Annotated in this window: 365 protein-coding genes, 4 other RNA genes and 13 pseudogenes; 163 read left to right on the top strand and 219 right to left on the bottom strand. The window is 65.1% G+C overall.

Features of this window, described 5'->3' with window-relative positions; translation table 11 throughout:
- Nucleotides 1-349: 349 nt before the first annotated feature.
- The 5 genes from BJD12_RS14020 to BJD12_RS14000 all read right to left on the bottom strand — a co-directional run bounded on the left by BJD12_RS14020 (nucleotide 350) and on the right by BJD12_RS14000 (nucleotide 4,560).
- Nucleotides 350-1,231 carry an alpha/beta hydrolase gene (locus BJD12_RS14020; protein WP_005989063.1) on the bottom strand — a complete coding sequence of 294 codons (882 nt, stop codon included), beginning with the start codon at nucleotides 1,229-1,231 and terminating at the stop codon, nucleotides 350-352.
- Between the two features lie 166 nt (nucleotides 1,232-1,397).
- On the bottom strand, nucleotides 1,398-1,826 hold the full coding sequence (locus tag BJD12_RS14015) for an organic hydroperoxide resistance protein (RefSeq protein ID WP_005989061.1): 429 nt from the start codon (nucleotides 1,824-1,826) through the stop codon (nucleotides 1,398-1,400).
- Nucleotides 1,827-1,923: 97 nt separating this feature from the next.
- Nucleotides 1,924-2,385, bottom strand: a complete 462-nt coding sequence (locus tag BJD12_RS14010; protein WP_005989059.1) for a MarR family winged helix-turn-helix transcriptional regulator — start codon at nucleotides 2,383-2,385, stop codon at nucleotides 1,924-1,926.
- Nucleotides 2,386-2,724: 339 nt separating this feature from the next.
- Nucleotides 2,725-3,819: a cell division protein ZapE gene (zapE, locus tag BJD12_RS14005; RefSeq protein ID WP_039424369.1), complete on the bottom strand. Its 1,095-nt coding sequence runs from the start codon at nucleotides 3,817-3,819 to the stop codon at nucleotides 2,725-2,727.
- 78 nt (nucleotides 3,820-3,897) lie between these two features.
- Complete coding sequence (locus BJD12_RS14000) at nucleotides 3,898-4,560, bottom strand: alpha/beta hydrolase (RefSeq protein ID WP_005989056.1); 663 nt, start codon at nucleotides 4,558-4,560, stop codon at nucleotides 3,898-3,900.
- A 66-nt stretch (nucleotides 4,561-4,626) separates the two neighbouring features.
- Between BJD12_RS14000 and BJD12_RS13995 the strand changes: the two genes are divergently transcribed.
- From BJD12_RS13995 to BJD12_RS24620, 3 genes are all read left to right on the top strand, one after another.
- Nucleotides 4,627-5,499: a membrane protein gene (locus BJD12_RS13995; protein ID WP_005989054.1), complete on the top strand. Its 873-nt coding sequence runs from the start codon at nucleotides 4,627-4,629 to the stop codon at nucleotides 5,497-5,499.
- A gap of 431 nt (nucleotides 5,500-5,930) precedes the next feature.
- A complete protein-coding gene (locus tag BJD12_RS13990) occupies nucleotides 5,931-6,377 on the top strand; it encodes a hypothetical protein (RefSeq protein WP_005989052.1) in 447 nt (148 codons plus the stop codon).
- A gap of 796 nt (nucleotides 6,378-7,173) precedes the next feature.
- Entirely contained in the window at nucleotides 7,174-7,725 is a 552-nt protein-coding gene (locus BJD12_RS24620; protein ID WP_228996849.1) for a type III secretion protein, read from the top strand.
- A 197-nt stretch (nucleotides 7,726-7,922) separates the two neighbouring features.
- On the opposite strand, the gene BJD12_RS13980 is transcribed toward BJD12_RS24620, so the two are convergent.
- Nucleotides 7,923-9,248 (bottom strand): GTP-binding protein, encoded by a 1,326-nt coding sequence (locus tag BJD12_RS13980; protein WP_005989040.1) that lies wholly within the window; start codon nucleotides 9,246-9,248, stop codon nucleotides 7,923-7,925.
- A gap of 63 nt (nucleotides 9,249-9,311) precedes the next feature.
- On the opposite strand from BJD12_RS13980, the gene BJD12_RS13975 reads away from it, so the two are divergent.
- Complete coding sequence (locus BJD12_RS13975) at nucleotides 9,312-9,698, top strand: MerC family mercury resistance protein (RefSeq protein WP_005989038.1); 387 nt, start codon at nucleotides 9,312-9,314, stop codon at nucleotides 9,696-9,698.
- A gap of 699 nt (nucleotides 9,699-10,397) precedes the next feature.
- Nucleotides 10,398-10,874, top strand: coding sequence for a hypothetical protein (locus BJD12_RS13970; protein WP_042827673.1), 477 nt, complete (start codon nucleotides 10,398-10,400; stop codon nucleotides 10,872-10,874).
- Nucleotides 10,875-10,972: 98 nt separating this feature from the next.
- Here BJD12_RS13970 and BJD12_RS13965 read toward each other — a convergent pair whose 3' ends face one another.
- Both BJD12_RS13965 and BJD12_RS13960 read right to left on the bottom strand, forming a co-directional pair.
- The gene (locus BJD12_RS13965) at nucleotides 10,973-12,691 is read right to left on the bottom strand and encodes an ExeM/NucH family extracellular endonuclease (RefSeq protein WP_005989035.1); all 1,719 of its coding nucleotides are present in this window, start codon (nucleotides 12,689-12,691) and stop codon (nucleotides 10,973-10,975) included.
- A gap of 281 nt (nucleotides 12,692-12,972) precedes the next feature.
- A complete protein-coding gene (locus BJD12_RS13960) occupies nucleotides 12,973-13,491 on the bottom strand; it encodes a c-type cytochrome (RefSeq protein WP_005989031.1) in 519 nt (172 codons plus the stop codon).
- A 287-nt stretch (nucleotides 13,492-13,778) separates the two neighbouring features.
- On the opposite strand from BJD12_RS13960, the gene BJD12_RS13955 reads away from it, so the two are divergent.
- From BJD12_RS13955 to BJD12_RS13940, 4 genes are read left to right on the top strand one after another with little or no spacing between them, the layout of a single operon-like run.
- Complete coding sequence (locus BJD12_RS13955) at nucleotides 13,779-14,423, top strand: DUF4198 domain-containing protein (RefSeq protein WP_005989029.1); 645 nt, start codon at nucleotides 13,779-13,781, stop codon at nucleotides 14,421-14,423.
- Between the two features lie 37 nt (nucleotides 14,424-14,460).
- Entirely contained in the window at nucleotides 14,461-14,772 is a 312-nt protein-coding gene (locus BJD12_RS13950) for a DUF3649 domain-containing protein (protein WP_005989027.1), read from the top strand.
- Nucleotides 14,769-16,388 carry a PepSY-associated TM helix domain-containing protein gene (locus tag BJD12_RS13945; protein ID WP_005989026.1) on the top strand — a complete coding sequence of 540 codons (1,620 nt, stop codon included), beginning with the start codon at nucleotides 14,769-14,771 and terminating at the stop codon, nucleotides 16,386-16,388. Before BJD12_RS13950 ends, BJD12_RS13945 begins: the two co-directional genes overlap by 4 nt.
- Complete coding sequence (locus BJD12_RS13940) at nucleotides 16,385-16,720, top strand: DUF3325 domain-containing protein (protein ID WP_005989025.1); 336 nt, start codon at nucleotides 16,385-16,387, stop codon at nucleotides 16,718-16,720. Before BJD12_RS13945 ends, BJD12_RS13940 begins: the two co-directional genes overlap by 4 nt.
- Nucleotides 16,721-16,917: 197 nt before the next feature.
- Here the strand turns inward: BJD12_RS13940 and BJD12_RS13935 are convergent, their stop codons facing one another.
- From BJD12_RS13935 to BJD12_RS13925, 3 genes are all read right to left on the bottom strand, one after another.
- Nucleotides 16,918-17,445: an RES family NAD+ phosphorylase gene (locus BJD12_RS13935; protein ID WP_005989023.1), complete on the bottom strand. Its 528-nt coding sequence runs from the start codon at nucleotides 17,443-17,445 to the stop codon at nucleotides 16,918-16,920.
- A complete protein-coding gene (locus tag BJD12_RS13930; RefSeq protein WP_042827667.1) occupies nucleotides 17,442-17,816 on the bottom strand; it encodes a hypothetical protein in 375 nt (124 codons plus the stop codon). Before BJD12_RS13930 ends, BJD12_RS13935 begins: the two co-directional genes overlap by 4 nt.
- A 93-nt stretch (nucleotides 17,817-17,909) precedes the next feature.
- A complete protein-coding gene (locus tag BJD12_RS13925; protein WP_074059397.1) occupies nucleotides 17,910-18,521 on the bottom strand; it encodes a TetR/AcrR family transcriptional regulator in 612 nt (203 codons plus the stop codon).
- A 129-nt stretch (nucleotides 18,522-18,650) separates the two neighbouring features.
- Between BJD12_RS13925 and BJD12_RS13920 the strand changes: the two genes are divergently transcribed.
- From BJD12_RS13920 to BJD12_RS13905, 4 genes are all read left to right on the top strand, one after another.
- Complete coding sequence (locus BJD12_RS13920; protein ID WP_005989018.1) at nucleotides 18,651-19,814, top strand: isovaleryl-CoA dehydrogenase; 1,164 nt, start codon at nucleotides 18,651-18,653, stop codon at nucleotides 19,812-19,814.
- 10 nt (nucleotides 19,815-19,824) lie between these two features.
- Nucleotides 19,825-21,435 carry a carboxyl transferase domain-containing protein gene (locus tag BJD12_RS13915; protein ID WP_005989016.1) on the top strand — a complete coding sequence of 537 codons (1,611 nt, stop codon included), beginning with the start codon at nucleotides 19,825-19,827 and terminating at the stop codon, nucleotides 21,433-21,435.
- Between the two features lie 208 nt (nucleotides 21,436-21,643).
- Nucleotides 21,644-23,671, top strand: coding sequence for an acetyl/propionyl/methylcrotonyl-CoA carboxylase subunit alpha (locus BJD12_RS13910; protein WP_005989014.1), 2,028 nt, complete (start codon nucleotides 21,644-21,646; stop codon nucleotides 23,669-23,671).
- A gap of 102 nt (nucleotides 23,672-23,773) precedes the next feature.
- Nucleotides 23,774-25,867: a S9 family peptidase gene (locus BJD12_RS13905; RefSeq protein WP_005989012.1), complete on the top strand. Its 2,094-nt coding sequence runs from the start codon at nucleotides 23,774-23,776 to the stop codon at nucleotides 25,865-25,867.
- 217 nt (nucleotides 25,868-26,084) lie between these two features.
- Here the strand turns inward: BJD12_RS13905 and BJD12_RS13900 are convergent, their stop codons facing one another.
- Nucleotides 26,085-27,287 carry a putative peptide maturation dehydrogenase gene (locus BJD12_RS13900; RefSeq protein WP_042827666.1) on the bottom strand — a complete coding sequence of 401 codons (1,203 nt, stop codon included), beginning with the start codon at nucleotides 27,285-27,287 and terminating at the stop codon, nucleotides 26,085-26,087.
- Nucleotides 27,288-27,373: 86 nt separating this feature from the next.
- Here BJD12_RS13900 and BJD12_RS13895 point away from each other — a divergent pair, with 86 nt between their 5' ends.
- On the top strand, nucleotides 27,374-27,706 hold the full coding sequence (locus BJD12_RS13895; RefSeq protein WP_039426246.1) for an NHLP-related RiPP peptide: 333 nt from the start codon (nucleotides 27,374-27,376) through the stop codon (nucleotides 27,704-27,706).
- Here the strand turns inward: BJD12_RS13895 and BJD12_RS13890 are convergent.
- From BJD12_RS13890 to aceB, 4 genes are all read right to left on the bottom strand, one after another.
- Nucleotides 27,646-30,306: a putative peptide modification system cyclase gene (locus BJD12_RS13890; protein ID WP_005989006.1), complete on the bottom strand. Its 2,661-nt coding sequence runs from the start codon at nucleotides 30,304-30,306 to the stop codon at nucleotides 27,646-27,648. The two genes, BJD12_RS13895 and BJD12_RS13890, sit on opposite strands and share 61 nt — an antisense overlap.
- A gap of 3 nt (nucleotides 30,307-30,309) precedes the next feature.
- Nucleotides 30,310-31,386: a GGDEF domain-containing protein gene (locus tag BJD12_RS13885; protein WP_042827665.1), complete on the bottom strand. Its 1,077-nt coding sequence runs from the start codon at nucleotides 31,384-31,386 to the stop codon at nucleotides 30,310-30,312.
- Between the two features lie 193 nt (nucleotides 31,387-31,579).
- Nucleotides 31,580-32,875 carry an isocitrate lyase gene (gene aceA, locus BJD12_RS13880; protein ID WP_005988994.1) on the bottom strand — a complete coding sequence of 432 codons (1,296 nt, stop codon included), beginning with the start codon at nucleotides 32,873-32,875 and terminating at the stop codon, nucleotides 31,580-31,582.
- A 168-nt stretch (nucleotides 32,876-33,043) separates the two neighbouring features.
- Nucleotides 33,044-34,660: a malate synthase A gene (gene aceB, locus BJD12_RS13875; protein WP_042827664.1), complete on the bottom strand. Its 1,617-nt coding sequence runs from the start codon at nucleotides 34,658-34,660 to the stop codon at nucleotides 33,044-33,046.
- Nucleotides 34,661-34,778: 118 nt separating this feature from the next.
- Here aceB and BJD12_RS13870 point away from each other — a divergent pair, with 118 nt between their 5' ends.
- From BJD12_RS13870 to BJD12_RS13855, 4 genes are all read left to right on the top strand, one after another.
- Nucleotides 34,779-35,735, top strand: a complete 957-nt coding sequence (locus tag BJD12_RS13870) for a LysR family transcriptional regulator (RefSeq protein WP_042827663.1) — start codon at nucleotides 34,779-34,781, stop codon at nucleotides 35,733-35,735.
- A 356-nt stretch (nucleotides 35,736-36,091) separates the two neighbouring features.
- Complete coding sequence (locus tag BJD12_RS13865) at nucleotides 36,092-37,354, top strand: cation:proton antiporter (protein WP_005988989.1); 1,263 nt, start codon at nucleotides 36,092-36,094, stop codon at nucleotides 37,352-37,354.
- Nucleotides 37,355-37,579: 225 nt separating this feature from the next.
- Complete coding sequence (locus BJD12_RS13860) at nucleotides 37,580-38,305, top strand: helix-turn-helix domain-containing protein (protein WP_005988987.1); 726 nt, start codon at nucleotides 37,580-37,582, stop codon at nucleotides 38,303-38,305.
- A 70-nt stretch (nucleotides 38,306-38,375) separates the two neighbouring features.
- Entirely contained in the window at nucleotides 38,376-38,738 is a 363-nt protein-coding gene (locus BJD12_RS13855; RefSeq protein ID WP_005988985.1) for a VOC family protein, read from the top strand.
- Between the two features lie 301 nt (nucleotides 38,739-39,039).
- On the opposite strand, the gene BJD12_RS13850 is transcribed toward BJD12_RS13855, so the two are convergent.
- The gene (locus BJD12_RS13850; RefSeq protein ID WP_005988983.1) at nucleotides 39,040-39,672 is read right to left on the bottom strand and encodes a TetR/AcrR family transcriptional regulator; all 633 of its coding nucleotides are present in this window, start codon (nucleotides 39,670-39,672) and stop codon (nucleotides 39,040-39,042) included.
- A 95-nt stretch (nucleotides 39,673-39,767) separates the two neighbouring features.
- On the opposite strand from BJD12_RS13850, the gene BJD12_RS13845 reads away from it, so the two are divergent.
- A complete protein-coding gene (locus tag BJD12_RS13845; protein ID WP_005988981.1) occupies nucleotides 39,768-40,850 on the top strand; it encodes an MBL fold metallo-hydrolase in 1,083 nt (360 codons plus the stop codon).
- Nucleotides 40,851-41,173: 323 nt separating this feature from the next.
- The gene (gene xopN / locus BJD12_RS13840) at nucleotides 41,174-43,468 is read left to right on the top strand and encodes a type III secretion system effector XopN (RefSeq protein ID WP_005988979.1); all 2,295 of its coding nucleotides are present in this window, start codon (nucleotides 41,174-41,176) and stop codon (nucleotides 43,466-43,468) included.
- 238 nt (nucleotides 43,469-43,706) lie between these two features.
- On the opposite strand, the gene BJD12_RS13835 is transcribed toward xopN, so the two are convergent.
- The 6 genes and pseudogenes from BJD12_RS13835 to arfB form a co-directional block, all read right to left on the bottom strand.
- Nucleotides 43,707-45,872 carry a M3 family metallopeptidase gene (locus tag BJD12_RS13835; RefSeq protein WP_005988977.1) on the bottom strand — a complete coding sequence of 722 codons (2,166 nt, stop codon included), beginning with the start codon at nucleotides 45,870-45,872 and terminating at the stop codon, nucleotides 43,707-43,709.
- A gap of 232 nt (nucleotides 45,873-46,104) precedes the next feature.
- Complete coding sequence (dcp, locus tag BJD12_RS13830) at nucleotides 46,105-48,270, bottom strand: peptidyl-dipeptidase Dcp (protein WP_005988975.1); 2,166 nt, start codon at nucleotides 48,268-48,270, stop codon at nucleotides 46,105-46,107.
- Between the two features lie 143 nt (nucleotides 48,271-48,413).
- Nucleotides 48,414-49,422, bottom strand: a pseudogene (locus BJD12_RS13825) (isoaspartyl peptidase/L-asparaginase family protein).
- A gap of 182 nt (nucleotides 49,423-49,604) precedes the next feature.
- Nucleotides 49,605-49,889, bottom strand: coding sequence for a hypothetical protein (locus BJD12_RS13820; protein ID WP_005988971.1), 285 nt, complete (start codon nucleotides 49,887-49,889; stop codon nucleotides 49,605-49,607).
- Nucleotides 49,890-50,006: 117 nt separating this feature from the next.
- Nucleotides 50,007-50,636 (bottom strand): lysophosphatidylcholine acyltransferase, encoded by a 630-nt coding sequence (locus BJD12_RS13815; RefSeq protein WP_039423989.1) that lies wholly within the window; start codon nucleotides 50,634-50,636, stop codon nucleotides 50,007-50,009.
- A gap of 2 nt (nucleotides 50,637-50,638) precedes the next feature.
- Entirely contained in the window at nucleotides 50,639-51,070 is a 432-nt protein-coding gene (arfB, locus tag BJD12_RS13810) for an alternative ribosome rescue aminoacyl-tRNA hydrolase ArfB (protein WP_005988961.1), read from the bottom strand.
- A 57-nt stretch (nucleotides 51,071-51,127) separates the two neighbouring features.
- Between arfB and BJD12_RS13805 the strand changes: the two genes are divergently transcribed.
- Complete coding sequence (locus tag BJD12_RS13805; protein ID WP_039423987.1) at nucleotides 51,128-51,703, top strand: DUF2059 domain-containing protein; 576 nt, start codon at nucleotides 51,128-51,130, stop codon at nucleotides 51,701-51,703.
- 366 nt (nucleotides 51,704-52,069) lie between these two features.
- Here BJD12_RS13805 and BJD12_RS13800 read toward each other — a convergent pair whose 3' ends face one another.
- The 4 genes from BJD12_RS13800 to BJD12_RS13785 form a co-directional block, all read right to left on the bottom strand.
- Nucleotides 52,070-52,843 carry a pseudouridine synthase gene (locus tag BJD12_RS13800; RefSeq protein ID WP_039423984.1) on the bottom strand — a complete coding sequence of 258 codons (774 nt, stop codon included), beginning with the start codon at nucleotides 52,841-52,843 and terminating at the stop codon, nucleotides 52,070-52,072.
- Nucleotides 52,844-52,921: 78 nt separating this feature from the next.
- Nucleotides 52,922-53,425 carry a cupin domain-containing protein gene (locus tag BJD12_RS13795; RefSeq protein ID WP_005988958.1) on the bottom strand — a complete coding sequence of 168 codons (504 nt, stop codon included), beginning with the start codon at nucleotides 53,423-53,425 and terminating at the stop codon, nucleotides 52,922-52,924.
- Between the two features lie 9 nt (nucleotides 53,426-53,434).
- A complete protein-coding gene (ubiB, locus tag BJD12_RS13790; protein ID WP_005988956.1) occupies nucleotides 53,435-55,108 on the bottom strand; it encodes a ubiquinone biosynthesis regulatory protein kinase UbiB in 1,674 nt (557 codons plus the stop codon).
- Nucleotides 55,105-55,749 (bottom strand): ubiquinone biosynthesis accessory factor UbiJ, encoded by a 645-nt coding sequence (locus tag BJD12_RS13785; protein WP_005988954.1) that lies wholly within the window; start codon nucleotides 55,747-55,749, stop codon nucleotides 55,105-55,107. Before BJD12_RS13785 ends, ubiB begins: the two co-directional genes overlap by 4 nt.
- 339 nt (nucleotides 55,750-56,088) lie before the next feature.
- Between BJD12_RS13785 and ddlA the strand changes: the two genes are divergently transcribed.
- Together ddlA and BJD12_RS13775 are read left to right on the top strand one after the other, a co-directional pair.
- Entirely contained in the window at nucleotides 56,089-57,195 is a 1,107-nt protein-coding gene (gene ddlA, locus BJD12_RS13780) for a D-alanine--D-alanine ligase (protein WP_058564140.1), read from the top strand.
- The gene (locus BJD12_RS13775; RefSeq protein ID WP_005992044.1) at nucleotides 57,192-57,674 is read left to right on the top strand and encodes a GNAT family N-acetyltransferase; all 483 of its coding nucleotides are present in this window, start codon (nucleotides 57,192-57,194) and stop codon (nucleotides 57,672-57,674) included. Before ddlA ends, BJD12_RS13775 begins: the two co-directional genes overlap by 4 nt.
- Before the next feature lie 115 nt (nucleotides 57,675-57,789).
- Here BJD12_RS13775 and BJD12_RS13770 read toward each other — a convergent pair whose 3' ends face one another.
- From BJD12_RS13770 to oleC, 3 genes are all read right to left on the bottom strand, one after another.
- Complete coding sequence (locus BJD12_RS13770; protein WP_003468167.1) at nucleotides 57,790-57,948, bottom strand: DUF1328 domain-containing protein; 159 nt, start codon at nucleotides 57,946-57,948, stop codon at nucleotides 57,790-57,792.
- A 64-nt stretch (nucleotides 57,949-58,012) separates the two neighbouring features.
- Nucleotides 58,013-59,023, bottom strand: a complete 1,011-nt coding sequence (gene oleD, locus BJD12_RS13765) for a 2-alkyl-3-oxoalkanoate reductase (RefSeq protein ID WP_005994917.1) — start codon at nucleotides 59,021-59,023, stop codon at nucleotides 58,013-58,015.
- A gap of 95 nt (nucleotides 59,024-59,118) precedes the next feature.
- Nucleotides 59,119-60,768: an olefin beta-lactone synthetase gene (gene oleC / locus BJD12_RS13760; RefSeq protein WP_005994915.1), complete on the bottom strand. Its 1,650-nt coding sequence runs from the start codon at nucleotides 60,766-60,768 to the stop codon at nucleotides 59,119-59,121.
- 320 nt (nucleotides 60,769-61,088) lie between these two features.
- Here oleC and BJD12_RS13755 point away from each other — a divergent pair, with 320 nt between their 5' ends.
- Nucleotides 61,089-61,472 (top strand): YkgJ family cysteine cluster protein, encoded by a 384-nt coding sequence (locus BJD12_RS13755; protein ID WP_005994913.1) that lies wholly within the window; start codon nucleotides 61,089-61,091, stop codon nucleotides 61,470-61,472.
- A gap of 281 nt (nucleotides 61,473-61,753) precedes the next feature.
- On the opposite strand, the gene BJD12_RS13750 is transcribed toward BJD12_RS13755, so the two are convergent.
- From BJD12_RS13750 to BJD12_RS13735, 4 genes are all read right to left on the bottom strand, one after another.
- Complete coding sequence (locus tag BJD12_RS13750) at nucleotides 61,754-62,656, bottom strand: alpha/beta fold hydrolase (RefSeq protein WP_005994904.1); 903 nt, start codon at nucleotides 62,654-62,656, stop codon at nucleotides 61,754-61,756.
- 144 nt (nucleotides 62,657-62,800) lie between these two features.
- Complete coding sequence (gene fic, locus BJD12_RS13745) at nucleotides 62,801-63,940, bottom strand: protein adenylyltransferase Fic (protein WP_005994902.1); 1,140 nt, start codon at nucleotides 63,938-63,940, stop codon at nucleotides 62,801-62,803.
- A gap of 83 nt (nucleotides 63,941-64,023) precedes the next feature.
- A complete protein-coding gene (locus BJD12_RS13740; RefSeq protein ID WP_005994900.1) occupies nucleotides 64,024-65,040 on the bottom strand; it encodes a 3-oxoacyl-ACP synthase III in 1,017 nt (338 codons plus the stop codon).
- 101 nt (nucleotides 65,041-65,141) lie between these two features.
- Entirely contained in the window at nucleotides 65,142-65,462 is a 321-nt protein-coding gene (locus BJD12_RS13735) for a DUF4156 domain-containing protein (protein ID WP_005994898.1), read from the bottom strand.
- Between the two features lie 386 nt (nucleotides 65,463-65,848).
- Between BJD12_RS13735 and BJD12_RS13730 the strand changes: the two genes are divergently transcribed.
- Together BJD12_RS13730 and BJD12_RS13725 are read left to right on the top strand one after the other, a co-directional pair.
- A complete protein-coding gene (locus BJD12_RS13730; RefSeq protein WP_005994896.1) occupies nucleotides 65,849-66,298 on the top strand; it encodes an XAC0231 family protein in 450 nt (149 codons plus the stop codon).
- 26 nt (nucleotides 66,299-66,324) lie between these two features.
- Entirely contained in the window at nucleotides 66,325-66,801 is a 477-nt protein-coding gene (locus tag BJD12_RS13725) for a tRNA (cytidine(34)-2'-O)-methyltransferase (protein ID WP_005994894.1), read from the top strand.
- A 298-nt stretch (nucleotides 66,802-67,099) separates the two neighbouring features.
- Here the strand turns inward: BJD12_RS13725 and BJD12_RS13720 are convergent, their stop codons facing one another.
- From BJD12_RS13720 to poxB, 6 genes are all read right to left on the bottom strand, one after another.
- Nucleotides 67,100-68,326, bottom strand: a complete 1,227-nt coding sequence (locus BJD12_RS13720) for an MFS transporter (protein WP_005994893.1) — start codon at nucleotides 68,324-68,326, stop codon at nucleotides 67,100-67,102.
- A gap of 92 nt (nucleotides 68,327-68,418) precedes the next feature.
- Nucleotides 68,419-69,036 carry a hypothetical protein gene (locus BJD12_RS13715; RefSeq protein ID WP_042828303.1) on the bottom strand — a complete coding sequence of 206 codons (618 nt, stop codon included), beginning with the start codon at nucleotides 69,034-69,036 and terminating at the stop codon, nucleotides 68,419-68,421.
- A 136-nt stretch (nucleotides 69,037-69,172) separates the two neighbouring features.
- Nucleotides 69,173-69,961, bottom strand: a complete 789-nt coding sequence (locus BJD12_RS13710; protein WP_074059396.1) for a hypothetical protein — start codon at nucleotides 69,959-69,961, stop codon at nucleotides 69,173-69,175.
- 375 nt (nucleotides 69,962-70,336) lie between these two features.
- A complete protein-coding gene (locus BJD12_RS13705; protein ID WP_005992746.1) occupies nucleotides 70,337-71,677 on the bottom strand; it encodes a sigma-54-dependent transcriptional regulator in 1,341 nt (446 codons plus the stop codon).
- Nucleotides 71,662-73,104 (bottom strand): sensor histidine kinase, encoded by a 1,443-nt coding sequence (locus BJD12_RS13700; protein WP_005992744.1) that lies wholly within the window; start codon nucleotides 73,102-73,104, stop codon nucleotides 71,662-71,664. Before BJD12_RS13700 ends, BJD12_RS13705 begins: the two co-directional genes overlap by 16 nt.
- 44 nt (nucleotides 73,105-73,148) lie before the next feature.
- A complete protein-coding gene (poxB, locus tag BJD12_RS13695) occupies nucleotides 73,149-74,858 on the bottom strand; it encodes a ubiquinone-dependent pyruvate dehydrogenase (RefSeq protein WP_172797266.1) in 1,710 nt (569 codons plus the stop codon).
- A 360-nt stretch (nucleotides 74,859-75,218) separates the two neighbouring features.
- On the opposite strand from poxB, the gene BJD12_RS13690 reads away from it, so the two are divergent.
- Nucleotides 75,219-75,815: an OmpO family porin gene (locus tag BJD12_RS13690; protein WP_005992740.1), complete on the top strand. Its 597-nt coding sequence runs from the start codon at nucleotides 75,219-75,221 to the stop codon at nucleotides 75,813-75,815.
- Nucleotides 75,816-76,085: 270 nt separating this feature from the next.
- Here BJD12_RS13690 and BJD12_RS13685 read toward each other — a convergent pair whose 3' ends face one another.
- The 6 genes from BJD12_RS13685 to BJD12_RS13660 form a co-directional block, all read right to left on the bottom strand.
- A complete protein-coding gene (locus BJD12_RS13685) occupies nucleotides 76,086-77,111 on the bottom strand; it encodes an NAD(P)H-dependent glycerol-3-phosphate dehydrogenase (protein WP_005992738.1) in 1,026 nt (341 codons plus the stop codon).
- A gap of 15 nt (nucleotides 77,112-77,126) precedes the next feature.
- Entirely contained in the window at nucleotides 77,127-77,639 is a 513-nt protein-coding gene (gene secB / locus BJD12_RS13680; RefSeq protein ID WP_005992736.1) for a protein-export chaperone SecB, read from the bottom strand.
- A gap of 109 nt (nucleotides 77,640-77,748) precedes the next feature.
- Nucleotides 77,749-78,183 (bottom strand): rhodanese-like domain-containing protein, encoded by a 435-nt coding sequence (locus tag BJD12_RS13675; RefSeq protein ID WP_005992735.1) that lies wholly within the window; start codon nucleotides 78,181-78,183, stop codon nucleotides 77,749-77,751.
- Nucleotides 78,184-78,259: 76 nt separating this feature from the next.
- Nucleotides 78,260-78,682 (bottom strand): hypothetical protein, encoded by a 423-nt coding sequence (locus BJD12_RS13670; protein ID WP_039426516.1) that lies wholly within the window; start codon nucleotides 78,680-78,682, stop codon nucleotides 78,260-78,262.
- A 28-nt stretch (nucleotides 78,683-78,710) separates the two neighbouring features.
- Nucleotides 78,711-79,181 (bottom strand): YiiD C-terminal domain-containing protein, encoded by a 471-nt coding sequence (locus BJD12_RS13665; RefSeq protein ID WP_005992732.1) that lies wholly within the window; start codon nucleotides 79,179-79,181, stop codon nucleotides 78,711-78,713.
- A 250-nt stretch (nucleotides 79,182-79,431) separates the two neighbouring features.
- Nucleotides 79,432-80,241: a glycosyltransferase family 25 protein gene (locus BJD12_RS13660; RefSeq protein ID WP_039423435.1), complete on the bottom strand. Its 810-nt coding sequence runs from the start codon at nucleotides 80,239-80,241 to the stop codon at nucleotides 79,432-79,434.
- A 352-nt stretch (nucleotides 80,242-80,593) separates the two neighbouring features.
- Between BJD12_RS13660 and BJD12_RS13655 the strand changes: the two genes are divergently transcribed.
- From BJD12_RS13655 to BJD12_RS13645, 3 genes are all read left to right on the top strand, one after another.
- Nucleotides 80,594-81,370, top strand: coding sequence for a uroporphyrinogen-III synthase (locus tag BJD12_RS13655; RefSeq protein ID WP_005992729.1), 777 nt, complete (start codon nucleotides 80,594-80,596; stop codon nucleotides 81,368-81,370).
- Nucleotides 81,371-81,473: 103 nt separating this feature from the next.
- Entirely contained in the window at nucleotides 81,474-82,451 is a 978-nt protein-coding gene (locus BJD12_RS13650) for a uroporphyrinogen-III C-methyltransferase (protein WP_005992728.1), read from the top strand.
- Nucleotides 82,448-83,713 (top strand): heme biosynthesis HemY N-terminal domain-containing protein, encoded by a 1,266-nt coding sequence (locus tag BJD12_RS13645; protein ID WP_005992727.1) that lies wholly within the window; start codon nucleotides 82,448-82,450, stop codon nucleotides 83,711-83,713. Before BJD12_RS13650 ends, BJD12_RS13645 begins: the two co-directional genes overlap by 4 nt.
- Nucleotides 83,714-83,769: 56 nt before the next feature.
- Here BJD12_RS13645 and BJD12_RS13640 read toward each other — a convergent pair whose 3' ends face one another.
- Together BJD12_RS13640 and BJD12_RS13635 are read right to left on the bottom strand one after the other, a co-directional pair.
- Entirely contained in the window at nucleotides 83,770-84,303 is a 534-nt protein-coding gene (locus BJD12_RS13640; RefSeq protein ID WP_005992726.1) for a hypothetical protein, read from the bottom strand.
- Between the two features lie 124 nt (nucleotides 84,304-84,427).
- Nucleotides 84,428-85,723: an acetyl-CoA C-acetyltransferase gene (locus BJD12_RS13635; protein WP_039423419.1), complete on the bottom strand. Its 1,296-nt coding sequence runs from the start codon at nucleotides 85,721-85,723 to the stop codon at nucleotides 84,428-84,430.
- An 88-nt stretch (nucleotides 85,724-85,811) separates the two neighbouring features.
- Here BJD12_RS13635 and BJD12_RS13630 point away from each other — a divergent pair, with 88 nt between their 5' ends.
- Nucleotides 85,812-86,696, top strand: coding sequence for a hypothetical protein (locus BJD12_RS13630; RefSeq protein ID WP_005992724.1), 885 nt, complete (start codon nucleotides 85,812-85,814; stop codon nucleotides 86,694-86,696).
- 1,318 nt (nucleotides 86,697-88,014) lie between these two features.
- Nucleotides 88,015-89,532, top strand: a complete 1,518-nt coding sequence (gene xopAG / locus BJD12_RS25115) for a XopAG/AvrGf1 family type III secretion system effector (protein WP_269205818.1) — start codon at nucleotides 88,015-88,017, stop codon at nucleotides 89,530-89,532.
- A 131-nt stretch (nucleotides 89,533-89,663) separates the two neighbouring features.
- On the opposite strand, the gene BJD12_RS13620 is transcribed toward xopAG, so the two are convergent.
- The 7 genes from BJD12_RS13620 to glnA all read right to left on the bottom strand — a co-directional run bounded on the left by BJD12_RS13620 (nucleotide 89,664) and on the right by glnA (nucleotide 98,025).
- Nucleotides 89,664-90,311 (bottom strand): superoxide dismutase family protein, encoded by a 648-nt coding sequence (locus BJD12_RS13620; protein ID WP_005992722.1) that lies wholly within the window; start codon nucleotides 90,309-90,311, stop codon nucleotides 89,664-89,666.
- A gap of 47 nt (nucleotides 90,312-90,358) precedes the next feature.
- Nucleotides 90,359-90,958: a superoxide dismutase family protein gene (locus BJD12_RS13615; protein ID WP_039423421.1), complete on the bottom strand. Its 600-nt coding sequence runs from the start codon at nucleotides 90,956-90,958 to the stop codon at nucleotides 90,359-90,361.
- A gap of 838 nt (nucleotides 90,959-91,796) precedes the next feature.
- A complete protein-coding gene (gene ntrC, locus BJD12_RS13610) occupies nucleotides 91,797-93,224 on the bottom strand; it encodes a nitrogen regulation protein NR(I) (RefSeq protein WP_005992720.1) in 1,428 nt (475 codons plus the stop codon).
- Complete coding sequence (locus BJD12_RS13605; protein ID WP_005992718.1) at nucleotides 93,217-94,272, bottom strand: two-component system sensor histidine kinase NtrB; 1,056 nt, start codon at nucleotides 94,270-94,272, stop codon at nucleotides 93,217-93,219. Before BJD12_RS13605 ends, ntrC begins: the two co-directional genes overlap by 8 nt.
- A 265-nt stretch (nucleotides 94,273-94,537) precedes the next feature.
- On the bottom strand, nucleotides 94,538-95,980 hold the full coding sequence (locus BJD12_RS13600) for an ammonium transporter (RefSeq protein ID WP_039423422.1): 1,443 nt from the start codon (nucleotides 95,978-95,980) through the stop codon (nucleotides 94,538-94,540).
- Between the two features lie 22 nt (nucleotides 95,981-96,002).
- The gene (locus tag BJD12_RS13595; protein ID WP_002808480.1) at nucleotides 96,003-96,341 is read right to left on the bottom strand and encodes a P-II family nitrogen regulator; all 339 of its coding nucleotides are present in this window, start codon (nucleotides 96,339-96,341) and stop codon (nucleotides 96,003-96,005) included.
- A gap of 274 nt (nucleotides 96,342-96,615) precedes the next feature.
- Complete coding sequence (glnA, locus tag BJD12_RS13590) at nucleotides 96,616-98,025, bottom strand: type I glutamate--ammonia ligase (protein WP_005992704.1); 1,410 nt, start codon at nucleotides 98,023-98,025, stop codon at nucleotides 96,616-96,618.
- 224 nt (nucleotides 98,026-98,249) lie between these two features.
- Here glnA and BJD12_RS13580 point away from each other — a divergent pair, with 224 nt between their 5' ends.
- On the top strand, nucleotides 98,250-99,044 hold the full coding sequence (locus tag BJD12_RS13580; RefSeq protein WP_005992702.1) for an undecaprenyl-diphosphate phosphatase: 795 nt from the start codon (nucleotides 98,250-98,252) through the stop codon (nucleotides 99,042-99,044).
- Between the two features lie 102 nt (nucleotides 99,045-99,146).
- Here BJD12_RS13580 and BJD12_RS25350 read toward each other — a convergent pair.
- Nucleotides 99,147-99,257, bottom strand: a pseudogene (locus BJD12_RS25350) (hypothetical protein); the annotation flags it as partial.
- On the opposite strand from BJD12_RS25350, the pseudogene BJD12_RS13575 reads away from it, so the two are divergent.
- Nucleotides 99,219-99,982, top strand: a pseudogene (locus BJD12_RS13575) (META domain-containing protein). The pseudogenes BJD12_RS25350 and BJD12_RS13575 sit on opposite strands and share 39 nt — an antisense overlap.
- A 356-nt stretch (nucleotides 99,983-100,338) precedes the next feature.
- Here the strand turns inward: BJD12_RS13575 and BJD12_RS13570 are convergent.
- The 12 genes from BJD12_RS13570 to BJD12_RS13515 all read right to left on the bottom strand — a co-directional run bounded on the left by BJD12_RS13570 (nucleotide 100,339) and on the right by BJD12_RS13515 (nucleotide 112,595).
- Nucleotides 100,339-100,950: a YbhB/YbcL family Raf kinase inhibitor-like protein gene (locus tag BJD12_RS13570; protein WP_005992697.1), complete on the bottom strand. Its 612-nt coding sequence runs from the start codon at nucleotides 100,948-100,950 to the stop codon at nucleotides 100,339-100,341.
- A gap of 365 nt (nucleotides 100,951-101,315) precedes the next feature.
- Complete coding sequence (locus BJD12_RS13565; protein WP_005992695.1) at nucleotides 101,316-103,388, bottom strand: tetratricopeptide repeat protein; 2,073 nt, start codon at nucleotides 103,386-103,388, stop codon at nucleotides 101,316-101,318.
- Between the two features lie 57 nt (nucleotides 103,389-103,445).
- Nucleotides 103,446-104,432 carry a YheT family hydrolase gene (locus BJD12_RS13560; RefSeq protein ID WP_005992693.1) on the bottom strand — a complete coding sequence of 329 codons (987 nt, stop codon included), beginning with the start codon at nucleotides 104,430-104,432 and terminating at the stop codon, nucleotides 103,446-103,448.
- Between the two features lie 63 nt (nucleotides 104,433-104,495).
- Nucleotides 104,496-105,395 carry a lysophospholipid acyltransferase family protein gene (locus BJD12_RS13555; RefSeq protein ID WP_172797202.1) on the bottom strand — a complete coding sequence of 300 codons (900 nt, stop codon included), beginning with the start codon at nucleotides 105,393-105,395 and terminating at the stop codon, nucleotides 104,496-104,498.
- A gap of 21 nt (nucleotides 105,396-105,416) precedes the next feature.
- On the bottom strand, nucleotides 105,417-105,845 hold the full coding sequence (locus BJD12_RS13550) for a hotdog fold thioesterase (protein ID WP_005992689.1): 429 nt from the start codon (nucleotides 105,843-105,845) through the stop codon (nucleotides 105,417-105,419).
- A gap of 234 nt (nucleotides 105,846-106,079) precedes the next feature.
- Nucleotides 106,080-106,156: non-coding RNA, sX9 sRNA (locus BJD12_RS13545), on the bottom strand.
- Nucleotides 106,157-106,235: 79 nt separating this feature from the next.
- The gene (locus BJD12_RS13540; protein ID WP_042828034.1) at nucleotides 106,236-108,251 is read right to left on the bottom strand and encodes a phospholipase D family protein; all 2,016 of its coding nucleotides are present in this window, start codon (nucleotides 108,249-108,251) and stop codon (nucleotides 106,236-106,238) included.
- Entirely contained in the window at nucleotides 108,248-108,820 is a 573-nt protein-coding gene (locus tag BJD12_RS13535) for a YceI family protein (protein WP_005992686.1), read from the bottom strand. Before BJD12_RS13535 ends, BJD12_RS13540 begins: the two co-directional genes overlap by 4 nt.
- Nucleotides 108,821-108,823: 3 nt before the next feature.
- A complete protein-coding gene (locus BJD12_RS13530) occupies nucleotides 108,824-109,300 on the bottom strand; it encodes a SixA phosphatase family protein (protein WP_005992684.1) in 477 nt (158 codons plus the stop codon).
- Between the two features lie 15 nt (nucleotides 109,301-109,315).
- On the bottom strand, nucleotides 109,316-109,948 hold the full coding sequence (locus tag BJD12_RS13525; RefSeq protein ID WP_005992682.1) for a ParA family protein: 633 nt from the start codon (nucleotides 109,946-109,948) through the stop codon (nucleotides 109,316-109,318).
- Nucleotides 109,949-110,492: 544 nt separating this feature from the next.
- The gene (locus BJD12_RS13520; RefSeq protein ID WP_005992680.1) at nucleotides 110,493-111,410 is read right to left on the bottom strand and encodes an AEC family transporter; all 918 of its coding nucleotides are present in this window, start codon (nucleotides 111,408-111,410) and stop codon (nucleotides 110,493-110,495) included.
- A 549-nt stretch (nucleotides 111,411-111,959) separates the two neighbouring features.
- Nucleotides 111,960-112,595, bottom strand: a complete 636-nt coding sequence (locus BJD12_RS13515) for a tetratricopeptide repeat protein (RefSeq protein ID WP_039423428.1) — start codon at nucleotides 112,593-112,595, stop codon at nucleotides 111,960-111,962.
- Nucleotides 112,596-112,790: 195 nt separating this feature from the next.
- On the opposite strand from BJD12_RS13515, the gene BJD12_RS13510 reads away from it, so the two are divergent.
- On the top strand, nucleotides 112,791-116,498 hold the full coding sequence (locus BJD12_RS13510; RefSeq protein ID WP_042828033.1) for an indolepyruvate ferredoxin oxidoreductase family protein: 3,708 nt from the start codon (nucleotides 112,791-112,793) through the stop codon (nucleotides 116,496-116,498).
- Nucleotides 116,499-117,163: 665 nt separating this feature from the next.
- Here BJD12_RS13510 and BJD12_RS13505 read toward each other — a convergent pair.
- The 3 genes from BJD12_RS13505 to egtB are packed head-to-tail and all read right to left on the bottom strand — an operon-like array spanning nucleotide 117,164 to nucleotide 119,721.
- Nucleotides 117,164-117,433 (bottom strand): DUF3253 domain-containing protein, encoded by a 270-nt coding sequence (locus BJD12_RS13505; protein WP_039423430.1) that lies wholly within the window; start codon nucleotides 117,431-117,433, stop codon nucleotides 117,164-117,166.
- A 15-nt stretch (nucleotides 117,434-117,448) separates the two neighbouring features.
- A complete protein-coding gene (egtD, locus tag BJD12_RS13500) occupies nucleotides 117,449-118,435 on the bottom strand; it encodes an L-histidine N(alpha)-methyltransferase (protein WP_005992670.1) in 987 nt (328 codons plus the stop codon).
- Nucleotides 118,432-119,721, bottom strand: coding sequence for an ergothioneine biosynthesis protein EgtB (egtB, locus tag BJD12_RS13495; protein ID WP_042828032.1), 1,290 nt, complete (start codon nucleotides 119,719-119,721; stop codon nucleotides 118,432-118,434). The genes egtD and egtB overlap by 4 nt, the downstream gene beginning before the upstream one ends.
- A 65-nt stretch (nucleotides 119,722-119,786) precedes the next feature.
- On the opposite strand from egtB, the gene BJD12_RS13490 reads away from it, so the two are divergent.
- A complete protein-coding gene (locus tag BJD12_RS13490; protein WP_005992666.1) occupies nucleotides 119,787-120,968 on the top strand; it encodes an aminotransferase class V-fold PLP-dependent enzyme in 1,182 nt (393 codons plus the stop codon).
- Nucleotides 120,969-121,086: 118 nt separating this feature from the next.
- On the opposite strand, the gene BJD12_RS13485 is transcribed toward BJD12_RS13490, so the two are convergent.
- From BJD12_RS13485 to BJD12_RS13470, 4 genes are read right to left on the bottom strand one after another with little or no spacing between them, the layout of a single operon-like run.
- Nucleotides 121,087-122,559 carry an ABC transporter permease/substrate-binding protein gene (locus BJD12_RS13485; protein ID WP_005992664.1) on the bottom strand — a complete coding sequence of 491 codons (1,473 nt, stop codon included), beginning with the start codon at nucleotides 122,557-122,559 and terminating at the stop codon, nucleotides 121,087-121,089.
- On the bottom strand, nucleotides 122,556-123,293 hold the full coding sequence (locus BJD12_RS13480) for an ATP-binding cassette domain-containing protein (protein ID WP_005992662.1): 738 nt from the start codon (nucleotides 123,291-123,293) through the stop codon (nucleotides 122,556-122,558). Before BJD12_RS13480 ends, BJD12_RS13485 begins: the two co-directional genes overlap by 4 nt.
- A 48-nt stretch (nucleotides 123,294-123,341) precedes the next feature.
- Entirely contained in the window at nucleotides 123,342-123,743 is a 402-nt protein-coding gene (locus BJD12_RS13475) for an EF-hand domain-containing protein (RefSeq protein WP_005992661.1), read from the bottom strand.
- Nucleotides 123,733-124,938 carry a DesA family fatty acid desaturase gene (locus BJD12_RS13470; protein ID WP_042828035.1) on the bottom strand — a complete coding sequence of 402 codons (1,206 nt, stop codon included), beginning with the start codon at nucleotides 124,936-124,938 and terminating at the stop codon, nucleotides 123,733-123,735. Before BJD12_RS13470 ends, BJD12_RS13475 begins: the two co-directional genes overlap by 11 nt.
- A 151-nt stretch (nucleotides 124,939-125,089) precedes the next feature.
- Here BJD12_RS13470 and BJD12_RS13465 point away from each other — a divergent pair, with 151 nt between their 5' ends.
- From BJD12_RS13465 to BJD12_RS13455, 3 genes are all read left to right on the top strand, one after another.
- Nucleotides 125,090-125,926, top strand: coding sequence for an ABC transporter ATP-binding protein (locus BJD12_RS13465; protein WP_005992657.1), 837 nt, complete (start codon nucleotides 125,090-125,092; stop codon nucleotides 125,924-125,926).
- A 395-nt stretch (nucleotides 125,927-126,321) separates the two neighbouring features.
- On the top strand, nucleotides 126,322-127,341 hold the full coding sequence (locus BJD12_RS13460) for a TIGR00266 family protein (RefSeq protein ID WP_005992655.1): 1,020 nt from the start codon (nucleotides 126,322-126,324) through the stop codon (nucleotides 127,339-127,341).
- A 622-nt stretch (nucleotides 127,342-127,963) separates the two neighbouring features.
- The gene (locus BJD12_RS13455) at nucleotides 127,964-129,001 is read left to right on the top strand and encodes a patatin-like phospholipase family protein (protein WP_005991247.1); all 1,038 of its coding nucleotides are present in this window, start codon (nucleotides 127,964-127,966) and stop codon (nucleotides 128,999-129,001) included.
- 622 nt (nucleotides 129,002-129,623) lie between these two features.
- Here the strand turns inward: BJD12_RS13455 and BJD12_RS13450 are convergent.
- The gene (locus BJD12_RS13450) at nucleotides 129,624-131,825 is read right to left on the bottom strand and encodes a TonB-dependent siderophore receptor (RefSeq protein ID WP_042827870.1); all 2,202 of its coding nucleotides are present in this window, start codon (nucleotides 131,823-131,825) and stop codon (nucleotides 129,624-129,626) included.
- Between the two features lie 348 nt (nucleotides 131,826-132,173).
- The gene (locus tag BJD12_RS13440; RefSeq protein ID WP_005991253.1) at nucleotides 132,174-132,656 is read right to left on the bottom strand and encodes an Lrp/AsnC family transcriptional regulator; all 483 of its coding nucleotides are present in this window, start codon (nucleotides 132,654-132,656) and stop codon (nucleotides 132,174-132,176) included.
- Nucleotides 132,657-132,784: 128 nt separating this feature from the next.
- Between BJD12_RS13440 and phhA the strand changes: the two genes are divergently transcribed.
- Nucleotides 132,785-133,675, top strand: a complete 891-nt coding sequence (phhA, locus tag BJD12_RS13435) for a phenylalanine 4-monooxygenase (protein ID WP_005991255.1) — start codon at nucleotides 132,785-132,787, stop codon at nucleotides 133,673-133,675.
- A gap of 295 nt (nucleotides 133,676-133,970) precedes the next feature.
- Nucleotides 133,971-134,615, top strand: a complete 645-nt coding sequence (locus BJD12_RS13430) for a DMP19 family protein (protein ID WP_005991257.1) — start codon at nucleotides 133,971-133,973, stop codon at nucleotides 134,613-134,615.
- 395 nt (nucleotides 134,616-135,010) lie between these two features.
- Here BJD12_RS13430 and BJD12_RS13425 read toward each other — a convergent pair whose 3' ends face one another.
- The 10 genes from BJD12_RS13425 to BJD12_RS13375 all read right to left on the bottom strand — a co-directional run bounded on the left by BJD12_RS13425 (nucleotide 135,011) and on the right by BJD12_RS13375 (nucleotide 146,772).
- Nucleotides 135,011-136,129, bottom strand: a complete 1,119-nt coding sequence (locus tag BJD12_RS13425; protein WP_042827875.1) for a GDSL-type esterase/lipase family protein — start codon at nucleotides 136,127-136,129, stop codon at nucleotides 135,011-135,013.
- A 720-nt stretch (nucleotides 136,130-136,849) separates the two neighbouring features.
- Entirely contained in the window at nucleotides 136,850-137,506 is a 657-nt protein-coding gene (locus BJD12_RS13420) for an RpiB/LacA/LacB family sugar-phosphate isomerase (RefSeq protein WP_042827872.1), read from the bottom strand.
- 297 nt (nucleotides 137,507-137,803) lie between these two features.
- Complete coding sequence (gene kduD, locus BJD12_RS13415) at nucleotides 137,804-138,559, bottom strand: 2-dehydro-3-deoxy-D-gluconate 5-dehydrogenase KduD (RefSeq protein ID WP_005991264.1); 756 nt, start codon at nucleotides 138,557-138,559, stop codon at nucleotides 137,804-137,806.
- Between the two features lie 177 nt (nucleotides 138,560-138,736).
- Nucleotides 138,737-139,591, bottom strand: coding sequence for a 5-dehydro-4-deoxy-D-glucuronate isomerase (gene kduI / locus BJD12_RS13410; RefSeq protein WP_005991266.1), 855 nt, complete (start codon nucleotides 139,589-139,591; stop codon nucleotides 138,737-138,739).
- A 509-nt stretch (nucleotides 139,592-140,100) separates the two neighbouring features.
- On the bottom strand, nucleotides 140,101-141,159 hold the full coding sequence (locus tag BJD12_RS13400; RefSeq protein WP_005989679.1) for a LacI family DNA-binding transcriptional regulator: 1,059 nt from the start codon (nucleotides 141,157-141,159) through the stop codon (nucleotides 140,101-140,103).
- Nucleotides 141,160-141,300: 141 nt separating this feature from the next.
- On the bottom strand, nucleotides 141,301-142,884 hold the full coding sequence (locus BJD12_RS13395) for a family 43 glycosylhydrolase (RefSeq protein WP_039422827.1): 1,584 nt from the start codon (nucleotides 142,882-142,884) through the stop codon (nucleotides 141,301-141,303).
- Nucleotides 142,885-143,098: 214 nt separating this feature from the next.
- Complete coding sequence (locus tag BJD12_RS13390; RefSeq protein WP_005989684.1) at nucleotides 143,099-144,382, bottom strand: TRAP transporter large permease; 1,284 nt, start codon at nucleotides 144,380-144,382, stop codon at nucleotides 143,099-143,101.
- A complete protein-coding gene (locus BJD12_RS13385; protein WP_005989686.1) occupies nucleotides 144,382-144,903 on the bottom strand; it encodes a TRAP transporter small permease in 522 nt (173 codons plus the stop codon). Before BJD12_RS13385 ends, BJD12_RS13390 begins: the two co-directional genes overlap by 1 nt.
- A gap of 10 nt (nucleotides 144,904-144,913) precedes the next feature.
- The gene (locus BJD12_RS13380) at nucleotides 144,914-145,912 is read right to left on the bottom strand and encodes a TRAP transporter substrate-binding protein (protein WP_005989688.1); all 999 of its coding nucleotides are present in this window, start codon (nucleotides 145,910-145,912) and stop codon (nucleotides 144,914-144,916) included.
- 38 nt (nucleotides 145,913-145,950) lie between these two features.
- Entirely contained in the window at nucleotides 145,951-146,772 is an 822-nt protein-coding gene (locus tag BJD12_RS13375) for a 2-keto-4-pentenoate hydratase (RefSeq protein WP_005989690.1), read from the bottom strand.
- Between the two features lie 138 nt (nucleotides 146,773-146,910).
- On the opposite strand from BJD12_RS13375, the gene BJD12_RS13370 reads away from it, so the two are divergent.
- The 3 genes from BJD12_RS13370 to BJD12_RS13360 all read left to right on the top strand — a co-directional run bounded on the left by BJD12_RS13370 (nucleotide 146,911) and on the right by BJD12_RS13360 (nucleotide 150,939).
- Nucleotides 146,911-148,065: an alpha/beta hydrolase gene (locus BJD12_RS13370; RefSeq protein WP_005989692.1), complete on the top strand. Its 1,155-nt coding sequence runs from the start codon at nucleotides 146,911-146,913 to the stop codon at nucleotides 148,063-148,065.
- Complete coding sequence (locus tag BJD12_RS13365) at nucleotides 148,062-149,681, top strand: carboxylesterase/lipase family protein (protein ID WP_005989694.1); 1,620 nt, start codon at nucleotides 148,062-148,064, stop codon at nucleotides 149,679-149,681. Before BJD12_RS13370 ends, BJD12_RS13365 begins: the two co-directional genes overlap by 4 nt.
- Before the next feature lie 286 nt (nucleotides 149,682-149,967).
- Nucleotides 149,968-150,939 carry a rhamnogalacturonan acetylesterase gene (locus BJD12_RS13360; protein WP_005989697.1) on the top strand — a complete coding sequence of 324 codons (972 nt, stop codon included), beginning with the start codon at nucleotides 149,968-149,970 and terminating at the stop codon, nucleotides 150,937-150,939.
- A 200-nt stretch (nucleotides 150,940-151,139) separates the two neighbouring features.
- On the opposite strand, the gene BJD12_RS13355 is transcribed toward BJD12_RS13360, so the two are convergent.
- The 8 genes from BJD12_RS13355 to BJD12_RS13315 all read right to left on the bottom strand — a co-directional run bounded on the left by BJD12_RS13355 (nucleotide 151,140) and on the right by BJD12_RS13315 (nucleotide 164,257).
- Nucleotides 151,140-152,282: an aldo/keto reductase gene (locus BJD12_RS13355; protein WP_005989698.1), complete on the bottom strand. Its 1,143-nt coding sequence runs from the start codon at nucleotides 152,280-152,282 to the stop codon at nucleotides 151,140-151,142.
- Between the two features lie 280 nt (nucleotides 152,283-152,562).
- Nucleotides 152,563-153,027 carry a metallophosphoesterase family protein gene (locus BJD12_RS13350; protein ID WP_039422852.1) on the bottom strand — a complete coding sequence of 155 codons (465 nt, stop codon included), beginning with the start codon at nucleotides 153,025-153,027 and terminating at the stop codon, nucleotides 152,563-152,565.
- Nucleotides 153,028-153,185: 158 nt separating this feature from the next.
- The gene (locus BJD12_RS13345; RefSeq protein WP_005989701.1) at nucleotides 153,186-154,739 is read right to left on the bottom strand and encodes a PepSY-associated TM helix domain-containing protein; all 1,554 of its coding nucleotides are present in this window, start codon (nucleotides 154,737-154,739) and stop codon (nucleotides 153,186-153,188) included.
- Nucleotides 154,736-155,008, bottom strand: a complete 273-nt coding sequence (locus tag BJD12_RS13340) for a hypothetical protein (protein WP_005992767.1) — start codon at nucleotides 155,006-155,008, stop codon at nucleotides 154,736-154,738. The genes BJD12_RS13345 and BJD12_RS13340 overlap by 4 nt, the downstream gene beginning before the upstream one ends.
- Nucleotides 154,998-155,297, bottom strand: a complete 300-nt coding sequence (locus BJD12_RS13335) for a hypothetical protein (RefSeq protein WP_005992769.1) — start codon at nucleotides 155,295-155,297, stop codon at nucleotides 154,998-155,000. Before BJD12_RS13335 ends, BJD12_RS13340 begins: the two co-directional genes overlap by 11 nt.
- Before the next feature lie 304 nt (nucleotides 155,298-155,601).
- Nucleotides 155,602-157,785, bottom strand: coding sequence for a 1,4-alpha-glucan branching protein GlgB (gene glgB / locus BJD12_RS13325; RefSeq protein ID WP_042828043.1), 2,184 nt, complete (start codon nucleotides 157,783-157,785; stop codon nucleotides 155,602-155,604).
- An 11-nt stretch (nucleotides 157,786-157,796) separates the two neighbouring features.
- Complete coding sequence (gene treS / locus BJD12_RS13320; protein ID WP_005992774.1) at nucleotides 157,797-161,147, bottom strand: maltose alpha-D-glucosyltransferase; 3,351 nt, start codon at nucleotides 161,145-161,147, stop codon at nucleotides 157,797-157,799.
- A complete protein-coding gene (locus tag BJD12_RS13315) occupies nucleotides 161,144-164,257 on the bottom strand; it encodes a maltotransferase domain-containing protein (RefSeq protein WP_005992776.1) in 3,114 nt (1,037 codons plus the stop codon). The genes treS and BJD12_RS13315 overlap by 4 nt, the downstream gene beginning before the upstream one ends.
- 555 nt (nucleotides 164,258-164,812) lie before the next feature.
- Here BJD12_RS13315 and BJD12_RS13310 point away from each other — a divergent pair.
- Complete coding sequence (locus BJD12_RS13310; RefSeq protein ID WP_042828041.1) at nucleotides 164,813-165,541, top strand: hypothetical protein; 729 nt, start codon at nucleotides 164,813-164,815, stop codon at nucleotides 165,539-165,541.
- Between the two features lie 97 nt (nucleotides 165,542-165,638).
- Here the strand turns inward: BJD12_RS13310 and BJD12_RS13305 are convergent, their stop codons facing one another.
- Entirely contained in the window at nucleotides 165,639-166,073 is a 435-nt protein-coding gene (locus BJD12_RS13305) for a hypothetical protein (RefSeq protein ID WP_005992783.1), read from the bottom strand.
- Nucleotides 166,074-166,469: 396 nt separating this feature from the next.
- Here BJD12_RS13305 and BJD12_RS13300 point away from each other — a divergent pair, with 396 nt between their 5' ends.
- Together BJD12_RS13300 and BJD12_RS13295 are read left to right on the top strand one after the other, a co-directional pair.
- The gene (locus BJD12_RS13300) at nucleotides 166,470-167,138 is read left to right on the top strand and encodes a hypothetical protein (protein WP_005996520.1); all 669 of its coding nucleotides are present in this window, start codon (nucleotides 166,470-166,472) and stop codon (nucleotides 167,136-167,138) included.
- 249 nt (nucleotides 167,139-167,387) lie between these two features.
- Nucleotides 167,388-167,687 carry a hypothetical protein gene (locus tag BJD12_RS13295; RefSeq protein ID WP_005996518.1) on the top strand — a complete coding sequence of 100 codons (300 nt, stop codon included), beginning with the start codon at nucleotides 167,388-167,390 and terminating at the stop codon, nucleotides 167,685-167,687.
- A gap of 75 nt (nucleotides 167,688-167,762) precedes the next feature.
- Here BJD12_RS13295 and BJD12_RS13290 read toward each other — a convergent pair whose 3' ends face one another.
- Nucleotides 167,763-168,383: a DUF4142 domain-containing protein gene (locus BJD12_RS13290; RefSeq protein ID WP_005996516.1), complete on the bottom strand. Its 621-nt coding sequence runs from the start codon at nucleotides 168,381-168,383 to the stop codon at nucleotides 167,763-167,765.
- Between the two features lie 276 nt (nucleotides 168,384-168,659).
- Here BJD12_RS13290 and BJD12_RS13285 point away from each other — a divergent pair, with 276 nt between their 5' ends.
- The 7 genes from BJD12_RS13285 (at nucleotide 168,660) to BJD12_RS24605 (ending at nucleotide 174,317) form a co-directional block, all read left to right on the top strand.
- Nucleotides 168,660-169,325 carry a hypothetical protein gene (locus tag BJD12_RS13285; protein WP_005996514.1) on the top strand — a complete coding sequence of 222 codons (666 nt, stop codon included), beginning with the start codon at nucleotides 168,660-168,662 and terminating at the stop codon, nucleotides 169,323-169,325.
- A 627-nt stretch (nucleotides 169,326-169,952) separates the two neighbouring features.
- Nucleotides 169,953-170,921, top strand: a complete 969-nt coding sequence (locus tag BJD12_RS13280) for a hypothetical protein (protein WP_155616251.1) — start codon at nucleotides 169,953-169,955, stop codon at nucleotides 170,919-170,921.
- Between the two features lie 237 nt (nucleotides 170,922-171,158).
- Nucleotides 171,159-171,890, top strand: a complete 732-nt coding sequence (locus BJD12_RS13275) for a carbon-nitrogen hydrolase family protein (protein ID WP_005996509.1) — start codon at nucleotides 171,159-171,161, stop codon at nucleotides 171,888-171,890.
- Nucleotides 171,891-172,636: 746 nt separating this feature from the next.
- Entirely contained in the window at nucleotides 172,637-172,942 is a 306-nt protein-coding gene (locus BJD12_RS23845) for a hypothetical protein (RefSeq protein ID WP_201765710.1), read from the top strand.
- 225 nt (nucleotides 172,943-173,167) lie between these two features.
- Complete coding sequence (locus BJD12_RS13265) at nucleotides 173,168-173,461, top strand: transposase (RefSeq protein ID WP_005997377.1); 294 nt, start codon at nucleotides 173,168-173,170, stop codon at nucleotides 173,459-173,461.
- Entirely contained in the window at nucleotides 173,458-174,102 is a 645-nt protein-coding gene (locus tag BJD12_RS23840; RefSeq protein ID WP_081375331.1) for an IS3 family transposase, read from the top strand. Before BJD12_RS13265 ends, BJD12_RS23840 begins: the two co-directional genes overlap by 4 nt.
- Nucleotides 174,099-174,317: an IS3 family transposase gene (locus BJD12_RS24605; protein ID WP_164738610.1), complete on the top strand. Its 219-nt coding sequence runs from the start codon at nucleotides 174,099-174,101 to the stop codon at nucleotides 174,315-174,317. Before BJD12_RS23840 ends, BJD12_RS24605 begins: the two co-directional genes overlap by 4 nt.
- Nucleotides 174,318-174,675: 358 nt before the next feature.
- Here the strand turns inward: BJD12_RS24605 and BJD12_RS24280 are convergent, their stop codons facing one another.
- The 9 genes from BJD12_RS24280 to BJD12_RS13220 all read right to left on the bottom strand — a co-directional run bounded on the left by BJD12_RS24280 (nucleotide 174,676) and on the right by BJD12_RS13220 (nucleotide 188,988).
- The gene (locus BJD12_RS24280; protein ID WP_126936585.1) at nucleotides 174,676-175,461 is read right to left on the bottom strand and encodes a DUF7946 domain-containing protein; all 786 of its coding nucleotides are present in this window, start codon (nucleotides 175,459-175,461) and stop codon (nucleotides 174,676-174,678) included.
- A gap of 113 nt (nucleotides 175,462-175,574) precedes the next feature.
- Nucleotides 175,575-175,775, bottom strand: coding sequence for a KTSC domain-containing protein (locus BJD12_RS13255; protein WP_050812903.1), 201 nt, complete (start codon nucleotides 175,773-175,775; stop codon nucleotides 175,575-175,577).
- A 53-nt stretch (nucleotides 175,776-175,828) separates the two neighbouring features.
- Nucleotides 175,829-176,212: a hypothetical protein gene (locus BJD12_RS24970; protein ID WP_005996294.1), complete on the bottom strand. Its 384-nt coding sequence runs from the start codon at nucleotides 176,210-176,212 to the stop codon at nucleotides 175,829-175,831.
- A gap of 60 nt (nucleotides 176,213-176,272) precedes the next feature.
- Nucleotides 176,273-176,482: a hypothetical protein gene (locus BJD12_RS13245; RefSeq protein WP_039421942.1), complete on the bottom strand. Its 210-nt coding sequence runs from the start codon at nucleotides 176,480-176,482 to the stop codon at nucleotides 176,273-176,275.
- A 187-nt stretch (nucleotides 176,483-176,669) separates the two neighbouring features.
- Nucleotides 176,670-180,533, bottom strand: a complete 3,864-nt coding sequence (locus tag BJD12_RS13240; RefSeq protein ID WP_005996292.1) for a LamG-like jellyroll fold domain-containing protein — start codon at nucleotides 180,531-180,533, stop codon at nucleotides 176,670-176,672.
- 221 nt (nucleotides 180,534-180,754) lie between these two features.
- Entirely contained in the window at nucleotides 180,755-181,783 is a 1,029-nt protein-coding gene (pelA, locus tag BJD12_RS13235) for a pectate lyase (protein WP_005996291.1), read from the bottom strand.
- Nucleotides 181,783-182,760: a pectinesterase family protein gene (locus tag BJD12_RS13230; RefSeq protein ID WP_005996289.1), complete on the bottom strand. Its 978-nt coding sequence runs from the start codon at nucleotides 182,758-182,760 to the stop codon at nucleotides 181,783-181,785. Before BJD12_RS13230 ends, pelA begins: the two co-directional genes overlap by 1 nt.
- 12 nt (nucleotides 182,761-182,772) lie before the next feature.
- Nucleotides 182,773-185,967, bottom strand: a complete 3,195-nt coding sequence (locus BJD12_RS13225) for a TonB-dependent receptor (protein WP_042828519.1) — start codon at nucleotides 185,965-185,967, stop codon at nucleotides 182,773-182,775.
- 240 nt (nucleotides 185,968-186,207) lie between these two features.
- On the bottom strand, nucleotides 186,208-188,988 hold the full coding sequence (locus tag BJD12_RS13220) for a TonB-dependent receptor (RefSeq protein WP_042828518.1): 2,781 nt from the start codon (nucleotides 188,986-188,988) through the stop codon (nucleotides 186,208-186,210).
- A gap of 285 nt (nucleotides 188,989-189,273) precedes the next feature.
- Between BJD12_RS13220 and BJD12_RS13215 the strand changes: the two genes are divergently transcribed.
- Nucleotides 189,274-190,296 (top strand): sugar kinase, encoded by a 1,023-nt coding sequence (locus BJD12_RS13215; RefSeq protein ID WP_005996284.1) that lies wholly within the window; start codon nucleotides 189,274-189,276, stop codon nucleotides 190,294-190,296.
- Between the two features lie 177 nt (nucleotides 190,297-190,473).
- On the opposite strand, the gene BJD12_RS13210 is transcribed toward BJD12_RS13215, so the two are convergent.
- Both BJD12_RS13210 and fabV read right to left on the bottom strand, forming a co-directional pair.
- Nucleotides 190,474-190,755 carry a hypothetical protein gene (locus BJD12_RS13210; protein WP_005996282.1) on the bottom strand — a complete coding sequence of 94 codons (282 nt, stop codon included), beginning with the start codon at nucleotides 190,753-190,755 and terminating at the stop codon, nucleotides 190,474-190,476.
- A 357-nt stretch (nucleotides 190,756-191,112) separates the two neighbouring features.
- Nucleotides 191,113-192,321, bottom strand: coding sequence for an enoyl-ACP reductase FabV (fabV, locus tag BJD12_RS13205; protein WP_005996280.1), 1,209 nt, complete (start codon nucleotides 192,319-192,321; stop codon nucleotides 191,113-191,115).
- 317 nt (nucleotides 192,322-192,638) lie between these two features.
- Here fabV and BJD12_RS13200 point away from each other — a divergent pair, with 317 nt between their 5' ends.
- Together BJD12_RS13200 and BJD12_RS13195 are read left to right on the top strand one after the other, a co-directional pair.
- The gene (locus tag BJD12_RS13200) at nucleotides 192,639-195,989 is read left to right on the top strand and encodes an nSTAND1 domain-containing NTPase (RefSeq protein WP_005996277.1); all 3,351 of its coding nucleotides are present in this window, start codon (nucleotides 192,639-192,641) and stop codon (nucleotides 195,987-195,989) included.
- Nucleotides 195,986-196,393, top strand: coding sequence for a hypothetical protein (locus tag BJD12_RS13195; RefSeq protein WP_005996275.1), 408 nt, complete (start codon nucleotides 195,986-195,988; stop codon nucleotides 196,391-196,393). Before BJD12_RS13200 ends, BJD12_RS13195 begins: the two co-directional genes overlap by 4 nt.
- A gap of 1,039 nt (nucleotides 196,394-197,432) precedes the next feature.
- Here BJD12_RS13195 and BJD12_RS13190 read toward each other — a convergent pair.
- Both BJD12_RS13190 and BJD12_RS13185 read right to left on the bottom strand, forming a co-directional pair.
- Complete coding sequence (locus tag BJD12_RS13190; RefSeq protein WP_005996273.1) at nucleotides 197,433-198,065, bottom strand: response regulator transcription factor; 633 nt, start codon at nucleotides 198,063-198,065, stop codon at nucleotides 197,433-197,435.
- Complete coding sequence (locus BJD12_RS13185) at nucleotides 198,062-199,288, bottom strand: sensor histidine kinase (protein WP_039421955.1); 1,227 nt, start codon at nucleotides 199,286-199,288, stop codon at nucleotides 198,062-198,064. Before BJD12_RS13185 ends, BJD12_RS13190 begins: the two co-directional genes overlap by 4 nt.
- Nucleotides 199,289-199,321: 33 nt before the next feature.
- Between BJD12_RS13185 and BJD12_RS13180 the strand changes: the two genes are divergently transcribed.
- The 4 genes from BJD12_RS13180 (at nucleotide 199,322) to lldD (ending at nucleotide 203,416) form a co-directional block, all read left to right on the top strand.
- Nucleotides 199,322-199,888, top strand: coding sequence for a methyltransferase family protein (locus BJD12_RS13180; protein ID WP_005996268.1), 567 nt, complete (start codon nucleotides 199,322-199,324; stop codon nucleotides 199,886-199,888).
- A gap of 206 nt (nucleotides 199,889-200,094) precedes the next feature.
- On the top strand, nucleotides 200,095-200,517 hold the full coding sequence (locus tag BJD12_RS13175; RefSeq protein ID WP_005996266.1) for a DUF2141 domain-containing protein: 423 nt from the start codon (nucleotides 200,095-200,097) through the stop codon (nucleotides 200,515-200,517).
- Nucleotides 200,518-200,543: 26 nt separating this feature from the next.
- Nucleotides 200,544-202,061, top strand: a complete 1,518-nt coding sequence (locus tag BJD12_RS13170) for a carotenoid oxygenase family protein (protein WP_005996265.1) — start codon at nucleotides 200,544-200,546, stop codon at nucleotides 202,059-202,061.
- A gap of 194 nt (nucleotides 202,062-202,255) precedes the next feature.
- On the top strand, nucleotides 202,256-203,416 hold the full coding sequence (gene lldD / locus BJD12_RS13165; RefSeq protein WP_005996263.1) for an FMN-dependent L-lactate dehydrogenase LldD: 1,161 nt from the start codon (nucleotides 202,256-202,258) through the stop codon (nucleotides 203,414-203,416).
- A gap of 384 nt (nucleotides 203,417-203,800) precedes the next feature.
- Here the strand turns inward: lldD and ligD are convergent, their stop codons facing one another.
- From ligD to BJD12_RS13150, 3 genes are read right to left on the bottom strand one after another with little or no spacing between them, the layout of a single operon-like run.
- The gene (gene ligD, locus BJD12_RS13160) at nucleotides 203,801-205,918 is read right to left on the bottom strand and encodes a DNA ligase D (RefSeq protein WP_005998070.1); all 2,118 of its coding nucleotides are present in this window, start codon (nucleotides 205,916-205,918) and stop codon (nucleotides 203,801-203,803) included.
- A gap of 3 nt (nucleotides 205,919-205,921) precedes the next feature.
- Entirely contained in the window at nucleotides 205,922-206,878 is a 957-nt protein-coding gene (gene ku / locus BJD12_RS13155; protein WP_005998069.1) for a non-homologous end joining protein Ku, read from the bottom strand.
- On the bottom strand, nucleotides 206,878-207,276 hold the full coding sequence (locus BJD12_RS13150; RefSeq protein ID WP_042828771.1) for a hypothetical protein: 399 nt from the start codon (nucleotides 207,274-207,276) through the stop codon (nucleotides 206,878-206,880). Before BJD12_RS13150 ends, ku begins: the two co-directional genes overlap by 1 nt.
- A 152-nt stretch (nucleotides 207,277-207,428) precedes the next feature.
- On the opposite strand from BJD12_RS13150, the gene BJD12_RS24600 reads away from it, so the two are divergent.
- Nucleotides 207,429-207,602 carry a hypothetical protein gene (locus BJD12_RS24600; protein WP_164736020.1) on the top strand — a complete coding sequence of 58 codons (174 nt, stop codon included), beginning with the start codon at nucleotides 207,429-207,431 and terminating at the stop codon, nucleotides 207,600-207,602.
- Between the two features lie 31 nt (nucleotides 207,603-207,633).
- On the opposite strand, the gene BJD12_RS13145 is transcribed toward BJD12_RS24600, so the two are convergent.
- The 6 genes from BJD12_RS13145 to BJD12_RS13115 all read right to left on the bottom strand — a co-directional run bounded on the left by BJD12_RS13145 (nucleotide 207,634) and on the right by BJD12_RS13115 (nucleotide 214,296).
- A complete protein-coding gene (locus BJD12_RS13145; RefSeq protein WP_005998066.1) occupies nucleotides 207,634-208,029 on the bottom strand; it encodes a DUF779 domain-containing protein in 396 nt (131 codons plus the stop codon).
- A 21-nt stretch (nucleotides 208,030-208,050) separates the two neighbouring features.
- Nucleotides 208,051-209,079, bottom strand: a complete 1,029-nt coding sequence (gene adhP / locus BJD12_RS13140; RefSeq protein WP_005998065.1) for an alcohol dehydrogenase AdhP — start codon at nucleotides 209,077-209,079, stop codon at nucleotides 208,051-208,053.
- A gap of 107 nt (nucleotides 209,080-209,186) precedes the next feature.
- Complete coding sequence (gene adh, locus BJD12_RS13135; RefSeq protein WP_005998064.1) at nucleotides 209,187-210,716, bottom strand: aldehyde dehydrogenase; 1,530 nt, start codon at nucleotides 210,714-210,716, stop codon at nucleotides 209,187-209,189.
- Nucleotides 210,717-211,238: 522 nt separating this feature from the next.
- Nucleotides 211,239-211,817, bottom strand: coding sequence for a hypothetical protein (locus BJD12_RS13125; protein ID WP_155616262.1), 579 nt, complete (start codon nucleotides 211,815-211,817; stop codon nucleotides 211,239-211,241).
- Nucleotides 211,814-212,113 (bottom strand): hypothetical protein, encoded by a 300-nt coding sequence (locus BJD12_RS13120; RefSeq protein ID WP_005998061.1) that lies wholly within the window; start codon nucleotides 212,111-212,113, stop codon nucleotides 211,814-211,816. Before BJD12_RS13120 ends, BJD12_RS13125 begins: the two co-directional genes overlap by 4 nt.
- 56 nt (nucleotides 212,114-212,169) lie before the next feature.
- Entirely contained in the window at nucleotides 212,170-214,296 is a 2,127-nt protein-coding gene (locus BJD12_RS13115; protein ID WP_042828767.1) for a TonB-dependent receptor family protein, read from the bottom strand.
- Between the two features lie 156 nt (nucleotides 214,297-214,452).
- Between BJD12_RS13115 and BJD12_RS13110 the strand changes: the two genes are divergently transcribed.
- Nucleotides 214,453-215,655, top strand: coding sequence for an amino acid aminotransferase (locus BJD12_RS13110; protein WP_005998057.1), 1,203 nt, complete (start codon nucleotides 214,453-214,455; stop codon nucleotides 215,653-215,655).
- Nucleotides 215,656-215,936: 281 nt separating this feature from the next.
- On the top strand, nucleotides 215,937-216,953 hold the full coding sequence (locus tag BJD12_RS13105) for a class 1 fructose-bisphosphatase (protein WP_039425435.1): 1,017 nt from the start codon (nucleotides 215,937-215,939) through the stop codon (nucleotides 216,951-216,953).
- 256 nt (nucleotides 216,954-217,209) lie between these two features.
- On the opposite strand, the gene BJD12_RS13100 is transcribed toward BJD12_RS13105, so the two are convergent.
- Nucleotides 217,210-217,854: a TetR/AcrR family transcriptional regulator gene (locus BJD12_RS13100; RefSeq protein ID WP_042828765.1), complete on the bottom strand. Its 645-nt coding sequence runs from the start codon at nucleotides 217,852-217,854 to the stop codon at nucleotides 217,210-217,212.
- Between the two features lie 176 nt (nucleotides 217,855-218,030).
- On the opposite strand from BJD12_RS13100, the gene BJD12_RS13095 reads away from it, so the two are divergent.
- The 11 genes from BJD12_RS13095 (at nucleotide 218,031) to BJD12_RS13035 (ending at nucleotide 234,711) form a co-directional block, all read left to right on the top strand.
- Nucleotides 218,031-218,945 carry an NmrA family NAD(P)-binding protein gene (locus BJD12_RS13095; RefSeq protein ID WP_042828761.1) on the top strand — a complete coding sequence of 305 codons (915 nt, stop codon included), beginning with the start codon at nucleotides 218,031-218,033 and terminating at the stop codon, nucleotides 218,943-218,945.
- Between the two features lies 1 nt (nucleotide 218,946).
- Nucleotides 218,947-220,101 (top strand): epoxide hydrolase family protein, encoded by a 1,155-nt coding sequence (locus BJD12_RS13090; protein WP_042828759.1) that lies wholly within the window; start codon nucleotides 218,947-218,949, stop codon nucleotides 220,099-220,101.
- 480 nt (nucleotides 220,102-220,581) lie between these two features.
- Complete coding sequence (locus tag BJD12_RS13085) at nucleotides 220,582-222,210, top strand: TldD/PmbA family protein (protein WP_005998046.1); 1,629 nt, start codon at nucleotides 220,582-220,584, stop codon at nucleotides 222,208-222,210.
- A 1,187-nt stretch (nucleotides 222,211-223,397) separates the two neighbouring features.
- Nucleotides 223,398-225,032, top strand: a complete 1,635-nt coding sequence (locus BJD12_RS13070) for a TldD/PmbA family protein (RefSeq protein ID WP_005995434.1) — start codon at nucleotides 223,398-223,400, stop codon at nucleotides 225,030-225,032.
- 14 nt (nucleotides 225,033-225,046) lie between these two features.
- Nucleotides 225,047-226,381, top strand: coding sequence for a TldD/PmbA family protein (locus BJD12_RS13065; protein ID WP_005995436.1), 1,335 nt, complete (start codon nucleotides 225,047-225,049; stop codon nucleotides 226,379-226,381).
- Nucleotides 226,378-227,196, top strand: coding sequence for a DUF4159 domain-containing protein (locus BJD12_RS13060; protein ID WP_042828370.1), 819 nt, complete (start codon nucleotides 226,378-226,380; stop codon nucleotides 227,194-227,196). The genes BJD12_RS13065 and BJD12_RS13060 overlap by 4 nt, the downstream gene beginning before the upstream one ends.
- Nucleotides 227,197-227,373: 177 nt before the next feature.
- Nucleotides 227,374-228,366 (top strand): AAA family ATPase, encoded by a 993-nt coding sequence (locus BJD12_RS13055; protein WP_005995439.1) that lies wholly within the window; start codon nucleotides 227,374-227,376, stop codon nucleotides 228,364-228,366.
- Nucleotides 228,367-228,376: 10 nt separating this feature from the next.
- A complete protein-coding gene (locus BJD12_RS13050; RefSeq protein ID WP_042828371.1) occupies nucleotides 228,377-229,273 on the top strand; it encodes a DUF58 domain-containing protein in 897 nt (298 codons plus the stop codon).
- Between the two features lie 265 nt (nucleotides 229,274-229,538).
- On the top strand, nucleotides 229,539-230,729 hold the full coding sequence (locus tag BJD12_RS13045) for a BatA domain-containing protein (protein ID WP_005995443.1): 1,191 nt from the start codon (nucleotides 229,539-229,541) through the stop codon (nucleotides 230,727-230,729).
- Nucleotides 230,726-232,972, top strand: coding sequence for a hypothetical protein (locus BJD12_RS13040; protein WP_058563985.1), 2,247 nt, complete (start codon nucleotides 230,726-230,728; stop codon nucleotides 232,970-232,972). Before BJD12_RS13045 ends, BJD12_RS13040 begins: the two co-directional genes overlap by 4 nt.
- The gene (locus tag BJD12_RS13035; RefSeq protein WP_058563984.1) at nucleotides 232,969-234,711 is read left to right on the top strand and encodes a hypothetical protein; all 1,743 of its coding nucleotides are present in this window, start codon (nucleotides 232,969-232,971) and stop codon (nucleotides 234,709-234,711) included. The genes BJD12_RS13040 and BJD12_RS13035 overlap by 4 nt, the downstream gene beginning before the upstream one ends.
- 308 nt (nucleotides 234,712-235,019) lie before the next feature.
- Here BJD12_RS13035 and BJD12_RS13030 read toward each other — a convergent pair whose 3' ends face one another.
- The 3 genes from BJD12_RS13030 to BJD12_RS13020 all read right to left on the bottom strand — a co-directional run bounded on the left by BJD12_RS13030 (nucleotide 235,020) and on the right by BJD12_RS13020 (nucleotide 237,148).
- Nucleotides 235,020-235,655: a DUF938 domain-containing protein gene (locus BJD12_RS13030; RefSeq protein WP_005994764.1), complete on the bottom strand. Its 636-nt coding sequence runs from the start codon at nucleotides 235,653-235,655 to the stop codon at nucleotides 235,020-235,022.
- A 258-nt stretch (nucleotides 235,656-235,913) separates the two neighbouring features.
- Nucleotides 235,914-236,309, bottom strand: coding sequence for a DUF4431 domain-containing protein (locus BJD12_RS13025; protein ID WP_042828285.1), 396 nt, complete (start codon nucleotides 236,307-236,309; stop codon nucleotides 235,914-235,916).
- Nucleotides 236,310-236,353: 44 nt separating this feature from the next.
- A complete protein-coding gene (locus BJD12_RS13020) occupies nucleotides 236,354-237,148 on the bottom strand; it encodes an EcsC family protein (RefSeq protein ID WP_042828286.1) in 795 nt (264 codons plus the stop codon).
- A gap of 167 nt (nucleotides 237,149-237,315) precedes the next feature.
- Between BJD12_RS13020 and BJD12_RS13015 the strand changes: the two genes are divergently transcribed.
- The gene (locus tag BJD12_RS13015) at nucleotides 237,316-237,774 is read left to right on the top strand and encodes an SRPBCC family protein (protein WP_042828292.1); all 459 of its coding nucleotides are present in this window, start codon (nucleotides 237,316-237,318) and stop codon (nucleotides 237,772-237,774) included.
- A gap of 13 nt (nucleotides 237,775-237,787) precedes the next feature.
- On the opposite strand, the gene proP is transcribed toward BJD12_RS13015, so the two are convergent.
- From proP to BJD12_RS12975, 8 genes are all read right to left on the bottom strand, one after another.
- Entirely contained in the window at nucleotides 237,788-239,278 is a 1,491-nt protein-coding gene (proP, locus tag BJD12_RS13010) for a glycine betaine/L-proline transporter ProP (protein ID WP_042828293.1), read from the bottom strand.
- 445 nt (nucleotides 239,279-239,723) lie between these two features.
- Nucleotides 239,724-240,053, bottom strand: coding sequence for a thioredoxin family protein (locus BJD12_RS13005; RefSeq protein ID WP_005994773.1), 330 nt, complete (start codon nucleotides 240,051-240,053; stop codon nucleotides 239,724-239,726).
- Nucleotides 240,054-240,204: 151 nt separating this feature from the next.
- Nucleotides 240,205-240,603, bottom strand: coding sequence for a host attachment family protein (locus tag BJD12_RS13000; RefSeq protein ID WP_005994775.1), 399 nt, complete (start codon nucleotides 240,601-240,603; stop codon nucleotides 240,205-240,207).
- Between the two features lie 106 nt (nucleotides 240,604-240,709).
- A complete protein-coding gene (locus BJD12_RS12995; protein WP_042828288.1) occupies nucleotides 240,710-241,834 on the bottom strand; it encodes an alpha/beta hydrolase in 1,125 nt (374 codons plus the stop codon).
- A 303-nt stretch (nucleotides 241,835-242,137) separates the two neighbouring features.
- Nucleotides 242,138-243,178: an AI-2E family transporter gene (locus BJD12_RS12990; protein ID WP_005994778.1), complete on the bottom strand. Its 1,041-nt coding sequence runs from the start codon at nucleotides 243,176-243,178 to the stop codon at nucleotides 242,138-242,140.
- Between the two features lie 294 nt (nucleotides 243,179-243,472).
- Nucleotides 243,473-247,195 (bottom strand): M48 family metallopeptidase, encoded by a 3,723-nt coding sequence (locus BJD12_RS12985; RefSeq protein ID WP_005994780.1) that lies wholly within the window; start codon nucleotides 247,193-247,195, stop codon nucleotides 243,473-243,475.
- Between the two features lie 341 nt (nucleotides 247,196-247,536).
- A complete protein-coding gene (locus tag BJD12_RS12980) occupies nucleotides 247,537-247,974 on the bottom strand; it encodes an NUDIX domain-containing protein (RefSeq protein WP_005994782.1) in 438 nt (145 codons plus the stop codon).
- A 216-nt stretch (nucleotides 247,975-248,190) separates the two neighbouring features.
- A complete protein-coding gene (locus BJD12_RS12975; RefSeq protein ID WP_050812888.1) occupies nucleotides 248,191-249,405 on the bottom strand; it encodes an MFS transporter in 1,215 nt (404 codons plus the stop codon).
- 207 nt (nucleotides 249,406-249,612) lie between these two features.
- Between BJD12_RS12975 and BJD12_RS12970 the strand changes: the two genes are divergently transcribed.
- From BJD12_RS12970 to BJD12_RS12955, 3 genes are all read left to right on the top strand, one after another.
- Nucleotides 249,613-250,227, top strand: a complete 615-nt coding sequence (locus BJD12_RS12970; RefSeq protein ID WP_005994786.1) for a TetR/AcrR family transcriptional regulator — start codon at nucleotides 249,613-249,615, stop codon at nucleotides 250,225-250,227.
- 311 nt (nucleotides 250,228-250,538) lie between these two features.
- Nucleotides 250,539-251,195 carry an SDR family oxidoreductase gene (locus BJD12_RS12965; protein WP_005994788.1) on the top strand — a complete coding sequence of 219 codons (657 nt, stop codon included), beginning with the start codon at nucleotides 250,539-250,541 and terminating at the stop codon, nucleotides 251,193-251,195.
- A gap of 385 nt (nucleotides 251,196-251,580) precedes the next feature.
- A complete protein-coding gene (locus BJD12_RS12955) occupies nucleotides 251,581-251,892 on the top strand; it encodes a protealysin inhibitor emfourin (RefSeq protein WP_005994790.1) in 312 nt (103 codons plus the stop codon).
- A gap of 622 nt (nucleotides 251,893-252,514) precedes the next feature.
- Here BJD12_RS12955 and BJD12_RS12950 read toward each other — a convergent pair.
- Nucleotides 252,515-252,991 carry an SRPBCC family protein gene (locus tag BJD12_RS12950; RefSeq protein ID WP_005994792.1) on the bottom strand — a complete coding sequence of 159 codons (477 nt, stop codon included), beginning with the start codon at nucleotides 252,989-252,991 and terminating at the stop codon, nucleotides 252,515-252,517.
- 244 nt (nucleotides 252,992-253,235) lie between these two features.
- Between BJD12_RS12950 and BJD12_RS12945 the strand changes: the two genes are divergently transcribed.
- The 3 genes from BJD12_RS12945 to BJD12_RS12935 all read left to right on the top strand — a co-directional run bounded on the left by BJD12_RS12945 (nucleotide 253,236) and on the right by BJD12_RS12935 (nucleotide 257,061).
- Complete coding sequence (locus BJD12_RS12945) at nucleotides 253,236-254,408, top strand: HDOD domain-containing protein (RefSeq protein WP_005994794.1); 1,173 nt, start codon at nucleotides 253,236-253,238, stop codon at nucleotides 254,406-254,408.
- Nucleotides 254,409-254,894: 486 nt separating this feature from the next.
- Nucleotides 254,895-256,619, top strand: a complete 1,725-nt coding sequence (locus BJD12_RS12940; RefSeq protein ID WP_005994796.1) for a S10 family serine carboxypeptidase-like protein — start codon at nucleotides 254,895-254,897, stop codon at nucleotides 256,617-256,619.
- Nucleotides 256,620-256,653: 34 nt separating this feature from the next.
- A complete protein-coding gene (locus tag BJD12_RS12935; RefSeq protein ID WP_005994798.1) occupies nucleotides 256,654-257,061 on the top strand; it encodes a hypothetical protein in 408 nt (135 codons plus the stop codon).
- 82 nt (nucleotides 257,062-257,143) lie between these two features.
- Here BJD12_RS12935 and BJD12_RS12930 read toward each other — a convergent pair whose 3' ends face one another.
- Nucleotides 257,144-259,435 (bottom strand): PAS domain-containing protein, encoded by a 2,292-nt coding sequence (locus BJD12_RS12930; RefSeq protein WP_005994800.1) that lies wholly within the window; start codon nucleotides 259,433-259,435, stop codon nucleotides 257,144-257,146.
- Between the two features lie 459 nt (nucleotides 259,436-259,894).
- Between BJD12_RS12930 and BJD12_RS12925 the strand changes: the two genes are divergently transcribed.
- The 3 genes from BJD12_RS12925 to BJD12_RS23830 all read left to right on the top strand — a co-directional run bounded on the left by BJD12_RS12925 (nucleotide 259,895) and on the right by BJD12_RS23830 (nucleotide 263,117).
- Nucleotides 259,895-260,074, top strand: a complete 180-nt coding sequence (locus BJD12_RS12925) for a CsbD family protein (protein WP_005994802.1) — start codon at nucleotides 259,895-259,897, stop codon at nucleotides 260,072-260,074.
- 1,171 nt (nucleotides 260,075-261,245) lie between these two features.
- A complete protein-coding gene (locus BJD12_RS12920) occupies nucleotides 261,246-262,427 on the top strand; it encodes an MFS transporter (RefSeq protein WP_005994804.1) in 1,182 nt (393 codons plus the stop codon).
- A 243-nt stretch (nucleotides 262,428-262,670) separates the two neighbouring features.
- Complete coding sequence (locus BJD12_RS23830) at nucleotides 262,671-263,117, top strand: hypothetical protein (RefSeq protein ID WP_005994806.1); 447 nt, start codon at nucleotides 262,671-262,673, stop codon at nucleotides 263,115-263,117.
- Nucleotides 263,118-263,197: 80 nt separating this feature from the next.
- Here the strand turns inward: BJD12_RS23830 and BJD12_RS24275 are convergent, their stop codons facing one another.
- The 5 genes and pseudogenes from BJD12_RS24275 to BJD12_RS12890 all read right to left on the bottom strand — a co-directional run bounded on the left by BJD12_RS24275 (nucleotide 263,198) and on the right by BJD12_RS12890 (nucleotide 267,045).
- Nucleotides 263,198-264,100, bottom strand: a complete 903-nt coding sequence (locus BJD12_RS24275; RefSeq protein WP_126936583.1) for a hypothetical protein — start codon at nucleotides 264,098-264,100, stop codon at nucleotides 263,198-263,200.
- The gene (locus tag BJD12_RS12905; RefSeq protein WP_126936582.1) at nucleotides 264,075-264,761 is read right to left on the bottom strand and encodes a hypothetical protein; all 687 of its coding nucleotides are present in this window, start codon (nucleotides 264,759-264,761) and stop codon (nucleotides 264,075-264,077) included. Before BJD12_RS12905 ends, BJD12_RS24275 begins: the two co-directional genes overlap by 26 nt.
- Nucleotides 264,758-265,582, bottom strand: coding sequence for a TIGR04255 family protein (locus BJD12_RS12900; protein WP_160291571.1), 825 nt, complete (start codon nucleotides 265,580-265,582; stop codon nucleotides 264,758-264,760). The genes BJD12_RS12905 and BJD12_RS12900 overlap by 4 nt, the downstream gene beginning before the upstream one ends.
- A gap of 495 nt (nucleotides 265,583-266,077) precedes the next feature.
- Nucleotides 266,078-266,491: pseudogene (locus tag BJD12_RS12895) on the bottom strand (IS4 family transposase); the annotation flags it as partial.
- Nucleotides 266,492-266,706: 215 nt separating this feature from the next.
- Nucleotides 266,707-267,045 carry a winged helix-turn-helix transcriptional regulator gene (locus BJD12_RS12890; protein ID WP_005994814.1) on the bottom strand — a complete coding sequence of 113 codons (339 nt, stop codon included), beginning with the start codon at nucleotides 267,043-267,045 and terminating at the stop codon, nucleotides 266,707-266,709.
- A gap of 88 nt (nucleotides 267,046-267,133) precedes the next feature.
- Between BJD12_RS12890 and BJD12_RS12885 the strand changes: the two genes are divergently transcribed.
- Nucleotides 267,134-267,460 carry a nuclear transport factor 2 family protein gene (locus tag BJD12_RS12885; protein WP_005994816.1) on the top strand — a complete coding sequence of 109 codons (327 nt, stop codon included), beginning with the start codon at nucleotides 267,134-267,136 and terminating at the stop codon, nucleotides 267,458-267,460.
- A 277-nt stretch (nucleotides 267,461-267,737) separates the two neighbouring features.
- The gene (locus BJD12_RS12880) at nucleotides 267,738-268,334 is read left to right on the top strand and encodes an NAD(P)H-dependent oxidoreductase (protein WP_005994818.1); all 597 of its coding nucleotides are present in this window, start codon (nucleotides 267,738-267,740) and stop codon (nucleotides 268,332-268,334) included.
- 20 nt (nucleotides 268,335-268,354) lie between these two features.
- Here BJD12_RS12880 and BJD12_RS12875 read toward each other — a convergent pair whose 3' ends face one another.
- From BJD12_RS12875 to BJD12_RS12860, 4 genes are all read right to left on the bottom strand, one after another.
- Complete coding sequence (locus BJD12_RS12875; RefSeq protein ID WP_005994820.1) at nucleotides 268,355-268,924, bottom strand: hypothetical protein; 570 nt, start codon at nucleotides 268,922-268,924, stop codon at nucleotides 268,355-268,357.
- Nucleotides 268,925-269,098: 174 nt separating this feature from the next.
- A complete protein-coding gene (locus BJD12_RS12870; RefSeq protein WP_005994822.1) occupies nucleotides 269,099-269,587 on the bottom strand; it encodes a hypothetical protein in 489 nt (162 codons plus the stop codon).
- A gap of 193 nt (nucleotides 269,588-269,780) precedes the next feature.
- The gene (locus BJD12_RS12865; RefSeq protein ID WP_005994824.1) at nucleotides 269,781-270,497 is read right to left on the bottom strand and encodes a glutathione S-transferase family protein; all 717 of its coding nucleotides are present in this window, start codon (nucleotides 270,495-270,497) and stop codon (nucleotides 269,781-269,783) included.
- 292 nt (nucleotides 270,498-270,789) lie between these two features.
- Entirely contained in the window at nucleotides 270,790-271,542 is a 753-nt protein-coding gene (locus tag BJD12_RS12860) for an SDR family oxidoreductase (RefSeq protein ID WP_005994826.1), read from the bottom strand.
- 135 nt (nucleotides 271,543-271,677) lie between these two features.
- Here BJD12_RS12860 and BJD12_RS12855 point away from each other — a divergent pair, with 135 nt between their 5' ends.
- Both BJD12_RS12855 and BJD12_RS12850 read left to right on the top strand, forming a co-directional pair.
- Entirely contained in the window at nucleotides 271,678-272,577 is a 900-nt protein-coding gene (locus tag BJD12_RS12855; protein ID WP_058563990.1) for a LysR family transcriptional regulator, read from the top strand.
- Between the two features lie 160 nt (nucleotides 272,578-272,737).
- A complete protein-coding gene (locus BJD12_RS12850; protein ID WP_005996974.1) occupies nucleotides 272,738-274,819 on the top strand; it encodes a M13 family metallopeptidase in 2,082 nt (693 codons plus the stop codon).
- Between the two features lie 346 nt (nucleotides 274,820-275,165).
- Here BJD12_RS12850 and BJD12_RS12845 read toward each other — a convergent pair whose 3' ends face one another.
- Both BJD12_RS12845 and BJD12_RS12840 read right to left on the bottom strand, forming a co-directional pair.
- The gene (locus BJD12_RS12845; RefSeq protein WP_042828618.1) at nucleotides 275,166-275,879 is read right to left on the bottom strand and encodes a hypothetical protein; all 714 of its coding nucleotides are present in this window, start codon (nucleotides 275,877-275,879) and stop codon (nucleotides 275,166-275,168) included.
- A 131-nt stretch (nucleotides 275,880-276,010) separates the two neighbouring features.
- The gene (locus tag BJD12_RS12840) at nucleotides 276,011-276,664 is read right to left on the bottom strand and encodes a glutathione S-transferase family protein (protein WP_005996971.1); all 654 of its coding nucleotides are present in this window, start codon (nucleotides 276,662-276,664) and stop codon (nucleotides 276,011-276,013) included.
- A gap of 478 nt (nucleotides 276,665-277,142) precedes the next feature.
- On the opposite strand from BJD12_RS12840, the gene BJD12_RS12835 reads away from it, so the two are divergent.
- The gene (locus BJD12_RS12835) at nucleotides 277,143-278,231 is read left to right on the top strand and encodes an ATP-grasp fold amidoligase family protein (protein WP_042828616.1); all 1,089 of its coding nucleotides are present in this window, start codon (nucleotides 277,143-277,145) and stop codon (nucleotides 278,229-278,231) included.
- Nucleotides 278,232-278,593: 362 nt separating this feature from the next.
- On the opposite strand, the gene trhA is transcribed toward BJD12_RS12835, so the two are convergent.
- Entirely contained in the window at nucleotides 278,594-279,259 is a 666-nt protein-coding gene (gene trhA, locus BJD12_RS12830) for a PAQR family membrane homeostasis protein TrhA (RefSeq protein WP_039421121.1), read from the bottom strand.
- 177 nt (nucleotides 279,260-279,436) lie between these two features.
- On the opposite strand from trhA, the gene BJD12_RS12825 reads away from it, so the two are divergent.
- Nucleotides 279,437-281,932, top strand: coding sequence for a DEAD/DEAH box helicase (locus BJD12_RS12825; protein WP_005996968.1), 2,496 nt, complete (start codon nucleotides 279,437-279,439; stop codon nucleotides 281,930-281,932).
- Nucleotides 281,929-283,485 (top strand): ribonuclease H-like domain-containing protein, encoded by a 1,557-nt coding sequence (locus BJD12_RS12820; protein ID WP_042828610.1) that lies wholly within the window; start codon nucleotides 281,929-281,931, stop codon nucleotides 283,483-283,485. The genes BJD12_RS12825 and BJD12_RS12820 overlap by 4 nt, the downstream gene beginning before the upstream one ends.
- An 84-nt stretch (nucleotides 283,486-283,569) precedes the next feature.
- Here BJD12_RS12820 and avrBs2 read toward each other — a convergent pair whose 3' ends face one another.
- Both avrBs2 and BJD12_RS12810 read right to left on the bottom strand, forming a co-directional pair.
- A complete protein-coding gene (avrBs2, locus tag BJD12_RS12815; protein WP_042828609.1) occupies nucleotides 283,570-285,720 on the bottom strand; it encodes a type III secretion system effector avirulence protein AvrBs2 in 2,151 nt (716 codons plus the stop codon).
- Between the two features lie 132 nt (nucleotides 285,721-285,852).
- Entirely contained in the window at nucleotides 285,853-287,010 is a 1,158-nt protein-coding gene (locus BJD12_RS12810; RefSeq protein WP_005996965.1) for an ROK family protein, read from the bottom strand.
- 104 nt (nucleotides 287,011-287,114) lie between these two features.
- On the opposite strand from BJD12_RS12810, the gene BJD12_RS12805 reads away from it, so the two are divergent.
- Entirely contained in the window at nucleotides 287,115-289,778 is a 2,664-nt protein-coding gene (locus BJD12_RS12805; RefSeq protein WP_080553125.1) for a TonB-dependent receptor, read from the top strand.
- Nucleotides 289,779-289,788: 10 nt separating this feature from the next.
- Nucleotides 289,789-290,580, top strand: a complete 792-nt coding sequence (locus BJD12_RS12800; RefSeq protein ID WP_039421131.1) for a DUF1868 domain-containing protein — start codon at nucleotides 289,789-289,791, stop codon at nucleotides 290,578-290,580.
- A 125-nt stretch (nucleotides 290,581-290,705) separates the two neighbouring features.
- Here BJD12_RS12800 and BJD12_RS12795 read toward each other — a convergent pair whose 3' ends face one another.
- The 3 genes from BJD12_RS12795 to BJD12_RS12780 all read right to left on the bottom strand — a co-directional run bounded on the left by BJD12_RS12795 (nucleotide 290,706) and on the right by BJD12_RS12780 (nucleotide 293,448).
- Nucleotides 290,706-291,821, bottom strand: a complete 1,116-nt coding sequence (locus BJD12_RS12795) for a saccharopine dehydrogenase family protein (protein ID WP_005996960.1) — start codon at nucleotides 291,819-291,821, stop codon at nucleotides 290,706-290,708.
- Between the two features lie 97 nt (nucleotides 291,822-291,918).
- Nucleotides 291,919-292,512, bottom strand: a complete 594-nt coding sequence (locus tag BJD12_RS12790; RefSeq protein WP_005996958.1) for a hypothetical protein — start codon at nucleotides 292,510-292,512, stop codon at nucleotides 291,919-291,921.
- 516 nt (nucleotides 292,513-293,028) lie between these two features.
- Complete coding sequence (locus tag BJD12_RS12780) at nucleotides 293,029-293,448, bottom strand: hypothetical protein (RefSeq protein ID WP_228999015.1); 420 nt, start codon at nucleotides 293,446-293,448, stop codon at nucleotides 293,029-293,031.
- 290 nt (nucleotides 293,449-293,738) lie between these two features.
- Between BJD12_RS12780 and BJD12_RS24785 the strand changes: the two genes are divergently transcribed.
- The gene (locus tag BJD12_RS24785) at nucleotides 293,739-294,128 is read left to right on the top strand and encodes a hypothetical protein (RefSeq protein WP_201765712.1); all 390 of its coding nucleotides are present in this window, start codon (nucleotides 293,739-293,741) and stop codon (nucleotides 294,126-294,128) included.
- A 491-nt stretch (nucleotides 294,129-294,619) separates the two neighbouring features.
- Here BJD12_RS24785 and BJD12_RS12770 read toward each other — a convergent pair whose 3' ends face one another.
- The 4 genes from BJD12_RS12770 to BJD12_RS12755 all read right to left on the bottom strand — a co-directional run bounded on the left by BJD12_RS12770 (nucleotide 294,620) and on the right by BJD12_RS12755 (nucleotide 298,680).
- Nucleotides 294,620-296,257 carry a M56 family metallopeptidase gene (locus BJD12_RS12770; protein WP_005996952.1) on the bottom strand — a complete coding sequence of 546 codons (1,638 nt, stop codon included), beginning with the start codon at nucleotides 296,255-296,257 and terminating at the stop codon, nucleotides 294,620-294,622.
- A gap of 3 nt (nucleotides 296,258-296,260) precedes the next feature.
- Entirely contained in the window at nucleotides 296,261-296,650 is a 390-nt protein-coding gene (locus BJD12_RS12765; protein WP_042828611.1) for a BlaI/MecI/CopY family transcriptional regulator, read from the bottom strand.
- Nucleotides 296,651-297,330: 680 nt separating this feature from the next.
- Nucleotides 297,331-298,257, bottom strand: a complete 927-nt coding sequence (locus tag BJD12_RS12760) for a pirin family protein (RefSeq protein ID WP_058563992.1) — start codon at nucleotides 298,255-298,257, stop codon at nucleotides 297,331-297,333.
- Nucleotides 298,258-298,269: 12 nt separating this feature from the next.
- The gene (locus BJD12_RS12755) at nucleotides 298,270-298,680 is read right to left on the bottom strand and encodes a DoxX family protein (RefSeq protein WP_005991628.1); all 411 of its coding nucleotides are present in this window, start codon (nucleotides 298,678-298,680) and stop codon (nucleotides 298,270-298,272) included.
- A gap of 177 nt (nucleotides 298,681-298,857) precedes the next feature.
- Between BJD12_RS12755 and BJD12_RS12750 the strand changes: the two genes are divergently transcribed.
- Nucleotides 298,858-299,730: a LysR family transcriptional regulator gene (locus BJD12_RS12750; protein ID WP_005991630.1), complete on the top strand. Its 873-nt coding sequence runs from the start codon at nucleotides 298,858-298,860 to the stop codon at nucleotides 299,728-299,730.
- Nucleotides 299,731-299,826: 96 nt separating this feature from the next.
- Here the strand turns inward: BJD12_RS12750 and BJD12_RS12740 are convergent.
- Nucleotides 299,827-300,703: pseudogene (locus BJD12_RS12740) on the bottom strand (LysR family transcriptional regulator).
- A gap of 211 nt (nucleotides 300,704-300,914) precedes the next feature.
- On the opposite strand from BJD12_RS12740, the gene BJD12_RS12735 reads away from it, so the two are divergent.
- On the top strand, nucleotides 300,915-301,784 hold the full coding sequence (locus BJD12_RS12735; protein ID WP_005991633.1) for an NmrA/HSCARG family protein: 870 nt from the start codon (nucleotides 300,915-300,917) through the stop codon (nucleotides 301,782-301,784).
- Between the two features lie 278 nt (nucleotides 301,785-302,062).
- Here BJD12_RS12735 and BJD12_RS12730 read toward each other — a convergent pair whose 3' ends face one another.
- On the bottom strand, nucleotides 302,063-304,456 hold the full coding sequence (locus tag BJD12_RS12730; protein WP_039421156.1) for a penicillin acylase family protein: 2,394 nt from the start codon (nucleotides 304,454-304,456) through the stop codon (nucleotides 302,063-302,065).
- 588 nt (nucleotides 304,457-305,044) lie between these two features.
- Here BJD12_RS12730 and BJD12_RS12720 point away from each other — a divergent pair.
- Nucleotides 305,045-305,389, top strand: a complete 345-nt coding sequence (locus BJD12_RS12720) for a hypothetical protein (protein WP_005991636.1) — start codon at nucleotides 305,045-305,047, stop codon at nucleotides 305,387-305,389.
- A 64-nt stretch (nucleotides 305,390-305,453) separates the two neighbouring features.
- Here BJD12_RS12720 and BJD12_RS12715 read toward each other — a convergent pair whose 3' ends face one another.
- A complete protein-coding gene (locus BJD12_RS12715) occupies nucleotides 305,454-306,725 on the bottom strand; it encodes a DNA topoisomerase IB (RefSeq protein WP_172797189.1) in 1,272 nt (423 codons plus the stop codon).
- Nucleotides 306,726-306,781: 56 nt separating this feature from the next.
- On the opposite strand from BJD12_RS12715, the gene BJD12_RS12710 reads away from it, so the two are divergent.
- The 3 genes from BJD12_RS12710 (at nucleotide 306,782) to BJD12_RS12700 (ending at nucleotide 313,446) form a co-directional block, all read left to right on the top strand.
- A complete protein-coding gene (locus BJD12_RS12710) occupies nucleotides 306,782-307,162 on the top strand; it encodes an I78 family peptidase inhibitor (RefSeq protein WP_005991639.1) in 381 nt (126 codons plus the stop codon).
- Nucleotides 307,163-307,365: 203 nt separating this feature from the next.
- A complete protein-coding gene (gene gltB, locus BJD12_RS12705) occupies nucleotides 307,366-311,838 on the top strand; it encodes a glutamate synthase large subunit (RefSeq protein WP_005991641.1) in 4,473 nt (1,490 codons plus the stop codon).
- Between the two features lie 126 nt (nucleotides 311,839-311,964).
- Entirely contained in the window at nucleotides 311,965-313,446 is a 1,482-nt protein-coding gene (locus tag BJD12_RS12700) for an FAD-dependent oxidoreductase (protein ID WP_005991643.1), read from the top strand.
- A 211-nt stretch (nucleotides 313,447-313,657) separates the two neighbouring features.
- Here BJD12_RS12700 and BJD12_RS24270 read toward each other — a convergent pair whose 3' ends face one another.
- Together BJD12_RS24270 and BJD12_RS12695 are read right to left on the bottom strand one after the other, a co-directional pair.
- A complete protein-coding gene (locus BJD12_RS24270) occupies nucleotides 313,658-313,798 on the bottom strand; it encodes a hypothetical protein (RefSeq protein ID WP_155616309.1) in 141 nt (46 codons plus the stop codon).
- Nucleotides 313,799-314,599: 801 nt separating this feature from the next.
- Nucleotides 314,600-315,658, bottom strand: coding sequence for an NAD(P)-dependent alcohol dehydrogenase (locus BJD12_RS12695; RefSeq protein ID WP_005991645.1), 1,059 nt, complete (start codon nucleotides 315,656-315,658; stop codon nucleotides 314,600-314,602).
- A 308-nt stretch (nucleotides 315,659-315,966) separates the two neighbouring features.
- On the opposite strand from BJD12_RS12695, the gene BJD12_RS12690 reads away from it, so the two are divergent.
- The 4 genes from BJD12_RS12690 (at nucleotide 315,967) to BJD12_RS12675 (ending at nucleotide 320,882) form a co-directional block, all read left to right on the top strand.
- The gene (locus tag BJD12_RS12690; protein WP_042827923.1) at nucleotides 315,967-317,043 is read left to right on the top strand and encodes a glycoside hydrolase family 5 protein; all 1,077 of its coding nucleotides are present in this window, start codon (nucleotides 315,967-315,969) and stop codon (nucleotides 317,041-317,043) included.
- 504 nt (nucleotides 317,044-317,547) lie between these two features.
- Nucleotides 317,548-318,597: a glycoside hydrolase family 5 protein gene (locus BJD12_RS12685; protein ID WP_042827924.1), complete on the top strand. Its 1,050-nt coding sequence runs from the start codon at nucleotides 317,548-317,550 to the stop codon at nucleotides 318,595-318,597.
- Between the two features lie 496 nt (nucleotides 318,598-319,093).
- Nucleotides 319,094-320,206 carry a glycoside hydrolase family 5 protein gene (locus BJD12_RS12680; protein WP_042827925.1) on the top strand — a complete coding sequence of 371 codons (1,113 nt, stop codon included), beginning with the start codon at nucleotides 319,094-319,096 and terminating at the stop codon, nucleotides 320,204-320,206.
- A gap of 232 nt (nucleotides 320,207-320,438) precedes the next feature.
- Nucleotides 320,439-320,882 carry a PepSY domain-containing protein gene (locus BJD12_RS12675; RefSeq protein WP_042827926.1) on the top strand — a complete coding sequence of 148 codons (444 nt, stop codon included), beginning with the start codon at nucleotides 320,439-320,441 and terminating at the stop codon, nucleotides 320,880-320,882.
- A gap of 252 nt (nucleotides 320,883-321,134) precedes the next feature.
- Here BJD12_RS12675 and BJD12_RS12670 read toward each other — a convergent pair whose 3' ends face one another.
- Together BJD12_RS12670 and BJD12_RS12665 are read right to left on the bottom strand one after the other, a co-directional pair.
- On the bottom strand, nucleotides 321,135-322,964 hold the full coding sequence (locus BJD12_RS12670; protein ID WP_005991655.1) for a M28 family metallopeptidase: 1,830 nt from the start codon (nucleotides 322,962-322,964) through the stop codon (nucleotides 321,135-321,137).
- Between the two features lie 55 nt (nucleotides 322,965-323,019).
- A complete protein-coding gene (locus tag BJD12_RS12665; RefSeq protein WP_005991658.1) occupies nucleotides 323,020-323,676 on the bottom strand; it encodes a DUF4097 family beta strand repeat-containing protein in 657 nt (218 codons plus the stop codon).
- Nucleotides 323,677-323,773: 97 nt separating this feature from the next.
- Here BJD12_RS12665 and BJD12_RS12660 point away from each other — a divergent pair, with 97 nt between their 5' ends.
- Together BJD12_RS12660 and BJD12_RS12650 are read left to right on the top strand one after the other, a co-directional pair.
- A complete protein-coding gene (locus BJD12_RS12660; RefSeq protein ID WP_042827928.1) occupies nucleotides 323,774-325,072 on the top strand; it encodes a murein hydrolase activator EnvC family protein in 1,299 nt (432 codons plus the stop codon).
- 506 nt (nucleotides 325,073-325,578) lie between these two features.
- Entirely contained in the window at nucleotides 325,579-327,138 is a 1,560-nt protein-coding gene (locus BJD12_RS12650) for a S41 family peptidase (protein WP_005991665.1), read from the top strand.
- A 602-nt stretch (nucleotides 327,139-327,740) separates the two neighbouring features.
- Here BJD12_RS12650 and BJD12_RS12645 read toward each other — a convergent pair.
- From BJD12_RS12645 to BJD12_RS12635, 3 genes are all read right to left on the bottom strand, one after another.
- Nucleotides 327,741-328,727, bottom strand: a complete 987-nt coding sequence (locus BJD12_RS12645; protein ID WP_005991667.1) for a D-2-hydroxyacid dehydrogenase family protein — start codon at nucleotides 328,725-328,727, stop codon at nucleotides 327,741-327,743.
- On the bottom strand, nucleotides 328,727-329,044 hold the full coding sequence (locus BJD12_RS12640; RefSeq protein ID WP_005991669.1) for a DUF1820 family protein: 318 nt from the start codon (nucleotides 329,042-329,044) through the stop codon (nucleotides 328,727-328,729). Before BJD12_RS12640 ends, BJD12_RS12645 begins: the two co-directional genes overlap by 1 nt.
- An 84-nt stretch (nucleotides 329,045-329,128) precedes the next feature.
- The gene (locus BJD12_RS12635; protein ID WP_039424850.1) at nucleotides 329,129-329,821 is read right to left on the bottom strand and encodes a rhomboid family intramembrane serine protease; all 693 of its coding nucleotides are present in this window, start codon (nucleotides 329,819-329,821) and stop codon (nucleotides 329,129-329,131) included.
- A gap of 217 nt (nucleotides 329,822-330,038) precedes the next feature.
- Here BJD12_RS12635 and BJD12_RS12630 point away from each other — a divergent pair, with 217 nt between their 5' ends.
- Together BJD12_RS12630 and BJD12_RS12620 are read left to right on the top strand one after the other, a co-directional pair.
- Nucleotides 330,039-331,379, top strand: a complete 1,341-nt coding sequence (locus BJD12_RS12630) for an outer membrane protein transport protein (RefSeq protein ID WP_039424852.1) — start codon at nucleotides 330,039-330,041, stop codon at nucleotides 331,377-331,379.
- A gap of 573 nt (nucleotides 331,380-331,952) precedes the next feature.
- Nucleotides 331,953-332,654, top strand: coding sequence for a 2OG-Fe(II) oxygenase (locus BJD12_RS12620; protein WP_042827935.1), 702 nt, complete (start codon nucleotides 331,953-331,955; stop codon nucleotides 332,652-332,654).
- Nucleotides 332,655-332,917: 263 nt separating this feature from the next.
- Here the strand turns inward: BJD12_RS12620 and BJD12_RS12615 are convergent.
- A pseudogene (locus BJD12_RS12615) lies at nucleotides 332,918-334,011 on the bottom strand (PA0069 family radical SAM protein).
- Between the two features lie 139 nt (nucleotides 334,012-334,150).
- On the opposite strand from BJD12_RS12615, the gene cls reads away from it, so the two are divergent.
- From cls to BJD12_RS12600, 3 genes are all read left to right on the top strand, one after another.
- Entirely contained in the window at nucleotides 334,151-335,611 is a 1,461-nt protein-coding gene (gene cls / locus BJD12_RS12610; RefSeq protein WP_005991680.1) for a cardiolipin synthase, read from the top strand.
- A gap of 70 nt (nucleotides 335,612-335,681) precedes the next feature.
- Entirely contained in the window at nucleotides 335,682-335,951 is a 270-nt protein-coding gene (locus BJD12_RS12605; protein WP_005991681.1) for a hypothetical protein, read from the top strand.
- 11 nt (nucleotides 335,952-335,962) lie between these two features.
- Nucleotides 335,963-336,730, top strand: a complete 768-nt coding sequence (locus BJD12_RS12600; RefSeq protein ID WP_005991682.1) for a pyridoxine 5'-phosphate synthase — start codon at nucleotides 335,963-335,965, stop codon at nucleotides 336,728-336,730.
- 121 nt (nucleotides 336,731-336,851) lie between these two features.
- On the opposite strand, the gene BJD12_RS12595 is transcribed toward BJD12_RS12600, so the two are convergent.
- The 14 genes from BJD12_RS12595 to dnaA form a co-directional block, all read right to left on the bottom strand.
- Nucleotides 336,852-336,928: non-coding RNA, sX9 sRNA (locus tag BJD12_RS12595), on the bottom strand.
- Between the two features lie 367 nt (nucleotides 336,929-337,295).
- Nucleotides 337,296-337,703, bottom strand: coding sequence for an ExbD/TolR family protein (locus tag BJD12_RS12590; RefSeq protein ID WP_005991683.1), 408 nt, complete (start codon nucleotides 337,701-337,703; stop codon nucleotides 337,296-337,298).
- A 458-nt stretch (nucleotides 337,704-338,161) separates the two neighbouring features.
- Nucleotides 338,162-338,238, bottom strand: a non-coding RNA gene (locus BJD12_RS12585) — sX9 sRNA.
- A gap of 241 nt (nucleotides 338,239-338,479) precedes the next feature.
- Nucleotides 338,480-338,893, bottom strand: coding sequence for an ExbD/TolR family protein (locus BJD12_RS12580; RefSeq protein ID WP_039411682.1), 414 nt, complete (start codon nucleotides 338,891-338,893; stop codon nucleotides 338,480-338,482).
- Between the two features lie 3 nt (nucleotides 338,894-338,896).
- Entirely contained in the window at nucleotides 338,897-339,319 is a 423-nt protein-coding gene (locus BJD12_RS12575) for an ExbD/TolR family protein (protein WP_005912447.1), read from the bottom strand.
- 46 nt (nucleotides 339,320-339,365) lie between these two features.
- The gene (exbB, locus tag BJD12_RS12570) at nucleotides 339,366-340,127 is read right to left on the bottom strand and encodes a TonB-system energizer ExbB (RefSeq protein WP_005912445.1); all 762 of its coding nucleotides are present in this window, start codon (nucleotides 340,125-340,127) and stop codon (nucleotides 339,366-339,368) included.
- 85 nt (nucleotides 340,128-340,212) lie between these two features.
- Nucleotides 340,213-340,881 carry an energy transducer TonB gene (locus tag BJD12_RS12565; RefSeq protein WP_042827930.1) on the bottom strand — a complete coding sequence of 223 codons (669 nt, stop codon included), beginning with the start codon at nucleotides 340,879-340,881 and terminating at the stop codon, nucleotides 340,213-340,215.
- Between the two features lie 152 nt (nucleotides 340,882-341,033).
- Entirely contained in the window at nucleotides 341,034-342,230 is a 1,197-nt protein-coding gene (locus tag BJD12_RS12560) for a tetratricopeptide repeat protein (protein ID WP_005991686.1), read from the bottom strand.
- 284 nt (nucleotides 342,231-342,514) lie between these two features.
- Nucleotides 342,515-343,321: a M48 family metallopeptidase gene (locus BJD12_RS12555; RefSeq protein ID WP_005991687.1), complete on the bottom strand. Its 807-nt coding sequence runs from the start codon at nucleotides 343,319-343,321 to the stop codon at nucleotides 342,515-342,517.
- A 206-nt stretch (nucleotides 343,322-343,527) separates the two neighbouring features.
- A complete protein-coding gene (locus tag BJD12_RS12550) occupies nucleotides 343,528-344,364 on the bottom strand; it encodes a CPBP family intramembrane glutamic endopeptidase (protein ID WP_039422098.1) in 837 nt (278 codons plus the stop codon).
- Between the two features lie 67 nt (nucleotides 344,365-344,431).
- Entirely contained in the window at nucleotides 344,432-346,876 is a 2,445-nt protein-coding gene (gene gyrB, locus BJD12_RS12545) for a DNA topoisomerase (ATP-hydrolyzing) subunit B (protein WP_005991689.1), read from the bottom strand.
- Nucleotides 346,877-347,127: 251 nt separating this feature from the next.
- Nucleotides 347,128-348,234: a DNA replication/repair protein RecF gene (gene recF, locus BJD12_RS12540; RefSeq protein ID WP_042827931.1), complete on the bottom strand. Its 1,107-nt coding sequence runs from the start codon at nucleotides 348,232-348,234 to the stop codon at nucleotides 347,128-347,130.
- 978 nt (nucleotides 348,235-349,212) lie between these two features.
- On the bottom strand, nucleotides 349,213-350,313 hold the full coding sequence (dnaN, locus tag BJD12_RS12535) for a DNA polymerase III subunit beta (protein ID WP_005991691.1): 1,101 nt from the start codon (nucleotides 350,311-350,313) through the stop codon (nucleotides 349,213-349,215).
- 277 nt (nucleotides 350,314-350,590) lie between these two features.
- A complete protein-coding gene (gene dnaA, locus BJD12_RS12530; RefSeq protein WP_005991692.1) occupies nucleotides 350,591-351,919 on the bottom strand; it encodes a chromosomal replication initiator protein DnaA in 1,329 nt (442 codons plus the stop codon).
- Between the two features lie 242 nt (nucleotides 351,920-352,161).
- Here dnaA and rpmH point away from each other — a divergent pair, with 242 nt between their 5' ends.
- The 6 genes from rpmH to mnmE all read left to right on the top strand — a co-directional run bounded on the left by rpmH (nucleotide 352,162) and on the right by mnmE (nucleotide 358,947).
- Nucleotides 352,162-352,302, top strand: coding sequence for a 50S ribosomal protein L34 (rpmH, locus tag BJD12_RS12520; RefSeq protein ID WP_002805908.1), 141 nt, complete (start codon nucleotides 352,162-352,164; stop codon nucleotides 352,300-352,302).
- A 38-nt stretch (nucleotides 352,303-352,340) separates the two neighbouring features.
- Nucleotides 352,341-352,778: a ribonuclease P protein component gene (gene rnpA / locus BJD12_RS12515; RefSeq protein WP_039422104.1), complete on the top strand. Its 438-nt coding sequence runs from the start codon at nucleotides 352,341-352,343 to the stop codon at nucleotides 352,776-352,778.
- A 25-nt stretch (nucleotides 352,779-352,803) separates the two neighbouring features.
- Complete coding sequence (yidC, locus tag BJD12_RS12510; protein WP_005991695.1) at nucleotides 352,804-354,528, top strand: membrane protein insertase YidC; 1,725 nt, start codon at nucleotides 352,804-352,806, stop codon at nucleotides 354,526-354,528.
- Between the two features lie 85 nt (nucleotides 354,529-354,613).
- Nucleotides 354,614-357,316, top strand: a complete 2,703-nt coding sequence (locus BJD12_RS12505; RefSeq protein ID WP_050812866.1) for a polysaccharide deacetylase family protein — start codon at nucleotides 354,614-354,616, stop codon at nucleotides 357,314-357,316.
- A gap of 117 nt (nucleotides 357,317-357,433) precedes the next feature.
- Nucleotides 357,434-357,505, top strand: a non-coding RNA gene (locus BJD12_RS12500) — sX9 sRNA.
- A 98-nt stretch (nucleotides 357,506-357,603) separates the two neighbouring features.
- Complete coding sequence (mnmE, locus tag BJD12_RS12495; RefSeq protein WP_042827933.1) at nucleotides 357,604-358,947, top strand: tRNA uridine-5-carboxymethylaminomethyl(34) synthesis GTPase MnmE; 1,344 nt, start codon at nucleotides 357,604-357,606, stop codon at nucleotides 358,945-358,947.
- 202 nt (nucleotides 358,948-359,149) lie between these two features.
- Here the strand turns inward: mnmE and BJD12_RS12490 are convergent, their stop codons facing one another.
- Nucleotides 359,150-360,007 carry an acid phosphatase gene (locus tag BJD12_RS12490; RefSeq protein ID WP_005991701.1) on the bottom strand — a complete coding sequence of 286 codons (858 nt, stop codon included), beginning with the start codon at nucleotides 360,005-360,007 and terminating at the stop codon, nucleotides 359,150-359,152.
- Between the two features lie 198 nt (nucleotides 360,008-360,205).
- Between BJD12_RS12490 and BJD12_RS12485 the strand changes: the two genes are divergently transcribed.
- Together BJD12_RS12485 and BJD12_RS12480 are read left to right on the top strand one after the other, a co-directional pair.
- Nucleotides 360,206-362,512: a TonB-dependent receptor gene (locus BJD12_RS12485; RefSeq protein ID WP_005991703.1), complete on the top strand. Its 2,307-nt coding sequence runs from the start codon at nucleotides 360,206-360,208 to the stop codon at nucleotides 362,510-362,512.
- 253 nt (nucleotides 362,513-362,765) lie between these two features.
- Nucleotides 362,766-363,866 carry a glycerophosphodiester phosphodiesterase gene (locus BJD12_RS12480; RefSeq protein WP_005991705.1) on the top strand — a complete coding sequence of 367 codons (1,101 nt, stop codon included), beginning with the start codon at nucleotides 362,766-362,768 and terminating at the stop codon, nucleotides 363,864-363,866.
- A 14-nt stretch (nucleotides 363,867-363,880) separates the two neighbouring features.
- Here BJD12_RS12480 and BJD12_RS12475 read toward each other — a convergent pair whose 3' ends face one another.
- Both BJD12_RS12475 and BJD12_RS12465 read right to left on the bottom strand, forming a co-directional pair.
- A complete protein-coding gene (locus BJD12_RS12475; protein ID WP_005991281.1) occupies nucleotides 363,881-364,666 on the bottom strand; it encodes a rhomboid family intramembrane serine protease in 786 nt (261 codons plus the stop codon).
- 495 nt (nucleotides 364,667-365,161) lie between these two features.
- Nucleotides 365,162-366,118, bottom strand: a complete 957-nt coding sequence (locus BJD12_RS12465; protein ID WP_005993820.1) for a TerC family protein — start codon at nucleotides 366,116-366,118, stop codon at nucleotides 365,162-365,164.
- Nucleotides 366,119-366,378: 260 nt separating this feature from the next.
- Between BJD12_RS12465 and BJD12_RS12455 the strand changes: the two genes are divergently transcribed.
- Complete coding sequence (locus tag BJD12_RS12455; RefSeq protein WP_005993818.1) at nucleotides 366,379-367,545, top strand: class I SAM-dependent rRNA methyltransferase; 1,167 nt, start codon at nucleotides 366,379-366,381, stop codon at nucleotides 367,543-367,545.
- 305 nt (nucleotides 367,546-367,850) lie between these two features.
- Nucleotides 367,851-368,171 (top strand): hypothetical protein, encoded by a 321-nt coding sequence (locus BJD12_RS12450; protein WP_005993817.1) that lies wholly within the window; start codon nucleotides 367,851-367,853, stop codon nucleotides 368,169-368,171.
- Nucleotides 368,172-368,508: 337 nt separating this feature from the next.
- Here the strand turns inward: BJD12_RS12450 and BJD12_RS12445 are convergent, their stop codons facing one another.
- Nucleotides 368,509-370,359, bottom strand: coding sequence for an Svx/AvrXca family virulence/avirulence protein (locus BJD12_RS12445; protein ID WP_074059387.1), 1,851 nt, complete (start codon nucleotides 370,357-370,359; stop codon nucleotides 368,509-368,511).
- Between the two features lie 307 nt (nucleotides 370,360-370,666).
- On the opposite strand from BJD12_RS12445, the gene BJD12_RS12440 reads away from it, so the two are divergent.
- From BJD12_RS12440 to BJD12_RS12415, 6 genes are all read left to right on the top strand, one after another.
- Nucleotides 370,667-371,893, top strand: a complete 1,227-nt coding sequence (locus BJD12_RS12440; RefSeq protein WP_005998384.1) for a dipeptidase — start codon at nucleotides 370,667-370,669, stop codon at nucleotides 371,891-371,893.
- Nucleotides 371,894-371,977: 84 nt separating this feature from the next.
- A complete protein-coding gene (locus tag BJD12_RS12435) occupies nucleotides 371,978-373,147 on the top strand; it encodes a glycerate kinase (RefSeq protein ID WP_058564183.1) in 1,170 nt (389 codons plus the stop codon).
- Between the two features lie 144 nt (nucleotides 373,148-373,291).
- The gene (locus BJD12_RS12430) at nucleotides 373,292-375,040 is read left to right on the top strand and encodes a sensor domain-containing diguanylate cyclase (RefSeq protein ID WP_005997980.1); all 1,749 of its coding nucleotides are present in this window, start codon (nucleotides 373,292-373,294) and stop codon (nucleotides 375,038-375,040) included.
- Nucleotides 375,041-375,184: 144 nt separating this feature from the next.
- Nucleotides 375,185-375,577 carry a DUF2628 domain-containing protein gene (locus tag BJD12_RS12425; protein ID WP_005997981.1) on the top strand — a complete coding sequence of 131 codons (393 nt, stop codon included), beginning with the start codon at nucleotides 375,185-375,187 and terminating at the stop codon, nucleotides 375,575-375,577.
- 739 nt (nucleotides 375,578-376,316) lie between these two features.
- The gene (locus BJD12_RS12420) at nucleotides 376,317-379,250 is read left to right on the top strand and encodes a TonB-dependent receptor plug domain-containing protein (RefSeq protein WP_005997983.1); all 2,934 of its coding nucleotides are present in this window, start codon (nucleotides 376,317-376,319) and stop codon (nucleotides 379,248-379,250) included.
- A 208-nt stretch (nucleotides 379,251-379,458) separates the two neighbouring features.
- Nucleotides 379,459-381,936, top strand: coding sequence for a GH92 family glycosyl hydrolase (locus BJD12_RS12415; RefSeq protein ID WP_005997985.1), 2,478 nt, complete (start codon nucleotides 379,459-379,461; stop codon nucleotides 381,934-381,936).
- Nucleotides 381,937-382,311: 375 nt separating this feature from the next.
- Here BJD12_RS12415 and BJD12_RS12410 read toward each other — a convergent pair whose 3' ends face one another.
- The 5 genes from BJD12_RS12410 to BJD12_RS12390 all read right to left on the bottom strand — a co-directional run bounded on the left by BJD12_RS12410 (nucleotide 382,312) and on the right by BJD12_RS12390 (nucleotide 387,072).
- Entirely contained in the window at nucleotides 382,312-383,727 is a 1,416-nt protein-coding gene (locus tag BJD12_RS12410) for an amino acid permease (protein WP_039422792.1), read from the bottom strand.
- Nucleotides 383,728-384,023: 296 nt separating this feature from the next.
- Nucleotides 384,024-384,404 carry a hypothetical protein gene (locus tag BJD12_RS12405; protein ID WP_005997988.1) on the bottom strand — a complete coding sequence of 127 codons (381 nt, stop codon included), beginning with the start codon at nucleotides 384,402-384,404 and terminating at the stop codon, nucleotides 384,024-384,026.
- A 411-nt stretch (nucleotides 384,405-384,815) separates the two neighbouring features.
- Nucleotides 384,816-385,436 carry a glutathione S-transferase family protein gene (locus tag BJD12_RS12400; protein WP_005997991.1) on the bottom strand — a complete coding sequence of 207 codons (621 nt, stop codon included), beginning with the start codon at nucleotides 385,434-385,436 and terminating at the stop codon, nucleotides 384,816-384,818.
- A gap of 200 nt (nucleotides 385,437-385,636) precedes the next feature.
- Nucleotides 385,637-385,864 carry a hypothetical protein gene (locus tag BJD12_RS12395; RefSeq protein ID WP_005997993.1) on the bottom strand — a complete coding sequence of 76 codons (228 nt, stop codon included), beginning with the start codon at nucleotides 385,862-385,864 and terminating at the stop codon, nucleotides 385,637-385,639.
- 287 nt (nucleotides 385,865-386,151) lie between these two features.
- Complete coding sequence (locus tag BJD12_RS12390) at nucleotides 386,152-387,072, bottom strand: LysR family transcriptional regulator (RefSeq protein WP_039422804.1); 921 nt, start codon at nucleotides 387,070-387,072, stop codon at nucleotides 386,152-386,154.
- 96 nt (nucleotides 387,073-387,168) lie between these two features.
- Here BJD12_RS12390 and BJD12_RS12385 point away from each other — a divergent pair, with 96 nt between their 5' ends.
- The 5 genes from BJD12_RS12385 to BJD12_RS12365 all read left to right on the top strand — a co-directional run bounded on the left by BJD12_RS12385 (nucleotide 387,169) and on the right by BJD12_RS12365 (nucleotide 392,058).
- Complete coding sequence (locus BJD12_RS12385) at nucleotides 387,169-388,176, top strand: zinc-binding alcohol dehydrogenase family protein (RefSeq protein ID WP_042828750.1); 1,008 nt, start codon at nucleotides 387,169-387,171, stop codon at nucleotides 388,174-388,176.
- A 228-nt stretch (nucleotides 388,177-388,404) separates the two neighbouring features.
- Nucleotides 388,405-389,925 (top strand): DNA recombination protein RmuC, encoded by a 1,521-nt coding sequence (locus BJD12_RS12380; RefSeq protein ID WP_172797231.1) that lies wholly within the window; start codon nucleotides 388,405-388,407, stop codon nucleotides 389,923-389,925.
- 184 nt (nucleotides 389,926-390,109) lie between these two features.
- Complete coding sequence (locus BJD12_RS12375) at nucleotides 390,110-390,490, top strand: hypothetical protein (protein ID WP_042828752.1); 381 nt, start codon at nucleotides 390,110-390,112, stop codon at nucleotides 390,488-390,490.
- Nucleotides 390,491-390,681: 191 nt separating this feature from the next.
- A complete protein-coding gene (locus BJD12_RS12370) occupies nucleotides 390,682-391,227 on the top strand; it encodes a glutathione peroxidase (protein WP_042828753.1) in 546 nt (181 codons plus the stop codon).
- Between the two features lie 27 nt (nucleotides 391,228-391,254).
- Complete coding sequence (locus BJD12_RS12365; protein ID WP_201765714.1) at nucleotides 391,255-392,058, top strand: FRG domain-containing protein; 804 nt, start codon at nucleotides 391,255-391,257, stop codon at nucleotides 392,056-392,058.
- A gap of 81 nt (nucleotides 392,059-392,139) precedes the next feature.
- Here BJD12_RS12365 and BJD12_RS12360 read toward each other — a convergent pair whose 3' ends face one another.
- The 6 genes from BJD12_RS12360 to BJD12_RS12335 are packed head-to-tail and all read right to left on the bottom strand — an operon-like array spanning nucleotide 392,140 to nucleotide 396,227.
- Nucleotides 392,140-393,189 carry an MlaA family lipoprotein gene (locus tag BJD12_RS12360; protein ID WP_039422776.1) on the bottom strand — a complete coding sequence of 350 codons (1,050 nt, stop codon included), beginning with the start codon at nucleotides 393,187-393,189 and terminating at the stop codon, nucleotides 392,140-392,142.
- Nucleotides 393,190-393,199: 10 nt separating this feature from the next.
- A complete protein-coding gene (locus BJD12_RS12355) occupies nucleotides 393,200-393,493 on the bottom strand; it encodes an STAS domain-containing protein (RefSeq protein WP_005991433.1) in 294 nt (97 codons plus the stop codon).
- Nucleotides 393,483-394,145, bottom strand: a complete 663-nt coding sequence (locus tag BJD12_RS12350; protein WP_005991434.1) for an MlaC/ttg2D family ABC transporter substrate-binding protein — start codon at nucleotides 394,143-394,145, stop codon at nucleotides 393,483-393,485. The genes BJD12_RS12355 and BJD12_RS12350 overlap by 11 nt, the downstream gene beginning before the upstream one ends.
- Entirely contained in the window at nucleotides 394,142-394,675 is a 534-nt protein-coding gene (gene mlaD / locus BJD12_RS12345) for an outer membrane lipid asymmetry maintenance protein MlaD (RefSeq protein WP_005991436.1), read from the bottom strand. Before mlaD ends, BJD12_RS12350 begins: the two co-directional genes overlap by 4 nt.
- Nucleotides 394,676-394,683: 8 nt before the next feature.
- Nucleotides 394,684-395,433 (bottom strand): MlaE family lipid ABC transporter permease subunit, encoded by a 750-nt coding sequence (locus BJD12_RS12340; RefSeq protein WP_005991438.1) that lies wholly within the window; start codon nucleotides 395,431-395,433, stop codon nucleotides 394,684-394,686.
- On the bottom strand, nucleotides 395,433-396,227 hold the full coding sequence (locus BJD12_RS12335) for an ABC transporter ATP-binding protein (protein ID WP_005991440.1): 795 nt from the start codon (nucleotides 396,225-396,227) through the stop codon (nucleotides 395,433-395,435). The genes BJD12_RS12340 and BJD12_RS12335 overlap by 1 nt, the downstream gene beginning before the upstream one ends.
- 398 nt (nucleotides 396,228-396,625) lie before the next feature.
- Between BJD12_RS12335 and BJD12_RS12330 the strand changes: the two genes are divergently transcribed.
- Entirely contained in the window at nucleotides 396,626-396,913 is a 288-nt protein-coding gene (locus tag BJD12_RS12330; RefSeq protein WP_005991442.1) for a DUF6916 family protein, read from the top strand.
- A gap of 6 nt (nucleotides 396,914-396,919) precedes the next feature.
- Here the strand turns inward: BJD12_RS12330 and BJD12_RS12325 are convergent, their stop codons facing one another.
- The 4 genes from BJD12_RS12325 to BJD12_RS12310 are packed head-to-tail and all read right to left on the bottom strand — an operon-like array spanning nucleotide 396,920 to nucleotide 399,200.
- Complete coding sequence (locus BJD12_RS12325) at nucleotides 396,920-397,468, bottom strand: GNAT family N-acetyltransferase (RefSeq protein ID WP_005991444.1); 549 nt, start codon at nucleotides 397,466-397,468, stop codon at nucleotides 396,920-396,922.
- Nucleotides 397,469-397,472: 4 nt separating this feature from the next.
- A complete protein-coding gene (locus BJD12_RS12320; RefSeq protein ID WP_039410645.1) occupies nucleotides 397,473-398,009 on the bottom strand; it encodes a phage tail protein in 537 nt (178 codons plus the stop codon).
- A gap of 58 nt (nucleotides 398,010-398,067) precedes the next feature.
- Complete coding sequence (locus BJD12_RS12315; RefSeq protein ID WP_005991448.1) at nucleotides 398,068-398,595, bottom strand: phage tail protein; 528 nt, start codon at nucleotides 398,593-398,595, stop codon at nucleotides 398,068-398,070.
- Nucleotides 398,596-398,654: 59 nt separating this feature from the next.
- The gene (locus tag BJD12_RS12310; protein ID WP_042827894.1) at nucleotides 398,655-399,200 is read right to left on the bottom strand and encodes a phage tail protein; all 546 of its coding nucleotides are present in this window, start codon (nucleotides 399,198-399,200) and stop codon (nucleotides 398,655-398,657) included.
- Between the two features lie 293 nt (nucleotides 399,201-399,493).
- Between BJD12_RS12310 and BJD12_RS25345 the strand changes: the two are divergent.
- Nucleotides 399,494-400,762 (top strand): annotated as a pseudogene (locus tag BJD12_RS25345) (Calx-beta domain-containing protein); the annotation flags it as partial.
- A gap of 26 nt (nucleotides 400,763-400,788) precedes the next feature.
- Here the strand turns inward: BJD12_RS25345 and BJD12_RS25340 are convergent.
- Nucleotides 400,789-400,983, bottom strand: a complete 195-nt coding sequence (locus BJD12_RS25340; protein WP_425480532.1) for a hypothetical protein — start codon at nucleotides 400,981-400,983, stop codon at nucleotides 400,789-400,791.
- On the opposite strand from BJD12_RS25340, the pseudogene BJD12_RS25335 reads away from it, so the two are divergent.
- Nucleotides 400,901-401,104, top strand: a pseudogene (locus tag BJD12_RS25335) (Calx-beta domain-containing protein); the annotation flags it as partial. The gene BJD12_RS25340 and the pseudogene BJD12_RS25335 sit on opposite strands and share 83 nt — an antisense overlap.
- Nucleotides 401,105-401,124: 20 nt before the next feature.
- On the opposite strand, the gene BJD12_RS25330 reads toward BJD12_RS25335, so the two are convergent.
- Nucleotides 401,125-401,253, bottom strand: coding sequence for a hypothetical protein (locus BJD12_RS25330; RefSeq protein WP_425480531.1), 129 nt, complete (start codon nucleotides 401,251-401,253; stop codon nucleotides 401,125-401,127).
- On the opposite strand from BJD12_RS25330, the pseudogene BJD12_RS25325 reads away from it, so the two are divergent.
- The 6 genes and pseudogenes from BJD12_RS25325 to BJD12_RS12280 form a co-directional block, all read left to right on the top strand.
- Nucleotides 401,207-401,605, top strand: a pseudogene (locus BJD12_RS25325) (Ig domain-containing protein); the annotation flags it as partial. The gene BJD12_RS25330 and the pseudogene BJD12_RS25325 overlap by 47 nt on opposite strands.
- 151 nt (nucleotides 401,606-401,756) lie before the next feature.
- Nucleotides 401,757-404,825 carry a putative Ig domain-containing protein gene (locus tag BJD12_RS25240; RefSeq protein ID WP_425480537.1) on the top strand — a complete coding sequence of 1,023 codons (3,069 nt, stop codon included), beginning with the start codon at nucleotides 401,757-401,759 and terminating at the stop codon, nucleotides 404,823-404,825.
- Nucleotides 404,826-405,272: 447 nt separating this feature from the next.
- Nucleotides 405,273-408,680: an exodeoxyribonuclease V subunit gamma gene (gene recC, locus BJD12_RS12295; RefSeq protein ID WP_005993891.1), complete on the top strand. Its 3,408-nt coding sequence runs from the start codon at nucleotides 405,273-405,275 to the stop codon at nucleotides 408,678-408,680.
- Complete coding sequence (gene recB / locus BJD12_RS12290) at nucleotides 408,677-412,414, top strand: exodeoxyribonuclease V subunit beta (protein WP_005993893.1); 3,738 nt, start codon at nucleotides 408,677-408,679, stop codon at nucleotides 412,412-412,414. The genes recC and recB overlap by 4 nt, the downstream gene beginning before the upstream one ends.
- A gap of 449 nt (nucleotides 412,415-412,863) precedes the next feature.
- The gene (recD, locus tag BJD12_RS12285) at nucleotides 412,864-415,200 is read left to right on the top strand and encodes an exodeoxyribonuclease V subunit alpha (protein WP_074059386.1); all 2,337 of its coding nucleotides are present in this window, start codon (nucleotides 412,864-412,866) and stop codon (nucleotides 415,198-415,200) included.
- A 333-nt stretch (nucleotides 415,201-415,533) separates the two neighbouring features.
- A complete protein-coding gene (locus BJD12_RS12280) occupies nucleotides 415,534-416,046 on the top strand; it encodes a hypothetical protein (protein ID WP_229003664.1) in 513 nt (170 codons plus the stop codon).
- A gap of 99 nt (nucleotides 416,047-416,145) precedes the next feature.
- Here the strand turns inward: BJD12_RS12280 and BJD12_RS12275 are convergent, their stop codons facing one another.
- The 7 genes and pseudogenes from BJD12_RS12275 to BJD12_RS24955 form a co-directional block, all read right to left on the bottom strand.
- On the bottom strand, nucleotides 416,146-416,400 hold the full coding sequence (locus BJD12_RS12275) for an antitoxin (RefSeq protein ID WP_042828628.1): 255 nt from the start codon (nucleotides 416,398-416,400) through the stop codon (nucleotides 416,146-416,148).
- Nucleotides 416,401-416,969: 569 nt separating this feature from the next.
- Complete coding sequence (locus tag BJD12_RS12265; protein WP_005997004.1) at nucleotides 416,970-417,302, bottom strand: hypothetical protein; 333 nt, start codon at nucleotides 417,300-417,302, stop codon at nucleotides 416,970-416,972.
- A gap of 117 nt (nucleotides 417,303-417,419) precedes the next feature.
- Nucleotides 417,420-417,806 (bottom strand): hypothetical protein, encoded by a 387-nt coding sequence (locus tag BJD12_RS24780; RefSeq protein WP_005997006.1) that lies wholly within the window; start codon nucleotides 417,804-417,806, stop codon nucleotides 417,420-417,422.
- Nucleotides 417,803-419,575 carry a hypothetical protein gene (locus tag BJD12_RS12260; protein ID WP_005997008.1) on the bottom strand — a complete coding sequence of 591 codons (1,773 nt, stop codon included), beginning with the start codon at nucleotides 419,573-419,575 and terminating at the stop codon, nucleotides 417,803-417,805. Before BJD12_RS12260 ends, BJD12_RS24780 begins: the two co-directional genes overlap by 4 nt.
- 52 nt (nucleotides 419,576-419,627) lie before the next feature.
- Nucleotides 419,628-420,464 (bottom strand): restriction endonuclease, encoded by an 837-nt coding sequence (locus BJD12_RS12255; RefSeq protein ID WP_005997011.1) that lies wholly within the window; start codon nucleotides 420,462-420,464, stop codon nucleotides 419,628-419,630.
- 234 nt (nucleotides 420,465-420,698) lie between these two features.
- A pseudogene (locus BJD12_RS24960) lies at nucleotides 420,699-421,091 on the bottom strand (XVIPCD domain-containing protein); the annotation flags it as partial.
- A gap of 225 nt (nucleotides 421,092-421,316) precedes the next feature.
- Complete coding sequence (locus tag BJD12_RS24955) at nucleotides 421,317-422,351, bottom strand: hypothetical protein (protein WP_005997015.1); 1,035 nt, start codon at nucleotides 422,349-422,351, stop codon at nucleotides 421,317-421,319.
- Nucleotides 422,352-423,223: 872 nt separating this feature from the next.
- Here BJD12_RS24955 and BJD12_RS12235 point away from each other — a divergent pair.
- The 5 genes and pseudogenes from BJD12_RS12235 to BJD12_RS12215 all read left to right on the top strand — a co-directional run.
- Nucleotides 423,224-424,102, top strand: a complete 879-nt coding sequence (locus tag BJD12_RS12235; protein WP_425480536.1) for an RluA family pseudouridine synthase — start codon at nucleotides 423,224-423,226, stop codon at nucleotides 424,100-424,102.
- A 125-nt stretch (nucleotides 424,103-424,227) separates the two neighbouring features.
- Nucleotides 424,228-424,533: a hypothetical protein gene (locus BJD12_RS12230; protein ID WP_005997020.1), complete on the top strand. Its 306-nt coding sequence runs from the start codon at nucleotides 424,228-424,230 to the stop codon at nucleotides 424,531-424,533.
- A gap of 167 nt (nucleotides 424,534-424,700) precedes the next feature.
- The gene (locus tag BJD12_RS12225) at nucleotides 424,701-425,264 is read left to right on the top strand and encodes a TetR/AcrR family transcriptional regulator (protein WP_005997022.1); all 564 of its coding nucleotides are present in this window, start codon (nucleotides 424,701-424,703) and stop codon (nucleotides 425,262-425,264) included.
- 39 nt (nucleotides 425,265-425,303) lie between these two features.
- Nucleotides 425,304-425,783, top strand: coding sequence for a nuclear transport factor 2 family protein (locus BJD12_RS12220; RefSeq protein ID WP_039426134.1), 480 nt, complete (start codon nucleotides 425,304-425,306; stop codon nucleotides 425,781-425,783).
- A 287-nt stretch (nucleotides 425,784-426,070) separates the two neighbouring features.
- Nucleotides 426,071-426,746 (top strand): annotated as a pseudogene (locus tag BJD12_RS12215) (DUF2306 domain-containing protein); the annotation flags it as partial.
- 47 nt (nucleotides 426,747-426,793) lie between these two features.
- Here BJD12_RS12215 and BJD12_RS12210 read toward each other — a convergent pair.
- Nucleotides 426,794-427,225: a hypothetical protein gene (locus tag BJD12_RS12210; RefSeq protein ID WP_172797225.1), complete on the bottom strand. Its 432-nt coding sequence runs from the start codon at nucleotides 427,223-427,225 to the stop codon at nucleotides 426,794-426,796.
- Nucleotides 427,226-427,458: 233 nt separating this feature from the next.
- Between BJD12_RS12210 and BJD12_RS12205 the strand changes: the two genes are divergently transcribed.
- On the top strand, nucleotides 427,459-427,860 hold the full coding sequence (locus BJD12_RS12205; protein ID WP_005997030.1) for an antitoxin Xre/MbcA/ParS toxin-binding domain-containing protein: 402 nt from the start codon (nucleotides 427,459-427,461) through the stop codon (nucleotides 427,858-427,860).
- Between the two features lie 385 nt (nucleotides 427,861-428,245).
- On the opposite strand, the pseudogene BJD12_RS12200 reads toward BJD12_RS12205, so the two are convergent.
- Nucleotides 428,246-429,852, bottom strand: a pseudogene (locus BJD12_RS12200) (alpha/beta hydrolase).
- Nucleotides 429,853-430,455: 603 nt separating this feature from the next.
- On the opposite strand from BJD12_RS12200, the gene BJD12_RS12195 reads away from it, so the two are divergent.
- The gene (locus tag BJD12_RS12195) at nucleotides 430,456-431,016 is read left to right on the top strand and encodes a hypothetical protein (protein ID WP_005997033.1); all 561 of its coding nucleotides are present in this window, start codon (nucleotides 430,456-430,458) and stop codon (nucleotides 431,014-431,016) included.
- Between the two features lie 159 nt (nucleotides 431,017-431,175).
- Here BJD12_RS12195 and BJD12_RS12190 read toward each other — a convergent pair whose 3' ends face one another.
- On the bottom strand, nucleotides 431,176-432,288 hold the full coding sequence (locus BJD12_RS12190; RefSeq protein WP_058564048.1) for a type II toxin-antitoxin system RelE/ParE family toxin: 1,113 nt from the start codon (nucleotides 432,286-432,288) through the stop codon (nucleotides 431,176-431,178).
- Nucleotides 432,275-432,481, bottom strand: a complete 207-nt coding sequence (locus BJD12_RS12185) for a hypothetical protein (RefSeq protein ID WP_005997035.1) — start codon at nucleotides 432,479-432,481, stop codon at nucleotides 432,275-432,277. Before BJD12_RS12185 ends, BJD12_RS12190 begins: the two co-directional genes overlap by 14 nt.
- Before the next feature lie 237 nt (nucleotides 432,482-432,718).
- On the opposite strand from BJD12_RS12185, the gene BJD12_RS12180 reads away from it, so the two are divergent.
- Nucleotides 432,719-433,243: a CcdC protein domain-containing protein gene (locus BJD12_RS12180; RefSeq protein ID WP_005997036.1), complete on the top strand. Its 525-nt coding sequence runs from the start codon at nucleotides 432,719-432,721 to the stop codon at nucleotides 433,241-433,243.
- Nucleotides 433,244-433,264: 21 nt separating this feature from the next.
- On the opposite strand, the gene BJD12_RS12175 is transcribed toward BJD12_RS12180, so the two are convergent.
- Nucleotides 433,265-434,530: a phospholipase D-like domain-containing protein gene (locus BJD12_RS12175; RefSeq protein WP_005997037.1), complete on the bottom strand. Its 1,266-nt coding sequence runs from the start codon at nucleotides 434,528-434,530 to the stop codon at nucleotides 433,265-433,267.
- 301 nt (nucleotides 434,531-434,831) lie between these two features.
- On the opposite strand from BJD12_RS12175, the gene BJD12_RS12170 reads away from it, so the two are divergent.
- The gene (locus BJD12_RS12170; protein WP_042828635.1) at nucleotides 434,832-435,383 is read left to right on the top strand and encodes a YdeI/OmpD-associated family protein; all 552 of its coding nucleotides are present in this window, start codon (nucleotides 434,832-434,834) and stop codon (nucleotides 435,381-435,383) included.
- Between the two features lie 192 nt (nucleotides 435,384-435,575).
- A complete protein-coding gene (locus BJD12_RS12165; RefSeq protein ID WP_039425837.1) occupies nucleotides 435,576-436,937 on the top strand; it encodes an MFS transporter in 1,362 nt (453 codons plus the stop codon).
- 258 nt (nucleotides 436,938-437,195) lie between these two features.
- Here the strand turns inward: BJD12_RS12165 and BJD12_RS12160 are convergent, their stop codons facing one another.
- The 5 genes from BJD12_RS12160 to BJD12_RS12140 all read right to left on the bottom strand — a co-directional run bounded on the left by BJD12_RS12160 (nucleotide 437,196) and on the right by BJD12_RS12140 (nucleotide 442,522).
- On the bottom strand, nucleotides 437,196-439,376 hold the full coding sequence (locus BJD12_RS12160) for an FUSC family protein (RefSeq protein WP_005997041.1): 2,181 nt from the start codon (nucleotides 439,374-439,376) through the stop codon (nucleotides 437,196-437,198).
- Complete coding sequence (locus BJD12_RS12155) at nucleotides 439,373-440,833, bottom strand: efflux transporter outer membrane subunit (protein ID WP_058564033.1); 1,461 nt, start codon at nucleotides 440,831-440,833, stop codon at nucleotides 439,373-439,375. The genes BJD12_RS12160 and BJD12_RS12155 overlap by 4 nt, the downstream gene beginning before the upstream one ends.
- Nucleotides 440,830-441,753 carry an efflux RND transporter periplasmic adaptor subunit gene (locus BJD12_RS12150; protein ID WP_005996742.1) on the bottom strand — a complete coding sequence of 308 codons (924 nt, stop codon included), beginning with the start codon at nucleotides 441,751-441,753 and terminating at the stop codon, nucleotides 440,830-440,832. The genes BJD12_RS12155 and BJD12_RS12150 overlap by 4 nt, the downstream gene beginning before the upstream one ends.
- Nucleotides 441,750-441,968, bottom strand: coding sequence for a DUF1656 domain-containing protein (locus tag BJD12_RS12145; RefSeq protein ID WP_074052590.1), 219 nt, complete (start codon nucleotides 441,966-441,968; stop codon nucleotides 441,750-441,752). The genes BJD12_RS12150 and BJD12_RS12145 overlap by 4 nt, the downstream gene beginning before the upstream one ends.
- Before the next feature lie 101 nt (nucleotides 441,969-442,069).
- The gene (locus tag BJD12_RS12140; RefSeq protein WP_042828588.1) at nucleotides 442,070-442,522 is read right to left on the bottom strand and encodes a MarR family winged helix-turn-helix transcriptional regulator; all 453 of its coding nucleotides are present in this window, start codon (nucleotides 442,520-442,522) and stop codon (nucleotides 442,070-442,072) included.
- A gap of 133 nt (nucleotides 442,523-442,655) precedes the next feature.
- On the opposite strand from BJD12_RS12140, the gene folE reads away from it, so the two are divergent.
- From folE to BJD12_RS12120, 5 genes and pseudogenes are all read left to right on the top strand, one after another.
- Complete coding sequence (folE, locus tag BJD12_RS12135; protein ID WP_005996736.1) at nucleotides 442,656-443,258, top strand: GTP cyclohydrolase I FolE; 603 nt, start codon at nucleotides 442,656-442,658, stop codon at nucleotides 443,256-443,258.
- Nucleotides 443,259-443,277: 19 nt separating this feature from the next.
- On the top strand, nucleotides 443,278-444,747 hold the full coding sequence (locus tag BJD12_RS12130; protein WP_005996734.1) for a DUF3375 domain-containing protein: 1,470 nt from the start codon (nucleotides 443,278-443,280) through the stop codon (nucleotides 444,745-444,747).
- Entirely contained in the window at nucleotides 444,734-445,438 is a 705-nt protein-coding gene (locus tag BJD12_RS12125) for a DUF4194 domain-containing protein (protein ID WP_005996732.1), read from the top strand. Before BJD12_RS12130 ends, BJD12_RS12125 begins: the two co-directional genes overlap by 14 nt.
- A 331-nt stretch (nucleotides 445,439-445,769) precedes the next feature.
- Nucleotides 445,770-445,979: pseudogene (locus tag BJD12_RS25320) on the top strand (hypothetical protein); the annotation flags it as partial.
- Nucleotides 445,980-446,265: 286 nt separating this feature from the next.
- A complete protein-coding gene (locus BJD12_RS12120) occupies nucleotides 446,266-450,279 on the top strand; it encodes an SbcC/MukB-like Walker B domain-containing protein (protein ID WP_005996209.1) in 4,014 nt (1,337 codons plus the stop codon).
- Nucleotides 450,280-450,357: 78 nt separating this feature from the next.
- On the opposite strand, the gene BJD12_RS12115 is transcribed toward BJD12_RS12120, so the two are convergent.
- Nucleotides 450,358-451,146 carry a sulfite exporter TauE/SafE family protein gene (locus BJD12_RS12115; RefSeq protein WP_039424085.1) on the bottom strand — a complete coding sequence of 263 codons (789 nt, stop codon included), beginning with the start codon at nucleotides 451,144-451,146 and terminating at the stop codon, nucleotides 450,358-450,360.
- Between the two features lie 499 nt (nucleotides 451,147-451,645).
- On the opposite strand from BJD12_RS12115, the gene BJD12_RS12110 reads away from it, so the two are divergent.
- The 6 genes from BJD12_RS12110 to bphP all read left to right on the top strand — a co-directional run bounded on the left by BJD12_RS12110 (nucleotide 451,646) and on the right by bphP (nucleotide 459,636).
- The gene (locus BJD12_RS12110; RefSeq protein WP_039424086.1) at nucleotides 451,646-452,035 is read left to right on the top strand and encodes a YchJ family protein; all 390 of its coding nucleotides are present in this window, start codon (nucleotides 451,646-451,648) and stop codon (nucleotides 452,033-452,035) included.
- Nucleotides 452,036-452,698: 663 nt separating this feature from the next.
- A complete protein-coding gene (locus BJD12_RS12105; protein ID WP_039424088.1) occupies nucleotides 452,699-452,905 on the top strand; it encodes a hypothetical protein in 207 nt (68 codons plus the stop codon).
- A 335-nt stretch (nucleotides 452,906-453,240) separates the two neighbouring features.
- Nucleotides 453,241-455,403 carry a lytic murein transglycosylase gene (locus BJD12_RS12100; protein ID WP_005996215.1) on the top strand — a complete coding sequence of 721 codons (2,163 nt, stop codon included), beginning with the start codon at nucleotides 453,241-453,243 and terminating at the stop codon, nucleotides 455,401-455,403.
- Between the two features lie 373 nt (nucleotides 455,404-455,776).
- The gene (locus BJD12_RS12095; RefSeq protein WP_042828507.1) at nucleotides 455,777-457,042 is read left to right on the top strand and encodes a TCR/Tet family MFS transporter; all 1,266 of its coding nucleotides are present in this window, start codon (nucleotides 455,777-455,779) and stop codon (nucleotides 457,040-457,042) included.
- A 99-nt stretch (nucleotides 457,043-457,141) separates the two neighbouring features.
- Nucleotides 457,142-457,735: a biliverdin-producing heme oxygenase gene (locus BJD12_RS12090; protein WP_005996219.1), complete on the top strand. Its 594-nt coding sequence runs from the start codon at nucleotides 457,142-457,144 to the stop codon at nucleotides 457,733-457,735.
- Complete coding sequence (bphP, locus tag BJD12_RS12085; RefSeq protein WP_039428383.1) at nucleotides 457,732-459,636, top strand: bacteriophytochrome BphP; 1,905 nt, start codon at nucleotides 457,732-457,734, stop codon at nucleotides 459,634-459,636. The genes BJD12_RS12090 and bphP overlap by 4 nt, the downstream gene beginning before the upstream one ends.
- Before the next feature lie 209 nt (nucleotides 459,637-459,845).
- Here bphP and BJD12_RS12080 read toward each other — a convergent pair whose 3' ends face one another.
- Nucleotides 459,846-461,021: a benzoate/H(+) symporter BenE family transporter gene (locus BJD12_RS12080; RefSeq protein ID WP_039427174.1), complete on the bottom strand. Its 1,176-nt coding sequence runs from the start codon at nucleotides 461,019-461,021 to the stop codon at nucleotides 459,846-459,848.
- Nucleotides 461,022-461,373 lie beyond the last annotated feature (352 nt).

Raw genomic sequence — 461,373 nt, 5'->3', positions numbered from 1 at the left:
CAAGCGCGTTCAACCGAGTTGTGGTTGAAGACGACCCATCCCCTCTGTGAGCGAGCTTTAAAGCTCCACAGACATCGGATCGTGCGCGATCACGCCACCCAACGCGCTGCGCAATACGCACGATGCACACGACGACGCACACACATACGCCCGATGCGGCCGCACCGGGCGTATCTGCTATGGCAATCCACACTCGAACAATGGCACCGAGCAGCGAGCACACGCATCCATTCGAATCACCGTAAGGTGACTGCGACGATTTTCTCGACAGGTATGCACCGCTCGTCCGTTTGCTGCCGAATGCGCCGTCAACAGAGGCTGACGAACAACGACCGGTCAGCGGCCCGGGTTACTTGGCCAGGTGCTGCTGCAACTCATCGCCCGCCTGGCGGATGGCGGTGCGGACGGCCGGCACGTCGCTGAGCGCGTTGAGCAGGCCGTAATCGTGAATCAAGCCGTTGTAGCGGGTCACCGTGACGTCGACGCCGGCCTGGTCCAGCTTGCGGCCGTAGGCTTCGCCTTCGTCGCGCAACACATCCAGCTCGGCGGTCTGGATCAGGGTCGGCGGCAAGCCCTTGAGCTGCTGCACGCTGGCCTGCAACGGCGAGGCATAGATCTCGCGGCGCTGCTTCGGGTCGGTGGTGTAGCTATCCCAGAACCACCGCATCATGTTGCGGCTGAGGAAGTAGCCCTGCTGATACTGCTGGTAGGAGCCGTTGTCGAATGCGGCATCGGTCACCGGCCACAGCAGCACCTGGTAGCGGATCGACGGGGTGCCAGCCGCCTTGGCCTGCAAGGCCACCGAGGTCGCCATGTTGCCACCGACGCTGTTGCCGACCACCGCCAGGCGCGTGCCGTCCACGCCAAGCTCGGCGCCATGCTCGGCCACCCACTTGGTGGCCGCATAGGCCTGATGGATGGCGACCGGATAACGCGCTTCCGGCGAGGGGCTGTAGTCCACGTACACCGCTGCCGCACCCGAGGCGCGTGCCAGATCGCGGATCAGCCGCTCGTGGGTGGGGAAGTCCCCCAATACCCAGCCGCCGCCGTGGAAGAACATGAACGCCGGCAAGGTCTTGCCGGCGCTGCCCGGCGGCTTGACCACCACCAGGCCGAGCGGCTTGCCGTCGACGGTAATGGTCTTGCGGGTGACCTCGGCGGCCGGCAGCGTGGCGCCGGCCTGCGCGTCCACCAGTATCTTGCGGGCCTGCTGTGGGGTGAGTTGTTCCATCGGCTTGCCGCCGGCGGAGTTGAGCGCGTCCAGGAAGGCCTGGACCTTGGGTGAGGCGGCCGGTGCGCTGAATCGGTCGGCGCGGCAAGCGCGCCGCCGATCGCCGACGCCAACGTGCCAACCAACAGCAACGATGCGTAGGGTTTCATGGGATGTCCGGGTGGGATCAGGCCAACGTCAGGGTGACGTCGATGTTGCCGCGGGTGGCATTGGAGTACGGGCAGACCTGGTGGGCCTTGTCGACCAATGCCTGCAGGTCGGCCTTGTCCATGCCCGGCACGGCGACGCGCAGTTCGACCGCAATACCGAAGCCGCCCGGAATCTGGCCGATGCCGACGCTGCTGTCGATGCTGACTTCGCCCGGCAGCTTGAGCTTGTCCTGCGCGGCCACGGCCTTCATCGCGCCGATGAAGCAGGCTGCGTAACCGGCAGCGAACAGCTGCTCCGGGTTGGTGCCGTCGCCGCCAGCGCCGCCGAGCTCGCGCGGGGTGGACAGCTTCGCGTCCAGTGCGTTGTCCGAGGACACGGCACGGCCTTCGCGGCCGCCGGTAGCAGTGGCGTGGGCGGTGTAGAGGATCTTTTCGGGTGAGGCCATGGTGGTTCTCCTGAGTGAGCGCTATGCGCGGTGAATAATTGTTAGCGATTAAATCGCGTGCTATTTAATTTATACAGCAACTGGATGCGAAACAGGCTTATCCCGCACCCAGGCTGGAGCGTAGCTTTTCCAGTTCCTGCTTGAGTTGACGCAGTTCGTCCAACGAGCAGGCCGAGGCGCAAAACACCTGCTCCGGCACGCGACCGGCCTTGCTGCGCAGCGCGCGCCCGGCATCGGTCAGCGCAATGATGACCTGCCGCTCGTCACTGACGGCACGTGTGCGGGTGACCAGGCCGGCGCTCTGCAGCCGCTTGAGCAGCGGCGTCAGCGTGGCCGAATCCAGGTACAGCCGCTCGCCGATCTCCGACACGCTGCGGCTATCGGTCTCCCACAACACCAGCATCACCAGATACTGCGGGTAGGTCAGGTCCAGATCCTTCAACAGCCCGCGGTAGAGCTTGTGCATCGCCAGGTTGGCCGAATACAGCGCAAAGCACAGCTGGTTATCCAGCTGCAGCAAGGCGTTGGAGCGCTCAGCGGTGGGGGCGGCGGTATCCATGGGCTGTAATTTACATAGCGCGCTATTTAATTGCAAGCGATTTTTAGAAAATCTTTTATCGAGACTGCTGCGGCCGTGGCGGAGTTCATTCCGATCGTATCAACGCTATCGGCATCGGCATCGGCATCGAGGATCGAGGATCGAGGACCGAGGACCGAGGACCGAGGACCGAGGACCGAGGATCGCCAGGCTATGTCCCGCCATGGCTCCACGCGCTGTTTTCCCAGTTGTTCCGCCGTTGGATCGCCCACGCGCGCAGCGCAGCCTGGCGGTCGCTGTCGCCGCGCCTTTTGATCGGGCGCCGGGTTTAGCGTTCCGCCGCAGAATGCGCGTGCGCGCTTATGCCCGATGCGCGGTGGCCAGATACTCGGCGCTCTGCATTTCGATCAAACGCGATGCGGTGCGCTCGAAGGCACCCGCCAGGCGCTGGCCGCTGTACAACGCCGGCGGTGCGTCCTGCGCGGTGCAGACCAGATTGACGTGGCGGTCGTACAGCTCGTCGATCAGGTTGACGAAGCGCCGCGCCGCGTCTTCGTTCACGCGATCGAAGTGCGGGATGCCGCCGAGCAGCACCGTGGTGAACTCGCGGGCGATCTCGATGTAATCTGCCGGGCCGCGCGGGCCTTCGCACAGCGCGGCAAAGTCGAACCAGGCGATGCTCTTGCCACGTGCGCGTACCGCGATCTTGCGCGCTTCGATTTCGATATTGCCGCCACGTGCTTCGGCATTACCGCTTAATTCGCTCCAGCGCTGCAGCAGCCAATCATCGGCTTGCGCATCCAATGGCGCGCGATAGACCGGCGAGCGCGTCAGTGCACGCATGCGGTAGTCCTCGGTGCCTTCGGCGTAGAGCTCAACGCAGAAATTCTGCAGCAAGCCGATCGCCGGCATGAAGCTGTCGCGCTGCAGGCCGTTGGCGTAGAGGTTTTCCGGTGCGGTGTTGGAGGTGGTCACCAGGGTCACGCCTTCGGCGAACAGACGCTCCAGCAGGCGTGCCAGCAACATCGCATCGCCGATGTCGGTGACGAAGAATTCGTCCAGCACCAGCACACGCAGATTCTCGCGCCACTGCTGGGCGATCTTCGCTAACGGGTCGCTTTGCCCGGCATGCTCGCGCAACTGCTCGTGCACGCCGCGCATGAAACGGTGGAAGTGGGTGCGGTACTTCTGCTTGATCGGCAGGCCGTCGTAGAACAAATCGACCAGGAAGGTCTTGCCGCGCCCCACGCCACCCCAGAAATACAGGCCACGCACCGGCTCGGGCTTTTTCCAGAACGCCGACAGCCGGTCCAGCCAGCCATCCTGGGCACTGTCCACCAACGCCTCATGGATACGGTCCAGTTCCGCCAGAGCCGCTTGCTGCGCAGGATCGGCGCGCCAGTCGCCGCGTTGTACGCCGGCGGCGTAGCGCTGCGACGGGGTCATTTCACTCATTGTGCTCTCCGCGGACCGGCTGCTGCCCTGCCCGCTCAACGGCGCATCGCCGGGCGATGCGCGTGGTCCATGCCGCGGTCAGACAGCGGCCGGCAACCAGCGCCGGACACCATGCTGGATCGCACCGCGCAGGTCGATCAATTTGCGGTGGAAGAAGTGACTGGTGTCGGGCATGCGCACCAGCTCGGGCTGCTGCTCCAGGGTCTCCAGCCAATCGTAGACCGCCTGCGGGTCGACGATTTCGTCGGCATCGCCCTGCACCACCAGCCACTGGGCCGGTGGTTGCATGTCGCTGAAATCCCAGCGCCCGGCCGGCGGTGCGATCGAGATCAGCACCTGCGGTGCGAGCGCGCCGGCCGCACGCAACGACACGTACGCGCCGAAGCTGAAGCCGCCCAGCCAGAGCATGTCGCCAGGCCGCTGCGCGCGCACCCAATCGGCGACCGCGCGCAGATCGTCCTGCTCGCCGTCGCCGTGATCGAAGCTGCCGGCCGAGGTGCCGACACTGCGAAAATTGAAACGCACCACGGTGATGCCCAGCTCGCGCAACGCGCGCGCGGCCATGGTGACGACCTTGTTGTGCATGCTGCCGCCCTCGGTGGAAAGCGGGTGGCAGACGATGGCGGTGACCGGTTGCACAGCGACGTCCGGCTCGGGCAGATCGACCGCGACATCGAGCGGGCCGACCGGCCCCTCCAAGGTCAACGCAGCCGATTCGGTGGGGAATGGGAGATTGGACATGCCCTCATAATAGCCGCCCCGCCGGCCGCGTTCATCGCCCTGCCTGCACACTTCGTTGCGTTGCCTATGTATTTGCTGCTGTTTGCCGTTGTCTGCAGTGTCCTGGTGTCGGTGCTTCTCAAGTTGGTGCCGCGCTATCGCCTGGATGTTTCCCAGACCATCACCTGGAACTACGCCACCGCTGCCGTCCTGGCGTGGCTGTTGCTGGATCCTGCGTTGGATATGCTGCATGCGCCGTCCACACCGTGGGCAGCATTGGTGGTGCTTTCGGTTGCGCTGCCGTCGATCTTCATGGTGCTGGCGCGCGCCGTCACCACCGCCGGCATCGTGCGTACCGAGATGGCACAACGCTTGTCGTTGCTGCTGTCGCTGGCGGCGGCTTTCACCCTGTTCGGCGAGCCGCTCAACGGATGGAAGCTGACTGGACTGGGCATGGGCCTGCTGGCCATCGTATGCATCGTGCAACGCGCAGATCCGCGCGACCGCGCTGCGCCGGCTCCCTCGACTGCGTGGCTGTGGTTACTGGGCGTGTGGATGGGCTTTGCACTGATCGATCTGTTGCTCAAGACCATCGCGCAGGCCGGTACGTCGTCGCTGACCTCGCTGACGCTGTGCTTCGCCATCGCCTTCGTCCTGATGTCGCTGCTGCAGGGTCTGCGCTGGACACGCGGCGTGCGGATGGACGGCCGCAACGTCGTGGCCGGCATGCTGCTGGGAATACTCAATTTCGGCAACATCTTTTGCTATGTGCGCGCCCATCAAGCATTGCCGCACAGCCCCGCCACGGTCTTTGCGAGCATGAACATCGGCGTGGTCGTCCTTGGCGTGCTGGTGGGAGCGCTCGGGTTCAAGGAGCGTCTTGGTACACGCGTACGCGTGGGTCTGCTGCTGGCGGTCCCGGCGATCGCCGCCATTGCATGGGGCATGTACACCGCTTGAAAACATCAGCCGTTCGGTTAGTGGGTCCTTTGTCGCAGCGTACCGGGTTCGGTAAAACAAGCTCGATACCGTAGCGACCACACACAGGGCTTGTCATCCGGTTGGAGTGGGTCATGCGACCGAATCCCTGGTTGAAAGAGCGGCAGGCAACGAGCGCTGCCGCAGATGCAACCGGTGCCTCCGGCTCAGGCACGTCGCGGTTGTTTGCCCAACCGCGCAGGCTGCCTGCGGCGGCTGGCGGCGTAAATTTGCGGCATGCGCCTGCCGCACGACAGGAGCAAGCACCTGCCTGCACGCTTCAGCGGACGCAGCAACAGGCAGCGCTGGCCTGGTTTCCATCATCGCCGTGCTTGGCAGGTGTTGATTCCCACGCATCACCGCCAGGCGCTGCGCGATTGCCGCGCGCTGGGATGCGGTCGCTGTTGGAAGGCATGAACCGCCGTCTGATACAACTCAACACGCACTACCATGCCATCACCACGCGCTTGTTTCTTGAGGAGCGCGAGGCAATGCCGCAGGAACAACGCGTGCTCGATCAACGCAATCGTCTATTGGCGCGGCGCAATCAGGTACGCGACAGTCAATTGGAGTTTCTGCCGCAAGCACTTGCACCGTTGGAGCAAGTGCCTGCCCCGACCACGACAGCCGACCAGCTGACCAATCCGCACGACGATGCGATGCAGCGCGCTCAGGTACGATCGCTGGCATTGAACGCGATAGCGCTCTCGACCTGCCTGGCCGAGGTCTTCAGGCATGCCGAAGTGCAGCTGGATGGCTTGCAGGAAAGCGCTGTGCCGTGCGAGCGGATCCTGAAACTGCAACGGCTCATGCAGCGCTACCGCACCCTGGCGGCTCAGACTGTTGGGTCCGATAAATGACCTGAATGATGTCAACCAACAGCGGAAGCAAGGCACCGGACATGCATGACCACGTTGTTGGATACCTCGACGCCGGGCGGAGAGCGGCACCTGCAAGCGCGGCGATCCCATGCGGCGTGCGCATCGATTGAGAGTGACATTTCGGCTTGCGCGACGCCGGTTCGCAGCCTGCATCACGCCATCGGAGGCGGTCGCTACTGTGGGTGCATACGACCGACAGGAGTTCGTCATGCGCCTGAATCCGTTTTCGAGCAGCCGCCATCGGGTCGCTCCAGAACCGCTCAGCCCCGCTTCGACCACTACTACAAAGAACCTTGAGACGACCACGCAGCATCCGCTGTCTCAAGCACACAAGCGCAGCAAACCGCAGGGCGCGGCGACAACCTCTAGCCAAGCCCTTCTGGCGTCCGCGCGCAAATCATTCGAGTCCTTGCGCAAGCAGCTGCCATCAATGCACATGAGCTCCTCAGCGCTACGGCCAACGCGCACCTCACCTGCGCCCAGGCCTTACGTGACGCAGGCGGCCACACCAGCTCGCCCACCGCAAAGGCATGGCGCGCCGCCAGTTGTCGATGCACGCCGGCCGCAGCCTGCTCCACAGGCCACCGGGCCAGCGCGCGCAAAGGGTCCCGAACCACAGCGGACTGCCTCGATACCGCGGCCAGCTCCGATCAAGCAGGCACCTATCCCGATAGCTTCTCCGCCGCAGGCCAGGCAAGGGCGCTCATTGCAGAGTTTGAATGAGGAGATTGCGCTGCTGGACAAACGCTGCAGCGAAATCAGCAAGCGCTTGTTCATGGACGATGGCGAAGCAACCGAGCAAGAGCAGCGGTTATTTGACCTGCGGACAGATCTGATCGCGCAACGCAATCAGATCCGCGACAGTCAGCCCCCTAGTGGTCAGGCCGGCCACAGGCAACTCGATGCGACGATGCATGCACTGGCGCCACTGGAACATGTACGCGCACCGAGAACTACGACCAGCCGGCTGGCCATGGTCCAGAGCGAGGTCATTCACTCCAACCGCAACGCGCTGCTGCAGGCACGCCGTCAGCTTGGCAACATGTCCGATCTCGCCAGGCACCATGACCTCGCCAGGCGGCACCTGGCGAAGTTGAGGGCCAGTGGCGCAGACCCCGTCCAGGCAAAACGGCTTGAGCGCATGATGAAGGGCTACGAAAACCTGCTGGAACTCGAAGACATCGTCAAACGTACCGACGACCAGTTGCAAAGGATGGGCGGTCCACGCTTGATGGACAGCATCCCCACCACGCCACAGGAGCGCCGACAACGCCATCGAGACGAAGTGGACGCCCATCAGGAAGCGATCGACAACGGTTACCTCTGACGGTCTTGCATGTCGGCACAGCATGCAGTGCACGTCGCAGCCTGCCGCTGCGACGTATTCGGCGTGAGTGCGTATCGCGTGTGCAGCTCTTTGCCGTCTCCAGCGCCTTTCCCGCATGCACCAATGCACGGGGCCACCCCGGGTCGGTTGCAGATCACGTGCAGGCTGATGCAGGCCGGTCGCACGCTTGCGCGAACTCAACGCTCCCAGTACGGAAACGGATCATCCAGCAGTTGCCATTGCGCCGGGCCCTGGCGCAGTTCGTGATCGCTGAGCAGGCACGCGTCCAGCGCAGCGCGCGTGCCCGGCGCATCCATGTCCACGCCGATCACCGCCAGCTCCTGGCGACGATCGCCCCATAGCGGATGCCATAGCCGCTGCATCGCGGCGTATTCGCTGGCATCGCCTACTTCGTGCAATTGCGGCAGCGGCGCGGTCCAGCACTGGGTCTGCTGACGCTGCCAGCCAATGTCGGTGTACGGCAGCGGGGTGATACTGGTCTGCAGCGGCTCGCCGATTGCGTGCGCATCCACACGATGGCGCGCGGCGAACCAGAAGCCTGCGGCGTTGGTCTGCGTGGCACCGCCTACACTGGACAACTCGCCCACCCAGTCCATGCGGCTGGCCAGCCAGAAAAAGCCTTTGCTGCGGATCACCTGCGGCAACCCGCTGTGCACCATGCGCGCGAATCGCTGCGGGTGGAACGGCCGGCGTGCGCGATACACGAAACTGCTGATGCCGTATTCCTCGGTCTCCGGCGTGTGCTGCCCACGTAGTTCCTGCATCCATCCCGGCGCCAGTTGCGCGCGGGTGAAATTGAAGCGCCCGGTATCGAGCAGTTGGTGCAATGGCACATCGCCGTGCGCCGCATCCACAATGGCCGCCTCGCGATTGAGCGCACGCAGTACTGCGCGCAGACGTTGCAGCTGCGATGCATCGATACGGTCGCACTTGCTGATCACCAGCACATCGGCGAACTCCACCTGCTCGCCCAGCAGTTGCACCACGCCGCGCGTATCGTCCGGCCCGGCCTGTTGCCCCAGCTCGGCCAGGGTGGCAGCCGAGCCGAAATCCTCCAGAAACCGGCTGCCGTCCACCACCGTCACCATGGTGTCGAGCCGCGCGATATCCGACAGGCTGAAGCCATCGGCATCGCGCACCGCGAAGGTGGCCGCGACCGGCATCGGCTCGGCGATGCCGGTCGATTCGATCAGGAGATAGTCGTAGCGGCGCTGCTCGGCCAGCCTGCGCACTTCCTGCAGCAGGTCGTCGCGCAGCGTGCAGCAGATGCAGCCGTTGCTGAACTCCACCAGCGTTTCTTCGGTCCGCCGCAATGCGGCGCCGCCGTCGCGCACCAGCTGCGCATCGATATTGATCTCGCTCATGTCGTTGACGATCACCGCAACCCGCAGGCCATCGCGGTTATGCAGGATGCGGTTGAGCAAGGTCGTTTTGCCGGCGCCCAGGAAACCGGACAGCACGGTGACGGGGAGCCGCGGATCGCGGACGGGGGACAGAGACATCCAGGCAACCTCGGGGGAGAGCGAAGTGTTACTATATAACACTTGCTTGACGAGACCGCTTCCATGCGTGCGACCGCTTCTTTGTTGGATACCTCGGCCATTGCCTTGTCCAGTCTGTGCCTGCTGCATTGCCTGGCCCTACCCCTGCTGGCCATGACGCTGCCGCTGCTGGGCGCCTGGAGCCGCGCCGAGTGGGTGCACGTCGTATTCGCCGCTGCGGCGGTGCCGCTGAGCAGCTACGCGCTGTGGAGCACGCATCGGCGCCATGCGCTGCCGATAGCGGTGTGGGCCCTGGCAGGCTGCGGGCTGGCCGGCCTGGTGCTGGGCGCCAGCCGTGTCGTCGGCGAGCACCTGGAAACACCGATCACAGTGGCCGCCAGCCTGTTGCTGGCCAGCGCACACTTGCTCAACCTGCGGTTGCGCCGTCGCGATGGGAACTGTGCTGGATAGGCGCGTGCCGCGCCCAGCGACCAGGCCGTCAGCCGCGACGCGACTACGCGAACAAAGAGGCCGGTATCACGCCATGCTTGAGCACTGAAGCAGCGATGACGAGTCGGGTGCCAAACGGTCATGCACGTAGCAGCCGACGCCCATTCGCTTCGCCATGCCTTCGCGCTGATGTGAGTGATGCAAAGCATGAATCGCGCGCGCGTTTGTTCCTGGCATTAATGGCGATCGGCTTCATCACCTAGAGCGATCTCCCACATGTGAGAGGTCGCCTGTTCGGTTCACGCGCCCTGCGTTCGCGGCGCACGGCATTCGGTCAAACAAGGCCGTTAGCGTGGATGCATGAGCAGGGCTTTTCGCCCGGTTGGAACGAGCATGCGCCTGAACTCGGTATCGAGGGGTATTCAACGGATGCCCGGTCTCGCGGCTGCGGGCGGTGCTGCCAGCGTCGTGGCGAGGTGCTGGCCGCCCCAATCGCCAACGCACCTGGTGCCGGCACGCATCGCAGACCCGTGGTGCACTGTCGCCCCGGCGCAGCAGAAGAGTATTTGCACCCGCACGTCATCGTGCGGGCAGAACTCGCAGCACCGGGAACTGGAGCGGCGCGCTGCTGTGCCTGCATGCGCGCCCGTCATTGCATCGACGTCGGAAGCGCAGGACACGTCGCAGACGCCTACGCATGCGCCTTTGCTGCTGAAGGCCATGAATCGCCAGCTACTCGAATTGAACCCGCAGTATCACGCCATCACCACCCATCTGTTCCTGGAGGATCGCGACGCAAGACCACAGGAACAGCGCGCGCTCGATCAGCGCAATCATCTGTTGGCGCAACGCAATCAGCTGCGCGATCTCCTGCTGCATGCCTTGCTCGCAGCGCTCTCACCGCTGCAGCGTCTGCGCACGCCGGGGGCCGCGCGCCGCGCCGCGCCGCGGACAGACTCGCAGGGCCGGATGCGGCACGACGACGAAGACGCACCGGCGGACGAAACAAGCGCCAAGTCGGCCTGCCTGACCCAGGCATACCAGGACGCGTTGGAACAGCTGGATATTTTGCAAGACAGTGCCGCGCCCTGTGCGCTGATCCAACAACTGCAATGCCTCATGCATGACTACAAGGCGCTGTTGACCCGGGAACGTCGGCTCGACGACGTCACTACGCAGTACCAGCGGCTGGACTGACACGCGCAGGCACGTATCCATCGGCGGTCGGTCCAGCAGCTATTCGCACCAGCGCCGCATCGCGCCCATTCGGCAGCCAACCGCACATCGCGCGCTTGCTACAGCGAAAACCCCAGCAGCACCGGATCGTGATCGGAGCTGCGCCACGGGCCGGGCAGGTTGCGCTTGGCGTAGCCGGCGTCGTCCATCGCATCGGCATTGACGTGCCACTCCACTGCGCCGCGCAGTTGCTTGGCCATCGCCGGGCTGAGCAACGCATGGTCCAGGCGCCCGCTCATGCCGTCGTAGACGTAGCTGTAAGGCTGCTTCACGCCGGCCACCGCGAAGGCGTCCTGCCAGCCGCTGGCGCGCAGGCTGCGCATCGGCGTTTCCATGGCGTAGGCATTGAAGTCGCCCAGCAACACGGCCAGCTTGGTCTGCGCGCCGGTCGGGTCGGTCTGCAGCCATTGGTGCAGGCGCTTGGCCGACTCGGTACGCGTGGCATTCCAGCAGGCCTGGCCGTCCTGCTGGTCGGCATCGGCGCCGCTGGCGTTGCCGCAGCCCTTGGACTTGAAGTGGTTGGCAACCACCACGAAGGTGGCGCCGCGGTTGCTGCGGAAGGCCTGTGCCAACGGCACGCGGCTGTGACTGTCGAACGGCCCGCCAGTCAGCGTGGCCGGCTTGCCCACCGGGGTGACCTGCGAGTTGCGATAGATCATGCCGACCCGGATCGCGTCGTCACCCGGGCCGTTGGCGGTGTCGACGAACTGCCAGTCCTTGTCCTTGCCGGCGGCGTTGAGCGCAGCCACCAGCTGCGCAACGGCCGCATCGGCGCCGTCACCGTCGTTTTCCAGCTCCATCAGCGCGGCTACGTCGGCCTGCAACGGCACGATGGTGGCAACCAGCTTGCTCAGCTGGGCCTGGAATTGCTCATGCGTGCGCGCACCGCGCTTGGTCGGGAAACCACCGCCGCGGCCATTGCCGTTGAAGAAGTTCTCAAGATTGAACGAGGCGATGCGCAGATCGCCGCCTACCTGCGGCGCCACCGCAGTCGGCATGGCGGGCAACGTCAACGGGTTGAGTACCTGGATGCGGTACTGGCCGTCGTAGCGTTGGTCGACGATGCCATCCACCGACTTGAGCAGGCTGCCGCTACGCAGCACCGCATCGGGCTGTAGATACGCCACGATCTTGGGGCTGCGTCCGTTGCGCGCATCGTCCAGCAGCACGCGGCGGCGTGCGTTGTCCGCTTCGACCTGAGCAAAGGCCGGGGTGCCTGCGGCGGCGACTTCGCTTGGCTGCCACAGCCGCCCGCCGAATGCGGCGACCAGCTCGCCGTAGGTGTCCAGACGGTCGCTGCCGTTGAGCGTCAGCGCGGCAATGCGGACGTGCTCGCCTTCCAGCGCTTCCCAATTGGCAGGCGGCCCACTGAGCATGCGCACCGGGACTGGCTGGCCGCTGGCGAGCCGCTCGATGCTGCTGGCATCCACCGTGGTCAACGTCGTCTGGCCGCCTGCCGACACCTCACGCACCGTGCCGACGATGCGGAGGCGATCACCCACCGCCACCTCGGCACTGCCGGCGCCGGTGACGAACAACCCATGCGAGCGCCGCGGCTCGAAGCCGGGCTGCTGCACGAACAGGCCAGCCATCCCGGCTCGCGTATCGGCAGTGACGATGCCTTCGACCTCGACCACGCGGCCGTCGTACGGGCTGCGGGTGTCCTCGCCCTGCACATCGGCAATCAACAGACGCTGCGGTGCGCTATCGGCAGCGCTGCACAGCAGCGGGGCCAGCAAACCGATCACACCGAGCACAAGCAGCGGGCAACGCGACATCGCAACACTCCAGAAGATGGGTCAAACGCAAGCGCCGCCCGGAAGGCGGCGCGTGATGGCAGGGGCGCAGAAGCAGGCTAACAAAACGCAGCGAAGTGCCGCCAGATCATCCGTCGACAGAGGGGGGCGAACCGATGGCCGCAGGTGAGCACGGTTGTGCTGCGCTGCTTGGCTGGCTGACCATGCAGCGAGACGGAATCGACCCGACAAGCCACCTCAACGGACACGCTGGCCGCAGTGGACGCGGGCCAGCCTTTAGCCAGGCCCGACCCTGCAACGGCTTATTTCAGATTGCCAAGCATCCAGTCGACGGTGGCGCGCACCTGTTCTTCGGTCAGCGCCGGATTGCCGCCCTTGGGTGGCATGATGCCGCCGTCCGGGCCGGTGTAGCCCTCGATCGCGTGCTTGTACAGGGTGTCCTTGCCCTGGGCGATGCGTGCGTCCCAGTGCGAATGATCCAGCGTCGGTGCCTTGCCGACGCCGTTGGTGTGGCAGGCGGTGCACAGGTTGTCGAAGATGGTCTTGCCGTCGGTGGTGCCACCGTAGGCAGATTGCGAGGACGCCTTGGCCAGTGCAGCCGCCTGGGCCGCGGCCTGGGCGGCTGCGCCAGTTGTGCCGGCATAGACCGCTCCGGCAGGAGCGATGCGCTGCTGCACGCGCTTGGCCGCTGTCGGCGAAACCTCATCGGGAACGGCAAGTTGCAAATAGGCTGCCAGGGCGATCAGGCCCAGGGTGATCACCACCAATAAACCGATCACCATCGAGAATTTTTTCAGGAACTCGAGGTCGTAATTCCGCACGCGCTCACCCCTGGCTGTTGGTCGAAGACCTCTGCTAGCGCCGGAGTATAGAGCACAGTTCATGCCAGTCTGACCAGCGTGCGTGACAGTTTTTGCCGCGATGTGCGCTGCGCCCTGACGGGCTATCGCTCCCGTGCGTAGCCACGCTCGCGCCCGCCGACGAATTGCCGCATTGCCGCATTGCCGCATGGGACGTTGGTCTCGCCGAAGGGAATTGCGTATCATTCCCATCAATCCACGGTGACGCGCACCCCGCCTCGCCCAGTCCCGTCTACGAGGAGTCGCCGATGAAGTCCTTCCTGCTGTCCTGCCTGGCCTTGGCCAGCATCAGTTTGTCCGCCCAGGCCCACGAAATCTGGATCGAACGCGATGGCAGCGGCCCGGTGCGTATCTTCTTCGGCGAGCCCGCGCAGGAGACCCTGGACCACGGCCAGGACGAGATCAAGCGCGTGGTCAAGCCGAGCGTGTTCGGCACCGCCGGCAAGGCTGGCGCCCTGACGCGCGGCAACGACTTCCTGGCCGCACCGCTGGCAGGCGCCGGCGATGCGTGGCTGAGCGATGACAGCGTGTTCGAGCCGCGGAAGGGCGAAGCCGGCGGGTTCGAAACGGTGAGCTATTACGCCCGTGCCGGACGCAGCACGCCGGCGGCCAAGCTCGATCTGGAACTGGTGCCCACCACCGCCAACGGCAGCACGCTGACCGTGCTCTATCGCAACAAGCCGCTGCCCAAGGCCGAGGTCACCGTGATCGACCCGCAGAAGTGGCAGAAGACGCTGACCTCCGACGACAAGGGCCGGGTCACCCTGCCCGCGCTGCGCGCCGGTCGCCACATCCTGGTGGTCAACAACAAGGAGCCGGTAACGCGTGAGATTGCCGGCAAGCAGGTGTCGATGGTGCATCACATCAGCACGCTGACCTTCGTCGCCGAATAAGCATCGCGCCCGCTCATCCACGTCCGCCGCCTGCCTGATGTCCAGCGTATCGTCTCTGCCGCTTCCGTGGTTCCGGCGCCCGTGGCTGGGCGTGCTTGCGCGCACGTTGGCGGCGATTTTCGGCGGTTACACGCTGGCCAGTGCGACCAATCTCTTGCTCGCACTGGCGTTGCCGTTGCCGCGCAGTGAAGCGGTCTTGACCAGCATGCTGGTGGGCATCGTGGTGTGCGCGTGCGCGCCGCTGTGGGCATTCGCCACCGCCAGCGTCTGGCGTGCCTGGGCCGGCATTGCAGTGCCGGCAGCGCTGATGTTTGCGCTGGCCGCCTGGCTGCAACGGGGTGTGGCATGAAGCAGGGTTTTCGCCAGTCGATGGCCTGGTTGCACACCTGGACCGGATTGCTGGTCGGCTGGGTGTTGCTGCTGATCTTCATGGGTGGCACGGCCAGTTATTACCGCGACGAAATCAGCCGCTGGATGCGCCCGGAGCTGCCTACCACCACGGTGAGCACGCAAACCGCGCTCCGCAGTGCCGAACGCTATCTGCAAACGCATGCAGCCAATGCGCTGAGCTGGAACATCACCTTGCCGGAGACGCGCAACCCGGTGTTGAGCATGTACTGGCAAAATCCTGCGCCCGCCGACGGCAAACCGTCAGGCCGTCGGCAACTGTACGGCAGTGTCATTATCGACCCGGCCACCGGCAAAGAGATCGCCGCGCGCGACACGCTGGGGGGCGAGTTCTTCTACCGGCTGCATTTCGATCTGCATTATGTGCCGGTGCTGTGGGCGCGCTATATCGTGGGTTTCTGCGCGATGTTCATGCTGGTGGCGATCATCAGCGGCGTGATTACGCACAAGAAGATCTTCAAGGACTTCTTTACCTTCCGTCCGGGCAAGGGCCTGCGCTCGTGGCTGGACTTTCATAACGTCAGCGCGGTCACCGCGTTGCCGTACCACGCGATGATCACCTACACCGGCATCGTGACCTTGATGTTCATGTACCTGCCGTGGGGCATCAAGGCGCGTTATGCCGACGACGAAATGCGCTTCTACGACGAGTCGGCCAACCGCGTGGCCGACACGCGCAAAGCGGCCGGTACGCCTGCGCACATGCTGCCGCTGGAGCAGTTTGTGGAGCGTGCGCGCCGCGATCTGCGTGGGGCCGACATCGGCAACGTGGCGGTGTCGCTTCCCAACGATGCGCATGCCGCTATTGGCGTGAGCCAGGTGGCGGCCAATCTGTCCACCACCGCGCCGTCCATCCTGTACGACGCGGTCAGCGGCGCGCGCCTGCAACGCAGCAGCCCACCCGGTGGCGCGAGCGAAACCCGCGGTGTGATGGTCGGCCTGCATATCGCGCACTTCGCCGGCCCGTGGCTACGCGTGTTGTTTTTCAGTTCTGGATTGCTGGGCTGTCTGATGGTGGCCAGCGGTGTGGTGATGTGGGCGGTGAAGGAACGGCCCAAGCATCTCAAAGCCGGCCGCATCGGGTTTGGACTGCGCCTGGTCGACGCGCTCAATATCGGCACGGTGGCCGGCTTGCCGATCGCCTTCGCCAGCTTCTTCTGGGCCAACCGATTGTTGCCGGTAGCACTCCAATCGCGCGCGGCGATGGAAGCGAACCTGTTCTTCGCCGCCTGGGGCGCTGCGTTGCTGGCCGCGTTCGTCTGGCCACGTCGCGCGATGTGGAGCTGGCAGCTGTATCTGGGCGCCGCACTGTTCGCACTGGTGCCGCTATTGAACGCAGTGACCACCGACGTACATCTGGGCGTAACGCTACCGGCCGGGCAATGGGCGTTGGCTGGTGTCGATCTGGTGTGCCTGGGCCTGGGCGTGTGCCTGGGTATCGCCGGCTGGCGCCTGCAGCAGTGGAAGGCGCCGCAATCGGCGGCGGCGCGCCGGGCACGTGCCACCGCGCCCGCGACAGCGACGCAAACCAGCGTTGCCGTGCAGGAGGGCGCATGAGCGTGCTGCTGTTGCTGGCGCTGAATTTCTCCGGATTCGCGGCGCTCTGCCTGGCCATGGAAAAACATCAGCACGAGGTGCGCGGCCGCAGCCTTGGCGCTGCCCGCACGCGGCAGCTGCGCAGCATTGGCTGGGTGCTGTTGCTGTGCACGTTTGGCCTGGCGGTGCGTGCCCAGGGTTGGGGTATTGGGCCGGTGCTGTGGCTGGGAACATTGACCGCTGCAGCGGCACCGTTATCGTTGTGGCTACTGCCGTATCGACGTGGAGCGATCCTGCCGGCCGCGCTGGTCGCGCCGGTGCTGGCCGGCATGGGACAGCTGCTGGCTGGTTGAACTAAGCCGCGACGTGGTCGCGGTGGCAGCGCGCTGATTGGTGATGGTTACCGATGCCATTCGCGGACGCGGCATTGCTGGATACGTGTGGAAGCGAGGCAATCTTCAAGGCATTGGGCGACCGCATATCGCAGCAGCGTGACCGCAACCGCATCAGTGGGTTCGGTGCAGGGTCTCTGCCTGCCGCACGTGCCGCACTACACCGCTGTCGGCGAGTCGCCCCAGCTGCGACCATCGCGCGGCAGGCGGCCATCGTCGAGCACGCGCAACACCTGGTCGGGCTGCAGCATATCCAGGAACAACACCACGTTGACGCCAGTCGGTGCCGCGATGCTGGGGAAGATCACACCTGGAATCAGCGCCTCGCGCAGCATGTCGCCAAGCACCCAACTGACCGGCTCGACCTTGTTGACCAGCGCCTTGCGCCAGTCGTCGGTCCAGTCGGCCCATAGCGTGTCCCACGCTGAGTCCAGCAGGCGCAGGTCGGCCAGCGCCGGGAGCTCGGCGGCATAGCTGACCAGCGTAAACGGTGGCAGGAACGGCGCCGCCTGCGCATATTCGGTAGCGGCGGTATCCAGTTCCATCGCAAGGTACAGCGCCGGCTGACCGAAGCGGTTGAAACGCCCACCGGATCGCGCGGCGCCTGCACCGCTCAGCGGTTCGGCAGCCCAACGCGGCGTGAAGGCGCGGTACAGCGTGCACTGCGCCGGGGCGCTCAGTCTCACCCCGCGGCCCCGGCGGCGACGGTCCGCAGATACGCCAGCGCGTCGTCGGTGCGGCCCTGCTTGACCACTTCCAGCAGCGTGGCGAATTCGAATGCAGGGATCGGCGTATTTTTGAGATGGAACACCACCTGGTGCTCGTCCGGCTGGATCTGCGCCATCGCCACCAACAGCCGCGACAGGTTGCGCAGCAGATCCTGCACGCGCGGACTCTCCGGATGCACACGCAGGCTGTTGCGATGCACGCCAGCAAGCTCGGCCAGTTCCTGCTGCGACAACTCCAGCAGACCTGCCATGGCCGACGGCGAAAGGATGGTCCTGTCGGGTGCACGCAGCCGCTCAGTGAGAGACAGGGGATTAAGGACGGCGACCATGACATGTGTCTTGACGAGTAGTGTGCACAGTATATGCACAGTAATCTTGCCTTATCCAGCACAGCCAGGCACGTGGTCAGCGCCATGCCAGTCTTAGGCGGGTGCGCCCACGGCGCGCAAGCAAAAGCCGCAGATCGCCTCTACCAAGTGCTCGCCGCGCTGCGGGTCGCCTCGACTGGGCGCAATCGGCCCGACCAGGGCTTCGGTAAAGGCACCGACGATGCAGGCCGCGGCCGCATCCAGCGACTGCTCCGGGAATTCTCCAGCGGCCACGCCTTCGGTCAGCAACTGACGAAATACCTCGCCAAACAGGCGACGACCGCGGATACGTTCTGCATCCACCTCGCTCTCCACCGGCTCGGCGATAAAGGCGTAGGCCAGCGCAGGGCCGGCCAACGCACGCCGCACGAAGGTGGCGATGGCGGTGCGCAAGCGCTCGGCGGCACTGGCATCGGTGGCGGTGATCGCCCGCAGGATGGTCATCTCGCGCTGAATAGCCTCGTTAAGAACTTCCACGAAAAGTTCGGCTTTGGAAGGGAAGTGTCGGTAAATCTGCCCGGTTGAGACGCCAGCGGCTGCGGCGACCGCGGTGATCGGGGCGTTGCGATAGCCGCCGTCGGCGATCAGGGCGCGGGCCGCGTGCAGGATGCGTTCGCGGTTGCCGGCCAGGCGTTCTTCCATCAGGGCGGAGCGTCGATAAGCCATGGTGTGATTCTTGGTTCAATAGTTGAATTTTAGTTCACTTTTTTGTCGCAGACCGCTAGGCTGCCCCACATACGCCGCGCGGCCCGCCCGCTCCCACCCGGCACGTCCCGATCCTTGTGGAGTTGCTCCATGCATGTGCCGTCCTTGAACTTCGAGCTTGGCGAAGAGATCGATCTGCTGCGCGAAAGCGTAGCGGCGTTCGCCAGCCATCATATTGCCCCGCTCGCCGCCGCCGCCGACCAGGACAACGTTTTCCCCGCGCAGTTGTGGCGCCTGTTCGGCGAGCAGGGCTTGCTCGGCTTGACCGTGGAAGAAGAGTACGGCGGCAGCGGCATGGGCTACCTGGCGCATGTGGTGGCGATGGAAGAGATCTCGCGCGCCGGTGGTGCGATCGGGCTGTCCTACGGCGCGCATTCCAACCTGTGCCTCAACCAGCTGCGCAAGAACGCCAGTGAAGAACAGAAGCAACGTTATCTGCCCAAGCTGTGCACCGGCGAGCATGTCGGCGCATTGGCGATGAGCGAGGCCGGCTCCGGCTCGGACGTCGTGTCGATGAAGCTGCGTGCTGACGCGCGCGGCGACCGCTTCGTGCTCAACGGCAGCAAGATGTGGATCACCAACGGCCCCGATGCCGACGTACTGGTGGTGTACGCCAAGACCGACCCGGATGCGGGCGCGCGCGGCATCACCGCGTTCATCGTCGAAAAGGGCATGCCCGGGTTTTCCACCGCGCAAAAACTCGACAAGCTAGGCATGCGTGGCTCCAACACCTGCGAGCTGGTGTTCACCGACTGCGAGGTGCCCGCCGAAAACGTGCTGGGCACGCTCAACGGGGGCGTACGCGTGCTGATGTCCGGGCTGGATTTCGAACGCGTGGTGCTGGCGGGCGGGCCGCTTGGATTGATGGCCGCCGCGATGGATGTGGTGTTGCCTTATGTGCATGAGCGCAAACAGTTCGGCGAGCCGATCGGCACCTTCCAGTTGATGCAGGCCAAGCTGGCCGATATGTACGTCGGGCTCAACGCCTGCCGCGCCTACGTGTATGCGGTGGCGCGTGCCTGCGATGCAGGCCGCACCACGCGCCAGGATGCCGCCGGCGCGATCTTGTACGCTGCCGAAAAGGCGACCTGGCTCACGGGCCAGGCGATCCAGGTGCTGGGTGGCAACGGCTACATCAACGACTACCCCACCGGGCGCCTGTGGCGCGATGCGAAGTTGTACGAGATCGGCGCGGGCACGTCGGAGATCCGCCGTATGTTGATCGGCCGCGAGCTGTTCGAACGCACCGCCTGACGGAGCCCCAATGAGCGTGATCACCAGCCAGTTGCAGATCAGCAGCGACAGCTTTCAGGCCAATGCCGCCGCGATGCGCGCCGTCGTGGATGACTTGCGCCGCACCTTGGCGCACACCGCGCTCGGCGGCAGCGAAGCCGCGCGGGAAAAGCATGTCGCACGCGGCAAGTTGCTGGTACGCGCACGTATCGATGCGCTATTGGACCCGGGCAGCGCACTGCTGGAAATCGCGCCGTTGGCAGCACATGGCCTATACGACGATCAGGTGCCGTGCGCGGGCGTCGTGGCCGGCATCGGCCGCGTGTCGGGTGTGGAATGCGTGATCGTGGCCAACGATGCCACCGTCAAGGGCGGCACCTATTACCCGATGACGGTGAAGAAACACCTGCGCGCGCAGGAAATTGCGCAACAGAATCGCCTGCCGTGCATCTATCTGGTCGATTCCGGCGGCGCGTTCCTGCCGTTGCAGGATGAAGTCTTCCCCGACCGCGATCACTTCGGGCGCATCTTCTACAACCAGGCCAACCTGTCGGCGCAAGGCATTCCGCAGATCGCGTGCGTAATGGGCTCATGCACAGCAGGTGGTGCGTATGTGCCGGCGATGAGCGACGAGACGGTGATCGTGCGCGAACAGGGCACGATCTTTCTCGGTGGCCCGCCGCTGGTCAAAGCCGCCACCGGTGAAGAAGTCAGCGCCGAAGAGCTGGGAGGCGCTGATGTGCACACACGCATCTCCGGGGTGGCCGACCATTTTGCCGACAACGATCTGCAGGCGCTGGCGCGTGTGCGCGCCATCGTCGCGCAGCTCAACTGGCGCAAGCCGCCTGCATCGCTGGCGCTGCGAGCGCCGTTGCCGCCGCGGCATGCGGCCGACGAGTTGTATGGCGTGATACCCGCCGATACGCGCAAGCCGTTCGATGTGCGCGAAGTGATCGCACGCATTGTCGACGACTCGCGGTTCGACGAATTCAAGCCGCGCTATGGCAGCACCCTGGTCACCGGCTTTGCGCACCTGCACGGTTACCCGGTGGGCATCATCGCCAACAACGGCATCCTGTTTTCCGAATCCGCGCTCAAGGGCGCGCACTTCATCGAGCTGTGCACGCAGCGCGGGATTCCGCTGGTGTTCCTGCAGAACATCACCGGCTTCATGGTGGGCCGCAAATACGAACATGGCGGCATCGCCAAGGACGGCGCCAAACTGGTGATGGCAGTGGCCTGCGCCAAGGTACCCAAGTTCACCGTGGTGATCGGCGGCTCGTTCGGCGCCGGCAACTACGGCATGTGCGGCCGCGCGTACTCGCCCAATTTCCTGTGGATGTGGCCGAATGCCCGCATTGGCGTGATGGGTGGCGAGCAGGCCGCCAGCGTATTGGCCACAGTGCGCCGCGACGGCATCGAAGCCAAGGGCGGTGCGTGGTCGGGCGAGGAAGAAGACGCCTTCAAGACGCCGATCCGCACGCAGTTCGAGCAGCAGGGCCATCCGTATTACGCCAGCGCACGGCTGTGGGACGACGGCATCATCGACCCGGCCGATACGCGTCGCGTGTTGGGGCTGGGCTTGTCTGCGGCGTTGAATGCGCCGATCGAGCCAACGCGTTTTGGCGTGTTTCGCATGTGAGCGGCAGCGCGTGCTGGCAGACGCCGTTGTGTTGCCAGCTGCGCGCAGCGCTTTCTCCATCGCCTTGCAGGTCGTGTTTGACCCGATGTCAGCGTCACCCATCGGTGTACACCGCCCGCGTCGCACCTGCTGCTTGTAGTCCATACCACATCCGCGCTTTTAATCGCACGACCGCTGGCCACGCCGGCGATGTGCAGAGACCGACCCGATGACACAGCACGACTCCCTCGCCACCCCACCGCAGCGGCCGTTCGACAAGATCCTGATCGCCAATCGCGGCGAGATCGCGTGCCGGATCATTGCAACCTGCCGCAGGCTCGGCATTGCAACAGTGGCGGTGTATTCGGATGCCGACCGCGATGCACGGCATGTACGCCTAGCCGACGAAGCGATCCATCTCGGTCCGGCACCGGCGCAACAGAGTTACCTGCGTGGCGAGGCGATTATCGATGCGGCACGCATCAGTGGCGCCCAGGCGATTCACCCAGGTTACGGATTTCTCTCTGAAAACGCAGCGTTTGCCGACGCCTGCGCGCAGGCCGGCATTGTGTTCATCGGCCCGCCGGCAAGCGCGATCCGCGCGATGGGCGACAAGAGCGCGGCCAAGGCCCTGATGGAACGTGCGGGGGTGCCGTTGACACCGGGTTATCACGGCGACGAACAGGCGCCCGCATTTTTGCGTGCGCAGGCCGATGCCATCGGCTACCCGATCCTGATCAAGGCCAGTGCCGGCGGCGGCGGCAAGGGCATGCGTCGGGTCGATGCCAGCGCCGCGTTCGAGGAGGCATTGGCCAGCTGCCAGCGCGAAGCGCAATCGGCGTTCGGCAACGCGCATGTGCTGGTGGAGAAATACGTCGAGCGCCCGCGGCATATCGAAATCCAGGTATTCGGCGATACGCACGGCGAGGTGGTGTATCTGTTCGAACGCGATTGCTCGGTGCAGCGCCGGCATCAAAAAGTACTGGAAGAAGCACCCGCTCCCGGCATGACCGAAGATCGCCGCGCGGCGATGGGCAAGGCAGCCGTGGATGCGGCGCGCGCAGTAGGATACGTCGGCGCTGGCACGGTGGAATTCATCGCCGGGCCGGGTGGCGATTTTTATTTCATGGAAATGAATACACGGCTACAGGTGGAGCACCCGGTCACCGAATTGATCACCGGCACCGACCTGGTCGAATGGCAACTGCAGGTGGCTGCAGGCGAGCCACTACCGCAACGCCAGGATGCGTTGCGCATCCGCGGGCACGCGCTGGAAGCGCGCTTGTATGCCGAAGATGCCGACCGCGGTTTCCTGCCTTCCACTGGCACCCTGCGCCAGCTGCAGTTGCCGGCCACCAGCGCGCATGTGCGGATCGATGCAGGTGTGGAGCAAGGCGACACCATCAGCCCGTATTACGACCCGATGATCGCCAAGCTCATCGTCTGGGATGTCGACCGCCCCGCCGCACTGGCGCGCATGCGCCAGGCGCTTGCGCAGGTGCATGCGGTCGGCGTGACCACCAACAGCGCCTTCCTTGCGCGGCTGGTCGGCACCCACGCGTTTGCGACGGCCGATCTGGATACCGCGCTGATCGAACGCGAACAGGCGGCGCTGTTTCCACAGGCAAGTGCTCCGCAGCTTGCATGGTGGTGCCTTGCCGCAGTGTTGCTTGCCGAACACATGCCAGTGGCAAACAGCGACCCGGCCGACCCGTACTCGCCGTGGCTGGCCAGCGATGGATGGCGCATCGGCCGGCATGCAGCGCGCAGCGTGACGCTGGAGGCGGCCGATGAGCGCCGCGTGCTTGCGTTGCGTCCGCTCGCCGATAGCTGGGAAGTGACGTGCGCGGGCACCACCCGTGTGTTGCGGTATCACGGACAGGACAGCGCGCTGCGCGTGGAGCTGGACGGCCGGCAATGGCGTGTGCAGGCGCTGCACGACGGCGCCACGGTGACCTTGCGCGATGCAACGCGCAGTGCGTTCTTTCGTCATCACGATGCCCTGGTCGAGGCCGATCAGCCGGCGCATGCCGGCGGTGGCCTGACTGCACCGATGCCCGGCCGTATCGTGTCGCTGACTGCGCCGGTAGGCGAATCGGTGGTGCGTGGACAGCCGCTCGTGGTCATGGAAGCGATGAAGATGGAGCACACCTTGCACGCCCCCAGCGACGGCACGGTGCAGGCCTACCTGGTGGCCGAAGGCGATCTGGTCGCCGATGGCGCCTTGTTGGTGGAATTTGTGTCCGCGAAAGCGTAACCCCGCCCAGCAAGGTGACCAACGGCACGTCCGCACGCGTCGGTGCTGCATTTAGCGTGGCAGCACTGGCCAGACTGGTCGCGATACCCACGTGAGGCTTTCATGCAACGCCTGCTCCTCGTTTCCAGCATGCTGCTGGCCTTGTCCGCCTGCAGCGACAAGACCGCCCCGGCCGCCAGCACTGCGGCAACTGCGGCGCAAAGCCCGACTGCCGCGCCCGCACCGGTCGCCGCGCCGGAGCTGATTACCCGCGATGCGCTATTCGGCAACCCCGAGCGCGCAAACGTCAGCATCAGTCCGGATGGCAAGTCCCTGAGTTGGGTGGCCCCACTGGACGGCGTGCTCAACGTCTGGGTCGCACCGGTGGATGCGCCGGATCAGGCACGCGCCATTACCAAGGACACCGCACGCGGCATCCGCAACTATTTCTGGACCTATCACCCCGATACCTTGCTGTACCTGCGCGACAACGGCGGCGACGAGGATTTCCATCTGTTCTCGGTCAACCTGAGCGATGGCAGCAGCAAGGACCTCACCCCGTTCCCGAAGACCAATGCCGAGGTGTCCGGGGTCAGCGCACACCACCCGGAATCGATCATGGTCGGCATGAACGACCGCGACGCCAAGTGGCACGACCTGTATCGCGTCGACCTGGCCTCTGGCAAACGCACCCTGGTGCAGAAGAACACCGACAGCCTGGACAGCTACCTGCTCGATGGCGACTATCGACTGCGCTACGCGACCCGCGCCACCGACGATGCCGGCAGAGAGTTGCTGGTGCCAGACGGCAAGGCATGGAAGAGCGTGGATCGCATTCCGTTCGAGGATGTCACCAATACCTCGCCGCAAGGACTGACCGACGACGGCAAGACGCTGTACATGCAGGATTCGCGCAACCGCGATACCGCTGCGTTGTACGCCATCGACACCGCAAGCAATGCACGCACACTGCTGTTCGAGAACCCGAAGGTCGACGTCGGCATCACCTTGAACGACCCCAAGACCGGCGCGGTGCAGGCAGTGTCCACCGATTACCTGCGCGAAGAGTGGAAGGCGCTGGACACCGGCATCGCCGCAGATCTGCAGAAGCTCAAATCGCTGGGCAGCGGCGATGCCAGCGTCGCCGCACGCACGCTCGACGACCGCATCTGGATCGTCGCCTACTCGGCTGCGGAAACCCCACTGAGCTACTACCGCTACGATCGCGCCAACGGCGGCAAACTGACCAAACTGTTCTCCGCACGGCCGGCGCTCGATGGCAAGCCGCTGGTCCCGATGTGGCCGCAGGAGCTCACTGCACGCGACGGCCTCAAGTTGGTGAGCTATCTCACCCTGCCCGCAGACGCCGATGCCAATCATGATGGCAAGGCGGACAAACCGGTGCCACTGGTGCTGTTCGTGCATGGCGGCCCGTGGGCGCGCGACAGCTATGGCTACGGGCCCTACGAACAATGGCTGGCCAATCGCGGCTACGCCGTGCTGTCGGTGAATTTCCGCGGCTCCACCGGCTTCGGCAAGGCCTTCACCAACGCCGGTAACGGCGAGTGGGCCGGCAAGATGCACGACGACCTGCTGGACGCGGTGCAGTGGGCAGTCAAGCAGGGCGTGACCACGCCCGAGAACGTGGCGATCATGGGCGGCAGCTACGGCGGCTACGCCACGCTGGTGGGCATGACCTTCACTCCGGACAGCTTCAAGTGCGGCGTGGACATCGTCGGCCCGGCCAACCTCAACACCTTGCTCGGCACCGTGCCGCCTTACTGGGCCAGTTTCTACAAGCAGCTGACCCGCCGCATGGGCGACCCGGCCACCGAAGCCGGCAAGCGATGGCTGACCGAACGCTCCCCGCTCACCCGCGTCGACAAGATCAGCAAGCCGCTGTTGATCGGCCAGGGCGCCAACGACCCACGCGTCAAGCAGGCCGAGAGCGACCAGATCGTCAACGCCATGAAGGCCAAGAACATCCCGATCACCTATGTGCTGTTCCCCGACGAAGGCCACGGCTTCCGGCGCCCGGAAAACAGCAAGGCCTTCAACGCGGTGACCGAGGGTTTCCTGAGCCAATGCCTGGGCGGCCGCGCGCAACCGATCGGCGCCGACTTCGAAGGCTCCAGCATCACCGTCCCGGAAGGCGCAGATAAGGTCACCGGCCTGAGTGATGCGTTGAAGACGCATACGCAGGCGATTCGGAAGTAGGGAGTGCGATGACACCGGTGCGCCCCGTCCTCAAACAGGGCAGAGAGGAATTGGCGGTCCATGCCGCCGATTTCTTTTCGCTACAGCATGGCCATCAAGCATGGCATTGATACCAGCGTTCGTTTCCCCACTCGGGCCTAAGCGGAGCCATACGCAAGCCACTCCCACTACTCAGGGTGCTGCCGTCATGTCCCGCGCAGAAGGTGCTGCAATCGACTCACGCCGTTTCCGGTGGCAAGTCGACGCCGCGCTGGGTCGACCAGATGGTAGCGTTTGGATCGAGCTCCGTATTGGCCATGCGTTCTGCGCGCCAACCGAAACCGCAAATGGCCAATGGCCCCTCCTGCAATCCATCCAGACCAAGTGCCTGTTCGATATCAACCTCGTTGATCGCTGAGGTAACGAACGCACCCAGACCGAGATCGGTGGCACTGAGATACACGGTCTGCGCGATGTGCCCCACATCCAGGATCATCGCGCGGTAGGCCTTGGCATGATTGCGATACTTCCAGAAACTGCGCAGGAACCTGGGCGCAAGAATCAGCAGAACCGGTGCGTCGGCAAACCAGTGCTGCCCCGATACAGCTTGACGCGCAAATTCAGAAAGGGATGGCATTGGATCACGCATCGGCTGAAGCGCGTGGTCAAGCGGTCGATAGTGATAGAGCCCACTCGCAAGCCCTTCCACCCTCTGTGCCAGCACATAGGTTTCTGTCGGATGCAGGCTGCCACCCGAGGGAACCGGCTTCTTCAAGAATGCGGTGTCGTAGCCCACGTCAATACGACCGCTGGCCATCACTGTGCGTTCAAGCATGTGGGCCAACAACTCTCGTGAGAGCACGCGTTGTGTGTCGAAATTGCGGCATGTCACCCGACGTGCCAGCAGTGCGTCGAAGCAGCTCCCCCTTGCACGCGGCAGTTCGATGCAACCTGCGCCTGCGCCATGTCCACGATCCACCACCTCTGCGGGCGGTGAGCCCAGACGCTCTGCCATTCCTTCTGCAGTGGTCAGGCCCTGTGCCTGCATTGTGGCAACACTGTCCTCGCCTTTCCAACGAGCGAAGCGATGCCAAAGCGCGGCAAGCGGCCACCAACGCTGCTGCTGGAATCGTTCGTCATTGTCTCGATGTCCTGCATGTTCCTGACAGTCGCTGATGACCAGACCGCATTCCATCAGGCGGTCGATCCCTGCAGGGACCGAAGCCAGTTGCTCGACAGATTGCCACCGTACGCGACTGAGCTCGCCAAGCCAGTCGCGCTCAGCCGCCGCGACCTCTATCTCCGCATCCAGGTGGGGCGCCAGTGCAAGCCAGCGCGTACGGCGTCGTAATCCATCGCCTCCCGCCAGCAATTGAGCAAGGTCGAACACTGCATCCTCGCGAAGTTCGAAGAACAATGTGTCACATCGACGGATCTGCATCTGAACTTCTCAAGGACGGATAAACACGGTCGATATTGTCTCAGTTACCCGCAGCCCACACTCTCCCCCTCAAGAAGACCATCGCCTTGACGAACGATACTGCCCATCCTCCGATTGATGCCTCCATCGCGGACAAGCTTCTGGAATTGCTTTCCAGCGACGATGCATTCCGTGACTGCTTTCAGTGCAATCCAGCACAGGCACTTGCCCAGATCGGCGCACCTGGCGCCATCGCAACCAACACCGCCCCGGAACCAGGCGACGCCTACTATTGCATGACCACCAGCCAGCTAGCTTCAAAAGAAGACATCGCTCAGGCACGTGCAGAATTGCACAGCCAGTTGACCGAAAAGACGAATCACACAGTGATCTTCGCTTTCGAGTCGGAGAGTATTCGCTCCACCCTGCTGCGCAAGTAAGCCGGCAACTGCGACACGGGCCAGGCGCGCGTAAACGCCTGGACCTGTTCACGTGCTTCCTGGGTACGCCCCAACGCCTGCAGGGATTCGGCGGCCCACAGCTGTGCGAGGCGAGCAGTAACGACGTTGAGCGGTTGCAATGTCTGCGAGGCATTCGCCTCGATGTAGGCAAGCCCACGGTGTGAAGAAAGCCAGCGCGCCTGCTCGAGTGCCTCCGCATAGCGTCCCTCCTGCTGGAGCAACACATACAGAGCGGCGCGTGTCTGGAATAGATCGTTGTCCCTGACAGGGAGGCGAGCAAGCGCCGCCTCATGCTTGCCAACCAACGCCAGATGCTGCGCATCGACAATGGCACGCAGCCTGGCGAGTACCGTGGATTCATTCACCAGCGCCGGCTCGACGGCTGCCAGCGCAGGTGCGGTCAGGCCATCATTCCCATGACGCTGTGCCTGGCTTGCCAGAATCAGAAGCATCGCGGCATTGTCCTGCAGATTAGGATCATCGGGGGCTGCAGCTTTCACCTCACCTATCAGCTGATCGAAGGCTGAGCTCAGCACCGGCAGCACGTTTGACACGCCATCGGCAATATCGGACGTGCTGGCTGCAATCACCAAGAACTGGCGATGGCTGAATTCATCGGCGTGTTCGCTTCGCGCAAGGCCCTGGGCGATGGCAGCGCGTGCTGCCTTCCAGTCCGCATGGTCGAGTGCAATGCTGGTGCGATCGATCAGAGGGACCACATCGTCGTTGGCGTATCCGTTCTCCACGATTTGATCGAGCGCCTTCTGCGCATCGGGGTAACGGCCCATCACCGCCAACACATTGGCTTTGCGCCTCAACGGACCGGCGAGATCTCCGTCACCGGAGCGCTCGAACTGTTGCAGCGCCTCCGCTGTCATCCCTTGCGCTAGCAGAATCCTTCCGACACGATCCGAGGCAATGGACCGCATGGGATCCTGCACGACGTCGGCGGCGCGGGCATACGGCAACGCATCGGCAAAACGATTGGCCACGAACAGATGCCAGGACGTATTGGCGGCACCGGCAAAGTTGTCCGGGTAGAGGGATGCCAAGGTTCTCCATAATGGCAGTGCCTTGTTGACGGTGCGCAACTCTGCCACCCAGGCATCCAGGTACAGCTGATCACGTTCGGGAAGGCGCGAGCGGTAGCGAATCGCGTTGTCCAGGTAAGGAAGTGCACCACGGCGATCTGACACGGCAACCTTGATCCGCGCCGCTCCCAGGTATGCCAGGGCAAACGTGGGATCGATGGCAACGGCGCGATCGAACAGTTCAAGCCCCTCGCGCCATTGTGCTTGAGCAGTTGCATCCACACCGAGTGCGTAAGCACGTAACGCATCTAGGCTTGACGTCGTGACTGCAGGAAGCGGGATGGAATTTTTGTCGACTGAAGCCACCAGCTCGCCCAGGCCCAGCCTCAGCTTTCGGGTGATCTGGTCGACCGAGGACAACGCAGATTGCAATCCCTCGCCCTGCACGAATTCCGAGTGCACGGTGGTCTGTGTGCGTGGGTCCACCAGCTCTACACTGAAACGTAGTTTTCCACCGATCTCGGCCACGGTCGGAAGAATGACAGCGCTAGCGCCATCGCGTAGCGCTACTTCCGAGGCAATGCTGCGATCGATCACCAGCGAATTGGGGTCGCGCTGCATTCGCGTCACTGTATCGCGCACCTTCATGTCGCTCAGCACGTTGACATAGCGCGATTGCTCCAGGCTGATCCGCAGCGCCTGCTCCAGGGTACTGTCCAGCAACGTATTGCCGGTGAGGTTGCGGACATCGCCCACGACAACCCAGTCACGATTTGCGAATGCGATCGCCGGTTGGGGACGAACAAAGAACCAGATCGCGATGCCCACCGCCAGCACGACGCAAACCTCGGCAACCAGCGCCGCCGGCCGTCGCCACAGCGGCACGTCGCGCCAGGCCTTGGCGGAGTTTTTCGGGATGCGCAACGGGGTCAGGCCGACTTCGCCGACTTCGTAGATTTCCATCGGCGTGGGCACGCCTTTGAAACGCCAGCGGCCATGGGATTTCCACAGGATGCGTTCGACCCGCTCGCCCAGTTCGCGCGCGGCGCGATGGGTCAACGATTCGGCCACTGCCGAGATCAGGATCTGCCCGGGGCGCGCCATCGACATCAGGCGTGCGGCGGTCGGTTTGGCCAGGCCTTCGACTTCCAGCGGTTTGGCCCCGATGCTCACTGCTTCGTCGCTGTTGCGCCAAGTCAGCACCTCGCCGACGTGCAGGCCTTGGCGTGCGCACAGGGTGAGCGTGTGGGCATCGCTCATCGCCTTGAGCCCGCGCGCGTAATCCAGCGCAAAGCCCAGCCCGTCGATGGGACGGTCGAACAACAACAGCAAGCCGTCGGAACGATCGATGAGGCGGCCGCGCCACTGCTGCTGCAGCTTGACCACCAGGCGGTCGTGTTCGCGGAACAGGGCTGCGGCGGCGTTGTCGCCGATGCGTTCGACCAGCGCGGTCGAATCGCACAGATCGGTCAGCAACAAGGTGCGCAGACGCGGCGCCTGGATCGCTTCCGACGACGCGTCCTTGCGTGCGTGGGTGCGGGCGCTCATTGCTCAGCGAGTATCCGGTTCTGGCGCAATGCCGGGAAGCGACGCGGTCGTCACGGCGAGCGTGTCTTGCATGCACAGCACGTTGCCGCCTTGTCGCTTTGCTTCGTACAAGGCGCTGTCGGCGAGCGTGTACCAGTCGTTCCAGGCCGCCTCCGCGTCAATCATGCACAGGCCAACACTGACCGAGCAGCCTTGCTCGCTCTGGTTGTTGCACAGGCGCGCTTCCACCGCGCGCACGATGCATTCGCCGATGTGGTGCACCAGCTCCGGGGTGCCTTGCGCCACCAATACACAGAATTCGTCGCCACCGAGACGGCAGGCAAGATCGCCCTCGGCGATGACCGAGCGCAACGCGTGCGCCACGTTCTGCAACACGCGGTCGCCGGCGAGATGCCCAAACTCGTCGTTGATGCGCTTGAAGCGGTCGCAGTCGATCAGGATCAGCCCGACACCCGGCACGTTGCCGGCTCGTCGGCATTCCTGCAGGTACAGCGCCAGACCGCGCCGATTGTGCAGACCGGTCAGTTCGTCGGTCCGGCTGAGTTCTTCGGTGTGGTTGAGCTGGTGCGAGGTGACGTAGAGATTGTCCAGTGCCGCTTCCAGATCGTGGTTGCGCCGGCGTAGCTGACGGATCAGCAACTGCTCGTTGTTGACCACGCGCACGATAGAGCGGCGCAAAAAATGCGCCACCATCGAAGGGTCGTGGTCAACCAGCCGCTGGAAATCGTCGTGCGCCAGCTCAATCAGGCGGCTGTCCATGGATGCGCTGGCACCGGCGCTACGCGCGTGATCGCCGATCAACAGGCCGAGCTCGCCAAAAAATTCACCCGGGCCCAGATGCTTGAGCATCAGGTCCTCGCCGAAATCAAGGTCGATCTGGCCGCTGACCACGATGAACATCTGCGTGCCGATCGCGCCGCGCTCGAACAGCGCTTGGCCTGCGGGAAGCTCACGGGTACGGCCAAAACGGGCGAAAAACGCCAGTTCGTCAGCGGTCATCAACGCATGCAGCCCGTCCGAGAGCGTCTTGGCAACGCTTCCCGTCGGCTCAACTGCGCCTGAGGTGTTGTGGCAAGTCATCCTGTTTCCTTAGGCCGGCCTGCAACGTTAGCCCATGGATAAATCCTACAGGACCCCCTTGTTCAGTACCAGATCACACTGATTCTCACAATTCAAGAGACGAAATGACGGGTATTGCGCGAAAAAAAAGGGCTCGGTTTCCCGAGCCCTCTCCCCCTCCCGGGGTGGCGAAACGTGGGCAGCCCGCTGCAGGCTAGGCCGCCTTCTCGCCGTGAAACTGTTCTTCTTCGGTGGAGCCGCGCAGCGCAGTGGTGGACGACTGCCCCTGCTGGATCGCCTGCGTCACCGCATCGAAATAGCCGGTGCCCACTTCCCGCTGATGCTTGACCGCGGTAAAGCCCATCTGTGCTGCCTCGAATTCGGCTTGCTGCAACTCCACGAAGGCGCTCATCTGGCGGCGGGCATACCCGTGCGCCAGATGGAACATGCCGTAGTTGAGCGCGTGGAAACCGGCCAGTGTAATGAACTGGAATTTGTAGCCATAGCTCGCCAGCTCGGTCTGGAATTTGGCAATGGTGGCATCGTCGAGATTCTTCTTCCAGTTGAAGCTGGGCGAGCAGTTGTAGGCCAGCAACTTGCCCGGAAACTTGGCATGGATGGCGCGTGCGAACGCACGTGCGAATTCCAGATCCGGCTTGCCGGTTTCGCACCAGATCAGGTCCGCATACGGTGCGTACGCCAGCCCGCGACTGATCGCTTGATCCAAGCCGTTGCGGGTCTTGAAGAAGCCTTCGACGGTGCGCTGCCCGGTGGTGAACGGCTGATCGTTGGCGTCCACGTCGCTGGTGATCAGATCCGCCGCTTCGGCATCGGTGCGCGCAATCAGCACCGTCGGCACACCCAACACGTCGGCGGCAAGGCGCGCGGCGTTCAATTTCTCGATGGCTTCGCGCGTGGGCACCAGCACCTTGCCCCCCATGTGGCCGCACTTCTTGACCGATGCCAGCTGATCTTCGAAATGCACGCCCGCAGCGCCGGCTTCGATCATCGCCTTCATCAGCTCGAACGCATTGAGCACGCCGCCAAAACCGGCTTCGGCATCGGCCACGATGGGCTGCAGGAAGTCGATGGCGTCGTTGCCTTCGGCATGATGCAGTTGATCGGCACGCAGCAAGGTGTTGTTGATCCGCTTGACCACCGCCGGCACCGAATCGGCCGGGTACAACGACTGGTCCGGATACATCTGCCCGGCCAGATTGGCATCGGCTGCCACCTGCCAGCCGCTCAGATAGATCGCCTTCAGGCCGGCCTTGACCTGCTGCATCGCCTGGTTGCCGGTCAGCGCGCCCAGCGCATTGACGAACGGGGTGGCGTGCAGCGAGGCCCACAACTTGTCCGCGCCCAGGCGCGCCAGCGAGTGCTCCACATGCACGGTGCCGCGCAGGCGCACCACATCGGCGGCGGTGTAGTTGCGGGTGATGCCGGCCCAGCGCGGGTTGGTGGTCCAGTCCTGCTGCAGTTGTTCGGCGCTTTGCAGTGTGGTGCTCATCTTGCGTTCTCCTGAAGAGGGACGACGGATTGGAACGAGGGAGGAAACCGTGCATGGCACGGCATGCGGCATGGCGAGGCCGTCGCTGCGCATGCGCGCAACGGGCGGTGTCTGCGTGGAGGTGAGGAGTGCAGCGACGCCGTGCGAGGCGGCGTTGCAACGCTGTGCTCAGTCGATCAAGTGGTACGCCGGCACAGTGAGAAAGTCCGCCAGTTCATCCGCACGGCTGAGTTCTTCCAGCAACGCAATCGCCTGGTCGATGCGCGCTGCGCCAGGCAGTGCCGGGGTTGCGCCCAACCGTGCGGGCAATGCGCGCAAGGTTGCCTGCAGCAGCGGTTGATCGATGGCGGTGCCGTCGTCCAGGTGCTGGCCGTGATGCAGCCACTGCCAGAGCTGCGCACGGCTGATTTCTGCGGTGGCGGCGTCTTCCATCAGGTTGTGGATCGGCACGCAGCCATTGCCCTCCAGCCAGGCGGCCAGATACCGCACGCAGACTTCGACATTGCCTTCGAAGCCGGCGCGGGTAACGGTGCCGGCAGACGGCGCGATCAACATGTCGCGCGTCACCTGCACATCGTTGCGCAACACATGATGTTGATGGGCCGTCGGCATGTGCTCGTCGAACAGTTTCATCGCCACCGGAATCAACGCCGGATGCGCCACCCAGGTGCCATCGTGGCCGGCGGTCACTTCGCGCAGCTTGTCGGCGCGCACCCGGGCCATGGCCTGCTCGTTGGCAGCCTCATCGTGATTGATCGGGATCTGTGCCGCCATCCCGCCCATCGCATGTGCGCCGCGGCGGTGACAGGTCTTGATCAGCAGTTCCGAATACGCCTTCAGAAACGGCTGGGTCATGGTGACCTGGCCACGCTCTGGCAGCACGCGGTCGCGGTGCGCCCGAAAAGTCTTGAGATACGAAAAGATGTAGTCCCAACGCCCGCAATTGAGCCCGACGATGCGGTCACGCAGCGCGTGCAGGATCTCGTCCATCTCGAACACCGCCGGCAGCGTTTCGATCAGCACGGTCACCTTGATCTGGCCGTGCGGCAGGCCGAGCATCGCTTCGATATGCGCCAGCGCGGTCTCCCACAGCGCGGCCTCTTCCATGCTCTGCAGCTTTGGCAGGTACAGATACGGGCCGCGGTCCTTGGCCAGCAGCGCGCGGCCATTGTGGAAGGCGAACAGCGCCGCGTCGAACAGGCCGCCGGCCAGCGGCTGACCGTCGATCAGCACGTGCTTTTCGTCCAGGTGCCAACCACGCGGGCGCAAGATCAGCACCGCACGCTCGGCTTCCGGGCGCAGTGCGTAATGCTTGCCGTTGGGGGCATCGAAGCTCAGATCGCCACGCACCGCGGCGGCCAGGGTGCGTTGGCCGGCCAGCAGGTTGCGCCAGGTGGGCGCGGTGGAATCTTCGAAGTCGGCCATGAACACCTTGGCGCCGGAGTTCAGCGCGTTGATGACCATTTTCGGATCGGTCGGGCCGGTGATCTCCACACGGCGGTCCTGCAGCGCCGCCGGCAGCGCGGCCACGCGCCAGTCGCCGGCGCGGATCGCCCGGGTGTCGGCACGGAAGTCCGGCAGCTGGCCGGCATCGAAGGCGGCCTGGCGGGCACGCCGCTGGGTCAGACGCTGCTGGCGGCCAGGCTCAATCGCCCGATGCAGCGAGACCAGCAGCGCCAGCGCAGCCGGCGGCAACAGTTCCGCCTGCCCTGCGACCTGGGTGGTGAGTGACAGACCGGGCGTGGCATGGGCGGTGGGACGGGAAGCGAAAGCGGTGGCAGACATGTGGAGGTCCTTGTGCATCCGAACCTGCACCGTGCGCCGTCGGCAACTATTTGACAAAGCAGTTTTATCAATGCTGTAAATAAGCCAAGCTTATATTTAGCTCGAAATCTGATCCACCATGGTGCCAACCCCTCGATTTTCCTACAAATCCGACCGGCTCAAGCCCCTTCGGGCGTTCTGCCAGACGGTGCGCCTTGGCTCAGTCTCACGGGCGGCTGAGGCGCTCTACGTCAGCCAGCCAGCGGTGACGCTGCAGCTGCAGGCGCTGGAGCGCGATCTGGGCGTGCCCTTGTTCGAGCGTTCCGGGCGACGCCTGGCGCCCAGCCGCGAGGGCCAGCTGCTGTACGACATGGCGCTGCCGCTGGTGGAGAGCCTGGACGGGCTGGAGGCCAGCTTTCGCGAAAAGGTCCGCGGGCTGGATACCGGCGAACTCACCATTGCCGCCAACAGCTCCACCATCCTGTACCTGCTGCCACGCATCGTGGAGAACTTCCGCGCGCGCCACCCGGACGTGCGCCTGACCCTGCATAATGCGATCAGCGCCGATGGCACCGACCTGCTGCGCGAGGACGCGGTGGATCTGGCGGTCGGCTCGATGCTGGATGTGCCGTCCGACCTCAACTACGCGCCGGTGTATTGCTTCGAGCAACTGCTGATCACCCCGCCCGACCATCCGCTGGCGCGCAAGGCCAACGTGTCGCTGCAGGATCTGTCGCCGTATCCGCTGATCCTGCCGCCGCGCCGGCAGGTCACCTACCGCCTGGTCGACCTGATCTTCCAGCAGGCCCGCGTGCCTTACACGGTAGCGCTGGAAGTGGGCGGCTGGGAGGTCATCAAGCAGTATGTGGCGATGGGCATGGGCATTTCCATCGTCACCGCGATCTGCGTGACCGATGCCGATCGCGACAAACTGGCCACACGCTCGCTCAAGGAATATTTCCCCACCCGCAGCTATGGCGTTGTGGTGCGCAAGGGCAAGTATCTGTCGCCGCAGGCACGCGCGTTTATCGAGTTGATCCAACCGGATCTGTTCACGCCGCGCGGGTACGACGAAAGCGGTGATTCGGAACGATAAGGCGTGCACGGCAGGCTCCAAGTTGACTCTTGCGTTCGCTGTGCGTGGGCACCTCATCCGCTCCACTGTTGAAGGCACATTAGGTGACAAGTGCGCGGCAGGCTCTGTGCCGTGCAACAAAATCAGCAAGCGCTACAAGAGCGCGTTGAAGGTGGCCATCAATCGCCACGCGTATGCGCAATGCATCGTGCGCAATGGCTGCGTGTTTGATGCGACGCATCGTCCAGGGCGGCATAAACTCGGCATCCTGCGGCAACGAGCGAGACCTGCGCGTGCAGTACGCGACGGGAACCGGCAACGCCGTGCAAGGTGCTCCATGCGGGCCCAGCTAACTCAACCAATGGAAAGCTGACGCGATGAACTCAACCACGTTGTTGCTGGTGCAGTTGGCAGTGATCCTGTGCGTGGCGCGCCTGTGCGGTGCGCTGCTACGGCGGATAGGACAACCGCCAGTCATCGGTGAAATGGCCGCGGGCCTGTTGCTGGGCCCGATCGCGTTCGGCACGTGGTTGCCGGATCTGCATGGCGCGCTGTTCGCGGCCGAGAGCTTGCCGCCGCTATCGGGCCTGGCCAACCTTGGCGTGGTGCTTTTCATGTTCATCGTCGGCGTGGAGCTGCGCGCGCCCGAAGGCACCAAGGCACAAGTGCGCTCGTCGGTACTGGTCGGTGTGTCGGGCATCGTGCTGCCATTGCTGCTTGGCCTGGCGGCCGCGCCGTGGCTGTTCGCGCGTTTTGCGCCGCAAGGCATGCGCCTTTGGCCATTCGCCTTGTTCATTGCGGCGGCGATGTCGGTCACCGCGTTTCCGGTGCTGGCGCGCATCCTCAAGGACCGCAACATGACGCGCACACCGGCCGGCCGACTGGCACTGGGCGCAGCGGTCATCGACGACGCCACAGTGTGGATCTTCCTTGCGATCGTGCTCACGTTGACCGGCACCCATGCGCACGGCGGCGTGGCGTTTACTGCGTTGGGCGCGCTGGCGCTAATCGCGCTTGTCTTCGGCGTGCTCAAGCCCGCGTATGCGCGGCTGCTCAAGCCACATGCATACGATGGCAGCTATGCAGCGACTGCGCTGGTGTGGGTCTTGATCGGCCTGCTGGGCTGCGCGGCGGTGGCCGAATGGATCGGGTTGCACGCCATCTTCGGTGCGTTCTTGTTTGGTATCTGCCTGCCACGCGAAGACCGCTTGCTGGACCAGCTGGCAGGGCGCATCGAGCCGCTGGCCATCACCTTGCTGATGCCGGTGCTGTTTGCCGTGGCCGGCCAAGCCACCAGCCCCGGTGCGTTTGCCGGCGCCGGGATCGCCGGTTTCCTGCTGGTGATCGGCGTGGCGGTTGCCGGCAAACTGGCCGGCTGCACAGTGGGCGCGCGGCTGAGCGGGCACGATTGGCGCGACAGCCTCACCGTGGGCTCGCTGATGAATGCACGCGGCCTGATGGAGCTGGTGGTGATCAAGATCGGGCTCGATAGCGGCGTGATCGGGCCGGACCTGTTTACGTTGTTGTTCGGCATGACCTTGATCACCACAGTGATGACATCGCCGCTGGTGGCGTGGTTTCAACGCCGGCGGCTTGCGGTGGACACCGTTGCTCTGGAGGGTGGACGCCCGGGTCACTGAGCGCCATCTCGGGCGCTGCTGTCCTGGCGTTGACGACAGCAGGCACAGTAATCACATAGCGTGGTTGCCGAATCCCAGCTGCGTGTTGCGTCGTGCTGCGGCTAACGGCGTGACACGCTGCTTGATCCTAGCCATCCAGCGGAAGCGCCTCGCCGCGCATCCTAGTCGCCATCCTGTCTCCGCGCACCGGCACTTCCCTCAGCGGCACTGCCCACTCCTGCCTCCATGCCTCCAGAGATTGCATCGCGCTACGCACAACTTCCACCGCCGCCAGACCTGGTGACGCAGCTGCGCTGCAGCTGGCGTTATCGGCAAGGTGCGGCAAGCGCACCGGTGCGGGTGTTGCCGGATGGATGTGTCGATCTGATCTGGGATGGCCGTGCGTTGTTCGTTGCCGGCCCCGACCACACCGCGAACATGGCGTGCGTGGCGTCAGGAAACGTGCTCACCGGCGTACGCCTGAGCGCCGGTGCAGCCACTGGCGTGCTCGGCGTGCCGCTCCACCAGCTTGCCGACCAGCGCGTGGCGTTGGACGCGCTGTGGGGTGCCCGCGGCAGCCACTGGCAACAGCGGCTGCGCGAGGGTGGCGATGCCTTGCCTACCTTGCATGCACTGTGTCGGCTACACAGCGTGCCGGTGGACCGGCAGATGGCGTGGATCTTCGCGCAGCTGGCCGACCACGCAGAACTGCGTGTGCCCGCGTTGTGCGCAGCGCTGGGCATCAGCGAACGCCAGCTACGGCGGCGTTGCCACGTGGCATTTGGCTACGGCCCCAAGACCCTGCAACGCATCCTGCGCTTGCAGCGCTTCTTAAGACTGGCTGGCCACTATTCCACGCCCACCGCTGCCGCATTGGAAGCAGGCTACGGCGATGCACCGCATCCGGTGCGCGATGCGCGCCAGCTTGCCAGTCTGAGCCCGCGCGAACTGGTACAGCAGCACGCGCGTTGATGGCCGTTTTCGCCAAGCCGGTGCGCGCATCGCGGTCCATGCTGTGCAGCCACCGACACGCGAGATCCCCATGCACCACAGCGACCAGCATCACCGCATCGACTACCTCGAATTTGCAGTCACCTCGATCGAAGTGGCCAAGGCGTTTTATGGCGCGGCGTTCGATTGGACCTTTCAGCAGTACGGCCCGGACTATTGCGAGTTCCGCGATGGCCGGCTCACTGGCGGGTTCTTCCACGGCACACCGCAGCCGGGCGGCGCGCTGGTGGTGCTGGCTTCCAACGATCTGGCAGCCACGCAGGCGCGTATCGAAACGGCCGGCGGCCTCATCACGCGGCCGGTATTGGCCTTCCCAGGTGGACGCCGTTTCCACTTCACCGATCCGCACGGATATGCGCTGGCGGTCTGGGCACAGGACGCTGGGGACGCGTGAACCGCATTGCGCGAGATAAGTGCCGCACCGCGGTGCCTACCGCCGGTTGAGCCAGTCACTTGCAGCATTGCGCAGTGCTGCATGTAACCGGCGATATGCAATGCGTGCAGTGTCGATATCCTGCGGGTGTGCGTGGGCATTGCGCGCTCGACCATGAGTGCACACAGGGGCCACTGAGCGCCTCACATACGGAGCGCGTCAGGTGCGCATGGGTACGCGGAAGAGCTGCGGTGCGACCGACACCAATGCTTCCGAGTAAAGGGCTCCGTCAGTCCACGGCCGGCCGCCTTGGGGGCGGCGCTCAGTCGCGCCCGTAAAGCCCCAGAAACATCTCTACCGCCGACTCGGCCACCTGCGTTTGCTGGGCGGGCGACAGCGGCGGCTGGCCCATCGCCAACTGCGGCCAGAACGCAAACCCCTTCACTAGCGCCTGTAGCTGTTGCGAAGCGAATTCCGGGTCGACCTCTGCCAGGCGGCCATCGGCCAGCGCAGCGCGCAGCCAGGTGGTGGTGCCCTCTTCCTTGCTGCCCAGTTGCGCCAGCAGCGCGCGGGCACGTTCTGGCGAGTGGATGCCTTCGGCAATTGCCACGCGCGACAGGTCGATGAAGGCCGCATCGTCAAGCAGCCGCAGCTTTTGCTGTAGCAATTGCGTCAACTGCGTGCGCAACGATTGGTCTGGGCGATACGCCAGACTCACCGCATCGGCACTGCGTTGCCACAGCCCGCGCAGGATCTCGCCGAACAACGCGTCCTTGCTGGAAAAGTGGTTGTAGACGGTGCGCTTGGACACGCCCGCCGTGGCGGCCACGCGATCCATGCTGGTGGCCTCGAACCCATGTTGGCGGAATTGGGCGCTGGCCGCCTCGAGAATGGCGTGGCGCTTTCGGTCGGTGAGCCGCTGCTGCGCCGGCGCGGCGGCGGATGAACTGGACATGCCGCAATGTTACACCGCCGGGTTTACATTTCTCAAAACAAAACTACACTGTGTAGTGTAAAGACAGCCCCGGCAGCGCCGGTTCGCCCCTAACGATGGATACCGTCGTGCTCACCCAGTCCCGTCATTTCCCACGCCGCGCTTCGCATGCCGCCTCGCCACAGTTCCGCAATGGCCGCTTCCGCAACGCACTGCCCACCCGCTTGAGTCAGCCCGGCGTGTTGGGGGGCTTGCGCCTGCTATGGGAGGTACTGTTCAACAAGCCCGCGCACACGGTGCCGTCGCGGGCGCTGCCGGTCACGCCACTGACCGCCGCGCAGCTGCAGGCCGCGCCGGATCGCAGCCTGTACCGCCTGGGTCATTCCACGGTGCTGATGAAGCTGCGCGGCGGCCTTTGGCTGACCGACCCGGTGTTCTCCGAGCGCGCCTCGCCGTTTCCGTTTGCAGGCCCCAAGCGCTTCCATGCGCCGCCGATCGCGCTGGATGCGCTGCCGCCGCTGGCCGGGGTGATCCTGTCGCATAACCATTACGACCATCTGGACCGCGCCACCATCCGTGCGTTGGCCGACCGCGTTGGCGTGTTCGTCGCCCCGCTGGGTGTGGGCGATCTGCTGGTGCGCTGGGGCGTGGATCCGGCCAAGGTGCGGCAACTGGATTGGTGGCAGTCGGTGCAGATCGATGGCCTCACGCTCACCGCCACGCCGTCGCGGCATTTTTCCGGGCGCGGCCTGTTCGACCGCGACCGCACGCTGTGGTGCTCGTGGGCGATCCAGGACGCCGACCTGCGGGTGTTCTTCAGCGGCGACGGCGGCTATGGCCCGCATTTCAAGACGATCGGCCAGCGCCTGGGGCCGTTCGATGTCGCACTGATCGAAAACGGCGCCTACGACCAACTATGGCCAGACGTGCACATGCAACCGGAGCAGAGCCTGCAGGCGTTTATCGACATCGGCGGCCGCACCCTGCTGCCGATCCACAACGGCACTTTCGATCTGGCCATGCATGCGTGGACCGAGCCGCTGGACCGGATCTTGGCACTGGCCGATAGCGCCAACGTGGCTATGGCCACGCCGTGCATGGGGGAGCGTGTGGATTTGACCGCGCCGGCAAATCGCGTGCGCTGGTGGCGGCAGGATGCAGGGGCTGCGGCATCGGACAGATTGGCCGCGTCGCAGTAACTTGGCTCAAGGCGTGCGGGCGTTGCCATGATGCCTTGATCGCACGCGGATGCGCGACACCCGGTGCCGTTGCAGCGTCACGGCCTCACCCGCTCTGTGATCGGTGAGCAACCTCGCTACCCCGGCCACGGGGCGATTCGGGTATGGCGACATCGATTCTGCTGACCAATAGGGATGCTGCCAGCGGAGTGATTCAATCCACGCGCAATGCGGTTCGCGGCTGGATCTTTCATCTCGTAAACGGCTGCGTCGCATGTTTGGCCTCGATGCTCTTTTCGAGCCATGGCCAACACGCCGCCCGTCGACACTGCCCCGGCTCCGTGATGCGTGGCGATCGCATTCTTCGGCACCGGACAGCGATCGATGCCGCCACTTCATACAGCGCCAGGAGATATCTGATGAAGACTGCTGTATCTGCCAATCCACTCAAACGCAGTGCTCCAACCGTAAGTCCGCATCCCCACGAGATCGAACATGCGTCCCCGGATGCCTCGCCCGGCCATCCGGATCTCCGGCCCGAGGGCGCGTTGACCCAGCTGTCGCCCCGTCCGAGCAAGCGCAGCAGGCACGCCACTGACCTACCCGGTGCGACTGGTCTGCAGGTTGCGCCGTCCGGGCCGTCCTCATCCTCTGGCAAGGCGGTAAAGACCACTGGATCGGCCAATCCATTCAAACGTAGTGCGTCGACCTTAAGCCCGTCTCTGCACGAGATCGAAGAAGCATCCCAGGATGGCTCGCCCGAGGGCGCATTGCCCATGCCATCGCCCCGCCCGAGCAAGCGCAGCAGGCAGAGCGCACCTGCCAGGGTACCGACACCTCAGACCGCCAACCGCCCGGGTGCGACTGAATTGCAGGTTTCGCAGCCTGCACTGTCGCCCCCCGGCACGGCGTCGCTCGTGCGACTCAAGGAGACACTGGCTGCCGACAACCTGCGCCCGGTCGAGGCGGAACTGGCCGCCGAACTCATCAACAAGATCAGGCCGATGAAATCGCCGGTCACCACGGGGACGCATGGACGCGCAGCAACACACGCAGATCTGTTGAGCCGTATCCACGAAGCAGATGCGATGGCTTGGTACAAGGCGCAGGGATTGAGCGAAAGCGACGTGTCCCAGATGAGACGCACCGCATTGCTGTCCGGCATGCCCAACCCCACCGGCAGTTTTCTCAACAATGCGATGCAGTACATCGTCTCGCCCTGGATCAACTACGCAACCCGGCAACCTTGGGCAGGAGCTGGATTCGCATTTGCGACGGCGGCCATCGGCGCACCGATGAACGCCGCCCAGCAGTCGGCAGTGGTCAGCCTGTGCGAGTCCATCCGCGAGCATGGCGGTCACGTCATCGTGCCGGACAAGAAAGAGATCAACGACAAGCATTGGCTTCCGGACCTTGCGAAGGCGCTGGAAAGCCACCTCAAAGAATTCAGTCGCTGCTGCGACACGTTCCACGCACTCAAGAACGCCGAAAACCAGACGCCAACCTACGAGCTCACCGCCGCAGCCGAGCAATTGCTGCAGGCGGAAACGCGCCTGCATCAGGCCCAGCACGACTTTGTCATGACCCAGGGTGCGCACGAGCGGCAATGGATGGGCAACCGCTGGCAGGCCGTCCCGCGCATCCTGCGTTCGCCCTTGGCGAGCACGCTGGGCCTGCTCAGCAAAACCGGTGCAATGCGGGCATTGTCACCGACCGCACAGACCGTCGGCGCATTGTTGATGACGGCCGCGCAGCATGTGGCTGCCGGCTTCGACGAACAGGCAAAGCAGGACTACAACAACAAGCTCAATCTGCTGTACGCAGATGTATTGACCGACACAGGCAAGTCGAAACTCGCACGTGGTGAGCCGGTTGCGGCCCAGGAGATCGATCAGAACAAACTCCGCAAACTGATTCAGTCGCCCACCCAGGCTCTGGTCAAACGCGTCATCAACGGGTTGGTGTCGATGGAAAAAGCGCTCAAGGCCGAAACCGCCGCCTCGCCCTCGCCGCAGGGGTCGGCAAGCGCAGACGACCTGGATCTGGAAGCAGGCCACGGCAGCGGCCTGTCGAAGAAATTGAATTTGCTGAGCCAGGACCTGCAGGCCATGCGCGAAGGCAGGTTGGACGAACTCGATCCCGACGGGGTCGCTGCGAAGTTGCTGCTCGGCGCCGAGAAGTCGGTGATATCGCTTCAACTGATCAGCGATATCCTCAAGAAATACACTTCCCGCGAGTTCTCCGCACAGACCGCCCAACGCCTTGGCCAGATGTTCCATCTCGGCGTGCTGGGCAGCGCGGCGTCGTCGGTGATCGGCAAGCTCACCTCCGCGGTGCAAGGCGGAACGCGAAAGGTTCCGACCGCGCAAACCCTGGGAATCGCCGCCGCGTCGGGAGCCATGGCTGCGGTCGGCGCGCTGAATCAGCACACTGCCATCACCGTCAAGAACAACCGCCGCGAGGGCGACACCGACATCGGCTTGAAGCAGCAGGTCCTGCGCGGCGTGATGGGGGGTGCCAACGAAGCCCTGTCGCAGCGTCGGGCGGCCAAGGCGAGTCAAGCGATCAACGCGCTTCTGGAGAGCAACGACATCAATGTGGAAGCGTTGCTGAGTGAGGCCAGGGCGCTCGTCCGATAGTCCGGGGCAACGTCTCATCTGCAGCGCAGGAAGCGCTGCCGCTGTCCCTGCCGCAGGCCATGAGACGCCTGCGGCAGGCGGTGGCGTTCCGCATCGGGTTGGCGCGACGTGATCGTGCAATGCGGACGATCAGACGCCGTCGCCGGCGTGATGTGCCGCCAATCCGTGAGATGCAGCATGAAGGGGATATCCCCCTAGGTCGTTGCCGGCATCCGCGTGCGTTGTGCACGCGGATGTCTCACTCGGTCAGCCCACGACTTTCCAGCAGCGCCTTGACGCTGGGGTCCCTGCCGCGGAAATCGCGATAAAGCTTGGTCACATCCACCGAATTGCCCGGCGCGAGAATCTTTGCCCGGAAAAGATCCCCGTTCTTACGCGTCAGCCCCCCATTCTTGCTGATCCAGTCGAATGCGTCATCGTCGATGACTTCCGACCAGAAGTACGCGTAGTAGCTAGCCGCATAACCGCGACTCCAGATATGGTCGAAATAACTTGCGCTGTAACGTGGCGGAACTTCGGGCAGATCCACCTTGAAACGCTTCAATGTATCGGCCTGAAATGCACTGACATCCTGCATTTTTTCCGTCGCTGGCCGACCGTGCAGGGCAAGGTCCACAATCTGCGCCGACAGCGATTCGGTCACCAGGTAGCCACTGTTGAAGGTCCTTGCAGCCTTCAATTTCTGCACCAATGCCTCCGGCATCGCAGCTCCGGTTTTGTAATGCCTTGCGTAATGCGCGAACACTGCCGGATCGGTCGCCCAGTGCTCGTTGAACTGCGAAGGAAACTCGGCGAAATCGCGCGGCACATGGGCGCTGTCCAATGAGGAGTACTTCGTTGTCGACAGCATGTAGTGCAGTGCATGCCCGAATTCATGAAACATCGTGGTGACCTCTTCCATGCTCAGCAACGCGGGCTGCCCATCGGCCGGCTTGGTGTAGTTGCACACGTTGTAGACCACCGACTTGGCGCCGGTGAGCCCATTGCGCTGGACCAGCGAACCTGCCCACGAGCCACCGGACTTGCTCTCACGCTGAAAGTAGTCGGTGTAGAACAAGGCTAATGAGGCGCCATCCACGTCGAAGACTTCGTAGACCTTCACGTCTGGGTGATAGGTCGGGATATCCGTGCGCTGCTTGAAGGTGAGCCCATACAGCTGCGTGGCCGCATAGAAGACCCCGTCATTGAGCACGGTGTCCAGGGCGAAATATGGCTTGATCTGCGACTGGTCCAGATCGTACTTGGCTTTGCGCACCTGCTCGGCGTAAAAGTCCCAGTCCGACGCCGCCAGCGTGAAGCCGCCATGCTGCGCATCGATCAGCGCCTGGATGCGTGCCGCTTCGCGTCGTGCCTTGGCCGTGGCGGCCGGCACGGTGTCGGTCAGCAACTTGAGTGCCGCCTGCGGCGTCTTGGCCATCTGGTCACGCAGGCTGTAGGCGGCATAGCTGTCGTATCCAAGCAGCCTGGCGCGCTCGGCACGTACCTCCAACAGGCGCTTGATGGTGTCACGGGTGTCGTTGGCGTCGCCTTGTTCGGCCCGTTTTTTTGAAGCCTGCAGGACCTGCGCACGCAATGCGCGATCTTTCAGCGACGCCAGCACCGGTTGCTGAGTGGTGCTTTGAAGGCTCAGCAGATACTTGCCCTCAAGCTTGCGCGCCTTGGCGGCAGCCGCAGCGGCGGCGATCTCTTCCTCGCTCATGCCAGCGAGCTTCGCCCTGTCGTCCACCACGACCGCAGCCGCCAACGCCGCAGCCGTCAATTTATTGTGGTACTGGGTGGTGAGGTTGGTCTCTTCCAGGTTGAGTTTGCGCAAGGTGGCTTTGTCGGCGTCGGACAGCTGTGCTCCGGCGTCGATGAAGTTGTCGTAGCCGCGCTCGAGCAGGCGCTGTTGTTCCGGCGTCAGTGCAAGCGTGTCGCGCCGATCGTAAACGGCTTTGAAGCGTGCAAAGAGCTTGGCATCCAGTGCGATCTCATCACCGAACGCAGCCAGCTTTGGGCCGATGTCTTCTTCGATTTTCCGCCGCGCGTCGTTGGTGTCGGCAGTTGAAATGCCAAAGAACACGTTGGAGACGTAGCCGAGCGTTGCACCGCTGCGCTCCAAGGCTTCCACCGTGTTTTCGAAGGTGGGCGGCTCGGGATTCTCGGTGATCTTGTGCAACTCGTCACGGGCCAGGCGAATGCCTTCTTCGAAGGCAGGCAGATAGTCGCTGTCGCGAATCTTGTCGAACGGCGGCGCCTGCAGTGGCAGCGTGCTGGGTGCGAGCAGCGGGTTGGACGACAGATCGGAGCCAGTGGTCGTCGTTGGGGCAGCTTCGGTAGCCGATGATGCGCGCGGGGAGCTTTTGTCCGAACATGCGGCCAACGCAAAGGTGACGGCGACAGCCAGGATGAGCGAGCGTTGCATGGTGTCTTGCTCCTGCAGAACAGGTAATCGGGCACAGCACCGCTACCTAGACCTCAGGCATCATGCTCTGAATTAAGGAAGGCACGCCCTACGCAGCGATGCGCAGCGTTGGCGGTAGTGCAGTATCTGGAGGAGGCCTGCGTGACACCCCGCAAATACCGAATATGTGGCGTCACAAACGAAACGGGATGGCACCGCCATCCCGTTTCGATGCCTCATTGGAGGCTGCCGATCACTCGGTCAGCCCACGATTTTCCAGTAGCGCCTTGACGCCGGGATCCTTGCCGCGGAAATCGCGGTACAACGTGGCCAAATCGACCGCGTTGCCGCGCGAGAGAATCTTGGCGCGGAAGGTGTCGCCGTTCTTGCGGGTCAGGCCGCCGTTTTCCTTGAACCATTCGAACGCATCGTCATCGAGCACTTCCGACCAGAAGTACGCGTAGTAACCGGCCGAGTAACCGCCGCCCCAGATGTGGTCGAAATAGGTGCTGCGATACCGCGGGGGCACTTCGGCCAGATCGACCTTGAAACGCTTGAGCGCATCGGCCTCGAACTTGCTCACGTCCTGCAGCGGCGCATCGGCTGGCTGGGTGTGCCAGGCCAGATCGAGCAACGCCGCCGACAGGTATTCGGTGGTGGCGTACCCGCTGTTGAAGGTCTTGGCCTTCTTGATCTTTTCCACCAGCTCGGCCGGCATCGCTGCACCGGTTTGATAATGCTTGGCGTAGTTGGCGAAGACCTTGGGATCGGAGGCCCAGTGCTCGTTGAACTGCGAGGGGAATTCCACAAAATCGCGCGAGGTGCTGGTGCCGGCGATCGAGGGGTATTTCACCTTGGAGAACATGCCGTGCAGCGCGTGGCCGAACTCATGGAACAGCGTGGTGACGTCGTCGAAACTCAGCAACGCCGGCTGGCCGGCCGCGGGCTTGGTGAAGTTGCAGACGTTGTAGACCACCGGCTTTGCGCCGGTGAGGCCATCCTGTTCGACGAACACGTCCATCCACGCGCCACCGGACTTGCTGTCGCGCTTGAAGTAGTCGGTATAGAACAGCGCCAGCGAGGTGCCGTCGGCATCAAAGACTTCGTACACCTTCATGTCGGCGTGGTAGGTCGGGATGTCGGTGCGCTGCTTGAAGGTGATGCCGTACAACTGCGTGGCTGCATAAAACACGCCGTTCTGCAGCACGTTGTCCAGCTCGAAGTACGGCTTGATCTGCGACTCGTCCAGGTCGTACTTGGCCTTGCGCACCTGTTCGGCGTAGAAGTCCCAGTCGGACGCGGCGAGCTTGAAATCTCCTTTCTGCGTGTCGATCACCTTCTGCATCTCGCCCACTTCGCGGCGTGCCTTGGCAGTGGCCGCCGGCACGGTGTCGGTCAGCAGTTTCAGCGCCGCATCCGGGGTCTTGGCCATCTGGTCGCCCAGGCTGTAGGCGGCGTAGTTGTCGAAGCCGAGCAACTTGGCTTTCTGCGCGCGCAGCTGTGCCAGGCGCTGGATAGTCTGGCGGGTGTCGTTGGCATCGCCCTTTTCTGCGCGGGTTTCGGAAGCCTTGAGCACGTCGGCGCGCAGCTGACGGTCCTTCAGCGACGCCAGCACCGGCTGCTGGGTGGTGTTCTGCAAGGTGAGCAGATATTTGCCATCGAGCTTGCGCGCCTTGGCGGCATCGGCGGCGGCGGCGATGTCGCCCTCGCTCAGGCCGTCGAGTTTGGCCTTGTCATCCACCACCACCGCACCGGCCGCGGACGCTGCAACCAGACGCGTATGGAACTGCGTGGACAGCGTGGTTTCTTCCACGTTGAGCTTGCGCAGGCTGTCCTTGTCGGCATCGGAGAGCTGCGCGCCGGAGCGCACCAGATCTTCGTAATCGCGCTCGACCAGGCGCTTTTGTTCCGGTTCCAGGTTCAATGTGTCGCGCTGGTCGTAGATCGTCTTGACGCGTGCGAACAGCTTCGGGTCGAGATTGATCTCGTCCTGGTGCGCAGCCAGCTTGGGCGCGATCTCTTCCTGGATTTTCTGACGCGCGTCGCTGGTATCGGCCTGCACCAGCCCGAAGAAGATGCGCAACACGCGCGTGAGCGTTTCGCCGCTGCGCTCCATCGCTTCGATGGTGTTGTCGAAGGTGGGCGCTTCGGGGTTGTCGGCGATCTTGCGGATGTCGGCCAGATGCAGGCGCATGCCTTCTTCGAACGCCGGCAGGTAATCTGCGTCCTTGATCTTGTCGAACGGCGGCGCCTGGAATGGCAGGGTGCTTGCGCTCAGCAACGGGTTCGGCGCTGCGTCCGCGGCCGGCGTGGTGGTCTTTTCGGGCACGGTGGTGGACTCCTTACCGGATGGTTCTTTTCCAGAACATGCGGCCAATGCCAGGGTGATGGCAGCGGCCAGAACGACGGTACGCGACATGGCGTGTGATTCCTGAGTGGGTACGGCAGCCGGTCACGCTAGCGGGTTTTGCCGCCTGCGGCATGTGCCGTTGGCTGGGGGATCGATGAATGGTTGTGCGGCGCTGACGCAACCGGCTTGCCATGATCGGCCAGCCGCGCCCGTCAGAGCGTCTCGTCCTTGAAGATCGCAACATGCGGCGTGCCATCGGCGCCGATCCAGCCGCGGTACATGCCTTCGGTATTGAACGGGAACGCGATGTTGCCCTGCGCATCCAGCGCGATGGCGCCGCCATCGCCACCGGCGGTGGGAATCTGCTGGTCGATCACCGCCTCGGCCGCCTGGCGCAGCGATTGGCCGGCATATTTCATGCGTGCGCAGATATCGTAGGCCGCCACCGCACGGATATAGAACTCGCCCCAGCCGGTGCCGGACACCGCGCACTGCGCATTGGCATAGGTGCCGGCGCCGATGATGGGCGCATCGCCCACGCGGCCGTAGCGCTTGTTGGTCATGCCGCCGGTGGAGGTGCCAGCGGCCAGATGACCGTCGCGGTCCAGCGCCAGCGCGCCGACGGTGCCGAAGTGCTTGGCGGTTTCCAGGTCGAGCGCAGCCTGCGCCTGACGGTCGCCGGCTTCGGCCTTGAGCGCCTTTTGCAGCTGTTGCCAGCGCTTGTCGGTACGGAAATACGATGGATCGACCAGGGTGACGCCCTGCTCGCGCGCGAACTGCTCGGCGCCATCGCCGACCAGCATCACGTGCTTGGAGCGGTCCATGACCATGCGCGCCAGCAGGATCGGGTTCTTGACCGTGTGCACGCCGGCGATCGCGCCGGCCTTGCCGCTGGCGCCGTCCATGATGGCGGCATCCAGTTCGTTCTTGCCGTCATGGGTGAACACCGCACCGCGCCCGGCGTTGAACTGCGGCGCATCTTCCAGCACGGTAATGGTGGCCGCCACCGCATCCACTGCGCTGCCGCCGCGGTTCAACACCGCATGCCCGGCACGCAGCGCGTTGCATCGCCTCACGTGCCTGAGCTTGTTCATCGGGCGAAAGGCTGGATTTTTCCACGCCCGCACCGCCATGGATCACCAGCATCGGCGTGGCCGCCAGCACCGGGCCGGTACATAGCAATAAGGATAGGCACAACGCGCGAGCGGATGAGGCGATCATGGTGTTCCCTCGGTGCAAGTGATCAAGATTGTCGGTGGGGCGGGCACGGGTCAACCCATTCTCGCAAGCGAGAGGACCTGTTCGGCGTTGAGCGAGGCGTTCGGTCGCACGTGACCGCAGCGCCTAAGTGAGGTGCTGCACGAGGCACGCAAGAGTTGAAGCAGCCAACCGATGAAAAGTATCTAGCGTGCATGCGTTTGAGGAAGATCACGCGTTGCGTCGGACAGCCGTTGCTGAAACGTCGTCCCCAGCATCCGACCCACTGCGCCGAGCCTGGTGGCCACACTCTCAGGATCGAACGATCGGCCTTGCAGCACCGTATCCGCTGCGTTGTGCAGCGCATCCGCCAAGTGTGCAGCGGCACGCACCGACAGAGGTGATGCACTGTGACTTCCGAGGCGCCCCGCCAGCAGGCGCCGGATCTTATATAGCGCGAATACGAACAGCTGTTGCTGGGTCAGGCTCATTCGAACACTCTCTTCATGTGCCCGTAGGCCTGATCCCACCGCCGGGCACTGCATCGTGTTTCAAACAGCCGCGACATGCGGTGAACTCACACGCACGTGCCGCGACTCGTCCGCCCCCTACAACGTATCGCGATGCTTGCCGCGCCACGGGCGGTACCAGGCGCGGACGGCGGCGATATCGGCAGCCATGTCGTTACCGGTCCAGAACGGCTCGCCAATACCCACGGTCTTGCTGGGGTAATCGAAATACACCGGCAGGATCGGTACCTTGGCATCGGAGGCGATCTTCCAGAAACCGGCCTTCCAGTTTTCCACGCGCTTGCGCGTGCCCTCGGGGGTGATCACGTACCACATCTGCTCGGAGTTGCGGATCAACCGCACCGCCTGGCCGATAGTGCCCTGCGGCGAGCTGCGGTCCAGCGGGATGGCGCCCAGCTTGCGCAGCAGCGGGCCCAGCGGCCACCAGAACAGCTGCGCCTTGCCCAGCACGCGCACATCGAAGCCGAGCGCGAATTTGGCCGCAAAGCCCAGGAAGCCGTCCCAGTTGGACGAATGCGGGGCGACGATCATCACCAGCTTGGGTTCGTCGGGCAGCCGCCCGAGTAGGCGCCAGCCGGTCAGACGCAGCGCCGTGCGCCCCAGCCAGCGGCCGAAGCGGCCATGTGCGCGCGGCATTCTGGGCGGGGATGGCTGCAGCAGGATGTTGGCCTGTGTTACCGGTGGCAACGACGGGTCGGGTTGACTCACGCTTACTCCCAGTGGGACGCAGAGCGTCCACGCTTGATATGGCTGCGCTCACGCTTGGCATCCAGCCGCCGCAGCTTGGCACCGTGACTCGGTTTGGTGGCGACCCGCCGCTTGGGCACCGACAGGCACGCACTGATGATCTCGGCCAGTCGCTCGCGTGCATCGTCGCGGTTGCGGTCCTGGGTGCGGAAGCGCTGCGCGTCGATCACCAGCACGCCATCGGCGGTCATGCGCCGATCGCGGCGTGACAGCAGCCGCGCGCGCAACGGTTCGGGCAGCGAGGGCGATCCGGCCACGTCGAAGCGCAGCTCCACTGCGGTGGACACCTTGTTGACGTTCTGCCCGCCCGCGCCGCTGGCGCGCACGAAGCGTTCGACGAGTTCGCTGGGCGGAATCGTCAGGCTGGGGGTGATCTGGATCGGGTCGCTGGCCATTGTCCGGCGATTGTATCGGCAGCGGCGTGGACGCGCGCGCGAACGCCGGCTTCCCGTATGCTGCGGCCGGTTCCCAGATTGCAGGATGCTCCGATGACACCCGATTCACTCGCCGCCGCAGGCGCACTCGCCCGCCGCCTATTACTGCTCGCGCTGCTAGCCTGTGCCGCTCCGGCCGCGCTCGCACAGGCACCCACCGATGCCGACGTCAACCGTCTATTGGCCGCCTCGCGCGCGCAGACCATGCTGGACACCATGCTGCCGCAGATCGAAGCGATGCAGCAGCAACAGTTTGCCCAGCTCACCGCGCAGCGCCAGCTCGATGCCGACCAGCAGGCGCAGCTGCAACGCATCCAGGACCGCACCCGCCAGACCGTGCGCAAGGCGCTGTCGTGGTCGGAGCTGCGCCCGATGTATGTGGACATCTACAAGCGCTCGTTCTCGCGCGAGGACGTGCTGGCCATGGCCGAGTTCTATGAGAGCTCGGCCGGCCAGAGCCTGCTGGACAAGACCCCGGCGCTGACCCAGAACCTGATGGGCGCCATCCAGCAGAAGATGCTGCCGCTGTTTGCCGATCTGCAGAAGGATCTGGAGAAGATCGTCAATGAGCCGGCGGCGGCGCAGAAGCCCTGAAGGGCTGGGATTGGGGGATTGGGATTCGTAACAGCGTGATCCCGACGGTTGCCGATGCGGGGTTGATTGCGCCGACGAGGACAGCAGCACCCAACTTTCCTGCCAACGAGGCACGCCTGCTTTAGCGCCTTTCCTGCGGGAGAGGGGGCTGGGGCGATGAGGGTAAGGGGCGAAGCAACACGCGCATCCAAACTCCACCAGGCTTCGCTCGTACCCTCATCCGCTCCTACGGGGCACCTTCTCCCGAGGGGAGAAGGAACCGTCAAGCCCCTCTCCCGCCGGGAGAGGGGTTGGGGTGAGGGGACGGCTGCCTAGACACGTTGCCGTTCGACATTGAGGCACGGACAGGTCAATGACCACGCCGCATCACTGCACGTGTGTCGTGCCTTGCAACCCCGCCACGTCCCACCCGAACAATGCGCAGGCTTTCGCAAACTCCACATCCAGCGGCGCCACCACGCTGATGCGCCGCCCATCGGCCGGATGCGGAAATTCCAGGCGTTCGGCGTGCAGCAGCATGCGGTGGATGCCGAGCATGCGGAAGCTGCGGTTGTGGCGGCCGTCGCCATGGCTGGTGTCGCCGATCATGTGATGCGACAGATGCTTCATGTGCCGGCGAATCTGCCGGAAGCGCCCGGTCTGCGGCTGGCAGCGCAGCAACGCATAGCGGGAGGTGGCAAAGCCGGTGGACGGGATCTCCAGCTCGCCGGTCGCCAGCCGCTGGAAGTGCGTCACCGCCGGCTTCTTGACCGGCTTGCCGGGCCCGCCATCCAGGTCGTGGTCGACGATGAAGCGATCTTCGGCCGGCCAGCCGCGACACACGGTCAGATAATTCTTATCCACCTCGCCCGCCATCAAGGCCTTGCCCAGCGCACTGGCGCTATCGCGGTCGAACGCCAGCAGCAGGCAGCCGCTGGTGGCGCGGTCGAGGCGGTGGACCAGGAAGATCGGCTTGCCCAGCTGCTCGCGCAGGCGGTCGGCCAGAAAGTCGTCCTCCCCGCGCGCCAGCTTGCTGTCGTGGACCATCAGGCCCGCGGGTTTGTCGACGACGGCCAGGACATCGTCCTGGTAGAGAATCTGCAGATGCTTGGGGGATGTGCTCACTGGCGGATTATCCGTGTCGCCGGCAGCGCATGCCACTGTATCTCAGCGCTATTCGCGCATCGCGATATGTCGCGCGATCCTCCAAGGCGCGCAGGTCGATCGCCACCAGCGCGCTCAGTACGGCGTGCCGTCCTTGTGCCGGTACGACCACTGTCCGTCTGCCGTGGTGACCAGCATCAGGTCGTCGTCCGGATACGTCACGCAATCGCTGGCGCTGCGGTCGCCCACTTCCAGATAGGTCACCGGTGCATCGCTACGATTGATCAGGCAATGCGCATCGCCATCGCCAGCGCGGAACCCGGCGCACATGCCCGGCCGCAGCAGTTGCTCGCCTGCGTTGGTGATCAGGCTCGGCGCACCGCTGATGATGTAGACGAATTCGTCCTGCAGCGAATGCCCGTGCCGCAGCGCCGAGCGCGCGCCCGGTGCCAGCGTGGTCAGGTTGACACCGAAATTGCGCAGCCCGAACACCGCACCCAGCGCGCGCTTCTGGCGGCCGTCCATCTGTGCAGCGAACACCGGCGGATAGCTGGAATTCTGCATGCGTGGCGGCACATCCAGCGCAGCAAGCGGCGCAGCCGATGGGCTTGAGTCGACTGCGTCGGTTGCGTCGGGCATGGCCGCTCCCTAACGCCGCAGCCAGGCGACCAGTAATGCAATCGAGCCGGCGCCACCACTGATCCAGCTCCACACCGGCACCGTGCCCAGATACCAGCCGTCCGGATGCAGGCCATACAACACGGCCGCCACCACCAGAAGACCACTGCCGGTGATTGCCGTGACCACGCGGGTCTGCAACTTGCGCAGGCTGATGTCCAGCGCGCGCAGCTCGACCGAGCGAATCTCCAGCTGATGCCGGCCTTCCACCTGCTGCTTCAACCAACTGTGCACCAGGCGCGGCATGTCCGGCGCATGGGTCATGATTTCCGGCAGCCGCTTGCCCAGCTCGCGCAACGCACGGCGCGGGCTATAACGCTCGCGCAGGATGCGTTCGAGCACCGGGCGCGCCACCGCCCAGATATCCAGCTTGGGGTCGAGCTGACGGCCCACGCCTTCGATGTTGAGCAGGGTCTTCTGCAGCAGGATTAGCTGCGGCTGCAGGGTCAGTTCATAGCGCTGCGCCACGCGGAACAGCTTGATCAGTACCTGCGCCAGAGAAATTTCCGACAGCGGCCGGGTGAAGTACGGCTCGCATACCGAGCGCGCGGCCGCTTCCAGTTCGTCGATGCGCACGTTGGACGGCATCCAGCCCGCCTCCACGTGCAGCTCGGCCATGCGCCGGTAATCCTTGTGGAAGATCGCCATGAAGTTCTCGGCCAGGTAGTACTGATCCTCCTGCGAGAGCTGGCCCATGATGCCGAAATCCAGCGCGATGAAACGCGGATTGAGGCGGCGCTCCGGGTCCGAGTCGACCCAGATGTTGCCGGCGTGCGCATCGGCATGAAAGAAGTTGTCGCGGAACACCTGGGTGTAGAACACACGCACGCCCTTGGCCGCCAGCGCCTTGCGGTCGATGCCGGCGGCGTCGAGCTTGGCGATGTCGTCGGAGGGAATGCCGTACACGCGCTCCAGCGTGAGTGCGCGCTCGGCGGTATGCGACCAGATCACCTCCGGTACGTACAGATCGTCCGAGCCTTCCCAGAACCGGCGCAGCACGCTGGCATTGGCGCCTTCGCGCTGCAGGTCGAGTTCGGCCGACAGGGTGCCTTCGATCTCGGCCACCACTTCGCGCGGGCGGATTTTGTCCGCACGCGGGTGGGTGCGCTCGACCAGCGTGGCCAGCGAGTGCAGCAACGCGATATCGGCATCGATCTGGCGCTCGATATCCGGGCGCAGCACCTTGACCACCACTTCGCGGCGCACACCATTGGCATCGGGCGGCAACGTGGCCGCATGCACCTGCGCGATCGAAGCCGATGCCAACGGCACGGTGTCGAACGCGGCGAACGCCACACTGACCGGCAGGCCGAGCGCGCCCTCTACGATCAGACGCGCGGCCTCACCGTCGAACGGCTTGACCCGGTCCTGCAGCAAGGTGAGTTCTTCGGCCACATCGGCGGGGATCAGGTCGCGCCGGGTCGACAGGATCTGCCCGAACTTGACGAAGATCGGGCCGAGTTCCTGCAGCGCCAGCCGCAGCCGCGCACCGCGCGATTGCGCGGCAATCTCGGCGCTGGCACGCGGCACGAACGGCTTGGCCACACGCAGCCAACGCTCGGCGGCCGTGCCTTGCAACAGGTCGTCCAGGCGGTAGCGCAGGATCACCCGGCCGATGCGGCTGGCCCGCAGGATCGCCTTCATGGCGTGCCTCCGGCGGCGCTCAGGCGGCTCACGCGCGCGGCCATCCGTTCCACATCGTCGCGCAGCTCGTCCACATCGTCGTGGAAGGCCTCAAGCTCGGCACGCGGCACCACATCGCGCGATTCTTCGGTGACAAATTCGGCCGCGCTATGCGCCAGATCCGATGCGCTACGCCGCGCCTGCTGCAGCGCTGCACGCACCGCACCGGCGATCTGCACGCCCAGGATCTCGCCGAAGACCGCCACGAACGGCAACTGCCAATCCGGATCGAAGCGACCGGCCAGTTGCTGCAGTTGACGCGCCAGCTCCGCATCGCCGGACACCTTGAGCCGCCCCGCCGGCGCACCGCTGCGGCGCGCATTGGCCAGAAACGGCAGCTGCCCGAGCAAGCCAGCCAGAGTGCTGCGCACCGCCAGATCCGGCTCTTGCGCCTGATCCACCGGGCCGACCAGCAGCCGACGTTCGTGCACGCGGATCTGCAGCGCCAAGGCAGGCGCGTCCAGGGTCAGCGCGATGCGCTGACCTTCCAGCGGCAACAGGGCGTCGCGGGTATCCGGGTCCAGCGCCAGTGCGCGATTGAGCGCGGCCTGCAGGGCCTGGCCGGCGAGCGGCTTGAGAGAAGTGAAAAGTGATCCGGGCATGGGCGCATTCTACCGCCCCCGCATGTCGCAGCTGGCTGACGATGGTGCAGCGGTGCGCACCGGAGGCTGCCGCGGTGGCCACGGCAGCCGCTTGCTTGGCGGGTAGAGCGATCGATGCAGCGGTCGCTGCCTGATGGCCTGGCCGGCTGGCGCTGTACGGTGGCGCATCGGGATGCTGCGCTCGCTGTGCTGTGCGGGCGGCCCAAGCAGCCATCCTGCCCTGCGGCGATGCGCAGCGTTCTTACGGAGTTGCCGGCCGCGCGCGATCTGCCGACTTCCTTCGGCCGGCCGGTCGCGGGCATGCTGGCACCCTTCTCGAACGGTTGGCAGGAGCAGGCAATGCGCAAGATCCGGGTCGGTCTCATCTTTGGCGGCAAATCCGCCGAGCACGAGGTCTCACTGCAGTCGGCACGCAACATCCTGGATGCGCTCGACCCGCAGCGCTTCGAGCCGGTGCTGATCGGCATCGACAAGCAGGGCCAGTGGCATCTGAGCGCGCCGGACGGCTTTTTGCACGATGCCGACGACCCGGGCCGGATCGCCCTGCACCGCAGCGGGCGCTCGGTGGCGGTGCTGCCGGGCGCCGAGCAGGCGCAGCTGCGGCCGGTGGACACCGAGCAGGCGCTGGCGCAGATCGATGTGGTGTTTCCGATCGTGCACGGCACCCTGGGCGAGGACGGCTCGCTGCAGGGCTTGTTGCGCATGACCAACCTGCCATTCGTCGGCTCCGGCGTGCTCGGCTCGGCGGTGGCGATGGACAAGGACATGGCCAAGCGCGTGCTGCGCGATGCCGGCCTGGCGGTGGCGCCGTTCGTCTGCTTCAACCGCCGTACCGCCGCGCAGGCCGATGTGGCGGCGCTGATCGCGCAGTTGGGGTTGCCGCTGTTCGTCAAGCCGGCCAACCAGGGCTCATCGGTTGGCGTCAGCCAGGTGCACAGCGCGGACGCGTTTGCCGCTGCGCTCGCATTGGCGTTGTCCTACGACCACAAGGTGCTGGTGGAAGCGGCCATTGTCGGCCGCGAGATCGAATGCGCGGTGCTGGGCAATGCCACGCCACAGGCCAGCGTGTGCGGCGAGGTGGTGGTACACGATGCGTTTTATTCCTACGAAACCAAATACATCAGCGCGCATGGCGCCGACATCGTGATCCCGGCCGACATCTATGCGCACACGCAGCAGCGCATCCAGCAGATTGCGGTGCAGGCCTACCAGGCGCTGGACTGCGCCGGCATGGCGCGCGTGGATGTATTCCTGTGCGCGGACGGGCGCATCGTGATCAACGAGGTCAACACGCTGCCGGGCTTCACCCGCATCAGCATGTATCCCAAACTGTGGCAGGCAAGCGGGCTGGACTATCGCAGCTTGATTACCCAGTTGATCGAGCTAGCATTGCAACGGCATGCGGATGATCAATTGCTGCGTAGCGCGGTGGATACGCGCGCATGAGTGCGGCGCAGTCACGCGCAGTGCAAGCGCATGACCACCCCGCACTGCTCGCACTCAACAATGCCCATGCCACCGCACTGTCGTTGCTCGATGCCGATGGACTGGCCGCGTTGTTGCAGATGGCCTGGCACGCGCGCCTCGTTCCGCCGGCCGACGGGCTCTTGATCGCACTGGATCAGAGCGCTGCCTACGCCAACGCCAACTTCGCGTGGCTAGCGGAGCGCTTTACGCGCTTTGTCTATGTAGACCGCATCGTGATCGCCGCACGCGCGCAGCGCCGCGGCCTTGCTGCGCAGCTGTACGACGACCTCATCCGCAGCGCGCGTGCGGCAGCGCAACCGCGCGTGGTGTGCGAAGTGAACCTGCGCCCGCCCAATCCGGCGTCACTGGCCTTCCATCGGCAACTGGGATTCGTGCCGGTCGGCGATGCGGTGCTGGCCAATGGCAAGCAGGTGCAGTATCTGGAAAAGATGCTGTGAGGTGCGAAAAGCCCGCTGAAAACCGCCACAACGCACATGGCCCGCCTCCTTGCGGAAGCGGGCCATGTGAGCGCCGATCGGCAGCGCCGCTGCCGTGACGTATCGCGGTAAGGCGTTAGACCTTGCCGCGACGGAACATCGAGATCACTGCCAGGATCAGGAACACCACGAACAGGATCCAGGCGATGTTGGTCGCCGCACCGGCGATACCGCTGAAGCCCAGCACAGCGGCGATGATGGCGATGACGAAGAAGATGATGGCGTAATGCAGCATGGCAAGGGTTCCAAAAGTTGTCGTGCCGAATCGGCGCAGACGTATCTTGTGGATGTGCCGGTCTTTATCGAGTGATGGAGATGTCGTTGGAAGATGAGGATCGCAGCCGGTTCAAGCCTTCTTCGATGCTGATCCTTGGCACATAGCCGAAGTCGCGGCGCGCTGGTTCCATGCTGTACCAATGCGGCGTGCACAACTGTTCTACCAAAAACCGCGTCAACGGCACTTCGCCTGGCAGACGCAACAGTGGCCATAGCGTTTCGCAGACCGCGCCGATGCGGTACGCAGTCTTGAACGACAGCGAGCGCGTGACTGCGGGCGCATCCACGGCCGCGAGCAGACGATTGAGCAACTCGCGCATCGGCAACGGTTCGCCGTTGGAAATGAAGTACGCCTTGCCCGCGCAGGCAGCGCCTGTCGCAAGATGGTCGAACGCATCCAAATGCGCCTGCGCGGCGTTGTCGATATAGGTGCTGTCCACCAGGTTGCTGCCATCGCCCACCATGCGCAGGCGACCCGCGCGCGCGCGCGCGGCCAGCCGCGGCAATAGATGATTGTCGCCCGGCCCCCAGATCAGCCGCGGACGCAATGCCACCGTGGCCAGCTGCGCATCGTTGGCCGCCAGCACCGCACGTTCGGCGGTCGCCTTGGTCGCCGCATACGCGGCGCGCAGGTCTTCGCCATACGGCACTTCGTCGGCGCCAAGTCCTTCCACCGGATGGGTGGCGCGATGCGTCACGCTGGGCGTGGAGGTATAGATCAGCCGCGGCACGCCATTGGCCCGACACGCGTCGAGCACGTTCTGCGTGCCCACCACGTTGGCCTGGTGATAGCTCTCATAGCTGCCCCACGCACCGGCCTTGGCGGCGTTGTGAAACACCACATCGATCCCGGCAAACGCATGCCGCACGGCCTGCGGGTCGGCCAGGTCGCCACGGATCTGGCCCACGCCCAGCGTCTGCAGCACCGGGTAATCGCCGCGCTGAAAGCTCACCACCTCATGCCCACGCGCACGCAGACCGCGGCACAACGCCTGGCCGAGGAAGCCACCACCACCGGTCACCAGAATCTTCATCGCTTTACACCGATCACAAAGGAAACCCAAAAGAACCGCCGACATGCGCGCATGCGCGATATGCGCACGGCGATGCCGTCGCACGGCTGCAATGCCTACGCGCGCTGTGCCGCCCAGACCGCCAGTGTCTCGCGGCCGATCTTGGCGTTGTGGCGAATGTCGACCGGAAAACCGGGATGGCGCAGGAAACGCGCGATACCGGCGGTGTGCGGGTGCGCGGCGCCCAGCGCACGCAATGCGGTTTGCACGTCCGCAAAGGCCGATGCCGACACGCCCGGCTGCAACTCCACGCACAGCACCGGTTGCTGTTGCCCAGGTGCGCCCACACCGACCAGCGCGGTGCGGCGCACCTGCGGATGCACGTTGAACACCGGCTCCACCTGCTCGGTATACAGCGGGCCGCTGGCTGTTTCCACGCGATGGGTCTTGCGCCCGCAAAACCACAGGCGTCCTTCGGCATCGAAGTAGCCCACATCGCCCATGCGGTGCACGATGCGTTCGCTGCCATCGTCGCTGCGCTCGCGGATCTTGGCGATGCGCGTGGCCGCATCGCGATTGAAGTAGGTATCGGTGGTGGTGGGGCCGGCGACGGTGATCTCGCCGACTTCGCCCACGGCCAGCACGCGCGCGCCGCTCCACTCGGCAATGGCCGCATCGTCGATGGCGATGATGCGCACCTCGTTGGGCGCGACCACTTGCCCCACGCAGGTGCCGGCACCGGCTTCGGTGGCAGCACGGGTTGCGTCCAGGGTGCGGCCTTCGATTGCCGCCACCGGCAGACATTCGGTGGCGCCGTACGGCGTCCAGAATTGCGCATCGGCCGGCAGCAACGCGCGGATGGTGGCCACCACGTCCGGTGGCACCGGTGCGCCAGCCGACGTTGCCAGGCGCACGTTGGGCAGCGGCTGCCCATAGTCGGCCAGCACGCGCATCAACGCCGGCGAGCCGAACAACTGCGTCACGCCGAAGCGATTGAGTGCATCGTGCAGCTTGCGCGGGTCGGCAGTGGCCGGACGGGTCGGGTCCATATCCGGGATCACCGAGGTCAGCCCCAGTGCCGGATCGAACAAGGCAAACGGCGGAAACGTCGGCAGATCCACGCCACCGGGCTGCATGCCGAAGGCATTGCGCAGCAACTCGATCTGACCGACAAAGTGCCGGTGCCGGTACACCACCCCCTTGGGCACGCCGGTGGAGCCGCTGGTGAACAGGATCGCCGCCACATCGTCCGGCGCGGTATCGGCCAGTTGGCTGCCGGCGCCGGCCCCGTCGCGCTCCACGCGCGCCAGCGTCACCCCGCCCCAGCCGTAGCGGCCGCCGACGGTGACGATCTGCTTGGCAGAGCGCGCCCAGCGCAGCAACCGGCGTGCCAGTTGCGCGAGCGGGATGCCGATGAATGCCTGCGGCTGCGCTTCGTCCAGACACTGTTTGAGCGCGCGCTTGTCGATGCCTGGGTCGACCAGCACCGGCACCGCGCCGGCCTTGAACAACGCAAACATCAGCAGGAAGAATTCCGGCGACGGCCGCACCATCACCACCGCGCGTGCGCCGCGCCCGATGCCGTGCAGCGCCAGGCCGGCGGCAATCGCATCGCTGCGCGCGTCCAGCTCGGCATAGCTCAGGGTCACATCGTAAGCGGCAAATCCATTGGCACCGCGGGCGCCCGGGCAGCGAATGGCGATTTGATCGGGGCGCTCACGCGCCAGTTGCGGCAAGGTGGCCGCGATATTGCAGAGAGTCGTCATCTACGCATTATCACCCATGTGCCAATGGCACCGCCCGCTTGCAGGCGGCCGGCAGGATTTGCGGCAATGCCGGCGATCGCGCAGGCCTTCTCGCAGATCGATGACGCGCGGATGCGCAGCGGTCGCCGGACATGCCATCGCAGCGTGCACGCACCGCATGCCACACCTGGACATCGCCGGCTGGCCGCAGGACGTCCATGCGGCCCAGACCGTATCTGGCTCGCTAAACGGCCACCATCGCATGCCCCTTGTTTCGTGCCGTGGTTCGGTCAGAATGCCGCGCTCCCCACGCGATTTCGCCGCGCCAGGCCCGGCATTCCATGGCACATCCCTGCCTTACCTGCGGCGCTTGCTGCGCCTATTTCCGCGTCAGTTTCCACTGGAGCGAAGCCGATCCCGCGTTGGGCGGCAGGGTGCCGATCGAACTGACCGACTCCTTGCGCACGCACGAGCGCGTGATGCGCGGCACCTCGCAATCGCAACCGCGCTGTATCGCCCTGGATGCGGACATCGGCCGCTACAGCCGCTGCAGCATCCACGACCGCCGCCCGTCCTCCTGCGCCGCTGTACCGGCCTCGCTGGAATTTGGCGAGCGCAGTGCGCAATGCGACAAGTCGCGCCTGGCGCATGGACTGCATACACTGACCGACGCCGACTGGATCGGTGTGGACGACGCACAACGCAACCCGTTGCCAACACCGTAGGGTTTCAGCGCGGCGCGCATGCGCGCGCTGTCTCAGTGGCGGTACCGGCGCCCTGCAGGCATGGCCAGGGCAGCGCACTTCGGCCGCCTCGTTATGCTGGGGCGTTGCGCCCGTCGGCGATTCGGTCACCCGCCTTCGCGCTGCGCGCGATGGCTGCGCGGCAGCGGCGTTCATCGAGGGATCGAAGCCACTCCAAGTAATGCACGGCGTGCCCAGAGGCGGCGACAAGCGACGGTTCTTCACTACCCGCACCGCACCCACGCATGCGGTGTGCCGGCGCGCTAGAGCGGATTGCGCTCCAGAAATGCACGAATCGCCGGCACCAGAACCTCGTGCTTGTCTTCCAGCACGTAGTGATTGGCATCGTCGAACGCAGTCACCTCGGCGTTCGGCAAAGCCTTGCGGAAGCCGGCCAGGAAGTGCTTGTCGAAGCAGATGTCGCGCAAGCCCCAGGCGATAAAGGCCGGCCGATCGGCGAACGACGGCAAGGCCTGTGCAGAACGTTCCAGCAACGACCAGTCCTTGTCGGCCGGCGACAGCGGAATGTCCTGCATGAAGCGAATGGTGGAGATGCGGTTGCGCCAATTGTTGTACGGCGCCACATAGGCGCGACGCACGGCGGCCGGCATCCGCCGCGAGACGCCAAACCAGGATGCGCCGGACGAAAACGCATTGAAGGTGCGGATAAACCACTCGCCCGGCCGCCAGTGCCGGCCCATCGCGATCTGCCACGGCATCGGTTTCTCCGGCGGCAGCGGGAACGCAGCGGTGTTGGTGATCACCAGGCGCTTGACCTGCGCGTGATGCGACAACGCCCAGCCGAACCCGATCATGCCGCCCCAGTCGTGCACCGCCAGCGTGACCGGGCCGGTGATGCCAAGATGCTGCAGCAGCGTATCCAGATCGTCCACGCGCGATTGCAGCGTGTAATCGTAACGAGGCTGCGCCTCGGGCGCATCGTCCGGCTTGTCGGACAAGCCCATGCCGATGTGGTCGGGCACGATGCAGCGGTAGCGATCGGACAGACCGCTGACCAGATGCCGCCACAGATAACTCCACGACGGATTGCCGTGCAGCATCACGACCACTTCGCCATCGCGCGGACCTTCGTCCAGATACGACATCGCAACGCCGGGACGCACATCGAGGCGCTTGGGGGTGAAGGGATAGCCGGGGTAATTCATGCCAAAAGGATCCGGTTTGTTTCGAGAAGAGCTAGATCGCGCCGGCGTTGGCCCGGGCGATGCGAATAAAGAATCCTGCAGCGATCACGTACCGTGCCACATCAAACGGCAGCGCTTGGCAAACATTTGCAGGTATCGTAAAGATCATGGGGCTTCTTGCGGACTTACTCGGTAAGGCGGCAGTTGATGACCGTCAGCAGAAAGCAATTGCAGGAAGGCAGGATGCAGGAACAACTTCTCCTTGCCTAAGCGCTGCTCCTTGAGCACGCCGATATCCACCAATTCCTTGAGATGACGCGCTGCTGTCTGGCGCGTCACGCTGAGCGCATCCACCACGTTTTGAATGCGGCAATACGGTTGATTGAAAATCACATCGACAAGCTCGCGGCTATATGCCCTGGGTGCAAGACGGCGAACGTGATCGCGTGCCTGCGTCCCCAGGCTGCGGATCGCCTGAATTTTCGCGGTTGTCCAGGCAGCGGTCTCCGCGACGGCGGCAAGCATGTAATGAATCCATTCGGCCCAATGCCCATGCCGCGTCACTTCCAGCAGCAAGCGGTAGTAATCGCTGCGGTGGCGGATGATATAGCGCGACAGATACAGCACCGGAACATCAAGCAACCCTTGCTCGATCAGCATCAGCAGATTTAGCACCCGCCCGGTGCGCCCATTGCCATCGGTAAATGGGTGGATTGCTTCGAATTGGTAATGCGCCACTGCCATCCGGATCAGGGGATCAACCTCGGTGTGGTCGTGGATGAAGCGCTCCCAGTTCGCGAGTTTGTCGCGCAGCAGCGTTTCGCCCACCGGCGGGGTATAGATGATGTGCTGAATCTGTTCGTTGGCCAGTGCAGTACCCGGTACCCGACGAATCTGCATCTGCACCGCCTTGATGCGGCTACACACCACAACTGCGGTGTCGGTACACAGCGGCCGCTGCTGGAGCGATTGAAATCCTTCGTACAGCGCGCTGCGGTAACGGAGCGCTTCTTTGGTCGCGGGATTTTGGGCGCGCTCCTGATCGTCTGCGTAACGAAATAAATCGTCAGTGGTCGTGACGATGTTTTCGATCTCCGAGCTGGCTTGCGCTTCCAGGACCGGAATCGTATTGATCAACACCGCCGGGTTGGGCAACAACGCCGTGGCCTGTTTCAACTCGGCCAGGGCGGTACGGGCAACGATGCAAGCCTTGAGCAGGCTGCGGGTTTCGATGTCTCCCGCCGGCGGCAGCGGCGGAAGAGCGTTGTGGGGCTTGGTCGGATCGAAGGCGGATGTGTCGTCCACGTCACCTGCTCATGTTGCGAGAACGAACATGATGCAGATACGCGTTCTAAAAATCCATTTTTTTTAACGCGTCGCCACAGCAATCACCAAACCACTTCCGCCATCGAGCAGTTCAACCCCGACCCGATGCCCAGCAGCGCGATCCGGTCGCCCTTCTTCAAGCGGCCCAGTTCCTTGAGCTTGCTCAGCACGATCGGCACCGAAGCCGGGCCGATATTGCCGTGTTCGCCGAAGATGGTCATGACCTTTGCCGGATCGATGCCGAACGATTTGACGAATGCGGCCGTGTGCGGGCGGCTGACCTGGTGGATCACGAACTGATCCAGCTCATCCACCGCCCAGCCCAGCACCTGACGGGCTGCGAGGAAGGTCTTCTGCGCCAGCTTGATGCCTTCGATCAGCAGCAGGCGGGTGTCGGTGACCATGCGGTCCAGGTTGCCGCGGCACAACTTGTTCCACTCGGTGGCCGAGCGGGTCACGCCGCCCTTGTAGCGCGGTGCGTCGGGCACCAGCTCGGTGCGCGCCATCACCATCGCGGCAGCGCCGCAGCCCAGGGTCAACGCGGCGAGTTCGTTGCGGAACTCCTCCTCGGTGACGTCCGGGGAGGTCATGCGCTCCAGCGTCTTTTCATAGACCAGGTTGGCGGTCTCGCCATCGACCACCAAGGCGTAGTCGATCTCGCCGCGCTCGAGCATGCGCGCAGCGATATCCATGCCGTTGATGAAGGCAAGGCAGGCATTGGCGACGTCGAAGGTGACGCAGTGGTCGCCCACGCCCAGGTTGCCGGACACGATGGACGCCGTGGACGGCTCCAGGTAATCGCGGCTCACCGAGGTGTTGACCAGCAGGCCGATCTTCTCGATGCCGATGCCGGCATCGATCAGCGCCTTGCGCGCGGCCTGGGTGGCGGCGTCGGATGCCTGGACATCCTGGTCCCACAAGCGCCGTGCATGGATACCGGCAACGTCACCCAACACGTCGGTCTTGATTCCGAGGCGGTCGTAGGTCGGTTGCAGGCGCTCGTTGATTTCCTTGGAAGTCAGCGTGTGCGGCGCATCAATATGCGCCAGTCCCGCGATGGAGACATTCTGGAAGAGCATCGAAGTAGCGCCATGGCGTCAGGCGAGGGGGCGCTAGTCTAGCCGCTGGCTGGTTTTACCGCATCTTTACATTTGAATGGCGCCCGCCCCACCCCAACGGTTCAGCGCGGCGGGCAGCGGAAGGCGTTGAAGCGCTGGCTTCCGTCGGCCGGCTGGCCTTGTGCCTGCACGGTGTTGGCGTTGGCGCCCGGCGCCTCGTTGCGCGCCAGGGTCTCCAGTTCTTCCTGCACACGTAGCGGGTTGCGGTTGTAGAAGCCGACCTTGCTCTTGACCGACACCACTACCTCGCCCTGCTGCTGACAGCCAGCCGGCACAGGGCCTGCGGGCAATACCTGCACGCCTTTGCCACTTTGTTCGATCGGGACCCAGGTGCACGCCGCGGTGGTGGTAGCAACCAGAACAGACAGCATCAGCACGCGCATAAGTCATCCACACCGTAGGGGCAAAGCCGGATTGTGCCGCAGTTGTCCGGCGGTCAAACGCGTGCCCGGCATGCGCCATACGCCTCATTCAGCACACCGGATCCGGCCTGCAGTTGTCCCATGCGAGCGGACGCGGCCTTGTCCGGCGCCTGCTGCGGCGTCCGGGTGTCCGGACGCGGACACGCATCAATTCGAATAAAACCCTTAAAAACAATCAACTAGATCTGGCACGTGGCTTGCTCTCTCTACCAGGCAAGCCGCACCCGAAACGCAAACTGACTTTCTGCTGAATAAATAAATCAGGGCGTCGAAAGTTCTTGCGCATACCGAAACGGTGTACTACCTTACTACAACACCACTGATCACCCACACCAAGAGACCTCGCCATGAACACCCAGACCCTGCGCATCGCCCTCTCCGCCGCCCTGCTGGCCGGCACCACCTTCGCCGGTTTCGCACAGGCTGCCAGCCTGGCGACACTGGACACCGTGCAGGTCCGCCCGGCAGCCGACCAGATCGCCCAGCAGACGCTGGAGCGCAGCAGCGACATCCGCACCCTGGCCGCCGTGCAGGTGCGCCCGTCCGCCGAGCAGCTGGCGGAGCAGGCCGGCCCGCGGGTCGTCACCCTGGCTGCAGTGCAGGTGCGTCCGTCGGCCGAACAGCGCGCCGAGCTGGTGGTCCGCAGCGGTGCCGCCACTGCCCGGAGCGCCTCCGGCCAGGCCGCTGCCGCCATCGGTGCGCTGATGGGCCAGGTCATGGTCAATCTGCCGGTGCCGCAGCTGCAGCCGTCGCCGGCCGAACTGGAAGCACTGGTCAGCGCCGCCGCCCGCCTTTAAGCACGCGCGCAGCTACACTTGCGCGCATGCCAGCACCCGTCCTCGATGTCATCTTGTTCCAACCGGAAATTCCGCCCAACACGGGCAATGTGATTCGCTTGTGCGCCAACACCGGCGCGCGCCTGCACTTGATCGAGCCGCTCGGCTTCGACCTCAGCGACAAGCAGCTCAAGCGCGCCGGCCTGGACTACCACGAATATGCGACCCTGCAAGTGCACGCCGATCTGCCCACCGCACTGGCCGCCATCGCGCCCAAGCGCCTGTTTGCACTGAGTACGCGTAGCACTGTGCGTTACGACACACCCCAGTTTGCCGATGGCGATGCGTTTTTGTTTGGCCCGGAAACCCGCGGCCTGCCGGCCGAAGTGCTGGAATCGATCCCGCCGCAGCACCGTCTGCGTCTGCCGATGCGCCCGGACAATCGCAGCCTCAATCTGTCCAACACCGTGGCGGTGATGGTGTTCGAAGCCTGGCGGCAGTGGAACTTCGCCGGCGGTCAGTAACTGCGTCGTAGCGCCATCGCCGATAACTGCCGATCCGCTCTGGCAATCGGCCTGGACCACTGCAAACTCAGTGCTTGAGCGCGATGCGCAGGCATCGACCGAAGCCGTTGGTCGGGCTTGATCGAACGCCAGACACCCAGCACTGCCCACTGCTTACATCGCAATGGTGATGCCGCGGTGCCTGCATGCGCGCTGCGCGTCCTCAGTGCTTGCCTAGCAAGGCTCTTGAGCCTCGACAGCGCAACGCAATGCACCACGCACCGCGCAATAAACTTTGATACATGCGTGCTTGCATCGCCTACGACGCGGTCTGCACGCTGGTCGCCGCCTGCAACATGCCACGGCAGCCGACCCACAGCGCAACGGCCAGCAGGGCGATTGCGCCCAGGCTCAAAAACGCGATGCGATAGCCGAAGTCGTGCGCGAGCCAGCCGCCGAACGCGGGGCTGAGTGCCGCGCCAATGCCCTGCACCGTCATCACCGCGCCCTGGCCGACGTTGACCCGGCCGGTGCCGTGCAGCAAGCGCGCCACCAACGCCGGCACCACCACGCTTTGCAGGCCGGCGCCGAGCCCATCGAGGATCTGCACCGGAAACACGCCCCAGCCCTGGATCACCGAAGCCGCCACCAGCGCGCGCAAAGGCAAGGCCAGAAAGGCCAGCAGCAACACCCACCAATGCCCGTGCACGCGGATCCAGCGCATCGCCAGCAAGGCGACCACCACCATCGTGGATTGCGCGACCACAATCGTGGTGGCGGTCAGCGCGCTGGGGTCACCGGCGTGCGCAGCCACGATCGCCATGCCATACAACGGCAGCATCGCCGCGTTGCCCAGATGAAACAGCCCCAGCGTGACCGCCAGCAAGGCCAAGGGCCGGCAGGTCAGCAACACCCGCCAGGCGCTCAGTGCGTCTGCGCCGTCGGCATGACCCAGACCGCGGGCAGCGCGATGGTCGATGGCAGCTGCCGGAATCGACAGCACGGCCGCCAGCGCCAACACGCCGAACACCGCGGTGAGCGCGAAGATCGCGCCAAATCCGTAGCGCCATCCCAACCAGCCGGCCAGCACCGCCGCCAGCATGTTGCCGGCGTGATTGGCGACCTGGTTGCGCGCCAGTTGATGATCGAACCGGCGTGCGCGTACCAGGCCCAAGGTGATGCCGGTGAGCGCCGGGCCGATGCCCGCCGCCGCCAGCGCCGATGCGATCTGTGCGGCGGCGACGCCGGCGGTCGTCGGGCGCAGCCAGATCAACGCGGTGGCGAGCAGGATCGCCAGGCAGCCGACCACCACCACGGCGCGCTTGCGCCGGGTGGCATCGACCAGTGCGCCGGCCGGCGTGGTGGCGAGCATGCCGGCAATGCCGCCCACGCTCATCACCGTGCCGATCGCGGCCACCGACCAGCCCTTGGACTGCAAGAACACACTCAAAAATGGCCCCAGCCCGTCCTGGACATCGGCCACGCTGAAATGCAGTGCTTCCAGCGCACGCGTCCCCCGCGGCCGGCGTGCGGTGCTCATGCGCATCGCTCCGTGGCGTGTGGCCGTGCACGACCCACCGGCATGGCGACGCCGCTCACGACCTGGTCAATGCCGCGCAGCGGGCACATGCGCGGCGCCTAGTGCTTGGGCTTGGGCTTGTGCGCGCCCGGGCCATGCGGCGGATGCGCGATCTGCTTCAACGTAGCGGCCTTGCTGCCCAGCGCGTGCGCGTGGATCAACACGCCATGCGGCGTAGCCCTGGTGTCGCCTTCGACCACCAAGGGCTTGCCGACCACCAGTTGCTTGGCGAAGTCGGCGCCGGCATGCGGTGGAAACCGCACCGTCACCTCGTCGTCGAACAACACGCCATGTACCTGCCCATGTGGACCATGCAGCAGCCGCGCGATGGTGCCGGCATGCTGGGTGAGCTGCGGCTTGGGCGGCTTGCCGGCCGGCGGCTTGGGCTTGGGCTTGGCATGCGGCCCATGCGGGCCTTCGTCGAGGATGCGCTTGCCGCCGTCCGGGTCGATCGCCAGGGCCACCAACATGTCCACATCGCGTGGCTTGAGGCCGCGCACGGTGAGCGCGCTGCCGGGCTTGAGCGCCTTGAGCAGCGCTGCCGACAGATGCGGCGGGGTATGCACCTCGGTGCCATCGGTGAGCAGCAGGCCATCGATATCGGCCTTGGGATTGAGCAGAAAACGCGCCAGGGTGCCGCGGGTTTCAGGGAGGAAATCAGGATCGACCCAATGCATTGTGGACTCCAACTAGGTAGGACCGGCCAACGCCGGCAAGTCGCGCCCGACGCCACGCAGGTGGCGTGGCGGCAGATGCGTAAACGAACGGATGGGTGAGCCCCGCCGTCGCGTTCGCAGCGACGGCGGGGGATCATCAGCGCGGTGTCGGCGTTGCGGCAGGCGGCACGGGCGGCCCTGGGGGTGCCGGCGGCGGTGGCAACGGGCCATCCGGGCGCGGAGCAGCGAACAACGCACGTTGCGAAGCGCGGTCGCGCCCCACCTCGGTGGCCTCGATCGACCGCCCGGCTGCGGTGGCGACACCGAAACCGCGCACGCTCAGCGGCGCCCCGGTGCGCAGCAGGTCGCGCACCTGCAGTGCCAGATGCGGCGGCATCCGCACTACGGTGCCGTCGCTCAGCAACGCACCGTTGGTTTCGCCGCCCGGGCCATAGACCAGGCGCTCGATACGGCCTTGCGCTGTTAACGGCGTCAATGCGGCCGGCGGTGGCGGCGGCATGTCGCCGGCCAACGGCGGGCGGTCCACTACCTCGCGCTTGCTGCGCGTGGAGCGGATGCTGCTGGCGCGCAGCACGGGCAGATCGCCCAGGCGATAACCCTGCACGCTCACCGCATCGCCGCGGCGCACGGCCGCCTGCAGTTCATCGGACAGATGCGGTGCAAAGGCCACCTGGGTGCCATCGCGCAACCACAGCCCGTCCACCTCGCCGTTGGGATTGAGCATGAGCCGCTCGACGGTGCCGCTGACCTGCACCGGCGCGGCGGCCACCGGTGCTGGCGGCGCAGGCGGCATCGGTGGCGGTGGCGGCGGGGTGCCCACCGGCGGGCGCGGCGCGACCGGGGTGGCAGCCGGCGGCGGAACCTGCGCCGCAGCGGTGGCCACGCTGCAGGCCAATGCAAAAGCAAGTGCGGTCTGACGCAACATGTAATGTCTCCAATGCGGCAGGAGCGCCGCTCGCAGGAAGTACATCGCAGGCACCGTGCCAACTTTGGGAGCCTTGTTTTTCAAGGCCCATGGCCTGGAACGAGGCACCTGGACGTCTGCATTTCATCCAACGTTGTCCGGTTTGCAGACACCTGCGCCGCGGTGTCGGCTGTTCGGGCAGCACTTGAGGCAGCCGTATGCAGTCGCAGACTAAGCATGTGACGACCTGGCCGCCGGTGCTGGCCCATGCCTGCTGGGTCGATGCCCTGATTTGGAATGCATCGGCTTGCAAGGTTCTGCGGCTCTCGAGCAGGACGGAACACCTTTCAATCAAAGACCAGTAGTCGCCATACCACCCAGCTGCAGCCCTTGCGCTTACTGCAGTCCGTAGTCGTCGAGCTTGCGATACAGCAGTTGCCGATGAATGCCCAGTCGGCGTGCGGCCTCGGCACGGTTGCCGCCGCTGTGCGCCAGCGCGTCCTGGATCATCTGTTTCTCCAGCCGCGCCACCGCTTCGGGAAGCTGCATGTCCGGAGCGGCCGGCATCGCCTGCGGCGGTGCGAGCGCGCCGAGCGCCTCGTCCAGATCGTCCGCCTCGATGCTGTGCCCACGCACCAGCACCTGGCTGCGCTGCATCACGTTGCGCAGCTCGCGCACGTTGCCCGGCCACGGGTAGGCCAGCACACGTGCCTGCGCGGCGGGCGACAGCGTACGCGCGCCACCCTGCCCAATGCGCAGGAAGTACTGGGCCAGCAGCACGATGTCCTGCCCACGCTCGCGCAGCGGCGGCAGTTCGATCGGCACCACGTTCAAGCGATACCGCAGATCGCTGCGGAACTGCCCGGCGGCCACCCACGCTGCCAGATCGCGATGGGTGGCGGCCAAGACCCGCACGTCCACCTTCTGCGCACCGCGTCCGCCCAGCGGCGTCACTTCGCCTTCCTGCAGGAAGCGCAGCAGCTTGGCCTGCATCGGCAATGGCATATCGCCGATTTCATCCAGGAACAACGTGCCGCCATCGGCCTCGCGGATCAGGCCGATCCGGTCGCTGGTTGCACCGGAGAACGCGCCCTTGCGATGGCCGAACAATTCGCTCTCCATCAACTCCAGCGGAATCGCCGCGCAATTGACCGCCACAAACGCCGCCTTCGCCCGCGCACTGGCGCGATGCAATGCGCGCGCGGCCAACTCCTTGCCGGTGCCGGTCTCGCCGGTGATCAGCACCGGCAGGTCCGATGCGGCCGCCAGCCCGATGCGCTTGTGCACGGTGCGCATCGCCGGGCTATGGCCGACCAGCGCATCGTCTTCCTCAGGCAAAGGGGGTGGCGCCTCGTCGGTCGCGACCTCGGCGCGGCTCAGCAAGGCGCGTTCCACCACATCGACGATATCGGCACGCCCCACCGGCTTGACCAGATGATCGAACGCGCCCAGCGTCATCGCCTCGATGGTGTTGCCGCTGGACACATGCGCGGTGAGCATCACCAGCGGGACCTGGGTTGCCTGCGCATCGCCTGCCCGCGCGCGCAGCACCTCGATCCCGTCCATGCCAGGCATGCGGAAGTCCACAAACGCCAGGTCAACACTACCTTCGCGCAACTGCGCCAAGCCATGCGCGCCGTTCTCTGCGGCAATCACCGTATGCCCGAGCGAGCGCAGCGTCGCCTGCAAGGTGGCAAGAAACGCTGCGTCGTCGTCGATGATCAGGATGCTCGCCATGGCACCTCCACACTGAAATGGGTCATGCCATCGGCATGGGTGTAGTGCACCTGCCCGCCATGCGCGCGTGCGATCTCGCGCACCAGCGCCAGCCCCAATCCGTTGCCGTCGCTGCGACCGCTGACGAACGGTTCGAACAACTGCGCGGCGATCGGCTCGGGAATCGGTGCACCGCGATTGCTCACCTGCAGATGCAACACGCCTTCGCGCTGCTCCGCGCGCATTGCGATCCGGGTGCCTGGCGCGGCGTGCTGCAACGCATTGCGCAGCAGGTTGTGCAGTGCGCGTCCCAGTTGCTGCGGATCCAGTTGCCAGTGCAGCGGCGCATCCGGCACCTGCAGCTGCAGTTGATGCGCCGCGTGCGGCAACAGCGCCGGATCCAGCAATTCCTGTAGCCAGTCCTGCACCACCACCGTCTCCAGTTGCAGGCGGATCGGCTGCACCATGCCGAGCAGGCTTTCGACCACGCCATCCAGGCGCCGGATCTGCGCCAGCATCAGCGCGCCATGCGCGGCATCGTCGGGGGTGACATCGCGGCGGGCGATCTCGTTTTCCACCGCAAGCCGCATGGTGGCGATGGGGTTGCGGATTTCATGCGCCACCGTTGCAGTCATGCGCCCCAGCGCGGCAAGCCGCTCGTGCCGCGACAACTCGTCGGCCAGCTTGCGTGTCTGCGCCAGCGCCTGTGCGCTGCGCTGCGCATACCCGGTGACGGCAGCGCCGAGCCGATCGAGCTCGGGCGCGCCCGTGTGCGGAATCTGGGGTATCTCGGTGTCGGCCGCCAATGCATGTTGAATCTTCTGCAGGCGCTGGCTCCAGCGACGCACCACCACGCCCAGCGCAATCGCCGACACCGCCACCATCGCAAAGATCAACACCATGCCGATCACCAGCGGCCGCCATGCATCCGAGCTGCTTGCCGGCACCCGCGACATGGTCCACGCAGCGGTGCCAGCGGAAAGCGGGCAGGCGCTGATCAGCAGCACCTCGCGCCTGCCATCGCGGCGGAACTGCACAGGCTTGCGTCCCTGCGCACTTTGCCGCGCGGTGCCCACGATGGTTGTCCACTCGGCTGCAGGGATATCGGTCTTGTGATCGCTGCCGTCGTATGTGGGGTAGGCATAGGCGATGAAGCCCTTGTCCACATTCCACACGCCGCCCTCCACACCGGGCGCATCGGCCAGCACCAGTTGCACCACCACCGCAGCCAAGCCGGCGCCGTTGTCGCCGCTGCGCGCAGCCTCGCTTGCGCCGGTGTAGCGCTGCACAATGCGTGTGCACTGGTTGCTCAACTGGTGCCGCGCGTCTTCCAGCCGGACACCTTCGGTCTGCCGATACAGGCCATACAACATCGTGGCCACGCCCAGGCAGGCGGCCACGATCACTACCCAGATCAGCAGCAATTGCCGCAGCAGCGAACGTGGCATGAAAGCGATCCTGGGAAGGTCTGCCGATGATAGAGCTGGCCGCGTTAGCGCAGGTTGGTCTTGACCAGCTCGATCACCTCATCGCCCCGCCCGCTCATCACCGCCTTGAGCAGGTACAGCCCCATGCCCTTGGCCTGTTCGAGCTTGATCGCCGGCGGTACCGCCAGCTCCTGCGTGGCGATACGTACATCCACCAGCGCCGGACCGGAATGCGCAAATGCCTGCCGCAACGCACGCTCCAGCTGCGAGGACTCATCCACACGGATACCCAGGATGCCCATCGCATTGCTCATCGCGGCGAAATCCGGGTTGCGCAGCTCGGTACCGGTATCCAGGTAACCTGCAGCCTTCATTTCCATCGCCACGAAGCCCAGCGAGGCGTTGTTGAACACCACCACCTTCACTGGCAGGTTCAATTGCGCCAGCGAGATGAAATCGCCCATCAACATCGCAAAGCCGCCATCGCCGGACAGCGAAATCACTTGACGCCCGGGAGACGCCGCCTGGGCGCCCAGCGCCTGCGGCATCGCATTGGCCATCGAGCCATGATTGAACGACCCCAGCAAACGACGCTTGCCGTTCATGCGCAGGTAGCGCGCCGCCCACACCGTGGGCGTGCCGACATCGCAGGTAAAGATCGCATCCTGATCGGCAATCTGGCTGATCAGCCGGGTCACGAACTGCGGATGCAACGGCTCACCAGGATCGGCCGGCACTGCCAGCTCATCCAGCCCTTCGCGCGCCTTGCGGTAATGCTCCAGCGATTTTTCCAGGAAGCGGCGATCTTCCCGGCGCTGCAGCTGCGGCAGCAAGGCTGCGATGGTTTCGCCTACATCCGCGGCAATGCCCAGTTGCAGCGGCGTGCGCCGCCCCAGCGCGCCCGGGTCGCGGTCCACCTGCACGATGGTCGCGTCCTTTGGATAGAACTGCCGATAGGGGAAGTCCGTTCCCAGCATGATCAAGGTGTCGCAGTTGAGCATCGCGTGGTAGCCGGAACTGAAACCGATCAGGCCGGTCATGCCGACATCGAACGGGTTTTCCCACTCCACGTATTCCTTGCCGCGCAGCGCGTGGACGATCGGTGCGCCCAGCATCTCTGCCAGCGCCACCACTGCATCATGCGCACCGGCGCAACCGCTGCCGCATAACAAGGTGACCGCCTTACTCTGCTGCAACACCTCGGCCAGCTGCTGCACATCCTCGGCTGCAGGCAAGAAGCGCGGTGCGCGCAGCGCCGGCCATGCGCTCGACAGATGCTTGTCCACCTCCAGCAGCGCGATATCGCCGGGAATCACTACCACCGCTACGCCCTGCTGCAGGATGGCCGTGCGCATCGCACGATGCAGCACTTCCGGCAGCTGCGCCGGGTTGGTTACCAGCTCCACGAAGTGGCTGCACTCGCGAAACAGCTCCTGCGGGTGGGTTTCCTGAAAATAACTCAGGCCGATTTCGGACGAGGGGATATGCGCAGCGATCGCCAGCACCGGCTGCCGGCTGCGATGGCAGTCGAACAACCCGTTGATCAGATGCAGATTGCCGGGCCCGCAACTACCCGCGCACACCGCCAATTGGCCGGTCACCGCCGCCTCGGCGCCCGCGGCAAACGCGGCGACTTCCTCGTGGCGCACATGCATCCACTCGATGGTCTGCATCTCGCGCAATGCGTCGGTCAGTCCGTTGAGGCTGTCGCCGGTCACGCCCCAGATCCGCTCCACACCCGCGCCCTGCAGTGTCTCGGCCAGAAACCGCGCCACTGTCTTCTTCTTCGCCACGATGCAGCTCCGCACTAGTTCATGAGCATGCGATGCTCCCAGCGACGATGTCAGTACAATGTGGTCGCGCTCTAAAATACTGGGAAATAAGCGTATTTGCGCGCTTGTGCACCTCCATCTCACATTGCCGGTGCGCAGTGGTGCCCCCGTCACGCTTTACATGTGCGCTACGCGCATCGCTTTCCGACTACAAGAAAGCGCAGCTGAATCTGGCGCGATGATTCATTCAGTGCTCACTTCAAAATTCATGTCGCGTTCCATCGAATAACGGAGAATTTACATCTCGGCAGCGAACGGCATCCGCCTCAGCGCCGGCCCAAACCATAAGCACAGGTATTGATCATGAAGACTTCACTGCTGGCCCTCGGCCTCCTCGCAGCCCTGCCGTTTGCGGCCTCCGCTGCTGAAAACCTCTCCTACAACTTCGTCGAAGGCGACTACGTGCGCACCCCGACCGAAGGTCGCGATGCAGATGGTTGGGGCGTGAAGGCGTCCTACGCCGTCGCTCCGAACTTCCACGTGTTCGGCGATTACAGCAAGCAGAACGCTGACGACAACGACAACGTGTTCGAAAGCTCCAACTCCGACTTCCAGCAGTGGGGCGTCGGCGTGGGTTACAACCAAGAGATCGCCACCAGCACCGACTTCGTTGCCCGTGTTGCCTACCGCAAGCTGGACCTGGACACCCCGAACATCAGCTTCGACGGCTACAGCGTGGAAGCCGGCCTGCGTAACGCGTTCGGCGAGCACTTCGAAGTCTATGCCCTGGCTGGCTACGAAGACTTCTCCAAGAAGCGCGGCATCGACATCGGCGACAACTTCTACGGCCGCCTTGGCGCCCAGGTAAAGTTGAACCAGAACTGGGGCATCAACGGCGACATCCGTATGGATGGCGACGGCAACAAGGAATGGTCGGTCGGCCCGCGCTTCAGCTGGTAAGCCGCACGTTTGACTGCAACGCGACTCTCTCTCCCGCGTTGCATTGGAAGCCCGGTCCCCCGACCGGGCTTCTTTCTTTTGTGCGATTGGTCGTCAGCGCGCGTGTGCGAAAAGAGGGCAAGACGATGCAACGCCTCTGGCTTCAGCAGGTAATGCGTTGGTCGGCTGCAGCACGGCCCCTGCGGCGTGCGATCTTCAGCCAACAAAAAAGCCCGGTATTGCCGGGCTTTTTATTAATGCCATGCAGCGCACAAGCACGCGACAGGTCGATCAGGTAAACAAGGTCTGCGGATACTCGGGCTTGCGCTCGCGGGCCAACAGCCCTTTCAACCCGGCCTCCGGGGTGATCTCGCCATGCAGCACTGCGCGCACCGCGTTGGAGATCGGCAGCTCGATGCCGTGATGCTCGGCCTGGCGCATGACCTCGTCGGCGGTCTGTACCGACTCGACCACCTGACCGATCTCGCGGATCGCATCGTTCAAGCTCTGGCCGCGGCCCAACGCCAACCCCAGCCGTCGGTTGCGCGACAGATCGCCGGTGCAGGTAAGCACCAGATCGCCCAACCCGGCCAGACCCATCAAGGTTTCCGGGCGCGCACCGATCACCGCGGCCAGACGCAACATCTCGTTCAAGCCCCGCGTGATCAAACCGGCGCGGGCATTGAGGCCAAGCTGCATGCCGTCGGCCACACCGGTGGCCACCGCCAGCACGTTCTTCATTGCGCCACCGAGTTCGGCACCGACCATGTCGTCGCCGGTGTAGGCACGGAAGGTAGGCCCGTGCATCGCATCGGCCACGACTTGCGCAAACGCCGCCTCGTCGCCGTGCACGGTGATGGCAGTGGGCAGACCAAGCGTGACTTCCTTGGCGAAAGACGGCCCGGTCACCACGGCCAGCGGCACGCTGGAGCCGAGCAGATCACGCGCCACTTCATGCAGAAACCGCCCGGAACCCGGTTCAAAGCCCTTGGTCGCCCATGCCACGCCGGCGTTGGCCGGGCGCAACGGGGCGATCAAGCGGATCGTTTCGGTGAATGCATGCGAAGGCACTACCACCAAAATCCAGTCCGCATCGACAACGGCGGCCCGCAAGTCGGTGGTGGCACGCAACGTATCCGGCAGCGGAATGCCGGGCAGGTAACGCACGTTCTCGTGGGTGCGGTCGATGGCATCCACCATCGCCGCATCACGGCCCCAGAGCACGGTCGGGTGACCATGCCTGGCGAGCAGCGCGGCCAGGGCCGTGCCCCAGGAGCCGGCGCCGAGAACGGCGATCTTGTGGGTCGAATCGCTCATCGGCGCACACAGTGCTTAGGCGTTGCCAGCCGGCTCAGAATCGGCCAGCGAGGTGCCTTCGCCCTGACGCTGACGCAGGGTTTCTGCGTACAGGGCTTCGAAGTTGATCGGCTGCAGGTAGAACGGCGGGAAGCCGCCAGCCTGGATCAAATCGCTGACCAGGGTGCGCACGTACGGGAACAGGATGTTCGGGCACTGGGTGCCCAGCAGCACGTCGATCGCCTGCGGCTCCAGGCCGACCAGGCCGAACACGCCAGCCTGCTGCACTTCGGCCACGTAGGCGGTCTTGCCACCGGCGGTGCAGGTCAGGGTCACGGCCAGCACCACTTCGAAGGCGTTGTCGTTGAGGCGCTGGACCTTCTGATTGAGGTTCAGCTGCAGCTCGGGCTGGTTGGCGTCATTGAACACCGCCGGTGCGTTCGGCGACTCGAAAGAAACGTCCTTGACGTAGATCTTTTCGATGGTGAAAGCGGGGCCAGCAGCGGCGTCGGCCGGCGCGGTGGCGCCATTGAGGATTTCGTCGGACATTCCTAACTCCAGAAACGGTTCGGTGGATGCAGCGTTGAGTGATGCAGACGTGAAAACGCGAGTATCTCACGCAAGCAATGGGGGCTTGCGCGCTGCCGCACAAGGCGGATCAGCGGCCCTTGATCAGTGGCAGCTCGGCCATTTGCCAGGCAGCGATGCCACCTTCGAGCCAGTACACCTTTTCGAAGCCGGCCTTCTTCAGCGTCTTGGCCGCGCCCGCAGAGGTGTTGCCGCTGCGGCAGACCACGACCACCGGCGATGCCTTGGCATTGGCAAGCAGCTTGCTGGCCGGGTCGAACTTGGCCAGCGCCACGTTGCGGCTGCCGGCGATATGGCCTTTTTCGAAATCGGCGGTGGGCGACAGATCGATCACCAGCGCGTCTTCGCTGTTGATCAAACGGGTCAGCTCGGCCGGCTTGAGTGCGCGATACCCGCGGAACAGGCGCGCAACCTCGGTGACGATCAGGGCGATAGTCAGGCCCACCAGGGCCAGCGACAACATGGGGTTGCGGCCGACAAAGGCCTGCAGCTCTTCGAAATTCACGGGGTCAGGGTCAGTCGAGCGGGCGGGAATTGTCGCACAGCTGGCGCGCGCGACGGTCAGCGAGGCTGCGGCAGGGCTACTGGCCCTTCCACAGATCGGGCAGGCCGCTGGCCAGCCACCAGCGCTTCTGTTCGGGATTCCAGTGCCAGACCTCGATGCTGCGCACCAGCCGTTCGGCCTGGGTGTTGCGGTTGATCACGCGCAGTTCCACCTCACGGCGCAGGTCGCCATTGGGCTCTTCGCCCACGCGCAACTCGCGGTAGCCGGAGATCTGCACCTGCTCATAGCGCGAGCGTTCCAGGTCGCTGAGCGGGTGGGCCTGGGCGTAGGTCGGTTCGACGAACCCCTGCGCGGCATCGAAATCGCTCCAGCGCACCGCGGCCGTGTAGGCGGCCTGGGTGGTTTCCAGCGCACGCCCCTGGGCACGACTGCCGGCAGTGGCCGCCCCGCTCAGCAGCGCCAGCCCCAGCAGGACCACCGTTCCAATCAGTGCACGCATGCGCATTCCCCTTGATCCAGCCCGCATCCTACCGTTTTGGAAACGCCACAAAGCGCCCGCTCAACGTCGCTGCCGCCGCGCCCGACCCCAGCGCGATCTGCGCGCGCATGCCGATGCGCGCCTTGCCGCGCTGGCGGAAGGTCGCCAGAAAGGCCTCCCAGCCGCCCAACTCGGCAGGCTCGGCGTTGGCGACCAGGTCTTCGTACACCGGCGCGACGTAGCGCAGCTGGCTGTCGGCGACATACACGTCGGCTTCGTGGCCGGCCAGTTGCAGTTGCAGCGTCAGCCACCCCCAGCTGGCCAGCGTCATCAACGAGGCAAGACTGCCCCCAAACGCATTGGCCTTGTCGTTGACGTTGGCCTGCAGCGGCGCGCGCAGGCGCAGTGCGCCATCATGCAGGCCATCCACGGCAATGCCCATCGACAGCACTGGCGGCATGGCGATGAACTGCGACTGCAGCGACTGCAGGGCGGAGGCGAGCGTGTACGAAGGAGTCATCGACAAGGCTGGCAGACGGCGAGGGCGGCATCATGCCGCAATGTCTGGCGAGCGTCTTGTGCATGTGGATGACATGCGGTACCGCATGGTGAACGCGTGCAGCATCAAGCGGTTGCACGCGTGGGTGTTACGTCGTCGAACCGGTGCATGCACCGGCACCGCCCGCTATGGGCTGCGCGTAACGTCGGCGCGCAAATGCGCACTTAGGAAACCCGCGATCAGCACACGAGGCCGTCGTGTCGGCCGTTGTTTATGGTGCGAACACGACCTTGCGATAGCCCTGCGCCACGCGCAACAGCGTGGTCGCCTTGGCCTTCCAGTGCGCGCTGCGTTGTTTTTGCGCGCGCGTCAGCGGCGCATCGATGGTGCTGGTGAACACGATCTGCTCCGGCGCGGCGTGAAAGAACTTGTCCTGGATGCAGGCGGCCGGCGACACCTGATAAGTGGACAGCTGTTGCGCCACCGGCGACTCGTTCCAGCCGAACAGGAAGATATCGGCCATGGTGTGCCAGCGCGCGTCGGCGGCCAGCAGCCGGCGCGCCGCCTCGCGGCTGATGATCAGCGCGCCGGCGCACACCGGCCAGCAATGTTGATAGGTCGACGGACGCACCAGCCGCAGCTGGCGTCCGGCAATGTCGGCGACCTTGGTATCGAGCTTGATCCGGTTGTAGGACGGCTCCAGGCGCACGACGCTGCTGCCCGGCGGGAGCCAGTCGGTGCTGCGCAACAGCGCCGGCAGCGCATCGGACAGGTGCATGTCGTCTTCGAAGATGGCGGTGTACGCATCCTCGGATGCGGCTGCGATGCGCCAGGCCGCCTGATGGCTGAGGAAGCAGCCGATGTTGGATGCGGTCCATTTGCGCGGGCCGGTGCTGAACGTATCGCCGGAGTTTTCCAGCGGGCGCTCACGCACGAAGTCGGCAATCTGCGCAGGTGTGAGCGTGGCACCGTCGACCGCAGCAAGGCGCTCGAAAAGGATCCCCAATGCCTGGAAACGCGCCGACATCGCCTGCAAGCGATCGCCGCTGCGCTGCATGTTGATGAGATAGGACTTGATCATGCACCACTTCTGCTCGATGTCGTGGCGGATCGTGGGCATAAGCGCTGATTGGCACAGACCCCAACACGAGGTTCTGGCCGCAGAAACGCAGGCATCACGTTGAGCGGCACACAAGGCACGACCAGGCGCGCGGATGAAGAGCGGCGACCACGACGCCTGCGCCACCACCAGACAGGCGCGGCCAGTGCCCGGAACCTGCAGGGACGACACGTCCGCTTCAGTGCCAGTCAGCCGTCGGCATCCGCCTGGAAGCAGCTCGCTACGGTGCTTGCAAGCTGCCCGCATGCATCGCCCACGCCAAGACCGCACACGCGATCCACCCGAGACGGCAGCGCTCTCGCATAATCGCCAGATGACCCGCACTGCTCCGCTCGCCGATCCCTGGACCCTGCTCTCGCTCCGTCCCAGCGGTGAGCATGCGCCGTTGCGGCGGGCGGTGGCGCGGCACGGTGGGCGGCTGCTGGCGCTGTCGCCATGGCGCCTGCAGACCAACGACACCGCACAGGCGCGCGCCGCCTTGCAGCGCGCGCTGGGAGCACCCATTGCGGTGTTCACCAGCCCGGCAGCCGTGCGGGCGGCGCATCAACTGCAGCCATTGCAGCGGCCGTCGCAGGCGCAGTGGGTGAGCGTGGGGGAAGGCACCGCGCGCGCGCTGCAGGCCTGTGGCATCGATGCGGTCGTGCGCCCCGCGCGCATGGACAGCGAAGGCCTGCTCGCATTGCCGCTGTTCGCCGCACCGTTGCAAAGCGTCGGCCTGATCACCGCACCGGGTGGGCGCGGCATGTTGGCCCCTGCCCTGGAACACCGCGGTGCCCGCATCCTGCGGGCGGATGTCTATCATCGCGTACCGCTGCGCTTGCGCCCGTCGGCGCTGCACGCCTTGACCGATGCACTGCCGCGTAGCGTACTGGCCATGAGCAGTGCCGAGGCGCTGACGCTGGTGCTGCAGCAGTTGCCCGCCGCATTGGGCGAGGCAGTGCGGCAACGCCCGCTGGTGGCTTCCAGCGAACGCCTGTGCGACGCCGCACAGGAAGCAGGCTTCTGTCATGTCGTCCGCGCGGCAGGACCCTTGCCGGACCAATTGGTTGCGGCGGCGGCAACCATCATGACGCCGTCGCGACCTTGCTGAACTGCGAACTCAAGCACAGCTTGCGGCCTTCTGCCGGCGCACGCCATGCTGTGTGGGATGACTGCGGCGCCTGCGCCGGTCGTGTCTGCCCGAGGAGGATCGAATGAGCGAAATGCCCGCCACCACGCGACGGTTTCCCTGGGTCTGGCTGCCGTTGGTGCTGGCCATTGCGTTGGTGGGCGTGGCGCTATTTCTCGGCTGGCGTGCGTGGCACAGCTATCAAGACGCGCAACTGCAGGCCGCGCAGGCGCAGCAGCAACGCTGGGACGGCACTCAACAATTGTTGGAAACACTGCGACGCGATCAACGCCTGGCCAACGAGCGGCTGCAGGACGCAGCGGCCACCAATCGCGTGCTGCGCGATGAAATGCTGGGCCTGAGCCAACGCAGCGCCCTGCTCGAAGACACTGTGCAGAAGCTTGCCGACCCGAACCGGCATGGAGCGCAGGCGCTGCGTCTGGACGAAGTGGAACTGCTGCTGCGGCTTGGACAACAGCGGCTGAGCATCGCCGGCGACGCCGATGGCGCGCGCCGCGCTTATGCCCTGGCCAATGGCGCACTCAACGGCATCGACGATCCGGGCTATCTCAATCTGCGCCAGGCACTGGTGCAGGAGCGCGATGCGCTGGATCGCCTCGGCGCAGGCCCGCAGGCGCAGGTTGGGCAGGCGCTGGACCAGTTGACGATCGATCTGCATCGCCTGCCGGAGCAATCCGCGCAAGCCACCGAAGCGGCGCGGCCGTGGTGGCAGAAAGCGCTGGGGCCGCTGGTGGATATTCGTCCCAGCCGTGGCGAGGCCTTGCTCACCGCTGGCGACCGCCATGCTGCCAACGATGCCTTGCAGATCGAAATCAGCCTTGCGCGCGCCGCCGCAGAACGGAGCGATCCGCAGGGCTTTGCACAATCGCTGCGCCGCGTGGAGAGCTGGACCACACGCTTGTGGCCGGACTCGCCGCAACGCCGCCAGGTGCGTATGCGCCTGCGCACACTGCAACAAGCGCCACTGCGTCCGCAATTGCCGGAACTGGGCACCACCCTGCTGCAACTGCAGGCCATGCGTGAAGGGAGATCCACCCAATGAAAGTGTTGCGTACCGTCTTGATCCTGTTGGTGGCCGTGGCGCTGGGCGTGCTCGGTGCGCAGTGGCTGTCGCATCAGAGCAGTTACGACCTGGGCAACGTAGTGGTCAGCGTGGGCGGCAACGACTACCGCGCCGCGATGCCGCAGGCGGTGCTGATCCTGATCATCGCGCTGCTGGTGGTCTGGTTGCTGTGGACGTTGATCAGCCTGCCGTTCCGGGTGTGGGGCAAATACCGCCGCAAGAAGGGCCGCGCGCGCCTGATCGAAGGCTTGCGCGCCGCCGACCATGGTCAGTGGCAGCGCGCCGAACGCCTGCTGGTCACTGCCAGCGAAGACGACGAAGTCAGCGGCATTGCGCTTGCAAGCGCGGTGCGCGTGGCCGATGCACGCGGCGACGAGGCCGCAGCCACCGCGCTCGCACAGCAACTGGCCGAGCGCGACCCCACCGCGCATGCACTGTTGCAGGGTGAGCGGCATCTGGCGCGGCAGCGCCCGGTCGAGGCGATCAATGCGCTCGATGCCGCCAATGCGCAGCCGCTGCCGGCACGCGGCCTGTTGTTGCGCACGCATGCGCTGACGCAGATCGGCCGTGCCGACGAAGCCTACGGCCAGCTCGGCGCCTTGCGTCAGCAGGCAGTGTTGGCGCCGGAGGCTTACAGCGCGCTGGAGGCCACGCTGGCCGAACAGACCCTGTTGCAGGCCGGCGATGCCAATGCGCTGGCCGAGCGTTGGGAAGCGCTGCCCAAACCGCTACGTACCTACCCGGCAGTCGTCGGCGCCTACGCGCAACGCGCCGCCGTGCTGCATTGGGACGATGCCGCGGTGCACAGCCTGGAACAGGCGCTGGATACCCAGTGGGACGAATCACTGGTGCGTTTGTATGGTGTGCTGCCGCTGGAAAAATACGATTCACGCCGGGCCAGTGCGCAGCGCTGGCTGACCCAGTATCCGGACAGTCCCGGCCTGTTGTTGACGCTGGCGCGCCTGGCCCGCCATCAGCAGCAGTGGTCGCAGGCCGAAGAGTTCCTGCACCGTGCGCTTGCCAATGGCGCCGGCAGCGAGGCGTGGGAAGAATTGGGGCATGGGCTTGCCGCCGCTGGCGATCTGCTCTCTGCGCAGCATTGCTACGCCAATGCGTTGCGCGCCGCACGCGGCGAGCCGGTGCATGCGGGCATGCCGCAGCAGTCGCTGCGTGGGCCGACCATGGCGGTGGCGCCGACACCTGCGGCCGACCCGCTCGCGCCGGACGATCGCATTCTGTAATCGATGCGGTTTGATCGATTTGCGGCGGCGCGCAAGACAGGCGCGCCGCATTTGCATCAGCGTTCGCGCGATGCCGGCGGCAAGTCGCTCAGGAAGGCATCGCAGGCACCCAGATAGCGTGCCTGCGCATGATCAACCAGCGTCGGCGACAACACGCGCGAACCCAGTCGCCCGATCAGCAGCATCGCCGCCATCACGCCGGCACCGATCACCCAGCGGAACGGGCTATCGATCGACAGCCCGCACACCAGCAACGCCAACACCGATGCCATCGCCACCGCGACGTAACGCACGCGACGGCGCTCGTGTCGCTCGCACAAGGTAATCCGGTGCGCGCTGCGCTTGCGCAACGCGATGGCCAGGATCAGGTACGGCAGCACGCCCAGTAGCAGCGCCGCATAGATCACCGGGTGGTGCCAATGAAAGATGTAGCGACGTGGCGGCATGTCGGCCGGCGCGTTGCACTTGACGCACCGCGGCGGCAAAGTGGCGCCCGGCGTGCAGACCAGCAGGTCACCCTCGCGCCAAATATCGCCGTCTGCCGGAGGCAGATAAAGGCTGGGCGGTTCGCGAAATGCGTCATTCGACATCCATGCGTCCTTGCAGGTGGGATTGGGATTGGGGTTTGGGATTGGAGATTCGCAAAAACAGGATTCCTTTTTTTGTTGTTGCGAATCCCTAATCCCGAATGCCCAATCTCGTTGCGACAGCAAACTAGCGCTCGACGATCGCCACCACGCCCATGCCGCCAGCGGTGCAGATCGAAATCAGCGCGCGGCCGCCGCCTCGTTCTTCCAGCTGCTTGGCGGCGGTGGCCACCACGCGCGCACCGGTGGCGGCGAATGGGTGGCCGGTGGCCAGCGACGAGCCCAGCGGGTTGATCTTGTCCGGGTCGATGCGGCCCAATGGCGCGTCCAGGCCCAGGCGATTGCGGCAGTAGTCCTCGCTTTCCCAGGCGCGCAGCGTGCACAGCACCTGCGCGGCGAAGGCTTCGTGGATTTCGTAGATTTCGAAATCCTGCAGGGTCAGGCCCTGGCGTGCCAGCATCTGCGGCACCGCGATGGTCGGCGCCATCAGCAGGCCCTCGCCATGCACGAAATCCACCGCCGACACCTGCGCATCGCGCAGGTAGGCCATCGGCGTGTGGCCATGCGCCAGCGCCCAGGCCTCGCTGGACAGCAGCACTGCGGCAGCGCCATCGGTCAACGGGGTGGAATTGGCGGCGGTCAAGGTGCCGCGGCCGGAAGTCTTGTCGAACGCCGGGCGCAGGGTCGCCAGCTTCTCCAGCGAGGTGTCCGCGCGCAGGATGTTGTCGCGCGACACCCCACGGAACGGGGCGATCAGCGAATCGAAGAACCCGCGCTCATACGCTGCGGCCAGCTTATGGTGCGAGGCCACCGCCCATTCGTCCTGCGAATCGCGCGAGATGTTCCATTCCTTGGCCATGTCTTCGCAGTGGTCGCCCATGCTCTTGCCGGTGCGCGGCTCGGCCACGCCAGGAAATTCGGGCTTGAGCTCGCTCAGCTTGAAGCCGCGGAGCAGCGCCTTGAGTTTGTCGCCGGTGGCCTTGGCGCGATTGGCGGCCATCAGGCGCGCGCGCAGTTTCTTGCCGTAGACGATCGGCACCTCGGAGGTAGTATCCGAGCCGCCGCCGATGCCGGAATCGATCTGGCCCAGCGCGATCTTGTTGGCGATGGTGATCACCGAATCCAGGCTGGTGCCGCAGGCGCGCTGCAGGGTGATGCCCGGGGTCAGCGGCGACAGACCCGACGACAGCGCGGCCTCGCGGGCCAGGTTCCAGTCCGAGGAATGCTTGATCACCGCGCCCATCGCCACTTCGCCCAATTGCTGCCCATGCAGGCCGAAGCGTTCGACCAGCGCGCCCAGCGTGCGCACCGACATGCCCAAGTTGCCCACGTCCGCGTATGCGGTGTTCTGACGACAGAACGGGATACGAACGCCGCCCAGAATGGCGACGGGACGGGCTGCGGGCATCGGTTGACCTGGCATGGAGGACTCGGGGACATGGCCTGCACAGGGCTGGCAGGCATAATGGCCGCAGTGTAGCTTCGACCCCGTGATGGGCCAACCGCGAATCATGAGCAAGACCGAACACGGCGTGACCGCCATGGGTGTGATGGCGCTGGAATTGACGGGCGGCACCGCCCCCGAACGCGGCGCTCTGGCGCCCGAGCAAGCCGGCATGCTGGCCGAACGCATCGGCCGCGACCTGGCGCAGTGGATCCCCGAGGTGCGCGAGCTCGAGCTCAGCGTGGCCATGGCGCACTTCGACCCGGCCGAAGTACTGCGACCGGGCTGGCCGCTGCATCGCCGGCTGGAAGAACTGCACGCCCGCGCGCCAGGTCGCGGCCAGGGCCCGCGGGTGCTGGCCTTCGGCGCCGACGCGCAGGGCGAGATTCCCCTGCCGTTCCAGGCCGATGCGCAGTTGACCGGCGGCGGACTGCGCGTACTGCCGTTTCTTCTGTCTGGCGATGCGGAGATCGTGGCGAGCGTTGCCGAGGCGATGGAAGAAGTGCTGCTGGCCCAGGGCATGGCCCAAGCCGATACCGCACTGCTGGCGCAGGAGAGCTTCGGCGCACGCATCGAGCACGCCCGCTATTTCACTGCGCACGATCTGGCGGCGATGATGTCGATGCAGTACGACAACCAGGGTCTGGCACCGCTGTGGCCGCTGATCGAAGCCGCCCTGCTCGCCCCCGACAGCGAAGAATGGCTGCAGCACTCGCCCGAACCGGTGCTGCGTTATGTCGATGGCGAGGTGCGCATCGCGTTGTTCGACCCCGCGGGCTGGTGCGATTACTACGCGCACGACCGCGAGAATTGCGAGCGCCTGCGTGGCGTCTACGAGCAATTCCTCTCGCGTCAGCGGCAGATGGCCGCGGTGCTGGAAGCGCACGGGTTGCCGGTGCTGTATGTGCATGTGGAGCCTGGGCAGGATCCGCGGCAGGCGCTGGCTGCATAAGCCCGACGACCCGCGTCACCGCTCCTGCATTGCGTGATTCGGGAGGTGGGATTTACATGGCCGATGCAGCGTGACGCACGCATGGCCGCCTTCGCGGTTGGGTCTGGCAAGGCATTGCAGCTTTCGTGCAAGCCAGCAGCGCTGGCATCGTCACCTCGCGCGGCGGCACGATTCCGCCACAGGATCAGCCAGGATGTACGCAGGACGGGCTGGGCGGCGTCCACCGATGCCTTGCCTGCACCGGAAGCGCATTCGCAGGCCCGCAAACTACCCTTCGGGGCCTCCAGACGGTCGCCCAGTGACGGCGATGGCGTGTATTTCCAATACCCAATCGGCCCCTAGTCGCATTGGCGACGCCAGGCGCGGGCCAAACAGCTGGGCGTTCGCGCAAACGATGACGGTGATATCGCGCGTTGCAACGCTGGTTGCTCGCCATGCTGCATCTATTCATGACGTCATGGAAGCATGGCCAGGCTCGCCGGCCGACACGGCTGCACCGCGATCGCCGCACGTGGCACGTGGAGTTGCAGACAGGCGTTGCAAACCGCGCTCTGCAACTCTCCCCACCTGGAGCGCCCGCGCGCATTGCGACGACCTCGGCAGCGCACTTCGACGCCTGCCATCTCCAGCGCGGCGCATGACCCGTCAGCAAGCAGTCGTCAGTGCTGGGGCGGACGGCGCGCAGGGATCGAAGTGGACGCGTGGCACATGCCGATTCCGAGTACCGGCACGCCCTTCTGGCGACTGCGAAGTAGTTGTTGGCTGCTCTTAGCGATCGAACGATTCCAGATGGGGCAATACCCATCCTGATCTTCAATCCCCCCTACCTGCATGTCTTGGTCAATATCACGCGTGCATGGCCCTACCGAGCCGCAGTGGATCGCTCGACCGGATGCGATAGATGCCGCTCAGCGCACCTGCTCGTTTATGACATCACGTCTTCGCGGTCGAAATGGATGCGCGCCTAGGCATCAGGCACAGTCGTTGCGCGATGCGACGGAAGCAGCCCGCATGGCGCCACGCTAGGACTTCGGCTGCTGTGATCACCGCTGCGTGCAACATCGACATTGCCGGCCGACATATCGAAACGGTTTCAGCACTCCGCAACGACGCGCGCGACAACCCAAACCATGACGTAACCGCAAGCTGCTTGGCGGCCGTTCTCTGATGACCCAGCGCGAATCAACGTGATCGGGAACACGCCACCACATATCGCAACACTTCGCTACTCGACCAACGGCCTTTTCGCCGCGACGCTTCGCCGAGTCTCGACTCAACCAGTACAGCGGTTCTCTATTCTGCATCGAGAGGACACATCATGCGCACCAAGACCACACAAACATTGACCACCATTCAACGGCATCTTGCCTCCAGCCCCTCGCCAGCGCAGCACCCGTCTGCGTCGTCGCTTACATCGCCGGGCGCCAACGAAACGACTGGTTTGCTGGGGGCCTTACCCGCCCGAAAAGCCAGGCAAGCAGCGCAGGAAGGCCCACATCAGGAAAACGGCGGACGCGGGAGAAACTGGGCCTCTCGGGTCGCCAAATACGCGCTGGGAATCGCGGGCGCCGGTTATGTTGCAGACAACTTTTTCTTGTCCACGACCGCACTGGTCGATGGCAAGGCCGGGTTTACCAGCAATGATCGCCTGGAAAAGGCATGTGCAAAAGCGGAGGAATATCACGCTCGGTACCACAGCGCCACCGAGGAAGAACGCGCATCCCATGGCCGTCCTTTCGTCTCAATCAAGACATGCGGGTCCAACCAGTTCGCCACCATGAGCGATTACCGCGCGGCAACCAAGGTCCATGTCGGCCATCTGTTCGACACCAAGAATGCACGGGAATCGCTGCTGACCAACCTCAGCTGTCTCAAGGGCGAGCGGATCAAGCAGGAGTGCATCGCCAAATACGCGCCTGCGAACGTCCCGGCCGACCCGGATCTGAGCAAGAGCGAGCTCTACGACAAGAAAAACAAGTACTCGCTGACCGGCGTACCCAATGCCAGAACCGGAGCAAGCGGATATACCTCGCGCTCCATCACCCAACCCTTCATCAACCGTGGCATGCAGCATTTCAAGCAGGCTTCGAATAGCGATGCGGCGCTGTCTCTCAAACAATGCATGGAGTCGCTTCAACGCGCATTAGATGGCAATGACACGCTCGGCACACAAGCACAGCACGCCGCCGGCCAGGCAATCCTGAATTTCCGGCAGGTCTATGCGGCCGACGAGCATTGGGGCCACCCGGAGAAAGTCATCATGAAGACCCTGATCGCAAACGGGCTGCTGTCTCAGGAGCAAACCGACAGGATCGATGCGACCTTGATGTTCGAAGATCCCTCCATCAGTGTCCTGAAGAGAAACACCAGCATCGCAGGGCCGTTTCTTCAAAAACTGGAAACGAAGATTCAGTCCAGGCGCCTGCGGGATCAACCCGAAGCGCTTGCGGATTTCATGGAGATGGCAAAGCAGAAGAACATGGAAGGCCTGCCGATCGCGCACTTCAAACTCAACGCCGAAGGCACCGGCTTTGAAGACTGCTCCGGCTTGGGCGACTCGTTCACCAGTGCAAATGCCGTTGCGTGCATCAACCATGCGCGCCTGATGAGCGGCGAGCCACGCCTTTCGAAACAGGATGTCGCGGTGGTGGTTGCCTGCCTCAATGCCGTCTACGACGACGCCAGCAGCATCCGGCATTCGCTGCATGAAATCGCACGCGGATGCTTCGTGGGCGCTGGCTATTCCACCGAGGACGCCGATACGTTTTATGAGCAGATTTGCAAGGATGCTGCGCAGGCTTTCTATGCGGGAAAATCGATGAGCAGCAGCGACTAGAGCTAGTTAGCCAAGCTCTGCCCACCTCATCGGCACTGGACTCCGCACAGCGCCGGGTGCGCATTCCACATTCGCGATGGTGTGCACTGACGCGTTGCGCCGCGGCGTGGACCGCGGCGCAACGCGTGCGCTTACTTGGTGGCAGCCTGCGCGTTGTCGGTGGTGATCACGCCGCAGGCCAGACGGCCGCCCGCATTGCCGGTGGGCTGGGTTTTGTAGTCGTCGGCATCGGCATGCACGATCACCGCGTGGCCGGCGATATCGAACTGGTCGGCCTTGCCGAGATTGACGTTGCTTGAGACCGGGCCGTCGATGCTGGCATTGCCTTGGGCGTCAGCCTTGATGTTGGGCATGTCGCCGCCGTGATGCGGGTCGGCGCTGACGCTGCCGTGGTCGGACTGGGCCGGATTGAAGTGGCCGCCGGCGCTGCTGCCGTCCGGGGCGCTGCAATCGCCCTTTTCGTGGATATGGAAGCCGTGCTCGGTGTTGGGCTTGAGCCCACTGAGCTGACCGGTCACGCGCAACGCGCCGTCGACCGTCTTGAAGGTCACCGTGCCCTTGACCTCACTGTCCTTGGTCGGCTTGAGCTCGGCGGTGGCCGTGGTGGTGGCGGCCGCACCGGTCACCATGGCGGCGGCATGCTCGCCGCCGTGTGCCGCCTCTGCCGGCGTGCCGGCCGTCGGTGCGGGCGCGGGGTCGGCGGGTGCGGGCTCGTCGCGCTTGCACGCGGTCAACACCAGCGCAGTGGCCAGGAACAGGGTGGTGGAAAGAATGCGCATGGAAAAACTCCTGTAGAGGCCGCAGCTGCGGCCATGGGTGCCCCAACTCAGGGCTGCGAAGGGGGTGTGCGCCATTGCGTGACGCGGATGACGCCGCAGGCCAGACGGGCGCCCGCGTTGCCGCTGGGCTGGCTGCGATAGTCGTCGGCATCGGCATGCACGATCAGCGCCTTGCCGATCACATCGCTGGGCGCGCCGTCGCCCAGGCTGATGCCGGACAGGATCATGTCCAGGTGCGCGACGCCCTCGGCGTCGGCGCGCAGGTTGTCCATATCGCCCAGGTGATGGATGCCGCTGCCGGCGCGTCCGTGCGACGTGCCGGTCGGATTGAAATGCCCACCCGCACTGCTGGCATCGGTCGCGCTGCAATCGCCGCGTTCGTGCACGTGGAAGCCCGCCACGCCGCCTGGGCGCAGGCCACCGACCGTGCCGGTGATGCGGATGCCCTGCAACGCCGGCACCAGCACCACCCGGCCGCTGACCAGACTGCCCGATGCCGAGGCCAGCGCGACTTCGGCCTGTTGCACCGGACGCGCAGGCACCACGCGCGCCGCTGGCGGCGGCGGCGGTGGAGGGGGTGGCGTGCTGCTGCAGGCGGCAAGCGCCAGCGCGGTAAAGGCAAGGACCGTGGACGACCGATAACGCATCGAGCTGTTTCTCCTGATCAGGCTGAAAACCTATGCGGGCGCATGTTCACGTGTCATGAAATGCGTCTGGGGCAGCGCAGGAGTTTACGGGGTTGGTGTGGGTGATCGGCATCGCCGATGCTGGCGGCGGTTTGCGCGGTGCATGGTGCGGCGACACCGTGATCTGGCGGCGTTGAAGCGTTGTCTGCTGATTGACTACGCGCGACGGATGAACGAATGGACGGATGGTGTTCGGTGTTCGTCGGTTGGTGCTGGTGCTGGTCTGAGTTTGGCGCCAGGCGTTGTTGGCGGCCAAATGTTTATCGGCACAGGGACCCTCATCCCAACCTCTCTTCCGCGGGGAGAGGGGCTTTCTCGCTGCTACGCATTAGACGGGCTTTTCTGCCGCTGTTTTCCTTGCCCGCCAACCTTTGGTCTGGTCGCCTTCCGACTGGTCGCCTCCTGGTCGGTCAGTTTCTGACCGGCCGCTTTTCTGGTTAGCCGCTCTCGCCCAATCGCTCTTTTTCATGTGAGCGCACGTTCGTGCGGGCGGCGACCTGCGCGCGGCGCCTGCGGGTCGCTTCTCCCCCTGGGAGATTGTCCTCCTTGATGGGGAGAAGGTGGCGCGCAGCACCGGATGAGGGGACGGGCGAAGCGAGAGTCACGCGGTGGTCGCGAGCCAAGTGCGGTGCACGTGGACTTGGCTGACCTACCTCATCTCACCCGCTTTTTCCCTCGGAGAGGTCAGCTCGCGGCCTGGCGAATGCAGACCTGCGTTGCCCTCCCCCACTGGATGAATGCAGCCCTGCATTGGCCTGCTCCTGCTGGATAGGAGCTAACGCGTTGCGCCGCCGCGTGATCAGCGGCGTTTGCGCCCCGGGCCCAGTTTGCGGGTGACGGTGTTGCGGCCCAGGCCCAGGCGGGCGGCGGCTTCGGCACGGCGGCCCTGGGTCAGTTGCAGGGCGGCTTCGAGCAGGGTCCTGTCCAGGCGTTCGCGGGCCTCGGCATGCAGGCCCTGGGCGCCTTCGCTCAGGCGTTGCGCGGCCCAGCTGGACAGCATGTCGTCCCATTGCCCGAGGCTGCTACGGCCGGTGCGCTGGCGGCCGCGCGCCAGGGCTGCCTCAACGTCGATCACGTCAATGATGTCGGCGGTGGCCAGGGCGGCCAGGCGCCAGCAGACGTTTTCCAGTTCGCGCACGTTGCCGGGCCAGTCGTACTGGCGCAGATCTTCCAGTGCGGCCGACGACAGCCGCTTGGGCAGCATGTCGAGCTTGCGCCCGGCCATGGCCAGGAAATTTTCCGCCAGTTGCGCGATGTCGCCGCGACGCTCGCGCAACGGCGGCAACTGCAGGCGCACCACATCCAGGCGATGCAGCAGGTCGGCGCGGAAGCGGCCCTGTTCGACCAGCGCCTCCAGGTCCTGGTGGGTGGCAGCGATCACGCGCACATCGACCCGGATCAACTCACGCCCACCGACGCGAAAGAATTCGTTCTCTGCCAGCACGCGCAGCAGACGCGTCTGCAATGGCAGCGGCATGTCGCCGATTTCGTCCAGAAACAAGGTGCCGCCATCGGCTTGTTCGAAGCGGCCGATATGGCGTTTGGTCGCGCCGGTAAACGCCCCGGTTTCGTGGCCGAACAACTCGCTTTCCAGCAGCTCGGCGGGAATGGCGGCGGTGTTGAGCGCCACGAAGGGTTTGCGCGCGCGCGGCGATTCGTTGTGCAGCGCGCGCGCGACCAGCTCCTTGCCGGTGCCGGTTTCGCCGTTGATCAACACCGACAGCGGCGCCTGCGCCAGGCGCCCGATGGCGCGGAACAAGGCCTGCATCGCCGGGGTGTCGCCGATCAGCGCGGCCGAGCCTTCGGCCAGCGGGGCGCCGATGATCTCGTCGACACCGGCATCGGCGTCGGGCAGCGCGCGGGCGGCCAGCGCCACCGCGTCGTCCAGATCGAAGGGCTTGGACAGGAATTCGTGCGCGCCGCCGCGGAAGGCGCCGGCGGTGCTGGCGACATCGGTATAGGCCGACATCACGATCACCGGCAGCTGCGGGTGCTTGGATTTGAGCTTGTCGAGCAGGCTCAGGCCGTCTTCGCCGGGCATGCGCACGTCGGTGAACAGCAGGTCCGGCATCGGCCGCATCGATAGCGCCTGCAGCGCCGCGGCGGCGCTGTCGAAGCCGTCGACGGCGTAGCCGGCATCGCGCAGGGCGGTGGACAGCACGAAGCGCACCGAACGGTCGTCGTCGACCACCCAGATATGGTGGGATGCGGCGGCGGCCTCAGCCATGCAGATGCTCCTTGTCGTGATCGCCGGCCAGCTCGGGCAGCAGCAGGGTGAAAACGGTATGGCCCGGACGCGAGCGGTAGGTCAGCGTGCCGTGGTGTTCGCGCGAGACTTGCTGGGCGAGCGCCAGACCCAGCCCGCTGCCCTCGGCGCGGCCACTGACCAGCGGCAGGAACAGGTGCTCGGCCAGTTCTTCGGGGACGCCGCCGCCGTCGTCGATGATTTCCAGCCGCAGCGACATCGCATGCACGCGGTCGCGGATGCGCTGGCCATGTTCGACGCGGGTGCGCAGGGTCACCCGGGTGGCGCCGGCCTGGAAGGCATTGCGCACCAGGTTCCACACCGCCTGGGTGAGCCGGTCCACATCGCCGAGGATGTCCGGAATGCTGGGATCGTAATCGCGTTGCACCTGCACCGACCAGCCGCCCTCGGCCTCGGCCAGGCGCAGCACGCGTTCGAGCACCACGTGGATGTTGAGGCGGTCGTGCGGGCGCAGCGGCGACGGCGAGAGCAGGCGCTCGAGCAAAGTGTTGAGCCGTTCGATCTCGGTGCCGATCAACTCGATCAGCTCGCGCTCGTCTTCATCGCGCCCGGCCGAGCGGCGCGCCAGCAACTGCGCGGCGCCCTTCAGGCCGGCCAGCGGGTTGCGCAGTTCGTGCGCCAGGCCCTTGAGCGCAGCGCTCAGGGCATTGGGCAGCGCGTGGGTCGGGTCCAACGCGGGGAATTCGTCGACCGGGTGGGTTTCCAGCAACCAACCGCCATCGTCCAGCCGCGACAGCCAGCCTTCGGCAAAGCGTGGCGCGTCGTTGGGCAGGCCCAGCGCCAGCCGATGCAGGCGCAGCACGTCGCGCTCGTCGTTGAGCAGGAAGCGGGCCAGCGCGTCGCCCTGCACTTCCAGCGCCGCCAGCGGTTGGTCGACCAGCCGCCGTGCGCTGACGCCGAGCCAACGCGCGAATGCTGGGTTGACCCCCAGCACGCGGCCTTCGCGGTCGGCCCAGGCCACCGGGGTGCCCAGGCTGTCGAGCGACGGGGTGGAGGTCGTCATCAGCATTGCACCAATTTAGTGCAAACAACATCGGCGTGCGCGAATGGCGCGCCGAACGTAGCGTGCAGCGAAGTGTTTGGGGCCGGGTCGCAATGGCATGGCCAAACCCGGTTCGCATCCGTGCCGACAGCGCCGGGCGTAGGGCTGGTCATGCAGAACCTCGGCAATAAGGCCGCGCCGACACCGGCCGCGGCAGAAACCAACCCGGCGCGGGCAGCGCCGGCCGGGTTGGTTGCGCCACCCGCGGAGATCGCGCCGCGGGTGTGCATGCTCAGGACTCGTATGCGGCTTCGCCGTGCGAGGTGATGTCCAACCCCTCGCGCTCGGCTTCTTCGGTGACGCGCAGGCCGAACACCAGCTTGGCCACCAGGAACCCGACCACCGACACCACGCCGATCCACACCACGGTGATGCCCACGCCCAGGGCCTGGATGCCGACCTGATGCACGATGTCGTAATCGCCGCCCTTCTGGCCGCCCAGCGAAGCCGCCGAGAACACACCGGTCAGGATGGCGCCGATGATGCCGCCCAGGCCATGCACGCCGAACACGTCCAGGCTGTCGTCGGCGCCGAGCAGGCGCTTCAGACCGGTGACGCCCCACACGCACAGCACGCCAGCCGCCAGGCCAATGACAATCGCGCCGAACGGACCCACGGTGCCGCAGGCCGGGGTAATGCCGACCAGGCCGGCGACCATGCCCGAGGCCACACCGAGGGCGGACGACTTGCCCTTGATGATCTTCTCGGTGAGCGACCAGCCCAGGATGGCGGCGGCGGTGGCCAGCAAGGTGTTGAGGAAGGCCAGCGCCGCACCGGCATTGGCTTCCAGGTTGGAGCCGGCATTGAAGCCGAACCAGCCCACCCACAGCAACGAGGCGCCGACGAAGGTCAGGGTGACGTTGTGCGGCTTGATCGCCTCACGCCCCAACCCGGCGCGCTTGCCGACGAAGTAGGCGCCCACCAGACCGGCGATACCGGCATTGATGTGCACCACGGTGCCGCCGGCAAAATCCAGCGCGCCCAGCCCGAACAGATAGCCGCCGGTGGCCCAGACCATGTGCGCCAGCGGCAGATAGCCGAAGGTGAACCAGATCACCGAGAACAGCAGCACCGCGGCGAACTTGGCGCGTTCGGCAAAGGCACCGACGATCAGCGCGCCGGTAATGCCGGCAAAGGTCGCCTGGAACCCGATGAACACGTATTCCGGCAGGCTCACGCCCTTGGTGAAGGTGGCCGACAGGCTTTCGATGGTCACGCCCTTGAGCAGCGCCTTGTCCAGGTTGCCGATCCACGGGCCTTCGCCGGAAAACGCCAGGCTGTAGCCGTATAGCACCCACAGGATGGTCAGCAGCGAAAACACCGTGGCAACCTGGATCAGCACCGACAACACGTTCTTGGCGCGCACCATGCCGCCGTAGAACAACGCCAGGCCCGGCACCACCATCAGCAGCACCAGCAGCGTGGAGGTCAGCATCCAGGCCACGTCGCCCTTGTCGACCACCGGCGCGGCGTCGGCGGCAGCCACCGGCGCGGCGGCCGGTTGCGCAGACGGCAGCGGTTCGGTGGTGACCGGCTCGGTTGGCAACGGGGTGACCTGCGGGGTGGACTGCGCCTGTGCGCTGCCCATGCTGCCCACCACCAGCGCGCTGAACAGCATCAGCATGCACACGCTATAGAACCGGGCTTTCCACCCGGCAAACAGAGCTGTCTTCATACGAACTCCAGAGGTGGGGGACTCAGAGCGCATCGGCGCCGATTTCGCCGGTGCGGATCCGCACCACTTGCTCGATCGCAGTCACAAAGATCTTGCCGTCGCCGATCTTGCCGGTGCCGGCCGCGTTCTGGATCGCTTCGACCACGGCGTCCAACCGGTCGTCGGTCACCACCGTTTCGATCTTGATCTTGGGCAAGAAGTCCACGACGTACTCGGCGCCGCGATACAGCTCGGTGTGGCCTTTCTGCCGCCCGAAGCCCTTGACCTCGGTAACGGTGATACCCGACACGCCAGCGGCGGACAGGGCCTCGCGGACCTCGTCGAGCTTGAACGGCCGGATGATGGCGGTGATCAATTTCATGCGCATACCCCGAAAGGTGGAAGGAACCGGCCGGCATTGCGCCGCCCGGCGGTGTCATTCACCTGGATGCCAACCCCGGCATCCAATCGTTCGCGGATCGCGCAGACCCCGACGGATGCCAAGCATCCGCCTCGTGGGAGAGGTCAGGCCCGCGCGTTGCGAACGGTGTGCTCTCTCGTACCCCAGGGCTCCCTGGTGGTGCCAGGAAGCCATCGAACATGTGCGGCGATGGCGGAGGTGGGAGGGGGGGCCTCCGCCATCACCGCGGTGGAACTCAGTTGCCGTAGTACAGCTGGTACTCCAACGGGTGGGTCGCAGCTCGGAACTTGGTGACTTCCTGCATCTTCAGCGCGATGTAGCCGTCGATGAAGTCGTCGCTCATCACGCCGCCGGCCTTGAGGAACTCGCGGTCCTTGTCCAGCGCTTCCAGTGCCTGGTCCAGGCTGGAGCACACCTGCGGGATCAGCTTTTCTTCTTCCGGCGGCAGGTCGTACAGGTCCTTGTCGCTCGGGGCGCCCGGGTCGATCTGGTTCTTGATGCCGTCCAGGCCGGCCATCATCAGCGCGGTGAAGGTCAGGTAGCCGGACTGCAACGGATCGGGGAAGCGCATTTCGATGCGGCGGGCCTTCGGGTTGGTGACCCACGGAATGCGGCACGACGCCGAGCGGTTACGCGCCGAATAGGCCAGCATCACCGGCGCTTCGAAGCCCGGAACCAGACGCTTGTAGCTGTTGGTGCCGGAGTTGGAGAAGGCGTTGATGGCGCGAGCATGCTTGAAGATGCCGCCGATGTACCACAACGCCATCTGCGACAGGCCACCGTAACCGTCACCGGCGAACAGGTTGGTGCCGCCCTTGGTCAGCGACTGGTGCACGTGCATGCCCGAGCCGTTGTCGCCAACGATCGGCTTGGGCATGAAGGTTGCGGTCTTGCCGTTGCGGTAGGCGACGTTCTTGATGATGTACTTCATCGTCAGCAGTTCGTCGGCCTTCTGCACCAGCGAGCTGAACTTGGTGCCGATCTCGCACTGGCCGGCGGTGGCCACTTCGTGGTGGTGCACTTCGGTCTCGATGCCGACCTGCTCCAGCGTCTTGATCATCTCCGCGCGCAGGTCGTGCAGGGTGTCGGTCGGAGGAACCGGGAAGTAGCCGCCCTTCACGCCCGGACGGTAGCCGCTGTTGCCGCCGTCGTACTTGGCACCGGTGTTCCAGGCAGCCTCTTCGGACCCCACCTGGAAGAAGGTGTGACCCATGTCGTTGGCGAAGCGCACCGAATCGAAGATGAAAAATTCCGGCTCCGGGCCGAAGAAGGCCTGGTCGGCGGTGCCGGAGGACTTCAGATAGGCTTCGGCGCGCTTGGCGATGCCGCGCGGGTCGCGCTCATAGCTCTGCATGGTGGCCGGGTCGAGAATGTCGCAGGTCAGCACGATGGTCGGATCGGCGAAGAACGGATCCAGGTACGCGGTGCCGGCGTCGGGCAGCAACACCATGTCCGACTCGTTGATGCCCTTCCAACCCGCGATCGAGCTGCCGTCGAACATCTTGCCTTCTTCGAACAACGCCGGCTCGATGATGTTGGCCGGAAAGGTGATGTGCTGCTGTACACCACGCATATCGACGAAGCGCAGGTCGACAAATTCGACCTTGTTGTCCTTGATCAGCTTTTCAACGTTTTCCACGGACATCGGAAGAAACCTCGGATTGGAGTGAAGTGGCTCGTGGGCGGTACTACAGCAGGGACCATGCCAAATCGCTGACTTTCACAAGTCGTTGATTTTGCTTGCATCACTTGAGACCGCTCGCGGCAAGGCTGCACCAAATTGGTGCGATCTACATTGAGTATGCACCGATATGGTGCATGCCGCAATGCACTATCCTGGCGCCTCCCCCAATCCTCTCCTCACGTCCGATGTCCGATCTGATTTCCGCCCTGCTGTTGGGCATTCTCGAAGGCTTGACCGAATTTCTGCCGATCTCCAGCACCGGCCACCTGTTGATCGCCGAACAATGGCTCGGACGCCGTTCTGACTTCTTCAATATCGTCATCCAGGCCGGCGCCATCCTGGCCATCTGCCTGGCGCTGCGACAGAAGCTGTGGACCCTGGCCACCGGCCTGGGCGAGCGCGACAACCGCGATTACGTACTCAAGATCGGCGTGGCCTTCCTGGTCACGGCGGTGGTGGGGCTGATCGTGCGCAAGGCCGGCTGGCAGTTGCCGGAAACCGTGCATCCGGTAGCCTGGGCACTGCTGATTGGCGGCCTGTGGATGCTGGTGGCCGAGCACTTTGCCGGCAAGCTGCCCGAGCGCGACGTGGTGACCTGGAAGGTGGCCATTGCCGTGGGCCTGGCGCAGGTGGTGGCCGGCGTATTCCCCGGTACCTCGCGCTCGGCTTCGGCGATCTTCCTGGCCATGCTGCTGGGCCTGAGCAAGCGCTCGGCGGCGGCGGACTTCGTGTTCATGGTCGGCATCCCCACCATGTTTGCGGCCAGCGGTTACGCGCTGCTGGAGATGTACAAGGAAGGCGGCTTCGGCAGCGAAAACTGGGCCGACGTGGCAGTAGCCTTCGTGGCAGCGACCATCACCGGCTTTGTGGTGGTGAAGTGGCTGCTGGGTTACATCAAGAAGCACCGCTTCACCGTATTTGCGGTGTACCGCATCGTGCTCGGTGCGGCCTTGCTGCTGTGGTTGCCAGTCGCGGCCTGAGCCGCAACGCGCAGCGGTCCTGCCGGTCGCCATCGCTGCGGCCGGCAGGGCAACTGCACGGGCAGTGACCCCGGTCATTGCCGCCGCCGCACGCTGGCGGTATCACTGAGGCCTTGTTACCGGGAGCCGCCGATGCGTGCCGTGTTCTTTGCACCAGCCCTGCTGGCGGCGGGCGTGACGGCCTGCGGCTCGGGCGCGACGCCCGGTGCCGGCGGCGGCGCGCCAGACACACCTGCTGCCTCGACCGCAGCTGCTGCGCCCGTCCGCGACAACGCCCCGTTACGTACCGCCTTGCAAGCACAGCACTGGCAGCTGCAGCAGGCCAGCGATGCGCATGGCACCGGCTTGCGCAGCCTGTTCGTCGCCGGCAGCGCGCCGCTGCAACTGGACTTTGCCGATCAACGCATCCAGGTCAGCGAGACCTGCAATGCGCTGGGTGCCAACTACAGCGTGGCCGATACCCAGCTGCAGATCGGCCGGGTGGTCTCGAGCAAACGCCTCTGTACGCAGCCACAAAAAATGCCCCAGGAACGTGCTGCCAGCGAGGCGTTGTCCGGCCGCTTCGCGGTGACGCTGGACACCGCACAAGCCGCGCCGCGGCTGACCCTGACCCGCAGCGATGGCACCCGCCTGCTCTTCAATGGCATGCCCACGGCAAGCACCCGCTACGGTGAGCACGGGCAGACGCTGCTGATCGAAGTGGCGGCCGACACCGCGCCCTGCGCTCCGACCCGGCCCGCGCCTGCCTGCAACTGCGCGAGCGCATCGATGGACAGCCTGCGACCGCATCCTGGCAAACCTTCGACGGCACGATTGAAGGTTTCGACCACGAAGCCGGCATCCGCACCTTGCTGCGGGTCACCCGCTATCCGGCAGCCGCTGGCCGGGAGGGTGCGGGGGTGTATGTGCTGGAGCAGATGATCGAAGCGAGCGGTTAGCGGGTCGTGGTCCGGGATCAGGAATGGGGAGCCGGGATGGGTTTGATGTCGGGCTGCTGCAGGTCCGGCTGTGCAGTTGACCCACTGCGCCGGTCATGCCGATCAGGCAGATGCGACGCGCTGATGCGTCGCGCAGCGCAGCATCGGCTGGCATCGACGGCCTGATGCGTCGCATCGGTCAACGCACATCGGTCCACTGCCGGTAAGGTCCGGCAGGCACGCCAACCGCGCATCGGCGCCTGCGTGCGAGGGCCGCACGACTCGCGTTCCCGTGCGCAAAAATACGCTCTGCCGCATGCATTCTTCGCCTGTTCCCGACCGCGATACCTTCGGCCATGCGATCGGGACGTGCGGTCTCAGCGCAGCGAGGGATTCAGCGTGTAGGTGCCATGTAACGCCGCTTCGGCGAGCACGTGGCCCTGGATGGCCGACAGCACATCGGCTGCAGTGAAGCTGGCCGGCAGGCTGAGCGTGGCCACATCCAGTGCGAACACGCGGAAGAAATAGCGGTGCACACGTAGGTCATTGAACGGCGGGTACGGGCCGTCGTAGCCCAGGTAGTCGCCGGCCATGTCGGGGTTGCCGGCAAACCACTGCGTGTAGGAGTTCAGGCCCTGGCGTGCACCGGCCGGGCCGGCCGGCTGCTGCTTGCCCTTGGGCACAAAGCCGTCGCTGCAGCTGCCTGCCGCAATCTCGTGCACGTCGGCGGGGATGTCGGCCATCGCCCAATGCACAAAATCGGTGCGTGGCTGCTCGACCGGGATCTGCACATCCTCGCGCCCCACCGTCTCCGGCACCGTCGGCACATCCGGGTCCAGGCACAGCAGCGCGAACGAGCGCGTGCCGTGCGGGACGTCGCTCCAGGCCAAATGCGGGTTGCGGTTGGGCGCAAAGCCCTCCGGTGTGCCGGCCGCAAATTCCACTGCGATGGGCTTGCCGTTTTCGATGCTGGTGCTGGTCAGACGCATGCAAAGTCTCCGTGGATCCAAGCGCTCAGCCTGCCTGGATTGGCGCGGCAACGGAAGCCGCCACAGTGGAACCTTGTGTGGCGCGGCCGGGGCAGTTGCGTGCATGCGGTGCCAGGCGCTTCACCGTGCACAGTAGGCAGTGCAACCCGAGCGAACCGTGCGCCAGCCGTTGGCCTGTCACTCGCCTGGCACGGTTCGCATGCATCGTGAACCGCCGATCGCCATCCACGTGCACTGCGCCATCGGGACATCCGTAGGAGCGGACCTGGCCGCGACGGGCTTCACCGGTATCGGTCGCGCCTCGTCGCGGCCGGGTCCGCTCCTGCGACAGCCTTGCGCCTGAGATACAGGCGAAGGACCGTGGGTCAGTCCTGCGGATAGCCGAAGCGCACTGCGATCAACGTGAGCAGGTCGAACTGGGCACCGAGCACGTTGCGGTAATTGCGCCAGCGGCCGGAGGCCAGGCGCGCCGGGCCACGTGGTTCGACCAGCGGGAAGTTCAACCCGAACGCCTGTTCCAGCGCGGTGGAGATTCCCTGCGGATCGCTTTCGATGCCATCCAGGCGGATGATCCGGTGCGGGTACAGATCGCGTTCGTGCAGCACGGCCAGCTGTTCCAGCGCGGCCAGCAGCCAGTCGGTGGCCTGCTGCGGCGACTGCACGGCCAGCGGGGCGGACGCGCCGGCCGAGAGCCAGTCCAGCAGCATGTCGCGCGGGTCGCGCAGCGCGATCGCCAGCCGCCCTTCGGGCAGATGCGGGCGCAGTGCGGTGAGCAAGGTGTTGTCCCACCACAGCAGCCAGTCGATGACGTTGCCATCGTCGATGCCGCGGCGCGGCAGCTGCGCCTTCCAGCCTTCCACCAAGGCCATCGGCGCCAGTTCGCCCGATGCCAATTGCTCGACGCTGCGGTAGCTCTGCAACGCGTCCGACGGCGGCGTGGCCCCGTAACGGTCGCCGCGCACCAGCGGGGTGGCGGCGTCCATCACCGCGATCAGGCGTTCGACATGCGAGCCCGGGGTGCCCCACACGAACAGCGGACGCGCGGTGACGGTGTCGGGAATGCTGCCCAGCGCCGGCCATTGCATCGGCTGCTTGGCGGACTGCGGCGGCAACGGCAGGCGGTGCTGGGCCTGTTCGCGATGGAATTGCATCCAGGTTGCCAGGGCGGCATCGGGCTGGCCGGCGCGGTCCTGCACATTGCCCAGCCACGGCCGCAGCACGGTCTGCTGCGGCTCGGGCAACGACTCGATCAAGGATTCGACACAGGCGATGGCCGCCGGCGGGTCGCGCTCCAGCAGCGCCTCGACGATGCGCTGCTCGCCGCTGATGCGGCCCGGCTCCACCGCCACGATCTGCCGCGCCACCATTTCCGCTTCGTCGGCATGGCCCTGCATGTCGTGCACACGCATCAGCGCTTCCAGCGCGGGCAGGTGCTCGGGCATGCCCAGCAGCCAGCGCTCGATCACCGCCTGCGCCTGCGGCCCGCCGACCGGCTCCACCGCCAGCCGCGCCAGCCATAGATCGTGCGCATTGCTGGAGGTGGCCAACGCCGCATCCAGGGTGTCGCGCGCATCGTCCACCGCGCCCAGACGCTCCCAGGCGGTGAGCAAGGCATGCAAGGTGCGGCGGTCGGCCGGCCAATGCGCCAGCGCCAGGCGCAGATGCGCAACGGCCTGGTCGGGGCGGCCGGCCTGCAATTCCATTTCGCCGGCCAGCCGGCGCATGGCAGGACGATCGCCGTCGGGCTGGGCCAGTACGCCCTGCATCGCGGTTACCGCATCATCCAGCCGGCCCTGCCGCTGGGCCAGCTGGGCGATGAAGGCGCGCAGCGCGGTGCCCGGCGGATTGAGCTCGACCACGCGCTCGAAGGCGCGCTCGGCAAACGCAAAATGTTCCTTCTGCAGATAGGCAAAGCCCAGCGCGAACATCACCCGTGGGTCGTCCGGCAACTGCTCGGCGGCGCGGGTCAGCAGCGACAGCGCACGGTCGCTCTGGCCGCGACGCAGCTCCACCACGCCATCGACCGCCAGCAGCTGCGGATGCTCCGGCGCCAGGCGTGCGGCGGTGCGGCTCAGCCGCTCGGCATCGTCCAGATCGCCGCGTGCCACGGCCAGATGCGCCTGCATCACATAGGCGTTGAACTGGTTGGGGTCCAGCGCGGTACTGCGCGACAATGCAGCATCGGCCGCCGACAGGTTGCGCGTAGCCAGCAGCAGCCCGGCGCGCAGCAGATGCAGGTCGGCGTCTTCCGGGGTCAGCGCCAGCGCGGTTTCGATGCTGGCCAGCGCCAGCGCCGGCTGACCTTGCTGCTGCAAGGACAGCCCGAGCCAGCGGTGCGCGGCCGCGTTATCCGGCGCAGTGCTCGCCCACTCGCGGGCCAGCGCCACTGCATCGTCGGCCGCATTGCGGCGCAGGGCTTGAAGAATGGCGTCTTGCATGGCGGCGGCGTGTCCCGGACAAACCGCTATTGTAACGATGCGCGCTGCGCCGCCGACCTACGTGTGCGCGGTCAGCCGCTCGGCCACCCAGCGTTCGGCAAAGCCATCGCCGCGGGCGTTTTCCAGAAAGCCGCAATGCCCGCCCCAGCGCGCGATTTCCAGGTGCGCGTGGGCCGGCAGTGTCCAGCTGGCGAAGTCCTCGAACGGAATCACCGGGTCGTCTTCGGCCATCAGGATGTCCGAAGGCACCTGCAGGCCGGCCAGGCGCTCGCCGGCGATCGAATAGCTGTCGAAATACGCTTCCAGCGAGCCGTGGCCGGTGTGCTGCACCGCCAGCCAGGCCATCAGCTGACGCATGTCCAGCGCCAGGGTGGCGTCGTCGTAGCCGTGCTGGTCCGGGAACAGCTTGCGCTTGCGCAGCAGCGATTCGCGCCATTTGCGGCGGAAATACCAGTCGTAGAACTGCGGGCCTTTTTCCAGCTGGGTCATGGTGGCGGCCGGGTCCAGCAACGGACACACCGCCGCCACCCGCGCCAGCGGCAAGCCCGCTGCCGGTGCCCGCAAAGCCAGCCGTAACGCGAAGTTGCCGCCCAGCGAATACCCGGCTGCCAGCAGCTTGGGCGCGGGAAAGCGCCGCCACAGATCGCCAGCGGCGTTGACCACCTCGTCGATGCGATCGGAGTGGAACAGGTCCACATTCAGATGGTGGGTGTCGCCGTGATCGCGGAAATTCAGCCGGAACACCTGGTAGCCCAGGCCGAGCAGGCGCGCAGCGGTCAGCCGCATGTAGTTGGAATCGGCACTGCCTTCCCAACCGTGCAGCAGCAGCACGGTGCCGCGTACCGGTGCATCGCCCGACGGCACGCTCATCCAGCCCTGCAGGCGCACGCCGTCGCCGCCGTCGAGAATATGTTCGCTGGTGACCGCGCCGCTGGCGCTCAGCAACTGGAGGCTCCGCAGCCGACGCAAGCCGCTGCTGGCCAGCACCGATTGCACGTGCGGATTGCGCAGCCAGCGCGGCGGCTGAAAGTCGGAGGCGTTCATGCGCTCATCGGGCCAGGCAGGAGGCTGCTGGCCGCTGGGTGGATGAGCGCGCGCATCGCCGGCTCAGGACTCCATCGCGGCGATGATGCGCTGACGCGAGGTGTCGGCCAGGCGACGACGTCCTTCAATATCGAACGCGCCGATCGGCTCCAGGAAATGGATCTCGGCCACGCGCGACGGCTCGCCGAGCAGGCGCACGATGTTGGCGAAAAAACTCTCCCGCTCGCCAAAAGCCACCACGGCCTGCGCATTGCCGCGCGCGCCATAGCGCAGCGCCACCGGTTGTACCGGCACGCCGGCTTCCACCGCTGCCTGGAAGATGCGCGCATGGAACGGGCCGACCTCGGTGCCGCCGCGGGTGCGCCCTTCCGGGAACACGCCCACCGGCTTGCCGCTGCGCAGGCGCTGCAACATTTCCAGCAGCACACCGCCCAGCGACTCGGTATTGCCGCGCTGATGAAAGATGGTCTGGCCCTTGGCGGCCAGCCAGCCCACCAGCGGCCAGCCGGCGATTTCGCGCTTGGCCACAAAGCCCATCACCCGTCGGCTGTGCAGCATGGAGATGTCGACCCAGCTGACGTGATTGGCCACGAACAAGGTGGCGCCCGACAGCGGCGTGCCGAAGCGGCGTAGACGAAACCCGAAGATGCGCATCAGGTTGCCCTGCCACCAGCGGATCATTCGCTCGTCCAGGGTGTCCTCGGGGCCGGTACGGATGCGCGCCAGCGGCGGCGTCACCACGCACAGCATGGTGATCGGCAGGAACACGCATAGATGCAACAGCAGCAACGGCACCCGATACAGGTACCGGAACCAACGCAGCGGGCCGCCAGCGTCGCGCGTGGCGTCCAGGGATGACTCGCTCATTCGACGAACGGGACCGGTAACAGGGGAAGGAGGCACGACTATTGTGACAGCAGCTCGGCTGCGGCGCAGTGCCGGCAGCGGATGGCGCTGTTCCACCCATGCAGCTGCCGGGCGGTCTCAGCCATGGGTGCGCGCCACCACCGCCAGAGTCAGGCGCGAAACGCAGACGCGCTTGCCGGCAGGGTTTTCGATGACGATGTCCCAGACCTGGGTGCTGCGCCCCACATGGACCGCACGCGCGGTGCCGGTGACCAGGCCCTCGGTGGCCGCGCGCAGGTGGTTGGCGTTGATCACCAGCCCCACGCACATCTGGGTGGTCATCTCTACGCACAGATTGCCGGCGCTGCTTCCCAGGGTTTCAGCCAGCACCACCGAGGCGCCGCCATGCAACAGGCCGTACGGCTGTTTGGTCCGCGCATCCACCGGCATGGTGGCGCGCAGCCAGTCGTCGCCGGCGTCGGTGAACACGATGCCCAGGTGTTCGATCAGGGTGTTTCGGCTGGACGCGTTGAGGGCGGCAAGATCGACGGGAGCGCGGAAGGTCATGGGCTAGGATTGGGCTGGGAATCGGGAATCGGGAATCGGGAATCGGAACAGCATCTGCGGGATCGCGACTGGTGCCACGCTCACCGCTGTTGATCCAAGGCTACTGCAATCGTCGGTGTCGCTGCTTGCCCCGGATTGGCGGGAGTGCTCGCGCCGCCGGGCGCCGGGGTGGTTTGACGACGTGCCGGCCGCCAGCGCGCCGCTTGTTGCCGCCGAACGTTGCAGCCTTAGAGCGGCTCACAACACGTGGCGAGCAGTCGTCCGCTAGGTGTGGACAGTGCGCTCGGAACCGGAGTGCACGCGCGGTACATGCCGCACCGGGCACCGGGCACCGGCCGCGCCCACCGGGCGGTGAACACAATCGTTTCGTTGGCTGCGCTTAGCTGTCGATCAAAGAATCGGCACAAGCCCGGCGCCGAAGGCTGTCAGCATGCGCACCAGCAGCCATTTCGGACCGACGTTGACCTCGGGGAAATCGCCCACCGCCACGTAGCACTTGCGGAACTGCGGGTCCTGGCGCTTGAGCGGAAACGGGCAGTCCGGGCCTGGCTGGAATTCGTAGTTGGTGGCGTAACGCCATGGCCAGAAATCCAGTACCGGCAACGCTTCGGACACCTTGCCCACGCTGTAGTTCAAGCCGCTCAACACCGGTGGTTTTTCGCGCGGGGCCACCGTCCAGGCGTTTTCCGGGTTCATGTCGCGCTCGATGCTGGCCGCCAGCGCCTGCGCAAAGCGCGCATCGTCGATCACCACTGCCGCTTCGGTGTTGTAGTTCTCGCTGCGCGGATCGAAGTTGTGCGTACCGATCACGCCGATGCGGCGATCCACCACCAGCGACTTGGCGTGCAACCCCATGCGCGCACCGGCGCGGGTCACTGGCAGCGGCTTGTTGACCGCGCGAGTACCCAAAAACGACGGCCGGGTTTCGGTACGCAGCACGCGGCGATCGACCTCGCTGCCGCCGGGCGCGCGACCGGCGCCACTGCTGCCCCGAATCACGCTGCCGCCGGTGCCGCCGGTGTCTGCACCGCTGCTGCCGCGCACCGCATTGCCGGCCGCACTGCCGCCGATCAGGCGATTGTCGCGCCTGTCTTCGTTGATCTCGGAAGCAGGATTGAGCGGGTCCGGCACCAGGTTGGCGTAATCCACCGGCGCATCCAGGGGAAACGGCTTGAACTCGTACAGGTTGAAGCCCAACTCGCGCATGTTGCGGCGTTTGAACTTGTACGACAGCGCATACACGATGGGGTTGTCGGTGGCTGCCAGACTATTGGTCGACACCACGATGCGCGGTGGCTGCGGGCGTTTGCGCAGCTCACGGAAAATCGCCTGGGCCTCGTCGGACAACACCAGATACGGCGTTTGCAGCAGCACTTCCTGCTGCGCGCCGGCGATCAGGCCGTCCAGTTCGGGGGCCGTCGACACGGCCTTGGCAGCGTGTTCTCGGCGGTGCTTCTGCGGCAGGTCGGCCACGTAGAGCACGCGCTGCACCGACATCGCGGGGGTGACGAAGGCATCGCGCACGAACTGCGGATCGCGCGCTTCCCGGTCCACCCGCGCCACCCGATCCGGGCGCCGGAACTGTGCGGGCGGCATCTGCGGGGCGCCCTGTTCCAGCAGCAGCCGGCCAACGTCGTTCAGACGCTCGGCCGGCACACTGCGCCGCGCGCGCCAGAACGCATCGAAGTTGGCCGCCATCGCGCGCACTTCCGGGCCGGCCAGAATCACGTCGCGGTCGCGGAAGTTGTACTCGCTGTCCCAGTCGTAATAGTCGTCCTGGTAATTGCGCCCACCGACCACGCCCAGCACGTCGTCCACCACCAGCAGCTTGTTGTGCATGCGCTGGTTGAAGCGCCGGAAGCAGCACACCACGCTCCCGGCGTAATCGAAGTAATTAAGTTTCACCTTGCCGAAGGTCGGGTTGTAGATGCGCAGCTGCAGGTTTTCATGGGTGCTGGCCAGCGCGCCAAGAATCTGCAGGTCGGCGATTGCCGAGAGCTGATCGATCAGGATCCGCACCTTGACCCCGCGCTGGGCCGCGTCGGTCAGCGCGTCCAGGATCATGCGCGCGCTGTCGTCCTTGTCGAAGATGTAGGTCTGCAGGTCGATGCTGCGGGTGGCGCTGCGGATCAGGTTGAGCCGTGCCACCAGCGATTCTTCGCCGTGATCGACGATGGTGGCGTAATGGCGCGGCGCGGCCGGGGTGGAGGCGGTGATGGCGTCGCCGCCCAGCGTGCGGAGCGGCGAAGCCTGGGCGCAGTGATTGGCCTGGGTGCAGCTCACCGCGGTACTGCGCGCCGTCGCGGCAACGACAGCGGCACGGTTACGTTCGACTTGCGACAGGCCGGCGCATCCGGTGCCGAGCAACAGGGTTGCCAGCACAAGGACCCTCAACAGGAACCTCACGGGCGCCGCGCCTCCTGCAACCGCCCACGCAGAATGAATGTCACCCTGTCGCCCAAGGCCATCTGCCACGCATTCATTCCGTAACGTCCACGCAGGACCGTACCTCGACTGATCACGTCGCAATCATAGCCCGGCCGCGCGCATTCAGCTGGCGCCACATGCAGGGTCTCGATGTGGGTGATTCCGCGGATGGTCAGGTTGCCGGTGATGTCGCCGCCGCCCTTGACCACCTCTTCGGCGTAAGGCAACGACTCGAACTCCACCACCGGGTAGCGCGCCACGTCGAAGAAATCCTCGCCCCGCATCCAGCTGGTGTAACGGTCCTTGCCCGGGATTTCCACCTGGGTGGCGTCCAGCCGGAAGCGCACCTGCATGCGCCGGTCCGGCAATTCCACCAGCTCACCGCGAAAACGCGGGAAGAATCCTTCCATCTTCATACCGAAGCGGGTCTTGATCTCGAACCCGAAGCGCGACTGCACCGGATCGATCACGTGCACTTTCTGCTGCGCAAGGCAGGGGAGCGCGACCCAGAGCGCGAGCCAGGCGAACCAGCGCAGCGACGATGACACGGATCAAGGCCACCAGAAGGCGGTCAGGCGGGCGATCCCCGGCTCGATGGTGGCGTCCAGCGGCAGGGCCAGCAAGGCGATCGAGGCGGTCGGCATGCCCCGGTAGTCGCCGGTCTGCCCGCTATGCATCAACGCGGCCAACCGCTCCAGACCCGGGTTGTGGCCGACCAGCAGCAGGCGCTCGGCCTCGCGGTGCTCGTCCACCAGGCTGGCCAGGGTGCCCGGGGTTGCTTCGTAGATGCGTTCGTCCAGACGTTGTTCGATGTAGCCGGTGAGCTCGAGCACCGCCTCCAGCGTCTCGCGGGCACGCCGCGCCGGCGAGCACAGCACCCGGTCCGGGACCAGCCGCTGTTCGCGCAGCCAACGCCCGGCAGATTCGGCTTCGGCGATGCCATGCGGAGACAGCGGGCGGTCGAAGTCGGCCTGACCGGTATCGGCCGGCTCGGCATGGGCGTGTCGCAACAAGATCAATTCGCGCATAGGAACTTTCCGGTTCTAGGACTTCTTGAGCCACTTCAGCAGCGGCTCCCAGTCCTGTTGATGGTCGCGCACCTGCGCCGAGCGATAATCGAACAAGCTGCGTCCCAGCCCGGCCATGACCACGTAGGCCTGGGTGTCGCGCAATTGGGTCACCAGCGGGTAGGGCCAGGTGCCGATCATTTCGGCGGCCTGCTGCGAGGTCTGGGTCCAGGGACGCGCGCGGTTGAGCACCAGGCCCACCGGCAGTTTGCGCTGGTGCACGCGCGGCACCTTGGCCAGCGTGTTGAGAAAGCCCACCACCGCTTCGATATCCAGCGCCGAGGACAGCACCGGCACCACGATGGCGTCGACATGGTCCAGAAAGCCGCTCAGGTCGTCGGCCATCGCACCGGCAGGTGCATCGATGATCAGCTGGTCGGTGCCATCAGGGACCGCGGCCTGCCAGTTGCGGCGCTTGGTGGCGTCGATCGGCAGCACCGCACTTTCCAGGCTGGCGCGTCGCTGCGCCCAGCGCGTGGACGAGCCTTGCGGATCGGCATCTGCCAGCACGGTGCGCTGGCCTTGCAATGCCGCGTGTGCGGCCAGATTGGTGGCGATCGTGGTCTTGCCGACGCCGCCTTTGGAGGCGGCCACCAGGACTGTCTTCATGCACGCCTCGCTTCCGGGAGCAAGCCGGCAGCGTACACCGCGGCAGGGTGAGGAAGTAGTCGAAACGCGTTAAACGCGATACGCGTGTATGTCACCGCAGTGCAGCATCGGCGCACGGTTCAGCCGCAAATGTTTGTTGCGCGCCTGTGTCTCGGCGAAGTGCAGCGACGAGATGACCGTCTACCGGCGGCAGACGGCAGACGGCAGACGGCAGACGGCAATGCTGCTGCACTGCACGTACGCGCGCAGTGCCGGGACTTCACTTGCGTCGACGTGCTCCCACGCTCAGCAGCAGCAGATACCGCGCCGAGCCCTTGCAGCGGCAAAACCGGGCGTGCGGGCCTGACCGACTTGCTGAGCCCATTGCGGCACCTCGCGCATTGGCGGGGTCAGGCGTGGCAGACGCTATTGCCGCAGAGGCCGACAGGCTGGCGCCAAGGCACAGCAGCGCCATCCTGAGTGACGATGTCCCTGCAGGCACTTGTCTCGTCGACGGGAGCGGTGCGATGTCGCAGCCCACCATCTTCGTGCGGCTGCAGGCGTATCACGCCCCCAGGCGCGCCAGCAGCCAGGACCAGGCGGGCAGGGTCAGCAGCGAGAGCAGGATGCTGTAGCCGACCATGGCCGCTGCCAATCGGGGGGCCAGCCGATGGGAGATCGCCAGCGCAGCGGCGGTGATCATGGTGGGCATGGCCGATTCCAGCACGTTGGTCTGCAGCATGAGCCCGCGCAGGCCGAGCGCCCAGGACAGCGGCAGCGCCAGAATCGGCATTACCGCAAGCTTCAACAGCAGCCCGACTGCCAGCGGCTTGAGTTCGTCGGCGGTCAGGCGCAACTGCAGCGAAAAGCCCACTGCCAGCATCACCAGCGGCAACATCGCATCGGCCAGGCTCTTGAGGCCCGAGCCGATCCAGGCCGGCGGTTGCTCGGGCATCAGCGTCAGCGCAAACAGCAGCGCCCACAGCGGTGGGAACTTGAGCACCCGCGCCAGGATCATCGTTGCGGTAGGTGGCGTATCGCCGCTGTAGCGCGCCAGCACGTACAGGCCGAAGGTGGACAACAGCACGAAGGTGCCGAACTGGTCGTAGACCACCGCGTACGGCAGGGCGTGATCGCCGAGCAGCGCGCGCACCATCGGAAATCCGATGAAACTGGAGTTGGTAAACACCACGCACATCAGCAGCGCGGCGTACTCGGCACGGCCAACGCGCAACAAACGACTGCAGCCCCACAGCAACGGCACGATAATGGCGGTCAGCAGCCACGGCGTGGCGATCACTCCGCCCAGCGAAGCGTCCAGATGCAGGCGCGGCACGTAGGTCAGCACCGAGGCCGGCAGGCAGATATACAACACGATGCGATTGAGCACATCGGCGCTGTTGTCGGGCAGCACCTTGAGCCGCGCGAACACCAGGCCAAGGCCCAGCATCGCCAGGATCAATGCAAACGCATCCACCGCCATTGGGTGATTGTGTCCGTTGGAAAGCGGTGCACAGGATCGCATAGCGCGCGGCGCTACCCAACGAAGTCCCAGTTACCGCATCGTTTGCCTAGCTCCAAGCCAGTGATCCGGGTTCGGCTTGCCGCGGTTGCTTGTTAAACACGCTGCGCACCAACCAGTAAGGGCGCTGCAGCGAACTCGCAGCGTCGAATGCGCAGTGCCCTCGCCGCTCGCGGGACACGCCGTGAGCCCGTCCCTGGGAGCTCGCTGGCGGCATCCATCCCGCCAACGGTCCCGCAGGCGACGAGGACACGCACCAGAGAGTTGGCTGGTGGTTTTGTTTAAGCACGACTGCACCGCATCTCCGTTGCTGGTCGCTTTTTTGAAAGCTCTGCAACCGAATCAATACGACTGGCCCTTCCCGCTGACCGTCGCAGGACCCTACGTGGCATGGCCGCCACGCAAGCGCTCACAAGAACCTGCTTGCAGCGTACCCAGAGATGGTGGCGAAGGCCCCTGCAGCAACCTGCACGGCACGTGCTGCAGGCGATCCCGCAGCGCGGCCCGCGCTTACGGAAATGCTGGCGGGTTGGCCTGCCATGCCGCAAAGACCTCGGCCAGGGTGGCGCGCTCTGGCTCGCGCCAATCCGGCAGCAGGCTGGCGTAGTTGGCGCTGCTGCCCCAGCGATCGGGCCAGGTGCGCACGGCCGCGGCATACCACTCCACCGCCTCCTGCTTGCGGCCGGCCCGCCACAACGTCAGTGCCGCCGTGGTGGGCAACCATTGCGGCGTGGCCGGGCGGCCATTGGCCAGATTGGCCCACTGCTGCAACGCCTTGTCGGGCTTGTCGGCGCGCAACAGGTCCCAGCCGTAGTTCCAGCTGATGGCGCGGTATTGCTGGCTGCCATTGGAGACCAATGCTAACGCGCCCTGGTACAGCTCATCGCCCAATTGCGTGCGTCCACCGGCATAGGCCAGCGAGGCCAGCTGGGCGCGAGGCTCGGCGGCGCGTGCGTCACGCTGCACCATCGCGGCCAGGCGGTCGACCACGGCATCGCCCTGCCCCGGCACCGCAACCACCGTCTTGGTGGTGCTGCGGTCTTCGTCGAAATAGAACTCCTTGGGCTTGGGCAGGCTCTGTGCCTGCGCCAGCGACCACACGCCTCCAAGCAGGGCCAAGGCGGCCCATGCGTATTTCCTTTTCACTGTTGTTTTCCCCTGACAGCAAACGACCCCTTCCCATCCCCATCCTACCCGCAGCGCGACGGCTGTGCATCCGCATGCGAGCGGACGCGTGAAGGCTGACTGTTACACTTTGCGCCGCCGTTTTGGAATCCGTCGGGCGTGTCATTGGTTTCTGTTGACACGCACCGGGTCCCAGCCACCCTTTCCGGGCACGCCATGACCAGTACCGCTGCACTCTCTTCTCCCGACTCTGCCAACACGCCGGAGCTCGGCCGGGTGGATGCGGACTACACGCTGGACCACAAGTACACGCGCACGGATGGGCGCATCTATCTGTCCGGCGTGCAGGCCCTGGTGCGGCTGCCGTTGCTGCAACGCCTGCGCGACGACGCGGCCGGGCTGGACACCGCTGGCTTCATCAGCGGCTACCGCGGCAGCCCCCTGGGCGGGCTGGACCTGGAACTGTGGCGCGCGCGCAAGCACCTGGACGCGGCGCGCGTGACCTTCACTCCCGGCCTCAACGAGGACCTGGCCGCCACCATGGTGTGGGGCACCCAGCAGACCAATCTATTCCCCGGCGCCAAGGTGCAGGGCGTGTACGGCATGTGGTACGGCAAGGGCCCGGGCGTGGACCGCAGCGGCGATGTGTTCAAGCACGCCAATGCCGCCGGCACCTCACCGTTTGGCGGCGTGCTGGCGCTGGCCGCCGACGACCATGCCTGCCGCAGCTCCACGTTGCCGCACGGGTCGGAAGACGAATTCGTCAGCGCGATGATGCCCATCCTCAACCCGGCCGGGGTGCAGGACATCCTGGACATGGGCCTGCTGGGCTGGGCGATGAGCCGTTACACCGGGCGCTGGATCGGCTTCAAGACCATCGCCGAGACGGTGGAATCGTCCGCCTCGGTACAGGTGGACCCGTTCGCACGCACCATCGTGCTGCCGGAGGATTTCACGCTGCCGTCGGGCGGGTTGAGCATCCGTTGGCCGGACCCGCCGGTGGATCAGGAAATGCGGCTGCACCGCTATGCGGTCGCGGCGGCGCAGGCATTTGCACGGGCGAACCAGATCGACCGGATCGTGCTGGATTCACCACGCGCGCGGCTGGGCATCGTCACTACGGGCAAGAGCTATCTGGACGTGTTGCAGGCGCTGGAATACCTGGGCCTGGACGCGCAGGCCTGCGCGCAGATCGGCATCCGCGTCTACAAGGTCGGCATGACCTGGCCGCTGGAGCCGGTGGGCATCAGCGCGTTCGCGCAGGGGCTCGACGACATCGTGGTGGTGGAAGAAAAGAAGGCCTTCATCGAGCGGCAGATGAAGGAGCTGTTCTACAACTGGCCGGCCAACGCAGGTGCGCGGCCGAGCATCGTCGGCAAGTACGACGAGCATGGGCAATGGATTCTGCCCTCCACCGGCGAGCTGACCCCGGCCACGATTGCGGCGGTGATCGGCAGGCGCATCCAGCGCCTGCTGCAATCGAGCGCGATCACCGCCGAGTCGATTGAGCAGCGGCTGCGCTGGATGGAGACCAAGGAAGCGGAAATGGCCTTGCCGCGCGCGCAGTTCCCGCGCGTGCCGCACTATTGCTCGGGCTGCCCGCACAACACCTCCACGGTGGTGCCGGAAGGCTCGCGCGCGCTGGGCGGGATCGGCTGCCATTACATGGTGACCTGGATGAACCGCTCCACCGACACCTTCACCCACATGGGTGGCGAAGGCGTGACGTGGTCGGGGCAGGCGCCGTTCACCGACACCCCGCACGTGTTCCAGAACCTGGGCGATGGCACGTATTTCCACAGTGGTTCGTTGGCGATCCGTCAATCGGTCGCCACCGGCGTCAACATCACCTACAAGATTCTCTACAACGATGCGGTGGCCATGACCGGCGGGCAGCCGGTGGACGGCACGCTCACCGTGCCAGATATCGCCCATCAGCTGCGCGCCGAAGGTATCCACGAGATTGCGATCGTCAGCGACGACATCGGCAAGTGGACGCGGCGCCGCGATCTGTTTCCCACTGACGTGGCATTTCATGATCGTGGCGAGCTGGATGCGGTGCAGCAGCACCTGCGCACGATCAAGGGCGTGTCGATTCTCATCTTCGACCAGACCTGCGCCACCGAAAAACGCCGCCGCCGCAAACGCGGCAAGCTGATCGACCCGCCCAAGCGCGTCATGATCAATTCGCTGGTGTGCGAAGGCTGCGGCGATTGCGGCGAGAAGAGTTTTTGCGTGTCGGTGTTGCCGAAGGAAACCGAATTCGGGCGCAAGCGGCAGATCGATCAATCCAATTGCAACAAGGATTATTCCTGCGTCTCGGGTTTCTGCCCGAGCTTTGTCACCGTGCATGGCGGTGCGCCGCGCAAGGGCAAACAGCGCGACGCCAGTGCGCTGCTGGACAACTTGCCCGCACCGCCGCAACGCACCACGCTGGAGCAACCCTGGAACATTCTGATCACCGGCGTCGGCGGCACCGGCGTGGTGACCATCGGTGCGCTGCTGGGCATGGCCGGGCATCTGGAGGGCAAGGGCGCCACCGTGCTGGACCAGACCGGCCTGGCGCAAAAAGGCGGCGCGGTGACCACGCATATCCGCATCGCGCGCACGCCCGGCGACATCCACGCGGTGCGTATCGCCGCCGGCGAAGCCGACCTGGTGGTGGGCTGCGACATGGTGGTGGTCAACGATTATTGGGCGCTGTCCAAGGTGCGCGATGGCCGCACCCAGGTGGTGCTCAATACCTACGAAGCAATGCCGGGCAGCTTCACCACGCAGCCGGATTTGCAGTTCCCGGCTGCCGAGATCATCGCTGGCGTACGCACCGCACTGGGCGGCCAGGAGCCGCTGTTGCTGGACGCCACGCAATTGGCCACCGCCCTGCTGGGCGATGCGATCGCCAGCAATCTGTTCGTGCTGGGTTATGCCTGGCAACACGGGCTGGTGCCGTTGTCGCATGCGGCGTTGATGCGCGCGATTGAGCTCAATGGCGCGGCCGTTGCGATGAATCAGCAGGCCTTCGCCTGGGGCCGCCTGGCGGCGGTGGATCTGCCGGCGGTGCAACGCGCTGCCGGCCTGGCGACTACCCACGCGCCTGCACATCTGCACGGCGACGCCCCGGACGCACGTGCGCCCGGCAGTTGGGAAGCCCACGATCTCAGCGGGCAGAGCGCGCCGCGCGGATTGGCGCAGACCGATGGCAACACGCTGCATGGCGATGTGGATGCACCGGTGCATCCGCTCGACGATGAGCAGCTGGCGCAGTCGTTGGACGAGGTGATGACGCGCCGCGTCGCGTTCTTGACCGACTATCAAGACGCTGCCTACGCGCAGCGCTATCGCGCGTTGGTAGAGCGTGTGCGCGCACACGAGGCCCAACGCGCACCCGGCAGCACTGCATTGACCGAAGCAGTGGCGCGCTATGCCTTCAAGCTGATGGCCTACAAGGACGAATACGAAGTGGCGCGGCTGTACACGCGCGGCGATTTCCAGCGCCGGTTGCAGCAGCAGTTCGAAGGCGACTACACGGTGCGCTTCCACCTGGCACCACCGCTGCTGGCCAAGAAGGATGCGCACGGCCATCTGATCAAGCGCGAGTACGGGCCGTGGATGTTCAGCGCCTTCAAGCTGCTGGCACGGCTGAAATTCCTGCGCGGAGGCAAGCTCGATGTGTTCGGCTATACCGCCGAGCGACGTGGCGAGAGGCAGCTGATTGCCGATTACATGGCGACGGTGGAAGGGCTGCTTGAGCGGCTGGACGCCGACAACGTCGGGCTGGCCGCGCAGATCGCCAGCATTCCGGAACACATCCGCGGCTATGGCCACGTCAAACATGCGCACCTGCTGGAAGCCAAGGCGCGTGAAGCCGCGCTGCTGGCGCAGTGGCGCAATCCGAAAGCGCTGCATGTCGTGCAGGCGGCCTGAGGCAGCGCTCAGTGATGGCTGCACGTGTGGCTGACTGTTACGAAGAGGTCGCTTCTTGTTAGACGTCCTGGCAGCGGCGCGGACGGAATCGCTTCAACACGACCGGAAGTGTGCAGCGCTGGGTGGTTCGGATGCGCTGAAGGCTGGAGTAAAAGCTGAGGGAGCCGGGTGCGCGGCGCCCTCACCGCTCACGGGACACGCCGTAAACCCCTTCCCCGGGGGCTCGACGGCGGCATCCATGCCGCCAGCGGTCCCACAACGGCGAGGACACCGCACCAGACCGTTGGTCTGAGGCCAAAAAAAACAGCCCATCGCACGAATGGCTGCGGTTGCTGCAGATCGCCGGGGTATCACATCCGCTAAGCGCTGCGAGACATCAAATGAGCCAGCAGGTCATCCGCTTGAATCGCACAATGCACTGCTTGCATATGCACACCGGCCAACTCGACTGGTCGTTGCCTGCTCACCATCGCGGGACCTTTGGCATGGATGCAGCCACGGAGCTGACATGGACGTACTTGCGGCGCATCGCGGGAGGGTGAGCGGGCAAGGACCTGCAATCTAGCCTCAGATCGGCCGCTTTTTGACGACGCCGAGATCATCCACGCTGCAATGAACCTACGTGAAGTCGTGCTGTTAGCGGCTTTTGAAACGCCCGCCAAACCTCAGTCGAATTGCGGCCCGCGCATCAAGCGAATCGGGCCGCGAACATCTGGCAGCTGCACTGTCCGACCTTGCTGGGTGACACGGACGACCCCGGCGCGTGCGGCCGCTGCGGCCACCTCGCGTACCTGCGGCATCAGGTTGCGCCACACGTCAGGGTCTTCGCTCAGCGCGCGCGCCACCTCTGAGGGACAGATGGATTGCTCGGGCTGCCGTTGTGCGAGCAAGTGCCGGATCAGCGCAGCAATCTGCGCATCATCTGGCACTTGCACGCCTGCCCCGCGTGATCACAGTGGACGCAGCAGACGCAGCCCGAACCAGTCCTTCGCATCGTTCCAGCCATGCGTGACCTTGAGCCCGGCGGCCGCGGCCAGTTCGGCAAAGCGCGCGTCGGTGTACTTGTAGCTGTATTCCACCTGCATGGCTTCGCCTTCGGCAAAGGCGAATTCCTTGCCGCCCACCTGCACGCGCTGGTCGCGCTGGCTGATCAGAAAGGTTTCGATGCGCCCACGTTCGCGCGCATACACCGCGTGGTGGCGGAAGCCGTCCAGATCGAAATCGCTGCCGATCTCGCGATTGAGCCGCGCCAGCAGGTTCAAGGTGAACTCTGCAGTGACACCGGCTGCATCGTTGTACGCCGCTTCGATCAGGCTGGCGTCCTTGTCCAGATCGATTCCGATCAACGCGCAGCCATCGTTGCCCATGGTTTGGCGCATCGCGTCCATCAGGGCGACGGCCGCAGTGTCGGTGAAGTTACCCAGCGTCGACCCGGGAAAAAACATCACGTGGCGACGCGAAGGACGCTGCGCATCGGGCAGGCGCAACGGCTTGGTGAAGTCGGTGCAGACCGGCAGCATCTGGATCTGCGGGAATTGCTGTGCCAACCGCGCGGTGCTTTCGAGCAACGCGGTGCGCGAAATTTCCAACGGCGTGTACGCCACCACATCGCGCAAGCCTTGTAGCAGCAGCTCGGTCTTGCGGCCACTGCCGCTGCCGTATTCGACCACATGCACGTCCGGGCCGATCGCCTGCGCGATCGCCGGCATGCTGGCTTCCAGCAATGCCAGTTCGGTGCCGGTGAGGTAGTACTCCGGCTGCCGTGTGATGGCTTCGAACAGCTGCGAGCCGCGGGCGTCGTAGAAGTATTTGGACGGCAGCGTCTTGGGGGTCTGCGACAGGCCGGCCAGTGCATCGGCGGTGATGTCGTCCGGCTGCGGGCGCAGGTCGGTCAGCGCGGCATGGGCGCGTTGCATGGCATGGGCGGCGGCGTTCAAGGCAGGTCCTTGGCAAGGCGCACGCCGGCAAACTGCCAACGCGCATCGGAGGGGAAAAAGTTGCGGTAACTGGCGCGTAGGTGACTGGCCGGCGTGGCGCAACTCCCTCCGCGCAGCACCCATTGCGCATTCATGAATTTGCCGTTGTATTCGCCCAGTGAGCCAGGCCACGGCGCAAACCCGGGATACGGCAAATACGCACTACCGGTCCATTCCCAGACATCGCCAAACAGCTGCTGCAGGCCGGTGTCCACGGCCTGCGCACCACGCGGGTGCAGCGTGTCGGTATCGACAAAATTGCCTTGCACCGCGACACCTGCAGCCGCCTGTTCCCACTCGGCCTCGGTGGGCAGACGCGCGCCGGCCCAGCGGGCAAACGCATCGGCTTCGAACAGGCTCAGGTGGCAGACCGGCGCGTGCGCATCGCGCGTGCGCCAGCCATCCAGGGTGAATTCGCGTCCCTCTGCATCCCAATACAACGGATGCTGCCAACCTTGCGCCTGCACCATCGCCCAGCCATCGCTGAGCCAGGCGCTGGCGCTGCGGTAACCGCCGGCGTCGATGAACTCCTGGAACTCGGCATTGGTCACAACACGATTGGCCAAGGCATGCGCACCGATCAGCACGCGGTGACGCGGCGACTCGTTGTCATAGGCAAACGTATCGCTCTGCGGCCACGCGTTGGCGCCGATCTCCGCAATCTGCTCATCGCGCGCATGCCACCGCAGCGCGCTCGGCAGTGCGGCCGCTGGCGCGGGCGCATCGCGATAGGCCGGCTGCAGCGGGTTGCTCCATAGCGCGTGCTTGATATCGGTCAGCAGCAATTCCTGATGTTGCTGCTCATGCTGAATGCCTAGTTGCACGATGGTGCAGGCCTGCGCGTCGAGCGTGCCGTCTTGCAGGCGCTGCCGCATGTGGGCGTCCACCGCCGCGCGATAGTCGTGCACCTGCTGCAGCGACGGCCGCGACAACACCCCGCGACGTGCGCGTGCGTGCATCGGGCCAACGCTCTGGTAATAGCTATTGAACAGAAAGTCCCATGCCGGATCGAAGACGCGGTACGCAGGATCGGCCTGCAGCACGAAGCGTTCGAAAAACCAGGTGGTGTGCGCCAGATGCCATTTGCTGGGACTGGCATCGGGCATGCTCTGCACCATTGCGTCTTCTGCGCTCAGGGGTGCGGCAAGGCGGTCGCTCAGCGCGCGGGTCTGCGCGTAGCGTTGCAGCAGCGTCAGCTGCTGTTGCTGGCGGTCGACCACCAGGGGTGAGAGTGCAGACATCGCCATATGCTTGGGCAGCGTCCGTGAACGCGCCGTGTCGGAGCCATGGCAGCCAGCGGTAAGCTGTTGGCATGTCATCGTCTTCGCTGCCCAGTTCGCTCCCCACCCCCGTCGCCTGGGAACATCGGCACCACGCGTTTGCGCTGCCCGATGAGGTCATCCATCTGGATGCTGCCTCGCGCGGGCCATTGCTGGCAGCGGTGCAGACCGTGGCGCATCAGGCAGTCGATGCGATGGCCACGCCATGGCGGTTGCCATTCGACGCATGGCTGCACGACATCGAGCGGCTGCGCGGCCTGGCCGCCGGCCTATTCGACAACGATGTCGATGCGGTGGCATTGCTGCCGTCGGCCGCGCATGGCCTGGCCACGGCCGCACGCAATCTGCCACTGCATCGCGGCGAGGCAGTGCTGCTGCTGGACGGGCAGTTCCCATCGAACCTGCTGATCTGGCAACGGCGCTGCACCGAGATCGGCGCACGCCTCGTGGCGGTGCCGACCACTGCCGGCACCGTGCTGACCGATGCGGTGCTGGAAGCGGTGGAACGCACGGCTGCGCTGCGCATCGTCAGCCTGCCGCACGCGTACTGGCTGGACGGGCGGCAGCTTGACCTGGACAGGATCAGCGCCGCCGTCCATGCGCGCGGCGCGGCGCTGGTGCTGGATCTGAGCCAGAGCTTGGGCGTGCTGCCGACCGACCTGCCGCGCTGGAAGCCGGAGTTCGTGGTCAGCGTGGGACATAAGTGGTTACTTGGGCCGATGGGGCTCGCCTGGCTGTGGGTGGCGCCGCACTGGCGCACGCACGGCGTGCCGATCGAAGAACACTGGATCGGCCGTGATGCCGGCAGCAGTTGGGAGTTTCCGGTGGCGCAGGCGCCGGCCTATCGCGACGGGGCACGGCGGTTCGATGCCGGTGGCGTTGCTGACCCCTTGCGCATCGCGATGGCGACAGCCGCCTTGCAGCAGGTGACGGCCTGGCAACCTGCGCGTATCGCCACGGCGCTCGGCACATTGACCGCGCAGTGGGATGCGGCGCTAACCGCGCGCGGGTTCGGCCATTGGTGCATCCCCGGTCATGCGCCGCATCTGACCGCATTGCAGCCGCCGGCCACCCAGCTGGATGCGGTGGCGAAGATCTTCGGCGAACAGGGGGCGGTCTGCACACGGCGGCACGGGCGTCTACGTATCGCACCCCACGTGGGTGTTGCCGAGGGAGCGCTCCTGCGCTTGATTGCTGCGCTGCCGGACAAATAAAACGTTTGGGCCCGCGCGTGTAGGAGCGGACCTGGCCGCGACGCCGCATGGCCCTCTATCGCCGCCAGGTCCGCTCCCACGAGTGCATCGCATGGGTGGTCTGCGACTGACCGGGTACTCAGCCGCGCTGGCTGAGCCGCAGGCCGCGCGGGGTTGCCCAACGCTCCAGCCCTTCGAATGCCGCCTGCACCAGCAGGGCGAGGACGGCGGCGGGAATCGCGCCTTCCAGAATCAATCCGATATCGTCTAGGCGGATGCCGGTGAGAATCGGCTGACCATAGCCACCGGCGCCGATTAGCGCACCCAGCGTGGCGGTGCCCACGTTGATCACCGCGGCGGTTTGGATGCCCGCCACAATCGTGCGGCGGGCCAGCGGCAATTCCACACGCCACAGCCGCGTCCAGGCCGGCAAGCCGATCGCTTCGGCGGTCTGGCGTAGCTCGCGCGGAATCGACGTGAGCCCGGCATGGGTATTGCGCACGATCGGCAGCAGGCTATACAGAAACAACGCGGCAATTGCCGGCTTTGCGCCAATGCCGAACAACGGGATCATGAAGACGAACACGGCCAGCGAGGGCAGGGTCTGCAGCACGCCGGTCAACGACAACACCACCTGGCCCAGCCGCGGCCGCCGCGCTGCGAGCACGCCCAAAGGCAGTGCGATCAGCAAGGCCAGACCCAGCGAGATGCCGACCAGTGCCAGGTGCTCGCGGGTGTGGCCCAGCAACCGGCCGATGCGCGAATCCGCGTGTGCCGTGGCCGCAACGCCCAGCCATTGGGCGGCAACCGCCGCCTCGGACTGTCGCTGCAGTTTCACCTGCGCATTGAGCCGCTGCATGGTGGCTTCGTCGATGCGTCCCTGCAGGCCCTGCAAGGTCTTGAGCATTGCCGGTGCGCGCTGCGCCAGGTCCTTGCGATACAAAAATACCGCCTGGTACTCCGGGAAATACTGGCGGTCGTCGCGCAGCACCTGCAGCTGGTAATACGGAATCTCCGCATCGGTGCTGTACAGGTCGGTGACCTCGATCGCTCCGCTTTCCAGCGCGCGGTAGGCCAGATCGTGATCCAGCCCGGTGGCGGCCTGCGGTAAGCCGTAGGCCGCACGCACGCCAGGCCAGCCGTCGGCGCGCTGCATGAATTCATTGCTCAAGCCGATCTTCAGTGCCGGGTGGCGTGCCAGATCCGAAAGCGATGCGATGCCCAGCGCCTGCGCGCGCGCGCGACGCATGCCGAATGCGTAGGTGTCCTGGAACCCCAACGACTCGGTCATCGCCAGACCGCGCGCGTCCAGCGCCGCGCGTAGCTCGGCGTGGCTGGCCTTTGGCAACTGCAGCAATTCCTGCGCCAGGGTGCCGGTGTATTCGGCGTAGGCATCGATCTGGCCGGTTTCCAGCGCGCGCCACAGGATGCGTGTGCCGCCGAGCTGGGCGCGGTGTTGGACGTCCACGCCGTCCCGCCGACCGGCAGCGGTGGCGATTTCGCCCAGGATGACCGCCTCGGTGAAGTTCTTCGAGCCGATGGTCACCGGCGCGGCCTGCACGCCGAGGCTGCAGATCAGCAGCAGCATTGCCGCAAGGACACGCGCCATCATGCGGCGTCGCCGATGCTGCGTTGTGCAGTCAGAAACCGCTGCACGAACGGCTCGGCCGGCTGCTCGATCAGCTCGCGCGCACTGCCCTGCTGCACCACGCGGCCATCGCGCATCAGCACCAGGGTGTCGGCCAGATAGGCCGCTTCGGCGACATCGTGGGTGACCAGTACCACGGTCTTGCCGAGCTGCGCGAACAGCGCGCGCATCTGCGCCTGCAGGTCGTAACGCACGATCGGGTCGAGCGCGCCCAGTGGTTCGTCCAGCAGCAATGCGGGCGGGTCCAGCATTAGCGCGCGAATCAGGCCCATGCGTTGACGCTGCCCGCCGGAGAGTTCGGCCGGATAACGCGCCAGCAACGCCGGCGGCAACTGGCACAGCGTGCACAGACTTTCCAAGCGGGCGTCGATGCGTTGCCGCGTCCAGCCCAGGGTCTGCGCCAGCAGCACCACATTGCGGCGTGCATCCAGATGCGGAAACAGCCCACCTTCCTGGATCACATACCCAATGCGTTGGCGTTGCACCTGCAGGCTGGCGCGCGCCAATGGCACCCCATCGAAGGCGACCGTGCCGCTGTCAGGCCACTCCAGCCCCACCAGCATGCGCAACACGGTGGACTTGCCCGCACCACTGGGGCCGATCAACGCGGTCGTAATGCCGCTGGCGAAATCAAGCGAGACCGCATCGAGGGCGACGGCCTGGCCGTAGCGGCGGCTGACCTGGTCGAGAGTAAACATGCGGTCGAGCTTGCCGAACGCGACGTCAGACGCGCGCGAAGGTGCGCATCAGCGCGGCGGCGCCAGCAATTCGCGCGCGCTTAGATAGCCATCGCCGTTGGCGTCCTGCCGCGCAAAGCGCTCGATCAACGTGGCCCGATGCGCAGCGCGGGTGATCGGCTTGCCGCGCCGGCCAGGCAATTCGTCGCCCTGCAGTACACCATCGTGATCGACATCGCGTTGATCGAAGGCGTAGCTCATCCAGGCCAGATATTCATCGCGGCTGACCCGGCCATCGCTATCGGTATCCATGCGCTTGAGGTAGTCCTGGCTGTCCTGCACCTGTGCATGCGCCGCGCATGCGCACGCGCACGCATAGACGATGCATGCCATCGACAACGCGCGCGCCACCGCCCCCTTGTAGCCGCGCGCACAGGCCGCAGCACGCGTGCCGCTGCACTTACGCGCCACTCAGCGCATAACCCTTGAGCCGCGCCGCGTATGCTTGCAGCGCGGCGTTGCCGCTGGCTTCGGCCTCATGGCACCACTGCTGCAACTGCTTGAGACGCTCGGATGCATCATGGCTGCGCGCTTCCAGCACCGCGGTCAGGCGCGCGCGGTACTCGATCAGCGTGCGCATGCGCGGACGCTGCGCCACCCAGGCCTGCAACTGCGCGCGCGCATCCGGCTTGAGCCAGCGCCCGTCATCGACCAGACCCTTACGTAACCGCCGCGGCAACAACTCGCGCAACTTGGCGCCGGTCGTAGCGGCCTCTTCACGCAAGGCCGGCTTGAGCACGTTGCGCTGGTAATCGGTCATGGCCTGGAAGCGATGCGACAGCAGCGCCTTCAGCGTATCGGCATCGGGCACGGCGATATTGGGGCGGATATCCAGCGACGGCGCCACCCGCAGCACCTTGGCCAGCCCCACGGCCTGCAACCCGCGAATCGCGATCCAGCCGATATCCAGCTCCCAACGCCGCATCGAAAACCGTGCCGAACTCGGGAACGCGTGATGGTTGTTGTGCAGTTCTTCACCACCGATCCACAGCGCCCACGGCGTGAGGTTGGTGGAGGTGTCGGCGGATTCGAAATTGCGATAGCCCCACCAATGGCCCAGGCCATTGACCACGCCGGCGGCCCAGAACGGAATCCACGCCATCTGGATTGCCCATAGCGCAATGCCGGGCAAGCCAAACAGCACACCGTTGAGCACCAGCAGCGCGATCGGGCCGGCATTGGCGTGCGGGGTATACAGATGCCGCTCGATCCAGTCGCTGGGCGCACCGTTGCCGTATTGCTCGATATCGGCGCGCTGCGCGCGTGCTTCGCGATACAGCTCCACGCCGCGCCAGAACACCTGCTTGATGCCCTTGGTCTGCGGGCTATGCGGGTCTTCCTCGGTCTCGACCTTGGCGTGGTGCTTGCGATGGATCGCCACCCATTCGCGGGTGATCATCGAGGTAGTGAGCCAGGTCCAGAAGCGGAAGAAGTGCGCTACCACCGGATGGAAATCCACGCCGCGGTGCGCCTGGCTACGATGCAGGTACAAGGTCACCGCAAAGATGGTGAGTTGGGTGAACACCAGCAGCACCGCCAGCATGCCCCACACACCCAGGCCGGCCACGCCGGACGTCAGGAAGTCGATGATCGGGTCGGACAGCATCGGCAGTTCCACGGCGGCGGTGTCTCTTTGGTCGATGCAGACATGATGGGGGCGATCGCGGCAAACTTCACCCTTCGGATGCGTAGGGTGACGCCTACATTCCTAAAGCGGTTCACACGTCTCTTTTCCCTCACTGCCTGATGTCTTGCGTATGCCTGTTGCCACCGCTGCTGCCGATCCTTTTGCCGATGCGCCCGCGCTGATCGAACTCGACCACGCAAGTGTGATGCGCGGCCAGGTCCGCGTATTGCATGCGTTGCGTTTGCGTATCGCACTTGGCCAGCACACCGCCATCCTTGGCCCCAATGGCTGCGGTAAATCGTCTTTCATCAAGCTCATCACGCGCGAGCTATATCCGTTGGCGCGTGGCGATGGTCAGCCTGCGGTGAAGGTGCTGGGGCAGGCACGCTGGCAGGTGGACCGGTTGCGCTCGCAGTTGGGGATCGTCACCGGCGATCTGAGCGTCAATCTGGCCGACATGCCGGGACTGGATGTCGAAAGCGCGGTGCTGTCGGGTTTCTTTGCCAGCTACGTGGTGCCGCCGCATCGCGAGATCAGCGACGACATGCGCGCACGGGCACGTGAGGCGTTGGCACTGGCACGCGCCTTGCCGTTGCTGGATCGCCCGTACGCCGAGTTGTCGGCCGGCGAGACCCGCCGCGTGCTGATCGCGCGCGCCCTGGTCAACCGCCCGCAGGCGCTGTTGCTGGACGAGCCGTCCACCGGCCTGGACGTGGTCGCGCGCCGGCACCTGCTCGACACCTTGCGCGACCTTGCCCGGCAAGGCATCACACTGGTGCTGGTGACCCATCACATCGAAGAGATCGTGCCGGAAATCGGGCGGGTGATTCTGCTGCGCGCCGGCAAGGTGGTCGCCGACGGCCCGCGCGATGCCTTGCTGACCGATGCCAGCCTGTCGGCAACGTTCGACGGGCCGGTGCGCGTACACCGCGATGGCGAACGCTACTGGGCGACGGTCGGCGAATAAGAGCGGCTAACAAAACGACTGCGCAGCCATAAGACGGGCGCGGCCGGTGCTCGGTGCGGCATGTACCTCTCTTCCACGCCGGTTCTGCGCGCGCCGCCCACACCCACTGACGACGCATCGCTACGTTGCGTTCTATCAGCGCGCCACGCCAGCGACGCCGACACTGCGGTCAGCGTGATGCCGTGGCCGGATGCATGCTACCCACGCTCCGGCCTTCTTCGGCGCGACCGCCTTGTCACCACCGCTTCGGGGGAATGCTGGCCTGACCGGCACGGGTGGGTTATCGCCCGGTGGTCACCACACCTGACCGCCCTGCACGGCATGACCTTGGACACGGGACGCGGTGACCAGTGCTGCGACTAGACTCGCCACACACACAGACAGGAGTCGTCCCGATGGCCCAGTGGTATTTCCATGTTCCCGGACAGGCCGACCGCATCGGCCCGCTGGACGATGCCAGCGCCCGCGTGCACGCCCAGCGCCAACCCGACGCACTGGCCTGGCGCGATGGACTCGATGGCTGGACGCCGGCCCGTCAGCTGGCCGAGCTGCAGGGCGCCGGCAGCGCACCGCCGCCGCTCGGCAGCAGTGCCAGCGCCGGGCGCGCCGATGAGATCGACTACCGCATCGTCGGCAACGACATGCAGTTTGTCGAAGTGGAACTGGACCCGGGCGAGAGCGCCATCGCCGAGGCCGGGGCGCTGATGTACAAAGATTCGGCGGTGCAGATGGACACCGTGTTCGGCGACGGCTCGCACGATGGTCAGGGCGGCAGCAGCGGCGGGCTGATGGGCAAGTTGCTCTCGGCCGGCAAGCGCGTGGTCACCGGCGAAAGCATGTTCACCACCGTGTTCACCCATGCCGGCAGCGGCAAGGCCAAGGTAGCCTTCGCCGCGCCCTACCCCGGCACGGTGCTGGCGCTGCGGCTGTCCGCGCACGGCGGGCGCCTGATCTGCCAGAAGGACAGCTTCCTGGCCGGCGCGCGCGGCGTGTCGTTAGGCATCGCCTTCCAGAAGAAGATCCTCACCGGCCTGTTCGGCGGCGAGGGCTTCATCATGCAAAAACTCGAAGGCGACGGCTGGGTGTTCGTGCATGCCGGCGGCACCGTGGTGGAACGCGAGCTCGCCCCCGGTGAGCGCATCGACGTGGACACCGGCTGCGTGGTCGCCTATCACGCCGGCGTGGACATGGACGTGCGCCGCGTGGCCGGATTGAAGAGCATGTTCTTCGGCGGCGAGGGCGTGTTCCTGGCCACACTCACCGGCCCCGGCAAGGTGTGGCTGCAATCGCTGCCGTTCTCGCGCATGGCCGGCCGGATGCTGCAGGCCGCCCCGCAAACCGGCGGGCAGCAGCGCGGCGAAGGTTCGGTGCTCGGCGGCCTGGGACGGCTGCTGGATGGCGATAACCGGTTTTGATTGGTTGCAGCGACAGCTGAGTGCGTGGGTGATGTTGCAGACGCACGTTGGTCCGAGAACACGTGGTGCGGGCCGAGCGGCTGCGCAACAAGCCGGTGCCGCCCGGACTAAAGCCCCTCTCCCTACGGAGAGGGTTTGGCGTGAGGGTACGGGGCGGGGCACTCGTGTCGTTCCAACTGCACGTGGCTTCGCACGTACCCTCATCCGCCCTTCGGGCACCTTCTCCCGGTGGGAGAAGGAATGCGCTTCCACTGATCCTGCGGCGACGACATCCCGACCGTAGCCAAGGCCCCGCTTCCCCAGAATCAAAGCCCCTCTCCCCACGGGAGAGGGGTTGGGGTGAGGGTCCGGGGCGAAGCCCTCGCGTCGTTCCAACTGCACGTGGCTTCGCACGTACCCTCATCCGCCGTTCGGGCACCTTCTCCCCCATGGAGGGGGACAATGTCCCGATGGGAGAAGGGGCAGGCCCCGGGCGATTGCTGTCATGACGGCAGTCCGGGCGCAGCCAGCGGCCGTTCTTGAGGAATCGACGCGTTTGTCCCTGTATCAGGGAGTCCGCGACCGCAGCGATCGTCTCGGCGCGCGTGTATTCTCCCTCGCCTTTCCTATCGACGTTTTCGCCATGACCGCGCTCCGCCGCCCCCGCTCGCTTGCCCTGTTGTCCATGCTCGGTCTGCTCTCGGCCTGCGGTGGCGAACCACGCCCGGCAACGCCTGCGCCGGTAGTGCAGGCGCCTACGGCCGCTGCGGTCAAACCGGTAAAGATCGGCATCGCGCTCGGCGGCGGTGCGGTCAAGGGTTTTGCGCATATCGGCGTGATCAAGATGCTCGAGGCCAATGGGTTTGCACCCGTGGTTGTGTCCGGTACCAGCGCCGGCAGCGTGGTCGGTGCGTTGTATGCCAGCGGCATGGACGCCTTCGAAATGCAGGAAAAAGCGGTGGCGCTCGACCAGACCAGCATCCGCGATGTGCGGCTGTTCTCCGGTGGCCTGGTGCAGGGCCAGAAGCTGCAGGACTACGTCAACGACCAAGTCGGCGGCAAGCCCATCGAGAAGTTGCGCAAGCCGTTCGCAGCCGTGGCCACGCGTCTGGAAGACGGTGAGCGCACCGTGTTCGTGCGCGGTAACGCCGGCCAGGCGGTACGTGCATCCAGCAGCATTCCCGGTGTGTTCGAGCCGGTAACCATCGGCAAGTTCCATTTTGTCGACGGCGGCGTGGTCAGCCCGGTGCCGGTAGATGCCGCGCGTCAGCTCGGTGCCGAGTTCGTGGTGGCGGTGGATATCTCCAGCAAGGCCAGCGGCAAGAATCCTGGCGATTTGATGGGCACGGTGAACCAGTCGATCTCGATCATGGGCCAGCGTCTTGGCGAAGCCGAGCTGAAACGTGCCGATGTGGTGGTGCGTCCCAAGGTCAACGATATCGGCTCGGCCGATTTCAATCAGCGCAGTGTCGCCATCCTGGAAGGCGAACGCGCCGCGATGGCGGTGATGCCGCAGATCCGCGCCAAGATCGCGCAGCTGCAGGCCGCGCGCAGCAGTGCCACGCGCAATGCAGCCGACCAGGCTGCGGCGGCAAAACAGCAGGCCTACCAGCGCTGCCTGGAACAACGTTCGCGCTGGCAGAAATTGCGCGGCAAGGATGAGGAATGCGTGGCGCCGTAAAGCGGTTGGTGTGCGCGGCATCTGCGTTACGCACGATGCATTGTTGGAGGTACAGGGTGATCGCAGAGCTTGCTTGTAGCGGGCAGGTGCTGCGATCACTGCTCATCACCGCCAGCTGCGGCCTCCAACGTCAAGGAAGAAGTCGGGTGCGTGCCTGCAGCGGGTTGCGAATGGCGCATGCGTGTGCGGTGTGAGTTGCATGTACGCACATGGGCGCAGGTGAGCAGGGGCCTCTGCTGCTGTGTAAAAATTTCTTCGGCATCGCCGGTATTGTGACGGCATCGCGGCTAGGGCCGCTCCTGCTTGGTGCCGCATCTGGCCCGCTTGATTTACCACGTTATGCGCGTCTTTTCGCTCGCGTGGTTGACGACGTTATCTGCCTGCCGTTCGCACAGTGCACGCTGGCGCGCACGCGGCATTGATCGAGCCCGGCGCGCTTCGTTTGCGTTGGTCGATGCCGGTGCGGAAGCGCTGATGCAGTGTTGGGACCGGCATCGCGGCCAGGGCCGCTCCTACGTAACGGCAGAGACTTTGGACGTCGCTTCAGGACCCTGGTTGCGATGCCGGGCCGATCATCGTGGTGCACGCAGCGCGCGGTGACCGGCCCAGCCTCGTCGTTTTCTCAATACCGCCAGCGCAGCGACACGCTGACAAAGCGCGGTTCGCCGTAGTTCTGGTAGTCCAGATTGGCCCAATAGGTCTTGTCGAACGCGTTGCGTACCGCCAGCGTGGCGGTCCACTGGTCGCTGATGCGGTAATTGGCGTTGAAGTGCACCAACGCATACGGGTTCTGCACCACGGTGACCGGTGTGGTGGCGCCGCTGCCGTCGCCGGTGGGGCGTGCGATGTTGAAGCCGCGCACCGCGCTTTGCCAACTCACACCACCACCGATGCTCAGGCGATCCCACGCGCCGGGCAGCCGCACCTGCGTGGACAGCTGCAGATAATCTTCGGGCAGGTTCGCGTAAATAGCGTCGGTGGGTGCGCGGGTGACCTTGACGTGCGTGTAGCCGGCATTGACCGTCCAACCCGGCAGAACTTCGCCATTGAAGTCCATCTCCCAGCCGCGGCTCTTGGTGCCGTTCACACCGATATAGGCCGAGGTGCCGTCCGGCAACGACGATTCTGGCTGGGTCATGTCGCGCACCGCGTAGTTGTCCTGCTTGGCTTCAAACACGGCGGCAGTGGCCATGGCGCGGCCGTCGAGCAATTGCGCCTTGATGCCGGCCTCCAGATTGGAGCCTTCCACCGGCGCGAGCAGGTTGTTGTCCTTGTCGCGGTAGTTCTGCGGGTTGAAGATTTCGGTGTAGCTGGCGTAGACCGACACGTCCGGCACGATGTCGTAGACCAAGCCCACGTATGGGGTGACTTCATCGCTGACCTTGTAACGGCCGGTGGTGCCGGTGTAGCCGCCACTGACGTCGAAGCCCTGGGTGCGCGTCTGCCAGGTGCTCAGGCGCGCGCCGGCGATCAGCGACAACGGGTCGGCCAGGCGCAGGCGTGTAGAGGCGTACACGCCGCGTTGGGTGGTGCGCGCTTCGCGGCGTGCGCCGGTGCGGCTGTAGGTCACCTCGGGTGCGTCGCCATCCCAGTTGCGGATGTCCGGAATCCGATAGCAGCGCTCGGAGCCACCGCTTTCGTTGATGCACGAACCCCAGCCGCTGGGGTACTGCTGAGTCACGCCGTACGTGGTCGATTGCAGATCCTGCCAGCTGCCGCCCAGCACCATATCGTGCTGGCGGCCAAACAGCGAGAACCCGCCCGACAGATACACATCCACACCATCACGCGCATCGCTGGTTTCGCCGGTGCCGGTACGCAGGAACACGCCGCTGCCATCGGCGGCCGGGTAGCCGGTGCCGTAGACGCGAATGCTTTGCACATCGCCCTTGGTATGGGCGTAGTTGACGCGCAGCAACCAGTCCTCGCCAAAGCGTTGTTCCAGATTGGCGAATGCGGTGGTGGTTTCGCGCTGCCAGCGCGTCCATTCCGGTGCCATGTTGGTCGAGCGCGACAGATTGGCCAACGTGCCATCGGCCGCGAAGAACGGCACCGTGCCCCAGGTCGAGCCGACCGGGCTGTTGTCCTGGCGCTGATAGCCGACGGTCAACGTGGTGCTGTCGGTCAGATCGCCTTCCAGCACCGCCATGCCGGACATCTTGTTGTCGTGGTAACGGTCGTAGTAGTAGTCGCGGTCCTGCCAGGCCGCGACCACGCGGCTGCGGAAGCGGCCATCGTCGGTGAGCGGCGCATTGACGTCGGCCTGCATGCGGCGGAAATCCCAGGTGCCAGCGCTTGCGGCAACCGATGCGTCGAACGTCTTGCCCGGGCGCTTGCGCAGCAGGTTTACCGTGGCCGACGGAATGCCCGCACCGGTCAGCAGGCCGTTGGCGCCGCGTATCACTTCGATGCGGTCGTAAAACACCGTGTCGTATTCCTGATTGGTCGCGCCGCTGTAGGTGGGCAAGCCATCGACCTGGAAGTCGGTGATCTGGAAACCGCGCGCAAAATACAGCGGGCGCTGGGTGTCGTAGAACGAGACGTTGACGCCAGTGACATTCCGCATCACATCATCGATGCTGAAAAGCGACTCGTCTTCCAGCCGCTGCAACCCGATCACGCTCACCGACTGCGGCGTCTCCTGCAGCGTCAGCGGCAGGCGCGTGGTAGTGGCCGGCTGCGCGCGGCTGACCGCGCCGTTGACGGTGACCTGGTCAAGCGTCTTGGCATCGGTCAGGTCGTCAGCGTGCGCAGCCGCGGGCCAGGTCAACGCGCACAGCAGGGCAACAGACAAGGGGGTCAGTGGGTGAGTCAATACAGGCATCGGTCTCTCATCGATCGTGGGCGCACGCTAGGGCGTGGCGGCAGGGAGCAGGCATGCGTCGGCGTGCTGCTCGAGCGATGAGCTGGCTGGCCTGGCGAGGCTGGCGGATCGACGAACAGGCATGGCCGGAGCCGGCCAGACGTTACGCAAATGTAAATCGTTATCGTTTGAGGGGCAAGCACGACATGGCTGAGCTTGATTGGTTGCGCGGGGGCGATCTGCGTGCGGCGTCAGGTCACCGGGCATCGCAGGTCGACCAGATCGATTGATCACGTTGGTTTGTTCGCGATCCGATGCGCCACATCCGTCGGCTGGCGCTCCACGCGCCCAGCCCAGGCAACTGCGCCGTTACTCCAGATGCGACAGAGGCAGGCCTTCGGGCGCCTTGACCGTGCGTAGGACGAAGCTGGAATTGACATCGGACACGCCGGTGGCGTTGAGCAAGCGATCCAGGAGAAACCGCGAAAAATGCTCCAGATCGCGCACCTGTACCTGCAGCAAGTAATCCATGTCGCCCGTCAGCGCCCAGCACGCCACCACTTCGTCCCAGCCGCGCACGCCATCGGCAAACAACTCGATATCGGCCTGACCGTGCTGCTCCAGCTGCACACGCACGAAGGCCTGCAGACCCAGCCCCAGCGCGCGCGCATCCAGGCGCGCGCCATAGCCGGCGATGATGCCGGCGGCCTCCATCCGTTGCGTGCGCCGCAGGCAGGCCGACGCCGACAGATTCACCTGCACGGCAAGCTCGGCATTGCTGGTGCGGCCCTGCGTCTGTAGCAGGGCGAGCAACCGCAGATCGGTGCGGTCGAGAGCGATTTGTTGATCCATATGTTGCGCAGCAGCAGAACAAGATGCACGAATCTTGCGCGTAACTGCCATCACTGCGCAAGATTCGCAAGCCTGTTGCGCGGCAATCTGGCTAAGGTGAACGCCTGTCGCTACGGAAGTCCTGCCGCATGAACACTGCCCCGCGCCGCGTCGAAAACCAACTGACCGACAAAGGCTACGTGCCGGTCTACACCACCGCCGTGGTCGACCAGCCATGGGACGGCTACAGCGACGACGACCATGCCACCTGGGGCACGCTGTACCGCCGCCAGCGCGCGTTGCTGGTGGGCCGCGCCTGCGACGAGTTCCTGCAGGCGCAGGACGCCATGGGCATGGACGACAGCCAGATCCCGCGCTTCGACGCGCTCAACGCGGTGCTGCAGGCCGCCACCGGCTGGACATTGGTGGGCGTGGAAGGCCTGTTGCCGGAGCTGGATTTTTTCGACCATCTGGCCAATAAGCGCTTCCCGGTGACGTGGTGGATCCGCCGCCCCGATCAGATCGACTACATCGCCGAGCCGGATCTGTTCCATGACCTGTTCGGCCACGTTCCGCTGCTGATGAACCCGTTGTTTGCCGACTTCATGCAAGCCTATGGCCGTGGTGGGGTCAAAGCGCACGGCATCGGCCCGGACGCGCTGCAGAACCTCACCCGGCTGTATTGGTATACCGTGGAATTCGGCCTGATCGCTACGCCGCAAGGCCTGCGCATCTACGGCGCCGGCATCGTGTCGTCGAAGGGCGAATCGCTGTATTCGCTGGAATCGCCCGCACCCAACCGCATCGGCTTCGACCTGCAGCGCATCATGCGCACGCGCTACCGCATCGACAGTTTTCAGAAAACCTATTTCGTCATCGACAGCTTCGCGCAGTTGATGGAGGCGACCAGTCCGGACTTCACTCCGATCTATGCAGCACTGGCACAGCAGGCACAGGTGCCGGCTGGCGACGTGCTCGGTAGCGATGCGGTGATCCAACGCGGCACTGGCGAAGGCTGGAGCCGCGACGGCGACGTGTGATGCGCCCGCTCTGGTGATGCGCCGACAACTGAGGTGCGGCGGTTCACTGGGTGAGCGCGCAGCTTGATCGTGTCTGCATCGCTCTGCGCGCGTGGTGGCACGCAATGCAGCGCGATTGCTGGGTTCGGCACGCGATCGCGCGCGACTGGCTGGTGTTGTCGTCTCGCGCGCCGACCAGACGGCAGCCGCGCCCCGGCGATGCGCCATCGCATGACCGGGAGCGCGCACTGCGCACCGACTCGACACCGTCGTCAGCGCGGACTATGGTCGGGACTTCCCATCTCGCCTTCGCTCAATGGACCTGACGCATCTGCGTATCCGGCGCTTGGAGCTGGACGACACCCGCCTGCTGTTCACCCTGGCCAACGGCATCCGCATCGATGAGCCGATCCAGGCGCACCGCTTGTTGCTCAAGGCAACCCCGCCGCAGCGGGCGCACTGGCAGATCACCGAAGACGGCCATGGCGTGAACTGGCCCGCGATTGCGCCGCCCACACCGGACGGGCTGCTCAACATGCCCGAGCTGCTGTGGCGCCGCCGTACCGCACGCGCGCAGGCAAAACTCGTCACCTTGCGCGGACGTGTGGACGCCCTGTCGCCGGGCGAACGCGAGCTGGTCGCGCTCGCGCGGCTGGATGCGGACATGCTTGAGAGCGGCTACGCCCGCTACTTCGACCACTGGGATGCAGCCACCCGCAGCGACGCGGTGCGCGGGCTGGCGGCGATGGGCGCAGCGCAGACCCGACAGGCCATCGAGGGCTTGGGCGCCGTGTTCGAACGGCTGGAAGAAGACCCCGACCTGCTCAGTATCGAGGACATCCTCGACGCCATGAACGAAGCCGACCGCCAACGCGTGCAAGGCTGGGAAGAGGTCTATTACCGCCGCTCCGGCGATCTGGCGCGCCTGGGCCTGGTGCATTACGGGGTGGATAAGGCCTGAGGGCATCGCAAAAGGTGTCTGCCGCTTGCAGGGATCTTGCCCCCATCGCCCCCCGTGCGCGGGGCACGTGCATTGCGGCCTTCAGATTCCTTGGCCGGCGCCAATGACGTTTCGCGCATGGGCGCGTTGCGAATGAAGGACAGCGTCGGTGGTCGGTCTTTCGAAATCGTGCGTTGAGCGCGCCCCCGGGCGCACTTGCGTGAGCCGAAAGCCAGCGCGTGGACTTGAGCGTGAGGAAATCCACGGCAGCGACGCGGATCTGGCATGGGTGAAGCAACTGATCAAACCTGGCGCATCGCTACGCGGTGCGCGGCCCAAAGCCGGTGTTCGAGACAGCATGTGAACGCGCGAGGAGATCATGGGTCGGTGACGGACGCCACCCGACGCTCAGGCGTCTACTTTTTTGGGGTCTGCATGTATGCCAGCAACAGCACCAGCGGTTCTTCACCGGTCTGCTGCAACGCGTGGGTGCTGCCCGGGCGCGTCAGCAGCGCATTGCCTGGGGCGACTTCGTACTGCTTGCCATCCAGCGCGTACAGGCCACGCCCGCTGACGATGTAGTAGATCTCGTCCTTGTCGTGCAGATGCAGGCCGATGCCGGCACCTTTGTGCAGCACGCGTTTGCGCAGCACGAACGTGAGCTCCGGCGCGTCTGCGAAGAACGGATAGGCCGTGGTGGGGCCGGCGCCGCCATGCGGGCCGGGTTGTTCGCGGGCAAGATCGCGCTCATGCACGACCAGCGACGGATGCGCCTGCGCGGCGCGTTGCGCGGCCGTGTCGGGGGCTGCGCCGCAGTCGGCGTCGCGACGTAGCTGGGGCTTCAAGTCCGGCTGCAGCTGCACCCAGTCGTGCACGACCAGGCAGGCCATTGCGGTGGCGCCGGCGCGGCTGAAATGGGTGCCGTCTGCCTTGTTCTGTTCGGGCACGAACAGGAAATACGGCTTGGCCGCCTGTTCGCCCAGTGCGCGAATCCAGTCGCTGGAACTGGCGTTGAGATCGATTAGGCCGACGTGTTCGGCGGCGGCCAGTTGCTGCATGGACAGGGTGTAGCGGCCATGCGTGTCGAGCAATGCACCGAAGTCGTAGAGCAGGCGCGCGGCCGGCGTGATCAGGATGGGCGTGGCGCCCTTGTCGCGCGCGGTGGCAATGAAACGGCGCAGGAACTGCACGTAGTCGCCTTGCGGGTCGGTATAGCGCGTGGCGTCTTCGCGCTTGGCATCGTTGTGGCCGAACTGGATCAGCAGGATGTCACCACGCTGCAGCTGCTTGGCAATGGCGTCCAGGCGCCCTTCGTCGATGAAACTGCGGGTACTACGGCCGCCTTTGGCGTGGTTGTGCACCTGCCACTGCGCCGGGTCGAACCACTGCTGCAGCATCTGTCCCCAGCCGGCTTGCGGTGCGCGCTCGGCGCCGTAGTCGGCCGCGGTGGAATCGCCAGCGATAAAGATGCGCTGGGGCGCGGCGTGGGCGAAGCCGGTGCAGAGCAGCAGCATGGCGAGAAGCAGTCGACGCATGAGGGGCTCCGTGTTGGTGCGATGTTTGGGTTTTTTGTTGATGCTGCTGCTTTGCTGTTGCTGATGTTGCTTTTGGATCTGGCTTTGCTGCCATCTGCAGCGCGGTACTGACGCATGGCTGCACGTTTGCTGCGTGATTGCGATGGGCACGTATTCGTGTCTCGCGCGCGGGCTCTATCCAGAGCCGCGATGTGATGCTTCAGGAGGCTATCGACACTACTGGCGCTGGTTGTTTATCGAGCGGGTCCGATGCCTGGGCCTGACTGCTGGCTCGCTGTCCCCCCTACCCTCACTCTCAGACACTAGCGTCCCAACCCGCGCTCGCCGCGCTCCACGGTACTCGCCCACGGCGCGCAAGCCGTGCCTTCTCGCCCCGGCGAGAGAGGGGCTCGATGCACTCGCATTCGGTCACCTGCCCTGTAAGTCCGGTCCAATGTACAGGTGCTTCTGCTCGAATCCACGCACGCTCTTTGCTTGCATCCGATACGCGCGCGCTTTGGTGCCGCGGATGCACACATACTTTTGAGCGCCGGCATCGGCATCATTCATGACAGAGCGTGCAGTGACTGTCGCATCCTGCCCGTCTCAGTACCGGATGCACCACGATGCATCCGGCACTGATTGCGATACCCGAAGCGTCAGCGACGTCTCACGCACGCGTCTGTTGCTGGCGCATGCCTGCTCCCGCTACGGAACACAGGCATGCGCATGCCGCTGTACTCAGGCAGCGGCGGCTTCGCTCTTGCCCAGTAGACCCGCGACGAAGCTGCGGATCTCCGCATCCTGCGCGTTGTCGAAGAAGCACTGCTGGAAGCGCTCGCCGCCGATGGCCTGCTTGATCAGTTCCGGGTCGATGGCGCGCAGACCGTCCAGGTACGACTTGGCGGTGGCCTGCTTGACCTGGGTCAGGATGCCGGCATTGGCGGCCTGCGATTCGCGACGCTCGGCCGGGTAGCCCATGCCGCGCTCGCCGCTGAAGGCCTTTTCGAAGATGTAGCGCACGTTGATTTCCGCGCCCCAGCCGTAGCCCTTGGCGAATGCCAGCGACAGCGCGTTGCCGTTGTTGACCTGGGCGAACAGGTAGGCGTCGGTCGGCTCGATGCAGTAGCCGCAGAACACGCCCGGGTGCGCGTTGAGCGACATCATGGCGCCCTGGCCGGTGCCGCAGCCGGCAACCACGAAGTCCACCGCCTTGGAGTTCAGCAGCAGGCTGGCGACGATGCCCAGGTGGATGTAGGTCAGGCGGTGATCGTTGTCGCCGTCCATGCCCACGTTGAACACGCTGTGGCCCTGCTCGCCGGCGACGTCGTTGAGCTGCTGCAGGATCACCGGGTTCTTGGCGGCCTGGCTAAACTCATTCATGAGTGCAATTTTCATGGGAATGCTCCGATTGGGTTGGGGAAGAGTGGTTCGGAAAAAGATGGAGGCGATGGTGCTGCTGCGAGGCGTTTTCGGTTGCGCTGCCGTCCGGGGCGTTGGCGCTAGAGGTGACCAAGACGCTGGGCGCCATTGATTGCGGTTCCGGGCGGGGGGCTGCCCTCATCCGCCCTGCGGGCACCTTCTCCCGCAGGCGGGAGAAGGACACCACATCGAAGCAACGCTGCGCATCGCAGCAACGCCACGTGCGGCGGCGACGCGCGTTGGACGCTGCGCGCCATCGCCATGCGATCTGGATCAGCGCGCCAGCCAGCCGCCGTCGACCGGGATGATCGCGCCGTTGACGTAGTCCGATGCGCTGCTGGCCAGGAACACCGCGGTGCCGCCGAGATCGGCCGGCACACCCCAGCGCGCGGCCGGGATGCGGTCCAGGATCGACTTGTTGCGGTCTTCGTCGGCACGCAGCTGCGCCGTGTTGTCGGTGGCCATGTAGCCCGGTGCGATGGCGTTGGTGGTCACGCCCTTGCTGGCCCATTCGTTGGCGAGCAGACGGGTGATGCCGGCGATGCCCGACTTGCTGGCGGTGTACGAGGGCACGCGGATGCCGCCCTGGAACGACAGCATCGAGGCGATGTTGATGATCTTGCCGCGGCCCTGGGCGATGAAATGGCGGCCGGCGGCCTGCGCCATGAAGAACGCCGACTTCAGGTTGACGTTGAGCACGTCATCCCAATCCTGCTCGCTGAAATCGACCGCGTCGGTGCGGCGGATCAGGCCGGCGTTGTTGACCAGGATGTCCAGCCCGCCCAGCCCGGCAAGGGTCTCATCGATGATGCGCTGCACCGGCTCGATGCTGATCAGGTTGGCTTCGATGGCGATAAAGCGGCGGCCCAACGCCTTGACCTTTTCTTCGGTCTCGGTAGGCGCCTGGATGCCGGCGGCAGCGAGGTCGGCGCCGGCCTGCGCCAGTGCCAGCGCGATGCCCTGGCCCAGGCCAGTGTTGGCACCGGTGACCAGTGCGACCTTGCCTTCGAGACTGAACGGATTGCTCATTACCTTATCGCTCCTGCTGGGTGTATCACGGTGTGAGGGGTGAACCGCGCAGCGCGCGGCAGAGTGCGTTGATGTGGTTTGGACTGCTGGGTCGCAGCGCCTAAGTGGCGCGCTGACGGTGCCGGTGCCGGCCTGGATCGCAGGCGTCACCGAAGCGAACGATGGAGGCAAAGTGGGTTACTTGAGCTGGCAGATGTCCAGCACATGCATGTCGGTGTAATCCAGGTTTTCGCCGCCCATCGCCCAGATGAAGGCGTAGTTGCTGGTGCCGGCGCCCATGTGGATGGACCACGGCGGCGACACCACCGCTTCGTTGTTCTGGATCACGATATGACGCTGCGCCTCAGGCTCGCCCATGAAGTGATACACGCGGTCGTTGGCACCGAGGTCGAAATAGAAATACACCTCGCTGCGGCGGTCGTGCAGATGCGGCGGCATGGTGTTCCAGACGCTGCCCGGCTTGAGCACGGTCAGGCCCAGCAGCAACTGCGAGGACTGGCAGGTGGCCGGCACGATGTACTGATAGATGGTGCGCTCGTTGCTGGTTTCCAGCGCACCACGGTCCAGCGCCACCGCATCCTTGATCGACAGCTGCTTGGTTTCAAAGCGCGCATGCGCCGGCGTGGAGGCCAGGTAGAACTGCGCCGGGTTAGCGGCATCGGCCGAGGCGAAGCGGACATCGGTGCTGCCCATCGCCACGTACAGGCCGTCCTTCGGCCCCAGCGTGTAGGCGGTGCCGTCCACGGTGACCGTGCCGGTGCCGGCACCCACGTTGATGACGCCCAATTCGCGCCGTTCCAGGAACGGGTGGCCCGCTGCGGACGCGGGTTCGGTCTGCCTGGGAAGCTCCAGCGTCTTGCCGACCGGCCCGGCGCCACCAAGCACGAAGCGCTCGTAGTGGGTGTATTTGAGGGTCACCGCATCATTCACGAACAGGCCGTCGAGCAGATAGAGCTCGCGCAGGTCGTCGTTGCTGGCGCCCTTGATGGCGTCGGGATGGGTGGCGTAATGGGTTTTGCAGTACAGGGACATGCGCCTCTCCGATGACAAGCGGGTGGGGTCGTGGGCTTGCACCGGGCTAGTCTACCGGCTCTGGTTAACCGGTGTCATTGCGCAGTGCACGAAAGACGGTGTCGGTGGCTTTGGTCCCTTCTCCCATCGGGAGAAGGTGGCGCGTAGCGCCGGATGAGGGTACGAGGCTGCGCACGGCGTTGAGTGTGCGGCTTGATTGGTCGGGTAGAAGCTCATGTGCGCTTCCTCCGTCAGCGCATGGCTGAGCTTTTTAGATGGCTGTCTGCCGCCGTACCCTCACCCCAACCCCTCTCCCGGCGGGAGAGGGGCTTCACGGCAGCGACCGGCGGACTGCCTGCTCCCGCCTGCGGGGGAAGGTGCCCGCAGGGCGGATGGGGGCAAGCGGTTGGCCGATCGAGCCAGCTGTTCTCACCCTGTTGGGCACAACGCCCTGCAAGGTGGAGCGGAAGGCCGGCACCGTGGGGCGCGGCGCGCGGCCCTTAATCTTCCGCCGCGGCACGGCGCAGCGCTCAATCTTCCGGCGGTTGGCAGGAGTCGCGCACGATCAGGTGCGGACGCACGCTGGCGGTGGGCAGCTGCGGGGCGTTGTCGGGCTGGATCAGCATCGCCGCGGCGGTGCGCCCGGTGTCGCGGGTGTGGCGGCGCACCGAGGTCAGCGGTGGCCACAGGCGCGAGGCCAGCGAGCTGTCGTCGTAGCCGATCACCGACAGCTGGCGCGGGATGTTGATGCCGGCGCGCAGGGCGACCTTGTAGATACCGGCGGCCATTTCGTCGTTACCGGTGAAGATGGCGGTGGGGCGCTTCTTGCCCAGCAGCAGCTTTTCGGCGGCGGCCACGCCCGATTCGAAGGTGTAGCCGGCTTCGACGATGCGCTCGGGCGGCAGCTCGATGCCGCGCCGGGTCAGCGCGTCGGCAAAGCCGGAGGTACGTTCGATCGAGGAGCGGTAGGCGCTGGGGCCGGTGACCAGGGCGATGTCGCGGTGGCCGAGCGAGAGCAGGTAATCGGCCGCCTCGGCAGCGCCGTCGCGGTCGTGGGTGATCACCGTCTGCGAGGTGGTGTCCAGCGCGATCGAGGCGATGCGGGTGTAGCGGCAGCCGATCTCGGCCAGCATGTCGGCCAGCGCCTGGTCCTCGGAAGCGCGCGGCACCAGGATCACCCCGTGCAGCTTCTGCGCCTGCGCAAACCGGCGCACGCCCTCGATGTAACCGGGGCTGCGACTGTCGCAGGGGTGCACCACCAGCTCGAAGCTGGAGCCGCGCAGCGCGTCCAGTGCGCCGTACTGCATGTCCACGATGTACTGCGCAGTCGGGTTGTCGTAGACCATGCCGATCAGGAACGAGCGCCGGAACGCCAGCCCACGCGCCAGCGGATCCGGCGCGTACCCGACCTCGCGCATCAGCGCTTCGACCTTCTCGCGGGTGTCCTGGCGCACCAGCGGCGAGTTGTTGATGATCCGCGACACGGTCTTCTTCGACACGCCCGACATCCGCGCGATGTCGTTGATCGTGGCGACCTTGCCCTTCGGCAGGCCAGGCATTCCCTCTTCAGGCATCTTGCGGGCGGGCATAGCGGTCAACCAGTGAAGTTGATTGGATTCTACCGGCCAGACGGCCGGTAGACCTGAGCGAAGCCTGCCGCTCCCCCTGACCCGCCGTGCAAGGCCCCTGCCGCAAGCATCGCGGGCAGCATGCCCGGCAATGCAGAAAGGTCAGTCCAGGGCGCGGTAGCGGAAGTTGCGGAACTCCACCTGGCCATCGCCTGCGGCATACAGCGCCGGCTTCAGGGCCAGGAACTTGCCGGCCACGTTGTGGTGGTAGCCGGACACTTCCATCTGCACCGGGTACTTGGTCCACACCTTGCCGTCGGTGCTGCTGTGGATGGTGACGATATGGCGGTTGTTGGTGACGCGCAGCCACAAGGTGCCACCGGTGGCACTGGGGGCCAGCGTGCCGGGGCGTTCTTCGCCGTAGCGGTGCATGACGAAGTGTTCGCCATTGCTGCCCACGCCGGCGTAGAGCTTGTCGCTGTAAAACAGCAGCGCGCCGCCCTGCCCACCCGGTGCCACGGTCATCTGCACCTCGAACTGGTAGGCCTGGTCGGTGGCGATCACCGTCAGCGGCGAGGCGTTACGCGGCGCGGTGCCCTTGCCCTGCAGGCGTAACACGCCATTGCCCACCTGCAGACGCTTGGCCTCGTCGGCGGCCGGGTTGAAAAACGCCCACTGCGGGCCGAGCGTGCTGGCGCGGAAGTCGTCCGACAACGCCAGGCCGTGGGCCAGCGCCTGGCCGCTGGGTTTCTTCAACGGGGTGCCCAGGTCGCCGCCCTTGGCGACGAACCAGCCGTCTGGGGTCCATTCGATCGGGTCCAGCAAGGCCTGCCGACCCAGCGTCCAGAAGCCGTGCTCGTAGCCGTGGTAAAGCATCCACCAGCGCTTGTCGGTGCCTTCCACCAGGGTGGCGTGGCCACGCGACCACCACGGCTCGTCGGCGCTCTTGGTGCGGGTGATCGGGTTGTTGGGCGCGTTCTGCCAGGGGCCGTGGATAGATCTTGAACGCGCGGTGATCACCATGTGCCCGGTCGGCGGGCCGGCGGTGCCGCCCACCGCGGTGGTCATGTAGTACCAGCCGTTGTGGCGGGTGATCTTGGGGCCTTCCTGCGCGTAGCCTTCCACGTCCCAGCTTTCCGGGTATTTCCAGCCGTCGTAGACGTGCTTGGGCGTGCCGACCACCTTGAGACCGTCGTCGGACAGCTGCACATAATCGCCGCCGCTCAGGAACAGGTAGCGCTTGCCGTCCTCGCCCACGGCATGGCCGGGATCGATGTACTTGCCCAGGCCAATGTCGATCGGCTTGCTCCACGGGCCCTTGATGTCATCGGCCCATACCACGTAGTTGCTGCGCTCGTTCTGGTCGCCACGGCGGGCCGGGAAGTAGATGTAATAGCGCTTGCCGTGCTTGATCAGGTCCGGCGCCCAGATCGCGCCGACGTTCTGGGTGATGGCATGGCCCAGCGGCTGCCAGTTGACCAGATCGCGCGAATGCCAGATCGGCAGGCCGGGATAGGCATCGAACGAAGACAGCGTGAGGTAGTAATCGTCGCCGTCCTTGAGCACCGACGGGTCGGGGTGGTCGCCGGCCAGCACCGGGTTGAGGAAGGTGCCGTTGCCCTGATCGGCAATGCGCTGATGTTCGATCCCGCGCTTCCAGTCCGCCGCGCCGCTCAGGCCGGCGCACAGCAGCAATCCGGCGGCAACCAGCCAACGCAGCCGGGGTGAAGTGATACGTACACGCATGCTGTCTCCTAGTCCCCAAGGAAGGGGCGATGCGGTTACCGGCAGGCAATGCCACCGGTTAACCGAATGAGGCGGAAACCTCCCGCCAGCAGCAACGTCCTGCACGTTCGGCAAGGCGTCGCACGCGCCTGGCAGGTGGGGACCGATGCGGCATCGCCTGCCGCATCGATCGCACCTGTCCACCAGGCACCCGATCGCTCAGCGCGTCATGGCCTCAAGCGCGCAACGCGCGCGGCAGCCACAGCGACAGCTCCGGGAAAAACGCCACGATCAACAGCACGCACAGCGCCGCCAACCAGAATGGCCAGATGGTGCGCATGCTCTGGGCAACGGTGATTTCGCCGATGGAGGTGCCGATAAACAGCACCGAGCCGATTGGCGGCGTGATCAGGCCGATACCACCCGCCAGCACCATCACCAGGCCGAAGTGGATCGGGTCGATGCCATAGGCCTTGACCACCGGCAGGAAGATCGGCGTGCAGATCAAAATCTTCGGCGCCAGGTCCATGAACATGCCCAGCAACAGCAGCATCACCACGATCATCAACAGCACCGTGTTCTTGCTGTCGGCAATGGCCTGCAGAAACTTCACCGCCGCCGCCGGCACCTGCAGATACGCCAGCAGCCAGCCGAACACGGCCGCCGTGGCGATCACGAACAGGATCACGCCGGTGGTACGCGCCGCATGCGTCACCGCGGCGAAGAACTCGGCCCAGCGCAACTGGCGATACAGCAGCGCGGTGACGATCAACGCGTAGACCACGGCGATCGCGGCGCTTTCCACCGCGGTGAAGATGCCGGCACGGATACCGATGAAGATCAACGCGACCAGGCCCAGGCCCGGCAATGCACCGAACAGCCGCAATGCCACCGCACGCCAGCCCGGGAACGGCTCGGTACCGTAGCCACGGTGGCGCGCTACCGCATAGCCGGTGACCATCATCGCCGCGGTCATCAACAACGCGGGGACGATGCCGGCCGCGAACAGATCGGCAATCGACAGCCCGCCACCGGCCGCTGCCGAGAACAGGATCAGGTTATGCGAGGGCGGCACCAGCAACGCCACCAGCGCAGCGGTCATGCTCACGTTCACCGCGTAATCGCGGTCGTAACCGCGCTTGATCATCTGCGGAATCATGGTGCCGCCGACCGCCGACACGTCGGCAATCGCCGAGCCGGACACGCCACCGAAGAACAGCGACGACAGCACGCTGACCTGACCCAGGCCACCACGCACGCGCCCGACCAACGAGGACGCCAACGCGATCAGGCGCTCGGAAATGCCACCGCGCAGCATCAGCTCGCCAGCGAAGATAAACAGCGGAATGGCAATCAGCGACGCCGAGCCGCTACCGGCGGAAATCTGCTGCACCAGCACCACCGTGGGCAGGTCCAGATACAGCAGCGTGGCCAATGCAGCCGCGCCCAGTGCATACGCCACCGGCACGCCGATCAGCAGCAGCACCACAAAGGTTCCCAACAACATGGCGATGCCCATCAGCGCACTCCTCCGGCTTGGATCGGGCGCAGCACACGCCACAACTTGTACAAGGCAAACACCACCATCAGCGCACCGCCAATGGACAACGGCAGGTAGTTGATGCTCTGCGGCATCTGCGCGCCGGCCATCTTGATGTCCAGGCCATCGATCAGCAGCGCCGCACTCCACCGTGCCAACACCGCACCGATGGCGATGATCATCAGCGGGCGAATCAGCTCGAACACCTTGCGCACCAGCGGCGGCACGTGTTCGCCCAGCAGATAGAAGCCGAAGTGGCGGTTGGTGTGCACACCGGCGGCAGCGCCCAGGCTCAACGCGGTACTCAGCAGCAACAGCGTCACCGGCTCGGTCCAGCTGGGCGAGTCGTTGAGTACGTAGCGGGTGAATACCTGCCAGCCCTGCACGACCACCAGGCCCAGCAACGCCAGCGATGCGACGCCAATGGCAATATCGGAAACGCGGTCCAGCGCGCGCTGCATCGGCGCGACCGGGACGGCGACGGTCTCGGGTTCGGTCATCGGGATACCTCTATGCGAAATCGCGGATGCGGCGGTACAGCGCTTCGATCTCCGGCTGCTTGCGGTAGTCGGCCAGCAGCGGGGCGGCGGCGGCGCGGAACGCCGGCATGTCGACCTGGTTGAGCTTTACGCCGTAATCGATCACCTGCTTGCGTGCGACCGTTTCCGACGCATCCCACAACTCGCGCATCACCGGTACCGACGCGCGCGCCAGTTCCACCACCAGGCCGCGATCGGCCGGGCTCAGCGATTCGAAGCTCTGGCGCGACATCACCAGAATGTCCGGCGCGTAGGAATGCTCGCTCTGCGACCAATAGTGCGCGGCCTCGAAATGACGGCTGGACTGGAAACTGCGCATATTGTTTTCCGCACCGTCGATCATGTGCGTTTCCATCGCCGAGAACGTCTCGCCCAGCGACATCGGCGTGGGATTGGCGCCCAGCATGCGCATCAGTTTGAGAAAGATGTCCGACGAGGCCACACGCAGCTTCAGGCCTTTGAGATCCTCAGGGCGATGCAGCGGGTGCTTGGTGTTGTAGAAGCAACGCGCGCCCGAATCGTAGATCGCCAGTCCCACCAGATCGCGCTGCTCGAAGCTGCGCAGGATGCTGTCGCCGACATGCCCGTCGATGACGCGGCGCAAATGCGGCACCGAGTCGAACACGTACGGCAGGCACAGCGCCTGGGTCAGCGGAAAGGTGTTGTTCAACGCACCCGAATACACGCGGGTGATGTCGATGGCGCCGAAGCGCGCCATGTCGATCGCCTCCGACTCGCGTCCCAGCTGGCCGGAGTGGTACTGGCGCAGCTTGAGCCGGCCGTTGGTGCGTGCTTCGAGCTGTTTTCCGAACCACCGCACCGCCTCCACGGTGGGGTAGTCGCCCACGTGTACATCGGTGGCGGTGAGCAACTGGCCGCCGGGGATCGGCGTGGTGGCACCGGCACCCAGCCAGGGCGCGGCGGCGGCGGCGCCGAGCCCGGCACCGAGGAAATGTCTGCGTGTGATCATTGGCGCCCTCCCAAGCGTCTGGTCACGGGGGCCCACCGTTATTTGGCGGACACAGCCGTACAGGAAATGTCGCCGATGCCGGCGAAGCGAATCAGGGCACGCTGTCCCACTTCGATGTCATGGATACCGGTGGCATTGCCCGTGGCAATGAGATCACCACGCTTGAGCGGGCGCCCGCGCTGGGCCGAACGGCTGAGCGCAAATGCGTAGGCCGCGCGCAATCCGCCTGGCAACGTGGTGGCACCGCCGGTGCCTACTACCTGGTCGTCGATCAAGGTTTCGGCGCCCAGTGCGGCTTCGTCGCGGCCCAGCCAGTCGGTCACTTCCGGGCCCAGGATCAGCCCGTTGTTGTTACCGAAATCCGAAATCACCACCCGCGGCCCCAACTTGTTGATGGTGGCCAGCGGGCTGCTGGCGATTTCCACGCCGATGAACAGCGTGGCCGGCAGCGCAGCGGCCTCGTCCGGGGTGTAGTGGGTCTTGTCGCTGGGGGCGTCGGCCTCCAGACGCAGTACGTACTCGGCCTCCACCGCGCCGAAGCCGCCAACATAGATCGGGAACTCGGTTGTTCCACCGGTAGCATTCCAGAGCTTCTGAGAGAAGATCGGGCCGAGCAGACGCTCGTCGCCGGAGGCATCGCGACGCTCGGCGGCGATATACCCTACTTTCCAGCCGACCACCTGGTCGTGCCACTGGCTGATGGCGATGTCCTGCACCTTGTAGGCAGTGACCAGATCGTCGGGAATTTGCCCGGGAAAGTCGGGTAGCGAAGCCCCGGCACGGCGTGCCTCCACAAAGCGCTGGGCGATGTCGGACAGCGTGGATGTGGACGTTGGCGGGGTGGCGGCGTCGTTGCTCAAGGGTGTCTCCCTGATAGGTGTTTTGTTGCACTGCCAATCGACAGCGGCACGGTGTGCTGTATATGGTAAACCGGTGTCATTGGCAATGTGCAGTGCGACATTGTGAGCGCGATACCGAAGTGGCCCTGGGAGGGGTAGATGCAGCAGATGCGCCAAAACCGTAGGAAAAACCGGATATTGCAGTCCCTGTGCCGCTGTCTGGCGGTGACCGCCGCCGCCCTGGCAATGGTCAGCGCGCCGGCCTGGTCGGCAGAGCACGCAAGCGCCGACACGGCCGCCGAACAGACCAGCCGGATCACGCTGTGGCCGCACGGGATAGCACCGGGAGACAACGCATTGCCGCAGCCACAGCGCATTGTGGACCGCAGCAGCGATGCCGCCCTGCCCGACCGCTATATCCAGAACATCAGCCAGCCCTATCTAGTGGTCTACCGTCCCAAACGGCCCAACGGCATCGCGTTGCTGGTCACGCCCGGCGGCGGCTATCAGCGCATCGTGCTGGACAACGAAGGCAGCGCGCTGGTGCCCAGCTTCGTCGACCAGGCCGGCATGACCCTGTTCGTACTGCGCTACCGGTTGCCCGGCGAAGGCCACCCGAATGGCGCCGACGTGCCACTGGCCGATGCGCAGCGCGCGCTGCGACTGATCCGCGCCAATGCGGGCCGCTATGGCATCGATGCGCAGCGGGTCGGAGTGATGGGCTTTTCGGCCGGCGGCCACGTCGCCGCGAGCCTGGACACGCGGTATGCCGCGCAGGTGTACCCGGCGCAGGACGCCGCCGATGCGCTGAGCGCGCGGCCGGACTTCACGTTGCTGATCTACCCGGTAATCGACATGGACAGCGCCAATGCGCATATGGGTTCGCGCGAGCGCCTGCTCGGCAAGACGCCCAGCGCCGCGCAGGTCGGTGCGTATTCCCCGCAGTTGCACGTGGATGCGCGCACCCCACCGACCTTTTTGCTGCACGCGCAGGACGACACCGTGGTGCCGGTGCGTAACAGCTTGCTGATGCACGACGCGCTGCTGCGCGCCGGCGTCGCCAGCGAACTGCATGTCTTTCCGCAGGGCGGGCATGGCTTCGGCACTGCCAGCACCACCGGGCTCACTGTGGCCGCATGGCCGCAGCTGGCGCAGGCGTGGATTGCGCACGTCACCAAGACGCGGACATCTGCATCTGCAGAGGCAGCGGGCTCTGCACCGGCACCGGCACCGCCATCTGCATCTGCATCTGCATCTGCGTCTGCGTCTGCGTCTGCGTCTGCGTCTGCGTCTGCGAAGGACATGGTGCGATGACAGCGCAGCCCATGCCTGACCCGCGACGCCGCACGCTGCTTTGCGGCGGCCTGCTCGCCACTGCTGCCGCGACGTTACCGGGCGTCGCTGTCGCCGCACTGCCACCGCGACGCGACGACAGCGCACCGCTGGCACAGGTGCGCAGCGGTGCATTGCGCGGCTATCGCGACCAGGGCATCTGCGTGTTCAAGGGCATCCCGTACGGCAGCGACACCGCCGCGCGGCGCTTCCAGGCAGCGCTGCAGGAAGCGGCCTGGCAGGGCGTGCGCGATGCCAGCGCCTACGGCGCCGCTGCACCGCAACCCAAGGCCAGCGAACCCACCAGCGAGGACTGCCTGTTTCTCAATGTCTGGACACCCGGCCTGCGCGATGGCAGCAGGCGGCCGATCCTGTTCTATATCCACGGCGGTGGCTACACCACCGGCTCCGGCAGCGACCCGCTCTACGACGGCGTGCGTTTGTGCCGGCGCGGCGATGTGGTGGTGATCACCGTCAATCACCGGCTCAACCTGTTCGGTTATCTGTCGCTGGCGCAGCTGGGCGACGCCAGCTTTGCCGACTCCGGCAATGCCGGGCAACTGGATCTGATCCAGGCGCTGCAGTGGGTGCGCCAGCACGCGGCCGAATTCGGCGGCGATGCCGGCAATGTCACCGTGTTCGGCCAGTCCGGTGGCGGCGCCAAGATCGCCACCCTGATGGCGATGCCCGCCGCACGTGGCCTGTTCCATCGCGCCTGGACCATGAGCGGGCAGCAGGTCACCGCGGCAGGGCCGCGCGCTGCCACCCAGCGCGCGCAACTGCTGCTGGATGCGCTGAAGATGACGCCAGCCGATCTGCCGCACCTGCGCACGCTGCCGGCGGCACAGCTGCTGGCTGCTGCGCAAGTGCGCGACCCCTCACGGGTGGAAAACAGCGCACTGTATTTCGGCCCGGTGCTGGATGCGCGCAACCTGCCGGTGCATCCGTTCTGGCCGACCGCTCCGCTGCAGTCGGCCACCATTCCGATGGTGATCGGCAACACCCGCGATGAAACGCGCGCGTTTCTCGGCAACGATGCGAAAAACTTCGCACTGAGCTGGGACGAGTTACCGGCCAAGCTGGAAGCCCAGCAATATGTGGACCTGTTGCCGCAGGTGGTGATTGCCGAATACCGCCGGCTGTATCCGCACTATTCGCCATCGCAGGTGTTCTTTGCCGCCACCACGGCCGGGCGCTCGTGGCGTGGCGCAGTGGAAGAAGCCGAAGCGCGCGCGCGCCAGGGCGCACCGACGTGGGTGTACCAGCTGAACTGGGGCTCGCCACTGGATGGCGGCAAGTTCGGCGCCTTCCACACGCTGGATATCCCGCTGGTGTTCGACACCATCGGCCAACCCGGTTCGCGGACCGGCAGCAGTGCCGATGCGCAGCGCATGGCCGACCAGATGTGCGCTGCGTTGATCGCATTTGCGCGGCAGGGTGACCCCAATCATCGCGGCGCCCCCCGCTGGCGGCAGTATTCGTTGCAACGCCGCGAGACGTTGCTGTTCGATGTGCCGAGCCGGATGGAAAACGACCCGCGCGGTGGCGAACGCCGGCTGTATCAGCAAGCGCCGTTTATTCAACGTGGCACGTTCTGAGCGCTTGTTTTGCGAGTCAAACACAGCGCCTAGCAAGTGCATACGGACGGTGCGCGCTCCATCACAGGGCCGGAGCGATACATGTCCGATTCGGGCCCCGGCCATGCGACGGCTGCGATCGCGCAGCAGCCTTTAGAGCGACCAATAAAACCTAGCGGGCAGTTGTCAGGTGGGTGCCGATGGCGCGAAGGAGTAGTGGTACCTGCCGCACCGAGCATCAGATTCGCCAGTCTGGCGGCTGCACAGACGTTTCGTTAGCTGCTCTTATTCGATCTTGAGGTGATCCATGCGTCATGACTCCGCTATCCCGTCGCTGCTGCAGATTGCACTGGCAGTTGCATGCCTTCCGTTCGCTGATGCCGCAGCCGCCGCCGTGGTCGACACGTCGCTCGCCACGGCATCTACCACCAACACCTCAAACAGTAACGCGCCGGCCGCCACACCTGCGTTTGCCGCCAGCAAGATCGTGCTGGTGGGCGACTCCACCACGGCGGTGCAAGGCGGCTGGGGCCCGAGTTTCTGCGCGCAGCATGTGACCTCGTTCCTGAGCTGCCTCAACCTGGCACGTGGGGGACGCAGCACCTCGAACTATCGCGCCGAGGGCTCGTGGGAGATCGCGCTCAAGGAGCTGCGCAGCGGCGGCTATCGCCAGGTGGTCGTATTGATCCAGTTCGGTCACAACGATCAACCCGGCAAGCCCGGGCGCTCCACCGACCTGGCCACCGAGTTCCCAGCCAATCTGCGCCGCTACGTGGCCGATGCACGGGCCGCCGGTGCCGTGCCGGTGTTGGTGACGCCGTTGACGCGGCGGCAGTTCGAGGCAGGCCAGTTGGTGGATGACCTGGGCCCCTGGGCGCAGGCCACGCGTGCGGTCGCGCGCGAGTTGCAGGTGCCGCTGGTGGACCTGCATGCGCGTAGCCGCGCCCTGGTGCAAGGCATGGGCCCGGTGCTGGCAATGCGGCTGGCGCAGCGACCTGCCGATCCTGAGCAGGTGTTTGCCGCGCAAGCGGGCACCACCATCGGCAAGACGCCGGCGCAGACGATTGCGCCATCTCCTACGTCGGTGTCGAAAAGCGCTTTCACTAATAAGGCCGCTGCAACAGCGCAGGACAATGCCAGCGCCGAACCGCTGGGCCAGGCCAAGCTCGCGTTCGACTACACGCATCTCGGCCCGGACGGGGCAGACCTGTTTGCCGCAATCGTGGCCGACGAACTGGCCAGACAAGTGCCGGCGTTGCGGCCGCTATTGATTCCGTGAGTGCCTGGTCAAGCGAAACCAGTAGCCCGGCCTCCCATCGGGAACAGGTGGTATGCAGCGCCGCATGAAAGCCTTGAGTCGTCCATCGCCGAGGAAACAATGCACATGCATTCCTCCTACGCATCGTCGTGTTCACTTCGCAGCTTCCATGGCAAGCGTACGCATGCGCACTTGTCTCCTCGCCACGCGCGGGTCTTAACTCAGGCAGGCACAGGCGCATCGGCTTCGATCACCTGCTCGCGCTTGAGCTCTTCCCACACCGCTGCCGGAATCGCCACGCGCATCGAGGCTGCATTCGCACGCGCCTGCTCGGCCGTGCGCGCACCTGGAATCACTGCAGACACCACCTTCGGCGCAGCGGCAAACTGCAGCGCTACCGTGCGCAGGTCCATGCCATGGCGGTCGCAGACGGCGAGCGCTTTCTGGCGCATGGCCGGTGCCCATTCCGGCACGGTGCCGTCGTACAGATACCGGTCGCGGCCGGCCAGGTAGCCTGCCAACAACGGCGCCCCGACGACGACCGACGCGCCGTGCCTTGCGATCTTCGGAAAGGTGTCGTGCAGCGCATGCGCGTGGTCGAGCAACGAGTACTGGCAGGCCAGCAGGAAGATGTCCGGATCGGCCTCTTCGATCGCGCGCAATGCAGGCTCGGGGCGATTGACGCCGAAACCCCAGGCCTTGATCAGGCCCTCCTTGCGCATCTTGGTCAGCTCCGGCATCGCGCCCTTGGCCGCTTCGACGAAGCGTTGCTCCCACGGCATGCCCAGGTCTTTTTCGTTCTCCGGCGACAGGTCGTGGATGTAGACGATATCGATCTGCGATACGCCCAGGCGCTGCAAGCTGTCTTCGATGGAGCGACGCACCCCGGAGGCGCTGTAGTCGTAGCGATAGTCGAAGGGCGATGGCTGCTGCCACATCGTCTTCGGTGGCGTGTCGGTGGCGGTGAGCAGGCGCCCGACCTTGGTCGACAGCACGTAATCATCCGCAGCATGCGTGTGTAGATGATGGCCGGTGCGGCGCTCGGATAGGCCCAGGCCGTACCACGGCGAGGTATCGAAGTAACGTACGCCGGACTCCCACACGGCGGCCAGGGTCGCTTCGCTTTGCGCATCGCTGGTGGGCGCAAACCCATTGCCGATCGCCACGCCACCAAAGCCAAGACGGCTCGCAGGGCGATAGCGCGCGCCCTTGGCGACTGGATTGGTCGGCAACGCGGCCGCGGCGGTCTTGCCGCGCGTGGGCATCACGCTGCCGGGCGCGGAGGTCTGCGCCAACAACGGGGCGGCGGCCAATGCAGCGGTGCCGGCAGCGGCGGCGGAAAGAAACTGACGACGGGTATTCATGAGGGAATCCTTGCAACGACGCGATGCACAAGGATGGTCCCGCCTGCGTGCAGACAAGGTCAGGCAAGGGCCCCAAGCGTCTACATGCAAGCAACGAACAGGCCGCATGCAGACTCAAGCAATCGGGTCGGTCGATCGCTGGCGTCCACACGTGGCAGCAATTGCTGGCATCGAAGCGTGTGCGCACCCGGAATGGGCGTGTTGACTGGTCCGATGCGCTGCATCGCCTAGCGTCGGCTGGATCGCTGCCAACGCATCCGCTGCAGTGGTTCGACGTGCCTCAGCGCCTTTCCAGCGGCTGCAGCTGCGCACGCGGCGGGCCATCGCCCAGCCATAGCGTGCCCACGCTGATCGGCAAGCTGAAGCGACGCGGGCCGGCGCTACCCGGATTGATGTACAGCACGCCGTCGCGTGTCTGCACCGATGGCTTGTGCGAATGTCCGCTGATGATCACCTCTGCAGCAACATCCGCTGCCAGCGTTTTCAGATCGTGCAGCACATGGATGCGCACGCCGGCGATCAGCAAATCCAACGTTTCCGGCAGCTGCGTTGCCCACGGCGTGTTGTCGATATTGCCGGCGATCGCATGTAGCGGTGCCAGCGCCTGTAGCGCGGTGAGGATCTCCGGCTTGCCCACATCGCCGGCATGGATGATCGCCGCGCAACCCTGCAACGCAGCCACGGCCTCGGGCCGCAGCACGCCGTGCGTGTCGGAGATCAGGCCAATGCGTAAGGCGGCAGCCATCATCGGTGATGGGTAAAGGTGGGAGCGTTGAGGATGCACTGCCGGGTGATGCCGTTGCGTCAACGGACCTCCCTTCCGCGCGGCAGTCACGTGTCCACCGCCCAATCCGCACGGCCGCGGTTGCCCGGCACGCCGTGGCATGCCGGGTAGCAACCGACTCAGTGTATTGCGCGCGCTTGCCAGGCCCAGACGCTGTTGGGATCGCCCTGCAGCCCGCGCCGCTTGCTCGCACGCGCCAGTTGCCAGTACGCCCATGCCACTGCCAATGCGATCAGGTCCACGACCAGGACCGTGGCGTCCTGCCACGGCAGCGCCACACCAGACGCGGAAGCACAGCTGGCCAGCGGAATCAGCGCGGTGAGTACAGCGCAGGCCAGCAACACCTCGTATGCGCCACGTGCGGTGGGGCGGATCAGCGCCCACGCCAGCACCGCCGCAAAGACCGCGTAATAGACATCACGCTCCTGTCCCGGCGCAAGCAGGCGTGCGGCGATGAACACCGCCGAGATGCCGGCGACGCTGCCCAGGCACACACCCACGGTGAGCCGCGCCATTGCGTGGGTGCGGCGCGGTTGATCGACCAGCCGACGCTTGCGGCGGGTTTCGATCCACAACAGGTTGCCGCTGTAGAACAAGAAGGCGCCACCCAGGCCGAGCAGGAAATACAGCCAGCGCACCGGGGCATGCCCGAAGTTGCCGAAGTGTAACGCCTGCAAGCCGCGTAACGCGGCGGTGCCGGGCGACATCGTGGCTGGCGCCAACACGCGCAACACTTGGCCGGTGGTGGCATCCAGCGCAACCCCACCCAAGGTGTTGAGACGGTGCTGGTCGTGACGGCCATAGACCTCCACCCGCGCATTGGCGTCGCCGGCATCGTGGTAGGCCAGGCTCTCCGGCACGAAGCCCGGGCTGGCCGAGCGTGCGCGTTCCAGCAGGGTCGCAACCGGCAACAGCGGTGCAGCGCGTTTGGCTGGCGCCACATGCGGTGCGAGCTCGAAGTCCGGCTCCAGGATCTGCATCAACTTGCCGTCGAATACCAGAAACTGAAATGGCGCCAGCAGCAACACGCCCAGACACAGCACTGCGCCGGACCAGGCAAAGATCACATGGAACGGCAGTGACAGCATGCCGACCAGATTGTGCGCGTCCTGCCACAGGCGCTTGAGGTTGGCGCCAACCCGTAACGCAAACAGATCCTTGAAGAACACCGGCGCATACAGCACCACGCCGCTGACCAACGCCAGCCCGTACAACACACTCACCACGCCGAACAGATAGGTGCCGGCCACGCGCGGCAGGCCTGCGGTGAAGTGCAGGTCGTAGAGAAAGTCGGCAAAGCCCACGCGTTGCGGCAGCTCCAGCAGGCCGCCATCCGGCGCTGCCTGGTATTGGCGCATGCCGCCGCTGGCATCGGCTTGCGCGCCGTACCAATACAGCCGTGGAATCGGCCCGTGGTCGCCCGGCAACAGCAGCAGGAACGCGTCGGCCACTTGCGGATGCGTGGCGATGACCGTGTCCAGCAGCGACTGCGCAGCGTCCACCGGATCGTTTGGGGCCTTCTCGATCACCGCTGGCGCAACCTGCCAGGTGCTGAGCTCATGGGTGAACACGGTGATCGCGCCGGCATAAAAGGCGATGAACAACGCCATGCCCGCCAGCAGACCCATCCAGCTGTGCACCGACAGGAATGCGCGTAACGTCGCGGCCTTCATGCCTGCAGCTCCGTCCAGCCCAGCAGCTTGATGGCAGCTAGCGCGAGATAACACAGCACCGTCAGCCCACCCAGCCAAAGCCAGGCACGCGCGGCGCTACGAAACGCGAACGGCCACGCCATTGCGCCGATCCACACCGGAAACATCAGCAGCAACCACGCCAACGTGTACGACTGGCGCGGCCCCGGTAGCAACAGCGCGCACAGGCCGACCGCGCCCACCGCCAACGGCAGGCCCAGCACCAGCGACGCCAGCCATCTAGCCCACATGCCGCACCTGCCTGCGTTGCGCACGCGCGTGCCGCCACATGTCCACGCACGGCAGCACGATGGCCGCCAGCATCAGCGTGGTCAGCGCGGCAAAGATGCCGGCCCACGGTCCCAGGACCGCGATGGCGCAAACCAGTGAGAGTGCGAACACACCACAACCGCCTACACGCAGCGCACGCACCAGGGGTGCCCGTGGTTGCCATACGTGCTGATGGCTGGTTGCCAGGTAAAACGCGCTGGCCGCGCCTGCAGCGGCAAGCAGATACGCACAGGTCATTAGCCAGATCATGCGATCACCCGCTTGCACGCAGCTATGCAGGCGCCTGGCGTGGCGATCGCGGCAATGCGCGGCCCGGCGGCTTGCACAGCCGGGCGCCACTGCGCGCCGCATAGCACGCTGGCGCACGTGCGGGCACGCACCACAGGCCTGGATTCAATGAAATCGTTCAACACACGCACGCGCAACTCCCGTAAAGACGGTCCACGGAAGGCATGGCGGCGGCTGTGCCCAGCCACCCTCCCCGAGCGGCATGAGGCGCGAATTTAGCAGGTGCCTCACCGCCGGACCAGTCGTCCGGCGGTGAGGTTGTGCATCAGCCGTGCGGCGTGAGCACAATGACGCCCAGCGGCGGTAGCAACAATGGCAACGACTGGGCGTGGCCGTGCATGGATTGATGCTCGGCGCTCACCACGCCGCCGTTGCCGAGATTGGCACCGCCATAGATGCCGGCATCGCTGTTGAACACTTCGCGCCATTGGCCACCCTGCGGCACGCCGATGCGATACCCCTGCTGCACCACCGGGGTGAAGTTGATCACCACCAGCACCGGCGCGTCGCCGCGTTTGCCCTTGCGCAGAAACGCCACAACGCTATTGGCCGCATCGTCGCCAACCACCCAGGTAAAACCGGCCGGGTCGTCGTCGTGCACGTGCAATGCCGGGTATTCGGCGTACATGCGGTTCAGATCGCGCACCAGCGTCTGCACGCCGCGATGGCGCGGGTCGTCGAGCAGGTGCCACGGAATGCCGCCGTCGTGATTCCACTCGGTAGGCTGGCCGAACTCGCAGCCCATGAACAATAACTTGCGCCCAGGGTGGGTGAACATGAAACCCAGGTACGCGCGCAGGTTGGCGAAGCGTTGCCAGTCGTCGCCCGGCATGCGGCCCAGCAGCGAGCCCTTGCCGTGCACCACTTCATCGTGCGAGATCGGCAGCACGAAGCGCTCCGAGTAGGCATAGACCATGCTGAAGGTGAGCTCGCCGTGGTGGTAGCGGCGGTAAATCGGGTCCAGCCCCGCGTAATGCAGGGTGTCGTGCATCCAGCCCATGTTCCACTTGTAGTGAAAGCCCAGGCCGCCGTGCGCCACATCGGCCGTGACGCCGGGAAAGGCGGTGGATTCTTCGGCAATCATCACCGCGCCCGGGGTGTGCTCGCGCACTACCTCGTTGAGCCTGCGCAGGAACGCGATGGTTTCGTAGTTTTCGCGGCCGCCATGGATGTTGGGCACCCACTCGCCGGCATTGCGGCTGTAGTCGCGGTACAGCATCGAGGCCACCGCATCCACGCGCAGGCCATCGACGTGGAAGCGCTGCAAGAACTCCAGCGCGCTGGCGATCAAAAACCCGGATACCTCGCGGCGGCCGTGGTTGTAGATCAGCGTATTCCAGTCGCGGTGGAAGCCTTCGCGCGGGTCGGCGTGTTCGTACAGCGCGGTGCCGTCGAAATGCGCCAGGCCGTGTGCGTCGGTGGGGAAATGCGCCGGCACCCAGTCGACGATCACGCCGATGCCTTCCCGATGGCAGCGGTCGACAAAGCGCGCAAAGCCATCCGGCGAGCCAAACCGCGCCGTCGGTGCGAACAAACCCAGAGGCTGATAACCCCACGAGCCGCCGAAGGGATGCTCGGTGACCGGCATCAGTTCGACGTGGGTGAATCCCATATCGGCCACGTACGGAATCAGCCGGTCGGCCAGGCCATCCCAGTCCAGGTCCACGCCTTCCTCGCGCAACCAGGAACCGGCGTGGATCTCGTAGATGCTCATCGGTGCGTCGTGCGCCTGGCGGCGCGCACGCGTCGCCATCCAGCCGTCGTCGCTCCACTGGTGCGGCGTGGGGTCGGCCACGATCGAGGCAGTACCGGGCGCAAGCTCGGCACGGCGCGCGACCGGGTCGGCCTTGGCCGGCAGCTCGTGACCGTGCGGGCCGCGCAGCTGATATTTGTAATGCGCGCCAGCGCCGACGTCGGGCACGAACAGCTCCCACACGCCGGATTGGTGGCGCAGCCGCATCGGGTGGCGTCGCGCATCCCAGCTATTGAAGTCGCCCACCACCGCCACGCGCGAGGCATTGGGCGCCCACACCGCAAAGCGCGTGCCGCGCACGCCGTCAACCTCAACCACGTTGGCGCCCAGCGCGTCAGCCAGCTGCAGGTGGTGGCCTTCGCTGATCAGATGCAGGTCGAAGTCGCTGAGCTGCGGCCCGAACGCGTACGGGTCGGCGGTCTCCTGCTCGCCACCGGGCCAGCCGATGCGCAGCCGATACGCGCCCTGTGCCGGCAAGTCGCCGGCAAACAAGCCGGCCTCCGGCCCCGCCTCCAGGGCGATCGTCTGCCCGTCATCCAGCACCGCGCTCACACGCTCGGCGCCCGGCAAGTAAGTACGCAACACCCGCCCGGCATCGGTCGGGTGCGCGCCCAGCACGGCGAAGGCATCGCCATGGCGCGCTTCGGCCAGGGCGCGTACCACGCCGGGGTCCCATCGATTGTTCACTGCTGTCATCACTCCACTCATCATGTGTCTCCTGCACCGGCACGCGCGCGTTGCAGGATGCGTCGCAAGCCTTCGATCGGCACCATCAACCAGCCCGGTCGATTGGCCGCTTCGTAACGCACCTCGTAACAGGCCTTCTCCACCAGGAACAACAAGGTGGCTGCATTGAATGCCGCCGGCGCGATCCACGGATGCGCACTGGCGTCGAGCACGGCATGGTAAGCGTCCAGGAACGCCTGCGTGGAGCGGCGGCGGAACTGCACCAGAAATTCATCCAGATGCGTGTCCACACCAACGCCTGCGCGTGCGGCCGTCCCTTCTTCGCCCCGTGCCGAGACCTCGCTGGCGTAATCGAGCGAGCGCAGGAACCCGGCCACATCGCGCAACGGGCTGGCCTTGGCGCGACGTTCGGCCAGCGGCTTGGCCGGCTCGCCTTCGAAGTCGATCAGCACTACATCGTCGAACGCCACCAGGATCTGGCCCAGGTGGAAGTCGCCATGTACGCGGGTCAGCAGCGAATCGGCCAGTGCGCTTGGCGCCTTGGCCAGCAAGCTGTCCAGCTGCGGGCGTTCGGCGAGCACCGCTTCCAGTACCTCGCGCTCGGCCGCGTCTTCGCTGCCGGACAAGCGCGTTTGCACCAGCTCCCACATCTCCTCCACCTGCCGCGCCACACCAGCCACGACATCGTTGGCCGTAGGCAGATCGATCCGCTGCGGTGCGAAGTCCGCATCGTCTGTCTGCCGCGACAGCACTTCGTGCAACTCCGCCAGGCGCTTGCCGACCACCGCGGCGAACGCGTCGTAGCCGGCAACGGCTTCAGCGCGCGACTCGTCGGTCTGTGCGGTGGCGTATTCGTCGAAACTGCGCGCCAGATGATCCAGCGTCCAGCGCCAAGCGTCGCCCTGATTGCGGATAAAGCCCTGCAACAGCGCAATGGTGGTGATGGTGCCCTGCCCGTCGACGCGGCTGACGCTGCCCAGCAGCGGCGCCGCATTGGCGTAGCCCAGCTCGGTCAGGCGGCGGCCGATTTCAATTTCCGGGTTCGCACCGATCGCCACATGCCGCAGCAGCTTGAACACCGCCTTGTCGGCGACCACCAGCGAGCTGTTGCTTTGTTCGGCCGACAGCCAGCGGATGTCCGGATCGGCCGGGATCTCCAGCTTGGCCAGCGCCGGCGTCGCTTCGAATCGCACCTGGCCCTGCTGCGAGGCATCGTCACCATCGCAGAAGTCCAGCGTCGCATCGGTGCGCAACGCATCGATCACCCCGCGCACCATCGGCTTCAGCGCGAACGCGTCGGTGAGGTAGCCCACCTCGCGCCCCTGCCGCACCCGCGCCAGGGCCAGCTGTTCGGCCAGGGTGCTGGGCTGGTCGCGTTCCCACACGATGCCGATCGGCAGCATGTACGAGGCGTGGTGGCCGTCTTCCAGCTCCACATCCAGTTCCAGCAGGCTCATTGGCTCATCGCCCGGCAGGGGTGTGCGGCGCGAGATGCGCACATTGCGCAGTGCCTGATCCTTGGACGAGAACCAGCGCCGTGCCGATAGCCATGCCGGCAGGATTTCACCCTCCAGGGTGGGCAGATGCGGCAGCAGTGCGTTGCTTTCGTCGGTGTCGCTGCGCAGCACCAGCGTGCGGTAGTCCGGCAGTGGCACCGGGCTGGGCACGTGCCAGTCCGGCAAGGTGCCTTCGCTGACCAGTTGGAACGCGTAGAAACCGAATGGCGGCACCGTGAGCAAGTAAGTCAACCGGCCAATCGGCGGGAAGCTGCCGCCGCCGATGATGTCCACCGGCACCCGGCCTTCGAACTCGGACAGATCCAGCTCCACCGCCTGTAACGTGTGCGACAGGTTGGCCACGCATAGCACCGTTTCGTCCTGATAGCAGCGCAGGTACGCCAGCATGCGGCGATTGCCCGGGTACAAGAAGCGCAGCGTGCCGCGGCCGAAGGCCTGGTAGCGCTTGCGGACGCTGAGCACGCGGCGGGTCCAGGTCAGCAGCGAATGCTGGTCGCGGATCTGCGCTTCCACATTGACCGCCTGAAAGCCGTATAGCGGGTCCATCACGGGCGGCAGCACCAGTTGCGCGGGATCGGCGCGCGAGAAACCGCCATTGCGATCGATCGACCACTGCATCGGAGTACGCACACCATCGCGGTCGCCCAGATGGATGTTGTCGCCCATACCGATCTCATCGCCGTAGTACAGCACTGGCGTACCCGGCATGGTCAGCAGCAACGAGGTCATCAACTCGATACGGCGGCGGTCGCGCTCCAGCAGCGGCGCCAGGCGGCGACGGATACCCAGATTGATGCGCGCGCGACGATCGGAGGCGTAGGTCTGCCACAGATAATCGCGCTCCGAATCAGTGACCATTTCCAGCGTCAACTCGTCGTGGTTACGCAGGAAAATCGCCCATTGGCAGCTCTCCGGAATCTCCGGGGTTTGCCGCATGATGTCGGTGATGGGGAAGCGGTCTTCGCGCGCGATCGCCATGTACATGCGCGGCATCAGCGGGAAGTGGAATGCCATATGGCATTCGTCGGCGTTCTGGCCGAAGTACTGCTGGGTGTCTTCCGGCCACATGTTGGCCTCGGCCAGCAGCATGCGGTCCGGGTATTCGGCATCCAACGTGGCGCGGATCTTGCGCAGGATGGCGTGGGTCTCGGGCAGATTCTCGTTGGAGGTACCGGAGCGCTCGATCAGGTACGGCACCGCGTCCAGACGCAGCCCGTCCACGCCACGATCCAGCCAGAAGCGCATCACTTCCAGTACCGCTTCCAGCACGGCGGGGTTGTCGAAATTCAGGTCCGGCTGGTGCGAATAGAACCGATGCCAGAAGTACTGCCCGGCCACCGGGTCCCAGGTCCAGTTGGACTTTTCGGTATCGCAAAAAATGATGCGCGTGCCTTCGTATTCCTGATCGGTATCCGACCACACGTAGAAGTCGCGCTCCGGCGAGCCGGCCGGCGCGTTGCGGGCGCGCTGAAACCACGGGTGCTGGTCGGAGGTATGGTTGATCACCAACTCGGTGACGATGCGGATGCCGCGCGCATGCGCCTGCGCCACCAGCTGCTCGAAGTCGGCGATGGTGCCGTAGTCTGGATGCACCGCCATGTATTCGGCGATGTCGTAGCCATCATCGCGGCGCGGGCTGGGGTAGAACGGCAGCAACCAGATGGTGTCCACGCCCAGTTCGGCAATGTAGTCCAGCTTGGAGATCAACCCCGGAAAATCGCCGATGCCATCGTCGTTGGAGTCGAAGAACGACTTGACGTGCACCTGATAGATGATGGCGTCCTTGTACCACAGCTGGTCGGCGACAACTGCCGACTGTTCTGCGTCGGCCTGTAAAGCGGGAACTGCATTCATGCGACCTCTCCTGCGCGGATGCGCCATAACGCGAACGGTCGCGTTGCCTCTACACGGATGTGCTGGTATTTGCCTTGCCACTCGAAGCGGTGCCCATCCCACAGATCTTCCACGGCAACGGTGGCGTGATCGGGCAGGCCCAACTCCCACACCGGGATTTCGATATCCGCATCCTGGCCGGCATGCGGGTCCAGGTTGACTGCCACCAGCACCATGCTGCGGCTGCGCGACAGATACCCGGCATCCAGGAACTTGCCGAAGTACAGCACCTGGTCGTTATGCGCCTGGTAGAAGCGCGTCCCCAGATGTGACTGCAGCTCGGGGTGCATGCGCCGCAGCTGATTGAAGCGGGTGATCTCGTCGACGATGTCGCCGGGCGCGCGCTCAGGCCAGGAACGCAGCTGGAATTTCTCCGAGTCCAGATACTCTTCCTTGCCCGGTGCCAGCGGCGTGGCTTCGCATAGTTCAAAGCCCTGGTACATGCCCCAGAGGCCCGACAGCGTCGTGGCCAACGCAGCGCGAATCAAATGCCCATTGCGCCCGCTTGTCTGCAGGAACAGCGGATTGATGTCCGGCGTATTGACGAAGAAGTGCGGGCGGAAGCACTCGCGCGGCACACCTTCGTTCAATTCCTGCACGTACTCCTGCAACTCGTGCTTGTGGTTGCGCCAGGTGAAATACGTATACGACTGCGAGAAGCCGCATTTGGCCAGGCGATACATCATCTTCGGCCGAGTAAAGGCTTCGGACAGGAACACCACGTCCGGGCGGCGCCCGCGCACATCGGCAATCAACCACTCCCAGAACGGGAACGGCTTGGTGTGCGGGTTGTCCACCCGAAACAGGGTGATACCTTCGTTGACCCAGAACAACACCGCATCGCGCAGTGTGTTCCACAGGTCGGGCACCGCGCCGCTGGCGTAGAAATCGACGTTGACGATGTCCTGGTATTTCTTCGGCGGATTCTCCGCATACGGAATGGAACCATCCGCGCGCCAGGTGAACCAGTCCTTGTGATCGCGCAGCCACGGGTGGTCTGGCGCGCACTGGATCGCGAAATCCAGCGCCACCTCCAGGCCATGCGCACGCGCCGCCTGGATCAAGCGACGGAAACCGTCCAACCCACCCAGCTCGGCATGCACTTCGGTGTGGCCGCCATCGGTGGCACCGATCGCATACGGGCTACCCGGTTCGCCATCGACGGCAGTCACCGAGTTGTTGCGACCCTTGCGGTTTTTCGCCCCGATGGGATGGATCGGCGGCATGTACAACACATCGAAGTTCATCGCGCGGATGTGCGCCAGCCGCCCAATCACATCGTCGAAGGTGCCGTGCCGGCTCACATCGCCGCTCTGCGAACGCGGGAACAGTTCGTACCAGCTGGCAAAGTGCGCCGCGCGGCGTTCCGATTCCACCCGGTAAGTCACTGGGGTCTCGGAGCGGAACGGCTTGTCGTCGGCCAGTGCCATTGCCTGCGCGGTGTCCGGCTCCAGCACGATGGCCAGCTGTTGCAACGGTTCGCTCTGTGCACCGATGCGGGTGAGAATGCCCTGCAGACGCTCGGCCAACGTGCCGGTGCTGCGCGCATGCGCGGCCTGCACCACGGCCACCACTTCCTGCACGTCCACCGGCAGTACGGTATTGGCGGCACGTTTCTTTTCCAGATCCGCATGCAAGGTGGCAAACACATCGCGCCAACCTTCCACGCGGAATTCGTAGGTGCCGATGCGCTCCAGCGGAAACTCTGCGCGCCAGCGGTCATTGCCCAGCGCACGCATCGGTGCGCTGGACCAGGTCTTGGCATCGGCAGGCCGCCACAGCACTGCCACCGCGATGCGGTCGTGCCCGTCGCAGAAGGCATCGGCTTCCACACAGATGCGGTCGCCGACGGTGCGCTTGACCGGGAAACGGCCGTTATCGACAGAAGGCGTCACCGATTCGATGCACACCCGTGGCCAGGTAGCCGCCGTCTGCGCACGTGGGCGCATGCGCGGCACTGCCAATACATGGCGCGCCGGCACGCTGCGGTACACGCGCACCTCGCCCGGCTCCAGGGCGTCCAGCGTTGCGCCGGACAAGCTGCGGCCATCTTCGGCCACCAGCGCCTCGGCATCGCCCAGCAACCGCAACAGATCCGATGCCGGCACCGGCACCACATGCCGCGTGTCGCCGTTGATCAATAACAAGGACGGCAAACCACCCAGCGGCTCCACCGCAACCGCGGTCAGTCCGGTGGACTCGCGTAGCAGCGGGCGCAGCCGCAGACCGGCATTGCTGGGCGGCATGCCGTCGGGCGCGCGAATCGACTGGGGTAAGGCGGACAAATGCGCATCGTCCAGCAACCAGGAACCGCCCAGCGCCCGCGCCAGTTGCCAGTGCTGTTCGGGCGAAGCCGCACGCTTGCCGTCGGGCGCATCGAGCACCGCAATGACCTGCGACGCCAATGCACGGAGCGCCGTGTCTTCGTCGAAGAACCAGCTGCCGCGCCCGTCCCACCAGGTCAATGAGGAAAACGCCGCATCGAAGCCGGCACCGGACAATTGCTGCAAGGCTTCCAGGCCCAGCCCCGGCGTCCACGCCGCAAACACCACCTCCGGCGCCTGCGCATGCACGCGCGCAATCAATTCACGCCAGCGTTGGGCCGGTACCTGCTGAGGCTGCAACAGTCGGAAGCCGCCGACGCCCTGCCCGACCCACTCCAGCAGGCGCGCGCTCCACCACTCCACCAGCGCCGCACCTTCCTGCGCATAGGTAAAGCGTGCCTCGGCCACCTCCGGCGTGGCACGCGGCTGGCGCGGGTCCGGCACCGCCGTGCTGCGTGCGCGGAACCACTGCGGGTTGTCGCGCACCACAGCGCTGGCGCCGCCGACTTCATCCAGACGCACGTCGATCAGTAGCTTGACGCCTGCACGGTCCGCGGCCTGCGCCGCCTCACGCAGACGGCTATCTTGCGCACCGGTCTCGGCCGCCGGCTCGATCAGGCGTCCCTCCGCATCGCGCGCAAATGGCGCCGCCATCACCACATAGTCGCAGCCTGCCTCACGGGCTGCAGCGCAGCGTTGCTCCAGGTCGGCAGACGACGACGCATCATTGAGAACACAGATCCGCATGGCGCCTCCTCAGCGGGTAACGGTGCGCGAACGCACCGTAACGATGGAAGCCATGCCGCGCGCGTCGTGCAGCTGCATCGCGGCCTCCCGCCGACGGAGCGCCAGCCCAACACCTGCGTGGACCGATCCCTGCCGCCCTGCCTTCTGCCAGCTCGACACCCGACCGACCCTGCTACTTGTGACTGCACTCATGCGCAACTCCGCGACGATTCTTGACCCATGCAGTCAAACACTCCCACTGCGAATTTCATGTGTCGGTGGAATTGACGAAAATCAAACAAGCGCGGCTGTGCCGATATCGACATGCCTGGTTGCGGCACCTGGTTCGAATGACGGTCCTAACCTTCACGCTGCTGCGGTAAGCTGCACGCCAACCCTGCTAAGGAGAGCAAGGATGCGGATCTGCTTCGCGATGGCACTGCTGATCGTTGCCATGGTTGCACACGCAAAGAGCCGAAGCTGGATTCAAGGCGCGCTCACGAGATCGCCACGCTTTGGCAAGACTTCAGTGTCAACGATGACATCGTCAAGGAAGACTACGTAGGCTTCCTGCAGGTGGTCGATCTGGATCAGGACGGTGTCGATGAGATCGTCTATCTCGGCTCGTCGTATTGCTCCGGGTCCACAGCCGACTGCCCGAATGGCATTACCGTTCCCAGCAAACTGATTCCCAGAAAGACACAAACGCTCGGCGCTCCCATGGACGATTGGGAAACCAGGGCGCGCAAGACCGGCTATACGCCGGATGCGAATGAGCAGATTCCAGGCGAAGTGATAAGCCTTAGCCTCCAAGGCAAGCGCGTCGAGGTCGTCTTCGTCGTGCAGAAGCAGTCGCCCATCTGCAAACGGGAACAGCGCAATGCAGATGGATCCGAGCACTGCCCGGCACCAGGGCGCTACACTTGGGCCTATAGCTGGAAGCGCGGCACGTTAACGCGTGTCGCACAGGGCGAGCGTTATGAACGCAACACATCGATGGCCAACTTCCCGGCCCCTCTGCTGGGAACCTGGGTCACCGCCGGTAGCGCGTGTGGCGATCCGGATGCGGCCGACCCCGAGTACGCCATCCACATTGAGGCGAACACGATGACCGGCAAAGGCGAGGCGCTGTGGCCCGCGGCGGTCTCCTTGCTGGCGCGCACGCCCTGGACTTGGCGGGTGATCACGACATCGGCGAAGGCGCCCCACACGGAAGTACCTGCCGTCTTCACGCTGAGCGAGATGGAGTCGCGCCTGATCATTGCCGAGCAGGCACGGGTCAGGACGTTTGATCGTTGCCGCTAAGGCAGCTATAGGTACAGACGCGTCGCCATCTCTAGCTCATTCTTGAAGCCTGCTGCTCAGGCTGTCTCGGAGCCTTGTGGTCTAAAGGTGAATGGATTTAAAGCGGGTTGTCCTGCTCGAATGCGTGCTGTGGAAGCTCACGTGCGCACCACGGACAGAAGCGTGCAAACACCGGTTGTGCATTGATCGACCAACACGGGTCGCCCCGGAACAGCTCGAATGAAAAACGCACCTCCGGCTCGAGACCTGTAACCGCATCAAACATGTGGATGCAGCAATATCTCCCCAGACGTTCGCGCTGCGCCACGCGCGCGGGAGACTGCATATCTAACCAAGTGGTGTGCCATACCTGGCAAAGCGTGCAGGCCTCCAGATGCACCATCGCTTCATAGCTCGCGTGGTCCGGGAAATACTCCGGTTCGGCTTCGATCATCCCCTCAAGAACCAGCCGCAGCACCGCGTCGTCGTCGGGCCGGTTATGCAGCTCCTGGATCTGACGCCGCGCCATCGCGCACGTGCTATCGGTGGTCATGCGTGTCCAGTTGGCAAGGTCGTGTGCAGGGTAATCGAACACTCACGGCGAGTCTGGTGTTACCGGTTGTCATGCAATCCAAAGCTACCGAGCCATCATCGGCGATGCCTCGGTCTTGGCTGTCGCACCCGCCGATGCTGCGCTCCAGGCGCATCGCAGCGCTGGTCGGCCAACGTCCACACCCGCATCGCACGCTCCTCCATGCGTGGGGGTTCATGAGCCCGTCGCGTAGGCAGTTTGCGCTAGTCATATGGCAGGTCGCCGGCGTGTTGCCACACTGCGGCGCAGATCGGCCGGATTGCTGTCAACTACATCGTCATCTTGAGCACGAGCACACCATATACAACGCACGCCCTCGTTAGGCCAAACTAATCTTCTACCTGTGGAGTGATCACGATGCACAAGGCCTGGTTCCTGATCCTGTTAGCTGTCTCGGGCGCGCACGCCGCGCCGAGCGATGACGACGCGGCGGTGTGCCGCAACGGCATGTTTACCAGCAGCCCCTCCGCGTTTTCACTCGCCAAGGTTGTGGTGCCACGTCTGTACCTGCTTAACGACAGCGATGGTTGTCCCCACAAGGGCGAGGCGGAATGCCGGCAACGCAGCTACGTGCTAAAGGGCGATGTGGTGGTGCTGGCCCAGCGCCGTAACGACTATGCCTGCGCGTTCTACCCCAACAAGGTGGGCGGCAGTGCCGGGTGGGTCGCCGAGCGCAGCCTGCAGCCGGTCGTCAGCCCTGCCATACCTCCCACACTTGCGTGGGACGGCAACTGGCATGACGGCGACAACACCCTGCAGTTGACCGCTAATGGCGACGGAAGCATCACCGTCAATGGCGATGCTTATTGGCCCAGCGCCAACCCTAGTCCCGAACAGGTCCCTGGCGGGCCGCACATCGGTGCGGTCACCGCACGCAGCATGCCGGACGGCAACCGCCTGGACATCAGCGAAGACGACTGCACGGTGCGCCTGCACTTGCTGGGCGACCTGTTGATCGTGGCGGACAACCTGCAATGCGGCGGCGCGAACGTGAGTTTTGGTGGGGTGTATCGAAGGAAGCGCTAGGAGCGTGCCTGTCGGGCGCACTCCTGCAGAGAAGACACCTGGAACTGGACAACTGATGTGTCGCATCGGTGATCAACAAGCAGACCGATCACGTGGCCGCATCGCGGAGGAAGTCGGGCGCGCTATCCCCCATTCGACCTATCGGAAAGTTTTCAGACGCGATCACATTCAATGGATGCGTAAGATGAGAGCACATGGATAGAGAGTACCCAGCTTGGACAACATTCCAGATCGTAGCGATGTGAGGATATGAGCATTCAAACAAGAACCAGTAATGCGTTTGCGGTCCGCTCTTTCCTGTCGCTTATTGGTGGCGTGGCCTTGTTTCAAACCGGAAATGCGCTGGGCAGGGGCTCGTCCTATCAGATCAACTGGTATTTCATTACCCTTTGTGCTGTCTATGCATTAGTTCCGATCGCCATTCTGCGGGTCATTCAGCGTCGCCCCACTTTTTCCAGGCTTCTGTATTCGATAATTCTTAGCGTGCTGGCGCTGTTGGCAGTTGTGGGAGGAATCGCTTTTTCCCTGATTCCCCTTCCAGGTCTCTAATTCGAAAACGTCGTCGTCGCTCACTGGTCGCTTGCAGACCAGGCGTGGCAGACCGGCGATCTGCCACGCCTGCGCTTACATCGCCTTCTTGATCTCTTCCGCCTTCGCCAGGTGCTGCTCGACGTGCGTCTTGGTCTCGGTCAGATGCTGCTTGACCGGCTCGGTCGACGCCACCGTCATCATCTGCGTCTCGATCAGCTGCAGCGCATCCTTGTGCCCGGCGATCATTGCGTCGATGTAGGCCGCAGCGTAGTCCTTGCCGGACTTCTGCCCCAGCGTGGACAGGTCCTGCTCGCCCTTGCTCTCCAGCTTCTTGACGTCCGGTGTTTCGGCCAGCGTCCCCAGCACCTTGGTCTTTTCCAGGTTCTCGGTGTGCTCTTTCTCCATCATCTTCGCGTACTCCAGCACCGCGCCGGTGACCTTCTTGTCCTGCGCCTGCTTCGCTGCGGCGATCTCGTGGTTGTTCACCGCCCCGAGCAGGCCCAGGGCGATGTCGTCTCCGGAACTCGCGCGCGCCGCGCCTTCCGGCGCCGGGCTGGCTTGACCGACAGGCGGTGTGGTCGGGGTCGCCGCGCCACCGGTCGGCGTCGGCTCGGTGGACGCGGCAGGCGCTGCGGCCTCCTTGTCGGCATCCGGCTTGCAGCCAGCGAGCGCCAGCGCCGCGACGATGGACAGGACCAACAGTGACTGTTTCATGCTTCACTCCCTCTCGATTGGAGACGGCAGCATCGCCCTCCCCAGGTGAAGAGGGCTCATACACGGACACTGAGTGAATCAGACGCAAGCATGGGCTGCGGGGCGAAGACACAAACGACTGCACCGCACCGCACGCGGCGGCCTGCGCTTGCGCGCAGGCGTAGAACTGGACGTGGGTCAGCGCGCCTGCGGCATGCGTGGCCTGTAGCGACGCTTTCCTGCTGAAAGACGGCCCGGTTTGCCGCAGACTACTGCACCACATTTGGAGTGATTGCCATGCTTAAGGCCTGGATGCTTGCCCTGTTGGGCATTTCGCCATTGGTCCACGCCGCGCCTGCCGAGGACGATGCCACCTGCCGCAACGGATTGTTCACCAGCGCGCCGGTGGCGTTCTCACTCGGCAAGGTCATCCCGCCGCGCCTGTACCTGCTCAAGGACACCGATGGCTGCCCGGACACGGGCGGGGCCGCATGCCAGGGGCGCGCCTACGTGGTCAGGAACGATATCGTCCTGACGGCGCAGCGCCGCAAGGCGTATGTCTGTGTGCTCTATCCCAACAAGGGAGGCGGCACTGCCGGTTGGGTCGCACAGTCCAGCCTGCAGGTGCAACCAAGCGCGGCCACGCCCACACCGCAGGCGTGGAACGGCCACTGGCACGACGGCGACAACACCCTGCAGTTGACCACCAATGGCGACGGCAGCATCACCGTCAATGGCGATGCTTATTGGCCCAGCGCCGATCCCAGCCCGGAACAGGCGCCGGGCGGCCCGCACATAGGTTCGGTCACCGCGCGCGGCTACCCAGAAGGCAACCGCGTCGAGGTCAACGAGGACACATGCAAGGTACGCCTGCAATTGCTGGGCGACATGCTGCTGGCCGACGACAACCTGGAATGCGGCGGATTGAACGTGTCCTTCGGTGGGGTGTACCGAAAGAAGTAATCGCAAGCCTAGCCACCTGTGCGTCGCACTCTCGCAGAGGACGGCGCACACGTGGTTGCGCACCCTCCAACCAATGGCACATCCCAACGCAGCCCCACGCGTCCCCAGCCAACGGAAGCAGGCACGCCATCAACCACCGCGCGGCGTGAAAGTCGATGCGAGGTGGCGCAGTGCGGTTTTCCGGTGACCTGCAAGCGCCAGAACGGATGCGGCTCGACCTTGCAATCGAGCCAATGCACCGCAGCAGCAGGACGCGCCAGATCACCTGGCCGGCGGTGGCGCACCCCGTGGACCGGCGTCACCTATCATTGTCGATCGCTGCTCTGAAGGAATTGCTTGAGACGTCCCGCCCCACGACCGCTGCGCGCACTTCTGTTCTTCCCCGTGGCGTTGCTTGCCGCTTGCAGCACGACCAACACCGCCAACACGCCGCTGCCGCCAACGGCAGACACTACCGGCAACGCAAATTACTGCATCGGGCGGCTTGCCGTGACGTCCAATGTGCCCCTGCATTTTCTGGGAAGTTCCGCGCAGTTTTACTGGGGCGACATCGACAGCTACCGCGAAGACGCAGCCAGCTATGCGCAACGGCTGCTGGCCGCGCAAGCACCGGCCAGCGATGGCCGGGTGCGCCAACTGATCAAGCCCGTGGAAACGCTGGCGCAGGACGATGGGAGGGTCATCGTCGTACACGAGGAAGACGCGTTGCCGCTCGACCCGAATGTGGTGCAGGTCAGCGGCTTCATTCACCGCGATGGCACGACCTTTCGTTTCCAGAAGACGGCCATCAGCCGCCTGCAGGACATCACCGAACGGCGCACCAAGGATATCCTGGCCTCGATTACCAGCAGTGCAACACCGTTCCCGTCAGCGGCGCAATCCCAGCAGGGCTTTTGCGTCATGCACGGCGCTGTCAATCTGGCCCCGGGGGAAGACTGGCACGAAGCTTCCAGGGTCGAGGGAGAATTCACCCTGCAGGAAACGCGCTACCGTTTCAGCCTGCGTTCGCGCTACCTGCGCTCGCTGTCGTTGAACACGCAGGAAGTGGCAAACCAGCGCGATCTGCTGCTGGCACTGGCGGGTGCCGTCCCGAACTCCAGCCTCGCGCCGATCGGTGAACTGCCAGTCGCCGCCAGCAAGCCATCGCAAGCCAGTGCCCGCCTGCTTGAGATGACGACAGCCGATGGCAAGTGCCAGGTCTATGAGTGGCACACGCCGGCCGTTGGTACAGCGCCTGGTCCGCCGGCAACGTTCCTGTATGTCTGGCCAGCGTCCGGGCAGGCGTCAGCGCAGGACCAAGCCAATTTCAGGCGCTGGGTTGTGGCCCATCCACAGCAGACGACACCGCTGTTGCAGATACAACAACTAGCCGGCAGCGTAGTACAGCAGCAAGCGACGCCAGCAGTAGAAGAGAGCAGGCTGGTGTACCGGATGCAGCTGCATTACCACGGCGACCAGGCTGCCGGCGGGCGCCATTATGTAATCTACAAGGATGGCCAGAAGGTCGATGATGGACGCAGCGACGCCCACGGCTTTACCAAGGCGCACAACGCGGATTACGACCAGATATGGACAACCGAGGTGCTCAATAAATGAGTACTTCCCTCAGCTCAGTGTGCCGTTTTTTCAACGAAGCAAGTCGGAGAAGATTGAAAGACACGCACGCTATATATCTGCCCTGTGCGGTTGATGAAGACAAGCGCCTGGCCGAGACGCTCCGCTTTTGAGGGCACGAGCGCTCAAGCAGCAATATGCGGAGCTAAAGCGCACGCTGGTTACCAGCCTGTTGGAATCCGCTACGCTCAATCCCAATACGTGGACACGAGACAGGCAATGAAGCTGACAGCCGCGCAAATCCTTTCGACGCCTGGCCAAATCGAAGGGAACATCAGTAAGCACCTCGATGTCATTCGCCTGGCTGCGAGCAAGGGTGCCGATGTGCTGGTCTTTCCCGAGCTGTCCCTCACCGGTTACGAACCCGGATTGGCGCAGGCCCTGGCGGTGCAGCCGGCTGATCAGCGCTTTGATCAATTTCAGCTGGCAAGTGACCGGTACGGCATGCTCATCGCCGTTGGCGCGCCCACGAAGGGGGCAAAGGGCACCGAAATCAGCATGCTCTGCTTCCAACCGGGGCTGAAGCGCACAAGCTACTCCAAACAGCAGTTACACCCCGACGAGTTCCCGTTCTTCACCGCCGGTAGCGAGCAGCCTGTTCTCAGACACGCAGATCAGCTGCTGGCGCCTGCCATTTGCTACGAGTCACTGCAGGCAAGCCATGCGGAACAAGCTGCAGCGTCAGGTGCTGGCGTGTACCTGGCAAGCGTGGCCAAATCCGAGAGAGGCGTGACATCGGCCTACAGCCATTATCCGACGATTGCAAAAACGCATTCCATGACTGTCTTGATGGCGAATTGTGTAGGCCCCGCCGACACCTTCATAGGAGCCGGTCGGTCTGCCATCTGGAGCAGTGACGGTGACCTCGTTTGCAGCGCTGACGCTTTCCAGGAGGCGTTGGTGTCCTACGACACGGGGACTGGAGAAGCGAACGTCTTCAGATTGGTTTGAGGTCCGGCCAAGATCAATGAGAGGCGGCTCTATCTGTGCGGTGACATTCGGCCGTCTCAGACGCCTGCTACGGCGGTAGGCGTGTAAGGTCATCCGCGGAGGCGGGTTCGGCGTGAACGTATTTTCAGGAAGCAACGACCTGGGGATATAAGCCCTTCGCGCTGTTGAGCGCATCAGCCAACGTCCTACCTCGGACAGTAGCCTGCCGATATCCCGCTCGGGATTGGCGTAGAAATAATGGCAGAAGGCGGGCATAACCATTTATAGCGCATGTGAGAGCGAACTCGATAAGACGTGGGGAACAGGGCTTGCATGCTCTGTTGCGCACCTTACGTGCGACATTAGGACAAACCCATGCGACTGCAGTTCTGCTTGCTTGCGTTGGCGATGGCATTTGCGCCACACGCGCTTGCCAAAGGGCCTTCCACAGCGTTGTCTGATGCCAACATCAAGACGCTGCTGATTCAACAATCGATCGATGCATATCCCGGCAACTGCCCCTGCCCGTACAACGCGGCACGCAATGGCAGCAGCTGCGGCGGTAGAAGCGCATATAGCCGTGGCGGTGGCTACGCTCCGTTGTGCTACCCAAAGGACGTGACCAAGGCAATGGTTACCGACTACCGAGCTGGAGCGCGGTGAAGCCGATGGCCCAATCTGGCCGCATCACTCGGGCCAGACGGCCCTCACGTCATTGGTCTTCTGCGGCCACGCATAGACCATCAAGTCGTTACGAGGAAACATCCATGAAAAAGGCAGAGATCGTTTTGGCGATCGTGGTAGCACTCGCCTCCGCTTCAGTGTGCGCGCAGACCCGTGTCAATGGTTATCACCGCGCTGACGGCACTTATGTGCAACCTCACTATCGCAGCGAGGCCAACAGCACAACGCTCGACAATTATTCGACACGTGGGAATATGAATCCATACACCGGAAAACTTGGAACTGTCGATCCGTATAAAGAACAGAACACGTATCGCCAGCCAGCACCACAGCAAACCTACGAGCCATCCAGGGCTGACGCCGTCAACCCTTATGGATCCGGTTACTGATGCATCGAACCCTGCCTCGGCAGGGTTTTATCTGCATCGATGTTTGCGGGTCGTAGCGCATCGGCATGCGTGTACAACACAGAGAGCATGCATCCTGATGCCTCATCCGGCAGACAACGCACCCGGGCGCATCACTGCATAGCGGCCCGGCACTAAGTGAACCTGAGCCACCCCTGATAACTCGGACACCTGAAAGCGAGGACAATCCTCGCAGGGAGGTGTTCGATGCAGAAGCGGCAGCGGTTTACAGCGGAGTTCAAGCGGGAAGCAGTGCGGTTGCTCAAGGCGGGAGATCGGCCAGCGGCCATGATCGCGCGGGGGTTAGCCATCCCGCGCAACCGGCTCTACAAGTGGGCCACGGATCTCGATGCGAAGGGCGCTGGCGCCTTTGGCGGCAGTGGCCGGCCCAAGGCCAACCCGGATGAACTGGCCAAGCTGCAGCGCGAGAACGAGCGGCTGCGCCAAGAGAACGAGATCCTAAAAAAAGCGGCGGCGTACTTTGCGCGGGAGCTACCGTGAAGTACGCCTGGATCCGAGATCAGCGGGGTTACCGGGTGCGTTGGCTCTGCCATGCGTTGGGCGTGTCGCCCAGCGGCTATTACGCGTGGTGCGCTCGCCGTCCGGGGCCACGCGCACAGGAGAATGCCCGGCTATTGCAGCGGATCGAGCAGTTGCACGCACAAACCCGCCAGGCGTATGGCAGCGAGCGCCTGTGGCGCGCGTTGCGTCAGCAAGGTGAGACATGCGGCCGGCATCGGGTGCGGCGCCTGCGGCAGGCACATGCGATCCGCACCAAACGGCGACAACGCTATCTGCGCACGCGCAGCACATACCAGCGTGCGGCGGTAGCGCCTAACCGGCTGGCATGGCCGTTCGTCAGTCCGGGGCCAGATCGGGTGTGGGTGGCGGACATCACCTTCATCCCGACCCGGATGGGCTGGTTGTACCTGGCGGCAGTTCTAGACATGCACAGCCGGCAGATCGCGGGCTGGGCGATGGGCCAGCGGGCCGATCAGGCGTTGGCCAGCGCTGCGCTGGCCATGGCGTTGCACCGCGACGGCCAGCGCAGGGCGCAATCCACCATAGTGACCAGGGCACGCAATACACCAGCGGTGCATATCAGCGGCAGTTGCAAGAAGCTGGGCTGGTCGCAAGCATGAGCCGCAAGGGCATGCCTTACGACAATGCGGTGATGGAGAGCTTCTTCAGTTCGCTCAAACAGGAACTGACGCACCACGAGCGCTTCGCCAGTCTCGACGAAGCGCGCGGGAAAGTGTTCGAGTACATCGAAGTGTTCTACAACCGGCAGCGGTTGCACAGTGCGCTGGGCTATCGCTCGCCGGCCGAGTTCGAGAAGATGGCTGTTGTTCCCTAATTAACCTGTCCGAGAAATCGGGGGTGGCTCAGATCGACTTTAATTGAACCTGACCCAGTTATTGGCGCGCCACAACTAAAGGTAGGCCGCCGAGGGCAACGAGAACAGCACAAAGGGTAGGTGCATCACGAAATGCGTATGCCCCGAGAAAGCAAACCGGCATTGCAATCGCACATAGCCACAGCATTGGGTTGAGAGCACTCCTAACTCGGAGCCTCTTGGTGGCTGAACCAGCGAACTCACTGATTCTTGAGACTACATCCATGGCCAAAGATCTCTCCTGTTGGGCCAATGCGTGAGTAAGGCGCACCTGGAAGCGGCGTCGGCTTGAACGAATTATTGGGCTGCGCCAGCAGAGCTAAATTGGCTGGTCGCTAACCTGACTGATGTGGTATCGCTTAATCTTCTGTTGCAAAGGACTTACAAGCGCGGTACCCCTCATGTATAGCTTGGCTTCCCTACCTAAGTTGTTCTCATGCAGTGACCAAGTGACCAGAGATCGCGCTCTTTCTGTCAAATCTGGAGAAAGCAGGAATGATATAACCCGGCGTTCCGAAAGGTCGTAAAGTCTGCCCCAGCTACTGATAGTGTTGTAACGCGTTACGTGACCTATAATTGGATCTGGAACTCCAACTTCTTGGGGCTGCAGAGTCTGGCCCGTTGCATTTGTGAAAGTGACTAACTCCTCGCCTCTCGGCCGCGTCACAGTCAGTGTCATCTCTGGGGTTCGCATCAGGGGACGATGAACATCCGTCAGCGCACTCTCCAGCATGGCTGGTAGCTCGCCAATCGTTGGTTCAATACGAGCCTGAAGTGCGCGACTTTGCGGCTCATCTAGTATGCGTCCAACAGCTTCATTGAAAGTGTGCTTGATGAAGTCATAGAAAACGCCAGAAGCAACTGTAACGCCGAAAAATATTACAGCCTCGTATACAAAACTGCCGCGCTGCGGTGAACGAATATAGAGCTCTGCATTGTGAGCAGCCTCGGCTCTAGTACGAACTTCTCCATTAGCAAACGCGTGCACGGCAATGGCCAGTGAGCGTGCAATCCCCTCTAGGGATTTTGCTCCGTCATAGAGGTTCAACTGTCCGTCATCAGCATCTCCATGCTTGTATACGAATTTAATTCTGAGTTCTGACATTGGTTACCCCCTGGTTCGTGGCGCTGCTTTTCAGCACAACGCCTTAATTTATCCGACCTGCGAAGCGGGCTCGGCTTGAATGAATTACTTGGAAACGCCCCAAATTCAGGTGGTTAGCACTGATAGCGGTCACGAATATGATCGTTGTAGTAACGGCCCTTTGAGCCCGCATCGCGAAGCCGCTGAAACACGTGCGAGGGCACACCGCAGAAGTCGTATGTGTGGCCCTGCACGAATTGAATTTTCATACGCATGGTAGCCGAGTCGTAGCCAATGGCGCTGATGGCTGAAGAGGTGACGCGAATCATATCCATCGGTTTTCCTAGCGTTTGAATTAAGTCGCACCACATCGCGGCTTCTACTTGCATCAATTGTCAGCGCTAAGCTTCGTCAACTTGCGATGGCGAGCCAGCAGCATGCGGAGTATCAGAAGTGCCGGGAACGCAAGGACGGCGACTCGCAGCTGAAGCGTCGGCGTGACACCCTCTTTCGGCCAGAAGGAAAGCCAAATCGCGAGTGCCGCGAGGCAGCACAGTGTCAGCATCAGCAATCGCTTGGCAGCACGTACGGAAAACGGCATTGCCAGCGCAGGAGTGGCCATCACCAGAAATCCGATGCCACTGATCAACGCGCCCGTCTGTCCCTCACGTACCTGGCCTGCTGCAACCAGCGCCACCAGCAAAGCGCCTGTCGCTGCGAGCATGACGCCGGCAAGGCCGGCGAGCAGCTTCAGGAGTTTTTGATAGCGCATTCTTCGCGTCCTAGTTCTTGCATCACGCTGCACTTCCGAGTGGCGTTGGCTTGAGGCCTGCTAGGACTTGTGACGCCGATAATGGTTGTTGGTACTTGTGCTGCGGTAGCTGCCACCCTTGTGCGAGGCCCCGTGGCCTGCGCTGTAGTGACCGCCGTGACTGGTGGTGTGGTGCGTGCCGGCGGCCCTGACGCGCGCCTGCGCTGTTGGGGTAAACAAACCGAGTGCGACCACACTCAGTGCCACGATGCTCCATGCCTTGCTCAACATTGTTTCTTCCCCCTGAAGAAATGTGTGGCTTTGCGGCTGCATTACATACTGCGTGACTTGATCCTCGCCGAGTTTTTGGGTTGCGTCAATGCGCTTGCGCGATTGATTGCTGGCTTTACCGGGTTTGCCCTCATCCGCCCTTCGGGCACCTTCTCCCGCGTGCGGGAGAAGGGATTGGTGTGTTGGGTTATTGGCTGTTTTTTGCGGTTGCCGGCTTGGCTGGGGTGGGTAGAGCGAGATTATTGTTGAGGTCGGTAATCTCTGGGACGTTGCTTTCGGTCACCACACGCAGGTGCGCGTTTTTTAGATTTGCCGCGTTGGTTAGCGGCAGGCGTACCTGCGTGGTGATTGGCTGCAGATTGCGTGGCGCGGCAAGTGCCGGAAACTCCGCCCGCGCCAACTCCTTCCCACGCGCATCCTCCAGCAGCACAAACCCGGCCGGTGCATCGGCGTGGCCGAGGCTGTGCACGGTCACCTCGATGGCGTCTGCGGTCACGCGTACATCGCCATGGCCGATGCCCAGGTCCGGGCGTAGTTCGACCGGGGTGGTGGCTGCGATGCGTTCGAGCTGCAGGACGGTGGTGCGGCCTGCGGGGAAGTCGATGTCGATGGAAGCGCTTTTTTCGAAAGCGAACTCTTGCGTCTTGCCTTCGCTGTCGAGCTTGCCGTCGTTGCCTTTGCTCACGCCCTGGGTGATGCGCCATTGGCCTGGGGCGACGTTCCAGCCGGTCATGCTGGCGCGCTGGTTTTTATTCGATGTGTTGTAGGCGATGACGGTGAAGCGGTCTTGCCGGGGTGCGGGGATGGCGATGGCCACTTGGGTGGCGGCCTCCGGATCATTGAAGCGCCAGCTCACGGTGTGACCAGGGTAGGTCTGGTTGCGCTTGAGCGCCACACCGCCTAAGCGTGCGCGTTGCAGGTTGACCGTGGGGGATTCCACGCGGTCGCTCCACCAGTGGCCTTCGGTGTTCATGTAGAAGTTCTGAAGTTTCTCTCTTGCCTCGCTGCGGTAAATGGCGGCGAGATAATCCAGATTGCCGGTTTGCTCCCAGGCCACATGGTGCGGGAAGTCCGGGGCGCTGCCGTCGTCCTTGTTGGCGGCATCGATTAACTTGCCGCTCCAGTCGCTGCGCTTGCCCATGACATCGAGGAAGTTTTCGTTGAGCAGCGATAAACCATTCGGGCCGCTGTTGGCGACGCGGTAGTCGATGGGCTTGAGATAGCGATCTTCGCCGGTGAAGCGGTAGGCGGCCCAGAAGGTGTGCAAGGTGTCGGCGCCGCCGCTGCCTTCGAACAGCTCGCCGCCGCGGGTTTTGCCGGTTTGCCAGTTGATCTCGTTGGGCAGCGCCCAGTTGCCCTTGGCGTTGGTATAGGCGTGGGCGAGATAGCCGTCTGCCAGGCCGGTGACGATGCGGCGGCTGTTGGGGTCGGCGTTATAGCCGCCCAGCAGGATGGCCGGGTGCACGATGGGGAAGGAGTAGGGTTTTTGCCATTGCCAGTTGGGCTCGCGGTAGACCTTGCGGCCGCCGAACCAGTTGCTGGCAAACAGCAGGTGGCCTTGCGGGTTGACCTGGATGATGGTGTCGAAACCTTTGACGGTTTCCATCAGGCGCTCGACGGTGCGTGGGTCGCCCCAGTTGAGATACAGCAGGGCGCTGTTGAGGTTGATGCCCTCCTCGTAGGAATGCAGCTCGTCGGTTTCGATGGTGGACAGGCCGTTGGTGAACATGCCGTTGCGGTAGTTGGCATCGGACAGCGCGAGCATGGAAGCGTTGAGCATGTCCGGGTCCACGCCCATGAGGGCGACGCCGGGCCATTGCTGCACCAGGTCCGAGTCGTCGGAGATGCCGCCGCCGAAATCGCCGTAGGCCACCTGGCGCTGCTCGATCCACCAGCGGATGTAGCGGCGGGTGGCGCTGAGGTCTTGCAGCTGCCAGAACGCCCAGGCGGGCACGCCCTTGGGCACGCTGGGCATCTCGACAGGCAACGCGCCCTGGTTGGCGTAGCTGATGTCGTTCCAGTATTCGCGGCCGAGGGCGTTGTCCGGGTCGACGCGCAGCAGGTCGGTGATGTCCGCATCCAGGCGCTTGTAGAGCAGCTGGCGCTTGGAGGTGGTGTGTTCTTCCACCAGAAAGCCCCAGTTGTCCTTGACCTGGTTGAAGCGGTCGGCAACGTGCTCTTTGATGGCCTCGTTGCGCGGTTTGAACACCAGTTGCAGTTGGGTGCCATCGAGCGCGTCGGCATCGAAGCCGGGCGCGGCGGCGGCGATGCTGAGCATCAGGCTGTCGTTGCTGAGGATTCTGTCGCGCAGGTCCAGCCACAGCGTGCGGGCCTGGCCGGGAGCGACGGCGACCGAGACGTCGATCATGTCGCGCGCGGGCCAGATGGGGTCCTTGATGCGGATGTTGAGCGGGATGCTGCCGTTGTGGGTGGCCGGCAGGTTGAGCGCCGGCAGGGTGATGGCGATGCCATCCAGGCCGTCGTGCATGTTCTCCCAGCCGTAGGACCAGCTGCGCATCAGCGCCTGGTCCGGCGGCGGGTTGCCCAGGCTGGAGGGCACCAGGATGTGCACGATGGGCTGCTGCGCGCTTGCTGCGGTCTTGTCGCTGGGGCGCTTGCGTGCGGGCGCCTTGGTGGGCAGCGCGATCACGGTCTGGCGCTCGCCCGGCGGGTAACGGCCGGCGATGACATCGCGCAGTGGAGCGAGATTGTCGTAGTCGGGCTGGATGTCGCTGCGCACGGTGTAGCTGAGTTGCGCGCTGCCTTTGGGCACCTCGCCCGGTTGCACGTTGTAGGCCCAGATTTCCTGGATGGGGGTTTCCTGCGCGGTGTTGGCAAAGCGCAGCGTGCCGCCACGGCGCTCGGGGAACTGGTCCACGCTGCGCACCACGCCCTGGCTGCGCGCGAACAGTGGTTGCGCCTGCGCGCTGCTTGCACCGGCGGCAGCGGGGGCGGCGTAGCTGGCCTGGCCGTAGGCGGCGCCACGCAGCTCGATGCGGTTGACCGGCTCGTCGGGCAGGGTGAGGTCCAGCGCCTTGCCGCCTTCGACATAGGTGTTCCAGTCCGGCAGCTGGAAGTAGTCATCGCGCCCGGGCAGGCGCGAGCGGTTGTAGACGCCGGGCCAGGTGGTTTCGGCGATGCCGTCGGTGGCCTTCCACATCCATTGCTTGAGGTCGCGCGCGTCGGTGAATTCCACCTTGCGGATGCGGGTGACCGGTGCGGTAAGTGCGGGCGGTGCGTGGCCGTTGTCCCAGCCGTAGCGGTGCAGGAAGGCGGCGTGTTGCGCGTCGCCGGTGGATGCTTCGGCGCTTGTGGGTTCCTGCAGGCGGGCGAGCGCGCTGGCGCCTGCGGCATCGAGCATGCGGTCGTAGATGCGGATCTCGTCGAAGTCGCTGCCGCGCAGGAAGTTGTAGCGGCTTTGCACCTGGTGCGGCGACATCACGCGGCCGGCCAAGCCGAACTGGTCGAGCGCAGCGTCGAAGTCGAGCGCGCCGCCGTTGGCGCAGGGCGCACCGCAGTCCACGCGTGCGGCTTCCTTGCCATCGACATACAGGCGCACGCCGCGGGTTTCGTCCCAGGCAAAGGCGATATGGGTCCAGTCGCTGGCAGCCGGGGCTTTGTCGAGCTTGAACGAGACGCGGGTGCGCGCGAGGTTGGCGTCGGTGACGAAGGCATCGAAGCCGTGGCCGTTCCAGTCGATGCGCAGCCAGGCCATGTCCCAGCTGGTGTGGTCGGCGTAGCCGACGCGGAAGATCACGAACGGTGCTTCGCCGACCGGGTAACGCGCGCGCCAGAAGAAGCTCAGCGTGCCGCGCTGGGTGTAGAGGTTGCCGGGCGCATTCCACGACAGCACGCCGTCGTCGGCCCATTCGATGGCGTTGCCGCGTTTGCCGGTGGGCACCAGCGTGATCTTGTCGCGGAAGTTGGGCACGCCGTCGCCGCGGGCGACATCGGCCTGCAGGTCGCGGTCGGCCGAGACCCGGAACAACAGCTCCGGCGCGGTGGTGGTAGCCGCGTTTACCGGCAGCGCGATCAGACACAACAAACCCATCCAAACCTTCAGCACACGCACCTCGTCCGTTTCAAAACCACTTTCTCAAAACCACTGCCGCACCGCATGGGCGACAGACGCTGCACCATGCCAACGCAACGCGGCACGCGGCGCATGTCGGCGTACGAGCAAGCGGGCCGGGACGTACGAGAGTACATGCCGTGCCTGCGTGCTGCGCGCGCCAGCATGCGCCGCGTGCGATGGTGCGATGGCCGCGTCCACTACAGCCCGTTTGCGGCCTTCCACTTGGGAATCTCGTCCTTCAACAACTTGTCCGGCCAGGTGCCGTGCCAGACGTAGCCGACGCGGCGTTCGTTGGGCACCTGCATGTAGTCGGTCAAGGCCTTGCCGTCGCGGTTGGCATACAAGGGGCGTTGATTCTGCAGGTCGTAGAAGCGTGCCCATAGCGACGCGCCCGGCTGCGCAACCAGGATCACGTCCTTGCCGGTTTCCTGGGTGGGGTCGTCGATCTTCTTGGTGGCCAGGTCGCGCATGCGATGGGTGTCGAACCAGACAGCTGCCGCTTGTACTGCGGTCTTGATCTTGGCCGAGGGGTTGGGCTGGCGCATCAAGAACCGCACGATGCTGACCGATTCGCCCGACGCCAGCGAGGCGATCTCGTACGCGCGCGCCTTGGCCGGCTTGAGCGTGACCTCGTCGTATTGCGCGCCCCAGATGGTGAGCGTGCCGCCGATCTTGACCTGGGTGGCGAGCACGCATTCCAAACCCTTGGCCACGGCCTGGGTGGACTTGGCGCCGTGGCTGCCACGCAGCTGTGCGCCGGTGTCGCCCTTGCCCTCGCCGATGTCCTGCAGCAGGTTGAGCACACGCACCATAGCGTCGTCGTTGTAGGTGATCTGGTGATGGTAGGACGACAGGTCCGGGTAGAACTGCCGCCAACCCCCGTTGGCGTATTGCGCCTTGAGCAGGTAGTCCACGCCGCGGCGTGCGGCGGCGATGTACTTGGCGTTCTTTTCGTTCTTGAAGGCAGTGGTCAGGTACGTGATTTCGTACGTGGTCGCCTTGTTGTCGATGGTGGCGTCGTCCTTGCGGCCGGGCTGCTGCAGCTCGGCGATTTCCGCAGCGGTGAAGGTGCGCGTGTAATCGACGGCCACGCCCTTGTACTGCTTGGACCAACCGCCGGAGGCGGTCTGCAGCAGCAGCATGTTGTCGGCGATCTTGTCGGCCATGGCCGACAGCGGTGCCAACAGCAACGCGCCGGTGAAGGCGAAGGTGGAGAACTTGATCATCAGAACGGCCTCCAGCTGCCGAGGATGGTGTTGCGGTCCAGCGCAGCGGCCTGCGCGGCGCTGAGCTGACGCGACCACTTGACGCGGCGCGACGGGTTGGCGCCGGCGCCGCTGCTCTGGTATTCGCTGTAGCGGGCGGTGGCCTCGTTGGCGGTGTTGCCCCAGTTGTTCCAGCCCTCGGGCACGATGTGCGCACCAAGCTGGCTGCTGATGAAGCTCACGCTGGCGTACGGGCGCCATGGCCGGCCCAGGAACACCCGCGACACACCGCTGGCGGCGGTGACGCGCGCATTGCGGAACACAAAGCCGCGTGCGGCTTCCTGCGGGGTGGAGGCGGCGGTAAGATAGCCATCGCCCAGCGAATGCAGCTGCACGTTCTCGAACAAGGCAGTGCCGGCGCCGAACACGAAATCCACGGTGCCTTCCACGTAGCAATCCAGGAAGTACGACAGCTTGGCGCCGCGCAGGTACAACGTGTCCTGGTAGCCGAGAAAGCGCACGTTGCGGAACGCGGCGCGGTCGCCATCCACGCGCACCGCCACCGCCTGCCCGACCGGACCGGCGTGATTGCCGAAGGTGAGTTTTTCCGCAGTGAAGTCGTTGCCGGCGATGATGACGCTGGACGAGCCGGAGGTGCCGTATTCGGTGCCGGTGGCCGGATTGATGCGCGAGGCGTAGTTGTCGTAGGTGATGATGGTCTGGGTGGGGCCGGCGCCGGTGAGCTTGAGCGCCGGTGCGTTGGCCGGCACCACGATCAGCTCCTGATAGGTGCCGGCGCCGATGTTGATCTGCGCGCGTTTGCCGCCCTGTACCGCAGCGTCGATAGCCGCCTGCACGGTGCGGTAGCCGGCGCTGCCCTGCTTGGCCACGGTGTACACCGGGTCGGCGGCGAAAGCCACTCCGCTGCCGAGCGATAGCCCGGCCAGGAGTGCGGTGGCGGCGAGGGTGCGTAACACGATCCTGCGATGCAGTTGCATGCGTTGCTCCTGTCAGAACTTGTAGCGCGCGCCGATGTAGTACTGACGCCCGGTCACGGTGTACTTGTCGGGCAGTTCCAGCGTGGAATCGACGTAGCGGCGGTCGGGGGTGTCGAGCAGGTTGATGGCCTCGAAGGTCAGCGACAGGTGGTCGTTGAGCTTGTAGGACATGTTGAAATCGACGTTTTCAACGCTGTATTTGCCGGTGACATCGGCCGTGACCAGGCGCCGGCCATCGAGGTCGTAGACGTCTTCCTGGGCCAGGATGTTGTTGATGTAGCCATCGCGATAGCTGGTGGACACGCGCGCACTGAAGCGGCCGTCGTCGTAGTAGACGGTGGCGTTGTAGGAGTGCGGCGAGAGGTTGAGCAGGTCGCGTTCGGTGGTGGTGGTGGTGATGCTGGTATTGCTGTTGCCGGCGGTACTGAACAGGTAATTGATCTTGGAATCGACCTGGGTGTAGTTGAGCTGCACGCCGAAGTTGCGCCAGAAGCCGGGCAGGAAATCGAAGGCCTGCTGGTAGGTCAGCTCGAAGCCCTTGAGCGGGCCGCCGGGCGTGTTGAAGTAGCTCTGCACATTGAAGATGGTGTCCGGGGTGAAGCCTGCGGGCAGCAGGTCCAGCGAATAGCCCATCGCTTCCCAGGTGGTGAGCACGCGGGTGCGCTGCGCGTAGCTGTCGATGTCCTTGTAAAACACCGCCGCCGACAGCAGCGAGCCTTCGCGGAAATACCACTCGGCGCTGAGGTCGTAGTTGGTGGAGCGGAACGGGTCGAGCTTGGGATTGCCCAGGTTGATCGAGAAAAAGCGCCCGTCGTCGAAGAACTGGGTGGGGCCGCCGCTGACGCTGGGCGACAGATAGGCCAGCGTGGGCCGCGCCATGGTCTTGGCCGCACCGAAGCGCAGCACCACCTCGTCGCTGACATCCCACGACAGATTCAACGAGGGCAGGATGTCGCGGTAGTTGTGGTTGACCGTGGTGGGCACCAACAGGCGCTCGCCGGGGTTGGCGGTGGCGCTGGCCACGCCGAAGAACGACTCGCAGTTGGGCGAGATGGCGCCAGTAGCGGTGGCCGTGCACGGTGCATAGCCGCTGGCGGCGATCTGCGTCTGCACGTAGCGCACGCCCAGGTTGCCGCGCAGCGCGCGGCCCCACAGGTCGGTGTTGAAATCCAGCTGCAGGTAGGTGCCCAGGCTCTTTTCGTTGACCGCAAAATTGTTGTTGGACGAGCCGAAGTGGCCGACATCGGCCAGGCGGTAGTCGCCACCGGGCACGCCGGTGTCGCAGTTGCAGTTGATGTTGAGCAGGTCGGCGACTTTCTGGAAATCCGGAATCACCCACGTGGTGGGGAAGCTGCCGTTCAAGCTGCGGCCGAAGCCGTCCAGGTTGGTGCTCAGATCGCCCACGCCCACGCCGGCAGGCAAGGCCTGCGCCAGGCGCCCGTAGGAGATGTTGCGCGACTCCGACGTCTCCATGTCGTAGTCCTTGTAGGCCAGCCCGGTGCGGAAGGTGAAGGTGGGGTTGATGTTGAATTCCAGATCCACCTTGGCGGTGTCGAAGGTGTTGCTCACCGATTGCGGGTTGAGCCGTACTTCGCTGATGTTGGTGCCGCGTGCGGTGCCGTTGCTGTTGACCGGCACCGCGCCATAGCCCAACCACTGCCAGTTGTTGGTGTCGCCGGCGTTGAACGGGAAGGTCATGCTGGGGTAATCGCCACCACCGCGCCGGTCGAGCACGAAGCCGTCCAGGTTGGTGTTGTCGAAGCTCACCATCGAAAACTCGGGGCGTTCGTAGTCCGAGGTCGAGTGGCCGAGCAAGGCGTTGACGCGCACCTGGTCGTTGAAGCGGTGCGCCAGGTCCAGGCTGAATTGCTTGAACTCGGTGGATTCTTCGATGTTGCTGGATTCGGTGCGGAAATCGACGTTGTCGAAGACGCCGTAGGTGAGGCGGTTCTGCTCATCCACCTGCGCTTCGCGCACCGCGATCTGGGTCTTGCCGCCGAAGTTGGCGGCGCGGTGCAGGTTGGCGCCGACCGAGTCTTCGCGCTGGTCCTTGTCCAGCTTGGAATACAGCATGTCGAAGTTCAGCAGGGTGTCGTCGCTGACCTTGAATTGCAGCGCGCCGGTGACGCCCAGCCGCTTGATCTCGTGATCGGTGCGGATATAGCGCGGGTAGCGTGGAATCCAAGCATCGGTGGCGGTTTCATAGGCCTGGATGTTCTCCGGCGTGTTGGCCGGGCGCGGGATGCCGGTGCCGCAGTTGGTGGCGCTGATGCCGTAGCTGCCCCAGCCGTTGTTGCGGTCTTGATTAGCCTGCGAGCCGACGCCGGCAGGCGTTTCGTTGGCCAGCGGGTTGCGCGGCGTCTGCGGGTTGTAGCCCACCGGCGAACAGAAGCCATAGGTGCCGTTGTTGGTGGCGGTGCTCTGGTTGGAGTTGCGGTAGTTGCCGTGCTCCCAGCGCACCGGGTTGTAGCCTTCCTCGCGCAGATGGCGCTCGCTGTAGGACACCGACATCAAGGCACCGAAGCGGCCATCGGCCCAGATGTTGCTGATCAGGCCGGAAAACCGCGGGTCTTTTTCGCGCGAGAGATCGTTGTAGCCGTACTGCGTGGACGCAGCGGCTTCGAACCCATCGAAGTCGAACGGGCGCGAGCCGCGTAGATCCACCGTGGCGCCCAGCGAGCCCTCATCGGTTTGCGCCGACTGGGTCTTGCTGATGGTGACGCGGCTGAAGAGCTCGGAGGCGAAGGTATTGAAGTCAAAACCGCGGCTGCGGTTGACGCCATCGCTGCCGCTGCCGGCGGTGGCCAGCGCTTCCAGCCCGTTGATCCGCACGCGGGTGAAATCCGAACCCAGGCCGCGCACGGAGATCTGCTTGCCCTCGCCGCCTTCGCGGTCGATCGACACACCGGCGATGCGCTGCATCGATTCGGCCAGGTTCAGATCGGGAAACTTGCCGATGTCTTCGGCATAGATGGCATCCACCTGCTCCACGCTGTAACGCTTGGCGTCCAGCGATTGCTGCAGGCTTTCGCGGTAGGTGGCCTTGACCTGTACGCGGTCCAGATCCACCGGATCGGTGGCAGGTGCCGGGGCGGTCTGCGCGACGGCCGTGGCCGCGTGCAGTGCCAGGACGATGGCCACCGACAGACGCGCGGTGGGCAGGCGAGCGGCCGCCACATGGGCGGAACGACGCGAACGGACTTGCATGAGGCACTCACTCCAATGGCACGGCTGCAAAGACGCGTGCAGCCTCCCCACGGGCCACGGGCGTCGACTCGTCACATCGCCGCCACCGTGCGGCGCGACGTTGCGTGGCGCGATGCGGTGTCTGCGGCTTGAAGCACGCCCACCGCGTTGCATGCGCGCACAGAACTCCGGCGCAGGCGGCAATGCGATCAGGCGTTGGAATAGGGCCCGCTGCGCAGGTGCGCAGCGGGCGGGCAACACTTAGAACTTGTAGCGGGCACCCAGCAGGAACTGGCGGCCGGTTTCGCCGTATTGCAGCGGCAACTGGCCGGTGCGCGGCGACGACACCCATTCGTCAGAGGCTTCGTTGGTGAGGTTGATGCCTTCCAGGCTCAGCTCCAGCTGCTTGCTGATCTTGTAGCGCAGCGAGGCGTCGATCATGGTGGTGCCGGTCATGCCATGCACGCCATCGACGTTGAAGCCGGCTTCCGAACCCGGTGCCTGGGTCAGGTAGTCGTCGCGGTTGGTGGCCGACACGCGCCCTGCAAAGGACTCGCCTTCGTAGAACAGCGTGGCATTCCACGACGAGCGCGACAGCCCGAGCAGGTCGTTCTTCATCACCGGCGCGCCGCTGCTGGCCAGGTACTGGATCTGCGAATCGACCCAGGTGTAGTTGAGCTGCACGCCCAGGTTGGCCCACTTGCCCGGCAGGAAGGTGAAAGGCTGGGTGTAGTTGGCTTCCACGCCCTTCAATTCGCCGCCCGGGGTGTTGAGCGGAATGCTGAAGGCGAAGTCGTCATTGACGGTGGCGCCGGTACCGGCCAGCAACTCGGCCGGCAGGCCGCTGCTGGAGTACGGGCGCACTTCGCGCGCGGTCTGGATGAAGCTTTCGATGTCCTTGTAGAACACGCCGACGCCGAGCATGGCGCCTTCGTTGAAGTACCACTCCAGGCCGAGGTCGACGTTGGTGGCTTCGATCGGGTCCAGATCCGGGTTGCCGCCGGCCACGGTGCGCGAACCGCCGGCCACGGCCACGGTGACGCCCGGGGTCAGGCTGCCCAGGCCGGGACGGCTCATGACCTTGGCCGCGCCCAGGCGCAGCAGCAGGTCGGGCATCAGCTCGGCCACCAGGTTGAACGAGGGCAGCGTGTTGTTGTATTTGCGGCCGACGGTGGTCAGCGCCGGTGCGTTGTTGATCAACGCATAGCCGGTGGACTCCTGCTCGGTGCGCACGTAACGCACGCCGAAGTTACCCGACAGCGGGATGGATCCCAGGTCGGTGGAGAACTCGCCCATCAACCAGACGCCGCGGTCCTTTTCTTCGACGCTGCGGCTATTGTTGACGCCCGGGGCCACTGCGAAGGTGCCGCTGTTGCTGTAGATACCGAACTGGTCGGCCACCGCATCCAGGTTGGGCACCACCCACGCGCTGGGGCTACCATTGATGCCCTTGAGCCCGGCCTGTTCGGTCAGGTCTGCCGGCACGATGGTGGTGCCGTTGGCGAAGGTGGGCACGGCCAGCTCGTTGGCGCGGCGCAGTTCCACGGTGCTGAAGGTGTAGTTCTTGGCCAGCACGCCGCCCTTGAGGCGGAAGCCGGGGCTGATGTTCCAGTTGAAGTCGATCTGGCCGGTGTCGAAGTCGTTGTCCACCGACTGCGGACGCAGACGGATTTCCGCCAGTTCCCAGCCGTTGGGATTGGTCGGGTCGATGCCGTAGTTCAGCACCGGCGCGCGGTTGTTGCCGCGGTAGTCGTAGCTGTACCCGTCGACGTCGTACTTGTCCATGATGATGGTGGTCTGGATCGGGTTCTCGTGCGCAGAGCGCGAGGTGCCGACCCGGGCATTGACGCTGAAGGCATCGTTGAAGCGATGCTCCATGTCGAAGCTGATTTGCTTGAACTCGGTGTTCCACTCGTCGTGCCGGTTTTCGGTGCGGATGTCGACATTGTCGAATTCGCCGTAGACCAGCGCGTTGTTGCGGATCTCGCCGTTGCGCACGATGGTGGCCGGCTTGCCGTCACGCACCGCACGGCGCGGGGTGAGCCCGTCGCGGTTGCGGCTGAAGGAGATCGCTTCGATGTAGTGCTCGTCGCGCTTGGCGTCGATCTTGGAATACAGCATGTCCAGCGACAGCGTGGTGCGGTCGGACGGCTTCCACTGCAGCGAGCCGGTGACGCCCAGGCGCTGCTGGTCGTGGATCTGCTGGGTGTAGCGCGGGAAGCGCGGATGATAGACATCGGCCGAGCGCGCCGCGGCAAACGGCGAGGTCGGGCTGAAGCCGCCGTTGCTGGGGCCATTGGCCCAGCGGCCGGTGTTGGAACCTTCTTCCAGCACTTCGCGCTCGGTGTAGGCCACCGACAGCAAGGCGCCGAAGGTGTTGTCGGCCCAGGTGTTGGCGATCAAGCCGGCCACGCGCGGGTTGGCCTTTTCGGCCATGGCGTTGTAGGCGGCCTGGGTGCTGGCGGCGAAGGTGAAGCCGTTGTAGTCGAACGGACGCGCGGTACGCAGGTCGACGGTGGCGCCGAGCGAGCCTTCTTCCACATCGGCCGAGGCGGTCTTGCGCGCGATCAGCTGCGAGAACAGGTCCGAGGCGAACACGTTGAAGTCGAAGCCGCGGCCGCGGTTGGTGCCACCGCTCTGGTCGCCGGCGCCGACGGTGGTGAGCGCTTCCATGCCGTTGATGCGCACGCGGGTGAACTCCGGGCCCAGACCACGCACCGAGATGGCGCGGCCTTCGCCGGCCTCACGGGTGATCACCACGCCGGGAATGCGCTGCAGCGATTCGGCCAGGTTGAGGTCGGGGAACTTGCCGATGTCCTCGGCCACAATTGCATCGACCACGCCGGCTTCGCCGCGCTTGATGTCCAGGGCCTTCTCAACGCTGGCGCGGTAGCCGGTCACCGTGACGGTGTCCAGGTCGACGGCCGGTTCTGCATGCGCTTGGGTAGTTTCTTGTGCAGCGACGTGGCCGCTCAGCGCCAGGCCGATCGACAATGCCAGCAAGGTAACCGGTGTCTTCCGGTTGGTGGTCCGAAATTGCATGTCCTCCCCTCCCAAGGGTCCATGAACAATGTGAAATGCGGGGGTGTAAGCGGCAATGACACCGCTGGTCAAAACGACGTTACCAGCTGAATCGTCGTTCAACATCTTGCAGCGCAGCAGAAATGCGTCAGGATTTCGCCTAAATGGGGCGCAAGCCGTCACGCCGCGTCGCATCCTGGGTCTGTCCGACCGTCTCCGGGGAGGGCTAGAATGACACCGATGGTCATCGTAACGCGCCGCGGTTCCCCCACCCCGTGACGCACCACACAACCGAGGTATTGCCGCATGAGTCGTGCCCGCATCCTGTGTTTTGGAGAGTTGTTGTTGCGCCTGGGGGCGCCTGGTCACGAATTGCTGTTGCAGCAGCCGCGACTGGAGGTGCACTGCGGCGGTGCCGAGGCCAACGTTGGCGTGTCGCTGGCGCATTTCGGTCATGACGTGGCCATGGTCAGCACCGTGGCTGATAACCCGCTGGGCGCTGCGGTGCTGGGCGAGTTGCGCCGGCACGACGTCGATACCCGCCACGTGCGGCGGGTGGATGGCCGCATGGGCCTGTACTTTTTGACGACCGGCGCGATCCACCGTCCCAGCGAAGTGGTCTACGACCGCGCCGATTCGGCATTTGCGCTGGCGTCGGCCGATGCCTACGACTGGCCGGCCCTGCTGGAGGGCGCGCAGTGGCTGCACCTGTCCGGGGTGAGCCCGGCGCTGGGCGCCGACGTGGCGCAGGCCACGCTGGCGGCAGCGCGCGCCGCGCGTGCGGCCGGGGTCAAGGTGTCGTTCGACGGCAACTACCGGCCCAAGCTGTGGCAGCGCTGGCAGGGCGATGCACGCGGCATCCTGCATCAGCTGTTCGAATGCGCCGATGTGGTGTTTGCCGACTACCGCGACATCGGCGTGGTGCTGGGCGGCGAGTTTGCGCAGGACACGCTGGAAGCGCGGGTGGAAGCGGCCGCGCAGCAGGCGTTTGCGGCCTTCCCGCAGTTGCAGTTGATGGCCTGCACGCAGCGCGTGGCGCATAACGTGGACCACCACAGCCTGGGCGCGATGCTGGTGCCGCGCGCCGGCGCGGTGGCGCGTGCGCCCAGCGAGGAGCTCACCCCGATCATCGACCGTATCGGCGGTGGCGATGCGTTTGCGGCCGGCGTGCTGCACGGCCTGATCGAAGGCTGGTCGCTGGACGACACGGTGCGCTTCGGCCTGGCCGCCGGTTGCTTGAAGCACTCGATTCCCGGCGATTTCAATCCACTATCGGTGGCCGATGTGCAGGCGTGCGTGGGCGATGCGCGCTTCGATGTGAAGCGGTGAAGGGCTGGGAATCGGGAATCGGGAATCGTAAGAGCGTGACGGCGCTTGCTTCGGCCTGCCCCTGCGCCGTCTTGTTGAAACGTCGGCGCACGCCACCACTGCGCGGCGTGCTCCGGCTAAGCGCGGCTCACACGCGGCGTTTTGTGCGCCGCTGCAAGCTCAGATTGCTGCAAGCACCTAGCGGCGTGCGCGGCGCTTGTTGATGACCCATGCCATTGCGCTACTCACCAGCACCACACACACCGATGCCGGAACGCTGAAAAACGATGCAATCAACAACGCGTTCTGCCACGGCGGTGCCGAGCCGTCCTGCATGACCAAAACGCAGACCACGGCCGTGGTGATCGCAAGATTGGCGAGTGCTTTCAGCGCGCCATGCAGCCGAACAAAGCGCAACAACACCGCACAGACGCTGCTGACGAGAAAGGCCAGGACGAGATGGGCGATCAATTTGTCCATTGGGTGCCGGGATTAGAGTGGCTGCGGCGGTGTTGCGGCAAAAACCGAGTGCTCCCTTCTCCCCTCGGGAGAAGGTGCCCGAAGGGCGGATGAGGGTACGGCCGCTACCCATCCCGCAGCCAGCCCAGTGCCAATGCATGTTGTGGAAGAACTTGTCGAACAAGTCACCAGAGCACCCCCGCAGCAGTGCTGTGGTATGAACCACCGCGCAGCAAACCCACGCAGCACCACCACGGCCAGCCCTTATGAAAACGGCCGACATCGTCTGCCGGCCGTTCTCAAACGCATCGTGCCGGGAACTCAAAGCGCAGAGCCACCGCTTTTACGATTCCCCATTCCCGATTACCGATTACCGATTCACCCCAACTCGATGCAATCGAAGGTGACATCCGTCGCCACATCGGCGTCGTAATCGACATCGTCGCGCTCGAAGCCGAACAGCTTGAGGAACTCGTGCTTGTAGCCGGCGTAGTCGGTAAGGGCGAACAGGTTTTCGGTGGTGACCTGCGGCCACAGCGCCTTGCAGGCGTCCTGCACGTCGTCGCGCAATTCCCAGTCGTCCAGACGCAGGCGGTTTTCGTCGTCCACCTCGGCAGGCTGGCCGTCTTCGCGGTACAGGCGCTCGCGGAACAGGCGGTCCAGCTGCTCGATGGTGCCTTCGTGCAGGCCCTTTTCCTTCATGATCTTGTAGACCATGGAGATGTAGAGCGGCATCACCGGGATCGCGGCGCTGGCCTGGGTCACCACCGATTTGAGCACCGCCACGTTGGCACTGCCGCCGCGGGCAGCCAAGCGCGCGTTCAAACGCTGCGCGGTGTGGTCCAGATCCACCTTGGCCTTGCCAAGCGCGCCGTGCCAGTAGATCGGCCAGGTGATTTCGGTGCCGATATAGCTGAAGGCCACGCTGCGTGCGCCATCGGCAAGCACGCCGGCGCCGTCCAGCGCGTCGATCCACAGTTCCCAATCCTGCCCGCCCATCACGGTGATGGTGTCGTCGATCTCCTGCGCGCTGGCCGGCTCGATCGAGGCCTGGATGATGGTGTCCTTGTTGGTGTCGATCGCGGTGGCGGTGTAGGTGTTGCCGATCGGCTTGAGCGCAGAGCGCTTCACTTCGCCGCTTCCGGGCAGCTTGCGCACCGGCGAGGCCAGCGAATACACCACCAGATCGACCTGTCCGCCCATCTCGGTCTTGATCAGCTCGATCACCTTTTCGCGCGCGGCATCGGAAAAGGCATCGCCATTGATGGACTTGCTGTACAGGCCCGCAGCTTTGGCGTGCTTGTCGAACGCAGCGGAGTTGTACCAGCCGGCGGTGCCTGCCTTGGTGGCGGTACCGGGTTTTTCGAAGAACACGCCCAGCGTGTCGGCGCCAAATCCGAACGCGGCAGTGATGCGCGAGGCCAGGCCGTAGCCGCTGGATGCGCCGATCACCAGCACCTTCTTCGGGCCGTCGTTGCGCACGCCGCGTGCACGCGTTGCGGCGATCTGCTCGAGCACATTGCGCTCGCAGCCGAGCGGATGCGTGGTGGTGCAGATGAAGCCGCGCACTTTGGGATGGATGATCAACGTGGACTCCTGGTCAGCAAGATGCTGGCGGCATCTTAATCGGTGCACCGCATGCGAAACAGCCTGATGCGCAACACACGCTGCTGTATGGAGGGATGTGAGCCCCGCGTACGACCACAGGCCGGTACACGCATCGCCCTGCGTCCGGCCGTCGCGTCGCGCTCCAACACGCCGCCGTGCACGCACGTGCAGCCGCGCGGGAAGCGCGACATCGGGCCATTGCGGCCGCAACAGCTGTGCTATTTTCCGGGGCTGCCGTGCCGTGCCTGTTGGCGATTGTCCAGGCCCCTTCCAGTTGTACGACCGGTATCCGAACGATGTCTCTTCGTAGCGAGCGCGTCACGCAGCTGAGCTCCGTTCCGCGGTTCCGCCTGGGTCCGCTGCTGGTCGAACCGGAGCGGCTGACGTTGATGGGCGACGGCCAGACCATCACGCTGGAACCGCGCATGATGGAAGTGCTGATTGCGCTGGCCGAGCGCGCTGGCGAAGTGATCAGCGCCGAACAATTGCTGATCGAGGTGTGGCACGGCAGCTTTTACGGCGATAACCCGGTGCACAAAACCATTGCCCAGCTGCGCCGCAAGCTGGGCGACGACAGCCGCCAACCGCGTTTTATCGAAACCATCCGCAAACGCGGCTACCGGCTGCTGCCCAAGGTGGTGTTTCCGCAGGAGTATCGTGGCGCGGTGATCGGCACCCAGTCGTGGGCGCAAGGCAGCCCGTACGTGGGCCTGCAGGCCTTCGACCCGGCACACGCCGAGGTGTTCTTCGGGCGTAGCCATGCGATTGCGCAGGTGGTGGCCGCGTTGCGCGCGCAGCTGCACAGCCAGCGTGGACTAGTGCTGGTGAGCGGGGCCAGCGGCTGCGGCAAGACCTCGTTGCTGCGTGCCGGCGTGGTGCCGTTGCTGTCGCAAGGCGGCGGGCTGGATGGGCTGGAAGCGGTGGCGGTGACGTACTGCAACCTGGCGCAATGCCGCGGCGGCGACGTGCACGACACGCTCGCCCGCGCATTGGGCGAGTGGTCGGTGGCCGAGCGTGCGGTGTTCTCGCCGGCGCAACTGGCGCGGCTTGCCGAGTGGTGGCAGCACCCTGCCGCGCTGCATGCGGCCATTGGCGAAGCGATGCGGTACGGCGCCCCCGTCCGCGATGGCGCACACACCCAGCGGCATCTGCTGCTGGTGATCGACCATGCCGAAGCCATGGTGGCCACGCCCGGCATCACCGATGCCGACCGCAGTGCGCTGGCCGCTGCGTTGCAGGCACTGTGCAACGGCGCGCATGTGGCGGTGTTGATGCTGACCCGCAGCGATTTTTACCCGCGCCTGATCGATGCCTTGCCGGACATCGTCGAACTCAAACGCGGCGACGGGCACGTGGATCTGCTGCCGCCGCGCGATGGCGAGATCGGCCAGATCATTCGCGTGCCTGCGGCCATGGCCGGGCTGCGCTTCGAAGAAGAGCACGACAGCCTCAGTCGCCTGGACGATGTGCTGCGCGATGCCACCGCGCGCCAGCCCGATGCATTGCCGTTGTTGCAGCATCTGTTGCATGCGCTGCACGCGCAGCGCAGCGACGATGGCCTGCTGACGTTTGCGGCCTATCGGGCACTGGGTGGCCTGGAAGGCGCGCTGGCGCATCACGCCGAAGCGACCTTTCGTGCGCTGCCGGCCGCCGCCCAAGCGGCGCTGGGCGAGGTGCTGACGCAGCTGAGCGTGATCCACCCCGACAGCGCTGCGGTGACCGCACGCCGTGCGCCCTGGTCGGCGTTGCCGGCCGACGGTGCAGCGCACGCGCTGGTCGATGCCTTCGTGCATGCGCGGCTGTTCGTCAGCGAACTGGTGGCCGGCGAGCCGGGGTTTGCGGTGGCCCACGAAGCCTTGTTGCGGCAATGGCCACGTGCGGCCGAGTGGATCCACGAAAACCGCCGGCTGCTGCAGGCACGCAAACGCCTGCAACTGGCCGCGCAGCGTTGGGCAAGCGAGGGCCGGCGCACCGATCACCTGCTCAACAGCGGGCGCCCGTTGAGCGAAGCGCGCGAAGCCGCGCGGCGCATGCCGCAGGATCTGGATGCGGTGGATGTGGCATTCCTGCGCGCCTGCGAGCGCTCGCAGCGACGTCGCCGCGGCCTGTATGCAACAGCCGCCACCTTGTTGGTGGTGCTGGCCAGCGCATCGCTCCTGCTCGGTTGGCAGGCGCGCCAGGCCCAGCAGGTAGCGGAAGAACGCCGCGACCAGGCGCAGCAACTGGTGGGCTACATGCTGGGCGACCTGGCCGAGCAGCTGCGCACCGTGGGCAACCTCAAGCTGCTAGACAGCGTCGGCAGCCGCTCGCTGGGGTATCTGGAAGATTTGCCTAGCGCCGGCATGCAGCCGGACGAGCTGGTCAACCATGCGCGTGCCTTGCGCACGACCGGCGAGGTGCTGATGAACCAAGGCAAGCTCGATGAGGCACAAGCAGCATTCCTGCGCGCCGCCACGATCGCCGAGCAAGCGGTGCGCCATGCGCCGTCCTTGCTGGAGGCACGGGCAGAGACCGGGCAGGCCGCGTATTGGCGTGGGTATCTGGAGTATCAACGCAAGCAGCCGGCGTTGGCGCGTGAGCACTGGTCGCGCTATCTGGCCATTGCCGAGGACTTGCAACGCAGCGCACCGCACGACCCACGTTGGCAGCTGGAACTTTCTTACGCGCTCACCAATCTCGGCTCGCTCGCGCAAAACGTGGGCGATTCAGCCAGCGCCATCCCCTTGTTCACCCGCTCGATTGCGCTCAAACAGCGCGTGCTTGCCGCCGCGCCCGAGAACACCAACGTGCGATATGAGTTGATCAATGGCCTGTCCTGGCGCAGCTCGGCACAGGAGACGCAAGGTCTGCTGGCGCCGGCCGAAGCCGGGTACCGCGAGCAGATCGCCATGCTGCGCACGCTGGTGGCGGCCACGCCCGATGCAGACACATGGCGACGCCGGCTGGCCACTTCGTTGCTGCTGGCCTCCAACCTGGCACTGGCACGCGGTCAAACCGCGCAGGCGCAGACCGATGCACAGGCGACGGTGGCAATCCTGCAACCGTTGGTGGCCCTGCAGCCGGATAACCTGCAATGGCAGCGCGACCTGGCCCATGCCTACGCGCAGGTCGGCTGGGCCGCTGCGCTGGATGGACGGCCCGCGCAGGGGCAACGCGCACTGCAACAAGCCCGGCAACGCCTGGCACCCTTGCTGCAGCAGCGTCAGCCGTTGCCGGAATGGCAATGGCTGGATGCGGTGATCGCTCTGCGGCTGGCGTATCTGCAGCCAAATGCAGCGGCTGCCCGTGCAGCGGCATTGCAGGCCAGCGTCGCCCGGCTGGAGGCCCTGCATCGCGCCCGGCCGCAAGACCCGCTAGGACCGACCACCCTTGCCCACGCACTGGTATGGGAAGGCGAACAACACGCCGCAGCCGGCAAGACAGCGGCGGCACGCGCATGCTGGGAGCGCGCGGTCGCGGTGCTCGGTGCCGACGCCGGTGCCAGCCACAACAAGGCGCTGCTCGATCCATGGGTCCGGGCGCAGATCCTGCTGGGCCGGCAGGCGGCAGTCATGCAACAACTCGGGTGGCTGTATCAGGCGGGCTACCGTCACCCGGGGTTCGTTTCCTTTTACGCCCCGCTCCTCAAGGAACAGACCTCGTCATGACGGAACAGGAAAACAAGATCGCGTGCCATCCCGGTGCGGACATTGATTGCGCAATGTCGGTGGCGTATGTGGAGATCGGCGGCAATACCGGCCACGGGAAGTACCACTATCACTATCAGCCAGGGATGGTGCTGGTGCCGGGCCACCATCGCAACGTCACCATGCGTTACCGGTTCGACCAGGCGGTAGGCTTCAATTTCAGGATTCGCAAGCTGATCAGCTCCGACTCGCAGAATCAGATCAGCAACATCGAGTACGACCCCGACGGCCGCTGGGTCTCGTTTCGCAATGCCAACGATCGCTCGACACTGATCTTCTTCATGGTGGTCGTCGAGGACCTGCAGCGTGGGGAAACCTTCAGCTGCGACCCCGAGGTGGGCAACGATCCACAGATCACCCCCTAGAGCCTAGGCCCCCGCCGGCGTCACCACCGTCATACGGAGACCGACAGCCGCCGCATCGCGAGGGCCGCCAATGGCGGTCCTCGCCCAGCCCAGCCCCTCGCACGGACAGGTCGCTCGACCACACGGCGGCCAACTCCCTGTACGCGACCGTCGCTCCCGCGCTGCCGGCGGGGATGCAGCCTGCCCGCCAGGCTCGCCGGCGCTGTAGCGACGGCGCATCACGCGGCTGGCTCAACTCGCAACTCACGCCGGAAGTGCGGCCTGGATCCACGGACCTGGCAACTCGGGCTGCGTCGGGGACGACCAGGCGACGGCAACGGACACCATCAACAGCAAGCCAAGAGGTTGGAAGAAGCGCATGACGGTCTCCGCAGCAGACCGGAGCGCGGCGCGTTTCCGGGCGGCGCCAGTGGCCGCCGGGCCACCTTCGTGCGTTGCCCGTCCCAGGACCTGACGGCAACCTTACGGTTGCTGGCGGCAGCTGAAAGACGCTGTAAACTCCTTTTGAAACAGCCAGATAGGGCGGCCCTTTCGTGTGAGGCCTGGCTGACGTCCCGACAAGCCTGGCGTCGCTGCTTGCCCCCAGCCCGGCTCGCTGACTATGGGCAAGCGGGCCCTTCTGGCGCAGCTCTCAGGTCACCAACGAGCGAGCCTGGAGCGACTGTCGCTTGCGCCACGCCATTCCGACGTTCTGCCAGCCGGTTCCTTCCACCTGCAGCAGAGGCCGCTCCGGGAACCGGCAAAGGATGAGCGCGATGCCTTGTTCCAGCACATTGCACGGTTGCTTCGCCTCGTAGCCTTACCCCGGCCCCTCACGCAGGAGAGCGGCGTTGCGCGTCTGGTTGCATCGACTGCTGCGTGTCAGCTGACGCCTGCCGCAGCCGGTGGCACTCTGACCAGCGCCCGCTGCCAACGCCTGGGTTCTCAACCTCACCGTAACGCCGCGCGGCAGCGCCTTTCCAAACCTCCAATCCCACCCTCACGTAACCCCGGATAGCGCGCTGACCAATCGCGACTCCCGGCTCCCCTATCCCCGCCCTCAAATCACCCGCAAGGTGATCGCCTTCAGCACCGCGCGGGTGCGGTCGCGGGTGCCGAGCTTTTCCAGGATCGTGGAAACGTAGTTCTTCACCGTGCCCTCGGCCAGGAACAGGGTGCGGGCGATCTCCTTGTTGGAATAACCGCCGGCCAGCAGGCGCAGGATCGCCACCTCGCGTTCGCTGAAGGTCTCGCTGGGCGGCTGCTGGTCGCGGAACTGGTAACGCGCGCGTACCGGGTCGGTGCTGACCGGTTGCAGCAGGGTCTCGCCGGCAGCGACGCGGGCGATGGCATCGCGCAGGTCTTCCGGGGCGGCGTCCTTGAGCAGGAAGCCCTGCGCGCCGGCCTCGGTGGCGCGCAGCAGCAGGTCGCTGTCGTCGAAGGTGGTCAGCAGCAGCACGGGGGTGCGGTCGCCACGGGCGCGCAGCTGCACCAGCGCCTGGATGCCGTCGACGCCGGGCATGCGGATATCGCTGAGAACCACATCCACCGACGTGGTCGTCAGCGCATCCAGCAATGCCTGGCCGTCGTCGGCCTCGCAGGCCACCTCCACGCCTTGCTGCTGCAGCAGGGCGCGCAAGCCGGCGCGGACCAAGATCTGGTCGTCGGCCAGGGCGATTCGAAGTGAACTCACACCGGAACTCTCGCTGTCAGATGCATGCCGCCAGTGGGGGTGAGGCCAAGCTCGAGTTGACCGTGCAGGGCCGCCAGGCGCTCGCGCATGCCGGTGATGCCGTTGCCTTCGTGGATGCGCTCGGCGCGGCGGCCGTCGTCCTGGATGTCCACCCGTAGCTGCGCATTCTCGCATTGCAGATGTACGGCGACTTCGTCGGCATCGGCATGCCGCACGGCATTGGTCAGCGCTTCCTGCACCAGCCGCAGCAACAACTCGGCCACGCGGGCATCGGTGATGCGCACGTCCGGGTCGATGCGCAGGCGCAGCGCCGGGCGCGGAAACGGGGCGGCCAGCGCGCGCAAGGCGGTTTGCAGATCCAGGCCCCGGTCGTCGCGCATGGACTGCACCACGTTGCGGATGTCGGCCAGCAATTCGGCAGACAGCTGCTCCAGCACCGCAACGTCGTCGCGCTGCGCCAACGCGGGGTCGGCGCTGAGCAGGCGCAGATTGATGCGCATGGCGGTGAGCTTGTGCCCGGCCACATCGTGTAGCTCGCGCGCCAGGCGCAGGCGCTCGGCGTCGCGTGCGCTGTCGGCCAGCAGCGCGCGCGTGGCCAGCAGATCCGCGTTGACGTAGGCCAGCGCATCGCGTGCGCGCTCGGCACTGCGCGCGTAGTTGGCGGTCAGCGCCGCAAAGGCCTGGAAGCTGGTGTAGATGGTCACTGCCAGCAGGGGGCGCGAGACGTGCGCCTGCACGAATACCGCATACATGGCCGCATTGACCACCAGCATCAGCGCCAGCACCTGCGGCGGTTGCCAGCGCATTGCCGCCTGCGCGACCACCAGCACCAGCAGCACCGGCGAGGTCCCGGTGCGCGGCTCCAGCCACACCAGCGCCACTGCCAGCAGCGCCTGCAGCAACAGTGCGCCATGCTGCGGCAACGGCCGTGGCGGCAGCAGGTAGCGCATTAGGAACACCAGGGTGAAGGCGATCAGGGCGGCCCAGCGCCATCCCCCGTCCGGTGAGCGTTCCGGGCCGAACGACAGCATGACCGCCACGATGGCGAGCATGCCGGCCAGGTTCAGCGGTTTGGTGATGTCGCGCAGGAGAGCTGTCATGCAGCGATGCTGACCGCCGCGTGCCCGCTCGGCAATGGTGCGCCTGCAGAAAGTGACTTCCGGCAGGTGCGATCGATGACCTGCGGCTCCTGTGCTGAGCGCAGCGCCTGCGCACACTGGCATCACCAACCCACCCCATCGCCACGGAGTCACGCCATGTCTGCTTCCAGTCTGTTTCTCGCACTCAATCTGATCTGGGGTGGCTATGAAGTGCTGCTCAGCCGCCGTCGCCGCGCCAGCGATGGCGGCGCGCACGATCAGGGCACGCTGCAGCAGTTGTGGCGCGTGCTGTATGCGGCGGTGGCCATTGCGGTCGCACTGGCCTATAGCGGGCTGGCGCACTGGCCGCAGAGCTGGCACGCGCCACTGCAGTGGGCCGGTTGCGCCTTGATCGGCGGAGGCCTGGCGCTGCGGGTATGGGCCATCCAGGTGCTGGCACGCTGGTTCACGGTGGATGTGACCATCCAGCCCGATCACCAGCTGGTCCGCAGCGGTCCGTATCGCTGGCTGCGTCACCCGTCCTATACCGGCGCGCTGCTGGCGTTTTACGGGCTGGCGCTGGGCATGGGCAACGCGTTGTCGGTGGCGGCAATCGTGGTGCCGGTGACGTTGGCATTCCTGCATCGCATCCGGATCGAAGAAGCTGCGTTGCAACGCGCCTTCCCGGTTGCCTACCCGGCCTATGCCGCGCAGAGCCACCGCCTGCTGCCGCTGGTGTGGTGAGGTTGGCAGTTGCGGATGCAACGCAGCGGGGCTTCGCACGCTCGCACACGGGTTCGGCCTGCACCGCATGCAGGGGGAAGCAGTGCCGCACTGTCTGGCGTCGCTGCGCATCGGTCGATCTGCGACAGCCGCCACCGCTGCCGGGCTGGCGCGCTGCGTACCATCGGCTCCGCGCGTCGCATCCCCATCGTTGCCAGGAGAGTTGCATGGTTGCCCGCATTTACGCCGTTGTCGCCCTGACCGCACTGCTGGGCAGCGCTACCGTCGACGCCGCCGATCTGGATGTGGGCATCGGCGGCCTGCGCTCGCAACAGGGGCAGCTACGCATTGCGGTGATCGCCACAGCGGCGCAACTGGATGGCGCCCAGCCACCGGTACAGGCGCAGACGGTGCCGATCAGGGGCAGCGCACCACAGATCCAGTTCAAGAATCTGGCGCCCGGGCGCTACGCGGTGATGGTCAATCACGACGAAAACGCCAACGGCAAGCTGGACACCAACCTGATCGGCATGCCGGTGGAAGGCTACGGCTTCAGCAACAACCCCACCGGCATGCGTAAACCCGGCTTCGACGAGATCGTCTTCGACCTGCCGGCCGGCGGGAAGCGTATCAGCGTGCAGATGCGCTGACGCCGGCACGCGACAGGAGCACTGCCATGCACCGCCGCCGCTTTCTGCAGTCGCTATTGGCCGCTACCGGCAGCGCCGCGCTGGGCGGCTTTGCCTTGCGCAGCCTGCCTGCACACGCCGCAGACGCGGCCGCATTCCAGGCGCAGTTGCAGCGCACGCCCTGGTTGCTGGGCTGGCGCAGCGTGGCTAGCCCGACCCTCGGGCCGAGTACCGCAACGCTACAGGGCAAGCTCCCCGACGGCCTGGCAGGCAGCCTGTATCGCAATGGCCCGGCCTGGACCGAGCGTGCCGGGTTCCGCTACGAACACTGGTTCGATGGCGACGGCATGGTGCATCGCTGGCAGCTGGGCGGCCCCCAGGTGCGGCACCTGGGGCGCATGGTGGCCACGCATAAATTCACCCAGGAGCAGCAGGCCGGGCGTTTTCTGTATCGCGCTGCCGGCACCTCCGTGCCGGACATGCAGCCGGGGCGCAACAACGACGACGTCAACACCGCCAATACCTCGGTGACGATGCTCAACGGCCGCCTGTTCGCGCTATGGGAAGCCGGCTCGGCGATCGAACTGGACCCCGCTGCGCTGGACACCATCGGCCCGATCACCTGGCGCGAGGATCTGGCCGCGATGCCGTTTTCCGCGCATCCGTTGACCGACCACGACGGCAGCGTCTGGAACGTCGGCTCGATCAGCGTGGTGGGCTCCACCGGCGTGGTGCTCTGGCACCTGGGCGCCGATGCCACGTTGCGCAACGTGCAGCTGCTACAGACCGACGCGCCGGCCTACCTGCACAGCTTTGCCATGACCGATCGGCACCTGATTCTGGTCATGGCGCCCTACCGCCGGCTGGAGGGCGACGGCGCGTTCTTCGAGCAGCTGCGCTTTACGCCCGAAGCGCCATGCCGGATTGCGGTGGTGCCCAAGGACGCACTGGACCAACCACGCTGGTTCGAGGCGGACTTTGCGGTGGCCTACCACTTCGCCGATGCCTACGCGCAGCGCGACCGCATCGTGGTGCGCGCCATCGTGCATACCGATCCGGACGAAGCGCGCTCACCGATGCGCGCGGCCATGCACGGCGACCCGAACGCCGCACCGGCACCGGTGCAGTTACGCAGCCTGCATCTGGACCTGGCCAGTGGCCATGCGCACTGGCAGATGCATCCGGTGGACAACCTGGAACTGCCGCTGTTCGATCGCCGCACACCACGCACGCAGGGCGCACGCCTGTACGCGCCGTGCATCGATGGCCCGAACCAGTCGCGGTTTCTCAACGCCGTGGCCGGCTACGACCTGGAACGCGACCGCCGCCAGGTGCATCGCTACGGCCCGCACGTGCTGGCCGAAGAACATGTCTTCGTCGCCAAGCCCGGCAGCACACGGCCAGACCAGGGCTGGCTGGTGGGAACGGTGCTCGACACCCAGCGCGCGCGCACCGGGTTAATGGTGCTGGACGCGCAACACATCGATGCCGGGCCGATTGCGCAGGCATGGCTGCCTTACGCCATTCCGCTGGGCTTTCATGGGCAGTTTGTGGCGGCTGCATAGCACCGCTGACGAGCTGGCCGCGCTTGCGTCCACGGCCGGCGACAGCGTTATGCAGCGGGCGACCAATGATCCGTTGCGAAAGCGAGGGCAAACAACGGCGTCGCGCCATGCCAGCAGACGCGCCGCCGCCATCCCCGCAACACACCGATCGCCTTACACTCAACGGCTACCCCCGCAGCTGTCGTCCGTCTTCGATGATCATCTCTGCCGCTTCCGATTACCGTGCCGCCGCCCAGGCGCGGCTGCCGCCCTTCCTGTTCCATTACATCGATGGTGGCGCCTACGCCGAGCACACGCTGCGGCGCAATGTCTCGGATCTGGCCGATATCGCGCTGCGCCAGCGGGTGTTGCGCAATATGTCCGACCTGAGCCTGAGCACCGAGCTGTTCGGCGAAACCCTGGCGATGCCGGTGGCGTTGGCGCCGGTCGGGCTCACCGGCATGTATGCGCGGCGCGGCGAGGTGCAGGCCGCACGTGCGGCAGCGGCGCGCGGCATTCCGTTTACGTTGTCCACGGTGTCGGTCTGTCCGATCGAAGAAGTGGCACCGGCCATCGACAGGCCGATGTGGTTCCAGCTCTACGTGCTCAAGGACCGCGGCTTCATGCGCAACGCGCTGGAGCGCGCCAAGGCCGCGGGCGTGACCACGCTGGTATTCACCGTGGATATGCCCACGCCGGGCGCGCGTTACCGCGATGCGCACTCGGGCATGAGCGGGCCGAACGCATCGCTGCGGCGCATGCTGCAGGCGGTGACGCACCCGCGCTGGGCCTGGGACGTGGGATTGCTGGGCAAGCCGCACGACCTGGGCAACATCTCGGCCTATCGCGGCAGCCCCACCGGCCTGCAGGATTACATCGGCTGGCTGGCGGCCAATTTCGATCCATCCATCTCGTGGAAGGACCTGGAGTGGATCCGCGAATTCTGGACCGGGCCGATGGTGATCAAGGGCATTCTCGACCCCGATGACGCGCGTGATGCAGTGCGCTTCGGCGCCGACGGCATCGTGGTGTCCAACCACGGCGGGCGCCAGCTCGATGGGGTGCTTTCAAGCGCACGTGCGTTGCCGGCCATTGCCGATGCAGTGAAGGGGCAGCTCAAGATCCTGGCCGACTCGGGCATCCGCAGCGGGTTGGATGTGGTGCGGATGCTGGCGCTGGGCGCCGATGCAGTGTTGCTGGGGCGTGCGTTTGTCTACGCGCTGGCGGCCGGCGGGCAGGCCGGCGTGGAAAACCTGCTGGGCTTGATCGAAAAGGAAATGCGCGTGGCGATGACCTTGACCGGTACCCATTCGATTGCCGAGATCAGCAGCGATGCGTTGAGCCGGGTGACACGGGAGAACGCAGTCGCGCTTTGACGGGCTTCGGGCTTCGGGATTCGGGATTCGGGATTCGGGATTCGGGAGTCGTCGGCGGGAGAGCGGAGGATGTGCGGCTTGGCTGCGGGGCCCTTGCCCGCCCACCGTCGCGGGACACGCCGTGAATCCGTCCATGGAGGCTCTTACGCGGCATCCATGCCGCGTAAGGTCCCGCGACGGTGAGCGGGCAAGGACCCGTCGAGATGGTCGGTTTGCTTAGTCAATATCTGTGCGTAATGCGCACCTGATTGAATCAATAGAGTGAATAACGACTCATTGCGAGTGAGCGCATTGCGCAGTTGGACACAGTGCCCAGAATCTAAGGCTGCGAATAGAGCCGGCTGATTTGAAGCACCAGTCGCGCGGTAGGTTTGTTAGACACTCTTAGTTTTTATCATCGCCGGTGGGCAAGGATTGCCGCAACGCCAGCACCGATGCCCAGGGATCTGCGCGTTGGCGCTTGGCACGCTGCACGGCCTTGTCGATCGGGAAGGCGTCCGGGCCGCTGATCTTGCCCAGTTCTTCCCAGCGTAGCGGCACTGCCACGATGGCTTTTTCGCGGGCGCGCAGCGACCACGAACACACGCTGGTGTTGCCGCGGCCGTTGCGCAGCCAGTCGACAAAGATCACCCCGTGCCGCTTGGCCTTGCTCATGGTGGCGACGTAGCGCTCCGGCGCCTGCGTGGCCAGTGCCTGCGCAAATGCTTCGCAGAAGTCGCGCGCCTGCTCCCAACTGGCTTCCGGCACGATCGGCACCACCACGTGCACGCCTTTGCCACCGGATAAGCGCACTCCGCTTTCCAGCCCCACCGCGCGTAGCTTGGTGCGAATGTCGCGCGCGGCAGCCACTACGTCGGGCCAGGCAACGGCATCTCCCGGATCCAGATCGAACACCAGGCGATCCGGGTGCTCCGGATCGTCGATGTGCGACCCCCAGGGATGCAACTCCAGCGTGTTCATCTGCACCAGTTCGAGCAGGCCGGCGGCATCCTCAATGTACAGATAATCTTCGGTGCCGCTTTTCTGTTGGAGCGGAATCGCCTCGATATGCGCACCTAGCTGCCGGCCCTGGTGTTTCTGAAAGAAGCAATCGCCACCAACGCCATCCGGGCAGCGCAGCAGGGACAACGGCCGGCGTGCGATCTCCGCCAACACCAACGGCGCCACCGCACGGTAGTACTCGGCCACGTCTCCCTTGCTGATGCCCAGCGCAGGGAACACCACACGCTCCGGATGGGTGATGGTGACGCCGTCGGTGGACGGCGCTGCCTTCTTCGACGTGACTGAGACAGCGGCGGTGACGATCGATGCTGCAGATGTACTGCTCTTGGACGCTGCCTTGGCCGCGCGTTTGCCTGCCGCCGTCGTCGCAACGCCACTGGCGGTCTTGGAGACGTTTGCGGTTGCGGTCTTTGGTGTCGCCACAGTCGCTTTGGCTGCCGCAGCGCGTGGCTTGGTCGCGCGTTTGGCCGGTACGGCGCGATCGCCGCCCAGATCGGTCATGGGTTTGTCCTCGCGTAAACGCTTGAAAGCGGCCTGCCGCAGCAGCCCCTGCTTGGCCCAGCCGCGGAATGCCACTTCGGCAATCAGCTCCGGCCGTACCCAATACACATCGCGTGGGCGGCCCGGCAGATGCGACGGCAGTTGCAACGTGGCGGTGTCGCTGCGCAGCGCCCGCAGCTGGGTGATGATCTTGCCCAGCAGCGCGTCATCGAAACCGGTTCCCACGCGGCCCACGTAGCGCAGCGCCTCGCCGTCCGGTTGCGCAAGCAGCAACGCCCCGAAGCCGCTGCGCGCGCCCTTGGGGTCGGTATACCCCACCACGACAAATTCGTCGCTGTCTTCATGCTTGGTCTTGACCCAATCTGCACCGCGGCCGCCGTGATAGGCAGCGTCGGTACGCTTGCTGACGATCCCTTCCCAGCCCTTGCCGGCACTGGCCGCAAACACCTCCGGCCCGTGCCCGATGACATGGTCGCTATAGGCCAGCGTGCCCGGTGTGTCGCCCAGCAATGCACGCAGCAGCTGCTTGCGCTGCAGCAGCGGCGTGTTGCGTAGATCGACGCCAGCCACACCCAGCAGATCGAACACGAGATAGCGCAGCGGCTGCTGCGCGCTGCCATCGAGCGCCCGTTGCAAGGCGGAGAAATCGCTGCGCCCCTGCGCATCCAGCACCACCAGCTCGCCATCCAACCGCGCATCGCGCACGGGCAACGCCTGCAGCGCGCTCACCACCTCCGCAAAGCGGTCCGTCCAGGCCTGGTCGTTACGCGAGCGCAGCTGCACGCGGCCATCGACCAGGTCCGCCAGCAGGCGATATCCGTCCCATTTGATTTCGTGCAGCCAGGGATCGCCGTCTGGCGCGTGCGCGCGCAGCAATGTCAGTTGCGCGCGCAAATCGGTTGGACACGGCGCATCGCGTGCGCCGTCCAATGCCAGTGCACGGGCACGCCAAGAGCCCTCTTGGGCCGTGCGCTTGGCAGCGTGCGCATCCACGGTCATCGGCTAGCCTGCCTTGCGGCGTGGTGCGGCCTTTGCAGCGGTTTTCTTGGTCGCCTTGCTTGCCGTCTTCTTGGTCGCTTTCTTGGCAACCTTCTTGGTCGCGGCCTTCTTGGCCGGCGCTGCATCCGCGCCCGCGTTGCTGGTCTTCTTCGCCGGTGTGCGCGTATTGGCCTGCAGGCTTTTCTGCAGCAATGACATGAAATCCACCACGTTGGTGGTGGCGTCTTCATGCTGGGCGGGCTCGACATCCACCTGGGTGGTACCGCCCTTTTCCTGGATGCGCTTGCGCAGGATCTTCTCGAGCTTGCCGCGGAATTCGTCGTGATACTCCTCCGGCTGCCAGGTGCCGGACATCGACTCGATCAACTGCTTGGCCATCTCCTGCTCCTTGGGCGTGATGCGGTACTCGCCTACTGCACCTGCCGGCAACTTGAAGTCCTGCGGGTCCACGACTTCCTGCTGATAGCGCAGCAGCAGCAGGATCAGCGCATCACCTTGCGGCATGACCGCGGCCAGGTATTCGCGGGTACGGATGACCACTTTGGCAATCCCCACCTTGCCGGTGTCGCGCAATGTTTCGCGCAGCAAGACATAACCTTTTTCGGCTTTCTTGCCCGGCACCAGGATGTACGGCTTTTCGAAATAGCGCGGGTCGATGTCGGCCGCATCGACAAAGGTTTCTACCTCGACGGTCTCGTGGCTTTCCGGTGCAGCCGAGCGGATGTCCTGCTCTTCGACAATGACGTAGCTGCCCTTGTCGTACTCGAACGCCTTGACGATTTCCTTCCACGGCACCTCGTCGCCCGTATCGGCGTTGACGCGCTCGAAGCGGATCGGTTTCTTGTCGCGCGAATCGAGCATGCGAAAGTGCAGGTCGACTTTGCGTTCGCCGGACATCAGCGATACCGGCACATTGAGCAGGCCAAAAGACAGCGTTCCGGTCCAGATCGGTCGTGCCATCAGTGCGCCACTCCATGGATGGCCGCTTGGGGAATATGGTCAAGTGCCAACCAGGCGTCCTCGACAACCGTACGCGCATGCGGCCAATCCAGGCGCGACTCGCCGCGCATGCTGTCCCACTGCGCGGCAAGGGCCTGCTCGCACTGCATGTCACTGCCGCGCGGCCAGTCTGCAGCATGGGTAAGGCGGGCGAATGCGTAGGCCGGCGACAGATCGCGCCAGGTGGGCCCACCCCGCCGTCGGCGGCGCTGATAGTCGGCCTGGCTGTAGCACTGAAAGTCCTGCGCCACACCCACTGCATCAGGCGAGGATCGCTGGCGTTGCGTCCGCTTGGGTGCGGCGGGATCTGCGTGCGCACTGAACAGGCGGCGGTCGGGACGGCGGTCCTGGGGACGCATGGTGTGCTCCACGGTGCGGCGTTGAGGGCCCACATCTGTAGCGCCGGCGCCGTGATCCATACGTGAGAAATCCGCATAGATCCTGCGATTTGCGTGCCCTTCACTGCGCGTACGCTGAACTGGTGGCCCATCCAGACAACAGGAGCGGCACCATGTCCCGCGACCCTTTACGCGAACAGCCCGCCCAACCGGGCGAACAGCACGGCAAGCGCGATGCCGAGCATTACGAAGATCGTGGTGCAGGCGATGCCCCGGGCCGCTTGATCCCCGCCGACGGCGATACGCCTGCCAAAACGCCCGGCACTGCGCCGGCAACAGAGCGCTGACGCAGCCATGCACGGGGCGGGCTTGGCGAGGCTAGGCCCGCCCTGCGGCCTGCAGGCGGCTGAACTCGTCATCGCTGAAGAGCCGCGAGCGCACCAGGAAGCGCACGCCCTCGCCATTTTCCAGTGAGAACATGCCACCCCGGCCCGGCACCACGTCGATGATCAGCTGGGTATGCTTCCAGTATTCGAATTGCGGCGCGCTGATGTAGAACGGCGCACCGCCGATCTCGCCCAGCAGCACATCGCGATCGCCGACGATGAAGTCGCCGACCGCAAAGCACATCGGCGACGAGCCGTCGCAGCACCCACCGGATTGGTGGAACAGCAGATCGCCGTGGCGCGCGCGCAGTGTGGCGATCAACTGCAAGGCCGCAAGCGTGGCCATCACCTGCAACGGCGGGTCTCTCTGCATGGTGGCACCCTGCATCGTCTGCCTCCTGCGGCACGGTCAGGCCGCCATGTCGAGCACGATACGCCCCTCGATCGTCCCGGCGTGCATGCGCGCGAACACATCGTTGATGTTGTCCAGGGTGTCGGTGGCCACGGTCGCCGCGACCTTGCCCTGCTCGGCGAAAGCCAGCGACTCCTGCAGGTCCAATCGGGTCCCGACGATCGAGCCGCGCACGGTCACGCCATTGAGCACCATGCCGACGATGTCCAGCGGGAACTGGCCCGGTGGCAGGCCGTTGAGCGACACCGTGCCGCCTCGGCGCACCATGCCGATCGCCTGCTCGAACGCCTTGGGCGAGACTGCGGTGACCAGGGCGCCATGCGCGCCGCCGATGTCCTTCCTGAGGGCAGCCACCGGGTCGGTGGTAAGGGCGTTGACCGTCACCGCCGCGCCCAGCCGCCTGGCCAGCGCCAGTTTGCCGTCGTCCACATCCACTGCCGCCACGTTCAGGCCCATGGCCCTGGCGTACTGCACTGCCAGATGGCCGAGCCCGCCGATGCCGGAAATCACCACCCACTGGCCGGGCTTGGTGTCGGTCATCTTCAAACCCTTGTAGACGGTGACGCCTGCGCACAGGATCGGTGCGACCTCGACGAACCCCAGGGTAGCGGGCAAATGCCCGACGTAATCGGCATTAGCCAGCGCGTACTGCGCAAAGCCGCCATTGACCGAGTAACCACTGTTCTGCTGCGCCTCGCACAAGGTTTCCCAGCCACCCAGGCAGTGCTCGCAATGCCCGCAGGCCGAGTACAGCCAGGGAATGCCGACCCGGTCGCCTTCCTTGACATGACGCACGCCCGCACCCACCGCGACCACGTAGCCGACGCCCTCATGGCCGGGGATGAACGGTGGATTCGGCTTGACCGGCCAGTCTCCCTGCGCGGCGTGCAGGTCGGTGTGGCAGACCCCGCAGGCTTGGATCCTGACCAGCAGATCGCCGGCCTGGGGCCGCGGCACCGGCACTTCCTCGATCACCAGTGGTGCGCCGAACTGGCGCACCACTGCGGCTTTCATCGTCGCGTCCATGGTGTCTCCGCATCGCGTCTGGTTGGGCCAAGATGGGCCAGGCGCGGTAGCGTCGCCTTGATCGAGATCAATCTACTGCGACGCGGCCCGGCAGCACGGCCAGCCCGTCAAAAAAATCCCAGCGCCTTCGGCGAATAGCTCACCAGCAGATTCTTGGTCTGTTGGTAATGGTCGAGCATCATCTTGTGGTTTTCGCGGCCGATGCCCGACTGCTTGTAGCCACCGAACGCGGCGTGTGCCGGGTAGGCGTGATAGCAGTTGGTCCACACGCGCCCGGCCTGGATGGCACGGCCCATTCGATACAGGCGCGATGCGTCGCGGCTCCACACGCCGGCACCCAGTCCGTAGAGCGTGTCGTTGGCAATCGCCAAGGCCTCGGCCTCGTCCTTGAAGGTGGTCACCGACACCACCGGGCCGAAGATCTCTTCCTGGAACACGCGCATCTTGTTGTGGCCCTTGAACACCGTCGGCTTGACGTAGAAGCCCTCGCCGAGCTCGCCATCGAGCATGTTGCGCTCGCCACCAATCAATACTTCAGCACCTTCCTGCCTGCCGATATCGATATACGACAAGATCTTTTCCAACTGCTCGCTGGACGCCTGCGCACCGACCATGGTGTTGGGATCGAGCGGATTTCCCTGCTTGATTGCGGCCACGCGCTTGAGCGCCTTTTCCATGAACTTGTCGTAGATCGATTCCTGGATCAGCGCACGCGACGGGCAGGTGCACACCTCGCCCTGATTGAAGGCGAATAGCACAAGGCCTTCCACCGCCTTGTCCAGAAAATCATCGTCTTCGGCCATGACATCGGCAAAGAAGATGTTCGGCGACTTACCACCCAGCTCCAGCGTCACCGGAATCAGGTTCTGGCTGGCGTATTGCATGATCAAGCGGCCGGTGGTGGTTTCGCCGGTGAAGGCGATCTTGGCAATGCGCGGGTTGCTGGCCAGCGGCTTGCCCGCCTCCAGGCCGAAGCCGTTGACCACGTTCAACACGCCGGGCGGCAGCAGATCGCCGATGACTTCCATCAACACCAGAATCGACGCAGGCGTCTGCTCGGCCGGCTTCATCACCACGCAGTTGCCGGCAGCCAGCGCCGGTGCTAGTTTCCAGCACGCCATCAGCAGTGGGAAATTCCACGGAATGATCTGCCCCACTACGCCCAGCGGTTCGTGGAAATGGTAGGCGATGGTGTCGCTGTCGATCTCGGAAATACCACCTTCCTGTGCACGGATCGCGCCGGCAAAATAACGGAAGTGGTCCACGCACAGCGGCACGTCGGCATTGAGCGTTTCGCGCACCGGTTTGCCGTTGTCCCAGGTTTCGGCATACGCCAGCAATTCAAGATTCTGCTCGATGCGGTCGGCGATCTTGAGCAATACGTTGGAGCGCTCAGTGGTGGAGGTCTTGCCCCAGGCTTCTTTTGCCGCATGTGCAGCGTCGAGTGCGGCTTCGATGTCCGGCGCAGTGGAACGCGCAATCGAAGTAAAGACCTTCCCGCTGATCGGCGTAGTGTTGTCGAAGTACTGGCCGCTTGCCGGCGCCATCCACTTGCCGCCGATGAAGTTGTCGTAGCGCGATTTGAAGATGGACTGCGGGTCGGTGTTGAGTGGCTTGGTTGCAGATTGCGCGTTCATCGTGGGCTCCTGCGGAGGGATGGATGCAACGTGTATACCTGCCGCAGCGCTGGCGCAACGTTGGCGCAGCTGCTGTTGCGCTGCGTCATCCGAAAGCGGCCAGGGACCGGCTTTTTGGCTTTTAAATACGCTGCAGCGCGTCATGACACGCGTGATGGGACCTCAGCGCTTGCTGTGCTGGAGCCGGCGTCAAACGATCGCTGTTGGCAAATGTCAGCACGCGGCAGGACGTCCTTCTCTGCAAGCATCTGCGTGTCTGATGCCAATGCTGGCAGAGGACGGACGAGTACACGTTGGCAGGCGCACCTCGGCAGTCGCATCGTGGCTGCAGGACTTCGATGCGGACGCCTTGCGCACATGGGCACGCGATCTGGGTGTAGACACCTATGTCGGCAGCTCGGGGCGCGTGTCACTATCACATCGCGAAGTCGCTGCCCGGTTTGGGTGCACGCCACCTGCGATGCGGTGCAGCCCTGTCCCCTGGCGTCTGACCCGATGATTGATCGCAGCCACTGCCGGGAATCAGGGGCTCTTTGCAGCTGATGTCAGCGGCATCGCCTCATCGGGCGGTGCAGCACAGTCGGCAACGGTTTTCATCTGATAGGTGCGCAACTGCCATGCAGCGGCCGGCGTCTCCGGCCACACATAGACCCAGCGATAGCGCTGACCGCCGTTGCATGCATCGATGGTGACTTCATCGCGTGGCTGGCCTTGCATCGGTACTGGCACTGCGCGGGCTGCATCGATGCGTGTGCCCACGGGCCTGCCGACGAAGGCAGTGCTGACGCGCACGGCGCCCAAATCGGCAGCGGCCGGCGGCGGCATCTGCCTGGTTTGGCCGCTCTGCCTGGACTGTTGCAGGAGCCAGGCATGGATCTGTGCGATGGCCGGGGCACCGACGGGGTAGTCGTGCACGATGCGCATGTCCACATGATCCGCTTTGGCCACATTGCAGGCCAGCAGACACGCCGCCATCGCGAAAACACCCATTGCTTGCTTCCAGGCCGTCATCGTCGCACTCCATGCAGTGAATGAGTGACCAACGCTATCACGCATGCAAGGAGACGACAGCCTTCTTCGCTTGGCGAGCCGGCACTTCAAGCCGCCGCCGCACCTGCCGCGGCGCGCCATGCCTGCACTGCCGCAAGCACGCGGGAGCCATGCAGCGCGCTGTGATCGCGCACTGCATAAGCGTGTGGCCTGGCTTGTATCTGGGCCGCCAATTGCGCGCAGCCGGCATACCGGTCTGCCAAGACGTGCGGCAGCTCGGTGTCATTCAACTGCAGCAGGATCGAAAAGCCGGTGGCAGAGGAATTGCAGTTCACATCCAGCCAATAAGCGTCGCTGCCATCGCGCAACAGAAACCAGTCCGCAACGGCTTGGTCCACCACGATCATCCACGTCTTCCCGTCAGCGAAGCGGCATCTTCAGCGCAGCGGTTTATGCGCCGCGCTCACCCACCAAAATCCCACTGCAGCCCCACCGTATACGTGCGGTCCGGACCGGGTTCGTAGTAGCGCCCATTGCCATCGTTGACGATCACCGAGCCCACGTACTGGCGGTCCAGCGCGTTGTCGATACGCGCAAAGGTGCGCAGTGCGCCGTAGGTCGTCGTCCAGCGGCGCGAGGCTTCCAGATTGACCAGGGCGTAGCCTGGCGCACGCTCGGTGGCCAGGTCGTTGACCACGGTGGCGTCGGAGGCCACCGTTTCGGCTGCGAACTGCCACTGCATCGGCTGCCACTGCCAGCGCGCAAACAGCTGCTGACGCGGCACGCCCGGCAGGCGCGACCCGCTGGCCACTGGCGCGGTGGGCACCGCGCACCCGCTGCTGGCACAGGTGAGGTAGCCATCGCGCACGGTGGCATCGACAAAGGTATAAGCCAGCTGCAGCTGCTGGGTGGCGCCCACCGGCTGCTGCCAGCTCAGCTCCGCGCCCTGGCGGCGGGTGGCGCCGATAGTGCGGAAAGTGCTGCGGCCGTTGGTGTTGCTGGCCACTGCCAGTTCGTCGTCGGTGTCGGCGCGAAACAACGCCACCTGCAGTGCCGCGCCGCTCTGCGCGCGCCACTTGCTGCCAACCTCGTAGTTGCGGCTGGTGGCCGCGCCCAGGTCCAGCGCCAACCCGGCCGCGCCATCGCTGCGATAGCCCAGCTCGTTGAAGGTGGGGGTTTCGAAGCCGCGCCCGGCCGACGCATAAAAGCGCAGATCGTCGGTGGCGCGGAACACGATGCCGGCCACCGGCGTGGTGGCCGAATACTCGCGCCGGCCGCTGTCGTCGGGATTGCGGCCCACGATGTAATGGTCCTCCGAGCGGAAACGCACCTGGCTATGGCGCACGCCCAGCAATGCCGACCAGCGGTCACTCCACTGCCACCACGCTTGCGCGAACTGGTCCACGTTCTCCACCTGGTCGCGCTGATTGCGGCGTAGCGCGCCCTGCACGCCCAGCGTGTCGCGGACGAAATTTTCGTAGCCGGTGCGGTGCTGGCGCTGGCGATCGACATTTGCACCCACGGTGAACTGCAGGGGCCGGCCCAGCGCCTGCCCCTGCCACGCCCAACGCGCGTCGGCGCCTTCGTAATTGCTGTCCAGATCGATCACACCACCGGCGTGCAGTGGGTTGCGCTGCACCGCCACCGGCACCGACAGGAATTGCTCCACGCTGCGCTGGCCGCCATAGGCCATCAGCCGCAGCGTCTGGCTGTCGAACTGCTGGGTGAAGATGGCTCCGGCCTGCGACTGCCGCACCGATTTGCGCGTGTTGAACTGCGTGGCCACCGAGGTGGCCTGGCGCGGATCGGCGTTGAACTGGTCGCGGCTCAGGCCCAACGGGTCCTGCGCATCGGGCGCATCGAGATAATTGAGCACCAGGTCCAGCCGGCTGCCGGGCGCCAGGTCGAAACCGAGCTTGGCGTTGACCGAGTCGCGCTTGGCGCGGCTATGGTCGCGGAAACCGTCGGTTTCGAAATGATTGGCGGCCAGGTTGTAATGCACCGCGCCCTGCTGGCCGAGCAACTGCGCGCCCACGTTGACGGTGGCGTTGCTGCCGTAGGTGGCACGCAGCCGCCACGGATCATCGGGCTTGCCGTCGGCACTCCACAGCTGCAGCACGCCGCCGGAGGAATTGCCGTACAACGCCGAGAACGGACCGCGCAGCACTTCCACCCGCTCGGCGCCCAGCACGTTGAAGTGCGACAGCTGGCCCTGCCCGTCGGGCATGCTGGCCGGGATGCCGTCCACCAGCAGCCGCACGCCGCGCACGCCGAAGGTGGAGCGCGCGCCGAAGCCACGGATCGACAGCTGGGTGTCCTGGGCGTAGTTCTGGCGGTCGCGCGCCACTAACCCGGGAATGCCGTCCAGCAGCTCGGACACCTGCGCGCCGCGGCGGTTGTCGTCGTCGGCCGACACCACGGTGAGGGAGGCCGGCAGGTCGAAGTCGTCCACCCCGTGCACCCGTGCGGCGTCTACCTGCACGGCAGGCAGTGTCTGGGGCGCGGGTGCCGGCTCGGCGGCCAGGGCGGGCGCGACGGCGCTCGCGACGAGCAGGCCGCACGCGGCGGCCAATAGGGTGGGTCTGGGCATCTGCATAGTGTCCCTCATCCGTCCTGTGGCCGTATCGTTGCGTACGGAACGAAGCATGCTACGCCCGCCATGGGCTGCTACGATGAGGTGGTTTGGCCCAGCAGCGGCCAACGATCCGGAAGTACCCCACTCTTTCGTCCTTCAGCGAGTCATGCCGTGTCCTTCTTTGCAAACGTAGAACAGGTTCCAGGCGACCCCATCCTGGGCCTGACCGAGGCCTACAACGCCGATAGCCGCCCCAACAAGGTCAATCTGGGCGTGGGCATCTATTACGACGAAAACGGGCGCATCCCGCTGTTGCGCGCCGTGCACAAGATCGAGCAGCAGCTCGCGCAGGAGGCCAAACCGCGCGGCTACCTGCCCATTGACGGCCTGGCCGCCTACGACAAGGCCACCCAGGAGTTGTTGTTCGGTGCCGAATCGGCACTGCTGGCCTCCGGGCGCGTGGCGACCTCGCAGACTGTTGGCGGCAGCGGTGCGCTGCGCGTAGGCGCAGACCTGCTCAAGAAGCTGCTGCCCACCTCCACCATCGCCATCAGCAACCCGAGCTGGGAAAACCACCGCGCGGTGTTCGGCGCGGCTGGCTTCGAGGTGGTGGACTACACCTATTTCGACGCAGCGACCCACGGCCTGAATTTCGACGGCATGCTTGCCGACCTGGCAAAACTCGAACCGGGCACGGTGGTACTGCTGCACGCCTGCTGCCATAACCCCACCGGCGCAGACCTGACCAAGGACCAGTGGAAGCAGGTCGCCGGCTTGCTGAAAGAGCGCAACCTGTTCCCGTTCGTCGATATCGCCTACCAGGGCTTCGACAAGGGCATCGAGGCCGATGCCTACGCGGTGCGCCTGCTCGCTGCCGAAGGCATCGACAGCTACGTGGTGGCCAGCTCGTATTCCAAGTCGTTCTCGCTGTATGGCGAGCGCGTGGGCGCGTTGTCGGTGGTGTCGGCCACCGCGGCCGAAGCCAAGGCGGTGCAGTCGCAGGTCAAGCGCATCATCCGCACGATCTACTCCAGCCCGTCCACGCATGGCGCAGCATTGGTGGCAGGCGTGCTGACCAGCCCGGAACTGCGCGATGTGTGGGAGCAGGAGCTCACCGAAATGCGCGAGCGCATCCACGCGCTACGCGCCGGCCTGGTCGAAAAGCTCGCCACATTGGGCGCGCCGGAGTTCGCCTTCATCCAGCGTCAGGCCGGCATGTTCTCGTACTCGGGCCTGACCCGATCGCAGGTGGACCGCCTGCGCGATGAGTTCGCGATCTACGCCGTAGGCACCGGCCGCATCTGCGTGGCCGCACTGAGCCAGCGCAACCTGGACTACGTGGCCCAGGCCGTGGCGACCGTCAGCCGGATGTAAGCGGCCACCGATGCAGTGACTGCATCGGCCGACCTGCGCAATGCAAGAGCCGGGAGCGCGCGAGCCTCCCGGTTTTTTTGTCCTACGCGCACTGCCTGCTTCCTTCCCTCGCCTGTGGAGGAAGGTGCCAGAAAGGCGGATGGGGGCACGCACGCCCGACACCTGCCCTCAATTTGCGCATCGTCAATCCAGCACGCTGCAAAACGCGCAGCAAGTGATCGAAATCTAACGGCGCAATGGCGACAATGGCGGCCCACTTCCTACACAGGCTGCCCGCCCCCATGTCGCGTCCCTCGCTGACCCGCTTCCTGATCGAAGAACAACACGCCGGCCGTATCGATGCGGAATTGCGCCAGCTGATCACCATCGTCTCGCGCGCCTGCAAGCGCATCTCCATCGCCGTGAGCAAGGGCGCGCTGGGCGGCGTGCTTGGCGATGCCGGCACCGGCAACGTGCAGGGCGAAGCGCAGAAGAAGCTGGACGTGCTGAGCAACGACATCCTGCTCGAAGCCAACGCCTGGGGCGGCCACCTGGCCGCATGCGCCTCCGAAGAAATGGACCACAGCCAGCCGGTGCCGGACCAATACCCCAGTGGCGATTTCCTGCTGTTGTTCGATCCGCTCGATGGCAGCTCCAACATCGACGTCAATGTCTCGGTCGGCACCATCTTCTCGGTGCTGCGCGCCCCCAAGGGCACCGAAAAGCCCGGCGACGAACACTTCCTGCAGCCGGGCACGCAACAGGTGGCCGCCGGCTACTGCATCTACGGCCCCAGCACCATGCTGGTGCTCACGCTCGGCCACGGCACCCACGCCTTTACGCTGGAGCGCGAGGAAGGCAGCTTCCTGCTGACCCAGGCCAATATGCGCGTGCCCGAAGACACCGCCGAATACGCCATCAACATGTCCAACCAACGCCACTGGGAGCCGGCGATGCAGGCCTACGTGGGCGACCTACTGGCCGGCAAGGACGGCACGCGCGGCAAGGACTTCAACATGCGCTGGATCGCCAGCATGGTGGCCGATGTGCACCGCATCCTGACCCGCGGCGGCATCTTCATCTACCCCTGGGACAAGAAGGACGCGTCCAAGCCAGGCAAGCTGCGCCTGATGTACGAAGCCAACCCGATGAGCATGCTGGTCGAGCAAGCTGGCGGCGCAGCCACCACCGGGCGCGAACGCATCCTGGACATCCAGCCGACGCAGCTGCATCAGCGCGTGCCGGTGTTTCTGGGTTCGAAGAATGAAGTGGCGCAGGCCACGCGTTATCACCTGGATGCGGATAAGGCCCAGGGCTGAGGTTTCGGCTCAGGCTACACGCAGCATCGATCCATACAAGACACCCGCCTCGTGCGGGTGTCTTGCTGTATGCCAACGGCAGATTGCGTAGCAGATGATGAAACAGCGGTTTTGCAAAGCTCACGATGGGCCTGCCCGCGCTCGCGCAGATTCTCGACGTCGGCGAATGTCAGTTGCCTGGTAGCCGCTCAACACGCGTGGGGAATGTCGCGTAGCCCTGCTGGTCCGGTCAGAGTTTCCTCCGGATTTCAGGGTGTCACTGAGCACTCGCGGTATCGAGCTGGCCAGCATCCTTGAGAAGTGCAAGCGCCCACTCCACACGCTCCGATGCAGTGGCGATCAGGCTGTCTGGATGCTCGCCCAGCAGCGCTCGTAGCTGATGCGGGGCAAAGACCAGATCGACGAAGTGGCTTGCCAAGGCGAACGGATCGGCCGGTTGATCTGGGCCATCGAGAATCGTCATCTGCACGCGCCGAAGCCCGCCTTCCCAGCCGATACGGTTGACTTCAGCGGCAAGCGCTGGCGCCCGGGTGGAGGTGCCGACGACCAAACGCATCATCGCCACCGTCTGCGGCTGCAGTGCGTGGGCAAGCATCCCCTGCCCTGCGTGTCTTAGGCGCCCCTCCAGATCCATGGCGGCGACGCTGGTCGCGTCAGGCAATGGCTGGGTGTCGACATCGCGACGCACCACGGCCTCAAAAATGGCGTCTTTATTGGCATAGCGCGCGTACAGGCTTGCCTTGCCCGCGCCTGCCAGTCGCGCGATGTCCTCACACGAGGTGTCCTCGAATCCGCGCTCAAGGAAAAGTGTCAGTGCTGCATCGAGTAAGCGCCGGTCGACATCACCCGCCTTATCGAGTGGCGGCCGTCCGCCCTTTGATTTTTGCTTGACCGCTTTCATCGACGAAAAGTTACACGTCGCTTGCATTCCCATCAACTGAACGTTATCGTTCAGTTATTCGCTGCATGGCTACTAAACGTGCGAATAACGAAGGTGCGAGTGACAGAAGGGTGGCTTCTTCTGTTGCGGCTCCGGTTGCCGTTGTTGGCGCAAAAGACCCAAGCGAGAGGCTAGGTGTGACTACAGATGTGAGATCACAGGTCGTTGTGGCAGGCGCCACCGGCGACCTCGGTTACCGGATCGCCTTTGCCCTGAAAGCACAGGGGGCCGCTGTGGTTGCCCTTGTTCGGCAAGGTGCGGGGAAGGACCGTGTTGCGGCGTTGCAACGTAGCGACATCAAGGTTCAATACGTCGAGATGGAAGACGCCCACGCATTGCGCGACGCGTTCAAGCATGCGGCATGCGTTGTTTCCGCGCTTAACGGCCTGGAAAACGTCATCCTGGGTCAACAGGGAAAGCTGTTGCAGGCCGCGGTCAGCGCAGGCGTGCCTCGCCTCATCCCGTCTGATTTCTCTCTGGACTACACGAAGACACAACCGGGCGACAATCGAAACCTGGATCTCCGCCGCCGGTTCAGAGACCAACTGGATGCCGCGCCGATCGCGGCGACCTCGGTGTTGTGCGGCGGTTTTCTCGAACTCCTTGAGGGCAGTGCGCGCCTCGTGGTCCCGGGCCGGCGTGTCATGCACTTTGGCGACGCAAACCAGCAACTCGATTTCACCGCCAAAGATGACGTGGCCAGTTACACGGCGGCCGCCGCACTGGATTCCACGGCCCCGCGAGACCTGCGCATTGCCGGCAACAGCATTTCGCCGAACGACATCGCGCAACTGCTCACCCAACTGACCGGGCAGCGCTATCGCACGCTCAGGCCCGGCGGGCTCGGGACGATGTGGGCAATCATCGGTGCGGTGCGTGCACTCACGCCCGCAAGCGATGATCCCTTCCCTCCCTGGCAGGGCATGCAGTATCTGCGCGACATGATGAGCGGGCGCGGCAAACTGGTCCCGCTGGATAACGATCGCTACGGTGCGCGCTCCTGGCAGACAGCACGCCAGACACTGGCCAACACCTATGTACGGGAGTCTTGAGATGCGCGATGGCATTGCACCGTTCCACATCCAGGTCGCACAAGCGGAGCTGGATGACCTCGCACGCCGGCTTAGGCAAACGCGTTGGCCAAGCAGGGAAACCGTGGAGGACCACAGCCAGGGCCCGCAGAACGCGCGCATCCGGCGCCTGGTGGACCGCTGGCAATCTGGTTACAACTGGCGTGCGACAGAACAGTTATTGAACGGCTGGAACAGCAGTCGTACGACGATTGATGGGCTAGAGATCCAGTTCCTGCATGTGCGCTCGCCGGAGCCGGATGCGCTTCCGTTGCTGCTGACCCACGGGTGGCCCGGATCGGTGCTCGAATTCCGCGAGGTGATCGGCCCCTTGAGTGACCCGGTCGCCCATGGCGGGCAGGCGTCGGACGCCTTTCATCTCATCATTCCATCCTTGCCTGGCTTTGGGTTCTCTGCAAAACCAACCGCCAGTGGCTGGGGAGTCGGGCGCACGGCTGCGGCATGGGTCGAACTGATGCGCCGCTTGGGGTATGGCGAGCGGTGGGCTGCACAGGGCGGCGATTGGGGCAGCGCGATCACCACCGCGCTTGGATTCATGCAGCCACCCGGCCTGGTGGGTATCCATCTGAACATGGTGATGTTCGAGCCTAGCCAGCAGGAGATCGCTGAGGCCACACCGGCCGAGCAGAAGATGTTGGACGACGCCCAACGCTACTACAACGAATTTTCCGGCTATATGAAGCTGCAAAGCACCCGGCCGCAGTCGGTAGGCTTCAGCTTGGCGGACTCTCCGGTGGGCCTGGCTGCATGGATCTATGCACTCTTCCAGGACGTCTCGCAGAGCGATTTCGATCCGGAGACCGTGTTCGCGTTGGACCACCTCATCGATGACATCATGCTGTATTGGCTCCCGAACGCAGGACCCAGCTCTGTACGGCTGTATTGGGACGCCGCGCAGGAAGCCAGGGCGCAGATGCCTTCGCATCCAATGCCGACGCCAACCGGCATCAGCATGTTTCCTGGGGAGCAGGTGCGCGTCTCCAAGCGTTGGGCACAACGACGCTTCGAGGATCTCCGCTTTTTCGGAGAAGCGGAGCGAGGTGGACATTTTGCAGCAATGGAGAACCCGCTAGCCTTTATCGACCATCTGCGTACAACCTTTCGGTCTCTTCGGTAACGGCTACCAAGTCTCACATGCGCGCACCGCCCCCGGGCACCGCCATGCTGATGGTGCCGGTGTATCCGATTTCCGCTGAGGGAGCGTTATCGCGGCAGGAACGTGTAGATAGTCCAGCAAACGTCCCAATCCAATCTGCTGCATATCAGCGACTTACAACGTGTTGCGCACCAGCGGACTTCGCGCGGTTCTAGCGGCCTCCACTGCCGCCAAGCGGCATTGTCTTTCGGCTGGCACCCACTGCTGATGCCACCATCCACAGATTCGACGTCTCGTCGTTGTGGGGGTTGGCCACAAGCTCCCGAGATCGCCTTGTCACGGTCCAAGACGGTCGGCTGCGCGGCGGACATGGCGGCGCTGAAGTTAGAGCTGCCAGACACCATTCCAGCACTGCCCCCTTGACCACCAACGCCCGCACCGGCCAGTCTCGGGGGCGGGCACGGCGGGGGTCGTGTCGCGCGCCTTCAATGGAGAACCGCCGTGGACCGTCGTACCTTCCTCACCCTGTCCGGTATCGGGGCCGCCGGGTTGCTGTTGCCGAACACGCGCTTGATCGCTGCCGAACAGTTGCTCACGCCCAACGATGCAGCGCGCAGCCGACGCTTGTCCGATACCGCGCTGACCACCGCCAAGGCGGCGGGTGCGAGCTATTGCGATGTGCGTGTGGGCCGGTATCTGCGCCAGTTCGTGATCACCCGCGAGGCGCAGGTGGAGAACGTGGTCAACGCCGAATCCAGTGGCGTGGGCGTGCGCGTGCTGGCCGATGGTGCGTGGGGGTTTGCGGCAACCAATACCTTGACCAGCGATGGCGTCGCGACCGCCACGCGGCAAGCGGTCGCGATCGCCAAGGCGAATGCACGGCTGGGCGGCACGCCGGTGCAGCTGGCGCCGGTGACGGCGGCCGGACAGGTGCGCTGGCGCACGCCGATCAAGAAGAATGCGATGGAAGTGCCGCTGCAGGACAAAGTGGCCCTGCTGATGGACGTCAACGCTGCCGCACTCAACGCCGGCGCCACCTTCGTGGCGTCACGCATGTTTGCGATCAACGAGCAAAAGTACTTCGCCAGCAGCGATGGCTCATATATCGATCAGGATGTGCACCGGCTGTGGCTGCCCTTCACCGTGACTGCAGTGGACAAGGCCAGCGGCAAGTTCCGCACCCGTGACGGGCTGTCTTCGCCGATGGGCATGGGCTACGAATATCTGGATGGCGATGCGCGCGAGAAGCACGCACTGCCCGGCGGGCTTGTCGGTTATGGGAAAAGCTACGACGCGCGCGAAGATGCCATTGCCGCCGCAAAGCAGGCGCGCGCCAAGCTCACCGCGCCGTCGGTGAAGGCCGGCAAGTACGATCTGGTGATCGACCCGAGCAATCTGTTTCTTACCATCCACGAGTCGGTGGGCCATCCGCTCGAGCTCGATCGTGTGCTTGGCTACGAGGCCAATTACGCCGGCACCAGTTTCGCCACGCTGGACAAGCGCGATGCGAAGTTCCGCTGGGGCAGCGACGCGGTAACCTTTGTCGCCGACAAGACGCAGCCGGGCAGCCTGGGTGCGGTGGGCTACGACGATGAGGGCGTCAAGACCAAGCAATGGGACCTGGTGAAGGACGGCATCCTGGTCGATTACCAATGCACGCGCGATCAGGCGCATCTGCTCGGCAAGACCGCTTCCGACGGCTGCAGCTACGCCGACTCGTGGTCCAACGTGCAGTTCCAGCGCATGCCCAATGTGTCGCTGGCTGCAGGCAAGACGCCACTGGCGGTGGCGGACATGGTCAAGAACGTCGAGCGCGGGTTGTACATCCACGGCCGCGGTTCGTATTCAATCGATCAGCAGCGTTACAACGCGCAGTTCGGCGGGCAGCTGTTCTACGAGATCGAAAACGGCCAGGTCACGCGCCTGGTCGAAGACGGCGCCTATCAGATCCGCACGCCGGAATTCTGGAACGCCTGCAGCGCGGTCTGCGACGCGCGCGATTTCCGTCTGGGCGGCTCGTTCTTCGATGGCAAGGGTCAACCCAGCCAGGTCTCGGCAGTGTCGCATGGCTCGTCCACTGCGCGCTTCGATGGCATCAACGTGATCAATACCGCGCGTTCGTTGGGCTGAAGTCTTTTGGCTGAAAGCAGCTGACGGAACGGTTTGTTGGTTGTTTGGCCCGACGCCTTCAGCGCGTAGGAGACATTAAGTACATCTGGTGTTGGATGGCTTCGTTGGGACATCCGGGCCACCTGAAGTTCGTCGAGAGTGCGGCGCCCTTGCCGCTCGCGGGACACGCCGCAAGTACGTCCCTGTAGGCTCCGTGGCGGCATCCATGCCGCCACAGGGTCCCGCAAGCGGTAAGGGCACCACTCCGGAGAGTTGGCTGGCTGCTTTGTTGAAAAACATGCACGCCGACCCTCTCGACCGGTCCTTGCCCGCCCACCGTCGCGGGACCTTATGCGGCATGGATGCCGCATAAGAGCCTCCATGGATGGATTCACGGCGCGTCCCGCGATGGTGGGCGGGCAAGGGCCCTGCAGCCAGGGCGCGGCCCTGTCGCTAAGTGACTGAAGCATCCACTGGATTTTCCTGCCACATTGAACAGCGCTGCGCAGGATGTCGTCATCCTTTCGGATGCAGTCAAACGCCTGGTGCGTCGAGAGTGCGGCGCCCTTACCGCTCGCGGGACACGCCGCAAGTACGTCCCTGTAGGCTCCGTGGCGGCATCCATGCCGCCACAGGGTCCCGCAAGCGGCAAGGGCACCGCACCATAACGTTGGTCGGTCGCTTTGTTGAAAACCCAACATACCGACCCTCTTTACCGGTCCTTGCCCGCCCACCGTCGCGGGACCTTATGCGGCATGGATGCCGCATAAGAGCCTCCATGGATGGATTCACGGCGTGTCCCGCGATGGTGGGCGGGCAAGGGCCCTGCAGCCAAGCGGCAGCCGTATCGCTACGCGACCGAAGCCTGCACAGCTTGGACCAGCTGTTTGGAGCCGGTAATCCCCTTGCTGCGTACAACGGTGCGATGCAACGCGCGGCCAAGTAGTCAACAGGGCAAACGCAGGCGGCATCGATCAACCGTGTATCGCGGCGATAACGTCGCATGAGCAACCAGTCGTGTTCGCCATGTTTCAACGCAGACATGCAGTGCGCTTGGCGGCATCTGCGGCAACGCTATCCACATACCCCTGCCGAAAGTCATTTGACGCCGCATTCTTCGCCCGGCAAGAATCGGAGATACCACGTGCAGCACCGTCTGCGCGTCACCACACTACCTGCGCGCCGCGCGGGACTATTGGGGAGTTGCCGTGCAGCGACGTGATTTCCTGGCCCTGACCGGGCTGACCATGGGCGGGCTAATCGTGCCGGCCTACTTTGGCAAGGCGATTGCCGCCGAACAGTTGTTGACACCCTTCGATGTCGGCCGCAAGAAGCGCCTGGCCGACGCCGGGCTCACTGCCGCGCGGCAGGCTGGAGCGAGCTATTGCGATGTGCGCATCGGCCGCTATCTGCGCCAGTTCGTCATCACCCGCGAAGACAAGGTGCAGAACGTGGTCAATACCGAGTCTATCGGTGCCGGCATCCGCGTGATCGTGGGCGGGGCATGGGGGTTTGCCGCCACCAACGAGTTGACCGAGCAAGGCGTAGCCAGGGCCGCCGCACAAGCAGCAGCCATCGCCAAAGCCAATGGCAAGGTGCAGGGCACGCCGGTGCAGCTGGCGCCCACGCCCGGCGTTGGCGAGGTCAGCTGGAAGACGCCGATCAAAAAGAACGCGATGGAAGTGCCGATCAAGGACAAGGTGGATCTGCTGCTCGGCGTCAACGCCGCCGCTACCGCCGCCGGCGCCAACTTCGTCAACTCGATGCTGTTTGTGGTTAACGAGCAGAAGTATTTCGCCAGCACCGACGGCTCCTACATCGATCAGGACGTGCACCGCATCTGGGCCCCGATGAGCGTGACCGCCATCGACAAGGTCAGCGGCAAATTCCGCACGCGCGATGGCCTGTCCGCGCCCGTGGGCCTGGGTTACGAATATCTGGATGGCGCAGCGTCTGGCAAGTTCGTCTCGCCCAATGGCGTGGTGAACTACGGCCTGTCCTACGACATGAAGGAAGACGCCATCGCCGCCGCCAAGCAGGCGCAAGAAAAACTCAAGGCGCCATCGGTGAAGCCGGGCAAGTACGATCTAGTGCTGGACCCGTCGCATACCTGGCTGACCATCCACGAGTCGGTGGGTCACCCGCTGGAGCTGGACCGCGTGCTCGGCTACGAGGCCAACTACGCCGGCACCAGTTTCGCCACGCTGGACAAGCTCAAAGCCAACTTCCAGTACGGCAGCGACAAGGTGCACATCCTGGCCGACAAAACCCAGCCCGGCAGCCTGGGCGCAGTGGGCTATGACGATGAAGGCGTCAAGACCAAGCAGTGGGATCTGATCCGCGACGGCAAGCTGGTGGACTACCAGGCCATCCGCGATCAGGCACATATCCTCGGCAAGACCGCCTCCGATGGTTGCTGCTACGCGGATTCGTGGTCCAGCGTGCAGTTCCAGCGCATGGCCAACGTGTCGCTGGCGGCCGGCAAGACGCCGCTGAGCGTGAGCGAGTTGATCAAGGACGTGGAAAACGGCATCTACATCATCGGTGACGGCTCGTTCTCCATCGACCAGCAGCGCTACAACGCGCAGTTCGGTGGGCAGCTGTTCTACGAAATCAAGAATGGTGCGATCACCCGCATGCTCGAAGACGTGGCCTACCAGATCCGCACCCCGGAATTCTGGAATGCCTGCAGCGCCGTGGCCGATCAGCGCGATTACCGCCTGGGCGGTTCGTTCTTCGACGGCAAGGGCCAGCCGAGTCAGGTCTCGGCGGTCTCGCATGGTTCGTCCACCGCACGCTTCGATGGCATCAACGTCATCAACACCGCCCGCTCGCTCGGCTGACAGGAGAAACCCATATGAGCATCCTTACCGAAGCGCAGGCCAAGGCCATTCTGGACAAGGTCATCAAGCTGTCCAAGGCAGACGAGTGCACCGCCACCCTCAGCGGCTCGATTGACGGCAATATCCGTTTTGCACTCAACAACGTCTCCACCAGCGGCATTGTCGACAACACCGATCTGCAGGTGCAGGTGGCGTTCGGCAAGCGCGTGGGCGTGGCCACCATCAACGAATTCGACGATGCATCGTTGGAGCGCGTGGTCCGCCGCGCAGAAGATCTGGCCAAGCTGGCGCCGGAAAACCCGGAATTCATGCCGGCGGTGGACAAGCAGACCTACAAGGCCAGCCCCACCTTCAGCGACTCTACCGCCGCCATCGACCCGGCTTTTCGCGCGCAAGTCGCCGCCGATTCCATTGCGCCGTGCAAGGGCAAGGGCCTGATCGCTGCCGGCTTTCTAGAAGACGGCCAGAGCTTCACCGCGTTCGCCAACAGCAAGGGCAACTTCGGCTACCAGCGCGGCGCGCGCTTTGACTATACCTGCACCGTGCGTACCGAAGACGGCCGCGGCTCGGGCTGGGTTGGTCGTAACCTGAAAGACGCCGCCGACTTCAAGGCCGAGCAGGACATCCGTATCGCGATGCGCAAGGCCAGCGATTCGGCCGAAGCCAAGGCACTGGAACCTGGCAAATACACGGTGATTCTGGAGCCGGCGGCAGCGGCCGGGCTGATCTCGTTCATGATGCGCTACTTCGATGCGCGCATGGCCGACGAGGGCCGCAGCTTCCTGTCCAAGAAGGGCGGCGGCAACAAACTGGGCGAGCAGGTCTACGACCCCCGCGTGAACATCACTGCCGACCCATGGGATGCGCGTGCAGCGGTCATGCCGTGGGACGAAGAAGGCCTGCCGCGCGAGAAGATGCCCATCGTCGAAAACGGCAAGATCGCCAACCTGCAGTATTCGCGCTACTGGGCGCAGAAGAACGGCAAGCGTGCGATCGGCGAGCCGGGCAACCTGCTGATGGCTGGCGGCGACAAGAACATTGCCGAACTGGTGCGCGGCACCGAGAAGGGCATCCTGGTCACGCGCACCTGGTACATCCGGATGGTCGACCCGCAGACCGTGCTGCTGACCGGGCTGACCCGCGACGGCACGTTCTACATCGAGAACGGGCAGATCAAGTACCCGGTGAAGAATTTCCGCTTCAATGAATCGCCGATCATCATGCTCAACAACATCGACGAGCTGGGTAAACCGGTGCGCGTGGCCGGCGATGAATCCAGCTACGTGATGATGATTCCGCCGATGCGGCTGCGTGATTTCACGTTTACCTCGTTGTCGGATGCGGTGTGACTGAGAGCCGGGAATCGGGATTGGGGAATCGGGAATGGGAGAGCGGAGCAAGCTCTTCGCGGCCCGATGGTTTTCCTGCACATCCCGTTCCCGGTCTACACGCCCTGGCGGCGCCCGCGACGCGCCGTCATTTCCTTGGATTGCTGCTCGGTAGCGTCGCTGCGTTGGCGCTACCGCGGCAGGCGCGGGCGGCGGGCAATTACGATTTCTGGTTTACCCGGCTGCGCTACGACTCGGGCGATTGGGATGTGGATGCGCGCATGCCGTCCAACCTGATCACCTCGTTGATCGACTACACCCAGCTGCGCGTGGATCCGCAGGAACATGTGCTGGATCTGGCCGACCCGCGCATGTTGCAGGCGCCGTTCTGCTACCTGGCCGGGCACAAGCTGGTGGAGTTCAACCCGGCCGAGCGGCGCAATTTCGAGCACTACGTGCGCAATGGCGGTTTCGTATTCGTGGACGATTGCAATCACGATATCGATGGCTTGTTCGCGACCTCGTTCGAGGCGCAGATGGCATCGATCTTCGGCAAGACGGCAGTGCAGAAATTGCCCAGGAACCATCGTCTTTACAGCGCATTCTTCAGGTTTCCGGACGGCCCGCCGGCTACCAGCTTCGAGCTCAATGGCTGGGGCGACGATCTGGTGCACGATTATCTCAAGGGCATCCATATCGACGGTCGCCTGGGGGTGCTCTACAGCAACAAGGATTACGGCTGCGAATGGGATTACGACTGGCGCAACAAACGCTTCCTGGCCGAAGACAACACCAAATTCGCAGTCAACATCGTGATGTATGCGTTGACCAACTGACATGCCGCGATGCGCCACACCGATAAAGCGTCGGACGCACGCAGCGCATGTTCGGCCGTGAAGCGTCATCCGCATGCATCTACCAGCATTGCCTTGAGAGCGATGCAGCTTTACCAGTAACACCGCAACACGCACCAACCCGCCGTACGCAAGCCGCCACATAACCAGAGATTCCCCATGACCTCCCCCGACGAAGACACGCTCACTGCCCAGCTCTCGCAACTTGATGCGTTGCGCGCCGCCTTGGCCCAGGCGGTGGTGGGCCAGGCCGCGGTGGTGGAGCAGCTGTTGATCGGCTTGCTCGCCGGTGGACACTGCCTGCTGGAAGGCGCGCCCGGGCTGGGCAAGACGCTGCTGGTGCGCTCGCTCGGACAGGCACTGGAACTGCAGTTCCGCCGCGTGCAGTTCACCCCCGACTTGATGCCCAGCGACATCCTGGGCACCGAGTTGCTGGAAGAAGATCACGGCACCGGGCACCGGCATTTCCGGTTTCAACAAGGGCCGATCTTCACCAATCTGCTATTGGCCGACGAACTCAATCGCACCCCGCCCAAGACCCAGGCCGCGCTGCTGGAAGCGATGAGCGAGCGCACCGTCAGCTATGCCGGCACCACCTATGCATTGCCGGATCCGTTCTTCGTGCTGGCCACGCAAAACCCGATCGAACAGGCCGGCACCTACCCGCTGCCGGAAGCGCAGCTGGATCGCTTTTTACTGCACGTGCGCGTGGAGTACCCCAGCGAGCAGGAAGAGCGCGACATCCTCAGCCAGACCACCGGCAGTGCCAGCGCGCAGGTGCCCAAGGTGATGGACGCGGCCAGCGTGCAGGCGCTACAGCGGCAGGTGCGGCAGGTGCATGTGGGCGCGGATCTGCTGACCTGGATCAATCGCCTGGTGCGTGCCAGCCGGCCCGGGCCGCAGGCCAGCGATGCGGTGCGGCAATGGATCAAGTGGGGCGCCGGCCCGCGCGCCGGGCAGTCGCTGGTGCTGGCGTCCAAGGCGCGCGCGTTGCTGCATGGCCGGCTGGCCGCCACCCGCGACGATGTGGTGGCGCTTGCCGCGCCGGTGATGCGGCACCGGTTGCTGCTGTCCTTCGCTGCCGAAGCCGAACAACGCAGTGCCGACGATGTGGTCGCCGCGCTGCTGCGCGCGGTGCCGTTCCCGAGCTGAGGGCAGGCCCGTGCACTCACCGCTGCCGACCCTGATTCCCGCCGATGTACGCAGCCGCCTGCGCGGCTTGCAGCTACGTGCGCGTCAGGCGCAGGGCGGGCACGGGATCGGCCAGCACGCCAGCCGCAGCCGCGGCGCCGGGCTGGAGTTTGCGCAGTACCGCGCCTACGAGCCGGGCGATGCGCTGCGCCAGATCGACTGGAAGCTCTACGCACGCTCGGACCGGTTCTTCGTGCGCGAAGCCGAGCGCGAAAGCCCGCTGACGCTGTGGCTGTTGCTCGATGCCACCGCATCGGCCGGGCAGGCCGACAGCGCGCGGCCGGAACACACGCGTTTGCACACGATGGCGACGCTGGCCGCCTGCGCTGCCGAAGTGGCGCTGCAGCAGGGCGACCGGGTCGGCTTGTATGCACTGCATGGCGGTGGCTTGGTCTCAGTGCCGGCCGGTGTCGGCAGCCGTCAGCGCGACCGTCTTTGGCTGGCTTTGCATGGCCTACGCGCCGGCGGCCGGTGGCCAGGGCTGGAGGCAGTGCGACCGTTGTGGGAACGCATCGCCGCGCACGATCTGCTGCTGTCCATCGGCGACGGGTTCGATGAAGAACTGGCGAGCGCATTGGAAAAATTCGCCGCCGCGCGCCGTGAAGTGCTGCAGCTGCAGGTGCTCACCTGCGACGAACGCGATTTTCAATTCAGCGGCGGGCACCGCTTCCGCGACCCGGAAACCGGCGAAGAACTGCTCGGCGATGGCGCGGCCATGCGCGACGATTATCTGCAGCGCTTCGCTGCCGCCCAGCGCGCGCGGCAGGCGCGTTGGCAAGCGGCCGGCATTGCGCATGCCGTGCACTACCTGGATGCGCCGGCCGATGTCGCCCTGCGCCAGTTGTTCGGTCAGGGTGCGCCTCGATGAGCGCGTGCCTGTGTGGCGTGGTGACTGTGTCTTTCGTTTCGCCATCGCTGCCACGGTTGCCTAGGCGGGGTATTCGCACCGATGCAACGCTGGCCATCGTCGCGCGTGCATACGCAATGCCACTCTGGATGCACTTGCTGCTCTTGCAGGTGCGGCTACAACGGCGGCTGCGGCCAGGACAGCAAGCCCCGCATGCGCGCAGACACCCGCGCCCCGGCAATGCGATGCGCGCACTGACGCACAGCGTCGACGCAGGGGCCTGCGCATGAATCTGCTGTTGCTGTTCCCCGCCGGGCTGGCGGCATTGGCCGCGCTGCTGCTGCCGCTGCTGATCCATCTGGCGCGGCGCAGCGAGCACCGGCCCACCGACTTTGCGGCGCTGCGCTGGTTGCGTGCGGTGCCGCGCCCACGCCACCGCGTGCGCCTGGACGAGCTGCCACTGCTGCTGGTGCGCCTGCTGCTGCTGGCCGCGTTGGCGCTGCTGCTGGCCGAGCCGGCGTTGCGCGCATCGCAGGATGCACGCCCGCGCATCGCGGTGAGCCCGGGCGTGGACCTGGCCGCGGCACGCGCGCTGCCGCAGCCCAAGGATGCGCAGTGGGTGTGGCTGGCACCTGGCTTTGCACCGATCGACGCCGAGGCTGATACCGCCACCAGCAACGGTGCGCAGGCCGACAAGCCGCAGCCGGTTGCCAGCCTGCTGCGCGAACTCGATGCCAGCCTGCCCACAGACGCGCCGCTCAGCGTGATCGTGCCCGCGCAATGGGGCGTGGTGGATGCGCAGCGGGTGCAGTTGTCGCGTGCAGTGCGGTGGCAAGTGCTACCCGGTGCATCGCCAGTGGCCGCCACGCCTGCCGGCATGCCGCTACGCCTGCAGGCGATTGCCGACGACCGCGCCGCACCGGCGCTGCGCTATCTCCGCGCGGTGCATGCCGCCTGGGCGCTGCCGGGTAATTTGCCGGTGGACGCGCCTGCCGACGCCGTGCCGGCGCGTTGGGCACCCGGCACGGTGGTGGCGTGGCTGGCGCCCACCGCCCCGCCCGCGTCGGTGCTGGCCTGGGTTGCGGCCGGTGGCCAGCTGCTGATGGATGCGCGCACGCCGGTGCCGCCCACACTCGCCGCCGCGCTGCAGCCCGTGCTTGAACTACATGGGCAGCCTGCACTCGACGCCACCGCATTCGGGCGCGGGCGCCTGCTGCGCTGGGCCGCGCCACTACAGCCGCATCAGCTGCCGGCGCTGTTGGATGCCGAGTTCCCCACCCGCCTGCACGCTGCGCTGCAACCACCAGCCATCCCGCAACGCGCCCTGGCGCAGACCCTGCAACCGCAGCGCGGCGGCGCGATCCGGCTGGGCACACCGCCGTGGCTGCTGGCGCCGTGGCTGATCGGTGCGGTGTTGCTGCTGTTTGCGCTCGAGCGTTGGCTGGCCACCGCCCCGCGCCGGAGCAGCGCGGCATGAGCGCGCCCGTCCTGCAGAGCACGTGGCAGGCCGCACGCCGGCGACGCGCTGCCGGCGTGCTGGTGTTCGGCTGGCCGCTGGCGTTGCTGCCGGGCGTGCTGGCCTGGCGTATGGGCGCGTACGCGGCGACGGTGCCGCTGTTGCTGACGGGCGTGGTGATGCTGGTCATCGTCGCGCTGCACGCGGCGCGGCAGCTGGACCAGACCTGGCTGATCCGCCGGCTGGATCGCGAGCCGGACCTGGACGACAGCAGCGACCTGTTGTTCGTCCCGACTACGCAACTGGGCCCGCTGCAGGCGCTGCAACGTCAGCGGCTGGAGCAGCGCCTGTGCAGCACTCCGCGCGATCTGCGCCCGGCCTGGCCGTGGCGGCGCGCATGGCCCTGGAGCCTGCTCGGCCTGGTCGCCTGCAGCGCCCTGCTGCTGTGGCCACCGCGTGCACCGCCGCCGGCCACCCCCACCGACCGCGTGGCCGCTGCCCGTGCCAGCAGCGGTGCCGCGACGCTGCGTCAGGCACAGCTGCGCAGCACACCGCCGGCCTACACCGGCTTGCCCGCCGCGCGGCTGCCCGGCCTGGATGCGCGCGTGCCCGCCGGCACCCGGCTGGATTGGCAGCTGCAGGTCAGCCCGGCCCCGCGCAGCGTGGCGCTGCGGCTGACCGACGGCCACCTCATCCCGCTGACCCGGCAGAGCGGCAGCGACCGGTGGCAGGGCCAATGGACCGCCACGCGCGCCAGCCTGTACCGCATTCTCATCGACGGCACGCCCGCCGACCGCCAGCTGCACCGGCTGGACGTGCTGCCCGACCGCCCGCCGCAGGTGCGCGTGCTCGCCCCCGAGCAGAGCCTGGTGCTGTGGACACCGGCCAATGGCGCCTGGGCATTGCGCTTCGAAGCCAGCGACGATTACGCCGTGGCCGCCAGCGCCGAGCTGCGCCTGACCCTGGCCCAGGGCAGCGGCGAGAACATCACCTTCACCACCCAGCGCCGCACGCTCACCGGCAGCGGCCCGGCCAACCGCCGCAGCTTCGCCACCACGCTGCAGCCGCAGGCGCTGGGCATGGCCGCAGGCGACGACCTGATCGCCCAGCTCATCGTGCACGACACCCGCCAGCCCGGCCCGCAGGAAGGCCGCAGCGCCAGCGTGATCCTGCGTTGGCCGCCACCGGAACAGACCATGGCCGCCGGCCTGGAGGCCAGCGTCAAGCAGACCTTGCCGGCCTACTTCCGCAGCCAGCGCCAGATCATCATCGATGCCGAGGCGCTGCTGAAAGAAAAACCGCGCCTGGACGCGGCCACGTTCCTCAAGCGTTCCGACGCCATCGGCGTGGACCAACGCCTACTAAGGCTGCGCTACGGCCAGTTCCTGGGCGAAGAAAGCGAAGGCGCGCCGAAGGGCCCGCCGACGGCCGACGCACCGCCCACCAGCGACGCCCCGGCCGATGACCTGCCCACCGCCGATGCACCCGCCGCGCCGGCCGAGCACGCCCATGACGCCACGCCGCCACATGCCGATCACGACCACGCCGCCACACCGGCCAGCGGCGCCGCGGCCCTGGACGACCATGACCACGACCACGGTGATAACCACTCCGAGCGCAGCGGCTTTGGCCAGGCGCAGGACGTGCTGACCGAGTTCGGCCACACCCACGACCATGCCGAAGCGGCCACCTTGCTGGACCCGCAGACCCGCGCCCTGCTGCGTGCCGCGCTGGACCAGATGTGGCAGTCCGAAGGCGAGTTGCGCCAGGGCCACCCCGAGCGCGCGCTGCCGTTCGCCAACAAGGCCCTGGGTTTCATCAAGCAGGTGCAGCAGGCCGAGCGCATCTATCTGGCACGCGTCGGCACGCAGTTGCCGCCGATCGACCCAAGCCGGCGCATGAGCGGCAAGCGCGACGGACTGGGCGACCGCCCCGCCGCCCTGGACACCCGGCCGCCACCGGACCCGTCGGCGCTGGCGCTGTGGACTGCGCTAGGCGAAGGCGGCGCGGTGCCCGAGGCCGTGCTCGATCGCTATAGCCGCTGGCTGCAAGGTGCCCAGGAGTTGGTGCCCGACCCGCTCAGCGTGGCGGCCGCGGTGGAAACCCTGCGCAGCGACCCTGCCTGCCTGCGTTGCCGCGCCCGGCTGCGCGCCCTGGTGTGGCCCACGCTCAGCGCGCCGCCGGCGCCGGTGCAACGGCGACCGGCCGCCGACGCGCGCGGCCAGCGCTACCTGGATGCCTTGCGTGAGGTTCCGCCGCCATGACCATTGCACTGCCCTGGCTGGTACCCGCCGTGCTGATGCTGTTGGTGGTCGCCGGCTGGATCCGGCTGCTGCGCGCGCATGCAGCCCAGCCACGTGCGCGTCGCCGGCTATGGTGGTTGCTGGCCGCCCAGCCGCTGCTGGCCGCCCTGCTCTATCCGGTGCTGCTGCCGCCACCACGTGACGGCACTGCCGGCGTGCTGCAGGTGGCCACGGCGGGGACCCGCCCGGCGCAGATCCGCGCGGGCGCGCAATGGGTTGCGCTGCCGGAAGCGCCCCGCCTGCCCGGGGTGCCGCGCGTCCCCGACCTGGCCACTGCGCTGCGTCGCAACCCCGCCACCGCCCGCGTGGTGGTGCATGGCGACGGCTTGCCCGCGCGCGATCGCGATGGCCTGGCAGGCATGGCGGTGCAGGCCGCGCTGGGCCCGCCCGTGCGCGGGCTGGTCGCGGCCTGGGCGCCGGCAGCCGTGGCACCGGGCCAGTTGGTCGCCATCACCGCGCAGGTGCGGGGCGTGGCCAACGCGCAGGTAGACTTGCTCGACCCGTCCGGCCAACGCGTCGATCGCGGCCGCCCGGATGCGCGTGGCCAGGTACGCCTGCACGGCCTGGCGAAGGCGCCAGGGCAGGTGCTGTTCGCCCTGCAGCTGCGCGATGCCGCTGACGGCGACCAGGGCCGTCTCGATGTCCCGGTGCAGATCGCCGCGGTGCCGCCGGCCCGGGTGCTGCTGCTGGCCGGTGCGCCGCAGCCGGAGTTCAAATACCTGCGCCGCTGGGCCAGCGATGCGGGGCTGGCGGCGCGCAGCCAGGTCAGCGTCAGCGCCGGCCTGCAACTCGGCGATGCGGTCAGCCTGGACGCCGCCAGCCTGGACCGGCTCGACGTGCTGGTGCTCGACACCCGGCGCTTGCTGGCCATGCCCACACCGCAACGGCAAGCAGTCAGCGCGGCGATCGCGCGTGGCCTGGGCGTGCTGGTGCAGGCGGCCGACCCGGCCGATGCCGCCACCCGCACCGCACTGGGCGCACTCGGGCTGCCGGTGACCGGCGGCGAGGTCAGCACCGCCGTTGCCCTGGTACCGGCCGGCACGCCCGCCGATGCGCGCGCACAGACCGCCCCGCCGCCGCTGCAACGCCGCAACCTGCAGCCACAGGACAGCGATGCGGTGATCGCCGCGCGCGCCAGCGACGGCGCCGCCCTGGGCTGGTGGCGCAGCGTCGGGCGCGGGCGCATCGGTGTGAGCGTGGTTCAGGACAGTTACACGCTGGTGCTGGCCGGCCAGCGCGCGCTGCATGCGCAGCTGTGGGCGCAATTGCTCGGCGCGGTGGCGCGCCCGGCAGGCGCGCCACCGGCGACGGTGCAGGAGGGTTGGTCGCAACAACGCATGATCCTGTGCGATCTGACGGCCAACGCCTTCGTGAGCGCGCCCGATGGCACCCGCCAGCCGCTGCTGGCCCAACGCACCGGCAATGCAACCCGCTGCGCCGGCTACTGGCCCGCAACCACCGGCTGGCATCGGCTACACGGCGGGCCGAGCCCGCGCTGGATCTATGTGCGCGCGCCCGGCGATGCGCCGGCGCTGTACCGGCATCAACTCCGCGCATACACATTGGCATTGGCGGCGGCCGGCGCATCCACCCCTGCAACAACGCGCCCTGCGCCGCAGCCCGGACCGCGCTGGCCCTGGCTGCTGCTATGGCTGGCGGTGGCAACCGCCACCTGGTGGCTGGAGCGCAGGCGCAGCTGAGCTCCAGCCACCACGTCGCTGCAGGGGCTGCAGGCCATGCGCCCTTTCGTCTCGCCCTCACTGCAGAGGTAGGGTGCAGAGCGCAGGCGCTGCTGCGCATCTGCAGCGATGTGGGGGACTGCAGCGGCGCAGCGCGCACGGTATTCGCCCACTGCGCGGCGGCCAAGGGCGAGTCAGGCACGCGTACGCGCAGCGAAGCCACCACGCGCCAGGGGTGACCACCAACCACGGCACAACCATCCGGTGCACGCAGCTGCTAATCGGCAATCGGCACCAACCATCTCCGGCGCATCAAGCGCCAACGCGCTCTACTCCCGACGCCACACCCGGCAGCGGTTATTGGCCGGCATTTCCACATCTTCCACCAGCTGCAGGCCTACTTGCGCGGCCAGCGCATCCACCTCGGCCGCATCGCGAATACCCGATGCCGCGTCGCGTGCGCGCAACATCGCATCGAAGTCGCGATTGCTGTCGCTGGTGAACTGGCCATCGCGGTTGAACGGCCCGTACACCGCCATCACCGCCTGCGGAGCCATCACTGCAGGCAAGCCTGCGAACAAGGCCTGCACCTGCGGCCAGCCCATGATGTGCAAGGTATTGGCGCTGTAGATCGCGTCGAAACCTCGCTGACCATCGGGCAGGACGGGCAAGGTGGGCAGTGGCGCCAGCCCAGGCGTCGGCGTCAACACGGCCTGCATGGCGATCGGCGGCGGCGTATTGGATAGCGCGGCCTCGTCCAGCCATTGCCGCATGCCCGGCAGATGATCCGCGTGGTCGCTGGCCTGCCACTGCAACCACGGCATCGCTGCAGCGAAATGCACGGCGTGCTGACCGGTGCCCGCGCCAATTTCCAGCGCCTGGTGGCGATCGACGAAGTGCCGCTGCAACACCGCAAGGATTGGATCGCGGTTGCGTGCGGACGCGGGGGAAAAGGGCTTGGTCATGTCACAGGTCCGGACAGAAAGAGGGCATTGCAATGATCCCCATTGTCCCGCGTCGCGCAGCAGGCTGCATTGAGCGGGCACACAGACACGCGCACCGTACCCATTGCTGGCTGGTCCTGTGCGCGCATGCAGCAGTGGACATCCGTGCTGGGCTGCACGCTGCTGCATGGGCGTGACCTGCCTCCCGCTCACTGAGGACCAACGCGCTGGGCCGCATTGATGCAGCGGCTCCACCTGGGTACACAGCAGACCGAGCAGCTAGTACTTTGCTGAAACGCTGGTCACCGACAACAGCACGTCGGTGTAGTGATGGCCGTTATCGGAATGGAAAAGAGTGCCGGACACTTGCGCCTGGTGACCCTTCATTTGCTTGAACATGCGCATGGTTGTGGCATCGAGGGACAGCTGTAACGGCGTGATGCCTGTTGCACGGGGCTCCAAATCCTCGTTGCCATCGGTTGCCTCCACCGTAAGTGGAGCGGCGAGTTGCAGCGCCGGATACATGATCTCTGCCCCATCGGGTGTCTGGCCGGTGGCACTGATGAGCGTTCCTCGCAGCGTGACCTCCGGCGCACCATATCGATAGGACTGCGCACATGCAGGCGCGGCGATCAGGCCACACAGGATTAGCATCAAACGCCATGAGGCTTTCATTTCCGTCAGTCCCTGCAATGGTGATGAGGGTGAACCGTAAGGCCCTATCGCGCCGAGGGCAGCGCCTCATACGCCCGCCGCACCGCCTCCTCGCCGAATTGCCGTTCCAGCCGGCGCACGATGAAGTGACCGCGAGCCATGGCCTGGAAATGGCGGATAAAGACCGTGTTGAGGGTGGCGCCGCTCACCGCGCCCACCAGCGGCACCGCCTGCACGGCGAGCTTCTCGCCCACGTTGACCGAGAACTTGGCGGCGATGCGCGAGACCAGCGACACCACGGCCGGCGCACCCTGGCTGGCGAAGCCATGCGCGGCGACATGGCGGGCGGCGGCGCTGAGTTGCTGCGCCATGGCCGCGCGCACCGCGAAATAACCCGATTCGGCGCCATCGTCCACCGCGCTGCGGCCGCCGTGCGCCAGCACTTCCAGGCAGGCCAGCGCGGTGTCCGGGCTTTGCAGGGATTCGCCCTCGGCGCGTGCGATGTCGGCGATGGAGCGCAGCATCACCGTGGTGGTCAGCGGTAGCTCCACCATCAGGCCGGGCAGGCCGAAGAAACCGCCGGCGCCACCGGCCACCGCCACCGCCAGGGTGTGCCGCGTGGTGGAGGCCGGCTGCAGCGGCTCGGTCTTGCCGCGCAGGCTTAGCAGCGCCGACTTCATGGCCACCTGCAGCGCGCGACGGGTGAGACCGTCGATGCTGCGGGTCACCACCCTGGGCAGCCGCTTGGTGATCAGGCTTTCGATCGGCGCGCCCAACGCATTGGCTAGCTGGGCGGCAACGCCGGGGTTTTCCAGCAGCGCGTGCGCCGTCGCCAGGTCGCGCTGCGCGGCCACATCCATCACCGGTATCGGAAGCGTCGTCATGCCTGCTCTCGTCATAGGGGGCTGCGCCGATGGTAACCAGCGCCATGTGAGCGTTGGACGAGTGGCCCCCGCAGATCGGCCAACGCTGCAACTGGCTGGCAAAATACGCCATCATCTGTGTCCACGCAGGCAACGCCCATCAGATGACCCGTGAGATTCGCCACAGCATCGTGATTGCCGCCGCTCCGGAAGTGGTATCCGCCGCATTGTCCGCGCCGGTGCAGCTGGCGCGTTGGTGGACGCGCGAGGTGCAACAAGCCGATGACTGCGTGCGCCTGGGCTGGAGCAGCCATGGCTGGCAGGTGGTCCTGCGCATCGATCAAGGCGCCGATCACCGGTTGGTGCGCTGGCGCTGCGAGCGCTCCAACATGCGCGACACCGCGGCCTGGGAGGGCACGGTGATGCGCTTTGACCTGATTTCCACCAGCGAAGGCACACGGGTGGAGTTCGTGCAGTCCGGCTTCCGCGACTCGCCATGCCTGGAGGCGTGCAGCCAGAGCTGGCAGTACTTCCTGGGCAGCAGCCTCAAGCGCTATGTGGAAACCGGGCAGGGCATGCCCTTCCCGGACATGCCCGACGCCCGCGACCCCGCGCTGCGCTGAGCGCCGCGCGCGCTCATGCAGTGCGCGGCTGGCCCACCGGCGGCGCGCCAGGCAGCGGCAACTGCGCATCTACCGTGACCGGGCCATCGGCCTGCAGCAAGGCGCGCGCTTCTGCATCGCTGGCCACTGCCGGTGGCGAGCCGCGCAGCGGCAGGCCGGCTGTTTCGCGCACGAACAGCATCGTCACCAGCCCGATCGCCGCCGCGCCCATCAGGTAGTACGCCGGCACCAACGGATGGCCGGTGCGCTCCACCAGCCAGGCAGTGACCAGCGGCGTGGTGCCGCCGAACAACGACACCGACACGTTGAAGCCGATCGACAACGCGCTGTAGCGCACCGGCGTGTAGAACAGCGCCGGCAATGTGGACGGCATCGAACTGGTAAAGCACACCAGCGCCAGGCCCAGCAGCATCAACCCGAGGAAGATCAACGCATCCGAGCCGCTGCCGATCAGCAGCAGGCACGGGATCGCCAATGCGAACAAGGCAATGCACGCGCCGATGATCATCGGCCGACGCCCCAGTTTGTCGCTGAAGAGACCGCCGACGATGTTGAGCGGCATCATCACCAGCATCACCAGGATGATCAGCAGCAAACCCTTGCTCTCTGCGTAGCCCATGGTGACGCTGAGGTAGCTGGGCATATAGGTCAGCAGCATGTAGTCGGTGACGTTGAACACCAGCACCAGGCCGACGCACTTGAGCAGTTGTGGCCAGTGCAGGCGCAGCAGCGTCATCAGGCCCTGGCCCGCAGTCTCTCGCTCGCGCTGCTCCGATTGCTCGGTGTAGGCGCGAAATGCGGGGGTTTCCTCCAGTTTCATGCGCATATACAGGCCCAGCAGCCCAAGTGGGCCGGCGATCAGGAACGGCACCCGCCAGCCCCAATCGAGCATCTGCGCCGGGGTCACGCTCATGTGCAACGCGGTCACCGTGGCGGCACCGGCGATGTAACCGCCCAGCGTGCCGAACTCCAGCCAGCTGCCCATCACACCGCGATTGCGGTCGGTGGCATATTCGGCGATGAAGGTGGCCGCACCGCCGTATTCGCCACCGGTGGAAAAGCCTTGCAACAAGCGTGCGAGCAACAGCAAGGCCGGTGCCCACAGACCGATGCGCTCGTAGGAGGGGATCAGGCCGATGCTGAAGGTGCCCAACGCCATCAGGATCATTGTGGCCGCCAGCACCTTCTGACGCCCATAGCGATCGCCCAACGGGCCGAACACCATGCCCCCAATTGGGCGTACCAGAAAGGCGACGGTGAAGGTGGCGAAGGTGGCGATCAACTGCGCGGTGGGATTGCTGGCCGGGAAGAACACCTGCCCCAGCGTCACCGCCAGGTAGCCATACACGCCGAAGTCGAACCACTCCATCGCATTGCCCAGCGCTGCGGCGCTCACCGCGCGGCGCAGCATGCCGCGATCCACCACGGTGACGTCGTCGAGTTGCAGTTGGCGGCGGCGTTTGAACCAACCGAAGTGCGAACGGATCGCGCGCGTGTCGTGCATGTGTTTGGTCTCCAGAAGTGCGTTCCAGATGCGGGCCACCGCTGCCCGCTCGCCCTGACAACCCACAGGACACAGCACATCGCAGACACACGGCAGGAGCACATGCACTGGAGAGGCCGGAGGCATTCCCGGACGGCCGCGTCAACTCAGCGGCGCTGCAGGACAGATGACCAAAGGGATGGGCGTATACCCAAGGGTTTGATCAGCGCGCTATGTTACACCAGCGTGCAATTTACTGCAGGCTCGACCGTGCAGCGCGCAGGATTTGCGCTGCTTCAGACATTGCGTATTGTTGTGCAGGCGCATCGACAGCAGCAACACCAGCTGCGCGATGACCACGATATAAGTTGCAGCGGCACTGCAGACGGAGTGCCATGACGCAATGAGGCGATTGGTCAGCCAAGCGCAGCTGATCTACAACCAGGCGATGCAACCGCTGCGCGCGTCAGCCTGCCTCCAGCACTGCCAGCAGCTCTTGCAGGTCGTCACGGGTTTGCGGGCGTACCGCGCGGGCGACTTCTTGGCCATCGCGCAGCAGGATCACCGTTGGCCACAACTTGACGCGAAACGAGCGACCCAGCGGCCGCCCTTTTCCATCTTCGAATTTGCGGTACGTCATCGCGTCATGACCACCCAGCAACTTCTGCAACAACGGCTGCGCCGCAATGCAATGCCCGCACCAGTCCGTGCCGAATTCCAGCAACTGGAGCCCAGCCTGCGCATCGATCTCGCTACGCTCCGGTGCTTGGGTGGCGTACTCGCGAACAAACCCCATCAACTGTGTCTCCGTTACGGTAGATGACCCATCGCGCGTGTGCAGTTGGCCGGCACACGCGATGGGCCAGGAATGGAAGTGTATGAGCAATACACTCCCGATTCCGGACGCCGTCCACGCTAGTGCTGCGTGACACGCGTGATTGTTGCGCTTACGACAGGGCGCGCTGGATATCTTCCAGCGGCAGGTTGGTCAGGTCCTTGGCCAGATCGCCGACCAGGCGCTGCTGGGTTTCCTTGTGCAAAAGCGGACGGATACGGCCCAGCGTGGTCGGGTCGGCTACCAGCACCAGATGCGCGTAGTCGTGTTTCAGCGCGCCATCGTTCAAGGCCTGCGACAGCTGCTTGGCAAAGGTCATTTCATCCCGGTCTGCTTCGGTGAGATCCTGCGGCGCCTTGCCGGCCGGGCCGTCGTCGTCGACGTTCTGCACGTCGGTGCGCGCATGCTGGCGCAGCACGACCTTGGCTTCGTTACCGGTGTTGGTGAACCAGCGCGCTTCGCCGCCGTCGGCCACGACCACCAAGGCCCCCTGAGGAATTTGCAGACTCATCCAATTTCTCCTGTTTCGATGATCGGTGCGGCATATGCCGCACCCAGTCGAACTGAACCTAGGCGAGAAGATGTAAGCACCGTGCCTAGCCGGTGTCAGCGCCGCGTTAGCGTGGCGCGGCTGCGGCCGGCACCGGTAGCCCCAGGTGCCGGCTGAAAAAGCGCGCGGTCACGCGAAGCGCCTGCTGGCTTTCGGGCAACGTCTCGGTCAGATGGAATGCATGGCCCAGCCCGTCCCACACATGCAGGTCCGACTCACGCCCCAGGTCGACCAAGCGCGAATGCGTGTACGCCGCCGCGCTCAGTTCTGCCGCGCGCGTGGCGGTGATCAGCAGCGTCGCCGGGAACTGCCGCAACACCGCATCGGAAAACACCGGCGACACCAGCGGATCATGAAAATCCACGCCATCGCCGTAGTACAGGTCTTCCATGATCGGCAACTCGCCGGCGGCATTGGGCAGCAGTGCATCGTTCACTGCGGCGACCACATAGCGAGAATCGCCACGGTAGCGGGCGTCGCCGGCCGCACAGAACATGCCCGCCGCTGCCGGCATCGGCAAGCGTTCCTTGGCAAACCATGCCAGCGACTCGCCGGTGAGAACGCCGCCGGCCGAGCATCCGAACATACCGATGTGCTCGGGCGAATAGCGCTTGAGCGCGGCGCGGTACACCGCCGCCACGTCTTCGCTGGCCGCCGGAAAGCGATGCTCCGGGCCCATCCGGTAATCCACTGCAACGACCGTCATGCCGGTCATTGCCGCAACCGGGATGGCTTCCATCAAGCCAAACGATTGCGCGCTGCCCATGACAAAGCCGCCACCATGCAGCTCGATCAATAGCCGCTCGGCCTGCTCGGGCGTGCGCGTGCGCGGCTCCACCCGCAGCACCGACACGTCGTTCCAGCGCTCGCGCGTTACCTCCACGGCATAGCGCGTGCGCAGCTGCGCGATCACCCCTTCGGCCCAGCGCTCGGTGTCGGCACGAATGCCCGGCAGCTGCTGCAGCAAGGTGGCGTTGTCGGCCTTGGCCAACGGATCCGCGCGTGCCACGTCGGCCTGCACGTGAGCACGCGCCACCGGGCTGAGGTATTCGGAGACCGGCAACGCAAACGGCGCAACCTGGCGAACGCCGTCGGGCGCGGGCGGCGCCTCAGGTTCTGCCGCCTGTGCACTCAGCGCGCAGACCGCGCCGATCAATACCATCCAACTGTGTGTCTTCCACCACGGTGTCATGCGATGCCCTCCCAGGCGTAATCAAGCCGTCGAGCATAGCGACGCCGCGCAGTGCAGCACTTTGCCGGATGTGTCGGCCTTGCCGACCACACTGGTCACCATGTTGCCCGCGCACCAACGCACGCCTGGCATGCGGGGACAGACGCATCCAGCAGCGTTGGGTCCAGGACAGTTGCCAGAACGACTGGTCTGCAACCAGGCGAGCGCGGCAGGTGATCGCGGCATGGACCGGGCATCCATTCAATTCTGAGCGCGCCGTCCACACCCACCTGTCCACGGACACCTACGGTTTTTTGGCTGCTTTCACTGCGCTTTTTGCCTAGGGATCGAGGTAGGTGTGCCCAATGCTTCCTGCACGTACAACCGCTTGATCAACACGTACCCCACCACCGTCAGCGGCGCGGCCAGCAGCACGCCCGGCGGGCCCAGCAGCATGCCGATGCCGAACAGCGAGAACAACAGCAGCACCGGCGGCAGATCCACGGTGCGTTGCTGGATCAATGGCAGCAGCAAGTTGCCTTCGATCTGCTGCACCACCACGAACAGCGCCGCAGTGGCCAAGGCCATCTGCGGGCTGACGGTAAAGCCCAGCAGGATCGCCGGAATCGCCGCCAGAATCGGCCCGACGATCGGCACGAAATCCAGCAAGCCGGCAACGATGCCCAGCGCCAACGCGCCCGGAATGCCCAGCGCCCACAACCCCAGGCCGGTGAGTGCGCCCACCACCACCATCGCGATCAATTGACCGCGCAGCCACAGCCGCAGCGCGGTGCCGCTGGCCTGCAGTGCATCGTCAGTCGTGGCCCGCACATGCGCCGGCAGCAACAGCAATGCACCGCGCCGATACAGGTGCGGCTGCGCTGCCAGATATACCGCGCCAACCAGCACCAGAAACAGATTGGCCACACCGCCGGTGATGCTCAGCGCAAACGCACCGGCACGCGGCGCCAGGTTGGATACCCGTGCCGGCGCCTGGCGCGTGAGCTCTTCCACGGCCGGCCCCAGCGGCCCGGCAGCGAGCCAGTCGTGAACGCGCGTCCAAGCCTGCGGCAAGGTGCGCTGCAAGGCGCCCACCTCCGAGGCCAGCTGCGACCCGAACAACCACAGCAAGGCGCTGAACCCCGCCGTCAGCACGATCACCACCAAGGCCAGCGCCCAGCCGTCCGACAAACGCGTGCGTCGCGTCAGCCAGCTGGACACTGCGCGCAGCAGCACCGCCACCACAATCGCGCCGAACACCATCAGCAACAGATCCGACAACGTCCATAACATCCACGCACAGGCCACCAGGGCCAGCACCACAATCACACGCACGACAAAGGCACGAAGCTCGGAAGAGGGCATGGGCAGCTCGCTGCAAAAACAACTCTCAGCCTAGCGAGGGCACCGAGAAGAGCATGTGGCCGCGGCGACACTACGCCTGTGTCGGCAATTGCAGCGGGTGCGATGGCACCACGCGTCGTGTCCCTCACGGTGATGATCGGCGGCAGGAATACGCATGCAATGCGTGCACTCATCACACGCGCCGTGGACGCGCATCGGCGCTCGGCGTCTGTGCGCCTTTACCGGCACCGGCACACCGACTCCCCTGGTACCAGCACGCAGCGAAGCACCGCGCGCCAGCGGCTGTCGCCGCGCTCAGCCCAGATACGGCCGCTCGTTGACGAACAGCAGGTTCCGCGCGCCATCGCGCCATGCCTGCGGACAGCGCTGGCCGAGCAGCACCGCCGCCATTGCATACGCCACGCCGCGCCCGGTGAGGCTGACGCCCTGCAAGGCCGCTTCGGCGTCTTGCTGGCTGTTGCCGGCCTGCACGGCGTTGAAGAAGCGCGAGATCGCCGTGGCATCGTCGCCAAGATCGCGCAGCGTGGTGTCGCGAGCTGCCTGCACCGGCCAACCCTGACGTGCGGCCAAGGCCCATGCGACCGGTGCGGTGAAAGGATCGATCCCCGCCTCGTCGCCGAGCGCGCGCGCCTGTTGCAGCAGCGCCGCAGTGGCGCCGTCCGAGGCTGCCGCAAGCCGCACCAGCCGTGCCTGGACGTCGCGGTCTGCCGCAGCGCCCGCCACCGCGGCGTCCAGCTGGCCGGAGGCCAGTGCGTGATAGCCCTGGTACGGCGTGTCCTGCGTGCCCTCGCCGCTTTCCAGCGCCAGGGCCGAGGCCAGCGAAGGCGAGCGCTGCGCCAGCGCCGCAAGGTCGGGGGCCAGGCCGCGGTAACGCTGCAGCCGCGCCAGCTGCGGCACGATGTCGTCGGCCATCGCAGGAACGCGTGCGGCTTGTTCGTAGAGCGCCTGCGCTTCCGGAAAGCGGCCTTGCTCGGCATGCACGGCGGCAGCGGCACGTTGCAACCACGGATCGTTCGGCCAGCGCGCATGCGCATCGATAAAGGCCTGATCGCGCGCCGCCGGGTCGCTGCCGCACCGGATCGCCGCGTACTGCAGCGCCGATGCATCGGGGCGGGCCAGGGCCATCGACGCGTGCTGCTTGCACACCTGAGCACGTTGCTCCGGCGCGGCGGTGTCCTGCTGGACGCGCAAAGCCACCACGTCCAACGGGTCGCGCTGCAGACGCTCGGCCAAGAGCGCCGGCACCGCTTGCGGCGCGGCGCGTTGCAGGCGATCCAGCCATTGCTCCAGATAGGCCGATTGCGCGCCATCCCAGCGGGCGTGCGCCTGCATCAGCGCCAGGTCCTGCGCGGGTGTCAGTTCGCCCAGCAGTTGATGCGGTGGCCGGTCGGAGACCGCAGTCACTACATCGCGGTACTGGCTGCCCTTGCCGCTGACCGTTTGCGGCGGCTCGTTGAACACCGCCTGCGCGGTGGTGCGCTCCCAGCGGGCGTTATCGAGATGGCGTGTGCTGTCTTCCGCTGCCGTGCCATAGCTGGCGCGCCAGTGCAGCAGCAGCGCGGCGCCGGCCACGTTGTAAGCGAACTGGCCGCCGTGCCCGCCGCTGGGCGCATCGAAGGTTTCGATCACCCCGCCCGCAGCCGAGCGCGTGCTGACATGGTGGCTTGCCTGTTCCGCCAGCTGGAACACATGGCGACCGTTGGGCGGCAGCGAGGCGCTCTGGTCGTCGATGCTCACCGTCACCGTCTGCTGCAAGCCGTTGTAGGCCACCACCTCGGCCAGGCCGACGGTGCCACCGGCCCACAACACCCCGGCCACGATGGAGGCGGCCACCGCAACGCGCGCGACGGAGGGCAGCAGGCCGTCGGCCGCCAGGAAGCGCTGCCACAGGTTTTGTTTGAGGTTGCGCTGGCGCTCCTCGCCCGGCAGACGCACCGGATAGTCCGCAGGTGCCGCCGCCGGCGTATCGCTGGTCGGCGCAGGCGCAGCGTGGCGCACCTGCTCGGCCACCGCATCTTCGGCGTGCAGCAGCTGCTCCAGGCTGGCATCGCGCAGCGCGCCCAGCGCGCTCAAGGTGACCTGCACCCAGCCCTTGGCCGCGTCCATCCAGGGGTTGATGTTGTTTTCGTCGGCCTCCGACAGCCGGAACTCCGGCAGGCACTGCTGCCATTGCTGCTGGCCCAGGGCGTCGGCCAGGGGGGCATTCAAGCGCAGCTGCGCAACCTGCTCGTACACCCGGCGCAGCGCCCGTTGCAGCTCATTGCACGCAGCCACCAGCTGGCGCAGCTCCTTGGCCGACACCCGGCCATCGGCGATCACGCTGTGGAAGGTCTGCAGGTACAGCAGATGCGCATCCTCCAGATCGGCGATGGTGTGGTCGGTGTAATGCAGCACGGCCAGATAGCCACGCAACAGCGCGGGCCATCCCCCACCGAGGGTGTCGGCCGCAGCCAGATGCACGCTGCGACAGCGGCGGTCGTGGCCGCTGACGCGCGCACGCAACACCTGCAGTTCGCCGTCGAGTTCCGCGATCACCGCAGGCAGCTGCGCGCGCGTCAGGCTGGTGCCCTTCCAGGTCACCACGCCGCCATTTGCGCGCAGCCCGCCGTCCATCAAGGCCTGCAGGCTGCCGCGTTGCCGCTCGCGTTCGCGCAATTGCTCGATGGCCTGGCCGTCCTCGGGCAGGTACAGCCCATCCAGCGTCTGCAGCAGATCGCCCTGCGGCAACGGATCGGCGTAGAGCTCGGCCAGCGTCCGCGCAGCGCGCGTGCAGGAGCGGCCCAGATACAGTCCTTGATAGCGCCGCGATAACGACAAGGCCGCAAACTCACGCTCCAGCGCTGCCAGCGACACTTCGATGTCCACGCAGGTGGGCGCCTGCCCAGTGAACAAGCCGAGCGAGACCTGCTCGCGCAGCGCGTGTGCGTTGCGCAGCACCTCCATTGCCGGGCGTGCGTCGATCGGGCAGGCGATGTAGTGACGCTTGAGGTTTTCTTCGCGCGCGGCGCTGGGCGGATGGGTGGCCCACATCTGCGAGGGTTGTGCGATGTCGTTCTGAAACAGCCGGTACGCGTGCGCGGCATCGACGGGCACCGCCGGTACCACGCCATGGCCGGGGTCGTTCAGGACCACGCGCATGTGTTCGATGATGCGCGACTGGATGGCGAACAGATCCTTGACCGGCCGGTCCTGTGCAAATTCGCGCCCGGCAAAACGCAACGCGCGCTGCCAGCCATCGTCGGCCGCTTCCAGCTTGTGCAGCGCGTGCACCAGGGCGTCGCTGCCGGTGAGCGAGGCGGCCACCAGGTCGGCCTGGTATTCCATCTCGCGCGACAGTGCGCGCTGCGCCAGCACCACGCCGCGGAAGGCGATCTCGACCAGCGAGCGGATCGACCACACGATCAACGACAGCCCCCAGCCGATCCATGCCACACGCAGGTCGATCCGCGACAACGTCGCCAGCAGCTTGTCCAGGGCATCGCGCTTGCCGACGATATGCGCGGCGATCTGCTGGGCGATATAGACCCAACGGCCGACCGCCATCGTGCGTTGGGCGAAGTGGCCGAATTCGTGGGCCAGCACGGCCTTCAATTCGCCCAGATTCAGCACGTTGACCAGGCCCAGGCCGATGTCCAGGTTCTTGCGCGAGGGCAGCAACAGATTGAGCAGCGACAGGTCGTAGAACACCCCGGCGTTGACCTGCGCCGACAGGTAGACCTTGTGCGGACGCGGCGCGCCGGCCTCATCGGCCAACCGATGCAGGAAGGCGAACAGCTCCGGTTGCGCGGCGGGCGTCAGTTCCAGCGCGCGGGTGTCGCGTTCGGCGCGCTTGTTGAACACCAGTGCCTTGGCCATGAACACCGCCAGGAACGCGGCACCTGCGGCCACCAGCCACAGCCATACGGCCTGCTCGCCACCGGAGCCCTGCAGCAGCCCGGACGCCAGCCGGTAGGCTGTCCAACCGAACCACCCCAGCAACCCCAGATACACCGCGATAAAGCCGCCCAGCCCCAGCATGGCCAGCCAGGCATTGCGTCGGTATTTGCTGCTGGGTGCAGTCAGCCGTTCCGGCACCACCGCCGGGCCTTGCGGATACAGCGATTCCATTCTTCGTCCCTGTGATGAGTGACCGGGCAGCACGCAGTCAGTCGGCATCCCGGCCGTGTGATTCGACGTCCGCAGACCATTTCCCCTGGCCCCGGCAACGCGACGTTAGCCGAGCAGCGCGGCAAAATCCATGTGCTGGCGGCGTGGCCGCCGACCGCGCTGCCAGGCGCATTGCGACGTGGTGCATCTCGCTTACGCAGGCTGCAGCGAATACCGGCCGGGGGCCGCTGCCGGCGTCACGGGCACCTTGATCAGGCAACGGCGACGCGCTCGGCCTGCAGCTGCTGCACCGCCTGCAGCGCCGAGCGGGTCAGCGGCGTGGGCAAGGCGTCCAGCGCGAACCAGCCGATGTCGTGCAAGACGTGCGGTTCGCGCAGCTGCGCCTGTTCGCTGCCTTCGATGCGGGCCACATACACCGGCGCCACCCAGTGCTGCGGCGGGTCCATGTCCGGCTCGAAATGGCTGACCACGCACAGCACGCGCTGCGGATGCACCTGCAGGCCGGTTTCTTCCAGCACTTCGCGCACCACCGTGGCCTCCACCGTTTCCATCCAGTCCACCTTGCCGCCGGGCAGTCCCCAATGCCCCTGCTCGGGCGCACGCCCGCGCAGCACCAGCAGCAGGTGGCCATCGGCGCCTTGGATGAAGGCGCCGCAGCCAACGCGGGCACGCAGATCGGAAGTGGGCATGAGCGGTCTCGTGAGCGGGCTGGCAATTGTCACCGATGTGGCCGGACGGGCAACACGGTCACGCGCGGGTTGGCACTATCCCGGCGTGGGGTGGTGTCCCTGCCCACTCCTGACGTCGTCCAGGTGCAGCTCACCTGCGGCGTGCCTGGGCGCCAGCGCCTGCCGTGCTGCGCAGGGCCACCGCTGCCTGGCACCGCGCGCGACGGCCCTTGCGCGCTAGTGGCCAGGAACCGCTGCGCGCGCGCCGGCCGCAAATCCGTGGGTTCGGGCAGACCACGCAATCGTCCACCCGATGGCCAGCAACACTGCCATGGCAGTCGGGAAGCTCTGCGCTCCCCAGTGCTCCAGCAGCACCCCGCCCAACACGCCACCGCCGGCGATGACGCTGTTCCAGGCCACGACATTGAGCGACAGCGCGACATCGGCGCCATCGCCTGCGCTATCGGCAAGGGCGGTTTGCAACAGGGTCGCTGCACCGCCGAAGGTCAGCCCCCAGACCGCGACGCACGCATACACGACCGGCTGTACGCCCTGCAGCAATGCCAGGACCACCGATACCCCAAAGAAGGTGGCCAACGCGACCAGCACGGTGCTGCGCAAATGCTGTTCCACCAGCTTGCCGGCGACACCGATGCCCACTAGTGCTGCCGTGCCGAAGGTGAGCAGCAGTACATCCACCCGATGGCCCAGGCCTGCCTGTGCGGCGAACGGTGCCACGTAGGTGTAGAGGATGTTGTGCGCCAGCATCCAGGCCATCACCGTGGCGAGCACCGGGCGTACGCCGGGCGTGCCAAGCACGTTGCGCAATGGCACCCGCTGCGTTGCCGTCTGGCCGGGATAGTCCGGCACCTTGAGCAACACCCAGGCGATCAGCGCGACCGTCAGTGCCGACATGGCCGCGAACGCGATGCGCCAGCCGATCAGCCCGCCCATCCAGGTTCCCAGCGGCACGCCGAGCGACAGCGCGATCGGCGTGCCCACCATCGCAATCGCCATGGCCTTGCCCTGCTGTTCGGGTTGAACCATGCGCCGCGCATACCCGGCAAGCAGGCTCCACGCCAGGCCCGCCGCTGCGCCAGCGAAGAACCGTGCCACCAGGGTCAGACCATAGTGGGTGGACAGGGCGGTGACGGAGTTGAACACCAGGAAGCCGACGATGGTGAGCAACAGAACGCGACGACGACGCCAGTGCTGGGTGGCGATGGTCAACGGGATCGCCGCCAGCAGCGAGCCCACCGCATAGGCAGTGACGGTCTGGCCGGCGAGCGCGGGGGTCACCCCCAAGCCCTCGGAGATCTGCGGCAGCAATCCGGTCGGCAGCGTTTCGGTCACGATGCAGATGAAGCCGGTCATGGCCAGGGCCAGCAGGGCGGCGATGGGCAACGGAGCAGCAGCGGGCGCAGGTGCCGGCGGGGCCTTGGAAGCGGTCACAGGATGTCCTTGGTCATGAGCAACGGAAGTTTATGTACCGAACGATATATATGTAGGCAAAAAAAAAACCCGCTGTGCGGGCCTGTCGATATCCTCGGCTAGTGACGCTGCAAGATATGTATCGATGGATATAAATCTAGGCCGACGGCATCCGGTTGTCAATGACTTATGTATCGAATAGTATCGATCTAGAAAGCGGGGAGCGTGATGGCGCAGATGGGCAGACCACGAACCTTTGATCGCGATGTCGCGGTCGAGCAGGCACTGCACCTGTTCTGGGAACAGGGTTACGAGTCGACGTCGCTGAGCCAGCTCAAGGCGGCGATCGGCGGCGGGATCACCGCGCCCAGCTTTTATGCAGCGTTCGGCTCCAAGGAAGCGCTCTACAGGGAATGCATGGAGCGCTATCTGGCCACCTACGCGCAGGTCACCCAGTGCTTGTGGGACGCGTCGCTTGCGCCAAGGCAGGCGCTGGAACTTGCCTTGCGGCGCTCGGCCAAGATGCAGTGCGAACGCGGGCACCCCAAGGGTTGCATGGTTGCCTTGGGGGTCATGAGCGCGCCCTCTCCGGAACTGGCCGCGATCTCGACCCCGCTGACGCGATCGCGCGCACGGACACGTGCAGGCATCCGCGCCTGCGTGGAGCGCGCCATTGCCAGCGGAGAATTGGCATCCGGCCTCGATGCAGCCGCCTTGGCCTGCGTCTTCGACAGCTTCCTGCTTGGGCTGTCCACGCTCGCTAGGGATGGCGTGGGTTTCAAGCTCATGGAGGCCGCGATCGCGCAGGTGCTGCAGCTTTGGGATCACAACAGCGCTGGATAGCCCATGTCTGGCGATATCCCGGTGCGGCAGCGCAGGCATCGCCCCCACGCCTCACTGAGCGGCCATACCACAGGGCCAGTCGCCCTCCGCACCGGATGGATGGTGTCGTGCCTTCGCACTGGTGCGCTCTGCACCCTGCCTCCGGTCGCTGACAGGGTGCTTCGCGCCCGCAAGTCGTCCGCTCGCTCCATCGAAGAACGCGCCGGCCAGCGCAGCACTCGCACGCACCTGCGCTGACATCGTCTTAGCGTCGCATTGGCGAGGATGATCACCCTCGGCGCTGTGTCGGCGCGCATCGGTTGGAAGTGTGCATGTCTCGTATCCTCGTCATTGGCGGCCACGGCAAGGTGGCGCGCTTGCTCACCCCGCTGCTGTTGACCGGCGGTCACCACGTCACCGCGCTGTTTCGCAATCCCGAGCACGAAGGCGATGTGATTGCCGATGGCGCCACGCCAGTGGTGTTCGACATCGAGCACGCCGATACCGACGCCATCGCCGCGCAGCTGGCAGGCCACGACGCGGTGGTGTGGTCGGCCGGTGCTGGCGGCGGCGATGCCGCGCGCACCTATGCAGTAGACCGCGATGCGGCCATCCGGTCGATGCATGCGGCCGAACAGGCACGCGTGCGCCGCTATGTGATGGTGTCGTATCTCGGCGCCGGGCTGGAACACGGCATCGGCCCGGACGACGGCTTCTTCGCCTATGCGCAGGCCAAGGCCGCAGCGGACGCGCATCTGCGCAGCACCCATCTGGACTGGACCGTGCTCGGCCCCGGCCGGCTGACGCTTGATCCGCCGTCGGGCCGCATTACCCGCGACCCGGGCAGCGATGCAGATGGTGGCGTCTCCCGCGCCAACGTGGCGCAGGTGATCGCTACGGCACTGACAACGCCGGCGACCATCGGCAAGACGGTCGGCTTCATCGACGGGCAGACTCCGATCCAGGACGCCTTGTCGCAGCTGGACTGAACGCCAGGCCTGCTGCCGTCCGCAGCGCATGCAATCGATGAGCGCATCTAACGATTTCCTAAAGCCGGGGCCCGCATAGTCGCGAGCGCAGCTTCTTGTGGAGATCGCTTATGCCCGCGTCCGTCTCCCCGCATTGCGGCGGGGTCCTGTGGCCATCGTTGCTTGCCTGCGTGGTCAATCGCGCTGTGGCGGCACGCGGCACTGCGCGTACAACGCGCGGCCACCGCTGGCAGTGCGAGCGCATCGCCGGCAAACCGATTGCCCGGGCGTGCTTGCGCAGGTGTGATGCCTCGACCGCTACCCGTCTTGCGGGCCCCGGCGTCGATACGACCAATGTCACCGCACCTGCGCTGCAACAGGCATGGCGCACCACAGGCGTGCTCGCATGAGCCCACAGCGGCCACCGGTGGATGCCGGGGTCACCTTGCGCCTGGCCCGCGAAGGCGGCGTGGCCGCGTTTCCGGCGATGCGCCGCGAGCGCGCGTTGGACATGGGTCTGCTGGACGACGTGCAGCGGGAGCAGCTTGGCGCGCTCCTGGATCAATGCCTGAGGCATGCACTGCCGCGCCCACAGGCCGGCGGAAGCGACCGCCGCTATTTCAGCATCGTCTGGGACGGCGCCAGCGAACCGCTGCGCATTCCGGAAGAACACGCACCGGCGGAAATCGTACGTCTGTGGAAGCAGGGCATCGTGTAGCGCGACGGTGCAAGCGTTGTGCGGGTATGCCGTCGACACGGAAGCACGATGCTGTCAGATGCCGACGACTCCGCAAGGCAATGAGCTGCCCTTCGTCAACGACCGATGCGCTGCGAAAGTGAAAGGGTCGTTGCGTCGATCATCCGGGGAGGACACGTGTGTCTCGTTGCAGGGCAACCGGTTGAATCAACGGTCGCCACGGCCGGCATTCCTACACCGTTGAATCACACCGCGACACAGCGCCAGGCCATACGCCTGCGCACGTCATCATCCAAACAAACAGACACCGCGCATGGCACGGTGTCTGTCGAAGGTGGTCCAACTGCGGATGCCTGCACCCTTTAAGCTGCCTAGATGCTCTAGAACTGCACAGCTGGTGACGCATGGTGGAGACAGCAGCGTTAGCGCGACGTGCAGCGCAGTGGTCAACTTGAAGACACACCCATCATTGCTGCACTGCGGCCATCGCGGCGGGGCACCTTCGCACTCCTTGCGGCAGCTGGCTGGAGAGACGTTGCGCAGCCACAGCGCGCGATGACGCACGCAGCGACAAGATGCAGGCTAGATAACTGCCACGCGCAATACGGTTGCACCGTGCCACGCGCACTTGGTGACAGCACGCTCAGTGCCCCGGTTGCGCTTCCACCAGATGCGCCAGCAGCGTCAGCGAGTCCTGCCATCCCAAGTAGCAAGCGTGCAGTGGAATCTGGTCGGGGATGCCTTCCTGCACGATGTGCAGATCGGTGCCGCAGGGCAGCGCGTGCAGCTGCACGGTGGTCAACATCGTGCCCGACAATGCCGGGTCGTCGAACACGTCGTTGTAGCGCAGCAAGGCGTTGGGCTGCAGCTCCAGATACGTACCGCCGAAGGCATGGCGCTGGCCGTTGGCGAAGTTGGTAAACGCCATCCGGAAGGTCCCGCCCACCTGCGCGTGCAGGTGTTCGGCGTTGCCGGTAAAGCCGGCCGGTGGCAGCCACTTGGCCAGCGCATCGGCATCGAGGAAGGCGCGGTAGATGCGCTCGGGGCTGGCACGGACAACGCGGTGGAGCGTGACGGTGGACATCGGGCACCCGCTTGGCTGGCGAAGGACGCCCACCATGCTACCGGTCGACGACGTTGGAGCGCAGCTGCCGCCCGGGTGAGCCCGGCCCATAGCGGGCAGCGCAGCATGTGCAAGGTGGTGCGATTGCCCCGAATGCGACGGTGGCGGCGTGGCGTTCGCGCCTGCCCGGCCAAGCTGATTTCCGGGCATCCACGGCGCTGCGGCGCACCCATCACCGTGGGTGACATTGCCGCCGCGCCCGCCATCGCCGATAGTCGCGGCACTGATCAGACAACTGCCTATGATGCTCGCGATTGTGTTGCTGCTTGTTACCGGACTTGTCGCTGTGGCGATGATCGCCGGTGCCATCGCGTGGTGGATGCGCATGCGCCAGCGCGCGCCCGAGACCGCTGCCCCGGCCGTCGGTGGTTCTGCTGCCCCCGGTCCACCGGCCGTGCCAAGCCTGGTCGCGCCGGCACCTCTCGCGGTGGACGAGCAAGCACCGCCGCAGCCCGCGCCTGCCGCGGCGCAACCCTTGCAGGCCGAGCCGCCGCCCATGCGCCCGCTGTTGCGGCGCATGTATGCCGCCGTCATGGCCACCCCATCGCTGGCCGACGGCAGCCTGCCCACCGACCCCACACAGGCCGCCGTGCTGGAGGCGGCGACCGCCGCGCTCGACCATGTCGACCTGCGCCCGCAGCTGTTGCCGCGTCGCCCGCACCTGCTGCCGCAGCTGATGCGCGCGGTCAACGACCCGGATGGGTCCGGGCGCGGCATCGCGGCCATCATCGCCCAGGACCCCGCGCTGGCGGCCAACCTGCTGCGCATCGCCAACAGCGCGCTGTACCGCCCGCAGGGCGGCCCGCTGGAAAGCCTGGAACGCGCGGTGGTGCACATCGGCACCGAGGGCGTGCGTCAGATCGTGGCCGCAGCTGTGATGCAACCGGTACTAAGCCTGGAAGGCGGCCTCCACTCACGCTTGCCTGCAGCGGTCTGGGATTACGCGTTGCGTACCGCCACTGCGGCAGCCGCGTACATGCGCGAACGCGGCGGCGACACGTTGTCCGGGCAGCTGGCAGGGCTGCTGCAGGGCCTGGGTGCGGTAGTGATCCTGCGCGTGCTGCGCGATGCCTACGCCGAGCGACTCGGGGTGCCCTACAGCCTGGAAGTGGCGGCTACCCTGGTCGACCGCCACACCGCCGCGGTGGCCAAGACCATCGCCGCCACCTGGGAGCTGCCGGCGTCGCTGGGGATAGCGCTGGAAGAACAGCGCCCCGAGCACGACGCCACCTTGCTGGCCACCACGCTGGGCCGCGCGCTGCGCTACGGGCGCCTGGCCGCCGCGCTGGCCATGCTGGCCAGGCATGGCGCCGAGCAGGAAGACCACGCCCTCGGCGTACTCGCCACGCTGGAACCGGACGACGCGGCCAACGCGGCGCTATGGCAACGGCTGGTGGCTGCCAGCGTGGAGTAGATCGGTAGCAGCCTGCGGCTGGTTCGCGCATCGAGCCCATTGTTCGTGATCCGCGTAAGCGTCGCGCTGATGGCGTACACCGGTGCGCCGACCGGCTGATCACGCAGCCAGGACGGGCGCATCCGCCGGACCCGCTCCAGGCTCAGAGCCCATGGTCTCGGCGCGCAGCCACGCGGACACTCCGACCAGCTGATCGGCCGGTCTGCCGCCGCACGTGACGTACCAGCGCGATGTCGAGTCGATCACAACGCGTGGCACCGGCGCTGGCCAGCGCAGTTTCTCCTTCGCTCGCCCTGCCGTGGCTTCGCATCGCAGTGTCCGGGACGGCCTGCCGACTGCCCACGCTGAACACCGGTCTGATCCCCTCGCTGCATCACGACCTTGGGATGACACGCCGGCTGCAACGCACGTGCGCAATGACGGTGCGCGGCCGGGTGCGTGTGATCGCCATACCCTCGCAGCGCCTCCCTCTGCCACAGGTGCACCATGTCCCAGCGCAATGCCGGCACCCTGCGACACCCGCTTGTCCTGCTGTTCGGCCTCTTGCTGGCGGTGCTATGCGTTGGCGCGCAGCAGCCAGTGCAGGCGGCCGGTGCCAACACTCCGTATATCGATCGCATCGCCTATTCGGTCAAGGCCGATGCCGGGCTCGATGCAAGCGTCGCCAACGAGCGCTCTGCGCTGATGCATTACCAATGGCGTGGCAAACAGGACACCGTGGCCTACAGCGTGCGCACCGGCCACCTGATTGCGCGCGACGCTGCCGGGCAACCGCAAGCCACCTTGTCGTATGTGGCCTACACCGCGCCGGCACGCAACGGCAAACCGCGGCCGCTGACGTTCTTCTACAACGGCGGTCCGGGCGCATCGGCAGCGCTGCTGCATCTGGCCTCGTTCGCGCCCAAGCGCTTGGCGACTGCAGCACCCGCCTTCGGCAGCTGGCCCAATTACCCGATGGTGGACAACGCCGAAAGCCTGATCGCCAGCACCGACATGGTGTTCATCGACCCACCGGGCACCGGCTTGTCGGAGGCGATTTTGCCCAACACCAATGCCACCTTCTGGGGCAGCGATGCCGATGTGCGGGTGATGCGCGACTTCATCCAGCGCTATATGCAGCTCAATCGCCGTGCCAACGCGCCGCTGTATCTGTTTGGTGAATCCTATGGCACCACGCGCTCGGCCATGCTGGCGCTGGCCCTGGAAACGGCTGGGGTACGCTTGCGCGGCATCGTGCTGCAATCGTCGGTCCTCAACTACTACGCCGATGCGATTGCGAGCGGTGGGCTGTATTACCCAGATTACGCAAAAGGCATGAAGTACAGCGGCAACACCATCGGTGGCTATTTCCCTAGTTATGCCGCAGTTGCCGCATATCACAAGCAGACCGAGGTGAGCGTAAGCGATGAGTTCTATGCGCTGCAGATGCGCGCGTTCGTCAGCGTGGTGCACGCGGAGTTTCAGCGCTATGGCCCCACCTGGGTGCTCAGTCAGTACGGGTTTCCAACTCTCCTGGGCAAGCCGGTACAACCCAGTGCAGCGGTGCTGACGCGGTGGCGGCCACTGTCTGGGTTGACCACGCAAGCCTTGCAAGGCTACTTCTCATTGGCGTCGTTCAACCGTGGTCTGCTGCCCGGCACCACCATCGGTCGCTACGACGGGCGGGTCAGCCTGCCCAACAGCGACGGACGACTGAAGAACGATGACGACCCGTCCGACATCCTGATCGAGCGCCCCCTGGCCAACGCGCTGGCGCAGCAGTTCCGCACCTATCTGGGATACAGCGCGCCCAACGCGACCTACACCTCGCTCAACATGGACACCATCAACGTCTGGGACTTCCGCCACGCAGGCCGGTTGCTACCCGATACCTTGCCAGACCTGCTCGGCGCGCTACGCTTGAATCCTGCACTCAAGGTGTTTGCAGTCAGCGGATATCACGATCTTGCAACGCCGTTCTACAGTACCGAAAAACAACTCGCGCGGCTGCGCACCATCCGCAATCTCGATGCCGATGTGCAGGTGGCGACCTACTCAGGCGGCCACATGGTCTATCTCGACGACACTTCGCGCCCGAAGCTGCAAGCCGACCTGACCGCCTACTACGCCAACGCGCCGATCGCCGATGCCGTCCCATTGGCCTTGCTGGATTCGCCATGGCCGGACAACCGCAACGTCAACGCCGCTACTGCTGCAACCGCAACGCCATGATCGCGCTCCGCTCATCCATTGCGAGGAACTTCTGATGCGCCTGCTCCGCTGCCTCCGTTATGCCGCCGCCATGCTTGCCTTGGTGGCCACCACCGTCAGTGCGCAAGCGCTGCCGCCGCAACGCGTCGCGTCCATCACAACCACCGCCCACCGCGGAGGGATCGATGGCCCCTTCATACCCACCCCACGCGTCGGCCTCGAAGCCGAGCGCACGGACAGTACCGGGGACACGCTGGAAGAGCAGGCGCAACAGCGCATCAGCAGCACGCTTGGCGCCGACGGTGCATTGGCGCATCGCGGTGCGCTCACCAAACAGCAGGCGCAGGCGCGCGGGCTGGGGTTTGTCGCCACGCATTTCGAGCAGATCGATCGTAGCGGCAGCGGCCGCATCACGCTGCAGGACGTCGAGGCCTACTTGCGCGATCAACGCCGCGACAGGTGAGACAGACCACTGCAGCCGCCACCGCTTCCATGGATTCAGGCTGCAGGGGGTCGCGGCGCGCGGTATCGCCGCGCCGGCGCACTCACCCCTGCGTGGCAATCAGCTCCCTCACCCGCGCAGTCAGCACGCGTACGCTGAACGGCTTGGTCAGCACCGCCATGCCCGCTTCCAGGTGGCGGTCGTCCAACAAGGCGTTTTCGGCGAAGCCAGTGATGAAGAGCACCTTGAGACCGGGGCGATGGGCGCGGCCGGCGTCGGCCATCTGACGGCCGTTCATGCCGCCGGGCAGGCCCACGTCGCTGATCAGCAGATCGATGCGCGCATCCGATTGCAGCAGGCCCAGGCCCGCCACGCTGTCGCCGGCTTCGACCACGCTATAGCCCAGCTCCTGCAGCACCTCGGCCAGCAGCAGACGGATGGACGGCTCGTCGTCGACGATCAGCACCGTCTCGCCGGCATCGGTGGGCGTCAGTTGCAGCGGGTCCTCGTGGGCATCGGGCTGCATTGCATCGCCCAGGTGGCGCGGCAGATACAGGCAGACACGCGAGCCTTTGCCCACTTCCGACTGGATCCGCACCTGGCCGCCGGATTGCTTGGCAAAGCCATAGATCATCGACAGCCCCAGCCCGGTGCCTTCGCCCAGCGGCTTGGTGGTGAAGAACGGGTCGAAGGCACGCGCGACCACGTCCGGCGGCATGCCGGTGCCGGTGTCGCCGACGCAGAGCCACAGGTACGGGCCCTGGCGCATGCCCAGTTGCCGTGCCAGTTCGTGGTCGATCCAATGATTGCCGGTCTCGATGTGCAGACGGCCGCCATCGGGCATCGCATCGCGCGCATTGATGCAGAGATTGAGCAGCGCGTTTTCCAGCTGCGATGCATCCACCAGCGCAGGCCACAGCGCAGCATTGGGGGTGTAGTCCACATGGATGCCCGGGCCCACCGTGCGCTGCACCAGTTCCAGAATATCGACGATCAATTGGCCGACGTCGGTCGGCTTGGGCAGCAAGGTCTGCCGCCGCGCAAACGCCAGCAATCGATGCGTCAATGCCGCCGCACGCGTGGTGGCGCTCTGCGCGATTCCCAGATAGCGCGGCAACTCCGCAAAGCGCTGCTGCTCCATGCGTAGCGTCATCAATTCAAGAGCGCCGGAGACGCCGGCCAGCAGATTATTGAAGTCGTGCGCCAACCCGCCGGTAAGCTGGCCCACCGCTTCCATCTTCTGCGATTGGCGCAGCGCTTCTTCGGCCACCATCAGCTCGCGCGTACGCGCCGTGACGCGCTGTTCCAGCGTCTCGCTCAAGTCGCGCAACGCAGCCAAGGCGCGGTCGCGTTCTTCGGACAGGGCATGGCGTGCATCGATATCCAGCAGCACGCCGGGAAATCGCAGCGGCGTGCCATCGGGTGCGTGTTCCACCCGGCCGTTGGCTTCCAGCCAGTAGTAATTACCGTCGCGGCGCTTGACCCGGTACTGGTGCGCATACGCACCGCCACGTGCGAGCGCCTTGCTGATCGCCGCGCGCAGGCCATCCCGATCGTCCGGGTGCACGGTGGCGATGACCTGCTCCAGCGGCAGGCCGGTGCGGCTGATCGACGGTTCGAAGCCGAAGGTCTCGGCAAACGCTTCGTCCACCGAAAACGCATCATTTGGCAGGTCCCAGATCCAGGTGCCGATGATTGCGCCGGCCGCCAACGCCAGCTGTACGCGCTCGGCATTGCGGCGCGCGATGGTCTCCGCTTCCAGCGCGCGATCGCGCTCGCTGGTCCGGCTCACCACCTCATGCACCAGATGGGTGTTCGCGTTGCTCAGCATCGCGTTCTGAATCGCGCGATCGCGCTCGGCCGCCACCTGTGCAGTGGTTTCGATAGCGATGTTCAACAGCCCCACGATGCTGCCGTCTTCTCCCCTGATGGGCGAGGCAGTGGCATTCCAGTAAGTCGTTTCGTACGCGCCATTGCGCAACATCGGCAAGGAAATGACGCCCTGCCCGTAGCCTTCGCCGCTGCGCATGACCTGGGCAAAGTCGTCGGCGAGGGGTGCGTAGGTGTCGCCCCAGACCTCGGCCACGGGCTGCCCCAAGGCGGACGGATGGCGGTCGCCCAATGACTGCAGATACACGTCGTTGTAGAACAAGCGCAGTTGCGGCCCCCACAGCACCGCGCCCAGCAACTTGGCGTTGAGCATCATCGACAAGGCCGAGCGCAGTGATTGCGGCCAGGTGTGCGGGTCGCCCAGCGGCGTGGCCCCCCAGTCATGCGCACGGATGGCCGCGCCCATGACGCCACCACCCGACATAAATTCCAGACCGCTCGGCTCGATGGCGGGGTGCGCTGTGCTCACGTGGTGGCGGCCGTGCCTGGTCGAAAGTGGGCACATTGTGGCATGCGCTCCCGCGCGCTATGTGCAGGGCCCGTACGGCGTCGTCCGCAAGGGGACAGCGGGGGCTGGAGTGGCGCAAGCAGCGTGGTTGCCTGCGGCTCGGGCGACGACGGGGTGCGGCTGTCCAGGCCTGGCGGCACCCACACCCGCCCCGACGTCACAAACAAAGACACCGTGCCATCCCTAGCTGGCCCGGTGTCGAGCGCGTCCCGGCATCCATCGTCGGACGGGTTGCCTTACTTTGCTCACGTCCTGCTCCTTGTCGACAGCGCCGGATCGCGCATGGCGCCCTGTTGCAGGCCACGGTTTACCATTGTGTGCCTGCCTCGTAAGCGCTCACACCGGATGATCGGGTCGGGTCGGCGCCACAAGTGGGCCGGCCAAGCGCAAGCGCACATCATGCTCACATTGCCACGCACAGACTGACTGGGTTCCCCAAACTACGAGAAACGTCCCATGGATAAGAACCGTATCGAAGGTACCGCCAAGCAGGTCAAGGGCTCGGTCAAGGAAGCCGTCGGCCGTGTCACGGGCGACAAGAGCACCGAGCTGGAAGGCGCCGCCGAAAAGAACGTGGGTAAGGTTCAGACCAAGGCCGGTGAAGTGGCTGACAAGGTGCGCGACGCGGCCAAGTAAGCGCATCGATTGGATCGCACTGCCTGCATCCATGTAGCGTACTGCAGGCATCTAAAGCACGTCACCCGTCCACTGACCTCACCCTGCAGCTGCTGATGGAGCAGAGGGTGCCGAGGTGCAGGGGTAGGCGCAGCAACGTCCTGATGGCTTGCAGCAAGCGACTTAAGCGCGTGTGCCTCAACGCAGCACACACAACAACGCCCCGACCATTCGGGGCGTTGTTGTGTGTAGTTCGCTGTGCGTGAAGTGGAATCAATCACGTGCCATTGGTTTCCCATGCAGCAAACACCTTCGCAGTCAGTCGCCCTTGAGCGCGGCAGACGTTATCGCTGCATGAGACTTACTCAGCGATTCAACCGAGAAAAAAGAGTTCTGCAGTCTTGGCATCGCTATACCGCCGGAGGTCTCCCTGCGAACCCCTCCTCCAGACAGGTAAGGCAGAATTTCGCGTCGCACAGTGAGAGCATCTGCAGAAGATTGAACCATTGCATGGTTCTGCGTCTCGATCACACCACCCGCCATGGTGTCCGACCGCACTACGCCCAATGAGCTGGGAACACACCCCCATCCCATACGCAGAGCGCTCATCGGCGGCCCGTTCATCGCCTGACAGGTATCCCATCAGATGGAAGCTCTCGTGCGACACAGATCTACGATGTTTTCCAGCGTTGTTTGATGATCTGAAACCATGGGGGACAACGAGGCTGAGACGGGGTCTGGCGGTTTGCAGCGAAGCGTCTTGCGCACGGAACCCGATTCCTGATGGAAGCAGATACAAACGAATGTCCATCAGACGCGTCGCATAGATGCTCATCACTTGGCACAGGGCGCCTTCTATTGCAGTCGGAGGCGTCTGCAGGTCGCGCGCGGAAGGCGTGGTGGCGATCCGGGCATTCGGCGCTTCCAACATTCGCAGCCATCGCCGGCCCGCTGTTGAGAGTGCTGTCGCGTCGTCTGGCCGGGCAGACGTCGTTGACGCGCAAGCGAGAGCCGCGTGGCGGGCATCTGCAGTAAGCTCATCGCCCATGCATAGCGGTGCCTGGCCGGGCCTGGTGCCGTGCTGCGAGCCGCCGACATCAGGCATTACGCACCTTCAGCCCGGCGTCCGCTATTACCCCCCGCGACGCGCACCCGCAAGGCTCATCCGATGACGCACGCCGTGCCAGCACCCATGCGACCCAGCACTGCGCTGGTGGTGATTATCGTGGCGCAGTTGCTGGGCACCTCGTTATGGTTTTCGGCCAATAGTGCGGCCGACGATTTGATGCGGCAATGGAGCGTGGGTGCAGCGGCCATCGGGTGGCTGACCATGGCCACGCAGCTGGGTTTCATTCTGGGCACGTTGAGTTTTGCGCTGAGCGGGTTGGCCGACCGGCTTGCGGCCAGCCGCATCTTTGCCAGCTGCGCGGTGGCTGGGGCGGCGTGCAATCTGGGCTTTGCGCTAGTTGCCAACGATGTCGCGACGGGGGTGGTGTGGCGCTTTGCGGTAGGGCTGTGCCTGTCCGGCATTTACCCGATCGGGATGAAGCTGGTGGTGCAGTGGGCGCCGCAGCATGCGGGCAAGGCGCTGGCGTGGCTGGTCGGCATGTTGACGCTGGGCACGGCGTTGCCGCAGGGCATCAAGGCGGTGGGTGGCGCGTTGCCGTGGCAGACGCCGATGGTGGTGGCATCGCTCCTGGCAATGATTGCCGCGGTGATGATCCTGCGCCTGGGGCAAGGCGCGGCCGCACCGGCACGGGCAGGCGGCAAGCTGGCGTTCGGGGCGGTCTTGCAGGCGTTTTCGTTGAAGGACTTTCGCGCGGCCACGTTTGGCTACTTCGGCCACATGTGGGAGCTCTATGCAATGTGGACGCTGACGCCGCTGCTGATCACGCGTGCCGGCCTGGCGCAGGCGCTTGGGGTGAGCACGGCCACGTTGGCGTTTGCGGTGATTGCCGCAGGGGCCGTGGGCTGCGTGCTGGGCGGGCAGGTGAGTGCGCGCATCGGTAGCGCGCGCGTGGCCGCGGTGGCGTTGCTGCTGTCGGCACTGTGTTGCGTTGCGTTTCCGTGGGTTGGCGCGCAATCGGGCTATGCGGCACTGGCGGTGATGCTGGTGTGGGGCGCCAGCGTGGTGGCGGACTCCCCGCAGTTTTCTGCATTGGCGGCACGTGCGTGCCCGCCTGCCATCGTGGGCAGTGCGCTGTCGATGCAGAACGCCATTGGCTTTGCGATCACCGTGGTGGCGATCGGCGTGACCACGCGGTATGTGGACGCGCTGGGGCTGCATATCGCGTGGGTGCTGCTGCCTGGCCCAGTGCTTGGGTTGGTCGCGCTGATGCCGTTGTGGCGCAGGCGACCCGCACCCTCGGCGTGATGTGAGGCAGGCGGCGAGCACCACGCGAGTTGGCGCAGCTCCCTACCCGACAAGTGACATTGCAGTCGGCACAAGCGTGGCGCTAGATGCCGGGCACAGTGTTGCGATGGCCTAGCTGTCGTCGCGGGCTTCTTTGTGTCGTAGTGGCGATAGTCGCCAGAGACAGGCCCTGGGCACCAAGCGGACTGAAGCACCTGCGTACGTGGCGCATGTTTTAGGATCGCTGCATACAAGGGGAACACCATGGACAGGATCATCATCGCGCGCCGCGTCGCGCTGGCACTGACAACGCTGTGCATGCTTGCGTGCGGACCAGGCGTCTACGCACAAAGCATGCGCTCAGCCACAGGCAAGGCGAACAGCAAGTACATCCCGCCAACGCGGCAGCCGTACAACGCGATGGCACGCGACACCACGCCCTTCAATTGCGAGCAATACCGCGCACACCCGCATCCGGGCATGGTGCGTTATTGCCAGGGCATCGAGAACATGATGCTGCGCAACGAGGCACGCAGCCAGGGGCGTCCCGCTCCATCGGATTCCATCATCGCGCTGCCGGGCCTGGGCACGGCAGAGGCCAAGCAGCTGGGCTACGCATGCGTGGGCGGGCAGGCGATGAAGCGGCTGCGCAATGGATGGGAGCAGATGTCGGCTGCTGCGGGTGGATGGCAGCGGTGTCAGGGTGGGTAAGTACCTAAGAACCTGATCCCGTTTATGCGTTTGCGCTGAATTACAGATTCACCGACAGCGCCGCGAGGCAAGCATTCGACTTACGGATCGCTTTCGTCTGTTCCGGACAGATGATCCCAGTCGGTGAAACGAATGTTGCCCATCAAGTCTCGAGCCGTCCAACCGTCAATTGTTACGACATCGGTTATCAGGTCGATGCCCTTTTCGGCGCTGGCCTTGAGACGTGAAACTTTCCCGCCAGCGGCCGGAATCCGCTTATCGACAAGCGCCTTGAGCTCGGTTTCCACCGCCTCAACTGCGGCTGGATCCTGAACGACGATAGTCACTCGCAGTTGATACGGACCCACGAACTTCGCGACTTGTGTAGGGGAGTACTGGGCATCGGAATCGTCGGAACGAGGACGCAAGTCTAAGTAGATACCCTGAATCTGTTCCGAGTACTTCTTAGCAACGCCTGAGAAGAATTCCTTCAGCTTCGTGCTACCGAACAGTTCAACAAACTCATTGGGCAACTCCACTCGCACATAGCTTCGCGACAGCCAGGCCGCAAACGCTTCCTTGTCACGACGGGTAGCATCCGCCTCAGAGTCCTCAAGGCGGTAAGCCGACGGAGCGAGCTCCATCAAGCGAGCACGGGGCACCCAAATCCTTTCCTCAATTCTCAGCTCTAGATCAAGCCTGCCACCTTCAGCGTTCGTGGCCTGCGCGTGATGTACTCGAGGACTTGAACCCTCACTCAGCTTGTCGGCGAATTTTCCACTTGCCAACGTATGGGCGCGAATGAACTCGACTGCAGGCACACGGTTAATATCGGGATTGTGCGCGTTGCATGTTTGACTGGCCAGCAGCCAGCACGAATGACCTCCAAAGTGAGGGTCGTCATTGCTCTCAGGAAGTTGGAGAACGGAGCCCTGCCACCAGTCGTTGCAAACGATTTTTGCAACGTCGAAGCCTTCGCTAGGCGACAGGGAAGTTGACCTCAAAGGCTCTGGACTTGGTTCCAGTCCTTTTGGCTCGCTCTGCTGCCTTCTTAATCTGCGGATCAAGTTCCTGAAGTGCATCCGTCAGCTGGTCCAATACATTGGCATCTTCCTCTTTCGATGCGAGCATCTCCCTGATCGTCGTGCCCGCTCCGACTCTTCGGTCCAATAGACCAAATACAGCATTCCGCTCTTCTCTGGTTGGCAGTGAGGCCAAGGCCGCTCGTAACGCCGAGACACGGATAACACGATGAGGACGCGGTGAAACCTCTCCATTCATCCAGCCGTAAAAGGTCTTCCTAGTCACATCAAAGAGGCTAGCAAGCGCCGACACGCTGACGTCCGCTTGAGCTTTCACCCACTCGATATCTTGCGCCCACTGGCTCGGTGGAGCGCTGTCGGTATCACTATTCGCCCCCGCCTCCCGCCTGGACTTCGACAGGACAGGAGTTGCCTTGATGTCAGTTTGCACGATGGGACTCGTAGGCGCTGCTTGGCCCGCTGAAACGCCGCCCGCGAATGCCACTCCGAGCAATGCCGCACAACTGAAGCCGATCACACCTCCCGTGCTCTTATTCTTCGCAGGATCATTCGCTGGGATGAAAAACCTGCCGCCGCGCTGATTGTTGTTACTGTAGTACATGACTCGCGATGCCTGACTCATTGAGACTCCTCGTTCCATCTGGAGAATGCGTGATCGCTGCAGACTTTGCGGAAAAATTTGTTAGCTACGTCATGTAGTCGCCGCACTTCATCTTCTACCTGCTTAACTTCACCTGCATGCAGTAAAAAACCATCCCTGAAGGCGTCAATATCCAGCGTTCCCTGCTCATTTCCAATCATCGGGATTGGATCTGAATTCAGGCCTTCAGCAAGATTCAAACTTGATAGGAATGCCATTGCTAAGTCGGGCGGGACCACTGGGTTTCCCTCGCCCAGGAGCCGAACACTTAGCCGATCATCTCCAATTTTATAGCTGCTCATGTGGGCGCCCGTCAGAACTCTCCCATCCCAGCCCTCCCACGACGGCTGGAAGGGCAGAAGACCACCTGAAACATACTCTGATAACTGCTCTCCGTCTCGAGGACGGATGAAGTCAAGGTACCTGATCCCGATGGTCTCGATTTCTAAGTACTTGGAACTCGAGAGAATTGCCTCGACAGCAGACGACAAGCCGCTCACAAACTGGTCGAAGCGCATGTAAGATTTTGAGAAGACTGTTAGCCCGCTCTTGTGAATCTGAATCGAACTGGTTCGATCATTGCTTGAGAAAAGAAAGGCCGCGCCAGGGTGCGCCGGATCAAAATCTTCCGGATCGATGGCTAACTCCATGCCGCCGTTGCCAGCACTCTGCCGAACCCGACTCAGGTGTGGGTAACCAGCCTCATGCAGAGACTCTTGAATAGGCCCGATCCAAGCAGGAAGTGACTCGCGCAATTTAAAGCGAACACCGCTCAGGACGAAGTAGAGCGGAGCCGTGGGCAAGACGCCTTCCCGATTGACCATTTCTCCCCCAAGTAAACACCTTAGCGGCCAAAGTATACACATCTTGCCCTAGGTGGAAGTTCACGTGCGACCAGATCCAGAAGTGATCAATGCAGCAAAGCTTTTAGAAATCTGCGTCAATCACGAACAAGTACTTGTTTTTTAAGTGCTTTATGGAAGAAAGCCTAATCCTTCATAGGAGCGACGGACAGGTGCAGGAAGGCGCCATAGCGATCGGCGGAAACGATCATCGACTCGGACGGCCGCATCGGCGGGCTAAGAATGCGGAGCAGGATCAGTGGCCTACAGGGCAAATACTGAATGCGGCCTGGGCGTGCCGCGGCGTCACGCCGCTTGAAGGCTGTTGCAGCGGCCCTGGCCCCCGGCTGCGGCGCTGGACGGCTGGGCTGGATCGCCACGGGCGATTGGCTGCCGACGGTGCTTGGGCGACTGCAGCTGGAGCGTCGGCAGCCCGGGAATGGGGTCGGGCTCTTACTCGATCTGCATCCGTCGTGCGTACAGCTTTGCGCTGGATGCTTGCAGCTGTGGGGAGGCAACGATCAGCCATGGCTCGCGCTCACGCGCTGCTGCTTTCAGACTCGATGAGGCACGCGAGACCCTGGCGGGTGAGCGTCGGTTGCGTTTCTGACGTCCCTGGCGTGTCTTGGCATAGAGCACCAGACGGCAATCGAGTGGATTGCTGCGATTGGCCTGCATCGGTGGCAATTCGTGTGCACGGTTGGACGCCAGCGCATGCAGGCGTCGGCTATCGATCCATTGCGCTGAATCATCGGGCACGTCTTGCGGTTTGACCCGCGTGCGCCCACACAGGCGCCCGACCCAATCCCAGCCCATCGCCAACACCGCGCGAAGCCATGGCGTTCAGAATCCGGCGTCAGTTACCAGCACAAGAAAGGGGTCAGGTTTGGTCAGGTTCGCTTTAGGGTCAACATGACCCCAGGTTCCAGTGCCGCGCCGCGAAGCGGCTTGGGCTTAGAGCGTATTGTGAATTTTTTAGTAGAGACGTGGCATTTCCAAGCATTGAGAGTGGGTAGAACGACGACCCAGCGCTCCAATGGTCTAGTGCCCGCATGCCACAGCACTGTACCAAGCGATCATCACGGCTATCGCTCGGACAGTGGTAGCCGCGCCTCACCCCAGGTGAGCATCGCATCCAACGCAGGGCACAGCGCCTGCCCCCAAGCCGTCAACCGGTAATCCACCTGCGGCGGTACCTGCGCGTAGACGGTGCGCAGCACCAGGCCGTCGCGTTCGAGCTGGCGTAGTTGCTGGGCCAGCATCTTTTGCGAGATGTCGGGGACCAGGCGTTCCAGGTCGGAGTAACGCTGTACCTGCCCGTCGAACAGATGAAATAGCAGTACCAGTTTCCAGCGGCCCTGGATGAGGTTGAGCAGGGCTTCGACATCGCAGGCGGCGGTGTCCGGGGTGTGCGGCTTTCCCATGGGTGCGTGACTTACCTTTGCGTGCGTTCTTGCGGGCAGTGATGACGCTCCCGATGATGGCATACACATTTGCACTGGAGACCACGCCATGACTCCTGCCCTGCCGGATGCGGTTGCCTGCTTCTTTACTGCCGGCAATCACGGCGATGCAGCGGTGCTGTTGCCGCACCTTGCCACTGATGCGCTGGTGCGCGATGACGGCCATCAGCATCAGGGCGCAACCGCGATTGCAGCGTGGTTGGCGCATGCGCAGGCCACTACGCCATACCATGCGGTGCCGCGTGAAGCTCGCACCCACAGCGATGCGGTGCATGTCACCGCCGAAGCCTCGGGGGCATTCCCGCAGAGCCCGCTACAGCTGGAGCATGTGTTCCGCCTGGTGGACGGCAAGATTGCGGCGCTGGAGATCCACTAAAGGCATGGCGCGTGGTTTGTGTGGCACGCGCTGCATGCTGCAGTCGTAGGTGCCCAGCAGGCATAGCGCCAGCTGCGTCAGTTATCCAGCTGATATGCCGCTGAGAACTTGGGCGGTGCGCTCAGTTGCGTTATTGCCGCGCCAGCCTATCAACACGCGTGCGCAGCCATCAGGGGCGCCGATGCGCGCATCGCATGCACAGAAACCCCATCACGCCGACGCTGCGTCTTGTCGCGCCGCCTTGGCCTTTATTCCTTCGCTTTGGAGACACTGCCCCATGCATGCCTTGATTGTTGTTGCACACCCCGAGCCGCGCTCGCACACGCACGCGGTGGCTGCGCAGGTACGCGATGCCATTGTGGCGTCGGATTCATCGCATACGGTTGAGGTCGCCGATCTGGCGCAGGAGGGCTTCGACCCGCGCTTTACCCAGGCGGACGTTGCGTTGTTCCAGCAGCAGGCGGCACCGCCGCCGGATGTGGCCGCCGAACACGCGCGGCTGGACCGTGCGGATGCATTGGTGCTGGTGTTTCCGATCTACTGGTGGTCGTTTCCGGCTTTGCTCAAGGGCTGGATCGACCGGGTGTTTACGCTGGGCTGGGCGTTCGACGAAAGCGCCGACGGCAAGATCGTCAAGAAGCTGCAGCATCTGGACGTGCACCTGCTGGCGATCGGCGGCGCAGACGAGCGCACCTATGCACGCCATGGCTATTTCGGTGCGATGAAGACGCAGATCGCCCACGGCATCTTTGATTTCTGTGGGGCGCCGGTGCGCACCACTGAGCTGCTGTTGCAGCCGGATGCCCAGTTTCCGGAGTCGCACTACGCCACAGCGCGCGCGGTGGGTAGGCGGCTGTTTGCTGCCAAAGCGTAGACCGTTCGTGCTGCGGCGAACTACGGCCGTACAGGTACGCTGTGTGCGCTAGTGAGGCCCGCATGCCCTGCTTTTACATCCACGCTATTGGCGGTGGCTTGCTGCCATGCTGCACGTAGTACGTCCCGCGAGCCATCAACGAAGGCCGATCTGGGCCGGGTCAGATATAGCACCGGGCTACGTAGGCTCACGGTGTAGGTTTGCCCGTGCGTGAGCCTGTAATTGCGTTGCAGGTCCACCGTGACGACTCGCCGCTGGCCCGGCGCAATGGTGACGTAAGTGTCCTCCGGCGCGCCCTCCAGATTAACGTAGACACCATAATATGGTGCCTCGTTGCCGCTGTCGTCGCGCACGCTCAGCACGTTGTTCATCATCGACCCTTGCCTGTTCAACCGTGGGAAGGATTGATCGAGCAGCTCTACCGCCTGGTCGCCATCATTCTGGGCAACGATCTGCAAACGCGCCGCCTGCTCGGGTAGATGCGGGCTGTGTGGAGGCTGTTCCAGCTGCACATGCAGCCTGCCGGCCGCGATTGCGGGGCTGCTGCAAAGCAGTGCGGTAGCGATCAGGATAACGGCCCAGGGCTTCATCGACGGTCCTTGTGCGTGGCAGGTGTTAGTTGGCTTGCTGTCTTCGTGGTGTTTGCGATGACGTCATTACACCACTCGAATGTGGTGCCTCACCTTGCCGATCTCTCGGTGTGAGCCTGGAGGCAGCTCATGCATCAGCACATTGATCATCACTGCGTGGCGGTTAGGGGATTCTTAGAGCGCCGTCTCGTCGTGTTCTGCCTGAAGTCGAAACACCATACCGCCCTGTTGCGTATCGTCTTCGAAGGTAACTGTGATCGTCGCTGCTCCGTTCATGGCCTCATGACGAAAGATCAGCTCGGCGTTATGCAGTCTCAAACTTCTATCGAATGTCGTGGCACTCGATAAGCAGGAGACAGCGTCCATCACCGTGGCATCTGCAAACTCGGTTTGCCCATGCTTCATCAGGTAGGCGCAAATGGCCTGTGCGGCTGGGTCCCCACCGTGATCGCACCGTTTGGCGGAAAGCGCGGGCTCTTCTGCGTGCTTGAAGTTGGTTCCCCAGACGGTGTGAAACGCGAAGCTACGCGGCTGGCCCGGCGGTGCTGCATCGACAAAGGCACGCAGGACGTTGCAGAACTCCGTGGGCGGTGCTGCGTGGGCGGTTGCCAACACCGTCAGCAAGATCGCGGGCGCCGCAGCGTAGAAGAATAAGGCGCGCATAGCGCTCTGCAGAAAGAAGACCTGCGCAGTATTGGCTCAGCCGCATGGCGCCGCAACGTCGATCCGCGCTGGAGCAGGGTATAGCGGATGCACACCGGCTAGGCGGGTGCAGCGCGACGCGGCGAAGACAGTGCTTGCCGCGCGCGCGTGCTCCATCGCACCACGCGCCATATAGCGCAGGCAGACGATGCGGTCAGCCCTGCGCGTTGGCGTTGGCTGGGTCCCCGGGCACACGCACCGCGTCTGCAAGCAGGGCACGCTGCCGTTGCAAATGCTGCTGAAATCGGCTGGCGTAGTCCGGCCCCACCGCGCTGATCACGCTCTGCCGCGCAGCCAGGGCGGCGCGCCATTCGCGCACGCGCGGTAATCCGTCGAAGATCGGTGCGGAGATATCTGCCTGCAGCAGATCGAAGTAGCGCAGCATTGGTGCGAACACCACGTCGACCATGCCGAATGCCGAGCCTGCAAAGTACGGACCTTCGCCCAGCACGTCTTCGATCTTTTGCATCTTGCCGCGGAACGCGGCGCGTGCAGCCTCGGCGCCGGTCTGGTCGCTGGCGTTGAGGAACTGCCAGCCATCGGCGAATGTGGGCGTGGCGAACTCGATCCAGGCGCGCTGCTGTGCGCGTTGCAGCGGGTCGTTGGGATACAGGCTGGGTTTGCCGCTGGTGTCGTTGAGGTAGTTGCAGATCACCACGCTTTCGAACACTGTGGCCACACTACCGCCTGGCTGGCCGATGCGCAGCAGTGGCACCTTGCCGGTGGGCGACAGCGCCAGGAACCAGTCCGGCTTGGCAGACAGGTCGACATCGATGCGCTCGAACGCCGCAGCGTTTTCCAGCAGCACGATGGCCGCGCGTTGCACGAAGGGGCACAGGGGGTGGCTGATCAGGGTCAGGGAGGGAGACATGGGTTATCCGGTTCGCAGTGAGAGAGGTGTCGCAGGGGTGCCGCATGCAGGGCAATGGATTGGCAGGTGATCCATGGCAAAAGGATGCGCAGGGCCAAGCAACGGGCGCAGACTGCCGTGCATGCAGCGGGATGAATGCCGGGCCTTGCGTGCGTGGCGGCGCGCAGGGCGCCTCGCCTGGCCTGCACCTGCGCACCGGTCGGTGGCGCAGGCAGACGGTCAACGCTGGCACTGCCGGCAGTGCTGGCGCTGCGCGCCCTCACTGCCGGTGCCGCAAGGACGGCAGCCATCGTCAGCGGTTGAGCAGGCGGCCGCCATCGACCACGATTTCCGAGCCCACCGTCCAGCGGGACTCATCCGAGGCCAGGTACAGCACGGCCTTGGCGATTTCTTCCGCGGTGCCGAAGCGGCCCATCGGAATGGTGGCGATGATCTGCTCGTTGACCTGTGCGCGATAGGCATCGGGAATGCCGGCCTTGTCGTACAACGGGGTCTCGACCGGGCCGGGGCTGACCGCATTGATGCGAATGCCGCGGTCAAGCAGCTCACTCGACAAGGTCTTGCTCATGTTCAACAACGCGGCCTTGGTGGCGCTGTACACCGACGAGCTGGCCGCACCGATGTGGGCGCTGATGGACGTATTGAGCACCACCGATGCCGGGTTGGCCAGCACCGGCAACAGCGACTGCAACAGGAAGTACGGTCCCTTGACGTTGATGGCAAAGGAAGCGTCGAAGGCCTGCTCGGTCCAGTTCTCGATCGGAAGCCAGACCGAGACGCCGGCATTGAAGAAGGCCACGTCGAGCTGGCCGTAGTGGTCCGCGACGGCCCGGGCCAGTTCCTGCTGAGCGGCGACGCTGGCCGAATCGGCACGCAGCACCGGTACTTCGGAGCCAAGAATGTTCTTGGCCTGGGCAATGGAGTCGGGGTTCACGCCGGTGACGATGACGCGGGCGCCTTCGGCGAGAAACTGCTTCGCGGTTTCCAGCCCAATGCCGCTGGTGCCGCCGGTGATGAGGGTGCGTTTGCCTGCTAGACGGGACATGAGTTGTTCCTGGGTGAGGGAGGCCGACCACCTTGGTGGCCTTCGGTAGGCGCATCATTGCCCCATGCTTGATCTGCGATAAGATCCTGCGAGCACATAACTTTCATGCTTCTAGCGCATGAACCGAAGGCAGGCATGGACCGTTTTCTGTTGATGAACTGCTTTGCCCGCGCCGTGGAAACGGGCAGCTTTTCTGCCGCCGGGCGCGACCTGGGGCTGGGCCAGCCCAATGTCAGCCGCCACGTGGCGGCGCTGGAAGAGCATCTTCAAACCCGGCTACTCAACCGCTCCACCCGCAAGCTGGTGCTGACGCCGGAGGGCGAGCGTTATTACGCGGAGGTGCGCCGCATCCTGGATGCGGTGGGCGAATCTGAAATGGCGCTGCGCGATGACGTGCAGCCGTCCGGGTTGTTGCGGGTGGCCTGCCCCACGGCGTTGTCGCATCAGTACGTGATGCCATTGGTGCCGGAGTTTTTGCAGCGGTTTCCGGCGCTGGAGCTGGACCTGCAGATCAGCGACCGCTACGTGAACCTGCTCGACGAGGGCGCCGAGCTCGCCATCCGCATCGGTCACCTGGACAGCAGCGCATCGCGTGCACGGCGAATCGGTGCCTTCACGCGGGTGACGGTGGCCAGCCGCGCATACCTGGCCAGGCGTGGGATGCCGGCCGTGCCCGAGGATCTGCGCCATCACGACTGCGTGCTGTACACCTTGCTCAGCACCGGTGCGAGTTGGCATTTCACCACCACCGACGTGCCGGTGTCTGGCCGCTTCCGGGTGAATTCGCCCGAGGCCACGCGCGCGGCGGTGACCGCCGGTCTCGGCATCGGCCAGGGCCCGGCGTGGTTGTACGAAGAGGGTCTGGCCTCGGGCGAGTTGCAGACCGTGCTCGACGCCTTCGCGCCACCGCCGGCGCCGGTGCAGATCGTCTATGCCGCCAACCGGCTGGTGCCCAAGCGCGCGCTCGCGTTCATGGATTTCATTGCCGCCGCATTCGCAAAGATTCCGCAGCTCACGGTGTCGCCGCATCCGTGATGCGGGCAGCAACGCAGTCATGGTGATGGCGCAACTTCGTTTCGCGCACACTCGCTGCTGATCGGCGGAAAGAATCCTCAACTTTGTTCGTCCGACCGCAGTCTGCGCGCATGGCTTGACTAAGCTGGCGCGCATTCCACGCTGCACGGCTGCAATCCCCATGTTGAGCAAGACCACACTCGCGCTAGCGACCTGCATGGCGTTGACTGCCTGCAAGCCGGCACACGACCAGGCGACCGCGCCCCAGGCAGCAACGCCTGCCGCGGCCACCAGTGCGGCGGCACCGGCACTGGACATCAACGAACTGGATACACGCGCCGATGCTTGCCAGGACCTCAATGCATTCGCCAACGGCAAGGCGCTTTCCAAAGGCATCCCCGACGACGAGGTTGGTATTGGCACGTCGTATGACGTCTATAACGCCAGCTATCGCGATCAGCACGCCATCGCAGAGGCGTTGCTGAAAGCACAGCCGGCAAGCGGCTCCATCGACCAGCTGGTCAAGACGTTTTACGTCTCGGGCATGGACGAGGCTGGCCTTGAACGCCTGGGTGCCGCGCCACTCCAGCCGCGGCTGGCGGCGATCGATGCCTTGAAGGACGCGCGCGACATTGCCGGCTTCATCGCTCAACGCCATGCCGAAGGCGACAGCGTGATGTTCCAGTTCATTGCCCAGCCCGACGCGCAGGATGTGTCGAAGATGGTGGGCTATGCCCTGGTCGAAGGCATGACGTTGCCCGCGAAGAATTATTACGTGGATGCGCAATACGCACCCATCCGCCAGGCTTACCTTGCCTATGTGCAGCAGTCGTTGGTGCTGGCGGGAATACCGGCCGAGCAAGCATCCGCACAGGCAAAGCAGGTCCTGCAATTGGAAAGCCGCCTGGCCGCGGCGCTGCTGACGCCGGCCGAACAGCGCGACCCAAAGCGCATGTACCACTGGCTCACCACGGCGCAAGCCAATGCGCTGACACCGCACTTTGCGTGGGACCGCTTCATGGCAGCGCAAGGCGTCGACGCAGAGAAGGGCCTTGCCATCTCCCAGCTCGCGTTCTTCAAGACATTCGATGGCCTGTTGCAGACCGTTCCGGTCGCGCAATGGCAAGCCTATTTGCGCTTCCATGCCATCGATGCCGCGGCGCCGGCACTGAGCAAACCATTCGTTGAGAACCACTTCGCTTTTTACTCCAAGACGCTGGAAGGGCGGCAGGTGCAACCGCCGCGCTGGAAGCAGGTGATCGATGCGTTGAACACGACGATCGCCGAGGCGATGGGCCAGCTCTACGTCGCGCAGAAGTTCCCCCCGGCGTCCAAGCAGAGCGCGCTCGCGCTGGTGGACAATGTGCGCGCCGCCATGAAGCTGCGCATCGAGCGCGCCGACTGGATGAGCGCTGCGACCAAGGCAAAGGCATTGGACAAGCTGGCCAACATGACGCCGAAGATCGGGTATCCGGACACTTGGCGCGAGTGGTCGGGCCTGCAGTTGGAGCCTGGTGCCTATCTGCAGAACATCGAACGGGCCGTTGCCTTCAATCATCGCGACGACATGGCCAGGATCGGCAAGCCGGTGGACCGGGCGCACTGGGATGGCGTCGCACCGCAAACGGTGAATGCCTTCTACTACCCGCGCGAAAACAGCATCTACTTTCCGGCCGTGATCCTGCAGCCGCCGTTGTTCAGCGGCACTGCCGACGATGGCCTCAACTATGGCGGGATCGGGGGCATGATCGGTCACGAGATCAGTCACGCCTTCGATGACCAAGGCAGGCAATTCGATGCGGTCGGCGCGAACCGGAACTGGTGGCTGCCGCCGGATGTTGCCGCGTTCGACGCCCGCACCGCCACCATCAAGCAACAGGTGAGTCGCTACGTGCCGCTCAAGGACAGACCGGACCTGCACGTCAATGGCCAGCTCGTCCTCGGCGAAAGCATCGCCGACTTCACCGGAATCAACATCGCCTACGACGCACTCATGCTGGATCTGAAACAGCACCCCGAGCGCACTGTCGCCATCGACGGCTATACGCCCGAGCAACGATTTTTCATCAACTGGGCCCGGCTTTATCGCAATGCCCGCCGGGAAGAAGCGCAAGTGAAGGCGCTCAACTCCGACCCGCATCCACCCAGTGTGGTGCGCGTCAATTTTGGACCATCCAACATGCCGCAATACGCCAAGGCGTTTTCCTGCAAGGCGGGCGATGCGATGGTGCGCTCGGATCAGGAGCGCGCGCAGGTCTGGTAAGGCGAGGATCCGGCGGCGTGGCGCCGCGCAGGCCGCGGTGGTGCGTGGACGCTACGCCGCGCGACCGCCTGATCATCCTCGCGGCGGACCGGCGCGTTCAAGCACGTGTGCGTGGCAAGCACCGCCTCTCTTGCCGCGCGTGACGACCTGCGCCAGCACGATCGGGTGATCTACGCCCCTGCCGGCTTCCGGGCTCTCAGCCTGCGCATCGAGGGACACTTGGGGCGGCTAACAATATGTCGCTGGCACTCGTCGGATGGGTGCAGATGGCGCGCTCAAACCCGGAGTGGACGAGCGCTAGGTGCCGCACCCAGCAACGGCCGCGCAGTCGTACTGTTAGCCGCTCTTATTCCAGCGGCCGTGGCGATGGTTGCCGGTTCTTGGCAAAGGTCTGGTACAGCGCTGCAGCGCGCTCGTCGGCAACGACGTTTTCGATGCTGCTCAGCCCCTTCGCGGCGATCGCCGAGGCGGCCTTGCCATCGCCCAGCAAGTAGGCCAGCCGCAGATACGCCGCGCTATCCACCAGATTCTTGTGCGCGGTGTCGCTGGCGTAGACCTCGGCCATGCCGTAGTAGGCGTAGAGGTTTCCGGTGGCTGCGGCCTTGCTCAGGATCGCCAGGCCCGGATAGAAGCGGCCGCTCACTGCCGTCCTGGTGCCATAGAGCACCGTCGCCGCGTTGTTGCCCGCCTGCGATTCGGCCTTGAGCTGGACCAGGTCCATGCGCTCCAGACGCGCACGTTCTGCTTGCGATGGGTAACCGTGGGCCAGCAGCCACTGCGCTTCCGCCTGCGAGTTGGCCACCAACGGGCTGCTGATCGGGCAGGCGTATGTGCCACGCTCGCACTGGTAATGCGTTGTGTCCGCGGCGGTTGCAGCTGGATGGGCAACTAATGCCGGCGTGGGGTTGCTGGATGCAGCGATGCGGTTGTCGGCAGGTGCGGTGCGGCCGGGCGCACTGGCGGTTGCTGCGGCATCGGCCTGGGTGTGTTGCTGTGCGCGTGCGCAGGCGGCCAAGGCCACTGCAACGATCGCCGCGGACAGGATGCCGGTCGGTTTCATCTCACTCTCCTTGTGGATGCGGTGACGACGGCAGTTGCCGGTCATCGCCGCCATTGCGCGTGGCTGACGAATGCGCACCTTGGCGTGCAGCGACTGCGCGGTCAAGACCGATGCAGCCGCGCTGCATGTGATCACGCCGGTGCGCCACCGTCGCCGTTGATCGCCCACTGCGCGGCAAATGCGCGTTGATAGGCCGGGCGGCCTTCGCCACGGGCGACGTAGGCATGCAGGTTGGGGAAGGCATCCAGCAAGCCGGTGAGCCTGATGCGGATCAACACCGAGATCATCAGCAGGTCGCCGGCGCTGAAGTCGCCTTCCAGCCAGGTACTGTCGCCCAGCTGGGCGCTCAGATGCTGCAGACGGCGGTTGATGCGTTTTTGCAGCAGCGGCAAGCGCTCTGCCATCCACGGTTTGTCCGCTTCCAGCAGCAGGGCGTTGCCCAGTTCCAGCATTGGTGGCTCGACGGTGTTGAGGGCGGCGAACATCCAGGCGACGGCGCGCGCGCGGGCATTGTCGTCGTGCGGCAGCAAGCCGGAATGGCGCTGGGCGATGTGCAGCACGATGGCGCCGGTTTCGAACAACGCCAACCCGTCTTGCTCGAAGGTAGGGATCTGACCGAATGGGTGGACGGCCAGGTGCGCCGGTTCCTTGATCGCACGGAACGGCAGCAGGCGCATCACGTAGGGTTGGCCCACCTCCTCAAGCGCCCAGCGCACACGGGTGTCGCGCACCAGCCCCTTGCCGCCATCGGGCGAGCGCTCGAACGCAGTGATGGTGATCGTCATGGTCGAAAGGCTCCCTGTGGCCGGCAACTGAGGACATAGCGTACGCCGGAGCCACGCGCGGGCCGATGCGGGCTAATGGCCCGGCTTCGATGAGGCGCGTATCCGCCGTCCGCCTCGCCTGCACCCTTGCCGCAGAGGTCGCGCCGCCGCCGCATCCCTAGGCGGTGGTATGGCCGTGGCCGTCGCCTCGACCTGGCCGGCTGCACGTGCCGACTCACCAACGCCTGCTCAGGCCGCCGAACTCAGGCATGGCACCGCCCGCCCGCATCGCTTTTGCACCGCACAACGGTCGCGGTCGGTTGCCCGCCTGGCACCGCTTTTTGGACGTAAAGCGCCTGCGCCTTTGCGTAATCAGGCCAATTGAGACGTTTTGCCATCTTCGTCTCACCCCTCCGTTATAGGGTGCGCTGCGTCACATATTTGTGTGACGCAACCCACATTATGAACGAAAAGGGGCGTTGTGATGATCGATCACGGGATGGGATTGCAGGCGCAGCCGATGGGCGCGCGAAGTGCTGCAGGGCATGGCGGGGCCGCTTTTTTTCCTGCGTTGGCAACGCCGTTTGGCGCCCCCCGGCCAGCGCGTCTGCCACTCGCGCCCGCCGCCCGTCCTGACAGCCCGACGCTCAAGCGCCTGTTGCGGAAAAGCGCGCGCCGCCTAGTGCGCACGCTGCCCTGGCGGCATCAGGACCGGCTGTATTTCCTGAACACGTTCGGGCGGCTGCCCAATCTGTACAACCCCACCTGCTTCAACGAAAAAGTGCTGTACCGCAAATGCGTGCACGGCGATTACCCGCTGTATCAACGTCTGGCAGACAAGGTGGCGGTGCGGCCGTATGTGGCGGCGCGCATCGGCCATGCGCATCTGATCCCGATACTGCTGGACAGTGCCAACCCCGACGATTTGCTGGGCCTGCCACGCTGGGAACAGACGGTGATCAAGGCCAATCACGGCGCCAGCATGGTGGAAGTGGTGCGCGATGAGCCGGACGCGGCCCAGCGGCAGCGCATCGTTGCGCGGTGCAAGGATTGGCTGCGCACCGACTTCTCCGACATGGAGCGCGAGATCCATTACCACAACATCCCGCCGCGCATCCTGGTGGAGCACTACATCGGCGACGCGCAGCAGGTGCCGGTGGATTACAAGTTCCACATGTTCCGGCAGCGCGATGGCAGCTTTCAGTATGTGCTGCAAGTGATCTACGGCCGCTTCGACACGCCGAAGCTGTCGATGACGTTCTTTGTCGACAACCTGCACACGCCGTTTCACCGCATCCGCGACGACGGCCGCTCGCCGCCGTGTGCACCGGCGCTGCTGGAGCAGGCGCTGGAACTGAGCAAGGTGCTGGCAAGCGATTTCGATTACGTGCGCGTGGATTGGTACATCCAGCGCGGGCAGGTGTACTTCGGCGAACTCACCTTTACCCCAGGCGCAGGCATGGTCACCGGCCTGGACCGCGGGCTGGACCGGATGATGGGCGATATGTGGGTGCAGCGACGCGCGCCGGTGGACGTAAGACTGCCTGCATATGGCGCAGGCATGGGCATGCGGGTGCCGGTGCGATGAGGGAGCATCCTGGTGGATCGATCAAAGCGCGGCACTGGCGGCGCTGCCCCACTCGAATGCATCCCGGCGCTCGGGTGGCGCAGTGATCTTGCCGATTGCCGATGTCTCGCATGCACAGACGCATCGCGGACCTGTTCACCTGCAGTGTATGACTGCGTAGCCGCCGGCCAGTGTGATCAACAACCGGACGGGCGGGTAGCGTGCGGCTCGCATTGCAAAGTCGCGCGAAGCATCAACGGCAGCATGTGCGGCCGGAGCCGTTGACCTTCGCTCGCTCGACGCTGCCGACAGCGCGCCGACCCGAGCGCGTAGCAGACGATGCATTGACCAAGTGCCGCGAAGGCGCATCGGCCGAGCCGCCGCTACGCCCCGTCCACCACCGGGCGCAGGCACAGCCAGATCGCATACCAGTGCGACAGCGCGCCGCCCAGCACGTGGGCGTGCCAGATCGCGCGGTTGTAGACCATGGATTTGCGTACGTAGAAGGTCACGCCCACCGTATAGAACGCGCCGCCGGCGACGATGAGCCACAGCACCGCGCTGTCCAGGCCGGCGATCATCTGGTTGACCACCACGATCCCGGCCCAGCCCAGCAGCAGGTAGATCGCCACCCAGAAGCCCTTGGCGATGCCGGGCAGGCACAGTTTGGCGAACACGCCGAACAGCGCCACGCTCCAGACGGTCAGGATCATGGCCCAGCGCCAGCTGCCATCGAGCGCGACGAGGAAGAATGGCGTGTAGGAGCCGGCGATCATCACGAAGATGCCGGCGTGGTCGAACTTGCGCAGCATCGGTTGGCGCAGCGGCGGGGCGAAGTTGTACGCCGCCGAGCAGGCGAACATGGTTAGCAGGCCCAGCGCATACACGCAGGTGACCAGCAACATGGTCTGGTTGGCGTGGGCGCGCCACACCATCCAGGCGCCGCCGACGATGGCCAGGAACAGGCCGGCGGCGTGCACGATCACATCGGCACGGCGGGCAGAGCGAGTCTTGTAGTGCGGAGCAGCGACGTTGGCAGACACGGGCACGGCGGTTCTTCGAGGTGGGGGAGCCCACAGCGTGCAAGGCAGCCGTGACGCTGTGGGGGCAACAGGATACCCGGCTTGCTGAATCCGCTCAGTGAGGCAGGCTGGGCGCGCGGGCGCCGGTCTCATACCCTGAGACATCCTTTTTGTTTGATCTCCCTCTTTGGGAGCACGTGTCGTATGCCTCCGTTTGCCCTCGCTCCCCGCACCGAAACCGCCGAACGCGCGCTGGCCACCACCGATGGCCGCCCAAGCCGCGACGGTGCGCTGCTCACCGAGCGCCTGGAACGGCGCTACCACGACCGCATCACCGGCAGCTTCACCCTGCCCGGGCGCGAGGGCAGCTACGCACCGATCCCGGACGATGTGCCCAGCGCGCTGGCCGATGCGCTGCATGCGCGCGGCATCAGCCAGCTCTACAGCCACCAGGCCGACGCCTGGGCAGCTACGCAGCGCGGCGAGCATGTGGCGATCGTGACGCCCACCGCGTCGGGCAAGTCGCTGTGCTACACGCTGCCGGTGGTGAGCGCGGCGATGACCAGCGGCGCCAAGGCGCTGTACCTGTTCCCGACCAAGGCGCTGGCGCAGGACCAGGTGGCCGAGCTGCTGGAGTTGAACCGCGCCGGCGAGCTGGGGGTGAAGGCCTTCACCTTCGATGGCGACACGCCCGGCGATGCGCGCCAGGCGATCCGCCTGCATGGCGACATCGTGGTGAGCAACCCGGACATGCTGCACCAGGCGATCCTGCCGCATCACACCAAATGGGCGCAGTTCTTCGAGAACCTGCGCTATGTGGTGATCGACGAGATCCACACCTACCGCGGCGTGTTCGGCAGCCATGTCACCAACGTGCTGCGCCGGCTCAAGCGCATCTGCGCATTCTATGGCGCCCACCCGCAGTTCATCCTGTGCTCGGCCACCATCGGCAACCCGCATGCGCACGCGCAGGCCTTGATCGAAGAACGCGTGCATGCCATCACCGAATCGGGCGCGCCCACCGGCGACAAGCACGTGCTGTTGTGGAACCCGCCAGTGGTCAATGCCGACCTGGGGCTGCGCGCCTCGGCACGCTCGCAGAGCAATCGCATTGCGCGCATCGCGATCAAGTCCGGCTTGAAGACGCTGGTATTTGCGCAGACGCGGCTGATGGTGGAAGTGCTGACCAAATACCTCAAAGACATCTTCGACCACGACCCGCGCAAGCCGGCGCGGATTCGTGCCTACCGTGGCGGCTATCTGCCGACCGAGCGCCGCGAGGTGGAGCGCGCGATGCGCGCCGGCACCATCGACGGCATCATTTCGACCTCGGCGCTGGAACTGGGCGTGGATATCGGCGCGCTGGACGTGGTGATCCTCAATGGCTACCCCGGCAGCGTGGCGGCCACCTGGCAGCGCTTCGGCCGCGCCGGGCGGCGCCAGCAACCGGCGCTCGGCGTGCTGGTGGCCAGCTCGCAACCGCTGGACCAGTACGTGGTACGGCACCCGGATTTCTTTGCCGACGCCTCGCCCGAGCACGCACGCATTGCGCCCGATCAACCGCTGATCCTGTTCGACCACATCCGTTGCGCGGCGTTCGAATTGCCGTTCATTGCCGACGAGCCGTTCGGCCCGATCGACCCCCTGGTGTTTCTTGAAGCGCTGGCCGAAAGCGACGTCATCCACCAGGAGGGCGACCGCTGGGAGTGGATCGCCGACAGCTACCCGGCCAATGCGGTGAGCCTGCGCTCGGTGGCCGATGGCAACTTCGTGGTGGTGGACAAGACCAACGGCAAGCAGCAGATCATCGCCGAGGTGGATTATTCCGCCGCGGCGCTCACCTTGTACGAAGGCGCCATCCACATGGTGCAAAGCACGCCCTACCAAGTGGAGCGGCTGGATTGGGAAGGCCGCAAGGCGTACGTGACGCGCACGCATGTGGACTACTACACCGACAGCATCGACTACACCAAGCTGAAAGTGCTGGACCGCTTCGATGGCGGCGTGGCCGGGCGTGGCGACTCGCATCATGGCGAGGTGCATGTGGTGCGGCGCGTGTCCGGCTACAAGAAGATCCGCTACTACACGCATGAAAACATCGGCTACGGCCCGGTCAACCTGCCCGACCAGGAACTGCATACCACCGCGGTGTGGTGGCAGTTGCCGCAAGCCACGCTGGGCAAGGCGTTCGCGTCCAAGCAGGATGCGCTGGATGGATTTTTGGGCGCTGCCTACGCGCTGCACGTGGTGGCTACGGTGGCGGTGATGGCCGATGCACGCGACCTGCAAAAAGCCGTGGGCAATGGCGACGGCGCGTGGTTTGCGGTGGCCGACCAGACCGGGCGTGGGCAACTGCGCGGCGTGGAAGAAGGCGAGAACGCAGCGGTGGAATTGCAGCAGGCCTTCGTGCCTACGGTGTACCTGTACGACAACTTCCCCGGCGGCGTGGGCTTGAGCGAGCCGCTGTGGCTGCGCCAGGCCGAGCTGCTGCAGCGCGCGGACGAGCTGGTGCGCCGTTGCGATTGCAGTGCGGGCTGCCCAGCCTGCGTGGGCCCGGTGCTGGCCGCGCATGAGGAGGGCAAGGGCGAATCGCCCAAGTCGCTGGCGCTCACGGTGCTGGCGTTGTTGTTCGATGCGGATGCGCCGCTGCGCCATGCCACCCAGGTGGACGACGACCTGGCGTTGGATGTCCTTGCATGAGCGTGAGTGCAGACCGGCTGCGCTTGCTGCGTCGGCAGGCCGGCCACGCGGATGTGCCTGCGCCGACTGCGGGGCACGGTAGTGAAACGTTGCGCTGCGATACCCAGACCGCCGCGCAGGGCGCCATGAACGATGCAGCGCCGGCATTGGACGTCGGAGGCGCAGCGCAGTCCTCTGCTCTACCGATGCGTCCAACCATGGCCGGGCGACCATCCGCCGAAGCAGCCACTGTGGACGCTGTTGCAGGTGCTACGCGCATGGGTACCGGCATCGCTCCGCCAGCGGCATCACCTTCAACGCAGAACGCGCCAACGCCCGGCAACGTCGCAGGCGTCAGCGCGGAACGTCTGCGCCTGCTACGCCGTCAGGTTGGCGGGTTGACGCCTGCAGCGCGCAAGGACGATGCGGCGCTGCCGACGCGTGCGCAGCGGGCTGCGGTGTCCAGCGCCGTGTCGCCTATTGCACGCGATGGCGCCATGACCGTCCGCTCGCACGATGTACGCGCACAGGCCGCCGCCCCGACGCTGACGCGCCGCGCCCTGCAGTCGCCCCCTCCTGCACCGCCTGCGCGCGACGCATCGGTGTTTGCCTGGGTAGAGCACGAGGTGCGCCACAAGCCGGCGTTGTCATCCCCTGTCGATGGCGATGCAAGCGATACCGTGGATGCAGATATCGCAAGCCGCTCGCCAGTCGCGCGCAACACAGCGACACCACCGGCAACACAGATGTCGGAGACACCGCCACTGCAAGGCCGCACCGACATCGCTGGCTTGCGCAAGATGCTCGGCCTGCGCGAGCGTGCGGTGTCAGCGCCCACGCCGATGCGCGCACCGTCCACCGATCGGCAGCTGCCCGGCAACGAAATCGCACCTGGCCTGCATCTGATCGAAGCGTTCCTGCCGCAGCCGATTCCCGGCGAAGCACTCTCGCTGGCATTCGCCAAACGCGAGGACACAGTCGATCCATTGGACCTGCTGTTTTTCGATACCGAAACCACCGGCCTTGCCGGCGGCACCGGCACACGTGCCTTCATGATCGGGGTGGCGCAGTGGTACACCGATGCCCAGCAAGGCAGCGGCCTGCGCGTGCGCCAGTTGATGATGTCCACGATGGCGGCCGAAAGCGCCATGCTGGATTTGTTCCGCAGCTGGCTGTCACCGCGTACGGTGCTGTCCAGCTACAACGGCCGCTGCTACGACGCGCCGTTGTTGAAAACGCGGTACCGGTTGGCGCGACGCGGCGACCCGATTTCTGCGCTGGATCATGTAGACCTGCTGTTCCCCACCCGCCGCCGGTATCGTGGCACCTGGGAAAACTGCAAGCTGTCCACCATCGAGCGGCAGCTGCTGCGCGTGGTGCGCGAAGACGACCTGCCCGGCTCCGAAGCGCCGGCGGCCTGGCTGAGCTATCTGCGCGGCGGCAGCGCGCGCAACCTGCGCCGCGTGGCCGATCACAACCACCAGGACGTGGTGACCCTCTCGCTGCTGATGCAGCGGCTGGTGGCGGTGGAGGCGCAGGACAGAGAAGTGATTCCGGTGCTGGAGATTCCGTAACGCTGGACCAGGCGCGGCGCTGGCACGGCGTGGCCCGCAGGCTGCCGGGCTAGGTTATGCCAGCGCAGGATCACTGCGCCGGTGTCACTGCTCCGGCTCGATCTGTTTGGCTTGCTCGTTGAGGTAATGGGTCACCGGCGCGCCGCGGTACTGATCGGTCAATCGCCCCAGCGATTCGGCGCGTGCATCCGCCGCCTGCCTTGCGGCAGCGTCATGCAGACCTTGTGCCGCACGATCCAGACGACGGCCTTCGCGCACTGCCGCTACATGGGCCGGGTCGGCCGGCTTGGACGCAGCGTGGAACTCGTTGGTGCGCTGCTCCACGATCGCTGCATCGCGTGCGGTGTCGATGGGGGTTTCCGGCGGTAGGTCCAGTTCCATGCCGGTATGGCCACGCGCCAGCGTGCGATTTTCCAGCAGCGCGAGCAGTTCTTCCTCGGGCTGGTCGGTCAACAGGCTTTCACCGGCGTCGCGAAAGGCACCAGCGGTGGTGCGCTGGATCCCAAAGGCTTCGCCGCTGAGCTTTTGCATCTCGCCGAAGTTGCGCCAGACGTAATAGTCCTTGTCATGGTTGGCGCGCGGCAGGGAGAAATCCTCATACCGGTAACCGGACGAAAATGCCGCCTGCGCGTAAGCCGAGTCCGGCTGACGCAAGCGTGTGCGTGTCAGTTCCATGGCCTTGCCCGCAGCACTTTGCTGATCGGTGGCCACCGCCTCCACGATGACCGGGCGCATCTTGGCCCAGCTTTCCAGCCACTGCACTGCGGTCTCGGCCAGCCCCTTGGGGCCATCGTCCTTGCACGGGAAGAAATCGCGCAGCTGCGGGTCGGCCAGCATGCCCTGGCTGAAGACCGGCACCACATTGATCTTGGTCAGCAGGCGATCGAGCGCGGCACGGCGGGGCGCATCCTGCGAGTGCATCGGATTGATCTGGTAGTGCTTGTACAGATTGGACACAAACTGATCGAAGCCGCCCGTGTAGTACTTGGCATACAGCTTGATCGCCGCCCCCTGGCGCAGATCCGGCCGGCGCATCAGCAGCATCGCCACCGCCTCGGCGGTGTCTTCCTTGCAATCCAGCGCCACCGACATCGCCTCCGGCTTTTGCAACGCGTGCTCCAGTGCCTGCTCCACGGCGGCAATGGTCTGATCGGTCTTGATGAAATTGCCATCGACCGGGTTGCGGATCACCAGCGGCATGTCACGCAACTGGGCGAACGGCACCTGCGAGACCAGCTTGTTCTGCGGATCGTCGGTCATGCGGCCAATGCTGAAGTCGTGCATCAAGACCGGCACGCCATCGGCACTGACCTCGACGTCCAGCTCCAGGTTGCGATACCCCTGTGCATAGGCGCGATCGATGGCGGCAAGCGAGTTTTCCGGGATGCCGGCGTGGTTGTCGAACAGACCCCGGTGCACCATCACGTCCTTGCCCAGCGCGCGCGTGCTCGGCGCCTGGAAATACGTGTCGTGCACCAGCTCCTTGCGGTGCTTGCGCAGCAGCGCGTCCTTGCCGGCCACCAGATGATGGTCGTTGGCCTTGAAGAACGCTGCACCGCCGTCGCGCGCCGGCACCTCATGGCCGTGGTAGCGCGCGGCTTGCTGCAACTTGCGGCGCGGCTGCTTGGGTGTGGCGGACTGCAGCCAGTGCGGCGTTGTCAGCCCGTGGCCGGGCAGATCCAGTGCCTTGCGCAATGCAGTGTGGGCTGCCTCGCTGAAGGTGTCGCCAGGCGCAAACGCCCGCTGCAGATCGAAGATGATGCGGCCTTGCTGCGCATCGACCAGCACCGGGCCTGCCACTGCACTGGCGCGATCGGGTAGCGCTTTGGCCATGGCTTTGAACGCGGCTCTATCCAGATACACCGGCTGCAGCGCTCCAGCTGCAAGCTTTGCTGCAACGCTGTCCTTCTCGGGCGCGATGCCAGCCTGCGCCAGGTGGGTGGCCAGCTTGCTTTGCAGCGCTTGCAGCGTGATCTGCCTTGCTTGCACTTCAGCCAGGCGCTGCTCCGAAAATTCGCTGTCCAGTGCCACCAATGCCTGCCTGCCGGTCATGGCGCTGTCGTTCAACGGCACCAGTGGTGGTTGCATCAGTGTTTGGCGACGCGGACGTGGACCCAGTGGCGGGTTGCCGCCGGGCACGGGCGGCACCTCCATCGGAATGATGGGACTTGTGTGCGAAGGTGTTGCCAGCGCGGTGGTGGGCGTGGCGGCTAGTTGCAAGGGAGCAAGACGCATGACGACCTCAAGAGCACTGCGGGCGGCCAGTAAAGCGCGTGGCATATGACAATTTGCAACCGTGGCGAAGTCTGCCGCTGCAATGCGAAACGATGCCCCACGGCGCATCGCATCACATGGCCCGGCGCCTGCTTAGAACAGCGTTTCCTTGAACGGCAGCATGGCCGCGCCCAGCACCGTGGCGTGTGCCTGCACCTGCCCGACCAGCAACGCCGGATACGGCAATGCGACGCCGCGCCGTGGCGCGGATTCGAAGGCGATACGGGCGATCAGCCGCTGCGCAAGATCTTCCGGCAGGCGCGCGCCGAAGACGATGACGCGCGGGTCGATCAACGCGATGATCGCCGCCACCGCCAGCGTCACGGTGGGTTGCACCGCATCCAGCCAGGCCTCGATCTGCGGCCATGCCGGATCGTAGCGCTGCAGCATGGTGTGCAGGTCCGGCAGCACATGGCCATCGGCGACCAGCGCCTGGCGCAGGCTTTCCAGCGTAGGCCGCGCCATGCCGGTGATGGCCGAGATGCGCCCCAGTTCGCCCACGTTGCCGTGCGCGCCGCGGTGCACGTTGCCGGCGGCGATCACGCCCGCGGCGAACCCGTCGGCGATCGTCAGATAGACCAGATCCGGCCATTGGCGGCCAACCCCGTACAAGGCCTCGGCCAGGGCGGCGCAATGGGCGTCGTTGTCCATCCAGACCGGCAACTGCAGGCGCTCGGCGATGAACAGGTCCAGCTCTACCTGCATCCATTCGGCGGCCAGCGAAAGCGGCGGATTGACCCGCGTGCCGTCGCCGATGCGCGGGCCGGTCATGCTGATGCCCACCCCGAACAGCTGCTGCCGGTCCACACCGGCCGCCTGCAACAATTGCTCCAGCAGTTCCGGCAACCGCGCCGCGAGCAGATCCAGCGTCAGCGGGAAAGCCGTGAGCTGGCGCATGCCGCGGACCTGCCCGGCGAAGTCGATCAGCACCACCGCGATGCCATCGACCATCACCGAGACCCCCACGCTGAACGCGTAGCCGGGCACCAGACTCAGCTGCACGCTTGGTTGGCCGCGACCACGCCGCAGCGACGGGCCGAGCTGGAGCAGGCCCTGTGCGACCAGCGGGTCGATGATGCCCTTGGTACCGGGAACGCTGAGCCCGCTGGCGCGCGGCAGATCGGCACGCGCCAGCTGGCCGGCACTGCGGATCAGATCCAGCAACGCGCGCTCGCTGGAACCGGCGGCCTGCCCGTCGCTGCGGCGGCGGTAATGCGAACGAATGGCCGCGTGGGCGAAGAAGGAAGACATAGGCAGCAAAAGGGCAGTTGTTGTCACATTAGCTTAAATTAAGAAGATTAATTTAATCCGCCTGCGGCACCGCGTTGGGGCCGCCCGACATCGCGGATCGTCCCATGCGTCTGTTTCATCCCTCTTCCTCTGGCGCTCTGTGTCTGCCCGGTCCGGCCTGCGGCCCGCAGCGTCGCAGAGTGTCGCTCGCGCTGGGCATCGCCGTGGTGAGCTGGATGCACACGTCGGCCCAGGCCGCCGAGACGCCCGCCGATGCCTCGGCGCAGACCCTGGATGCCGTGCAGGTCCGCACCTCGTTCCAGTCGCAGAACACCCGTGCCATCGCCACCAAGCAGGCCGCGCCCACCATCGTGGATTCGGTTGCCGCCGACAGCATCGGGCAATTGCCGGATTTCAACATCGGCGACGCGCTGCGCCGCGTTACCGGCGTGAGCACCGTCGAATATCAGGGCGAACCGCGCTACGTGACCGTGCGCGGCCTCAACGGCAACTACAACAGTATGCTGATCGATGGCTTTGCATTCGCCAGCAACGACATCGGCAGTCGGCAGGCATTGATGGATGTGCTGCCGGCGAACTTCGTCGACCGCATCGATGTGGTGAAGTCATTGCTGCCGGAAAACGACGGCGCTGCCATTGGCGGTGTCACCAACCTAGTCACCGCGACCGGTTTCGCGCGACCGGACGGCCTGCTGACGGCCTCCGCCAAGGGCGGCGCCAACCTAATGGGGCAGCGCTACGGCGGCCGCACGCCGGTGGGCGAAGGCGAACTGAAATGGAGCAAGCGCTTCGGGCGTGAGGGTGAATTCGCGTTCCTCGGTGCGGCCAGCGTGTGGCGCCGTGAGATCTCGGTGCCACAGCAGGAAAACGGTGGTGCCTTGAACTGGTACGGCGCCGATGGCACGCGCGCTTCGCTGCCCTATGGGGGAGTCGGCGACGCGGTTCCAAGCGAACGGCGTTGGTACAACTACGACAACACCCGCGAACGCCGCGGCGTCACCCTGCGCATGGACTGGCAGCCGGACGGCCCGCTCAGTGGCCATGTCTCCGGGTACGCGTTCCGCCAGCGCGAGGCATCAGACCGCGCCACCGAGGCCGCACAGGTGCAAAACAGCGCGCGCCTGACCCGCACCGGCGCGCAAAGCGGCACGCTGGACAACGTCAATCAGCTTGTCGAGCTGGGCCAGTTGCGCTGGAAGCGCGGGCTGTCCGGGCTCAATGGCGAATTGCTGGCCGAGCTGCCGGCACAGTGGCGCGGCGCGCTGCGCGCCAGCACCTCGCGCGCCACGGTGGACAACCCGCAGACCTGGGATCGCTTCCAGCAAAACCGCCTGGCCTACGCGTTCGACTGGACCGGCACCCTGCCTGCCTTCGCTGCGTTGAATCCGACTCAGGCCGACGACCCCGCACGCTACGCCAACCTCAACCACCAGCAGGAGCGCACGACCTACGCAGAGCGGGTCAGCGACCTGCAGCTGGAACTGCGGCGCAACATGGAGGAGGACAGCCACGGGCTGGGCCTGGCCTGGGGCCTGCGGCAGGTACGCACGCACATGCAGACCACGTTACAGCGCACCACCTGGAGCGGGTTGCCGTATTCGCTGGACGATGTGCCGGGCAGCGCCACCTGCGCGCTGGGCTGCAACATGCCGATGATGACCATCGCCCCGGCACTGGCCGACGCACGCTGGGATGCGGTTGCCGGGCAGGCGCGCGGCGTGGTGGACACCGGCGCCCAGAACAGCGGCAGTTACAGCGTGGACGAGCAGGTCCGCGCCGGCTTTGCCCAGGCGCAATGGCGCGGGGAACGCTGGCGGGTGGCCGGGGGCGTCCGCCTGGAACAGGCACGCTTCGGCAGCGCCGGCCTGCAGGCGAGCGGTGCCACCTGGACACCGGTCAGCGCGGTGCGCACCTACCGCAACTGGTTGCCGTCGTTTGCCGCGCAACTGCAGACCAGTGCCAACGGCACGCTGCGCCTTGGCGCATCGCGCTCGATCGGACGACCACGCCTGGACCAGATGGCATTGAACGGCGGTGTGCTCACCCTCGGCAGCACCCCGCCCACGCTCAATCAGGGCAACCCGGACCTGCAACCGCGCCGCTCGCAGAACCTGGACCTTGGCCACGACTGGACCTTCGACGATGGCGGCAGCCTGCTGTCGGTCGCGCTGTTCCACAAAACGATTTCCGACGAGATCTTTCGTTACGGCCAGCTGCAGGACATCGACGGCCAGCAGGTGCTGGTCACCCAACCGCGCAACACCGACCGGCCGGTGCGCCTGCGCGGTGCCGAACTCGGTGCCATCAAGGAGTTGGGCCCGTGGTTGCCTGCACTGAACGGCCTGTCGGTGGGTGCCAACATCACGTTGCTGGACGTGGCGTATCCGGTGGTGCTGGGGGATGGCACCCGCACCTCGCTCACGGTGTTGCCACAGCAACCCAAACAGCTGTGGAATCTGAGCCTGAATTACGCGCGCGGCCCGCTGCGCGCATCGCTGGCCTGGAATCACACCGGCGAGCTGTGGGACGACCGCTACCCCAACTACAGCAGCGCGCTGGAGTTCTACCGCAACCGCTACCAGCAGTCGCTGGATCGCATCGACCTGAAACTGGGCTGGGACGTATCGCCCACGGTGGCGGTGAGCCTGGATGTGCTCAACCTGGCCGGGCAAGGCTATCAATACCGCATCGGCCGCCAGCAGGAATACGTGCAGTCGGCCTGGAAGATGGCACCGACGGTGATGCTTGGCGTCAATGTCAGACTCTGAGGAACTGCATATGCCCCCGCTTCCGACTCCACGCATCAGCCGACGCGCCCTGCTTGCCAGCGCCGGCGCATCGGCACTGGCCGCTACCTTGCCCGCACTCGCCACCGCGGCGCCTGCGGCGCCCTCCGATGTCGGCCGCAAGTTTGCGCGCTCCCGGCGCCCGTTGCCGTTTGCGGGCAATACCTTCGTGGGCCATCTGCCGCAACAGGGCGACGGCTACGATAGCTTCGACCGCGTGCTGGACATCTACCGCGAACTGCCCGAGCACCGCTTTGCGAGCAAGTTTGCGCTGCTGCCGCCCAGCAGTTATCACGTGACCCTGCTGGGCGGGGTCAACGAGATCGACCGCGCCAGCGGGCCATGGCCAAGCGACCTGACGCGCGATGTGGCATTGAGCGAGATCCATGCCGATTTCCTCGCGCGGCTGATGCAACGCACTGCGGCGCCGCTGGGTGCGTGCAGCTTTGTGGTGAATCCGGCTGCGGCAAAGACCGGCAACAACGACAATCTGCTCATCCCGCTGCACCCTGCCGATACGCAGACCGCACAGCGCCTGGAAGCCGCGCGCCAAACGTTGATGACGTTGACCCGCCTGCAGCGCCCGGATTACGTCAATTTCCAGTTCCATATCTCGTTGGCCTACCTGTGTCAGACGCTCGATAGCGCAGAACAGGCCGACTACCGCGCCGCAGTGGGCGGCTGGCTCAAGCGCCTTGCGGCGGCGGGCCCGATCACGATCCCGCGTTTTCACTTTTGCACGTTTGCGGATATGGATGCGTTTCGGACGGTGCGGCAGGTATGAGTTGGGTATTGCGAGTGGAGATTTGGGGCTGGAGTGAGCTGTGCGATCTCGCCAATCCTCAGCGCGTGATGCCGAAGAGCGGCTGATAAAAGTTGCACTGTGTGGTGTGCAACCCGCGGCAGCGCTTACGCGCGCGTTTCCACTACGTCTGTATGCATCTGCCAAGCAGCAAATTCCTGCTCGAATTCGGCCAGTGTCAGCAGCCCCATGCAGGCGTGCGCACCGCTCGGCAGCGACTGGCCGGCAGCCAGTTTGCGGACCAGCAGAATTGCCGCAAAACACGGAATTTCCGGGCCATGCAACATCGCCGCGGTGAGATCCCAGCGTACGGTGAGCGGTTGGCCATCGCGCTCGCCGGCCAGCTCCACGCGCATGCCGCCCAAGTCGGTGCCGAAGCGATCGAACCAGCGCCCCGCGCGTGCAAACGCCTGTGCCAGACGCGACATCGGTAGCGGCACCCCGCGTTGGCGTACCCAGGCCAGCGCGGCCAGGCAGCGCTGCAGGAACGTCACCTCCAACGCAGCTCTGAACTGCACGCTGCGCACGCCGGGGTAGCGCTGCGGCAGCAGATCGTGGTCGGGCACGTCGCAAGGCGATGCCAGCCGCGGGGCCAGCTGTGCGAACTGCACACGCTGCGGCGATGCCCAGCCCACCACGGTCTGCCAACGGCCCTCGCTCCACCAGGTAAACGGCGTGCCGCAGTACGACAGCACCGCACGCACGGTGGCCAGCCCCAGCGGGGTGCCCTGCGCTGGAGCGATCACCATGCCGATGGCGTGCAGGGTCGAAAAGCGCGGCAGCAGGGCATCGATCACCGCGCTGGACAACGCGGGCAAGGTGCTGGCACCGCTGATCGCCACGCGGTCGGCGTGCTGTGCCAGCGCGTGCAACGCGGCAGGGAAATCGCGCACGAACGCACGGCCGTCGGCCAGGTCGATGTAATGCATGCCGGCCTGCAAACAACAGCGCGCCACCGCATAGTCCTGGCCCTGGAATGGCCCGGCAGTGTGCACCACCACGTCGGCTGCGGTCGCTGTCAGGCGCGTGGCGAAATCGGCGGCGGCGCTATCCAGCCGGCATGCGGAAATACGGCCGGGCGCGACTTCGGGCCAGGTTGCCGCGATCGCGCCGGGATGGCGCCCGGCAGCAATGACGTGCACGTGCGGCAACGCGGCCAGCGCCCGTACGATGCGCGCACCGAAGTGCCCATAGCCGCCCAACACCACCACCCGGTACGTCATCGCCTGCTCGCCTTTCCGCCAATGCCCTGCAGTATCGGCGAACCGCGGCCGCCGCGATCAACGCGCCAAAGGGCTTGCCAGGCCGGTCCGGATTGCCTCACGCATGACTTGCCGCGCTTGGCCGTCTGCACGCGCGCTTGCCGCGGCCTGTTGCGTTGCCAGATCGGCCTGCTGCGCGGCGAGCGCTTGCTGTTGCGTCGCCAACGCCTCGATCCGCTGCTGCGTGCTGCGCTGGCTGACAGGATTGGCCTGCTGCGTCGCTGATGTAGCAGGCCGCGCCGCAGCGTTGTCGCGCGCGCGCGAGCGACGCACGCGCCTGCGCAACGGCAGCGGCCGCATCGCGTGCTGCCATGGCGGCCATCTGCGTCCCCAACGCCGCTTGCTGCTCGCCGAGCCGGCCCTGCCGCTCGCCCAGTGCGCCTTGGGCTTGGCCCAGCTGGCTGACCGGTGCGTACAGCGCGCGGATGCGCTGCAGGGTGCCCGGGTCGCGCACCACGTAGCTTTTGCCACCGCGACGAAACCACAGCAGCGCACCCGTGCCGCCGGCCAGGCGACGTGTGCGGGCCAGATCCTCGGTAGAGCCGTGCATCAGGGCCTCGCCGTCTTCAAACAGCACGTACGCATCCTGATCGGGGCGATCGGACAGCATGAGATGGCCGTAAGTGGTCACGTCGCTGGCCGGCGTGCGCATGGATGTCGCCGGCGCTGCCGGTGCGTGCGCCGCAGGCGGCATCGCGGTCGCAGCGACTGCGGCCGATGCACTGCCCGGTGTTGGCTTAGCGGGCACTGGCGCAAGGTCGGGCTGACCGGCTGATGGCGTAGCCCGGCACGGTGTCAGCATGCTGATGAGCGCAATCGCGAGGATGGTTGGCACGCCAGCGCGCGTCGATGCAGGGGGGATGTGCAGCATGGGAGTTTCCTGGTGTGGAGAAGGTTGGCGAATCTGTCCTGTGATGCGCAGGTGCAGCGCACTGCGTCGTAGTGCGCTGCTACCGATTGGGGTGCTTCAGAGGAGAAGTCACTTGCAGGGTTGGCGTCGCGCGCGCCGTCTTGTGGTACCCAACACGCGCTGTTTGCCGTTGCTGGCGCTGTCTGGAACACAGGTGGCAGTGCAAGCGTGGCGCACGGCCGGCAGCGCGTTGCGCGCCATCGAAAAACGCAGCCGTACCGGCAAGCCTGTGTCCACGCTTGCGCGCACCTGCTGCGGCTAGCCAGCCACCCGTGTCGCACGGCCGCTGGCAAGTGCCTCGCGCAGGATGCTCACCGCCTGGCGGGTGGCCAGCCGCGTGGCACCGGCCTGCTTTCTGGCCAGCACTGCCTGCTTTTGCGTCAACACGCGCTGCTGCTCTGCCAGGGCCCGTGTATCGCTGGCAGCGCCCTGCGCCGTTTGCGCGGGCGTGCCGGCCGCTGATGCGGCGAGTTGCGCGGCAAGCGCTTGCTGACGCGCTTGCAAACTGTCCTGCGCCGCGCGCAGTTGCAGGCTGCGTGCATAGCCGGTGCGCAGCCGATGCAGCAGACCTGGATCGCGTACGACGTACTGCACGCCGTTGGCCCGGAACCACAGCACCCAGCCATTGGCGTTGATGTACCGCTGTGCGGTCTGCAGATCGTCAGTGGTGCCGTGCATGACATGGCGCTCGCCCTGCACCAGCACATAGGCATCGCCATCGTCCTGTATGTCCTGCGCGCTGCTGCCGCAAGCGGCTTTAGTTGATCGCGCGCCGGACGCGACGTGCCTTGGGCGTGACGTCGAAAGCGCAAGCGCAGACATTGGTGGGGGCACGGGCATCACAGCGGGAGAGATCGGCGCAGCGGGCGAGGCGGGACGAGCGGGTGGATGAGCGTGCTGTGCAGGCGCGGCCGGTGCTGGTGATGCGACGGGGGTGGCAGAGACCGATGGCGCCGAAGGAGCGACCGGTGCAGTACCGGACGCAAATACTCGAGCAGCGCGTGGCGCAGCGAGATGGGCAGGCTCCGGCGACGCGGGCGGTAACGGCATCGCGGCTGCGCTGGCTACCAGTGCCGGTGATGTCGTTGTTGCTAGTGCTGGTGTTGTTGCTGGTGTTGTTGGTGTTGTTGTTGTTGTTGTTGTTGTTGCTGGTGCTGGTGCTGTTGCTGGTGCTGGTGCTGGTGCTGGTGCTGGTGCTGGTGCTGTTGCTGTTGCTGGTGCTGGTGCTGGTGCTGGTGCTGGTGCTGTTGAAGCTGTTGGTGTTGTTGGTGTTGTTGGTGCTGCCATCAACATGGGCGCAGCGAGCGCGCCGAGGGCAAGCAGCAAGGCACGGCGCAAGCGCTGCGGTGGGAACGTGATCTGATGCATGTGCGATCTCCTTGAGGACCTGCGTGCCGCCGGCCGGTAGCGGTCAGGCGGATGGGAAAAACAGCCGACACACGGCCACGGCGTTGCCGACGCTGGTTGCGTCGACACGTGCTGAGTCGATGAGCAGGCGCGTGGCCTGACCCGCCTGAGTGGGGTGTGGTGTCTGTGTCGGGCGCGGTCACTGCAGTGGTCGCGCTGGATGAAACGGTCAGTCGGGTAGAGCGGTCACGCAGCGCCTGCACGCCGGTGGACGAGCCAAGTGCTACCGCGGCTGTTGGCGCCAGCGACAAAGCATGCGGCACTGACACACCGGCCGCCGCAGTCACAGAGCAATCAGCCATCACCAACCCGGTACATGCCAGCCACGGCGCCGCCCGCCTGATGCCTGCAGGCCTTGCCTCACGCTTGGGTGGTGCGCACGCGTGGGATCTATCTGGCGCACACTGCCAGAACAATGCGCGCTGTACTGCGGTGCGAGGCTCTAGTTGTCTTCGTCCGCGCCGGCGGCGGAATGTCTGGCACGCGCGGCCTTGAGGCGCTCCTGGCGTGCAGCTTCCTTGTCCACTTCGGCCTGGTGGCGGCTCAACTCGGCGGCCTGGCGCGCGGCGGCCACATAGGCGTATTGCGCATTGCGTTGTTGCAAGGCCACCTCGCGGATTTGCTGCGCCGCTTCGCGCACCTGCTGCTGGGCGTCCTGTTTGGCCCGCTCCAGTTCGGGGCCGAGCGAGTCCAGTTGCTCGCGTGCCTCTGCCAAGGCGTCCTGCGCGGCCTGCAGCTCTTCCTGGCGCATCTGGGCATGCAGATCGCTGGCATCGATGGCCTGCTGGGCGGCGGCCCGCGCCTCCACCTCGGCGGCCTTCGCGCTGCGTGTGGCCTCGTCGATGGCGTCGCGTGCGTCTCGTTGTGCGTCGGCATCCCAGCCGGTGGTGTCCATCTGCCAGCTGTCTTGCGCGTCGGGTGCGTCGGGTGCGTCGGGCGCATCTGGCGCATCCAGAACACCGGCCAGCACGCCGTTTGCCGGTGCCGCGGGTGAGGCCGGGGCGGCCGGAGCCGCAGGCGTTGCCTGCCGCTGCAGCGGCGCAGCGCCATTAGCACGACGCATGCCGGGCGACGTCGCCGGCGATGCGCTGGCAGTGACCACTACCGGCTGCAGCGCGGGCGACGGCAGCGGCGCGGGCATGGCGACCAGGCGCAGCGGTGCTACGCCGAGGACCGCCACCGCGACCAGCGCACGCGCACCCCACCCCGGCGTGGCGTTGGTGTTTTGCAACATGATCAAGCGGCGCTTGAGACTCAGAAAACTCGGCGATGCGCTGGACACTCCGGCCACCGGCGCTGCCGAAACCCCCAGGCTGACCAGCAGGCGGCCATAGTCGTGACGGCAGCGCACATGACCGGCCACCACCGCTGCATCGCAGGCGGCTTCGCGGGCGATGGCGTATTCGCGCGCGGCCAGATGCAGCAGCGGATGGAAAAAGAACACGTGCTGCGCCAATGCCGGCAGCAGCCCCCACAGCAGATCCTGCCGACGCAGATGCACCAGCTCGTGGGTCAGCGCCATGTCCAGCTCATCGTCGCTGATGCTGGCCAGGCGGCGGGAGGGCAGCAACAACACCGGCCGCCACAGGCCGATGAGCTGTGGCGAATCGATCTGCGCGCTCAGGCGCAACGGCGGCGTGTGACGCAAGCCATGCGCATCGGCGGCCAATTGCAGGGCCGCCAGCAGCGCTTGATCGGTACACGGCTCGGTGGCCTGCACCTGGCCGCGGCTGAGGCGCCACGCCACGGCGCTGCGCGCCAGCATCACCACCACCCCGGCCAACCAGGCCGCCACCACCCAACGCACCCATAGCGACGGCGACGCACTCGGCAGAGCCGTCGCCGTCGCCCCAACCGCCTGCGCCACCGGCGCGGCAGCCGGCAACACCGCCAGCTCGACCGGCGCCACGAACAGGCCCAACACCGCCTGCAGCGACACCATCCACCACAGCCAACACTGCGTGGACGCCGGCAAGCGCGGCATGGCTTTACACAGCAGCCACACCACCGCCACCAGCGCGGCCGATTGCAAGCTGGTCATCGCCAACCGTTGAACCACCACTTCGAACAGGCTCTGCATGACTCAGCTCTCCTTGCGCTGCGATTGCAGCTTGGCGACCAATGCTTCGAGTTCGGCCAGCTCGGTATCGCTGACCTCCTCGGCGCGCTGCGACATCCACGCCACGAACGGCGAAACCGAGCCCTGCAGCGTTTTCTCCACAAATTGCCCCACCGCACCGCGCACCACGTCGTCCTGCCCGGCGGTGGCGCTGTAGCGGTACATGCCATCGACCTGCTTGCGGCGCAGGAAGCCCTTGGTGCGTAGCCGCTCCATCATGGTCAGCACGGTCGAGCGCGCCAGCCCGCGCGGCTCGCCGAACGCGGCCGCCACTTCGCCCACGCTGGCGTGGCGCTGTTCCTCGATGTATTGCAGCAGGGCCAGCTCCTGGTCCCCGATGGTCTTAGCGCTCATGTCGTGCCCCATGACTACAGATGTCGCTACCGTAGGCCTGACTACAGCTGTCGTCAATAGGTCAGATGGCAGGGGGTCGTGAGAGTGGTTACTTCGAAAGCAGTGGCCGCTTATCGCTTTGATGCTGCCAGTAAGGCTGATATGAAAAACACAGCCATAGGCCAATGCTCCGATCAGTCGATGCGTACCGGGCATCGCAGTCGAAGTACTTGGGCTATCGCAGTGCCTTCATTGACCACTGTCGTACGTGCCTTCCAAAGCGGTTGTCAGATCGCAACGCCGCTGGTGACCCTTGGCACCCCAGGGGCGATGGCTGACTGTGGCGAGCTGCGACGCAATCACTGACCAAGGAACGTTTGATCCAGGCGTTGCCGTTGAAACCGATGACAGCGCCGCCTGAGCGGGGACCGGCATCAAGCTTCGATGCGCCTGGCATGTACCAAAGCCGGGATCAGACGTCTGCAGAGTCCTTGCAGAACCAGGCATCAGCTTGCGGCCCGCAACGTCACTGTGCAACGGTGTCTGATGGCGACAGGGTTGCCCGACACAGGGATAAACACCAGACAGCATTCGATTGAAATCAGGCGTCGGAAGCGTACCGATGTCCCTTCAAACAGTGACGCCTTTACTCGCTGACAACAGTAACGGCGTGTCGTGCCGCATGCCCTTAAGCATCGCGTTTATTTATATACCGGCGTCGTGCCGGAAGCAGTCGTGCGGTCGCCTGCTGCCTGCATCTGTTTCCCAAGCGTGCGGATGCGCTCTTCACCGATGGCGAGCGCTTGTGCAGTGGTGTGCACCGAGTAATAGCCGAGATGCAATGGGTGCGGATGTGGAGTGGCCGAGCCGAGCACGAAGACTGCATCGCTCTTGCCACTCGCTTCGAGCACGATGGGCGCGCCGTTATCGGCAAAGACCACCATCTCGCCGCGTTGCAGCCGTTCACCGGCATCAAGGGTGCCGCTGGCCACGGCCAACCATCCGACCAGATGACCGGCGGGAGGGTGGTAGGTCCAGCGTTCGCCGGGTTTCAAGGTGACCAACAGGTAATTGATGCCGTCAGGCGCATCGACCGGACTCTGCGCGCCATCGTAGCGACCGATCACTACATGCGCCGGGCCGGTCCTGGCCATGTGTTGCGCTTCGATGTAGTGGCTTTGCGGCTCTGCCAGTTCCACGGCTTCAGGCAGTGCCAGCCAGAGTTGAAATCCCTGGATGCAGGAAGCATCGGCTGGCGGAACCATTTCCTTGCCGTGCCACACGCCGATCCCGGCGCGCATCCATTCCACTCCGCCATAAGCGATCGTGCCGCGACCGGTTGTCTGGTCGTGGTAATGCATGCTGCCTTCGGTAAAGACCGTGACGGTGGCGATGCCCGAATGCGGATGCAGCGGCATGCCCGACATCGTATGGATGACCGAACCCTGCGCATCGAAAATGTCGAGGAAGACGAACGGCTTCAGCACCTGCCCAAGATCGGACGGGCTCATGAGCCGGGTGATGGGGCCGCCGGAGCCGTTGCCGCGTGTGCGGTGGACGATGGCACGCGGCGCGGCAGCGGGTGCTTCTGTGGCGGGGAACGAAGGCTGCAGTGAGAGAGTGCGCATGACAGGCCTCGATCAAACCGAACGCGTTGAACGCAGCACGGCGGCGATGCGGGCGCGATGCAACCAGGCGATTGTCGCGGTCACCGCCATCAGGAAGATCGCCGGCACCGGGCTGCCGCCGATGACGAACAGATGCACACCGGTCGCCACCAACATCATTGCCGCAAGCAGTGCACCGCTGAGGGCAAACGTTGTCGGTAGCAGCAATGCGATTGCCCCGATGATTTCGATCGCACCGGTCACGATGCGGAACCATTGACCGAGGCCGATGTGATCGAACACCTCGACCATCATCGGAACGCCGGCCAGCTTGGCCGCACCCGCAGCGAAGAACGCCACGGCGGCGAACACGCGCAGGGTCCAGGAAAGGCCGCGAATGAATCGCCCGGCGCTGGGCCGGGTGGGAATGGACGAGGTGTGCATGAGGTGTCTCTCTAGAAGGATGTGGGCGAGGCGGGGCCGGTTGACGGCCGGGGTGGGCGCGAATGGCGTTCCCAGGTAGGGCGTCTTGCCTGGTGCCCATGAGCCAACTGTGGCGTTCCGAATGCAGCTAAGCTAGCCATGCGAAGCGACATGCCGTGTCGCAGAAACAGGGACGCCATGGAATTTGAAGACCTGCGGACGTTCGTCGAGGTGGCAGACGCTGGCGGGGTCTCGCCAGCAGCCAGGCGCCTGGGCGTCGCCAAGTCCATCGTCAGCCGCCGCCTGATCCGTCTCGAGGACGCATTGGGTATCCAGCTGCTCGCGCGCACCACGCGGGGCGCTGCCGTCACCGAGGCAGGCGCGACGTTTCGTGAGCATGCCGCGCGGATGTGTGCCGAGATGGACGTGGCGCGCGAGACCATCTTGCCCGCGGGCGATCTGCGTGGCCGCCTGCGTATCGCCGCGCCGCTGACGTTCGGCCCCACCCACTTGGCGCCGGTACTTGCAGAGCTGGCCAGCCGGCATCCAGCCTTGCAGGTACATGCCTGCTACAGCGACCGCTTTGTCGACATCGTTGCCGACGGTTTCGACTGTGCGATCCGGCTGGGATACCTCACCGATTCAAATCTGGTCGCGCGCCGCATAGCGCCGATGCGCGGCAGCTTGATGGCCACTCCCGCGTACCTGCGCAAACATGGCGAACCTGACACGCCGCAGGCGCTGCTGACGCACGAGGCGCTGCTGCAAGGCACGGAGAGCTGGCGTTTCATGGATGGCGACAAGCTGGTGACGATCCATCCACGCGGGCGCTTCAAGGCCGACAACGGCACTGCGATTGCGGCGGCGGCGCTTGCCGGGCTCGGTATCGCGGCACTGCCGGATTTTCTCGTGGCCGAGCATCTTGCCTCAGGCGCCCTGGTCCGCGTCATGACCAAGTATCCGTCTCCCGAGGCCGGGCTGTATGTCGTGCGGGCGCCGGCCACGCATCCGGCGCGCAAGATGCGTGTCCTGACCGATCTGTTGATCGAACGCTTCGGTGGTGGCGTTTGAAGCGCGGCGGCGCCCCCTTGGGGTGACGCCCGCCTCGCCTGGCCGCGACGTCGGCGGGCCGGCACGCACTGGCCGGCGCAGCCAGATGCAGCCGCCCTAGCCCTTCAGCACGAGCGATACATCCGGATATCTGTCGCAGATGAAGTCCACGAAGGCGCGCACCTTCGGCGCCGCCAATCGTCTGGACGTGTGCAATACCCACAACGCCGGCTCCACGCCGGAGATCGTGCCCCACTGCACCAGCTCACCACGGGCGAGTTGATTCCATGCGATCGACTGCGGAATCAACGCCACGCCACCCCCTGCAAGCGCCGCATCGCGGACCATCAGGTAACGAGGAAAACCTCAATCTTGGAATGGGCTCCAGGACCAGGCGCCCGTCATCGAGCACCCATGTGGTCGGTTGGAAGCTCGACATGACGACAGCGGCAACTGGCGCAACCGTACTGCTGGTTGGCATGGCGATGCTGGGCGCGGCGACCACAACCAGCCGGTCTTTGGCAAAGCAGCGACCAACCAGGCTGCTGTCCGGGCTGGGGTTGATGCGGATGGCCACATCGAACTGTTCTTCCACCAGATCGACCGTGCGGTCCTCTGCCACCACCTCCAGCGTGATCTCCGGGTAAGCCGCACAGAACTCTGCGCCAATGCGCCCCATCGCCAATTGCGAGAACAGCACCGGAGACGCCACACGCAGGCGGCCGCGCGGTGTTGACAGCCCTTCGCGCGCGGCGGCCATTGCCTCGGCCACCTCGCTCAGCGGGACCTCGGTGCGCTCCATCAATACCTGCCCGGCCTCCGTGAGCCTGAGGCCACGCGCGCTGCGCTCGACCAATCGCACCCCCAGTTGCTCTTCGAGCTCGGCGATGCGACGCGACAAGGTCGCCTTCGACCGACCACTCGCACGGCTGGCCTTTCCCAGGCCCTGGTTCGCTGCGACCAGCGCGAAATCGAGCAATGCATTGAGATCCATGGTGTTCCAGATTTGAAACCAGGCGTCTATATCTTGGCGTCTTCGTATTACCTGCGCAACGCCATACAGTTTGCTCATCGCAACGCCAGACGGGTACCGCCACCCGGCAGCAATCGAACGCAATCGCACCGCTTCGCGAGCCGGCACGGTCGTGGCGGACATGTCGCACCACCTCACCCATCTACCCATCCATCCACAGCAGGAGCGTCACATGAGCATTCTCGTTACCGGTGCCACCGGCACCGTCGGTTCCCTCGTCGTCCAGGGCCTGGCCGATGCCGGCGCGCAGGTCCACGCACTGGTGCGCCAGGCCGGCAAACGCGCCTTTCCAGCCGGCGTCACCGAGGTTGTGGCAGACCTCACCGACGTTGCATCGATGCGCGCCGCACTGTCGTCGGCACGCACCTTGTTCCTGTTGAATGCGGTCACCCCGGACGAGGTGACGCAGGCCCTGATCGCATTGAATCTTGCCAAGGAGGCCGGCATCGAGCGCATCGTCTACCTGTCTGTGATTCACGCAGAAAAGTTCACCAACGTGCCGCACTTCACCGGCAAGCACACGGTCGAACGCATGATCGAAAGCCTGGAGATTCCCGCCACCATTCTGCGCCCGGCGTACTTCATGCAGAACGAGGCGATGATCCAGCAGACGATCCAGGACTACGGCGTCTACCCGATGCCGATCGGCGCTACCGGTGTTGCCATGATCGATGCGCGCGACATTGCAGACATCGCGGTGATCGAATTGCTGCGACGCGACCGTGCGCCTGATGCACTTGCCCGCGTCACGCTTGAGCTGGTCGGCCCGCATGCCGTGACCGGCACCTCGGTCGCCGCTATGTGGAGCAAAGCGCTCGGGCGCGAGATCGCCTACGCCGGCGACGACGTGGCGGCATTCGAAGCACAGATGGCTGCGTATGGCCCCTCCTGGCTGGCGTACGACATGCGCCTGATGATGGCCGGCATCCAGACATTCGGCATGCAGGCAACAGATGGCACGGTGGACACATTGCAGGCGATGCTGGGCCGCCCGTTGCGCACCTATGAAGACTTCGTCCGCGAGGCCACCGCGCGGGGTTGAACGCGAGAGCACGCGGCAGGTGTGGGAATCCACGCTTGCTGCGCGTTTGCGCTTGTTCGGGTTGGGCTTCCGCTTCCGACAGCACCTTGACTACGACCGTCTGCGGAACGCCGCAGGCATTTCTGTGGACTGAACGACGCAGACTCTTCTCGGGGGAATGGCTGCGCAGTCCACTGCTTGGACCTCAATGCCTCTTCAGGCCTTGGTCCCCACGTGCCAGACAGGCGTTGAACGTCATCCGCGCGACAAGCCCGCGACCAGGTACAGCCGCGCACCGATCAACGCGCTGCCGCCGGCACAAGATCGAACACCTGCTCGGTTGCCGCTTCCACCGCCGCACGCGTGTACAGCAACGGAAAATATTTGCCCTGCAGCCACATCGGCGCCAGGTCGCGGTAATGCGGGCTGGCCGGGTCGCCGGATTGGCCGGGGTAGTTCACCGCACGCGAGTTGTCCCAGTCGCCCAGGTCGATGATCAGCCGGGCGGAGGGGCCGATGGTCTGGCGAAAGTCGGTGGGATCGTAGCTGGATTGATTGGGCGTGTACGGGCTGCCGCCCTTGGCGAACGGGCCGACATCCAGCCGCGCGCGTTCGCTGCCGAGCGCAGCGCTCATCGCGTGGGTGACGGTGTTGGTGTGCAGCTTGCCCCACTGCCATTGCGCCGGATCCGGCCCTTGTCTGTCGACCAGCGACTGATAGGCACTGCGCAGCGACTCCAGCAGCAACTGGTCGCGGCGTGCGGCAGGATCGGGCCCGAATGCCGCGCCCGGGTGCTCCAATGCCTCCATCAGCACCGCAGCGTCGGGCATGCCGAAGGTGGCTGCCTCCGCGGGACGCAACACCAGCGCTTTGTAAGCTGCGCCGAGATAGTTGCTGAACCACACTTCTTCCAGTGCGGCAGCGGCCGAGCTCGCGCTGACGTTGCCGTCCCACTTCCGCAGCAGTGCCAAGGCCGCGCTGGTCGCCGGGTCCTGCGCGTGCAGCGGTTGGATCAAGGCCACCAACCGCTGTGCCAGCAACGACACCTGGTCGTTCTGCAACTGCTCCGAATCCTGCAGGGTGACCTTGGGCAATTGCGCGAGCACCTGGGTGATGCGTGCGTGTCGCGCGTCGTTGGCCCATTCGAAGCCAATCTTGCGCGCCAGGGATGGATCGCCGCCCGGCAGATTCATCTCGTTGGAGGTGGTGATGAAGCCGGAGGCGGGATTCTTCGAGGAGGGCAACACATTGCTGTTCCAGAAGCCGTTCCACTCGTCGCGGCCATCGCCGGGAACCGGCAACAACCCATCCGAGTGCTCGCGGCGCGGAACCATGCCGGCCGTCGCCCAACCGATGGTGCCGTGCACATCGGCATAGACCTGATTCACCGACGGCGCGCCCCAGTGTGCGAGCGCGTCCTTGAACTGCTCGAACGATGCGCTGCGCAGATACCGCAGCGACCCCAGATAGGGCGCGGTACCGGGTTGGCTCCAGACCGAGCGGATGGCGTAGGCGATGTGCTTGTCCGCATCGACATAGATCACCGGCCCATGCCGGGTGAATTGCAGCTCCACCGGTACCGGTTTGCCATTGCGCACGGCAATCGATTCGCGCTGCGTCTGCATCGGCTCCCAGTGGCCTTGATACCAGTAGGACGCGTGGTCGGCCGGGTTCAGCCGGTAGACGTAGAGATCTTCCTGGTCGATGTTGAAGATGGTCAGGCCGAAGGCACTGGTGCGGTTATGTCCGATCGCAACGCCCGGCGCGGTGGGTTCGCCGGCCCCGACGATGTCCATCCCAGGGCTGCTCAGATGAACAAAGTAGCGCAGGCTCGGCACGCTGTAGGCACGATGCGGATCATCGGCTAGCACTGCATGGCCGGTAGCCGACTTATGCGGCGCAATGACCCAGTTGTTGCTGCCTTCGGCAGCGGCAAGTTCTTCGTTGCGCAGCGGCTCGGCCAGCGCAACGGCCGGCGCGGTGCCAGCGCTCAACCTGGGCGCCTGGGTGGCCAATTCGTAGACCTTCAACACCTGCTCGGGCAGGCACGGGTCCAGCCCGTCGGGCACGGAGGTGGTCCAGGCCGGCTGCAGTTTCAGGCGGATTGCGTCGACGCTCAGCGAGGCCTTGCAGGCGACCTTAGCGCGGGCCACCTCGCTTTTGACATTGCGACTCAGGCCGGTGGTGCGGATGCGCAGCACGTCTTCCGGCCGCCATTTTTCCGGGGCGTAATCGAAGCGGCGGAATTCGTAGGGAAGCGCCTGCGGCTGGGTCGACAGCCAGTCAATGTAGGCATTGATGCCGTCCACGAATCGGGTGACCGCGGCGCGGGCATCCGGCCCGTAACTGGCCCATTCGGCGGCCATGTCGCCGCGATACAGAAACAGCCGCGCGGCACGGTCCTGCGCTACATAGCCTGGCCCGAACGCTTCGGCCAGATGGCCAAGCCCTTTGCGGCGCAGCAGGTCCAGCTGGAACAGACGGTCGCGGGCCACGTTGAAGCCCTGCACAAAGAACGCGTCGCCATCGGTCCGCGCATAGACGTGGGCTACGCCCCAACGATCGACTCGAATCTGCGCTGGCTGCTCCAACCCGGCAACCGTCATGGACGTATGCGCTGGCGCAGCTGTGCCATGCAGGCTGACGCTGCTCAACAGCAGGCACAACGCCCACCGGTGTGTTGTGTGGAGCATGGATGACGCCTTGTGAATGCAGAACGGAAGATGCCGCACGTCGTGGCGCGATGACACCGGCAGCACTGTAGCGTGCAGCATCGGCAGCCTGTGCTTACGCCAATTGCAGAATGCCCGGCGCATCAAGCGAATCAAGCTGGCGGCGATGGCACCCGGCTGCAACAGCGGTCGCAGATCAGCGCGCCGCGCAGCATGCACATGGCCGCGTCGACACGATCGCACTGCACATCTGCGTTTGACGACGGCATCGCAGCCATCGATCGCCGGCATCCGTCGCATCCCACGGTGCGCAGGTATCGCCTGCGAGCAGCCTGCTGCTGATGGCGGTGCAGCAGCTGCACATCACCAGCGTCGGGAGCAGGCAGCCCGGTGTGATTCGGCTCCGCTTGATTGCTGGCAAACGCCATTGCGCAAACGCACCGCCATGCCGATGGCCGCAGGTCATTGCCGGGGTCACCTGCCTCAATGTTCCCAGCAGCTGCCAGCGGCAGGCGCGTCGTTGCATTTTCCGCATGCCGGCAGCAGCCTTCATGCCATACCAACAACGGATTCTTCACGCTTGCGCCATTCTTCCGCTGGAGATCCCCGATGATCCGTACCCTTGCTCCGCTCGCTGCCGTCCTGTTGCTCTCGGCCTGTGCCTCCAACCAGGTGGCGCAGGTGCAACCCATCGATGGCGCGATCTCCGGCCAGTGTCATATCGAAAAGGTCCGCGGCATCGTGGGTCTGGCCGCAGCGGCCCAGACGGTGGAGCGTGCCCGCGTCGATAGCGACAGCCTGCAGGTCAGCGTGCGGCGCGGCGAGCGCGCCACCGGCGGCACCACCGCCAGCGGCCTGGCCGACCCGGCACAGGGCGCCAGCGAAAGCGGCGGCGATCACCTGAGCATCGAGACCGGCCCAAACAACAACATCACCGCAGTGTATTGCGGCTAAGCAATCGGGGTCGGAATCGGCAGTGCGCCGGCAGAGCCGGCGCATGCAGGCCTGGCGAGTGTGATTATTTGCGGCTTGCCCGGGCTTTGGCTGCAGGCTTGAGCTTGCTGCGCGAGGCGGTGAGGAATTTCAGCGTCGCCGCTTCCCACTGCCGCTCGCCGCGCACGCCGCCGGCCATTGCCTGCAGTTGCCCGGCGCGCCAGCCTTCGAACACGCAGGGGTCGATATAGGCCTTGCGGCACACCGATGGCGTGTTGCCCAGCGCGTCGGCGACCTCGCGGATCACATCGTTTTGCACCTGCTTGAGCGCGCGTTCGCTGCTGCGCTCGGGCAACGGCAGGCGCGCCAGGCGCTGCAAGGCGGCCAGCGTCCCGCCCCAGGTACGGAAATCCTTGGCAGTGAAATCCTCACCCATCGCCTCGCGCAGGTAGTCGTTGACCTCGCCCGAGTCCACCGGCTGCAGGGTGCCGTCATCGTCCCTGTATTGAAATAGCGATTGCCCGGGCAGCTGCTGGCATTCGCGAATCAGTTTGACCAGCTGCTTGTCGTCCACTTCGATGTCGTGATCCTGCCCGCTCTTGCCGCGGAATTTGAGCCGTGCGCGCCCGCCCTTCAAAAATTCCATGTGCCGGTTGCGCAAGGTTGTCAGCCCGTACGAGCGGTTGCTGCGGGCATATTCGGCGTTGCCCACTCGCACCAGGGTGTCGGCCAGTAGCGCGACCACAATGGCCAGCACCTTCTCGCGCGGAAAGCCGGGCAAGGCCAGATCGCGTCGCAATCGCCGCCGCAGCTTGGGCAAGGCCGTGCCGAAGGCGATCACACGCTCGAACTTGCCTTCGCCGCGCACCTGCGCCCAATCGGGGTGATAGCGATACTGCTTGCGCCGCCGCGCGTCGCGCCCGGTGGCTTGCAGGTGGCCATTGGGTTTGGCGCAGATCCACACCTCCGTATACGCAGGCGGGATGGCCAACGAACGGATCCGCTGCAAGGTATCGGCATCGCCGATGCGTTGCCCATCGGCATCGCGGTAACTGAAGCTCTTGCCCGCCTTGCGCCGGCTGATGCCGGGCTGCTGATCGTTGACATAGGTCAGCCCCGCCGCGCGCGCAGTGGCCTTGGCCTGTGCGACGGCGGCCACAGTGGTGACGGCGGCCGCGGCGACCACCGCGTTGGTCGCGGCGGTCGCGAGCTTGCCGACGTTGCTGGCGGTGGCGGCAGCGTTACGAAGAACACGTTTGGCTTTCATTGCGCACGGATCGAAGGACTGGCACCGATTGTTGGGCCGCGCAGCGCTAGGCCGCGTCAACGCAACGACAACGCCGTGTGGGCAAGCGATGCCCGCAACGCGACTTTGTGCTTATGCTTGGGCATCCCCCTTTGCTGGAGTCATCGATGCGCGCTGTCCTGCCTATTGCCCGCCTGGCTTGCACCTTGGTCGTGCTGACTGCATTGACTGCCTGCAACAAACCGCAACCCGACGAACAGGAAGCCGTCGCGGCCAACGCTCAACACGCGGCCGAGCAGGCATCCGCGCCGGTGCCGGATGCAGCGCCGGAAGCGCCGCCGATCGGCAGCTGCGACGCCACCCAGGTGCAGTCGCTGGTTGGCCAGCCCATTACCGATGCCGTAGGCGAGCAGGCCCGCAGCGATGCCGGTGCCAAGTCCGTGCGCGTGCTCAAGCCTGGCCAGATGGTGACGATGGAATTCAACGGCGAGCGGCTCAATCTGGAAGTGGACGCCAAGAACGTCATCACCGCGGTGCGCTGCGGCTGAGCCTTCGCTGGCGCCTGTCGCGCGACAGGCGCCAAGCCAGCTGGCACAAGGGATTTGGGCGGGTCTCGTTGCAGCTGTAACGGTGTATTGCGGCACCGCATCAACTGTGGTCTAGTCGATCATCCGGTGACCTCTTCGAAACGCTCCACGGACCGAGCGGTGCAACGTCGTCGCCGCTCTCCCAAGATCGCAAAGAGGCAGACATGGCCCCCCGCACTCGCCAAGGGCTCAACGACCACGGTCTCTACAACAGCGCGCGCGACGAACGCGACGCCTGTGGTTTTGGCATGGTCGCCCAGCTGGACGACCAGCCTTCCCGTTCGCTGGTAGACACCGCGATTGCGGCGCTCTCGCGCATGACCCACCGCGGCGGCGTGGCCGCCGACGGGCTCACCGGCGATGGCTGCGGGTTGCTGATCCGCAAACCCGATGCGTTTCTGCGCGGTCTGGCGCGCGATGCGGGCATCACGTTGGGCACGCGCTATGCGGCCGGTGTGGTGTTCCTGCCGCTGGATGAAGCGGAGGCAGCACGCTGCCGTGCCGAACTGGAACGCCAGCTGCTCAGCGCCGGCGTACAGTTCCGTGGCTGGCGCGTGGTGCCCACCGACGACAGCGTGTGCGGCCAGCTGGCACGCGACACCCTGCCGCGCATCGAACAGGTATTCGTCGATGCTGGCGCAGAACAGACCGAAGACGGCTTCACCCTGGCACTGTTCCTGGCGCGCCGCCGCGCCGAGCAGGCGCTGCATGAGGTGGATGACTTCTATGTCACCACCCTGTCGCCCAATGGCATCAGCTACAAGGGCATGGTGCTGCCGGACAAGCTGAGCACGTTCTACCCGGACCTGCAGCGTAGCGATCTGTCCTCCAGCGCGATCGTGTTCCACCAGCGGTTTTCAACCAACACGCTGCCGCGCTGGCCGCTGGCGCATCCGTTCCGGCTGCTCGCCCATAATGGCGAAATCAACACCATCGAAGGCAACCGTCGCTGGGCGCAGGCGCGCAGCAAGGTGTGGCAGACCCCGCGCTTCGATATCGCCGAGTTTGACCCGGTGATCTCCATGCATGGCTCCGACTCGCAGAGCCTTGACAACATGCTCGAGCTGCTGATCGCCGGTGGCATGGATCTGCTGCAGGCGCTGCGCATCCTGGTGCCACCGGCGACCCAGTCGTTGGAGTTCAAGGACGCCGACCTGGCCGCGTTCTACGAGTTCTACGGGTTGAATACCGAGCCGTGGGACGGCCCGGCCGGCATCGTGGCCTGCGACAGCCGCTATGCGGCGTGCATGCTCGACCGCAACGGCCTGCGCCCGGCGCGCTGGATGCTGACCTCCGACCGCCATTTCCTGGTGGCCTCCGAGGCTGGCGTGTGGGAACTGCCGGCCGAGCGCATCACCCGCAAGGGCAAGCTGGGCCCGGGCGAGATGATGGCCATCGACCTCAAGCGCGGCGACCTGCTGGACTCGGACGCCATCGACCGCATCAACCGCGCGCGCGCGCCCTACAAGCAATGGCTGCAGCAGGGCGTAACCTATCTGCAGACCGAACTGATCGACCCCTCGCTGGTGGAAGAACCCTTCAGTGAGCAGACCTTGCGCAGCTACCACAAGCTGTTCCAGCTCAGCACCGAGGAAGTGGAGCAGATCCTGCGCCCGCTGGCCGAGACCGAGCAGGAAGCCACCGGCTCGATGGGCGACGATACCCCGATGGCGGTGCTCAGCCGCCAGACCCGGCCGCTGTACGACTACTTCCGCCAGGCGTTCGCGCAGGTCACCAACCCGCCGATCGACCCGCTGCGTGAAGGCATCGCGATGTCGCTCACCACCCAGCTCGGCAAGGAGACCAACATCTTCCATGCCGGTGCGGAGACGGTGAACCACGTCATCCTCAACTCGCCGGTGCTCAGCCAGCGCAAGCTGCGCCAGCTGCTCAAAATGGAGCAGTACGTCGAGCGCAACCGCCTGATCGACCTGTCCTACAGCGTGGAGGAAGGCCTCAAGGCCGGCCTGGAACGCATCTGCCAGGAAGTGGAAGCGGCCGCGCGCGCCGGTGCGGTGATGCTGCTGCTGTCGGACCGTTACCCGGTACCGGACCGGCCGATGGCGCATGCGCTGCTGGCCACCGGCGCGGTGCATCACCACCTGTGCAGGGTGGGCCTGCGCTGCGACGTCAACCTGATCATCGAAACCGGCACCGCACGCGATGCGCACCACATGGCCTGCCTGCTCGGCTTCGGCGCCACCGCGGTGTATCCGTACCTGGCCTACCAGACCCTGTTCGACCTGGGCCGGCGCGGCATCTTGCAGCTGAGCAAGGGCGGCGAGCAGTCGCAGATCGGCCGCCGCTACCGCAAGGGCATCTACAAGGGCCTGTCCAAGATCATTTCCAAGATGGGCATCTGCACCATCGCCAGCTACCGCGGCGCGCAATTGTTCGAAATCGTCGGGCTGGACCCGGACGTGGTGGAACTGTGCTTTGCCGAGACGCCCGCGCGCATTGGCGGCGTGGGCCTGGCGCGGCTGGACACCGAGGCGCGCGAGCTCACCGCACGCGCCTGGAACGACCAGCTCAAGCCGGAAGTGGGCGGCCTGCTAAAGTACGTGCACGGCGGCGAGTACCACATGTACAACCCGGACGTGGTCATGACGCTGCAGCGCGCCACCCGCACCGGCGATGCGGGCGACTGGCAGAAGTACGTGGATGCGGTGCATTCGCGCCCGGCTTCCACGCTGCGCGATCTGGTCCAGCTCAAGCGTGCCGACACCCCCACCCCGCTGGACGAGGTGGCCCCGGCATCGGATGTGCTGCGCCGCTTCGACAGCGCCGCGATCAGCCTGGGCGCGTTGTCGCCCGAAGCGCACGAGGCGCTGGCCATCGCGATGAACCGCCTAGGCGGGCGCAGCAATTCCGGCGAAGGCGGCGAAGACCCGGCCCGCTACGGCACCGAGAAGCGCTCCAAGATCAAGCAGGTGGCCTCCGGCCGCTTCGGCGTGACCCCGGAATACCTGGTCAATGCCGAAGTGCTGCAGATCAAGGTCGCCCAGGGCGCCAAGCCCGGCGAAGGCGGCCAGCTGCCCGGCCACAAGGTCAACGAACTGATCGCCCGGCTGCGCTACGCCAAGCCCGGCATCGGCCTGATCAGCCCGCCGCCGCATCACGACATCTACTCGATCGAAGACCTGGCCCAGCTGATCTACGACCTCAAGCAGGTCAACCCCACCGCGCTGGTGTCGGTGAAGCTGGTGGCGCATGCCGGTGTCGGCACGATCGCCGCCGGCGTGGTCAAGGCTGGCGCCGACCTGATCACCGTGTCCGGCCATGACGGCGGCACCGGGGCCAGCCCGGTCAGCTCGATCCGCTATGCCGGCGTGCCGTGGGAACTGGGCGTGGCCGAGTCGCACCAGGCGCTGGTGGCCAACGACCTGCGCGACCGCACCATCCTGCAGACCGACGGCGGCCTGAAGACCGGCCTGGACGTGGTCAAGGCCGCGCTGCTCGGCGCCGACAGCTTCGGCTTCGGCACCGCGCCGATGATCGTGCTGGGCTGCAAGTACCTGCGCATCTGTCACCTCAACAACTGCGCCACCGGCGTGGCCACCCAGGACGAGCGCCTGCGTGCCGGCTACTTCACCGGCCTGCCGGAACGGGTGGAGCATTTCTTCCGCCTGCTGGCCGAAGAAGTGCGGCAGTGGCTGTCCTACCTGGGCGTGCGCTCGCTGGACGAGATCGTCGGCCGCACCGACCTGCTGGAACAGCTGGAGGTCTCGCCGCGTCCGGGCGTCAAGGTCGACCTCTCGCGCCTGCTCACGCACGCGCAGTACGACGGCAGCCACTGCGCCGCCCGGCGTCTGTACGAATCGCCGGACAGCCTGGCGACCCAGATGGATGGCTTGCTGGCCGATGCCATCGCCCACAAGACCGGCGGCGACCATCGCTTCCTGATCCACAACACCGACCGCTCGATCGGCGCACGCCTGTCCGGTGCCATCGCACGCGTGCACGGCAACCATGGCATGAGCGATGCGCCGTTGAACCTGCGCTTCCGCGGCACCGCCGGGCAGAGCTTCGGCGCGTTCAATGCCGGCGGCCTGCAGCTGGAGCTGGAAGGCGAGGCCAACGATTACGTCGGCAAGGGCATGGCCGGCGGCCGGCTGGTGGTGCGTCCGCCGCGTGGCGCGCGTTTCGAAGCGCGCAGCACGCCCATCGTGGGCAACACCTGCCTGTACGGCGCCACCGGCGGCGAGCTGTTCGCAGCCGGGCGCGCAGGCGAGCGCTTTGCGGTGCGCAACTCCGGCGCACTGGCGGTGGTGGAAGGCGCAGGCGACCACTGCTGCGAATACATGACCGACGGCGTGGTGCTGGTGCTGGGCAAGGTGGGCCTGAACTTCGGCGCCGGCTTCACCGGTGGCCTGGCCTACGTGCTGGATATCGAGCGCGACTTCGTGGACCGCTACAACCACGAGCTGATCGATATCCACCGCGTCTCCGCCGAGGGCTTCGAGAACCATCGCCAGCACCTGCACACCCTGATCAGCCGCCACCGCGAACTCACGGGCAGCATCTGGGCGCAACAGATCCTGGACGAGTTCCGCGACTACATCGGCAAGTTCTGGCTGGTCAAACCCAAGGCCGCCAGCATCGAGTCGCTCACTGAGTCGCTGCGGCGCGCCGCCTGAATTGTGTCCCCTCTCCCGCCCTCGGGAGAGGGGTCGGGGTGAGGGCAGTGGCCCGCGACCCTCATCCGCCCCTTCGGGGCACCTTCTCCCGTACACGGGAGAAGGGAATCAGCCACGGATTTTCTTATGAGCCGCAAACAAGCCTTCCAATTCCTCGACCTGCCGCGGACCATGCCCACGCGCATTCCCGTGGAATTGCGTACGTCCGGCGACTGGGGCGAGCTGTACGGCAAGTTCGACAAGGCCGATGCGCAGTACCAGTCCGGCCGTTGCCTGGACTGCGGCAATCCGTACTGCAGCTGGAAATGCCCGGTGCACAACGCCATCCCGCAGTGGCTGCAGCTGGTGCAGGAAAACCGCATCGAAGAAGCCGCCGCGCTGTGCCATTCCACCAACCCGCTGCCGGAAGTGTGCGGGCGCGTCTGTCCGCAGGACCGCCTGTGCGAAGGCAGCTGCACGCTGGAGGAGTTCGGCGCAGTCACCATCGGCGCGGTGGAAAAGTACATCGTCGACACCGCCTTCAAGATGGGCTGGCGCCCGGACCTGGGCAATGTGCAGCCCAGCGGCCACCGCGTGGCGGTGATCGGCGCCGGCCCGGCCGGGTTGTCGTGCGCGGACCGGTTGGCGCGCGCCGGCATCCAAGCGGTGGTCTACGACCGCTATGAGCAGATCGGCGGGCTGCTGCAGTTCGGCATCCCCAGCTTCAAGCTGGACAAGTCGGTGATCGGCAAGCGCCGCGAGATCCTCGAAGGCATGGGCGTGCAGTTCCGCCTGGGCGTGGAGATCGGCCGCGACGTCAGCATCGAGCAGTTGCTGGGTGAATACGACGCGGTGTTCCTGGGCACCGGCGCCTATCGCTATACCGACGGCGGCCTGCCCGGGCAGGACCTCAAGAACGTGCTGCCAGCCCTGCCCTTCCTGGTGCAGAACAGCCGCATCGTCAGCGGCAACGACCCGCACGGCCGGCCGATCGCCGGTTGGGAAGACCAGATGGCGCTGCCCGACCTCAACGGCAAGCGCGTGGTGGTGCTGGGCGGCGGCGACACCGGCATGGACTGCGTGCGCAGCGCGATTCGCCTGGGCGCGGCCAAGGTTACCTGCGCCTACCGCCGCGACGAAGCCAGCATGCCCGGCTCGGGACGCGAGGTCGCCAACGCGCGCGAAGAAGGTGTGCGCTTCCTGTTCAACCGCCAGCCGCTATCGATCGAATCCGGCGCCGACGACGAAGCCATCGGCGTCACCGTGGTGGAAACCAGACTCGGCGAACCCGACGCCAGCGGCCGCCGTAACGCGGTGCCGGTGAAAGGCAGCGAATCGCTGCTGGAAGCAGACGTGGTGATCATCGCCTTCGGCTTCTCGCCGACGGTGCCGGAGTGGCTGTCATCGCAAGGCGTGGAAGCCGGCAGCAACGGCCGCATCGTCGCCCCGGCAGACGACCATGGCCGCCTGCCCTACCAGACCAGCAACCCACGCCTGTTCGCCGGCGGCGACTGCGTGCGCGGTGCCGACCTGGTGGTCACTGCCGTGGCCGAAGGACGCGATGCGGCGGGAAGCATCGTGCAGTTGCTCGGGGTGAAAGCGCAGGTCAAGGAGCCGGCTGCGGCGTAGGGCGTGAGCGTATGCAGCTCCGTGACATAAAGAGTTCCGCCACAACTCTGGATAAGGCATCAAAGCGCGTCGCATGGTGTTGCGCGCTTCTTACTGCCGCATTTACTGCTACGGCTTTTGAGTGGTCCTTCGCTGCAAGGACAGACCAGTGGTTGGTAATGCTCATTCTATTTGGGGTCACCGTCTTGCTTGGAGCAGCCCCGTACGCCATTTACTCTTTTTTCGTACCGGTATCAAAAGCAGGCCCGGTACTGAAGCTGTTTGTGTTGTGCACTCTCGTTGCACTTTCAATCGCGCCAAACGCGTGGTGGTTGGCAAAAAACGTCCGCACCGATGGCTGGAACTTTTTCATAGTTCCAGTCCTTCAGATTTTATATCTCCTCGTGATAGTTCCTTTCATTATTATGCTCACCCATGCTATTGGGCGAAAATTAGGTCGGAGACGCTGCACCTGGTAATTCACCCTGAACTGATGCAGGTTATTGGCAAGATTAACTGCGTACTTGTTGAGTGGGTTGAAACGAATCGTTGTACATTCAAACTGACCATCAGACAGCACAGCAGTCTCAAATCTCAACTACTGATCCGGAAGCGGATTGCATGATTGAATCCAAACCCCAATGGAAATCTCGTCGCTAGCTTACATTTTTTCCTGCGCCGCATTTCCGATGATTTGGGTCACTTATCGATTCTTCTGGTGCAGATATGCCAAGCCCAAGGTTCGCTCTCGTCTTGTGCTCGCCAGCTTGTTGTCACTTTGCATGGGTATAACCCCAGCACTGATGGTTTGGCAGGCATTGATGGTTGGTACGGTGCCATGTAGACGTTGTGCCGCCGGCTTTTTTTGCCGCTTCTCATGAACCGTTTTTGTATTGGCTGACGGTCCTACTTCTCTATGCGGCAGCAATCACGTTCTCGGCCGGCTTTGTTTTCTCTATTGCTTCGATCATGCGCTGGTCACGGCATCAACATTGACACGAACATTGACACGGCGTTTGAGCATCAAATCCGCTAACACGGCGCAATGCATAATCCGCGCTTCCTGATCCGTCATTTGCGTCGTCTCCTTTCTCGCCAATGACACGTCGCTGCGAGACACCGCTTGCGTTCGACGACGCAAGCGGTGGCATCCTTCATTCACCCGGATAGGCGATCAGGCCGCCTTATCCAGCGTGGCCATATCGATCACGAAGCGGTACTTCACGTCGCTCTTGAGCATGCGCTCGTAGGCGGTGTTGATTTCGTCGGCGCGGATGGTTTCGATATCCGAGACGATGTTGTGCTTGGCGCAGAAATCCAGCATTTCCTGGGTCTGGCGGATGCCGCCGATCAGCGAGCCGGCCAGGGTGCGGCGCTTCATCACCAGATTGAACACCGAAGGCGACGGGTGCGACTCCTCGGGCACGCCCACCAACACCATCGCGCCGTCGCGCTTGAGCGCATTGAGGAACGGGTCCAGGTTGTGCGGGGCGGCCACGGTGTTGAGGATGAAATCCAGGGTGTTGTACTGCGCCGCCATCTGCGCCTCGTCCTTGGAGATCACCACCTCGCTGGCGCCCAGACGCATGGCGTCGGCGCGCTTGCTTTCGGAGGTGGTGAACAACACCACGGTGGCGCCCATCGCCTTGGCGATCTTCACTGCCATGTGGCCCAGGCCGCCGAGGCCGACCACGCCCACCTTCTGGCCCGGGCCCACCTTCCAGTGCGCCAGCGGCGAATAGGTGGTGATGCCGGCGCACAGCAGCGGCGCCACCGCAGCCAGGTTGTCGGTATGCGAGATGCGCAGCACGTACTTCTGGTCGACCACGATATGGTCGGAGTACCCGCCATAGGTGTTCTCGCCGCCACCGAACATCGGACCGTTATAGGTGCCGGTGAAGCCCTGCTCGCAGTACTGCTCTTCGCCTTCCTGGCAGGAGGCGCAGCTACGGCAGCTGTCGACCATGCAGCCGACGCCGGCCAGGTCGCCGACCTTGAAGCCGGTGACGGCATCACCGACGGCGGTTACGCGGCCGACAATCTCGTGGCCCGGCACAGACGGGTATAGCGTGTTGTGCCATTCGTTGCGCGCGGTGTGCAGGTCGGAGTGGCAGACACCGCAATAAGCGATGTCGATCTGCACATCGTTGGGGCCGGGCTCGCGACGTTCGAACACGAACGGGGCAAGCGGCTGGTCGGCGGCTTGGGCGGCAAAGGCGTGGGCTTGGCTCATGGGAGACTCCGGGGGCATTGGATCGTGCGCACCCTGTGCGAACGACGGGAAAAACAGGCCTGCTAGCTTAAGACAGCGACGCGTCGCGCTCGTGCGACAGTGCGTCTTACCTGTCCTCTTGCGAACGCTACTGTTGGCACAGCATGCGCCTTGCAGGTGTTTTTGCGCGATCAAATCGGTGTGGGACGCGTGAATGGCGCGCTAACGCGCAAGCTTCTAGTCTCGCCGGGTCACCTGTCGCCCTGCACCATCCCATCTGGCCGTGCCCTCTCCCCGCGGCCGCCACGTCGATGCCGAAGGAGGCTTCCATGTTCCGCGCTCTCCCCCTACTGCCCCGTCTCCATAGCGCCGCACTCGCACTGACCTTGCTCGCCGCGATGCCGTTGGCGCACGCCAAAGAGCCAGACGGTCCGAAAAAAGAGTCCACCGGCCTGAAATACGTCGGCGTCAATCTGTCCGGCGCCGAGTTCAACTCGCGCAAAAAGCCCGGCACCTTGTTCAAGGACTACACCTACCCGGCAGCCTCGGATTTCAGCTATTTCGCTGGCAAGGGCATGAATACGATCCGCCTGCCATTTTTGTGGGAGCGCCTGCAACCCCAACTCAACGGCGAGCTGGATGCCGCGCAGCTCGGGCTGATCAAGAAATCGCTCGACGCGGCCAAGGCGAACAAGCAGTTCCTGATCCTGGATCTGCACAACTACGCCAAGTACAACGGCAAGCGTCTTGGCACGGACGAGGTATCCGCCGCCGCACTGGCCGACCTGTGGCGCCGGCTGGCGCTGGAATTCAAGGACGACAGGTCGGTGATTTTCGGGCTGATGAATGAGCCCAACGGTATCTCCGCAACCGACTGGGCCACGGCGGCGCAGAGCGCAATCAACGCGATCCGCAAGACTGGGGCGCGCAATCTGATCCTGGTGCCGGGCACGGCGTACACCGGCGCGCACAGCTGGCGCAGCAGCAGCTACGGCGTCTCCAATGCCAAGGCGCTGGCCATCCTCAAGGACCCCGGCAACAACCTGGCCTTCGAAGCGCATCAGTATCTGGACAACGACTACAGCGGCACCAAGCCCCAGTGCACCAGCGACAGTGTGGGCGAAGAAAAGCTGCGCGGCTTTACCGACTGGCTGCGCGAGAACAAGCAGAAGGGCTTCCTGGGCGAATTCGGCACCGCCAACAACCCGGTGTGCGACAAGGCGCTGGAAGGCATGCTGACCTACATGGAAAAGAACAGCGACGTGTGGCTGGGCTGGACCTGGTGGGCCGCAGGCGCCTGGTGGAAACCGGATTATTTCTTCACCGTGCAGCCGGGCAAGGATGGCAGCGACAAGCCGCAGATCAGGATTCTGAGCAAGTACGCACGCCGCGCCAGCAAACATTGATGGCAGCGGTCTAAGCGACAAGAGGCGGGCGATGCTGTGTGGGTCGCCCGCTTTTTTTACGTCGCGTGCTGGGTGATGGGTGATGGGTGATGGGTGCTGCGTGCTGCGTGCTGCGTGCTGCGTGCGCAAAGTATCTTCACCGCGCTGCATACCACGCACGTACGTTGCTAGACGATGCAAGCACCTCTACATACGCGCGCTGCATCGTCCGTGTATGCGCACTCCATCACTGGCGCAGCCTCTGTCATCGCTTCAACGCCGATGCATTGAAGCGACCAATACCAGTGCGAAGTTACCGCAGTGCAACTGTTTCAAGGCCTTCGCACAACAACGCAATACATCGACGAAGACGGTTTGCAACTGCGAAACACCGCACAGCTTGATGCAGTGATACCTCGCATCCGTAGTTGCACGCGGCAGATGCGCATAGGCTGACGGCCGATGCGTTGTGCTCGCGCGACGCGATGCAGCGCATCTCCCCCCGTAGATGCCTCAGGAGTCCCCATGTCCCCCTCCCCCACCTGGCTGCGCCAGCGGCTGTGCTGTGCGTTGGCCGTGCTGTTGCTGGCCGCGCTTCCACGCGCGCATGCGCAAAGCGGTGCGCTGCGTTATGCAGGCATCAATCTCTCTGGCGCCGAAATCGCTTCGGCAAAACGTCCCGGCGTCGTCAATGTCGATTATCGCTATCCAGCTCCCGGCGAATACCAGCACTTCGCCGACGCCGGCATGAATGTGGTGCGCCTGCCTGTGTTGTGGGAGCGACTGCAACCCAAAGCCCAAGGGGCACTCGATCCCGCACAGCTGGCGCTGATCCGGCAGGCGGTGGCCAACGCCAAGGCAGCGCACATGGTGTTGATCGTGGATATCCACAATTACGCCAAATATTACGGTCAGAAGATCGGCACTCAGCGTGTACCGATCAGCACCTTCACCGACCTGTGGAAGCGGTTGGCCGTGGCCTTCAAGAACGATAACGCGGTGATCTTCGGGCTGATGAACGAGCCCTACGACATCGCGCCGCAGAACTGGGCCGCCGCCGCACAGGCAGCGATCGACGGCATCCGCGCCACCGGCGCCAACAACCTGATCCTGGTGCCGGGCGCGCTGTGGTCCGGAGCGCACAGTTGGTATTCCACCATCGCCGGGCAATCCAATGCAGTGGCGCTGGCCGCCATCCGCGACCCGCTCAACCGGTATGCCATCGAGGTGCACCAGTATCTGGATACCGACTCCAGCGGTACCAGTGGCGCTTGTGTGAGCCCCACCATCGGTGCAGAGCGCTTGCGCAGTTTTACCAGTTGGTTGCGTAGCCAACGCAAACGTGGGTTTTTGGGCGAGTTTGGTGCATCCAGCAATCCGACCTGTCTGCGCGCGCTGGACGGCATGCTCCGGTATCTGGAGGCAAACCGCGATGTCTGGCTGGGTTCCAGCGTCTGGGCCGCCGGCGCCTGGTGGCATGGGGATTACCCTTTCACCCTGCAGCCGGATCGCAACGGACGCGATAGACCGCAGCTGCCCATCCTGAGCGCGCACGCACGTCGCATCGCGCGCTGATTCAAGCTAGCCCGCTTGAAACCAGCAGCAATAGCCTAGTGAGCGACTGGCCGGGTGCCGCCGGCACACAGGACGGGTGTGTAAGGGCGATACACGCCGATTCCGGGCAGCGGCTACACAAAATTAGGCGCATTCCCGGTTTCGTAGCGCATTTTTATGCAAGCGATGTCGCCTTCCGGCGGCATCGCTTTTTACTGACAAGGCTGGTCGCTGCGCACTGCAATGGCGCCACGCAACTGACGCGTCGCAGAATAACGCCGGTATGTCGGCACATACGCTGACGTATCCGGGGAATAGTGCAGTTTATTGATAGCCGGTATGCGCGCATAAACGTGCTCTTCAATATTAAGTGCGGATTAGTTCTCACTTTTTGGCTAAATGCCTGAAATAGCACGCTTTGGCACGCGTGATGCATTGCAACAGGCAGATGCAGCGCACCTCGCGCCGATCGCACGCCATTGGGGCGGCGATGCATCTAGCCGCCAGGAGTTGCTTCATGTCACGTCCTTCCTTTTCACTACACCGCCTTGCCGTGTGCGCCCTGTGTTTCATGGTGTTGGCCGGATTGTCGTCCGCACACGCGCAGACACGTGCGCTGACATATGCCGGCGTCAATTTGTCCGGCGCCGAATTCGCATCCGCGAAAAAGCCCGGTGTGCTCAACAAAGACTATATGTATGCGTCGGCCAGCGATTACACCTATTTCGCCGGCGTGGGAATGAATACGATCCGCCTGCCCATTTTGTGGGAACGTCTGCAGCCCAGCGCGCGCGGCGAGCTGGATCCGGCGCAACTGGCGCTGGTGCAACAGGCAGTGGCGCGTGCCAAGGCGTCGGGCATGTATCTGGTGATCGACATCCATAACTACGCGAAATACTACGGTTACAAGATTGGCGGACCGGAGGTCCCGGTGGCCACCTTTAGCGATCTGTGGCGTCGTCTTGCCCTGGCATTCAATGGGGATAACGCCGTGATCTTCGGGCTGATGAACGAGCCCAACAATATCTCGTCCAGCGAATGGGCCGGTGCCGCGCAGGCGGCGATCGATGCGATTCGCAGGACCGGTGCCAACAATCTGATCCTGGTACCGGGGGCCTTGTGGACCGGTGCACACAGCTGGTATTCGCCCACTAGTGATGGCTACTCCAACGCCACTGCGCTGACGTCCATCAACGACCCGCTCAACCGCTACGCGTTCGAGGTGCATCAATATCTGGACGCCGATTCCAGCGGCACCAGCAGCGTCTGCGTCAGTCCCACCATCGGCGCGGAACGCTTGCGCAATTTCACCGAGTGGCTGCGTACCAATCGCAAACGGGGCTTTCTGGCCGAATTCGGTACCGCCAATAACCAGGTTTGCAACGACGCACTGCAAGGCATGCTTGGTTATATGGAAAATAATGCGGACGTGTGGCTGGGTTGGACATGGTGGGCGGCAGGTTCGTGGTGGAATCTGTCTTATGCCTACAACGTGCATCCGAACAAGGACGGCACCGACAAACCGCAGATGACCATCCTCTCGCCGCAGGCTGCACGCGCAACCCGTGCACCAACGACCGCTGCGACACGTGCCCCGGTACCCGCATCTGCAGCGCGCACCAAGCGCTGAATGCGAGAAGCCGCCGCAAGGCGGCTTTTTTATTGGCTGCGTGGTCGATAGTTTCAATATGACGAGGGCATACCGTCACCCCGACAAAATGTAAATCCAGAGTGCAGAAGCGATGAAGACCAAGCGCCGTCTTTCAGTTAACTGAATCCCGCGGACTGAATGGTCGAGGTTTTCACCCGGCCACGATCCCGCAGCGGCCAGCATGGTTTCACTTCACAGCAGGAGCCTACCCATGTCACATCGCATGATGACCACCGCGCTGATTGGCGCGCTGACGTTTGTTTCGCATGGCGCAGTTGCGCAGGAAGCCGGCAAGCCCGCCAAGGCACTCACCTCCAACGAGGTGACCAGTATGTTGACTGCCAAGGGCTACACCAAGGTGCACGACGTCAAGTTCGAGCACGGCGTATGGACCGCCGATGCCCGTAGCGGCGATGGCAAGGATGTGGATGTCCACATCGACCCGGTCACCGGCCGCGTGTATGGCGACCAGACAACGTCGCGGATGAGCGAAGCCGACGTCCGTGCGGCGCTGTCCACCGGCGGCTACGCAGACGTGCACGATCTCAAGTTCAAAGATGGCCTGTGGAAGGCCGATGCAAAGCGCAACGGACAGAAGGTTGAGCTGCACGTGGACCCGGACGATGGGCATGTGGTTAGCGTCGACAACGATTGAGCGCGCTTCAATTGGCGTGCGGCGGGCTGGTTGAGACGCGCAGTGACCCACCGTCGCGATTAATTGATGCGACTTCTGGCGGCGCTAGGGCGTCTAGCAGCCGGCGCTCTAGCGCGATCCACTAAGCAAGAATGACGACAGGGCCTCCGGATCGGAGGCCCTGTCGTGTCGGCAACCCGCCTCAGCTGCCATTGCGTGCACACCGGCGCATGCAGCGCTCCTCATCGCACGACGACGAGCCACTTGCACGTCTCACCGCACAGGTGCGGCGTTCGTTGCATCGGCCTTATTGGCGTTGTCGGGCTTGACCTTGTTCGAATCGGTATTGCCTGCAGCAGCAGGCTGCGCTGCTGCAGCGCTGGCCCCCGGCTTGCCAGCCAGCATGCGGTCGCGTGCGGCCTTGAACGGATTGCCCGGGTACCAATTGGGCCAACGGTCGCCAGTGGCCACTTCCTTGCCGACGCCGTACAAGGCTTGCAAGTCTTCGATGGTGCCGTCGAGCTTCCAGGTGGCTGCGTCGTATTCGTCGCCAGGCGCGTGATAGCGATTGCGCCCGTAATCCTCGGCTGCCGCACGTCCGGCGGCAGTGCCGCCCTCGCGCAGGTCTTCGCCCCCATCGGCATACAGCGCCGGCACGCCGGCCTTGGCGAAGTTGAAGTGGTCCGAGCGAAAGTACGAGCCGCTTTCCGGCGTGGCCTCGGCGTGTAGCGTGCGGCCCTGCATCGCGGCGATCGGCTTGAGGATGTCTTCCAGCTCCGAACTGCCCATGCCGACCACGGTGACATCGCGTGCGCGCCCGGCCACCGACATCGCATCCAGATTGATCACCGCGGCGATCTTGTCCAACGGGAAGCTCGGGTTGGCGACGTAGTACTTGGAGCCGAGCAAGCCGGATTCTTCAAGCGTCACTGCCACAAACACCACCGAACGCGCCGGCTTGGGATCTTGGTGCGCAAAGGCGTCGGCAATTTCCAGGATGCCAGCCACGCCGGTGGCGTTATCCACCGCGCCGTTGTAGATGTTGTCGCCACTCTCGCCCGGATGCTTGCCCAGGTGATCCCAATGCGCCATGTACAGCACCGCCTCGTCGGCGTGGCTGCTGCCGGGGAGCACGCCGACCACGTTGCGCGAGGTCTTTTCGGCAATGCTGCTCTTCAGGTCCACCGACCAACTGGCCTTCAACGGCACCGGCTTGAAGCCGCGCTTGCTGGCGTCCTTGTAGGCCTGCGCCAGGTCCAGCCCGGCGTTGGCAAACAGTTGCTTGGCGGTATCGGCGCTGATCCAGCCCTGCACCGGCAGGCGCGGGTCCGGATCGTCCTTGGCCGGCAGATCGTATTGCGGGCCTGCCCAGGAGTTTTTGACCACGTCCCAGCCATAGCTGGCACCTGGCGTGTCGTGCACGATCAATGCCGCCGCTGCGCCCTTGCGCGCGGCCTCTTCGAATTTGTAGGTCCAACGCCCGTAATAGGTCATGCGCTTGCCGTCGAACAGCTTGGCATCATTGGTATGGAAGCCGGGGTCGTTGACGAGCATCACCACCGTCTTGCCTTTCCAGTCCTGGCCGGCGTAATCGTTCCATTGCTGCTCGGGCGCATCCACGCCGTAGCCGACGAAGACCAGCTCGCTGTTGTCCAGCTTGACCTCGGGCTGGCCGGTGCGCGTGCCCACCACGATGTCGGTGCCGAAGGCGAGGGTGCGGGTCTGCTCGCCGCTGCGCAGGCTGGGCGCGGTGGCCGCATCGGCAGTGGTTTCCACCATCGGTACATCCTGGAACCAGCTGTCTCCGTTCCCCGGCTGCAAGCCGATGCGCTGCATCTGGTCGCGAATATAGGTCACCGTCTTTTCTTCGCCAGGCGTGCCCGGGCCGCGTCCTTCGAACTCGTCCGAGGCCAGCGTCTTGACGAGCTCGGCGAAATCGCCGGTGGTCAGCTCCGGCGAGAATGCGTGCCGGCTGACCGGTGCGCTGGGCGCGGCATCGGCCGGCGTTTGCACGGCCGGTGCGGACGGCGTGTCGGCCGCTTCGCGCTTGCAACCGGCCAGGGCCAGGGTCGCGGCCAGGCACAACAGGATCTTGCGGGGCATCGGAACTCCTCGTGCGACGGAGTTCCGATCTTAGAACGTGCGCGTGGTGAGCGCGTCAGTCCTTGGGCGCCACATCCGAATCGAAGCTGCGGGCGGTGGCACCGGTGACCGCGCCAACCTTGGCGGTGCGATGCACATACAGATCCACCTCGCGCTCGAAGTGGAGCGGCCCATCAACCACAGCCTTGGGACCGATCACCACGCGCGGTTTACGCGAGGGCTTGAAGGAGAAGCTGAAGTTCGGCTTGGTCACCTTGATGCCGCCATGCACGTGCGAACCCACCCCGACGGTGATGTCGCCATTGACCGTCTCGATGTCCTTGCCGAGGTCGGTTTCGATCAGGCCGATGCTGCCGTTGACCGTTTCCACGCCGCCGCTGACCTGGCTGCCGCGCTCGGTGAGGATGCTGCCGTTGACCGTTTCCAGCCCACCGGAGACGATGACTTTCTGGCCCAGCGTAATCGAGCCGTTGACCGTTTCCACACCACCGGTGCGCGCATTTTCCCCGATGCGGATGCCGCCATTGACGGTTTCCACATCTTTGGTCTGCGCACCGGCGCCGATTTCGATGGAGCCATTGACCGTTTCCAGGCCGCCATAGGCCTTGCCGGGCTCGGCGCTGATGCGGCCGTTGACCTTGCTGATGTCCTCGTCGGCCCAGGCGCTTGTGCAGACCAGGGACAATGCCAGGAGAAGATGCTGGGGCTTCATGCTGAACCTCGCGCGGTGGCGGCTGTCTTGGGCGTGGCAGCGATCACACCATGCTTGGCTACAATCGCGCACCTGCCTGAAGTCACTGGAACTTTCGTTGCCCCCTTCGCCCGTACTGCTGCCGCGTCCGCCGCTCGTCTCCGCCACCGGCGTTGGGCGCAGGTGGCTGGCCGCAAGCGTGCTGGCCTGCCTGCTGCTCGGCAGCGCCGGCGCGGGCGCGCAGAACCAGCGCGAGACCGAGCGCAAGCTGCAGCAGCTGCGCGATGAACTCAAGACCATCAGTGCCGACCGGCGCGAGCTGGAAGGCAAGCGCGGCACCGCGGCCCAGCAACTGCGCCAGGCCGACGAAAAAGTCGCCAAGACCGCGCGTGCCCTGAGCGAAACCGAAGCGGCGATGCGCGCGCAGGAACAGCATCTGTCCACGCTGCAGCAGGACCGCGCGCAATTGCAGCGTGGCCTGCAGAATCAGCGCGCGCAGCTGGCCGCTTTGTTGCGCGCCGCCGACCAGGTGGGCCGCAACGCACCGTTGAAGGTGTTGCTGTCGCAGGACACGGTGGGCGATGCCAACCGCATGCTCGCCGATCACCGCTACGTGCAGAACGCGCGCGCGCAGCGCATCCACGCGCTGACCACGCAGCTGGATGCACTGGCAAAAGTGGAACAGGACATCGCCACCCGGCGCCAGGCACTGGATGCCGCACGCGCGCAGCAAAAGGCGCAGGCCGCCACCTTGCAGAAGGACCGTTCGCAGCAGGCGGCCACCGTCGCGCAACTGGACGATCGCTATAAGCAACGTGCCGAACGCGAAAAGGCGTTGGGCCAGGATGCCAAGTCGCTGGAGCAACTGCTCGCCAATCTGCGCGCGGCCGCGGCCAAGGCCGAAGCCGAACGTCGCGCTGCCGCCAAACGTGCTGCCGCCGAAGCCGCCGCGCAGGCCAAACGCGGCAAGACCGATCGCCCCGAGCGTCCCGGCAAGACACCACCCAAGGTCGTCGCCAGCGCACCGGCGCCCAAGGTCGGTGGGCTCAGCTGGCCGGTATCGGGCAATCTGCTGGCGCGCTTCAACGCCACCTTGCCCGATGGCCATACCAGCAAGGGCGTGCTGATCGGCGCGCCCAAGGGCAGCACCGTCACCGCAGTGGCAGACGGCACGGTGGTGTTTTCCGACTGGATGACCGGCTACGGCATGATCCTGATCGTGGACCACGGCAATGGCTACATGAGTCTGTACGCGCACAACGACACGTTGTTGCGCGATGCCGGTGCATCGATCAAGCGCGGCGAGGCGGTGGCCAAGGTCGGCAGTTCCGGCGGGCAGGGCGTGCCGGCGCTGTACTTCGAATTGCGACGCAATGGGCAGCCGGTCGACCCATCGAGCTGGTTGCAGCGGCGCTAACTGCGGTGGGTGGTGCGCTCGTGCGGACGCCGCGCATCGTACGGGGCGGACGTGCTGCAGATGGTTGCCGTCGTCGTTGATCGGCATCGATGCGTTCTGGCCGAGTGCCGGGGTCATCGCATCGGCTGGGCACTGCTCGCCAGCGCGTTGCGGCGGTATTGCGCTGATGTGATGCGTTGTGCCGCTGCGGCATTGCCGGCCAATCCCGCGAGATCTTGCAGTGCCGCGGTGTCCGGAGACAGACCGGCTCGGTGCATGGCGCCGCCCTCGGTCGCTGGCCAGCGGTGCAGCCAGACGCCCATGCGCTGCACGCTGGCCGCAGGCCAATGGCAGCTATCCCGCGGCAACGGAGCGACGCACATCCGTGCGTGTGTGGCCTGCCAGCTGGCCGCCACCGAACTGCCCCTGCGCCCTGCGCGCAATTCAACGCGGATTTACCGCTGCTTCGCGCATAATCCGGTCAGCTCCGTCGTGTGGGGCGTCTTATCTCTTTGTCGGAGTGCTTCATGCGCGTAGCCGTCCTGTCCGTTGCCCTGTCGCTGGCCTTGTTCGCGTCGCCCGGTTGGGCGCAAAAGGCTGGCCCCGCTGCCGCCGCCCAGGCCACTGCGGACGATCCGGAAGCCAATGAAGCCGCCGTCTCCAAGGTCCCCTTGGACGAAATCCGCCGCTTCGTGGCGGTGTACAACGCGGTCAAGCAGGCCTACGTCGACCCGGTGGAAGACAAGAAGCTGATGCACGCGGCAGTGCGCGGCCTGCTCTCGGACCTGGACCCGCACAGCACCTATTTCGACAAGGAAGATGCCGAAGCCTTCGACGAACAGGCCAGCGGCGCCTACGACGGCATCGGCGTGGAGCTGCTGCAGCAGCAGGACAACACGCTCAAGGTGATCGCGCCGATCGACGACACGCCGGCGGCGCGCGCAGGCATTCGCGCAGGCGATGTCATCGTGGCCATCGACGGCAAGCCGATCGATGCCAGCAAGGCGATGGAACCGCTACGCGGCGAATCCGGCAGCAAGGTCACCCTGACCATCGTGCGCGACAAGGCGCCCAAGCCGTTCGATGTGACCCTGCAACGCCAGACCATCCGCGTGGCCAGCGTGCGCAGCAAGATGCTGGAGCCGGGCTACGGCTACATCCGCATCAGCACCTTCCAGGCCGATACCGGTGCCGATTTCCAGAAGAACCTCAAACAGCTGCAGGCCGGCGGAAAACTGCGCGGGTTGGTGCTGGACCTGCGCAGCAACCCGGGCGGCCTGCTGACCTCGGCGGTGCAGGTGGCCGACGACCTGCTCGACAAGGGCAACATCGTCAGCACCCGCGGGCGCATCTCGATCAGCGACGCCAAGTTCGATGCCACCCCGGGCGACCTGCTCGGCGGTGCACCGGTGGTGGTGCTGGTAGACGCCGGCTCGGCCAGCGCCTCGGAAGTGTTGGCCGGCGCGCTGCGCGACAACCAGCGCGCGCGCATCATCGGCAGCCGCACCTTCGGCAAGGGCTCGGTGCAGACCGTGCTGCCGCTGGATAACGGCGATTCGGTCAAGCTCACCACCGCGCGCTATTACACGCCCAGCGGCAAGTCGATCCAGGCCAGCGGCATCGTGCCGGAAGTGCTCCTGACCCCCGAACCGCAGCCGGGCGACGCCGATGTGCCGGCCAGCCTGACCGACTACAGCGAAGCCACCTTGCCCGGCCATTTGCGTGGCGACGACGAGGGCGAAGAAGGCTACAGCGCCGGCGATGTGTTGCCGGGCGACGGCCCGATTGCTGCGGCGCTGTCCGAACTCAAGCAGCCCGGCTCGGCCGCCAAGGCGCAGGCCGCGCTCAAGGCAAAAGCCCAGGCCGCGCAGAAGGCGAGGGCAGCCACCAAGGCGGCCACCGAGCCGAAGCCGGCAGCAGCGCGCCCGGCGGGCACCGACAAGGCCAGGCCGGCGGCGCCAAGCGAGAAAACCAAGCCAGCTACCCCGGCTGACCCGGCCAAGCCATCAGCACCTGCGGACCAGCAGACACCTGCCGAACCGGCGGCACCGACAGACACATCGACGCCAGCCGAACCGACCAAGTAAGGCCCGCGACGAGATGCGCGTGCGATCAGCTGGATGCGGATCGCACGCGCGTTATCCGCAGCGTGTGCGCTAGTGTGTGCAGCGTGTCCCACCAAGCTGTGTATGTATTGCACAGCGCGCAGTGCATGCTGCGGTTATCGTGTTTGACGCAGAGTCGCTTGATGACTGCCGTAATGCGTGCAGTGCAGAACACGCGTTATTCGTTGTCTCCAGGAATATCCGTCACCGTGGACGTCGGTCACCGTGTCAATGAGTGACAACACCCGTCGCTAGCAGAACGCCGTCTTTGTGGGACGCATCATCGCCATTCCGCATGGAATGTCTGTGCACGCTACACGAGATGTTTGGGCGTAAACAGGAGCGCGTTTGCGTCGTCCAATCACTCACTCGGCGTGCATTGACCGCGCAATCATCACGCTTTACAGATCGACCAGTTGCATGGGTTGCCTGCGGCCTGCGGGGCTGTCTCGGACGCCGATTGAAGTCCTCCACCGCTCCAGCGCGTGTGCAAACTCCGTCCATGCCCTTTCTGTACGCATCGCTGTGCCGTTCGCGTGCACGGCTCTTTGCCTCTGCCTGTTCGATTCATCACGCAACACGCGCTAGCGCGTTAGTGCCAGCACTTCTGGATTGACCAGATTGCGCGGCGTGCCGGCAGCAAATGCGAGCACATTGTCGAAGGCGGCTTCGAAATACAGCGCGTAACTGTCGCGCTCCACATACCCCAGATGCGGTGTGGCCAGCAGGCGCGGGTGCTGCAGCAACGGGTCGCGCGGGTCCAGCACCGGCTCGCGTTCGAACACATCCACCGCCGCTTGCCCGGGCCGGCCGGCATCCAGCGCGGCCAGCAAGGCGCCAGGGGCGAGTAGTTCGGCGCGGCTGGTGTTGACCAGCAAAGCATCCAGGCGCATGCGCCCCAGATCCTGCGCGGTTACCTGATGGCGCGTCTGCGCAGTGAGCCGGCGATGCAGCGACAGCACATCGCTGCGCTCGAACAGCTCCTGGCGACTGCCCGCAATCGCGTAGCCATCGCGCGCAGCCTGCGCGCACGAGGCGTCGCCGCCCCACACCAGCACCTGCATGCCGAACGCGCGCCCGAACCCGGCCACGCGTTGACCGATGCGCCCATAACTCCAGATCCCCAGCGTGCGCCCATGCAGCGATCGGCCCAGGCCGGGATCACCGAGCGCCTGCCAGCGGCCCTGATGCAGCGCGCGCTGATACTCGGTCAGGCGGCGGCTGGCCGACAGGATCAGCGCCCAGGTCAACTCGGCCGGCGCCACTGGCGAACCAACACCCTCGGCCACCGCCACCCCGAACTCGGTGCACGCCGCCACATCCACATGCGTGCCGACGCGTCCGGTCTGGCTGATCAACTTGAGCCGCGGCAAGCGCCGCAACAAGGTCGCATCCACGCGGGTACGCTCGCGGATCAGCACCAGCGCATCGGCTTCCACCAGGCGCTCGGCCCATTCGTTGGGATCGGTAGCCAATGCCCCGAGCACCTGCACATCGTGACCCACCAGTCGCTGCAGGCAGGGCAGGTGGCGCACCGCGCCCTGGTAATCGTCGGGCACCAGGATGCGCATCAACGTGGCTTGGTCGGCACCGGGAAGCTCACCACCTTGTCGCCGGTGGTCGCATCGCGGATCACCGACTGGCCTTTCTTTTCGACTTCTTCGATCCGCACGATGCTCTGCATCGGCAGGTGCAAGGTCTTGGTGTTGCCGAACTCTTCGCGCAGGCGTTCTTCGGTGGGGTCCACCACCAGGCCGTCGTGCACGTCGAATACCAACTCGCCAATCTGGTTGAAGCCCCACAGATGGCTGCCGGTCACTTCGCGCGCGTAGAGCTCGTACACCTTGCCGTGATTGAGAAAGGTGACCTTGTACAGTGGCTTGGACATGCGGCGATTATAGGCGCGCCATTAGATGGACGCAGCGCAACGCGTCGGCATGCGCATGCAGCCGCAATGCACGTAGGTGCCGCGCTAGAACCCGTGGCGCTTGCGCAGCCGCCGCGCGATGGCTGCGCGCACATACAACCCGTAGACGATGCCGAACAGAAAGCCGGCGATGTGCGCCGACCACGCCACCATGCCAAACGCCGGGCCGATATAAGCAAACACCACCTGCAGCAGTGCCCAGGCACCGATCAGCAGCGGTGCCGGCACGCGGATGAATTCCAGGAACAGTCCCAGCGGCAGCACCACGCCCAGCTTGGCGCCGGGGAACAAGGCCAGGTAAGTGCCGATCAACGCCGACACCGCGCCCGAGGCGCCGATGATCACCCGGTCCGGCGTGCCGATTGCAAAGATCGCGGCCAGGTTGGAAGCCGCACCGCCGACCAGAAACAGCAGCAGCAGGCGCCACGGTCCCAGGATGCGCTCGGCCGGCAGCCCGAAGATCAGCAAAAACACCAGGTTGCCGAGCAGATGCGACCAATCGGCATGCAAAAACAACGCCGTGAACAACCGCAGCACGCTGCCGTCGCGCAGGGTTGCCCACCAGTCGCCCAGATTGGAGACGCCGCTGGACAGGGCGCCCCAGTCCAGCCACAGCGTATTGCGCGCTTCGCCCGGCCGACTGATCGACCACAGGTAGGCCAGCCAAACCGTGGCGAACAACAGCGGCACCGCCCAACGCCGGGTGGGTTTTTTGCGGGAGGGGAGGGAGACGAACATCGGAGTCGCACAATAGCCGGTCCACGGGCCTGAACCCAGCCCCAACCCAACCGCGCGTTCAGGACGAAAGTCGTTATTGTTCGGTTAATCGGGGTGGGTATACTGCGTACGGCGTCGTATGTCGGGGGGGGGTCTCCGGCGCGCTCCGGGCACTGGATTGGTGCTGGGCGCGGGCGCTGAACCGACCATTGCAGTCTTATCCGGAGAGCTACAACTCATGTCTACCGCTTCCACTTTGAGCCGCGCCACCTTGCTGGCCGTTGGTATCGCTGGCGTTCTGGCCGTTGGCCAGGCACACGGTGCCGCCTTTCAGCTGAAGGAAAACAGCGCCAAGGGCCTCGGCCGCGCATTCGCAGGTTCGGGCAGCGCCCCGGACGATGCCTCGATCATCGCCAACAACCCGGCCGGCATGCGCCAGCTGGACGGTCGCCTGTTCCAGGCTGACGTCAGCGCCATCAGCTTCTCGGCCAAGTTCAACCCCGAGACCGCCACCTACGCCAACGGCGCCCCGGTTTCCGGCGGCAACGGCGGCGACGCCGGCATGATCGCGCCGGTCCCGGCCATGTATTTCCATGTGCCGTTCGGCGAAAACAACAACATGCACCTGGGCACCTCGCTCACTGTGCCGTTCGGCTTCAAGACCGAATACGACCGCAACTGGGCCGGCCGCTACCACGGCACCAAGACCGAGCTGCAGGCGATCGACTTCAATGTCGCGTTCTCCTATGACGTGAACCCGTACGTGTCCTTCGGTGCCTCGGTGTTCGCCGAACGTCTGGATATCGATCTGGCCAACGCGGTCGATTTCGGCAGCATCCTGGCTGCGCGCCGCGCGCCGGGTTTTGCACCGGGCAGCGCCGACGGCTACTCGCGCATCAAGGGCGACAGCACCGAAGTGGGCTTCACCCTGGGTGGCTTGTTCAGCATCGACGAGAACACCCACATCGGCTTCAGCTACCGCTCGGAAGTGGAACACAAGATCACCGACGGCGACGCCGACTTCACCACCCCGCCTAACGCCGCCGCCGTGCTGGCACAGGCCGCACCGGGCACCTTCGTCGATACCAAGGGCCGCGCCACCGTCAAGCTGCCGGCCAGCGCCACCGCCAGCTTCACCCACAACGTGAACGAGCAGTGGTCGATCATGGCCGACGTCACCCGCACCGCCTGGAGCAAGTTCGACCAGGTGACCGTGGACTTCGCCTCCAACCAGCCCGACAGCGTGCTGGACTTCTCCTACCGCGACACCACCTTCGCCTCGATCGGTGCCGACTACCGCATGAGCGACACGCTGACCCTGCGTGGCGGCTTGGCTTACGACCAGACCCCGACCACCGCCGAGCACCGCGACGTGCGCGTGCCCGATGCCAGCCGCAAGTGGGTGTCGCTGGGTCTGAGTTGGCGTCCGTCGCAGCAGGCCGAATACAACTTCGGTTACACCCACCTGTTCACCAGCGACCCGACCAGCGACACCCGCAGTGCCACCGGCGACCGCCTGGCGGGCAGCTATAAGGTCAAGGGCGACGTGCTGGCTGCTTCGATCAACTACAAGTTCTGATCGTCGTACCACGCACTGCACACAGAAAAACCCCGCTTCGGTGGGGTTTTTCTTTGGGTGCCGCGCTGGCATCGTGCGTTGGCACCGTAAGCCGCTGGGCCGATCGGCTGCATCGACAGAGGCCACGCGCGGTGATCTTGTTGCCAAGCGTTGGCGCCAGGTCGCGCTCAGCAATCACGCCGCGACGCCGCCGACCTGGCAAACAGGCGGCGATCAGTGATGGGCGACATTCCGCCGATGCAGCATGGTGATCGAAGGCGCGTGCTCCCCCACGTTGATGCATGAGGCTCGACGCGTTGGAGATCCGTTGGGCATCTTGCTTATCGAACAGCTGTCCTTGGCAAGCTGCGCGCGGTAGCAACACCGTTGCGCGTCGCACTCCATCGAAGGCATCCCTCACTGCAAGCCGATGCGAGCGATCAAGCATTGCGCAGAGGTGAGAGCGTGGAGGACCCAGAAGCCACCGTTGAAACAGCCAGGTCATGCATGCGCATTGACTCCCTGCGCAGTGCTTTACAGCGCCATGCCGAGCGGGCTGTGCAGGCCGCGCTGCAGGTTGCTATGGTCGTGCGCATGAGCCAACCCGACTTTATCCAGATCACCGACAACGCTGTCTCGGCCGCCGATTGCGCGGCGATCGTGCAGCGTATGCGCAACAGCCAGCAGCTGCATCCCGGCCGTATCGGTGGGGGCGTGTTTCCCGAGCTCAAACACAGCCGCGATCTGCGCATCAGCGGTGTTGCAGCGTGGGCCGAGGTGGAAAGCCGCCTGCAACACGCGGTGTTCGACGGCGTGCTGGCTTATTTGCGGCAGTATCCGCAGGCACTCATCTCGCCGTTGATGCTGCAGGTCACCACCGCCGACGGCACCCCGCATCGGCTGGTGGCCGAGGACATCGCGCAGATGAGCGACCAGGCGCTGGGCGATCTGGCGCGCACCTGCCTGCGTCCGGGCGCGATCAACCTGCAGTGGTACACCGCCGATCAGGGCGGCTACCCGTATTGGCATTGCGAGCTGTACCCACGCGATGCCAGCGCCGACACGCTGCATCGGCATCTGCTGTGGACGCTGTATCTCAACGACGAGTTCGAACAGGGTGAGACCGAATTCCTGTTCCAGCAACGCAAGGCGCGCCCGCGGACCGGCAGCCTGCTGATCGCCCCGACCGCCTTCACCCACACCCACCGCGGCAACCGTCCGGTCGGCGGCGACAAGTTCATCGCCACCAGCTGGATCCTGTTCCAATCGGCGCAGGCGCTTTACGGCGGGGAGTAGGGAATCGGGATTGGGGAATCGCAACGGCAACAGCGTCTCTTCGCTGTCGTTGCCTGGTGGTTTCATTTCTATGGCTGGTTGCTGCTGTCAGAACGACAGCCTTGGGTTGACCCGCTTGCTGGCATGAGCGACGACGGCATCACTCATCGCAATCCGTTGGACCGTCCAGTCATTCTAGGCACCGCATGGCGGGGAATCGGACTGATCGATCGACGCGCCACCGCCATTGCGAATCCCCAATCCCGATTCCCCACTTCCCGCAGCTAAAACAACACCCCCTGCGGCGAGTCGGGCATCGGCTTTGCTGGCGGAGCAGGGCGACGGAAAGCGCTGCAGTCCAGCGCAGGGATCGCGCGCGTTTCGAATCCTGCGCGGCGATGCGCGAGCGCAAAGCGGCGTGCCAGCAAGTCGGCATAGACGCCTTGCCCACGCAGGCGAGTGCCGAAGGTGCCGTCGTAGTCCTTGCCACCACGTAGCTGCTGGATGGTGCTCATCACATGCGCGGCGCGCTGCGGGTGATGGGTCTGCAGCCAGTCGCGGAACAAGGGCGCCACTTCATGCGGCAGCCGCAGCAGCACGTAGCCGGCGCTGCGCGCGCCCGCTTCGGCGGCAGCCTGCAGAATCGCTTCCAGCTCATGGTCGTTGATCCACGGGATCACCGGCGCGGCCATCACGCCGACCGGCACGCCGGCGTCGTGCAGCGTTCGCATCGCGCGCAGGCGCGCATGCGGTGCGGACGCACGCGGCTCCAGCTTGGCCGACACCTGCGGGTCCAGCGTGGTTACCGAAAATGCACGTTGACCAGATTCTCGCGCGCCAGCGGTGCCAGCAGATCCAGATCGCGCGTCACCAACGCATTCTTGGTGATCAGCGTGAACGGGTGCCGCGTTTCCCATAGCACCTCGATCAACTGCCGCGTCAGTGCGCGCTTGCGCTCGATCGGCTGATACGCATCGGTATTGATGCCCAGCGCGATCGGGCTGGGCACATAGCTCGGCCGCGCCAACTCGTGCCGCAGCAGTTGCGGCGCATTGGTCTTGGCGAACAGCTTGGTCTCGAAATCCAGACCGGGCGACAGATTGAGATACGCATGCGAGGGCCGCGCAAAGCAGTAACTGCAGCCATGCTCGCAGCCCCGATACGGGTTGACCGATTGCGAGAAACCGATGTCCGGCGACTGGTTGCGGCTGATGATGGTGCGCGCGGTCTCCTCGGTGACCTGCGTGCGCAGCACGCCCGCAGCGAACTCCTCGCTGTCGTCCGCGTACCAGCCATCGTCCACCGCATGCTCGGTGGTGACTTCGAACCGTCCGGGCAGATAACCGGTCGCACCCCGGCCCTTGATTGCGCTTGCCATCGGCGCATCGTACGGCCGGCAGGTCTCATACGGCGCGACCATCCGTTCGACACCATGAAGCTTTCAGGCCGGTGCACAAGCACCACGGCATTGGCGCCACGGTCATCGCAACAAGGCATGCGCCCCGTAGAATCCGCCCATGCTCGCACTTGCTCAGGGCGCGTGGGATTGGCTGGCCAACATTCCCCATCTCGAAGCGCTCCTCCTCGCCGCCTACGTGCTCTACCTGCTGTGGATCGCCAGCTGGATCGTGCTGCAAAAGCGCGAGCCGGTGGCCACGCTGAGTTGGGTGCTGTCGCTGGCCGCGCTCCCGTACCTGGGCCTGCTGATCTATTACTGGCTGGGCCCGCAGAAAGTCAAACGCCAGCGGCTGCGGCGCGGGCGTTCGCGCTCGGGCATGGAGAGCTACAGCAGCGTCTGCCCGCCGGATGCCGATTGCACCGAGCTGGCCAAGATCGCCCAATCCACGACCGGCCTGGCGCCAAGCAGCGCCACCGAGGTGCATTGGCTGGTGGATGGCGCAGCGACGTATGCGGCCATCATCGAGGCGATCCGCAGCGCACGCGACCACATCCATCTGGAGTACTACATCTTCCAGCCCGACCACAGTGGCACCGCGATCTGCGATGCGCTGATGGAACGGGCCCGCGCCGGGGTCAAGGTGCGCCTGTTGATGGATGCGATCGGCTCATCGGCAATGACCCGGCGCGCGCTGCGCAGGTTGCGCGATGCCGGGGTGGAAACCGCCTGGTTCCATCCGTCGCAGTTCCTCAAGCCGGTCAAGCGGCCGTGGCTGAACCTGCGTACCCACCGCAAGGTGGTCGTGGTCGACGGCAGGATCGGCTTCACCGGCGGCATCAATGTCACCGACGAAGAGAACGAGCAGGTGCGCAGCGATGCGTATCGCGACCTGCATGTGCGCCTGCAGGGCCATGTGGTACGTAGCCTGCAGCTGGTCTTTCTGGAAGACTGGCTGTATGCCACCCGGCAGGAACGCGCCGCCTTTCATGGCCAGAGGCTCTGGCCAGAAGACGTGCCCACGCGTGCACAGGGCATGGTAGATGCGCAGGTGCTCGTGTCCGGCCCGGATTCGTCGTGGGAAGCCATCCACCGCCTGATGGTCGCCGCCATTCACGAGGCCAAGCACCGGGTCTGGCTGGTCACCCCGTATTTCGTTCCCGGCGAGGCCGCGCGTATGGCGCTGACCTCCGCTGCGCTGGGCGGCCTGGACGTACGTGTGCTGGTCCCGCGCGTCAGCGACTCGCGCCTGGTCACCTATGCCGCGCGCTCGTACTTCGACGAACTGCTCGAAGCCGGCGTGCGCATCTACGAATACGGCCCGCGCATGCTGCACACCAAGGCGCTACTGGCCGACGACGAGGTCTGCATTGTCGGTAGCGCCAATTTCGACAGCCGCAGCTTCCGGCTGAATTTCGAGCTGTCGATGCTGTTCCGCGACCAGGCGGTAGCCGCCGAGCTGGCCGGAATGATCGACACCGACATGCAACGGGCGCAGGAAGTGCGCTTCGTGCGTCGCCGTCCGCTGTGGCGCTCGCGCCTGCCCGAAGCCTTCGCACGGCTGCTGTCGCCGTTGCTCTGAGCGGCCCCGGCCCACGTGGAACCGGAGCGGGCGCGGCGCTACACTGCCGCCACTCATTGGGGAGCTTGTCATGCACTGGCTGTTTCTGCTTATGGCGTTGGGCGCGCTGGTGCTGGCCTTCAGCACGCCGCACGTGTGGTTGCTGGTGATGTCGCTGTTGGTGGCATTGGTGCTGCTGCTGCTGTGGACCCGGGGCTGGTTCGCCGCGCGCATGGACGACACCCAGCGCGATACCAGCAGCATGATTGACCCGGCGGAACTGCGCCGGCTGCGCGAGCTGGCCGAGGCCCGTAAGGCGGCGGCGCTTGCAGCAACCCGCGACGGCGAGCCGCAAGCTTAGAGAACCATGTCGTGACCACCCAGCTCAGCGTCAACGTCAACAAGATCGCGGTCATCCGCAATTCCCGTGGTGGGCACGACCCGGACGTGTTGCAGGCGGCACGCACCTGCATCGCCGCCGGCGCGCATGGCATCACCGTGCATCCGCGTCCGGATCAGCGGCATATCCGCGCCGACGACGTGCTGGCGCTGAGCGCACTCACGCGCGAACACGGTGTCGAGTTCAATATCGAAGGCAATCCCTTCGCACCATCGCGCGACGGCTATCCGGGGCTGCTGGAGCTGTGCCGTACCACACGTCCCGAGCAGGTCACCCTGGTCCCCGACAGCGATGGGCAACTGACCTCCGACCACGGCTTCGATTTTGCGCAGGACACCACCCAACTGAGCGAGCTGATCGGCGCATTCAAGGCGCTGGGCAGCCGGGTCAGCCTGTTCGTGGATGCGGGCAATCCGCGGCTTGCCCAGGCCGGCGCGCTGGGGGCGGACCGTGTCGAGTTGTATACCGGTCCATATGCGCAGGCGTATGCGAGCGGCCAGCCGCAACCCGAACTGGACCTGTTTGCCAACGCCGCGCGGCGTGCCACCACCGCGGGGTTGGGAATCAATGCAGGGCACGATCTGTCGCAAGCCAACCTTGGCGATTTTCTCACCAACGTGCCCGGCGTGCTGGAAGTATCGATTGGCCACGCGCTGATCAGCGAGGCCTTGTACGCAGGCCTGGACGCAACCGTGCGTGCGTATGTGCAGCTGCTACGCAGCGTCGGCACGCAGACGTAGCCCACTGCGCGGTTTTCGTAGCGGTATTTTCGTATTCGTTTTTGTTTCACCAACGTTGCGCGGGCACATAGTGGTGGGATCTACGATGCGCATGCAACACGCTCGTATGCGCCTTCTAAGCGGCCAACCAAATGTAGAGAGCAGTAGTCGGGTGGGTGTGCATGGCACACTCAGAACCGAAATGTACACGTACTGCGTGCCGCACCGAGCACCAGCCACACCACTTAGCGGCAGCGTTATAGTCCTAGTAACGGCTCTAGTCTGCTAACTGCTTCGCATCTGCAAAGTGCTCTCGCGACGCCGCACTGGTGATTGGTTACGGACAGGTTTGGCGTAGCGAAGAACGTCGCTTGGCACCATGACGGCCAATTGGCACGCCGCGGGCTGCGGCTAAGGATCAACCGCAACCAGCGGCTTGTGACGTTGGCAACCATCGCCACAGCAAGCCATTCGGATGGGCGAGAAGTGCTGCAGTGCCTCCACGCCGTTGCGGTACGGCTCACGCAGCACATCGAGCCACGCTGCGCGAGCCAATCGGGCACCTGCACGCACGGTTCTTCGCGACTTATTGCACGAAGGCGATGCGCTCTACCTGCGCGTTCTTGGCGGCGGCCAGCACCTTGGCCAGGACCGCATATTCGGCGTCCTGGCTGGCAGTGATGCGCAACTCGGGCTGGTTGCCTGACGTCTCACGCATCTGTTCAATCAAGCGCGGCTGCAGGTCCTGCAGGCTCACTAGGCTGGCATTCCAGAACACTTGGCCATCTGCATCAAGCCGCAGAGCGATCGGTTCGGGCGGCTCAAGCTGCACGCGCGGCTGGCTGGGGGGCTGCGGCAAGTCCAGCGTCATCGTGCGTGTCACCATAGGCGCGGTGACGATAAAGATGATCAACAACACCAACATGACATCCACCAGCGGCGTGACATTGATCTCCGCCAGTGGTCCCCGATTCCCTACCGTACTGAAAGCCATGACTGCCTCCGGTGCTGTTGTGATCGTGGGTGCTGCATGACCGAGCATACACCTGGCAATGCCCCTTGGAGGAGGCACCGAGATGGGTCGCAGCACAAGCGGTCTTGAACGTGCGGGCGGCGTGTCCCTGCAAAGAATCACGTGCCCAAGTAGACGTATCGCCGATGACATAACCCTGTGAGTTCTGGTCCGGCCGCATGCAATATGTTGGAGCGAGCGATCTAGCTGATCGCCTAACCGTTCTGATCCGTGACCCGGCCACATCTCACCTTCGTACCTAGCGAATTGTCGTCTGGCTACGTGCAATGCCGGAACCTGTGCACGCATGCACCACCTTGCCCGCATTATGAGCAAGCGTCATTAACTCAGCGCTGTGCGCGTGATTAAAGACAATCTCTAAGCGATAAAGTCGGCGCCATCTGCATTATCAGCAAGAGGCAGTCTTCTGCATTAAGAGCGGCTAACAAAACGTAGCGAGTAGTGGTTATGTGGGTATGGACGACGCGCTCAGAAGCGGAGCGTAGGAGTGGCACATGCCATTCCAACAGCGCCGGTGCCTGCCTGAGGGTGAGTACAGCAGGTTGTCAGCTGTCTAAACCGTTCTGAAAACTCTCAGTACCCGCGCTGGCAACGTGGCGGTCCACTGCTTTTTCATGTAATCGAGCCCGCGAATGCGCGGTTACCAACCCGTATGGAGCAGGCATAAAAAAACGCCACCGTTTCCGGTGGCGTTGCAGTCGCGTCATGACTGTTGTGTTGCGATCTTGCAGATACGTTTACTGCTGCATGAAGCCGATTTTCTTCATCTGCGAGTTCTTCGCAGCGGCCAGCACCTTCGCCATCACTTCGTACTCCGCATCCTGATTTGCATCGATGCGCAGTTCCGGCTGATTGGTCGGATCGGCTTGGACCACTTCTTCCATCTTCTGCTGCAACTGATCAACCGGCGTCGGGCTGTTGTTCCAGAACACCTGGTTGCTGGCGTCGATCCGCAATTCGATCGGCGGCGGCGGCTCAGTCGTCTGCGGTGGCGGGTTGAGCACCCGCTGCGGCAGATCCACGGCGATCGGGTAGGTCATGATCGGCGCAGTCACGATGAAGATGATCAGCAGCACCAGCATCACGTCCACCAGGGGCGTGACGTTGATGTCGGCCATCGGCCCACGGCTTCCACCAGTACTAAATGCCATGGCTTACTGCCCCTTCACTTTGGTTGCAACGAAACCGACGTCCAGCATGCCCTGACCCTGCGCGATCTTAGTGATCTCGTTGATCGTACGCATCTTGGTCGTGCGGTCGCCGCGCAGGTTGAGCGGCGGCTGCGGGGTCTGCTGTGCGGCGGTGGACAGGCGCGACTCCAAGGCTTCCTTGGAGATCGGCTCGTCGTTCCAGTACAGCGACCCATCTTCCTTGACGGCCAGAGTGATCGGCGCGGCGCGTTTCTCCGCATCTTCCTTCTGGATCAAGTTGGCCTCTGGCAGCTCCACCTTGACCTTGTGGGACATCAGCGGTGCCGTAATGATGAAGATGATCAGCAGCACCAGCATGACGTCCACCAGGGGCGTCACATTGATGTCGGCCATCGGGCCACCGCTGTTTCCACTACTGAAGGCCATAACGGGCTCCGTCTAAATCGTTGCGAAGGCGTTCTTTACGACCGGATTAGCGAACGCGCGAACCGGTGGCGAAGAAGTCGTGCAGGTCGTGGGCGAAGGTGTCGAACTTGGCGATCACCGAGCTGTTGACCTTGGAGAAGAAGTTGAACGCGAACACGGCCGGGATAGCAACGAACAGACCGATCGCGGTCATGATCAGCGCTTCACCCACCGGGCCGGCCACGGCATCGATCGAGGCCGAACCGGTTGCACCGATCTTGATCAGCGCACCGTAGATGCCCCACACGGTACCGAGCAGACCGACGAACGGCGCGGTCGCACCGACGGTCGCCAGCAGGGTCATGCCCGACTGCAGCTTGGTGCTTTCGCGGGTCACGGCCTGACGCAGGGCGCGGTCGACGAACTCCGAACGGCTCAGGCTCTCGCCCAGACCACCGGTGCTGCCTTCGGCACGCTGATGGTGAGCAGCAGCCTGGGCTGCGTCCAGCGCGATCTTCGAGAACGGCTCAGAAGCCGGCTGTTCTTCCATGGCACGGATCGCGTCCTGCGCGTTCGGGGCATCCCAGAACGCGGTGGTGACGCGGTCAGCCGCGCTCTTCAGGCGGGTGGCGCGGAAGATGTTGATGACAGTCCAGTACCAGGAGGCGGCGGACATAGCGATCAGGGTGATCAACACGACCCAAGACACGGCAAAGTCGCCGGGGCTGGAGGTCATTTCGGTGATCAAGTGCTCGAAGCCCATCTGCGACAGAGCGGCCGACGGATTGGAGCCCCCTGCAGCGGCGGCGATAAAGAATTCCTGCAGCATGACGCTTACCTTTGTTGTGTGTGGTGATGAAGGGTGGAGCGAAAGGAAGACAGGATCCTGGGCCGGCCGTGGCCGGCCCGTGGGATCAGTTCAGAGCAAAGTTGACCGGGACGCGGACACGTCCGGCGGCTTTCTGCCCGTTGACAGTGGAGGCGTTGAACTTCCACTTGCGTGCTGCGTCCATCGCGGCACGGTCAAGGTCGCGGTTGCGGCTGGACTTTTCGACCGACACATTGGTCACGTTGCCGCTGGCATCCACATCCACGATCAGGATGACCTCACCTTGGACACCGGCACGGAATGCAGCCGGCGGGTACTTCGGCGGGTTCATGTTCTTGGACGAGATATCGACACTGGCGCCGATGTCACTCGGCGGTTGCGGCGGAGCCGGCGGGCTCGGCGGCGTGACGATATCGCTGGGACGCGGTTCGGGAACGTCGACCACCGGAGCTTCCGGCGGCGGCGGAACCGGTGACGGCTTCGGCGGCGACAGATTCTTGACCGGCGGTGGCGGCTTGTCTTCCGGCGGCGGCGGCGGCGGCGGCGGGGGAGGAGGCGGTGCATCCACCAAGGTAACCATGGTGGTGCGCTCCTTCTCTGCCGGAGCCTTCGGCGCCACTGCAGGGATCAGCAACATCATCAGTGCAGTGAGGTGCAGGGCAATTACAAAAGCAATACCGATAATGCGGGCCCAGCTCAGACCCTGGTTCCCGGCATCATAGTCATGCCTGTGGATAACGAGTTGTTCCGTCATGCGCCAATGGCTCTTTCAGTGGGGGCCCGGATCACTGTGATGATCCCCAGGTTTTCGGACGGCTTTGACACCGCAGGAACTCCCAAGCTTATACCAATCCCGAGTCCTGTAACCACTAAAAACACAGGGATTTCGGGGGTTTATTTTCTTTTTTACTTCAGGTTGATGATCTTCTTGGCGTCTTCGGGTTTTTTGACGCCCTTGGCGATCGCCTGCTGCGCGGCCTGCTTGGCCTCCGGGATGCGACCTTCCGAATGCAGCACCTTGGCCAGATTCAGATAGGTCTCGCCGTCCTTGGAAAGCGGTGCGGCCTTCTGCCAATTCTCGATCGCCTTCGGCACGTCCTCGCTGTAGTAATAAGACTGCGCGAGCGCGAGGTATGTCTGATAATCAGGCTTGAGGATGCCTTTTTGCATACCTTCATTGATGACCGCGATAACGTCCTTTTCCTTGTTCTCGGTGTTGGCGTAGATGGAATACAACTGCTTGTATTCCTTTTCTTCGGTCAACTGGCCCGCGGCGCGCAGCTTGTCCATCACGCCGGCCGCCTTGTCCATCTGGTCGGCCTGCATGTACATGCTGGCCAGATTGAGCTGCGCCTTTTTGTCGTTGGGCGTCTTGGCGGCCAGCGCTTCGGCGGCGGCCACGGCTTCACCGGTCTGGCCGGCTTCGGCGTACGAAGCCATCAGCAGCTGGTTCCAGGTGTCCTTCGGCTCGGGCGAGGCGGCGATGGCCTGCTTCAACACCGGGATCGCTTCCTTGTAGCGCTCGGCCTGGTACAGCGCCTGACCCTTGAGGATCAGGTCTTCCGGGCGCTGCGACTTGCTCTCGTCCAGATACTTGTCCAGCGTGGCCAGACCTTCGGCCTGCTGATCGTCCTGCATCTGCAACTGCGCCAGCATCAACATCGACTGGAACTGGCCGTTGTTGTCCAACGCGTTCAGGCCGATGGCCTGCTGCAGGTACTTCTTGGCGCCGGCGGTGTCGTCCAGGTTATAGGCGGCCTGCGCGGCCAGCTGGGCGGCCAGCGCCTTGTCGGCTTCGTTGGCAGCGCTGTTGGCCAGGATCTCGTCGGCCTGGCTGCGCACGCCCGGATAGTCTTCGCCCTTGTTGAAGGTTTCGATCAACTTCTGCAGCTTGCTGCTCAGCTTGGACGACGGCTTGATCGTCGGCGCCTGACGGGTCGCCTGCGGATACAGCTCTTCGGCCTTGCCATTGCCCTTGGACTTGCGCGCGGCACGTTCGGAAGAACGGTCCGACTGCGCGACCGCATCGGTGACCACAGCCCCGCCCAGGGACGCTGCGATGAACAGGGACAACAGGGCTTGCTTGCGGTTGAGCAGTTTCATGTTTCACCTCGGACGAGCCGCCGTTGGGCGGTGCGAAAAGCGGAATGGAAGCTGTACGAAAAATCTGAGCCGGCAAACTTAGCAGAAAGTCTCAGTTCCCGAAAACGGTTTCCATGTTGTGGTGCGGCAATCGGGACATGGTGCAGGTGCTTAGGGCGACTAACGGTAAGGGATCGAGAGTGAGCGTGTGGTGCGGGCGATGCGCCGATGCCAGGCCGCTACAGCAGGCGATTGGGCGATCTCAGGGACGCCAGCATCGATAGCAGTGTCACCTCGCCCGGCACCTAGCCACACCGTGGGGCGCGTCCGGCCTGCCGAGCCTGCTGGTATACCGGCTCGAGCTGACTGACGTCGGCCTGCAGCTCGCGAATGCGATTGGCCGGGTCGGGGTGGGTGGACAGCCACTGCGGTTGACGATTGCCGCTGGCAGCCATCATGTTCTGCCACAGCGTGACCGCCTGGGCCGGGTCGAAGCCGGCTTGGGCCATCAGCCGCTGACCGACCACGTCGGCTTCGCTTTCCTGGGTGCGCGACCCCGGCAGCAGGAACACCGTCTGTGCGGTCATGCCGCCGACCTGGTTCACTGCGCTGGCCGCGCCATCGCCATACGCCGCGCCAGCGAGGGCGCCGATGATGCCCAGCCCGGTCTGTGTCCCGAGCTGGCGGGTGATGCGCTCTTCGTGATGGCGCGAAATCACGTGGCCGATTTCGTGCCCCAGCACGGCAGCCAGCTGGTCCTGCGTCTTGGCCACAGTGAAGATGCCGGTGTTCACCCCAACTTTGCCGCCGGGCAGGGCAAACGCGTTGGCTTCGTCATCGACGAACAACGCGGTTTCCCACTTGGTTTCGCGCCACTGCACTGGCAATTGCGCCACCAGCGCATTGACCACGCACTGTACGTAGGCGTTCTGCTTGCCATCGGTGCTGACTTTTTCCTTAGCCTTGGTCTGCGCGAACGACTGCGCACCCAACTGGTCGAGCTGCTCCTGCGACACACCACCCACCACCTGACGGCGGCCGGTAGGCGAGGTGGTGGTGGCACATGCCGTCAACGCGAGGACGGCAACAACGATCAACAACCTGGCTTTCATTCGATCCCCCTGAATCCGGCCGCCATTTTGGCAGGCTCGTCTTAACTTTTCGTCAAGCAGCTCGGATCGGGCAACAAAACGCGGCGAACGACGCTTAGATAAACGCCCCATCGCGCGCTTGGTTCGGGGTGAAGTGCCGGGCAGATCGATCACGGGTACCGATCACGATGGCCTTGGCAACATGCCCATCGCGGCGCTGAGCCGACTTACCCGATCCCGAAAAAGTACAACGCGGCCAGGGCAGTGGCGTTGTTGATACCGTGCGCGGCGATCGGCGCCCACAGCGTGCCGGTACGCCAGTACAGCCAGGCAAATGCCGCGCCCATGCTGCCGTAGACCAGCCACAGCTGGGCGATGGCCGCAGGGCCGTTGCCACTGATGCCGGGCACTTCGTGCACCAGCGCAAACAAGGCGCCGCTCAAGGCGATCCCCAGCCAGGGGCGGCCGGCGGCCAATAGGCGACCGAACAACACGCGCCGGAACAACAGTTCTTCGTAGGCCGGAGCGATCACCACCGCGAACAGCACCAGTGCCAGCGGCCACTGCTGGATGGCTTCTTCCATCAGCGGCAGGTTGGTCGGCACCGGTTTGATGCCCAGTGCCGAGGCGACCACGCTGACCAGGTTGCTGAGCACAAACACCGCAAAGGCAATCAGGGCGGTCCAGCCCCACGTGGACGCACGACGCACCGCTACGCGCGAGGCGACCTGCTCAACAGGGGTGGCGCGGCGGCGCCAGAAGTACAGCAGCACGGCCGGCGTGGCGGTGCTGACCAGGGCGGTAAGCAATTGGACCATCACCCCGGGTTGGCCGATTGCGGCCATGACCTCGGCGGCGGAGGGCGTCAGGCCCTGCGCCTTGGCCGTCTGCGCATACCCAATGCCCCGTACCGCACCCCAGACCGCAAAACCGGCCACGCTCAGGCTGAGCAACAGGCCGACGGCGATCAAGACGTCGATGCCGAAACCAAGCAACACGGGCGGCAACGGGGGGCGGCCGGCAGCGCTGGGCGGTGCCGGGGAGGGCGGAAGGTCTGTGCTCATCGTCGTCCTGCGAACACCGGGTCGGCGGCACAACGCCGCAGCGTTGCGCCGGTACGACACAGGCGGCTCAGATATCCAGGTTGGACACCTTCAGCGCGTTGTCCTCGATGAAGTCGCGACGCGGCTCCACGACATCGCCCATCAAGGTGCTGAAGATCTGGTCGGCGGCCACGGCGTCCTCGATGCGAACCTGCAGCAGCCGGCGCGTGTCCGGATTGACCGTGGTTTCCCACAGCTGCTCGGCATTCATTTCGCCCAGACCCTTGAAGCGCTGCACCTGACGGCCACGCTTGGCCTCTTCCAGCAACCAGGCATGCGCCTGCGCAAAGCTGGTGATCGCGTGGGTCTTGTTGCCACGCACGATCTGCGCGCCTTCGCGAATCAGGTCGTTCAATGCCAGCGACACGTCGCGCAGCGGACGTAGCTCGCCGCTTTCGAACGCGCCCATGGGCAGCACTTGGGTGAATTCCTCGCCCATGTGCCGGCGGATGGCAACCAGCGTTGCAGCGATGTTTTCCGTCGCCGGATCGAAACGCAACTGGTAGCGGGCGGTGCCCAGGGTGCCGCGGTTGAGGACCGCCTGCAGTGCGTCCAGGGTGGGGTGGACATCGCCTTCGGCCTGCAGTTGCGCCACATCCAGCGGGGGCAGGTCGATCAACGCGGTGAGCAGCGCCGGGTCGTAACGGTGAGCATTGCGCGCGATCGCCTCGTTGGCGCTGGTGTACAGCAGCAGCAGTTTTTCCAATGCTTCGCCGGTGATCGGCGGCTCGTCGGTCGCCGGGATCAGCGCCGCGCCTTCGACCGCATTGCTGGCCAGATACGCATTGAGCGCCGCGTCGTCCTTCAGATACAGCTCGCTCTTGCCCTGCTTGAGCTTGTACAGCGGCGGCAGGCCGATGTAGATGTAGCCGCGCTCGATCAACTCCGGCATCTGCCGGTAGAAGAAGGTCAGCAGCAGGGTACGGATGTGCGAACCGTCGACGTCGGCGTCGGTCATCAGGATGATGCGGTGGTAACGCAGCTTGTCCGGGTTGTATTCGTCACGGCCGATGCCGGTGCCCAGCGCGGTGATCAGCGTGCCGACCTGGTCGGAGGCCAGCATGCGGTCGAAGCGCGCGCGTTCGACGTTGAGGATCTTGCCGCGCAGCGGCAGCACCGCCTGGTTCTTGCGGTTGCGGCCTTGCTTGGCCGAACCGCCTGCCGAGTCACCCTCGACGATGAACAATTCCGACAACGCCGGGTCCTTTTCCTGGCAATCGGCCAGCTTGCCGGGCAGGCCAGCGATGTCCAGTGCGCCCTTGCGACGGGTCAGGTCGCGCGCCTTGCGGGCGGCTTCGCGCGCGCGCGCGGCATCGACGATCTTGCCGGTGATGGCCTTGGCTTCGTTCGGATTCTCCTGCAGGAACTCCTGCAAGCGCGCACCGAAGGCGTTTTCCACCGCCGGACGCACGTCCGAGCTGACCAGCTTTTCCTTGGTCTGCGAGGAGAAGCTGGGGTCGGGCACCTTCACCGACAGCACCGCGATCATGCCTTCGCGCATGTCGTCGCCGGTCAGTGCGACCTTGGCCTGCTTGGCGATGCCGTTTTGCTCGATGTAGCTGCTGAGCACCCGCGTCAGCGCCGCGCGGAAGCCGGCTAGATGCGTGCCGCCGTCCTTCTGCGGGATATTGTTGGTGAAGCAGTACATGGTTTCCTGGTAGGCGTCGGTCCATTGCAGGGCCACGTCCACCACGATGCCGTTGTGCTCGCCGGTCACCGAGATCACGTTCGGGTGCAGCGGCGACTTCAGTTGCGCCAGATGCTCCACGAAGCTGCGGATGCCGCCTTCGTAATGGAAATCGTCGCGACGGCCTTCGCCGCGCTCGTCGATCAGCGCGATCTTGACTCCGGAATTGAGGAACGACAGCTCGCGCAGGCGGCGCGCCAGGATGTCGTAGTGAAACTCGACATCGCTGAAGATGGCCACGGCTGGCTTGAAACGCAATGTGGTGCCGCGCTTGGTCGATGCTTCCAGCTGCTTGAGCGGGTACTGAGGCTCGCCCAACGCGTATTCCTGCTGGTAGTGGAAGCCGTCGCGCCAGATGTCTAGCCACAGGTGCTCGGACAGCGCGTTGACCACCGACACGCCCACGCCGTGCAGGCCGCCGGACACTTTGTAGCTGTTGTCGTCGAACTTGCCGCCAGCGTGCAGCACGGTGAGGATCACCTCGGCCGCCGAGACGCCTTCTTCCTTGTGGATATCGACCGGCACGCCGCGGCCGTTGTCGGATACCGCCACCGAGCCGTCGACCAGGATCTTCACCACGATATCGTCGGCATGGCCGGCCAAGGCTTCGTCGACCGAGTTGTCGACTACTTCGAACACCATGTGATGCAGGCCGGTACCGTCGTGGACGTCGCCGATATACATGCCGGGGCGCTTGCGGACGGCTTCCAGGCCGCGCAGCACGGTGATCTTGCTGGAGTCGTAAGTGCCGTTGGGTGTCGTCGGGGTGTTCTGTTCGTCGGTCATGCGCGTGCCGTTAACTCCACAACACGGGCGTAGGCGGCAGGAGCCGCATCGCACCGTGGGAAAAAGGGGATAGCGGGCGAATTATACCAGTCGGCCCGCTCTGCCCGTGGGCTTAAGCGCCGATCAACGCGATGCACGCGCCTCAACGCCGGCGGGGCTAGCGCCCCGTTCGGCGTGTTCCATTCATTTGCTCCTGGGCTTAGCGCCCCACACCAAACTGAGATGTGCTCGCTACGCACACGCGTGGGTTCTTAACTAGCCGCAACTTCTGCGCTGACCTTCCCATGTTCCACGTGGAACCGATATAGGAGCTTGCCGGCGTCAGCGAGGCCCGGGGGTGTTTCCGTCGCAGTGATCAGCACCTGGGTCGGTGCGGCGGCAAGCCGCTGCAGCACGCTGGCCTGATGATGCCGATCGAGCTCCGAGCCTAGGTCGTCCAGTGCGATTACTGGCCATTCGCCACGCTCGTGGGCGAAATCCTCGGCCTGAGCGAGCAGGCAGGCTAGCGCGGTCAGTTTGGCCTGGCCACGCGACAGGGCGTCCTTGCCGGGAAGTGCGTCAAACCGGGGCGCCCAGTCGGCGCGGTGCGGGCCCTGCGAGGTATAGCCATTCTGGCGGTCTCGTTCGCGTGCCAGCAGGAGAGCGTCTGCAAGCGAGACCTCATGCCGCTTCCATCCCGGCGCGAACTCCAGCGCCGACAGCCCTAGCGATGGTGCAATCGCAGTGGCAACCGGTATCAGGCGTTCTTGAAGCCTCTCAAGGTAGCGCAAGCGTCTGGAGGTGAGCGTTTCCCCCGATTCGGCGAGTTCATGATCCCAAGCATCAAGCATGCGCGGCTGCGCCCCTTGCTTGAGCAGGGCGTTGCGCTGCTTGAGTGCACGTGCATAACGCCGCCACAGTGCCAGAAAGTCAGGTTCCACGTGAAACAAACCCCAGTCCAGGAACCGGCGCCGCGGCTCACCACCGCCGCTGATGAGGACATGGCTTCCCGGTTCGAACGTGATCACCGCCAGCGCCGCGCAAAGCGAGCCGAGTTGCGCGACATCCTCGCCATCAAGCCGCCCGGTCCACTCTTGTCCGGTGTGGCGCAGTCCTGCACGCCTTGAGCGTTCCCCGGCTTCTCCTGTGCCTTCGCGCCATTCGACGAAGACTTCCAGATCGCTGGCGCCTTGTTGAATCAGCCCGTCGCGCACACGGCCACGGAAACTGCGGCCATATGCCATCAGGTGCAGTGCTTCGAGCACGCTGGTCTTGCCCGCGCCGTTATCACCGGTCAGCAGGTTCAAGGCGCTGGTGGGATAGAGCTCGACTGCCTCGAAGCGACGAAGCCGATGAATAGACAACCGCACGACGTGCATCGATCAATCTGCTCCGGGTTCTGATCCGGCTCCCCGGTCGCTGCGCAGGATACGTGATTGATACGAAATACGCGCGATAGGTAGATCCAAGCACGTCTGCGCAGGCTGGGGATAACTTGGGGACAAAATCGGAGTTAGAAGAGTCCTTTGACCTTATCCACAGGTTAAACGGCGGGAAAGGGCGGTTAAAACACAGGGTTTCGATGCCTAGAAATGCAGTAAAAACAATCACTTGACCTACTTTCAAGCGAAATCTGGCCCTACCATCACCACCAAGCTCTTAGTTTATTTCTATTTTTAAAAGCAGAGCGGGATGTGCATAAGTCAAAAAGCTGGTTCGGGTAGGGCGAAGACAGTCGACAACAGCCGCGCCCTGGTCTTTAATGAATTCATTCATTGTTTGTAAAAAATCACAAAAAAAAATGCATCCGGGGAAAACTGCGCTTATCTCATACGCGCTGAGACAGCACGCGAGAGTCGGCACTGTGCCTCGATTTCCAACAACTCGATATGCGTCATGATCGAAATTGGCCGGTCTAGATTTTGCAACCCGGGCGATTGCGAATGTGAACGAAGGCGTCCACTCTTTCCAGAGGGACGTACGCGCCAGTCGTGACCCCCTTAACTGGGCGCGAGCATCTGTGATGTTGGCCAATAACGGGTCCGACAACATCTAATCGCAACGCTGGTTGCACTGCGATTGCCGTCCTAGGTGAGCTGTTGGAAGCTCACGGGCCGGCGAGGCAAACAGACCGAGAGGAGCACACGCTCCCCACGCGTGGATTAGCGCCAGATTTCGAATCGTTGCGGCGACCTAATTAGCAAACGCACCCGCAACGGCTTCGTCGAAGCTCCTGGATGAAGAGACGTTCGTTCTCATCGAAGTTTCTTGGCCATAACAGCCATTACCTCGAAACCCGGGACACAAAAAAAAGCCCGACTCTCGCCGGGCATTCGTGTTCCACGTGGAACGCCACGTCAGAGACGCAGCGGCATCACCACATGGCGGGACTTCTCGCTGCTTGCCTCACGCACGAGTGCGGACGAGTTGGCATCGCGCAGCTGAATCACCACATGCTCGTCGCGCAACGCGGAAAGCGCATCCAGCAGATAGTTCACGTTGAAGCCAATCGCCAGGTCGTCGACCTTGGTATCGGCTTCGATTTCTTCCTGCGCCTCTTCCTGCTCAGGATTGTGCGCACTGATCTTCAACTGCCCCGGTGAGACTTCCACGCGAACGCCGCGGTACTTTTCGTTCGACAGGATGGCCGCACGCTGTAGCGAAGCACGCAACGCTTCGCGATCCACCTTGACCTCACGGTCTGCGCCGATCGGGATCACTGCTTCGTAATCCGGGAAGCGCCCATCGATGAGCTTGGAGGTAAACGTCACATCGCCGCGTTTGACGCGGATATGGCTGCGACCGACTTCCAGTTCGACCTCACGATCGGCCGCTTCCAGCAAGCGCAGCAGCTCGGTCACGCCTTTCCGCGGCACGATGATCTGGCGCTTGGCGCCGCCAGCTTTTTCCAACTCGGTTTCGCACAGCGCCAGACGGTGACCATCGGTGGCCACGCAGCGCAGCAGCCCGTCGCGCAGATCGAACAGCAGGCCGTTGAGGTAATAGCGCACGTCCTGCTGCGCCATCGCGAACGCTGTGCGTTCGATCAGCTCCTTCAACGCCGCTTCCGGCACGGCGACACGTTCGGTCGCCTCGACCTCGTCCACGGACGGGAAGTCATTGGCCGGCAGCGTCGCCAGCGTGAAGCGGCTACGTCCGGCCTGTACGGTGACCTTGTCGCCGGTCTGCGAGATGGTGACGCGGCTACCGTCGGGAAGGGCGCGCAGGATGTCGAACAACTTGCGCGCCGGAATCGTGGTTTCGCCGTCCTGCGCGTCTTCCACCATCGTGCGCGAGATCATTTCCACTTCCAGGTCCGTGCCGGTCAACGAGACCTGTCCGTCCTTGACCTGCACCAGCAGATTGGCCAGCACAGGCAGGGTTTGACGGCGTTCGACCACATTGACCACTTGGGCCAACGGTTTGAGGAAGGCTTCGCGCTGCAGTGTAAAACGCATGTGGTTCCGTGCCCCTATGCTTTAAAAGATATGGAATAAATCAAAAGCTTGGTGGTGATGGTAGGGCCGTTTTCAGCGGATAACCACCATAACTATTTGTTTCCAAAGACAATTCAGCGCATGAAAGTCATTGGATTAGTGCCCCTGGCCTTGCGGTAAAACCTGTGGATAGTTTTCTGCTCGGACCACGGCGCAACGTTATCCACAGATTCTCCCGCATTTGACCCCAACGTTTCCACGCATTTCTTCCATGCATGCCGTCAGTAGGCCGGCCGACTCATTCGCTGAGCTTGCGGATCAGCTTTTCCCAGTCCTCGCGCAGCTTGCCGTCGGCCTCCATCAGGGTGCGGATCTGCCGGCAGGCATGCAGCACGGTGGTGTGGTCGCGACCGGCAAAGGCGTCGCCAATCTCGGGCAGGCTGTGCTCGGTCAACTCCTTGGCCAGCGCCATCGCCACCTGGCGCGGACGTGCGAGCGACCGGGTGCGGCGCTTGGAGAGCAGATCCTTCATCTGCAGGCCGTAGTAATCCGCCACGGTCTTCTGGATGTTGGGGATGCCGATCGCCTGCTGCTGGGCCCGCAGCAGGTCGCGCAGCGTCTCCTGGGCGAATTCGACGGTGATCGAGCGGCCGGTGAAGTTGGCGCGGGCCACCAGGGTGTTGAGCGCGCCTTCCAGATCGCGCACGTTCGAGCGCATCTTCTTGGCGATCAAAAACGCCACGTCGTCGGGAATATCGGCACCGCGCTCGCGCGCCTTGGCCAGCACGATCGCCGCGCGGGTTTCGAAATCCGGTGGGTCGATCGCCACCGACAGGCCCCAGGCCAGGCGCGACTTCAGTCGCGGCTCCAGGCCCTCGACTTCGCGCGGGTAGCGGTCGCAGGTCAGGATGATCTGCTGGCGGCCGTCGAACAGCGCGTTGAAGGTGTGGAAGAACTCTTCCTGGGTACGGTCCTTGCCGGCGAAAAACTGGATGTCGTCGATCAGCAGCGCATCGATCTGCTGGAACTGGCGTTTGAACTGGTCCATCGCCTTGTCCTGCAGCGCCCGGATCATCGCGCTGAAAAACTGCTCCGAGCGCAAATACATCACCTTGGCGGCAGGGTTGGCCTGGCGCAACGCATTGCCGGCAGCGAACATCAGGTGGGTCTTGCCTAGGCCGGTGCTGCCGTACAGCAACAGCGGGTTGTGCGCGCGGTCGCCTGGCTTCTGCGCAGCCTGGATCGCCGCGGCAAGGCCGAGCTGGTTGCTACGGCCTTCGACGAAGTTGGCGAAGGTGTAGTGCGAATCGAGGTTGCCAGCAAACGGCACGATCGGCGCGGCGACCGGCGCACTGGGCGCGGCCATCGGTGCCGGAGCAGGTTCCGGGGCACGCGGACGGGAGCCCACCGCCAGTGCCACCTCGCCATTGCCGGCGAAGTACGCCAGCAGCTCGCGAATGCGCGGCAGGTAACGTTCGCGAACCTGGTCGACGATGAAGGCATTCGGGGCATACAGCACGATGCCGTCGCCGCGGTCTTCGGCTTGCAGGGGTTTCAACCAGGTGTGGACATCTTCGGGCGGGAATTCAGCTTCAAGACGTTCCAGACAGCGGGGCCAAGCATCCATCAAAGTGTGATCATCTGTTGCTGGCTGCGGCGCGCAGCAAGGCGCCGTGCACGCAGCCCGGAAGTGAAAAGAGGATGGACCAGACTAGCACCGCGGGCAGGCTTTTCCCAGACTTATTCACAGGTCCATCCACAGGGCGTGCGCAGCCTCACGGTCGGTAAAGCATTCGGGGAGTTGACCCGGCCCGGGGCGGTCCTATAGAATTTCCGGTTCTATTCGTCTCCATCCATGCAGAGGGCCCCATGGCCACCAAGCGTACTTTCCAACCCAGTAACCTGAAGCGAGCACGCGACCATGGTTTCCGCGCACGTATGGCAACCGCCGACGGCCGCAAGATCCTGGCTCGCCGCCGCGCCAAGGGCCGCAAGCGCCTGAGCGCTTGATTGCCGCGCCGCTCTCTGCGGCCGAGGCAAGTCCTACCGTGAACGCATCGAACCCGTGCAGGCGATTTCCTCGCTCTGCGCGGGTTCGTACGCGTGCGCAATATACGGTCGTCTTCGATACCGCACGTCGCACCTCGGATCCGCTGCTCAGCCTGCATTGGCGCACCGGCGATACGCCGCCGCGTCTGGGCATGGCGGTGTCGCGCAAGGTGGACACGCGCGCAGTCGGCCGCAATCGCATCAAGCGCGTCCTGCGCGATGCCATGCGGCATCTGCTGCCTGATCTGGCCGGTGGCGATTACGTCATTGTGGCCCGCTCCGCAGCTGCAAAAGCGACCAATCCACAGATTCGTGACGCCTTCGTGCGTCTTCTGCGCCGTGCCGGTGCATTGCCCCCACCTGCTGCGCCCGGCACAATGCCGCCCGCCAGGACGATGCACCCATCCTCCCTTTCCCCGACAGAGCCGGAACTGTAGTTCCGACTGAGCGAGTTGCTGCCCGATGAACCAGACCCGTGTTTTCCTGATTTTTGCCTGGCTAATGGTCGCGGCGCTGCTGTGGATGGAGTGGGGCAAGGACAAGGCGGCGGCGAATGCACCTGCCGTAGTCGCGACGCAATCGGTACCGGCTGCACGCGATCCGGATGCCTCGGCGCCGGCCGCCAACGTGCCTGCCGCTCAGGCGATCCCGCAGGCAGGCGTGCCGGGTGCGGCGCCGGCGGCCACCAGCACCACCACAGCCACTCCGGCAGCGGCTGGCGCTGCGCCGGTGATCACGCTGACCTCGGACGTGCTGCGCCTGAAGCTGGACGGCCGCAGCGTGCTCGATGCCGAGCTATTGCAGTTTCCGCAGACCAAGGACGGCACCGCACCGGTCAGCCTGCTGACTGAAGACGCCGTGCATCCGTACAACGCCACCAGCGGTTGGGCCAGCGAACATTCGCCGGTGCCGGGCGTGGGCGGCTTCCGCGCCGAACAGCCGGGCAGCACGTTTGAACTGGCCAAGGGCCAGAACACACTGGTGGTGCCGTTCGTATGGAATGGCCCCAATGGCGTGTCGATCCGTCGCACCTTCACCCTGGAACGCGGCCGCTACGCGATCTCGATCAAGGACGAGGTGATCAACAAGAGTGGCGCGCCGTGGAACGGCTACGTGTTCCGCAAGCTGAGCCGGGTGCCGACCATCCTCAGCCGCGGCATGACCAACCCGGACTCCTTCAGCTTCAACGGGGCGACCTGGTACAGCCCGCAGGAGGGCTACGAGCGCCGCGCGTTCAAGGACTACATGGACGACGGCGGCCTGAACCGCCAGATCACCGGTGGCTGGGTGGCGCTGCTGCAGCACCACTTCTTTACCGCATGGATCCCGCAGAAGGACCAGGCGTCGCTGTATGTGCTGGCCCAGGACGGCCCGCGCGACGTGGCCGAGCTGCGTGGACCGGCATTCACAGTGGCGCCGGGCCAGACCGCCAGCACCGAGGCGCGCCTGTGGGTGGGCCCGAAGCTGGTCAGCCTGATCGCCAAGGAAGACGTGAAGGGCCTGGACCGCGTGGTCGACTACAGCCGCTTCTCGATCATGGCCATCATCGGCCAGGGCCTGTTCTGGGTGCTGAGCCATCTGCACAGCTTCCTGCACAACTGGGGCTGGTCCATCATCGGCCTGGTGGTGCTGCTGCGTCTGGCGCTGTATCCGCTGTCGGCTGCGCAATATAAGTCTGGTGCCAAGATGCGCCGCTTCCAGCCGCGCCTGGCGCAGTTGAAGGAGCGCTACGGCGACGATCGCGTCAAGTACCAGCAGGCGACGATGGAGCTGTTCAAGAAGGAAAAGATCAACCCGATGGGCGGCTGCCTGCCGCTGCTGATCCAGATGCCGATCTTCTTCGCGCTGTACTGGGTGTTGGTGGAATCGGTGGAATTGCGTCAGGCGCCGTGGCTGGGCTGGATCCAGGATCTGACCGCACGCGACCCGTATTTCATCCTGCCGGTGCTCAACATCGCCATCATGTGGGCGACGCAGAAGCTGACCCCGACCCCGGGCATGGACCCGATGCAGGCCAAGATGATGCAGTTCATGCCGCTGGTGTTCGGCGTCATGATGGCCTTCATGCCGGCCGGCCTGGTGCTGTACTGGGTGGTCAACGGCGGCCTGGGTCTGTTGATCCAGTGGTGGATGATCCGCCAGCACGGCGAGAAGCCGAGCAAGATCATCCAGGCCAACGCCAAGTAAGTTGAAGAAGGCCCGCCGCAAGGCGGGCTTTCTGCATGTCAGCCCGTCTCTGCTGTCTATTGTCTTCCTCGCCAAGGACGTCGTCGTGACCACATCGCTGTTGCATCGCCTGTTGCTGTGCGCAAGCTGCGCGGGAGTGCTGGCGCTAGCCGGTTGTGGCAAGCACGCCGCGGGCGATGCCGCATCCACTGCGACACCTGCTGCTGCGACGACCGCAGGGACGCAGGGGAACAAGACCGGCGACGCTGCACATGCAGTGATCGTGCAGCTGCGCGAACAACTGGACCGGCACCGCCGCATCATCGTGTTGCTGGCCGATGAGGATAAACAGGCCCCACGCGATCGGGCCACCTCCAGCAGCGTGGGGCAGCAGTTGTTCCATGAAAATCTCGAGCAGCGCGAACGCATCGCCGCCGCGTTCGAAACAATCCTGACGTCCAAGGATGCCAGCCGGTTCGCGACGCTCGCTGCGGTGCTGGACGAAGTGGAATCGGCTCCGGATTTGTTCGATGCCGATCGCCTGGCATTTGCCGAAGTGTTGCGCGAGTTGCATGCACGCATCGGCCGCGACTCTGCGCTGCCGGCGGTGAAACTGCATCAACGCATCGGCGAAGATCTGGAAGCACTGGATGAGATCGAACGCAGCTACAACACCGAGCTGACGCAGATTTTCAGCCGCTTCGACCGTAGCCGCGCGATCGTGCCCAAGCGTGAGAAGTGGGACGACTACGTGGCGCATCTGCGCACGCTGTACACACGCGAAACCATCCTGCGCGACCACGGCGTGGTGGAGCCCTATCCGTTCTCCGCGCGCGACAGCGACAGCGAAGTATTCGGCCGCGACCTGCCGCCCAAGACGGTGGTGCTGACCTTCGACGATGGCCCGCACAAGGCCTACACCGAAGAGATCGTGGCGATTCTCAAGCGCTACGACGTGCCCGGGGTGTTCTTCGAAGTGGGGCGCAATCTCGGCAGTCTGGATGCCGAAGGCAAACCCAAGCTGGCGCCGCTGTCCAAGATCAGCCACACGCTGATGGAAGAAGGCTATGCGGTGGGCAATCACAGCCTGACCCATGCGCAGTTGTCCAAGACCACCGGCGATGCACTGCGCAGCCAGGTGCTGGATACCGACACCTTGCTGCGTGCTGTGGACGACAAACGTGCGCCGTTATTCCGGTTTCCGTATGGCGCGCGCAATGCCGAAGGGCTGCAGTTGCTCGGCGAAGCCGGTCTGAAATCGATCATGTGGAATATCGATTCGCTGGACTGGGCCGACCCGGTGCCCGAGTCGATCGTGCAGCGCGTGCTCGACCAGGTAAACAAGGAGCAGCGCGGCATCGTGCTGTTCCATGACATCCACGATCGCGCAGTGAAGGCCTTGCCGCAGATCCTGGATCGCCTGATCGCCGACGGCTACCAGTTCGCTGGCTGGAACGGCCGCGAGTTTTCGGTGGCGCGTGCACCCAGCGCCGTGGCCGATGCGACGGTGACCACGGGCTATGCCAAGTCGTGGGCGATCGTGATCGGCATTGACGACTACGCGCACTGGCCCAAGCTCGAATATGCGGCCAACGATGCGCAGGCAATCGCCAGCACCTTGACCGGTCCGCTGGGATTTCCGTCCTCACAAGTGATCGTGCTGAAAAACAGCGAAGCTACGCGCAACAATATTCTCGCCGCTTTCCATGACCGGCTGGGGGAGGGGCGTGCGCAGACCAACGACCGTGTGTTCGTGTTCTTCGCTGGCCATGGCGCCACGCGTCGGCTGGCCTCCGGGCGCGACCTGGGCTACATCATTCCGGTCGACTCGGACCCGGAGCATCTGGCCAGCGACGCGATTGCGATGAGCGACCTGCAGAACATTGCCGAAAGCCTGCAGGCCAAGCACGTGTTGTTCGTGATGGACGCCTGCTACAGCGGGTTGGGGCTAACGCGTGGCGGGCCCACTTCCAGTGCCTACCTGCGCGAGAACGCGCGGCGTATCGCGCGCCAGATGCTCACCGCCGGTGGTGCCGATCAACAAGTGGCCGATAGCGGCCCGAACGGGCATTCGGTGTTTACCTGGGTGTTGCTGCAGGCGCTGGCGGGCAAGGGCGATCTCAATGGCGATGGCTTGATCACCGGCACTGAGTTGGCGGCATATGTCGCGCCGGCAGTCTCGGCGGTGTCGACGCAAACGCCGGCATTCGGCAGCTTGCCGGGCTCACAAGGTGGCGAGTTCGTGTTCCAGGTGCCTAGCGGCGAAGAATTCCTGACCGCGGGCACTGCGCAGCTGTCGGCCGATGCGATCGCACTCAACGGACGCGTCGACGCGGCGCGTCCTGCTACCACGACCACCGGCGTGGCAGTGGCGGCTGTACCCGTTACGGTGAAGACCTTGCAAGGTGGCGAAGCCAAGCTGGTCCTGCCGACCGCGGTGAAAAGCAGCGACCGCCAACGTGCGCAGTTGGCCAATGAACGCGGCCTGCAGCTGTACAAGGAAAAACGTTATGCCGAAGCGGCCGAACAGTTTGCCGAAGCCTTGAAGCTACGCCCAGACTTTGCGCTGGCTGCAAACAATCTTGGGTTTGTGTATTACCGCCAGGAGCGCTTTGCCGAGTCGGCGCGCTGGCTGGAAAATACGCTCAAGATCGACCCGTCGCGTGCGGTGGCGTATCTCAATCTCGGCGACGCCTACGCAAAGGCGGGCGAGCGCGACAAGGCGCGCAAGGCCTATTCCACCTATCTGGAACTGCAGCCGCAAGGCAGTGGTGCGGCGCAGGCGCGCGCGCAGCTGCAGGCGCTGTGATGCACAAGGGCGAGCAAGGTGGGTAGTGCACTTTCTGAAAAGACGAATGCCCACTCAAGCAGCTAACCAAACGACGCTGCGCGCCGCCAGGCGTGTGCGGACGTTACTCGATGCGACATGTACCATTCGTACATTCCGTTTCCTGTGCGCCGTTTGCACCTGATAACTGCCGCCTACGTTTTGTCCGCCGCGCTTAACGCCCGTCCACCCGACCTTCGCCCGAAGGCGATGCGGGTGTTTTGATTGCCGTGACCGATCCGATCCCCGTCCACGCAAGAGCAGTGCCCATGTCTTCTTCCACGTCCACCATCGTTGCCATCGCCAGTGCTGCCGGAGCCGGTGGGGTGGGCATCGTGCGGCTGTCCGGGCCGCAGGCAGTGCAGATTGCAGCGCAGTTAGGCATTGCGCCGTTGCAACCGCGGCATGCGCACTACGCGCGCTTTCGCGATGCGCAGGGCCAGGTCATCGATGACGGCATCGCACTGTGGTTCAACGCGCCACGCAGCTTCACCGGCGAGGATGTGGTGGAATTGCAGGGGCATGGCAGCCCGGTGGTGTTACGCCAATTGGTTGCATGTTGCATTGCATTGGGTGCACGCCAGGCACGCGCCGGCGAGTTCAGCGAACGCGCATTTCTCAACGGCAAACTCGATCTGACCCAGGCCGAGGCGATTGCGGATCTGATCGCCGCCGGCGATGTGCGTGCGGCCGGTGCCGCGCGGCGTTCGTTGGACGGCGTGTTCTCGCGTCGCATCGATGCGGTGAGCGACAGCCTGACGCGCTTACGCGTGCATGTGGAAGCGGCGATCGACTTTGCCGATGAACCGCTCGATACATTAGGCGGCACGCAGGTGCGGGAGGGATTGCAGCAGGCGCGCGCATTGCTGGCGCAGCTACTGCGCGATGCAGAACGCGGGCGCAAGTTGCGCGACGGGATGCATGCGGTGCTGATCGGCCCGCCCAACGCAGGCAAGAGTTCGTTGCTCAATGCACTTGCCGGTAGCGATCGTGCCATCGTCACCGACGTGGCCGGCACCACACGTGACACCTTGCATGAAGCGATTCTGCTCGATGGCTTCGAGTTGACCCTGGTCGATACCGCCGGCCTGCGCGATGGCGGCGATGCGATCGAACGCGAAGGCATGCGCCGCGCACGCGCCGAATTGCAGCGCGCCGACCTGGCACTGGTGGTGCTGGATGCGCGCGACCCACAGGCTGCGCGTGAGGCGATCGGCGATGCTATCGATGCGGTGCCGCGCCAGCTGTGGATTCATAACAAATGCGATCTGCTGGACAACAATACGCCGCTGCTCGATGCGAATGCAGTCGCGGTCTCGGCAACGACGGGGCAAGGATTGGAACAACTGCACACCCGCCTGCGAGAACTGGCGTTAAGCGACGGCATTGAAAGCGTGGATGGCGAATTCTCCGCACGCACCCGGCATGTGGATGCACTACGGCGTGCCGAGCAACATGCGGATGCGGCCGAGCTGGAACTGGGATTCGAACAACTCGAACTTGCCGCCGAAGAGCTGCGCCTGGCGCATGCAGCGCTGGGCGAGATCACCGGCAAGCTGAGTGCCGATGAATTGCTGGGCAAGATCTTCTCGAGTTTTTGTATCGGTAAGTGATGCCGGGCCGAGCACGGTCGCGGTGAACGTTTGCTCTGCTATCGCGACGGTGTTGGGTGCGTCGCATGCAATCAATCAGCGCGGCTAATTCTTCTGAAAAAGTCAGAAGCAAGTTCCACAGTGGATGGTCACTTCGGTCTCGCCCGCGCAACACTTAGAGCCGTACGCCGACATCCGGTTGTTGCATTTAGCATTGCGGCCATCACATCCCGCCCGGCAATACCGTCCGCAGCGCGGTGTCTTCTGCCGCACAGGCCGCCGGCAGAGAAGAACTCGGGTGCTTCACGTGCGCCGCTGCCAGCTCGCGCCGCGCAGCGGCAAGGTCCTTCTGAAACTCCGGGCTGTCGTGCAATGCGGCGACGGTGGCCGCGCCCATGATGCGGCCCTGCAAGACGTCACTTTGCCAATGCACGTTGCAAACCAGGCGGCTGTCGCCGAAGGCGCGGCCGCGCGCCAGTAGCGCGTTGCGCTGGGCGGGCGCGATCTCCGACAGGATCAGCCCCCAGGCCCAGCCGATGGCAGTGTGGCCGGAGGGGTAAGAGCCATTCTTGCGCAGGGACGCATCGTCGTCCGGGGTGCACATCGGTTGCGCGTTGCGCATGAACGGGCGCGGGCGTTGGTAACGCGCCTTGGCGGCACTGGTGCTGCTGCTGGCGTCGCGCATGCTGCGTTCGAGCAGGCGCAGCAGATGCGGTGTGCTGGCCTGGTCGATCTGCACGCCGAGCGCGCAGCTGAAGTGGCTGGCCGCGTCGGGAAAGCGCAGCACCGCGTCGCGCGCGGCCAGGTCCCAGCGAGGTGTGCCGCGTAGCGCGAGCATGGCCTTGGCGATGGACTCGTCGTTGGCGAGCGCGGCGCTACCATCCTGCGGCGGGGACGGCACCAGCTGCAGGCTATCGGGCAACTGCTGTTTTTCCAGGTATCCCTGCGCATCGGTGGCAAGCACCGAGTCCGCCGGCGTTGCCGGTTGCCGCGCAGTGGCCAGGCCGCTGCCGATCAACAAGACAACGACGGCGACGCTTGCCAGCGTCCGTTGGCAGTGGCGGGCGATGCGGTGGGCCATGGGACGATTCCTCGAAGCAGCACGACTGGAAGAGCGCGCAGATTACGACGTACAGATGACACGCGCATGCCAGCAGAACGCAGCTGCAGCGCGACATACGCAGCAGCTGTCTCGGCACTGTCATCTGAGCGTCGCATCGACGCAAGACAGCTGTCGCACGCTTGCCGTCATCTTTTGACTCTTCCCCCCCTGCCGCTCATGCCCAAGACCCATCTGTTAAGTGCTGCCGTCCTCACCGCGCTTGTGCTGTCGCCGGCTGCACATGCGTTCGATACACCGGCCGACGTGTCCGCCGACATCGGCTCTACCGTCCAGCAACTCGATGCGGTCTCGGTGATTGGACAGGGCGAAACGCGTCAGGTGCAGCGCATCACCCAGCAAGACATTCCGGTGCTGCCGCCGGGCACCAGCATCCAGAAGCTGCTCAACCGCATGCCGGGCGTCAACGTGCAATCCAACGATGCCTTCGGTGCCAACGAAGAGTCGCAGACGATCAGCCTGCGCGGCTTCAACGGGACGCGCCTGGGCTATACGCTCGACGGCCTGCCGCTGGGCGATAACGCCTACGGCAACTACAACGGCCTCAACATCAGCCGCGCATTGATCGCAGAAAACTTTGGCGGCGTGGAACTGGCATCGGGCATCGGTGCGTTGGGCACCGCATCCACCAGCAACCTCGGTGGCACCATCCAGTACTACTCGGCCGATCCGTCCAGCGTGTTCGGCGGCCAGGTGTCGCAGACGCTGGGGTCTGATGCCAACCGTCGCACCTTCCTGCGTGTGGATACCGGCGATTACAACGGATTTTCCGCGTATCTGTCGGGCATCGGAGCTACCGCAGACATGTGGGCGCGTCCGGAATCGCCGACCACCACGCGGCAGTTCAACGCCAAGGGCGTGTATCAGTTCGACGGCGGCAAGCTGACGGCGTTCGCCGATACCTCGCGCACCTCGCAGGCAGATTATGCCTATCTGTCCAAGAGCGGCATGGCGCGTGGCCTGGGCTGGGACTGGAATCTGTATGCGCCGGACTGGAACCGTGCACTGGCGGCGGCATACTGCGCGCCGGCCACACGCAACGCGGCGCGCTGCGGCTTCAGCGGTGGCGTGGACAACATCGACGATGCGTACTACCAGAGCCGCGCGCTGCGCGACGACGACCTGTTCTATGTGGCAGGCGACTTCCAGCCCAACGATGCAATCAGCCTGCATACGCAGGTCTATCACCACGAAAACAAGGGGCAGGGTCATTGGTGGTCGCCGGGCCAGGCCTCCAACCCGGGTACGCCGCAGGCACTGCCGATCTCCATCCGCAGTACCAACTATTGGATCAACCGCACCGGCGGCATCGCTTCGCTCGGTTGGGACCTGGGCCGGCATCATCTGGAAGCCGGGCTGTGGTACGAGCGCAACCACCACGACGTGGAGCGCAATTTCTACTGGATTACCGGGCCGGTGGACGACGACAAGTTCCTGCAAAATCCCAACCGTCGGCTGTTCTCGCAAAACTATGTGATCACCACGCGGCAGTTTTACGTGCAGGGTAATTTCAAGTTCCTGGACGAGCGCCTGAGCCTGGACCTGGGCATCAAGAGCCCCAGTACCGAAATGACCGCACGCGAGACGCCGGGCATCGCGGTGGAAGCGCCGGTGGCGACCGGGTCGATCAAGGCCAGCGAGTCGGTGTTGCCGCAGATCGGGCTGGGCTATCGCCTGGCCGAAGGGCAGGAAGTATTCGCCTCGTATGCGGAAAACATCGCCGCGTTCCAGGGCGGCGGCGCCGGTGGTCCGCTGCTGGTGACCCAGGCCTCGTTCGATGCCAGCGTAGGCGCGCTGGAGCCGGAAAAATCACGCACCGTGGAAGCTGGCTACCGCTTTGTGCGCGACCGCTTCGAGGCCTCGCTGGTCGGCTACGACGTCACCTTCGACAACCGTCTGCTCTCGCTCAATCCCTGCGCCAGCATCCAGCAGGGCACCACGCCGGCGTGCACCACGCGCTTCTTCAACGTGGGCTCGGTGAGCAGCCGCGGCGGCGAACTGACCGTGATCTGGAAGCCCACCAGCTATCTGCAGTGGTACAACTCCGCCTCGATCAACCGTTCCACCTACGACGACAACTACGTGCAAAACGGCGTGACCATTCCCACCGCCGGCAAGACCACGGTGGATACGCCCAAGCGCATGTTCGCCAGCGAAATTGCGTTCAATTACGCCAACTGGAACGTGAACCTGCGCGGCAAGTACACCGGTCAGCGCTACTACACCTACACCAACGACCAGGGCTTTGGCGGCTACACCTCTTTCGATGCGGGCGCCGGCTATGAATTCGGCCAGGTCGGCGTGTTGCAGGCGCTCAAGCTCTCGCTCAACGTCACCAACCTCACCGACAAGCGCTACGCCTCCAACCTCACCGCGTTCGCCAACAGCGATCCGAATGGGCGGCAGTTGGCCTTCCACGCCAGTGCGCCGCGGCAGGTGTTCTTGACCTTGGACGCGAAGTTCTGAGTACGGGAATCGGGAATCGGGAATCGGGATTGGGGAATCGCAAGAGCGGGCTTTGTCGTTGCTCACTGATTTGCTGGGTCAGTCCACGCGGACCGTTATAGAGTGGTCAACACGACGTCTTGCGTGGTTGTCGGGATGGTGCGGACGATGCAGCGGATGCGGGATGTACAGTCGTACCTCCCGCGGCGCTCATCGGCCAGGCTCCCCTGGCGGCCTGCGTCGATTCGGTAGCTGTTTTTCGTTGGAGATAGGCATGATGCAGGGCGGTCGTATCTGGCTGGTGGGAGCGATGATGGTTGGCATGAGCGGCCCGGCAGTTGCTGAGGCACCGTTGGCCAAGACGGTGCAGATCTTTGCGCACCGTGGTGCCAGTGCGTTGCGCCCGGAACACACCTTGGCCTCCTACGCCAAAGCCATTGCCGATGGCGCGGATTTTGTCGAGCCGGATTTGGTGTCCACCAAGGATGGTGTGCTGGTAGCGCGTCACGAGAACGAGATCGGCGGCACTACCGATGTGGCCAGCCATTCGGAGTTCGCCGCACGCAAGACGCGTAAGACCATCGATGGGCAATCGATGGAAGGCTGGTTCACCGAAGACTTCACCTTGAATGAGTTGAAGACGTTGCGCGCACGCGAGCGGTTGCCGCAGTTGCGTGGCACGCGTTGGGACGGGCAGTTTCAGATCGTGACCTTCGACGAGATCATCGATTTCGTCGCGGCCGAATCTGCTGCAACCGGGCGCACGGTCGGGCTGATTCCGGAGATCAAGCATCCGAGTTATTTCAGTGCACTGGGTTTGCCAATGGAGGACAAGGTGCTGGCCACCTTGCAGGCGCATGCCTACACGCGCACCGCGCCAGTGGTGATTCAGTCGTTCGAGACCGGAAACCTGCGTTACCTGCGCGGCAAGATCGGCCGCGCCAGCAATCTCCGTTTGCTGCAGCTGCTGGGCGGCGCGCAGATGCCACTACCCGATGCGGGCAAGGGCGATGCGCCAGGCACGTACGCACAACTGATGACGCCTGCGGGGCTCAAGCAGGTTGCCAGCTACGCCGATGCGATCGGGCCGGATATTCGCGCCATCATTCCGCTGGATGCGCAGCAGCGACTGGGGCAGCCAACCAGCCTGGTGCATGATGCGCACGCGGCCGGATTGCAGGTGCAGCCGTATACGTTCCGTCCGGAAAACTATTTTTTGTCGGCAGATAACCGCAGCGGCGACGCGCCGACCGCACGCAACGAAGCCGGTGCGCTGGCGGAACTGCAACGGTATCTGGCCACCGGCATCGATGCCTTCTTCGCCGACGACCCGGGCCTGGCGCGGCGGGCGTTGCACGAGCATGCACCACGTTAAACGCAGATGCGGTCCTACGTGCCCGGCGGCCGCTCACGCGGTGAAAAATGCAGCACTACGTTTTCCGAGCCGTCTTCCTGGCGTTGCCACAGCACCGGCACCTGACGCGGGGGCGGTGGTTCCAGCATGGCGTGTTCGGCGTTGCTCACTTCCCAGGCAGCGTCCTCGTCCTCGTCTTCCCAGCTATAGCGCGGCTTGGCCTGCTGCGGGTCGCGCAGGCGCAGCAGCAGGGCGGCGATCAGGCCGGCGACTGCGCCGCCCAGATGCGATTGCCAGGACACACCGGCTTCGTGCGGCAGGATGGTCACCAACATGCCGCCGTAGAACAGGAAAGCGATCATGCTGGTGGCGATCGCCGGGCGGTCGCGCCGCAGCAGTCCCAGCACGAACACCAGAAACATCAGGCCGTGGGTCACGCCGCTGGCGCCCAGGTGGCGGCTACCAGGCTCGCCCAGCAACCACGCGCCCAGCCCCGAGCCCAGCCACAGCAACGGCAATGCCATGGCGGTGGCGCGCGGATACACGCTGCCGGCTAACGTGCCCAGGATCAGCAGCGCTGCCGCATTGGCGCCCAGATGCGCGAGCGAGCCATGCAACAGCGGTGCGGTGAGGATGCCGACCAGCCCGTCGGCCTGCAGCGGTGCCACCGCCCAGGCGCGCCAATCGAACATGCCCTGGGCGGTGAACACCGCCACCAGCAGCAGCACGGCGGCCAGGCTGACGTTGAAGGCACGCAGCACCCGGGAACGATCCAGGCGATTCTGGGTGGCGGTATCGGGGGCGAGAGGACGCGTTGTCATGCATTCACGGATGGCGGCGCGCGGGTTTTTTACAAGCCTATCCGGCTCGGGATAAGCAGACCCGGCGACGGGATAATCCACTTCCGATGCCGGTCAGTGGCGCAGCAGCCTGCAACGCGTCACGGAGGTGTCCGATGCGCGAAGCCGAACGTCTGCAGCATCCCGCTACTTGCTGAGTCCGAATCCGAGCCGACACTCGATCCGCTAGGTTGGAACATCCAAAGGACGCTGAAGCTCAAGATCTTGCCGTGAAAGGTACGGATGCGTTGGTTGTAGAGCGGATGATCTGTAACTTCGCTGCAGGGCCCTTGCCCGCCCACCATCGCGGGACACGCTGCAAGTACGTCCTTGTAAGTTCTTTGGCGGCATCCATGCCGCCAAAGGTCCCGCGACGGTGGGCGGACAAGGACCCGTCGAGATGGTCGGTGCGCATGGTTACAAGCAGCGCACGCGGAACGGCCTTTACCGATTCCCGATTCCCAAATCCCGGCTCCCTCAGTGCCCGGCCGGCTTCGGCGGGCGCAGCAGGCTCAGCACGATGGTGGCGACCAGGATGGTCACCACGACGGCCAGCGAGACCAGCACCGGGATCTTGTACAGATCGATGATCATCATCTTGGTGCCGATGAACACCAGGATCACCGCCAGCCCGTACGGCAGCAGGTGGAAGCGGTCTGCCATGCCGGCCAGCAGGAAGAACATCGCGCGTAAACCCAGCACCGCGAACACGTTGGAGGTGAGCACGATGAACGGGTCGGTGGTGATCGCGAAGATCGCCGGGATGCTGTCCACCGCAAAGATCACATCGATCACCGCGATCAGGATCAACACCACGAACAGCGGCGTGAACCAGCGCTTGCCGTCCTTGATCACGCTGAGCAGGTTGCCGTGGTACTGCGGGCTCAGGCGTAGGTGGCTGCGCATCCAGCGCAACACCGGGTTGGTTTCCAGGTCCGGCTCCTTGCCGGCGGAGAACCACATCTTGATGCCGGTCAGCAGCAGGAATGCGCCAAACACGTACAGCAGCCAATGGAACTTGGCCAGCAGCATCGAGCCGGCAAAGATCATGATCGCGCGCAGGACGATCGCGCCGAGCACACCGATGATCAGTACGCGCTGGCGCTGTTCCTCCGGGACGCCGAAGTAGGTCATCACCATCAGGAACACGAAGATGTTGTCGACCGCCAGCGATTTTTCGACCAGGTAGCCGGTGAGGAACTGCAACCCGATCTGGTCGGCCTGCGCATCGCCCAGCGTGCCTTGCAGGTACCACCACAGCCCGGCGTTGAACGCCAGCGCGAGCAGCACCCAACCGATGCTCCACCAGGTGGCTTCCTTGAAGGTCACCTTGTGGGCGCCGCCGTGGCGCATCAGCACCAGATCGATCAGCAGCGCGGCGATCACCACGACCCCGAAACCGCCCCATAACCAGACATTGCCAATGGTTTGCATAAAAGAATCCCGAAAAGTGAAACGACCTGGACAGCCGGTTGGGCTGAGGCCTTGTGACACGGAAATCGTGGATTCCGGGTGACGGACCTTCGCCTGCGCGGCGAAGGTCTCGCTCGCAACCGGCCGGGCCGGTTGCCGTTGCACCGGAGCGCCTGACAGGGCTCGTAATGACGGCGACAACGCTGGGAGCTACTCCCCTTCTGAGCCTGATTCTGCGTGCCCGGCGCAGGCACGTCAATCCAGCCGGATACAATAGGTGAATGAATACTCCTGTCCCCGTCGTCCGACTCAAGAATGCCTGGCGCTCCAGCCACCCGTGGATCTTCCAGAAGCTGGTGGAAAAGCCCGCTGCCAAGCCCAAACCCGGCACCATCGTCGATGTGGTCGGCGTGGATGGCGAATGGATCGGCCGCGGCTTCTATAACGGCCATTCGCGCATCGCCGTGCGCATCCTGGAAACCGACCAGTCGGTCCCGGTGGATGCCGGCTGGTTCTCGCGCAAGATCGCCGCGGCGGTGAGTCTGCGCCGCGACTGGCTCAAGCTCGACGGCGTGTCCGATGCCTGGCGCGTTGTGCACAGTGAAGGCGATGGCCTGTCCGGCCTGGTGGTGGACCGCTACGGCGACCTGGTGGTGGTGGAGTTCTTCGCCGCCGGCATGTTCCGCCACCGCGAATGGATCTACGAGGCACTACGCGAGCAGTTCCCGGGCTGCCGCTTCCACAGCTTTGCCGACGAACACGTGCAAAAGCAGGAGAGCTTCGACTTCCACAGCAACACCACCACCGAAGCGGCCGTCATCACCGAGCACGGCATCAAGTTCCGCGCCGACCCGGCCGGCGCGCACAAGACCGGTTTCTTCGCCGACCAGCGCGACAACCGCCAATGGCTGAGCGAGCAGGTGGACGGCAAGAGCGTGCTGGACCTGTGCTGCAACACCGGCGGCTTTGCGGTGTATGCGGCCGCGCGCGGTGCGTCCGAGGTGCTCGGCGTGGATATCGACGAAGACGTCATCGCCATTGCCAAGGGCAACGCCAAGCTCAACAACGTGCGGCCCAAGTTCGTGCAGGCCGACATCTTCCCGTGGCTGCGCGATGCGGCCAATCGTGGCGAGCAGTTCGATGTGGTGATCCTGGACCCGGCCAAGATGACCCGCGACCGCGAGCAGGTGATCCCCGCGCTGAAGAAGTACCTGGACATGAATAAATTGGCGCTGGGCGTGGTCAAGCCGGGCGGCCTGTTTGCCACCTTCTCGTGCACCGGGTTGGTCGCCGAGCAAGAGTTCCTGGACATGCTGCGGCGCGCCTCGTACTTCTCCGGCCGCACCATCCAGATCCTGAAAGTGGCCGGCGCTGGCCCCGATCATCCGTTCATGGCGCACGTGCAGGAATCGCGGTATCTCAAGGCGGTGTTCTGCCGCGTGGTGTGACAGCGGCCATTGTGAGGCAGCGGGCAATGCGTAGCGCCCGCTGCATGCTTGTTCAGGTGCAGGTTGGCGGATTGCAGATGTGCCGCCTGGTGACATTGCCGCTGTGTGGCTGCGTCGCACTGCAGCGAATCGGAGCAGGGCGGACGCTCACATTTGCCTGGCCTGCGGTGTCGCATGTGTGCAGGTGAAGCAGTGCGGTTATCGTCATCGCGCCATGAATGCAATCCTGTGCGTGATGGCAATGCTTGGTTACAGCGCGCGGTAGCCGGGATTCAACGCAGACATTCACTAGGGAGCGGCAGCCGATGACGTCCAGCGACGAAGACGAACGCAAGGCCCTGCGCCGTTTGCTGCGCGAGATCGAGCGCCCCAATGCCAGCCTGCTGGCCAGCAACTGGCCGGTGTTCGGTGTGTGGCTGCTGTTTTCCGGGGCCTTCATGTATCTGTTCCAGACCGGCGCCGGCTCGCCGCTGCATCCGTTGCTGCTGGCGCTGGGCTCCACCTGTTTGGGTGTGTTCGGTGCGTGGATCGTGTTCCGTTCGGTGTGGGCGCGGCAGTGGCCGCATGTGCGAGAGCACATCGATGTGGACAGCGTGCGCGCGCGGCTGGCCGAACTCGACGATTGAGCGTGCGTCGAACGCGTAGCGCTGCATGGCAGCGCCACGCGCATCGCTGATGTGCATGCAGCAGTAGCGCGGCAGCGGACTTACGCCTGCATGCGATCGTAGGCAAACCCATCCGTCACGCTGCACCGCACGCCGCTTTGAAAGCGTGGCAGCGGTGATGCGATGACGTCATTGCAGCAAGCAAGTCGTAGCCGACCTGCCACGCCAGACACACCGCACTTGCCAGTGACGCGCACAAGTGGCATGGGCGTTGCGTGCGTCCACCGATGGCCGTCCCTGGCCTGTCTGTAGAGTCTTCTTGCGCTGATGCGCAGCTGCCGCGCGCAGCTGTGCCAGATCACCAACCAGCTGGGCGCGCGGTGATTTCCGGCACCGCCTGCCGCAGGTCTACACCGAACTCCGGGTTGGTCATCGTGGCCGGATCGACAAATCCGTAGAACACGCCCTGCGTGGGCGAGGCGCCTTGTTCTTCGATATCGCCACGCAGCTGCGCGGTGCCGCCGACGTTGATGGCGCCGAACGCGCCCGGGCCCATGAACACGGTATGCGCCTGCGCAGTGGCGCCGATGGTGGCGCCCGGATGCCATACGGTGAGCCCACCGAGCACGGCATTGCCCTGCACCGTGCCGCCCATCACCGTGGCGCGGCCATCGATGCGCGCATTGCCCAGCACATTGCCGGCCAGCACGCGGGCACGCGGACCGACGTAGGCGGTGGAGGCGACATTGGCGGTGTTGGCGACCCAACCGCCGCCGTTGGCATGACGACGTCCCACAGGAGTGGGGGTGGGCGCGTTGGGCTGGCTGCCGGCCGGGGCGGCATTGGTCAGCGTCACGCTCCACGGGTAGCGGTAGATCGCGTAGTAGGACTGATCCCACTTGATCTGCTGCATGGTGCTGGGCGCGCCCATCACCATCAGATACACCGCGCGGTCGCCGCTCTTCAGCGGCATGCTGACGCTGGCCTTGGCGCCGCGCTGCAGCGTGCTGTAACGCGCCTTGCCGGCACTGTCGATGGCCACCACACCCCAGCGCCAGTCCGAGGCAGGCATGGGAATGCTGGTCGGGTCGTTGAGCAGGCCGGGCAAGCTGGTGACCGCCGGCGCGCTCTGCACCTGACCTTCGAACGCGACCTGGATGCTGGTGGCGCCGCTGGCGGGGATCAATTGCACCAGGTTGTAGCCCCAGCGCTGCGGTGCCCATTCGAACGGCACGCGGTAGCGGTTGGCCTGGCCGGCCACCGGGTCGAGCACGGTCATGCGCAGCGCGCGGTCGCGGTTGTCCCAGTCCTGGGTGCGTTGCGGGTCGAACGACAGATTGCTGCCGTAGCGCGCGCGATACAGCGCGCCCTGGTCGCTGCCATCGGGGTTGGTGTACTCCCAGTTGACGTTGCGCATGGCCCAATCGCCGAACACATCGTTCAATTGCGACTGCGTCCAGCCCATGTTGGCCTTGATCACCGAGAACGGATCGGCGGTGCGACGCGCCGGGTTGTCGATGCGTGGCGCCTTGCTCCACATGTCGTTGATGATGGCGTAGCCATAGCGGTTCTTCAGATATTCCATGAACTGCCAGTTGCAATACCGGTCGCGCGTAGAGCCCAGATACACGTGCGGGTAGTTCACCAGCATGGTCGAGCAATGCACGTCGCTGCTGTGGAATTCCGGCAGCTGATGGGTCATCCAGTTGGCGTGCGATTCCCAGATCCAGCCGGTGTATTCGGACTCCTGCAAACCGCCGGCCTGGTACTGCAAGGCGTGGGTGAGCTCGTGCGCCAGCCCCCAGTGATCGCGCAGGCCGCCTGGTGCCATCCACATGCCCATGCCGCCGCTGCCAGTGGCACCGCCGCTCAGGCCGAAGCTCGGGTCCAGATGCAGATTGGCCTTGTACTTGGTGGCGACAGTACAGAACGGCTCGGGAAACTGCAGGCGGTTGATGAAGGTGTCCCAGACCATTTCCAGATGCGCGCCGGCGGCGCGGACGTCCGCGTCCGACACGCCGTCACCGTTCCAGCGGAATGCAAAATGCGCGGTCTCGTAGCGCACCGGCGGCATGCCGGCTTCGTTGACGCGCGCGACCCAGCTGCCGGCGGTGCAGGCAGCACTGGCGCTGGACGCCGCGCCCAGGCCGGCGGCGATCAAACCAAGGGTGAGCAAGCGCCGGGGCAGCGCACGCGATGCGATGGACATAGAGGAGCCTCGTCAATGAGGAAAGGTGTTGCGCACACCCGCACCTCGCGCGCTGAAAGCACGGCATGCGGGCATCGGGAGTGGGGGCATGCCGCCAGCGACGGCCGGGCAAGTGTGCGTAGCGCCGACCACTGCGCAATTGCTTTGACGATGTATTTTTCATAACTGCAACGTATTCGGCGCTCGTGGTGTGGCGCTGATTGAACTTGTGGGGGCCAGGAAGAGGACGTTGGCCTGCACGACACGCGGCCAGCGCGCGGACGCGCTGCGGCTATGATCGGATCACCCCACCTGTCTGCGAGTGCGCATGAACCTGCAACTGCTGTGTGTGGCCGTGTTGCTGAGCCTGGCTGGCTCGGCACACGCGCTGGAGTTTTCCAAGGCCGAACTGGCACGCGCCACTACGCTGCAAAAACGCTTGGTCACGCTGGATTCGCACCTGGATACGCCGGCCAATCTGGAGCGCGCCGACTTCGATATGTTGCAGGCCCACGCCGGCAATCGTCTGTCGCAGGTGGATTACCCGCGCATGGTCGACGGTGCGCTCGATGGCGGCTTCTGGGCGGTCTACACCGGCCAGGGCAATCGCAGTGCGGCCGCGCACCTGGACGACCGCGATGCGGGTCTGAAGATCCACGCGCTGGTGGCCGCACAACCGCAGCGCTTCGCCTTCGCCACCACGCCTGCCGACGCGGCACGCATCAAGGCCGACGGCAAGCGCGTGGTGTACATCAGCATGGAAAATGCCAGCCCGCTGGTGGCCGACCCGACGCTGCTGCGCTTTTATTACGCGCAAGGGTTGCGGCTGATGAGCACGGTGCATTTTCTCAACAACGAGTTCGCTGACTCTGCCACCGACCCCAAGGGGCCGGAGTGGAAGGGCCTGAGCTCGGCCGGCAAGCAATTGGTACAGCAGGCGCAGGCACTGGGCATCGTGATCGATCAATCGCATGCCTCCGATGCGGTGTTCGATCAGTTGATCGCGCTCTCGCCAGTGCCGATCGTGCTCTCGCACAGCGGCGCGCGTGCGGTCTTCAACCATCCGCGCAATATCGACGACGCACGCTTGAAGGTGCTCGCCGAACACGGCGGCGTGATCCAGGTGAACTCCTATGGCGGCTATTTGGTCGACAGCGGCGCCAGCCCCGAGCGCAAGGCCGCCGAAAAGGCGTTGACCGACCGGTACGGCGGTTGGGAACACGTCAAGATCGCCGACGGCACCGCCCTGAGCGCCGCACTCCAGGACTTGGATGCGCGCTACCCGATCAAGCGCGCCACCGAGGAGGATTTCTTCGCCCATCTGGAGCACGTGCTTTCCGTAGTGGGGCCCGACCATGTGGGCATCGGCATGGACTGGGACGGCGGCGGTGGCGTGGTCGGTCTGGAGGATGTCTCCAAGCTCCCGCGCATCACCGCCTGGTTGCTGCGCAAGGGGTATAGCGAGCAGCAGATCGCCGGCATCTGGGGCGGCAACCTGCTGCGGGTGATGCAACAGGCGCAGGACTACGCGACCAGGCAGGTCAAGGCGAGCTAGGGCGATGCGCCGCACCTTGCAGCTGGCACCGCCACACCGCATCGGCACGGCCGGCTCGTGTGGTCTCCTGCAGGCGGGCGGTTTGTGAGAGTCGTCATCGCCCCGGATGCGTACAAGGAAAGCCTGTCCGCGCGCGAGGTGGCCACGCAGATCGAAGCCGGGTTTGGCGAGGTGTTTCCGGCGTGGCAGTACACCAAGGTGCCCATGGCCGATGGTGGCGAAGGCACTGTGGACGCGCTGGTCGCGGCCACGGGTGGGCAGGTGATCGCGTGCACGGTCAACGGCCCGCTCGGCACGCCGGTGCCGGCCTTCTTCGGCCTGACTGGCGACGGCGGCACCGCCGTGATCGAAATGGCCGCCGCCAGCGGCCTGGCGCTGCTACCGCCGGCGCAGCGCGCGCCCCTGCACGCCAGCACTGCCGGGGTGGGCGCGTTGATCCTGGCCGCGCTGGATGCCGGCGCGCGGCGTTTCATCATCGGCATTGGCGGCAGCGCCAGCACCGATGGCGGCGCCGGCATGGCGCAGGCGCTGGGTGCGCGGTTGCTGGATGCGCATGGCGCGCCGATCGGGCCCGGCGGCGGTGCACTGGCGGCGTTGGCGCGCATCGACATCGCCGGCCTGGATGCACGTCTGCAGGATTGCCACATCGAGGTGGCCTGCGATGTCGACAACCCGCTCACCGGCCCAACCGGTGCCTCGGCGGTGTTCGGCCCACAGAAGGGCGCCACGCCGGCAATGGTGCGCCAGCTCGACGCCAATCTGCAGCACTATGCCGATGTGCTGCAACGCGACCTGGGCGTGCGCCTGCACGCATTGCCGGGCGGCGGCGCGGCCGGTGGGCTGGGCGCGGGGCTGGTGGCCTTCGTAGGCGCGCAGTTGCGTCCGGGTGTGGAGGTTGTCGCCCGGGCGCTGGGCCTGGAGGCGCTGATCGCCCACGCCGACCTGGTCATCACCGGCGAAGGCCGCATCGACAGCCAGAGCGCGCGTGGCAAGGCCCCTGTCGGCGTGGCACGCCTGGCACAGCGGCACGGTACGCCGGTGATCGCCATTGCCGGGTCGCTGGGTAGCGGCGCTGAACAGCTGCATGTGCAAGGCATCGCCGCGATGTTTGCGGTGGTGCCCGGTGCCTGCACCCTGGAACAAGCGTTGGCCGACGCCGCCGGCAATGTGCGCATGACGGCACGCAATGTGGCGGCCGCGCTGCAAGTAGGGGCCGCGCTGTTGCCGCGGTCTGCTGCCGACTCCGGCGAATAAGCGATCGGGGAGAAACCAAGCAGGCGCCACCGCAAGCATGGCACCGGCAACGCATCCTGTGTGCTGGCGCACGGAAGCCCCGATGGGCACTTATGCCTAGTCCGCTAGACTGGGCCGATTGCACAGGTGCGAGCGAGCTTGCCGTTGAATCAGCGCGATACCGTTGTGTCAGCCAGCACCGATGAAGCGCAGCGTCTGGCGCGGTTGGCCTTGTTGCAGGTGATCGACACCGCCGCCGAACCGTTCTTCGATGCCCTGGCCGCGGCCGCGCAGGCCATTGCCGGCACGCCGATCGCGCTGGTGTCGCTGGTGGACGAACGCCGCCAATGGTGGAAGGCCAACATCGGCCTGCCGGGCGTGTCCGAAACGCCGCGCGAACTGGCGTTCTGTGCCCACACCATCCAGGGCGATGCGGTGATGGAGGTGCGCGATGCACCGGCCGATCCGCGCTTCCACGACAACATCCTGGTTACCCAGGCGCCCGGCATCCGCTACTACGCCGGCGCCCCGATCGTGCTGCCCGACGGGCTGCGCATGGGCACGGTATGCGTGATCGACCAGCGCCCGCGTCAGTTGGAGCCGGCCCAGCTGGCGGCCTTGCAGCAGCTGGCCAAGGTGGCTGCCGAAGGTCTGGAGCAGCGCCGGGTGATGCTCGAGCGCGCCGAGATCAACACCCAACTCCAGCAGCGACTGCGCGAGAGCGAAGCGTTTCTGGAGCGCACCGGGCGGGTGGCGGGCGTCGGCGGCTGGGAAGTGGATGTCGGCAGCCGCACGCTGACCTGGTCGGATGAAACCTGCCGGCTGCACGATCTGCCGCCGGGCTACCAGCCCACGCTTGGCGAGGCGGTGGCGTTCTATCCGCTGGAAGCGCGTGCGGTGATCACCGAGGCGGTGGAAACCTGCGTGCGCGATGGCACGCCCTGGGATCTGGAGTTGCCGCTGATCAGCAGCACCGGGCGCCGCCTGTGGGTGCACAGCACCGGTGCGGTGGAGCACGTCGAGGGCCGCATGCGCCTGATCGGCGCGATCCAGGACGTGACCGACCGCCATCGCGCGGTGGACGCGTTGGCCGCCAGCGAGCGCAAGTTCCGCAAGATGTTCCAGTACAGCCTGGGGCTGATCTGCACCCACGACATGGATGGCAGGCTGGTCAGCGTGAATCCGGCGGCCGCGCGCTCGCTGGGCCGCAGCGTGGAGGAGATGGAAGGGCTGTCGCTGTTCGAGCTGATCCGCCCGGAGCGGCATGAGGGCCTGCGCGGTTACCTGTCGCGCATGGTGCTCGACGGCCAGGATTCGGGAGTCATCGAGCTGATGGCCAGCGACGGCAGCCTGCGCCACTGGAAATACCACAACGTGCTCGACGTGGAAGCCGACGCCACTATCGTGCTGGCCCACGCCCAGGACGTCACCAACCAGTATCAGCAGGAAAAACAACTGCTGGAATGGTCGTTCACCGACCCGCTGACCAATTGCTTCAATCGCCGGTTTCTGGACGATCTGGACAAGCGCGATGCCAGCGTGCGCTGGGGCTGTGTGGTGGTGGACCTAGACAAGTTCAAACTGGTCAACGACACCTATGGTCACCAGCGCGGCGATGAAGTGCTGGTGCAGATGGCCTGGTTTCTCAACGCTCCATTACGCCGCCAGGACCACCTGGTTCGGCTGGGCGGCGATGAATTTCTGGTGCTGCTGCACCAGGCCAGCGAGCAGCAGCTGCAGGAGCTGCTGCGCACCTACACGGCCGCCAGCGACGATGCCCCGATCCAGTTCACGTTGGGCACCGCCTTGCGCCAGGGCGGCGAAGCACTCACCGCAGTGGTCGACCGGGCCGACCATTCGCTCTACGCCATCCGCCGCGCGCGGCGCGGCACCGGGGTCAGCCAGCAGCGTTAGCGGCCGCCTCACACGGCGGTGGGGCCGGCCGGGCAACCCCGGCCCGCAGTGACGGCCAACACTATTGATGAGTTCGCTGAAAAACATGTGCCGCTGAATACGCGATCGCCTATCATGTAACCGTTTTCAACTACATGGATTGGAATGGACACCTTCGACCGCACCCAGCTCAGCCCCAAGTGGCAGTTCCGCTTCGACTTCTTCGACCGCCATGGCGGCCCCAAGGAGCCGGCCTACAAAGAAGCGCTCAAGACCCTGAGCTTCGGGGACAAGGTCAAGATCGGCATGAATTTCTATGCCTTCTTCTTCGGCTTCATCTATTTCTTCATCATCGGTCTGTGGCGCAAGGCCCTGGGCCTGATCGGCATCAGCCTGGTGGTGGGCATCGTGGCCTCGTTCCTGCCCGCCGCGTTTCAGAACGTGCTGTGGCTGCCGATGTCATTGTTGACCGGCATGGTCGCCAATTACGCCTACTACCTGGACAAGGTCAAAGGCAGCACCAGCTGGAACCCGTTCGAAGGCATGCGCTGGATCTGAAGCAACTGCAACACGTTTGCGCCGGCCCCTCCCGCCGCCGTCAACGTGTCGCCCGGCCCGGTCAGATGACCGGGCTTTTTTATGGGCGACAGACGCTGGGCATGTGCCGGCCTGCCGCGGCCCCGACCGGCACGCTCCAGGGCAGCAGACCCCGGGCCCACCCAGCTGCCCGAACAACCGCGCGTTTCTGCAGCATCTGTTTGCGCAACACCACGTGTGGGCCGCGGCATTCCACAGGCCGTGCGTCTGGCCCGCATCGGCCGCCCGCGCGCTGGCAATCCTGGTTGCCGGAAGACGTCTGACCCGCTTGCGACTGCGGCGCCGATCAACCGCTTTGCGGCGAGAGGGGCCAGACACTGGGCGAGGTCGTTGCCATTCGCGGCGCACCGTCTGAGCAAGTGGAAAGCCAAGCCGACCACCCCGGAGAAGCAGCCACACGGAGGCCTTCGGCTGTACCGAGACGACCTCATCCGTTAGTACGACTGGCACATTCTTTCGCGCGGTCGGCTGAACGCGTCAAGCGATTGATACAAAAAGCATTCTCTCAGTAAACGGCCGCTAGAGTCCGCCGGCTTTGCTGCGACGCGGTGTGCAGCAGATGTTCCCGATTGCTTAATCTTTGCCAACACGTGACATAGAGCACCACGAATTTAGATCGATCTAATTAATCAGATCCCCCGCAAGTGTTTGAAAAGACGTTGTCTTTCCGTCGCACCACCACCCTCGACGAGACGCTTGAATGACCGCTTTCCGCCATTGCCGCCCCACCGTGCTGTCCCAGGCGCTGCTGCTCGCATCACTGTCGCCGTTGTCCGCGCTGGCCCAACAGGCCGCCGAGCCGCAACAACTCGACGCCGTCACCGTCACCGGCTCGCGCATCAAGCGTGTGCAGGCCGAAGGCCCGGCGCCGGTGCAGATCATTGGCTCGGAGGAAATCCGTGCCCAGGGCTTCACCACCGTCTACGACATGCTCGGCACCCTCAACCAGGCCATCGGCACGGTGGAAGCGGACGTCAGCTGGGGCTCGCATACGCCCAACGCCAGCCCGCTCAACCTGCGCAACCTCGGCCCCAACCGCAGCCTGCTGCTGGTCAATGGCCGCCGCGTCGCGGACTACCCGCTGCCCTACAACGGCCAGAGCAACGTCTCCAACTACAGCAACATCCCGGCCGCCGCAGTGGACCGGGTGGAAGTGCTCACCGGTGGCGCCTCAGCCATCTACGGCTCGGACGCAATTGCCGGGGTGGTCAACGTGATCCTCAAGCAGAACTACAGCGGCGACCAGTTCCGCATGCGCGGCGGCACCTCCACGGAGGGCGGCCGCGACACCGCCGACGTGTCCTGGGCCGGCGGGCGCACCGGCGACAACTGGAGCGTGACCTACGCGCTGCAATACACCAGCCGCGACCCGTTATTTGGCCGCGACCGCCCCCAGATGGACGACGCCAGCGACGCGCCCTACAGCGCCTGGACCACCGAGCAGCGCCGGGTCGGCTTTCGTCCCAGCAGCGGCATTGCGTTGATCGACAACGCCACCGGCACCCGCCAGGCCCCGCCGCCGGGCGCCTGCGACCAGTTCGGCGGTGAGTATTACCTGGCCGACCGGCTGCTCTACAACCGCAATACCGGCGTCACCACCAACACCGGCCAGCTGTGCGGGCTGAGCGCCGACTACGGCCAATGGCTGCTGCGCAGCGGCAGCAAGGACCTGTCCGGGTATCTGTACGGCACCTGGGAGTTCGGCAACGGCGCGCAGGCCTGGACCAACCTGGCGGTGTTCGACTCCGAAGCGCAGTGGGGCACCTCGCCGCCCTACGTGCAGCTCCCGGCCGGGCTGGACTTCCCGGCGTTTTACGACGTCACCAGCGGCCAGCAGCTGATCGGCGTGCGCCAGTTCACCGCCGCCGAAGTCGGCAGCCAGGCCGGCCTGCGCAACCGCAACCGCGAGCGCTCCTGGGACATCAGTGTCGGCCTGCGCGGCACCCTGGCCGACGACCGCTTCGACTGGGAGGCCTCGCTGGGCCGCTCGTACTACCGCGTGCAGGAGCGCATCTCCACGGTGGACTGGCAGCGCGCCAACGCCTATTTCCTGGGCCCGCAGCAGGGCACGGTGGATGGGTTGCCGGCTTACGCGCTGGACCGCACGCGCTGGTGGACCCCGCTGACGCCCGGCCAGTACGCGCAGATCGGCGCGCATTCGGTCAACCGCGCCGCCTCCTGGGTCAACCAAGGCGCGTTGAGCCTGAGCGGCCGTCTGTTCGAGGGCTGGGCCGGGCCGATCGAGTTCGCCGCCGTGGTCGAAGCCGCGCAGCAAGGCTACCGGCTCAACCCGGACCCGCGTGCCAATGTCGATTACGAGGTGCAGAACGTGGACCGCGGCGGCGGCGAGCGCACCCGCTATTCGGGCGGCCTGGAGTTCAGCGTGCCGCTGACCACCACGCTCATCGCCACCCTGGCCGGCCGCTACGACAGGTACGGCGACTACAAAGCCTTCAACGACGACGCCAACCTGCTGAACATCGGCACCCAGAAGGAATCCACCTGGAGCGCCGGCCTGCAATGGCGGCCGATCGATAGCCTGCTGCTGCGCGGCAGCTACGCCACCAGCTTTCGTGCGCCGGACATGCATTACCTGCTCGGCCAGCCCAGCTCGGCGCAGGTGCGCACCCAGGACCAGTATCGCTGCATTGCCAGCGGCGCCTACCAGACCAACAACTGCACCGGCGACAACACCGAGGTGACCTATCCCTTCGCAATCAACCGCCGCGGCACCCCGGACCTGGAATCGGAGCTGGGCAACTCGTGGACGGTGGGCTTCGTGTGGGACGCGTTCGAGAATGTCTCTTTCACCGCCGACTACTGGCGCATCCACCTGAACGAGGAAATCCGCGACATCGACGAGACCACCATCCTGCGCGACGAAGCCGGCTGCCGCACCGGGCTGACCATCACTCCCGGGCAGGCCTGGTCCAACCCAGGTGGCGCCGACTACTGCGCCTCGATCCTGGCGCGTGTGCAGCGCAACGCCGCCGGTGCCATCACCGCCATCGAGCGCGGCCCGATCAACCTGGCCCAACGCGATGTCAGCGGCATCGACCTGTCGGCGCGCTACCAGCTCAAAACCGGCGTCGGCGATTTCCAGCTGGGGCTCGACTACACCAACCTGCGTTCGATGCGCGAGCAGACCTACCGCACCGACCCCAACCCCGAGCGCCGCGACCGCGACATCCGCAGCAAGCTGCGCGGCAGCATCAACTGGCTGTACGGCAACTGGAACGCCACCGTCTACGGCGACCGGGTCGGCGCGGTGCCCGGCGTGCGCTCGCACTGGGGCCTGGACCGGTTGGACAACCCCGGTGGCTGCGTGCCGTTCGCCGATGGCGGTGTGCCCGACGACCGCGCCGGCTGCACCGACACCGATCCGGCCAGCCCCACCTTCGGCCAGAGCACGCGCAAGTACTACGGCCGCGTCGGCCCGGCGATCACCTGGAACGTCAATCTCGGCTACCGCATCACCCCGGCGATGAAACTCAACCTCTACGTCAACAACGTCTTCAACAGCACCGGCTACAACCACAAGGACCCGTACAAGCTTGATTACGAGTTCTACAACAGCCGCCTGTTCAGCCCGGTCGGCCGCGAGATCGCGGCAGAATACGTGTTCGATTTTTGAGCCGGGCACTCCCCAGCGCGCGCATTGGCCTCGTCGAATGCTGACGGACGCCGCATCCCGCATTGGAAGCAGGGTGCGTGCCAATGCCGGCACGTGGTGTCATCGTCTTGCGCGCACGCTTGTCGTGCGTCGGTCGCTGCGAGTTGCAGCGGCGGGCGCGCGCATTCCACCTGCGGCTTCGGCCGCCCTCTCCCCCGAGGTGTTCTGCATGCTGTCAGTCGTACCGCCCAACCGTTCTACCGCACGTGCCGCGCTGCCGCCGTTCTGGCGCCGCGCCGCCGCCGGCCTGTTCCTGCTCGGTGTCACCCTTGCCGGCCCGTTGGCTGCGCAGGACCCGGCGCAGGTCAACACCTTCATCGGCAGCAAGGACGACGGCAATACCTTCCCTGGTGCATCGGCACCGTTCGGCCTGGTCCAGGTCAGCCCGATCGGTGCGCACTACGCCGGCTGGCGCTATGACGACCCCAGCATCCGCGGCTTCGGGCATTCGTTCCTGTCCGGCGCCGGATGCTGGGAACAGGGCGGGCAGGTGTCGATCCTGCCGGTGACCGGCCGCATCGGCCCCGGCGGCGACTTCGATACCGCCGATGCCAAGGCCTTCGACCAGAAACGCTACGCCGCGCGTTATACGCATGAGGGCGAAGTGGGGCAGGCCGGCTACTACAAGGTGCGGCTCACCGATTACGGCGGCATCGATGCCGAAGCCAGCGCGCTCACCCGCGCCGCGGTCGAGCGCTATACCTTCGCGCCCGGTGCCGACACCGGCCATGTGCTGGTCAACGTGGCCCAGGCCAATGACCGCCACGTGGTGATCGGCAGCCAGGTGCAGCTGGTCGGCGACCGCGTGGTCGAAGGCAAGCTGGTCACGCAAAGTTTTTGCGGGGGCCACGAATACACCACCTGGTTCCGGCTGGAATTCAATCGCCCGTTCACCGCGCACGGCATCTGGGGCGAAGACGGCGGCGTGCCCGGCGCGCGCCACGGCATGGGCGGCGAACTCAAACCCAATGGTGCCTGGCTCAGCTTCCCGCTGGGCACCGGCAAGGACGCGCGTGCAGTGACCGTGGTCAGCGCCATCTCGCACGTGGATGCCGAAGGCGCACGCAGCAATCTACGCGCCGATGGCATGCAGGGCGGCACGCTGCTGAGCCTGGAGCAGATGCGCCAGCGCGCGCAGCAGGTCTGGCGCAGGGAACTGGCCAGCCTGCAGCTGGACGGTGCCAGCAAAGACGATCGCAGCGTGGCCTACACCGCGCTGTACCACGCGTTGTTGCAACCGCTCACCGGCAGCGATGCCGATGGCCGCTACCGTGGCTACGACGATGCCATCCACCGCGCCGACGGCTGGACCTACTACGAGTATTTTTCGCTGTGGGACACCTATCGCTCGCAGAACCAGTTGCTCGCCCTGCTGCGCCCGCAGCGCGCGCGCGATATCGGCCGCTCGCTGCTGGCCATCCACCAGCAGGGCGGCTGGCTGCCGCGCTGGGGCTATGCCAACTACGACACCAACATCATGACCGGCGATCCGGTGACGCCCTTCCTGGTCGACCTGTGGCGCTTCGGCGCGCTGCAGGGCAACGAGGCCGAGGCCTACGCCGCGCTACGCCAGAATGCCTTCGGCCAACCGCCGATCAATTCGCGGCATGCGGGGCGCTCGGGTAACGCGAGTTATCTCGCCAACGGCTTCGTGCAATACGACCGCGCGTTTCCGTCCAAGGGGATGGACGTGGACCCGCACCACGGCGGCTCGGCCACGCTGGAATACGCGCTGGCCGATTGCGCACTGGCACAGATGGCCCAGGCGCTGGACCATGCCGACGACAGCACGCAGTTGCGTGCGCGCGGCGGCAACTGGCATCACGTCTGGGACGCCACCGTGCGCGATGCCGACACCGGCTTTGCCGGCTTCCCGCGTCCACGGCTGGAAGACGGCAGCTGGTACGCGCCGTCCAACGACCAGTACAGCCCACGCTCGCAGCACGGCTTCCACGAGGGCACCGCCTGGCAATACCAGTGGCTGGTGCAGCAGGACATCCCCGGCATGCTGCAGGCGATGCAGGGCAGCGAACAGGCAGGCAAACGCCTGGACACCTTCTTCGCCTACGAGGACCTGCTCAAGGACCCGCTCAATGGTGCGCGCACGCATTGGGTGGTCGGCCCGTATAGCTATTACAACCAGTACCGCTACAACCCCAACAACGAACCCGACCTGCATGCGCCGTGGATGTACACGCTGATCGGCCAGCCGTGGAAGACCGCCACCGTGGTGCGCGCCGCGCAGCAGTTGTTCACCAACGCGCCCAATGGCGTCACCGGCAACGACGACCTCGGCACGATGTCGGCCTGGTACCTGTTCAGCGCGCTAGGCCTGTATCCGGCAGTGCCGGGCAGCGGCGAATTCCTGCTGCATACCCCGCGCTTCAAACGCGCCACGCTGGACCTGGGCAACGGCAAACGCTTGCGCATCGACGCCCCTGGCGCCGATGGCCGCGCGCTGCAATACGTGGAAGGCGTGCGCTTGAACGGCAAACCGCAGACCAAGGTCTTCCTGGACTGGGCGCAGTTGCAGCAGGGTGGCACGGTGTCGTTTGCGCTCACCAGGCAGGCACCTACGCAAGGCTGGGGCACTCAAGCGGATGCACTCCCGACCTCGTTCTGCGCCACGCCTGCAGCAGCGCAGTGACCAGCACTTGACCCTGATCCGCAGACGATGCCCCTGACCATCGGAGCGGCGGATGAAAGCCCCTCTCTCATCGGGGCGAAAAGGCACAGCGTGCGCGCCGCAAGCGCGGGCTGGGGCGCGGAGCGGGGGTAGGGGTGAGGGTACCGGGCAAAGCCACTGACCAAGCTGGATCACAAAGCTTCGCCCGTACCCTCATCCGGCCTTCGGGCCACCTTCTTCCCCATGAAGGGGACTATGTCCCGGTCGGAGAAGGGATTGGTCAGCACGCGTGTTGGCAGGCAACCGCGCAGCACATGACTACTACCGCCAAGACCTTCCTATCGATGATTCACTGTTGAAGGCGCCTGGCGATTCATTCGGCATTCCTGGAACGCCTCACCCCGCTTGGTTTAGCCGGCTATTGCGCCGCCCATAGGCCAGGTAGACCACCACGCCCAATGCGTTCCACACCAGGAACCAGCCCTGCGTGGTGCTCGGCAGGCTCCAGAACAGATACAGGCAGCCCAGGATCGCCACCGGTCCCACCACCCAGGCCAGCGGCGTGCGGAATGCCCGCGCTCGGGTTGGCTCGCGCACGCGCAACACCAGCAGGCATGCGGCCACCGCCGTAAACGCGGCCAACGTGCCGGCATTGGCCAGCGCGGCAATCTCGTCCAGCCGCGCCACACCCGCCAACGCCGCCACCAGCACCGCCGTGAATAGCGTGATCGCCACCGGCGTGCCGGTGCGTGCGTTGACCTTGGACAGGCCGCGCGGCAACAGCCCGTCGCGCGACATCACAAAGAAGATCCGGCTCTGCCCGTACAGGAACGCCAGCAACACCGTCGGCAGCGCGATGATCGCCACCGCACCGATCACCAACGCCGCCTTGCCATGGCCCAGTTCGCGCAGGATCAAGGCCAACGGCTCCGGGCTCTTGCCGAACACGGTGAAGCTCATCGCACCCACCGCCGACAACGCCACCAGCACATAGATCAGCGTGCAGCCGATCATCGAACCGACGATGCCGATCGACAGGTCGCGCCCCGGGTTCTTGGTCTCTTCGGCCGCGGTGGAAATCGCATCGAACCCGTAGAACGCAAAGAAGATGATCGCCGCGGCCGCCATCACCCCGCGCTCCACGCCATCCGGGCTCATCGCCTTGGAGAAACCGTACGGCATGAACGGTTGCAGGTTGGCGCTGTTGAACGCCGGCAAGGCAATCGCCACGAACACACCCAACGCAATGATCTTCAGCACCACCAGCACCGCATTGAGCGTGGCGCTCTCCTTGGTGCCGGCCATCAACATGCCCGCCACCAGGAAAGTGATCACCACCGCCGGCAGGTTCACGATGCCGCCGGCGTGCGGCCCGGCAATCAATGCATGCGGCAGATTGACCCCCAACCACTGCAGGAACCCGACGAAATAGCCCGACCAGCCCACCGCCACGGTGCTGACCACCAGCGAATATTCCAGCACCAGGCTCCAGCCCACCACCCAGGCGATGCTCTCGCCCAGCGCGGTGTAGCTGTAGGTGTAAGCACTGCCGGCGGCCGGCATCATCGTGGCCATTTCCGCATACGCCAGCGCTGCGCAGGCGCAGACGATGCCGGCGGCAACGAAGGACAGCAATACTGCCGGGCCGGCCTTGTCCGCGCCCACGCCGATCAGCGTGTAGATGCCGGTGCCGACGATGGCGCCGATACCGAGTGCGATCAGATGCGGCCAACTCAGGCTGCGCACCAGTTGCCGGCCGGCCTCGTGCACGGTGACCTGATCGATGGATTTGCGCCTGAGCCAAGACGACATGCGGACCTCGAAGAAGCAAAAGAATTCCCGAGTGTCGCCCAACGCGCCGCAGCAAAGCTATCTGTCCAAGGTCATGCGGCCGACGCGGGCAGGGTGGCGACGCGCGGCAAAGCAGCAGGCGTCATGCCGCGATCATTGCAACGGCGCGCCACCGTGGCCTGCAATGGGTGCACTTGCCGACCCAGCCGCCGTTGGTGCGAGGCCATCCAGCCACGTGCGATGAGTCGCCGGCCGTGCGCCGTTCCTACGGCCTACCGCACGCGATCCACGCGCTTGCAGCCGCCGCAAACTGCTCGCTATTCGATGGATGGACGGTGCGGCGGGCGCACGTGACGATAGATCAATTGCACGGCCCATGCGCCGGCCAGCCCCACCACGCCGGCCGCAAAATGGCTCCAGTCCAGCACCTGCGGCGCTGCACCGCCGGCGTCGTGGCCCCAGAAGTTGAACCACAGCAGCACCACGGCGGTGATGCCCATCCCGATCCAGAACCACAGCCGCGTACCGCCAATTGCGTACACCAGAAAGGGCAGCCCCGCGCCGATCAAAAAGTGCACCGGGAAAAAATACGCAGTGCCATAGGGCCGCATCAACGACCACACGGTCACTGCAAAGGTGCCCAGGAAGGCAAACAGACCCAGCGCAAACAGGCGGGTTTGACGGGTGGCGTTGGTCATCGGCTAGCCTCGCAGGAACAGAGAACGACCCTAACCAAGCCAAGGTCATGCCCAAGTCAATGCAACGCGATGTGCGTGCATGCACAGCACCCCACGCTGTCTTGCTGGATGCAGATCTGCTGCGCGTACGCATTGCGAGCGCTGCGTTGTTGAATCCTCCGATGTGGCGATGCGCAGAGCTGCGCATGCCGTGCTGCAGTCAACTGCCCAACTGCCCAACTACCCAACTACCCAACTGCACAACAAGCCGATGTCCAGTCTTGCAATAACCGCCATAGCTACGGATATCGACAAAGGAGCACTGCACGCTCCGTTGAAGGAAGCCGCCGTAACGGCGATGCCGACCAACCATTGCATGCCACACGCGACTGCAGGGTCCGGCATCTACCGCGCCGTCGTCGTATGTCGCATTTAAGGCGCACTGCAGCCGTGACGCTGAAAGCCCGCCCGCGTTTGCAAGAGCGCGTAATACACGGCAATTGCCGGCAGCGGTGGACGCTCGATGGGACTGGCGAACCAGCGCTGCGTCGACAGGCCCAGCACGATATCGGCCAATGTGAAGTCCGCGCCCAGTGCGTAAGGCCCCGCGCGCTGCAGTTGCGCGTCCAGGATGGCCATGTGCCGGTTCCACTCGGACACGCTGGCGGCGATGCTGTGCGGGTCGGTATGCGCCGCGCTGCCACGCACGGTGGCCATGAACGCGTAGCGCCAGGCAGTGTTGAGTTCGGTGGCCTGCCAGTCCATCCACTGTTCGACCAAGGCACGCGCGGCCGGCGCGGTCGGCAGCAGATCCTCGCGCCGGCAGCGTGCAGCCAGGTAACGGCAGATGGTATTGGACTCCCACAACACCAGCGCGCCATCGCCGATCACCGGTACCAGGCCGTTCGGGTTGAGCGCCAGAAAGTCGGGTGTGTCGACTGGGGCGAACCCGCTGCCATAGGCGTGCAAGCGGTAGTCCAGCGCCAACTCGTCGCACAGCCACAGCACCTTGCGCACGTTAATCGATGTCGGCTTTCCGTAGATGTCCAGCATAGGCGCCCGGGGATGGATGTGTGGGTGAGCGAGACCGATGCGCCGTTGCACTGCGCTGCGGTGTATGAGCCGGTCGACGCATCATTGCAGCAGCGCCGCTGCTTGTATCTGCGCAACGGCAGCAAGCGCTGCGGTGAGCATTGAGCACTTGTGCCGCCATGTCGATCGACGCGTGCACCTAACTCGTCGCCGCTGGCCTATCACTCAATCTTGCCCGCGTAATGGTCGCGCACGTTCTGGCTGATATACGTGCTCAAGCCGCGGCCTGCCTTGGCCAGGCGCTGCATGGTCGCCACCACGTCGGCGCCGGCACTGTCGGCGGTGTACACATAGGTTTCGCCGCTACGAAAGCGCACCGCAATCGCGTCGTCTGCCAACGCGTAGGCCACCACGCCTGAATGGCCTTCACGATTGCCATAGCGCTGCATCGACGGTAAGCGTCGGTCTGTCATGCAGGCAGGCTAGAAGCCTGGCAGTGACGGGCACCTCAACGCGCACGGCAATCGCGCAGGCCTGTGCAGCGTTGCGAGTGCATCTGCATCGCAACCCAAGCTTCGTCTTCCACCCGACATTGGCTCTGGCCGATGCCGGCTCCAAGACCGACGCGGGTGCACCTTGCACCGGGGAAGCTCCCGGCCCGTAGCCCATGACACCGGGCTTATCGAAGCGAACGCGTCCACCCAACGCACCGATCTCCAGCGCACAGCGCAGCAGCTCAATGCGCGGACGCCTGCGGGTACAACGCCGTCATCGCCTGGCAGCGCTGCGCAAATAGCGCGTGCAGCTGCCGCACCGCCGGCGAAAACTGCTTGCGATGCGGGCACACCAGGTGCAACGGCAGGCGGTCGCCACAGTCAGGAAACAGCACCTGCAAGCGCCCTGCCTGCACGTCGGCGCACACATCCAGCCACGATTTATAGGCGATGCCTTCGCCTGCCACCGCCCAGCGCCGCACGATATCGGCGTCGTCGCACAGCATCGCGCCGCGCACCGGTACCACGTGGCGACGTCCCTCCAGTTCGAACTGCCAGCGGTCGTAGGCGCGCCCGGCCAGCAGATACAGCAGGCAGGCGTGCTCGCGTAGCGCATCCAGCGTGGCCGGCTGCCCGTGCCGTTGCAGATAGGTCGGCGCGGCGACCAGTACCCGCCGGTTGTGCGGCGCCAGTGGCAGGGCCACATGCTCCGCATCGTCGATACGCCCCAGTCGGAACGCTACATCCACCGGCGCGCGGTACAGGTCCGCCACCTGGTCGGACAGATGCAGGCGCAGCCGCAGACGCGGATGCGCGGCGCGGAACTCGGTCAGCCACGGCAGCAGCACATTGCGGCCCAGATCCGATGGGGCGGTCACCTGCAGCACGCCCTGCAGTTCGGTGTCGTGCCCGCGCACCTGCTCGCGCCCATCGCGCAGCAGCTCCAGCACCTGCCGTGCATAGGGCAGGTATTGCTCTCCCTCCGCAGTCAGCCGCAGGCTGCGCGTGGAACGCGCAAACAGGCGCAGGTCCAGCGCCCGCTCCAGCCGCGCCACTGCCGCGCTGACCTGGCCAGGCAGCAGGTCGGCCTCGCGCGCGGCATTGGAAAAACTGCCCAGCGCCGCGGTGCGCACGAACAGCGCCAAGTCGTCGAAGCGGACCATCTTCACTCCAATCATGAAAGTGCTTGCGCAGTTTGCCGGTTTTTCTCTTAATCCCGGCGGCCGACCATGCAGTTCCCTCCCCGCACGACGCCCGTCATGAAAGCCATCGCCTACCCGCAACACGGTCTGCCCATCGACGACCCGCGCGCGCTGGTCGCGCTCGACCTGCCGCTGCCCGCGCCCGGCCCGCGCGATCTACGCGTGCGCATCCATGCCATCTCGGTCAATCCGGTCGATACCAAGGTGCGCGCCAATGCGGCGGTCGATGCGCCGCGTGTGCTCGGCTGGGACGCCAGCGGCGTGGTCGATGCGGTGGGCAGCGCAGTCAGCCTGTTCCAGCCTGGCGATGCGGTGTACTACGCCGGCACCTTGAATCGCCCGGGCACCAATGCCGAATACCACCTAGTGGACGAACGCCTGGTCGGGCGCAAGCCGACCACGCTCGATGACGCCTCGGCCGCCGCATTGCCGCTGACCGCGATCACCGCCTGGGAATTGCTGTTCCACCGCCTGCGCATCGCCGAAGACGGCGGGCAGGGCCAGACATTGCTGGTGGTCGGCGCCGCCGGTGGCGTCGGCTCGATCCTGGTGCAGCTGGCGCGCACGCTGACCAAGCTGACCGTGATCGGCACCGCCTCGCGGCCGCAGACGCAGGATTGGGTGTATGCGCTCGGCGCCCACCATGTCATCGACCACACCCAGCCGCTGAGCGAGGGCCTGCAGCGCATCGGCATCGCCCAGGTCGAGCACGTCGCCAGCCTGACCCACACCGACCAGCACTTCGCCCAGCTGGTCGAGGTGCTCGCGCCGCAGGGCCAGCTGGCGCTGATCGACGACCCGGCCACGCTCGATGTGCTGCCGCTCAAGCGCAAGAGCGCGTCGCTGCACTGGGAATTCATGTTCACCCGCTCGCTGTTCGAGACCGACGACATGATTGCCCAGCACCACCTGCTCAACCGCGTCGCCGCGCTGGTGGACAGCGGCACGCTGCGCAGCACGCTAGGCGAGCACTACGGCCGCATTACCGTCGACAACCTGCGCCGCGCCCACGCCGCACTGGAATCGCATCGCACCCGCGGCAAGCTGGTGCTGGAAGGCTTCTGAGCGCAGGCGCCTCAGACAAGACAGCGGCCCGGCATGGCCGCTGTCTTGTTGCCGCATCCCGCAGCGCTAATGCGCGTTGCCGCAGGCGCAACGTCCGACGCGCCTGCGCCGGTGATCATTACCACCCAACCGGCATCGCACTGACGCAGCCGCTGCGACCGGCCCCGCTACACTGCACGCATGTCATCCGAATCCCTGATCCTTCTCGGACTGCTCGTGGTAGTCCTCGTGTTGCAGCTGCTGGCCCTGCTGCGGCGTCCTTCCACTACCGCGCTGGAGCATGCGCTGCGCGCCGAACAACGCGACGGACGCGGCGAACTGCGCGAGCAACTCGAAGGCCTGGCGCGGCAGCAGGACGGGCGCCTGGAAACCTTCGCGCGCAATCTCACCGAACTGTCCACCCGCACCGATCAACGTCTGGACCTGCTGCGCGACGCGCTTGGCGAAGATGCCCGCAAGGCACGCGAAGAGAGCGGCCTGGCGCAGCAGCGCACCGGCGAATTGCTGACCCTGCGGCTCACCGAACTGCGCACCCAGCTCGAAGGCTTCGGCCAGCAGCAGGAAACCCGCATCCACGTCTTCGGGCAGCAACTGACCGACCTGATCGCACGCACCGACACCCATATGGCCGCCTTGCGCGAGGCGCTGGCCGAGGATGCCCGCAAGAGCCGCGCCGAAGCCGGGGAGTCGCAGCAACGCTTCACCGAAGCGCTTGGTCAACGCCTGAGCGAACTCACCCAGCGCAACGAACTGCGCATCGGTGAAATGCGCGCCACGCTGGAACAGCAACTGGCCAGCCTGCAAAGCGACAACGCCAGCAAACTGGAACTGATGCGCGCCACCGTCGACGAAAAACTGCAGACCACGCTCAACACGCGCCTGGATGCGTCTTTCAAACTCGTCTCCGAGCGCCTGGAACAGGTGCAGCGCGGCCTGGGCGAAATGCAGCAACTGGCTACCGGCGTGGGCGATCTCAAGCGCGTGCTCACCAACGTCAAGGACCGCGGCGGCTGGGGCGAAGTGCAGCTGGAGAACATCCTCGAGCAGACGCTGACGATGGAGCAGTACGCGCGCGGCGTGCGGGTCAAACCCGACAGCGCCGAAGCGGTGGATTTTGCGATACGCCTGCCCGGGCGCGGCGACGACACCGTGGTATGGCTGCCGGTCGACGCCAAGTTCCCGCGCGAGGACTACGAGCGTCTGATCGACGCGCAGGAAAAAGGCGACCTGGACGCGATCAAAAATTCCACCGCCCAGCTGGAACGCGCCATCCGCGTGCAGGCCAAGTCGATCAGCGACAAGTACGTCTGCCCGCCGCATACGACGGATTTTGCGGTGATGTTCCTGCCCACCGAAGGCCTGTATGCCGAAGTCATCCGTCGCGCCGGCCTGGTCGATCTGCTGCAGCGCGAGCATCGCGTGGTGCTGGCTGGCCCGACCACCTTCACCGCCTTGCTCAACAGCCTGCAAATGGGCTTCCGCACGCTGGCGATCGAAAAACGCTCCAGCGAGGTCTGGCAGGTGTTAGGTGCAGTGAAGAGCGAGTTCGGCAAGTTCGCCGGCATTCTGGAGAAGGCCGAGCGGCAGATCAGCACCGTCGGCAAGAGCCTGGGCGAGGCCAGCCGCAAGACCCGCACCATCGAACGCCGATTGCGCGGTGTGGAAACCCTGGCCGGCGAGCAATCGCAGGCGCTGCTGGACGATGCCGCAAACGGCACCGACGACGACGCCGGCGACGAGCAGGAATAATCCACCCGAAGACGCCAGCCAACCGTAGGAGCGCACCCGGGCGCGACAGCGCCGTACCGATAACCGCCCCATCGCGCCCGGGTACGCTCCTACAACCGCAGTTTTGTTTTGCGTCCATGCCAACCACGCCACGCAGACATCGTCACCGCGATGCTTGCACGCACCTTTTCCGAGAGAGATTCCCATGGCGGCCCGATGGATCCACCCAATGCTGTGCGCGCTGTTGCTGACCGCATGTAGCGCTACGCCGCCTGCCAAGTCCGGCGCTGCAGCCAGTTCGCCACCAGCAGCGGATGCAGCGTCTACCGACGCGGCCTCATGCACCGCAAAGGGCGGCCAACTGCGTCCGGTGGGCCGCATGCAGATTCCGCGTTGCATCGTGCCGTATGCCGATGCCGGCAAGACCTGCACCGACAACAGCGATTGCAGCGGCGACTGCCTGGCCACCAGCATCGTGCCGACCGGTACCGCCACCACCGGCACCTGCCAGCGCGACAGTGACCGCTTCGGCTGCCGCCAGGTTGTGGTGGGCGGCAAAGGACAGGCGGCGCTATGCATCGACTGATGTGGGCGTGAGGCCTGCGCGGTGCAAGACAGCGGCATCGCAGCCCACACAATCCAGATCCACGGCCCCTTGAGGACACATGCGTGCATCGCTGGTCAGCATGACGTGACCACGTTAGATACAGGCGGGCATCGCGCTCGCCTGCATGCGAGCTTATGCTCGTCGTTCTCCATGGACATCAGGATGCACGCATGAGCCAGACGCTGTACGACATTCCCGTGACCCGCATCGAAGGCGAGCCGACCACCCTGGCCGACTACCGCGGCAAGGTGCTGCTGGTGGTCAACGTCGCCTCCAAGTGTGGCCTCACCCCGCAATACGAGGGCCTGGAAGCGCTGTACCGCGACAAGCAGGCGCAGGGCCTGGAAGTGCTGGCGTTTCCGGCCAACGACTTCAACGGCCAGGAGCCCGGCAGCGAGGCGGAGATTGCACAGTTCTGCCAGCTCACCTACGACGTCACCTTCCCGATGTTCTCCAAGATCGCCGTCACCGGGACCGACACCCATCCGCTGTACCAGGCCCTGACCAGCGCACGCCCGAGCGCCACCGGCGATGGCCCGATGCGCGAGAAACTCGCCGGCTACGGCATTGCCGCAAACCCCGCGCCGGGCGTGCTGTGGAACTTTGAAAAATTCCTGATCGGCCGCGACGGCAAGATCATCGATCGCTTCGCTCCCGACGTGCCGGCAGGCGATGCACGTCTTCGCGCAGCGGTGGATGCGGCGTTAGCCGCTTAAACCTGGTCGTTTTTTGAGGGGAAATTCATGGAAGAAAAAAAAGTAGTAAGTCTGCATGAGTTGGAAAAGTATGCAGAAGCGCTTAAAACCGAGTGTGGTGCGAGGTCTTCGGATGGCGATCGTTACGTATCGCCAATCTTGTTTCGTGGCCAGTCACGAGCGGAATGGAAGTTGGAGACGACTTTGGAGCGCTTTGGAAAAAAAGATCTTTCTCTCGATGAGTATGCTCGCTACCTAGCCAAGGTTAAGCCCGGAATCGAAGCTTATACAGATAGATTATTCGAATTCAATCTGCGAAATCAGAAAGTTCCTGGGACCACGTTCCCCTTGTCCCAGATCAGCCTACTGGCGGGGCAGTATGAATTCATGGTTTACCTAAGGCATCATGGATTTCCTACTCCTTTACTTGATTGGAGTAGATCGCTGTATGTTGCTTTGTTCTTCGCTTGCAGTGGTCAAGATCATCAGGGAGATTCCGCGCTTTACATGTATGTAGAAAACTTGGGATTTGGAAAGGGTGGTGTAGTTGGCTCTCCCGAGATTGCCACTCTGGGTCAATACGTGACTGCGCATAAACGACATTTTATTCAGCAGTCCGAGTACACGGCATGCATTGGCAAGTTTGACGACGATTGGTGTTATTTGCAGCATGAATCTGCCATGGGCGGAGTAACAGATAGGCAAGATAGGTTGGAAAAGTTTGTTATACCTGCGCAACTTAGACGAACGTTTTTACGCCAACTTGATGCAATGAATATCAACCCTTTTTCTCTGTTCGGCACTGAAGAGTCGCTCATGCAAATGCTGGCCTTTCGAGAAATAAGTAATTAAGATTTTTAGTGCACAAAAAAGCCCGGGATCGCTCCCGGGCTTTTGTCTTTCATCTTCTCGCAGACGCGCAAGCGCAGCCGATCAACGCACCCAGTTGGGGATCGGCATCGCGTCCACCGGCACCGTGCTGTCCTTGTCTTCGCGCAGATAATCCGGCAGCTCGTTGTTCTTGTCGCGGTGGCTGCGCAGATCGCGCACGATCTGGTAATTGCGGCGCTGCATCCAGGCATCGCGCGTCAGCGCGTATTCGTCCGGTGCCTGGTCGCGCAGCGAATCCAGCGACATCAGTTGCGAACGCGTGTCCACCAGCTGCAAGCCCTGCAGTGCGAAACGTGCGCCGCTGTCGTCCACCTGGCGCAACGGCGACAGCGGGATGTCGCCGCCCAGGCCGAAGGTGTCGCGCACGGTGCGTGGGCCGAACAACGGCAGCTCGAAGTAACGCGAGTTGCGCCAGCCCCACACGCCCAGCGTCTGGCCGAAGTCTTCGCTGCGCCGCGGAATCCCGGCCGCGCTGGCCGGATCGAACAGGCCGGCCACGCCCAAGGTGGTATTCATGACAAAGCGCCCCAGCGACTGCGCCGCATAGACCGGATGGCCCTGCAGCAGCTGGTTGACCATGGTCAACGGCGTGCCGAGGTTGTCGAAGAAGTTGGTCACGCCCAGGCGTGCCGGTTGCGGCACCACCTTGGTGTAGCCAGTGGCCAGCGGACGCGCCACGCCACGGTCCACCGCCATGTTGAAGCGGTGCATGCCGCGGTTGTAGCGCTCCCACGGGTCGTAGGCCGGTGCGGCACCCGGCTGCGCCGGCGCACCATCGGCGCCTGCCTGTGGCGTGGCCGTGCCATACAGCGCAGCGAAGTCGTCTTCGGCCGAGGTGGGCGCACCGGCGGTGTCGGTGCCGGCAGCGGACGGCTGGGCAGAGGCTGCGGCCACGTTGGCGGGCACCGCGTCGGGCGCGGCGAAGCCGGCGGCCGCCGGTTGCGCGGTCACGCCGGAATCGTCGCGCACCGGGGTTTCCGTACTGGACGAAGTATCGGCACTGGCCGACGGCGGTGCCGACTTTGGCGTGTGGCTGGCGCAGGCACCTAACAGCAGGCAGGCCAGCAAGGGGAGGGTGCGTAACTGGGTCATGGCGTGGCGCTCAGGCCTGAAAATCGAGAGTGGGGGACAAGCGATAGGCGGCGCGCAATTCGTCCAGACCGGACGCCTCGCCCACCACCGCCGCAGTGCCGTTGCCGCGCAGGCGCGCGGCCAGTTCGGCCAGCATCGCAACGCCGGCGCTGTCTAGGCGTTGTACACCTGTCAGGTCCAGCGTGCGCACGCCATCTAGCTGGGCGATCGCCTGCGGCCAGGCCGCAGTGACTGCCGCACGGTCGAGCACGCCGGTCAATGCCAACGTGTCGCCGTTGCGTTGCACGATGCTGTTACTTGCCATTGGCCGGTGCCGCACCGACCTGCAGGTTGCCGCTGCGCAGATCGGCGGCGACCTTGGCGATGCCCTTCTCGCGCAACGGGCCATCGAACTGGGTCTTGAAGGTCTGCACGTAGGAAATGCCTTCGATCATCACGTCGAAGATCTTCCACTGGCCACCGCTGTTGCGCATCAGGTAGTCGACCGGGGTCGGGTCGTTGCCGGCGCGCAGCAGGTCGGTGGATACCTTCACGCCGCGGTTGCCCGGCAGCGCGCTTTCGGACTTGGCACGGAAGGTCGGCTTGCCTTCGAAGTTGAGCAGCGCGGTGCCGTAGCGCTGCATCAGGTTCTCGGCCAGCGCGTCGGCAAACAGCTTGATGTCTGCGTCGGACGCGCCGCGGCCATGCACGCCCAGCACCAGGCGCGCGGAGTAGTCGCGGTCGAAGGCCTTGTTCAATTCGCCATTGATGTACTGGCGCAGCGCGGCAGGGTTGCTGCGGAACTCGGCGCGGCGCTGGTCCAGCGTGGTCAGGATGCGGGTGCTGCTATCGATGACGGTCTTGGTAGCCGCGCCTTGCGCGGACGCGCTGGCGGCAGCCGGCTGGGCCAGCACGGTGGCCGGTGCGCACACCAGCAGGGTCGAGGCCAGAATGGCAGAGAGCAGGGTGGTCTTCATTGATGCGGTTCCGTAGAGGGAGAAGCGGGCTGGGCAGGCGGGGCGGCCTGACCGTCTGCAGCGGATTTATCACCGCCGCCACTGAACATGTACTTGCCGACCAGCTGCAGCAGATCCACCGCCGGCTGGGTGAAGCCGATCTCTTCGCCCGGCTTGAGCGTCTCCGGGTCGCCGCCCGGCTGCAGACCGATATAGCTCTCGCCGAGCAGTCCGCTGGTGAAGATGCCGGCCGAGGTGTCGGCGGGCAGGTCCTTGTATTTCGTGTCCAGCGACAGCGTCACCACCGAATCGAACTTGGTCGGATCCAGGCTGATGTCGGCCACCTTGCCGATGGTCACCCCGCCGATCTTCACCGGCGCCTGCGCGCGCAGCTGGCCGATCTGGCTGAAGCGCGCGATCAGGGTGTACTGGCTGGAACCGAAGCCCCAGCGCTGGTTGGTCGAGGCCACCGCCAGCACCAGCAGCGAGGCCAGGGTCAGCAGCAAAAAGGCGCCAACGGCGAATTCGAGTCGTGGTCCACGCATGGCCATGGGCTATCTCACCTAAACAACATTGCAGAAAGGACGAAGTTGAACATCAGCACCAGCAACGAGGCATTCACCACCGCGCGGGTGGTGGCGATGGAGGTGCCTTCGATGGTCGGCTCGGCATGAAAGCCCACGTAGGCGGCGACCAGCGCCGCCGTGCCGCCGAAGATCGCCGACTTGAGCATCGCCACACCGAAGTCGTCCCAGAAATCGACGCTGTTGCTCAGCCCCGACCAGAATGTGCCGTTGTCGATGCCCAGCACGTGCACGGCTTCGAAATAGCCGCCGGTGATCGCCAGCGAGCAGAACACGCCGGTCAGCAGCGGCACCGTCAGCACTGCCGCCCAGAAGCGCGGCGCCACTGCCTTGGCCACCGGGTCGATGGCCATCAGCTCCAGCGCCTTGATCTGGTCGGTGGCGCGCATCAAGCCGAGCTCGGCCGCGATCGAGCTGCCGGCGCGGCCGATGAACAACAACGCGGTCAGCACCGGTGCCAGTTCGCGGTACAGCGACAGCCCCAGCAGCGTGGACAGCGCGTCCGACGCACCATAGGTGGTGAGCGTGCGGTAGCCCTGCAAGGTCAGCACCAGCCCGACGAAGGCGCCGCCGACGGCGATAATGGGCAGCGAGCGCGCGCCGACCTTGTAGATCTCGCGCACCAGCTCGGCAATGAAATCGCGCGTGGGCAACGAGCCGCGCAGCACGGTCAACGAAAACAGCCCGGCGCGACCGAAGGCGCGAATCGATTCGACGAAGGCCATCAGGCAGCACTCCGGTCGCGGCGCGGCGCCGCATCGAAAGCGATCGGGCCATCCGGCTGGCCGTGCAGGAACTGCTGCACCAGCGGGTCGGTGCTGTCCTGCAACTGCGCCGGGGTGCCGGCGAACACGATGCCGCCATTGGCGATCACCACTGCCTGGTCGCTGATCGGCAGAGTTTCGTGCACGTGGTGGCTGACGATGATACTGGTCAGGCCCAGGCTGTCATTGAGGCGCTGGATCAGGCTCATGATCACGCCCGAGGCGATCGGGTCCAGCCCGGTCAGCGGTTCGTCGTAGATCATCAACGGCGGGTCCAGCGCCAGCGCGCGCGCCAGTGCCACACGCCGTGCCATGCCGCCGGACAACTCGCGCGGCCAGGCATCGGCAGCGGCCAGCAGGCCCACCGCATGCAGCTTCATCTGTACCAGGCGCTGCAGCACCGGCGCCGGCAGTCGCGTGTGGGTGCGCAGCGGCAGCGCGACGTTGTCGGCCACGCTCAGGTCGGTGAGCAGGCCATTGCCCTGCAGCAACACGCCGACGTTGCGGCGCATCTCCAGCAGTGCCCGGCTACCGGTGGGAATGGCGTTGCCGAACAAGGTGACCGTGCCGGCAACCGGGCGCAGCTCGCCGGTCAATGCCGCCAGCAGCGTGGACTTGCCGCTACCGGACGGACCGAGCACGGCGGTGATGCTGCCGCGTGGCACGTCGAGCGATACGTCGCGCAGAATCGTCCGCCCGCCGCGATCGATGCGGATACCGGACAGTTGCACGACAGAAGAGGCGGACGCCGTCATCGAGGCCTTTAACAGAATTCCAACGCGATAGAGTAACTGTCACACGGCTGAACATAACCGAACCGCCGCGTGCAGTATTGTCGCATTCATGCGGCAGACAATGGGGCCGCCCGTGTCGCCATCTGCGTAACAGCGTGTCCCGCAACGCACGGACGATTGCGCTGCATGCGACGCCTACCGAACGTACGCTGCAGTAGGGAGTCGCTGCAGGTGCGGCTGGCGTTTCAGAATCTGTGGCGATCACGCGTTGTCATAGTCGGATACCACGTGCGCACTGCGATGGCGCCTGCCGCGTCGCTCCGATGTGTCGAGTGCGTCGCGTTGTTGGCATCGCCATCTTGTGGCGCCTGCGCGAACCACGCGACGATCCGTGCACATCGTCATGAAAGGAATCATCCATGGAGTTGCTGACGCTTGAACACTTCGCCGGCAGCGTCAACGAAACCTTCGCTGCCTCCTTGAATGAGGGCGAGGTACCGTTCGTGCTGGTGGAAGCGAGGCCACTGCAGGACACACGCAACGCGCAGCGTGCGCCGTTCTCGCTGCTGTTTCGCAATGGCTCGGCCTTTTTGTTTCCGCAACAGACCTATCAGATGCGTCACGCGCGCCTGGGCGAGATCGGCATCTTTCTGGTGCCGGTGGCGCGCGAACGCGACGGGTTCCTGTATCAGGCCGTGTTCAATTGAGCACGCTCAGCTGAGCAGTTGAGCATGGGGAGTCCAGTGCATCTGCAGATGCGTCTGGGTGCTGCACCCCGCAATGAAGCCGTGACGAACATACAGCCGCTGCGCGGCAGGGTTGGCGTGCAGCACATGCAGGCACACGGCGCACCCCGCAGCGCGGGCGGATGCCTGCGTGTAGGCGATCAGGTGCGAGCCAATGCCCTTGCCGCGCCAGTCCGGCAGCAGGCTGATATCCACCAGCGTGTGTTGCGTGGTGGTGCGGTGCAGGTACAGGCGGCCGATACGCAATGGCCCAACCTGGACGATCAACAAGTCGGCACCGGCGAAATGCTGCAGGTAATGGGCGCGTTGCAACGCGAATTGCTGGTCCAGAAACGCGCGTTTGGTCTGCTCTGCCCACGGCACCTGCGCCAGTTCCTCGCGCCGCGTACTGGCGTAGAGATCGCGTAGCCAGTGCAGATCGGCGGCGCGCTCGGGCCGAAGCACGCCGCCTGGCACGCCCAGTGCAGCAGGCGGTTCCAGATCGATCGGCGCGACCCTGAGACGCAGGTGCGGCATGGCCTCAGTCGAACACCGGGTAATCGCCCTGCAGCGCGATGCAGAAGTTCATGGCCAGATAGGGCTGCCGATTCTCGTGCGCCTGGCCGTTGCCGGCGGGCAGCACCATGGTCGGGGAAAACTGCTGGTCGGGTGCGACTGCATTGAACGGCCGGTCGCTGTTGCTGTTCAAGTTCGACAGTGCGGCTCCGCTGCTGGGGGTGCCGCTTTTCTTGCTCGGATCCGCTTGCGAGAACGCGTTGAAGCCGTGCTCGTGGTTGGGCATCTGCGTGCTCAACAGGCTCACCGAGGCGGAGCCGAACGCATTGCCCAGCGCATGGGGCGTCAGACCCGGCGCCGCCCCCTGCTGGCAGCCGGCGCGCGCGGAGAAGTTCGGCAACTGAAATGTGGTGCTGCCGTTGCCGCCATAGGCCACGCCCAGCAACGAGAACAGCGCGGTGTTCTGCATGACCGGCAGAGTTGCGCCGTTGCACAGCGCCCAACCGTATGGGTTGTAATCGAAGGCAAACAACTGGATTTCGCCGAAATAGGGTTCGGTCATGCGCATTTCCTCCGGTGGAGCGACGCAGGCCGCGACCGGCTCGGCGCGGCGCCGTGGATCAGGACTGCTGTGGAAAGATGCCCGTGGTGGCGATGCAGTACTGCACCGTCAGCGTCGGCATCGTGTTGTCGTGCGGCTGGCTACCCCCTGTGAACGAGGTGCTCTGCGTGGACATCGCCAGCGCGGTGGCCCCGGTCACGTCGCTGGCATAGAACAGCGTGGCACCGACCGCCGCGGGCAGGAGTCCGGCCGGTGAGGGGCTGGTTGCCGCCACCGTCGTGACCTGTGCGACATGGGTATGCGCCGGCATCTGCGGCACGGTCACGGCCACCGTTTCGGTACCGCTCTTCTGGGCGATCACGTAGTTGCTCAGGCCAGGGCCCTGGCCCTGGTGAACCGGCAGGCGTCCGCGTAGATCCGGCACCCCGAAGTTTGTTTGCCCATCGCCGCCATACGAGCTGCCTAGCAGGAGGTACAGTGCTTCGTATTCGGAGATCTGCAGCAGCGAGCCGTCGCACGCCTGCCAGCCCTGAGGCGTGCGGCCGAAGCCGAACATGCGGATTTCGCCGATGAATGGAGTGCCCATGTGATCCTTCCTGGTCGATGAGGCGCCGCGCGTTCAGGCGCAGCCGAATGCGGTCGCGTTTAGCTGCGCGAGGGGAAAATGCCCGACAGCGCGATGCAGAAATTGATCGTGGTGTAGGGCTGCAGATTCGGATGCGGTTGGTCACCGCCAGCGGGCGCGACCGTTGCCGGCGCCAGCGGAACCGTCGTTCCCGGAGCGGCATATAGCGGCGTGGCGGCACCCGAAGTGACCATGTTGGTGGCAAACACGCGGCCGGTCGGTGTGCGGTTGTTGCCGCCGGTGCTGCTGCATTCCACCAGGTGGTTGTGCGCGGGCAGGTTGGCGGGCAACAGGGTCACCGCCTCCGCGCCGCCCGCCTGACCCATCGGTGCAACCGGCGGCTGCCGGTTCGCATCGGCCGACGGCGCGTACCCGACCGGTGTGCGACCGCGCAGATCAGGTAGGGCAAACGTAGTCCGGCCATCGCCGCCAAAGCGCGGCCCTAGCAGACTGAACAATGCCTGGTTCTGATTGACCGGCAGCAGCTGGCCATTGCATTGCGCAAAATATTTCGGCGCGAAGGCGAAACCGGTCAGCATGACCTGGCCGATGAAAAACTCGCTCATGCAGCTCTCCCTGCGTCGGTGCGCCGCCGACATGTGTCGGGGGTCGCCGTACAGATACCCGTCGCGACCGCGTCCCACAAGCCGGGACAATTCAGAACTGGAATGAAGTATTAATTTTTTGTTCTTTAACTGGCAGTCAGTTCCTGTTTCAATGCGCTCGCAATGCCAGGGGATGACGTCTCTAGGGCGGCATTGCCTTCAGGCACGAGGACCGTGCCGGCGCCGGGGTGGCGCTTCATCAGGGGTAAAACGTGAACAAGCCGCAGTGGCGTGGAACAGGCACCGGTGCGCCGATGCGCTGGATGGTGGCCGTGATGATCTGCGCCCTGGCGCTCCTGCTACCCGGACAGGTCTGGGCACAGGGGGCGTCGGCCTATTGTTCGACCCAGAACGCCACGATCAATCGGAGCGGTTCGGTGACGTTCGACGTCAGCAACTGCGATGGCCCCTCCAACATCGGCATGGGCGACGACCCGCGCAATCCGCTGGATGCCAATGGCCGCGGTTCCACTGCCAACGGCAGCATCCAGCTCAGCTTTCAGAGTGGCCCCGGCACCCAGACGGTCACCTATACGCATGGGGGGAATTCTGCGACCTCCGATACGTTCTACCTGCGCGACGAGGACGAAAACGTCCTCACCTTCAACATCACCATCAACCCCTCGCGCACGGCCAGCATTGCGGTCAGCCCGGTCAACAGCAGCGAGGACAGCGGCGCTGCCTTCGTCTACACGGTGACGTTGAGCCAGACCAACACATCGGCGACCACGGTGAACCTGGCCCGGAGCGGTACCGCCACCAGCGTCATCGACTACTCCGGTGCGGTGAGCAGCGTCGTGGTGCCGCCCAATGCCTCCTCCGCCAGCTTCAGCGTCACCCCGATCGCCGATGGCGTGGTGGAACCGGACGAGACGGTGACCTTCAGCGTCGCCAACGGCACCGGCTATTCGCCCGGCAGCCCGGCCAGCGCGACGGCCACCATCGTCAATGACGACGTCACCACCGCCTCGATCGCGGTGTCGCCTGCGAGCGTGGCCGAGGATGGCGGCACCAACCTGACCTACACCGTGACACTCACCAATCCGTCGTCAACCGCCGTCTCGATCGGTTTCAGCATCGGCGGCACGGCAACGTCGGGCACTGACTTCGCGGCGGTGAACTCGCCGCTGGTGATTCCGGCCGGGCAGACCAGCGGCAGCATCGTCATCGATCCCACTGCGGACGCGACGTCGGAGCCCGACGAAACGGTCGTGATCACCCTCAGCGCGGGCAGTGGGTATGTGGTGGGTTCGCCCAACAGCGCCACCGGCACCATCGTCAATGACGATGTGCCGTCGTTGAGCATCAACGACGTCTCGGTGAACGAGGGCAATGCCGGTACGACGACAGCCACCTTCACCGTGTCGTTGAGCCAGCCGGCCGGTGCCGGCGGCGTCAGCTTCGACATCGGCACCGCCGATGGCACCGCAAACGCCGGGTCGGATTACGTCGCCTCCAGCCTGAGCGGGCGGACCATTCCCGCCGGCAGCAGCAGCGCCACCTTCAGCGTGCTGGTCAACGGCGACACCCTCAACGAACCGGACGAAACCTACTTCGTCAACGTCAGCAATGTCACCGGCGCCAATGTGGCCGATGCACAGGGCCTTGGCACGATCGTCAACGACGACACGGCGCCGGCGCTGTCGATCGACGATGTCAGCGTGATCGAGGGCAACAGCGGCACCACCACGGCCACCTTCACGGTGAGCCTGAGCACGGCCAGCGGCCAGACCGTCACGGTCAATTACGCTACCGCCGACGGTACCGCCACGGCTGGCAGCGATTACGCCGCCCGCTCGGGAACGCTGAGCTTCGCCCCGGGAACCACCACGCAGACCGTGGCGATTTCCGTCAACGGCGATCTCTCGGTGGAGCCCAACGAGACCTATCGCGTGGTGCTGTCCAGCGCCACCAATGCCACCATCGCCCGCGCCACCGGTACCGGCACCATCAACAACGACGATGCCGTGGTGATCATCGCCCCGGCGTCGCTGCCGGCGGCAACGGCGGGCACCGCCTACACTCAAAATCTGTCGGCCAGCGGTGGTACCGCCCCGTACACCTTCGCGCTCAGTGCCGGTGCGTTGCCGGCCGGGGTGACCCTGAGCGCCAGCGGCGTGCTGACGGGCACCCCGACCGCCAGCGGCAGCTTCAACTTCACCGTGAGCGCCACCGACAGCGGAGCGCCGACCACCGGAAGCCGCGCTTACACGCTGGTGGTTGCCGGCGCGGCCGTGAACCTGCCGGCCACCACGCTGGCACCGGGAACCGCCGGTCAGGCCTACTCGGCCGCCATCACGCCGGCTAGCGGCGGTATCGCGCCCTATACCTACGCCCTGGCTGCCGGCGTCCTACCGGCCGGGATCACGGTCAATAGCGCAACTGGTGCGCTGAGCGGCACGCCCACGGCGCCCGGTACCTACAATCAATTTCACCCTGACGGCCACGGACAGCACCTCGGGAACGCCGTCGCAAGGAAGCCGCAGCTATGCGTTGACCATCGCTGCCCCGCAGATCGTGGTCGCACCTACCACGGTGCCGGGTGCCACGCGTGGCACTGCGTACAGCCAGGCGTTGAGCGCCAGTGGCGGCACCGCGCCGTACACCTATGCGATTGCCAGTGGCGTATTGCCGGCGGGCCTGACCCTGTCCAGCAATGGCACGCTGTCGGGTACGGCAACGGTGGAAGGCACGTTCAACTTCACCGTGCAGGTGACCGATGCCAACAGCTTCACCGGCACGCAGGCATACGCGCTGACCGTGGCCGGCCCGACCCTGGTGCTGCCTGCATCCACCTTGCCTGCGGGCACGGCAGGGCAGGCGTACTCCGCGGCCATCACTCCGGCCACCGGCGGTACTGCGCCCTACAGTTATGCGCTGACTGGCGGCGCGCTGCCGGCCGGCGTGGTGCTGGATGCGGCGACCGGCGGGCTGAGCGGCACACCTACCGTGGCGGGCACGTTCAATTTCGCCCTCACTGCCTCCGACAGCACGCCCAGCCCGGCCGCGCAGGCCTCGCGCAGCTATGCGCTGACCATCGCTGCCCCGCAAGTCGTGGTCGCACCGACCACGGTGCCCGGTGCCACACGTGGCACTGCGTACAGCCAGGCGTTGAGCGCCAGTGGCGGCACCGCGCCGTACACCTATGCGATTGCCGGCGGCGTGTTGCCGGCGGGCCTGACCCTGGCCAGCAACGGCACGCTGTCGGGTACGGCGACAGTGGAAGGCACGTTCAACTTCACCGTGCAGGCGACCGATGCCAACAGCTTTACCGGCACGCAGGCGTATGCGCTGACCGTAGCTGGCCCGACCCTGGTGCTGCCTGCATCCACCTTGCCTGCGGGCACGGCAGGGCAGGCGTACACCGCGGCCATCACTCCGGCCACCGGCGGTACTGCGCCCTACAGCTATGCGCTGACTGGCGGCGCGCTGCCGGCTGGCGTGGTGCTGGACACGGCCACCGGTGGACTGAGCGGCACACCTACCGTGGCGGGCACGTTCAACTTCACCCTCACTGCCTCCGACAGCACGCCCAGCCCGGCCGCGCAGGCCTCGCGCAGCTATGCACTGACCATCGGCGCGGCCACGCTGGTGATCGGGCAGGGCACGTTGCCGCCGGCCGTCAATGGCACCGCCTATAGCCAGACATTGACCGTGTCCGGCGGCGTGGCGCCTTACCGTTTCAGCGTGACCAGCGGCACCTTGCCGGCCGGGTTGACGCTGGCTGCCGACGGCACGCTGTCCGGCACGCCCAGTGCCGAAGGCGTCAGCAACTTCACCATCACCGTGACCGACGCCAGTGCTGCCAGCTCGGCGCAGGCCTACAGCGTCAGCGTGGGCAGCGCCGCGCCGGTGGCGGTGGCAGACACTGCCGTGACCATGGACGGCACCGCCGTGACGGTGGCGGTGACGGGCAACGACACCGGCACGATCACCGCGATTGCCATTACCACTGCGCCGACCAATGGCAGTGCCGTGGTCAATGGCTTGGATGTGGTCTACACGCCAAACGCCGGATTCATCGGCACCGACGTGGTGAGCTATACCGCGAGCGGCAGTGGCGGCACCTCGGCGGCCACCACGCTGACCATCACGGTCAACGCGCGGCCGGTGGCGGTGTCGGTGACCGCGGAGGCGGTGCCCGGCGAAGCACAGCAGGTGGACATCACCCGCAATGCCACCGGCGGGCCGTTTGTGGCTGCGGCCGTGGTCGCGGTGCTGCCGGCCTCGGCCGGTACTGCCACCATCACCCGGGTGGGCGGCACTGCCACCGCCGCCGCGGCGCGCGCCACCGGCGGCCCGTCGCCGGCCGCGGCGGCAATGGCCGAAACGCCGAGCTTCATGCTGACCTTTACCCCCAACCCGGCGTTCGTCGGCCAGGCCACGGTGCAGTTCACCTTGTCCAACGCCTTCGCAACCTCGGTGCCGGCCAGTGTGGTGTTCAACATCGCGCCGCGCCGCGACCCGAGCCAGGACGCGGAAGTGCGTGGCTTGATCGATGCGCAGTCCGAGTCCACGCGGCGGTTTGCCCGTGCGCAGATCGACAACTTCCAGCGCCGTCTGGAAGCCACCCACCGTGGTGGTGGCAGCTTCACCAACGCGGTGAGCTTCCAGCCCACCTCGCATTGCCGCCAGGCCGAGCGCGGCATCGCGGCGCAGCCGTGCAGCCCGGACACCCAGGACGCCGACAACGACTTCCGCGATGCGTCGGCGGCGGCGGCGGCGGGCAGCAGCGAGGGTGTGCAGGGCCAGGGCGACCTGGGCCTGTGGATCGGCGGTGCGATCCGCTCGGGCAGCTTGAACCGGCAGACCAACAGCAATGGGGTGGACTTCCAGACCGACGGCTTGAGCGTCGGCGCCGACTACCGGGTTGCGCAGTCGCTGGCGATCGGTGCGGGCCTGGGCTGGGGCCGCGACGACAGCGATGTGGGCACGCGCGGCAGCCGCAGCAAGGGCACCGCGTACACCATGGCGCTGTATGCCAGCTTCCACCCGGGCAAGGCGTTCTTCTTCGACACCCTGGTGGGTTACCAGATGTTGTCCTACGACCTGCGCCGCTTCGTCACCGACGACAGTTCGCTGGCCGAGGGCAACCGCGACGGCAAGCAGTGGATCGCCTCGCTGTCCACCGGTGCCGACCTGCAGCGCGGCGACGTGCAGATCACCCCGTATGCGCGGGTGGATGTGGCACGTGCCACGCTGGATGGCTATGCGGAAGACGGCGTGGCGCCGTTCGCACTGCGCTATGCCGACATGGATGTGGCCACCACGACCGGCAACCTGGGCCTGCGCCTGGAGTGGCGCCGCGAAGTGCGCTGGGGACGTCTGACCCCGCAGTTGCGCGTGGAGTATCAGCGCGACTTCCAGGGCCGTGGCGATGCCACGCTGAGCTATGCCGATCTCAGCGGCGGCCCGTTCTATCGCACCGCGCAAAGTGCGTTCGACCGCAACCGGTTGATGGTCGGTATCGGCGCGGCATTGCTGACCGAGCAAGGCCTGTCCACGCGCCTGGAATACCGCGGCATCACCGATGGCGACAGCAACAACGACCAGACCTGGATGATCAATCTGGAAAAGAAATACTGATCGCGGCGCAGGCCCGCTCAGCAAGCAACGCGATGGGCCGGGCGATGACCCCGGCCCATCGCATTTGCGACGTTTGCCCGGTGGATGCGGTTGGCCCGCCGCTTGATGGCCTGCCCTTGTTCGACCTGCGGTCGCGATCACGCAGTTCGCACGCCGGCTGTCATGCGATCGCGGCGCGGGAATGTGCACCGCTCTGACTCCGGTGCTGGCCGACGCGGCGCTGCCGGGCAGCGTCGATGCGCCGGCCGGCGGCCACATCCATCTGACGTCGCGCGATCCGCACGCGGCGTCGAATGCTGCGCCGCACGGCATTGGTAATGAGGGGCTGCATCGGATTGCAGCGCGCCTGCGCGCTCGACAGCACGGCGCACGTGCATCAGCGCCAGGGAAGATTGCGGCCAGCGCCGACAGCGCATCACGCGCGCATCCGGCACAATGCGCGCACGCATGCACGTCACCTCCGCGCCCGATTTCCGCCTTTATCCATCCAATGCGCTGGATACCCTGGCTGCCCTGCTGGCCCAGGAACTGCGACGACCGGTACCCGGGCAGCCGCTGCTGCAACCGGAGGTGGTGCTGATCCCGCAGGTGGCGATGCGGCGCTGGCTGCAATCCACGCTGGCGGCCGAGCACGGGGTGGCGGCGAATCTGGAATTCCTGACCCCCGGTGAATTCGTCGCGCGCGCGCTGGAGTGCAACCTGGGCCCGGCCGACGACGATCTGGACATGGCCACCACGCAGTGGCGGCTGTACGCGGCCCTGCAATCGGACCTGGGCAGCGATGCGGCGTTGGCACCGCTGGCCGGCTATCTGTCTGACGGCGACGCGCTCAAGCCGTGGGCGCTGGCCGGCGAGCTGGGCAGTGTGTTCGAGAAATACCAGGCCTGGCGCCGCGACTGGTTGCTGCGTTGGGAAGGCGGCGCCGACCCCGACGATCCGCAGGCGCGGCTGTGGCGCAGCATCGCTTCCGGCCGGCAATACCGCGCGCGCCGCATCGGCCAGTATCTGGACCGGTACGCGCGCGCCGACGGGCCTTTGCCACAGGGCTTGCCGGGCCGGCTGTTCGCCTTCGCCATCCTCAATATCTCGCCCGACGTGCTGCGCGTGCTGGCCACGCAGGCGCGCGTGGGCACGCTGCATTTCTATCTGCCCACGCCCACGCAAGACTATTGGGGCGATTTGCAGACCCTGTGGCAACGCCGGCGCGAAGACGGCGCGGTGCAGCTGTTCGCCGAACAGGTGCAGGAAAACCCGCTGCTGCAGGCCTGGGGCGCGGCCGGGCGCGACTTCATGGCGCTGGTGGGCGATTACGAGGTGGTGCATCCGCTGGCCGAAATCGCCGCCTATGCCGACCCGCTGGAGTCCGGCCGTCGCGCGCTGGCCGATGGCGGCCTGGGCGACAGCCTGTTGCGGCGCATGCAGAGCGATTTGTTCCATCGCCGCGCGCCACGCGTACCGGCCGCGTTGCCGACGGTGAATCTGCACGACCCCAGCCTGCAGGCGCACGCCTGCCACACGCGGCTGCGTGAGTTGCAGGTATTGCACGACCAGCTGCGTGCCTTGCTCGACGACCCGCGCTTCGACCCGCCCTTGCAGCCGCGCGAGATTGCGGTGTTGTCGCCGGATATCGACCCGTACGTGCCGTATCTGGACGCGGTGTTCGGCAGCCACGGCAACGACGACGCATTGCCGTATGCGCTGGCCGATGCCAGCCCGCTGGCAAGCGAGCCGCTGGCCGAGGTTTTTCTAAGCTTGCTCGGCTTGCCGATCGCACGCTTCGGCCTGCATGAAATTCTCGACCTGCTGGCCAGCGCACCGATTGCGGAAGCCGCTGGCCTGGACGAAGCCGGGCTGGAACGCCTGCGCGGCTGGCTGCACGCGGCCGGCGCGCGCTGGGGTCTGGATGCGGCGCATCGGCGTCAACTGCAGGCCCCGAGCGACGACGCCTACACCTGGCGCTTCGCGCTGGACCGGCTGCTGCTGGGGCATGCCAGCGGTGCCGACGACGACATCGATGGCGTGGCGCCGTGGCCGCAGCTGGAGGGAAGCGCATTGGCCGCGCTCGATACCTTATTGCGGCTGTTGCGCGTGCTCGAACGGCATCAAGCGGTGCTGGCCGAAGCGATGACGCCGGTGGAGTGGCGCGAGCGTCTGCTTGGCCTGCTGGAGGCGCTGATGCCAAAAGCGCCCACCGCACCGCGTGCACAGCGCGCGCTGGACCGCCTGCGCAGCTTGATCGACCAGTTCGCCCGCGATGCGGTGCGCGCCGACTACGCAGGCAAGGTGCCAGCCGAGGTGGTGCGCGCGCATTTCGCTGCGGTGCTGGGCGAGTCGGACACGCGCGCGCCGCTGCTCACCGGCGGCATCAGTTTCGGCCGCATGGTGCCGATGCGCCTGCTGCCGTTCCGGGTGATCTGCCTGCTCGGCATGAACGACGGCGACTTCCCGCGCCGCGACCCGGCCGCCGGGCTCAATCGGCTCACCGCCGAGTTGGGCACCGAGCGTCGCCGCCACGGTGATCGTTCAACGCGCGAGGACGACCGGTTCTTGTTTTTGCAGTTGTTCGCCTCTGCGCAGGAGGTGTTCTACCTGAGCTATCTCGGCGCCGACGCGCGCGATGGCAGCGTGCGTGAGCCGTCGGTGCTGGTGAGCGAGTTGCTGGGCAGCGCGGCGCAGTACCACGCCGACCCAGCGGCGTTCGACACACTGGTAGTGCGTCACCCGTTGCAGCCATTCGCCGCCGCGGCGTTCGGCGCGGTGGGCGACGACGCGCACGCCGACCCACGCCGTTTCAGTTATCGCCGGCAATGGCGCCCGGCGGTGGACAGCCTGACCGGGCGGCGCCGGGCGCTGGCGCCGTGGGTGGCCGGCGCACTGCCGGCCGACACCGTTGCGCTGCCTGCCAACGTGTCCATGGACGACCTGCGCCGCCTGTTCGGCGACCCGGCCGGGCAGTTCCTGCGCCACCGCCTGGGCATGCGGCTGCCCGATCCGGCCAGCGAAGACAGCGACCTCGAACCACTGCTCGCCTCCACCCGCGGGCTGGACCACTACGGCCTGCAGCAGCAGGTGTTCGAAGCGGCGCTGGCCGACGACACCGAGCGGCTGTACGAGCGTCTGCGCGCGCGCGCACTGCTGCCATCCGGCCCGCTGGGGCGCCGCCAGCTCGATGAGCGGGTGGCCCAGCTGCGCCCGTATGCGCAGGCATTCCGGCAATGGCGTGGCGAAGCGCCCGCACAGTCGCGCCGGCTGCAGGTGCAGATCGGCGCGACGGAAGTGCATGGCCGCGTGCCTGGTTGGTACGCCGATGGCGTGGGGCGGGTGCAGGTCGGCGCGCTCAGCGGCCGCAGCGCGATCCGTCACGGCCTGGAATGGCTGCTGCTGCGTGCCGCCGGCGAGCACGCGCCGTATGTGCGCTTCTTCGAACACGATGACGGCCTGGGCCCGCATCCCATCGACCCCGCACCGCTCTCGCAGGCACAGGCGCAACACGCCCTGGGTGAACTGTTGCAACTGTATTGCCGCGGCCTGCAAATGCCGTTGGCGTTTGCGCCGTACAGCAGCTGGAAATACCACCTGGGCGCACGCAGTGGTGATCTGGACAAGGCCATTAAGGACGCCGCCGGGCAATGGCAGGCCAGCTTCGGCTGGAGCGAATCGCAGAGCCCGGAATTGCGCCTGGTCAACCGCGGCCGCGACCCGTTTGCCGATGCACAGCGCTTTGCAGACTTCGCCACTACCAGCCAGCGCGTGTACGACCTGCTTGAACGCGGCAACACCGATACCTCGCTCGCCCCGGAGCGTCTGATCGACAGTTGGCGACACTGGCACGGCGCTCAGGACGACGCCGAATGAGTACGCCTGCGACCGACCCGTATCTGCAATTGTCGCTGCACGGCGTGCGCCTGATCGAAGCCAGCGCCGGCACCGGCAAGACCTTCACCCTGGCCACGCTGTTCACCCGGCTGGTGGTCGAACGCGGCCTGCGCATCGGCCAGATCCTGGCGGTGACCTTTACCGAAGCGGCCACGCAGGAATTGCGCCGCCGCATCCGCGAACGCCTGGTGCTGGCCGCAACCCTCGTACCCGACGCTGCCGTAGGAGCGGCTCCGGCCGCGAACGCACCTAACGAAGACGCGCCCACAGCGGCGCCCGATGCGCTGCTCACCTGTGCCCTGCTCACCGCGCATCTGGCCCACGGCGAGGAAACCCCGGCTGCGTTGCGCCGCCGCCTGCAGCAGGCGGTGGAAGAAATCGACCTGGCGGCGGTGTTCACCATCCACGGGTTCTGCGCACGGGTGCTGCGCGAACACGCGCTGGAAAGCGGCCAGGCGTTTGCCGCGCCGCAACTGCTCGCCAACGACCGCGAACTGCTGGGCGAAGTGGCTGCCGATCTGTGGCGCCAACGTGCCGCCGATGCGGCGATGGCCGAGGATCTGATCGCGCTGTGGTCGGGCGGCCCGCCCGCACTGGCCACCGATCTGCGCGCATTGGTGCGGCACCCGCAGATCCTGCCGGCAGCGACCGACGCCGGCAGCGATGATGCCGCCGGAGTGCTGCAGGCCGTGCACGATGCACGCCACGCGCTGGCAGGTGCGTTCCAGGCGCATGGCACGGCGTTTTTCGAAACCCTCATGTCCGCCATCGATGGCGGCATCTTGAGCAAGGTCAGTTACAAACCGGAGTGGCTCACCGCGCTGTGGCACTGGTTCGAAAACTTTGCCGCCGCGCCGTCGCTCGAACATGCGCCGCACCCCAGGCTACTCAAGTTGACTGCTGCCGAGCTGGTATCGGGCACCAACAAGAAGTTCGTCGACCGCACGCCGGCCTCGCCGATGAGCCACGAAATCGACGGCTATCTCACCGCGCTGGCACGCGTCGAACAATGGCGCACCCGCCGCCGCATCCGCCTGCTGCACGCACTGCGCGACGATGCCATCGCACGGCTGGCGCTGCTCAAGCGCCAGCGCCGCGTGCAGACCTACGACGACCTGGTCGACGGCGTGGCGCACGCGCTGCAAGGCCCGCAAGCCGATGCCTTGGTGCAACGCCTACGCGCGCAATACGCCATCGCGCTGGTGGACGAATTTCAGGACACCGACGACCGCCAGTGGGGGATCTTCTCCAACGTGTTCGGCGAAGGCCCACTCGCACGTGCGGCGGGCCTGGAGCCGGCGCTGTTCCTGATCGGCGACCCCAAGCAGGCCATCTACGGCTTCCGCGGCGGCGACGTGCGCACCTATCTGGCCGCGGCGATCACCGCCGAACTGGCGCCACCGCTGAGTCATAATTTCCGCTCGCGCCCCGGGGTGCTTGCCGCGATCGACGCGCTGTACGCGCAGGCCGGCTACACCGACGCCTTCCTCACCGACGGCATTGCCTTCCACCCGGTGCAGCCCGGCACCAAGCGCAACGATGCCGACCTGCAGCGCGATGGCGCCACCGCCCCGGCGCTGACGTTGTGGCGCGCGCCGGAACCGCCGCCGCCAAGCAAGGGCAAGCCCAAGCCCAAGCCCTGGAGCGCCGGCCGCGCCCGCGAACTGGCCACCGCCGCGTGCGTTGCCGCCATTCGCGGCTGGCTGGCCGGTGGCCGCGACGGCACCGCCACCATCAATGGCAACCCGGTGCAGGCGGGCGATATCGCCGTGCTCGTGCGCAGCCATGGCGAGGCCACGCGCATCCAGCAAGCACTGGGCGCGGTGGGTATTCCAGCGGTCGCCGCCGGCAAGCAGAGCCTGTTCGCCACCGACGAGGCGCTGGAACTGCTGGCCCTGCTGCAGGCCTTGCTCGACCCTGGCGACGATAGCCGCCTGCGCGCCGCGCTGGCCACCGTGCTGATCGGCGAAGACGCCACCGCCATTGCCGCGCTAGAACACGACGGCGAACGCCATCGCCGCTGGCAGCAGCATGCACTGGACTGGCGCGAACGTTGGCAGCGCGGCGGCCCGCTGGCCTTGATCGGCGAGCTGGGCGCCACGCACGGGCAACGCCTGCTTGCACTGGTCGATGGCGAGCGCCGCCTCACCAATTACCTGCAGCTGGCCGAACTGCTGCAGGAAGCCGACGTGCGCGCACTCGGCCCGCATGGCCTGGTCGACTGGCTGGCACGCCGCATCGCCAATGCCGACGACAACGACGAAGCCCAGCAACTGCGGCTGGAATCGGACGCGCGCCGCGTGCAGATCGTCACCCTGCACAAGAGCAAGGGCCTGGAATACCCGCTGGTATTTTTGCCGTACATCGGCATCGGCCGCAGCGACAAGGGCGCCGGCCGCCATTGCGTGGTGCATGCGCCGGAGCTTGGCCGCCAGCTGCACTGGAAGACGGAGAAAGACGACCCAACCTGGAGCGCCGCCGAAGCGGCCTGGAAGCAGGAACAACGCGCCGAAGACGCGCGCCTGCTCTACGTCGGCCTGACCCGCGCCGAGCATGCGCTGTGGATCGCCAGCGGCAGCTTCCATCAGCATGAACGCACCGCCTTGGCCGGCATGCTGCGCGCGCTCGATGCGCTGCACGGCGCGGCAGGCGAGGGCACGGTGGTGGTGGACACCAGCACCCCGCCGACCAACCTGCCGCGCCTGCCACCGCCGCTCGAAGCGCAGGTGCCGCCGGCGCGCACCCCGCAGCGGCATATCGCCCCGGAGTGGTGGGTCTACAGCTTCACCCAGCTGGCCAACGCCGATGCCGGCGCCGCCAGCGACCCGATGGCCAGCGCCACGGTGGTCGGCAGTGGCGGCAGCGACGAACCGGCCGGCAGCGAGGCGATCGCCGTGGCCACCGAGGTCGACGCCTTCGACCCGCGCTTTGCCGGCAACCGCTTCGGCGTGGTGATGCACGACGTGTTCGAGCGCTGCGACTTCGCCGCCTGGCATGCGTGGCAGCCCGGCCAACCCGCGCCCGATGGCCAAGCCGCCCCGATCGTCGAGGCCCTGCAACGCGGCGGCTATGCCCAGGACGACCTCGACGACGGCCTGCGCATGCTCACCGCGCTGATCGGCCACACCCTCACCGTGGTGTTGCCCGAAGGCACCCCCCTGGCGGCCGTGCCCGAGCCGCAGCGCCGCAACGAGCTGGAATTCCACTTCGCCATGCGGCCCACCCGTGTAGAGGCACTGCTCGCCTTGCTGCATCGCTTTGGCGTAGTCAGCGACCGCCAGGCCTTCGGCGCGCGCCAGCGCCTGGAAGGCCTGATGACCGGCCTGATCGACCTCACCTACACCGTGGACGGCCGCTGGTACGTGCTCGACTACAAATCCAACCGCCTGCCCAGCTACGACGCCGATGCCCTGGCCCACGCCATGGCGCACAGCGAGTACGAGTTGCAGGCGCTGATCTACACCGTGGCCCTGCACCGCTGGCTGCGTTTCCGCCTGGGCGATGGCTACGACTACGCCCGCGACTTCGGCGGCGTGCGCTACCTGTTTTGCCGCGGCCTGGATGCAGCCGCCTCCACCGAGCCCGGCACCCCGGCCCCCGGCGTCCACGCCTGGCGCTTCGACCCGGCCCTGGTCGCCGCGCTGGACGCCCTGTTCGCCGGCAGCCCCACGGAGCCGGTCTCCAGCAACGCAGGCACGCCCAATGCCCATTAGTGCACAGCCCCTTGCGGCCGACGCACCAAAGCTCCGCCGCCGTCGGGAGCGCGGACAGCCCATCAGCATCGACGCATTAACGCCCACCTCCCCCCGGGAGAACGCACAGCCCGTCAGCGCCGCTGCACCAAAGCTCCTCTTCCCCCGGGGCGATCAGGCACGGGTTGCGCGCCACTGGCGCGCGTGCCTTGGAGCCCCCGTACCGCTGGCGCGTGCCAGGACGCGCAGCCGGGGTGAGGGTACATCCGCCGCCGAAGCCTCCAAGCCATGACCCAACAGACCGCATTGTCGATCAGCGCAGTGCGCAAGCCGCGCTCCCCTCGAGGCGAGCAGACACTGCTTGCGCGCAATGGCGCGCGTGCCTGGCCGTGCCTGCGCCACGCCGCGCGGGCCGGGGCGCGCAGCGGAGCTTGGGGTGAGGGCGCCTGCGCCCAACAGGCGTCCACCCCATGAACCAGCCAAACCTCTTCAGCGCGTTAATCAAGGCCGATGCGCTACGCCCGCTGGATCTGGCCTTCGCGCAAAGCCTGCAACGCCTGGCCCCGGACACCGACCCCCAGGTCCTGGCCGCCGCCGCGCTCGCCTCGCTGGCCGTCACCAGCGGTCATGCAGGGCTGGACCCCGCCCGCGCCGCCATGCTGCTGGACGCGCGCGAGGGCCAATCGCCCGCGCTCCCCGATCCAGGCGACTGGCAACGCAGCCTGGCCGCCTCGCGCTGGGTCGATCAACCGGCTCCGGAAGACCCCGCCGCCGCCGACTGCCCGCTGGTCCTGGAACACGGCCTGCTCTACCTGCGCCGCTACCGCGAGTACGAACGCCGCCTGGCGCTGGGCCTGCAACGCATCGCCGCCCAAGCGCCGCCGCCCTTCGACGCCGCCACGCTAGCCCCGCTGTTCGCGCAGCTATTCCCCCAGGCTTCCCCTCTGCCCCCGGGAGAGGGTGCCCGAAGGGCGGGTGAGGGTACGGGCCTGCCCGAGCCATCCGCCGACCAGGAAGGTACGGCCCCGCTCGAGCCATCCCACCACCAAGACGGCACGAACCCATCCCATCACCCGGACCGTCAGGCCCAGGCCGCCGCCCTGGCCCTGCGCCGCACCCTGCTGCTGGTCACCGGCGGCCCCGGCACCGGCAAGACCACCACCATCGCCCGCCTGCTGCTGCTGCGCATCGCCCAGGCGCAAGTATCCAACACCCCGGCACCGCGCATCGCCCTGGCCGCGCCCACCGGCCGCGCCGCCGAGCGCATGGCCGAGAGCCTGCGCTTTGCGGTCGCCCGCGCCATCGCCGACGGCATCCAGCTCGCACCCACTCCCGCTGCAGCCTCGCCCGGGCAAGCGAAGCCGTCGCCGTACCCCGTCACTTCCCCTCCCCATCAAGCGACAGAGCCACCGCACCCCGATGTTTCCCCTCTCCCGCAAGCGGGAGAGGGTGCCCGAAGGGTGGGTGAGGGCCAGCCGTCCACCTGGAACTCCCTCCTCCCCACCGGCGCCAGCACCCTCCACCGCCTGCTCGGTGTCATTCCCGATTCCCCGAACTTCCGCCATAACGCGGACAATCCGCTGCCGTTCGACCTGATCGTGGTCGACGAAGCCTCCATGGTCGACCTGCCGCTGATGTGCAAGCTGGTGGAAGCCGTGGCCGACGGCACCCAGCTGATCCTGCTCGGCGATGCCGACCAGCTGCCCTCGGTAGAAGCCGGCGACGTGCTCGCCGCCATCCTGCAGGCCGCCGGCCCCGGCGACACCCTGCAGCCGCAGGATGCACAGGCGCTGCAACCGCTGCTCGGCAACGCGCCCGGCGACACCACGCCCGCCGCCACCCACAGCGGCGGCCTGGCCGGCCACCGCGTGCACCTGCTGCGCGGCTACCGTCAGGCGCACGACTTCGCGCTCGCCCCGTTGGCCGACGCCGTGCGCGCCGGCGACGCCGACACCGCCCTGGCCCTGCTGCGCAGTGGCGAGCTGGCCGGCGTGCACTTCCACGAAGACGGCGAAGACCCGCTCACCCTGGGCCGCGACGCACTGCTCGCCCACTGGCGCGCGCTGGCCGACGCGCACGACCCGGCCGCCGCCCTGCGCGATGCCGCGCGCCTGCGCCTGCTCACCGCCGTGCGCGCCGGCCCGCAGGGCGCACGTGGCCTCAACGCCCGTATCGAACAACTGCTGGCCGAAACCGGCTCCGGCGCCCGCCGTCTCGGCAGCGCCTCGCCCTGGTTTCAGGGCCGCCTGCTGCTGATCACCGAAAACAGCTACCGCCACGGCCTGTTCAATGGCGATGTCGGCATCTGCCTGCGAAGCGATGCGAGTCCCTTTTCGGGGCGCAGCGACGAAGGCCCGTCCTCACCGCCAGGCCAGTCCGCCGCCACCGCCAACCGCCACGCCCCAGGCACCGACAGCCGTGCCCAAGGCCCATTGGTCGCCTGGTTCGAAGGCGACGGCGACGGACAGGTGCGCGGCTTCCACCCCGCCGCACTGCCCGCGCACGAAAGCGCCTTCGCCATGACCGTGCACAAGGCCCAGGGCAGCGAATTCGACACCGTCTGGCTGCAACTGCCCACCCGCGACGCCCGCGTGCTCAGCCGCGAACTGCTCTACACCGGCATCACCCGCGCCCGCCGCGCCCTGCACCTGGCCGGCAGCGAAGCAGTCATCCGCGCCGCGCTCGCAAGGCACGCCGCGCGGATTTCGGGGCTGGCATGGCGGTTGGGTGCGCAGCAGCAGGCGGCACCCGCCAAGCCAGCAACAGAACCATCCACTGCGTTGCCTGTACAGGGGTCGTTGTTCTGATGGACGCGGGCCGGCGATGGCAGGATCACTTACGGCAAAGCGGCACGTTCGCCCATCACCATCACCGTGAATACCTGGATAGCACGGTGTTTGCCGACAACGCGTTGCCTACAGAGGCAGCTATTCGAAATTTTCGGATAACTGCCGCCTACGGCAACAGTGCACGTTGAATTGAAATATCGCGCCGAGCATGAGTCGCCATTGCCGTCTGCCCGGGAGTCGCCTGCCAAGGTGGTTCCATCCGTCCAGGGCTCGTTGTTCTGATAGACCCCAAGCCGGGGATGTGGCGTAAGAACGCATGGCAAGCAAGCGCTTGCGCTAGGGAGGTGAATGATGAAAGCAGTATGGATTCTTGGGACGGTTGCGCTGGCGACGTGCTTCGCCGCTACTGCGGCCGGGAGGCTGGATATCAAGCTCCAGAACATGCAGACAGCGCATATAGCGACAGCTGGAGCATCCGTCTCAGTCACGATGACCAACGCAGGTGACCGGCCCATCGAGCTACCTGCCTCGTATGTTCCAGACGTGGATAAAGGTGGGAGATTGCAGGCCAATCTGTTCGAGGTCCTGCAAGAGGATGGCAGCACCGTCGACTATCGCGGCATCTACGTGCATAACGTCCGCGGTTCCACGCAACCTCTTGTCTTGAAGCCCGGGCAGTCAATCGTCAGGACGATCAACCTGTCACGGAGCTACCAGACCATGCCTGGACGCACGTACTCGGTCGCGGTCTATCCGTTTGTGCGTTATCGGGAGCAATCGGAATCAAAAAGTAAAAGCACCTCAGCCGATATGACGTCTCTGAAGACTGCTACATCCAACAGCATCCAGATCACACCTCGATAGGTCTGCGATGTATCAGAGAATCTGCGCTCGGTATGTCGAGGTTAGCGGATGATCCCGCGCAGACCGCTTCCTATGCGTCGGTGAGGACGTAGCTGTACATCAACCGCGACGGCGCTCGGCCAATTCTTCATCCAGGATGGTGCTGATGCTCTTGCTAGATACCTTGCCGGCAAGGCCTTCCTCGACACGCCCCCCAAGCAGGCTTATTAACTCATGCCATGCTTGATCGGCGTTTACGTCGCCAGGAAAGAGACGTTCAAGCGCGTATTGCTTGATGGTCTTGCCTTGCAAAGCCGCCAGCGCCTTTAGGCTCTGGTGCTGCTGATCGCTCAGATCGATGGTCAAACGGCTCATGACGCGCTCCGAAATCTGCACAAACCCATATTAGTAGCGGGTTCGGCCGGCTCGTTGTTCGGTCTACAGTGGCGTTGGGGCACTACCGCAGGCCATGTCAGCAGCGCTTGAGGGAATCTGACAGGCCGAGTTCGCAAGCCAACGCTCAGCGCCACGCCCTAAAAAACGGGAGGCCAGGCCTGCGCCTGACCTCGTCTGCCGTCTGGCAGGCTGGGCGGCTTACTTGCCCTTCTTTTCCTGCTTGGCCGCGCGCTTTTCCTTCAGCGTCTTGGTCGGCTCTTTCTTCTGGCTCTTCTTCTGGTCCATCCCCTTGCTCATGACACCCTCGTAGTTGCTGGATTGATCGGTCGGGCAGCGCCATGACCCTGGCGTGCCTGCGCACTGTACGGCTTGCGCGGGGTGGAAGGGCAGAGGCAGCGCAAGGCCGGGCGACGGGCGGTGCGTCCGGCCCGGCATCTGCTCGCCGCAGCGGGCGCCGGCCGCCCCGGCGCTGCCGGCAGGGCCACAAACGCAAACGCCCGCGTGCGACGGGGAAGGTCGGCATGCGGGCGCTGGCGATAGCGGCGGGCTTACTTGGCCGGCACGCGCTGGTACTGCTCGCCACCGGTATTAAGGTGGCCATTGGTCTCATCGATGGCAAAGTTCACCGTCTCGCCATCGTTGCTGACTTGCAGCGCCCCGTCCTTGTAGACCGCCGGGTAGCTCTCGGTCTTGGGCTTGCGGCTGAAGAACTTCGGCGTGGTGCTGCGCACCATGAAGGTTTCGCCATTGCGCTCGATGTCCATCGTCTCGTCCTGGGTCTGCACGTTGACCCAGTGGCCGACGAACTTCTCGCCCTCCACCTTGGCGCAACCGCTCATCAGCAGTGCCGCGGCCAGCGCGGTCCCCATCCACTTCATCATCGTGTGTTCTCCAGTTGAGTCTGGAGCCGAGGATGGCGGGTGGGGGATGTATGGGAGGTCAAGGTGTCTCATGTCAATTGAAAACGTGACATTACCCCGTCACCCCGTGTGTTTGCTTTATGGAAGCAACTTGACTTCTGCATAGAGGGCTTTCAAGTGAGCTATTCCCAAATCCAGAATAGGCTCATACATGAATGAGTTCAGATGAATGTTTTCAGGGGTCATCAAGTTGACTTGCTCAAGAACAGAAACATCTTCCAGCCTCCCAAGGCCCAATCTCTTATATTCCTGAAGAAGTTTGATTGTCTGATTCTTCTTGACGGCTTCAATAAAAACAGCATTGTTGATGGTTCTAATCATATGCCGTTCGGCTAAAAGCCTGATGGCAATTGATAGGACAATTTTTCCCTCAAGTTCTATTGCTTCCTCCTGCTGATTGAAAACCAATTCTGCTTCTTCGTGGATCACATCAATTACTAGCTTCGCTGGTGGGGTCAGTGTCATTGCTGCTTATCAGCCAATATCTTTTTATATATCGCGCAAAGCTCATCAAGAGTTAAAGTGTCGGTATCCTCTTTGACATGCAGCAGTGATGTCAGCTTTAAAAATTCATCTTTATGCCCGCAGAATTCAGCCAAATTCCTAACAAAAGGAATGGCTGAGATGCAGTAAGCGGGTGTGGTTATGTTCTTCTTCCAATAATCAAATGGATTGTTCTGATATTTTTCTTGCACCAGCTTCAACTTCCTTCCGGTTTTTGTTGCATGTAGCTTGCAGCTCCAATCTAAATTTAACCGTCCGCTGATACTCCTGTAGAAGTCGAAGTTGTGAGAGAGAAAAAGACACATGAACTTCCCTGAGTTGAAAATATCCTTTAGATACTCAATGATTGCATACTTGTTTTTATAGTCAAACGAGTCTGCAATATCATCAATCACTAATATTGTAACTGCGCCTTTCTTCCTTCTTGTCTCTATCTCGAACAAGATGTTCAGTATATAGAGTGATCTTCTTTCGCCTTGACTAAGAACCTTTAGCAAGGATTCTCTAGCAACATCACCTTCACCATCACCATCTCTAAATTTGAATGAAATGGAAGGTTGTGAGCCTTTCAAGATTACATCATCTTGGTTTTCCACAATCATCCTGAACGGGACGGAAAACCGCTTGTTGAAGGAATCAACAACTGCTTCCCATTCCGTTCTTTCACTCTTAGCTTGTTCAACAGTTTTTTCAATAGTGACCTTGCTCGTTCTGTAGGCGTCTAGGAATTGACTATAGAGTTCCTTCTGATCGACCAAGTAGGCAATCCAAAGTTCCTTCTGAAGCTTCTTGAAGTCCTTTAGGTATGGAAGAATGTGTTGGTTATCAAAGAGGTAGTCTCTAAATTTCCTAAGCTCAGTATTTTGGATTTTCTTATCTATCGCATCAAACTTTGTAGCAAGATCTTTATCGGTCAGGATCTTCTTTCGCTCTTCCTCAATTTTCTCAGCAAGTTGATCAGCAGTAGTAACCTCTTTCATCCCATCTTTGGTTCTGAGATTTACTGTGTGCTTGGCTTCAAAAAACCCATTATCTTTGAGCTGCTTGTTAACAGTCGACGCGCTATAGTGATTGAACTGCTTGCTGAGGACATCAGAATTGGACACGAGTTCGTTGTATTGTTGGATATATTCTTCCAGCTGATGCTTGATGGACCCGGAATCCAAAAGTCCAACAGTCTTATCATTAAAAACTTCCGAATACACAACACTGGAAAGCTGCGACGAAGTGCCGGCCTTCACTTGTTCTTCTAATGAATCTACAAGTTCAGCAAGCGATTTCTTACCAAAGCATTTCAAAATTTCGGTTTCTACAGTAATTGTTCTCCCGGTCAGTCCGGATAGTTGTTTGAGTTTCAAAACCAAAGCTGACTGCTTATCTGCAATCTCTTTAAGGGCATAATCATACTTTTGTTTAACTTCGCTATTCACAAGAAGTAATGATGTATTCTCAGAGGCGAAATCGGCATTATATGGCTCAACAACAAAAACTGAATCAGCAGTAATGTCGATTCCTGCATCATCTTTGATTAATTTATTTGAAGCTCTATCTGGAAAAATAAGGTCTTTTGTTTCTCGTCCTTTGGAAAAATCATCGAATGCCTTCGAAAACGAAGTTTTCATGAAACCATTTGGCGCATAGATGGCATATCCATTGCTATTGGTGAAATCAAACTCATGCACCAATTCGCTGATGCCATAACAGTTTTTAAGGTCTACAGACAGCCTCATGTTAATCGCTCGAGTTTAAGTTCCAAAAAAGTAAAAACGTGTTCAAGCGCCTTTACGCAGTTCCCCTGCATTTCGGGAACTGGCTGCAACCTAGAAAATGCTCGCCGGTGCGCCGGTTCCTTCTCTGTACAAACGCGCTGCCGCAGCGCGGGCAGATTGGGTGGGGGACGGCAATTGAAGTAGTCGAGGCAGTCGAAGCAAAGACAGGCTCAATCTTTATAGGTGCCGAGGTCGATGGCGCTATGGCTTGCTGTTTAGCGGCTCGGATAATTTCTAGCAGCTGTTCGCCGCCGATCAGTTCAATCGGCTTGCCTTCGGCAAAGCGCTCAGCGTCCTTCGTGTAGGTACCGATGCAGGCAATCTTGACCGAGTGGGCTTGGTGGTGGGCGAGCAGGCCGTACATCTCCCGCACCACGTTGACGCCGACCTGCTGGCGCTTCCATTGCTTGCATTGCACCAGCGTGCGCCGGCCATCCTTGCGCAGGATCAGGTCGATGCCACCGTCGGGGCCACCCAGGCCGGTTTCTTCGACGCTGTAGCCCTGGCGGCGAAAGGCTTCACCCACCAAGTGTTCGAACTGGCGCCAGCCGCCGGCGGCCAGGCTCTCCAGGCTTGTGCGTGTTTCAAGAAAGCGCCGCCGGCTGCGTGTGCCCAGATAGGAGAACAGCGCAGCAAGCCAGCAGACGCCGAGCAGCGTCCACGCCAATGGCGCGAACATTCCACTAGATTGCTGGGCGAAGCCCTGCGACAGCATTCCGCCCTGGTGAGAGAACCACCAGCTAATGCCGTAGCGCACCACCAGATACGCAGCGATTCCCATAACGAAGCCAACCGGCCACGGCAATGCGGCCAACGCTTCGAATCCACTCTCTTTTTTTCTGCGTCCCATGCAAGAACTCCCGTTCCAGCTTCGACCATAGCCGCTGCAACAGGTTTTGTCAGCAGAGCATCTGGGTCGTTGCGAGCAATGTCCCACCAGGCATCAGCCTCACGCGCTCGAAGGTGAGAAACCCAATTCTTGCTCCAACGCTTGAGGCCGCTTATGCGTCTATCAACGCGACTGCGTGCGTGGGAGTATCAATGCCATCGCGAAACCTCAGGGCCAAGGTCATTTCGCGCCTTCTCATACCATCCGAGGTGGCGTGGTGATCGATTGTTCGCGCTGCTGCTCTTGTTGTTGGGACTGTTGCTGCCGCTGCGTCTCACCTAAGGACTGCAATTGCGCCAGAGACTGTTCAATCGGCTGTGCGATGGCGTCATTGGTCTTCATGTGCGCCATCTTGTGTGCGGGATCGTTCAACGCCCCCTCTACAACGAACAGGTTCTCGCCTTGTCGCACAGACTTAGAGTTCTCGCTCAGTACTACATGATCGATTCTTGTCAGCCCATTCTCTTTAGCTAGGTACGCGCTACTTGCTGCCAACCGTGCGCTGTTGTCGTCGTACTCCCTGCCGAGACCTTGCTCAACGCGGCGAACAGCATCTTCGGCCTGGCGATGGAGCGGGTCCTGTGATGGAAGTAAGGAACCATGCCTAGGCACCACGGGCGGTTGATCATGCGGCGCTGGTTGCGCTGGTGCTTCCATTCCGCGCAATGGATTTGCGTGTGGATCGACGTGCAGCAATCTACGCGCCTGCCCATTTTCGTTGATGTTCAGATCTATAGTGCCGTCATCGTTGCGCACTCGCGCAAGATTCTGCCGCTCAACACCGCTCCAAGCACCATTCAAGAATGCGTGACCCTAACCTGTCTTGTTCCAGGTCACCAAGTCGTTACCGGCAGCATAAAAGCCGGCACCATTGAATCGCATTGGATCTGCCCGGTCTGTTGAAGCATTTTGATAGGTAGCGCCGCGGTCCAGCGCGCTCACGAATTCTTCTGCACGGTTGTAGTGCAGAAACAGGTTTTTCACCGCATGGTATTCGTGCGCCAAGTTTTGGCCTGCCTGCGGCGCGTTGAGTGTTGTCGGATCCACAAGCGGGTTGGCGACCACATTGGTCCATGCTGCTGCGAGCGGGCTACGCGAATCCGCATTGCGCAATGCATTTACCACATCGGCGCCCTCCAGCGCCTTGTCTCGCCCAGCTTCCAGATAGTCGCCACGTCCAGTCGCCCTTGGATTCAGATCATCAATGGCGGCACTCACATCCGCGAGCGAATGGTACTGATTTGCCTCAATGCTGCGGATCATCGGCGTGGTGCGCGTTTCGTTCTGGTTGTAGGCTTTCCCAACCATCGTCGCCAACTTTACTTGGTCGTCCAAAGACGCGTTTTGGTAAAGCTCACTTCGCTGCAAGGGCGCGATGGCGCGATCCATCAGCTTGTCGATTTGCACCACATCGCGTTGATGTACCCAACTGATGCCTTCGTTGGAAGAAAGGAAAGTGTCTAGCCTGGATTTCACCTCAGCATCGAGAGGCCGGCCGGCATCTGCACGGATAGCGCGGCCGTTACGGCCAAGATCGGCGATCGTCTGATCAACCTGCTGTTGGCTGAGAACAAGATCTTCCTGTTGCCCATTCGCCCATTGTTGATAGGCATTCACGAGGTCCCTTGGAACATTCTCCCCGTTGGGCACGTTCGGCTGATAGTGCTGTCCCAGGTCAGTTTGGATGGTGCCGATCGTGTAGCCACTGTTGTCGGCCGGCTCCAGCAACGGTGTCCTGAGATTGTCGCCAGCGACCTCCAATCGATAAGCGGCATATCCGCTTTCGGATGACACGCAGACAGCAAAGTACAGCGTGGCTCGCAATTCCTGATCTGTCAGCCTGCTCATGAGTCGCTCTCCGTGTCTGAGCAGGTTTCGGATGGAATTTGCCTGCCCTTGATATCAGGGTGCAAGGCGACATCTCGCTTATATGTATTGCCGAACTTCTGGTAGCGAACCAGAGCCCCCTTTTCAAGAACGAAGTAATCTTCCGCCCCGAGAAGTTGGGGCATGCCGTATAGCCTGCCTCGCCATCATCGCTGCAGTAGCGAACGTAGAGCTTTCCGCTACGCACATCCCCTTCCAATTTTCCGCCTCCTCCACGCACGTTGGTTCCTTCGCTCCACTCTCCCGTGACATGGCTCTTCTGCTGATGGAGGTCAACGCTCAGAAAGTGGCCAGAACCGCAAGCTGTGGCGTATGCCCACTTGTTTGCAAAGTTACCGACCGTCGCGCCCGCCGGTGGCGAAGCATTCGAGCATGCTGCACTCAGCGCGACGACGGTAAGTGACATGCAACGCATGATCTTTTTGTTGAATGTTCTTTGAGCTGTCATTGAACGCTTCCTTGATCTTCGCTATCGGCGAGTTGGGCGTAGGGCACAGCGACTTTACTGCAAGCAGCAGTTTTCAATTCGCTTACGGTACAAAAAATCGCAGTTGAGCTGTTGGCAAAAGTCACTACTGAAGAACCGAAACGTTTTCCGCGCGCCCAAGACTGTTGGCATCTGGAGCAACAGCGCATCTCCATCTCCTTGGTGTAGAGCTGCGGCATTGCCCCACGTGGCGTCATGCGTATCGGCTGATGGTCACTCGTTGCGGTTGAGGCTTTTCTGTTCACTTTTGCAGAAATCAGGATAGAACGGCAAACGTGGGCAGGGTACGATTCCAGCCCTCTCCATGTGGCTGCGCCTTGTTGTGGCCATGCTTCCGGCACGCCCGATGCTCGATGGCATCCCCGCCAGCCAGTTCCAGTTGCCGCCCGGCCCCTGGTCCACGGTGTTGGAAGCGTTATGCGCGTGCTTTCCAGGTGTGGATGCCGCCACCTGGCAGGACCGCTTCGCGCGGGGGCGTGTGCTGGATGCCGAAGGCAGTGCGCTCAATGCCTCTGCGCCATATCGCCTGGGTGCCGAGGTTTTGTACTTCCGCGAGGTGGTGGACGAGCCGGTCATTCCATTTGCCGAGACGGTGGTGCATGCGGACGCGCACCTGGTGGTGGCGTGCAAGCCGCACTTCCTGCCCGTGGTGCCAGCTGGCGCCTATGTGCGCGAGACACTGCTGACGCGATTGGTACATCGTTTCGACAATCCCGCACTGGTGCCGCTGCATCGCATCGATCGCAACACTGCTGGTTTGGTGTTGTTCTCGGCCAACCCGGCCACACGCGGGATCTACCAGGCGCTGTTCCGCGAGCGACGCATCCGCAAGCACTATCTGGCGGTGGCGCCGCCGCTACCAAGGCTGACGTTTCCCTATGTGTATCGCAGCCGGCTGGAGCCGGGCGAGCCGTTCTTCCGCATGCGCGAGGGCGTGGGCGAGCCGAATAGCGAGACGGTGATCGACGTGGTCGCGCGCGGCGCAGACACATGGACGTATCGATTGGAGCCAGTCACCGGGCGCAAGCACCAGTTGCGCGTGCACATGGCGGCGTTAGGTGCCCCGATTTTGCACGACCGTTTCTATCCTGAGTTGGAAGACCAGCGGCCAGACGATCCGGAACGGCCACTGCAGTTATTCGCGCATACGCTGGCGTTCGATGATCCGATCACCGGCGAGCCGAGATATTTCACCGCGACCGTTGGGCCGATGCCCTCAGTTTGAAACGACGGCAGTACACCGATGTGCGCCGTTGAAACGGTCCGCATTATCTGATTTTCAGATATCCGAAATAGTGCGCTAGCGTGAGCTCACGGACATGTCGTCCGCACACCTCGAGCGCGAGTGCCATGGCGATATCGAAAAATCATAAAGCTGCCAGACTGCAGAGCGCCATACGGGCAAACAACAGGCCGACGCAGCAAGAACACTTCACCTTCGGTGTCACTGTCGAGCAGATCGACCAGTTCCACACGCTGCTGCGCACGATCACCGCGCAAAGCGACATGGTGGCGGTGTGCAGTGGCCAGGCGCTGGATAACGGCAGCGTGTCGATCCTGGGGGAGAGCATCTTCAATGCCGCGCGTGCGCTGCGCGGCATCGTCGACGAGATCGATGCACAACCTCTGTGCGGCGAACACCAGCGCCTGCGGTAGACAGGGCGGCGATGGGCTGGCCACCGCGCGCGCGGTCGCGTGTGGTGGCCATGCAGACGCCTCCATGCGCACACGCAAGACGGACCGGAGCGCGATCCAGTGCCCTGCGCCATTGACATCAGAGAATGATCGTTCTACTTTGTTGAGAACGGTCATTCTCAACGCATATGAAGCCCTCGCAATCCTATGCTGAACCCCACGCCGCGTTGCTCGATGCCACCGAGCGCCTGATCTATGCCGGCGGCATTCATGCCACCGGCATGGAGGCGATCGTCAAGGCGTCCGGGGTGGCGCGCAAGACGCTCTACCGCCTGTATCCCACCAAGGACGCGTTGGTGGAAGCAGCCTTGTTGCGCCGCGACGAGCGCTGGATGGCGTGGTTCGAGGCCGCCACCTCACAGAGCGACGATCCGGTCGCGCGTCTGCTGTCGTGCTTCGATGCGCTGCAAAGCTGGTTTGCCGATCGCCGCTTCCATGGCTGTGCGTTTCTCAATGCGGCTGGTGAGACCGGCGATCCGAACCACGTCATCCGCATGGCGGCACGCGCGCACAAGCAGCGCTTGCACGCGTATCTGCACGGCCTGGTGGTGGCCACCGGCCGGCCAGAGCCGGATGCGCTGGCGCAACAGGTATTGGTATTGATCGACGGCGCCATTGCCGTCGCCCTGGTATTTGGCGGTACCGAATCTGCAACCACCGCCCAACAGGCTGCCCGTACGTTGCTCGGGTAGCGTCCTTCCGTGTTCTGCCTTCTTGCAAGGAGTTTTGTCATGTCGTCGTCCGCATCGTCGCGCCCACCGCTGCCACCATTTACCCACGACACCGCCTTGCTGAAAGTGCGGTTGGCCGAAGACGGCTGGAACAGCCGCGATGCGGCCAAGGTGGCGCAGGCCTACAGCGTGGACACACGCTGGCGTAACCGCGCCGAGTTCGTTACCGGCCGCGACCAGGCGCAGGCGTTTCTCGAACGCAAGTGGGCCAGGGAACTGGAGTACCGGCTCATCAAGGAGCTGTGGGCATTCAACGAAAACCGCATCGCGGTGCGCTATGCCTACGAATGGCGTGACGATGCCGGCAACTGGTTCCGCTCCTACGGCAACGAAAACTGGGAATACGATGCCGACGGCCTGATGCGCGCGCGCCACTCCTCGATCAACGACCTGCCCATCCAGGAATCCGAGCGCAAGTTCCACTGGCCGCTCGGGCGCAGGCCCGATGCGCACCCAAGCCTGTCCGACCTGGGACTTTGATGGCCGCGCTGGACGCATCGCTGGCGGTGGCGTCTGCGCCGCGGCAATCACCGCTGCGCCGCGCGCACCGAGACGCAGTGGCGTCGCCTTGGCGATGAGCGGCCAGGCGATGGGACGAGCACGGGAATGCTTCACCGCGCTCGCCCATGTGCTCAACGCACCTTGGAGACGGCCGCCGGGCCCGACCTAAGCTCGAACACGCGCCCGCGCTACTGCTGTACGTCCATGCTAGCGTTCCGCTGCCGAGAGCAGGCTGGCAGAGGGAGCGGGGCATGCGGGTCGATCCGATGCGCGACGGTGTCGCGGTTGCTGGTGGCAGGCTGGTCGCTCGCGTGGCGTGGGCGCTGCTGTGGTTTGCGCTGGCCGCGTTAACGGCCGAGTTCGTGCGCCACGTGTACCTGAAGTACGCCGCGCTGGACTCGCCGGCATACGCCATGTTCCTGACCCGGCGCGGCTGGCTGTGGTGCCACTTAGGTGGCGGCGCCGCCGGCATTGCGCTGGGGACGCTGCAGTTCGTCACGCAACGCTGGCGCAGGCACGCATGGGTGCACCGTTGGGTGGGGCGGGCCTATTTCGCCGGCATGCTGGTGGCGATGGTCGGCGCCACCGCGTTGATCGCCACCTCGCCCGCGCCAATGGCGATCCGCGTGGCTTTCGCAGCGACGGAAGCGGCGTGGCTGGTAGTGGCGTCCGTCGGCCTTGTCGCCATCCGCCGCAGGCAGGTGGTCCGGCACCAGCGCTGGATGGTGCGGGCGTATCTGGTGACCCTCGCCCCAGTGGTGTTCCGCGTTGTGCTGTATGCCGCAGTTACTGCCAGGGTGGCGCCGTCGCCCGGCATGATCGCAACGCTGCTCTGGGCCAGTTGGGCGGTACCGTTGCTGGTGCACGCCGTTGCAAGCGGCATTGCAGATGCCAGAGGCCAGGGCGCGCGTCTGCATGCTTCCCCGGCCGGTGCCGGCATCGCACGGGATGCCGGCTGAAACAGTTCCGGCATCCCGCGCCGCAGGGCCTCAACGCACTTTGTACAACACCGCCGCGCCAGGCCGGGGCTCGAACATCGGCACGGTCTGCTGCTTGAGCGCGGTGCCCTTGGCGTCCCACACCAGCGTTTCGACCGGGTAGTCGTCCTTGCGGGTCATCGCGCCGATCTGTTGGACGATCACGGTCTTGGCGGCGGGCACTTCCGGGTTCCAGGCGAACACCCCCAGGCGGCCATAGAACACCGCCGGCGCAGCGGCATCCAGGCGGCGGTCCGGGCACATCACCAGGCCGCGTTCCAGCATCACGCGCAGCGCGCCCACGGGCACGGCCTTGACGGTGGGGCTGGTGCGATCGGTGCTATGGCCGGGGCAGACATTGGCCGAGCGGGTGATCATGTCTTCGGCGACTTGCCGGTCGGATTGGGCCAGCGCCGGCATGGCGGTGGTGGACAGGGCAAGCAGGGCAATAGCGGACTTCCAGTTCATCGGCGACTCCTCATGAGATGGCACTCCAGCGACGGCGGCCCGGCTAACCCGGTGCGCCGCCAGCAACGCGCCCAGATGCTAGCAAGCCGGTTGTTAAAGGCTGCCGATGGCAATGCCGGCTGACTGACGCCGCAGGTGTCGGGAGACTCCTGATTGAGCGCGGTCGGCCGCACCGTTAGCGTGCGCGCTAGATACTGCCGGACTGCACCGTGGAACGCGCCGACCTGATTGACTCATTGCTCATTGGCATGCGCCGGGCCGAAGCCTTGCGCGCGCAACCGTCCAGCTACAGCACCGCGCACAGCGCGCAGATGGCGGTCGATTACGGCAAGGCCGCCGACGCCGAGCTGGTGCTGTCGCTGTTCAACTTCAGCCCCGAGCATCTCAAGTTGCTGGGCAGTGCCGGGATCGAGGCGCTGGGCGAGATCGTGTGCCACGCCTGGGCGCTGCACGGCGGCAATAACGACGCGCTGATCCGCTGGTTTCGCGAGCCGATGAACGCACTGGACGGGCAGACCCCCGCCGCGTTGGTCCGCGCCGGCAGCCTCAGGGTATTGCTGCTGGTGTTGCGCCAGCAGATGGAGTGGGAGTTGCCCAAGCGCTCGGCGTGAGCAGCCGACGCAACGACTGCGCTCACCGCCTGTCGGGCGCGGTCGGTACTCGGTGCAAGCTTGCAAACCGGTGATAGGGCGCGCTGTCCATAGCGACCTGACAACTGCTCGTTACGTTGTTAGCCGCTCTCAGTGGCGAGGCGATGATGCGCGCGTTATGTGCAATGCCACGCATCTTGCGCGTCTTGCACAGCAGGTTGGCGCAGTGGGTGGCAGGCAGTGCGATGCGCCGGTGCGTTGCTGCACGTAGCAGCGATGCATGCAGTTACACGAGCACGGTGCGGCGCCTGCGGTGTTGCATCGCAAGCACCGATATTGGGTGAATCGGCCGCGGGAAACAGCTGCGCGCACCGCCGGGGCGCCACTCGGCGGTGCGAAGCCGCCCTTACTGCTTGGGTCGCGCCACTGCGTACATTTCTGCGGCGATCCTCTTCATCAGGGCGTTGTCGTCGTCGCCCTCCTTGTACAGGTCGAAGTGGCTGCGGCCTTCCAGATAGCGGAAGTCGCTCTTGGCGCCCAGGCCGTCCAGCACCGCCTGGAATTTACGTGCTGCGCCATCCAGGTAGAACGTGTCGTCGGTGCCGACGATCAGGTGGATCTTGCCATCCAGATCCGGCTTGAGCATGGGCCACTGCGCGGCCACGCGCGCGGCGATGTCGTAATGCGTGCGCCAGTAGGCCACCACGGCCGGGTCGACCTTGCCGGTGTCGCGGTCGAACATTGGCACCGGGCGGCCGTCGGCGCCGCGCGGGGAAAACACCCACTCGAAGGAAGTGAGCTGGCCACCGTACGGGCCAAGCACGCGTTCCAGCTTGGCGAAGGTTTCCAGCTCGGCCACCACCTTGCCCCCATCGCGGACCAGCGGGAACTGGCTGCCGTCCGGACGCCGGTAGACGTTGGCATTGGACGCGTACAGGTCCGGGCCGGTGAAGTCGTGGAAGTCGCTGGAATCGGGCGAGGTGGACCAGGTGCCGCCGAACAGCTTGGGGTAGCGCGTCTGCAGCCACAGCGTGGCCCAGCCACCTGACGAATGGCCCGTCAGGAACCGGCCGCTGGCCTTGCCGTCCATCCTGTACTGCTTCTCCAGTGCCGGAATCAGTTCCTCGGTCAGCGCGGTGCCCCAGGGGCCGTTATTGACCGAGTCGGCGAACTCGTGGGTGCCGGTGGGCGTGGCCTGATCCAGGAATACCCAGATCATCGGCGGCATCTGCTTGGCCGCCATCGCGCTCCAGGCGGCGGCGATGCTGCCGGCAAAGCGGTTGTAGTTGCCGCCGAAGCCATGGGTGACATAGACGGTGGGGTAGCGCGTGCGGGCCTTGGCGTCGTAGCCGGGCGGGGTGAGCACGCGTGCGCGCAGCGAGACCGGCCGGCCCCAGAACGCGCTCAGTGACGGGCTCACCATCGAGGCATCTGCGGTGTGCAGCTTGGCTTCGGGCACCGCATCGCGTACGGCTTGCGGTGCGCGCGGCGACACCCGCCACGGGTCGTCCGAAACGGGCAGCTGCGTGCTGAGCGTCAGTGCCGGGAGCGCTGCGCCTTTGCCCAGGGTGACCGGCGTCACCGCACTCAGCAGGTCGCCGCCATCGCGGCCGCTGTAGCCGTAGCTGTGGTCCGGGTCCAGCACGGCCTGGAACAGATAGGCACCCGCCGGTAGCGCGGAAAACCCGCCGGGGAAAGCGATGTTGTCCAGATCGATCTGCACGCTGGCCCCCGGCACGAGCCCGACGACCTCCTGCGCGGCACCGTGGTGGCGGTGGGACGGAACGGGTTGGTGTCCACTTCCTCGACCTTGCCGTCCTTGGCCTGCGCCTGTGCGTCCTTGGCCAGGGTCGCGAACACCAGCAGGCGCCCGGAGGTGGGTTGGTCGGTGGCGCCGCCCAGGGTGACGCGCAGCAGGCGATGCGCTGCCACCGGCTCGGCCGCATGCGCGGTGCAGGCGCACAGCAGGCCAACAGCCAGGCCAAGACGAGGTGCAAGACGATGCAGGGACATGCGGATCCTTTGAGACGCAGATGGGTGGAGTGGGCGCGATGGCCCTGCGCAGACTGTAACCAGTTCGCTGCGCGCCGGGGGCTGCGGGTGCGATGTCAGGTCAATGCAGCCGATCTTGCTGTGCTTTATGACCCTGCCGGCGCGCTGACCAGTGCCGGCAACCGGGGTGGCCGAGAGCAGTGCAACGCAGATCGCGCGGAAAATCGGTCCATTGCCAAGGGTTGCATGGTCCGCACCGATCCCAGTGCGGTGGCTGACATCGAAGAAAAGCCAACCTTCTATCGATGAAAAACAGGCGATACATCACGCATCGAAGTGACTGAGACGATTTGCCGGGTTGTGAAACCGTCGCTCTCCAAGATCGCCACATCGACCGCTTCTTATCAACCGGGATTAAGTCGCTGCATGAGCGGCCCGGCGAGAATCGCGGAATCGAAGGGAAAGAGAATGCAGGCGGCGTTTTTCTGTCTGGATGGCTGAGGGAAAAAACTCACCTGTGCGACATGCGCAAGACAGTCCGAATGATCCCGATTTTCGGGCCATGTTACATCGTTAATCTGCGTCCCGTGTCACTCACGAACTTAATGCCAAGGAGTTTTTGTCATGCTTCAAACCTTCAACCTTTCTCGCCAATTGATCGCATGCAGCACGTTGCTACTGACGGCAGCCGTCTGCCCGCAAGTGGCCACGGCCGCTCCCGTCACCAACACCGAGCGGGTCACCTTGAGCCACGTCTTTGCCACGCTGCAAACCGGCCAGGAAGACAAGAAGCCCGAAGACATTGCGGCGTGTCGCAAGCAGGTTGCGGCAGCCAGTTCCAAGTATCTGGGAATGGTGGTCACCACCAAGTACTCCATCGACGCGCAATCCATGATCATGAGCGCCTCGTCGTCGCTTCCCTCGCCTGTCGCGACACAGCCGCTGATGCTGACGGTGCCGCTGGCGCCGTTGGGCTTGTCTGGCGAGTATGCCTTCGGCGCGTTTCGACCGAGCGCCTTGCCCAACACGTATGTGCTGTTTTCGGTCGGGCTGAATTTCAAGGGGCCCACGTCGTCGGTACTCGTCCTCAACAGCGACAAACCCTATAACTGTCTGGTCACCAGCGCTCCGGCACCGTTCAATGGAACACTGGGCACGCAGTTGGGCAAAGACCAAGGGCGCTGATCTCTGCGACGTGCCTATTGCCGCCGAACGCGCTGATTAAATCGCCGGCGCGCTCGGTTGCGGTGTGCGCGATGCGCAACGTGACCGCGATTTCGGTGATGGTTTCCGGACAGCAGCGGGGTTGCCCGTGGATCTGTGTGACAGACACAGGTCCACGCATTACCGATACGGCCCCGGCCCGCGCCAGACCGGTTCGCCCTGGCGGTAGACCTCCATCATGTTGATGACCTCGCGGGCATCGCCGATGTTCTTCAGTTCCGGCGAATCCGGCGGCAGCAGGCGGCATTTGCTGGAGCCGCGTTTGAGTGCGACATCCAGCGGGCAGATCATGCGTTGCTGGGTGCCGGGCAGGATGATGGCGATTTCCTGCATGCCCTGTTCCTTCCATGCGCGCAGCTGGGTTTCGCTGCGCACGTCGTAATAGACCTGGAAGCCGCCGATATCCATGCTGGGCTGGGAGTTGCTGCGGTCGCGGCGGCGGCCTTCGCTGATGGTGGGCGTGTTGGCGCTGCCGTCTTCAGCGGCGTCGGCGGGTTCGTCGAGCATGCCCGGTGGGCGGCCGGTCCAGGTTTCGGGACGGCGCTGCGGGGGCGACGACGGTTCGGCCGGCGGCTGCGGCGGGGTGGGGCGCTGCACCGGCTGTGCACGGCGCTGCTCGGCCAGGCTGCCGCGACGGGTGTTGCCCTGCGGCGGCACCGGGTTCTTGGCGTTCTGGACCAGCGTGGATTGCAGCGGCGAGGCGGCCGGTGGCGGCTGCACCGGCGCGGCGGTCTGCGAGGGCGGGGTGGGCGTCGGGGAGGGCGTGGGTTGCTGCGGCTGATCGGTGTCGCCGACAAAGTCCACCTTGGTGCGGCCACCGCTGGCCGAGCCTTGCGGCGGGGTCATGCTGGGGGTGGAGGCGGACAGCAGAATCAACAGCATCAGCACATGCAGCAGCGCGCTGATCAGCGCAGCGATCCACGGCTCGATGCGTTCGATCAGCGGTTCGCTGCGGAGCAGCCAGTCGCTGGGGTCCAGATGGACGTGCAGCAGTTGCAGCGCGTCGTCGCGCACGCGGTAGACCAGCACGTAGGGCGTGTGCTTGACCACCCACTCGCGCGTGCCCGGCACGCGGCCGGCGTGACCACGCCCGGGCTGCTCGGCCAGGGTGCGGGTGGCTTCCAGCACCTGCCGCGCCATCGCCGCGGCAATGGTCGGGTTGAGTGCGTGGTAGTGATCCTGGGCGTGGGCGAGCTGCGTGGCGGCCGGGACGGTCCAGTCACGCCGTAACATCAACGCCCCATCTGGCAAACAGTGCGGTGACCTGAGCCGGCGCGGTGATGGCGCCCTGGTCGGCTGCGGCAATCCCGTCCAGCACCGCGGCCTGGAAGCTGGCCGCCTCCACCACGCGCACCACGTCCTGCCAGCCTGCCGTGTCGGGCAGCGTGTCGATCAGCGTCTGGGCATGGTGCTTGATGGCGGACATGGCACTGCGGTGGGGGAGTACTGCCGGCAAGTCTACCGCCGCGGCCTCGATCCGCGTGTGGCAATGGCTGGCGCGCGTGCGCGGCGTTCACCGGGCGCGCCGGTACCGGCGGTCGAAAGGGGCCGGGTACCAGGCGAGCCGCCGCCTGCCGGCTGCAGAAAGTGACACTTGGCACCTTGTTCGCGGTGCGGGCGGGTTCCATCCTGCAGCCGTCACTTCAGCCACAAAGGATTGGTCATGCCCGCTGCCGCCATCGCACCGTTTACCCCGTACCTGTCGATGGCGGCCATCGCCTTCATTTACTACCGGCGCATTCGTCGCAGCTTCGGCCGCCAGCAATGGAAGCCGGTGGGCACAGCGGTGCGTGCGGCCGTGCTGGTCATCGCCGCCGCCGCGCTGGCGTTTGCGGTCTACGGATTACCGCAGGTGCGGCTGGGCATTGCGCTGGGAACGGTGGCAGGCATCGGGCTGGGCGCGGTGTCGCTGCGTTACACGCATGCCGAATGGGTGGATGGCCAGGGCTGGTACACGCCCAACCCCTGGATCGGCGGCGCATTGATGCTGGTGCTGCTGGGCCGGCTGGCCTGGCGCTGGGCCTCTGGCGCTTTCAGCGAGGGTGCGGCGGCTGCGGGGTCGCAGGCCAGCCCGCTGACCTTGGGCATTGCTGCTGCGCTGGTGCTGTATTCGCTGGTGCATGTGGGCGGGGTGTGGTGGCGCCTGCGCCAGCTGCGATTGCAGGCTGCGGCGTCCGCACCGGTGTAAGACGGCGCGGGCGCTGCGGCATCACACCTGCGAGCGGAACGGGAACACCAGCTTTTCGCCCAGCTTCTGCCGCAGCGGCCGCGCACGCCAGCGCTCCAGCGTGTACTGCTCGGCACGCTCCAAGTCATGCTCGAAGACCTCGGTCATGCGCGCGGCCAGCGTGGCGTCGTAGACATTCAGGCTGGCCTCGTCGTTGAGGCGGAACGAGCGGATGTCGAAGTTGGTCGAGCCCACCGACACCAGCAGCTTGTCGATGATCAGCAGCTTGGTGTGCAGCATGGTGGGCCGGTATTCGTGGATCTCGATGCCGGCCTGCAGCAGCGGCTCCCAGCTGGCCTTGGACGCCAGCCGTACCGACACCGCATCGATATGCTTGCCCGGCAGCAGCACGCGGATCTTGACGCCACGGCCGCGCGCGTCCAGCAGCGAGCGGGTGATCAACGCGTCCGGCACGAAGTACGCTGCCGCCAGATCGATGGACGTGCGTGCCGCGGCAATGGCGATCAGATACATCAGGTGCATGCTCTCGCTACCGCCGGCCGGCGAGGCCACGAACAGCTGCGCATCGCTGTCACCGGCGGGCGCCAGCTGCGGGTAATACTCGGCGCCGTTAAGCACGCGGCCGGTGGTCTTGATCCAGTTGTCGTTGAAGGCGGCCTGCACCTGCGCCACCACCGGACCTTCGATGCGGTAATGCGAGTCGCGCCAATGCTCCGGGTCCTGCGCTTCGCCCATCCACTGATCGGCCACGCCCACACCGCCGGTAAAGCCAATGCGGCCATCGATCACCAGCAACTTGCGATGGGTGCGGTTATTGACGCGGTGCAGGTTGTACCAGGTCAGCGGCCGATAGCGGTGCACTTCCACGCCGGCGTCGGTCATCTCTTCGAGCAGCGACGGGTCCATCTTCAAACTGCCGCCCCAGTCGATGGTGACGCGCACCTTGACGCCGGCCCGCGCACGCTCGGACAGCGCCTCGCTGAACTCGCGGCCGATCTCTCCTGACCAGTAGATATAGGTTTCGAAGGTGATGGTCTGCTGCGCGCCGCCGATGGCGGCCAGCATTGCCGGAAAGATCTCGTGCCCGTTCTGCAGCACGTCGATCTTGTTGCCGGGCAGGATCGCCGGGCCCAGCAACACCGACATCTCGCGCTTGAATTGCGGGTCGGAGACGTCGTAGCAATGGGCCGGAATATGCTCGAGCTTCTTCTCAGGCGTGGCGAAGTTGAGCAGCAGCAGCCCCACCAGCAAGGTGATGACGACCGTGGCCACGATGATCCATGTCATGCATCCAACTCCGATTCCCCTGCCACTGCGGCCACAAGCGGCCGGCATTCTGGCAAGGCGCGCGGCATGGGGGCTGTGAAGGCAGCGCCGCAGTTCTGACGCAGCGGCTCAGTAATGGCAAACGCGACAACAGGTGGCGATCAAGCCATGTGATCGTCGCCTTCAAGCGTGACATCAGAAGTACTGCCATCTGGCTGCAGTGCCTTGTCGACGGGCTCGACAATGGCTGGGTGATCTCAAGCGCGTGCAGTACATGGCAGCAGTGATTGCGCGCCGCCTTGCCGGTGCTATCGTCCGCGCCATGGCCAAGCCCACCGTTACCATCCGCTGCAAGGCGGCGCTGCTGCAACCGGCAGTGCCGGCCGATGCCACCTGGTTGTTTGTGCAGCTGCCCGCCGCGGCAAGCGACAAACTGCCAACGCGCAGCATGGTGACGGTCGAGGGCACGTTTGCCGGGCATCCAGTGCAGGCGACCTTGCAGCCGGACGGGCAGGGTGGCCACTGGCTCAAGGTGGATCGCGCGCTGCAGCGCGCGGCCGGGGTGGCTGCTGGCGAGAGGGCGGCGCTGGAGCTTGCGCCGGTTGCCGAAGAGCCCGAGCCGCAGGTGCCGGACGATCTGCATGCCGCGCTGTCCGCGCACCCGCACGCACGTGCGACCTGGGACGACATCACCGCAGTGGCGCGACGCGACTGGATCTTCTGGATCGTATCGGGAAAGAAGGCCGAGACGCGGGTCAAGCGGATTGCGACCGCCTGCGACATGCTCGCCTCCGGCAAGCGGCGTGCGTGCTGTTTTGATCGGTCGGGGATGTACAGCAAATCGCTTGCGGCGCCGACGCCGAAAGCGGGCTGAAGCGCCAGGCGAATTTGGTGGGCGTCCCTGCAGAGCGACACAAGCAGGCGCTCCGGGTTGGCTGCCAACCGACCGCACACCGGTCGGACTAGCCGCTTGCGCGACGCCTGCCTATGCGCCGAAATGCTTACATGCGTCACACAAGCGCGCACCTATACTCCGAGGCTGCCCCACCGAAGAGGTTCTGACCGCATGAGCGCACCCCCATCGTCTCCGATCGCCGCCGGTTCTGGCGCAGCACCTGGCAGCCTTCGCCGCTCGGTGTCCAATACGCTCAAGGGGTCGGCCGGCAACCTGGTCGAGTGGTACGACGTCTACGTCTACTCGGTGTTCGCCACCTACTTCGAATCGCAGTTCTTTTCCAAGGAAGACAAGAACGCCACGATGTTCGTGTGGGCGATCTTTGCGATGACGTTCCTGATGCGGCCGATCGGTGCGTGGTACTTCGGTCGCTTTGCCGACCGCTACGGCCGGCGCCTGGCGTTGACGATCTCGGTGTCGATGATGGCGCTGTGCTCGTTCGTGATCGCGGTGACGCCGACGGTGGCCACGATCGGTATTGCCGCGCCGATTATCCTGCTGTTGGCGCGGCTGCTGCAGGGCTTTGCGACCGGTGGCGAATACGGCACCAGCGCCACCTACATGTCCGAGGCGGCGATTCCGGGCCGGCGCGGGTTCCTGTCGTCGTTCCATTACGTCACCCTGGTGGGCGGACATGTGCTGGCGCAGACCACCTTGCTGGTGATGCTGCACTTCTTCGACGCCTCGCAGGTGTCCGAATGGGGCTGGCGTGTGGCGTTCGGCCTGGGCGGTATCGGTGCGCTGGTGGTGTTCTGGTTGCGTCAGACCATGGACGAATCGCTGAGCTCCGAATCCATCGCTGATTCGCGCACCGGCAAGGCCAAGGCGTCGGGCTCGATGCGCGAATTGTTCGTCAATCAGTGGCGCCCGCTGCTGCTGTGCTTCTTGATCACTGCCGGCGGCACCATCGCGTTCTACACCTACTCGGTGACGGGCCCGAAGATGATCCAGACTGCGTTCGCCGGTGGCGACGTGATGGCAGGCACCATCATCAACCTGGTTGCGCTGACGGTGCTGATGCTGATGCAGCCGGTGGGCGGTTGGCTGTCGGACATCGTGGGGCGCAAGACCTTGTTGGTGTTCTTCGGCATCGGTGGCGTGCTGTACACCTGGTTCCTGGTGACCGAGCTACCCAAGCAGACCGACTGGCTAACCGCGTTTGCGATCCTCACCGTGGGCTTTGTGATCCTGACCGGCTACACCTCGATCAATGCGGTGGTGAAGGCCGAACTATTCCCCACCCACGTGCGCGCGCTGGGTGTCGGCCTGGGCTATGCGCTGGCCAATTCCGCGTTTGGTGGCACCGCGCCGTTGCTGTATCAGGCCTCGTTGAAGACCGGTCACGTGAGCGAGTTCGTGATCTACGCAACTGCGGTCATCGGGGTGTCGCTGGTGGTCTACATGTTCTTCCTGACCAACAAGGGCAGCAATTGGCTGGATGACGAGGCGGCGATGCATCAGCGCAAGCGCTAATGTGTTTCGTCCTTCTCCCATCGGCACATTGTCGTCCTTCATGGGGGAGAAGGTGCCCGAAGGGTGGATGAGGAGCGCCTCAGGCGCCTGGCATGTCAGCCACGGCGAACGCATCGCCACGCGTCGCCAAGGTGACGCATCGGTGCTGCGGTCGTGCATTGGCATGCCGCACCCTCACCCGACCTCCGCTCCGCGCCCCAGCCGGCGGCAGTGGCATGGGCGCTCAAAGGCACGCGCCAGCAGCGCGCAACCAGTGCCTTATCGCCCCGACGGGAGAGGGGCTGCTCCAGGCTCTTGGGGTGCGGCGTGCTGCTGCGCCGCTGTGTCGGCAAACACGCTGTAGCGCAGCCCAATCAACCCCAGCAGCGCTTCATCGCGATGCGTGCCCGCCGGCACCTTGCCTACGCGCGCCAGCGAGGCGTCCAGCTGCGTACACAAGGCATCCGGCGCAGGTAACGGACGCTTGTGCGCGATCTGCTGCCGGTAGTGCGCAGCGACATTGGCCAGGATGCTGTCCACCGCCTCGACGCTCGATGGCGGCAACCCGTGCCGTGCGCTGCGCAGCTGCAGGATGTTCAAGGCCACGCGCACTTCGTTGAGCATGTCCACCGAGGCCAGATCGCTGCCTTCCGGCGCCAATGCCAGCCGCGGTGCGAGCAAACCCAGCAGGTCCAGCATGCGCGCAGCGAACTGGTGTCGATCCTGGGCGCCGCGTCCATCGGCGGCATCGGCCAGCGTGCGCCAACCCTGGCGGACCAACCGGCGCGCGCTCCATTCGGCGCCGACCGAGCGGAACACCTTGGTGAGCACCACCGCAAACCCGATCCCCAGCACCATCGCCACTGCGGCGTTGACGAAGCTCTGGATGTTGGCGTTGTAGGTGTTCTGCAGGCTCAGCAACGCGGTGAGGTTCACCACCAGCGGCAGCGCGATCAACATGCTCTTGGGCCGATGCAACAGCGCACCCAATGGCAGGAACACGGCCGCCAGGACCAGCACCAGCATCGGGAAATCGTGGATGGCCGGGAAGATGCCGAACAGGTAGATACCTGCGACCACGCTGGCGACCACCGCCCAGGTCAGGAAGGACACCATGCTGGGTGCCGGGTCGTCCTGCGCGGCAAAGAACGCAGCCGTGACTGCGGCCATCATTGCGCCGTTGCCGCCGCCCTCCCAACCAATGCCGATCCACAGCACGCAGTACGCCAGCAGCGCAAAACCGGCGCTAAGCGCGGAAAACGCCGCCATGCCGAAGTCGATGTGACGCGCGCTGCCGGCAGCGACGCCTGCAGCGGCGGCGTGGGGCCGCGCCATGCCGAGGCGCTGCAGCAGCGAGGGTGGCATGCGCACAGGCACATCGGCATTTCCCTGCGCAGCTTCCACCGCGTCGGCTGTTGCAGGCTGTGTTGCCGCCGGCATTGCACGCGGCGCCGGCGACGCGGTGCCCTGCAGCAACGCCTGCTCCAGCGCGCGGCAGTCTTGCCAGAGGTCGAGCAACTCTTCCAGACGCAGCAACAGGCTCGCCAGCAGCAGATGCGCGATGTCCTGATCGACCACGGGGCGTAGCGCGACGATGCGTGCGCGCAACGCATCGACATCGCTGCCTGCGTCCTCGGGCTGATCCACCCAACCGGCGACATCGTCCAGCAGCGCCTTGAGTGCGGGCGGCGGCACAGACCCGTCGCGTTGCACCGCATCCAGGCGATCGGCGATCGACGACAGCACCGGCAGCAGCATCAGCATGCGCGCGCGCAGTTGCTCCATCGCCGGCGCCGCACCGGCATGGCGTGGGTCGTCGTGACGGACGAAGGCGATCAAGGCCTCGAATTGCACCAGGTCGGCCGCCAGCCGGTTGCGCGGTGCGTGCGAGGCGCCACGCTGCAGCACCTGCCGACACCATTGCGCTGCGTCCTGCATCCAGTTGCCGATGCGTGCGGTGAGCATCGGCCGCACCGAGGCCGGGAACACCAGCGAGGCAAACAGCACCGCCATCACCGTGCCCAGCACGATCTCTTCGCTGCGCGCCACCACCGTGTCGAAGATGCCCTCCGGCGCGGTCACCGCAGGAAACCCGATAAACGCGGTGGTGTAGCCGGCCAGCAAAAACGCGTAGCCACGCGGGCCTCGATTGAGCAGCGCCAGGAACAGGCAGGCCGACAACCACAACGCCATCGCCGCACTGAGCAGCAAGGGCGTCTCCACCAGATTCGGCAGCATCACCAGGGTGGCCACGCCGGCCAGCACGGTGCCGAGCACGCGGTACACGCCCTTGGCGCGGGTGGGGCCGAGCAACGGTTGCGAGACGATGTAGACGGTGGCCATCGCCCAGTACGGCCGCGACAGGTTGCCGGCCAGCGCCACGTACAACGCGGCAATCGAGGCGGCAAAGGTCTTGACCGAAAACAGCCAGGCCTGGCGATCGCGCAGCAGTACGTTCATCGCGCGGCAGTGGCCGCAGTGGCGTCGCTGCGGGCGTCGGTATCCCAGCCGCCGCCCAGCGCCAGGAATAGCTGGATCTGGTCCTGCGACACCTGTGCCTGCGCGTTGGCCAGCGTCATGTCGGCGGTGGCCAAGGTACGCTCGGCGTCCAGGCTGGAGAGGTATGGCGTGCGCCCACCTTGACACAAGCGCCTGTTTTGCGACGAGGCCAGTTCGGCCTGTTGCTGCGCTTGTTCCAGCAGATGCAGGCGGTCCAGATCCTGCGCGTAACGCGACAGCGTGGTCTGCACCTCGCGCAGCGCCTGCAGCACGGTGTGATCGAACTGCGCCAATGCGGCGTCGGCGCCGGCTTCGGTGGCGCGCACGCGGGCTCGCGCACCGCTGGACGGCAGCGTCCAGGAAATCAGCGGGCCGAACGACCAGGCATGCGTGGCTGGTTCGCCAAAATCCGCCAGCAGGCCGGTGGCGCCGATCGATCCGCCCAGGCGGATATCCGGATACAGCTCGGCAGTGGCCACGCCGATACGCGCGGTGGCCGCGGCCAGCCGCCGCTCGGCCTGGCGCACATCCGGGCGACGCGCCAGCAGCGCGCGGCCGTCGCCGATCGGTATCGGTTGCTGCAAGGCCGGCGCGCGCGCACAGCTGTCCACGCCGGCCGGTACTTCGCCAGGTGTCTTGCCCAGTAGCGCGGCCAGTTGGTAACCGGCCGCCTGGCGGCGCGCGCGCAGCGGCGGCAGCGCGGCTTCGAGCATCGCCACCTGTGCGGTGGCGCGCGCCAGATCCGGTGGCGTGCCGCGTCCGGCGGCGATCAAACGTTGCGTGATCTCGCGGCTGCGCTGCTGCAATTGCAGCGAATGCTCGGCCACGTGCAACTCGTGGTTGGCGTGGCAGATCTCCACATAACTTCCCGCCACCTGCGCGGCCACGTTGACCCGGGCCAGATCGATCGCGGCCTGCGCCGCCTGAGTGTCGGCGTGCGCGGCTTCGGCGCCGCGTTGCAGCTTGCCGAACAGGTCGAACTGGTACGACACGCCAAACTTGCCATCGGCCAGGTTGAACACCGGCAGCTTTTCTTCCTGCAGGAAGGCTTCGGCCGACACCTGCGCGCGGCTGACGCCGGCTTCCACCTCGTAATCGAAGCCGCCGGCGTCCATGGCCTGTTCGTATACCGCCGCCGCGCGGCGCAGGTTGGCGCTGGCCACCTTCAGCTCGACGTTGTCGCGCAGCGCCTGTGCGACCAATCCATCGAGCATCGGGTCCCGATACAGCGCCCACCAGCGTGCCGGCAGCGGCGCGCCGGGCTGCACCTGGTCGTTGCCGGTGTCCAGAAAAGCAGCATTGGCGGCTGGCCGCTGGTAAGCGGATTGGTCGGGCAGTGCGTAATTGGGGCCGACCGTGCTGCACGCGGCCAGCACCGTGACGGCTGCGCTCAGGCCAAGTAGACGCAGGCCGCTCATGGCGCGGCCTTTGCCTGCATATGCGCAGGCGAACCAGCAGACGGCGCTGGCGCGGCATCGGGCAGGATCGTCACCGTCGCGGTGCGCCCGGCAATCAGCTGCACATGCGTGGGCACCTGGTCCAGCGCAATACGCACCGGGATGCGCTGCGCCAGCCGCACCCAATCGAACGCCGGGGTGACGTTGGGCAGCGCGCCGGCGCTACCGCTGCGGTAGCGGTCTTCGATCCCGGCAGCGATGCTCTGCACATGCCCGTGCAAGGTCACCGGCTCGCCCATCAGGCGCACGTCCACGCGCTGGCCGGCATGCACGCCGTGCAGGCGGGTTTCTTCGAAATAGCCATCGACGCGGAACGAGCCGGTATCCAGCACCGCCACCACCGGGCGCCCGGCGCTGACGTAGTCGCCCACGCGCACGGTGCGGTCGCTGACATGGCCATCGGCCGGGCTGCGCACCTGGGTGCGGTCCAGATTGAGCTGGGCCAGATCCACCGCCGACTGTGCGGTGGCGACGGCGGCCTGCGCCTTTTGCACATTCGAGCGGCGCACCTCGGCATCTTCGGCGGCCACCAGGTCCTGCAGGCTACGGTCGCGTGCAATCTCGCGGCGCAGCTGGCTCAGCGTGGCCTGGCGCTCGGCCAGCGCCGCTTGCGCCTGTTCCAGCGCGATCGCGTAGCGCGCGCGGTCCACCACAAACAGCAACTGGCCGCGCGTGACCGCCTGGTTGTCGTCCACCGCCACCGATTCCACCAGCCCGGACACATCCGGCGCCACCTGCACCACATCGGCGCCCACGTGCGCATCGCGCGTCCACGGCGCATCCATGTAGTACCGCCACAACTGCTGCAGCACCAGCGCGGCCACTACCACCATTGCCAGGGTCAGCAGCGCCGGCCCCGCGGTCTTGATCAGCTTTTTCACGATTGCATCCAACGGGTAAGGAAAAACAGGCCGCCCAGCAGCGCGATGTACAGCGCCAGGTTGAACAGCGCCGGGTGCCAGACATGGCGATACGCGCCGGCGCGGGTCAGCAGCGCGCCGATGGCGCTGTTGAGCAGGTAGGCCAGCGTCATCAACGCCAGCAGGGTGGGTACGAACACACCGTAGAGACTGAATTCGCCGTACATCGGGCACATCCTGGACAATGGAAAACACTGACGTCCGGCGCAGCGCGCGGTGCGCGCCAAGCCGTGCGGGACCTCACAAGCTGCGTCGCCAGGCGACGTTCGACCCCCACTCAGTCGGGCTGGCTCAACCGCGCATGCGCCTGCGCGATCTGCTCCCACAAGGTCAGCACCACCTGCACGTCCGCGTCGCCGAGCGTGCCAAACACTTCGCCGCGCAGCGCATCCAGCCGCACCTCGATCCGCCCGACCAGCGCCTGGCCTTCGTCGGTGAGCCACAGCTGGTTGGCGCGGCGGTCGCTGCTGTCGGCCTCGCGCCGGACCAGCCCCTGGGCCGCCAACTTGTCCAGCAGCCGCACCAGCGAGGGGCCTTCCATGCCCAGTTGCTGGGCCAGCGCCACCTGGCGGATGCCGCCGCCGGAGCGGCCAACCATCAACAGCGGGCCGGTGCAGGCGCTGGACAGGCCGAATTCGGCGAAGGCCTGGTCGGCCAGTCGCTGCCACTGGCGGGCGGCCACCAGCAGGCCGGAACTGAGTTGGGCGCGAGGAGAGAGAAGGGTGATCATCATAATAGTTAGGATGCTATCAATTCAACAATGAATCAATAGTCACTGAACCCATGGCAGCGGCCGCAACCGCCACTGGGGCCGCCGGCCCGTCCTCGGGTACCATGCTCGCCCCCTTTGGGTGCACCTGCGCATGAGCCAGTCCGACCAGCCCGATTCCACCGTCACCCAGGCCCAGGCCGAAGACGCCGTACGTACCTTGCTACGGTGGGCTGGCGAAGACCCCAGCCGCGAAGGCCTGCTGGATACCCCGCGCCGGGTGGCCGAAGCCTATGGCGACTGGTTCAGCGGCTACCGCGAAGAACCGCGCGAATACCTGGAGCGCACCTTCGAGGAAGTGGCCGGCTACGACGAGTTGATCGTGCTGCGCGACATCTCCTACGAAAGCCATTGCGAACACCACATGGCGCCGATCATCGGCAAGGTGCACGTGGGCTACCTGCCGCGGGGCAAGGTGGTGGGCATCAGCAAGCTGGCCCGCGTGGTGGAAAGCTACGCGCGCCGCTTCCAGGTGCAGGAAAAGATGACCGCCCAGATCGCCCAGTGCATCCAGGACGTGCTGCAACCGCGCGGTGTGGGCGTGGTGGTGGAAGGCTCGCATGAGTGCATGACTACCCGCGGCATCCACAAACGTGGTGTCAGCATGGTGACCTCCAAGATGCTGGGCAGCTTCCGCGAAGACGCGCGCACCCGCGCCGAATTCCTGCAGTTCCTCGAAGTGGGCGGCAAGCGTTGAGGCAGCGCCTGCAGTCGCCATGAAGCACCAGGCACGGATTGCGGGCTACCGCCAGTTGCGCGACCAGCCGGCGTGGAAATTGCTCGCCGCCGATCACGCCCCGGAGCTGATCGGCCTGCTGCAGACCCTGTTGCTGGACGGCGAGCGCCGGCTGCCATCGGCGGTACTGCATGCGCGCCTGCAGCGTCAGCTGGATGCGTTGCGCGGCGATGAACTCTCGCGCGAGCTGCCGCGCACCGCGCAGGCATATCTGGCGCATTGGCTGGCGCAGGGTTGGCTGGAGCGCCGCCTGCCCGAAGGCGCAGCAGAGGAAGACTACGAACTGTCGCGTGCAGCCATCCAGGCCATCCGTTTTATCGCCGGCTTGCGCGAGAGCGGTAGCAGCGCCACCGAAAGCCGGTTGTCGCTGGTGATCCAGCAACTGGTCCAGCTGGCCGGGCAGACCGAAGCCGACCCGGCGACGCGCCTGGCCGCGCTGCGCGAAGAACGCGACCGCATCGATGCCGAGATCGAGCGCGTATCGACCGGCCGGATTGCCGCACTGGACGGCAAGCGCGCACTGGAGCGCACCCGCGACGTGATCCATCTGGCCGACGAACTGGCCGAGGACTTCCACCGCGTGCGTGATGACTTCGAGCAGCTCAACCGCCAGTTCCGCGAGCGCATCATCGACGACGAAGGCGCCCGCGGCGATGTGCTGGAGCAATTATTCAGCGGCGTAGACGTGATCGCCGACAGCGAAGCCGGGCGCACCTTCGAGGCGTTCTGGAGCCTGCTCAACGACACCCAGCAGAGCAGCCAGCTGGACCAGGCGCTGGACGCGCTGCTCGCGCGCGGCTTCGCGCGCAAGCTCGATCGTCGCGAACGCGCTTTCCTGCGCGGGCTCACCGGCACCCTGCTGGAGCGCGGCGGCGAGGTGCATACGGTGATGCAACACTTCGCGCGCAGCCTGCGCGGGTTCGTGCAGAGCCGCGGCTATCTGGAACAGCGCAGGCTCAATCAGCTGCTCAAGCAGGCGCAGGGTGAAGCCCTGCAGCTGCGCGACAGCTTGCACGCCACCGCCGCCACCGGCTACACCCAGGCGTTGAGCGCCAGCCGCCTGCGCTCGCTGTCGCAGTGGCGGCTGCACGATCCACGGCTCACCCAGGTCGATGGCCGCGTCTACGCAGCCGACGCGGCAGAGATATCGCTGGACAGCGTGGGCGACCTGGTCGCGCAATCGGAGATCGATGTGCGCACCCTGCGTAACGATCTGTACGTGCTGCTTGGGCAACAGCCGCGGCTCACCATTGGCGATGCCCTGCAGCAACGCCCGGCCCCGCAGGGGCTGGGTAGCGTGATCGGCTATCTGTCGCTGGGCACGCGCCATGGCGTGGTGATCGACGGCCACATGGAAACGGTGCAATGGGAAGGCGGCGACGGCATCGTGCGGCGCGCGCGCATTCCCTTGGTGTGGTTTACCCGGGAGAAACGCAATGAACTGGTCTGAGCAGGCCCCGCTGGATGCGGACGACGACAACGACGCTGCCCGCGATGCCGCATTGGCGCTGCCGGCGAGCGATGCCGCCAACGCCGCGCAAGGTGGCAGCTTGTTCCTGGGCGACACCGGCACGTTGCCATTCGATGCACGCCGCGCGCTGTGCCAGCTGTTGGCCGGCCCCAGCATCGACGCGCACCGGCACGGCGGCTTGTGGCCGGCGCTGCTGCGCAACGAGGTGGCGATCCGCCAGGTGTTGTGCGAGCTCTTTCTGGAGCTGGTGCTGGACCGCGAAGGCGGCGTGGCGTTCACCCGCCAGGCCGACACCGCCGAGCTGGAATCGCCAACCTTGCTGCGCAGCGCGCCGCTGACCTTCGTCGAGTCGGTGCTGCTGCTGTACCTGCGTCAGCAACTGGCCGAGGCCGATACGCGTGGCGAGCGTGCGGTGGTGGACGAGGCGCAGCTGGTAGAGGCGTTGTCGGTATACGAGAAGAACGTCTCCACCGACAAGGCCGGGTTCACGCGGCGGGTGATGACGGCCATCGGCAAGATGCGCGACAACCAGCTGCTGTCGCGACTGCGCGGCAGCGAGGAGCGGTATGAGGTGTCGCCGGTGTTGAAGCTGTTGTTCTCGGCAGAGGATGTGCAGGCGTTGGTGGTGGCGTATCGGGAGTTGCGGGAGGGGGAGGTTGCGTTGGATTGATGTCTCTTGCATTTCCCTTCTCCCTCCGGGAGAAGGTGCCCGAAGGGCGGATGAGGGTGCGATGTCACGCGGTGCTTGGAGTGTTACGGGTTGTGTTTGGTAGAGCAGGGCTTTCACGCCCTTACGGGCGCGAGTCACTTTTCTTTGCTTGTGCAAAGAAAAGTAACCAAAAGAAAGCACACCCCGTCCTCGCGCCCTCCGCGCCTTCGGCGCTGCGGGTGCGCAAGTCCGGCAGAAATTTTTGTAAGGGACATCCCTGTCCCTTACAAAAACGTCGCGCATCCATGCGCGCCGCCCTGCGGGTTGTATCTGCCGGCCTTGCCGCTGCGGTATGGGGCCCCGAAGTGCAAACTGCGGAAGCAACCGCAACCGCAACCGCAACCGCAACAGCAACAGCAACAGCAGCAACAGCAACAAGGGTCTGCATCAGCAGCAGCACGATGTTGAAAGCAGCAAAGCAGCAAAGCAGCAAAGCAGCAAAGCAGCAAAGCAGCAAAGCAGCAAAGCAGCAAAGCAGCGATGTAGTGATGTGGTGATGGAGGAAGGAGCGATGGTGGTCGCGATCGGCCGATGTGGACAACGCTGGTACTGCAGGTGTTCGAAAACCCGTAGCTTTTGTCGCACTGGTGCGACCTCCACGCCCGCTGGTTCAAAGAACCTGCTTCTTTGTAGGAGCGAACCAGGTCGCGAAGCCGTCCACGCATTCCATCCGCTACTCAAACTCGCCTCGCATCCCGCATCCCGCATCCCGCACCATAAAGAAAGCTTCACCGTTCGTAATGGTCTGTCCTTGGCGTCTCTGTCGTTCCGTTTTTGGTGAGTGAGCAATGAATTCCCAGTCCAACCTGTCGCCGGCGTCGCCGGGTGCTTCCTTGTTTGCCGAGACGCTGGCCGAACAGCGCGCGCAGCAGTTCCGCATGCGGCGCTTGCAGGTGCACAACTGGGGCACGTTCAACGGCTTGACCGAGGTGCCGATCGCCGAGAAGGGGTTTCTGTTCGTCGGGCGCTCGGGGTCGGGCAAGTCCACCTTGCTGGATGCGATGTCGGCACTGCTGACACCGCCGAGCATCGTGGATTTCAACGCGGCTGCACGCGAGGCCGAGCGCAGTGGGCGCGACCGCAGCCTGGTGTCGTATGTGCGTGGCGCCTGGGCCGATCAGCAGGACAGCGCCTCCGGCGAGATCGCCACGCAATACCTGCGCAAGGGCGCCACCTGGACGGCGCTGGTGCTGGAATACCGTAACGTGCAAGGTGAGGCGGTGAGCCTGATTCGCCTGTTCTGGATCGCCGGCAGTGGCAACGCCGCGGCCGATGTGCGTCGCCACTACATGGTGGCGCCGCGCAGTTTCGATGTGGCCAGCGAGCTGGATGGCTTCGATCTGGACCTGCGCAAGCTCAAGGCGCGGCTGGGCGATGAGGTGGCGCATTTCGACGGGTTCGCCGGCTATGCCGAACGTTTCCGGCATGCGTTGGGCATCGGCAACGAAATGGCGCTGCGGCTGCTGCACAAGACCCAGTCGGCCAAGAACCTGGGCGATCTCAATGCGTTCCTGCGCGGCTTCATGCTCGACGAGCCGCGCACCTTCGAAGCGGCCGATCGGCTGGTGGAGGATTTTGCCGAGCTCGATGGCGCGCACCATGCGGTGGTCACCGCGCGGCGCCAGGTGGAAACCCTGACCCCTGCGCGCGAGCACCATGCGGCGCTGATGGCGTTGCGCCACAGCGTCGGCGAGTTGCGTGAGCTGCAGTTGGGCGTGGACAGCTACCGTGAGCAGCAGCGACTGGCCTTGCTGGATGAGCGCTTGCAGGAGCTGGACAACCAGGACCGCGGACTGGCCGGCGAAGAAGGCCAGCGCCGCGAATCGCTGGACAACCACGAACAGAAGCTGGCCGGGCTGGAGCGCGAGCAGCGCGCTGCCGGCGGCGAGCAGATCGAAGAACTGGAACGCGAGCGTGCGCGCGTCGAGCGCGAGCGCGACGAACGCCTGCGCCGCCGCGCGCAGATCGAACAGGCCTGCCGCCAGCTCGGTACCGCCCTGGCGGCCGGGGCCAGCGGCTTTGCCGCGCAGATCGCACATGCGCAAACCGTGCTGGATAACGGCAAGCACGATGCCAGCGCGCTGGACGACGCCATCGCCGAACGCATGGGCGCGCGCCGCGACGACGAGCGCCGCTTTGCCGAGATCCGCGTCGAGCTGGATGCGCTGAAGCGCGCGCCATCGAGCATGCCCGCACCGATGCAGGCCCTGCGCGCACGGCTGTGCGAAGACACCGGCATTGCCGAGGCCGCGCTGCCGTTCGTCGGCGAGCTGGTGCAGGTACGCGAGGACCAGATGGCCTGGCGCGGTGCGATCGAGCGGGTGCTGCACGGCTTCGCACAGTCGTTGCTGGTGGACGAGCGGCATTACGCGCAGGTCAGCGAATGGGTCAACCGCACCCACATCGGCACGCGCCTGGTGTACTTCCGTGTGCGTCGCAACGACGAGCTGCACTCGCGGCGGGTCGATCCCGACGCGCTGCCAGGCAAGCTGCAGCTGCGCGAGCATGCCTTCACCGAGTGGCTGCGCAACGAGCTCACCCGCCGCTTCGACTATGCCTGCGTCGAGAACGCAACCGCGCTGCGCAACGCCGACCGCGCGATCACCCGCGAAGGCCAGGTCAAGCATCCCGGCGATCGCTATGAGAAGGACGACCGCCACGCGGTCAATGACCGCAAGCGGTGGTTGCTTGGTCACGACAACCGCGACAAGCTCAAGGTGTTCGAGCGCGAGGCGCAGGCGCTGGCCCAGCGCATCGCCAGCTGCGATGCCGATGTCGCAGCGCTGCGCAAACAGCGCGAACAGGACCAGGAACGCCAACTCGCTGCGCACACGCTGGTCGAGCGCGACTGGGACGAGATCGACGTCGGCCCCAAACTGCAGCGCCTGAGCGATATCGACGAGCAGTTGGTGCAGCTGCGCGAAGGCAACAGCGGTTTGCGCGCGCTCGGCCAGGCCATCGATACCGCACGCACCTTGCGCGACCAGGCCAAGCGCACCTACGACGATGTGCGGCTGGAGCGCGCGCAACTGGCGCGCGAGCGCGTGCGGCTCGAGCAGCAGCACGCGGCGTGCGCGGGCCGCGCCGGCACCGCCACGCTCACGCCCACCCAGTTGCAGGGGTTGCGGGAACGTCTTGCCGCGTTGACCCCGCTGTCGCTGGACAATCTGGAAGCGCACTTCCGCGTGGTCGAGCGTGGCCTAGCCGAGCAACTGGCCGAAAGCCAGGGCCGCGACAGCCGGCTCAGCGCGCAATTGCTGGAGTGCTTCCGCAGGTATTGCCAGCAATGGCCCGAAGACAGCGGCGATTTCACCGTGAGCCTGTCCAGTGCCGACGATTTCCTCGCGCGCCTGGACCGGCTGGAAAGCGATGGCCTGCCGCGGCACGAACACCGCTTCTTCGATCTGCTGCAGACCCAGAGCAAGAACAACCTGCTCGCCCTGCAACGCCACACCGCCGAGGCCCACAAGGGCATCAAGCAGCGCATGGACGAGGTCAACGCCAGCCTGGAGCAGGTGCCGTTCAATCGCGACACCGTCCTGACCATCGAAGTCAGCGACCGCCGCCTGGCCGAAGTGCAGGAATTCCAACAGCAGTTGCGCGCGGTGTTGTCGCATCAGCAGACCGAAGACCGCGCCCTGGCCGAAGCGCAGTTTTCCACCCTGCGCGCGCTGGTGGCGCGCCTGGGCGCGCAGGAACCGGAGGCACGCCGCTGGCGCGAACAGGTGCTGGATGTGCGCCTGCATGTGGAATTCATCGGTGTGGAACTGGATGCGCAAAGCCGTGCGCAGGTGGAGATCTACCGTAGCGGCGCCGGCAAGTCCGGCGGGCAGCGGCAGAAACTGGCCACCACCTGTCTGGCGGCCGCGTTGCGCTATCAGCTCGGTGGCGAAGATGGCGAGTTGCCGCGCTATTGCGCGGTGGTGCTGGACGAAGCCTTCGACAAGGCCGACAACGAATTCACCGCGCTGGCGATGAACATCTTCGAGAACTTCGGCTTCCAGATGGTGGTGGCCACGCCGTTGAAATCGGTGATGACCCTGGAGCCTTTCATCGGCGGCGCGTGCTTCGTCGAGATCAGCGGCCGCCACAACTCCGGCGTGTTGCTGATCGAGTACGACGAGCAGGCACAGCGGTTGAAGTTGCCCGAGCGCTCGCGTGGCGATGAGCCAGCAGTTGCCGAGGCCGCTGACGCTGCGCCATCGATCGAGGCTGCGGGCAAGCCCGAAGAAGTGCAGGGCGCCGCAACCGCAGGTGGTATGACAGCTGACGCTGTCTCAACAGATCCGACATCGCCTGCGGTGGACGAGACCTCGCCCGCAGCCCAGAAAACGCAACCTAGCAAGCGCAGGCCGGCAGTGGCGACGGCGAACGAGCAGAACACGAACGCCAAACCTGCATTTTCCACGCGCGCTGCGGCACAGGCTCAAGCAAAACAGTCGAAGAAATCGCCTTCGCGCGCTCCGGCAGTGACTGGCAAGCCGGCATCGGACAAACGCGCAGCGGGCGCGCAGCAAGCGTCGGTGGCGTCGTCAGGAATCGCGACCAAGTCCAATGCAGGCAAGACCACACGGTCCGTAAAAACGCCGGGCAAGCCGGTTGCGGCGACGGGCGCATCCAACGCCACATCAAAGAAGGCCGCCGCAACATCTACAGCCAAGCCGCGTGCAACAGCCGCATCGATTGGGCAGCCAGGACGTGGCGCCGGCAAGACAACCTCGGCACACGCGGCGGTCAAACCGTCGCTGGCTAAAAAGCGCGGTGCGAAAGCAGGCGCTGCGCAGTCGCGCGGCAAGCGCTGAAAACAGTGCAGAGGTGACGCCATCTGCAGGGTGGCGTCATCGCGTCGATTACGCCGCGTTGGCAGCAAGCTGCCATTCCTAGTGCAGCAGATCCCAGCCCATCTTGCCGATCAGCACGATCACCAGTACCAGGAACAATTTGCGGATCAACGGCGTGCCGCCGCGTAACGCCATCCGCGTGCCGGCCACCGCGCCGGCCACGTTCGCCGCTGCCATCGGAATACCGATCGCCAGCATCACCTGCCCGCTGGGCAAAAAGAACGACAACGCCGCCAGGTTGGTGGCCAGATTGACCACCTTGGCGGCCGCCGAGGCACGCAGAAAATCCAGCCCAAAAAAGCGAATGAACAGGAAGATCAAAAAGCTCCCCGTGCCCGGGCCGAAGAACCCGTCGTAGAACCCGATTGCCGCGCCCATCGCCAAGGCAGTGATCAACTCGCGCCGACCGATCTCGCGCGGACGATGCAGCGCACCGAAATCCTTCTTGATCAGTGTGTAGAGCAACATCGCAATCAGCAACAGCAGAATCAGCGGCCGCACGGCCTGCTTGGGCAGCAGGCTGACCGCCGTCGCGCCCAGGAACGAAAAGGTAAATGCCGCCGCGGTGGCATACAGCACCGGCCGCCACGGAAAGCGCACATTGCGCGCATACCGCCACGCCGACGCGCCGGTACCGAACATGGCGCTGAACTTGTTGGTGCCCAGGATCAGCGACGGCGCCTGCTGCGGCAATGTCGCAAACAACCCCGGCAACTGGATCAACCCACCGCCACCCACCGCGGCATCCACCAACCCGGCAACGAACGCGATGCACAGCAGCCAGGGCAGCTCGGTGGGAATCAGTTCCAGCAAGACGGCGCTCCGCATGACGGGGGCGACAGCATAGCGGTGCATCGATGTCGCGCGCCGATGACAGCTGACGAAAATAGCCACAGTCGTAGGAGCGTCGGGAGCAACAAGAGAAGTAGCAGCATCAGCTGTTCAAGCCGATGCCTGACCCTACCTCGCCCACGCAGACGCCCACGGGTACCGTGCAGCAACAGATCGCGCAATCCAAAGCCCCTCTCCCCACGGGAGAGGGGTGAGGGTACGGTGCAAGCGACCTGTCTGTTGCAGCCCAACGACAGCGTCGCGACCCCTGCTGCTGCCTTCCAATCCACACCCGCGAATCGCGACACAACGCCCGGCACGAAAGCGCACAAGGCGAGCAGGACCTACACCCCAGACCATCCAGATCGCCGACCATCCACCACGCAGAGATCCATCGGCCCACCCACCGCTCATGACATATGGGCGCCCGCTGCCTACCTGCCTAATCCAATCCCGAATCCCGAATCCCGAATCCCGAATCAAGCACAATCCCCCCATGGCGAACTCTGCACCCACCGATCCCTGTCCCTGCGGCCGCCCTGCCGACTACGCGCGCTGCTGCGGGCTATACCATGCTGGTGCCGCCGCGCCGGATGCCGACACCCTGATGCGCTCGCGCTACAGCGCCTATGTGCGCCGCAATGTCGACTACCTGCTGGCCAGCTGGCACCCGTCCACGCGCCCGGCCGAGCTGTCGCTGGACGAGGGCGGCCGCACCACCTGGCTCGGCCTGACTATCCAGCGCACCAGCGTCACCGGCGAGGACACCGCCGAGGTGGTGTTCCTGGCCCGCTATCGCATCGGTGGCGGCAGCGCGGTGCGTATGACCGAGCACAGCCGCTTCGTCCGCGAGGACGGTCGCTGGTATTACCTCGACGCGCGCTGAGTGCCCGCAGCGGCGCGCGAGCGTGCGCCGCGAGGTGGTCACACTGATCAACCGACCACGCGAACGACCGCACATGCATCCGCGTGCCGACATCTGCGCTAATGACCGTGCAGGGGTGGCGTAGAGGCATACAGCCACTTGCGCCACTGCCATCGACCAGCGCAGGCGCACGCGGTCAACTAAGTCTCACATGGCTAATCACTTCCTTCTCCAACGGAGAAGGTGCCCATCGGGCGGATGAGAGTGTTCTCTGGCGCACTGGCTCCTCGACCCAGGCCAATCCGCCAAATCCCTTGCAAAAGGTCCCCCTTCAAGGCCCGCGACTCCCTTCGTGTCTGATGTCTTCCAACCCAGCCAGACGCAACCTTCACCCAGCACCATCGGGAATGCAGAGCGGCTGGTAACCCGCAGCGGGCCCTCGTTCCATGAGGGCGCGCGCGTCGGAACCGAAGCGGACGCCTGATCCAGGCTCACCCCACGCACCGGCCGTGCCCGCTTGCTGGCTGGGCAGCCGTTGCGTCGCTGCTCCGCCATGCCGCATCGACCATCGTTGCGTTACCCGACCAACGGCGCCTATCGCGCCACTTTGTCGACACGGCGTTCGCAGCCGATCCGGGAAGCTTGCCGCGCGGCGGAGCTCGCCGCAGGGGGCGGACAGCGATCATGGGAACCTTCAATTTCTGGCAGTGGGCGCTGACGGCCGTAGTGGTCTTTGCAGTCGTATTGCCGGCGTTGCTGGCCACCTGCATGGTCCGCTTCGGTCCACGCCACGATGCACCGCGCCGTGCACGTCCGCGCCGCGTCGCCGAGACCGGCGCCGCCACGCCGGCACTGTCGCTACTGAGCGGCATCACCGGCGACGGCAGTTGATGCGTCAACGCTGACGCGCGTTCTCCCCCAACTGCAACGGCAAGCAGGCCGCCGCCAGCACACTGCTGGTTCAAGCGGTGTACCGATGAATAGTTCCTGGTGCCGGGTGGATGCCGTTTGGTGGCGGCAACAGATGCCGGCGCCAGCTCTGCAGCGCCGAGCCAATCCACCGCCCTCGCATCATCGCGCGGCCGCCGCCGCATCACTCCGGCACCGCTTCTGCATGCCCGGCCGCTTATACGCAAGGATCCAGCCAGGTTGGCTATCCTGGGCGATCGATTCGCAGTTGGAGTGCACTACCGCATGACCCCCGTCCACTCCTTGGCCACAGCGCCATGACGCCGACCCGGCGCGCCTTGCCGCTGTTGATCGCCTTGCTGCCGCTGGTTGCCTGTGCCGACCCGGCCTTCGATCGTTGCCTGGCCGGGTTGCAGACCCAGGCGGCCGCCAAGGGCGTGGACGCCGCCAGTTTCCAGCGCTTTACCGCCGGGGTGGCGCCGGACCCCAGCGTGTTGCCGCTGCTGGATGCGCAACCGGAGTTCAGCACGCCCATCTGGGATTACCTTGCCAGCCTGGTCGACAGCCAACGCGTCACAGACGGCCAGGCCATGTTGGTGACCCACCGCGACTTGCTTACCCGTCTGTCTGAGCAGACCGGCGTCGACCCGGCCACCATCGTGGCGGTCTGGGGCGTGGAGAGCGACTACGGCCGCGTCACCGGCAAGCGCCCACTGCTGGTGTCGCTGGCTACGCTGTCGTGCGCAGGCCGCCGCCAGCCGTTCTTCCGCGGCGAATTCCTGGCCTTGCTCAGCTTGTTGCAACGTGGCGACCTGTCCCCGGAGCAGCTCACCGGCTCCTGGGCCGGCGCCTTCGGGCAGACCCAGTTCATGCCCTCGACCTACGCGCGCATCGCAGTGGATGGCGACGGCGATGGCCGCCGCGATCTGGTCGCCAGCATTCCCGACGCCTTGGCCTCCACCGCCAACTATCTGGTCAAGGCCGGCTGGGAACGCGCCCGCCCCTGGGGCATGGAAGTGGCCCTGCCGCGTGGCTTCGACGCCAGCAAGGCCGGCCGTACCCGCCGCCAACCGTTGCAGGCCTGGCAAGCCGCCGGCCTTCGCGGCACCGACGGCAAGCCGCTCGCCCCGACCGGCCTGCCTGGCGAGACACCCGCCGCGCTGCTGCTGCCGGCTGGCCCCACCGGCCCGGCGTTTTTGGTATTCCGCAACTACGACGCGATCTACGCCTACAACGCCGCCGAGAGCTACGCGCTGTCGATCGCGCTGCTGGCCGATCGCTTACGTGGCGGCCCCGGCCTGGTCGCCGCCTGGCCCACCGACGACCCCGGTCTGGGCCGGCCCGAACGGCGCGAACTGCAGCGGTTGCTGCTCGCCCGCGGTCACCAGATCGGCGAGGCCGACGGCATGGTCGGTAGCGCCACCCGCCGCGCCATCCAGGTCGAGCAGACCCGCCTGGGCCTGCAGCCGGCCGACGGCCGCCCCGGCCAGCGCATCCTCACCGCCCTGCGCGCCACGCCGCCGCTCACCGGCATGGCCGCCGTGCGCGGCACCGCCTTCAAGCTGCCGGCCGCCTATCCCGCATTCGCCCAATCTCCCATCGTCCACAAGGCATCCCCCATGTCCGACACCACCGGCCTGACCACAGGCGACTTCCACGGCTTCCCCTCGCTGCTGATCGATACCCCGTTCTCCACCGCCGCCATCAGCCTGTTCGGCGGGCAGTTGCTGTCGTTCGTGCCCAAGGGCGGCCAGGACGTGATGTGGTTGTCGCCGCTCGCCAAGCAGCCGCCCACCCCGATCCGCGGCGGCGCGCCGGTGTGCTGGCCGTATTTCGGTCGCCAGGACCAGACCGGCGAGGTCCCCGCGCACGGCTTCGTGCGCACCGTGCCGTGGCAGCTCACCGAGAGCCACCGCGAAGCCGATGGCACCGTAGTGCTCACCCTGACCCCGCCGACCTTCGACGACCTGGCGCTGCGCCTGCGCATGACGCTGCGCATCGGTCGCACCATCGAACAGCGCTTGATCACCGAAAACACCAGCCCTGCTCCGGTGCGCTTCACCCAGGCGCTACACAACTATTTCCGTGTCGGCGACGCGCTCAAGGTCAGCGTGCAGGGCCTGGACGGCCTGGACTACCTGGACAAGTACGAGAACTACGCCACCGCCCATCGCCAGCAAGGCGACTGGAGCCTGCGCGACCCGCGCGATCCCGGCCGCAGCGACCGTATCTACACCAACGCCGGCGGCCGCTACAGCCTCACCGACCCGGTGCTCGGCCGCCGTATCGTCATCGCCACCGAAGGCAGCCGCTCGTTGGTGGCCTGGAACCCGGGCGAAGACGCCGGCAAGAAAATGGCCGATGTAGGCGAAGGCTGGCGCGACTACGTCTGCCTGGAAGCGGCCAACGCCGGCCCGGACGTCATCGAACTGGCCCCGGGCGCCACCCATACCCTGAGCCAGACCACCGGCGTCGAGTAACCGCCACACCTCTCACTGCCACAAGCGAGCAGTGGCGCGCGGACGCAGGTCCAACCCTTCTCCCCTCTGGGAGAAGGTGCCCCGAAGGGGCGGATGAGGGTTCGGGCGCAGCCTCGTGCCGTTTCGGCCTGCGCGGCTTCGCCGCCGTACCCTCACCCCAACCCCTCTCCCGCAAGGAGAGGGGCTCGAACGACGCATCCTTCTCCCACCGGGACATTGTCGTCCTATGGAGGAGAAGGTGCCCCGAAGGGGCGGGTACGGGTGCAGTCTGATGCAGCCCGAACGACGCCAGGTTTCCCAGCAACCAAGCGCCACCAGCATCAACCACCCAATCCACCGCTACACTCGCCGCTTCGCCCAACTGCGCCGCGCGATGTCCCTTCCACCCGATTCCGCTCCAGCCCCGGGGCGCCGCCGCGCCGCGTTGATCTTCATCTTCATCACCGTGCTGATCGACGTATTGTCGTTCGGCGTGATCATTCCGGTGCTGCCGGATCTGGTGCGGCATTTCACCGGTGGCGACTACGTGGTGGCCGCCGGCTGGATCGGCTGGTTCGGCTTCCTGTTCGCCTCCATCCAGTTCGTCTGCTCGCCGCTGCAGGGCGCCTTGTCCGACCGCTTCGGCCGTCGCCCGGTGATCCTGCTCTCGTGCCTGGGGCTGGGGCTGGACTTCATCCTGATGGCCATCGCCCACAGCCTGCCGATGTTGCTGCTGGCACGGGTGATCTCCGGCATGTGCTCGGCCAGTTTCTCCACCGCCAATGCCTACATCGCCGACGTCACTCCCGCCGACAAACGTGCCGGCGCGTTCGGCATGCTCGGCGCCGCGTTCGGCATTGGCTTTGTCGCCGGCCCGTTGATCGGCGGTTGGCTGGGCGGCATCGGGTTGCGCTGGCCGTTCTGGTTTGCCGCAGGCTTGGCCCTGTTGAATGTGCTGTACGGCTGGTTCGTGTTGCCCGAATCGCTGCCGCCCGAGCGCCGCACCGCGCGCCTGGAGTGGTCGCATGCCAACCCGCTGGGCGCGCTCAAGCTGCTGCGCCGCTACCCGCAGGTGTTCGGGCTGGCCTCGGTGGTGTTTCTGGCCAACCTGGCGCACTACGTCTATCCCAGCATCTTCGTGCTGTTTGCCGGGTACCAGTACCACTGGGGCCCTCGTGAGGTGAGCTGGGTGCTGGCCGGGGTCGGGGTGTGCAGCATCATCGTCAACGCGCTGCTGGTCGGCCGGATCGTGCGCTGGTTGGGCGAACGTCGCGCCTTGTTGCTGGGCCTGGGCTGCGGGGTGGTGGGCTTTGTCATCTACGGGCTGGCCGACAGTGGTGCCGCCTTCCTGATCGGCGTGCCGATCAGCGCGTTCTGGGCGATCGCCGCACCGGCTGCGCAAGCCTTGATCACCCGCGAAGTCGGCGCCGATGTGCAGGGCCGCGTGCAGGGCGCCTTGACCGGCCTGGTCAGCCTGGCCGGGATCGCCGGGCCGTTGTTGTTCGCCAATGTGTTTGCCTGGTTCATCGGCAGTGGCGCGCCGCTGCACCTGCCCGGTGCACCGTGGTTGCTGGCCGGTGTACTGCTCGCCGCCGGGTGGGTGATGGCGTGGAAGCGCGCAGGGCGGGGCGGGGCCGTCGCGCCGGTGGCGCAGGGATGATGCCAACGCATTCATCCAGCTCTTGCGTCCGCTTTATCTGATTTGCGCAGGCGCTGCTAGGCTGGTGCACTCTGTGCTGCTGCACCGCCTCGATCGCTTATGTGTCCTGACACCCTGGCTGTTCCGTCATCGGCCGCGCGCGCGCTGCGTCACGCCACCCAGGACACCCATCGCCTGGCCGAAGCGGTGCCGCTGATGCAGGCCCTGGGGCAGGGGCAGGTCGATCGTGCCAGCTATGCGCAGATCCTGCGCCGCCACCACGCCTTGCTGGCCGGCTTCGAAGAACATCTGGGTGATTGGCTCGACACGTTGGTCGGCAACGGCTGGCACTATCGCCGCCGCGTGCCGGCCTTGCGTGCCGACCTGCGGGCGCTCGATCAACCATTGGATCTGCCGATCGCACTGCCCGCCACGCGCAGCGACGCCGCGCGCTGGGGCATGTTGTACGTGGTCGAAGGCTCGCAGCTTGGCGGCCGCGTCATCGCGCGCGGTCTGCGCCAGCACCAGCCCGGCCTGGCCGACGCGCTGCACTATTTCGAACTGGCCGACGAAGACCCCGCCGGCTGGCGGCGCTTCCAGACGGTGCTCGATCAGCGCCTGGATTCGCCCCACACACAGGCGGCCGCCATCGACGGCGCGCACGCCATGTTCGCCCACTTCCATACCTACCTCGCAGCGGAGCCGCGCCCGTGAATCAGCCCACCGAACCCCTGGATATGGATGTCTGCGCGCGCGAGCCGATCCACATCCCCGGCATGATCCAGCCCTATGGCGTGCTGCTGGTGATCGAACCGGCCGACGGCCGCATCGTGCAGGCCAGCAGCACCGCAGCCGACCTGCTCGGCGTGCCGATGGATGCCTTGCTCGGCATGCCCTACACCGATGTGCTGGAACTGACCGAAGCCGCGCCCGTTGCCGTGGACGACCAACCGCGACACGCGTTGCATGCCGAGGTGCGCTTCCCCAGCCGCGCCGCGCCCACCGACCACCCCTGGGTGGCGGCCTGGCATCTGTATCCCGAGCAATGGCTGATCGAAATCGAACCGCGCGATGCCCGCCTGATGGACGTCACCCTGCGCGAGGCGCTGCCGCTGTTGCGCAGCATCGAGCGCGACCCGGGCATCGCCGAAGCTGCCGTGCGTGCCGCCAAGGGCCTGCGCAGCATGATTGGCTTCGATCGGGTAATGATTTACCGCTTCGACGAAGAGTGGAACGGCGACGTCATCGCCGAAGCCCGTCAGCCCGAGCTGGAGGCCTACCTCGGCCTGCATTACCCCGCCAGCGACATCCCGGCGCAGGCGCGCGCGCTGTATCTGCGCAACCGCGTGCGCCAGATCGCCGATGTCGGCTACCAGCCATCGCCGATCGTGCCCACCCTGCATCCGCGCCTGGGCACCCCGGTGGACCTGAGCGATGTGAGTCTGCGCAGCGTCTCGCCGGTGCATCTGGAATATCTGGCCAACATGGGCGTGACCGCCACCCTGGTGTCCTCGATCGTGGTCAACGACGCGTTGTGGGGGCTGATCGCCTGCCACCACTACAGCCCGCACTTCACCAGCCACGCCATGCGCGATGTTGCCGACGCGATCACCCGTGCGCTGGCCGGCCGCATCGGCGCGCTGCAGGCGGTGGCGCGTGCGCGGCTGGAATCGGTGCTGCTCACCATCCGCGAAAAGTTGATCACCGACTTCAACGATGCCGAACACCTGACCGTGGAGATGCTCGCGGACATGGCACCGGACCTGATGGACGTGGTGGATGCCGATGGCGTGGCGATCTTCCATGGCGACGACGTCAGTCGCCACGGCAGCAGCCCGGATATCAGCGCATTGCGCCGTATCCGCGACCATCTGGAGTCTCGCCATCATCATGCCCTGCGCGAAGACGCTGTCGGCGCGCTGCATGTCGATGCCATCGGCGAGGTGTTCCCGGAGCTGGCCGATCTGGCACCGCTGGCCGCCGGTTTCATTTTCGTCCCGCTGATGCCGCAATCGCGCAGCGCCTTGCTGTGGACCCGCCGCGAGCAGGTGCAGCAGATCAAGTGGGCCGGCAACCCGCAGCTGGCCAAGCTACAGGACATCCCCAACTCACGGCTGTCGCCGCGCAAGAGTTTCGATCTGTGGCAGCAGACCGTGCGTGGCCGCGCGCGGCCGTGGTCGCCGCTGCATCTGGAATCGGCGCGCAGCCTGCGCGTGCTGATCGAGTTGATGGAACGCAAGCGCTTCCAACAGGATTTCACTCTGCTCGAAGCCTCGCTGTCGCGTCTGCGCGACGGCGTGGCCATCATCGAGCGCGGTGCCGCTGCCGCCGCGCACCGGCTGATCTTCGTCAACCCGGCATTTGCCGACCTCAGCCAGGCCGAGGTCGCCGACCTGATCGGCTGCGACATCCTCAGCCTCGTGGCCGGCGACGCCGCCAGATCCAAAGTCGAGCTGCTTGAGGATTCCCTGCGCCTGGGCCGCGCCGCCTACGTCACCCTGCCGCTGCGCGCCCGCGACGGCTCGCCCATCTACCGCCAGTTCCACCTCGAACCGCTGCCCAGCCCCAGCGGCGTCATCGCCCACTGGCTGCTGCAGTTGCGCGATCCGGAATAAGTACCGCTCGCAGCATCGAGGTCGAGATGCGGCTGCCGTGCTGCAGCGACTCGCATCAATTGCTTCCGGCCGCGTCACCGGCGACACAGGCCACGGCGCGCCTCATCGGCGTCTGTGGCTAAATAGACGTCTCGGTCAAAGCTGGGCGGGAGCGCACCAAAAAAACTCGAGCGCCGGCATCGCCGCCAGCGCCTGAAACAATTGCTTCGTCAACTGCGCGGCCGCAGCAGCAACAACGTGATGGTCCCGGCCACCAACCCCCAGAACGACGCACCGATCCCGCCCAATGTCAGCCCCGAGGCCGTCACCAGGAAGGTGATCAACGCTGCTTCGCGTTCGCTGTCGTCGCGCAGGGCCGCCGCCAGGCTGTTGCCGATGGTGCCCAGCAGCGCGATTCCGGCAATCGCCATCACCAGCTCGCGCGGAAACGCTGCAAAGACCGCTGCTACGGTCGCCCCGAACAGACCGACCACGACATAGAACACGCCTGCACTGACCGCAGCGACATAACGCCGCGCCGGATCTTCGTGCGCCTCGCGGCCCATGCAGATCGCCGCGGTGATCGCGGCCAGGTTCAGTGCAAAGCCACCGAACGGCGCCAGCAATGTATTTGCCACCCCGATCCAGCCGATCGTCGGCGAGATCGGCACCTCATAGCCGGAGGCGCGAATCACCGCAACGCCGGGCACGTTTTGCGAGGCCATCGTGACCACAAACAACGGAATCGCCAGCCCGACCAGCGCTGCCCACGACAGCGACGGCACCACCAGCACGGGGTAGGCCAGCTCCAGCTGTACGCCATGCCAGTGCAGGAGCCCACTGCCGGCCGCAATCGCGATGCCGGCCAGCAAGGTCGCAATCACCGCATAGCGCGCAAACCAGCGGCGCCCGACCAGATAGGTCGCCAGCATCGCCAAGGCCAGCACCCGCTGGCTCTGCATCGCCACGAACACATCCAGTCCGAAGCGCAGCAGCACGCCGGCCAACATGCCCGACGCCAGTGACACGGGCATGCGCTTGATCGCCCGCTCGAACCAGCCGGAGAACCCGGCCACCAGTCCGAGCACTGCCGCGATCACGAACGCACCCACTGCCTCGCGCAACGGAACCCCTGCGGCACTGCCGATCAGCATCGCCGCACCCGGCGTCGACCATGCCGTCACCACCGGCACGCGGTGGTGCAGTGACAACCTAATGCACGTCACGCCCATGCCAAGGCCCAGTGCCCACATCCACGACGCGATCTGCGCCTGATCGGCCCCCAGGTGCCGCGCAGCCTCGAACACGATCACCGCAGAACTGGCGAACCCCACCAGGACGGTGACGAAGCCCGCTGCAATCGCAGACAGGGACAGATCGCGGAACAGGCTGCGGGCTGACGGCATCGTGTAACTCCCTTTTAGCTGGTCATTCTCTCCGAGCCACTGCCCCGGTGGTACGCAGGTCGTCTGGATGCCGCCTCTTACATAGAGATGCATAGAGAGGCGCAGCACCCCATCGCGTGCCTTTCGCTGCAACAGCAGTACATGCATGACGCAGCATGGGTGCAGCGCCCCACCTGCGGTGCCGAGTCCTCTATAGAGAGACGTGCGCCATGTGCAGTGAGTCCGTGAGGTGGGCAGGGCGATGGAAACCGCGTTGAAAGCTCGGGCTGGGCACTTGTTTCCCCTTTGAAGCAGGCAGATGTCATGATATTGTCAAAAAGTGCTTGCACTTCTTCGCAGGCTCGATAGACTG

This window comes from Xanthomonas vesicatoria ATCC 35937 (assembly GCF_001908725.1).
Lineage (GTDB): Bacteria > Pseudomonadota > Gammaproteobacteria > Xanthomonadales > Xanthomonadaceae > Xanthomonas > Xanthomonas vesicatoria.
This window is presented reverse-complemented; position numbering and strand designations above follow the sequence as displayed.

Excerpts from the sequence above, each read along its gene's own strand:
- BJD12_RS14020 (WP_005989063.1), bottom strand. The coding sequence starts at position 1,231 with ATGGAACAACTCACCCCACAGCAGGCCCGCAAGATACTGGTGGACGCG.
- BJD12_RS14015 (WP_005989061.1), bottom strand. The coding sequence starts at position 1,826 with ATGGCCTCACCCGAAAAGATCCTCTACACCGCCCACGCCACTGCTACC.
- BJD12_RS14010 (WP_005989059.1), bottom strand. The coding sequence starts at position 2,385 with ATGGATACCGCCGCCCCCACCGCTGAGCGCTCCAACGCCTTGCTGCAG.
- zapE (WP_039424369.1), bottom strand. The coding sequence starts at position 3,819 with ATGAGTGAAATGACCCCGTCGCAGCGCTACGCCGCCGGCGTACAACGC.
- BJD12_RS14000 (WP_005989056.1), bottom strand. The coding sequence starts at position 4,560 with ATGTCCAATCTCCCATTCCCCACCGAATCGGCTGCGTTGACCTTGGAG.
- BJD12_RS13995 (WP_005989054.1), top strand. The coding sequence starts at position 4,627 with ATGTATTTGCTGCTGTTTGCCGTTGTCTGCAGTGTCCTGGTGTCGGTG.
- BJD12_RS13990 (WP_005989052.1), top strand. The coding sequence starts at position 5,931 with ATGAACCGCCGTCTGATACAACTCAACACGCACTACCATGCCATCACC.
- BJD12_RS24620 (WP_228996849.1), top strand. The coding sequence starts at position 7,174 with ATGGACGATGGCGAAGCAACCGAGCAAGAGCAGCGGTTATTTGACCTG.
- BJD12_RS13980 (WP_005989040.1), bottom strand. The coding sequence starts at position 9,248 with ATGTCTCTGTCCCCCGTCCGCGATCCGCGGCTCCCCGTCACCGTGCTG.
- BJD12_RS13975 (WP_005989038.1), top strand. The coding sequence starts at position 9,312 with ATGCGTGCGACCGCTTCTTTGTTGGATACCTCGGCCATTGCCTTGTCC.
- BJD12_RS13970 (WP_042827673.1), top strand. The coding sequence starts at position 10,398 with ATGAATCGCCAGCTACTCGAATTGAACCCGCAGTATCACGCCATCACC.
- BJD12_RS13965 (WP_005989035.1), bottom strand. The coding sequence starts at position 12,691 with ATGTCGCGTTGCCCGCTGCTTGTGCTCGGTGTGATCGGTTTGCTGGCC.
- BJD12_RS13955 (WP_005989029.1), top strand. The coding sequence starts at position 13,779 with ATGAAGTCCTTCCTGCTGTCCTGCCTGGCCTTGGCCAGCATCAGTTTG.
- BJD12_RS13950 (WP_005989027.1), top strand. The coding sequence starts at position 14,461 with ATGTCCAGCGTATCGTCTCTGCCGCTTCCGTGGTTCCGGCGCCCGTGG.
- BJD12_RS13945 (WP_005989026.1), top strand. The coding sequence starts at position 14,769 with ATGAAGCAGGGTTTTCGCCAGTCGATGGCCTGGTTGCACACCTGGACC.
- BJD12_RS13940 (WP_005989025.1), top strand. The coding sequence starts at position 16,385 with ATGAGCGTGCTGCTGTTGCTGGCGCTGAATTTCTCCGGATTCGCGGCG.
- BJD12_RS13930 (WP_042827667.1), bottom strand. The coding sequence starts at position 17,816 with ATGGTCGCCGTCCTTAATCCCCTGTCTCTCACTGAGCGGCTGCGTGCA.
- BJD12_RS13925 (WP_074059397.1), bottom strand. The coding sequence starts at position 18,521 with ATGGCTTATCGACGCTCCGCCCTGATGGAAGAACGCCTGGCCGGCAAC.
- BJD12_RS13920 (WP_005989018.1), top strand. The coding sequence starts at position 18,651 with ATGCATGTGCCGTCCTTGAACTTCGAGCTTGGCGAAGAGATCGATCTG.
- BJD12_RS13915 (WP_005989016.1), top strand. The coding sequence starts at position 19,825 with ATGAGCGTGATCACCAGCCAGTTGCAGATCAGCAGCGACAGCTTTCAG.
- BJD12_RS13910 (WP_005989014.1), top strand. The coding sequence starts at position 21,644 with ATGACACAGCACGACTCCCTCGCCACCCCACCGCAGCGGCCGTTCGAC.
- BJD12_RS13905 (WP_005989012.1), top strand. The coding sequence starts at position 23,774 with ATGCAACGCCTGCTCCTCGTTTCCAGCATGCTGCTGGCCTTGTCCGCC.
- BJD12_RS13900 (WP_042827666.1), bottom strand. The coding sequence starts at position 27,287 with ATGCAGATCCGTCGATGTGACACATTGTTCTTCGAACTTCGCGAGGAT.
- BJD12_RS13890 (WP_005989006.1), bottom strand. The coding sequence starts at position 30,306 with ATGAGCGCCCGCACCCACGCACGCAAGGACGCGTCGTCGGAAGCGATC.
- BJD12_RS13885 (WP_042827665.1), bottom strand. The coding sequence starts at position 31,386 with ATGACTTGCCACAACACCTCAGGCGCAGTTGAGCCGACGGGAAGCGTT.
- aceA (WP_005988994.1), bottom strand. The coding sequence starts at position 32,875 with ATGAGCACCACACTGCAAAGCGCCGAACAACTGCAGCAGGACTGGACC.
- aceB (WP_042827664.1), bottom strand. The coding sequence starts at position 34,660 with ATGTCTGCCACCGCTTTCGCTTCCCGTCCCACCGCCCATGCCACGCCC.
- BJD12_RS13870 (WP_042827663.1), top strand. The coding sequence starts at position 34,779 with ATGGTGCCAACCCCTCGATTTTCCTACAAATCCGACCGGCTCAAGCCC.
- BJD12_RS13865 (WP_005988989.1), top strand. The coding sequence starts at position 36,092 with ATGAACTCAACCACGTTGTTGCTGGTGCAGTTGGCAGTGATCCTGTGC.
- BJD12_RS13860 (WP_005988987.1), top strand. The coding sequence starts at position 37,580 with ATGCCTCCAGAGATTGCATCGCGCTACGCACAACTTCCACCGCCGCCA.
- BJD12_RS13855 (WP_005988985.1), top strand. The coding sequence starts at position 38,376 with ATGCACCACAGCGACCAGCATCACCGCATCGACTACCTCGAATTTGCA.
- BJD12_RS13850 (WP_005988983.1), bottom strand. The coding sequence starts at position 39,672 with ATGTCCAGTTCATCCGCCGCCGCGCCGGCGCAGCAGCGGCTCACCGAC.
- BJD12_RS13845 (WP_005988981.1), top strand. The coding sequence starts at position 39,768 with ATGGATACCGTCGTGCTCACCCAGTCCCGTCATTTCCCACGCCGCGCT.
- xopN (WP_005988979.1), top strand. The coding sequence starts at position 41,174 with ATGCGTGGCGATCGCATTCTTCGGCACCGGACAGCGATCGATGCCGCC.
- BJD12_RS13835 (WP_005988977.1), bottom strand. The coding sequence starts at position 45,872 with ATGCAACGCTCGCTCATCCTGGCTGTCGCCGTCACCTTTGCGTTGGCC.
- dcp (WP_005988975.1), bottom strand. The coding sequence starts at position 48,270 with ATGTCGCGTACCGTCGTTCTGGCCGCTGCCATCACCCTGGCATTGGCC.
- BJD12_RS13820 (WP_005988971.1), bottom strand. The coding sequence starts at position 49,889 with ATGAGCCTGACCCAGCAACAGCTGTTCGTATTCGCGCTATATAAGATC.
- arfB (WP_005988961.1), bottom strand. The coding sequence starts at position 51,070 with ATGGCCAGCGACCCGATCCAGATCACCCCCAGCCTGACGATTCCGCCC.
- BJD12_RS13805 (WP_039423987.1), top strand. The coding sequence starts at position 51,128 with ATGCTGCGGCCGGTTCCCAGATTGCAGGATGCTCCGATGACACCCGAT.
- BJD12_RS13795 (WP_005988958.1), bottom strand. The coding sequence starts at position 53,425 with ATGCCCGACGCAACCGACGCAGTCGACTCAAGCCCATCGGCTGCGCCG.
- ubiB (WP_005988956.1), bottom strand. The coding sequence starts at position 55,108 with ATGAAGGCGATCCTGCGGGCCAGCCGCATCGGCCGGGTGATCCTGCGC.
- BJD12_RS13785 (WP_005988954.1), bottom strand. The coding sequence starts at position 55,749 with ATGCCCGGATCACTTTTCACTTCTCTCAAGCCGCTCGCCGGCCAGGCC.
- ddlA (WP_058564140.1), top strand. The coding sequence starts at position 56,089 with ATGCGCAAGATCCGGGTCGGTCTCATCTTTGGCGGCAAATCCGCCGAG.
- BJD12_RS13775 (WP_005992044.1), top strand. The coding sequence starts at position 57,192 with ATGAGTGCGGCGCAGTCACGCGCAGTGCAAGCGCATGACCACCCCGCA.
- BJD12_RS13770 (WP_003468167.1), bottom strand. The coding sequence starts at position 57,948 with ATGCTGCATTACGCCATCATCTTCTTCGTCATCGCCATCATCGCCGCT.
- oleD (WP_005994917.1), bottom strand. The coding sequence starts at position 59,023 with ATGAAGATTCTGGTGACCGGTGGTGGTGGCTTCCTCGGCCAGGCGTTG.
- oleC (WP_005994915.1), bottom strand. The coding sequence starts at position 60,768 with ATGACGACTCTCTGCAATATCGCGGCCACCTTGCCGCAACTGGCGCGT.
- BJD12_RS13755 (WP_005994913.1), top strand. The coding sequence starts at position 61,089 with ATGGCACATCCCTGCCTTACCTGCGGCGCTTGCTGCGCCTATTTCCGC.
- BJD12_RS13750 (WP_005994904.1), bottom strand. The coding sequence starts at position 62,656 with ATGAATTACCCCGGCTATCCCTTCACCCCCAAGCGCCTCGATGTGCGT.
- BJD12_RS13740 (WP_005994900.1), bottom strand. The coding sequence starts at position 65,040 with ATGCTCTTCCAGAATGTCTCCATCGCGGGACTGGCGCATATTGATGCG.
- BJD12_RS13735 (WP_005994898.1), bottom strand. The coding sequence starts at position 65,462 with ATGCGCGTGCTGATGCTGTCTGTTCTGGTTGCTACCACCACCGCGGCG.
- BJD12_RS13730 (WP_005994896.1), top strand. The coding sequence starts at position 65,849 with ATGAACACCCAGACCCTGCGCATCGCCCTCTCCGCCGCCCTGCTGGCC.
- BJD12_RS13725 (WP_005994894.1), top strand. The coding sequence starts at position 66,325 with ATGCCAGCACCCGTCCTCGATGTCATCTTGTTCCAACCGGAAATTCCG.
- BJD12_RS13720 (WP_005994893.1), bottom strand. The coding sequence starts at position 68,326 with ATGCGCATGAGCACCGCACGCCGGCCGCGGGGGACGCGTGCGCTGGAA.
- BJD12_RS13715 (WP_042828303.1), bottom strand. The coding sequence starts at position 69,036 with ATGCATTGGGTCGATCCTGATTTCCTCCCTGAAACCCGCGGCACCCTG.
- BJD12_RS13710 (WP_074059396.1), bottom strand. The coding sequence starts at position 69,961 with ATGTTGCGTCAGACCGCACTTGCTTTTGCATTGGCCTGCAGCGTGGCC.
- BJD12_RS13705 (WP_005992746.1), bottom strand. The coding sequence starts at position 71,677 with ATGGCGAGCATCCTGATCATCGACGACGACGCAGCGTTTCTTGCCACC.
- BJD12_RS13700 (WP_005992744.1), bottom strand. The coding sequence starts at position 73,104 with ATGCCACGTTCGCTGCTGCGGCAATTGCTGCTGATCTGGGTAGTGATC.
- BJD12_RS13690 (WP_005992740.1), top strand. The coding sequence starts at position 75,219 with ATGAAGACTTCACTGCTGGCCCTCGGCCTCCTCGCAGCCCTGCCGTTT.
- BJD12_RS13685 (WP_005992738.1), bottom strand. The coding sequence starts at position 77,111 with ATGAGCGATTCGACCCACAAGATCGCCGTTCTCGGCGCCGGCTCCTGG.
- secB (WP_005992736.1), bottom strand. The coding sequence starts at position 77,639 with ATGTCCGACGAAATCCTCAATGGCGCCACCGCGCCGGCCGACGCCGCT.
- BJD12_RS13670 (WP_039426516.1), bottom strand. The coding sequence starts at position 78,682 with ATGCGTGCACTGATTGGAACGGTGGTCCTGCTGGGGCTGGCGCTGCTG.
- BJD12_RS13665 (WP_005992732.1), bottom strand. The coding sequence starts at position 79,181 with ATGACTCCTTCGTACACGCTCGCCTCCGCCCTGCAGTCGCTGCAGTCG.
- BJD12_RS13660 (WP_039423435.1), bottom strand. The coding sequence starts at position 80,241 with ATGATCAAGTCCTATCTCATCAACATGCAGCGCAGCGGCGATCGCTTG.
- BJD12_RS13655 (WP_005992729.1), top strand. The coding sequence starts at position 80,594 with ATGACCCGCACTGCTCCGCTCGCCGATCCCTGGACCCTGCTCTCGCTC.
- BJD12_RS13650 (WP_005992728.1), top strand. The coding sequence starts at position 81,474 with ATGAGCGAAATGCCCGCCACCACGCGACGGTTTCCCTGGGTCTGGCTG.
- BJD12_RS13645 (WP_005992727.1), top strand. The coding sequence starts at position 82,448 with ATGAAAGTGTTGCGTACCGTCTTGATCCTGTTGGTGGCCGTGGCGCTG.
- BJD12_RS13640 (WP_005992726.1), bottom strand. The coding sequence starts at position 84,303 with ATGTCGAATGACGCATTTCGCGAACCGCCCAGCCTTTATCTGCCTCCG.
- BJD12_RS13635 (WP_039423419.1), bottom strand. The coding sequence starts at position 85,723 with ATGCCAGGTCAACCGATGCCCGCAGCCCGTCCCGTCGCCATTCTGGGC.
- BJD12_RS13630 (WP_005992724.1), top strand. The coding sequence starts at position 85,812 with ATGAGCAAGACCGAACACGGCGTGACCGCCATGGGTGTGATGGCGCTG.
- xopAG (WP_269205818.1), top strand. The coding sequence starts at position 88,015 with ATGCGCACCAAGACCACACAAACATTGACCACCATTCAACGGCATCTT.
- BJD12_RS13620 (WP_005992722.1), bottom strand. The coding sequence starts at position 90,311 with ATGCGCATTCTTTCCACCACCCTGTTCCTGGCCACTGCGCTGGTGTTG.
- BJD12_RS13615 (WP_039423421.1), bottom strand. The coding sequence starts at position 90,958 with ATGCGTTATCGGTCGTCCACGGTCCTTGCCTTTACCGCGCTGGCGCTT.
- ntrC (WP_005992720.1), bottom strand. The coding sequence starts at position 93,224 with ATGGCTGAGGCCGCCGCCGCATCCCACCATATCTGGGTGGTCGACGAC.
- BJD12_RS13605 (WP_005992718.1), bottom strand. The coding sequence starts at position 94,272 with ATGCTGATGACGACCTCCACCCCGTCGCTCGACAGCCTGGGCACCCCG.
- BJD12_RS13600 (WP_039423422.1), bottom strand. The coding sequence starts at position 95,980 with ATGAAGACAGCTCTGTTTGCCGGGTGGAAAGCCCGGTTCTATAGCGTG.
- BJD12_RS13595 (WP_002808480.1), bottom strand. The coding sequence starts at position 96,341 with ATGAAATTGATCACCGCCATCATCCGGCCGTTCAAGCTCGACGAGGTC.
- glnA (WP_005992704.1), bottom strand. The coding sequence starts at position 98,025 with ATGTCCGTGGAAAACGTTGAAAAGCTGATCAAGGACAACAAGGTCGAA.
- BJD12_RS13580 (WP_005992702.1), top strand. The coding sequence starts at position 98,250 with ATGTCCGATCTGATTTCCGCCCTGCTGTTGGGCATTCTCGAAGGCTTG.
- BJD12_RS13570 (WP_005992697.1), bottom strand. The coding sequence starts at position 100,950 with ATGCGTCTGACCAGCACCAGCATCGAAAACGGCAAGCCCATCGCAGTG.
- BJD12_RS13565 (WP_005992695.1), bottom strand. The coding sequence starts at position 103,388 with ATGCAAGACGCCATTCTTCAAGCCCTGCGCCGCAATGCGGCCGACGAT.
- BJD12_RS13560 (WP_005992693.1), bottom strand. The coding sequence starts at position 104,432 with ATGAACGCCTCCGACTTTCAGCCGCCGCGCTGGCTGCGCAATCCGCAC.
- BJD12_RS13550 (WP_005992689.1), bottom strand. The coding sequence starts at position 105,845 with ATGACCTTCCGCGCTCCCGTCGATCTTGCCGCCCTCAACGCGTCCAGC.
- BJD12_RS13530 (WP_005992684.1), bottom strand. The coding sequence starts at position 109,300 with ATGCGCGAATTGATCTTGTTGCGACACGCCCATGCCGAGCCGGCCGAT.
- BJD12_RS13525 (WP_005992682.1), bottom strand. The coding sequence starts at position 109,948 with ATGAAGACAGTCCTGGTGGCCGCCTCCAAAGGCGGCGTCGGCAAGACC.
- BJD12_RS13520 (WP_005992680.1), bottom strand. The coding sequence starts at position 111,410 with ATGGCGGTGGATGCGTTTGCATTGATCCTGGCGATGCTGGGCCTTGGC.
- BJD12_RS13510 (WP_042828033.1), top strand. The coding sequence starts at position 112,791 with ATGACCAGTACCGCTGCACTCTCTTCTCCCGACTCTGCCAACACGCCG.
- egtB (WP_042828032.1), bottom strand. The coding sequence starts at position 119,721 with ATGGCGATGTCTGCACTCTCACCCCTGGTGGTCGACCGCCAGCAACAG.
- BJD12_RS13490 (WP_005992666.1), top strand. The coding sequence starts at position 119,787 with ATGTCATCGTCTTCGCTGCCCAGTTCGCTCCCCACCCCCGTCGCCTGG.
- BJD12_RS13485 (WP_005992664.1), bottom strand. The coding sequence starts at position 122,559 with ATGATGGCGCGTGTCCTTGCGGCAATGCTGCTGCTGATCTGCAGCCTC.
- BJD12_RS13480 (WP_005992662.1), bottom strand. The coding sequence starts at position 123,293 with ATGTTTACTCTCGACCAGGTCAGCCGCCGCTACGGCCAGGCCGTCGCC.
- BJD12_RS13470 (WP_042828035.1), bottom strand. The coding sequence starts at position 124,938 with ATGCTGTCCGACCCGATCATCGACTTCCTGACGTCCGGCGTGGCCGGC.
- BJD12_RS13465 (WP_005992657.1), top strand. The coding sequence starts at position 125,090 with ATGCCTGTTGCCACCGCTGCTGCCGATCCTTTTGCCGATGCGCCCGCG.
- BJD12_RS13460 (WP_005992655.1), top strand. The coding sequence starts at position 126,322 with ATGGCCCAGTGGTATTTCCATGTTCCCGGACAGGCCGACCGCATCGGC.
- BJD12_RS13455 (WP_005991247.1), top strand. The coding sequence starts at position 127,964 with ATGACCGCGCTCCGCCGCCCCCGCTCGCTTGCCCTGTTGTCCATGCTC.
- BJD12_RS13450 (WP_042827870.1), bottom strand. The coding sequence starts at position 131,825 with ATGCCTGTATTGACTCACCCACTGACCCCCTTGTCTGTTGCCCTGCTG.
- BJD12_RS13440 (WP_005991253.1), bottom strand. The coding sequence starts at position 132,656 with ATGGATCAACAAATCGCTCTCGACCGCACCGATCTGCGGTTGCTCGCC.
- phhA (WP_005991255.1), top strand. The coding sequence starts at position 132,785 with ATGAACACTGCCCCGCGCCGCGTCGAAAACCAACTGACCGACAAAGGC.
- BJD12_RS13430 (WP_005991257.1), top strand. The coding sequence starts at position 133,971 with ATGGACCTGACGCATCTGCGTATCCGGCGCTTGGAGCTGGACGACACC.
- BJD12_RS13425 (WP_042827875.1), bottom strand. The coding sequence starts at position 136,129 with ATGCGTCGACTGCTTCTCGCCATGCTGCTGCTCTGCACCGGCTTCGCC.
- BJD12_RS13420 (WP_042827872.1), bottom strand. The coding sequence starts at position 137,506 with ATGAAAATTGCACTCATGAATGAGTTTAGCCAGGCCGCCAAGAACCCG.
- kduD (WP_005991264.1), bottom strand. The coding sequence starts at position 138,559 with ATGAGCAATCCGTTCAGTCTCGAAGGCAAGGTCGCACTGGTCACCGGT.
- kduI (WP_005991266.1), bottom strand. The coding sequence starts at position 139,591 with ATGTCCCTGTACTGCAAAACCCATTACGCCACCCATCCCGACGCCATC.
- BJD12_RS13400 (WP_005989679.1), bottom strand. The coding sequence starts at position 141,159 with ATGCCCGCCCGCAAGATGCCTGAAGAGGGAATGCCTGGCCTGCCGAAG.
- BJD12_RS13395 (WP_039422827.1), bottom strand. The coding sequence starts at position 142,884 with ATGCGTGTACGTATCACTTCACCCCGGCTGCGTTGGCTGGTTGCCGCC.
- BJD12_RS13390 (WP_005989684.1), bottom strand. The coding sequence starts at position 144,382 with ATGGGCATCGCCATGTTGTTGGGAACCTTTGTGGTGCTGCTGCTGATC.
- BJD12_RS13385 (WP_005989686.1), bottom strand. The coding sequence starts at position 144,903 with ATGACCGAACCCGAGACCGTCGCCGTCCCGGTCGCGCCGATGCAGCGC.
- BJD12_RS13380 (WP_005989688.1), bottom strand. The coding sequence starts at position 145,912 with ATGATCACACGCAGACATTTCCTCGGTGCCGGGCTCGGCGCCGCCGCC.
- BJD12_RS13370 (WP_005989692.1), top strand. The coding sequence starts at position 146,911 with ATGCAGCAGATGCGCCAAAACCGTAGGAAAAACCGGATATTGCAGTCC.
- BJD12_RS13365 (WP_005989694.1), top strand. The coding sequence starts at position 148,062 with ATGACAGCGCAGCCCATGCCTGACCCGCGACGCCGCACGCTGCTTTGC.
- BJD12_RS13360 (WP_005989697.1), top strand. The coding sequence starts at position 149,968 with ATGCGTCATGACTCCGCTATCCCGTCGCTGCTGCAGATTGCACTGGCA.
- BJD12_RS13355 (WP_005989698.1), bottom strand. The coding sequence starts at position 152,282 with ATGAATACCCGTCGTCAGTTTCTTTCCGCCGCCGCTGCCGGCACCGCT.
- BJD12_RS13350 (WP_039422852.1), bottom strand. The coding sequence starts at position 153,027 with ATGGCTGCCGCCTTACGCATTGGCCTGATCTCCGACACGCACGGCGTG.
- BJD12_RS13345 (WP_005989701.1), bottom strand. The coding sequence starts at position 154,739 with ATGAAGGCCGCGACGTTACGCGCATTCCTGTCGGTGCACAGCTGGATG.
- BJD12_RS13340 (WP_005992767.1), bottom strand. The coding sequence starts at position 155,008 with ATGTGGGCTAGATGGCTGGCGTCGCTGGTGCTGGGCCTGCCGTTGGCG.
- BJD12_RS13335 (WP_005992769.1), bottom strand. The coding sequence starts at position 155,297 with ATGATCTGGCTAATGACCTGTGCGTATCTGCTTGCCGCTGCAGGCGCG.
- glgB (WP_042828043.1), bottom strand. The coding sequence starts at position 157,785 with ATGACAGCAGTGAACAATCGATGGGACCCCGGCGTGGTACGCGCCCTG.
- treS (WP_005992774.1), bottom strand. The coding sequence starts at position 161,147 with ATGAATGCAGTTCCCGCTTTACAGGCCGACGCAGAACAGTCGGCAGTT.
- BJD12_RS13315 (WP_005992776.1), bottom strand. The coding sequence starts at position 164,257 with ATGCGGATCTGTGTTCTCAATGATGCGTCGTCGTCTGCCGACCTGGAG.
- BJD12_RS13305 (WP_005992783.1), bottom strand. The coding sequence starts at position 166,073 with ATGACCACCGATAGCACGTGCGCGATGGCGCGGCGTCAGATCCAGGAG.
- BJD12_RS13300 (WP_005996520.1), top strand. The coding sequence starts at position 166,470 with ATGCACAAGGCCTGGTTCCTGATCCTGTTAGCTGTCTCGGGCGCGCAC.
- BJD12_RS13295 (WP_005996518.1), top strand. The coding sequence starts at position 167,388 with ATGAGCATTCAAACAAGAACCAGTAATGCGTTTGCGGTCCGCTCTTTC.
- BJD12_RS13290 (WP_005996516.1), bottom strand. The coding sequence starts at position 168,383 with ATGAAACAGTCACTGTTGGTCCTGTCCATCGTCGCGGCGCTGGCGCTC.
- BJD12_RS13285 (WP_005996514.1), top strand. The coding sequence starts at position 168,660 with ATGCTTAAGGCCTGGATGCTTGCCCTGTTGGGCATTTCGCCATTGGTC.
- BJD12_RS13275 (WP_005996509.1), top strand. The coding sequence starts at position 171,159 with ATGAAGCTGACAGCCGCGCAAATCCTTTCGACGCCTGGCCAAATCGAA.
- BJD12_RS23845 (WP_201765710.1), top strand. The coding sequence starts at position 172,637 with ATGAAAAAGGCAGAGATCGTTTTGGCGATCGTGGTAGCACTCGCCTCC.
- BJD12_RS13265 (WP_005997377.1), top strand. The coding sequence starts at position 173,168 with ATGCAGAAGCGGCAGCGGTTTACAGCGGAGTTCAAGCGGGAAGCAGTG.
- BJD12_RS24605 (WP_164738610.1), top strand. The coding sequence starts at position 174,099 with ATGAGCCGCAAGGGCATGCCTTACGACAATGCGGTGATGGAGAGCTTC.
- BJD12_RS24280 (WP_126936585.1), bottom strand. The coding sequence starts at position 175,461 with ATGTCAGAACTCAGAATTAAATTCGTATACAAGCATGGAGATGCTGAT.
- BJD12_RS13255 (WP_050812903.1), bottom strand. The coding sequence starts at position 175,775 with ATGGATATGATTCGCGTCACCTCTTCAGCCATCAGCGCCATTGGCTAC.
- BJD12_RS24970 (WP_005996294.1), bottom strand. The coding sequence starts at position 176,212 with ATGCGCTATCAAAAACTCCTGAAGCTGCTCGCCGGCCTTGCCGGCGTC.
- BJD12_RS13245 (WP_039421942.1), bottom strand. The coding sequence starts at position 176,482 with ATGTTGAGCAAGGCATGGAGCATCGTGGCACTGAGTGTGGTCGCACTC.
- BJD12_RS13240 (WP_005996292.1), bottom strand. The coding sequence starts at position 180,533 with ATGGGTTTGTTGTGTCTGATCGCGCTGCCGGTAAACGCGGCTACCACC.
- pelA (WP_005996291.1), bottom strand. The coding sequence starts at position 181,783 with ATGATCAAGTTCTCCACCTTCGCCTTCACCGGCGCGTTGCTGTTGGCA.
- BJD12_RS13230 (WP_005996289.1), bottom strand. The coding sequence starts at position 182,760 with ATGCAACTGCATCGCAGGATCGTGTTACGCACCCTCGCCGCCACCGCA.
- BJD12_RS13225 (WP_042828519.1), bottom strand. The coding sequence starts at position 185,967 with ATGCAAGTCCGTTCGCGTCGTTCCGCCCATGTGGCGGCCGCTCGCCTG.
- BJD12_RS13220 (WP_042828518.1), bottom strand. The coding sequence starts at position 188,988 with ATGCAATTTCGGACCACCAACCGGAAGACACCGGTTACCTTGCTGGCA.
- BJD12_RS13215 (WP_005996284.1), top strand. The coding sequence starts at position 189,274 with ATGAGTCGTGCCCGCATCCTGTGTTTTGGAGAGTTGTTGTTGCGCCTG.
- BJD12_RS13210 (WP_005996282.1), bottom strand. The coding sequence starts at position 190,755 with ATGGACAAATTGATCGCCCATCTCGTCCTGGCCTTTCTCGTCAGCAGC.
- BJD12_RS13200 (WP_005996277.1), top strand. The coding sequence starts at position 192,639 with ATGTCTCTTCGTAGCGAGCGCGTCACGCAGCTGAGCTCCGTTCCGCGG.
- BJD12_RS13195 (WP_005996275.1), top strand. The coding sequence starts at position 195,986 with ATGACGGAACAGGAAAACAAGATCGCGTGCCATCCCGGTGCGGACATT.
- BJD12_RS13185 (WP_039421955.1), bottom strand. The coding sequence starts at position 199,288 with ATGCCAGTGTGCGCAGGCGCTGCGCTCAGCACAGGAGCCGCAGGTCAT.
- BJD12_RS13180 (WP_005996268.1), top strand. The coding sequence starts at position 199,322 with ATGTCTGCTTCCAGTCTGTTTCTCGCACTCAATCTGATCTGGGGTGGC.
- BJD12_RS13175 (WP_005996266.1), top strand. The coding sequence starts at position 200,095 with ATGGTTGCCCGCATTTACGCCGTTGTCGCCCTGACCGCACTGCTGGGC.
- BJD12_RS13170 (WP_005996265.1), top strand. The coding sequence starts at position 200,544 with ATGCACCGCCGCCGCTTTCTGCAGTCGCTATTGGCCGCTACCGGCAGC.
- lldD (WP_005996263.1), top strand. The coding sequence starts at position 202,256 with ATGATCATCTCTGCCGCTTCCGATTACCGTGCCGCCGCCCAGGCGCGG.
- ligD (WP_005998070.1), bottom strand. The coding sequence starts at position 205,918 with ATGACCGTGGATGCGCACGCTGCCAAGCGCACGGCCCAAGAGGGCTCT.
- ku (WP_005998069.1), bottom strand. The coding sequence starts at position 206,878 with ATGGCACGACCGATCTGGACCGGAACGCTGTCTTTTGGCCTGCTCAAT.
- BJD12_RS13150 (WP_042828771.1), bottom strand. The coding sequence starts at position 207,276 with ATGCGTCCCCAGGACCGCCGTCCCGACCGCCGCCTGTTCAGTGCGCAC.
- BJD12_RS24600 (WP_164736020.1), top strand. The coding sequence starts at position 207,429 with ATGTCCCGCGACCCTTTACGCGAACAGCCCGCCCAACCGGGCGAACAG.
- BJD12_RS13145 (WP_005998066.1), bottom strand. The coding sequence starts at position 208,029 with ATGCAGGGTGCCACCATGCAGAGAGACCCGCCGTTGCAGGTGATGGCC.
- adhP (WP_005998065.1), bottom strand. The coding sequence starts at position 209,079 with ATGGACGCGACGATGAAAGCCGCAGTGGTGCGCCAGTTCGGCGCACCA.
- adh (WP_005998064.1), bottom strand. The coding sequence starts at position 210,716 with ATGAACGCGCAATCTGCAACCAAGCCACTCAACACCGACCCGCAGTCC.
- BJD12_RS13120 (WP_005998061.1), bottom strand. The coding sequence starts at position 212,113 with ATGATCGTGGTGGACCAAGCCGTTGCGGACTGGTTTCTGTTGCGCGAT.
- BJD12_RS13115 (WP_042828767.1), bottom strand. The coding sequence starts at position 214,296 with ATGCCCAGACCCACCCTATTGGCCGCCGCGTGCGGCCTGCTCGTCGCG.
- BJD12_RS13105 (WP_039425435.1), top strand. The coding sequence starts at position 215,937 with ATGTCGCGTCCCTCGCTGACCCGCTTCCTGATCGAAGAACAACACGCC.
- BJD12_RS13100 (WP_042828765.1), bottom strand. The coding sequence starts at position 217,854 with ATGAAAGCGGTCAAGCAAAAATCAAAGGGCGGACGGCCGCCACTCGAT.
- BJD12_RS13090 (WP_042828759.1), top strand. The coding sequence starts at position 218,947 with ATGCGCGATGGCATTGCACCGTTCCACATCCAGGTCGCACAAGCGGAG.
- BJD12_RS13065 (WP_005995436.1), top strand. The coding sequence starts at position 225,047 with ATGAGCATCCTTACCGAAGCGCAGGCCAAGGCCATTCTGGACAAGGTC.
- BJD12_RS13055 (WP_005995439.1), top strand. The coding sequence starts at position 227,374 with ATGACCTCCCCCGACGAAGACACGCTCACTGCCCAGCTCTCGCAACTT.
- BJD12_RS13045 (WP_005995443.1), top strand. The coding sequence starts at position 229,539 with ATGAATCTGCTGTTGCTGTTCCCCGCCGGGCTGGCGGCATTGGCCGCG.
- BJD12_RS13040 (WP_058563985.1), top strand. The coding sequence starts at position 230,726 with ATGAGCGCGCCCGTCCTGCAGAGCACGTGGCAGGCCGCACGCCGGCGA.
- BJD12_RS13035 (WP_058563984.1), top strand. The coding sequence starts at position 232,969 with ATGACCATTGCACTGCCCTGGCTGGTACCCGCCGTGCTGATGCTGTTG.
- BJD12_RS13030 (WP_005994764.1), bottom strand. The coding sequence starts at position 235,655 with ATGACCAAGCCCTTTTCCCCCGCGTCCGCACGCAACCGCGATCCAATC.
- BJD12_RS13025 (WP_042828285.1), bottom strand. The coding sequence starts at position 236,309 with ATGAAAGCCTCATGGCGTTTGATGCTAATCCTGTGTGGCCTGATCGCC.
- BJD12_RS13020 (WP_042828286.1), bottom strand. The coding sequence starts at position 237,148 with ATGGATGTGGCCGCGCAGCGCGACCTGGCGACGGCGCACGCGCTGCTG.
- BJD12_RS13015 (WP_042828292.1), top strand. The coding sequence starts at position 237,316 with ATGACCCGTGAGATTCGCCACAGCATCGTGATTGCCGCCGCTCCGGAA.
- proP (WP_042828293.1), bottom strand. The coding sequence starts at position 239,278 with ATGCACGACACGCGCGCGATCCGTTCGCACTTCGGTTGGTTCAAACGC.
- BJD12_RS13005 (WP_005994773.1), bottom strand. The coding sequence starts at position 240,053 with ATGGGGTTTGTTCGCGAGTACGCCACCCAAGCACCGGAGCGTAGCGAG.
- BJD12_RS13000 (WP_005994775.1), bottom strand. The coding sequence starts at position 240,603 with ATGAGTCTGCAAATTCCTCAGGGGGCCTTGGTGGTCGTGGCCGACGGC.
- BJD12_RS12995 (WP_042828288.1), bottom strand. The coding sequence starts at position 241,834 with ATGACACCGTGGTGGAAGACACACAGTTGGATGGTATTGATCGGCGCG.
- BJD12_RS12990 (WP_005994778.1), bottom strand. The coding sequence starts at position 243,178 with ATGCCCTCTTCCGAGCTTCGTGCCTTTGTCGTGCGTGTGATTGTGGTG.
- BJD12_RS12985 (WP_005994780.1), bottom strand. The coding sequence starts at position 247,195 with ATGCTGGGGCTGGGCGGCTTTATCGCGGTGTATCTGGGGTTGCTGGGG.
- BJD12_RS12980 (WP_005994782.1), bottom strand. The coding sequence starts at position 247,974 with ATGCCCACTTCCGATCTGCGTGCCCGCGTTGGCTGCGGCGCCTTCATC.
- BJD12_RS12970 (WP_005994786.1), top strand. The coding sequence starts at position 249,613 with ATGGCGCAGATGGGCAGACCACGAACCTTTGATCGCGATGTCGCGGTC.
- BJD12_RS12965 (WP_005994788.1), top strand. The coding sequence starts at position 250,539 with ATGTCTCGTATCCTCGTCATTGGCGGCCACGGCAAGGTGGCGCGCTTG.
- BJD12_RS12955 (WP_005994790.1), top strand. The coding sequence starts at position 251,581 with ATGAGCCCACAGCGGCCACCGGTGGATGCCGGGGTCACCTTGCGCCTG.
- BJD12_RS12950 (WP_005994792.1), bottom strand. The coding sequence starts at position 252,991 with ATGGTGGGCGTCCTTCGCCAGCCAAGCGGGTGCCCGATGTCCACCGTC.
- BJD12_RS12945 (WP_005994794.1), top strand. The coding sequence starts at position 253,236 with ATGATGCTCGCGATTGTGTTGCTGCTTGTTACCGGACTTGTCGCTGTG.
- BJD12_RS12940 (WP_005994796.1), top strand. The coding sequence starts at position 254,895 with ATGTCCCAGCGCAATGCCGGCACCCTGCGACACCCGCTTGTCCTGCTG.
- BJD12_RS12935 (WP_005994798.1), top strand. The coding sequence starts at position 256,654 with ATGCGCCTGCTCCGCTGCCTCCGTTATGCCGCCGCCATGCTTGCCTTG.
- BJD12_RS12930 (WP_005994800.1), bottom strand. The coding sequence starts at position 259,435 with ATGTGCCCACTTTCGACCAGGCACGGCCGCCACCACGTGAGCACAGCG.
- BJD12_RS12925 (WP_005994802.1), top strand. The coding sequence starts at position 259,895 with ATGGATAAGAACCGTATCGAAGGTACCGCCAAGCAGGTCAAGGGCTCG.
- BJD12_RS12920 (WP_005994804.1), top strand. The coding sequence starts at position 261,246 with ATGCGACCCAGCACTGCGCTGGTGGTGATTATCGTGGCGCAGTTGCTG.
- BJD12_RS23830 (WP_005994806.1), top strand. The coding sequence starts at position 262,671 with ATGGACAGGATCATCATCGCGCGCCGCGTCGCGCTGGCACTGACAACG.
- BJD12_RS12905 (WP_126936582.1), bottom strand. The coding sequence starts at position 264,761 with ATGAGTCAGGCATCGCGAGTCATGTACTACAGTAACAACAATCAGCGC.
- BJD12_RS12890 (WP_005994814.1), bottom strand. The coding sequence starts at position 267,045 with ATGGGAAAGCCGCACACCCCGGACACCGCCGCCTGCGATGTCGAAGCC.
- BJD12_RS12885 (WP_005994816.1), top strand. The coding sequence starts at position 267,134 with ATGACTCCTGCCCTGCCGGATGCGGTTGCCTGCTTCTTTACTGCCGGC.
- BJD12_RS12880 (WP_005994818.1), top strand. The coding sequence starts at position 267,738 with ATGCATGCCTTGATTGTTGTTGCACACCCCGAGCCGCGCTCGCACACG.
- BJD12_RS12875 (WP_005994820.1), bottom strand. The coding sequence starts at position 268,924 with ATGAAGCCCTGGGCCGTTATCCTGATCGCTACCGCACTGCTTTGCAGC.
- BJD12_RS12870 (WP_005994822.1), bottom strand. The coding sequence starts at position 269,587 with ATGCGCGCCTTATTCTTCTACGCTGCGGCGCCCGCGATCTTGCTGACG.
- BJD12_RS12865 (WP_005994824.1), bottom strand. The coding sequence starts at position 270,497 with ATGTCTCCCTCCCTGACCCTGATCAGCCACCCCCTGTGCCCCTTCGTG.
- BJD12_RS12860 (WP_005994826.1), bottom strand. The coding sequence starts at position 271,542 with ATGTCCCGTCTAGCAGGCAAACGCACCCTCATCACCGGCGGCACCAGC.
- BJD12_RS12855 (WP_058563990.1), top strand. The coding sequence starts at position 271,678 with ATGGACCGTTTTCTGTTGATGAACTGCTTTGCCCGCGCCGTGGAAACG.
- BJD12_RS12850 (WP_005996974.1), top strand. The coding sequence starts at position 272,738 with ATGTTGAGCAAGACCACACTCGCGCTAGCGACCTGCATGGCGTTGACT.
- BJD12_RS12845 (WP_042828618.1), bottom strand. The coding sequence starts at position 275,879 with ATGAAACCGACCGGCATCCTGTCCGCGGCGATCGTTGCAGTGGCCTTG.
- BJD12_RS12840 (WP_005996971.1), bottom strand. The coding sequence starts at position 276,664 with ATGACGATCACCATCACTGCGTTCGAGCGCTCGCCCGATGGCGGCAAG.
- BJD12_RS12835 (WP_042828616.1), top strand. The coding sequence starts at position 277,143 with ATGGGATTGCAGGCGCAGCCGATGGGCGCGCGAAGTGCTGCAGGGCAT.
- BJD12_RS12825 (WP_005996968.1), top strand. The coding sequence starts at position 279,437 with ATGCCTCCGTTTGCCCTCGCTCCCCGCACCGAAACCGCCGAACGCGCG.
- BJD12_RS12820 (WP_042828610.1), top strand. The coding sequence starts at position 281,929 with ATGAGCGTGAGTGCAGACCGGCTGCGCTTGCTGCGTCGGCAGGCCGGC.
- avrBs2 (WP_042828609.1), bottom strand. The coding sequence starts at position 285,720 with ATGCGTCTTGCTCCCTTGCAACTAGCCGCCACGCCCACCACCGCGCTG.
- BJD12_RS12810 (WP_005996965.1), bottom strand. The coding sequence starts at position 287,010 with ATGTCTTCCTTCTTCGCCCACGCGGCCATTCGTTCGCATTACCGCCGC.
- BJD12_RS12805 (WP_080553125.1), top strand. The coding sequence starts at position 287,115 with ATGCGTCTGTTTCATCCCTCTTCCTCTGGCGCTCTGTGTCTGCCCGGT.
- BJD12_RS12800 (WP_039421131.1), top strand. The coding sequence starts at position 289,789 with ATGCCCCCGCTTCCGACTCCACGCATCAGCCGACGCGCCCTGCTTGCC.
- BJD12_RS12795 (WP_005996960.1), bottom strand. The coding sequence starts at position 291,821 with ATGACGTACCGGGTGGTGGTGTTGGGCGGCTATGGGCACTTCGGTGCG.
- BJD12_RS12790 (WP_005996958.1), bottom strand. The coding sequence starts at position 292,512 with ATGCGCACGCCGGCCAGCGACGTGACCACTTACGGCCATCTCATGCTG.
- BJD12_RS12780 (WP_228999015.1), bottom strand. The coding sequence starts at position 293,448 with ATGCACGGCACCACTGACGATCTGCAGACCGCACAGCGGTACATCAAC.
- BJD12_RS12770 (WP_005996952.1), bottom strand. The coding sequence starts at position 296,257 with ATGCAGAGCCTGTTCGAAGTGGTGGTTCAACGGTTGGCGATGACCAGC.
- BJD12_RS12765 (WP_042828611.1), bottom strand. The coding sequence starts at position 296,650 with ATGAGCGCTAAGACCATCGGGGACCAGGAGCTGGCCCTGCTGCAATAC.
- BJD12_RS12760 (WP_058563992.1), bottom strand. The coding sequence starts at position 298,257 with ATGCGCACTCTCTCACTGCAGCCTTCGTTCCCCGCCACAGAAGCACCC.
- BJD12_RS12755 (WP_005991628.1), bottom strand. The coding sequence starts at position 298,680 with ATGCACACCTCGTCCATTCCCACCCGGCCCAGCGCCGGGCGATTCATT.
- BJD12_RS12750 (WP_005991630.1), top strand. The coding sequence starts at position 298,858 with ATGGAATTTGAAGACCTGCGGACGTTCGTCGAGGTGGCAGACGCTGGC.
- BJD12_RS12735 (WP_005991633.1), top strand. The coding sequence starts at position 300,915 with ATGAGCATTCTCGTTACCGGTGCCACCGGCACCGTCGGTTCCCTCGTC.
- BJD12_RS12730 (WP_039421156.1), bottom strand. The coding sequence starts at position 304,456 with ATGCTCCACACAACACACCGGTGGGCGTTGTGCCTGCTGTTGAGCAGC.
- BJD12_RS12720 (WP_005991636.1), top strand. The coding sequence starts at position 305,045 with ATGATCCGTACCCTTGCTCCGCTCGCTGCCGTCCTGTTGCTCTCGGCC.
- BJD12_RS12710 (WP_005991639.1), top strand. The coding sequence starts at position 306,782 with ATGCGCGCTGTCCTGCCTATTGCCCGCCTGGCTTGCACCTTGGTCGTG.
- gltB (WP_005991641.1), top strand. The coding sequence starts at position 307,366 with ATGGCCCCCCGCACTCGCCAAGGGCTCAACGACCACGGTCTCTACAAC.
- BJD12_RS12700 (WP_005991643.1), top strand. The coding sequence starts at position 311,965 with ATGAGCCGCAAACAAGCCTTCCAATTCCTCGACCTGCCGCGGACCATG.
- BJD12_RS24270 (WP_155616309.1), bottom strand. The coding sequence starts at position 313,798 with ATGAAAAAGTTCCAGCCATCGGTGCGGACGTTTTTTGCCAACCACCAC.
- BJD12_RS12695 (WP_005991645.1), bottom strand. The coding sequence starts at position 315,658 with ATGAGCCAAGCCCACGCCTTTGCCGCCCAAGCCGCCGACCAGCCGCTT.
- BJD12_RS12690 (WP_042827923.1), top strand. The coding sequence starts at position 315,967 with ATGTTCCGCGCTCTCCCCCTACTGCCCCGTCTCCATAGCGCCGCACTC.
- BJD12_RS12685 (WP_042827924.1), top strand. The coding sequence starts at position 317,548 with ATGTCCCCCTCCCCCACCTGGCTGCGCCAGCGGCTGTGCTGTGCGTTG.
- BJD12_RS12680 (WP_042827925.1), top strand. The coding sequence starts at position 319,094 with ATGTCACGTCCTTCCTTTTCACTACACCGCCTTGCCGTGTGCGCCCTG.
- BJD12_RS12675 (WP_042827926.1), top strand. The coding sequence starts at position 320,439 with ATGTCACATCGCATGATGACCACCGCGCTGATTGGCGCGCTGACGTTT.
- BJD12_RS12670 (WP_005991655.1), bottom strand. The coding sequence starts at position 322,964 with ATGCCCCGCAAGATCCTGTTGTGCCTGGCCGCGACCCTGGCCCTGGCC.
- BJD12_RS12665 (WP_005991658.1), bottom strand. The coding sequence starts at position 323,676 with ATGAAGCCCCAGCATCTTCTCCTGGCATTGTCCCTGGTCTGCACAAGC.
- BJD12_RS12650 (WP_005991665.1), top strand. The coding sequence starts at position 325,579 with ATGCGCGTAGCCGTCCTGTCCGTTGCCCTGTCGCTGGCCTTGTTCGCG.
- BJD12_RS12645 (WP_005991667.1), bottom strand. The coding sequence starts at position 328,727 with ATGCGCATCCTGGTGCCCGACGATTACCAGGGCGCGGTGCGCCACCTG.
- BJD12_RS12640 (WP_005991669.1), bottom strand. The coding sequence starts at position 329,044 with ATGTCCAAGCCACTGTACAAGGTCACCTTTCTCAATCACGGCAAGGTG.
- BJD12_RS12635 (WP_039424850.1), bottom strand. The coding sequence starts at position 329,821 with ATGTTCGTCTCCCTCCCCTCCCGCAAAAAACCCACCCGGCGTTGGGCG.
- BJD12_RS12630 (WP_039424852.1), top strand. The coding sequence starts at position 330,039 with ATGTCTACCGCTTCCACTTTGAGCCGCGCCACCTTGCTGGCCGTTGGT.
- BJD12_RS12620 (WP_042827935.1), top strand. The coding sequence starts at position 331,953 with ATGAGCCAACCCGACTTTATCCAGATCACCGACAACGCTGTCTCGGCC.
- cls (WP_005991680.1), top strand. The coding sequence starts at position 334,151 with ATGCTCGCACTTGCTCAGGGCGCGTGGGATTGGCTGGCCAACATTCCC.
- BJD12_RS12605 (WP_005991681.1), top strand. The coding sequence starts at position 335,682 with ATGCACTGGCTGTTTCTGCTTATGGCGTTGGGCGCGCTGGTGCTGGCC.
- BJD12_RS12590 (WP_005991683.1), bottom strand. The coding sequence starts at position 337,703 with ATGGCTTTCAGTACGGTAGGGAATCGGGGACCACTGGCGGAGATCAAT.
- BJD12_RS12580 (WP_039411682.1), bottom strand. The coding sequence starts at position 338,893 with ATGGCATTTAGTACTGGTGGAAGCCGTGGGCCGATGGCCGACATCAAC.
- BJD12_RS12575 (WP_005912447.1), bottom strand. The coding sequence starts at position 339,319 with ATGGCCTTCAGTAGTGGAAACAGCGGTGGCCCGATGGCCGACATCAAT.
- exbB (WP_005912445.1), bottom strand. The coding sequence starts at position 340,127 with ATGCTGCAGGAATTCTTTATCGCCGCCGCTGCAGGGGGCTCCAATCCG.
- BJD12_RS12565 (WP_042827930.1), bottom strand. The coding sequence starts at position 340,881 with ATGACGGAACAACTCGTTATCCACAGGCATGACTATGATGCCGGGAAC.
- BJD12_RS12560 (WP_005991686.1), bottom strand. The coding sequence starts at position 342,230 with ATGAAACTGCTCAACCGCAAGCAAGCCCTGTTGTCCCTGTTCATCGCA.
- BJD12_RS12555 (WP_005991687.1), bottom strand. The coding sequence starts at position 343,321 with ATGAAAGCCAGGTTGTTGATCGTTGTTGCCGTCCTCGCGTTGACGGCA.
- BJD12_RS12550 (WP_039422098.1), bottom strand. The coding sequence starts at position 344,364 with ATGAGCACAGACCTTCCGCCCTCCCCGGCACCGCCCAGCGCTGCCGGC.
- gyrB (WP_005991689.1), bottom strand. The coding sequence starts at position 346,876 with ATGACCGACGAACAGAACACCCCGACGACACCCAACGGCACTTACGAC.
- recF (WP_042827931.1), bottom strand. The coding sequence starts at position 348,234 with ATGCACGTCGTGCGGTTGTCTATTCATCGGCTTCGTCGCTTCGAGGCA.
- dnaN (WP_005991691.1), bottom strand. The coding sequence starts at position 350,313 with ATGCGTTTTACACTGCAGCGCGAAGCCTTCCTCAAACCGTTGGCCCAA.
- dnaA (WP_005991692.1), bottom strand. The coding sequence starts at position 351,919 with ATGGATGCTTGGCCCCGCTGTCTGGAACGTCTTGAAGCTGAATTCCCG.
- rpmH (WP_002805908.1), top strand. The coding sequence starts at position 352,162 with ATGGCCACCAAGCGTACTTTCCAACCCAGTAACCTGAAGCGAGCACGC.
- yidC (WP_005991695.1), top strand. The coding sequence starts at position 352,804 with ATGAACCAGACCCGTGTTTTCCTGATTTTTGCCTGGCTAATGGTCGCG.
- mnmE (WP_042827933.1), top strand. The coding sequence starts at position 357,604 with ATGTCTTCTTCCACGTCCACCATCGTTGCCATCGCCAGTGCTGCCGGA.
- BJD12_RS12490 (WP_005991701.1), bottom strand. The coding sequence starts at position 360,007 with ATGGCCCACCGCATCGCCCGCCACTGCCAACGGACGCTGGCAAGCGTC.
- BJD12_RS12485 (WP_005991703.1), top strand. The coding sequence starts at position 360,206 with ATGCCCAAGACCCATCTGTTAAGTGCTGCCGTCCTCACCGCGCTTGTG.
- BJD12_RS12480 (WP_005991705.1), top strand. The coding sequence starts at position 362,766 with ATGATGCAGGGCGGTCGTATCTGGCTGGTGGGAGCGATGATGGTTGGC.
- BJD12_RS12475 (WP_005991281.1), bottom strand. The coding sequence starts at position 364,666 with ATGACAACGCGTCCTCTCGCCCCCGATACCGCCACCCAGAATCGCCTG.
- BJD12_RS12465 (WP_005993820.1), bottom strand. The coding sequence starts at position 366,118 with ATGCAAACCATTGGCAATGTCTGGTTATGGGGCGGTTTCGGGGTCGTG.
- BJD12_RS12455 (WP_005993818.1), top strand. The coding sequence starts at position 366,379 with ATGAATACTCCTGTCCCCGTCGTCCGACTCAAGAATGCCTGGCGCTCC.
- BJD12_RS12450 (WP_005993817.1), top strand. The coding sequence starts at position 367,851 with ATGACGTCCAGCGACGAAGACGAACGCAAGGCCCTGCGCCGTTTGCTG.
- BJD12_RS12445 (WP_074059387.1), bottom strand. The coding sequence starts at position 370,359 with ATGTCCATCGCATCGCGTGCGCTGCCCCGGCGCTTGCTCACCCTTGGT.
- BJD12_RS12440 (WP_005998384.1), top strand. The coding sequence starts at position 370,667 with ATGAACCTGCAACTGCTGTGTGTGGCCGTGTTGCTGAGCCTGGCTGGC.
- BJD12_RS12425 (WP_005997981.1), top strand. The coding sequence starts at position 375,185 with ATGGACACCTTCGACCGCACCCAGCTCAGCCCCAAGTGGCAGTTCCGC.
- BJD12_RS12420 (WP_005997983.1), top strand. The coding sequence starts at position 376,317 with ATGACCGCTTTCCGCCATTGCCGCCCCACCGTGCTGTCCCAGGCGCTG.
- BJD12_RS12415 (WP_005997985.1), top strand. The coding sequence starts at position 379,459 with ATGCTGTCAGTCGTACCGCCCAACCGTTCTACCGCACGTGCCGCGCTG.
- BJD12_RS12410 (WP_039422792.1), bottom strand. The coding sequence starts at position 383,727 with ATGTCGTCTTGGCTCAGGCGCAAATCCATCGATCAGGTCACCGTGCAC.
- BJD12_RS12405 (WP_005997988.1), bottom strand. The coding sequence starts at position 384,404 with ATGACCAACGCCACCCGTCAAACCCGCCTGTTTGCGCTGGGTCTGTTT.
- BJD12_RS12400 (WP_005997991.1), bottom strand. The coding sequence starts at position 385,436 with ATGCTGGACATCTACGGAAAGCCGACATCGATTAACGTGCGCAAGGTG.
- BJD12_RS12395 (WP_005997993.1), bottom strand. The coding sequence starts at position 385,864 with ATGCAGCGCTATGGCAATCGTGAAGGCCATTCAGGCGTGGTGGCCTAC.
- BJD12_RS12390 (WP_039422804.1), bottom strand. The coding sequence starts at position 387,072 with ATGGTCCGCTTCGACGACTTGGCGCTGTTCGTGCGCACCGCGGCGCTG.
- BJD12_RS12385 (WP_042828750.1), top strand. The coding sequence starts at position 387,169 with ATGAAAGCCATCGCCTACCCGCAACACGGTCTGCCCATCGACGACCCG.
- BJD12_RS12375 (WP_042828752.1), top strand. The coding sequence starts at position 390,110 with ATGGCGGCCCGATGGATCCACCCAATGCTGTGCGCGCTGTTGCTGACC.
- BJD12_RS12370 (WP_042828753.1), top strand. The coding sequence starts at position 390,682 with ATGAGCCAGACGCTGTACGACATTCCCGTGACCCGCATCGAAGGCGAG.
- BJD12_RS12365 (WP_201765714.1), top strand. The coding sequence starts at position 391,255 with ATGGAAGAAAAAAAAGTAGTAAGTCTGCATGAGTTGGAAAAGTATGCA.
- BJD12_RS12360 (WP_039422776.1), bottom strand. The coding sequence starts at position 393,189 with ATGACCCAGTTACGCACCCTCCCCTTGCTGGCCTGCCTGCTGTTAGGT.
- BJD12_RS12355 (WP_005991433.1), bottom strand. The coding sequence starts at position 393,493 with ATGGCAAGTAACAGCATCGTGCAACGCAACGGCGACACGTTGGCATTG.
- BJD12_RS12350 (WP_005991434.1), bottom strand. The coding sequence starts at position 394,145 with ATGAAGACCACCCTGCTCTCTGCCATTCTGGCCTCGACCCTGCTGGTG.
- mlaD (WP_005991436.1), bottom strand. The coding sequence starts at position 394,675 with ATGGCCATGCGTGGACCACGACTCGAATTCGCCGTTGGCGCCTTTTTG.
- BJD12_RS12340 (WP_005991438.1), bottom strand. The coding sequence starts at position 395,433 with ATGGCCTTCGTCGAATCGATTCGCGCCTTCGGTCGCGCCGGGCTGTTT.
- BJD12_RS12335 (WP_005991440.1), bottom strand. The coding sequence starts at position 396,227 with ATGACGGCGTCCGCCTCTTCTGTCGTGCAACTGTCCGGTATCCGCATC.
- BJD12_RS12330 (WP_005991442.1), top strand. The coding sequence starts at position 396,626 with ATGGAGTTGCTGACGCTTGAACACTTCGCCGGCAGCGTCAACGAAACC.
- BJD12_RS12325 (WP_005991444.1), bottom strand. The coding sequence starts at position 397,468 with ATGCCGCACCTGCGTCTCAGGGTCGCGCCGATCGATCTGGAACCGCCT.
- BJD12_RS12320 (WP_039410645.1), bottom strand. The coding sequence starts at position 398,009 with ATGACCGAACCCTATTTCGGCGAAATCCAGTTGTTTGCCTTCGATTAC.
- BJD12_RS12315 (WP_005991448.1), bottom strand. The coding sequence starts at position 398,595 with ATGGGCACTCCATTCATCGGCGAAATCCGCATGTTCGGCTTCGGCCGC.
- BJD12_RS12310 (WP_042827894.1), bottom strand. The coding sequence starts at position 399,200 with ATGAGCGAGTTTTTCATCGGCCAGGTCATGCTGACCGGTTTCGCCTTC.
- recC (WP_005993891.1), top strand. The coding sequence starts at position 405,273 with ATGCACGTCACCTCCGCGCCCGATTTCCGCCTTTATCCATCCAATGCG.
- recB (WP_005993893.1), top strand. The coding sequence starts at position 408,677 with ATGAGTACGCCTGCGACCGACCCGTATCTGCAATTGTCGCTGCACGGC.
- recD (WP_074059386.1), top strand. The coding sequence starts at position 412,864 with ATGAACCAGCCAAACCTCTTCAGCGCGTTAATCAAGGCCGATGCGCTA.
- BJD12_RS12280 (WP_229003664.1), top strand. The coding sequence starts at position 415,534 with ATGAAAGCAGTATGGATTCTTGGGACGGTTGCGCTGGCGACGTGCTTC.
- BJD12_RS12275 (WP_042828628.1), bottom strand. The coding sequence starts at position 416,400 with ATGAGCCGTTTGACCATCGATCTGAGCGATCAGCAGCACCAGAGCCTA.
- BJD12_RS12265 (WP_005997004.1), bottom strand. The coding sequence starts at position 417,302 with ATGATGAAGTGGATGGGGACCGCGCTGGCCGCGGCACTGCTGATGAGC.
- BJD12_RS24780 (WP_005997006.1), bottom strand. The coding sequence starts at position 417,806 with ATGACACTGACCCCACCAGCGAAGCTAGTAATTGATGTGATCCACGAA.
- BJD12_RS12260 (WP_005997008.1), bottom strand. The coding sequence starts at position 419,575 with ATGAGGCTGTCTGTAGACCTTAAAAACTGTTATGGCATCAGCGAATTG.
- BJD12_RS12255 (WP_005997011.1), bottom strand. The coding sequence starts at position 420,464 with ATGGGACGCAGAAAAAAAGAGAGTGGATTCGAAGCGTTGGCCGCATTG.
- BJD12_RS24955 (WP_005997015.1), bottom strand. The coding sequence starts at position 422,351 with ATGAGCAGGCTGACAGATCAGGAATTGCGAGCCACGCTGTACTTTGCT.
- BJD12_RS12235 (WP_425480536.1), top strand. The coding sequence starts at position 423,224 with ATGCTCGATGGCATCCCCGCCAGCCAGTTCCAGTTGCCGCCCGGCCCC.
- BJD12_RS12230 (WP_005997020.1), top strand. The coding sequence starts at position 424,228 with ATGGCGATATCGAAAAATCATAAAGCTGCCAGACTGCAGAGCGCCATA.
- BJD12_RS12225 (WP_005997022.1), top strand. The coding sequence starts at position 424,701 with ATGAAGCCCTCGCAATCCTATGCTGAACCCCACGCCGCGTTGCTCGAT.
- BJD12_RS12220 (WP_039426134.1), top strand. The coding sequence starts at position 425,304 with ATGTCGTCGTCCGCATCGTCGCGCCCACCGCTGCCACCATTTACCCAC.
- BJD12_RS12195 (WP_005997033.1), top strand. The coding sequence starts at position 430,456 with ATGCTTCAAACCTTCAACCTTTCTCGCCAATTGATCGCATGCAGCACG.
- BJD12_RS12190 (WP_058564048.1), bottom strand. The coding sequence starts at position 432,288 with ATGTTACGGCGTGACTGGACCGTCCCGGCCGCCACGCAGCTCGCCCAC.
- BJD12_RS12185 (WP_005997035.1), bottom strand. The coding sequence starts at position 432,481 with ATGTCCGCCATCAAGCACCATGCCCAGACGCTGATCGACACGCTGCCC.
- BJD12_RS12180 (WP_005997036.1), top strand. The coding sequence starts at position 432,719 with ATGCCCGCTGCCGCCATCGCACCGTTTACCCCGTACCTGTCGATGGCG.
- BJD12_RS12175 (WP_005997037.1), bottom strand. The coding sequence starts at position 434,530 with ATGACATGGATCATCGTGGCCACGGTCGTCATCACCTTGCTGGTGGGG.
- BJD12_RS12170 (WP_042828635.1), top strand. The coding sequence starts at position 434,832 with ATGGCCAAGCCCACCGTTACCATCCGCTGCAAGGCGGCGCTGCTGCAA.
- BJD12_RS12165 (WP_039425837.1), top strand. The coding sequence starts at position 435,576 with ATGAGCGCACCCCCATCGTCTCCGATCGCCGCCGGTTCTGGCGCAGCA.
- BJD12_RS12160 (WP_005997041.1), bottom strand. The coding sequence starts at position 439,376 with ATGAACGTACTGCTGCGCGATCGCCAGGCCTGGCTGTTTTCGGTCAAG.
- BJD12_RS12155 (WP_058564033.1), bottom strand. The coding sequence starts at position 440,833 with ATGAGCGGCCTGCGTCTACTTGGCCTGAGCGCAGCCGTCACGGTGCTG.
- BJD12_RS12145 (WP_074052590.1), bottom strand. The coding sequence starts at position 441,968 with ATGTGCCCGATGTACGGCGAATTCAGTCTCTACGGTGTGTTCGTACCC.
- BJD12_RS12140 (WP_042828588.1), bottom strand. The coding sequence starts at position 442,522 with ATGATCACCCTTCTCTCTCCTCGCGCCCAACTCAGTTCCGGCCTGCTG.
- folE (WP_005996736.1), top strand. The coding sequence starts at position 442,656 with ATGAGCCAGTCCGACCAGCCCGATTCCACCGTCACCCAGGCCCAGGCC.
- BJD12_RS12130 (WP_005996734.1), top strand. The coding sequence starts at position 443,278 with ATGAAGCACCAGGCACGGATTGCGGGCTACCGCCAGTTGCGCGACCAG.
- BJD12_RS12125 (WP_005996732.1), top strand. The coding sequence starts at position 444,734 with ATGAACTGGTCTGAGCAGGCCCCGCTGGATGCGGACGACGACAACGAC.
- BJD12_RS12120 (WP_005996209.1), top strand. The coding sequence starts at position 446,266 with ATGAATTCCCAGTCCAACCTGTCGCCGGCGTCGCCGGGTGCTTCCTTG.
- BJD12_RS12115 (WP_039424085.1), bottom strand. The coding sequence starts at position 451,146 with ATGCGGAGCGCCGTCTTGCTGGAACTGATTCCCACCGAGCTGCCCTGG.
- BJD12_RS12110 (WP_039424086.1), top strand. The coding sequence starts at position 451,646 with ATGGCGAACTCTGCACCCACCGATCCCTGTCCCTGCGGCCGCCCTGCC.
- BJD12_RS12105 (WP_039424088.1), top strand. The coding sequence starts at position 452,699 with ATGGGAACCTTCAATTTCTGGCAGTGGGCGCTGACGGCCGTAGTGGTC.
- BJD12_RS12100 (WP_005996215.1), top strand. The coding sequence starts at position 453,241 with ATGACGCCGACCCGGCGCGCCTTGCCGCTGTTGATCGCCTTGCTGCCG.
- BJD12_RS12095 (WP_042828507.1), top strand. The coding sequence starts at position 455,777 with ATGTCCCTTCCACCCGATTCCGCTCCAGCCCCGGGGCGCCGCCGCGCC.
- BJD12_RS12090 (WP_005996219.1), top strand. The coding sequence starts at position 457,142 with ATGTGTCCTGACACCCTGGCTGTTCCGTCATCGGCCGCGCGCGCGCTG.
- BJD12_RS12080 (WP_039427174.1), bottom strand. The coding sequence starts at position 461,021 with ATGCCGTCAGCCCGCAGCCTGTTCCGCGATCTGTCCCTGTCTGCGATT.